Annotated in this window: 370 protein-coding genes, 1 tRNA gene, 4 pseudogenes and 4 riboswitches (1 of these 379 cut by a window edge); of the genes and pseudogenes, 283 read left to right on the top strand and 92 right to left on the bottom strand. The window is 44.7% G+C overall.

The features are described from left to right. Nucleotides 1-675: 675 nt before the first annotated feature. The 12 genes from rpmH to NYE35_RS30975 all read left to right on the top strand — a co-directional run bounded on the left by rpmH (nucleotide 676) and on the right by NYE35_RS30975 (nucleotide 12162). Entirely contained in the window at nucleotides 676-810 is a 135-nt protein-coding gene (gene rpmH, locus NYE35_RS31030; RefSeq protein WP_036677745.1) for a 50S ribosomal protein L34, read from the top strand. A 289-nt stretch (nucleotides 811-1099) separates the two neighbouring features. Beyond that, nucleotides 1100-1450, top strand: a complete 351-nt coding sequence (gene rnpA / locus NYE35_RS31025) for a ribonuclease P protein component (RefSeq protein WP_036677842.1) — start codon at nucleotides 1100-1102, stop codon at nucleotides 1448-1450. Nucleotides 1451-1536: 86 nt separating this feature from the next. Continuing rightward, nucleotides 1537-2406: a YidC/Oxa1 family membrane protein insertase gene (locus NYE35_RS31020; protein WP_036677747.1), complete on the top strand. Its 870-nt coding sequence runs from the start codon at nucleotides 1537-1539 to the stop codon at nucleotides 2404-2406. Beyond that, nucleotides 2403-3137: an RNA-binding cell elongation regulator Jag/EloR gene (jag, locus tag NYE35_RS31015; protein WP_036677749.1), complete on the top strand. Its 735-nt coding sequence runs from the start codon at nucleotides 2403-2405 to the stop codon at nucleotides 3135-3137. The genes NYE35_RS31020 and jag overlap by 4 nt, the downstream gene beginning before the upstream one ends. A 109-nt stretch (nucleotides 3138-3246) precedes the next feature. Then, entirely contained in the window at nucleotides 3247-4623 is a 1377-nt protein-coding gene (gene mnmE, locus NYE35_RS31010) for a tRNA uridine-5-carboxymethylaminomethyl(34) synthesis GTPase MnmE (RefSeq protein ID WP_076099801.1), read from the top strand. 39 nt (nucleotides 4624-4662) lie between these two features. After that, nucleotides 4663-6549 carry a tRNA uridine-5-carboxymethylaminomethyl(34) synthesis enzyme MnmG gene (gene mnmG, locus NYE35_RS31005; RefSeq protein WP_036677754.1) on the top strand — a complete coding sequence of 629 codons (1887 nt, stop codon included), beginning with the start codon at nucleotides 4663-4665 and terminating at the stop codon, nucleotides 6547-6549. 3 nt (nucleotides 6550-6552) lie between these two features. Continuing rightward, complete coding sequence (gene rsmG / locus NYE35_RS31000) at nucleotides 6553-7278, top strand: 16S rRNA (guanine(527)-N(7))-methyltransferase RsmG (protein WP_076099800.1); 726 nt, start codon at nucleotides 6553-6555, stop codon at nucleotides 7276-7278. 413 nt (nucleotides 7279-7691) lie between these two features. Next, nucleotides 7692-8507: a nucleoid occlusion protein gene (gene noc / locus NYE35_RS30995; protein WP_341122412.1), complete on the top strand. Its 816-nt coding sequence runs from the start codon at nucleotides 7692-7694 to the stop codon at nucleotides 8505-8507. A 178-nt stretch (nucleotides 8508-8685) separates the two neighbouring features. Further along, a complete protein-coding gene (locus NYE35_RS30990; RefSeq protein ID WP_036677762.1) occupies nucleotides 8686-9447 on the top strand; it encodes a ParA family protein in 762 nt (253 codons plus the stop codon). Beyond that, nucleotides 9440-10282: a ParB/RepB/Spo0J family partition protein gene (locus NYE35_RS30985; protein WP_036677764.1), complete on the top strand. Its 843-nt coding sequence runs from the start codon at nucleotides 9440-9442 to the stop codon at nucleotides 10280-10282. Before NYE35_RS30990 ends, NYE35_RS30985 begins: the two co-directional genes overlap by 8 nt. Before the next feature lie 197 nt (nucleotides 10283-10479). Continuing rightward, nucleotides 10480-11625: an aminotransferase class V-fold PLP-dependent enzyme gene (locus tag NYE35_RS30980; protein ID WP_341122411.1), complete on the top strand. Its 1146-nt coding sequence runs from the start codon at nucleotides 10480-10482 to the stop codon at nucleotides 11623-11625. Between the two features lie 36 nt (nucleotides 11626-11661). Beyond that, complete coding sequence (locus NYE35_RS30975) at nucleotides 11662-12162, top strand: DUF4446 family protein (RefSeq protein WP_036677768.1); 501 nt, start codon at nucleotides 11662-11664, stop codon at nucleotides 12160-12162. On the opposite strand, the gene yyaC is transcribed toward NYE35_RS30975, so the two are convergent. Beyond that, nucleotides 12134-12742, bottom strand: coding sequence for a spore protease YyaC (gene yyaC, locus NYE35_RS30970; RefSeq protein ID WP_036677770.1), 609 nt, complete (start codon nucleotides 12740-12742; stop codon nucleotides 12134-12136). The two genes, NYE35_RS30975 and yyaC, sit on opposite strands and share 29 nt — an antisense overlap. 119 nt (nucleotides 12743-12861) lie before the next feature. Here yyaC and NYE35_RS30965 point away from each other — a divergent pair, with 119 nt between their 5' ends. The 4 genes from NYE35_RS30965 to NYE35_RS30950 all read left to right on the top strand — a co-directional run bounded on the left by NYE35_RS30965 (nucleotide 12862) and on the right by NYE35_RS30950 (nucleotide 14515). Next, nucleotides 12862-13107 carry a DUF3343 domain-containing protein gene (locus NYE35_RS30965; protein ID WP_341122410.1) on the top strand — a complete coding sequence of 82 codons (246 nt, stop codon included), beginning with the start codon at nucleotides 12862-12864 and terminating at the stop codon, nucleotides 13105-13107. A gap of 21 nt (nucleotides 13108-13128) precedes the next feature. Next, on the top strand, nucleotides 13129-14169 hold the full coding sequence (locus tag NYE35_RS30960) for a mechanosensitive ion channel family protein (protein ID WP_051490990.1): 1041 nt from the start codon (nucleotides 13129-13131) through the stop codon (nucleotides 14167-14169). Further along, a complete protein-coding gene (locus NYE35_RS30955; protein WP_036677772.1) occupies nucleotides 14169-14381 on the top strand; it encodes a DUF951 domain-containing protein in 213 nt (70 codons plus the stop codon). Before NYE35_RS30960 ends, NYE35_RS30955 begins: the two co-directional genes overlap by 1 nt. Nucleotides 14382-14424: 43 nt before the next feature. Continuing rightward, nucleotides 14425-14515 (top strand) — tRNA-Ser (locus tag NYE35_RS30950). 380 nt (nucleotides 14516-14895) lie between these two features. Here the strand turns inward: NYE35_RS30950 and NYE35_RS30945 are convergent. After that, nucleotides 14896-15093: a YjzC family protein gene (locus NYE35_RS30945; protein ID WP_036677774.1), complete on the bottom strand. Its 198-nt coding sequence runs from the start codon at nucleotides 15091-15093 to the stop codon at nucleotides 14896-14898. A gap of 217 nt (nucleotides 15094-15310) precedes the next feature. Between NYE35_RS30945 and rpsF the strand changes: the two genes are divergently transcribed. The 21 genes from rpsF (at nucleotide 15311) to NYE35_RS30840 (ending at nucleotide 38933) form a co-directional block, all read left to right on the top strand. Continuing rightward, nucleotides 15311-15595: a 30S ribosomal protein S6 gene (rpsF, locus tag NYE35_RS30940; protein ID WP_341122408.1), complete on the top strand. Its 285-nt coding sequence runs from the start codon at nucleotides 15311-15313 to the stop codon at nucleotides 15593-15595. Nucleotides 15596-15643: 48 nt separating this feature from the next. Beyond that, the gene (gene ssb, locus NYE35_RS30935) at nucleotides 15644-16150 is read left to right on the top strand and encodes a single-stranded DNA-binding protein (protein WP_036677780.1); all 507 of its coding nucleotides are present in this window, start codon (nucleotides 15644-15646) and stop codon (nucleotides 16148-16150) included. A 21-nt stretch (nucleotides 16151-16171) separates the two neighbouring features. Continuing rightward, complete coding sequence (gene rpsR / locus NYE35_RS30930) at nucleotides 16172-16444, top strand: 30S ribosomal protein S18 (RefSeq protein ID WP_036651767.1); 273 nt, start codon at nucleotides 16172-16174, stop codon at nucleotides 16442-16444. A gap of 516 nt (nucleotides 16445-16960) precedes the next feature. Continuing rightward, entirely contained in the window at nucleotides 16961-18910 is a 1950-nt protein-coding gene (locus NYE35_RS30925) for an endonuclease MutS2 (protein ID WP_076105180.1), read from the top strand. Between the two features lie 193 nt (nucleotides 18911-19103). Then, nucleotides 19104-20822, top strand: a complete 1719-nt coding sequence (gene opp4A / locus NYE35_RS30920) for an oligopeptide ABC transporter substrate-binding protein (protein ID WP_076105179.1) — start codon at nucleotides 19104-19106, stop codon at nucleotides 20820-20822. 84 nt (nucleotides 20823-20906) lie between these two features. Then, nucleotides 20907-21851, top strand: coding sequence for a D-alanyl-D-alanine carboxypeptidase family protein (locus NYE35_RS30915; RefSeq protein ID WP_036677789.1), 945 nt, complete (start codon nucleotides 20907-20909; stop codon nucleotides 21849-21851). Between the two features lie 323 nt (nucleotides 21852-22174). Beyond that, nucleotides 22175-23200 (top strand): LCP family protein, encoded by a 1026-nt coding sequence (locus NYE35_RS30910; protein WP_038573960.1) that lies wholly within the window; start codon nucleotides 22175-22177, stop codon nucleotides 23198-23200. A gap of 194 nt (nucleotides 23201-23394) precedes the next feature. Then, nucleotides 23395-23820 carry a CBS domain-containing protein gene (locus NYE35_RS30905; protein ID WP_036677795.1) on the top strand — a complete coding sequence of 142 codons (426 nt, stop codon included), beginning with the start codon at nucleotides 23395-23397 and terminating at the stop codon, nucleotides 23818-23820. A 223-nt stretch (nucleotides 23821-24043) separates the two neighbouring features. Then, nucleotides 24044-24346, top strand: coding sequence for a MazG-like family protein (locus tag NYE35_RS30900; RefSeq protein ID WP_170914153.1), 303 nt, complete (start codon nucleotides 24044-24046; stop codon nucleotides 24344-24346). A 6-nt stretch (nucleotides 24347-24352) separates the two neighbouring features. After that, the gene (locus NYE35_RS30895) at nucleotides 24353-25270 is read left to right on the top strand and encodes a DUF2232 domain-containing protein (protein WP_036677800.1); all 918 of its coding nucleotides are present in this window, start codon (nucleotides 24353-24355) and stop codon (nucleotides 25268-25270) included. Between the two features lie 11 nt (nucleotides 25271-25281). Beyond that, a complete protein-coding gene (locus NYE35_RS30890; protein WP_036677802.1) occupies nucleotides 25282-27288 on the top strand; it encodes a DHH family phosphoesterase in 2007 nt (668 codons plus the stop codon). Next, nucleotides 27285-27731 carry a 50S ribosomal protein L9 gene (gene rplI, locus NYE35_RS30885; protein ID WP_036677804.1) on the top strand — a complete coding sequence of 149 codons (447 nt, stop codon included), beginning with the start codon at nucleotides 27285-27287 and terminating at the stop codon, nucleotides 27729-27731. The genes NYE35_RS30890 and rplI overlap by 4 nt, the downstream gene beginning before the upstream one ends. A gap of 1 nt (nucleotide 27732) precedes the next feature. Then, nucleotides 27733-29094 carry a replicative DNA helicase gene (dnaB, locus tag NYE35_RS30880; protein ID WP_036677807.1) on the top strand — a complete coding sequence of 454 codons (1362 nt, stop codon included), beginning with the start codon at nucleotides 27733-27735 and terminating at the stop codon, nucleotides 29092-29094. A 211-nt stretch (nucleotides 29095-29305) separates the two neighbouring features. Then, nucleotides 29306-30592: an adenylosuccinate synthase gene (locus NYE35_RS30875; RefSeq protein ID WP_036677809.1), complete on the top strand. Its 1287-nt coding sequence runs from the start codon at nucleotides 29306-29308 to the stop codon at nucleotides 30590-30592. A gap of 190 nt (nucleotides 30593-30782) precedes the next feature. Continuing rightward, a complete protein-coding gene (locus NYE35_RS30870) occupies nucleotides 30783-31427 on the top strand; it encodes a hypothetical protein (RefSeq protein WP_341122406.1) in 645 nt (214 codons plus the stop codon). A 316-nt stretch (nucleotides 31428-31743) separates the two neighbouring features. Then, nucleotides 31744-33291, top strand: a complete 1548-nt coding sequence (locus NYE35_RS30865) for a M23 family metallopeptidase (protein ID WP_076099794.1) — start codon at nucleotides 31744-31746, stop codon at nucleotides 33289-33291. Between the two features lie 192 nt (nucleotides 33292-33483). Beyond that, nucleotides 33484-34215, top strand: coding sequence for a response regulator YycF (gene yycF, locus NYE35_RS30860; RefSeq protein ID WP_036677815.1), 732 nt, complete (start codon nucleotides 33484-33486; stop codon nucleotides 34213-34215). Next, on the top strand, nucleotides 34215-36044 hold the full coding sequence (walK, locus tag NYE35_RS30855) for a cell wall metabolism sensor histidine kinase WalK (RefSeq protein WP_036677817.1): 1830 nt from the start codon (nucleotides 34215-34217) through the stop codon (nucleotides 36042-36044). The genes yycF and walK overlap by 1 nt, the downstream gene beginning before the upstream one ends. Further along, complete coding sequence (locus tag NYE35_RS30850; RefSeq protein WP_036677820.1) at nucleotides 36041-37333, top strand: YycH family regulatory protein; 1293 nt, start codon at nucleotides 36041-36043, stop codon at nucleotides 37331-37333. The genes walK and NYE35_RS30850 overlap by 4 nt, the downstream gene beginning before the upstream one ends. A 38-nt stretch (nucleotides 37334-37371) precedes the next feature. After that, nucleotides 37372-38112 (top strand): two-component system regulatory protein YycI, encoded by a 741-nt coding sequence (gene yycI, locus NYE35_RS30845; RefSeq protein ID WP_036677823.1) that lies wholly within the window; start codon nucleotides 37372-37374, stop codon nucleotides 38110-38112. Nucleotides 38113-38126: 14 nt separating this feature from the next. Continuing rightward, the gene (locus NYE35_RS30840; RefSeq protein ID WP_036677825.1) at nucleotides 38127-38933 is read left to right on the top strand and encodes an MBL fold metallo-hydrolase; all 807 of its coding nucleotides are present in this window, start codon (nucleotides 38127-38129) and stop codon (nucleotides 38931-38933) included. Here the strand turns inward: NYE35_RS30840 and NYE35_RS30835 are convergent. Further along, complete coding sequence (locus tag NYE35_RS30835; protein WP_036677826.1) at nucleotides 38902-39108, bottom strand: hypothetical protein; 207 nt, start codon at nucleotides 39106-39108, stop codon at nucleotides 38902-38904. The genes NYE35_RS30840 and NYE35_RS30835 overlap by 32 nt on opposite strands. Before the next feature lie 388 nt (nucleotides 39109-39496). Between NYE35_RS30835 and NYE35_RS30830 the strand changes: the two genes are divergently transcribed. The 8 genes from NYE35_RS30830 (at nucleotide 39497) to NYE35_RS30795 (ending at nucleotide 48225) form a co-directional block, all read left to right on the top strand. After that, nucleotides 39497-40744, top strand: coding sequence for a S1C family serine protease (locus tag NYE35_RS30830; protein ID WP_036677827.1), 1248 nt, complete (start codon nucleotides 39497-39499; stop codon nucleotides 40742-40744). A 419-nt stretch (nucleotides 40745-41163) separates the two neighbouring features. Next, nucleotides 41164-41364 carry a cold-shock protein gene (locus tag NYE35_RS30825; protein WP_019914582.1) on the top strand — a complete coding sequence of 67 codons (201 nt, stop codon included), beginning with the start codon at nucleotides 41164-41166 and terminating at the stop codon, nucleotides 41362-41364. A gap of 92 nt (nucleotides 41365-41456) precedes the next feature. Next, nucleotides 41457-41684 (top strand): cold-shock protein, encoded by a 228-nt coding sequence (locus NYE35_RS30820; protein WP_036677829.1) that lies wholly within the window; start codon nucleotides 41457-41459, stop codon nucleotides 41682-41684. 222 nt (nucleotides 41685-41906) lie between these two features. Continuing rightward, a complete protein-coding gene (locus NYE35_RS30815; protein WP_036677831.1) occupies nucleotides 41907-43310 on the top strand; it encodes a cytochrome ubiquinol oxidase subunit I in 1404 nt (467 codons plus the stop codon). Beyond that, nucleotides 43297-44313 (top strand): cytochrome d ubiquinol oxidase subunit II, encoded by a 1017-nt coding sequence (gene cydB / locus NYE35_RS30810; RefSeq protein WP_341122405.1) that lies wholly within the window; start codon nucleotides 43297-43299, stop codon nucleotides 44311-44313. Before NYE35_RS30815 ends, cydB begins: the two co-directional genes overlap by 14 nt. Beyond that, nucleotides 44313-46079, top strand: coding sequence for a thiol reductant ABC exporter subunit CydD (gene cydD, locus NYE35_RS30805; protein ID WP_341122404.1), 1767 nt, complete (start codon nucleotides 44313-44315; stop codon nucleotides 46077-46079). Before cydB ends, cydD begins: the two co-directional genes overlap by 1 nt. Next, nucleotides 46076-47827 carry a thiol reductant ABC exporter subunit CydC gene (gene cydC, locus NYE35_RS30800; protein ID WP_341122403.1) on the top strand — a complete coding sequence of 584 codons (1752 nt, stop codon included), beginning with the start codon at nucleotides 46076-46078 and terminating at the stop codon, nucleotides 47825-47827. Before cydD ends, cydC begins: the two co-directional genes overlap by 4 nt. Nucleotides 47828-48057: 230 nt before the next feature. Further along, entirely contained in the window at nucleotides 48058-48225 is a 168-nt protein-coding gene (locus NYE35_RS30795) for a CxxH/CxxC protein (RefSeq protein WP_063829780.1), read from the top strand. Nucleotides 48226-48323: 98 nt separating this feature from the next. Here NYE35_RS30795 and NYE35_RS30790 read toward each other — a convergent pair whose 3' ends face one another. Continuing rightward, nucleotides 48324-49736: an MFS transporter gene (locus NYE35_RS30790; RefSeq protein WP_036677836.1), complete on the bottom strand. Its 1413-nt coding sequence runs from the start codon at nucleotides 49734-49736 to the stop codon at nucleotides 48324-48326. A 142-nt stretch (nucleotides 49737-49878) separates the two neighbouring features. On the opposite strand from NYE35_RS30790, the gene NYE35_RS30785 reads away from it, so the two are divergent. From NYE35_RS30785 to NYE35_RS30730, 12 genes and pseudogenes are all read left to right on the top strand, one after another. Next, nucleotides 49879-50229, top strand: coding sequence for an ArsR/SmtB family transcription factor (locus NYE35_RS30785; protein ID WP_036677838.1), 351 nt, complete (start codon nucleotides 49879-49881; stop codon nucleotides 50227-50229). Between the two features lie 257 nt (nucleotides 50230-50486). Continuing rightward, complete coding sequence (gene rlmH, locus NYE35_RS30780; RefSeq protein ID WP_036677839.1) at nucleotides 50487-50966, top strand: 23S rRNA (pseudouridine(1915)-N(3))-methyltransferase RlmH; 480 nt, start codon at nucleotides 50487-50489, stop codon at nucleotides 50964-50966. 551 nt (nucleotides 50967-51517) lie between these two features. Next, complete coding sequence (locus NYE35_RS30775) at nucleotides 51518-53761, top strand: U32 family peptidase (protein ID WP_341122400.1); 2244 nt, start codon at nucleotides 51518-51520, stop codon at nucleotides 53759-53761. Nucleotides 53762-53811: 50 nt separating this feature from the next. Further along, a pseudogene (locus NYE35_RS30770) lies at nucleotides 53812-53960 on the top strand (DNA-binding response regulator); the annotation flags it as partial. Next, nucleotides 53957-54795 (top strand): annotated as a pseudogene (locus NYE35_RS30765) (sensor histidine kinase); the annotation flags it as partial. The pseudogenes NYE35_RS30770 and NYE35_RS30765, both read left to right, overlap by 4 nt. A gap of 101 nt (nucleotides 54796-54896) precedes the next feature. After that, the gene (locus NYE35_RS30760) at nucleotides 54897-55835 is read left to right on the top strand and encodes a VanZ family protein (protein WP_036682416.1); all 939 of its coding nucleotides are present in this window, start codon (nucleotides 54897-54899) and stop codon (nucleotides 55833-55835) included. A gap of 24 nt (nucleotides 55836-55859) precedes the next feature. Next, nucleotides 55860-56543, top strand: a complete 684-nt coding sequence (locus tag NYE35_RS30755) for an ABC transporter ATP-binding protein (protein ID WP_341122399.1) — start codon at nucleotides 55860-55862, stop codon at nucleotides 56541-56543. Next, nucleotides 56540-59131, top strand: a complete 2592-nt coding sequence (locus NYE35_RS30750; protein WP_094901074.1) for an FtsX-like permease family protein — start codon at nucleotides 56540-56542, stop codon at nucleotides 59129-59131. The genes NYE35_RS30755 and NYE35_RS30750 overlap by 4 nt, the downstream gene beginning before the upstream one ends. A 51-nt stretch (nucleotides 59132-59182) precedes the next feature. Beyond that, on the top strand, nucleotides 59183-60103 hold the full coding sequence (locus NYE35_RS30745; RefSeq protein ID WP_341122398.1) for a helix-turn-helix transcriptional regulator: 921 nt from the start codon (nucleotides 59183-59185) through the stop codon (nucleotides 60101-60103). A 94-nt stretch (nucleotides 60104-60197) separates the two neighbouring features. Next, on the top strand, nucleotides 60198-61091 hold the full coding sequence (locus NYE35_RS30740) for a DUF2785 domain-containing protein (RefSeq protein ID WP_341122397.1): 894 nt from the start codon (nucleotides 60198-60200) through the stop codon (nucleotides 61089-61091). Nucleotides 61092-61112: 21 nt separating this feature from the next. Then, nucleotides 61113-61781: a cyanophycinase gene (locus NYE35_RS30735; RefSeq protein ID WP_341122395.1), complete on the top strand. Its 669-nt coding sequence runs from the start codon at nucleotides 61113-61115 to the stop codon at nucleotides 61779-61781. Nucleotides 61782-62108: 327 nt separating this feature from the next. Continuing rightward, a complete protein-coding gene (locus tag NYE35_RS30730; protein WP_076105144.1) occupies nucleotides 62109-62435 on the top strand; it encodes a hypothetical protein in 327 nt (108 codons plus the stop codon). A gap of 98 nt (nucleotides 62436-62533) precedes the next feature. On the opposite strand, the gene NYE35_RS30725 is transcribed toward NYE35_RS30730, so the two are convergent. Further along, on the bottom strand, nucleotides 62534-63004 hold the full coding sequence (locus NYE35_RS30725) for a pyridoxamine 5'-phosphate oxidase family protein (RefSeq protein WP_076099768.1): 471 nt from the start codon (nucleotides 63002-63004) through the stop codon (nucleotides 62534-62536). Between the two features lie 316 nt (nucleotides 63005-63320). On the opposite strand from NYE35_RS30725, the gene NYE35_RS30720 reads away from it, so the two are divergent. The 4 genes from NYE35_RS30720 to NYE35_RS30705 all read left to right on the top strand — a co-directional run bounded on the left by NYE35_RS30720 (nucleotide 63321) and on the right by NYE35_RS30705 (nucleotide 68566). Continuing rightward, on the top strand, nucleotides 63321-66218 hold the full coding sequence (locus tag NYE35_RS30720; RefSeq protein WP_036682404.1) for an S-layer homology domain-containing protein: 2898 nt from the start codon (nucleotides 63321-63323) through the stop codon (nucleotides 66216-66218). 170 nt (nucleotides 66219-66388) lie between these two features. Then, nucleotides 66389-67345, top strand: a complete 957-nt coding sequence (locus NYE35_RS30715; protein ID WP_036682403.1) for a quinone oxidoreductase family protein — start codon at nucleotides 66389-66391, stop codon at nucleotides 67343-67345. Nucleotide 67346: 1 nt separating this feature from the next. Continuing rightward, nucleotides 67347-67781, top strand: a complete 435-nt coding sequence (locus NYE35_RS30710) for a MarR family winged helix-turn-helix transcriptional regulator (protein ID WP_036682401.1) — start codon at nucleotides 67347-67349, stop codon at nucleotides 67779-67781. A 251-nt stretch (nucleotides 67782-68032) separates the two neighbouring features. Continuing rightward, nucleotides 68033-68566 (top strand): YceI family protein, encoded by a 534-nt coding sequence (locus tag NYE35_RS30705; protein ID WP_076105142.1) that lies wholly within the window; start codon nucleotides 68033-68035, stop codon nucleotides 68564-68566. Between the two features lie 126 nt (nucleotides 68567-68692). Here NYE35_RS30705 and NYE35_RS30700 read toward each other — a convergent pair whose 3' ends face one another. The 5 genes from NYE35_RS30700 to NYE35_RS30680 are packed head-to-tail and all read right to left on the bottom strand — an operon-like array spanning nucleotide 68693 to nucleotide 76034. Next, entirely contained in the window at nucleotides 68693-71248 is a 2556-nt protein-coding gene (locus NYE35_RS30700; RefSeq protein WP_051491238.1) for an FtsX-like permease family protein, read from the bottom strand. A gap of 7 nt (nucleotides 71249-71255) precedes the next feature. Next, nucleotides 71256-71969, bottom strand: coding sequence for an ABC transporter ATP-binding protein (locus NYE35_RS30695; protein ID WP_036682398.1), 714 nt, complete (start codon nucleotides 71967-71969; stop codon nucleotides 71256-71258). After that, on the bottom strand, nucleotides 71929-73161 hold the full coding sequence (locus tag NYE35_RS30690; protein WP_052097394.1) for a hypothetical protein: 1233 nt from the start codon (nucleotides 73159-73161) through the stop codon (nucleotides 71929-71931). The genes NYE35_RS30695 and NYE35_RS30690 overlap by 41 nt, the downstream gene beginning before the upstream one ends. A gap of 18 nt (nucleotides 73162-73179) precedes the next feature. Further along, nucleotides 73180-74640, bottom strand: coding sequence for a radical SAM/SPASM domain-containing protein (locus NYE35_RS30685; RefSeq protein ID WP_036682397.1), 1461 nt, complete (start codon nucleotides 74638-74640; stop codon nucleotides 73180-73182). Further along, a complete protein-coding gene (locus tag NYE35_RS30680; protein WP_076143916.1) occupies nucleotides 74637-76034 on the bottom strand; it encodes a radical SAM/SPASM domain-containing protein in 1398 nt (465 codons plus the stop codon). The genes NYE35_RS30685 and NYE35_RS30680 overlap by 4 nt, the downstream gene beginning before the upstream one ends. A 673-nt stretch (nucleotides 76035-76707) precedes the next feature. On the opposite strand from NYE35_RS30680, the gene NYE35_RS30675 reads away from it, so the two are divergent. The 4 genes from NYE35_RS30675 to NYE35_RS30660 all read left to right on the top strand — a co-directional run bounded on the left by NYE35_RS30675 (nucleotide 76708) and on the right by NYE35_RS30660 (nucleotide 79883). Continuing rightward, nucleotides 76708-77643, top strand: a complete 936-nt coding sequence (locus NYE35_RS30675) for a LytTR family transcriptional regulator DNA-binding domain-containing protein (RefSeq protein WP_038573913.1) — start codon at nucleotides 76708-76710, stop codon at nucleotides 77641-77643. Between the two features lie 104 nt (nucleotides 77644-77747). Continuing rightward, nucleotides 77748-78593, top strand: a complete 846-nt coding sequence (locus tag NYE35_RS30670; protein ID WP_038573911.1) for an ABC transporter ATP-binding protein — start codon at nucleotides 77748-77750, stop codon at nucleotides 78591-78593. Beyond that, nucleotides 78590-79300, top strand: coding sequence for an ABC transporter permease (locus tag NYE35_RS30665; RefSeq protein ID WP_038573909.1), 711 nt, complete (start codon nucleotides 78590-78592; stop codon nucleotides 79298-79300). The genes NYE35_RS30670 and NYE35_RS30665 overlap by 4 nt, the downstream gene beginning before the upstream one ends. Before the next feature lie 202 nt (nucleotides 79301-79502). Next, the gene (locus tag NYE35_RS30660; protein WP_038573907.1) at nucleotides 79503-79883 is read left to right on the top strand and encodes a FlxA-like family protein; all 381 of its coding nucleotides are present in this window, start codon (nucleotides 79503-79505) and stop codon (nucleotides 79881-79883) included. A 187-nt stretch (nucleotides 79884-80070) separates the two neighbouring features. Here the strand turns inward: NYE35_RS30660 and NYE35_RS30655 are convergent, their stop codons facing one another. The 6 genes from NYE35_RS30655 to NYE35_RS30630 all read right to left on the bottom strand — a co-directional run bounded on the left by NYE35_RS30655 (nucleotide 80071) and on the right by NYE35_RS30630 (nucleotide 89943). After that, nucleotides 80071-82692, bottom strand: a complete 2622-nt coding sequence (locus tag NYE35_RS30655) for a family 16 glycosylhydrolase (protein ID WP_076099765.1) — start codon at nucleotides 82690-82692, stop codon at nucleotides 80071-80073. A 136-nt stretch (nucleotides 82693-82828) separates the two neighbouring features. Further along, nucleotides 82829-84400: a response regulator transcription factor gene (locus tag NYE35_RS30650; protein WP_076132881.1), complete on the bottom strand. Its 1572-nt coding sequence runs from the start codon at nucleotides 84398-84400 to the stop codon at nucleotides 82829-82831. A 3-nt stretch (nucleotides 84401-84403) separates the two neighbouring features. Continuing rightward, nucleotides 84404-86242 (bottom strand): sensor histidine kinase, encoded by a 1839-nt coding sequence (locus NYE35_RS30645; protein ID WP_341122393.1) that lies wholly within the window; start codon nucleotides 86240-86242, stop codon nucleotides 84404-84406. A gap of 147 nt (nucleotides 86243-86389) precedes the next feature. Then, on the bottom strand, nucleotides 86390-88111 hold the full coding sequence (locus NYE35_RS30640) for an extracellular solute-binding protein (RefSeq protein WP_143758639.1): 1722 nt from the start codon (nucleotides 88109-88111) through the stop codon (nucleotides 86390-86392). An 8-nt stretch (nucleotides 88112-88119) separates the two neighbouring features. Continuing rightward, nucleotides 88120-89004: a carbohydrate ABC transporter permease gene (locus NYE35_RS30635; protein WP_038573901.1), complete on the bottom strand. Its 885-nt coding sequence runs from the start codon at nucleotides 89002-89004 to the stop codon at nucleotides 88120-88122. Nucleotides 89005-89022: 18 nt separating this feature from the next. After that, nucleotides 89023-89943 carry an ABC transporter permease gene (locus NYE35_RS30630; protein ID WP_036682380.1) on the bottom strand — a complete coding sequence of 307 codons (921 nt, stop codon included), beginning with the start codon at nucleotides 89941-89943 and terminating at the stop codon, nucleotides 89023-89025. Nucleotides 89944-90091: 148 nt separating this feature from the next. Between NYE35_RS30630 and NYE35_RS30625 the strand changes: the two genes are divergently transcribed. From NYE35_RS30625 to NYE35_RS30595, 7 genes are all read left to right on the top strand, one after another. Beyond that, entirely contained in the window at nucleotides 90092-90835 is a 744-nt protein-coding gene (locus NYE35_RS30625) for a glycoside hydrolase family 16 protein (protein WP_051491236.1), read from the top strand. Nucleotides 90836-90957: 122 nt separating this feature from the next. Next, nucleotides 90958-92340, top strand: a complete 1383-nt coding sequence (locus tag NYE35_RS30620; RefSeq protein WP_341122391.1) for an SMI1/KNR4 family protein — start codon at nucleotides 90958-90960, stop codon at nucleotides 92338-92340. A 263-nt stretch (nucleotides 92341-92603) separates the two neighbouring features. Further along, nucleotides 92604-93650: a zinc-dependent alcohol dehydrogenase gene (locus NYE35_RS30615; RefSeq protein ID WP_232061488.1), complete on the top strand. Its 1047-nt coding sequence runs from the start codon at nucleotides 92604-92606 to the stop codon at nucleotides 93648-93650. Nucleotides 93651-93686: 36 nt separating this feature from the next. Then, nucleotides 93687-95627: an alpha-amylase gene (locus tag NYE35_RS30610; protein WP_341122389.1), complete on the top strand. Its 1941-nt coding sequence runs from the start codon at nucleotides 93687-93689 to the stop codon at nucleotides 95625-95627. Nucleotides 95628-95642: 15 nt separating this feature from the next. Beyond that, nucleotides 95643-96779: a sugar ABC transporter substrate-binding protein gene (locus NYE35_RS30605; protein WP_076222410.1), complete on the top strand. Its 1137-nt coding sequence runs from the start codon at nucleotides 95643-95645 to the stop codon at nucleotides 96777-96779. Between the two features lie 20 nt (nucleotides 96780-96799). Continuing rightward, nucleotides 96800-97459, top strand: a complete 660-nt coding sequence (locus tag NYE35_RS30600) for a dihydrofolate reductase family protein (protein WP_076222409.1) — start codon at nucleotides 96800-96802, stop codon at nucleotides 97457-97459. A gap of 75 nt (nucleotides 97460-97534) precedes the next feature. Continuing rightward, entirely contained in the window at nucleotides 97535-98899 is a 1365-nt protein-coding gene (locus NYE35_RS30595; RefSeq protein WP_076222408.1) for an MATE family efflux transporter, read from the top strand. Nucleotides 98900-99170: 271 nt separating this feature from the next. Here NYE35_RS30595 and NYE35_RS30590 read toward each other — a convergent pair whose 3' ends face one another. The 3 genes from NYE35_RS30590 to pdxR form a co-directional block, all read right to left on the bottom strand. Then, a complete protein-coding gene (locus NYE35_RS30590; RefSeq protein WP_052097390.1) occupies nucleotides 99171-99743 on the bottom strand; it encodes a DUF4352 domain-containing protein in 573 nt (190 codons plus the stop codon). 263 nt (nucleotides 99744-100006) lie between these two features. After that, nucleotides 100007-100867 carry a hypothetical protein gene (locus NYE35_RS30585; protein ID WP_143758638.1) on the bottom strand — a complete coding sequence of 287 codons (861 nt, stop codon included), beginning with the start codon at nucleotides 100865-100867 and terminating at the stop codon, nucleotides 100007-100009. 93 nt (nucleotides 100868-100960) lie between these two features. Beyond that, entirely contained in the window at nucleotides 100961-102391 is a 1431-nt protein-coding gene (gene pdxR / locus NYE35_RS30580) for a MocR-like pyridoxine biosynthesis transcription factor PdxR (RefSeq protein WP_038573889.1), read from the bottom strand. Nucleotides 102392-102544: 153 nt separating this feature from the next. Here pdxR and NYE35_RS30575 point away from each other — a divergent pair, with 153 nt between their 5' ends. Next, nucleotides 102545-103072 carry a pyridoxamine 5'-phosphate oxidase family protein gene (locus NYE35_RS30575; protein ID WP_038573887.1) on the top strand — a complete coding sequence of 176 codons (528 nt, stop codon included), beginning with the start codon at nucleotides 102545-102547 and terminating at the stop codon, nucleotides 103070-103072. Between the two features lie 95 nt (nucleotides 103073-103167). Here the strand turns inward: NYE35_RS30575 and NYE35_RS30570 are convergent, their stop codons facing one another. Then, entirely contained in the window at nucleotides 103168-104640 is a 1473-nt protein-coding gene (locus NYE35_RS30570; protein WP_036682358.1) for a DHA2 family efflux MFS transporter permease subunit, read from the bottom strand. 166 nt (nucleotides 104641-104806) lie between these two features. On the opposite strand from NYE35_RS30570, the gene NYE35_RS30565 reads away from it, so the two are divergent. The 4 genes from NYE35_RS30565 (at nucleotide 104807) to NYE35_RS30550 (ending at nucleotide 109535) form a co-directional block, all read left to right on the top strand. Continuing rightward, nucleotides 104807-105361 carry a TetR/AcrR family transcriptional regulator gene (locus tag NYE35_RS30565; RefSeq protein WP_036682356.1) on the top strand — a complete coding sequence of 185 codons (555 nt, stop codon included), beginning with the start codon at nucleotides 104807-104809 and terminating at the stop codon, nucleotides 105359-105361. Nucleotides 105362-105431: 70 nt separating this feature from the next. Then, nucleotides 105432-106139 (top strand): DNA alkylation repair protein, encoded by a 708-nt coding sequence (locus NYE35_RS30560; protein WP_076296980.1) that lies wholly within the window; start codon nucleotides 105432-105434, stop codon nucleotides 106137-106139. A 244-nt stretch (nucleotides 106140-106383) separates the two neighbouring features. Next, a riboswitch (glycine riboswitch) is annotated at nucleotides 106384-106466 on the top strand. A 147-nt stretch (nucleotides 106467-106613) separates the two neighbouring features. Continuing rightward, the gene (locus tag NYE35_RS30555; RefSeq protein WP_036682353.1) at nucleotides 106614-107996 is read left to right on the top strand and encodes an amino acid permease; all 1383 of its coding nucleotides are present in this window, start codon (nucleotides 106614-106616) and stop codon (nucleotides 107994-107996) included. A 321-nt stretch (nucleotides 107997-108317) separates the two neighbouring features. Next, a complete protein-coding gene (locus NYE35_RS30550) occupies nucleotides 108318-109535 on the top strand; it encodes a sensor histidine kinase (RefSeq protein ID WP_076143910.1) in 1218 nt (405 codons plus the stop codon). 105 nt (nucleotides 109536-109640) lie between these two features. Here the strand turns inward: NYE35_RS30550 and NYE35_RS30545 are convergent, their stop codons facing one another. The 5 genes from NYE35_RS30545 to NYE35_RS30525 all read right to left on the bottom strand — a co-directional run bounded on the left by NYE35_RS30545 (nucleotide 109641) and on the right by NYE35_RS30525 (nucleotide 113928). Beyond that, complete coding sequence (locus tag NYE35_RS30545; RefSeq protein ID WP_341122383.1) at nucleotides 109641-110546, bottom strand: DUF5643 domain-containing protein; 906 nt, start codon at nucleotides 110544-110546, stop codon at nucleotides 109641-109643. 23 nt (nucleotides 110547-110569) lie between these two features. Continuing rightward, nucleotides 110570-111730, bottom strand: coding sequence for a DUF4179 domain-containing protein (locus NYE35_RS30540; RefSeq protein WP_341122381.1), 1161 nt, complete (start codon nucleotides 111728-111730; stop codon nucleotides 110570-110572). After that, entirely contained in the window at nucleotides 111723-112265 is a 543-nt protein-coding gene (locus NYE35_RS30535; RefSeq protein ID WP_341122380.1) for a sigma-70 family RNA polymerase sigma factor, read from the bottom strand. The genes NYE35_RS30540 and NYE35_RS30535 overlap by 8 nt, the downstream gene beginning before the upstream one ends. 224 nt (nucleotides 112266-112489) lie before the next feature. Then, nucleotides 112490-113077 carry a class I SAM-dependent methyltransferase gene (locus NYE35_RS30530; protein ID WP_341122379.1) on the bottom strand — a complete coding sequence of 196 codons (588 nt, stop codon included), beginning with the start codon at nucleotides 113075-113077 and terminating at the stop codon, nucleotides 112490-112492. A gap of 386 nt (nucleotides 113078-113463) precedes the next feature. Further along, complete coding sequence (locus NYE35_RS30525; protein WP_038573867.1) at nucleotides 113464-113928, bottom strand: VOC family protein; 465 nt, start codon at nucleotides 113926-113928, stop codon at nucleotides 113464-113466. Between the two features lie 158 nt (nucleotides 113929-114086). On the opposite strand from NYE35_RS30525, the gene NYE35_RS30520 reads away from it, so the two are divergent. The 8 genes from NYE35_RS30520 to NYE35_RS30485 all read left to right on the top strand — a co-directional run bounded on the left by NYE35_RS30520 (nucleotide 114087) and on the right by NYE35_RS30485 (nucleotide 125029). Continuing rightward, on the top strand, nucleotides 114087-114521 hold the full coding sequence (locus NYE35_RS30520; protein WP_038573865.1) for an Lrp/AsnC family transcriptional regulator: 435 nt from the start codon (nucleotides 114087-114089) through the stop codon (nucleotides 114519-114521). A gap of 100 nt (nucleotides 114522-114621) precedes the next feature. After that, nucleotides 114622-116358 carry a sensor histidine kinase gene (locus tag NYE35_RS30515; RefSeq protein ID WP_038573863.1) on the top strand — a complete coding sequence of 579 codons (1737 nt, stop codon included), beginning with the start codon at nucleotides 114622-114624 and terminating at the stop codon, nucleotides 116356-116358. Nucleotides 116359-116363: 5 nt separating this feature from the next. After that, nucleotides 116364-117944 carry a response regulator gene (locus tag NYE35_RS30510; RefSeq protein ID WP_341122378.1) on the top strand — a complete coding sequence of 527 codons (1581 nt, stop codon included), beginning with the start codon at nucleotides 116364-116366 and terminating at the stop codon, nucleotides 117942-117944. A 195-nt stretch (nucleotides 117945-118139) separates the two neighbouring features. Then, entirely contained in the window at nucleotides 118140-119060 is a 921-nt protein-coding gene (locus tag NYE35_RS30505; protein WP_036682339.1) for an ABC transporter permease, read from the top strand. Nucleotides 119061-119100: 40 nt separating this feature from the next. After that, a complete protein-coding gene (locus tag NYE35_RS30500; protein WP_036682338.1) occupies nucleotides 119101-119982 on the top strand; it encodes a carbohydrate ABC transporter permease in 882 nt (293 codons plus the stop codon). 54 nt (nucleotides 119983-120036) lie between these two features. Further along, the gene (locus NYE35_RS30495; protein WP_036682336.1) at nucleotides 120037-121623 is read left to right on the top strand and encodes an ABC transporter substrate-binding protein; all 1587 of its coding nucleotides are present in this window, start codon (nucleotides 120037-120039) and stop codon (nucleotides 121621-121623) included. A gap of 380 nt (nucleotides 121624-122003) precedes the next feature. Continuing rightward, nucleotides 122004-124430 carry an RNA polymerase recycling motor HelD gene (helD, locus tag NYE35_RS30490; protein ID WP_341122376.1) on the top strand — a complete coding sequence of 809 codons (2427 nt, stop codon included), beginning with the start codon at nucleotides 122004-122006 and terminating at the stop codon, nucleotides 124428-124430. A gap of 14 nt (nucleotides 124431-124444) precedes the next feature. Then, complete coding sequence (locus tag NYE35_RS30485; RefSeq protein WP_036682333.1) at nucleotides 124445-125029, top strand: Crp/Fnr family transcriptional regulator; 585 nt, start codon at nucleotides 124445-124447, stop codon at nucleotides 125027-125029. Between the two features lie 8 nt (nucleotides 125030-125037). Here NYE35_RS30485 and NYE35_RS30480 read toward each other — a convergent pair whose 3' ends face one another. After that, nucleotides 125038-125757, bottom strand: a complete 720-nt coding sequence (locus NYE35_RS30480; RefSeq protein WP_076099759.1) for a DUF4386 domain-containing protein — start codon at nucleotides 125755-125757, stop codon at nucleotides 125038-125040. An 81-nt stretch (nucleotides 125758-125838) separates the two neighbouring features. Further along, a complete protein-coding gene (locus NYE35_RS30475; RefSeq protein ID WP_036682330.1) occupies nucleotides 125839-126420 on the bottom strand; it encodes a TetR/AcrR family transcriptional regulator in 582 nt (193 codons plus the stop codon). Nucleotides 126421-126713: 293 nt separating this feature from the next. On the opposite strand from NYE35_RS30475, the gene NYE35_RS30470 reads away from it, so the two are divergent. The 7 genes and pseudogenes from NYE35_RS30470 to NYE35_RS30440 all read left to right on the top strand — a co-directional run bounded on the left by NYE35_RS30470 (nucleotide 126714) and on the right by NYE35_RS30440 (nucleotide 132432). After that, nucleotides 126714-127901, top strand: coding sequence for an MFS transporter (locus tag NYE35_RS30470; protein WP_051491242.1), 1188 nt, complete (start codon nucleotides 126714-126716; stop codon nucleotides 127899-127901). A gap of 75 nt (nucleotides 127902-127976) precedes the next feature. Next, the gene (locus NYE35_RS30465) at nucleotides 127977-128261 is read left to right on the top strand and encodes an alpha/beta-type small acid-soluble spore protein (protein WP_036682328.1); all 285 of its coding nucleotides are present in this window, start codon (nucleotides 127977-127979) and stop codon (nucleotides 128259-128261) included. A 229-nt stretch (nucleotides 128262-128490) separates the two neighbouring features. Next, nucleotides 128491-128673 (top strand): annotated as a pseudogene (locus NYE35_RS30460) (YiaA/YiaB family inner membrane protein); the annotation flags it as partial. Nucleotides 128674-128730: 57 nt separating this feature from the next. Next, nucleotides 128731-128967: a YiaA/YiaB family inner membrane protein gene (locus tag NYE35_RS30455; RefSeq protein ID WP_305953524.1), complete on the top strand. Its 237-nt coding sequence runs from the start codon at nucleotides 128731-128733 to the stop codon at nucleotides 128965-128967. Between the two features lie 248 nt (nucleotides 128968-129215). Beyond that, nucleotides 129216-130292 (top strand): ankyrin repeat domain-containing protein, encoded by a 1077-nt coding sequence (locus NYE35_RS30450; RefSeq protein ID WP_036682325.1) that lies wholly within the window; start codon nucleotides 129216-129218, stop codon nucleotides 130290-130292. Nucleotides 130293-130410: 118 nt separating this feature from the next. Beyond that, on the top strand, nucleotides 130411-131328 hold the full coding sequence (gene hprK, locus NYE35_RS30445; protein WP_036682323.1) for an HPr(Ser) kinase/phosphatase: 918 nt from the start codon (nucleotides 130411-130413) through the stop codon (nucleotides 131326-131328). A 222-nt stretch (nucleotides 131329-131550) separates the two neighbouring features. After that, nucleotides 131551-132432 carry an SMI1/KNR4 family protein gene (locus tag NYE35_RS30440; protein ID WP_036682322.1) on the top strand — a complete coding sequence of 294 codons (882 nt, stop codon included), beginning with the start codon at nucleotides 131551-131553 and terminating at the stop codon, nucleotides 132430-132432. Nucleotides 132433-132879: 447 nt separating this feature from the next. Here NYE35_RS30440 and NYE35_RS30435 read toward each other — a convergent pair whose 3' ends face one another. Further along, nucleotides 132880-133317 carry a MarR family winged helix-turn-helix transcriptional regulator gene (locus tag NYE35_RS30435; RefSeq protein ID WP_036682320.1) on the bottom strand — a complete coding sequence of 146 codons (438 nt, stop codon included), beginning with the start codon at nucleotides 133315-133317 and terminating at the stop codon, nucleotides 132880-132882. A 121-nt stretch (nucleotides 133318-133438) separates the two neighbouring features. Here NYE35_RS30435 and NYE35_RS30430 point away from each other — a divergent pair, with 121 nt between their 5' ends. Together NYE35_RS30430 and NYE35_RS30425 are read left to right on the top strand one after the other, a co-directional pair. After that, complete coding sequence (locus tag NYE35_RS30430) at nucleotides 133439-134026, top strand: NAD(P)H-dependent oxidoreductase (RefSeq protein ID WP_036682318.1); 588 nt, start codon at nucleotides 133439-133441, stop codon at nucleotides 134024-134026. A 449-nt stretch (nucleotides 134027-134475) separates the two neighbouring features. Then, entirely contained in the window at nucleotides 134476-135888 is a 1413-nt protein-coding gene (locus tag NYE35_RS30425) for an alanine/glycine:cation symporter family protein (RefSeq protein WP_036682317.1), read from the top strand. A gap of 137 nt (nucleotides 135889-136025) precedes the next feature. On the opposite strand, the gene NYE35_RS30420 is transcribed toward NYE35_RS30425, so the two are convergent. Then, entirely contained in the window at nucleotides 136026-136427 is a 402-nt protein-coding gene (locus NYE35_RS30420; protein ID WP_036682315.1) for a RidA family protein, read from the bottom strand. A 414-nt stretch (nucleotides 136428-136841) separates the two neighbouring features. On the opposite strand from NYE35_RS30420, the gene NYE35_RS30415 reads away from it, so the two are divergent. The 3 genes from NYE35_RS30415 (at nucleotide 136842) to NYE35_RS30405 (ending at nucleotide 139395) form a co-directional block, all read left to right on the top strand. Then, nucleotides 136842-137408, top strand: a complete 567-nt coding sequence (locus NYE35_RS30415) for a TetR/AcrR family transcriptional regulator (protein ID WP_036682313.1) — start codon at nucleotides 136842-136844, stop codon at nucleotides 137406-137408. Next, nucleotides 137405-137941 (top strand): DUF2798 domain-containing protein, encoded by a 537-nt coding sequence (locus NYE35_RS30410; RefSeq protein WP_036682312.1) that lies wholly within the window; start codon nucleotides 137405-137407, stop codon nucleotides 137939-137941. The genes NYE35_RS30415 and NYE35_RS30410 overlap by 4 nt, the downstream gene beginning before the upstream one ends. A 272-nt stretch (nucleotides 137942-138213) precedes the next feature. Beyond that, nucleotides 138214-139395: a multidrug effflux MFS transporter gene (locus NYE35_RS30405; protein WP_036682310.1), complete on the top strand. Its 1182-nt coding sequence runs from the start codon at nucleotides 138214-138216 to the stop codon at nucleotides 139393-139395. Nucleotides 139396-139501: 106 nt separating this feature from the next. Here NYE35_RS30405 and NYE35_RS30400 read toward each other — a convergent pair whose 3' ends face one another. From NYE35_RS30400 to NYE35_RS30390, 3 genes are all read right to left on the bottom strand, one after another. After that, nucleotides 139502-140392: a diacylglycerol/lipid kinase family protein gene (locus NYE35_RS30400; RefSeq protein WP_036682309.1), complete on the bottom strand. Its 891-nt coding sequence runs from the start codon at nucleotides 140390-140392 to the stop codon at nucleotides 139502-139504. Nucleotides 140393-140527: 135 nt separating this feature from the next. Further along, nucleotides 140528-141511, bottom strand: coding sequence for a GMP reductase (guaC, locus tag NYE35_RS30395; protein WP_036682307.1), 984 nt, complete (start codon nucleotides 141509-141511; stop codon nucleotides 140528-140530). A 166-nt stretch (nucleotides 141512-141677) separates the two neighbouring features. Beyond that, complete coding sequence (locus tag NYE35_RS30390) at nucleotides 141678-142286, bottom strand: LysE/ArgO family amino acid transporter (RefSeq protein WP_036682305.1); 609 nt, start codon at nucleotides 142284-142286, stop codon at nucleotides 141678-141680. 281 nt (nucleotides 142287-142567) lie between these two features. On the opposite strand from NYE35_RS30390, the gene NYE35_RS30385 reads away from it, so the two are divergent. From NYE35_RS30385 to NYE35_RS30360, 6 genes are all read left to right on the top strand, one after another. After that, on the top strand, nucleotides 142568-144358 hold the full coding sequence (locus tag NYE35_RS30385; RefSeq protein WP_076099758.1) for a helix-turn-helix transcriptional regulator: 1791 nt from the start codon (nucleotides 142568-142570) through the stop codon (nucleotides 144356-144358). A gap of 189 nt (nucleotides 144359-144547) precedes the next feature. Next, complete coding sequence (locus NYE35_RS30380) at nucleotides 144548-145144, top strand: sensor domain-containing protein (RefSeq protein ID WP_036682302.1); 597 nt, start codon at nucleotides 144548-144550, stop codon at nucleotides 145142-145144. Between the two features lie 23 nt (nucleotides 145145-145167). Then, a complete protein-coding gene (locus NYE35_RS30375) occupies nucleotides 145168-145773 on the top strand; it encodes a YkoP family protein (protein WP_038573845.1) in 606 nt (201 codons plus the stop codon). Beyond that, nucleotides 145773-146537, top strand: a complete 765-nt coding sequence (locus NYE35_RS30370; RefSeq protein WP_076099757.1) for a polysaccharide deacetylase family protein — start codon at nucleotides 145773-145775, stop codon at nucleotides 146535-146537. The genes NYE35_RS30375 and NYE35_RS30370 overlap by 1 nt, the downstream gene beginning before the upstream one ends. Nucleotides 146538-146641: 104 nt before the next feature. Further along, complete coding sequence (locus NYE35_RS30365; RefSeq protein WP_036682298.1) at nucleotides 146642-147880, top strand: amidohydrolase; 1239 nt, start codon at nucleotides 146642-146644, stop codon at nucleotides 147878-147880. A 97-nt stretch (nucleotides 147881-147977) separates the two neighbouring features. After that, the gene (locus NYE35_RS30360) at nucleotides 147978-148637 is read left to right on the top strand and encodes a uracil-DNA glycosylase family protein (protein ID WP_256717289.1); all 660 of its coding nucleotides are present in this window, start codon (nucleotides 147978-147980) and stop codon (nucleotides 148635-148637) included. Nucleotides 148638-148659: 22 nt separating this feature from the next. Here the strand turns inward: NYE35_RS30360 and NYE35_RS30355 are convergent, their stop codons facing one another. Next, entirely contained in the window at nucleotides 148660-149574 is a 915-nt protein-coding gene (locus tag NYE35_RS30355; protein ID WP_076099755.1) for a phosphatidate cytidylyltransferase, read from the bottom strand. Between the two features lie 95 nt (nucleotides 149575-149669). On the opposite strand from NYE35_RS30355, the gene NYE35_RS30350 reads away from it, so the two are divergent. Both NYE35_RS30350 and NYE35_RS30345 read left to right on the top strand, forming a co-directional pair. After that, the gene (locus NYE35_RS30350) at nucleotides 149670-150230 is read left to right on the top strand and encodes a hypothetical protein (protein ID WP_036682293.1); all 561 of its coding nucleotides are present in this window, start codon (nucleotides 149670-149672) and stop codon (nucleotides 150228-150230) included. Next, nucleotides 150227-150982: a class I SAM-dependent methyltransferase gene (locus NYE35_RS30345; RefSeq protein WP_341122372.1), complete on the top strand. Its 756-nt coding sequence runs from the start codon at nucleotides 150227-150229 to the stop codon at nucleotides 150980-150982. Before NYE35_RS30350 ends, NYE35_RS30345 begins: the two co-directional genes overlap by 4 nt. 59 nt (nucleotides 150983-151041) lie before the next feature. On the opposite strand, the gene NYE35_RS30340 is transcribed toward NYE35_RS30345, so the two are convergent. Next, entirely contained in the window at nucleotides 151042-152316 is a 1275-nt protein-coding gene (locus NYE35_RS30340; RefSeq protein ID WP_076296988.1) for a sensor histidine kinase, read from the bottom strand. Next, nucleotides 152316-152993, bottom strand: coding sequence for a response regulator transcription factor (locus NYE35_RS30335; RefSeq protein WP_341122371.1), 678 nt, complete (start codon nucleotides 152991-152993; stop codon nucleotides 152316-152318). Before NYE35_RS30335 ends, NYE35_RS30340 begins: the two co-directional genes overlap by 1 nt. Nucleotides 152994-153252: 259 nt before the next feature. Here NYE35_RS30335 and NYE35_RS30330 point away from each other — a divergent pair, with 259 nt between their 5' ends. The 3 genes from NYE35_RS30330 to NYE35_RS30320 are packed head-to-tail and all read left to right on the top strand — an operon-like array spanning nucleotide 153253 to nucleotide 156762. Beyond that, the gene (locus NYE35_RS30330; RefSeq protein WP_076105108.1) at nucleotides 153253-153996 is read left to right on the top strand and encodes a polyphosphate polymerase domain-containing protein; all 744 of its coding nucleotides are present in this window, start codon (nucleotides 153253-153255) and stop codon (nucleotides 153994-153996) included. After that, on the top strand, nucleotides 153989-154669 hold the full coding sequence (locus NYE35_RS30325) for a DUF4956 domain-containing protein (protein WP_076124168.1): 681 nt from the start codon (nucleotides 153989-153991) through the stop codon (nucleotides 154667-154669). Before NYE35_RS30330 ends, NYE35_RS30325 begins: the two co-directional genes overlap by 8 nt. Before the next feature lie 23 nt (nucleotides 154670-154692). Then, nucleotides 154693-156762 (top strand): carbohydrate-binding domain-containing protein, encoded by a 2070-nt coding sequence (locus NYE35_RS30320; RefSeq protein WP_094901036.1) that lies wholly within the window; start codon nucleotides 154693-154695, stop codon nucleotides 156760-156762. A 68-nt stretch (nucleotides 156763-156830) separates the two neighbouring features. Here the strand turns inward: NYE35_RS30320 and NYE35_RS30315 are convergent, their stop codons facing one another. After that, nucleotides 156831-157463 (bottom strand): TetR/AcrR family transcriptional regulator, encoded by a 633-nt coding sequence (locus NYE35_RS30315; protein WP_235219469.1) that lies wholly within the window; start codon nucleotides 157461-157463, stop codon nucleotides 156831-156833. Between the two features lie 203 nt (nucleotides 157464-157666). Between NYE35_RS30315 and NYE35_RS30310 the strand changes: the two genes are divergently transcribed. From NYE35_RS30310 to NYE35_RS30300, 3 genes are all read left to right on the top strand, one after another. Next, nucleotides 157667-158428, top strand: a complete 762-nt coding sequence (locus NYE35_RS30310) for an SDR family oxidoreductase (protein WP_036682280.1) — start codon at nucleotides 157667-157669, stop codon at nucleotides 158426-158428. Nucleotides 158429-158855: 427 nt separating this feature from the next. Continuing rightward, nucleotides 158856-159650, top strand: coding sequence for an alpha/beta fold hydrolase (locus NYE35_RS30305; RefSeq protein ID WP_036682278.1), 795 nt, complete (start codon nucleotides 158856-158858; stop codon nucleotides 159648-159650). A gap of 38 nt (nucleotides 159651-159688) precedes the next feature. Then, nucleotides 159689-160678: a sensor domain-containing diguanylate cyclase gene (locus NYE35_RS30300; protein WP_036682276.1), complete on the top strand. Its 990-nt coding sequence runs from the start codon at nucleotides 159689-159691 to the stop codon at nucleotides 160676-160678. 15 nt (nucleotides 160679-160693) lie between these two features. On the opposite strand, the gene NYE35_RS30295 is transcribed toward NYE35_RS30300, so the two are convergent. Then, nucleotides 160694-161545 carry a leucine-rich repeat domain-containing protein gene (locus NYE35_RS30295; RefSeq protein ID WP_076105106.1) on the bottom strand — a complete coding sequence of 284 codons (852 nt, stop codon included), beginning with the start codon at nucleotides 161543-161545 and terminating at the stop codon, nucleotides 160694-160696. Nucleotides 161546-161680: 135 nt separating this feature from the next. Here NYE35_RS30295 and NYE35_RS30290 point away from each other — a divergent pair, with 135 nt between their 5' ends. The 7 genes from NYE35_RS30290 to NYE35_RS30260 all read left to right on the top strand — a co-directional run bounded on the left by NYE35_RS30290 (nucleotide 161681) and on the right by NYE35_RS30260 (nucleotide 177098). Next, nucleotides 161681-162364, top strand: a complete 684-nt coding sequence (locus NYE35_RS30290; RefSeq protein ID WP_076140610.1) for a Crp/Fnr family transcriptional regulator — start codon at nucleotides 161681-161683, stop codon at nucleotides 162362-162364. A gap of 55 nt (nucleotides 162365-162419) precedes the next feature. Continuing rightward, the gene (locus NYE35_RS30285) at nucleotides 162420-163403 is read left to right on the top strand and encodes an EAL domain-containing protein (RefSeq protein WP_076105104.1); all 984 of its coding nucleotides are present in this window, start codon (nucleotides 162420-162422) and stop codon (nucleotides 163401-163403) included. Between the two features lie 116 nt (nucleotides 163404-163519). Beyond that, nucleotides 163520-164086: a hypothetical protein gene (locus NYE35_RS30280; protein WP_036682474.1), complete on the top strand. Its 567-nt coding sequence runs from the start codon at nucleotides 163520-163522 to the stop codon at nucleotides 164084-164086. Nucleotides 164087-164243: 157 nt separating this feature from the next. Continuing rightward, a riboswitch (cyclic di-GMP riboswitch) is annotated at nucleotides 164244-164330 on the top strand. A 258-nt stretch (nucleotides 164331-164588) separates the two neighbouring features. Next, a complete protein-coding gene (locus tag NYE35_RS30275; RefSeq protein WP_341122370.1) occupies nucleotides 164589-170402 on the top strand; it encodes an NPCBM/NEW2 domain-containing protein in 5814 nt (1937 codons plus the stop codon). 244 nt (nucleotides 170403-170646) lie between these two features. Further along, nucleotides 170647-171282, top strand: a complete 636-nt coding sequence (locus NYE35_RS30270; protein WP_076105102.1) for a response regulator — start codon at nucleotides 170647-170649, stop codon at nucleotides 171280-171282. A gap of 84 nt (nucleotides 171283-171366) precedes the next feature. Next, nucleotides 171367-176448, top strand: a complete 5082-nt coding sequence (locus NYE35_RS30265) for an AAA family ATPase (protein WP_341122369.1) — start codon at nucleotides 171367-171369, stop codon at nucleotides 176446-176448. Further along, a complete protein-coding gene (locus tag NYE35_RS30260; protein ID WP_036682266.1) occupies nucleotides 176445-177098 on the top strand; it encodes a response regulator transcription factor in 654 nt (217 codons plus the stop codon). Before NYE35_RS30265 ends, NYE35_RS30260 begins: the two co-directional genes overlap by 4 nt. A gap of 12 nt (nucleotides 177099-177110) precedes the next feature. Here NYE35_RS30260 and NYE35_RS30255 read toward each other — a convergent pair whose 3' ends face one another. Both NYE35_RS30255 and NYE35_RS30250 read right to left on the bottom strand, forming a co-directional pair. Next, nucleotides 177111-177521 carry a DUF2752 domain-containing protein gene (locus tag NYE35_RS30255; RefSeq protein WP_076274861.1) on the bottom strand — a complete coding sequence of 137 codons (411 nt, stop codon included), beginning with the start codon at nucleotides 177519-177521 and terminating at the stop codon, nucleotides 177111-177113. Beyond that, entirely contained in the window at nucleotides 177502-177840 is a 339-nt protein-coding gene (locus NYE35_RS30250; RefSeq protein WP_051491231.1) for a DUF4234 domain-containing protein, read from the bottom strand. The genes NYE35_RS30255 and NYE35_RS30250 overlap by 20 nt, the downstream gene beginning before the upstream one ends. Before the next feature lie 221 nt (nucleotides 177841-178061). On the opposite strand from NYE35_RS30250, the gene NYE35_RS30245 reads away from it, so the two are divergent. Continuing rightward, entirely contained in the window at nucleotides 178062-178403 is a 342-nt protein-coding gene (locus NYE35_RS30245) for a zinc ribbon domain-containing protein YjdM (protein ID WP_036682263.1), read from the top strand. A gap of 77 nt (nucleotides 178404-178480) precedes the next feature. Here the strand turns inward: NYE35_RS30245 and NYE35_RS30240 are convergent, their stop codons facing one another. Further along, nucleotides 178481-180145 (bottom strand): histidine kinase N-terminal 7TM domain-containing diguanylate cyclase, encoded by a 1665-nt coding sequence (locus NYE35_RS30240; RefSeq protein WP_076296994.1) that lies wholly within the window; start codon nucleotides 180143-180145, stop codon nucleotides 178481-178483. Nucleotides 180146-180429: 284 nt separating this feature from the next. Between NYE35_RS30240 and NYE35_RS30235 the strand changes: the two genes are divergently transcribed. From NYE35_RS30235 to hmpA, 9 genes are all read left to right on the top strand, one after another. Beyond that, entirely contained in the window at nucleotides 180430-181488 is a 1059-nt protein-coding gene (locus tag NYE35_RS30235; RefSeq protein ID WP_076124143.1) for an LLM class flavin-dependent oxidoreductase, read from the top strand. A gap of 55 nt (nucleotides 181489-181543) precedes the next feature. Next, nucleotides 181544-182008, top strand: coding sequence for a RidA family protein (locus NYE35_RS30230; RefSeq protein WP_094901094.1), 465 nt, complete (start codon nucleotides 181544-181546; stop codon nucleotides 182006-182008). Between the two features lie 178 nt (nucleotides 182009-182186). Further along, complete coding sequence (locus NYE35_RS30225; RefSeq protein WP_076140620.1) at nucleotides 182187-183221, top strand: C40 family peptidase; 1035 nt, start codon at nucleotides 182187-182189, stop codon at nucleotides 183219-183221. Nucleotides 183222-183364: 143 nt separating this feature from the next. Beyond that, nucleotides 183365-184012, top strand: coding sequence for a pentapeptide repeat-containing protein (locus NYE35_RS30220; RefSeq protein ID WP_076140622.1), 648 nt, complete (start codon nucleotides 183365-183367; stop codon nucleotides 184010-184012). A gap of 112 nt (nucleotides 184013-184124) precedes the next feature. After that, entirely contained in the window at nucleotides 184125-184820 is a 696-nt protein-coding gene (locus NYE35_RS30215) for a response regulator transcription factor (protein WP_036682255.1), read from the top strand. Between the two features lie 108 nt (nucleotides 184821-184928). Beyond that, nucleotides 184929-185780 carry a M15 family metallopeptidase gene (locus NYE35_RS30210; protein WP_076105096.1) on the top strand — a complete coding sequence of 284 codons (852 nt, stop codon included), beginning with the start codon at nucleotides 184929-184931 and terminating at the stop codon, nucleotides 185778-185780. After that, nucleotides 185780-186301, top strand: coding sequence for a VanZ family protein (locus NYE35_RS30205; RefSeq protein ID WP_076179234.1), 522 nt, complete (start codon nucleotides 185780-185782; stop codon nucleotides 186299-186301). The genes NYE35_RS30210 and NYE35_RS30205 overlap by 1 nt, the downstream gene beginning before the upstream one ends. A gap of 38 nt (nucleotides 186302-186339) precedes the next feature. Next, a complete protein-coding gene (locus NYE35_RS30200; RefSeq protein WP_036682251.1) occupies nucleotides 186340-187176 on the top strand; it encodes a YitT family protein in 837 nt (278 codons plus the stop codon). Nucleotides 187177-187385: 209 nt separating this feature from the next. Further along, entirely contained in the window at nucleotides 187386-188591 is a 1206-nt protein-coding gene (gene hmpA / locus NYE35_RS30195; RefSeq protein ID WP_076143887.1) for an NO-inducible flavohemoprotein, read from the top strand. A gap of 63 nt (nucleotides 188592-188654) precedes the next feature. Here the strand turns inward: hmpA and NYE35_RS30190 are convergent, their stop codons facing one another. Continuing rightward, complete coding sequence (locus NYE35_RS30190) at nucleotides 188655-189761, bottom strand: PdaC/SigV domain-containing protein (protein WP_341122368.1); 1107 nt, start codon at nucleotides 189759-189761, stop codon at nucleotides 188655-188657. Nucleotides 189762-189946: 185 nt separating this feature from the next. Beyond that, on the bottom strand, nucleotides 189947-190795 hold the full coding sequence (locus NYE35_RS30185) for a metallophosphoesterase (RefSeq protein WP_341122367.1): 849 nt from the start codon (nucleotides 190793-190795) through the stop codon (nucleotides 189947-189949). Between the two features lie 108 nt (nucleotides 190796-190903). Here NYE35_RS30185 and NYE35_RS30180 point away from each other — a divergent pair, with 108 nt between their 5' ends. The 3 genes from NYE35_RS30180 (at nucleotide 190904) to NYE35_RS30170 (ending at nucleotide 193345) form a co-directional block, all read left to right on the top strand. Further along, nucleotides 190904-191725 (top strand): methyl-accepting chemotaxis protein, encoded by an 822-nt coding sequence (locus tag NYE35_RS30180; protein ID WP_036682244.1) that lies wholly within the window; start codon nucleotides 190904-190906, stop codon nucleotides 191723-191725. A gap of 80 nt (nucleotides 191726-191805) precedes the next feature. Further along, nucleotides 191806-192084 carry a hypothetical protein gene (locus NYE35_RS30175; RefSeq protein ID WP_038573810.1) on the top strand — a complete coding sequence of 93 codons (279 nt, stop codon included), beginning with the start codon at nucleotides 191806-191808 and terminating at the stop codon, nucleotides 192082-192084. 139 nt (nucleotides 192085-192223) lie between these two features. After that, nucleotides 192224-193345 carry a nitric oxide synthase oxygenase gene (locus NYE35_RS30170; RefSeq protein WP_341122366.1) on the top strand — a complete coding sequence of 374 codons (1122 nt, stop codon included), beginning with the start codon at nucleotides 192224-192226 and terminating at the stop codon, nucleotides 193343-193345. A 123-nt stretch (nucleotides 193346-193468) separates the two neighbouring features. On the opposite strand, the gene NYE35_RS30165 is transcribed toward NYE35_RS30170, so the two are convergent. After that, complete coding sequence (locus NYE35_RS30165) at nucleotides 193469-194110, bottom strand: TetR/AcrR family transcriptional regulator (protein WP_076143883.1); 642 nt, start codon at nucleotides 194108-194110, stop codon at nucleotides 193469-193471. A gap of 187 nt (nucleotides 194111-194297) precedes the next feature. Between NYE35_RS30165 and NYE35_RS30160 the strand changes: the two genes are divergently transcribed. Together NYE35_RS30160 and NYE35_RS30155 are read left to right on the top strand one after the other, a co-directional pair. Beyond that, a complete protein-coding gene (locus tag NYE35_RS30160; RefSeq protein ID WP_038573803.1) occupies nucleotides 194298-195050 on the top strand; it encodes an SDR family NAD(P)-dependent oxidoreductase in 753 nt (250 codons plus the stop codon). A gap of 163 nt (nucleotides 195051-195213) precedes the next feature. Then, nucleotides 195214-196629 (top strand): hypothetical protein, encoded by a 1416-nt coding sequence (locus NYE35_RS30155; RefSeq protein ID WP_038573800.1) that lies wholly within the window; start codon nucleotides 195214-195216, stop codon nucleotides 196627-196629. A gap of 67 nt (nucleotides 196630-196696) precedes the next feature. Here NYE35_RS30155 and NYE35_RS30150 read toward each other — a convergent pair whose 3' ends face one another. Continuing rightward, on the bottom strand, nucleotides 196697-198187 hold the full coding sequence (locus NYE35_RS30150; RefSeq protein ID WP_076191619.1) for a peptide MFS transporter: 1491 nt from the start codon (nucleotides 198185-198187) through the stop codon (nucleotides 196697-196699). A gap of 254 nt (nucleotides 198188-198441) precedes the next feature. Here NYE35_RS30150 and NYE35_RS30145 point away from each other — a divergent pair, with 254 nt between their 5' ends. From NYE35_RS30145 to NYE35_RS30130, 4 genes are all read left to right on the top strand, one after another. Further along, the gene (locus tag NYE35_RS30145) at nucleotides 198442-198798 is read left to right on the top strand and encodes a nucleotide excision repair endonuclease (RefSeq protein ID WP_036682230.1); all 357 of its coding nucleotides are present in this window, start codon (nucleotides 198442-198444) and stop codon (nucleotides 198796-198798) included. A gap of 135 nt (nucleotides 198799-198933) precedes the next feature. Next, complete coding sequence (locus NYE35_RS30140; RefSeq protein WP_254924506.1) at nucleotides 198934-199599, top strand: glycosyltransferase; 666 nt, start codon at nucleotides 198934-198936, stop codon at nucleotides 199597-199599. A 175-nt stretch (nucleotides 199600-199774) separates the two neighbouring features. After that, on the top strand, nucleotides 199775-200497 hold the full coding sequence (locus NYE35_RS30135; RefSeq protein ID WP_036682228.1) for a hypothetical protein: 723 nt from the start codon (nucleotides 199775-199777) through the stop codon (nucleotides 200495-200497). 5 nt (nucleotides 200498-200502) lie between these two features. Next, complete coding sequence (locus tag NYE35_RS30130) at nucleotides 200503-201756, top strand: polysaccharide deacetylase family protein (protein ID WP_038573794.1); 1254 nt, start codon at nucleotides 200503-200505, stop codon at nucleotides 201754-201756. Between the two features lie 16 nt (nucleotides 201757-201772). Here the strand turns inward: NYE35_RS30130 and NYE35_RS30125 are convergent, their stop codons facing one another. Further along, on the bottom strand, nucleotides 201773-202831 hold the full coding sequence (locus tag NYE35_RS30125; RefSeq protein ID WP_076296999.1) for an endonuclease/exonuclease/phosphatase family protein: 1059 nt from the start codon (nucleotides 202829-202831) through the stop codon (nucleotides 201773-201775). A 155-nt stretch (nucleotides 202832-202986) separates the two neighbouring features. Between NYE35_RS30125 and rlmN the strand changes: the two genes are divergently transcribed. From rlmN to NYE35_RS30105, 4 genes are all read left to right on the top strand, one after another. After that, nucleotides 202987-204057, top strand: coding sequence for a 23S rRNA (adenine(2503)-C(2))-methyltransferase RlmN (rlmN, locus tag NYE35_RS30120; protein WP_036682223.1), 1071 nt, complete (start codon nucleotides 202987-202989; stop codon nucleotides 204055-204057). Nucleotides 204058-204136: 79 nt separating this feature from the next. After that, nucleotides 204137-204424, top strand: coding sequence for a DUF6509 family protein (locus NYE35_RS30115; protein WP_036682221.1), 288 nt, complete (start codon nucleotides 204137-204139; stop codon nucleotides 204422-204424). Nucleotides 204425-204533: 109 nt separating this feature from the next. Continuing rightward, entirely contained in the window at nucleotides 204534-205013 is a 480-nt protein-coding gene (gene greA, locus NYE35_RS30110) for a transcription elongation factor GreA (protein WP_036682220.1), read from the top strand. Nucleotides 205014-205170: 157 nt separating this feature from the next. Continuing rightward, entirely contained in the window at nucleotides 205171-206100 is a 930-nt protein-coding gene (locus tag NYE35_RS30105) for an AEC family transporter (protein ID WP_036682218.1), read from the top strand. A gap of 4 nt (nucleotides 206101-206104) precedes the next feature. Here NYE35_RS30105 and NYE35_RS30100 read toward each other — a convergent pair whose 3' ends face one another. From NYE35_RS30100 to NYE35_RS30085, 4 genes are all read right to left on the bottom strand, one after another. After that, nucleotides 206105-206947, bottom strand: coding sequence for an aldo/keto reductase (locus tag NYE35_RS30100; protein ID WP_076105089.1), 843 nt, complete (start codon nucleotides 206945-206947; stop codon nucleotides 206105-206107). Nucleotides 206948-207005: 58 nt separating this feature from the next. After that, nucleotides 207006-208214: an MFS transporter gene (locus tag NYE35_RS30095; RefSeq protein WP_076105088.1), complete on the bottom strand. Its 1209-nt coding sequence runs from the start codon at nucleotides 208212-208214 to the stop codon at nucleotides 207006-207008. Nucleotides 208215-208424: 210 nt separating this feature from the next. Beyond that, nucleotides 208425-208967: a hypothetical protein gene (locus tag NYE35_RS30090; protein WP_445321962.1), complete on the bottom strand. Its 543-nt coding sequence runs from the start codon at nucleotides 208965-208967 to the stop codon at nucleotides 208425-208427. Between the two features lie 129 nt (nucleotides 208968-209096). Beyond that, nucleotides 209097-210065 carry a Gfo/Idh/MocA family protein gene (locus NYE35_RS30085; RefSeq protein ID WP_076105086.1) on the bottom strand — a complete coding sequence of 323 codons (969 nt, stop codon included), beginning with the start codon at nucleotides 210063-210065 and terminating at the stop codon, nucleotides 209097-209099. Nucleotides 210066-210264: 199 nt separating this feature from the next. Between NYE35_RS30085 and NYE35_RS30080 the strand changes: the two genes are divergently transcribed. The 20 genes from NYE35_RS30080 (at nucleotide 210265) to NYE35_RS29985 (ending at nucleotide 234121) form a co-directional block, all read left to right on the top strand. Beyond that, a complete protein-coding gene (locus tag NYE35_RS30080; RefSeq protein ID WP_341122364.1) occupies nucleotides 210265-211212 on the top strand; it encodes a sugar-binding transcriptional regulator in 948 nt (315 codons plus the stop codon). Nucleotides 211213-211372: 160 nt separating this feature from the next. Next, nucleotides 211373-211476, top strand: a riboswitch (purine riboswitch). 168 nt (nucleotides 211477-211644) lie between these two features. Beyond that, nucleotides 211645-212259 carry a xanthine phosphoribosyltransferase gene (locus NYE35_RS30075; protein WP_036682464.1) on the top strand — a complete coding sequence of 205 codons (615 nt, stop codon included), beginning with the start codon at nucleotides 211645-211647 and terminating at the stop codon, nucleotides 212257-212259. Next, on the top strand, nucleotides 212253-213572 hold the full coding sequence (locus tag NYE35_RS30070; RefSeq protein ID WP_036682206.1) for a nucleobase:cation symporter-2 family protein: 1320 nt from the start codon (nucleotides 212253-212255) through the stop codon (nucleotides 213570-213572). Before NYE35_RS30075 ends, NYE35_RS30070 begins: the two co-directional genes overlap by 7 nt. A 211-nt stretch (nucleotides 213573-213783) precedes the next feature. Then, the gene (locus NYE35_RS30065; protein WP_038573777.1) at nucleotides 213784-215082 is read left to right on the top strand and encodes a GntP family permease; all 1299 of its coding nucleotides are present in this window, start codon (nucleotides 213784-213786) and stop codon (nucleotides 215080-215082) included. Between the two features lie 33 nt (nucleotides 215083-215115). Further along, nucleotides 215116-216267, top strand: coding sequence for a glycerate kinase family protein (locus NYE35_RS30060; protein ID WP_038573774.1), 1152 nt, complete (start codon nucleotides 215116-215118; stop codon nucleotides 216265-216267). 109 nt (nucleotides 216268-216376) lie between these two features. Further along, entirely contained in the window at nucleotides 216377-217411 is a 1035-nt protein-coding gene (locus NYE35_RS30055; RefSeq protein WP_341122363.1) for a CdaR family transcriptional regulator, read from the top strand. A gap of 92 nt (nucleotides 217412-217503) precedes the next feature. Then, a complete protein-coding gene (locus NYE35_RS30050) occupies nucleotides 217504-218859 on the top strand; it encodes an MFS transporter (protein ID WP_256715491.1) in 1356 nt (451 codons plus the stop codon). A gap of 67 nt (nucleotides 218860-218926) precedes the next feature. After that, nucleotides 218927-219145: a hypothetical protein gene (locus NYE35_RS30045; RefSeq protein WP_036682196.1), complete on the top strand. Its 219-nt coding sequence runs from the start codon at nucleotides 218927-218929 to the stop codon at nucleotides 219143-219145. A 28-nt stretch (nucleotides 219146-219173) separates the two neighbouring features. Beyond that, a complete protein-coding gene (locus NYE35_RS30040) occupies nucleotides 219174-219863 on the top strand; it encodes a hypothetical protein (RefSeq protein ID WP_341030824.1) in 690 nt (229 codons plus the stop codon). Beyond that, nucleotides 219860-221062 carry a glutathionylspermidine synthase family protein gene (locus NYE35_RS30035; RefSeq protein WP_036682191.1) on the top strand — a complete coding sequence of 401 codons (1203 nt, stop codon included), beginning with the start codon at nucleotides 219860-219862 and terminating at the stop codon, nucleotides 221060-221062. The genes NYE35_RS30040 and NYE35_RS30035 overlap by 4 nt, the downstream gene beginning before the upstream one ends. 69 nt (nucleotides 221063-221131) lie before the next feature. After that, nucleotides 221132-221725, top strand: coding sequence for a hypothetical protein (locus NYE35_RS30030; RefSeq protein WP_232061559.1), 594 nt, complete (start codon nucleotides 221132-221134; stop codon nucleotides 221723-221725). Beyond that, nucleotides 221722-222114: a DUF350 domain-containing protein gene (locus tag NYE35_RS30025; RefSeq protein WP_038573772.1), complete on the top strand. Its 393-nt coding sequence runs from the start codon at nucleotides 221722-221724 to the stop codon at nucleotides 222112-222114. Before NYE35_RS30030 ends, NYE35_RS30025 begins: the two co-directional genes overlap by 4 nt. A gap of 87 nt (nucleotides 222115-222201) precedes the next feature. Next, nucleotides 222202-223215 (top strand): potassium channel protein, encoded by a 1014-nt coding sequence (locus NYE35_RS30020; protein ID WP_076099735.1) that lies wholly within the window; start codon nucleotides 222202-222204, stop codon nucleotides 223213-223215. A gap of 136 nt (nucleotides 223216-223351) precedes the next feature. Then, nucleotides 223352-225397: a catalase gene (locus tag NYE35_RS30015; protein ID WP_076099734.1), complete on the top strand. Its 2046-nt coding sequence runs from the start codon at nucleotides 223352-223354 to the stop codon at nucleotides 225395-225397. A gap of 169 nt (nucleotides 225398-225566) precedes the next feature. Continuing rightward, entirely contained in the window at nucleotides 225567-226721 is a 1155-nt protein-coding gene (locus NYE35_RS30010; RefSeq protein WP_254924503.1) for a glycosyl hydrolase family 8, read from the top strand. A gap of 31 nt (nucleotides 226722-226752) precedes the next feature. Beyond that, complete coding sequence (gene wsfD, locus NYE35_RS30005; protein WP_076099733.1) at nucleotides 226753-228306, top strand: glycan biosynthesis hexose transferase WsfD; 1554 nt, start codon at nucleotides 226753-226755, stop codon at nucleotides 228304-228306. Then, complete coding sequence (locus NYE35_RS30000; RefSeq protein ID WP_076099732.1) at nucleotides 228303-229853, top strand: hypothetical protein; 1551 nt, start codon at nucleotides 228303-228305, stop codon at nucleotides 229851-229853. The genes wsfD and NYE35_RS30000 overlap by 4 nt, the downstream gene beginning before the upstream one ends. Before the next feature lie 27 nt (nucleotides 229854-229880). Further along, on the top strand, nucleotides 229881-231131 hold the full coding sequence (locus NYE35_RS29995) for a glycosyltransferase family 2 protein (protein ID WP_036682179.1): 1251 nt from the start codon (nucleotides 229881-229883) through the stop codon (nucleotides 231129-231131). A 52-nt stretch (nucleotides 231132-231183) separates the two neighbouring features. Beyond that, nucleotides 231184-233280 carry a cellulose biosynthesis cyclic di-GMP-binding regulatory protein BcsB gene (locus NYE35_RS29990; RefSeq protein WP_341122362.1) on the top strand — a complete coding sequence of 699 codons (2097 nt, stop codon included), beginning with the start codon at nucleotides 231184-231186 and terminating at the stop codon, nucleotides 233278-233280. Further along, nucleotides 233270-234121, top strand: a complete 852-nt coding sequence (locus tag NYE35_RS29985; RefSeq protein ID WP_036682174.1) for a diguanylate cyclase domain-containing protein — start codon at nucleotides 233270-233272, stop codon at nucleotides 234119-234121. The genes NYE35_RS29990 and NYE35_RS29985 overlap by 11 nt, the downstream gene beginning before the upstream one ends. Nucleotides 234122-234127: 6 nt before the next feature. Here the strand turns inward: NYE35_RS29985 and NYE35_RS29980 are convergent, their stop codons facing one another. Then, on the bottom strand, nucleotides 234128-234679 hold the full coding sequence (locus tag NYE35_RS29980) for a helix-turn-helix domain-containing protein (protein ID WP_341122361.1): 552 nt from the start codon (nucleotides 234677-234679) through the stop codon (nucleotides 234128-234130). A gap of 143 nt (nucleotides 234680-234822) precedes the next feature. Here NYE35_RS29980 and NYE35_RS29975 point away from each other — a divergent pair, with 143 nt between their 5' ends. From NYE35_RS29975 to NYE35_RS29940, 8 genes are all read left to right on the top strand, one after another. Beyond that, nucleotides 234823-235476: an alpha/beta hydrolase gene (locus tag NYE35_RS29975; protein WP_036682167.1), complete on the top strand. Its 654-nt coding sequence runs from the start codon at nucleotides 234823-234825 to the stop codon at nucleotides 235474-235476. After that, entirely contained in the window at nucleotides 235473-236243 is a 771-nt protein-coding gene (locus NYE35_RS29970; RefSeq protein ID WP_076099728.1) for a DODA-type extradiol aromatic ring-opening family dioxygenase, read from the top strand. The genes NYE35_RS29975 and NYE35_RS29970 overlap by 4 nt, the downstream gene beginning before the upstream one ends. Before the next feature lie 16 nt (nucleotides 236244-236259). After that, nucleotides 236260-237048: an SDR family oxidoreductase gene (locus NYE35_RS29965; protein WP_341122525.1), complete on the top strand. Its 789-nt coding sequence runs from the start codon at nucleotides 236260-236262 to the stop codon at nucleotides 237046-237048. A 223-nt stretch (nucleotides 237049-237271) separates the two neighbouring features. Continuing rightward, the gene (locus NYE35_RS29960; protein WP_036682161.1) at nucleotides 237272-237520 is read left to right on the top strand and encodes a type B 50S ribosomal protein L31; all 249 of its coding nucleotides are present in this window, start codon (nucleotides 237272-237274) and stop codon (nucleotides 237518-237520) included. 131 nt (nucleotides 237521-237651) lie between these two features. Further along, on the top strand, nucleotides 237652-238173 hold the full coding sequence (locus tag NYE35_RS29955; RefSeq protein ID WP_036682157.1) for a YcxB family protein: 522 nt from the start codon (nucleotides 237652-237654) through the stop codon (nucleotides 238171-238173). Nucleotides 238174-238256: 83 nt separating this feature from the next. After that, nucleotides 238257-239831: a histidine kinase N-terminal 7TM domain-containing diguanylate cyclase gene (locus NYE35_RS29950; protein WP_341122359.1), complete on the top strand. Its 1575-nt coding sequence runs from the start codon at nucleotides 238257-238259 to the stop codon at nucleotides 239829-239831. A gap of 33 nt (nucleotides 239832-239864) precedes the next feature. Then, nucleotides 239865-240572: a DNA alkylation repair protein gene (locus tag NYE35_RS29945; RefSeq protein ID WP_341122524.1), complete on the top strand. Its 708-nt coding sequence runs from the start codon at nucleotides 239865-239867 to the stop codon at nucleotides 240570-240572. A gap of 213 nt (nucleotides 240573-240785) precedes the next feature. Beyond that, nucleotides 240786-243503, top strand: coding sequence for a CHASE3 domain-containing protein (locus tag NYE35_RS29940; RefSeq protein ID WP_081383979.1), 2718 nt, complete (start codon nucleotides 240786-240788; stop codon nucleotides 243501-243503). 535 nt (nucleotides 243504-244038) lie between these two features. Here NYE35_RS29940 and NYE35_RS29935 read toward each other — a convergent pair. Further along, nucleotides 244039-245079, bottom strand: a complete 1041-nt coding sequence (locus NYE35_RS29935) for a stalk domain-containing protein (protein WP_036682152.1) — start codon at nucleotides 245077-245079, stop codon at nucleotides 244039-244041. Between the two features lie 192 nt (nucleotides 245080-245271). Between NYE35_RS29935 and NYE35_RS29930 the strand changes: the two genes are divergently transcribed. Together NYE35_RS29930 and NYE35_RS29925 are read left to right on the top strand one after the other, a co-directional pair. Next, a complete protein-coding gene (locus tag NYE35_RS29930; protein ID WP_038573760.1) occupies nucleotides 245272-247839 on the top strand; it encodes a DUF2339 domain-containing protein in 2568 nt (855 codons plus the stop codon). 34 nt (nucleotides 247840-247873) lie between these two features. Then, nucleotides 247874-248587, top strand: a complete 714-nt coding sequence (locus NYE35_RS29925) for an HAD family hydrolase (RefSeq protein ID WP_038573759.1) — start codon at nucleotides 247874-247876, stop codon at nucleotides 248585-248587. Nucleotides 248588-248679: 92 nt separating this feature from the next. Here NYE35_RS29925 and gdhA read toward each other — a convergent pair whose 3' ends face one another. Further along, entirely contained in the window at nucleotides 248680-250065 is a 1386-nt protein-coding gene (gene gdhA, locus NYE35_RS29920) for an NADP-specific glutamate dehydrogenase (protein ID WP_036682144.1), read from the bottom strand. 238 nt (nucleotides 250066-250303) lie between these two features. On the opposite strand from gdhA, the gene NYE35_RS29915 reads away from it, so the two are divergent. The 3 genes from NYE35_RS29915 to NYE35_RS29905 all read left to right on the top strand — a co-directional run bounded on the left by NYE35_RS29915 (nucleotide 250304) and on the right by NYE35_RS29905 (nucleotide 251391). Continuing rightward, nucleotides 250304-250582, top strand: coding sequence for a hypothetical protein (locus NYE35_RS29915; protein WP_038573758.1), 279 nt, complete (start codon nucleotides 250304-250306; stop codon nucleotides 250580-250582). Between the two features lie 259 nt (nucleotides 250583-250841). Then, complete coding sequence (locus NYE35_RS29910) at nucleotides 250842-251042, top strand: cold-shock protein (protein ID WP_019914790.1); 201 nt, start codon at nucleotides 250842-250844, stop codon at nucleotides 251040-251042. A 118-nt stretch (nucleotides 251043-251160) separates the two neighbouring features. Further along, nucleotides 251161-251391, top strand: coding sequence for a cold-shock protein (locus tag NYE35_RS29905; RefSeq protein ID WP_036682139.1), 231 nt, complete (start codon nucleotides 251161-251163; stop codon nucleotides 251389-251391). 69 nt (nucleotides 251392-251460) lie between these two features. On the opposite strand, the gene NYE35_RS29900 is transcribed toward NYE35_RS29905, so the two are convergent. From NYE35_RS29900 to NYE35_RS29880, 5 genes are all read right to left on the bottom strand, one after another. Then, entirely contained in the window at nucleotides 251461-251922 is a 462-nt protein-coding gene (locus NYE35_RS29900; RefSeq protein ID WP_094900987.1) for a VOC family protein, read from the bottom strand. Further along, entirely contained in the window at nucleotides 251919-252482 is a 564-nt protein-coding gene (locus NYE35_RS29895) for an NADPH-dependent FMN reductase (RefSeq protein WP_036682135.1), read from the bottom strand. Before NYE35_RS29895 ends, NYE35_RS29900 begins: the two co-directional genes overlap by 4 nt. Nucleotides 252483-252635: 153 nt before the next feature. Further along, nucleotides 252636-253328 carry a response regulator gene (locus NYE35_RS29890; protein WP_094900985.1) on the bottom strand — a complete coding sequence of 231 codons (693 nt, stop codon included), beginning with the start codon at nucleotides 253326-253328 and terminating at the stop codon, nucleotides 252636-252638. 16 nt (nucleotides 253329-253344) lie between these two features. After that, complete coding sequence (locus tag NYE35_RS29885; RefSeq protein WP_094900983.1) at nucleotides 253345-255018, bottom strand: GAF domain-containing sensor histidine kinase; 1674 nt, start codon at nucleotides 255016-255018, stop codon at nucleotides 253345-253347. A 152-nt stretch (nucleotides 255019-255170) separates the two neighbouring features. Continuing rightward, a complete protein-coding gene (locus NYE35_RS29880) occupies nucleotides 255171-256562 on the bottom strand; it encodes an MATE family efflux transporter (RefSeq protein ID WP_038573751.1) in 1392 nt (463 codons plus the stop codon). A gap of 263 nt (nucleotides 256563-256825) precedes the next feature. Between NYE35_RS29880 and hxlA the strand changes: the two genes are divergently transcribed. The 3 genes from hxlA (at nucleotide 256826) to NYE35_RS29865 (ending at nucleotide 258485) form a co-directional block, all read left to right on the top strand. After that, nucleotides 256826-257458: a 3-hexulose-6-phosphate synthase gene (gene hxlA / locus NYE35_RS29875; protein WP_036682127.1), complete on the top strand. Its 633-nt coding sequence runs from the start codon at nucleotides 256826-256828 to the stop codon at nucleotides 257456-257458. A gap of 7 nt (nucleotides 257459-257465) precedes the next feature. Continuing rightward, nucleotides 257466-258023, top strand: coding sequence for a 6-phospho-3-hexuloisomerase (hxlB, locus tag NYE35_RS29870; protein ID WP_094900981.1), 558 nt, complete (start codon nucleotides 257466-257468; stop codon nucleotides 258021-258023). A gap of 84 nt (nucleotides 258024-258107) precedes the next feature. Next, entirely contained in the window at nucleotides 258108-258485 is a 378-nt protein-coding gene (locus NYE35_RS29865) for a winged helix-turn-helix transcriptional regulator (protein WP_036682121.1), read from the top strand. Nucleotides 258486-258579: 94 nt separating this feature from the next. Here NYE35_RS29865 and pepT read toward each other — a convergent pair whose 3' ends face one another. From pepT to NYE35_RS29845, 4 genes are all read right to left on the bottom strand, one after another. Then, nucleotides 258580-259812, bottom strand: a complete 1233-nt coding sequence (gene pepT, locus NYE35_RS29860) for a peptidase T (protein WP_076099720.1) — start codon at nucleotides 259810-259812, stop codon at nucleotides 258580-258582. A gap of 95 nt (nucleotides 259813-259907) precedes the next feature. After that, nucleotides 259908-260561, bottom strand: coding sequence for a sortase (locus NYE35_RS29855; protein ID WP_051491225.1), 654 nt, complete (start codon nucleotides 260559-260561; stop codon nucleotides 259908-259910). Between the two features lie 36 nt (nucleotides 260562-260597). Further along, nucleotides 260598-261629 carry a hypothetical protein gene (locus NYE35_RS29850; protein ID WP_038573745.1) on the bottom strand — a complete coding sequence of 344 codons (1032 nt, stop codon included), beginning with the start codon at nucleotides 261627-261629 and terminating at the stop codon, nucleotides 260598-260600. A 476-nt stretch (nucleotides 261630-262105) separates the two neighbouring features. Then, nucleotides 262106-263119, bottom strand: coding sequence for an LLM class flavin-dependent oxidoreductase (locus NYE35_RS29845; RefSeq protein ID WP_080742657.1), 1014 nt, complete (start codon nucleotides 263117-263119; stop codon nucleotides 262106-262108). Nucleotides 263120-263377: 258 nt separating this feature from the next. On the opposite strand from NYE35_RS29845, the gene NYE35_RS29840 reads away from it, so the two are divergent. The 5 genes from NYE35_RS29840 (at nucleotide 263378) to pgmB (ending at nucleotide 271544) form a co-directional block, all read left to right on the top strand. Next, on the top strand, nucleotides 263378-264382 hold the full coding sequence (locus tag NYE35_RS29840; RefSeq protein ID WP_036682112.1) for a LacI family DNA-binding transcriptional regulator: 1005 nt from the start codon (nucleotides 263378-263380) through the stop codon (nucleotides 264380-264382). 335 nt (nucleotides 264383-264717) lie between these two features. Next, nucleotides 264718-266139 (top strand): ABC transporter substrate-binding protein, encoded by a 1422-nt coding sequence (locus NYE35_RS29835; protein WP_036682109.1) that lies wholly within the window; start codon nucleotides 264718-264720, stop codon nucleotides 266137-266139. A gap of 143 nt (nucleotides 266140-266282) precedes the next feature. Continuing rightward, nucleotides 266283-267401, top strand: coding sequence for a carbohydrate ABC transporter permease (locus NYE35_RS29830; protein ID WP_232061475.1), 1119 nt, complete (start codon nucleotides 266283-266285; stop codon nucleotides 267399-267401). Further along, entirely contained in the window at nucleotides 267401-268492 is a 1092-nt protein-coding gene (locus NYE35_RS29825) for a carbohydrate ABC transporter permease (protein ID WP_038573741.1), read from the top strand. Before NYE35_RS29830 ends, NYE35_RS29825 begins: the two co-directional genes overlap by 1 nt. Nucleotides 268493-268538: 46 nt before the next feature. Further along, nucleotides 268539-271544 carry a beta-phosphoglucomutase gene (gene pgmB / locus NYE35_RS29820; RefSeq protein WP_094900977.1) on the top strand — a complete coding sequence of 1002 codons (3006 nt, stop codon included), beginning with the start codon at nucleotides 268539-268541 and terminating at the stop codon, nucleotides 271542-271544. A 51-nt stretch (nucleotides 271545-271595) separates the two neighbouring features. Here the strand turns inward: pgmB and NYE35_RS29815 are convergent, their stop codons facing one another. From NYE35_RS29815 to NYE35_RS29805, 3 genes are read right to left on the bottom strand one after another with little or no spacing between them, the layout of a single operon-like run. After that, complete coding sequence (locus NYE35_RS29815; protein ID WP_094900975.1) at nucleotides 271596-272987, bottom strand: aldehyde dehydrogenase; 1392 nt, start codon at nucleotides 272985-272987, stop codon at nucleotides 271596-271598. 42 nt (nucleotides 272988-273029) lie between these two features. Beyond that, nucleotides 273030-274004 carry an aldo/keto reductase gene (locus NYE35_RS29810; RefSeq protein WP_036682100.1) on the bottom strand — a complete coding sequence of 325 codons (975 nt, stop codon included), beginning with the start codon at nucleotides 274002-274004 and terminating at the stop codon, nucleotides 273030-273032. Between the two features lie 35 nt (nucleotides 274005-274039). After that, nucleotides 274040-274948 (bottom strand): LysR family transcriptional regulator, encoded by a 909-nt coding sequence (locus NYE35_RS29805; protein WP_341122358.1) that lies wholly within the window; start codon nucleotides 274946-274948, stop codon nucleotides 274040-274042. 61 nt (nucleotides 274949-275009) lie between these two features. On the opposite strand from NYE35_RS29805, the gene NYE35_RS29800 reads away from it, so the two are divergent. Then, nucleotides 275010-275900 carry a DMT family transporter gene (locus tag NYE35_RS29800; protein WP_036682097.1) on the top strand — a complete coding sequence of 297 codons (891 nt, stop codon included), beginning with the start codon at nucleotides 275010-275012 and terminating at the stop codon, nucleotides 275898-275900. A gap of 86 nt (nucleotides 275901-275986) precedes the next feature. On the opposite strand, the gene NYE35_RS29795 is transcribed toward NYE35_RS29800, so the two are convergent. Beyond that, the gene (locus tag NYE35_RS29795) at nucleotides 275987-277087 is read right to left on the bottom strand and encodes an FUSC family protein (protein WP_076105065.1); all 1101 of its coding nucleotides are present in this window, start codon (nucleotides 277085-277087) and stop codon (nucleotides 275987-275989) included. A 309-nt stretch (nucleotides 277088-277396) separates the two neighbouring features. Here NYE35_RS29795 and NYE35_RS29790 point away from each other — a divergent pair, with 309 nt between their 5' ends. From NYE35_RS29790 to NYE35_RS29760, 7 genes are all read left to right on the top strand, one after another. Next, nucleotides 277397-278506 carry an ABC transporter ATP-binding protein gene (locus NYE35_RS29790; protein ID WP_036682445.1) on the top strand — a complete coding sequence of 370 codons (1110 nt, stop codon included), beginning with the start codon at nucleotides 277397-277399 and terminating at the stop codon, nucleotides 278504-278506. Continuing rightward, nucleotides 278496-279308, top strand: coding sequence for an ABC transporter permease (locus NYE35_RS29785; RefSeq protein WP_036682096.1), 813 nt, complete (start codon nucleotides 278496-278498; stop codon nucleotides 279306-279308). The genes NYE35_RS29790 and NYE35_RS29785 overlap by 11 nt, the downstream gene beginning before the upstream one ends. Further along, nucleotides 279298-280131: an ABC transporter permease gene (locus NYE35_RS29780; RefSeq protein WP_036682094.1), complete on the top strand. Its 834-nt coding sequence runs from the start codon at nucleotides 279298-279300 to the stop codon at nucleotides 280129-280131. The genes NYE35_RS29785 and NYE35_RS29780 overlap by 11 nt, the downstream gene beginning before the upstream one ends. Continuing rightward, nucleotides 280128-281201: an ABC transporter substrate-binding protein gene (locus NYE35_RS29775; RefSeq protein WP_076272935.1), complete on the top strand. Its 1074-nt coding sequence runs from the start codon at nucleotides 280128-280130 to the stop codon at nucleotides 281199-281201. Before NYE35_RS29780 ends, NYE35_RS29775 begins: the two co-directional genes overlap by 4 nt. A gap of 175 nt (nucleotides 281202-281376) precedes the next feature. Beyond that, complete coding sequence (locus NYE35_RS29770) at nucleotides 281377-282051, top strand: response regulator transcription factor (protein WP_076105063.1); 675 nt, start codon at nucleotides 281377-281379, stop codon at nucleotides 282049-282051. Beyond that, nucleotides 282048-283415, top strand: coding sequence for a sensor histidine kinase (locus NYE35_RS29765; protein ID WP_094900967.1), 1368 nt, complete (start codon nucleotides 282048-282050; stop codon nucleotides 283413-283415). The genes NYE35_RS29770 and NYE35_RS29765 overlap by 4 nt, the downstream gene beginning before the upstream one ends. A 226-nt stretch (nucleotides 283416-283641) precedes the next feature. Beyond that, nucleotides 283642-284622, top strand: coding sequence for an alpha/beta hydrolase (locus NYE35_RS29760; RefSeq protein ID WP_076105062.1), 981 nt, complete (start codon nucleotides 283642-283644; stop codon nucleotides 284620-284622). A gap of 66 nt (nucleotides 284623-284688) precedes the next feature. On the opposite strand, the gene NYE35_RS29755 is transcribed toward NYE35_RS29760, so the two are convergent. From NYE35_RS29755 to NYE35_RS29745, 3 genes are all read right to left on the bottom strand, one after another. Further along, nucleotides 284689-285510 (bottom strand): class I SAM-dependent methyltransferase, encoded by an 822-nt coding sequence (locus tag NYE35_RS29755; protein WP_094900965.1) that lies wholly within the window; start codon nucleotides 285508-285510, stop codon nucleotides 284689-284691. 157 nt (nucleotides 285511-285667) lie between these two features. Beyond that, nucleotides 285668-286519, bottom strand: a complete 852-nt coding sequence (locus NYE35_RS29750; RefSeq protein ID WP_038573726.1) for a 1,4-dihydroxy-6-naphthoate synthase — start codon at nucleotides 286517-286519, stop codon at nucleotides 285668-285670. Then, nucleotides 286519-287214, bottom strand: a complete 696-nt coding sequence (locus NYE35_RS29745; RefSeq protein ID WP_176462529.1) for a futalosine hydrolase — start codon at nucleotides 287212-287214, stop codon at nucleotides 286519-286521. The genes NYE35_RS29750 and NYE35_RS29745 overlap by 1 nt, the downstream gene beginning before the upstream one ends. A 280-nt stretch (nucleotides 287215-287494) precedes the next feature. Between NYE35_RS29745 and NYE35_RS29740 the strand changes: the two genes are divergently transcribed. The 8 genes from NYE35_RS29740 (at nucleotide 287495) to mprF (ending at nucleotide 296000) form a co-directional block, all read left to right on the top strand. After that, nucleotides 287495-287965: a MarR family winged helix-turn-helix transcriptional regulator gene (locus NYE35_RS29740; protein ID WP_036682080.1), complete on the top strand. Its 471-nt coding sequence runs from the start codon at nucleotides 287495-287497 to the stop codon at nucleotides 287963-287965. Between the two features lie 196 nt (nucleotides 287966-288161). Next, on the top strand, nucleotides 288162-289010 hold the full coding sequence (gene ypfJ, locus NYE35_RS29735; RefSeq protein ID WP_038573724.1) for a KPN_02809 family neutral zinc metallopeptidase: 849 nt from the start codon (nucleotides 288162-288164) through the stop codon (nucleotides 289008-289010). A 115-nt stretch (nucleotides 289011-289125) separates the two neighbouring features. Then, nucleotides 289126-289527: a DoxX family protein gene (locus NYE35_RS29730; protein ID WP_036682076.1), complete on the top strand. Its 402-nt coding sequence runs from the start codon at nucleotides 289126-289128 to the stop codon at nucleotides 289525-289527. Between the two features lie 17 nt (nucleotides 289528-289544). Beyond that, nucleotides 289545-290495, top strand: coding sequence for a ring-cleaving dioxygenase (locus NYE35_RS29725; RefSeq protein ID WP_038573722.1), 951 nt, complete (start codon nucleotides 289545-289547; stop codon nucleotides 290493-290495). Further along, nucleotides 290492-291112, top strand: a complete 621-nt coding sequence (locus NYE35_RS29720) for an alpha/beta hydrolase (RefSeq protein ID WP_036682072.1) — start codon at nucleotides 290492-290494, stop codon at nucleotides 291110-291112. The genes NYE35_RS29725 and NYE35_RS29720 overlap by 4 nt, the downstream gene beginning before the upstream one ends. A gap of 164 nt (nucleotides 291113-291276) precedes the next feature. Further along, entirely contained in the window at nucleotides 291277-292500 is a 1224-nt protein-coding gene (locus tag NYE35_RS29715; RefSeq protein ID WP_036682442.1) for a multidrug effflux MFS transporter, read from the top strand. A 115-nt stretch (nucleotides 292501-292615) separates the two neighbouring features. Beyond that, on the top strand, nucleotides 292616-292966 hold the full coding sequence (locus tag NYE35_RS29710) for a FlxA-like family protein (RefSeq protein WP_076099710.1): 351 nt from the start codon (nucleotides 292616-292618) through the stop codon (nucleotides 292964-292966). Between the two features lie 367 nt (nucleotides 292967-293333). Beyond that, nucleotides 293334-296000, top strand: coding sequence for a bifunctional lysylphosphatidylglycerol flippase/synthetase MprF (mprF, locus tag NYE35_RS29705; protein ID WP_038573719.1), 2667 nt, complete (start codon nucleotides 293334-293336; stop codon nucleotides 295998-296000). A 56-nt stretch (nucleotides 296001-296056) separates the two neighbouring features. On the opposite strand, the gene NYE35_RS29700 is transcribed toward mprF, so the two are convergent. Together NYE35_RS29700 and NYE35_RS29695 are read right to left on the bottom strand one after the other, a co-directional pair. Continuing rightward, nucleotides 296057-297529, bottom strand: a complete 1473-nt coding sequence (locus NYE35_RS29700) for an alpha-amylase (protein WP_036682065.1) — start codon at nucleotides 297527-297529, stop codon at nucleotides 296057-296059. Between the two features lie 141 nt (nucleotides 297530-297670). Further along, entirely contained in the window at nucleotides 297671-299263 is a 1593-nt protein-coding gene (locus tag NYE35_RS29695; protein WP_341122355.1) for a histidine kinase N-terminal 7TM domain-containing diguanylate cyclase, read from the bottom strand. Nucleotides 299264-299544: 281 nt separating this feature from the next. Between NYE35_RS29695 and NYE35_RS29690 the strand changes: the two genes are divergently transcribed. The 6 genes from NYE35_RS29690 to NYE35_RS29665 all read left to right on the top strand — a co-directional run bounded on the left by NYE35_RS29690 (nucleotide 299545) and on the right by NYE35_RS29665 (nucleotide 306255). Further along, nucleotides 299545-300327 carry an ABC transporter ATP-binding protein gene (locus NYE35_RS29690; protein ID WP_076099708.1) on the top strand — a complete coding sequence of 261 codons (783 nt, stop codon included), beginning with the start codon at nucleotides 299545-299547 and terminating at the stop codon, nucleotides 300325-300327. A 2-nt stretch (nucleotides 300328-300329) separates the two neighbouring features. Then, the gene (locus NYE35_RS29685; RefSeq protein WP_051491222.1) at nucleotides 300330-301142 is read left to right on the top strand and encodes an ABC transporter permease; all 813 of its coding nucleotides are present in this window, start codon (nucleotides 300330-300332) and stop codon (nucleotides 301140-301142) included. Next, nucleotides 301142-302059, top strand: a complete 918-nt coding sequence (locus NYE35_RS29680) for an ABC transporter permease (RefSeq protein WP_094900963.1) — start codon at nucleotides 301142-301144, stop codon at nucleotides 302057-302059. The genes NYE35_RS29685 and NYE35_RS29680 overlap by 1 nt, the downstream gene beginning before the upstream one ends. A 136-nt stretch (nucleotides 302060-302195) precedes the next feature. After that, complete coding sequence (locus NYE35_RS29675) at nucleotides 302196-303296, top strand: ABC transporter substrate-binding protein (protein WP_341122354.1); 1101 nt, start codon at nucleotides 302196-302198, stop codon at nucleotides 303294-303296. A 105-nt stretch (nucleotides 303297-303401) separates the two neighbouring features. Beyond that, on the top strand, nucleotides 303402-304865 hold the full coding sequence (locus tag NYE35_RS29670; RefSeq protein WP_036682059.1) for a CoA-acylating methylmalonate-semialdehyde dehydrogenase: 1464 nt from the start codon (nucleotides 303402-303404) through the stop codon (nucleotides 304863-304865). A 31-nt stretch (nucleotides 304866-304896) separates the two neighbouring features. Continuing rightward, nucleotides 304897-306255 (top strand): aspartate aminotransferase family protein, encoded by a 1359-nt coding sequence (locus NYE35_RS29665; RefSeq protein WP_076105053.1) that lies wholly within the window; start codon nucleotides 304897-304899, stop codon nucleotides 306253-306255. Here NYE35_RS29665 and NYE35_RS29660 read toward each other — a convergent pair. Continuing rightward, nucleotides 306230-307918 carry a PucR family transcriptional regulator gene (locus NYE35_RS29660; RefSeq protein ID WP_341122352.1) on the bottom strand — a complete coding sequence of 563 codons (1689 nt, stop codon included), beginning with the start codon at nucleotides 307916-307918 and terminating at the stop codon, nucleotides 306230-306232. The two genes, NYE35_RS29665 and NYE35_RS29660, sit on opposite strands and share 26 nt — an antisense overlap. Nucleotides 307919-308236: 318 nt before the next feature. Here NYE35_RS29660 and NYE35_RS29655 point away from each other — a divergent pair, with 318 nt between their 5' ends. The 4 genes from NYE35_RS29655 to NYE35_RS29640 are packed head-to-tail and all read left to right on the top strand — an operon-like array spanning nucleotide 308237 to nucleotide 312644. After that, nucleotides 308237-309628, top strand: a complete 1392-nt coding sequence (locus NYE35_RS29655) for an NAD(P)-dependent oxidoreductase (protein WP_341122351.1) — start codon at nucleotides 308237-308239, stop codon at nucleotides 309626-309628. A gap of 45 nt (nucleotides 309629-309673) precedes the next feature. Then, on the top strand, nucleotides 309674-310963 hold the full coding sequence (preA, locus tag NYE35_RS29650) for an NAD-dependent dihydropyrimidine dehydrogenase subunit PreA (RefSeq protein ID WP_076099706.1): 1290 nt from the start codon (nucleotides 309674-309676) through the stop codon (nucleotides 310961-310963). 2 nt (nucleotides 310964-310965) lie between these two features. Then, nucleotides 310966-312393, top strand: coding sequence for a dihydropyrimidinase (gene hydA / locus NYE35_RS29645; protein ID WP_341122350.1), 1428 nt, complete (start codon nucleotides 310966-310968; stop codon nucleotides 312391-312393). Beyond that, nucleotides 312393-312644: a hypothetical protein gene (locus NYE35_RS29640; RefSeq protein WP_341122349.1), complete on the top strand. Its 252-nt coding sequence runs from the start codon at nucleotides 312393-312395 to the stop codon at nucleotides 312642-312644. Before hydA ends, NYE35_RS29640 begins: the two co-directional genes overlap by 1 nt. 322 nt (nucleotides 312645-312966) lie before the next feature. Here NYE35_RS29640 and NYE35_RS29635 read toward each other — a convergent pair whose 3' ends face one another. Then, on the bottom strand, nucleotides 312967-313143 hold the full coding sequence (locus NYE35_RS29635) for a GNAT family N-acetyltransferase (protein WP_256720259.1): 177 nt from the start codon (nucleotides 313141-313143) through the stop codon (nucleotides 312967-312969). Between the two features lie 88 nt (nucleotides 313144-313231). Then, entirely contained in the window at nucleotides 313232-313489 is a 258-nt protein-coding gene (locus NYE35_RS29630; protein ID WP_341122348.1) for a hypothetical protein, read from the bottom strand. A gap of 90 nt (nucleotides 313490-313579) precedes the next feature. Here NYE35_RS29630 and NYE35_RS29625 point away from each other — a divergent pair, with 90 nt between their 5' ends. After that, nucleotides 313580-314197: a TVP38/TMEM64 family protein gene (locus tag NYE35_RS29625; RefSeq protein ID WP_036682051.1), complete on the top strand. Its 618-nt coding sequence runs from the start codon at nucleotides 313580-313582 to the stop codon at nucleotides 314195-314197. Between the two features lie 59 nt (nucleotides 314198-314256). Continuing rightward, nucleotides 314257-315168 (top strand): aldo/keto reductase, encoded by a 912-nt coding sequence (locus NYE35_RS29620; protein ID WP_036682049.1) that lies wholly within the window; start codon nucleotides 314257-314259, stop codon nucleotides 315166-315168. Nucleotides 315169-315180: 12 nt separating this feature from the next. Here the strand turns inward: NYE35_RS29620 and NYE35_RS29615 are convergent, their stop codons facing one another. The 4 genes from NYE35_RS29615 to NYE35_RS29600 all read right to left on the bottom strand — a co-directional run bounded on the left by NYE35_RS29615 (nucleotide 315181) and on the right by NYE35_RS29600 (nucleotide 318411). Continuing rightward, nucleotides 315181-316692: an aminotransferase class V-fold PLP-dependent enzyme gene (locus tag NYE35_RS29615; protein ID WP_036682047.1), complete on the bottom strand. Its 1512-nt coding sequence runs from the start codon at nucleotides 316690-316692 to the stop codon at nucleotides 315181-315183. A gap of 125 nt (nucleotides 316693-316817) precedes the next feature. Further along, nucleotides 316818-317294 carry a DsrE/DsrF/DrsH-like family protein gene (locus NYE35_RS29610; RefSeq protein WP_036682046.1) on the bottom strand — a complete coding sequence of 159 codons (477 nt, stop codon included), beginning with the start codon at nucleotides 317292-317294 and terminating at the stop codon, nucleotides 316818-316820. 121 nt (nucleotides 317295-317415) lie between these two features. Beyond that, on the bottom strand, nucleotides 317416-317733 hold the full coding sequence (locus NYE35_RS29605) for a hypothetical protein (RefSeq protein WP_051491217.1): 318 nt from the start codon (nucleotides 317731-317733) through the stop codon (nucleotides 317416-317418). Nucleotides 317734-317787: 54 nt separating this feature from the next. After that, complete coding sequence (locus NYE35_RS29600; RefSeq protein ID WP_036682044.1) at nucleotides 317788-318411, bottom strand: acetate uptake transporter; 624 nt, start codon at nucleotides 318409-318411, stop codon at nucleotides 317788-317790. A 335-nt stretch (nucleotides 318412-318746) separates the two neighbouring features. On the opposite strand from NYE35_RS29600, the gene NYE35_RS29595 reads away from it, so the two are divergent. The 4 genes from NYE35_RS29595 to NYE35_RS29580 all read left to right on the top strand — a co-directional run bounded on the left by NYE35_RS29595 (nucleotide 318747) and on the right by NYE35_RS29580 (nucleotide 322627). After that, on the top strand, nucleotides 318747-319664 hold the full coding sequence (locus tag NYE35_RS29595) for a prenyltransferase (protein ID WP_036682043.1): 918 nt from the start codon (nucleotides 318747-318749) through the stop codon (nucleotides 319662-319664). 35 nt (nucleotides 319665-319699) lie between these two features. After that, entirely contained in the window at nucleotides 319700-320476 is a 777-nt protein-coding gene (locus NYE35_RS29590; RefSeq protein ID WP_249267652.1) for a DUF6081 family protein, read from the top strand. Between the two features lie 38 nt (nucleotides 320477-320514). Continuing rightward, nucleotides 320515-321468, top strand: coding sequence for a 1,4-dihydroxy-2-naphthoate polyprenyltransferase (gene menA / locus NYE35_RS29585; RefSeq protein ID WP_036682041.1), 954 nt, complete (start codon nucleotides 320515-320517; stop codon nucleotides 321466-321468). Between the two features lie 163 nt (nucleotides 321469-321631). Beyond that, entirely contained in the window at nucleotides 321632-322627 is a 996-nt protein-coding gene (locus NYE35_RS29580) for a Gfo/Idh/MocA family protein (protein ID WP_341122347.1), read from the top strand. 87 nt (nucleotides 322628-322714) lie between these two features. On the opposite strand, the gene NYE35_RS29575 is transcribed toward NYE35_RS29580, so the two are convergent. Continuing rightward, the gene (locus NYE35_RS29575; RefSeq protein WP_036682429.1) at nucleotides 322715-324070 is read right to left on the bottom strand and encodes a dicarboxylate/amino acid:cation symporter; all 1356 of its coding nucleotides are present in this window, start codon (nucleotides 324068-324070) and stop codon (nucleotides 322715-322717) included. 356 nt (nucleotides 324071-324426) lie between these two features. Between NYE35_RS29575 and NYE35_RS29570 the strand changes: the two genes are divergently transcribed. The 5 genes from NYE35_RS29570 to NYE35_RS29550 all read left to right on the top strand — a co-directional run bounded on the left by NYE35_RS29570 (nucleotide 324427) and on the right by NYE35_RS29550 (nucleotide 334402). Further along, complete coding sequence (locus NYE35_RS29570) at nucleotides 324427-325194, top strand: hypothetical protein (RefSeq protein WP_341122346.1); 768 nt, start codon at nucleotides 324427-324429, stop codon at nucleotides 325192-325194. 73 nt (nucleotides 325195-325267) lie between these two features. After that, nucleotides 325268-329005 carry an S-layer homology domain-containing protein gene (locus tag NYE35_RS29565; RefSeq protein WP_341122345.1) on the top strand — a complete coding sequence of 1246 codons (3738 nt, stop codon included), beginning with the start codon at nucleotides 325268-325270 and terminating at the stop codon, nucleotides 329003-329005. Between the two features lie 690 nt (nucleotides 329006-329695). Next, the gene (locus NYE35_RS29560) at nucleotides 329696-330502 is read left to right on the top strand and encodes an ABC transporter ATP-binding protein (protein WP_036682032.1); all 807 of its coding nucleotides are present in this window, start codon (nucleotides 329696-329698) and stop codon (nucleotides 330500-330502) included. Then, nucleotides 330495-332153, top strand: coding sequence for a hypothetical protein (locus NYE35_RS29555; protein WP_341122344.1), 1659 nt, complete (start codon nucleotides 330495-330497; stop codon nucleotides 332151-332153). The genes NYE35_RS29560 and NYE35_RS29555 overlap by 8 nt, the downstream gene beginning before the upstream one ends. Before the next feature lie 233 nt (nucleotides 332154-332386). Then, nucleotides 332387-334402, top strand: coding sequence for a bifunctional diguanylate cyclase/phosphodiesterase (locus NYE35_RS29550; protein ID WP_038573706.1), 2016 nt, complete (start codon nucleotides 332387-332389; stop codon nucleotides 334400-334402). A 77-nt stretch (nucleotides 334403-334479) separates the two neighbouring features. Here the strand turns inward: NYE35_RS29550 and NYE35_RS29545 are convergent, their stop codons facing one another. Beyond that, nucleotides 334480-336177, bottom strand: a complete 1698-nt coding sequence (locus tag NYE35_RS29545) for a methyl-accepting chemotaxis protein (RefSeq protein ID WP_341070692.1) — start codon at nucleotides 336175-336177, stop codon at nucleotides 334480-334482. Between the two features lie 243 nt (nucleotides 336178-336420). On the opposite strand from NYE35_RS29545, the gene NYE35_RS29540 reads away from it, so the two are divergent. Then, complete coding sequence (locus NYE35_RS29540) at nucleotides 336421-336852, top strand: MarR family winged helix-turn-helix transcriptional regulator (protein WP_341122343.1); 432 nt, start codon at nucleotides 336421-336423, stop codon at nucleotides 336850-336852. A gap of 114 nt (nucleotides 336853-336966) precedes the next feature. On the opposite strand, the gene NYE35_RS29535 is transcribed toward NYE35_RS29540, so the two are convergent. Beyond that, nucleotides 336967-338832 (bottom strand): LTA synthase family protein, encoded by a 1866-nt coding sequence (locus NYE35_RS29535; RefSeq protein ID WP_038573700.1) that lies wholly within the window; start codon nucleotides 338830-338832, stop codon nucleotides 336967-336969. 283 nt (nucleotides 338833-339115) lie between these two features. On the opposite strand from NYE35_RS29535, the gene NYE35_RS29530 reads away from it, so the two are divergent. Both NYE35_RS29530 and NYE35_RS29525 read left to right on the top strand, forming a co-directional pair. Beyond that, complete coding sequence (locus tag NYE35_RS29530) at nucleotides 339116-341428, top strand: helicase C-terminal domain-containing protein (RefSeq protein WP_076099699.1); 2313 nt, start codon at nucleotides 339116-339118, stop codon at nucleotides 341426-341428. A gap of 53 nt (nucleotides 341429-341481) precedes the next feature. Beyond that, nucleotides 341482-342450: a Gfo/Idh/MocA family protein gene (locus NYE35_RS29525; RefSeq protein WP_038573694.1), complete on the top strand. Its 969-nt coding sequence runs from the start codon at nucleotides 341482-341484 to the stop codon at nucleotides 342448-342450. A 77-nt stretch (nucleotides 342451-342527) separates the two neighbouring features. Here NYE35_RS29525 and NYE35_RS29520 read toward each other — a convergent pair whose 3' ends face one another. Both NYE35_RS29520 and NYE35_RS29515 read right to left on the bottom strand, forming a co-directional pair. Then, entirely contained in the window at nucleotides 342528-343211 is a 684-nt protein-coding gene (locus tag NYE35_RS29520) for a CidB/LrgB family autolysis modulator (protein WP_036682019.1), read from the bottom strand. After that, nucleotides 343205-343579, bottom strand: a complete 375-nt coding sequence (locus tag NYE35_RS29515; RefSeq protein WP_036682017.1) for a CidA/LrgA family protein — start codon at nucleotides 343577-343579, stop codon at nucleotides 343205-343207. Before NYE35_RS29515 ends, NYE35_RS29520 begins: the two co-directional genes overlap by 7 nt. Before the next feature lie 111 nt (nucleotides 343580-343690). Here NYE35_RS29515 and cidR point away from each other — a divergent pair, with 111 nt between their 5' ends. The 7 genes from cidR (at nucleotide 343691) to NYE35_RS29480 (ending at nucleotide 353444) form a co-directional block, all read left to right on the top strand. After that, complete coding sequence (cidR, locus tag NYE35_RS29510; protein ID WP_341122342.1) at nucleotides 343691-344620, top strand: cidABC operon transcriptional activator CidR; 930 nt, start codon at nucleotides 343691-343693, stop codon at nucleotides 344618-344620. Between the two features lie 115 nt (nucleotides 344621-344735). After that, complete coding sequence (locus tag NYE35_RS29505) at nucleotides 344736-345005, top strand: aspartyl-phosphate phosphatase Spo0E family protein (protein ID WP_076099698.1); 270 nt, start codon at nucleotides 344736-344738, stop codon at nucleotides 345003-345005. 164 nt (nucleotides 345006-345169) lie between these two features. Then, complete coding sequence (locus NYE35_RS29500) at nucleotides 345170-346567, top strand: DNA-binding protein (protein WP_076105042.1); 1398 nt, start codon at nucleotides 345170-345172, stop codon at nucleotides 346565-346567. Between the two features lie 345 nt (nucleotides 346568-346912). Beyond that, nucleotides 346913-347359 carry a MarR family winged helix-turn-helix transcriptional regulator gene (locus tag NYE35_RS29495; RefSeq protein WP_063829808.1) on the top strand — a complete coding sequence of 149 codons (447 nt, stop codon included), beginning with the start codon at nucleotides 346913-346915 and terminating at the stop codon, nucleotides 347357-347359. After that, nucleotides 347352-349112 carry an ABC transporter ATP-binding protein gene (locus tag NYE35_RS29490; protein WP_036681991.1) on the top strand — a complete coding sequence of 587 codons (1761 nt, stop codon included), beginning with the start codon at nucleotides 347352-347354 and terminating at the stop codon, nucleotides 349110-349112. The genes NYE35_RS29495 and NYE35_RS29490 overlap by 8 nt, the downstream gene beginning before the upstream one ends. Further along, on the top strand, nucleotides 349109-351007 hold the full coding sequence (locus NYE35_RS29485; protein ID WP_076099696.1) for an ABC transporter ATP-binding protein: 1899 nt from the start codon (nucleotides 349109-349111) through the stop codon (nucleotides 351005-351007). The genes NYE35_RS29490 and NYE35_RS29485 overlap by 4 nt, the downstream gene beginning before the upstream one ends. 211 nt (nucleotides 351008-351218) lie before the next feature. After that, a complete protein-coding gene (locus NYE35_RS29480; protein WP_036681987.1) occupies nucleotides 351219-353444 on the top strand; it encodes an MMPL family transporter in 2226 nt (741 codons plus the stop codon). Between the two features lie 496 nt (nucleotides 353445-353940). Here NYE35_RS29480 and NYE35_RS29475 read toward each other — a convergent pair whose 3' ends face one another. The 3 genes from NYE35_RS29475 to NYE35_RS29465 form a co-directional block, all read right to left on the bottom strand. Next, nucleotides 353941-354252, bottom strand: a complete 312-nt coding sequence (locus NYE35_RS29475) for an antibiotic biosynthesis monooxygenase (protein ID WP_038573690.1) — start codon at nucleotides 354250-354252, stop codon at nucleotides 353941-353943. Nucleotides 354253-355268: 1016 nt separating this feature from the next. Further along, entirely contained in the window at nucleotides 355269-355988 is a 720-nt protein-coding gene (locus NYE35_RS29470; protein ID WP_036681981.1) for a 3-ketoacyl-ACP reductase, read from the bottom strand. 148 nt (nucleotides 355989-356136) lie between these two features. Continuing rightward, nucleotides 356137-357684, bottom strand: coding sequence for an FAD-dependent oxidoreductase (locus NYE35_RS29465; RefSeq protein WP_076099694.1), 1548 nt, complete (start codon nucleotides 357682-357684; stop codon nucleotides 356137-356139). A gap of 159 nt (nucleotides 357685-357843) precedes the next feature. Here NYE35_RS29465 and NYE35_RS29460 point away from each other — a divergent pair, with 159 nt between their 5' ends. The 18 genes from NYE35_RS29460 to NYE35_RS29375 all read left to right on the top strand — a co-directional run bounded on the left by NYE35_RS29460 (nucleotide 357844) and on the right by NYE35_RS29375 (nucleotide 380439). Beyond that, nucleotides 357844-359202 (top strand): spore germination protein, encoded by a 1359-nt coding sequence (locus NYE35_RS29460; RefSeq protein ID WP_036681977.1) that lies wholly within the window; start codon nucleotides 357844-357846, stop codon nucleotides 359200-359202. Next, entirely contained in the window at nucleotides 359202-360302 is a 1101-nt protein-coding gene (locus NYE35_RS29455) for a GerAB/ArcD/ProY family transporter (RefSeq protein ID WP_036681975.1), read from the top strand. Before NYE35_RS29460 ends, NYE35_RS29455 begins: the two co-directional genes overlap by 1 nt. Next, nucleotides 360299-361396: a Ger(x)C family spore germination protein gene (locus tag NYE35_RS29450; RefSeq protein WP_036681972.1), complete on the top strand. Its 1098-nt coding sequence runs from the start codon at nucleotides 360299-360301 to the stop codon at nucleotides 361394-361396. The genes NYE35_RS29455 and NYE35_RS29450 overlap by 4 nt, the downstream gene beginning before the upstream one ends. A gap of 90 nt (nucleotides 361397-361486) precedes the next feature. Next, the gene (locus NYE35_RS29445; protein ID WP_036681969.1) at nucleotides 361487-361882 is read left to right on the top strand and encodes a Fur family transcriptional regulator; all 396 of its coding nucleotides are present in this window, start codon (nucleotides 361487-361489) and stop codon (nucleotides 361880-361882) included. 230 nt (nucleotides 361883-362112) lie between these two features. Beyond that, on the top strand, nucleotides 362113-364116 hold the full coding sequence (locus NYE35_RS29440) for a methyl-accepting chemotaxis protein (protein WP_162164269.1): 2004 nt from the start codon (nucleotides 362113-362115) through the stop codon (nucleotides 364114-364116). 102 nt (nucleotides 364117-364218) lie between these two features. Further along, nucleotides 364219-365031: a uroporphyrinogen-III synthase gene (locus NYE35_RS29435; RefSeq protein ID WP_036681965.1), complete on the top strand. Its 813-nt coding sequence runs from the start codon at nucleotides 364219-364221 to the stop codon at nucleotides 365029-365031. A 206-nt stretch (nucleotides 365032-365237) separates the two neighbouring features. Continuing rightward, the gene (locus NYE35_RS29430) at nucleotides 365238-365876 is read left to right on the top strand and encodes a ThuA domain-containing protein (protein WP_036681964.1); all 639 of its coding nucleotides are present in this window, start codon (nucleotides 365238-365240) and stop codon (nucleotides 365874-365876) included. A 98-nt stretch (nucleotides 365877-365974) separates the two neighbouring features. After that, the gene (locus NYE35_RS29425) at nucleotides 365975-366322 is read left to right on the top strand and encodes a phasin family protein (RefSeq protein ID WP_036681962.1); all 348 of its coding nucleotides are present in this window, start codon (nucleotides 365975-365977) and stop codon (nucleotides 366320-366322) included. Beyond that, complete coding sequence (locus NYE35_RS29420) at nucleotides 366323-367990, top strand: ABC1 kinase family protein (protein WP_036681960.1); 1668 nt, start codon at nucleotides 366323-366325, stop codon at nucleotides 367988-367990. Nucleotides 367991-368380: 390 nt separating this feature from the next. Beyond that, complete coding sequence (locus NYE35_RS29415; RefSeq protein WP_076099691.1) at nucleotides 368381-370180, top strand: DEAD/DEAH box helicase; 1800 nt, start codon at nucleotides 368381-368383, stop codon at nucleotides 370178-370180. Between the two features lie 200 nt (nucleotides 370181-370380). Next, entirely contained in the window at nucleotides 370381-371256 is an 876-nt protein-coding gene (locus NYE35_RS29410) for a M15 family metallopeptidase (RefSeq protein WP_076105035.1), read from the top strand. 141 nt (nucleotides 371257-371397) lie between these two features. Beyond that, entirely contained in the window at nucleotides 371398-371874 is a 477-nt protein-coding gene (locus NYE35_RS29405; protein WP_036681956.1) for a glutathione peroxidase, read from the top strand. Between the two features lie 249 nt (nucleotides 371875-372123). Next, the gene (locus tag NYE35_RS29400; RefSeq protein WP_341122341.1) at nucleotides 372124-373758 is read left to right on the top strand and encodes a formate--tetrahydrofolate ligase; all 1635 of its coding nucleotides are present in this window, start codon (nucleotides 372124-372126) and stop codon (nucleotides 373756-373758) included. Nucleotides 373759-374095: 337 nt separating this feature from the next. Next, complete coding sequence (locus NYE35_RS29395) at nucleotides 374096-375460, top strand: FAD-dependent oxidoreductase (protein ID WP_076099688.1); 1365 nt, start codon at nucleotides 374096-374098, stop codon at nucleotides 375458-375460. Nucleotides 375461-376706: 1246 nt separating this feature from the next. Next, the gene (locus NYE35_RS29390; protein WP_036681949.1) at nucleotides 376707-377534 is read left to right on the top strand and encodes a formate/nitrite transporter family protein; all 828 of its coding nucleotides are present in this window, start codon (nucleotides 376707-376709) and stop codon (nucleotides 377532-377534) included. Between the two features lie 460 nt (nucleotides 377535-377994). Further along, nucleotides 377995-379215, top strand: a complete 1221-nt coding sequence (locus tag NYE35_RS29385) for an MFS transporter (protein WP_076099687.1) — start codon at nucleotides 377995-377997, stop codon at nucleotides 379213-379215. 68 nt (nucleotides 379216-379283) lie between these two features. Beyond that, nucleotides 379284-379814 (top strand): GNAT family N-acetyltransferase, encoded by a 531-nt coding sequence (locus NYE35_RS29380; protein WP_076106975.1) that lies wholly within the window; start codon nucleotides 379284-379286, stop codon nucleotides 379812-379814. Next, nucleotides 379795-380439 carry an MOSC domain-containing protein gene (locus NYE35_RS29375; RefSeq protein WP_081388015.1) on the top strand — a complete coding sequence of 215 codons (645 nt, stop codon included), beginning with the start codon at nucleotides 379795-379797 and terminating at the stop codon, nucleotides 380437-380439. The genes NYE35_RS29380 and NYE35_RS29375 overlap by 20 nt, the downstream gene beginning before the upstream one ends. Nucleotides 380440-380528: 89 nt before the next feature. On the opposite strand, the gene NYE35_RS29370 is transcribed toward NYE35_RS29375, so the two are convergent. Further along, nucleotides 380529-381077 carry a GNAT family N-acetyltransferase gene (locus tag NYE35_RS29370; RefSeq protein ID WP_036681941.1) on the bottom strand — a complete coding sequence of 183 codons (549 nt, stop codon included), beginning with the start codon at nucleotides 381075-381077 and terminating at the stop codon, nucleotides 380529-380531. Between the two features lie 230 nt (nucleotides 381078-381307). On the opposite strand from NYE35_RS29370, the gene NYE35_RS29365 reads away from it, so the two are divergent. Next, the gene (locus NYE35_RS29365; protein ID WP_038574952.1) at nucleotides 381308-383014 is read left to right on the top strand and encodes a glutamine--tRNA ligase/YqeY domain fusion protein; all 1707 of its coding nucleotides are present in this window, start codon (nucleotides 381308-381310) and stop codon (nucleotides 383012-383014) included. A gap of 85 nt (nucleotides 383015-383099) precedes the next feature. Here NYE35_RS29365 and NYE35_RS29360 read toward each other — a convergent pair whose 3' ends face one another. Next, entirely contained in the window at nucleotides 383100-384335 is a 1236-nt protein-coding gene (locus NYE35_RS29360) for an MFS transporter (protein WP_305953522.1), read from the bottom strand. A 361-nt stretch (nucleotides 384336-384696) separates the two neighbouring features. Between NYE35_RS29360 and NYE35_RS29355 the strand changes: the two genes are divergently transcribed. The 4 genes and pseudogenes from NYE35_RS29355 to NYE35_RS31505 all read left to right on the top strand — a co-directional run. After that, complete coding sequence (locus NYE35_RS29355) at nucleotides 384697-386553, top strand: ABC transporter ATP-binding protein (RefSeq protein WP_038573659.1); 1857 nt, start codon at nucleotides 384697-384699, stop codon at nucleotides 386551-386553. Beyond that, a complete protein-coding gene (locus NYE35_RS29350) occupies nucleotides 386483-387160 on the top strand; it encodes a response regulator transcription factor (protein WP_036681932.1) in 678 nt (225 codons plus the stop codon). Before NYE35_RS29355 ends, NYE35_RS29350 begins: the two co-directional genes overlap by 71 nt. Next, complete coding sequence (locus NYE35_RS29345; RefSeq protein WP_036681931.1) at nucleotides 387157-388209, top strand: HAMP domain-containing sensor histidine kinase; 1053 nt, start codon at nucleotides 387157-387159, stop codon at nucleotides 388207-388209. The genes NYE35_RS29350 and NYE35_RS29345 overlap by 4 nt, the downstream gene beginning before the upstream one ends. Before the next feature lie 30 nt (nucleotides 388210-388239). After that, nucleotides 388240-388347, top strand: a pseudogene (locus tag NYE35_RS31505) (S-layer homology domain-containing protein); the annotation flags it as partial. Between the two features lie 125 nt (nucleotides 388348-388472). Here NYE35_RS31505 and moaA read toward each other — a convergent pair. Then, on the bottom strand, nucleotides 388473-389474 hold the full coding sequence (gene moaA / locus NYE35_RS29340) for a GTP 3',8-cyclase MoaA (protein ID WP_036681928.1): 1002 nt from the start codon (nucleotides 389472-389474) through the stop codon (nucleotides 388473-388475). 420 nt (nucleotides 389475-389894) lie between these two features. On the opposite strand from moaA, the gene NYE35_RS29335 reads away from it, so the two are divergent. Then, nucleotides 389895-390587: a TorD/DmsD family molecular chaperone gene (locus NYE35_RS29335; RefSeq protein WP_036681926.1), complete on the top strand. Its 693-nt coding sequence runs from the start codon at nucleotides 389895-389897 to the stop codon at nucleotides 390585-390587. An 801-nt stretch (nucleotides 390588-391388) separates the two neighbouring features. Here the strand turns inward: NYE35_RS29335 and NYE35_RS29330 are convergent. After that, complete coding sequence (locus tag NYE35_RS29330; protein WP_038573655.1) at nucleotides 391389-394556, bottom strand: efflux RND transporter permease subunit; 3168 nt, start codon at nucleotides 394554-394556, stop codon at nucleotides 391389-391391. A 115-nt stretch (nucleotides 394557-394671) separates the two neighbouring features. Beyond that, nucleotides 394672-395589 (bottom strand): TetR/AcrR family transcriptional regulator, encoded by a 918-nt coding sequence (locus tag NYE35_RS29325; RefSeq protein ID WP_036681609.1) that lies wholly within the window; start codon nucleotides 395587-395589, stop codon nucleotides 394672-394674. Nucleotides 395590-395816: 227 nt separating this feature from the next. On the opposite strand from NYE35_RS29325, the gene cls reads away from it, so the two are divergent. After that, nucleotides 395817-397325, top strand: coding sequence for a cardiolipin synthase (cls, locus tag NYE35_RS29320; protein WP_036681607.1), 1509 nt, complete (start codon nucleotides 395817-395819; stop codon nucleotides 397323-397325). Nucleotides 397326-397375: 50 nt separating this feature from the next. Here cls and NYE35_RS29315 read toward each other — a convergent pair whose 3' ends face one another. After that, nucleotides 397376-398911 carry a phospholipase D family protein gene (locus tag NYE35_RS29315; RefSeq protein ID WP_052097373.1) on the bottom strand — a complete coding sequence of 512 codons (1536 nt, stop codon included), beginning with the start codon at nucleotides 398909-398911 and terminating at the stop codon, nucleotides 397376-397378. 283 nt (nucleotides 398912-399194) lie between these two features. Between NYE35_RS29315 and fni the strand changes: the two genes are divergently transcribed. The 7 genes from fni to NYE35_RS29280 all read left to right on the top strand — a co-directional run bounded on the left by fni (nucleotide 399195) and on the right by NYE35_RS29280 (nucleotide 407176). Next, nucleotides 399195-400334, top strand: a complete 1140-nt coding sequence (fni, locus tag NYE35_RS29310; RefSeq protein WP_080742651.1) for a type 2 isopentenyl-diphosphate Delta-isomerase — start codon at nucleotides 399195-399197, stop codon at nucleotides 400332-400334. Nucleotides 400335-400370: 36 nt separating this feature from the next. After that, nucleotides 400371-400841 (top strand): GNAT family N-acetyltransferase, encoded by a 471-nt coding sequence (locus NYE35_RS29305; RefSeq protein ID WP_235219460.1) that lies wholly within the window; start codon nucleotides 400371-400373, stop codon nucleotides 400839-400841. Between the two features lie 168 nt (nucleotides 400842-401009). Continuing rightward, a complete protein-coding gene (locus NYE35_RS29300; protein WP_143763750.1) occupies nucleotides 401010-402377 on the top strand; it encodes a S41 family peptidase in 1368 nt (455 codons plus the stop codon). A gap of 100 nt (nucleotides 402378-402477) precedes the next feature. Next, the gene (ychF, locus tag NYE35_RS29295) at nucleotides 402478-403578 is read left to right on the top strand and encodes a redox-regulated ATPase YchF (protein WP_036681604.1); all 1101 of its coding nucleotides are present in this window, start codon (nucleotides 402478-402480) and stop codon (nucleotides 403576-403578) included. A 233-nt stretch (nucleotides 403579-403811) separates the two neighbouring features. After that, nucleotides 403812-404888: a peptide chain release factor 1 gene (gene prfA, locus NYE35_RS29290; RefSeq protein ID WP_036681601.1), complete on the top strand. Its 1077-nt coding sequence runs from the start codon at nucleotides 403812-403814 to the stop codon at nucleotides 404886-404888. A gap of 4 nt (nucleotides 404889-404892) precedes the next feature. Then, entirely contained in the window at nucleotides 404893-405849 is a 957-nt protein-coding gene (gene prmC, locus NYE35_RS29285) for a peptide chain release factor N(5)-glutamine methyltransferase (protein WP_445321961.1), read from the top strand. A gap of 139 nt (nucleotides 405850-405988) precedes the next feature. After that, nucleotides 405989-407176, top strand: coding sequence for an FtsW/RodA/SpoVE family cell cycle protein (locus NYE35_RS29280; RefSeq protein ID WP_036681594.1), 1188 nt, complete (start codon nucleotides 405989-405991; stop codon nucleotides 407174-407176). Nucleotides 407177-407440: 264 nt separating this feature from the next. Here NYE35_RS29280 and NYE35_RS29275 read toward each other — a convergent pair whose 3' ends face one another. After that, nucleotides 407441-408043, bottom strand: coding sequence for a hypothetical protein (locus NYE35_RS29275; RefSeq protein ID WP_341122340.1), 603 nt, complete (start codon nucleotides 408041-408043; stop codon nucleotides 407441-407443). Nucleotides 408044-408300: 257 nt separating this feature from the next. On the opposite strand from NYE35_RS29275, the gene spoIIR reads away from it, so the two are divergent. From spoIIR to NYE35_RS29165, 22 genes are all read left to right on the top strand, one after another. Continuing rightward, nucleotides 408301-409044, top strand: coding sequence for a stage II sporulation protein R (gene spoIIR / locus NYE35_RS29270; RefSeq protein WP_076099806.1), 744 nt, complete (start codon nucleotides 408301-408303; stop codon nucleotides 409042-409044). Between the two features lie 104 nt (nucleotides 409045-409148). Continuing rightward, nucleotides 409149-410504 (top strand): L-threonylcarbamoyladenylate synthase, encoded by a 1356-nt coding sequence (locus NYE35_RS29265; RefSeq protein ID WP_076274878.1) that lies wholly within the window; start codon nucleotides 409149-409151, stop codon nucleotides 410502-410504. Between the two features lie 104 nt (nucleotides 410505-410608). After that, the gene (locus tag NYE35_RS29260) at nucleotides 410609-411181 is read left to right on the top strand and encodes a manganese efflux pump MntP (protein WP_038573646.1); all 573 of its coding nucleotides are present in this window, start codon (nucleotides 410609-410611) and stop codon (nucleotides 411179-411181) included. Nucleotides 411182-411226: 45 nt separating this feature from the next. Then, nucleotides 411227-411814: a low molecular weight protein arginine phosphatase gene (locus NYE35_RS29255; RefSeq protein ID WP_036681588.1), complete on the top strand. Its 588-nt coding sequence runs from the start codon at nucleotides 411227-411229 to the stop codon at nucleotides 411812-411814. 48 nt (nucleotides 411815-411862) lie between these two features. Continuing rightward, nucleotides 411863-411945: riboswitch (ZMP/ZTP riboswitch) on the top strand. 74 nt (nucleotides 411946-412019) lie between these two features. Beyond that, nucleotides 412020-412604 carry a TIGR01440 family protein gene (locus tag NYE35_RS29250; RefSeq protein ID WP_038573643.1) on the top strand — a complete coding sequence of 195 codons (585 nt, stop codon included), beginning with the start codon at nucleotides 412020-412022 and terminating at the stop codon, nucleotides 412602-412604. Nucleotides 412605-412718: 114 nt separating this feature from the next. Continuing rightward, the gene (gene glyA / locus NYE35_RS29245; protein WP_038573642.1) at nucleotides 412719-413966 is read left to right on the top strand and encodes a serine hydroxymethyltransferase; all 1248 of its coding nucleotides are present in this window, start codon (nucleotides 412719-412721) and stop codon (nucleotides 413964-413966) included. A 422-nt stretch (nucleotides 413967-414388) separates the two neighbouring features. Further along, entirely contained in the window at nucleotides 414389-415018 is a 630-nt protein-coding gene (gene upp, locus NYE35_RS29240; protein WP_036681583.1) for a uracil phosphoribosyltransferase, read from the top strand. 58 nt (nucleotides 415019-415076) lie between these two features. Continuing rightward, nucleotides 415077-416237, top strand: coding sequence for a non-hydrolyzing UDP-N-acetylglucosamine 2-epimerase (gene wecB, locus NYE35_RS29235; protein ID WP_341070687.1), 1161 nt, complete (start codon nucleotides 415077-415079; stop codon nucleotides 416235-416237). Nucleotides 416238-416415: 178 nt separating this feature from the next. Next, nucleotides 416416-416649, top strand: coding sequence for an AtpZ/AtpI family protein (locus NYE35_RS29230; RefSeq protein WP_036681579.1), 234 nt, complete (start codon nucleotides 416416-416418; stop codon nucleotides 416647-416649). Beyond that, the gene (locus tag NYE35_RS29225) at nucleotides 416642-417019 is read left to right on the top strand and encodes an ATP synthase subunit I (protein ID WP_036681578.1); all 378 of its coding nucleotides are present in this window, start codon (nucleotides 416642-416644) and stop codon (nucleotides 417017-417019) included. Before NYE35_RS29230 ends, NYE35_RS29225 begins: the two co-directional genes overlap by 8 nt. Before the next feature lie 29 nt (nucleotides 417020-417048). Beyond that, complete coding sequence (atpB, locus tag NYE35_RS29220) at nucleotides 417049-417816, top strand: F0F1 ATP synthase subunit A (RefSeq protein ID WP_036681575.1); 768 nt, start codon at nucleotides 417049-417051, stop codon at nucleotides 417814-417816. 105 nt (nucleotides 417817-417921) lie between these two features. Further along, entirely contained in the window at nucleotides 417922-418134 is a 213-nt protein-coding gene (atpE, locus tag NYE35_RS29215; protein WP_036681574.1) for a F0F1 ATP synthase subunit C, read from the top strand. Nucleotides 418135-418231: 97 nt separating this feature from the next. After that, the gene (gene atpF / locus NYE35_RS29210; RefSeq protein ID WP_036681571.1) at nucleotides 418232-418720 is read left to right on the top strand and encodes a F0F1 ATP synthase subunit B; all 489 of its coding nucleotides are present in this window, start codon (nucleotides 418232-418234) and stop codon (nucleotides 418718-418720) included. Next, a complete protein-coding gene (locus NYE35_RS29205; protein WP_036681568.1) occupies nucleotides 418717-419268 on the top strand; it encodes a F0F1 ATP synthase subunit delta in 552 nt (183 codons plus the stop codon). The genes atpF and NYE35_RS29205 overlap by 4 nt, the downstream gene beginning before the upstream one ends. Before the next feature lie 11 nt (nucleotides 419269-419279). Beyond that, complete coding sequence (gene atpA, locus NYE35_RS29200; RefSeq protein ID WP_036681566.1) at nucleotides 419280-420791, top strand: F0F1 ATP synthase subunit alpha; 1512 nt, start codon at nucleotides 419280-419282, stop codon at nucleotides 420789-420791. Between the two features lie 151 nt (nucleotides 420792-420942). Next, on the top strand, nucleotides 420943-421812 hold the full coding sequence (gene atpG / locus NYE35_RS29195; protein WP_036681564.1) for an ATP synthase F1 subunit gamma: 870 nt from the start codon (nucleotides 420943-420945) through the stop codon (nucleotides 421810-421812). 239 nt (nucleotides 421813-422051) lie between these two features. Next, entirely contained in the window at nucleotides 422052-423452 is a 1401-nt protein-coding gene (atpD, locus tag NYE35_RS29190; protein WP_036681562.1) for a F0F1 ATP synthase subunit beta, read from the top strand. Nucleotides 423453-423554: 102 nt separating this feature from the next. Beyond that, nucleotides 423555-423971 (top strand): F0F1 ATP synthase subunit epsilon, encoded by a 417-nt coding sequence (locus tag NYE35_RS29185; protein ID WP_036681559.1) that lies wholly within the window; start codon nucleotides 423555-423557, stop codon nucleotides 423969-423971. Nucleotides 423972-424167: 196 nt separating this feature from the next. Then, nucleotides 424168-424425 (top strand): DUF1146 family protein, encoded by a 258-nt coding sequence (locus NYE35_RS29180; RefSeq protein WP_036681556.1) that lies wholly within the window; start codon nucleotides 424168-424170, stop codon nucleotides 424423-424425. 199 nt (nucleotides 424426-424624) lie between these two features. Next, a complete protein-coding gene (gene murA, locus NYE35_RS29175; RefSeq protein WP_036681554.1) occupies nucleotides 424625-426001 on the top strand; it encodes a UDP-N-acetylglucosamine 1-carboxyvinyltransferase in 1377 nt (458 codons plus the stop codon). Nucleotides 426002-426217: 216 nt separating this feature from the next. Continuing rightward, nucleotides 426218-427360 (top strand): stage II sporulation protein D, encoded by a 1143-nt coding sequence (spoIID, locus tag NYE35_RS29170; RefSeq protein WP_341122339.1) that lies wholly within the window; start codon nucleotides 426218-426220, stop codon nucleotides 427358-427360. Nucleotides 427361-427421: 61 nt separating this feature from the next. Then, nucleotides 427422-427464 carry the beginning of a M23 family metallopeptidase gene (locus NYE35_RS29165; RefSeq protein WP_036681550.1) on the top strand. Its footprint extends 701 nt past the window's final position, so only the first 43 of its 744 coding nucleotides appear in the window; the start codon lies at nucleotides 427422-427424; the stop codon falls past the right edge of the window.

The raw sequence follows: 427464 nt of genomic DNA, 5'->3' as shown, positions 1-427464 counted from the left end.
AGACTGTCACTCCTTTAAATCTTCCAAATGTGGCATCAGCCATGAAGTGGAAATGTCGAAGAAAATAGGTTGGTGCTGATATTTATCCCCAGTAGGCAATATGAAGAGACAAAAAAATATGGATAAATTTGATTTGTTCACAACTTTATCCACAGCTTGTTGATAATTAAGAGAACAAACAAATCTATTCACATTCAAAAGTAATACCATCATAGCAAAACGCCCCTTATTTTTCAATGAGCAGGGCTATTTTATCCACAAATTCAAGCACTTGTGTACAATTATTAGGAACACCACTACATATTGTTGATAATTTGTTTACGGTTCGACACTTTACGCCAAAGGTTCGATAATTTTATACACAGGTTGTGCTCAACTGTGAGCAGTCGACTTTATTTTTTGATCACAGGTGGATAACTGTCATATCTTGTGGATTACTTTTTTTCTGGGGAGAGTTGTGGATAAACACCTGAGCTTGAGGGGGAGGAACAAGCCGGTTACTAGGTTGACTTTTGCTCATAAAATATGTTTAAATATATAAAGGTGTTTTCTGTAAGGATATGTCTCGATATATAAAAATGATGATTCTTGTAGATACTGTCCCTACTATAAGGACGGCTTAGTCCGTTTCTGCTTATATGACAGTAATTAAGTTCCTGTAAGGGAGGTGCAATTATGAGACCGACATTTAGACCAAATGTGAGCAAACGTAGTAAGGTTCACGGTTTCCGTAAAAGAATGAGCACGAAAAACGGCCGTAAAGTGCTGGCAGCTCGCCGCTTGAAAGGCAGAAAAGTTTTGAGTGCGTAAGTTAGGCCACTAAGGGACCACTGCGGTGGTCTTTTTTTACTGCTTTTTATTATTATTGCTCTGCAAAAGTCTAGGATCTCGCTTAATGCGCTAGCTACACTTTGCGGGGCTATTTAACGTATATTGAGAAATATTTTGTGAGAAGTTGAAATTATTTTTCCTACTATATATAGAAGCTTAATTTCAGCACAGTGAATGTGGTCGTTTATGGCTGCTTGCAAATGCCTATACTATTAGAAGAAAAAATTCGGAGGGACACTTAAACCGGATTTTTATGAAGGAGATTCCCGTGCACAAAAAGTTACGTTTACGAAACCGTGCCGACTTCAGTCGTGTATACCGCCATGGGAAGTCATTTGCGAATCATCAATTTGTAGTGTATTGGTTTGGCAAAAAAGAGGTAGAGCGATTTAGAGTAGGTGTGTCTGTTAGCAAAAAGGTCGGAAACGCGGTTGTCCGTAACCGTATGAGAAGATTAGTTAAGGAAATCGTCCGTCACCATGAACCCGAGATTGCAGGTGGCTTAGACATGGTGTTTATCGTAAGAAAAGGAGCGCTTTCCATGGAGTATGCAGAGCTCGAAAAAAGTGTGCTGCATGTGCTTCGTAAAGCCAAGCTACTCAAGGCTTCCCGCAAATAAAGGGTGCTTAAGAGGCTTGTTTATTTGTATTCATAATTATGGTATGATTTACGGTGGAATGGAATGTTTAAGAGAGGGGTTTTGAAGTGTCTCTAATGAAGACTAGACGAGGAAAATGGTTTCTCCTCATCACGGTAATGGTGTTGTCGTTAGCTGTTCTGTCGGGATGCGCTCCGTCGACTGCTGTTACGCACACTACGGAGGATTTGAAGAATGGAGGCTTCTGGCAAAGTAATGTAGTGTATTATTTCGCCATTGCCTTGGACAAGTTTGCAGATTGGTTTAACGGAGAATATGGTTTAGCCGTACTTGTGATGGTTATTATTGTCCGCACGTTGATTCTTCCGCTTACTATTAAACAGGTGAAGAGCTCGCGTGCAATGCAAGCCATTCAACCGGAACTCCAAAAGATCCAGAAAAAATATAAAGACACACCTGAAAAGGTGCAGCAAGAAACAATGCGTTTGTTCCAAGAGAACAAGGTTAACCCAATGGCGGGTTGTTTACCGCTGATCGTTCAAATGCCTATCTTTATCGCTCTCTACAACTCGATCTACTATAATCCACATCTACGGGAGCACACCTTCTTGTGGCTGGAGCTAGGTAAACCGGATCATCTGTTTATCTTACCAGTGCTAGCAGCATTAACAACATTTATTCAAACTAGAATGATGACCAAAATGAACCCAGTGCAACAACAAGGGCCAATGCAGTTCATGATGATGATCTATCCAGTTCTGATCTTCGTTATGTCGTACAACTTCCCTGCAGCCTTGCCACTATACTGGGTGTACAGTAACCTTTACACTATTATTCAGAACTACTTCTTATACCGCAACAACGATAAACACAAATTGGCAATCGCAAGTGCTGTAAAAAGTACAGATGACTCCAGTCCTGCTCCGAAGAGCAAAGGCGGCAACAAGTCATCGAAGGGAGCCAAAAAGTCAAAATGAGCAAAGTCGTCGCAACAGGGAAAACCATTGAAGAAGCTGTAGAACGGGGACTAACCCAGCTTGGAGTTCAAAAGGACCGGGTAACGGTCAACGTACTTGAGCAGCCATCAAGAGGATTCCTGGGATTGATCGGTGCGAAAGGTGCCAAGGTTGAACTAACCTTGATAGCCGAAGCCGCACCGGCATCAGCGGCGAGTGCTCCGTCACTGCCTCAACAGTCAGCAAGAGAGAGCAAACAGGAGGCCATCGGCGGTGTGCCACGCCAAGATTCCGGACAACCGGTGGAGGAAGCTTACCAAGAAGCCGTTCATTTCATTGTGGATGTCGCTAAGAGCATGGGGCTCGAAGTGGAGGTAGAAATCGTCCACACCAAGGAATCCACGATTCTGCAAATTTCCGGTCCAGATTTGGGACTGTTAATTGGCAGAAGAGGACAAACTCTCGATGCTCTACAGTATTTGGCTAATATTGTAGCTAACCGTTATTCCGACAGTTTTATACGGCTTGTGTTAGATGCAGAGAACTTCCGTGAGCGCCGTAAAAAAACGCTTGAAGAGCTGGCTGATCGTTTAGCCGGACGTGTAATTCGCACTCGTAAAGAGGTAGTACTGGAGCCAATGTCTCCTCAGGAGCGCAAGATTATCCACTCCAGGTTACAGGATCATCGGCAAGTGAGTACCCTCAGTAAAGGCGAAGAGCCAAATCGCCGCGTCGTTATAACCTTGAAGTAAAGACTATATGGATGCAATGACTCCTTGACCAATGTAAGGGGTCATTGTTTTTTTAAAAATAAAAGAACGTTTCTATTCAAAAAATATAAGTTTTGGGGTGAAAAACAGCATGCTTAGTGACACCATTGCTGCCGTATCGACGGCATTAGGCGAGGGAGGAATTGCTATTATTCGGGTAAGTGGCCCACAGGCTATTTCCCAAGTGGCACCATTATTTCGCAGCCGAATTCCATTAACTGAAGCGGAATCGCATACCGTTCATTACGGACATATCGTCAGTCCTGATAACGGAGAGAAGATGGAAGAAGTGTTGGTAACCGTTATGAAAGGACCACGTTCTTTTACGACCGAGGATGTAGTAGAGATCAGTGCTCATGGCGGTGTAATTTCTGTAAGAAGAGTGATGGACTTACTTCTGCAGCAGGAGATAAGGTTAGCCGAGCCGGGGGAGTTCACCAAGCGTGCTTTCTTGGGCGGACGTATCGATTTATCGCAGGCTGAGGCTGTTATTGATCTGATTCGCTCTAAGTCTGACCGGGCTTTTTCTGTAGCTTTAAAACAGGTTAGCGGATCCTTATCGGATCGAATTCATGCTTTACGCCACACACTTATTGAGATGCTGGCTCATATTGAAGTGAATATAGATTATCCAGAACATGATGTAGAATCCATGACAGCTGAATTTATTAAAGATAAAAGCAGTGAGGTTATGGAGGGAATAACAAAGCTGCTTAAGACATCTAATGAAGGAAAAATACTTCGTGAAGGGATTACGACAGCTATTGTCGGACGTCCGAACGTTGGTAAATCATCATTGCTAAATGCATTAGCTCGTGAGAATAAAGCGATTGTAACAGATATTCCGGGAACAACACGTGATGTAATAGAAGAATTTATAACGATAAATAATATACCGCTTAAGCTGCTCGATACTGCGGGAATTCGTGAAACGATGGATGTTGTTGAGAAAATTGGGGTGGAGCGCTCCAAAGCGGCAGTTAGTGACGCCGACCTGATTCTACTTGTGCTGAATGCTAATGAAGAGCTGCATGAGGATGAATTGGCATTGATGGAACAAATACACGGTAGACAGTGCCTAGTAATCATGAATAAAATGGACTTACCGTCCAAACTGGATAAGGATAAGTTGCTCTCGTTTTTTGAGGAGTCTAACATTGTACCGATGTCCGTTCTGGAAGAGGAAGGTCTAGACAAACTTGAAGATGCCATTTCGACACTCTTTTTTGGTGGAAAGCTGGAATCGGGTGACTTGACATATGTGAGTAATGTGAGACATATAGCCCTGCTCAAAAAAGCCTATAAATCACTTCAAGATGCATACGATGCTGCAGAACAGTATATACCGATTGATATGATTCAAATCGATGTACGGCTCGCATGGGAACAGCTTGGGGAAATAATTGGCGATACTGCAGCTGACTCTTTGTTAGACCAAATATTCTCACAATTTTGTTTAGGAAAATAAGATTCACGATTTAATATAATTTCAAGGGGGAAACAGGACATGAGTTATGATGGAGGCAACTATGACGTTATCGTCATTGGCGCTGGTCATGCTGGCTGTGAAGCAGCACTGGCTGCAGCCCGGATGGGTTGCAGTACGTTAATGATCACAATTAACCTGGATATGGTTGCATTCATGCCCTGCAATCCGTCCATAGGCGGACCTGCCAAAGGACATGTAGTGCGTGAAATTGATGCGCTTGGCGGAGAAATGGGCCGCAATATAGATAAGACATTCATTCAACTGCGTATGCTGAATACAGGTAAAGGACCAGCAGTACATGCTTTACGTGCACAAGCTGATAAATTCCTTTATCAACATACAATGAAGGAAACTATGGAGAAAACGCCTAATTTGACACTTCGTCAAGGGATGGTTGAGCGTTTAATCGTTGAGGATGGACGTTGTGTAGGTGTAGTTACGAAGACTGGCACCGAATACCATAGTAAGACTGTTATCCTGACAACAGGTACTTACCTGCGCGGTAAAGTGATTATGGGTGAGCTAACATATGAAAGTGGACCTAACAATCAACAGCCATCCGTGAAGCTTTCTGAGAATTTGCGGGAGCTTGGGTTTGAATTGGTGCGTTTTAAAACAGGTACTCCACCACGTGTACATCGTGATACGATCGATTTCTCTAAGACAGAAATTCAACCAGGTGACGATGAACCGAAATTCTTTTCGTTCGAAACGAAATCATCCGATAACGAACAACTTCCTTGTTGGTTAACGTATACCTCTGAGGTTACTCATCAGATTATTAATGATAACCTTCATCGTGCGCCAATGTTCACAGGTATTATCGAAGGAACTGGCCCACGTTATTGCCCTTCTATAGAAGATAAGGTCGTAAGATTCAGTGATAAATCTAAGCATCAGATCTTTTTAGAGCCAGAGGGAAAAAATACATCGGAATACTATGTACAAGGTCTGTCCACTAGTCTTCCTGAGGATGTACAGCTAGCTATCTTACGTTCCATCCCCGGTATGGAAAAGGTAGAGATGATGCGTAACGGCTATGCTATTGAATATGATGCAATGGTTCCTACACAGCTATGGCCATCTCTTGAAACTAAACGTCTTCCAGGTCTGTTCACTGCTGGACAAATCAATGGCACTTCCGGTTATGAGGAAGCAGCAGGCCAAGGGGTTATGGCTGGAATTAATGCAGCACGCAAAGTGCAAGACAAAGAACCCGTAATTCTAGATCGTTCACAGGGATACATTGGTGTACTCATTGATGATCTCGTGACTAAGGGAACGAATGAACCTTACCGTCTGCTTACTTCACGTGCAGAATATCGTTTGTTGCTTCGCCATGACAATGCAGATCTAAGACTTACACCTATCGGTTACGACATTGGTTTGATCACACAGGAGCGTTTCGATAACTTCACAGATAAGAAAGAACGGGTGGAGCGTGAAATTGTTCGTCTGCAAGAAACAAAGGTTAAACCTGTTGATGTAAACCAAGTACTAGCGCAATATGAATCGGCACCTATTGTAGATGGCAGTAATTTGCTAGTTCTGATGCGGCGCCCAGAGCTTGTATATAGTTTTGTTGATCAAGTATCACCATCACCAGAGATGCTGGATGCAGAAATGAAAGAGCAAGTAGAAATCCAAATTAAATATGCCGGATATATAGAAAAACAACTTCAACATGTGGAGCGCCTGCAAAAGATGGAGAAGAAAAAAATTCCAGATGACATTAATTATAATGAAATCCATGGATTAGCGATGGAAGCGCGGCAGAAGCTGACTAAGATTCACCCGATCTCTATCGGGCAGGCTTCTCGGATTGCGGGAGTTACACCTGCTGATATTTCCATTCTTCTTGTATATCTTGAGCATTACAACCGGGTAACCGCGGCGAAAGGATAAGCTATGGATAATACGGAAGTTCAATTCACACAACTATTACAGGAACGAGGTATATCCCTTACAGCAGAACAGTTAGCACAATTTGATCTGTATTATAAGGAACTCGTAACCTGGAATGAAAAAATGAATCTCACGGGTATAACTGAGCGAGAGCAGGTATATACGAAGCATTTCTATGATTCTATTTCATTAGCCTTTTTCCTTGATATTAACGAGATCACCAATCTCGCAGATATCGGTTCAGGAGCTGGGTTTCCAGGAATTCCACTTAAAATATGTTTTCCTCATTTGAAGCTAACGATTGTTGATTCGCTCAATAAACGAATTTCATTTCTGCAGCATGTAAGTACGACATTGGGATTAACTGATGTACAATTGATCCATGGGCGGGCAGAGGATGTCGCGCGCAAGTTCACTCATCGTGATGCCTATGATTTGGTTACAGCACGTGCGGTAGCAAGACTGTCTTTATTGAATGAATTTTGTCTTCCCTTCACACGCAAAGATGGGGTGTTCGCTGCAATGAAGGGCAGCGATCCTTCAGAGGAATTAAGCGAAGCTAAGTACAGCTTAAAAGAGCTTCGTGCTGAACTCAGCAAAGTGGAGTCGTTCAGCTTACCAGTGGAGGAGTCGGATCGACATATTGTTATGATCCGTAAGACAGGAGCAACACCAGCTAAATATCCAAGAAAAGCGGGAATTCCTGCCAAAACGCCATTGATGAAATAATGTTTCACGTGAAACATTGCCGATACTCAAAGTTCCTTTAGGAGCATTCCCTTTGAACAAAGGGAATGCTCTTTTTTTATGAAGATGATGATAACAAAAATCGATAAATATCAATTTAGATGAAAATTAGATTTATAAGCTGATTTGGTTGTGCACCTGTAAAAATGCAGGAAAAATAGGTCTTTACGGAGAATATGATTATGTAGAGAAAAGTGATAGAATAGCATAGTAGACTTTAATTTTGTATATAACTCCTTCTCTGTACTCTTGTTCGAAAGAAGGAGAGATTATGATGCCTGTTCATTACAGGTAATTCCATAATATCAGAATGTTTTAGATTGCTGTACGATATGCTTTCCGTGAAGAAGGTCAAGAAGATCGTACTATAACGAAATTAGGTGGTTATGAACGGAATGAAAGAACAATTTACCAAGCTATTTGGGTTTAACGAGCGGAGCAGCGGAGAAGAAATCAAACAAATACCAGTTCATGAGGTCGTTAGCAGTCCTTACCAACCACGGACTATATTCGATGATGACAAAATTGATGAGTTATGTCAGACAATTAAAACTCATGGTGTCATTCAGCCTATTGTTGTACGTATGCGAGATTCTATATATGAGATCATCGCAGGTGAACGGCGCTGGCGGGCAGTTAAAAAGCTTGGTTTAGAGACGATCCCTGCTATTGTCCGTGAGTTCAATGATTCGCAGGCTGCATCTATTGCGCTCATAGAAAATCTACAGCGTGAAGGTTTGACCTCCATAGAAGAAGCTGTCGCTTATCAGAAGTTAATTGATCTTCATCAATTAACACAAGAAAGCTTAGCACAACGCTTAGGCAAGAGTCAGTCGACTATAGCGAATAAGATTCGTTTACTCCACTTACCTGAAGAGGTCAAGAAAGCATTGATGGAACGTCAGATTTCCGAAAGACATGCCCGTTCACTCTTATCACTGGATAGTGTGGAAATGCAATTAAAAGTTTTGGCAGAGATTATTGCAAAAGGATTAAATGTTAAACAGACGGAAGCTCGTATTGCTTTCTATAAACAAGTCTCACAAACTAAAAAGTCAAAACGGGTCTCCTATACCAAGGATGTTCGTCTAGCTCTTAATACAATTCGTCAATCTATTGATATGGTGTCAGGCTCAGGTATGGAAATCAAAACGTCAGAAAATGACCGTGGTGACCATTACGAGATTGTAATCCAAATCCCCAAAAGATAAATTGTTTCAAAAGCTGAAGGCGGCCTTAAAGTGATTGGCCGCCTTTTGTGTGACTTGAACCAGGATGTATTGCTCAGTCCTGCATTTTAGAGTTTTAGCCTATATAAAGTAACATAGTTTGGCCGTTTGTACTTGCGATCTACGAGAAGATTCTTCCTAACTATTCGAGGTGAAATTAGTGTCCAAGATTATTGCCATAGCAAATCAAAAAGGCGGTGTCGGTAAAACAACATCCTCTGTGAACCTAGGTGCCGGTATGGCTACATTAGGAAAAAGAGTGCTTCTAGTTGATATCGATCCTCAAGGCAACACTACCAGCGGCGTTGGCATCAACAAGGCGGACGTAGCGAATTGTATATATGACATTCTCATTAATGAAGTAAATCCTCTAGAAACGATACTTGAAACTCAAAATGAAGGACTGCACATCATTCCAGCGACTATTCAATTAGCGGGGGCGGAGATCGAATTAGTATCAACGATTTCCAGAGAGTTGAAATTGAAAAAAGCCTTAAATGCGGTTAAAAATAATTATGACTATATCATCATTGATTGTCCTCCATCCCTTGGGATTTTGACGATCAATTCCCTTACAGCTGCTGATTCGGTAATCATTCCGATTCAATGTGAATATTATGCGCTCGAAGGGTTGAGTCAGCTTTTAAACACCGTGCGTCTAGTGCAAAAAAATCTTAATCCGCATTTGAAAATAGAGGGAGTATTATTAACCATGTTGGATGCCCGTACGAATTTAGGGATCCAAGTCATCGAAGAGGTTAAAAAGTATTTTCAGGAAAAAGTTTACAGAACTATCATTCCTCGGAATGTCCGCTTAAGTGAGGCACCGTCTCATGGACAATCCATTATTACTTATGATCCTCGCTCAAAGGGAGCAGAAGTGTATTTAGAGTTGGCAAAGGAAGTGATTTCTTATGAGTAAACGTTTAGGGAAAGGTCTGGATGCTCTGATTCCTTCTTTATCTATTAATGAAGATGATAAGGTAGTAGAAATCCCATTAGCTCAATTGCGAGCTAACCCTTATCAACCACGCAAGGATTTCAATGAAGAAGCAATCCAGGAATTGGCTGAGTCTATCAGACAACATGGCGTGATTCAACCGATCATTGTACGGAGTGTTTTGAAGGGGTATGAAATCATTGCCGGGGAACGCAGATTCCGGGCTTCGCAATATTGTGGTAAACCTACGATTCCAGCAGTCGTAAGAAATCTAAGTGATCAACAGGTTATGGAGATCGCCCTGATTGAGAACTTGCAACGTGAAAATTTAAACGCCATGGAAATCGCAGTTGCTTATCAAGGTTTGATGGATCAATTTTCACTCACACAAGAAGAGCTATCTCTGAAAGTTGGGAAGTCCAGATCACACATCGCTAACTTCCTAAGATTGCTTACTTTACCGGAAGAAGTAAAAGAATATGTTTCACGTGGAACAATGTCTATGGGACATGCGAGAGCTATTGTTGCCTTGAAAGATCCGGAAGTTATTAAACAATTGGCTGAACAATGCGTGGAACAGCAATGGAGCGTAAGAGAGCTTGAAGAAACGGTGAAAAATCTGGATCGAAAGCCGACGAACGGTACAAAGATTAAAGTTGTTAAACGTGATCCCTATATTGATAATGTAGAGGAAGTATTGCGTGAACGGTTTAAAACAACGGTTAAGATAAAACAAGGTAAGGAAAAAGGGAAGATTGAACTGAATTACTACAGTGCGCAGGACTTAGAAAGACTGTTGGAATTATTGGGTAACTAAATGGGTATCTATGCCAAGAACATATCCTGAGCTATCCGTAATCGGATAAGTAGGGGTATGTTTTTTCAAAATATAGGGATGTATAAAGTAGAGCTGAATATTATCCTTATATTTTCTACAGATAAGGTTATTATCAATAAAGGGTGACAACGTTATTTCTTCTTAATGAAAAAGAGTATGAGACGAGGAGCGGGGTTATGGAAGACTTCGTATATTTGGATCATGCGGCTACGTCCTGGCCTAAACCTCCAGAGGTGGCAGCTGCGATGATGAATGCTTTGCAGTCGGGAGCAAATGCTGGTAGAGGAAATTATTCGCTGGCCATGGGAAGCGGACGGGTGTTGGTGAGAGCCCGGAGTTTGCTGGCGGAGTTGTTTGGGGTTTCTAATGCACAAGACATAGCGTTTACCCAAAACACTACGATGTCATTAAATATGGCGATTAGAGGTACGCTCAAAGCAGGGGACCATGTAATCTCTACAATGACTGAACACAATTCTGTGCGGAGACCTTTGGAATATTTACGTAAGTCACTAGGAATAAGTGTTGATTATCTGAAGGTGGATCGGGCGGGTCAATTGGATTTGAAGGAATTGGGCAAAACGTTTCGACCAAACACTAAAATGGTAATTTGTAATCATAGCTCCAACTTACTAGGTAGTATACTTCCCATTGGTGAAATCGGAGATCTAACTAAAGCAAAGGGTGCTATATTTCTAGTGGATGCTGCTCAAAGTGCAGGCTCGCTTGATATTGATGTGAAAAAGATGAATATTGACTTATTAGCTTTTCCTGGGCATAAAGGATTGCTTGGACCACAAGGGACTGGTGGACTCTATATATCACCTGAATTGGATCTCGAGCCTTTAATGCATGGAGGCACAGGTAGTCAATCTGAGAATAGTGAACAACCCTCTGTTCGCCCAGATCGGTATGAAGCGGGAACGCAAAATGCGGTAGGAATTGCTGGTTTACTAGCCGGTGTTCAAAAGGTAAAATCGATAGGGACAAACGTTATCCACGAAAGAGAGTGGAAGCTGACTCAACTGCTGATGGAGGGGTTGTCCCATATTCCAAACATTAAACTATTAGGACCCACATTAGGGGCTCCGAGAACTGGAATTGTGTCGTTTGTAGTGGATGGGGAAGAATCGGCGAATATAGCCCACCGTCTAGATCGTGAGTATAAAATAGCCGTCAGAGCGGGTATGCATTGTACCCCACTGGCACATAAGGCTGTTGATACACTAGAAAGTGGTGCTGTTCGGGCGAGTGTAGGCGTAGATACAACAGAGCATAATATAAGCAGAATGCTAGCTGCTATGGATGAGTTATATGGCTGATGCCCGCAGCAGATAAATAAAAAGGATGGTCCATTCATGTCTGAAATGAATCAATTAATTAATGAACAGTTGCAGTGGTTTGTGTTTGGTTTCGTAGTAATTATGCTAGTACTGATAGTGACTGTAATCGCCCAGGGAGCTAAGCTGCGGACTATACGGCGCAAATATGAGGCCATGATGGCAGGAAGCGGTGTGGAGGATCTGGAAGGCCTTCTGGTTGATCTGAAGAACCAAAGCGACATGCTGGAAGAAGAACAACGTGAGCAAAAAGCGTTGATAGAAGCTACCCAAGTCAAAATCCGCGGTATGAAGTCAAATATCGCTCTCAAGCGTTATAATGCCTTCGGTGAACGTGGTAATGATTTGAGCTTCTCGGTGGCTATTCTGGATGACAATAGCAGTGGCATTGTATTAACCAGCCTTCATAATCGTGAGAACTCATATATTTACTCCAAGCCTATGCAAAATGGGGAGTCACAATATGCCTTATCGCCGGAAGAAAAAGAAGTTATAACTCTCGCGTTGCAGCAGAAGTAGCATGTAGGTTCCATTGTTTTAAAGCAGAATATAGACTTGTAGCGATAATATCAGATAATCGCATGACTAGACTTAGCCGTGTATTCTGCAATACGAAATACTCCATAAAGCCGCCGACATTAACGATTCCAGTCAAATGGATATCCCCAACCGGCGGCAATTGTTTATTTACGCCAGCTCCTGGTCTGAGAGGACCTTCAACGACTTGGATGCAGCCAACACTAGTAGAGTGACCTAAGCAGGCATCTATTCCGATGACAAACGGGTTATTATATTTTTCATTAATTAGCGACAAAGTCTCTTCAAGATTGACGGCATGAACCGGTTCCTCAAGGGTACCGTATAAATGAAACAACGGGCTATGAAAACGGGATAATGCAGTACCAACAAGAGGACCGAGAGAATCTCCGGTGGAGCGATCAGTGCCTACACAGATGACGATAATTTGAGTCTCTGGACGCGTGCGTGAAAAGTGAAAAAGTAGCCGATGAGTAATTGCGGAATAGATATCGGGATCTGTATGTGATATTTTTAAACAGGACGTTTCTTGCGCTGCTGTAGCCTTGGATGAGGAGTTCATACCATCTTCCTTTCTAAAGGTGATTCTATTTGTTGGTATCTAGTATATGGATAGAAGAGGGGTTTTATACTACAGCAGCAAGAGATAGGACGATAAACCTATGGAGAGGCTTGACGTATATGCAGGATGAGATGTTAATAGCGTTTGACTCCACCCAGCAGGCGCTTCGTGCTGAAATGCTGCTTGAGTATGCTGAAATAGAAATTGATATATTTCCAACTCCGAAGGGAATCACCGCAGGCTGTGCAATTTCAATTCAGTTTTTTCAAAATGCGCTGGAAGAGGTAAAAAAGATTATAGTTGAGCAAGAAATAGAAATACGCGGCATCTACGGAAAACACAACGAGAACTACATACTGATTTAGGGGTAGGGAGGAGTACATGCGATGAATATGTGGATACTGGAGGCTGATACACCCGGTGCGGATACATTAAAAGATGCCATTCGCTTTAAAGATAAGGTGTGGAATTGGTTTACCGATGCTGATATGTGGGCGGATGTATTATTTGCGGGTCTACGGATTCTTGTTATTTTTCTCTTAACCCGGGTTATTATTAAAATTGTTTCTAATATTATTGATCGTTCGCTTGAGCGTAAAACCGGTGGCAGACTTCTGTCCAACACACGAAGGTTTACTACGGTTGGGGAATTGATGAAAAATGTAGTGACAGTTATCTGTAATTTTGTGATGATCATGCTCGTGCTTTCTGAGTTCCACTTCGATTTGGCACCATTGTTGGCTGGAGCGGGTGTACTTGGTTTAGCAGTAGGTTTTGGGGCGCAAAGTTTGGTGAAGGATGTTATTACAGGTTTCTTTATTATTTTAGAGGATCAATTTGCAGTGGGTGATGTGATTCAAACAGGTACCTATAAAGGAACTGTAGAATTAATCGGACTGCGAACAACCAGGCTGTTAAGCACAACTGGAGAAGTATTTATTATCCCGAATGGATTAATCACGAACGTGACCAATTATTCTCTCTCGAATGCATTGGCTGTAGTTGATGTTCCTGTAAAAATGGAGCGCAGCTTGGAGGCCACGCTAGGTTTGATTGGAGAAGCGTTAAAGGGAATAGAAGAGCGTAACTCTAATGTGCTTGCTTATCCTAATGTGCTCGGTATACAGTCCATGAGTACTTCGGAATATGTAATTCGTATAGCGGCTAGCTGTTTACCCAATGCAAAAGAGGTTGCGGAGAGACAGATTCAGAATGATATTAAGCAGGCACTAGAGAAACTAAGCAGTCTAGAGCAGGCTCAAGCTGCTCAAGCCGAAGAGGAAGCTCGTTTGAAGGCAGAAGAAGAAGCAAAGGCTGAAATTGAACTGGGAAAAACAGAAAATGAGCAGGAAGTATCGGATACGCCTGACACTGGATCAAGACGCCAAATCGCAGCTACACAAGAGGGGAAAAAGGGGGAAGGGTAGTGGAACGTAAAGTTTTTCAGCTTGGAGATATTGTACAGATGAAGAAACAGCATCCTTGCGGATCTAATGAGATGGAGATCATTCGTATGGGGATGGATATCCGCATTAAGTGTACAGGATGTCAGCACAGTGTTCTGATTCCCCGGGCGAAATTCGAGAAGAATATGAAGAAGGTACTGCGTTCTGCAGAGGGAAATACAGACAATAATTAAGCTTGCAAATGGCATGTCTGCATGATACAATTATTTTTGCTGCGGAGAGGTACCCAAGAGGCCCAAGGGGGCTGACTCGAAATCAGTTAGGCGTGTCACAGCGTGCGTGGGTTCGAATCCCACCCTCTCCGCCACTTCAGCATAATATAACATTTTAATGAATCCTTCGTTCCTGTAACGGAGGTTTTTTTGTGTCCAATGAGCTGTTTGCAAAAGATCATAACATGCAAAAAAACATGCAAAAAGAAGGGCCCTTTCGGGTCCTTCTTTAAGAGGCAGTACATCAATGATGTTGGAATTTCTCTGTATATAGCGACTAAAGTGATTTAGGCGTTGCTGAGGTTACTGCTTTTTAGACAATAACCCACTACTATTCCCAGCTAACAATAGATGCTGAATCAGATATCCTGTGATTGTGTTCGTCTACGACGGCCAACGGAACCACACCTCTCTTTTGTACTGCCTGAGAATAGTATGGTGTAATGTCGGTTTTTTTATACACATTTATTATTAATTAATGTACACGTGCTTTTTCAACCTTTTTCCACTTCCGATTTTTGTTACTGGTCTCGGGGAAGGTGTCCCCTTTTTCCATTTTAATATGCTGTGGATTCTGAATTTCGGTATGGAAGCTTCGCGCTTCACCTACCTCTGTATACATGCCTGGATTGGGGGCTTTGTCGCCTTTTTCATATTCTGTCTTTTCGCCCATCATTATCGCTCCTTCCTTAAGTGCAGATGAATTCACTGATTATTGTGCGCAGGTAGGGTTTTTTTCATGTAAAAAGAGGGTGGAGGGTTGTCCGGTATTAATATTGCTTGCACTCTGCTGCTCGTTTTGGTATATTAATCAGGTGCGAGTCTATGTTTGTGCTCGTTCCTTGCTCCTGACGTGATTAGGGGCCTCAGACCATAAGGAGGTGAAAATTATGCGCAAATATGAAGTGATGTACATTATTCGTCCTGACATTGAACAAAAAGCTGTTCAAGCAGCAGTCGATAAATTCCAAGGCATCATCTCCAATGGCGGGGAAATTACAAAGCACGAAGTGCAAGGTAAACGCCGTCTTGCGTATGAGATCAAGAAATTCCGTGATGGCGTTTATGTTTTGGTTAACTTCAATGCAGAACCTGCAGTAGTTACTGAATTAGAACGTCTTATGAAGATTTCTGACGAAGTTATTCGTTATCTCATTACGAACGACGTTGCTTAAGATCTTGACAAGCTTTGTAATGAATCGCTCTAAAGGAGGGGACCAGAATTGTTGAACCGTATCATTTTGATCGGACGGTTGACCCGTGACCCGGAACTTCGTTATACTCCCGCTGGTGTTGCCGTAACTCAATTTACGCTTGCCGTAGATCGTAACTTTACGGGCCAGAACGGTGAACGTGAGGCAGACTTCATCCCGGTTGTTACCTGGAGACAGCTAGCAGAAACCTGTGCCAATTATTTGCGCAAAGGTCGTCTGACAGCAGTGGAAGGACGCATCCAAGTGCGGAACTATGAGAATAACGAAGGTAAACGTGTATACGTAACTGAAGTTATTGCTGATAATGTTCGTTTCCTGGAATCTTCACAAAGCCGTGAAGGTGGAAATACTTCAAGTGGTGCAAGTAGTATGCCTGAAGAGCCAGCATATGGTGGCGGTGGTAACGCTGGACGCGGAAATAACAACAATAATTTCTCGCGTAACAACAATACTCAAGATCCTTTTTCGGGCGATGGTAAACCGATTGATATATCGGATGATGATTTGCCATTTTAATTAGGAAGGACTGAAAAGAATATGGCTTTTAAACCAAGAGAAGGCGCTGACAACGACAAAAGACCAGCACGTCGTGGTGGACGCAACAAGCGTAAAAAAGTTTGCTTTTTCACTGTGAACAAGATTACTCACATTGATTATAAAGATACTGAACTTCTTAAGAAGTTCATCAGCGAACGTGGAAAGATTTTGCCACGCCGTGTAACAGGTACAAGTGCAAAATACCAACGCGCTCTTACCATTGCTGTAAAACGCTCGCGTCAAATCGCGTTGCTTCCTTACACAACGGAATAGGACGTTTTATAAAAGCAGTCGGGAAACCGGCTGCTTTTTTTTGTTGTGAAAAGCCAGCGTGCGGATTACGTTTGACGTTCAATCTGGAATGTGTTAAATTACAGCTATCCTATAATAAAAGGGGAAATATTGATGTTGGTGACCGTTCTTAACTAGCAATTTCATAACACTGGATTAGGAAGGCTTTAGCAGGCTCGTCTTTTGGCGTTTACGTGCTCTATTTGAGTCCGTCTCGCACAGATGTCTGTTGTTCCTAACGGTGGATGATTTAGTTAAGAACACACGAAGCGTCATATGGCCTCTTTACGGCTATTGTTCTCTTTGTAATTAACCGTGCTCTTAGAGCACGGTTTTTTTGTTTTTCGGCCACCCTGGCTTTTATAGGGGGACCTTAAAACGCCAGAGAACAATAGCATAAAAAGAAGGGCAAGGACTGCCATAGTGGCATTCTTTGTCCTTTTTGCGTTAGGGAGATTTTGTTCCAAAAAATAGTTAGATCAATAAGGAGGATTTGCTGTGAATTTACAAAGTCTAAACACGTTGGAATACGAAATTATTAAAACCGAGCTTAGCCGTCATGCGGTATCTTATGTAGGAAAGAAAACTGTAGAAGAGCTTATGCCTATGACCTATTTGCCTTCCATTCAAAGAGCGATGGAGGAAACGTCTGAAGCTAAAGAGCTGCTGGAGCGGGGGTCCAGTGTACCGATTCCTTCATTAGAGGGGATTGAGTGGATCATGTCACTAATGGGGACTGGATATCTGTACAGTGAGCAAGACTTCACTGCAGTGGCTACATTTCTAAAGAGCTGTAGTCAATTGCGCAAATATATGGCTTCTAAAGAGCAAAGTGCTCCCCGGATTGCTGCTTATGCCTCCTCGCTGCTGGAATTAAATCATGTGCGGGAAGCAATTGACCGCTGTATCCGCTTTGGGGGAATTGATGATGGAGCTAGTAAGGGGTTAGAGCGGGTTCGTAAACGGATTGGCGTAGCTAAAGAACGTCTTCATAAAAAAATTGACGGGATCATGTCGCGCCATCAATCGATTTTGCAAGAGAATATTTATAGTCAGCGTGGTGGACGTTACGTTATCCCCGTAAAGCGGGAGTATCATAAGCAAATAAAGGGATCGGTACTTGATCAATCCACAAGTGGACAGACGGTGTTCATCGAACCAGATGAGATCGCCTCCATGCAGATTGAGCTGGATTTGTTATTAGGAGAAGAGGCACGTGAAGAAGCTGTGATCCTCAGTATGCTGACCAGCATGGTAGAACAGGAACAAACTGCACTGCGCCTAAATATCGAGGTTACAGGCACCTATGATTTTATTTTTGCCAAAGCAAAATACGCACGAACGCTGGGAGCATCTGAGGTTACTCTAAATGATAGGGGTTTTCTAAGGATGAACGGAGGCAGGCATCCCATGCTGCAGGGCATGATTCCAATTAGCCTGGAGATTGGGAAGGGATATAAATCCCTAATCATTACAGGTCCAAATACAGGCGGTAAAACGGTGGTGCTCAAGACCCTCGGGCTGCTGACCCTCATGGCTCAATCCGGGTTGTTGATTCCGGTCGAGGAGGGGAGTGAGTTTACGGTCTTTACGGATGTGATCAGTGTAATCGGAGACGGACAAAGTTTGGCCCAATCACTGAGTACATTTTCGGCACAAATGAAGAGTATTGAGGGAATGCTGAGAGATGCCTCTAAAGGGGTGCTGCTGCTCATTGACGAGCTGGCGGCAGGTACAGACCCTGGGGAAGGAATCGCCCTCTCAATCGCCATTCTGGAAGAGCTGAGCCGTAAAGGGGCGAATATTATCGTCACAACCCACTTTAACGAGCTAAAAGCCTTTGCCGCTGCGACAGCCGGTTTTCAAAATGCACGAATGGAATTCGACAAAGAAACGCTGCAGCCGTTGTATCGTCTGACTATCGGAGAAGCGGGGGAGAGTTATGCTCTGCAAATTGCTAAAAAGCTGGGTATCCAGGATAACGTTATCAAGCGATCGTGGGAGATCGTTGAGGCGCAGCAGCAAAGGCTGCAGAAAGGTGATGGGTCGGCATGGGCAAGTCTTTTTAGCAAAGAGGGAGAGAAAGGGAAGACTGCAACTGTTATAGAGGATTTTGAAAAAGAAGAAACGGCTGTGGAATCACTGAGCGATAAGGAGAAGCAGACCCAATATGAAATTGGTGATGCCGTTCTTGTAACTTCACTGGGGCGGATAGGCATTGTTTATGAGAAAAAAGATCACTTAGGAATGGTCGGAGTGATGATCCAGAAGCAAAAAATGCGGATTAATCATAAACGTTTAAAGCCATATCTATCCAAAGATGAGCTGTATCCTGAGGAATATGACTTTGATATAATTTTTGAGAGCAAGGATACCCGTAAAAAGCGTAAATTGATGCAGCGTAAGCATGTCGAAGGCCTGAGAATTACGCATAAGGATGAAGAATAATGAAATAAAGGGATCTGCCTATGAGGCAGGTCCCTCTTTTTTTATAAATACTATGAAATATGCGTAAATTCAAGCAGGAGTATAGGCCTAAAGCTTAGAAGTTATTGTAACCATTCTAAAACTTTGTTACAGTAAATATTTATTCCATAGCTTAGATGTAGATATACGTTCAACTAGAGAAGGGAAGGAACACATGAAGAATAAGAAGATATGCGGGTTCTTGTTAACAATGCTCGTGATGACTACTGTATTGTCAGCATGCAGCAGAGCAGGTACCAGCAGTAATTCATTATCTTTACATCACAATGAGGTGGTCGAAAAGCCACAGACTGGCGGAGTAGTTACTTATGGATACTCATCGCCGTTTATGGGCTTCTTTGAGCCTGCTTTTTATGAAGGTGAAGATGATTTTCATGTGCTGGAGTTTATTACTGAGGCCATGTTTACGATAGATGATGATTTATCAACGGTTCCTAATATCGCCACTTGGCAAGAGTCCGAGGATCATAGAATATTTACCTTTAAAATCAAACCGGGAATCCGTTGGCATAATGGAGATGAACTGACCGTAGAGGACTGGAAATTTGCGATGGAGACTATTGCTAGTCCAGACTACACCGGATCACGTTATTATAGTGTGGAAATGATTCAAGGTGCGGAAGCCTATCATAAAGGTGAGGCGAAGAATATAACAGGTCTTAAGGTTATAGATCCTTATACTTTGAAAATAACAATGACAGCTGCCCGCGTAAATACGATTGATAATCTATGGCCGTATCCGATGAATAAAAAATATTATACTGGAGTCGCTGTTAAGGATATGCCTGAGAGTGATCAGATGCGAAAAAATCCGATTGGGATTGGCCCCTTTGAGGTGAGCCTTATTGAACCTGGCCAGCGGGTGGAGATGAAGCGCTTTGATCAATACTATAAAGGTAAGGCTTTATTGGATGGTGTGTTGTATAAGGTATTTGATGACAAGGAAATCATCAGCCTGTTTGAACAAGGCGTAATTGATATAGAGAATGCTCCACGAGATACTTATGAAAAGTTGAGTAAACTCGATAATATTAATATTTTACAATCAAATGAGCTTGCTTATGAGTATATAGGGTTTAAATTTGGGTATTGGGATAGTGAAGCTGAAAAAATCGTAATGGATAACCCTAAATTTGCGGATAAAAGATTACGTCAGGCGATGTATTATGCACTTGATCGGGAGGGGATCATTCAATCATTTTCTCATGGGTTAGGCAAGCCTATAGAAACTCCGGTTTCCAGTGCAAGCTGGGCGAAGATCCCTGATAGTCAGATTAATACGTATCCCTATGATCCGGAAAAAGCGAAGCAGCTGCTTGATGAGGCTGGTTTTGTAGATGTTGATGGAGATGGGCTGCGTGAGGATCAAAAAGGAGAAAAGTTAGTTATTAATTACGATTCTATGCTAGGCAGTCATTCAGCGGAGTTACGAACTGCTGCTATTCTGGAGGATTGGCGAAATGTGGGACTTGATGTGCAGCTTAATGGTGGGGCGTTAAAAGAGCTCAACACCTTCTATGAAGCAGTAGAGGCTGATGATCCTTCCATTGAGTTGTTTAACGGGGTATGGGGATTAGCTAATGATCCTGATCCTTCAGGTCTCTGGAGAGAGAATGATTTGTGGAACTACCCACGTTGGTCCTCGGAGCGGAATGAAGAATTGATTCGCGATGGCACAAGTATGAAGGCGTATGATAGAGATTATCGACAACAAATCTATTATGAATGGCAGAAGCTAGTGAATGAAGAGGTTCCAATGATCTTTTTTGCGGAAAGAGAAAGCATTACTGCTGTCAATAAACGTCTACAAGGTGTGCGTGTTGATTCTTTGGGCTCCATAATTGAGCCTAATAAATGGTGGATAAAGGACTAAATTAAAAAAAATAAAAAAAATTACGCAAAAAGTGAAATCAAATTGCTGTTTCATTCGTCATATATATTATGGAGGATGACAACGATGAAGAGACGGATATTAATATGGGCTGGTGCAGCTTTGATAGTCGTTGTCTTAATTACGGTGTGGAGGCCTATCGAGTTGGGCTTTAAACCGGATATTGACGCGGGTTCAGCAGTGCTGCTAGATATGGATAGTGGAGACATATGGGTCAATATAAACGGCGATGTGCCTATGCCACCGGCCAGTGTGTCTAAATTAATGACTGAAATGATTGTGCTGGATCACATAACCTCTGGAACCCTTAGGTGGGAGGATAGAGTCCCTATTAGTGCTTACGCCAGTCAAATGGGAGGTATGAGTCTCTCATTAAAACGAGGAGATTTCTATACAGTAAGGGAGCTATTCGAAGGCATCACCATATATTCTGCTAATGATGCTGCAGTTGCATTGGCAGAATATATGGCAGGATCAGAGGATTCTTTTGTACTTATGATGAATGATAGAGCACGTAGTTTAGGTTTATCTCCTAATACGGTATTTACCAACGCCTCTGGATTGTCGAGCAAGGATCTTGGTATCATTCGTCAGCCTACGCATATCGGTGGCCAGACGATGATGACAGCGAGGGATACAGCCAAATTGGCAGCTGCGCTAATCCATAATCATCCTGATGTACTGAATATTTCCGGTCGTACACAGATGCAATTAAAGGATAAAGGGTTATATGTTAGTAATAGCAACCTTATGCTTCCAGGTATGGGCGGAGCTTACGCATACGATGGAGCAGATGGGTTGAAGACTGGATATGATAGCCAGACGGGATATTGTATTGCGGGATCAGCCCAGAGGGAGGGGCACCGGCTTATTGCGGTCGTTATGGGGGCGGAGACTTATGGCAGCCGATTTGAGGGTGCTGCTAAATTGTTCGATTATGGGTTTTTCCGCGGTTTACATTATGGAGAACGGGTAAAACATATTATACATGCCCTTGGAATTCGAAGTTAAATTTGGAGCATCATACCAGTAATTATCACTTGGTATGGTGCTTTTTCCCTATTCATGTCGGTATTTGTTGTTTCTTTTTATCCATTTAGTGATTACAATAGAAATATTGTTTTATCCCATATTATTTTAAAAACGCAAAAAAACTTTTTTTCTATAATTTAGAATGACCCGAATTTCCTGAAAGGGGGGACAATAAGATAATGGAATAAGGGACAGTAAATTCGTCGCCGAGAGAAATAAAACCATGACTGCCTGAGAACGATCAGGAGGCATTGTAAATATATGGTACGTGTAATTATTCTACAATAAAGAAGGAATCAAAGATGAAAAAAATAAAGAAAAGATACATTGCGCTAATTGTTCTCGTCGTTATTATAGCGGGAGGTTTTCTCTTTCGGAATTCTTTGGCCGTATTAGCTTTTGACCTCTTTTTGTCCGATCGGGTAGAAAGCAAGCTGAAAGAAGAATCTTACCAGCCACTTAAGGATGAGAATAAGGTTAAGCCAGAGCCGGTTGTATACAAAAGCGATCCATTCTCGCTGATGCTGCTCGGGACTGATCAACGCGACAATGAAACCGCACGTTCGGACACGATGATGTATGCTGTTGTTCGCCCAGAGGATTACAAAATTCTGCTTATTTCTATTCCACGTGATACGTATACCGAGATTATTGGGCATAACGATAATAAAAAAGATAAGATTACCCATGCTTATGCTTTTGGTGGGCAGCAAATGGCTAAGGATACTCTGGAAGCACTGCTGGAGCATGATATTCAGTATTATGCCACCATTAACTTTCAAGGGCTCAAGGATGCCGTTGATGCTATTGGAGGCGTTCCGCTGCCAATCAAGAAGGACATTGTAAACAAGGGTAAGGACCATGAAAAGTTTACGATCGAGGGTGGAAAGTCGAATTATAACGGTCAAGAAGCACTTAACTATACACGCTACCGTGAAGATAGTGACTTTAACCGGACCAAACGCCAACAGGTTTTTATTGATGTTGTAGCTAATAAAATGTTATCGATCAGCCAAATCGGCAATATTCCAAAGCTGCTGGATATTATGGGCGATAATTTTAAGACCGATATAGAGCCTTCAATGATCATTAGTCTGGCCAAGAAATTCATGGGCGGCAAAGACATGGATATCTCAAGCTTTACGGTAATGGGCGAAGGAAAACGTATTGACGGACTTTATTATGATATCGTTGATGAAGAGGATTTGCGTGAAGCTAAGGCGCTGATTGATAATTGGATGAATGCAGGAACACCAGTAGATCAACTGATTGAGCCGGGAAAAGCAAGTAATGCACTCGAGCCCAAAGCAACAGCAGTTACGCAGTAATTCTAATTGGAAAGCTAAACTCATATAAATAAATTGCAGCAGCCATAAACATTCTCATGGCTGCTGCTTACTGTCTTCATGTTATAATGAATTGGAACTATTATTTAGCTGCTACGTATAATCACATTGGTATGGCAGTAAAAGGAAGTTAAAGAACCGTAATTCCTTCGGAACTCTTTGAGGAGGATCAAGAGATGAATATTGCATTTTTTTTACTTCCGAAACAGGAGGTGGCCTGCGTAACGCTCGATTCTACGCTGCGCCAAACGCTTGAGAGGATGGAGTTTCACCGCTATACAGCAGTCCCGATTCTTAACCGTAATGGAGAGTATGCCGGCACGGTAACGGAAGGTGATCTGCTCTGGTACATGAAAGAGTCGGAGGGCAAGGTTTCGTTTGAGAACGCTTCAAAATTTTTGCTGAAGGACGTTCCATTACGTATGAATAACAAGCCGGTCTCGATTGATGCGGATATGGAAGATCTAATTAATTTGGCTAAGGTGCAGAACTTTGTACCTGTGGTCGATGATATGAACCGGTTTATTGGAATTGTTCGCCGGAGTCAAGTCATAGAGTATTGCGAGAAATTTGTAACAAGACAATCACAGGAATCATTATAGTCCCAGTGTATTCGCGGTTATAGAAGCTATCGGAACAAGGCCTGTATTTCCGGCGATAACGGAATGCGGGTCTTTTTTAAAGAAAGCTCCTCTCCAAAAAGAGGCATAGTCAGCATGGATTGAAGCATACTTAAGGGGCGCGGGGCGTCCAGTGTGACACCGATTTTTTTATGCTATAATGGAGAATAAAGCTTTTTGCCGGAGGTAGAGAGACGTGTCCAATGTGCCGAAGGATCTGGATGTAGCCAAGCGCGCCAAGGTAATTGAATGGCTGAAAACCGAAGTGATTGATCAAGTTTCACGGTTATTTAAAGCGTTATGGGAAGGCAGTACTACCCGTGTCGGTGACAGTCTGGCTAGCTTGATTATGAGCTCTTATATTTTGGGCCGCAGACTAGGGATTCCTTATCGTTCTTTAGATGACTTGCTACTGGAGAAGCTTAGAAAGCACAAGCAGGAAGGGCATCAACTGGAAGATTGGTACCAAGATATATCTGCTTTAGAAGAACATATGCGTAAGAGGTGAATACTGTTGAAATTTCGCTGGTCATCTGTGGCTTGGAGCGTAGCATACTTACTTTTGCTGCTTAGTTTAACGACTCCACTCCTCATCATCACTACCCTGTTTATGATTGTTCCGGCAGTAGTGTTGTTTACTACACTGAACACGAGACAATTTGTGCTGCATGTATTGCCGGTGTTGCTGATTGTAGGCTTGATTACACCAATTTATCTGTTGATAGCTGCGTATTTCTTAATACCGGCTCTGGTTATGGGGCGCTGGTATAAAAGACATGCCCCGGCCATGTCTACTGTGATCGCAGGTACGGTTACGATTCTTGCACAGTTCCTGCTGCTTTTGCTGCTGGGTACGGCATTATTTAATTTTGACCTGTCTACCTATGTGAACGATGTATTGCAAATGGTTAATTCACCTCTGTCCGAGCTCGGAACTACCAATCCTCTGCTCACTGATATTGGATTTTCAACTGAGGATGTAAACAAGATAAGTCATATGACGGTCCAAATGATCCCTATGACTCTAATCGTAAGCTCCTTCATGATTGCTGTGATTACGCATGCTATTGCCCGCCCGATTCTGAACAGTATGAATTATGCAGTGCCTAAGATGAAGCCTGCACGTGAATGGAGACTTTCGAGATCGTTTATTTGGTACTATCTGATTGGTGTTGTTCTACAGCTCTTCTTCTCAGGGTCGGAGAACAATTTCATCCTCATGATTTCTGCCAATCTTCTGCCATTGCTGCGAATTGGCTTTATGATTCAGGCCATCGGATTTTTCTTCTTCCTGGCGCATGAACGCAAATGGAACAAGATGTCTGCCGTTTTGTTAGCGATACCGGTTATTTTACTGCCGCCGCTGCGCATTATTGGTATTATTGATCTTGCGTTCCCACTGCGGGAGTATGTGACCAAATCGAAACGATAGGGTGAGAGTTCATGCCTAAATTTCTGCAAAGACGCTGGCACGGCTATCATACCGTATGGGCGTTCATGCTGCTGTTGGTCCTTATTATAATTGTCAGTGTTTATAACTGGGCGCTTGGGGTCGCCGGCCTGTTTCTGTCAGGTACTTTATGCTTCTATATGTTGAAAGCGGAGATCTCGTTCCGTCGTAATCTGGTGGAATATATTAATGGGCTGTCTTTCCGCATTAAGCGGGTAGAGGGCGAAGCAGTCAGCATGCTGCCGCTTGGAATCATTCTGTTTAGCGAGGATCGAACGGTGGAATGGAATAACCGCTATGCCGGCGATATTTTCGCACGCAAGTCTTTAGTTGGGGAATCACTGCAAGAATTATTGCCTGATATGCAGTCTTTTTTTACAGGTGCTGCAGCGGGTAAGCGGGAGGTCGGCAAAGAAGGTGTGCTCCATGACACCCGCCTTGAGATCACCGTGGATGAACGATTTTATCAAGCTGTCATTATTCCGAGTGAGCGTATTCTTTACTTGTATGATATCACTGAGCTTGTGGTGTTACGTGAGCGGTATGAGGATGAGAAGCTGGCGATCGGCATAGTGATGATGGATAACCTGGATGAATCCGCTCAAGGAATGGATGATCAACAGCGAACCTCGCTGATTGCTAAGGTGACGAGTGAGATCACTGAATGGAGTAAGCAGTTTGAGGTTTATCTGCGGCGGTTGTCCTCGGAACGTTATCTAATGCTGCTTAATCATCGTAGCCTGCAAGCGTTGGAAGAGAGCCGCTTCGTGATTCTAGATGAAGTCAGAGAAATGACTGCTGATCTCAAGGTACCTATGACACTGAGTATTGGTCTGGCCTTTGGCGCAGACTCTGCAAGTGAATTAGGGGCATTGGCCCAATCCAGTCTAGACATGGCGCTGGGTCGAGGTGGTGATCAGGCGGCTGTAAAAGCAGGCCAACGGTTATCCTTCTACGGTGGCAAGAGTAATGCTGCTGAGAAGCGTACCCGAGTGCGGGCGCGGGTCATTGCGCATGCTTTGCGGGATCTGATGCAGGAGAGCGATCGTGTGCTGATCCTCGGTCATCGGACACCGGATATCGATGCTGTGGGTGCTGCAATCGGCCTGTTAAGGGCTGCGCAGATGTATAATGTAGAGGCTAGCATTGTGATGGAGACTCCAAATCCATCGATAACTAACATGATGGAGCAGATTCGTAAGGATGACGATTTGTATAAGTCATTCATCACAACGGAGCAATCCCTACAGATCATGACAGAGCATACCCTGCTTATTGTTGTGGATACACATAAGGCGTCTATGACGATGGAGCCGCGGCTAGTACAATATGCCAGCAGAATCGTAGTGGTGGATCATCACCGCAGAGGTGAAGAGTTCATTAATGATGCTGTATTGGTATATTTGGAACCTTACGCTTCATCGACCTGTGAGCTGGTGACAGAGCTGCTTCAGTATATCCATGAGAAGGTAAAGATCAGTCCGCTGGATGCTACAATGTTGTTAGCGGGGATCACGGTGGATACAAAGCACTTTGCGCTCCATACGGGTTCGCGTACCTTTGAGGCGGCAGGCTTCCTGCGCCGGAATGGTGCCGATACCGTACTTATTCAGCGCATGCTGAAGGAGGATTTACAGGAGTATATTTCCAAAGCCGAAATTATCAAACATGCGCGAATGGTGTATGACCAAATCGCGCTCGTAGTTACGGCACCAGGCATGAAAATCCCGCAGCTTCTTATTGCTCAGACTGCGGACACGCTGCTTGGGATGACCAACGTAGTCGCTTCATTCGTCATCAGCGAGCGGCCTGACGGCCTGATTGGCATTAGTGCCCGATCACTCGGACGTATGAATGTACAGGTCGTGATGGAGAAATTAGGCGGCGGTGGGCATCTGTCCAATGCCGCAGTACAGCTTGAAGGAACATGTAAAGAAGCAGAAGCCAGATTACTGCAGGTGCTGGCGGAAATCGAATCGAAAGAGGGGTTATTCGAATGAAGGTCATTTTCATAAAAGATGTTAAGGGTCAAGGTAAAAAAGGTCAGGTTAAAGAGGTATCCGAAGGTTATGCTTCCAACTTCTTATTGCCACGTGGATTGGTTCGTCCGGCAACGGAAGGCAACGTGAAGACGCTGGAGAATCAAGCAGCTGCTGAACAACGCCGTAAAGATAACGAAAAAGAAGAAGCACAGCAATTGGGTAAGAAGCTTGACGAGTTAACACTGACAATGAAAGCAAAATCAGGTGAAGGCGGACGTTTATTCGGCGCTATTACAAGCAAACAGATTGCTGAGACACTGGCTTCCACCAAAGGAATTACTATTGATAAGCGCAAGATTGAATTAGGTGAGCCAATTCGCCATATAGGAGTATTTCAAGTAAGCGTAAAATTGCATACTGAAGTAAAGGCCACACTTAAGGTTGAGGTAACGGAGGAGTAACATGGGTGGAGATCTCTTTTTCGATCGGGTTCCCCCGCAGAATCTTGAAGCCGAGCAGGCGGTAATTGGTGCGGTTCTGTTGCAGGATGAAGCGCTCATTACTGCAATGGAACGGGTGAATACCGAAGACTTCTACGATAAAGCGCATCAAATGATTTTTGAGGCGATGGTGCAGCTCGGAGAAGAGAGCCAGCCGATTGATCTTGTTACACTTACGTCCAGACTGCAGGACAAAGGAGAGCTTGAAGATATTGGTGGTGTTAGCTACTTAGCTAAGCTGGCGCATGCCGTGCCTACTGCTGCTAACGTAGAATACTACGCCCAGATTATCGAAGAGAAAGCCATGCTGCGCCGTTTGATTCGCACAGCCACGCAAATTGTGAGCGAAGGTTATACTGGCGGTGAAGATGTAGCCGATATGCTGAGTGATGCAGAGCGGCGTATTCTTGAAATCTCCAACCGGCGGAGCGGCAGTGGATTTATTGCGATCCGCGATGTCTTGATGGAAGTGTTCGACAAGGTTGAGTTGCTTCATCAAAATAAGGGGGGTACCTCAGGTATCCCAACCGGATTTGTGGATTTAGATCATATGACTAACGGATTCCAACGTAACGATCTGATCATTGTTGCGGCTCGTCCATCTGTTGGTAAGACTGCATTCGCCCTGAATATTGCACAGAACGTGGCAGTACGCGCTAAAGAAACTGTTGCGATATTCAGTCTGGAAATGTCAGCGCCACAGCTGGTACAGCGGATGATTTGTGCTGAAGCCAACTTAGATGCCAATATTATGCGTACCGGTGACTTCAAGAGTGATGATGATTGGTCCAAGCTGACGATGGGCATTCAGTCTCTATCTGAAGCGGAGATTTATATCGACGATACACCAGGTATCACGGTAACCGATATTCGTGCAAAGTGCCGGAGACTGAAGAAGGAAAAAGGACTTGGCATGATCGTCATCGACTACTTGCAGCTCATTCAGGGCCGCGGTAAAGGCGGAGAGAACCGTCAGCAGGAAGTATCGGATATATCTCGTACATTGAAGCAGATTGCCCGCGAGCTGGATGTGCCGGTTATTGCCCTGTCGCAGTTAAGCCGGGGTGTAGAGCAGCGTCAGGATAAACGTCCAATGATGAGTGACTTGCGTGAATCGGGTTCTATCGAGCAGGATGCCGACATTGTTGCGTTTCTGTATCGTGATGATTATTACAATGCAGATACGGAGAAGAAGAATATTATTGAGATCATTATAGCTAAACAGCGTAATGGTCCCGTAGGTACGGTAGAACTTGTCTTTCTTAAAAATTTCAACAAGTTCGTTAACTACGAGCGAGCACATGCGGAACCCTTTGCTGGTTAAACCTGACATGTATAATTCCCGAACGATTGCACATTTCTTTGTGTAATCGTTCGTTTTATTTGACTTTGAAAAAAACCGCTGTTACACTGAGAATTGTCCTTTAGCGGGTTAAATCTGCTTGGCGTCCGGAGGGCCACGTACATAAGAATGACGTATAGGGCCCATATTATGAAAAATAATGGTGCTAAGTAGCACCTACGGAGGAATGAACATGTCAACGGTAGTCGTCGTGGGAACACAATGGGGAGACGAAGGTAAAGGGAAAATCACTGACTTTCTAGCGGAAAGTGCAGATGTGGTCGCCCGTTATCAAGGGGGCAATAATGCCGGTCACACGATTCTGATTGACGGTGAGAAGTTTAAGCTCAGCTTGATCCCTTCGGGTGTATTTTATAAAGAGAAAACTTGTGTAATTGGTAACGGAATGGTTATTAATCCGGCTGCCTTGATCCAAGAAATTAATTATATTCACGAGAACGGTTTTGACACTAAGAACTTAGTGATCAGTGATCGTGCTCATGTCATTATGCCATACCATATGGTGCTGGATGCTCTCGAAGAAGACCGTAAGGGTCCGAACAAGATTGGTACTACACGTAAAGGTATCGGTCCTTGTTATATGGATAAGGCAGCACGCAACGGTATCCGTATTGCTGACTTGATGGACGCTGAGGAATTCGAACTGAGACTCCGCCCCTTGATGCAAGAGAAGAACCAAGTGATTACACAGGTCTATGGTGCGGAAGCTCTTAACGTAGAAGAGATTCTGACTCAATACCTGGAATATGCAGAAGTGCTGCGTAATTATGTAACAGACACCTCTGTTATTCTTAATGAAGCCATTGATGCGGATCGCAAAGTGTTGTTTGAAGGTGCGCAAGGAGTAATGCTTGATATCGATCAAGGTACGTATCCGTTTGTTACTTCATCCAACCCATCTGCCGGTGGGGTGTGCATAGGTTCTGGTGTTGGACCGTCCAAAATCAAACAGGTTATTGGGGTTGCAAAAGCCTATACCACTCGTGTTGGAGATGGCCCGTTCCCTACAGAACTGAATGATGCAACAGGTGATTATATCCGTGAAACAGGTCATGAATATGGCACAGTTACCGGACGTGCGCGCCGTGTAGGCTGGTTCGACAGTGTAGTTGTGAGTCACGCTCGTCGTGTAAGTGGAATCACAGGGCTATCTCTTAACTCGCTGGATGTACTTAGCGGACTTGAGACTGTGAAGATCTGCACAGGCTACAAATACCGTGGTGAGGTAATTACTCATTACCCTGCTAGCCTCAAAATGCTGGCAGAATGTGAAGCGGTATATGAAGAGCTTCCAGGCTGGAGCGAAGATATTACTTCTGCAAAAACGTTGGATGATCTTCCAGCCAATACACGCAGATATGTTGAACGTGTATCTGAGCTTACGGGTATTCCGATTGCTATCTTCTCAGTGGGTCGTAATCGTGAGCAGACGAATCAAGTATTGCCAATTTATATCTAAGTCCTAGTTATACTAAGGAGCCTCGTTAGAGGCTCTTTTTTTTGTTCTGAGGACTATATATCTCTCTTTTGGGGCCTAGATTTATGCCTAGACGTTTCCCAAGGCCGGTTCTAGTCAATACTGGATGTATAGAAGAACATGTACATGATCTACCGGATAGACTTGGACATAGGTGAGAGGAGAAATGAAGATGAAGATCGTGAAGCGTGCACTTAGCGTATGTCTGATTGTGATACTTGCCAGCACTCTTTCAATTCTAACAACGGGCGTGGTTGTAAATGCTTATATTCAGTCGGTACTGGCTAGCTTCGATATTAAAGTGAATACTCCCGGTCCGGGATTTGGAGGAATGATTCGGAGCATTATTGGCATGGATAACAAATCTGACTCGGATACAGCTAATAAAGAAGTAACCACAGGGAGTACAGTTAGAAAGGAAACCGACAAAAGCACGGATTCGCCAGCTAAAGGCAAGGGTGAGCCCGTAGATGATAATACTCCGACTGATGCCTTACCAGTTATGGGGCAAGTTACAACCGAAAGTTCAGCTGATAGCGGAAGTGGAAGTGTTGGTGACCAACAATTAGTAATGACACCTGAGGCACTCAGTGACTTTAAAGATAATCTTCCATCGGAAGAGAAGGTAAATATATTCAATATTTTGATGTCCAAACTACCCCAGGATGAGATGGCAAAAATTTCAACAGCGATGGAGGATGGATTAACAGAAGATGAGGTTAAAGAGCTGCAGCAGGTAATTGCAAAATATGTTGATGCAGACGAATATGAGAGCATAATGAAAATGCTTACACCAACTACAGAATCTACGCAATAGCATTTGTAATTGTCACTTTATAGACACATGAAAAAGGTTAAAATTTCATATTTGCGCAAAAAACCCGCGTATTTGGCGGGTTTTTTGTTATGTCTAAAGTTGAAATTTTTCTCTAAGCTATGGTACAGTAAACAAGGACCTCAAGAGGTTAATTTTTTGTAACCTCCTTAACAACCTTTTTATAGGTTCATTAGAAGCAGGAATTAAGCACTAGTATACGCAGAAATTTACATGGATGTAATCTATATAATCGAGGTCGTACAATTAGCTTGGCCGCTTTTGTCGGAAGTAAAAGCGGACTGAAAGGGAGAGTTTCATGAAGGGATTTAAGTTCATGCGTCGGATGAGCAAGCTGCAGGATGGACATCCAGCAGAGTCCGAGGCGAATGTTCAACAGAGCCACAATTTCGATCACGACTCCAAACACTTTCAACAAGAGAAAGGTACTCGCAGATTTCGGCGCGCTTGGATTTTGGGATCTGTCGGCCTTGTGCTTCTAGCTACGGTGTTGGTTGGAGCAGAGAAAAGGTATGTAGCTGCTAACACGGTTACCTATTATCAAGTGTTGGTGAAGGGTGAAGAAATCGGAAGACTTACCGATCAGACGCAGCTTAACCAGCTATACGATAAGAAACAACGAGAATATCAGGAGAAATATCCGAATTCAACCATGGTGCTGCAAACAGAGGGCATTACAATAGAAGAGCAGAAAGCATACAAGCCAGAAGTTGATAGTGAGGCGACACTTACTAAACTAGATGGAATGCTGAAAGCTTATGCAGTAGGCGTGCAATTGATGGTAGATGGCAAGGCGGTTGGCATAGTTAAGGATCAGGAAACTGCTAATGCTGTGCTCGAAGGGGTAAAAAATCATTATGTCCCACAAGCAGAAGTAGCAACGACGGCTAGTAAGCTAACAAGAACGGCTGCTTCCAGCTCATCTGCTGCAAAAGCGAAGACTCCGGAGCAAGTAGAGTCGGTAGAGATTAGTGAAGATATTTCTATCGTTCCTATCAAAGCAGATCCTAATAAAGTGTTGGATGTGGAGGCAGCGGTCCAGACACTTACGGAAGGTAAAGAGGCCCCCCTTCTTTATACCGTTCAAGAGGGCGATACGATTTCGGGGATTGCCAAACGGTTTGAAATCACCCAAAAAGAGATTTATAGTAACAATCCTAACGTGAAAGAGCTGACGTTGAAGATTGGAGATACACTGAAGCTGAAGGTACCCCAACCAGATGTTACAGTAGTAACTGTGGAAAAAGTGACTGAGCAAATAGTGACTGAGCCGGAAGTGGTTGTGCGTTCGAGCGATCAGCTAGCGGCAGGCAAAAGCAAAGTCGTTCGTCCAGGGCAAACTGGACTTAAAGAAATGGAGTATCGGGTAACGAAGGAAAATGGTACGGTCGTCCAAGAAGAATGGTTAGGCCAGACCGTTATACAAGCCTCGCTGCCAGAAGTTGTTTATCGGGGAACGAAGGTTGTTGGTGAAGGAACAGGCATGTTCAGTTGGCCGGTAAGCGGGGCGACACTGACAAGTAGCTTCGGCGAGCGTTGGAGCCGTGCCCATAAGGGTATTGATATGGTATCTAGCAATCGGAATATAAAAGCTTCTGATGCCGGGACCGTGATCTTTGCAGGTGTGCAGAGTGGATACGGGAATGTAGTTATTGTAGATCATCGCAACGGATACCAGACCTATTATGGTCATTTAAAAAGCATCTCGGTTTCTACAGGCCAACGCTTGGAGCAGGGTGGCAAGATTGGCGTAATGGGCAGCACCGGACGTTCGACGGGTACACATCTGCATTTTGAGATTCGGAAGAATGGCACTGCTGTAAATCCAATGAAGTATTTGCAATAATTCATACTTTGTCCTTTAACTGCTCGATTTCAATCGGGCGGTTTTTATTTTTTTTAATCTACGAGTGACGGCAAAGCCGTTTCTTTTTGCTGGGCAGGGGGATTGCTTATTTCGTAGGATGTGACGGTTAGACAGGTATGTTAAAATAAAGGGAATGATCATTAAGTAAGGATAGGAAGGTGAAGCTGGGACATGCAGATGGGAACGATTCTGGTAGTAGATGATGAACAGCCTATTGCTGATATATTGAAATTTAATTTAGAAAAAGAAGGCTACGAGGTTATTTGTGCTTTTGATGGCAACAGTGCAGTGGAGCTGGCATTGTCCAAAAGGCCCGATCTTATGCTGCTTGATCTTATGCTGCCCGGCAAAGATGGTATGGACGTCTGCCGCGAGGTGCGTTCTGCGCACTTGGACATTCCTATCATTATGCTTACAGCCAAGGACGGAGAGATTGATAAGGTACTTGGCCTGGAGCTTGGTGCTGATGACTATGTGACCAAACCTTTTAGTACACGTGAATTGCTGGCCAGAGTTAAAGCCCAGATGCGGAGACAGCATAAACCGTCACCACAGGGGATGGCGAGTGAACCAGCAGAGAATAAGCAGGGCATTTATCATTTTGATCTGTTTATAGATACAGATATGTATTTGGTCTATAAGGGCGGGGAGCCGCTTGACTTGACCCATCGTGAATATGAGCTGCTCTACTATATGATCAAACATGCCGGTAAGGTGATGACTCGGGAGCATTTGCTGCAGGCAGTGTGGGGATTTGAGTATTTCGGTGATGTGCGGACCGTTGACGTGACGATCCGTCGTCTAAGAGAGAAAATTGAGGAGAACCCCAGCAAGCCCGAATATATTTATACTCGGCGTGGACTCGGCTATTTGATGCATAGCCCTAAAAATGGAGGACTGTGATGAAGTGGCGGTCCTTTATCCGGACAATTCAGGCAAAACTTATTATTATTTACGTATTGCTAATTCTGATAGCTATGCAGTTGATCGGGGTTTATTTTGTCAGCTCGATGAAGAACTCATTAACAGATAATTTCACCAAGGACCTTAAAGCACGTGCTGAGATGTTGTCTATCCTGACTGCTGATAAATTTGGTAGTGAGGCTGGAACCGCAGATGAGGAAACCGCTGTGGAAAGTCTGCGCGGGATGGTCAATAATCTGTACATTAACGGGGCTGAGATTCAAGTACTGGATGCCAGCGGCAAAATCATCACCACTTCCGTTCCCTCGCAGAATGACTATGTCGGGCAGCGTAACACCCAGACAGTTGTGAATCGGGCCTTGCAGGGCATCAGTGATAACGAGGAATATATTATTGCTGATGATAATGTGCGTAAAAAGGTTGTGGCTAAGCCTGTGCTTTCGGGTGACAAGGTAGTGGGCGCAATCTATATTGCTGCTGACATGAAGGATCTGTACGCCACGATGGGCCGGATCAATAGTGTATTTATCTCAGGTTTGCTGTTAGCTCTAGCGTTAACGGTTGTTTTATGCGTCATTCTGGCGCACACCATCACGCAGCCTATTAAGGAAATGACGAGGCATGCTACGGCTGTCGCTGAAGGCCGATTCAATCGTAAAATGCCTGTATTAGGAAATGATGAAATTGGACAACTCAGTCAGGCGTTCAATTATATGACCGGTAGATTGCGTGAGGCACTCTCGCAGAATGAAGAGGAGAAGGAGAAGCTTACCTCTATTCTGACGAACATGAGTGATGGTGTTGTGGCTACAGATGAGAACGGAGTAGTGATTCTGATGAATCGGCGGGCAGCACTGATGCTCGGAAATGAAGGCCCGTTGCCGGAAGGCGCTCCTCTAGATAAACTGTTGGGCTTAGATTACGAACAAAGCGGATCTCTGGCTAAAGGTAATGCCCAATCTGCAATGCTTCATCTGACCCATATGGGTGGAGAAGATTCTAATATCGTAAGAGTGACGTTTACTCCCATTCATCGTCGTGAGGGTGGCATTGCCGGCACAATTGCTGTGCTGCAGGATGTCACCGAACAGGAGAATCTGGAGGAATCACGCCGGGAGTTCGTGGCGAACGTTTCGCATGAGCTAAGAACACCACTTACCACTATTAAAAGCTATGTTGAAGCACTGGATGATGGAGCACTTGAAGATCCGCAGCTGGCGGTACGGTTTGTTGGGGTTATTCGCAACGAAACAGAACGGATGATTCGTCTGGTCACGGATTTGCTGCATCTTTCCCGTCTGGATTCCAAGGAAGCTCTTCTTCGAATTCAGCAGACGGATATTACCGAGATGCTGGAGGATGTGGCGGATCGTTTTTCTTTTCAAATTCGGCAGAAGCGTATAGATATAAGTACAAGGGTCCGCAAAGATGTTACCACGGCGTGGCTTGATCGCGATCAAATCGATCAGGTCTTGGGGAATTTGGTCTCCAATGCGCTAAAATATACGCCAGAAGGCGGTACGATTGAACTGGAAGCGTTGAAGAATGAGGATGGAATGCTCTCCATTTCTGTGCGTGATTCGGGGATAGGGATTCCGAAAAAGGATATCGAGCGGATCTTCGAACGATTTTATCGCGTGGATAAGGCACGTTCGCGGAACATGGGAGGCACCGGACTTGGCCTTTCCATTGCCCGGGAAATTGTGAAGGCACATGGAGGCTCCATTTCCCTGCAATCCGAGCTAAATGAAGGTTCAAAGGTAACCTTTACCCTGCCTTTGAACGAGCAAAGGGGGAGTGAGGCATGAAGGAACGAATCAAATCATGCATTCTAGCCTTGCTCGTGCTCGGAAGCCTGGTTGAAAGCTATTATTTGATCTACCGTTTGCCTGGTGCTGATTCAGCAGTGCTTTCTGAGAACCTGTATGTGAAGACAGATAATATGGGTCCGGAAGAGAAGGTAGAGAACCTGTTATACCCTGACAAAATGATCATCCATATGGGGGAAGGCAAACATACGCTTTTTTATCCGGACTCTACGTTCTATAGCTTGATCATGAATCGCTTAAAAGGTCGTGGCTTCGAAAGCTTCCAGCGGCATTCGGTACAGGATTATGATTGGGATAAGATCCGCAATGAGAATCCTGGGATTGAGCTTTCATTCGGAGCGGGCATTCCGGTAACGTTATTGCAGCGGGTGATGCAGTTATCGCCAGATTCCCTTTTTGAAGGAGAAAGCATTGATCGCATTTGGATCTATAACATTAAGAATGATTCCAAGGCCCATGCAATTTTCTTCAGTACGAGAGGCGACATCATATACGAAGCGGCAAAAGCGGATTTAACGGTTCAGGATGTGCAGCAGCATGTTGATTTCGGTAAGAATTGGACGCCTTACAAGACCGTAAGCGGGGATTATTATGTGCCAGACAGTAAGATTTCTCTGGTTCAGGTAGACATGCCTTCCGGGATGTACACCATAGAGCAAATGCAGAGTAATCTTTTCTTCGATGTTGGAAGCACTAGATATATTCGGGAGAAAAACGGCTCGGAGATTTATACGGACAGCAAACGGAGCCTTCAGGTGGACCAGGGTAAGAACTGGATGAGCTATAGTGACCCTGCAGCGCTTCCAGCTGGAGAAAGTACCCCTGCCAAGGATGCTTTGGAAGCTGTAGAATTTGTGAACCAGCATGGCGGATGGAATGGGACTTACCGTTTGGAGGCTACAGAGGAAGGCAGACAGGAGAGAAAGGTCTCTTTTCAACAATATTATGGCTCCTATCCGTACGGCTCCTATCCGATTATGAGCAATTCATCATTACAGTATGGTGTAATAAATCTGGAACTGCAGCAGGGAACAGTATCCTCTTATGAACGTTCTCTAATCTATATAGATGAAAGTAAGGCCGTAAAAAAGGTAGTGGAGCTATCTGGAGGTGCGGATCTGGAGTATAGGTTGTCTCTGGTCAGTAAAACTTCGGCAGTGAAGGATTTAACGCCTGCTTATGTGCCTGAGGTGAAGGAAGATCATCTGGAGCTGATACCTGTCTGGAAAGTTACACTTAGTGATGGCAGTGTTCTTACTTTAAATTAATGGACAAGTGGTTCATATAACAATTAGGAGGTTCGGGTATGGATTGGGGAAGAGCTAAAAATGTACTGATTTGCGCCTTTTTAGGTCTGAATCTGCTGCTATGTTACCAGCTGTGGGTCGATTTGCGCGATCAGGTTAGTGCTAATCTTGATTTTACTTCCCTGTCTGCTGAGACCCAAGCCGTAATGGAGCAGAAAGGGATTCGTGTATTGTGTCCCATTCCGGCTTCTACCCCGCAGCTTCCTAACATTACTTATCGTTATTCTGCTGAAGAGCAGACTGAACCACCAATTAAATTAGATGTACCTATAGACAGCAAGCTGATCTATTCTTCCTTCTCAGAGCTTAGCAAGGCGCTTGAGGATAAGATTCCTGATATTTCCAATTATCGCTTTGATTCACAGGAAAGTGAGGTTGGGAAGTTTGTTCTTCATCCGCTGGTTCAAAATCAGTGGTCGTTGTTCCGTGTTAGGCTAGAGTTGATTAACAGTGATCAAAAAATCGTAGCTTACCGCTGGCCGAAGATTGAAATAGGGACAAGCAGCAGCGATAAAGAACAGAAGGTGCTTCCAGCATCGCAAGCACTTAGTAGCTTGATAGAGAAGTATTTTCCGGCAGATTCCGTAGTGAAGGAGATTGAGCTGGGGTATTACGGTGAGCTGTTCAACTCGGAAAGTCAGGTAGCTTCGCCGATGTGGCGGTTTATGCTGGAGAACGGCAATGCCTATTATGTGGATGCTATTAGTGCGGACATCATCAGTCCTAAGACAACAGAGTAGAAGGAGTAAGGAAAATGGGGATTTCATTTACAGTACTGTCCAGTGGTTCTACCGGCAATGTAACGGTGGTACGAAACGGGGAGACAACACTTATGATTGACGCAGGTTTTAGTGCCAAGCGGATCGATGAGCTGTTGGCCATGCGTGAACTAACGGGTAATGATATAGACGGGATTCTAGTTACACACGAACATTCCGATCATATCAAGGGACTCGGGGCCATGGCCCGTAAATACGATCTTCCGATTTATGCGAACACCAATACCTGGGGAGCTATCGAGAAGGGAATTGGTAAAATACCGGAGTATAACCGTATGATCATGGAGTCTGGCCAGCACAAGGATTTCGGCAGTATGCGAGTAGAATCCTTTGCGATTTCTCATGATGCAGCGGAGCCAGTGGGTTACAATTTTTATGATGGAAAAGAGAAGTTATGTGTAGCTACAGACCTGGGCTATGTTAGTGATAAGGTAAGAGATGCAATTTCAGATGCAGATGTATTGGTGCTGGAGGCGAATCATGATATCGAATTGCTGAGAATGGGACGTTATCCGTGGAATACGAAACGGCGCATCCTAGGCGACATGGGTCACCTTTCCAATGAGGCAGCTGGAGCTGCGCTTAGCGAAATTCTTACAGGGCGGACCAAACGGACCTATTTGGCGCATTTAAGCCGGGATCACAATATGATGGATTTGGCAAAAATGTCGGTACGCGGCGCAATGGAGGATCGGGGCTGTTTTTTCAAAGATAGTGAGTTCAGACTGTGTGATACGTATTATGATCAACCTACGCCATGGGATAAGCTGAGCCAGTCATAAGCTGATCAAGTTCAGCGGTCTTGCGATCTAATTCTTGGCGGGAGATCAGGCCTTTTTCAATCATCAATTCGATCATTGCGCTAAAGGCAAGGGTCATGTGGTAGTGTTCATCCTTTAAGTCACCAAGCTTACCGATAAACTCGACTAAATCCATACTTGTTGAAAAAGAACTCATAATTAATCCTCCTTTAATAGTGTGAATTTATAGTGTAATTAGAACTGAAAACTGTAAAAAATTCGCAGGTGTTTTAGCTGAGGAAAATCCCGAATTGCAGGTTGCCTGTGATACAATTAAAAGCGTGATGAGCAAAGCTAAAATTTTAGGGACACTTCTATTTTATTGTAGTCTTTTAAGTTGCAAAATATTCCTAATAGAGAAGATATATTAAAAGATTATCATAATCTAACGATTGATCGAAACTCTTGTGGGGTTAATGGATAAAGTGAAACTTTTTAGTGATATTTGGAGTCTAATGGTTACAGAGGTTTGGTTCGGACGTGGTTGCTATAGGTTCAGGTCTTAACAACAGTGAACGCTTGGCAATAGAAGGGGGAGATTTTCGGTGGGATTGTTTGATGATGATTTCTATTCAACTAAAGTTTCGCGGTCCAGAGGGGATGAAGCATCAAAGGGATCGTTTGCTAACCGTAGACATTCTGTACGCAGATCGCGTAAAGGGCTATCTACCTGGCAAATATCCGCCGTTTGCTCCTTAGTCAGCGCTGTGGTGGCAGTTCTGTTATTCAGTATGTTTACAGGCCAGATGAGTCATGAGACTGCTCAAAAGCCGGTTGTAACAACTGGAAATGTTGCCCCAAGCAGTAGTGATCCATTTGACCGGATTATTCAAGCTGCTGCCACGGTTCGCCCTGCAGTAGTAAGTATTATCAATCATAAAGAAGATAATGAAGAATTAAACATTCTGGATGAGTCCGCACTAGGCTCAGGAGTGATCTATAAAAAGACAGGAAATAAAGCATTTATCATTACCAATAATCATGTCATCGAAGACTCCGGTAATCTCGAGGTAGTTACAGTGAACGGAGAGACCCGTAAGGCAACACTCGTTGGAACGGATAAAGTAAGCGACATTGCGGTACTCTCTATTGATGCCAAAGGAATCGATACCATCGCGCAGCTCGGTGATTCCTCTAAGCTTCGTCTAGGTGAAACGGTCATTGCTATCGGTAATCCGCTAGGACTTGGTGATACATTGACCTCGGGGATTGTTAGCTATACTGAACGGATGGTTCCCGTATCCCTTAATCAGGATGGAGTATATGACTGGGAACAAGAAGTGATACAGACTGATGCGGCGATTAATGAAGGAAATAGTGGCGGCGCGTTAGTGGATCTCGATGGCAAGGTCATTGGAATTAACACGATGAAGATTTCAGATACGGGTGTAGAGGGTCTGGGTTTTGCAATTCCTGCGAATCATGTGATAGATATCGCTAATGAGCTGGCTGAAAAAGGGCATATTGCCCGTTCGTACTTGGGTGTATATTCAGTTGATTTGAACAATCCGTACGTTCCACTAGCAGAAGATCAACGCAATGAATTGAACCTGCCGAACAGTGTTAAGGATGGAGTAGTTGTTCTAGAAGCCGTTGGCCCTGCGAAGGAAGCTGGACTGCAATTCAATGATGTCATTACCAAATTTAATGATCAATCCATCATATCTACCCTTTCTCTTCGCAAGTACTTATATAATCATACGAAGATCGGTGATGATCTGAAAATTACTTACTATCGAAACGGCGAGGCCAAACAGGCAACAGTTAAACTTCTTGAAAAACCACAGGAATAATATGCTGGAAGTCGGTATATAATGATATAGCAGTTACGACAAGTAGAGCGGACTACCCCTTCGATTCCGAGGGGGTACCTTCTTGAAAAAGCGGATAAAAGTAACGTTTTTGGGAAAGCTATTTTTCTAAAACCATGATAATTATGCCAGAAAAAGGATCTATTTAGGTAATAAACACTAAGTGGCAGCCCTTACATTGGAAGGTAATACTTATTAGGGCAAAACCGGATATATTCGGATGCTTGCTTGCCTTTGCTAATCAGGTGTGGTAATATGATATCAATCATACATTTAGTCCCTAATTCTCGCATTGAAAAGGGCTGTCATATTTGGTAATACAACCTTTTTCAATGTGTGAATTTTTTCTTTGTTTGAAGATAAAAAGAACATATTAATTTAAATTTGTGGAGGTAACACACATGCAAACAGGTACAGTTAAATGGTTCAACGCAGAAAAAGGATTCGGATTTATCGAAGTTGAAGGCGGAAGCGACGTATTCGTTCACTTCAGCGCAATCACTGGCGACGGCTTCAAAACTTTGGACGAAGGCCAACGCGTTGAATTCAACGTTGTTCAAGGCAACCGTGGACCACAAGCCGAAAACGTTGTAAAACTGTAATAATAGAAGAAACCGTCCCAGCTTGTGAAAGTTGGGACGGTCTTTTTATATCTAGTTACTCACTATTGACTTACAGGATGGGAGGAACGGCAATGAACTACCGGAAGAAACCTTTGGAAGAAATACCGGAAGAAAATACCGCAATTTGGGCATGTACCAATGAGGGATGCAACGGATGGATGAGGGATAATTTCGCATTTGAACATGCGCCTTCTTGCCGTCTATGTGACTCTCCAATGGTTCGCAGCACGAAGATGCTACCCCAATTGCTTAATTCGAATGGCGATCTCAAATCGCTGAAGAAGGGTATTTCCATCTAACCAATACCTAAATGAGTCAAGCATTTAATAGAACGACGAACCACTCAAGACGGGTAAACCGTCTTATTTTTTTTGCTTTCTTTATGCTAAATTGTGATCTTTGTCACAAATCATTTGAATTTCACCGTTAAATGACTATCTTTATGTGACATTTATCACAAAAAGAAGCTTAAATTTTTGACAGAATATAGTTAACGAAAAGGGGAGAAGGAAGGGACAAATATGGATACAGTAATGCTGTCGCGTATACAATTTGCGTCGACGACAATATTCCACTATTTCTTTGTACCGGTATCAATCGGACTAGCGCTCTTGATTGCAATCATGGAGACAATGTACGTTAGAAAAGGTAATGAAGAGTACAAAAAAATGGCGCAGTTCTGGGGAAAGCTATTCCTCATCAATTTTGCAGTAGGGGTAGTTACAGGGATATTGCAGGAATTTCAGTTCGGGATGAACTGGTCCGATTATTCACGTTTTGTGGGTGATGTATTCGGGGCTCCACTTGCAGTTGAGGCATTGGCAGCCTTTTTCCTGGAGTCTACTTTTATTGGGATATGGATATTCGGCTGGGATAAGGTTTCCAAGCGAGTACATTTACTGTCCATCTGGCTGGTAGCATTCGGTACGATGTTATCTGCATTCTGGATTCTAGCGGCTAACTCTTTTATGCAGCATCCTGTGGGTTTTGAGATAAATAATGGACGTGCAGAAATGAATGATTTCTTCGCGCTTATTACGAACGGACAATTGCTGGTTGAATTCCCACATACAGTACTGGCTGCTTATGCAACAGGTGCTTTTCTTGTAACAGGTATTAGTGCTTATAAAATATTGAAGAAACAAGAGGTTTCTTTCTTTAAGAAGTCTTTTCAGATTGCAGCTATCGTAGGGATTATTTCTTCTATTGGTGTAGCTGTTGCTGGTCACGCCCAAGCGCAATATTTGGTTGAAACTCAACCAATGAAAATGGCAGCTTCCGAAGGACTGTGGGGTAAGAGTGGTGACCCGGCACCTTGGACCGTATGGGCAAACATTGATCCAGAGAATCAAATCAGTACTGGAGAATTTCAAATTCCTTATATGCTGAGTTTCCTTTCATACAGTAAATTTTCCGGTGAAGTTAAAGGTATGCTTGAGCTGCAAGCGGAGTATGAGCAAACCTATGGCCCCGGTGACTATATTCCACCTGTACGTACGACATTCTGGAGTTTCCGGATCATGGTTCTAGCAGGAACGTTAATGATTGTATTGGGAATGTACGCTATGTACTTAATGTGGCGCAAAAAAATGGACCGTCCGAACACTTGGTTTATGCGGTTCATGTTATGGGGCTTGTTGCTTCCTCCGATTGCGAATACAGCCGGTTGGGTCATGACCGAATTCGGGCGTCAGCCATGGACGGTATTCGGACTGATGACAACGGAAGACAGTGTGTCGCCTAATATTACAAGTGGTCAAGTTCTGTTCTCCGTGATTTCTTTTACAACGATTTATTTAATTCTAGGATTAGTGTTGGTCGGATTGTTTATTAAAGTGATTAAAAAAGGTCCTTATGCGATGGATAACGATCACGGCGATTCGAATGATCCATATAACGAGGAGGGTTCCCATGATATCTCTTAATGAATTGTGGTTTGTGCTGATTGCAGTTCTGTTTATAGGGTTCTTCTTCCTGGAGGGTTTCGATTTCGGCGTAGGGATGGAAACACAAATTCTCGCTAAAAATGATACAGAGCGCCGTGTTCTGATTAACTCGATCGGACCCTTCTGGGATGGGAATGAGGTATGGCTTATCACAGCTGCGGGTGCAATGTTTGCGGCTTTCCCGGAGTGGTATGCAACGCTGTTTAGTGGATTCTATATTCCTTTTGTATTTGCCTTATTAGCTCTGATAGCGCGTGGTGTCGCTTTTGAATTCAGAGGTAAACGTGATTCATTAGCTTGGAAAAGAACTTGGGATGCCTGTATTTTTATCGGCAGCTTCCTTCCACCATTCCTCTTGGCTGTAGTGTTTGCAAGCTTTATCAAAGGGTTGCCTATTGATGGGGATATGCAAATGTATGCAGGGTTCACAGATATCGTGAATGTGTACACTGTAGTAGCAGGGCTTACTGTTGTCCTTCTGTGCCTGGTGCATGGTCTCATGTTCACAACGCTGCGTACAGTGGGTGATCTACAGGCTCGCGCTCGCAAGTTGGCTCAAAAATTGCTAATACCGCTCGCAGCTTTATTTACTGCTTTTGTGATTATGACTTATAATATGACGGATATTTTCGAGCAACGTGGAACGATTCTTATGATTATTGTAGCCCTGGGAGTCGTCGCCTTTGTATTGTCCGGTTACTTCATGACGAAGAAGAAGGACGGCTACGCTTTTGGAATGACAGGAGCGGTAATGGCGCTTTCGGTAACTTCTATCTTTGTAGGATTGTTCCCGCGTGTTATGATTAGTTCAATTGATCAAGCTTTTAATTTGACGATCACTAATGCGGCTTCGGGCCATTACTCTTTGAAGGTAATGACGATTGTGGCACTGACCATCCTTCCGTTCGTATTGGGATATCAAATTTGGAGTTACTTTGTCTTTCATAAACGGGTTCACGAGAAGGAGCATCTTGAATACTAATGGATAAAAACTTGCTTGGGTATAAAGGAGTTAAGCCAGTCTTTCTGATTGTAGGCTTCCTTACCCTGGTGCAAAGCTTGTCCATACTTCTGCTGGCTAAATCGCTGGCAGAAGTCATCTCTGCGCTATTTGCGGGAGAACCTCTGAAGGAACAATGGGGCACTGCGCTATTGTTCCTTCTTGCATTTCTTGTGCGCCATGCTTGTGCTATGCTGATGAGCCGTGTCTCTTACCGCTTCGCGGAAGCAACGGGCAGCACTATGCGGAGGGAAATGATGGACAAGCTCTTCCAGCTTGGCCCTAGAATGGTGGGCGGGCGTGGAACCGGGGATCTTGTTACACTAGTGCTGGAAGGCGTAACTAAATTCCGCACGTATCTGGAAGCAATCATTCCTAGAATGGTAGGGATGTCTGTTACACCGGTCTTGGTGCTTATTTACGTCTTTACGATGGACACTACGAGCGGGATTATTCTTACGGTAACTATGCCGATTATTATTGTTTTTATGATTTTGATTGGGATGACAGCCCGTAAGCAAATGGATCGGCAATTGAAATCATATCGCACATTATCTAATCATTTCGTAGACTCACTACGTGGACTAGAAACATTAAAATTTCTAGGGCGCAGTCGTAGTCATAGCGACAGCATTGCTACGGTCAGCGATCGTTATCGCTCGGCGACCATGCGTACGCTGCGAGTGGCCTTTTTGTCATCGTTCGCCCTGGATTTCTTCACTATGCTGTCTGTAGCATCTGTAGCGGTAAGCCTCGGTTTACGGCTTGTAAATGAACAGATGACATTGGTTACGGGCTTAACGATTCTAATCTTGGCTCCGGAATATTTCCTGCCTGTCAGATTGGTGGGTTCAGATTTCCATGCTACTTTGGATGGGAAAGAAGCCGCTGAAGCAATGAAGAGCATTATAGATCAAGATGAGGTGAAGGCTGAAGTAATCGGCCCTAACGGTAATCTATCTGTCGGTTCTGCAGCAAAAACATCGGAACAAATATTCACTTGGCATGAGAATAGCGTGCTCACATTAAATGACGTTAGCGTGAAGTATGAGGAAGCAGGGCTTTCTTCGCTGGAAGCGCTGAACCTGCAATTTAAAGGAGCTAGTAAAATTGGGATTATCGGAGAGAGCGGGGCCGGTAAATCTACTTTAGTGGATATATTAGGGGGCTTCTTACACCCTACCTCAGGAAGTATCACGGTTAACAGTACAACGGTTAGTGCATTAACGGATGAGGCTTGGCGAAAACAGACCTCATATATCCCGCAGCGTCCGTATATTTTTAGCGGCACGTTAGCGGATAATATACGTTTTTATTACCCTGAGGCTTCTATGGAAGCTGTTTCCGCGGCAGTGAAAGCTACTGGTTTATCGGGGCTGGTGGATACTCTTCCGCATGGTTTAGATGAGATGATTGGTGGCGGCGGCCGTTCGTTCAGCGGTGGCCAGGAGCAACGGGTGGCATTAGCCCGGGCACTGCTTAGCAGCCGTCCAATTATGCTTCTAGATGAGCCAACGGCGCATCTGGATATTGAAACGGAATATGAGCTGAAGGAGACGATGGTGCCTCTTTTTGAAGGAAAGCTGGTCTTTCTGGCTACCCATCGCCTACACTGGATGCTAGATATGGACATTATTGTAGTAATGAAGCAAGGCCAAGTGGCAGAAATCGGTACCCATCAGAAGTTACTTGCCCGCAAGGGTGCGTATTATGAGTTGATTGGGTCGCAATTGGAGGGAATCCATTGAAACGTGAAGGATGGTTTGCTCCCTATGTATCGTCGTATTTTTGGCGTTTTGTGCTAATTATTGTGCTTGGGGCGTTGACGATTTTTACAGCCTCTTCATTGATGTATACTTCAGGATTTCTGATCTCAAAAGCGTCTACACCGGTCGAAAATATCCTGATGATCTACGTGCCGATTGTTGGTGTACGTACGTTCGGAACAAGCCGAGCAGTCATTCACTACGTGGAACGGCTGATTGGGCATGACACCATTTTACGGATTCTTTCTAAAATGCGTGTGCGCCTTTACAATATTTTGGAGCCACAGGCCTTGTTCCTGTCTTCGCGTTTCCGTACTGGGGATATTCTCGGGATGTTAGCTGATGACATCGAATATTTGCAAAATGTATATCTGAGAACTGTATTTCCAAGTGTTATTGCTTTATTGATCTACGGGGTTGCGGTGATTGCGTTGGGCACCTTTGATATCGGTTTTGCGTTATTAATGGCTTTGTATATTTTGGTGTTGGTCGTGGTATTGCCGCTTATATCTTTGTTGTTCACCCAGAAACGTCAACGTGAAGTGAAGGTAGAGCGTAATCGCCTCTATCAAAAGCTGACTGACGCCGTTCTCGGTATGGGCGATTGGGTCATTAGTGGACGGCAAAGCCAGTTCGTGGAGACCTATGAAGCAGATGAGAAAAAAGTGGCCAAAACGGATGCAGCGCTGCGCAGCTGGGCGCGTCTACGTGCGTTCATCGGGCAAGCAGTTGTTGGAGTTGGCGTGCTTTCGATGTTATATTGGGCCGCCGGGGAGTATGCGGATGGTGCTATTGCAGGTACGTTGATTGCGGCGTTTGTATTGGTTGTTTTTCCTGTGGCAGATGCTTTTTTGCCAGTATCCGAAGCTGTGGAGAAAATCCCGCAGTACCGTAACTCGCTGGAGCGGTTGTCTGGAGTGGTTGGAGAAGAGCAGAATATAGTTTCCGAACAGGCATCTGTAGTCGATGTTCTACCTCAGGCCATAAAAAGTGCTCATATCCAGCTCGAAAATGTGGGTTACCGCTATGGATCAGAGGATAACTGGTCGGTTCGTGATCTCAGCCTCGACATCCCACAAGGCAAAAAAATTGCCATCATCGGCCGTAGTGGGGCAGGGAAATCGACGTTGTTAAAGGCTATTCAAGGGGTTATCCAACCTTCTGCAGGTTCGGCTATGATTAATGGAATCGCGGCGGCTGCCTATGGCGATAATATTCCTTCTATTATTGCGGTGCTAAATCAAAGCCCACACTTATTTGATACTACGGTAGCGAACAATATTCGCATGGGTGATCCGAAGGCTTCCGAACAAGCGATTAAAGAAGCTGGCGCATTAGCCAAAATGGATACGCTGATCTCCTCGTTACCAGAGGGATACAATACCTTTGTCCGTGAAGCGGGGCAACGTTTCTCCGGTGGAGAGCGTCAGCGGATAGCGTTAGCTCGTATTTTGCTGCAAAATACACCTGTCGTCATTCTTGACGAACCGACCGTAGGGCTGGACCCAAGGACGGAACGTGATCTTTTGCAGACGATGTTTGAAGCTATGGACGGTAAATCTCTGATCTGGGTAACGCATCATTTGGTTGGTGCGGAGCAGATGGATGAAGTGATTTTTATGGAAAATGGCTCGGTAGAAATGCGTGGAACCCATGCGGAGCTGATGGAAAAAGAACCACGTTACCGCAGATTGTATGAGCTGGATCGTCCAGTGGAGTTTCTAGGGTAAGATGGAGAGTTGGTAGATAACATTTATAGAAATTAGAGAGATATTAGTGAAGAGATTCCTTTTGCCCGTTTGGGGTGAGAGGAATCTTTTTTTTCGGTAGGGCAAGAATATAGACAATGGATGAACAGATTGCTGGAATGGATAGATAGGAGTTCCATTTTCGTGGGAAGTATGGTAGAACAATAGAAGGAGTATAGGCCGCAGCGGCACAGAAAGGGATGCTTGGTTGAATGTATGTAGTATGTAAAGAACATGTAGAGTTAGCCATCGACAAATTTGTGGACGAGTATGAGGATGCACCTGATATTGTGGACTTGAAGGAGACCGAGTTCTCGGACTGGGACCCGCCGGCCAAATGTGCGGAATGTGAGAAGAATGCGGAATATTTAGTGGTCTAAAGGACTGTTAAAATTTATTAAAAACACCTTGCAGTCCCGGAAATGGGCCGCAGGGTGTTTTTTTGCATGAAATAATATATGTGTTAGCCGATTAGGTCTTATGCATCTGCTGCATCTACTATGTCGGTCAGCGAGCTACTTCGGTTGCCTCGGCGGTAGAGAATAGCTGAGATGATGGCGATCAATGCTGCAATAGAGAGTCCCCAGTAGATATTGGAGTAGGCTGCAGAAAGCGGCAGTCCGCGCTGCCATTCTAGTGCGCTTGCGGCCATAGCCACGCTGAAGGCGCCGCTGAAGAATTGCAGCAGCTGGAACAGGCCCATTCCGGAGCCAATTTGTGAAGAAGGCAGAATCCGAGAGATTTCATTGGATACACTACTGGACAGTGTCGTGAAGGCCAGACTCATAATCATATAGATGAACATGACGGCAATCCATGACCGCCCAGCAAAGAAAGCGAATAGGATGGTAGCGGTCAATACGAGCAATGGTGCAAAACGCAAAATCCCCGCATTGCCATAACGGTCAATGATTCGCCCGATGGAGCGGGAGACAAAGATGGCGAGCAGCGAACCCGGAAAGATCACAAGCCCGGCATGGCTTGCGCTGAAGCCGAAACGGTGAGTCAGAATCTGCGGCAGCAGGAATAACGTGGCAAAGCTGCATAGGTAGGAGGCAACTCCGATCAGAGCCAACACGAGATATGAGCGGTTACGGAAAAGCTCCGGCATCACGAATGGATCAGGTGTGCTGCGGATACGGCCAACAAATAAAGCAATGGCGACAATTCCGGCGATCAAGGCAATCCACAGCCCGCTGGTCAGGAACAGCAGCAGCCCGGTCGTGCCGACGCCCAAGAACAGCCCACCAAGCACATCAAAGGAGCCACGGGTGGGTACTTCTTTGGGCAGCAGGATAAGGAACAGCGGCACTAGAAGCAGAATAGCTGCCGTTACAGAGAATAGCCAAATCCAGCCAAGATATTCGACGATGGCTCCGCCCGCGACCGGCCCAAGCCCTAGACCCAGCGAGACGGCTGACATAATTGTCGCCATTGCTTTGCCGCGGCGAGCTTGCGGGATATAGCGGGTAAACAGGACAAGCGACAAGGACATTACTGCGCCCGCGCCTGAGGCCTGGAGAATGCGTACGATAAGCAGGAAGATAAAGTTGGTGCTGAAAAAGCCGGCAACAGCCGCGAGGCCCAGCGTCAACAAGCCTATAACCAACAGACGGCGAATCGGCAGAAAATCAGAAAGCCGGCTGTACGTGATTGAGGCAATCGAGAACATAATAGAATACCCGGTGACAATCCAAGAAGCGGACGCAGCCGTAATCCCGAAGGCTTCGGTCACATCAGGCAGCGCCAGATTGAACATAGCCGTATTCATGATGACGAGAACCACAGCGACACTGAACAGCAGGGTCAGCAGGCCTTCTCGTGGAAGAGGCGCTTCCGGAACGGAGGCTTCATGATCCGCATTCGCGGAGAGGTTATTTACAGAAGTCATGTGCGAAGCACTCCTTTTATTATTGTTTAATAGTTCGATTACTTACGAACAATTGAAATATAGCATGCGTTGATATAAAATGCAATTAGGAACACCAATATTTTTTTCGCATTCATCGTACGACAAAAGGGGATAATCATCCGTGAAAATACTATTTCATCCGGACCGCAAGGACATTCAGCTTGCCTCCGTATTGTATGCACTCAGCGATCCGATTCGCTTACATATCGTATCGGATATTCACTTAAATGGAGAACAGGCTTGCAACGGCTTCAACGTCCCGATCGCAAAATCCACTATGTCTCACCATGCCCGTACTTTGCGCGAGTCAGGAGTTGTTTTTACACGAGTTCAAGGAACACAGCGCATGTTGTCCCTGCGGACTAAGGATCTTAATGCACGTTTCCCAGGCTTGCTGGACTCTATATTGAGCGCTTATGAAGCTGGGGGGAAACCGGATTTTGTGATGGAGGAGCAGGAAGAAAGTAAGTAGGGATGGATTGAACCTGCTGAGGACGAGGAATACATGAAATTCTAGATTCAGGCAATCTAGGAATACGTGGGATCAGGAGATCCATAGATTGCATGAAAAATAGGACATTTAGGGACTGCGCAAGAGTAGGCCGTTTTAATTGTCGTTTCTTTTCCACCAAATATGTGATAGAACAGAAGGTACTTACTAAAACTACAAGGGACGCCCAGTGCGCGTCCTTTTGCTATTTCTATAGAGGATTATGACAGGAGGCACTTATGCTTATTCAAATTATTGGCGTAGGAAAATTGAAGGAAAAGTACTTGATCGATGGCATCGCGGAGTATGCAAAACGGCTGACACCATACCTGAAGTTTCAGGTCATTGAGGTGGCAGATGAAAAAGCACCCGATTCTCTAAGCGAAGCAGAGGTCGTGCAGGTAAAGGGACGCGAGGGCGAACGCATCCTCGCGCAGATTAAGAGCGAGGCGCATGTCATTGCGCTCGCGATCGACGGCAAGCTGTGGAGCTCGGAAGAGCTTGCCGCAGAAATTGACCGGCTCGGCACCTACGGGACGAGCCATGTCGTGTTCGTCATCGGAGGGAGCCACGGGCTCTCCGACGAGGTCATGCGCCGCGCGCAGCAGCGCATGAGCTTCGGGCGCATGACGCTGCCTCATCAGCTCATGCGCCTGGTGCTGGTGGAGCAGGTGTATCGCGCGGTGAAGATCAATCGCGGTGAACCGTATCACAAATAGTGGTAAAGCGGAGAACAGAACTCAATATTAGTTTAAATGACTTGAACTGCACAGCATAACGGTTAAAGCCAATACAATTGAAATAACAAAAATGTAAAAAGAGCCTCCACTTCGATTTTAGTGGAGGCTCTTTTAAGGCTGCTAATCAATGCGCCAGATGCTCGCTCATACTTATGTAAAATAAAATGTTAGCTACTTGGCAATGATAGGCACCCATAATTCCTGCTCAATTTTGGCTCCAGGAGCCAAATAATTCTCTATACATGAGGAGTGAAGAGTTTATGGTTACCTCAGCTGAGAGCGATATTCAGGAGATTCGCGTGGCGAAAAATGTACTTAAAGAATTATTATGAGATACGTCCCTCAGAGCAAATGAGGTCATTTAAAACAAGCGTACAAGCCATTGGCTTGTGCGTTTTGCTGCAGCTTAAGTATAGTTCTTATTTTATGATTAATGGAAATAGTCTGAAGTTTGAGGCGTAACAAAAAATATCTTTAATAAAGAATTTCGCTTTAACTAGCGTACAATTTATGGGTCATAGGAGGAAGAAATGACTGAATTACTAGCTCCAGCAGGAAATATGGAAGCTTTAAAAGCTGCAATTTCTAATGGTTGTGATGCAATATACTTAGGAATGCAAAAATTTGGTGCACGTGCATACTCATCTAATTTTGATTTAGAAACGTTAAAAGAGGCTGTTACGTATGCGCACCTGAGGAACGTTAAAATCTATGTTGCAATGAATACCATCGTTTTTGAAAACGAAGTTGAAGAGATGAAAGAGCAGATACACGAATTAAATAAAATCGGTGTTGATGGCATTATCGTCCAGGACCTGATTGCTTTTGATTATATCGTTAAAAACTTTGTTGATATGGAAGCACATTGTTCAACTCAAATGGGAATAGACGATCTAGATGGAACTTTATTATTTAAAGAACTTGGTGCTAAAAGAGTTGTTCTGTCCCGTGAGGTCAAGATTGAAAAAGTAAAAGAGATCAAAAGAATAGCTGAAATCCCTTTAGAAATTTTCGTTCACGGTGCTTTATGTGTATCTTATTCGGGAAATTGTCTAATGTCAGGATTGCTCGGCAATCGATGCGCAAATCGCGGAAGATGTGTGGGTTCATGCCGTAAGGAGTATGAACTAATCGATAAGACAACAGATACATCTTTAGGGAAAAGCTATATTCTATCTACTAAGGACTTAAACACCATCGATTATATCCATGATTTAAAAGAAATCGATTCTTTAAAAATAGAAGGCCGAATGAAGGCGCCTACGTATGTTGCTAATGTTGTATCCAAATACCGCAAGGCCTTAGATCATAAAATAACCGAAGAAGACAAAGAAAATCTGAAAAAAACATTCAATAGAACATTTACTAAAGGGTATTTGTTTCACGAAGACAGGAGAAATATTACAAACATCTTAAAACCTAATAACTTTGGTTATGAAATTGGAACAATCAGCGGGATTGTTAAAGACATGTATGAAATAACACTTACACGTCCTTTAAATCAGAACGATACCATTCGAATCAGTCACAACAATGAAGATGTTAATTTAACGGTTGCCAAACTGTACGATAAAGATGGCGAATTAATCAACAAAGCAGAGGACGTCTGCTATATCAAAATCAAAGAAAAGATGTCTAAGGGAGATTTAGTATATAAAACGAAGGATTATTTCTATAACAAAGAATTAGAAGCATCACTGGAAAAAGAATTTAAGCGGTTTGACCTCGATATTAGAGTATATGCATGTCCAGATTCAAAGCTTTTCATAGATGCGGAAGGCTTAGGCTTTAATTATTCCTATGAAAGCGAGGAAATACTGGGCGAAGCCATTAATAATCCAACAACAAAAGACCAGGTAATCAAGCAATTCTCAAGATTAAATGATACGATATTCGAACTTAATCATGTCGAGTATGAGGAATGCAATGCATTTATTCCAGCTAAACTGTTAAATGCAGCAAGAAGAGATATTGTACTGGGCTTGTATGACTTAAAGCTTAACAGCCAGCAGAAAAGAACCAAGGCTTTGGAAGCAAAAGAAAAAATAAGCTTTGCCCCTGGAAAACCATATCTTACGGCCTCTGTAACGACTAAGGAACAGTACGATGCTTGCGTGAGCTGTGGAATTAAGGAAATCTATTACGAAAATGTGGTTAGAAGAAATCAGAATGATTATAAGGAACAAGAAGGACAGCTACTAATTGGAGGATATGGGGGGATTAATCACTATAGAGAAACAAACCCGTTTGTTACGGACTATTCTCTAAATGTTATTAATGCCACTAGTTGCTATGAATTATATAAATTAGGTGCAAAGCGAGTCACTTTATCTTATGAATTGAATAAGGGCCAAATTGAAGATTTAATGAATGCCTATGTTAAAGAAAATGACGGCTATCCTGCACTGGAAATGATTGTATATGGCAGGGCTCCTTTGATGTTTACGAAATATTGTCCGATGAAAAAAATGAATCAATGCAGAATTTGCAAAACGAAGAGCTATGAGTTAAAAGATGAGCACGGAACGTTCCCTATCCTTTCCCATGATGATTGTACAACGACTCTCCTTAATGGGAAGACGCTTAATCTTTTAGATGAGCTACAAGATATCCAAGGAATCGAGGCGCTCCGATTAAACTTCACAGTTGAATCTAAAGAGCAGGTCGTGAACGTCATTCATATGGCCTCAGGCAAATTAAATGGCTCAATGAATCATGCTGTCTTTAATCAGGAAACAGACACAAGAGGGCATTATAATAAAGAGATTGTGTAGTCGTTGAATTCATTAAATGTTCTAAAATCAATCATAAGGATGAACTTCAGATGAAAATATTATTTTAGTTGAAGATGATAAGACGATCGCGTCGGGACTGGAATATTCGCTGCAGCAAGAGGTTTATTGGACTGTTCTCTGCCATAATGCCGCTTCAGCCCGAAAGGTGCTCGCCGAAGACATCGATCAGTTCACTATTACGAGCTAGAGAAGCTGTCCATCTATTTACGGGAGATTAGCAGCGGCCAGGCCTCCCTTGACCCTCGCGATAATCAAGAAGGTGAGCTTAGCATCTTAAAGAATGATATTTACAAGGTGACACGCATGCTCTCCGAGCATCGTTCTCTATTGCAGCAGGATAAGCTTCAACTGACCGATGCCATCTCCGATATTTCACATCAACTCAAAACACCGATCACCTCTATGACAGTCATGGCAGATCTGTTAAGCGCCCCTGATCTGCCTCCACTCAAAAGAACGGAGTTCACCCATCATATTCGCATTCAACTTGAACGGATCGATTGGCTTGTTTCATCTTTATTAAAGCTAGCGAAAATGGATGCGGGAACTATCCCGTTCAAAAAAGATCGAATACACATGAAAACCCTAATCCAAAATGCACTGGAGCCGGTTATGATTCCGATGGATATTAAGGGACAGACCGTTTCCATCACAGGGGATGACAACGTCTCTTTTGACGGCGATTTCCATTGGACTGCTGAAGCGGTTATCAATATTTTGAAGAATGGAGTGGAGCATACACCTGAGGGCGGTGCGATTACCATCACATTTTCCGACAACGTGCTATTTACGGAAATCGTTATTGCTGACAACGGAGAGGGCATTCCGAAAGAGGATTTGCCTTATATATTCAAACGTTTTTATAAAGGAAAGATGCTAATGAAGGAAGCATCGGTATAGGGCTTGCGATGGCTCACAGCATCATTGCAAGCCAGAACGGCGTGATTGATGTAACGAGCGACAGCGGGACTGGTACAGAGTTTCGGATCAAATTTTATAAGCATGTGATTTAACAGCACTCCATAAGTGACTAAACTGTCACCTCCAATGTCACTGTAAAGTCATTTTGGACAGATAAAATGATATTCATCAGATGAACGATGGAGGTACAACCATGCAAATGAAGCAGCAGCGCAAGATTACTTTTTTTATCACCATAGGCTACACCCTGATTATTCTTTATTTTATGTTTTTTGCTTTCGGCAGAGCGGATAAGGTAGATCTAACCAGTCAGTACACCTTTATTTTTTTGCCGGACGATTTTTTTAGGGTGCCGGGTCTTTCCGATCTTCTACATCCGACACTGATGGACTTGGTGGGTATTGGAAACATTGCAGCCTTCATACCTTTTGGCATACTGTTTCCGTTGTTATACCGCACCAGCTTTGTTCGCTTCATGACAGGGTTTATCCTGTCCATTCTTGTGGTGGAGACCATCCAGGCACTAACATTCCTCGGCAGCTTTGACACGAACGACGTCATAAAGAACTCATTGGGCGCTGCTATTGGATTCGGGGCGTACAAGATTGGCTTCCGTACAAAAAACTACTGGAGAAATATCACTGCTACGGGAATTGCCAGTGCTGTCTTAATGCTCGGCGTGTGGGGGGTCTTAGGAGTAGTTGATCAAGTGTTCACCAAAGAGTTGGCCCCTTTTGTAGCGATAAACGAATGGGAAGATAGTACCGGAAATCGATTAACGGGAACCAAACAGGACAGTCTTAAGATTGGCGGTCAAGACGTGACACCCCAATATAATGTGTATGGCATCGAAGGTAAAAAGAAGGAAACATATACGTATTCGCTAGGCAATAAGGGAGATCTGTATCTTAGCTTGAATTATGGAATTCCTGATCATAAGGATTTTCAGGGCAGCATTAAGGTTACCGTTGACGGGCATGAGCTCCTGTCTGTATCTGCAGAAGATCAGCTCCATGAGCCGGATATGAGGATCCTTTATCTCACCGGGGCTAATGAGCTTAAGATAACCATTGAGGGGAATGAAACCCTTTGGGATGTTGGATATAGAGAGATGGTATATACCTGGAATTGAGCATCTAGGGAAGGAGGGATGACAATGGAGATTTTAACAATTGAAAATTTGTCCGAAATATACGGCACAGGCGAATCGGCGGTGAAGGCGCTTGATGATGTTTCCTTTTCGGTCCAAAAAGGTGAATTCGTCGCAATTATCGGACCTTCCGGATCGGGGAAATCGACACTCCTTCATATGCTGGGCGGTGTGGATCGACCGACTGGCGGGAAAGTGTATGTTCAGGATACGGATATGTATACCTTGGACGAAACGCAGCTGGCCATCTTCAGACGCAGGCAAATCGGGCTGATCTACCAGTTTTTCAATCTGATTCCCGTCCTGACGGTGGAAGAGAATATTACGCTGCCGCTCTTGCTGGATCAACAAAAGGTAGATCAAAAGCAATTGGCTGATCTTGTGAATACGTTGAATTTGCAGCATCGATTAAACCATCTGCCGAATCAGCTATCCGGTGGACAGCAGCAGCGTGTCTCGATTGGCAGGGCGATCATCGGCAATCCTGCGATCATGCTGGCCGACGAACCCACCGGGAATCTGGACAGCAGGAATAGCATTGAGATCGTCGTTTTATTGAAAATGCTGAATAAGACCTATCATCAGACACTGATCGTAATCACGCATGACGAACGGATCGCCCTGCAAGCCGACAGAATCATTTCGCTTGAAGATGGGAGGATTGCCAAAAACGAGGTGATAAGGCGATGAATATTGTCAATACATTAACCATCCGGCATCTGAAGCAGAACAAGAGACGAACACTTGTGACTATTTTTGGCGTAATTATTTCGGTATCCATGATGACCGCTGTCATTACGCTTATTTTTTCCTTTGCGGATTTAATGATCAGACAAACTATCACAGATACAGGGGAGTGGCATATTCAGTATCAAGATATAACCAAGAAACAGCTTGCGGCGATACAGGGCGATGATGCAACCAAAACGGTTGCAATCACAAGAGACCTTGGGTATGCCCCATTAGAAGGGGGACAAAATTCCAATAAGCCGTACTTGTTCATTAAGGAATATGATGTGCAAGGGTTCACACAATTTCAGATTGAAATAAGCAAGGGACGCCTTCCGCACACGGACAAGGAGGTTGTGATCTCCGAGTCTGTTGCAACAAATGGCAAAGTGAAGTACGAAATCGGCGACCGTCTAACGCTTCGCGTCGGCGACCGATTCGAACAAGGGGGCGATCATCCCCTGGATCAGACGGAACCGCTGCGCAGGAAAGACGGCACATTAACCGAAACATTACAGCATAGCATAATTAGGGATTATACGGTGGTAGGCTTCATTAAACATCCGGTGTCGGAAACGGCTTGGGCCCCGGCTTATACGATCATTAGCTATGTCGATGATCATATCATCGGGGGGGACGATCGGGTCGATGCGTCGGTGGTCTTGCAGCGGGTCAATCCGTTCTTGTTCGCACATGCGGAGAAGCTGGCTGAGAAAAACCAAATTGACACTGTCCAATATAATGACGATTTGCTTCGTTATTATGGCTTGTCCAGCAGCGGGGCCTCATCCAGCATGATGTTCTCATTATCGGCAATCATTATAGGGATTATTATAATTGGCTCGGTTGGACTCATCTATAACGCTTTTGCGATATCCGTCTCGGAACGTTCCCACCATTTAGGGATGCTCGCGAGCGTGGGGGCGACGAAAAGGCAGAAGCGAAATTCCGTATTTTTTGAAGGTATCGTCATTGGTTTGATCAGCATTCCCATTGGCATCTTATGCGGTCTTGCCGGAATCGGAATCGCCTTTTCGTTCATGAACACAATGATTGAAGGGGCATTATGGACTAGTGAAAAGCTGAGGCTTATCGTCACGCCGTTATTGCTCTTGATTACTTGTCTTGTTTCGATGCTGACGATTTTCGTTTCGGCGTATCTCCCGGCGGTTAAAGCATCCAGGGTATCTCCCGTGGACGCGATTCGCCAAACCACTGACGTAAAGCTTACGGCCAAAGCAGTGAAGACGTCGAAGATCATTCGTAAGCTCTTCGGAATCGAAGCAGAAATCGGGCTGAAAAACTTAAAAAGGAACAAACGAAGACATCATGTTATTCTTTTTTCGCTTGTCATCAGCATCGTTTTGTTTTTGACGATATCGTTTTTCACGACTGGCCTGACACAATCTCTGGCATTGTCGCTGGAAGGCATCAATTACGATATTGAAGTGTCGTCCAGTAATGGCGAAAGACTAGATGACCGGTTGATGCAATCGCTTGTATCTCTTGTTGGCGTCACGGAATACAACGTGAGTCATGAGTTAGTCGGGAACGCTTGGGTCGATGCAGCAAGCATCGCCGACGAGTTGCAAGAGAAGGTTAAGCAGGATAAGACTATGCTGCAAGACGGGAAATACCCTTACGAAATTAAGCTATATGCAATGAATGATTCGAGCCTGCAAGCCTATGCCAGAGCGGTTGGCGCAGATTACGAACAGCTTACGGATCTGGATCATCCCGCCGCAATCGTGATGGATACGATTCATTACAAAGATATAGATACGGGGAAATATATTCAGACGAAGTCCATATATGCGAATATCGGACAACATATCGAGCTAACGAGTTTTATTAAAGCGAGCGGGGAAGAAACGAAGGCAAATAAAGTGATATTTGCCGCATTAACGGATAAGGCACCGATGGGGATGAGCCCGGTAGGCGTAGGCGGGTTAAATATGATCGTGTCGGAACGCGTCATGAATCGGCTGGCAGACGGCGAGGAGCTGGCTAACGCTTCGATGTACCTCCATTTGAAAAGCACGGAACCGGTGAAAACGCAGCAGGAAATTGAAGCGATGAATGAGACCAATCTGAATGTCTACAATGTATATCAATTCAGAATAAGAGAAGAACAACAGATTCTGCTGATGAAGGTCTTTTCTTACGGTTTTATCGTATTAATCTCTGCGATTTCTGTTGCGAACATCTTTAATACGATCTCAACAGGGCTGGCTCTTCGCAAACGGGAATTCGCGATGCTGAAATCCGTAGGCGCGACGCCAAAGGGGTTTGCAAAAATGCTGAACTATGAGAGTGTTTTTTATGGGGTCAAGTCGCTCTTGTATGGGCTTCCTGTCAGTTTCGCCGTGATGGTTCTGATCTATAAAGCATTTGCGAACAAATTCAGCTATGGGTTCACCCTGCCCTGGATGAGCATTCTGTCTGTCATAGTGTGTGTATTTGTCATTGTCAGCTCTGCGGTTGTTTATTCCGGAGCTAAAGTAAAAAAGGAGAATATTATTGATGCATTAAAGCAAGAGAATATATGATTCACTTACTTCACCCAGAGGAGGAGACGTTACCCGACGTCACACACAATCATGCGAGTTGACCGATTGCTCTCCATGCTGCTGATCATCTCCGGTAAAGGTACGGTAACGGGCAAGGAGCTTGCCGAGCATTTCGAGGTATCCTTGCGGACGATCTACCGGGATATCGAAAAATTAGGAGAAGCCGGCATACCGGTTGCCTCGTCCAGCGGCAAGGGCGGAGGATACTATATTATGGACAGCTATAATATAAGCGGCCTCTTTTTAAACCGGGATGAAGCTCATACGTTTGTAGCTGTAATGAAGAATTTACAGGGCTTGTTTGGCAGGAACGAAGCTTTTAATGACATTATGCTAAAGGTTGAGCATACCTATAAGCGGGAGCCCGAGAAGCACAAACTGACTCTGGATATGTCCCATTTCAGCATGGAGCAGGAAATTAAAGAATACATTGGGATCATAAGCAAGGCCATCACGGATAACAGGCTGCTGGTGTTCGACTATATCAACAGGGATATGGAATACCTGGAGCGAACGGTAGAGCCAAGCTGGATTGACTTTCGCCATGGAGATTGGTATGTGATAGGCTTTTGCCGGGTCAGAGGGGACTACCGCAGATTCAAGCTCGTGCGGATCAAGCAACTGAAGCAGGGACCGCCTTTTGTAAAAAGAGAGCTGCCCGATGACCGAATCGCCGAGGTCATTGAGCACAGCTATTCGCAGCGGGACATACAGGTTGTGCTCAGATTCACTTCACGAATTGGTGCGCAGCTTCCCGAGTATTTTCAGAAAGAGAAGATTAGCCGGGGTGAAGATGGTTTCTATCTCGTTTCGGATACATTTCCTTATGAGGAGGGCCTGCTGAAATTCATTCTAAGCTTCGGCAAGGAGTGCGAGCTGCTGGAGCCTCGTGAATTACGGGCGGAGCTGCAGCAATATATGCAAAATATGCTTCTATCCTACAATGACTGACGCCCTGGTGTCAGTCATTGTGTTCTATAGTAGGGATATCGGCGGGAGAAATCCATAACGCCCGCTATAACTAGGCTAGGAGTGAACCGACTAAATGAAAGCCAGTATTTTGGACGATGATTTCAATGAATGGGGTACGGAGGACACACGAACAGAACTGATACGGAAGCTGCAAAGATTGGAGGAGGAACGCTATATCCTGCGTGAGGGAGAAAGGTTACAAGACTTTACCAATCTGATGCTGCGGCATATTGGCGATCCGGAATCGGAGCTCCGTGAGCAGATCTATTCCACTTTTCACATATGGCTGAAGCGCGATAATAAGTTCTCATGTGCGGAAATGCAGCATCTTTTGGCTGTCCTGATGGATGACCGGCATCTGTTCTATCAGATTGGAAGCGAAGATGACCATAGCGTACTCACCAGGGCGTTTGCGGTTCTGCCTATCGTTCTTATTGTACAGCGGCACAGGAATAATTCATTCTTGACTCCGGATGAGTTCCAGCATCTAAAGCATTCGCTGCTTCGCTACTACCAGGAGGAGAAGGACCTGCGCGGTTATCTGGCAGTTGAAGGCTGGGCGCATGCCGCGGCTCACGGGGCAGATGCCCTCGACGAGCTGATCCGCTGTCCGGAAAGCGATAATGCAGTGCAGCGCGAGGTGCTGGGGGCGATTAAGGGGATGCTGCATAACGGTGTCCGGATATTTGACGAGGAGGAAGACGAGCGCATGGCCAGCATTGTGGATACGATGATTAGCGAAGCACTGCTTCCGCAGCAGGAGATTGCCGACTGGATTCATAGCTTGTCGCTGTGTACGGAATGGCCGGATACGCGCGCGCCGAGAATTGCCAGAGTAAACGGGAAAAATTTTGTGCGCAGCCTATTTTTTAGAACGAGGGCCCACAATGACGGGAATAATCTTATTCTTAACGGCGCCATGCTGACGGCTGAAGCTAAATTGAACCACTTTAAAGAGGCTAATTAATACATATGGAGGTAATTAAGTTTGAGTACTCACTACTATTTCAGTTGGTTTAATCATTTTTTTCCAGAGAAGCTGGTCCATTGTTTGCATGAGGATATACAAGACAGACAATCGCTTGTTATGATTAGCGCTGACCCGTCTGGTTACACAGAAGAGCCAATTAACTTTGATGATATCTCTGAATGGACATGGCTGAATCAGGCTAACATTATTTTTGATGAATATCATTTCATTGATTACCGCATGCAGAAGGAGGATGCCCAGAGGTTCATTCAGAACGCTTCTGTCATTTTTTTATGCGGCGGGTATCCTGTTTTGCAGAAGGATTTTTTGGCGGATTATGAATTATCGGATGTTATTAAAAATAGCGATGCCGTTATACTGGGTGCCAGCGCCGGTGCGCTAAACATGTCTGCTCAATGGTTAAGCTTGAATGACACTGGTCATGATGTTGAAACAAGTACGATTTATGAGGGGATTGGCTTTGATCATTTTGCCTATGAATCCCATTCTAAGCGTGGCTACACCACGTTTGTTCAAGGCTATCTGTTCCCCTTGTCTGAAGAGATCGATGTTTATGCGGCAGAACAGGAGAGCGCTATACGTGTAAAGGACGGCAAAATCGAAACAATGGGTCCTTTATATTTAATTTCCCGCTCAAAGATTCAAAAATTGGTTGAGACGCTCTAACTAGGGAGAGGGGCTACCAAAATGAAACGCTCAAATAATAATTAGTCACCTCTCAATATGGACCTGTATCCAGAGTATTCCGGTAAGCGGCGAAGAGATAAACTCTCTTCCGCCGCTATTTTTTTTAGATGAACATCATTTTCGCTCTATTTCTATTTCCCATTATTTAAGCTAAAGTTAAAGTTTTCTTTAAGTTTCAGATGAGGGTTAAGTTGCTATGCTAACATAAATGAAGATAACAATTGGATGCACAAGAGGCTGGACACTATAATAGGGTGTCAGTCGTTTTTTTTCATGTAATTCATTTATTATAGAAATGTGTATAAAATGAAATTTATCTACATTGATCCATTTACACAAGAAGAAAAGCTAATCAATGAGGAAACCTATCATTTCGGCGTACAATTCACGATTCCAAGTAAATCTGTCTGGGGATTAGGAGTGACTGGAATTGGATGGAAGGCGTTAGACGGGGCACCGGAAATTGATGAGTATGCTATGAACTTAGTACCGGCACAAAATGTGACTTATGAGCTTATCTTGCCTGACGAAGGAAGCGGAGAAGGCGGAGAGGGTGAAAATCCGGGATTTCCAGGTTTTCCGGGATTTCCGGGAAGTCAATTCCCAGGCCTTACGGGTTTTATAAAGTTCTAATGTAGTTGTTATCATTTAGTTGGTTCTTATGAAAAGGTTCATCGCGGCGGACTGCTGCGATGAACCTTTTTTGCTGACTGTTCTATCACATAGATCACTTAATTTGCCGTCTTATTGATAAAATCAATCTCATTTCTGATCCCTTTATGGGCGTCATTCCACAGGCCCTTTGTCAGGCGAATGCGCAGCAGACATGTGTTAGGGTCTTCGTCGTTATTGGCTTCGTTATACCAATCGGCGAATATAGTGCGCAACTTAGTCATCATCTCGGCGTTATTCTCGTCACATACCCAGCCCAGGTTCTCACCGATACCATCGGCCGTAAAGTTTTCGACGATGATACAAACGGCGACTTCGGGGTTCTGGGCGATCTGCCGCATTTTGCCTGAGGTCGCATAAGTGACGGTGTAGAACGCGCCGTCCTCATAATAGGCGTCCACTATGCGGGCGGCGGGACGGCTTATACCATTGGCCCCGGGTTCCAGCGCGATGGTAGACAGAGTAATCAGGCCGTCCTTGTTACCCACTTGTTCTTCCAGCAGCTTCATGGCTTCGTCGTACTTGCTCATTATACTACCTCCTAAAATGTCATAAGGTATACATTGTTAAGCTTATCATTGTAAAATATTGGTGCATGTGAAGAATAATACGATAAAAGATTAAATCGCCATCAATCCAAGCTTATACTCGATGGTCTTTTTTTTATGCCATTTAATCTCCAGTCTACAAATATATCTATTTTTTTTATGTAATAGACATTGTCAATTACCCTGGTCCTATTGTAGAATCAAGAAGTTGTCGAATAATGGTGTAAAATGCCATCCTTGGAACTCACTAGGACGACAGACTCATTGATATTTTTAGAGTAAGAAGGGGGAAGAAACAATGTTATTCCAAGCAGCACGCCGTAAACTCAGTCTGATGATTGTGTTTGCCCTATTAGTAAGCACTCTTACGCCACATATGGTGTTTGGTGAGGCCGCACAGTTCAAAGACATCACAGGCTCTTATGCGCAAAAGGAGATTCATTCATTAACTGAAGCAGGAATAATCTCAGGGTATGAAGATAACTCTTTTAAACCGAAAAAGGCTATGTCACGTGCCGAACTGGCGAAAATCATAGTCCTGTCGTTGGGTCTAGAAGCAAATGCTGATCAAGCCGCACCGTTTAAAGACGTTGCCGCGAACAGTTGGTATCGCGGTTATGTAGGTGCATTGGTAAAGGCAGGCATTACGGAGGGGACATCGGCGACCACCTTCAGTCCTAATGCAAATGTCACCCGTGAAGAGCTGGTCGTATTTTTCATCCGAGCTTTCGAATTGGATGAAACAGCGAAGAAGCTTCCGGTTGATAGCAAGCTGTCAGATATCTCAGAGGTGTCCGAATGGGCAAAAGCGCAAGTATCCCTTGCCTTTAAAAATGGTTTCATCAACGGGGTCCAAGGCAGTGACGGCACCCTGAAATTCAAACCCAAAGAGCATGCGGAGCGCCAAGCTCTGGCTCGTCTGGCTTATGAGTTCAAAACCAATAAGTCAGTATATGTCGAGAAATCCAAACAGCTTCTGGCTGAAGAGGTTAATAAGGGCAAGAGTCCTGAGGTAACACCGACTGCCACCCCGGCAACAACTGACCGCGGGACATCTGTGACAGCACCAGCGCCGGGAGCTTCAGGTCCGGGAACGCCAGCATCGGCAACCCCAGCACCGGCAACCCCAGCACCAGTGACACCAACACCAGTGACACCAACACCAACACCGACATCGACACCGACACCGGCAACCCCGGCACCGGCAAATGCTCTCCAGGTTGTGGTGAAGGGGGAGAGTTCAGATGCCATTTATGTGGAAGAGCCAACAGAAGTTATATTCCGCTCATCGATTAATGCGGCAGGAACGGTAATCGCTAGTGTCTATCAAGTAGATGATAGCGGCAAAGTGATTTCCCAAATCATTTCGTTGTACGATGACGGTTTGGAAGCCCATGGAGACAGTCTTGAGGCAGACGGGCTGTACAGTGGCAAAGCAGTATTGACTGAAAGTACGGAGGGTTACATAAATCTGCAGGCGTTTGTGGGAGATGTGCCAAGCAGCACAGTTTTTAAATTATCTGTAATGAAGCATCTTACGGATGAACAGCTTGCACAAACGGAAATCATTGAAAATAATACACAGAGTAAGCTTGATCAACTGGCTACTTCATATGGTAATTTGCAAAAAGCAAAGGAAGAAACTGTAGCTTGGCTCCAAACCCAAGCAGAAGTAGAGCATGCTGGAATTTCGGGTGAAGGAGGAAGCATCTGGTATTTGCTGGACAACGGGATTCTAGGGGGGATATCCGCAGCTCCTGAGAATACAAAAGGGTTAAGCAGCACCGTAGAAGAGGCTGCGTCCAGTACTGCATTGGCGGCTGAGGCGCTAACGCAAAATGTGGAACAAACTGTAGCCACCATAGGAAGCCAGCGGGTTGCTGTAATTTCTCCGTTCTCCGGCACACTTCCATCTTCGACTGTTTATGACGCTGTATATCACAGCTTTGACCAGTCGAGTTACCCTTTCCTTGTGGAAAGAGTAAAGGACACCGCAGCGGGCGTGAATTTCTTTAAAGGACTGAATCAGTATGGCGTCGTGGTCTTGGATACCCACGGAGATACTTATTATGATGAAATAGTGCTACAGAAGCTCCATAATAAATACGGCATTGATTTCAAATACGCTGGACCGCAAGTCATGTTCCTGACAGGAGAAAAGGCAACGACAGAGAGCAAAAAGACCTATGAGTTGGACTTGAAAAAGGGAAGATTGGCTATTATATCCGGTTATTATGCTATTACACCGTCTTTTATTACACGGTACAACGATATGCTTCCTGATACCATCGTATATAATGGCAGCTGCCGCAGCGCGTACAACGATTCCATGGCAGATGCCTTCATCAACAATGGTGCTGGCACTTATTATGGATATACCGATTATGTAAAGCTTGCATATGATCAAGCTATTGCTAAATCCGTATTTACCGCTTTAAACGATGAGAACATGACAACCGAAAAAGCCTTTCAAGCAGCAGTGGCTGCCCATGGAGCAAACGATGGATTGGCAGCATTCTTCATGAAAGGAAGCAGCATTGGCACTAAGACCGAAGGGGTCATCAACGGAACCTTTGAAAACGGAACTTGGACCGGCTGGAATGGAAACGGCGATGTTCGGGTGATCTCCAAGCTGGGACCGCTTAAACCGACAGAGGGGAACTACATGGCTATTATCAGCACTGGCCTTGGGTATGAAAACAATGATCAAGGAGGATATGACTACAATTCAGATAGTTATATCGAGCAAAGTTTCATTGTTCCAGCGGGTGCAACAACCCTATCGTTTGATTACAATTTCATTTCTGAGGAGCCTAAGGAATTCGTTGGAAGCAAATTCAATGACACCTTCAGAGCAACGGTAACTTCCAGTGTATACATTAATACGGCTTCCCTCATTACTTCTCACATGAATGGCGGCAATACAGTGACGTCCAGTGTCTATGGCAATGATTCTGTTATTATCGGGGCTGAATCGATTAATGAATCCACGGCCTATTGGATTGAAGAGAACAAAGTAGCGATTGATTTCTACGGCGGGGATCATACAACATACATGACGAATTGGAAGCATGTACAATTTGATGTAAGCCAATTTGCCGGCAAGGGCTCCATTGTCCTTCGGTTCCATGTTTGGGATCAAGGAGATAGTATCTACGATACGGCAGTACTAATCGATAATGTAATATTAAAGTAATCAAAAAACGGCTGGATCAGGGGAACCTGACCAGCCGTTTCTTTTGGAAATAAGAATGGACTTGCGTTCGGATATGGATTCCAAATAAAATGTGCATATTGCACATAATTTGTGTTATACTTTATTATGTGCAATATGCACATAATATGGGGTGGAAGAAGGGTGTAAATATGAAGGCAGCAATCGTAAAGGATAAGGGGACGATTCCCGTAATGGGTCATTGTGATTCCCCCGTTGGGACAGAGGGGCTAGTTATAATTAACGTTACGGCCACAGCCTTGAGTCGAGTTAGCAAGTTCCGTTCAATGGGTATGCACTACTCTTCTGAAGTTAACTTTCCAATTGTAGCCGGTATCGACGGTGTAGGAACTTTGAAAGATGGGTCTCGTGTTTACTTTGCGCTGCCTACTGCACCATATGGCAGTTTGGCTGAGCAAACAATCGTCAACGAAAAGCTGACTGTCCGTTTACCAGATGGTATTGATGATCTCACTGCTGCCGCTATCGCCAACCCTGCTATGTCGTCATGGGCTGCATTGGTATTTCGAGCTGGTTTTAAATCCGGTCAAACTGTATTGATTAATGGCGCTACTGGTGCATCCGGTAGTTTAGCAGTTCAGATTGCTAAGGGTCTGGGGGCCAAGAAGGTCATTGTAACAGGACGCAACGAATCGAAGTTGCAAGCACTTGAAGCTGATGAGGCTATTGCATTTGATATGACAGCCGACAACGGTCAAAAAATGTTTGAAAACGCCCTAATGCCAGTTATTGCTGAAGGTGTTGATGTTATATTGGATTATCTTTGGGGCGACAGCGCACTCGCTATCATGTCAGCTCTTGTTAAGGCGAAAACGGATCGTTCAACTCGTTTTGTAAGCATTGGAACTTCATCTGGCCAAGAAAGCATTCATTTACCTTCATCTCTTTTACGCTCATCAACAATCGAACTCGTAGGTAGCGGAGATAAGAGTGTTTCTAAAGCTGATATGCTATCTGCTGTTAGAGGTGTCTTTGAAATGGCTGCCGAGGGGAAGATAAAAATTACCACAAAAGAGTTCGCTCTAGAAGATATTGAAGAGGCTTGGAATGCCCCGCTAATGCCTCGTCCTGTTGTAAGGGTGAAATAAAATGGAAAACGATATTTTTAAAGCACTGATCGATTTAGTTTCCATTATCAATAGGCCAGACCGTGATAAGAAGATGATTGCTAATGCTGGCGTAAATTTGGAAGCAGCAACCTTTCGTGTCTTTGTGGGCATCGTGCATCTCCAACCGACTAGTGTTGGTGATTTGGCCGCCATGATGGGAAAAAACTATTCGAGTGTTAGCCGGCAAATTGATAAGTTAGAAAACGCGGGGTTGGTTCATACGTATCCATCAAGTGCAGATTCCCGCATTCGTGTGTCTGAATTGACGAAAAGCGGGGAGGAAATCAATGCAATGATTAGCCTCACCCGTGAACGCATTTTGCATGAAGCTTTGGATGACTGGACTCTAGAGGAAAAGAACAGCTTATTGAATAACTTAAGGCGTTTATTTGAATCGTTGCAAAGATTCGACTAGTTGCAGATTATGACTGTTCACACACAGCTCAATGTTTATTGCGATGGTGGATATTCGGGTAAAAGGAATTACGGATTCAATGGGGAACCATTCTGAAATCGGATTTACGAGGAAGCCGCAAAAATGCTAAAACGCTACTGACACAACGTTGTCAGTAGCGTTTTTGTATATTAGGGGTATAGCGAGTAGCGCAGTGTTTTGGAGATAGGGTGACCTTGCTCATAATCTTATTATAGAGGTGGAATTTATTCATGAGTAATATCAAATGGGAAGTGGATCCGGACCACAGCTCCGTCGAGTTTTCGGTGACGCATTTAATGATTAATAAAATCAAAGGAGTATTTGAGCGTTTCCAGGCTATCTTAAGTTTTGATCCCAACGAGTTAACAACTATGGGTATTCAGGCTTCCATAGACGCAAATAGTATCACAACTCGCCAAGCGCAGCGAGATGAACATTTGAGGGGCGACGACTTCCTTCATGCTGCCAAGTATCCAACCATTGCGTTTCAAAGCACCAACTGCGTCTTTGCTGGTGAGCGGCAATATGAACTTACAGGCAATCTAACTCTGCATGGAGTAACCCAATCTGTTACTTTTCATACTGTATTTGAAGGACTAAACAAGGACCCACGCGGACGGGAACGTGTAGGATTTCATTCAACAGCCAGTATTGATCGTAATGAATTTGGTTTGAAATTCAACTCGCCTCTGGAAACGGGTGGAATTATAGTCGGAAATGAAGTGAGGATCGAGCTTTGTATTGAGGCAATTAAAATACTGTGAACCGTATCACAAATTAATGTATTTTTACACCAAACGTAGTTATGACAAGGTATAAAAAAATCCCTCTCTGCGTAATAGAGAGGGACAGTAACTATTTAAGTACCAATTCATTAGAGCCTTATTAGATCATAACTGGTTGGTCTGTAAGAGCTGCGTAGGTTTAGTAAGCAGAGCAGGCCTCGCCGCTATCCAAGCCACTGAGAGTGTGGTTATAACACATAGGCCAATCCCATAAATCACCCATTTAACATCAACCAGGACAGGTAACTTGAACATAAGTTTTAGAGCTACAGTCGTTAACAACAAAGCTATCCCTGTACCAGCAGTTCCTGAGACTAAAGATAAAACAAAGTTCTCTAACAAGATTGACCGTAATGTCTTACCATTGGATACTCCCACTGCTTTGATGATTGCAATTTCTCTGCGTTTTCTTAAAAGGCTTATCACAATTTGATTCCCGATGGTAAGTATCGCTGTAATGAAGGCAAATAAAGTCACTATAGAGAAGAATACACTTATCATACGTATCATTGAATTTAAGCTTTCGGAGGCTGTACTTGATACTGAATACGCCATAGCGGATGCTGGAAGTACACCGTTTAATTCAGAGAGTAAACCCGTAGTCAGGGTCCCTCCGTCAATAGAAAACATTACCCGGTTAGGCGCCCCATATTTAGACAATATATCTTTAGTTGTTCTCATACCTACTGTTTTTACGAACCCTGATTCAAAAAAGCCAACAATTTTGAAAGGAATCTTCTTTTCTCCCATTGTAACTTCAACTGTATCGCCTGTCTTAATTCCCAACTGTTGATAATCTTCCAATAATAATGCGGTCTTGTGCGATGAATCATCTTCTATAAGGTCACGTCCACCAATAATGGAATAGGACCTTGATGCAAGTGAAGGGTCAACACCTTCAATGCTCAATTTATTGGAAGCGAAGAACTTATTCCCGTCTGACTTTTGCTGAAAAAGAGAAGTTGCTTCACTTCCGTTAATTGAACTTAAAAGACCGTTCATCTGGACACCCTCTGTCCACTTTTTAATATCGAGAGATTGAAAAGCTTCCTTGACTGCTTCAGACTCTACTAAGGAGCTTGTGATGAGTAGATTTCCTTTGGCCTCGGTCTCTAACTGTTGACTGACAGACTGAGTTAAGTTATCAGCGAAAAGTTCGCTTGATACTGCTGATGCAACACCAACACTCAAGATAAGAGCCAATAGTCCGTATCGTTTTCTTCCAGATGATAAATTATGAAAAGGGATAAACCAACGAGGAGAGATGAGTTTCCTCATGCTTCCAACCACTCTGAAAATGAAAGAGAAAGCAGAAGAACATACCTTCACAAATATACTTACCAATATAATAATCAGTAGAATCCCTAAAAAAGATAGAACGACTCTAGAACTAATGGATTCGGTTGAACCCAGAAAAAGTGTTTTTTGTAAGTAGAATGCTACAACTAGCGAAATCAGTAATAATAAGAGTCCTCTTTTCCAAAAGCGTACCCGATAAGAAGGGATCTGATGGTTTCCTTCAAGCAATAGCTGCATAGGAGAGACGATGAGCATTCCTTTTAGAGGAATCCATGTTGATATCAGTGCCATTAGCATTCCTACTGCGAAGGTAACAATTGTGACTTTCCATGAAAACTCCCAAGACAACGGTATAGCTAACATTTTGCCTACGTAAGAAGTTAACCAAGTACTCACTAGAAGACCTGTTACTATTCCAGTAATAGTTCCTATCGTCCCGATAAGAATACCTTCTGTTAAAAAGGTACCGGCAACTGAGCGAGAGCGTACACCTATTGCCTTCATAACTGCAATATCGCGCATTCTAGTGCTCATTGCCTGCTTCATTGTATTTGAAACTGTCAAAGCGCTGATTCCCAGTGCAAGCAGACTGAACAATTGTAAAAGTAAAAGAAGGGTCTTGGCTTGAGCCAAGCTTTCGTCTGTCCGCTCTTTCGTGTCCGTTAGTGTAGCACTTGGCAGATGCTTCTCAAGTTCTGCTTGCCAAGAAGTCTTTGGTGTGCCCGCTTTCCAATGGATAAGAATTTCATTTGTGCTTCCGGCTGGAGCGTTTAGCAGATTAGCTGCTTCATTCAACGGAAGATAAGCAGCTCCAAAAATATCCGCATCTCCGTAAGACTCTTGAACATTAAGTACTAATCCTTTTACCTTGTACTCATGCAGACTTCCATCAGACGCGCTCGGCAACCAAATTTTTTCTCCAACCTTTACCTGTAGGCGATCTGCTGCATTATCAGCAAGAAGGACCTCATTTGCTTGAAGTGAACGGATGCCAGGATATTGATTTTCCCCATAATAAGGGTAAGTCTTCGTATCAATTCCCTTCAAGATCACGCTTGTTGTTTTATTTTTGGATTGCACCATGCTCTGTCCGACATATGAAGATGAATGGCTGTCGATTTCTCCCATGTCTTGGAATATATCATTCACTATATTGCTCTGTAGTGGCTTAAGGTAGGACTGGACTAATACATCCCCACCTAATAGCAGTTTGGCAGAATTCTCAATAGAACGTGGCGCCAATTCAGATAATAGGAACATACTAAAGAAACTTGCACTTCCAATAATGAGAGACAATATAGTGAAAATTGTTCTTAATTTGTTACGTAATAAACTTCTCCCGGCAGAGCTCAGCCATATCATCAGATATTCACCTTCCTTTACTCAGACAAGGATCCTCAGTTTCAACCCTTCCATCTCTAATGTAAATCACTCGGTCGGATTTTGAAGCAACCTCTGGATCATGGGTAGCAATAATGAAGGTCATTCTCATTTGCTGTTTTAAGCGGAAGATAAGGTCAAGAACTTTCTGTCCGGAATCACGATCTAAATTGCCGGTTGGCTCGTCAGCAATGACTAGAGAGGGCTTATTAATCAGAGCTCTTGCAATAGCGACACGTTGCTGTTGTCCGCCGGATAGTTGATTAGGCAGGTGCTTCATCCGATCGCCCATCCCCACAAGCTTCAACATTTCTTCTGCTTTTTTACGTATTTCACTATGTCGGGTGCCTTTGATGCAGAACATGGGAAGCATTACATTTTCAAGAGCGGTCATTGTAGAGATTAGATTGAAGGATTGAAAAACAAACCCAATTTTTTGTGCGCGATAATCAGAAAGTTTTTCTTCAGATAAAGATTCGATTGACTTACCCTCAAGTGCGATTTTCCCTGTACTAGGCTTATCTAGGGATCCCATAATCCCAAGCAGGGTTGATTTTCCGCTGCCGCTGGGTCCCATAATGCTTACAATCTCACTTTTGTAAAACTTCAGATTTATTCCCTTAAGAACAGATATTATGCCGGCTTCGGATTCGTACTCTTTGTTAAGATTTTGGATGGCCAGAATCGGTTGTTCTACAATCAACTGAATTTTCCTTCTTTCTGTTAATTTTTTTAATAAGTAATATGGTGAAATGAAGAATTAATATCACAATCACTATCAAAAGGCCTTTGAAGTTTGTCCAGTTCCAAGAATGAAAGAGGGAAGTAAATGAAAAAATAAAACGTAACATATACATTAAAGCAATGCTGAAAACAATTAAGTATAAAGAGGAATACGCTAAAAACACTTTCTTGTAAGTACTGCTCATATTGATAATATTTAATCTAAATTTCTCGCGGAAAAGTCGTTTCCTACATACATATCCCAATAATCCTTGTTTTACCAATGTAAAAGTTCTAGTATGCAGGTTGGGAATTCCGAGGATATCTGTAAGTACCCAGAAACCATCAAGACGTAATAATGGATTTAGATTGCTAATAATGGAAAGCAAAATAAAATGGTTGGCAGTAAATAGTATATTGCTCCCTGTTATTATAGATGATAATTCATATATAATAAATATCCATAATTGAAAATATATACCTCCAAGGTCGATCACTACTCGCTCTTTTCTACTTGCTTTCCAAGCATCACTCAAATCCACGAAAAGAACAGGGGCTAAAAAAAACAATCCGATCCCCATATCTCTTGGTTTAACATTATATTTAAAAGCCGCCACTGTATGCCCAAATTCATGGAATATAGCCGAAAACAAAATCATGAAAAAAGTAATAATCCAAAAAAGATAAGAACCTAAATCTGCTTTATTTGCAGAAAGACTTAAATTTATTATGTAGTTGTAGAGGGCAATACTCATAAGAACTCCAAAAATACAAATACCTTTTAAAGAAAAAAGATGCTGAAAGGGTTGGGAACAGCCTTCCAGTCGGCTTGCATTTAATAGTGGAGTACGAAAACGGATGGCCGAGGAATGTTCTGCTATTTTTTCGCTCCCTACAACGATACCCTTCTCAGTTAGAAGATGTTCTAATAAATATTGTAGCTCTTCTAAGCGTGGGGCAACTTCATATTTCTCTAATAATTGCTCAGAAATCTCTAAAAGCGACTTTTTTCCGTCCATACAGTTAAAAATGGTTAAAATCTTTTCTGTTACTTTCATTTGTAGACCATTGTCAAAGTGAACTAAATAGCGAGCCCCCTCTTCCCAAACATCCATTTCATGGATAATATAGGGTATCAATTGGGGATATTTTGTTGCTGCTATCGCATTCATAATTATCCCCCTCTTTCTTTAGACGGTACCCAATTCTTCGAAAAGGTGTTTATTATGTTTGATATAAACATCTATTGTTTCATTGGCATAATTACAATAGGGCTTTGTAATATCTCCATTCCTCATTAAATTGGCATAAGCACAACCACCACCACAAAAGAGAGAGATAGAGCATTCCGTGCATTCCTTGGAATCTGTAATTCCCCGGTCCCATTGCTGATGAGCTTCAGAATTCAGCTCATATTTTGGGAAAAATGATCCAACGGCGGTCTCTGCACGGCCTACAGAGTCGGGACAGGCATAGATAAGTCCTTCTGTCCCAAATGAATAGAAACGTTGTTCGCGCGCGCTGCATTCTTTAAAATGTGGAACACTAGTGACCCCCGAGGAAGTACAAGCATCCATATCGTCCATCCTGCTCCAATCAAAAGATCGGATCGTGTTTCTAATTCGTGAGGTGCGCATGTTTATCACTGATCCCAGTCTTGCGTTGTATTTATCAATAAAAGAATCCAAGTCGCCGAACATTTCATATAGGGCTATCAACAGTTCATGTTCAGGTAAGTGGTCGGGCATTGGTTCACTGAAGTGATTAGTAACAGGCGTGACTTGCCAACCAAAGTGGGGGAACTTATTCCAGCCCTTTTGTTCAATGAAATTAGCCAGTTCGACCAGATGACCCAGATTTTCTTTGTTAACATTTGTCCTAGTAGCAACGGCAAAGCCTCGTTCCAGGGCCATATCAATATTTTGGACTATACGATCAAATGTTCCTTGTCCACCAGCCATGATACGCCGTTTATCGTGAACAGCTTTGGGGCCGTCAAGTGAAATTTGAAAGAAATCCCATTGGTCACGGTAAGGTTGAAAAATATCTAAAAATTGATGCAAGAATGTCCCGTTAGTAATAGCGCACATACGGAAACCATATTCATTAACAGCACGTTCTACCACTTCTTTAACTGTATTTTTAGTCTGCGGAAGAAGTGGTTCTCCTCCATATAAAACCATACGATGTTGTGCTCCTATGAAGCGGCCACGATTTTCTTCCATTTTAATAATTTGAGTAATAGCTTCGAACATTTTGGTTATTTCATCTGAGTCTAATGCATGATTATGGTCATGAATTTGATGGCCTTGATAGCAATAGGGGCACCTTAGATTACAAGCATATGTTGTACAAACATTGAAGGTCATACCCCATTTACTCTTTGCCGTCATTTTTTCCATTGCATCTTTAACTTTAAAAAGTATTTGTTGTTCTTCTGCAAGGCTATGAAAGATATACCCTCTTTTTTTGAAAAAAGTAAGTAGTTCAACCTCATCTTGATTATCTCGTTGCAGATTAGTCTGTTCAATCCGATCTAGCCGTTCCTTTACTAGACCATCCACTACATCTACTGCTCCACTAAGAGAATTAATCAAGATATAATTCCCATTGTTAATAGGATGAATAGAATTATATGTGCTTTTGATCATGATTTAACCTCCTCGTATTGTGCAGCTTCCTCCTGCAATTCGTGTAGATATTGACCAAGCATGTTCTTTGCATCCGGACAACAAGGAAGGTCCAGATCTCCGTATGTTGATAAAGCTTGTGCAGCGCAGCCGCCGCCGCAAATCATTGCTGCAGAGCAGTCTTTGCATTTGGGTATTTGTAGAACATTAAAATTTCTCCATTGGTCAAAAACGGGTTCCTTCGTAAAAACAGGGGAGAACTGGCCGATGCGATATTCTGATTTTCCCACTAAATCCGGACATGCATACATATTATTATCAGGTCCAAAAGCATAGGTTTTTCCTTCAGTAGCCTCACAGTAGACAAGTTGTGGCGAAATAATCCCAACTCTATCTTGTAATTCAGGATCAAGTAACATGCCTGTCCGGAAGAAACGGAACATTTCAGGACTAAGGCCGATCTTCTTTTGTTTTTCAAGTTCTGTAAAGTTAGGGACGTGTCGGATTAAAGACTTTGCAATCTCATAACCTTTCATCAAAGTAGAACTCAGACCTAGACAAGTATGATCTGTTACAGGAGCAAAGGTTATTGAGAAGGAAGGATGCCCGAAGAAGCCGCATTGATGATAGTACTTTATTAACTCAGGTACAGTTTTAATATTAGTTTGATCTATATTAATCCGGATCATAACAGGGATGTTACGGTTTAATAATTCATTAACGCCTTGGTGTATCCGTTGAAATGTACCCTGTCCTCCAGATAAAAAGCGCCGACTATCATGTATTTCCTCAGGGCCATCGACAGAAACCATAACACTTAAACAATCGCGAAAGCGTTCTAAAATGTCGGCGTAAGCTTTCAAGTGATAACCATTTGTATTACAACCGATTATAAAATTTCGTTTTTCCGCTTCTTCGCAGATTTTTTCTACCATGTTCTTGGCGGGAGGTAAGAGGGGCTCACCTCCGAATAGGTTAATTAATCCTTTGTCCATTTCGCTTTCTTTATGCAGAATATCAATTGCGGAAAACGCATGCTCTATTTGTTCTTCGGTAATGAAGCGTGTACTCTCATGAAGCAAATGATCTTCAAAGCAATATGTACAACGAAAATTGCAGGCATAAGTCGGACAAATAATATAATGCATGAATTGATCATAATTCATGATTTGTGATGCTTGGTTTAATCGTCGCTCCTTATCTTCATTATTCTCAAAAATGTAGCCTCTCCTCAATAAGAACTCGATATCGTCTTCTTTAAGCTCAGGCGGGTAATTAGATAGTTCCCAACTCTCTGCTGAATCCAGTAAATCAAGCATTTCTGCAGAGAAAAAATCTACAGCACCTGTCAAAGTATTGATAACAAGGTTTTTTTCATCAAACTCATATCTTAAATGGTATTTATTTACTATCATGATATTTTCACCTCTATACAATTTTGGAATTATTAAAAAATATTGTTTAATTGTATAATTTATTGTGAATCACTTATATTGGGTATTAAAGAATTATTCGTAAAAAAAAGCCGCAGAGAACGGCTTTTTTCATCGACTCAAATTTGGAAACAACAATTCCAGCAACAAAGATTAATGCAGGCCATTTCGTCACGATTTTCCAATGTTTCTACCTGATCAAATAATTCTGTCCATAGATCCTTGTCGTCGTTCACGGAGCGAGTTTTGAATTGATTTTCACTCGACATATGTAAACCTCCTTTATATTATTTTTATCTAGAAGAAAGATGCTTTTAGATAAAATTGTTAACCCAAACCTAATGACATCCATTGATTCTTTAGATACCCTAATAACCCATTTATTTACAATGTTATTCTATAATTTTAAATCTACTTATTATGTGAATTTAGTCACAAAATCAAAACTCTTCCAAAATTTTCGAAATAAATGTATTAAATCTCAGTGAGGAATTTAAGTTGAGGGAATTCCTGCTCACTAGAGATGCGGTAAACTAGATGCCTTGACTACTAATATTTGCATTAAATATTACCTAAATCGTATTTATCGAGGAGGAAATAACAGGAACAAAATTGAAAAAGTATACCCTATAGCAGCACTGACCGGGAGGATGGCATGCAATTTCAACCAATTTATTATAATGGGGAATTATTTCTACCGAAGATCGAATTAAATATGACACCGAACCAATCGGTTGGCATCATAACGGACTTGAAGCGAAAGCAGCTTTTAATGAATCAATTAGGGGATCATTCCCAATATTATTTATTTCGGGCTGGGCAAAACGAGTATATGCGTTTAACGGTGGAGGAACTAATCACTTTTCTAATCAGAGTAACAGAGAGGAATGAGCGTACCGCTTCGTTGATAGATTATTTTGCTTTAAAAGAAGAACGGAAGGTAAAGATCAAGGATCTAAGCTCATCGAAAAGGATGTATGTGACATTGCTGCGTGTCTTTTTTGCGCATCAGCCTACACTTGTACTGGAGGAACCCTATTTTTACTTGGAAGAGCAAGATTGTCGTCAACTCAAACGGATTCTGGATGATCTTTCTCAAGAAAAGCAGATTTTAATTTTAACTTCGAATTTAGAGGATGCCCTTATTTCCTGTGATGCCATTTATCGGTTGAACGAATCGGGATTTCATCCATTGGATATTCGGGACTTCGACGAGGATAAGCAGGAAGTACAGAAACAAGACGAGGCCAATATAACCTTGCAGAAGATCTCTACCAAAAGAAATGATAAAGTGATTTTATTTAATCCGCCTGAAATTGATTTTATAGAAAGTGTAGAGGGGTCAATCCTTGTTCATGTGGGCGGTGAAAATTATGACTGTGCGTTGACGCTGACCGAGCTCGAGCAGCGATTATTAAATTTCGGTTTTTTTAGGTGTCACCGATCTTACATTGTTAATCTGCAAAAAGTAAGAGAGATTATTACATGGACGAAAAATAGCTACAGCTTGCGATTAAATACAGGTCAAGATGCCGTGGTTCCGTTATCCCGTTCAAAATTGCCTGAATTAAAAGCACTTCTTAACATTTAAATGGTACCATTCAGGCGCTTACAGCTACATTTCGGCGCGTTTTGATGGCAGGAAGCATGTAATCTGTATATGTTTAAGCCATCAACACTAAGGATGTGGAGTTAATGAATGTTATCCGGGTAGAACGTATCCATAAGAGATTTGGAGAAAAGGATGCGTTAGCAGATGTTTCTTTTTCAATTCCTAAGGGTGAAATTTTTGGTTTCCTTGGCCCGAGTGGCTCAGGCAAAACAACATTAATTAAGATTCTAACGGCACAGTTAAATCCGACAAGTGGACAGGCAAGTGTATTTGACCAGCCGGCGGAGATGATGCAGCAGTCTGCTCAGAAGATGCGTTTTGGCATTTTGACGGATAACAGTGGTCTATATGAGAGGTTAAGTATTGAGGAAAATCTGGAGTTGTATCGTAAGTTATATGATCTTCCCAAATCTGCGGTCGACAAGGTGCTGCAGTTTGTAAACTTAAGCGGGGAGCGCAAAAAGAAAGCTAACCTCTTATCCAAAGGGATGCGTCAGCGTGTCATGCTGGCATGCGCGATTATCCATGAGCCGGAATTATTATTCCTGGATGAACCAACTTCGGCTCTAGATCCGGTAAACACAGCACATATCTATAAAGGCTTACGCTACTTAAATGAGAAAGGAACTACGATTTTTCTGACTACGCATGATATGTCTGAAGCAGAATTGATATGCAACCGTGTAGCGATTCTGTATCAGGGTCAAATCCAAACCATCGGTTCACCGAAGGAACTTAAACGGCAGCACCGGGAGAACGTAATTAGTGTGGACTTAATCAATGGGGAAACCTACGAGCTCCCGATCGATGAGGGGGCGGCTGACCAAATCGCGGATTGGATGAAGCGGGGGCTAATTGACCGGTTAGAAACGAAAGAGCCAAGTCTAGGTGATATTTTTATTAAAATGACAGGAAGTGAGCTACTATGAGTATCTCATACAAACGTGCCCGGGCGATATTTGTGAAGGATTACAAAGAGTTTTCACGTAACTACGCGCTGTCCATTATGCTGATTTTTCCTATTATTATCGCTCTGATTTTCAAGAGGGCAGGTGCGTCTTTACCTGGAGCCAGCGGTTTTCTTTTTAATAGTTCGTTTGTATTGCTAACATGTTTCGCACAAGCCTGCTTGATTGCGGAAGAGAAGGAACGTAACACTTTACGGTCATTAATGATGACACCGGCTACGACCATGGATGTACTAATCGGTAAAAGCAGTTTGGTCTTTGTCATGTCTGCTGTTGTTCTCGCTATTTCTACATTATTATTTGGCTATGAGCCAGCTAATATATGGGCATTTGTGGCAGTAATCATTCTTTCGATTATTCTGTACACTGCAGCCGGGACGATCTGCGGTTTATTCTCCAAGACGTTGCTTGAATCCTCATTATCTATACTCCCTGTGGCGTTCATATTTATGGGGGCACCGTGGGGAGAAGTACTAGTGAAGGATTATCCGGTCTTCAAAGTGCTGGATTACATGCCAAGCAGTCAGCTTGTGCATCTGCTGGGTCTAAGCAATACAGGTTATACGACGGGCGATGTAGTGAAACCACTCCTCATTAATTTGGCATGGACGGTTGTGCTAACAGTAGTGTCTGTCATTTTATATCAGCGGCGGTTGAAGGACGAGTAAGGGAGCTCTGAAGGGACTTTAGCCAGCCTTCGGTGGGTCTTTGGTAGGGTTGAAACAAGCGGCCGACTGAGACTATACGACGATTATTTTCCAATTGAGGCTGTGATGTTGTCATGACGGGGCCTGCCGGGTAATAAAGATGATTAGAACTTTCAAATTTGGCTGATTTTGGATTGGGAGCCAAGGAAACGGGGGAAAGATCATGGCGGCACAGACAGTATCAGGCATCAGCTCCGTACAGACCATTGCGGCCTACGGCGGTACACAGAGTGATGTCAGTTCTCTGGAGAAACAGCGAAACCGGCTGATGATGGAACTGGATAAAGTGAATGCGGCACAAGGAAGTGAGATGCAAACTCCTTATCGCAGGGAGCAGCTGCAGCGGCAAATCCGGCTGCTGGAGTCCCAACTGGTACAGAAAAGCGGGAGCAGTACCTCCGTAAATTTTGTGCCTGCTTCTCCGCTTCAAGATCACCTCCCCCTTTGGGGAAATGAAGGAAAGGGAGGCCTCAAGGGCATCGGCCTGACTGATCCCCGGACGGCGACGGTGGACGCGGAGGGTCATTTCGACGCGTTAATTTAGGCAAGCGAGCGAAGGTGCGGAAAGCGTCAGGTGATAAACTGACACTCCATAATCATGAGGCTAGCTAGCCGAGCTTCCCCCGAGAAGACCCGCAGCACGGTAAAAACAACAAAATAGGCGAGAGGGAAGCTTCAACACTTCCTCCTCGCCTATTTGTGTTCATGCAGTTGCTTAGGGTTCAACTATTTTATTCTGGTGTTCCTTGGGTTACCCCATGGATATACGAGAGCGTCGGGGAATCGACGGCCCCTTGTCCCGGATTATAGGTGAAGGAGTACTCGATGGTATCCCCGTGTTGCAGGTGATTTACAGGGTAGGTATAGCTACCGTTCCCTGCCGGGGTCATGGCTACGTTTAGCTGCCCACCGTTATTCAACTTATAGTGTAAGTCGGCAAAGGTTGCGCCGTTCACATAGAACAGCAGGTCGTCACCTATTTTCTTCAGGCCCCGCACCTCATCGCCGACGATGATAACACCGGATGATGCTGCCGGTACAACAGTGATGGTGGAGAGGGCTGTTTTATTACCGTCGGCTGTTGTAGCCGTTACGGTTGTTGTGCCTGGAGTGAGTCCCGTCACGAGACCGTTCGGATTCACGGAAGCGACGTTGGTACCTGATACGGTCCAAGTGACCTGCTTATTGGTTGCATTAGACGGGGCAACATTGGCGTTCAACTGCACAGTCTGTCCGACCTCCACCTGCGCAGTGGTTTGATTCAGAGAAATACCGGTAACCGGCACGTTTACCGGATTCTCGCTGTTGCCTTCTTTATAGACACGAACATAATCCACTTGCATTGTTGCAGGAATATCCGACGGATCTGGGGTATGACCGCTGTCGAAGTGCCCGCCGATCGCCAGATTCATAATGATGTAGAAGGGTTGATCGAATGGGGCGTTCGGATTGTTAGGTGCAGCTACGGAATACCATTGATCTCTACTGACTTTAAAGAAGAACTTGCCGTCCACATACCATTTCATATTATCTTCTTCCCAGATCATGGAGTACACATGATAATCATTGGCGAAGGTCTGACCTTCAGGGAAGTGATATTCACCAGCAATATATCTGTTTACAGGCCATTGTCCGCCAAAGTGTATGGCCCCGCTGGTCGTGCCGGGCAAGCGTCCTTTGGCTTCCATAATATCAATTTCCCCGGATGCGGCCCACGCTCCATAAGCGGCATCTTCCGGAAGCATCCAAAGTGCTGGCCAAACGCCGTTACCTGTAGGCAGCTTAGCACGAATATCTACTCTGCCGTACTGGAAGGACAGCTGATCTTTGGTGTTAATCTTGCCGGATGAGTACTGGGCATACCGGCTTGGGTCCTGTGGAAAGGATTTTGAATCGTTCAAAGCTCTGATATTCAGCTTTCCGTCCTGTACAAATACATTTTGTGTACTGTCTGTATAGTGCTGCAGTTCCGCGTTGCCCCAGCCCCAGCTATTCGGATCGTCAGTAATATAATAACCTTGTTCGTAGCTCCATTTGCTCGTATCGAGTGCTGTTCCGTTAAATTCATCCTGCCAAATGAGATTCATGCCCTCTATCGCCGGGTCGTTTGGTGTTCCGATGGCAATGTCATCATGATCGGATACATCCGGACGTGGGGCATCTGGATTACCAATAAAGGTATAGTTGACGTAATTGTTGCCGACACTTCCGCCCGCCTGTCCATTTAATGGATAGCCAATACGGATTTGCACATCCTCTTGGACAGGCTGGAACCAAAGCCCATAGATGTAGTCAGCCCAATATCCCCACTGGTTGGCATCGGACATGTTGTTATAGCCATTGCCGGCGTATACAAATCCGCTCTGGCTGGAATCACTCATAGCAACCCATTGTCCGTTGATGTTAATTTGGTATACGTAATTTCCTAGTTCAGTGCCTATTGGAGCGCCCCCATCAATCTTAGGTAGCGGTACACCTATTACACCTTTTGCATCTGCGGTAAAGGTCGTTCCCTCATAAGGAGTTAAGACATATGAATTTCTTACAGGTTTATTAAAGGTGAGGGTATAAACGACGTTAGCCGTTGAGGTTTTCGATTCTAACTTGACGTTGATAGACTCTGTTACGGTGAACCAGTAGCCACCGCCGCCTTCGGTGAATTGTCCGAAGTTGTTATCATAGATCCAGCCGCTGGCTGCATTATTGTCAATATCAATCCATGTACTGCTGCTTACAGGTTTTACATATACCTTCAGATCTTCAGCTACGGCTTCATAGGTAACGGCCGGATCATTGTTGAAGGTAGGATAAGTAAAGCCTGCACTTCCTGTAAATCCTGCTGAAATCTGCGGCCCTTGTGTAGGGGCCATAGCAGTAATGGTCGTTTTGTTTATGTTTTGAAATACCAGGGTGTAATCAAGTGTAACTCCATTAGCCTTGGAGAACAGCTGAATCTCCGTTGTTGCGGAGAGAGTGAACCAATAGCCATTCAAGCCACCGTCGCTCCAGTGTCCCCAGTTTTGGTTGTAGGTATAGCCGCCTGCATGGTCAATATCCACCCAGTTTCCAGCAACTTTTACTTTTACACCGACGTCATCGGAAACATCATTCCAGGTGGCAGAGCCCCCATTGAATGTGGGCATGACGAAACCATAGCTAGCTTGCCCAACCCCTGATTTTGAGATGACAGGACCGTCTGCCGCTGAAAAGTAAGACATAGAGGTAACTGTGGTTCCTGCTGCCTGCACCTTAGAAGTCGGCAATAGACCAACCCCAGCCAACAGTACTACTGCTAAGAACAAACTAAATACCTTCTGCTTAAAACCACTTTCCGTATTGTAAAGTCGTTTCATACTTGCCCTCCTTTAATAAAATAATGAAGAAACGAAACCGCTTACATTTAGGGTCATCTCTATTCTATCGAATATAATAATCAGCTAAAAGGTACAATTATTTTTGTTATAACCCAATTTTTTGGCTTTTGATTATTTATAGCGCTGTGTCACGGAACTTTTCCTCGCTGTCGTGCTTCCGGCGCATCATTTGCCGGTATTCTGTGGGCTGCATGTCCATGACATCCCGAAATGATCGTGTAAAACTTTTGTAGCTTTCATACCCTACCATGGTGGCTACCTCTACAATTTTATGATCGGTTTCGGCCAGCAGCCGCCGGGCTTTATCCAGGCGCACATCGCGCAAGTATTCTGCAAAGCCTTTGCCGATATTTTTTTTGAACAGGTTAGAAAAATAGGCATAATTAAGCGACACGTGGTTCGATACCATCGCGAGATCCAGGGGTTTATGATAGCTTTCGTGTATAAAGCGTATGGCTTCATTCAAATCTTGCGAGTTGCGATAGCTGCACTTATATTCATAATAAAATTGGTTCAGCCGAAGCAGCTGTTGTTGCAGCGCCTGAATATAATCGCGAATACCCGGATAATCGAATAGATTACGTAAACATTCGATGTCCAGCGCTTCTTCCCCCATGTACGGGCGGATTACACGCACAGATTCCTCCAGCATCTGTACAATGGCACGGCATAGCTGCTGTGTGTATTGGATGTGATAACGTTGCAATGTATCTTTGTGAAATATCATAGAAATGCCTTGGGTGATTGTACCGCTGTTTTTGGTGCCGATTAACTGGAACAGGGCATATAACTCCTCATAGGGAAGCTCCCACTGCTGCTCCAGTCGCTCAATATGTGTTGGCAAGATGCAGCTCTTCTCTGGAAACAGGTAACTGTGGCGATAGAGCTCTAGCGCTTGTGTATAGCTGCGGGGCAACTCCTTCAATCCTTGCTGCGGGCTGGTCATGGCAGTAATGGCATCTATCTGTCCTGCTTTGAGGGCGGCCGGGAAGGCTCCCGTATCTACGGCTGCATCAACCGCGAGAATCAGGTACGGGCGGTGTTGCAGGCATATACACCCTCGTCTGCCATACACACGGTAGGCAAGGGATTCCATACTGTGGCTACTGTCGGCCCCCGGTTGGTTAATCCATAATTCCTCCCGCAGCAGACACAGGCGGTAATTACTCCACAACTCTGGATTCTGTTGCTGGGTCTGGAGAACCCACGCTTCATCAATCATTGCACCCTGCATGAACATACTCAGTTCTTTGCGGTCTGTCTCCCGGGCGCGGCGGGAGATATGCTCCATATTACGCGAGAGCGCCTGCCGTGTTTTTATCTCATTTGCTACATGTTCTACTGCGGTTTGCAGATCTTCACGTTTCACAGGTTTGAGCAGGTAGCCTTTTGCTCCAAGTTCGATGGCTTTTTGAGCATAGGCAAAATCACTATAGCCGCTAATAATCAGGTAATCTACCTCAATATGCTCCTGTTTGCTCTTCGCCATCAGCGTCAGTCCATCCATATCGGGCATCCTGATATCAGTAATCACCAGTTGGATGTTGTGCTGACTCAATATATCTAAGGCCTCAATTCCGTTTACTGCACAGTAAATATTGTCCAGCTGCAGCGGAAATTGACGCAGCATCGCCTGCAGCCCATCACGAATGTGCTTTTGATCGTCCACAATTAGAATATTGATCATGCCCTACCATCCTCCAAGATTCACATTTTCCCAAGGCAAACGTATGGTTACACAAGTATAGGCACCCTGCACACTGTCAATCCAAAGACCGCAGTTCTTACCATAATGAAGCTGTATGCGCTTATGCACGTTCTCCAAGCCCAGTCCGTTTTTGCTGGTAACAATCGGTGAATCTGAGTCGCCCCGCAGCACAGCCTGCAGACTGGACAGCATTTCCGGGTCAACACCTGCGCCATCATCTCGTATCTCAATTAGCAGAAGGCTTTCATTTTCTACCGATACGGTAATATGGATACGTACGCTGCCGCCCGAGGGCGCTGCATGATGAACGGCATTTTCGACGATGGGCTGCATGCACATTTTAGGAATTGTATAACGCAGTACCTCCTGCGGGAGATCCGCCGTCAACTCAATGCTGCCACCCTCCATAAAGTTTATGAATCGGACATAGCTGTGTATGTTGGCAAGTTCTTCGCTAAGCGCAACCGTATCGCTGCGCCATTGCATGCTGTATCGCAGTTGTGAGCCTAAAGACACCAACGCTTCGGCGATAGCGGGCTGTCGCTGAACCTCCGCGAGCATACGGATGGATTCCAGCGCGTTATATAAAAAGTGTGAATTGATCTGCGAATGCAGCGAGTGCAGCTGTGCATTTTTGGCAATCAGCTGCTTATCTACCACTTGGGTCATCAAATGTTTGATTTCGTCCAACATATTATTGTAGCTGACGGCCACCTCGTCGATTTCGTCACCGGTTTCGTTTTTATCCAGGCCGGTATCAATTTTCGCATCCAGTTGGCCTTGCCGCACCTTGCGCATAGAAGCCAGCACCCTGTCGAGCCGGCGGAAAATGCGCCGAGTGGTATGTGAAACGAGCAGTAACATTAGCAGCAATACACACAATGTGATCGCTACTACGAGCAAATACCAGCTTCGTGGGCCTTTCATCAGCGCTTGATGAGAGGCAATATCCACTACATAGGCGTTCAGTGGGGCGATGTAGCGATACAACGCGTAGTAAGTATGGTCGCCTACCTTGACCTTAATGGGGCTACTCTGCTGCAGCACATCCAGCCGCTGGTGAATGCTACCTAGAATGTTATCCAATTCCTCACCGGCATTTTGTGAAAAGATATGCTCAGGATTGTATACAGATCGGGAAGAGTCGGCTCCATCCATCACTACAGAAAAGAAATCCCCCCCGCTATCCTCAAGCAGGTCACTGAAAAAGACGCTATGCTGGGCGCGGATTTCCATAATGGTAGGGAGTTTCTGCTGTTGCCCCTGAAGGCGTACCAGCCGGTAATAGGATAGCGTATGCTCTCCATCTTTAAAAGCAAATAAGCGGTATGCCGCACCGCCTTCCTCCCGAAGTGTCACCCAGTAGTCCTTCGGCCAGAACTTGTCATAATGGTAGATTTCAGGCCAAATCTCAAATAGGTTTGGATTATCGACATAGAAACTTAGCTCGCTGATCATCTCGTAGCTTTGAATGATATTATGCATTTGCTCAAATTGAGTTTGTCTAAATTTTACGAGACGCAGGCCATCCCCGCGCATATTGGAGTGAATAAAATCTACAAATGCCTTTTGATTCAGCGCAGTAGAGGAAGCGTTCTCAATAATGCCCATTTTGCTGCGCAGTTGTTCGTTAATTCGTGAGACATGGCTGCTGCCGGTAGCCATAGCGTCCTTGTATAGCTGACTTTCCTGTGTGCGGATAAATAAAAAGGATACCACAATCGCAGGGATGGCAATCATCATGCTAAAAGCCAGAAACAACTTTTGGGAGATTCGGGAATTACGGTACAGCTTCCTCATTTTAGTCAGCAGATACTTCATTTAAGTAGCCTCCTACCCTTGTAATATACCATATATTACAAACTGCCCGGTAGGTAACTAGGCTGTTTTGTTAAATGGTTAAAGAAGCGAAAAAGGGAATACCGGCCACCCTTTCGGTGGCCGGCAGCAATCTTAATACGGGCATTATTACTCTGCCATTTTGGATTTTCGCACATCCAGTTCAGCCTGGCGGTATTCCATCACCTTGCCAAAGTTGTAATTCTCGCGGCGGTCAAGGAAATTGTCGAAGATTTTATCAAATTCAGCCTCATTTTTGGCCGTAATTAGCTCAGGGAGTACTTCCTCCCAATTTTGCGAAATACGGGACCAGGCTACCGACACATCAGAATCGCCCTGTGGATCTAAGCCCTTATAGATACCGCTATCAATATCGGCCTGCTTATTGGCGAAGTCTTCCATTTGCTTAATGACAGGAGATTTCTCCGGTCTCCACTGGTTGACGATTACAGGGTTTCGCATCATCCAATAGGTATCCATGATGCCGTATTCTTTCTCCAGCTTCTCAATATCAGTGTCGAGTAATTTTACCATTTCAGGCTTCAGTTGCGGCTTGCCATCTACCATCTCCCATGTTTCGCCTTCCTTGCCAAGGAACAAATCTCGTTGGCCTTCTTCGCTGGCCAGATAGGTCAAAAAGCGGATGGCTCGTTCAGGGTTTTCGGTTGATTTGCTAATCATCGTCACCATCCAGCCGTCCATGTTGCCAGGGAATAACTTAGGGTTATCGCCCTTGCTGTTCTTTGGCCCATCGACTGCGATGTAGTAAGAGTCCGGGTTGCCGCTAGCAGCCAGCATAGGATTGACAGCCGACATACCGGTCCACTCGCGGACCATCATGAAATAGCGGGCGTTGTTTGTTTTTTCCTCTACCTGAGTATCGGAATCCACCAGGAAATCCACATTAATCAACCCGCGCTCGTAAGCCGTACGGAAGGTTTTTAGCCAGGCAATATAATCGGGATCGGTAATGCGGTCGTATACTTTTCCGTCTTTCTCATGCGGAACGGCCAGTAGGTTCTGCAGATATTCGGTCATCCCGTAAGGGACGTTCCCTTGTGCAAAAAAGGGACTGATGGGCTGGCCTTTATATTGGGAGTACTTATCCTTTACCAGTTGCAGTGCGTTCAGAAAGCCCTCTGGAGTGCTAAGGTCCGGGCTGCCCATCTCCTCATACAGATCTTTCCGCACCAGGAAAGTCTGGTTAGCCGCCGTCATGCCAGTTTCATGCATCAGGTTGGGGCTATATGAATCATTCGGAACGCCATAGGTATTGCCATTTTCTTGACGATACCACTTCAGTGTACCGTCCCCGGCCACCTTGAAGAAGTAAGGGTCATACTTGTCAGCTAATTCATTTAAGGCGTAGACATGATCGCCTTCCCACAGCTTTTTGACAGCGGTTTCCCACGAACCCATTGATATCAAGTCTGGCAGCTTGCCCGAGGTCATCATCAGGGTAATATGTTCATTGGCTTCACCGGAAGGTACTTCAAGCTTGATGTTTACGCCTGTTTTTTCCGTTACGTACTTGGAGGTCAAGCTGTCTCCCCAAGTGTGGGCATACCAGTTAGCACCTACGAACCAGGTTAAATCAACAGGGCTGGTATCCAGCTTCCATGCCGGATCATCGGGATTGAGCTTTGCTTCACTCGGGGGCGGCTGTGTACTATCTGTAGGCTGTGGTGTCGGCTTATTTTCACTATTCGCTGAATTGGAACACGCGGCTATGCCTAGCATCAGGCTTGCGGCCAGAACGAGGGTCAACCCCGGCTTAATGAGATTACGTTTCATGACATAATCATCCTTTCTTTGCTGCTTCTGAATTTTTGAATACCAGTTTCTAGACACTCACACTCTTATCCCTTAATGGCGCCAATCATCACGCCTTTGACCAGATAGCGTTGAATGAAAGGATAGACTATCAGAATAGGCAGTGTGGCCACCATCATGGATGCAAATTTAATAGAGTTGCCGGGAAGTCTTGCGCCGAATTGCGCCATAGCTTGCTGCTGCATGAAGGACATAGAGTTCTCCGCAATGATTTTGTACAGCATGGTCTGCAGTGGCAGTAATTCCTGCGAACGGATGTAGATGACCCCCTGGTAATAATCATTCCAATGATAAACGGCTGAAAAAAGCGATATAGTCGCAATGACAGCCATGCTATTGGGCAATACGATTCTGAACAGGACGCCATAGTCTGAAGCACCGTCTACCTTCGCAGACTCCTCCAGGCTATCGGGTATGGTGCGGAAGAAGCTCATGAAAATGACCATATTAAAAAAAGTGTACATAGAGGGAATGATGAATATCCAAAAATTATCATATAAGCCCAGCTTCGTCATCAGAATAAATGTAGGGATCAGCCCGCCTGAGAACAGCATCGTAACCAATGCGATTTTAAGATACAGCTTGCGTCCGATCAGATTAGACTTGCTCATTCCGTAAGCAATAATGGCGGTAAACAACACATGCGTTGCTGTCCCGATCACTGTGCGCAGAGTGGTAATGTAAAAACCGTTCATCATAGTCTTATCATTGAACACAACGCTATAGCTGGCCAGCGATAATTCTTTGGGAAACCAGTTGACGGTGCCCAGGGATGCCTGCTGCGGAGCATTAAGCGAGTTAATGAATACAAACCACATCGGGTACAGTGTTAAAAAGCAAACCGCCAGCATCAGCAGGGTGTTGCAGACCTCAAATACTCCAATTTGCCGAAATCTTTTGCGTCTTTCCATACCTCTGTCCTCTCCCTTCTAAAAAATGCTGTCGCCGGTTAGTTTTTTGGATGTGTGATTGGCCAAAAACAACAAACCTAGCGCCACAATAGAGCGGGCGAACAGGACGGCTGTTGAGAAGGAATGGCGCCCGGAGACCAACCCCATGTTGTAGATATACAAGTCTAGGCTTTCCGCCATCCTCATGTTCATATTGTTCTTCAACATAAAGATCTGCTCAAAGTTACTGCCGAGTATCCCGCTGACAGCGAGGATGAACAAAATAGCGATGGTGGGGCGTATGCTCTGAATGGTGATATGCCACATCCGCTGCCGCCGATTTGCGCCATCCAGCTCAGCCGCTTCGTACAGCCCCGGATCAATGCCGGATATTGCCGCTATGTAGATAATGGCGCTCCAGCCGGTTTCTTTTAACGTATCGGTGAAAAAGGTGATCCACCAAAAGTACTTAGGGTCGCTGTTAAACAGGATTTCGCGTTCCTGGAACCCGAACGCCATCATCAACTGATTGATCACACCGCCCTCGCCCAGCCAATTGAGCGCAATGCCGCCAAAAATCGTCCAGGCAATAAAGTGCGGCAGGTACGAAATGGTTTGTACCGTTCGCTTAAATCGAAGACTCCGTATTTCATTCAGCAGCAAGGCGAACAAGATAGGAATGGGAAAACCCAAGACCAGCTTGATGCTGCTCATTCCCAGAGTATTGCGAATCGAACGCCAAAAACGCTCATCCGTCAAAAAATCCTGAAAATGCTTCAGCCCGACAAACGGTGATTCTAGTAAGGGTTTGGCGATGCTGTAGTCCATAAATGCAATAATGAGCCAGAACATAGGGATATAACAAAAGATAAACATCCAGATGATTCCCGGGATAACCATGCTTTGCAATTGCCACTGCTTAAAAAGCGCTTTCATTTGTTCCGTTCTGTATTGGAACATTTTCCGTGCCCCCTTTCTATTTCATCGTATGAAAAAGCGTATAGGAAAAAAAGCCCATGATTATCGACCCTATCCCATTTTTTTAGATTTGTTTGACCAGCCGCAAAAATTAAGTATGCTGTGATTAAATGAAGGGAGTGTGCAAAGGATGAATAAACCTATATGGGAACAGAATTTCTTAGATAGAAATGCCGATTTAAAGCTATGGAATGTCCGCCTTGGCAACGACTTGTTAGATAATGAGGGTAATCCCATAGACCCAGGTTGGGGCAACGGAGAGCAGCAGTATTACACGGATCATTCCAGCAATCTGTATATCGATGAATTTGGCTTAAACCTGTGCGCGCGCAGCGAATCCATTGAAAAGGATGGGCGCAATTTTGCATATACCTCGGCTCGTTTGGATACAAAGGACCATTTTTCCTTTTGTTATGGCAAGTTGGTTGTGCGTGCAAAACTGCCGGTAGGGCAAGGGGTATGGCCTGCCATCTGGTTGCTTCCGCAGGAACAGGCTTACGGGCCTTGGCCAGCTTCCGGCGAGATTGATATCATGGAAGCCAAAGGCCGCTTGCCTCAGCAAATATCCGGAACACTGCACTACGGAAAGAATTGGGAACATCAAATCGTTGAGGAGTTCTCGCACCATTTTGAAAGCGGAACCATTAATGAATTCCATGATTATGCACTGGAATGGAATGCCAGTTCGATTCGATGGCTGGTAGACGGACATTGCTTTGCCGAGCGTTGCTTGGAGCCAGGCATTATGCCCTTTAACGAGTCATTTTATCTGGTGCTGAACCTTGCAGTGGGCGGCTGGTATGACAATGTAGCGGTTGACGAGACTGCACTGCCAGCGGTGATGACGGTTTCAGGGATATGGCTGTATCCATAATTAAAAATTTTGGAGATGCCCTCTTTTTCGATTTTCAATACCTACATCCCATCTGGTAGAATAGGGAAAACCATATTTCTCTATATTCTAGTAACTTAATTATAAGCTTGGGGAGGTAGACTATGGACAAAGAACTAGTGGCACAGCTGACACAGTGGCATGAAGATGATGAACACCAGAAGATTGTAGACACTCTGATGGAGATTCCTCCAGCGGACAGAGATTACGAGGTAGTCAGCAGTCTGGCAAGAGCGTATAACAATGTGGGATGTTATGAAGAAGCCCTTGAACACTTCGCGAAGATTGCGGAACAAGGGCAGAATGATTATCTGTGGCATTTTCGTGTGGGATATTCCTACTATTATTTGAATCGATATGAGGAAGCGGTGAAAGTGCTGGGTATTGCCCACGACCTCGATCCGGATGATGAGAATACGGCCATGTTTCTGAAATTCAGCCAGCGTAAGCTACGCAAAGAACAACACGCCGCAGCCAGACAGGCAATCAGAGAGCAACATAATGATTCGGGGACGACTGCAACTCCTTTTGAAGGGATGGACCTCTCCGAATTTTGGAAAGATAGCGATTATGCGCTAAAAGAATATGTTTCTGCCCCGCCTACGGATGAGCTGATTACTTCTGTAGAAGAAGAACTGGGTTACAAGCTCCCTGCCTCTTATATCAGTCTGATGAAGCAGCACAATGGGGGAGTGCCTTATAATACTTGTTTTCCCACGGAGGATGCGACCTCATGGGCTGAGGATCATATTGCGATTACGGGCATTATGGGCATCGGACGTGAGAAAAGCTATTCACTCTGCGGCGATCTCGGCAGTCCGTTTATGATTGAGCAGTGGGGATACCCTGACATTGGCGTGGTAATTTGTGATTGCCCTTCGGCAGGCCATGATGTCGTGATGCTGGATTACCGGAACTGCGGGAGGGGCGGCGAACCCGAGGTAATTCATGTGGATCAGGAAGATAATTATGAGATTACGTTTCTGGCCCAAGACTTCGAGACGTTTATACGCGGCTTGGTGAGTGATGAGGAATACGACACCTCTGAAGAAGATAAAGAGGAGGATTTGCGCAAAGTAGCCGTAGGCCAATTCTCACCATTGCTTGCGAAGCTGTGCAGCCATGTGTCTGAGGTAGATCAGCTTGAGCAGAAGATCCGTAAAGTCTGTACCCGAATCGTTGAAGAGAAGGGACACTTCTCCTTTCATGCGGATGAGCTTTCTACTCTGATGTACGATGTGCAGTTCTGGCTATACACAAGTTCTTATCCAAATACAAGCTGTCAACAGTATCTGGATGTATATGAAGAAATGATTGCTTTTGGCGGCGAGTTCGGCCAAGGCGGATATGCTCCCGGCTGGATCAGCGATTGGCTGGATGGCCGAATACGGGAAGGACTGATCGTTCAGGAAAACGAGGTGCTTTGCTTCACAGATCAAGCCCGCTCTGAGGTCATTGCACGGCTGGAAGCGGAAGCTGCAAAATAGGAGACGTTGATTCGGGATTTATTTCCTCGCGGAGCTCGATTGATCACGATAGTATTTAAGGGTCATCCCACAAAGGATGGCCCTTAAACTTGCCGTTTCAGACAGTCACTCCGCATAATAAGCAAAAAAATTAAAGCGCTTACTCGTGAAGTGTTTATATAAAAATGTAATTATTAACATTTTTCGACAACATTCACCTTACTTTTACATGGTAGTTATGATATATTCTGGGCGAATATGGATAACAAAAAAGAGAAAGGGGAATGAGTATGGAAGCATTGGTGTGGACATCCAATCATAAGCTGGAGCTCTGCGAATGGGAAGAGCCGCAGATTGCAGCACCGGATGAAGTCAAGATCCGGATTGAGATGACAGGTGTATGTGGAACAGATTTAGCAGTCATCACCGGGAAAGAGGAGGGGGTTCCAGGGGTCATTCGTGGTCATGAGGCAGTAGGGACTGTAATTCAAATCGGCAGCAACGTTGATCGTGTTAAGGTAGGCGACCGCGTAGTTATCGATCCGAATCAAAGCTGTGATGAATGCTATTTTTGCTTGAAGAAACAGCCGCACCTCTGTACGGGCATCGATGGAAATGGGATGCCTATTGCGGGTTTGAATCGAAATGGGACATTCACTTTTTTTTACTCCACTGCACAAACGTTTGCACACCGTCTTCCCGATCATATGAGCTGGGAGACGGGGGTTTTGATTGAGCCGCTTGCCTGTGTACTGCACAATTTCAAAGAAGCCAATGTCACAGCAGACGACAAGGTGCTCATTCTTGGATCGGGTCCAATGGGACTGTTAAGCCAAATTGTGAGCAAGTCGAAATCTGCGCTCACGGTAGCGACTGAAGTTAATCCCTATCGGCTAGCTTTTGCCAGAGAGATCTCAGATTTTGCTTTAACCCCTGCCCAATTAAATCAAGCTATCGTAGACAAAATCTGTGCGGGACATAAGTTTGATGTGATTATCGATACGGTGGGCACTCAACTCGAAATGGCGGAAAAGTGGATTGAACGTGGAGGCCGCATCGTTCCTTTTGGTATTAATGCGAAGTATCGCTACACCTTTTCCCCTACTAAATTCGTGCAGCATGCAATAAAAATTATAGCAGCAGGTGAATACCGCTACATGTTCGAGGAAGCTTTGCGGTTTGCCGCTGAAACTCCTGAAATGGAGAAACTAGTGACTAGAAAAGTTAAGCTCAGTGAGCATGAAGCAGCGATAGACGAGTTGATCGGCTATGAATTGAACTCTTTGAAGGTGGTTGGAAGTGAAACCGTTAAGACGGTTTTTGTTCCCTAAACGTAAAACTACATTCAATGAGAGGTGGCACTGTTAATGAGCAACGACAGCAAATTCAGATTAATTCAAGACTACTTGTCTGCACACAAGGCCAAAGACGTAGAGCCAATTTGGATACCCGCAGTGTGGAATGAGTGCCAATATGAGCGTGTTCTCTTAGAAAAAGAGGGTGAAATTTGTGTACACCCGTATGATTTTTTGACAGATCATTTGAATTATGTGGACAGGCTTTCGTGGAGATATCTGCTTAAGGAACGTACAAATCTGGACGATAGCGCGATCTATTCTTCGCTTATTCGCTATTCGACCGCTTGGGATTACAACCATGACGGAAAAATTGAATCGGGTACTTTTTTAAGATTCTTTATGCTTCTGCCGCTGCTAAAGAAAATGGGCATCAATATTCTGTACATGCTTCCAGTTAACCAGTATAGCAAATTGAATCTGAAGGGGGATATGGGGTCCCCTTACGCGGTGCAATCGTTATTCCATTTGGACGAGAACCTGCATGATAGCCTATTGGATGATATGGAGGAGTTTACGATCCACGATGAGCTCAGCGCTTTGGTAGAGGCTTGTCATTTACTTGATATTAAGACTGTTGTTGACTTCATTCCCCGTGTGACGGCGAAAAACAGTGCGTTCATTACCGAGCATCCTGAATGGGTGTATTGGATCAAAATGGATGAATTAGAAGGCTTTGCGCCGCCCGCGATTCCCCAGCTTGGATTTTTTGAGGAGTGTACGCCGGACAAATTGGAGACGGTCTACCGCAGCCAGGAGACAGCAGTATTTCTGCGGAAGTTCACGCCACCGCCCAATGAACTCCATCCAATCCTTTGGCAGCACTTGAAAGAGAGAGCTGCTAAAACAGGAGATGAGCTATTAACTTTGGTAGAGCAAGAGATGGGGATAACGACTGCTCCAGCGCATTCGGATTGGATAAATGATGTGCAGCCGATTTGGACAGACATTACGTTCTTACGCCTCTACCAGGATTTCTCTCCGCAAGTGAGACATCTTATAAGTCCGGATCAGGCGCCATATGTCCTTTTTGATACGATTAAATGCAATGACTACCCGGGAGAGGAGCCGAATCTGGAGCTGTGGGATGTTCTGGAGGAGGCAGTACGGGTTAATCTCGAAAAATATGGGATTGACGGCTTCCGTATCGACATCGGACACGTGCTTCCTATTCCGTTGTTGACTCGTATTTTTGAAACGATTAAAGAGATGAATCCAAATGCGATCTTAATCAGCGAAGATTTGTTTAATCGCAACCACAAGAAGGCAGCAAACACCGGCTATAACATTATGCTTGGCAGTGGATGGAACGTCATGTCACAAATTACTAAAGAGAATCTCATTTCATTCTTAGAAGAGCTGCCTGAGTTGAATATTCATGTATTTGCCTGTGCAGAAACAGCAGATACTCCTCGGATCACCAGCCGTGGCGGTGTAGAGGTTGCTCGGATGATCGCGGTATTTAATCAATTTCTTCCGAACGCAATTCCATACGTGACGACGGGTTATGAAATGAATGAGGAGCAGCCGCTCAACTGTGGTCTTGGAGACAACACGAACGGAGAGGAGATTTCCCGAGCTTTTTTTAACGTTATGCAAATTAATTGGACCAATCCTACACCGATGCTGCCGCTGTTGGCGGAGCTAAGTGAACTCAAGAAAGATTGGCGCCACCTAGTGAAGCCGGAAAACTTTTTCGTGGCTCAATCCCCGGAAGGTATTGTTCTGTACGGGTATATGCAAGGGGATGAAACGCTGCTGTGCTGCTTTAACTTGAGTGCTGATGCTTTCTGCCAAGTTGATTTGAAGGTTGCCGTACCTGGCCGATGCCCAATGACGGTAACACTGGATAGTTCCTTAACGGGTAGCAGCGTAGGTCAGGCGTTCGATTGCTTGCTGCTTGCGCCTAATCAGGCTTTAGTGCTCGTAAACAATCATAGACAATTTAGGTAAGGGAGAGAGGCTGCAATGGAAAAGAACAATAAGGAAGTCGTGGTATGGCATGAGTTTGATGGTCCGGGAGATACCTCGATTGAGGTGCTGGAGGGAATTTGTAAGCTGTATACAGAGCGCTTCGGCGTACAAATTACACCACAAGTGATGAATATTACGGAGCTGACTGCGCGCCTGAACCAAATTAAGGACACCCAGCAAGGTCCGCATCTGGCGATGGTTCCTGCTGACATGTCCTCCTATGTGGAGAACGGTCTTTACTCCGAAGTACCGGGCGGGCTATTTGACGATACGCTGACTGAGGGAGCCCTTTCAACGATGCAAATGAATGGTGTTCAGTATGGTATCCCTGTATTGCGGGGTAATCATCTGGTTGTGTATTACAACCCGTTGATTTACTCTAGTGCGCCGACGACATGGGACGTGTTCGAAGAGGCAGCAGAAAAGTTATCCGCCCAAGGTATCATACCGATTGGAGCAGACTTACAGCAAGGCTATTGGTTTATTCCGTTCCTTACAGCTTTCGGCGGTTGGCCTGTACAGAATGGAAAGCCGAATATCGTCACCTCTGAAATGAAGCAGGCGCTTCAGTTTATTCGCGACAAGATGGATCAAGGCGTGCTCGTCAGTCTCGACGGCTCCACAGGACTGCTTGAGCAGTTCATTGACGGTAAGATCGGCGCCATTATTTGTGGCGAGTGGATTTATAACCATCTAGATAAACATATGAACAATAGGCTTGCGGTTTGCCAGCTTCCGAGCATCGAAGGGCGGCAATCATTATCCATGTCTTCTTCTATTGGCCTGATCTACCCTAATCATTCATTAACGTCCGAGGAGCGGGAAGATATTTTATCATTCACGCGCTTTATGCTGAGTGACGAATGCCAAACTATGTGGACGCTGGGTGTACAGCGGATTCCGGCTCAGGAAGAGGTGCTGAACCATCTAGCTGCCTCTGCTGCGCCTAACAAAAAGATGATTTTATCGCTTTTGGATCACTCACGGCCGATGCCGACTTATCCCTTCATGATCCATGTATGGGAGGCGTTAAATGCGGGTCTTATCGAGCTGCCCTTGAGCAATCCTGAACAAGCATTGAACAAAATAGAACAGACTATTCAAGCCTCTTGGGGCGCATTTAAAAGCTAATTAGAGATGGGGAGAGCCAAATGAAAACAACGATATTCAGCCAAATTTCTATTGATGGAAAGCTCACTATGGGCGCTGGTAATTCGAGTAAAGAGCTTTTTTCTTTATTTTCCAGTGAGGATATGGAATTTATTCATCTATTCCGGGGGAAGGTGCAGGGAATTATGGTCGGCAAAAATACAATTTTGACGGACAATCCCTTCCTTACTAATCGGTATGAGGAAAATAAAAATCCAATTCGTATCATTCCGACAACTACCTTGGATATTCCGCTAGATTGCAATGTACTCTCGGACCAAGGGAAGACGATTATTGTCACGACCGAGAAAGGACGGGATGAAGAAAAAATCAAACAGATCCGGCAAAGAGGAAAGGAGTGCCTTATCTGCGGCGAGGATAAAGTAGATTTTGTGGAGCTTGAACGTCAGTTGGAGGAGAACTATGGGATTACCAGTCTGATGGTCGAAGGCGGCGGATTCTTAAACTGGCATATTTTCAATCAGGATATCGTCGATGAGATTATTCTAATGCAGCTTCCAATCATCGTAGGCGGCTCCACAAACATTACTTTAGTGGATGGAGACGGGTATCAGCAATTGAACTTTGCGAAAAAGTTCAAGGTTGTAGAAATTCAACCAAAAGATAACTACACGCTCATGCGCTACAAAAAGGTGATCTAACCTCAAACTAAGTCATAGACTGCGAATGGCTATAAGTTCTGGAAAAATCGAGAATATGGGGGTTGTGAACGATACATGTCAGAGAAAGAAGATTTCTACAAAAGTGTGTATAAAATCGCTGTGCCCGTTACGCTTCAAAGCTTGCTGATGGCATTGCTTAATTTGACGGATCAATTGATGGTTGGGCAGCTGGGAGATGTGGCAATTGCCTCGGTGGGGATGTCGACCAAAATATACGGGATCATCGCGGTTGTCTTGGCCGGTTTATCGACGGGTGTATCCATATATGCAGCCCAGTTTTGGGGAAATAAAGATTCCAAAAGCGTCTCTCAAGTACTGGGTCTCGGACTGATCACTGGCTTTGCGTTCTCGTTCCTGTTCTCTGCGGCTGTCTTTATCGATTCGCCGCTCTTTCTGAGCCTATTCACTACAGACATGAATGTAATAGAAGAGGGTTATATCTTTCTCCAGATAATGTCGATCGGTTTTGTGCCTGTCATGCTCACGATGATGTATTCCGCGATTTTACGCAGTACTGGCCATGCCAAATGGCCGATGTATGTAAGTCTAATTGCAGTTGGCTTGAATATTATACTGAATTACGTACTTATTTACGGTCATTTCGGTGCTCCTGCGCTTGGTCTGAAGGGCGCTGCCATTGCTACTCTTATCTCTAGGGTCTTCGAATGCTTGTTGATCATTGGTGCCGTGTACCGGTATCGTTTACCGGGAGCTGTCGGGTTAAAGAACTTATTCATTGTTCCTAAACCGCTCATTCGCAAGTTTTTTGGAACGACCTATCCGCTGCTACTGACTGAATTAATCTGGGTATTGGGCGAAACAGCATATGCGATTATTTATAGCCGTATGGGGACGATGGAAATGACTGCGATGACCATTACCTTCCCACTTCAGGGTCTTTGCATTGGCCTATTATCGGGTCTGGCTAGTGCAGCAGGGGTAATGGTTGGCAACCGTTTGGGTGCGAATGAATCTGATATCGCACTCGATCATGCGAAAAGGTTCATTCGTCTAGGCATCATTATCTCTCTGATCGTCGGGGTTATCATTGCGGCAGGCTCGAAGCTGTATGTCTCTGCGTTCAATATCTCCGAGGACGCTAAACAAATGAGCATGTATATCGTTATCGTGTTTGCTGGATTTCTTTGGGTCAAAGTATCCAATATGATTATAGCCGGCGGTATACTAAACAGCGGAGGAGACAGCAAGTTCGTATTCGGCATGGAGTCTACCGCAACGTGGCTGATAGGAGTCCCATCCGGGCTGTTGCTGTCATACATTTGGAAGCAACCTGTCTACCTTGTGTATCTCGTCATCTCGCTGGAGGAGGTTGTCCGCTTTGGCATCGGCTACGCCCGGATTTACTCCCGTAAGTGGATGAGAAATTTAGTTAGCGATCTGGCTGAAAAAGCTATGTAACATACGACCTGATTGAATCGATGCGGAGGATTAATCTCCCCCTAAATTAGATATCTCTTCACTTAACAATGCAAAAGGTACTGCCTCAAGGTAGTGCCTTTTGCATTGTTTTTTAAATATCCAGTTGTTAACTGCCAAGTATCTTAACCACTACGTTTTAAAGCACTAGTTACTTCGTTGACGGTTATTTTGATCATAAAGTAGAATTTTTACGTCGAAGAAGTAGCAAAAAACCACCAACTTACATTGGTGGTTTACGATCCATATAGTATTATTTCAATTCAATCTGTCCTTGTTCGGTTCCCCAGAACCCAGTTTGGACATTCAAAAGAAAGCCAGTCATATCTTCTGGGATTTCAAATACTACATTGCCTGTTTGAGCCAATCCAGGATTGATTCCTTCATATAAAAAATAGTCTCCGGAAGTAGTAATCAACGTTGATGGGTTATACGTAACTTCATCTTTTAGGAGCTGAAAGTATGATGAGTCTGTGGTAATCATTTTTTTACCAGCATTTTTAACAGTTACATTTACTACTAGGAAAATACTTCCGTCAGCACTAGGTGAGTAGGATAAGTAATTTCCATCTTTAATTTCCTTGGTAGTAGTTACCTTGTTAACTTTAAAAACAACATCGCCAACTTGTAATTCTTCTCCTTTTTTTGCTAGTTTTTTCGCATCTTCTTTTGAGGTGCCCTTTGTTTCTACAGAGTTTGCGGTGGTATTAGATTTGCTAGTTGTGTCGTTTGAACTATCCTTATCTTTAGCAAATATACCAATGACAATGATTAGTACAATTAAAGCGATGAATCCCAGACACCCGATTTTAAAAATCTTTTTCAAATAAAACCCTCCCAATTAGGTAATTTGAACCATTATGTGTACTATAAATATATCGGAAATTCCAGAAAATTCTTTATAAGGATTATGCTTTTTTTGAAAAAAATTGTTTATAAGGAAAGTTGAGTAAACCGATATGCCTTTGAGTAGTTTCTTGGTAAGTTTTTAATAGTATTAGTGCAGTGTTTGAATATTTCTCGGGAGCCGTAGATGAGAGAAAGATAGGCCGCACTCCATGAAGGAGAGCGGCCTATTTCTTTTTACATTTACTTAGGTTGCTTACGTCTTCTGAGATAGGCCCAGATCACAAATACTGCTGCTAGAGCAATAATGGCGCTAATGGTGATAGACCTTGTTAGGTGATTATTATAGTCCGCGTAATACGCGGAAGCAATGGTTTCCCAACCATCCTGCTCGTCATCGGAAAAGTCGTTCTGCATCGTCTGCAACACGTCTATTAAATGTTCTGGGGTTTGAGGCTCTATATTAGTGGTTAGTCCTTTAGCTTCTGCCGATGAGGCTTGTTGTGGAACAATGATGAATTCCTGATTGTCTTTCTTGAAGGCAGCTATATATTCGTCGCGCTCACGGATTAGTATGGGCTCACTCCCTTCACCCTCAGCCTGTAGAGATTCAATAACATAGGCCAGAGTATCAGGATTCCCTCCAAACTCAGTAACTTGATAGGACCCGTTTGAATCCTTTTGAATGATCAATTTAGATTTGGGTATCCCGCCCGATAAAATAAGAAACTCCCAGATCTCTTGGGGTGTGACCGTTTCAATCAGACTATTGGAAGCTTGCCTAAGCTTAGCGCCATCAATAAAATGAATTTGCATTCCTTCGCCTACGGTAATTTTACTAATCTCTGCTTCATTGTTGTAACCGTATCCTTTAGGGTCTTTAGAAAGCCCTTCTCTAATCAATGTTAATCCTTCTTTATTCGCAAAAGAAATAACATCTTCAGCTACGGCCTGAGCCCATGCAGGCAAGGGAAAAGTCAGAAATAATAAAAATAAAGCTATGGTTAACAACAGCATTTTCTTAATGGGAAGCCCTCCTAAAAAATATTTGCTGAAGCCATGAATTCCCCATCTCCAGGTTCTATCGTAGTTTAAATTTACCATATATTAACTATTTTTTGAAGTTTTAATGGTTTCATAAATCTAAAATAGTTTATGGACTGTTCAACAAATTTTGTGAGTGCTGCAGAGGTGATTTTATAGGATCAACTCCGCAAGACGATGAATGCCCTGCTCGATCGCTGCCTCATTTACTTTTGCAAACCCTAATACCCATCCTTTTCTTTTGCTATCCAAACAATAGGGCCCAAGAGGGTACACACGTATTCCATGTTGTAGGGCTAACTTTGTCACAGCTTCTTCGTCGAATGTTTCCTCAGCTTCTAATAACATATGTAATCCAGTTTCTACTCCACTGAGCGTGAAGCGCTCCCCTAAACCGCTAGCCATAATAGCTTTTGCCATGACCTCGTGTCTTCGCCGGTACACATTTCTGACTCTTCGCATATGGCGCATAAAATGACCATTTTTAATGAAGTGGGTTAGTGTTAGCTGATCCATAATCGGAAGATGACGGTAAGTCAGCTCCTGCACCTTCGCTAGCTGAGCAATCGCCTCGACTGATCCAACAATAGCCGAAATACGAATACCTGGTGCAATCATTTTAGAGAAACTCATGAGGTACAAAGTATTATTAGATGCCTGACTAAACAGCGTTGGCAGCGGCTCCCCGCGATATCGAAATTCACTATCATAATCGTCTTCAATGATCCAAAATCGTTCTTGAACGGCCTTATACAGCAATTGTTGCCGGCGGGGCTCCGACATAACGACCCCTACTGCGCACTGGTGGGAAGGGGTGGCAAAGACCAGCTTGGATTGCGGGTGAATATGTTCAACCACTAGACCATACTCATCAACGGGAACGGGTACCACATTCATACGGCGGTATCTCATTGCCATCCAAGCAGCTGGGAAACCTGGATCCTCTACTGAGACAGTGTCCCCATCAGCTAAAAGTGACTGTGCGATTAAGTCAATACTATGCTGAGCTCCTGAGGTCAACAGAATCTGATTGGTTTGGACATGTATGCCCCGTTCAAGTGATAAATAACGCTGTATTTGCTCACGTAATGGTGTGTACCCGTAGCAGTTACCGTAAGCCCAGCTTGATAAATCCATTTCAGCGGATGCCTGGAGCAGCGATTGCCGCCAGTTTTTTTGAAATTGTTCATCCAAATAGGGTTCATGGGGACTGAAATCAATATCCACTTCTAGCTGTTCTTTACCTCTGAACCAGTCATGTAATTGATCAACAGCTGAGTCTAGCAAGGAGAGTGACGGAGGTGTGGGGCCCTCTGTTTCTATTTCCTTCGTGGACATAGTGACTTGCTTCCACGTACTAACTCGCGTCCCTCCCCGGCGGGAGGTAACTGTATAACCTCGACTTAACAATTCCTCATAGACGATCTGTATAGTTGAGCGGGAGACACCTACGATGTGCGCAAGTTCGCGGGTAGGAATCAGTAATTCTCCTGGTGCCCAGACTCCGCTAGTAATATTATGAATCGCTTGATCAAGCAATTGCTGCCAGATTGGTCTCTTATCATTGCGAATTACTTTCATCATCGTACATACCTCCAAATAGAAACTCCAATCATAAAAAACGAATTATGGATTGCTCTAAACAGCGAATTTTGGATATTTTAATACAATCCATTCATTGATATACTACCGTAACAACGCTGGTATCCGCAATTTAAATAAAAGGAGAGATTCGATATGAATTCGGTTCGTTACAAGACCAGGGAATGCTTAGATCAAGAGAAGATTGAAAGGTTCCTTCACCAAACGAGATTAGGTTATCTGGGGTTGGTTGATGGGAACCTCCCTTATGTTGTGCCACTTAATTATGTATGGACTGAAGGGAAACTGTATATTCACGGGGCTGGAGATGGAAGACGTAATCAGGTCATGCGTGATAATCCGGAGGTATGTTTTACGGTATGTGAGGAATACGGAACTATTACAGACCCGGTACCAGCCAAAACGGATACAGCTTATATGAGCGTAATGATTTTTGGACAAGCAGAACCGATTTCAGATTTGGATGAAGCCACACACGTACTTCAGGAATTGATCAATAAATACGTACCGGGTTATTATAATCGCCCCTTGTCCAAGCAGCATGTGGAAAAGTATAGATCGGCTGTATTTGGCGGTCCGGTTCAAGTTTATCGGGTAATTCCGCATCATATCACGGCAAAAGAAAGTCCTATTGAAGCAGAAAAAATGTATAAAAGGAGTTGAAAATGATATTTTTAATGATTGACGAAAGCTCATAAGTATAACAAAAGCCACTCCGCTAAGGAATGGCTTTTCTTCATTTACTCTGCAATTACTAGTTACAACTGAGGTTCCTTGCTAACTAGGTTTGCTTTCTTTTCAATCATGAGCTTGTTTTTCGTGGGCATAAATAATGTTATAACAAATGCGGCAATGGATAAAATCATCATGAAGTAGTAGGCGTCACTTGCTCCAAGAATCGATGTAAGGGATTTAAGGATCTCAGGAGTAGCGGAGGGATTATTCTGCATCAGTGTAGTTGCATGACTGGTTGCCTGCACTGTATAAATTGTAATTACGACAGCAGTACCAATGGCCCCGGCAATTTGGCGAACGGTATTATTCACAGCTGTACCATGAGTGCCAAGTTGTTTGGGCAACGCATTTAGTCCGGCTGTATTGAGTGGCATAGTAATGAAGCTTAATCCAATTCGCAGGCCTATGGTACGAATCATTAGATAAGTATACGTGGTCGATTCAGATAAATCTGTTACCGCCCACATAGATGGAATAATAAACAATAGGCCAATGATGAACAGCGGTTTCGCACCGAAACGGTCGTATAATTTACCGGTGACGGGTGACATGAACGCATTTACGAGTGCGCCCGGCAACAATAGTAGTCCTGCATCAAATGCTGTAAACCCGCGACCATTCTGCAGATAAATAGGCAATAAAATCATATCTGCGTACATCATCATCGTGATTAATACGTTAATAAGAGATGTCATCGTAAACACTTTATTTTTGAAGACCGACAGGTTTAGCAGTGGATCATCAGATTTGACTTGTCGAAGACAGAATACGGCTGTTACCACGACCCCAATCCCTAAGGTCAGGATCACGATTACATCATCCCAGCCTTTACTTCCTGCACTACTGAAGCCGTATAAAATTAAGCCGAATCCGACGGTTGATAAAAGAACACTTACCACATCAAGCTTCGACTTAGACGTCTCAGATACATTCACTAAATACTTGAACGCCAACGTTATAACAATGAGGACAAGTGGAATAAGCCCGATAAATAACCAGCGCCAAGAGTGGTATTCGACAACAAAACCCGCGAGCGTTGGCCCAATAGCAGGAGCGAATATCATCGCCAGCCCAAGCAGTCCCATAGCGCTGCCACGTTTTTCAACGGGGAAGATCGCGAGCACAACACTCATCATGAGCGGCATTATAATCCCTGCACCGGCAGCTTGGATCATCCGTCCGATTAAGAGTAGACTAAAGCTCGGCGCTGCTGCACAAATTATAGAACCGATTAATAAAAATGACATGGCACTTATAAATAATTGCCGTGTTGTAAAACGTTTCATTAAATAGGCCGTAATCGGAATCAAAATCCCGTTGATCAGCATAAATCCTGTTGAAATCCATTGTACGGTTGTTGCTGTGACATCAAAAACATCCATCAAACTACTTAAGGCGACATTTAAAAGCGTCTGATTGAGTGTGGATAAGAAACAACCAAAGATTAAGATGGTTAATAAGATCCCTTTATTTATGTTCTTAGTGTCTTCTTGCATGTTGCAGTCCTCTCTTCATTGCTTTTTCGACATAGTGTCAATAAAATAAATCATATCAGGATTTAAAAAGTATTCCTATTTGCAATTTTATTGAAAATGTCGACTAATCGACAGAATAGGCAAATTAGTTGATGAAAGGCCATTTAAACGATAATAGAGGGATGAAATGACTGAACATAAAAGAGTTGACCCACGAGCCATTCGCTCAAAAAAGATGTTGAAAAACGCTGTTTTTTCATTATTGTCCGACAATGTGGAGATTTCGCAATTGACCGTCCAAAAAATCGCCAACCGCGCGGAACTAAATCGCGCAACGTTTTATTTGCATTATGAGGATATTAACGATTTATTGCGCCAGATCGTACATGAAATCTTCGATGACCTATCCATGAAGGTTGAACCGCTATTACAAATGAAGAGCAACAACGAACAGGAGCAGCTGATCACCTTTTTAAATTATTTTTTTGAATACCGGAAAGTTTTTGCTGTATTGATTGAGCATAAAGGCTTCAAAAACCACTTGACCAACCTGTTAAAAAATACTGTCGAAAAACGAAGAAACGCGAGGAACATTGACTCTACTAAGGAGGTAGTCTCCGTTGATATTATTGCAGCCTCACTACTGGGGATTATTATGTGGTGGATTAAGGATGGCAACCAATATAGCGCTGAATACATAGCGGGGCAAATTACCTTGATGTATAAAAGAAGATATTTATAAGGGCTTTTATGATATATTCAAGTAAAGTTTGAGTCCCTAGCCAATATTCATAAAAAAGGAAGTGCGAACAATGGATTTAGAAACGGTCATGCAAGAGCTTGAAGCTCTCGGCAAGGAACGCACCAAGAAAATATATCTATCCAATGGCGCGCACGAACCGCTTTTTGGTGTGGCCACAGGCCAGATGAAGCCTATCTTCAGAAAAATAAAACATAATCAACCCTTGGCCGAGCAGCTTTATGCTACGGGAAATTACGACGCTATGTATTTTGCCGGGGTGATCGCGGAGCCTAAAGCAATGTCAGAGTCGGATTTTGAGCGGTGGATTGCTGGGGCTTATTTCTATATGCTATCGGACTTTGTGGTGGCAGTAACGTTGGCGGAGACGGATATTGCGCAAGAGGTTTCTGATAAATGGATTGCAAGTGATATAGAGTTGAAAATGTCGGCGGGCTGGAACTGTTACTGCTGGCTGCTCGGAAATCGCCCGGACAGTGAATTTTCCGCAGAAAAATTGGCCGCTATGTTGGAGCTTGCTAAAAATACGATTCATGATGCCCCTGAACGAACGAAATACGCAATGAACAATTTCATCTACACTGTGGGCGTATCCTATCTGCCGCTTCATGATAAAGCGGTTGAGATTGCAAAGGAAGTTGGCCCGGTGGAAGTCCATACCGGTAGTACAAAAAGCAAGATTTTGAATGCTTCAATTAATATTCAAAAGGCAGTTGATAAATCGCAGCTGGGCTTCAAACGAAAACATGTAAGGTGTTAGTCAGTCATGGAGTGCTAAGGAGAGCGTATTGAAGGTTGTGCCTGCAGACAGAAGAATTGGCGGCTTGGCTGACAAGCCCTTAATTGTGTGCAATAAAAGTTAATGGAACAATAATAAAGCGGTAATTAATGTTATTGACAAAATATTTGACAATGATTAGTATTGAAAAATATTAAAAATGAAGTTAGCGACATAAAAATTAAATAATTCGCAAGCTATGATTGCTATGGATCACACTATAGCAGGAGCAGCTTCTGGAGAGACCGTGGGGGAATCCCCCGGCGCCGAAGGGTTCACAATCTCAGGCAAAAGGACAGAAGAGTACTAGATAATTCATTTGTTATTCTGATCATCGTCAGAATAAATAAATGTATTTTATTTATTATTCTTATACCTAAGAGATTGGAGCGTATCCAATCTCTTTTTTGTTATCATTTTCACTTGTTATTTTTTTCACATAAGGGGGAGTTCGAAATGGCAGCACAAGAATTAAAGAGAGATTTAGAGAATCGACATGTTCAGCTCATTGCGATTGGTGGAACCATCGGTACCGGATTATTTTTAGGATCTGGAAAAGCTATACAGCTGGCAGGACCATCGATCATTTTTGCTTATTTAATCGTGGGTATCGCTATTTTCTTTGTGATGAGGGCATTGGGAGAACTTCTGTTGTCAAAAGCAGGTTATCAATCTTTTACAGACATTGCCGAAGACTATCTTGGACCGCGGGCGGCGTTTGTAACTGGATGGACCTATTGGTTTTGCTGGATCATGACGGCTATGGCCGATATTATAGCTGTTGGGGTCTATGTACAATATTGGTTTGATATCCCGCAATGGATACCCGCAGTCATTTGTTTAATTATTTTATTAGGACTCAATTTATTAACTGTAAAAAGCTTTGGCGAATTGGAATTTTGGTTTGCTTTAATTAAGGTAATCACTATTCTCGCGTTAATTGCCATAGGGGTAGTTTTACTGGTGATTGGATTCAAAACAACTACCGGAACGGTTGCGCTCAGTAATATTTGGGCACATGGGGGAGTATTTCCAAACGGGATTTCCGGGTTCTTACTTTCATTTCAAATGGTTGTGTTTGCTTTTGTGGGTGTGGAATTGGTGGGGGTATCAGCAGCGGAAACATCCAATCCAGAAAAAACTATCCCATCGGCGATTAATAAAATACCTTTGCGAATTCTATTTTTCTACGTGGGTGCTATTATTGCCTTATTATGCATCAACGCTTGGACAGAACTAAACCCGGCAGAAAGTCCTTTTGTTAAAACATTTAGTTTAGTGGGGATTCCGATTGCCGCGGGGGTTATTAATTTCGTTGTATTAACTTCAGCTGCTTCCGCTTGTAACAGCGGGATGTTCTCAACAAGCCGGATTCTATACAATCTAAGCAGAAATGACCAGGCTCCAGCCAACTTTGCAAAGCTTAATAAAAATCATGTGCCAAGTAATGCTTTATTCATATCCACGCTTGTCTTATCTGTAGGGGCTTTGTTGAGTAAGCTGATTCCGGAGACGGCCTTTGGCATCGTGACAACGATTAGTGCCATTTGTTTCATCTGGGTTTGGGGCGTCGTTCTAATTTGCCATTTGCGATATAAAAAGACGAAGCCGGAATTGCAGGCCAAATCAAAATTCAAGGCACCGTTCACACCTTTTGTGAATTATGTTGTTCTAGCCTTGTTTGCAATCATACTCATAATTATGCTGTTTGCTGATGAAACTCGTCCGGCATTATTGTTGACGCCTTTATGGTTTATTTTATTATTTGTTTTGTATTCGATAAATAGAAGAAAGAGGGAAAGAGATAATAAAATAATCAGGACCGAAACACCTCTCTAGTTTATGAGGAAAGCTTTAACCGGCGCAGAAGCCGTGGTTATATTCAACCGCGACTGGGCAGGGAGCCCTTGCCGGTTTCAAGCGTTCCTACATGGACGTTTGCTTAAAGAATATGCAAAGTTAAACAGAAAACCGGAAGATACTGTTAAAATGGTATCTCCCGGTTTTTTAATTTTTTACAAACTATAATATCATCGAGTTTACAGTTTTTTTCAGTTATTGTTTATTACTATTTCAACTGATATAATTCTTATTTCGACAATAAGTTTACAAGTAAGATAACTATCGTAATGGTAAAATCAATTTAAAAGTGGTGAATTCATGAGAGAGTTCTACAGTCGGGTGAATCGAAAAACCTATTACATATTAATGTTAATGATCATCGTTCTTATGATGTTTGGATTGATACTATCTACCCTAGAGTTAGATGGGATTGATTTTGGTTATATCATTCATTTTTTATGTGTGGCGTTTCTAACGGTTTGTTTATGGATTTACCCTAAGCATGAGACACATACTTTTAGAAAGATTATCATTCTATTTGGATTTGCGTATTTTTATACGCTATTCTTTTTATATCCTCAAACATGGACTACCTATATCCTCATTTGTCTTATTCCTGCACTGTCTATTCTATTTTTTGATTTAAAATTGTTCTATTTTTCCTTCATTATAAATGGGGTACTAATGGTAATTACATTTGGCTATATCCTCTTGATTGATAGAGGGGATTTATATACATATTTACATTATGATATGCTAGGCAATTTCATTAATATAATAGCGGTTCAAGTGTTATTATTTTTCATTTTTCAAATATCATTTAAACGGATGAAAAAACAGCAGCTTTATTATGAACAATTACAGCAATCTGAGCGTTTAAAGATGGTTGGACAATTAACAGCTGCCGTTGCGCACGAAATTAGAAATCCAGTGACAGTGGTTAGAGGTTTTTTGCAGTTTTTTGATGAGGATCCTTCATTTGATGATCCTATGAAAAGAAAATTTAAATTAATGATTGATGAATTAAACACAGTAGAACAGATTATCTCGCAATTTCTAACCCTTTCAAAGCCAAATGGAGAGCAAAAATTAGAAAAAGTAGATGTGAAGGATGTACTTGAAAGTGTTACAGGATTGCTCCATTCCTACGCAATGTTATCTGATAATCAAATCGTTACCTACGTAGAAGAAGATTGCATGATTTCTATTAATAAAATTGAATTTAAGCAGCTGCTTATTAATATAATAAAAAATGCTTTAGAGGCTTCGGAAGTTGGTAAATCTGTCTCTATTATGGCGAATAGGAACAATAATTTTATTGAGATAACAATCATCGATGAAGGAAGCGGGATGTCAGAAGCAGAGGTTAAGTCGCTAGGCACTCCTTTTTATTCATTAAAAAGTAATGGAACAGGTTTAGGATTAATGATTTGCTTTAATATCGTAGAAAAATACGGCGGGGAAATTTATTATAGTAGCTCTGAAGGTAAGGGGACAACAGCTACTATCCGCTTTTTAGCTATAAATGATCAGTAATACGGAACCTTCTTTCAATTGAACAAAGGGGATTACCTCAAGCCTTCGGCGGAGAGGTAATCCCCTTTTCCTAGATATATATGTTTATGTTTGCTGCGTTAACGATTATTTTAGAGGGATTTTGATCTCCAGTTGCTTGTTATAATTTTTAACTACATTGCCTTTGGCATCTAATTTATAAGCCCCGGTGTTGCCTTTTTCAAATACGGCTTGATAAGGTCTGATAACTAGATATTCAGCGGCTGAGCGAGGTGCTTCGAACAATAAATCTTCAGAAACCGTATTTTGAGTTGCTGCAATAGAATCTCTTGCAATAGATTCTAATTTATTGCCCAGATTATCATAAATGTCATATCCTAAAGCCTGGCCTTGGGTGGCAACCCCTTTAACCGCTAAAGCGATACGCACAGAAGTCTCTCCCGCAGCAACACGGGTGGTTTTGATTTCAAATTGGTTGTCATTCTTTATAGCAGGCAGCTGAATATTACGCACTAATCCTGCTTGCTTGAGGGAAAATTTAAGTACATACGGGTTTTCGATTCCGTTAAGCTTCACATAGATACTCAATTCAGAGGAAGCCAGGCTTGCCTTTTGTTGCTCGGTTAGCCATCCGGTCTGCAATACAACAACCGCCTTGTTGGCATCTCCGTCACTGATCCAGCGTGGTGTTTTTAAATCGATGCCTCCTGGTTGAGCGAGCTTGGCGTCTATTCCCACAATAGTACCTTCTGCAAGATAGGGTTCGCCTTTATCATTTAAGGTTACTCCTGCGAGCATTCCTGAAAATAGCGATCCCTCACGGCTCAGGTCGATCTTAATATAATTACCGTCAAACTGTGCACTGCCCTTTAAAGTAAGCTGATCGTGTGAATCGGCCACTTTTGTTGTATTCAGGGAAGCTTCAACAGCGGGTTGGGCACTGGATGCTTGAGTTAAAGCTGGCACTCCCAACGCTCCTAGGCATACAGCAGCACTTAAAATTACAGACATCTTCTTAGTCATTTTTTTCATGATATTATCAAGCTCCTTAATTTTTATTTAACTAGCACGTTTATCTCTAGACCGTCAATATAATGCTTCACTGGGTTTCCAGAACTGTCTGTTTTAAATGCTCCATTCTTACTTTGTGGGTTCTCAAACTCATAAAGATAGCCACGGATTGTGAGCATATTAGGGTGTTTCTCAAATGGCTCAGTAAGCAAATCGACATTAAGTGACCTATTGGAAGTCGAGAGGACTTTCTGCGAAATATCTTTCAGCACCTGTCCTTGTTGATCCTTTACTTCAAAGCCCACTAAACTCAATGCTGTATGATCTTCGTCTGTATCCTGTTCCAGCATGAGCGACAGGCGTGTCGTTAATGGACTATATTCCAGCTTTTTCAGGATCAAACTCCATCCTCCAACTTGTGCGCGTATATCAGGTGTGGAAATTTTATTAATCGTAGCCTTCCGCGCAGGAATTTGGAGAACAAACGGTTCATCAATACCGTTTAAGTCAAGGGTTACGGTCAATACAAATCGATCAGGAAAACGTTTGTTGGAGATCCCCGAATTCGAGGAATCCACTAGTCTAAAAATAGCTGTGTTGCTTTCAGCACCTTCTATCCAGCTTAGAAACGGCATAGCTTTCCAGAGACCTTCTGAAAATTGCTCCAGGGAAGCCCCGTCGATCAATACTTCTGCAGAGGTTATCGCACCTTCCGCTAGAAAAGGCTTCCCATCCGCTCCAATCGTTACTCCGGCTAGCTTACCTTCCAGTTCTTCTCCCTCACGCTTCACCGAGAATGCCAACCGGCTGCCATCAAATACAGCCTCTTCGGCAGACAAGGTGATCCCTTCATGCGTATCACTGCTGTTTAGACGGGAAGTCAGTCCCAGACGCTGGGCCGCTTGTAATCCTATATCATCTGCCCGTTCAAAAATACCACCTATCAAGGGAAGCTGCTTGAGCGCATTGGCCAACGTAGGCGGATAGATAGCCGTTAGCATAACACTTAACAATATCGCCGCAGTCACAGCAGCTGTGATTTTTGGATAAATCCGCTTTTTCTTTTCCTTTTCCACAGGATCCTGGACAATGGTGGCCAGCGATGCATAAATCGAATCCTGCCGTGATCGTAGTAAAGGAGGAAGCTCCTGTATATTAGCTTTCCCTAGCTCCCTGATCTGCTTCTCTAAATTGTTATTATTCATTAGCAAGACCCTCCTCCGGCACAGGATGTATCTGTTTGGACAACAATCTCCGTGCGCGATGGAGTCGTGCCCTGACCGCTCCCTCGGAGATGTCGAGCACATCTGCAATCTGCTTAATGGATAAATCGTCATAATAAAAAAGCACGATAGCAAGCCGCAGGGATTCGTCCAACTGATTAATGAAGCTTTGCAGGTCTACGTTGCCTGAATCTTCAAAATGTACATAGGAAACGACCGGTTCCTCGGGAATTTCCGCCACAGCTATAGTTCGTTCTCGCATACGAAGTAACTGATTGCATTCATTAATCAGGATGCGTATAACCCAGGTTTTGAAAAACTTAGGCTGCTTAAGGTTGGCCAACCCTTTATACACCTTCAGTGTTGTTTCCTGAAGAGCATCCGCGCAATCTTCATCTTTTAGCAGAATGGTTTTGGCTAATCTGTACAACTGGGATTCCAGTTGCCTGAAAAGACGGGTAAACGCCTCGTGGTCGCCTTTCTGCGCTTTTTTGATATCCAGTTCGTTTTCCTGCAAATGATTTTTCCTCCTTGAGGGCCCTCTGTATAATTAGATGGAGAAGACATACAAAAAGTTATATTTAGGATAAAATTCATTCTCCTGGACAAATCACTTACCTCGGTAGTGGTATAAAGTCCGTGCAATTCATTGTTTTTGGCAAGGGGAGTTTCGAGTGGATAAACTGAAAAAAATCCAGAATTACCACCTTAACTGAAAAGAAGTAGTGGGGTAATCCTGAATTAAAAAGTGTATACATATACCTTGGTACGCAGTGTGTCCGTGCATGTTATGGTACGGACAGGCTGCATGCCTGGAAGGGCAAAACAAATGCTAATAACCACCGCACCCGGCAGTAGCTCACGCTTGAACTTTTCCGCCAGCCGTTTCATCGCTCCGGGAAATAAGTAACAAAGAACAATATCCGCATGCTCGTAAGAACTGCTATAAATATCCCCACGTACATAACGGAGCCTTCCGTGGAGCAGATTCTGGCCTTTGGCTGCTCGCAGCATACGTGTGCCGAACCTAGTAAGCAACTGGGATGTCCATAAGGGAATACTGGAATTTTCAATGCCTGTCAGCCTTTTGCCTGGACATTGGCGAATAACATCCATGCCAAGTGTTCCCCAACCCGATCCCGCCTCCACAATGCTGCTATATCCCGGAATCCGATTCACCTCAACGGCAACAGCCGAGCGTACAGATTTTGACGTAGGCATCGGCGATATCCCGTTCCTCCAGCTCACCAGCACAATCGACACCATGGATAACAAGACCACGAAGGCGATGAGCCAAGCGATGGCTTGAATCACAATCAATACGATCATTCCTTCTTCATCTGCTAGAAGTTGGCTTCAAATTCTCTTACTTTCTCCCAGCATTTCGTTTATCAACTTGATATTTATAAAGATCCTGAATTTCCTTGCTTTCAATATCTTGACCTACATAAAAAATCAGAGTGGGATCATTTACTGGATGGGCATAAGAAAGGTAAGTGCGATGTATAAAATCAAAATCCATCTTACCCAGCTGGAAATCGATTTGATATTTATCTTCTAAATAGATTTCAAATTGCTTTTTTAAAGCCAGAGACTTCCACGGAAGTCCAAAGAATAAAAAGTAGACTCCTATAAGAAATATCAAAAAAATTAAGAGGAAAAGCGACTTTTTACTGAGAATGGTATGTTTTATAATTCATAACCCTCCCTAGCGTTTATTCTACATGAACTTTGCTGGAAATATCAAAATCAACCTCTTCAAGAAATTCAATAACTTCTCCATTGGGACTGTGAATGATCGCGTTTTTTATTAGAAGAGGCGGTTCGCCCAGAGACAGAGAGTCCGGTGCTATAAAAGCTTTTGCCCCATGTGCCAGGGCTTTTTGATACATCTCCTCTACATTATCTACATAGAAGGCAAGATGTAATAACGCTCCGTGCGCTATATCTTCATCAGACAAGGCTTTTTTTCCTTGAGCGGCGATGACTGCATCATTATCAAAAATCTCAATGCAGGTTCTGCGGTCAGGTGAAATCAGCATGGAGGCTTCTTTGATCTGAAAGGATGGCAGACTCCAATGATGACCTAGCTTAAATCCTAAAACGTCAATATAGAAAGAAATAGTTGCTTTATAGTCTTTGGCTTGAATCGCTACATGTGCAAGGCCTTTTACACTCATTTATAATCGCTCCCAACTTTAATATATATTTATTATAGTTGTATTAAAATATGAGATATATATATAAGATAAGTGTTTTGTAGTAATATGGTTATTAAATTTAAGGTATTTTAGTGGAATCAGTTTATTTTATAAAATGAGTTTAGGAGGCGCTTGCTATGGAACAACTTATAGATGACATTGATAAAAAGATTATGCAATTACTTCAGTACAATGCCCGAATGTCCATTTCACAAATCAGCAAAGAGGTTTCGATGTCACAACCCTCTGTTAAAGAACGAATGATCAAACTGGAGGAAAGGAATATCATTTCTGGGTATCATACAGCTTTTAATCTACGAGATCTGGATCGGGGCACAACTACGTTTATTCTATTAAAAACAGAACATTGCCAAGAGATTACGGATTTTTGCAAAAATGCTATGGAAGTTACCGATTTATATCGGATTAGCGGTGAATATAATTATCTCATAAAGGTGCAAACCGCGTCGATTGAGGAGTTAGCTGAATTCCAAGACAACCTTATAAAGTTTGGACCTTCAAAATCTCATATCAGTCTGAAAAATATATTGGAAAACAGGGTGTTGCTCTAAAGCCCATTTTCCAAACACAATATCTAGTAACCGCTTTCATTCCATTGTAGAATGGATGAAAACAACGTTAGCATTGACTCGGATACAAGGGAGCATGGGTATGGAGAGGTTTTTATTTAGTAAAAAGTATATTCCGTTCACCTATAAGATGATGATACCGTACCTCATTCTAGTATTGCTGACAGATGTATTGGTGGGTTATATAGCTTATACGATGCTCGTAGAGTCCAGAACGGAAATGGCGGAAACGAATGTCCGGACAGCTTTGAAGCAGACGAGGAACAATATCGAATATCAGACAGATGAAATCAAACGAATGACTAACTCGCTGTTTCTCAATACGAATTTTCAGAATGCTCTGCAGTTTAGGGGAGATGCATTGGAAAACATGCTCAAAATGAGGGATGACATCGTTCCTTATATGAAAGCCCCTCTGCAATTGTATGGGAACAATCTGAGACTTGTGCTTTATACCGCGAATGAGACGATGCTTGAAATCCCCGGTGATGATATGTCTGTACCTATCGGTAGAAGCGATTATTATATTCTTTCTGATCAGGTTATTGAAAATAAGGAATGGTTCAAGTCGATCGTTGCCAATAACAAAGACAGCTTGTGGCTTCAGGCGGACAGCGACAGTGAACTAAGCAATATTTCGTATTTCCGCAAGCTGGTTTCTTCCAAGGGAGGCCCGTCGATTATTGGTTATATTCGCGTCACGGCGAGAATTGACGAGCTTTTTGGCAATTTCGATACCTTTCCAATTGAACAGGGCATAGACCTTCGCCTAGTGGATAGGGTTAGTGGATTAACGCTTTATGAACAAGGTATTGTCGATGAACATGCGAAGCAAGATGCTTATCTGATCATTAGTGAAGATATTCCGTTGTCTGACTATGCTATCGAGGTACGGGTGCCGCGTGCATACTTAAATAAAGATGCTAGCCGAATGCAGAAGGTGATCACCACGGTTTGTTTAATCAGCTTTTTAGTCATGGCGGTGATCGGCTTCCTCGTTGCCCGCATATCAGGCAAAAAAATTAAGCGAATCGTATATTTGGTCCGGTCGTTTCAGGAAGGGAATTTTTATAAAAGAATTGGGTTTGCCGGGAACGATGAATTTGTCTACATTGCTAATAGTTTTAATCAGATGGCGACTAGCATCCAGGACTTGATCCAGAACGTCTATGAGCAAGGTATTCAGAAAAAGCAAGCAGAACTGGATGTGCTTCAAGCTCAGATCAGTCCGCACTTTTTGTACAATACATTGTCGACCATTGGCAGCTTGGCCAATTTGGGCGAAGTTGAGAAGGTTACACAGATGGTACAAGGTCTTTCTAAATTCTATCGCCTCACCTTGAATGAAGGACATGTCTATATCTCTCTTGAAAAAGAGCTGGAGCAGGTAAGGATGTACCTTGAAATTCAGAGGGTAAAGTATGCCGATGCTTTTGAGGTTTATTATGATATTGATCCTGATATTTTACAGGTTCCCATCATCAAGCTGATTTTGCAGCCATTTGTAGAAAATATATTCAAGCATGCTTGGTTTGGGGAGACGATTGCGATCCGGATTACCGGAAAACGGCTGGGTGAACGCATCGAGCTTAAGGTTATCGATAACGGAATTGGTATGCGGGCGGACACACTGCGAAATATGCGTTCGAGCTCATTCCATTCGAGCAGCTATGGACTGAGAAACGTGGAGGAACGAATCAAGCTGAGATACGGCAATGATTTCGGCATTCATATCGGCAGTTACTTTGGGGCAGGAACGACCGTTCAAATTATCTTACCGGTGGATAATGCGGAAATCCGGGAAGTTATGGGGGAGTAAATAGTATGGCGATGGAGATCAACGTTCTGCTGGTGGATGATGAAGTGATCGATTTGGAATGGCTGAGACGGCGGGTGGCGGGCAGTGATCATTTGCCTTTGCATAGCGTGAGAACGGCAACGAGCGGTTTTTCCGCTTTAAAAATGATGGAGCAGCACCGCGTTGATATCATTCTCTCCGATATCCGCATGCCGATTATGTCAGGTGTGGAATTTGCCCGGAAAGCGAAGGAGATTAACCCTGAGGTCCATCTGCTTTTTATTAGCGGACATCAGGATTTCAACTATGCCAAAGAGGCGATTCAATTAAATGCCTCCGGTTATTTGCTTAAACCCGTCGATGATGACGAGTTGAATAAGACGCTGACTGAACTCTGCGCCAAGATTGAGAAGGAGAGGAAGCAGCATATTTCCTTGTCGGAAACACTGACGCTTGTGAATCAGGAGCTGCTGCTGCGCTGGTTTAACGAGACTGCCCCGGGGCAGGTCGAGACGCACATTCACAACGTTCTCACGTCATACTTACAAGGCGCGTCGGCGGTCGCCATCGTCGAGATCGACGATATGGCACGGAAAATCCAAACTTGGACGGAAGAAGAGCGGAGTTTATGGAGCAGCACCGCCAATCAGTTTATCCGGAAGTTCGCGCAAGATCAAAATTTAGGCATGGTCATCACAACCTATGACTATCATTTTGTGATCCTAGCTGCGGTTCAGGAACAATATTTTACCGCTTTGATGGAAGAGCTCATTCGGTCATTCTATCAGGAGTTCTCCTGTTCAATTACGATTGGAAGAGGGATGTACACAACAGAACTGGGTAAGCTGCATGATTCCTATCGGCAAGCTCAGGCTGCTTTAAGTATTAAATGGATTGTTGGGAAAAACAGAATCATCCAAGATGCTTCGGAATGGAGCCCGAAGGAAAAAATCGCCTCAGATTTAGAGGTTATTGTGGACCGGATGCTTAAAGCGATGCTCGACTACGACCTTACCACCATTGATGATTGTTTGCTGAAGCTGTTTGCCGGGGACAGTCCGCTCTCCCAGAAAAACGACATCTACGATATCATTATTCGAATTACCTCCAAGCTTCATGCCGATCTGCAGCAAATGAACGAGCATCTATACGAGATTTTAAATTGGGATTCGCATCATCCCTTTGTGCTGTTTCAGTTCGAAACGGTGCATGATATTCTCTCGTGGCTGAGAAGAAGGTTCTTTGAGTTGTCGGAGCTGCTTTATTTGAAACGGCAAAGACAAAAGCGGAAGTTAATTGATGAAATCACGGAATATGTGAAAGAAAGATTAGATCAAAAAATAACGCTGAACGAAGTGGCCGCCCACTTCGATTTTACGCCTAACTATCTGGGTCATTTGTTCAAGGTTGAAACCAACAGTTTATTCAGCGATTTTTTAAGTGAATTACGGATGAAACGGGTATGCGAGCTGCTCGAAGATCCGACTAAGAAAGTGTATGAGATTGCGGAACAAGCCGGATATAAAAATATTATTTATTTTAACAGACAGTTCAAGCAATACATGGGCATGTCGCCCGGCGAGTACCGGAAGAAAAATAAAATCTAACAAAACAGCGGTGAAATGAAAACCCGGCGATGATTTTTCTGTTATTGGAGAATCGCTGCCGGGTGTTTTTGGTTTATCCGCTAACCTTTTTTTGTCGAATCGTTGAATTAGTATTATGTTTAGTTGTTTCGCTGAATTATCTAAGCGTCTTCGCCCTTTTATAATGAGAGATATAGAGAAGAGAGGGGTGCAAAGATGAAAGGGCATACATTTTGGAGCGATTTGAAAAATTACAGGGTTCTCTTGCTGATGCTGGCTCCGGCGGTTGCTTTTTTCCTTCTGTTTGCCTACGTCCCGATGGCGGGTATTATTATTGCCTTCAAGCATTACGATTACGCGGGCGGTATTTTTGGAAGTGCCTGGAACGGACTCGACAACTTCCGCTTTTTCTTTGAATCAGGCGATGCTTGGCGGGTAACACGAAATACAGCACTATATAACATTGCGTTTATCGTCGTCAATAACAGTTTGCAAATTTTTGCAGCGATTATGTTGTTTGAGGTCGGTGGTAAATGGTTCCGCAAAATCACACAATCGGCGTTGTTCCTGCCTTACTTTATCTCATGGGTCGTTGTCGGAGCGATTGCTTATAACCTGCTCAATTATGATATTGGCACCGTGAATGCTTTGCTCAGAGGTATCGGACTCCAGCCTGTCGATATTTATAATACACCTTCCTATTGGCCGTATATCCTGGTTATAGTTTCTGCATGGAAAAGTCTCGGATACGGAACGGTAATGTACTTGGCTGCGATTACGGGGATAGATACAGAAATGTATGAAGCGGCCGAAATTGATGGGGCTAATATTTTTCAGCGAATTATGAAAGTAACCATTCCAAATTTGTATCCGACGATTATTATTCTGGTGCTGCTGGCGGTCGGAAATATTTTCCGTGGTGATTTCGGGATGTTCTATAATATGATCGGCAACAACGGCTTGCTGTTCTCCTCGACAGACGTTATCGACACTTTCGTATTTAGGTCACTGATTACTTCGAATGATATCGGCATGTCAGCTGCAGCTGGTGTTTTCCAGTCCGTTCTTGGCTTTGCGACGATCATGTCAGTGAACTATGCTGTCCGTAAATACGACAAAGACCGCGCTCTGTTCTAATCGTATCAGGAGTTAAGTCTTTCATAATGGAGGTAACGATATGAAGCAGCTCGATCGTAAAATATTTTCAGGTATTGGTTATGTGTCCCTGATTTTTCTCTCAGTTTTATGTATTTTCCCTTTTATACTTGTCGTATCTTCATCCTTTACGGAAGAAACCAAAATCCTAACGGATGGTTATCAATTTATACCGACGGCCTTCTCAACCGAGGCCTACAGCATTTTGTTTAAGTATCCCGAACAGATGATTCAAGCCTATATAGTGACAATAGGGGTTACTATACTCGGCACGGTGCTTGGCTTGTTTCTGACTTCGATGACTGCTTATGCGCTATCCCGAAAAGATTTTAAGTGGCGCAATAAATTTTCATTCTTCTTTTTCTTTACGACTTTGTTCAGCGGCGGTTTAGTTCCGTGGTATCTGCTTATGGTCAACTACCTGCATATGAAGGATACGCTGATGGCCTTAGTGGTTCCGATGATGCTCAATGTCTTTTATATCATTGTTATGAAGTCTTTTATGGGCAGCATTCCGGAAGCGATTGTAGAATCAGCAAAAATTGACGGTGCAGGCGACTTTAAGATCTATGCTCGTCTAATCCTGCCGCTGTCCAAGCCGGCGTTAGCTACCATTGGATTGTTTCTAGCACTAGCCTACTGGAATGACTGGTACAATGCATTGCTGTTTGTATCGAATGAAAACTTGATGCCGCTTCAATATTATTTGTATAAAATGCTAGGCAATATGGATGGCATGCGCAAAGCGATGATGGGTGCAGGGGCAGTCGTAACGACATCGATCCCAACCGAGAGTTTGAAAATGGCGATGACAGTTGTGGCCACTGGCCCGATTTTGCTGGCTTATCCATTCGTGCAGAGGTATTTTGTCCAAGGTTTGACGATTGGTGCTGTGAAAGGATGAACCCGGGGACACTCGGTTTATCAATATAATTAAACACAAGGGGGAAGGCTTGAGATGCTGAAGAGAAATAGATTGATAATGCTAGCGCTCGTTTTAACCTTCGTAATGATTCTAAGTGCATGTGGTGGTGGAAACAACAATGCTAATACTTCTGCACAGGCTACAAATAATGCGTCAGAGGGGGGAAGCGACACTACGAACACCTCAGAACCTGCAACTACCTCAGACACCCTTGATACCTCAAAAGAAGTGAAGCTGAAAATGATTTTTGTTGGCCCTAAACCGATAGACTATGATAGCGTTTTTGCTGAGATTAATAAAAAGCTGAAAGAAAAAATTAATGCTACTGTAGAGGGCGAGTTCCTGGATTGGTCGGACTGGGCGCAAAAATATCCGTTGAAGCTGGCAGCAAATGAAGATTTTGACCTCATCTATTCGGCAAACTGGGCTGGCTACAATGACCAGGCGTTGAAAGGCGGATTCCTGGAATTGACTGATGAGCTGCTTACCAAATATATGCCGCAGACTTTAGCAGCCATGTCTGATGTGAGCTGGGATCAGGCTAAAGTAAACGGCAAACTGTACATGGTTCCACAAAACAGAGGGGAATCCGTTGAAAAACTGATTTTGTACCGTGAGGATTTGCGTAAGAAATACAATCTTCCTGAGATCAACAGCCCAGAAGCGTATGCCACTTACTTGAAAACCATAGCGCAAAACGAAAAAGGAATTACACCGTTCACTCCGGAAACAGGAGACTGGAAATTTCATAATTTGGACCGTGTATTGCTGAAGCAGCAAAACGAATGGAATATGTTTGATCTCGACCTTCCGTTTGCTTTCAAATTGACGGATGAAAAAGGGCAAGTATTTAACGTATATGAAACCCAAGAGTTTAAAGATCTACTCGTATATTACAAAGATCTTGCTGATAACAATGCATGGTCGAAAAACGTCCTTAACAGTAAAAATGATCATCAGGCCGATTTTAAAGCAGGCAAAACAGCATCGATTACACACAACAACGGAACACTTGGAGCACTTATGGCTTTGATGCGCCAAGAGAATTCCCCTTATGAAGTAGCTTTGGCTGACATCAACCAAGGCAAGAAGAAATCAGTGGCAATTTCAACACAAAACGGTACTTCGATCCACGCTACTTCCAGAAATGTGGAACGCTCCTTGATGTTCCTCGATCTGATGCAAAATGATAAAGAACTGCACGACCTGATGATGTACGGCCTTAGCGGTGTACATTACGAAGCGGTTGGCGATGACAAATATAAAGCACTTGAAAAGAATCCGAACTTTATGGGCTTCTCTAACTGGAACTTCAACTCGCCACTTAACCGTGACAATGAAGCATTCCCGCAAGAAGCAAACGATCTGGCTAAAGGCTGGGAAGCAAATGTCTATCACTACGCGCTTGAAACCTTTGTATTCGATAACAGCAAAGTGAAAACGGAAATTGCCAACATTGGTAACGTAATGCTCCGTTATGCGATTCCGCTCGAATACGGCGTAATTAAAGATATCGATAAAGGTCTTGAAGATCTGAACAAGCAACTGAAGTCCGCTGGCATTGATAAAATCCAAACCGAACTGCAAACTCAAATTGATGCTTTTTTGGCAAACAAATAAGATAAGGAATAAGGGAGACCTAACAGTCATCAAATGGCTGTTAGGTCTCCCTGTTTAATTGAACTCATCCGCGGGTGAAGTCGCTATCGGACACAGCGGACCCCACAGTCGCTGAAAATCAGTAAACTCAGGAGAACGGATACTCTTTGTCAAAAGGAATAAAAAAGAAGAACCGGCATGAGCTGCCGGTTCTTCTTAATATATAATTTGCGCACAACGAAATAACGTGATAATATGAGAAGACCACTGTTAATTCGCGTATTTTAGACAGATTTATTACATCTTATTTATACATTAATAATACCATGCGGATTAGCAGTTTGTCAAATTTGTATTTTTGCTTCTTGATAACAACCTTGAAAAGGAGCGTGTTAGTAAAAATGTTAAACGAAAAAGATTGGCAGCGAGAACAGGAACGGCTAGATTTGGTCACGGAAGAATTGCAATCAAAGATTGGCGAGCTGGAACCGGAAGTGACAGGATTACGTGAACAGGTAACGGACATCCGCAAGCGGTTTTGGGAGGAAGTTACGGTCAATACGAGCACACATGAGGATTTCGAGGAGACCTTTTACAGTATAAAACAGCAAGAAGCGTTGTTGTCTGAACGGGAGCGTAGTCACCGCCAACGGATGCAGCGTTATAAGAACATGAAATGGCTGCTGCCGTCGCCCTATTTTGGACGAATGGACTTTCAAGAAGATGGGTTGAACTCCAGTGAGCAAATCTATGTCGGGGTGACGTCTTTCATCGATGCAGAAGGTGTGAATTTTCTGGTATATGACTGGCGGACACCTATTGCAAGTATGTATTATGACCATTCGCCAGGCCCCGCCTCTTACGATACACCGGGAGGACAAATCTCGGGAACGATGATGCTGAAGCGGCAATACCAGATCCGTCAGGGTCAGCTTCAGAACGTGTTCGATACGAGCTTAACGATCGGTGATGAATTACTTCAGCAGGTGCTTGGTAAGGGTGCGGATTCACAAATGAAGAGCATCGTGGCGACTATTCAGAAGGAACAGAATGCTATTATCCGCAACGATAGTAGTCGTATGCTCATTGTGCAGGGGGCTGCGGGCAGTGGGAAAACATCCGCAGCGCTGCAACGGGTAGCCTATTTGCTATATAAACACCGCGATAGGCTCAAGGCGGATCAGATTGTTCTTTTTTCGCCTAACCCGATGTTTAACAGTTATGTATCCACGGTGCTTCCCGAGCTTGGCGAAGAGAATATGCAGCAAACTACCTTTCAGGAGTATATTGATTATTGGCTTGGATCTACGCTTCGTCTAGAGGACCCGTTCGAGCAGATTGAATATGTACTGACGTCCAAAGCTTCTCCAGAGTATGAAGCGCGGCTAACTGGCATGCAGTATAAAGCTTCAGAAGCTTTTCTGCATGCTCTGCAAAACTATGCGTTGTGGTTAGGGAAGGAAGGGATGTTGTTTCATAGTATCCGCTTTCGGGATCGCGAGTTGATTACTGCGGAGCAGATGGAATCGCAATTTTACAGCTATGATAGCTCCATTCGTTTGGCTAATCGCATCGTTTTATTGCGTGAATGGCTACTGCGTCAGTTGGCTTCGCTGGAGCGTCAGGAACAGGAGGCATTCTGGGTTCAAGATGAACTCGATTACCTCGATACCGATCAGTATGCCGAAGCCTACAGTGAGATACTTAAGAAATATCGGCGGGAGGAAGCCGTCTTTGATTTTACGACTCAGTATCTTGAGAACTATGGGGATTTTCCTAATCAGGATCAAGGGGAAGAGAACGTTTTTGACTTTGGTCTGCAGGAAGAAGAACTGCTGCGCCGCATGATTGTGAAGGAGCACTTTAAACCGCTGAGACGCGATGTCAAACGGTTCAAGTTCATAGATACGATTGGGTTATACGATCAGTTGTTTATTGATGAAACCATCTATCGGAGAATGACAAACGAGACTGAGTTGCCTGCTCAGTGGCAGGGGATCTGTAAGCAAACGAAGGAAAAGCTGAGCCGCGATGAACTCTTTTGCGAGGATGCGACTCCATTCCTGTATTTAAAAGAACTTGTCGAGGGGACTCGTATGAACACAGAGGTGCGGCATCTGTTTATCGATGAAGGCCAGGATTATTCGCCGTTCCAATACGCGTTTCTCAAACAGCTGTTTCCCCGCGCGCGCATGACTGTGCTCGGCGATTTCGGCCAAGCGATTTTCCCGCAAGCAACGAATTTGCACGAGGTGGATTCGCCTTTGATCCGGCTTTATGGGGAAGATGAAACGAGCCTGATCCGTCTAATTCGAAGTTATCGATCAACTCGTCAGATTGTGGAGTTTACGAAGGCGTTGCTGCCTAAGGAGGAGATCGTACCTTTTGAAAGAGAGGGTGAGAAGCCGTTCCTAGTGAAGGCGAGTAGCGACGTAGAGCGGGCGATAAGAATTAAAGAGGATCTCGCGGCGCTGATGGCTGAAGGGCTCGACTCTATTGCCGTTATTACCAAGACTGCAGCTGAAAGCCGTGCGGCCTATGAAGAATTAAAGAAACAAGGATGCGAAGCTCTGCGGCTTATTACGAAGGAGACGCTCACTTTTGAGAAGGGCATTTTAGTAATTCCCGCTTATCTCGCAAAAGGGGTTGAATTCGACGCCGTACTGATTTATGATGCTTCCACACAGACGTATGATCGGGAAAGCGAACGCAAGCTTTTTTATACAGCCTGTACGCGTGCGATGCATCGGCTTCTGCTGTACACAACGGGTGATTGGTCACACTTTATTCAGCGGTTAGAGGTATCTTTATATGAGGTCGTGCAATGAGATTGGAGAGATAAATGAAAAGCATATTGTATAAGTATATGAGTAAATTTACATCTCTTAACGAAATGGAACAGCAGGATATTGTTGAAGGTATTCCTATTGAGGAATACAAGAAGGGAACGGTACTCCTTAGACAAGGAGACGTTCCCTCAAAATGTTTTTTTGTGTTAAAGGGATGTGTGAGGCAGTCCTCGGTAGATGAATCGGGCAAAGAAGTCACATCTAATTTTTATACGGAAGAGCAAGCGGTTTCGATTTTTAATCGGCATCAAGAGAGTAGACCCTCAGCGTACACCTTAACCTGCCTAGAAGACAGCATATTGGTGGTTGGTGATCTTAATGCGGAACAGGATATGCTCCATAAACACGCTCAGCTGGAAACCATGATACGCAAAATGGTAGAGGAAAACCTGGGTGAGGTTCAGGATGAGTTGACTTCCTTTATTGCTTCCAATCCTGAAGAACGTTACAAAGCCTTGTTACAAAAAAGACCTCATTTACTTACCCGTGTCCCCCAACATCAACTAGCCAGTTATTTGGGGATTACGCCAGAGTCATTAAGTAGAATTAAGAAGCGGGTTCATTCCGGTGATGAATAGCAAAATCGTTATACACTTTTGGGGATTTTTCCACCTCTAAGCAGTAGCCATATCCCAAAGCCTAGTTCTCCTACAATCATAGGAATAGTAAAAATAAAATTAAGTGTTGTAATGACTGCCTCATATTGTGTGAGAAACATTTTGCTTAGATGAATGATAATATAGCCTATTGAAGCAAGCAGCAGCAGGATGCTGATTACTTTAGGAATGACATCGGATTTTAAAGCCACATAGCCCACTATTAACAAATGCCCGCCAAAAACGACTAACCCCATAGACCAAATGAATTGAAATGCATCCAGAAATAACATCATAAATGCTTGAGTTTGTTCGATTGTTAATGTGGAAAAGCCATTTGTGTTTCCCGTGAACAGCAGCACAAATATCAAGGTTAAGATAGAGATTGCCAATATAGCGGAATAGGTTAAACGGAGCCATGCGCCGAGTAATGAAAGATTTTGGTTGACGGGTTCTAGAAACATATAAAACGCCCAGGCGACCAGAATGTCAGCAATCATAATGATGATCCAGCCCAAGATTTCCCCTTTGAAAAGGTTGTTGGAAGATACGATGTTAATAAATGTGGCACTGGCATCGCCTTGCACAACAAGAGTCCCATGGACAAAGCCATATGAAAAAAATGAAGCAATGGTCATGATGATCAGTGATATTCCAGCTGTTAAAGCGGACTTGCGCTGATTCGACAGGTCTTTTTCTGAGATAGCCATAAGATAGCCTCCTAAAGGACTTTTATTTCATTGTAATTAGGAGTACTATGTCGGGCATTGACTTAAATCAAGACTCTGAATTTAATCAAGCGAAGTAAGTATCATTGTTATCGCGTTATCAACAAAGGATCGCTCTGGGCGAGATTTCAAGAGTACAGTAAGCCCTATTAGCGATACGATTAGTGCCTGTGCCAAGGCCTTCGCATTTACACCACCCTTAAGCTCACCTGATTGTATACCGCGTTCAATAGTTTCTTGAAATATGACCGATAGATACATTTGATGTTCTCTTGTAAGGATCTCGAATTTCTCATCATGAGGTGCCAGCTCGACCATTGTATTGATGCAAAAACATCCTCGGTTCACACTGCCTGAATACTCCTCCGCCACCACATCTTCAAAAAAACTACGAAAGGCTTTTTTCACGGATGGATTGCTTTGAAGTTGGGCTCGGACACGAGAAGCATGGGACATCGTATATTTACGTAGCGCAGCTTCGAACAATTCTTTTTTGTCTCCAAAAGCTGAGTATATACTGGGGCGTTGAATGCCCATTCTGGAAGTTAAATCACTTAATGAGGTAGCCTCATATCCCTTTTCCCAAAATAGCTCCATAGCTGATTCTAATACTTTTTCCTCGTCAAATTCACGGGTTCGAGCCATTATAACACCCCTCTTTATATTTGATTTCAATAATTGATTACCGAAAAGTATTTTATAATACTAGAACTAGTCGTATAAATTGTCAAATGAAAGTCGGTGGCGTCAAATATTTATGTTGACATCATTTGTTTTGTGAGATAAATTTACTGAGCACAATAACATACTGATCGGTATGGAAAGTGTTAGCGATTTAAATTTAACAGAGAAAGGGTGTGTCCAAAATGCAAGGGACTAAAGAGAAGCTTTCGTCACAAGAGACGCATACGCCATCTGATTCTATTCATGCTTCCTCGATGCCTCGTTATATGACACTTTTGTTTGCCGTTGTCTGCGGGATGTCGGTTGCAAACATCTACTTTGCACAACCATTGCTTGATCATTTGTCGAGAGAATTTGGTATTGATTATTCAACCATTGGTATTCTTATTACTATCACGCAGATCTTTTATGCAGTGGGGCTGTTACTGCTCGTGCCACTAGGAGATTTACTGAATCAGCGCCGCCTGATTATCGGCCAGATGTTATTATCTGTGGTGGCTTTGATTATCGTGGGTACTGCCTCTTCCAGCACGGTACTATTCGTAGGTATGGCCTCAGTGGGACTACTCGCTGTTGTAACACAGACGCTTGTTGCGTTCGCGGCGACAATGGCTGCCCCTGCCGAACGCGGGCGAGTCGTAGGCATGGTCACAAGTGGAATTGTGATTGGAATACTTCTTGCGCGATCCATTTCAGGAATACTTACAGATCTTGCAGGTTGGCGTTCCGTATACCTTTTTTCTGCTGCTTTAATGCTTTGTATGGTGTGTACATTATTTAGGGTGTTGCCAAATGTGGAACGTGAGGTAAAAACACTGTCATACGCTCAGCTGCTTAGTTCAGTGTTTATGTTGTTTGTGCAAGAGAGAGTATTGCGTATCCGCGCTATTCTGGCTTTGCTGATTTTTACTGCTTTCAGTATTCTGTGGACTTCTGTGGTCTTGCCTCTCAGTGCTCCGCCGTTATCACTTTCACATACTGCAATTGGGGCATTTGGTCTGGCGGGAATTGTGGGAGCATTAGCTGCTGCGCGGGCGGGAAAGCTAGCTGATCAGGGTCATGGACAGAGAACGACAGGCATAGCATTACTTCTATTGTTGATTTCATGGTGGTTTATCAGTTTTACGGAGCAGTCGCTGTTGGCATTGGTCATTGGTATTGTTCTGCTTGATTTGGCTGTGCAGGCGGTGCATGTCACCAATCAAAGTATCATACTTACCTTGCGCATGGAGGCACGTAGTCGGCTCACCGCAGGGTATATGGTTTTTTACTCCATTGGAAGTGCTACCGGATCGATTGCTTCCACTCAAATATATTCTCACTATGGCTGGAACGGGGTATGTTGGCTTGGAGCTTCTGTTAGTGCTGTGGCTTTTTTATTTTGGGCTGTAACCTTGCGTGCTACGAATGCCGCGTTGCAACGGCGCCCTGCTTGGAAATAATCGGGGCAAGTCAATAAGGGTGGAGGTTCCGGTTTCCGGGCATGTTATTTAAAACAGGTTTGGGAGGGGATAAGGATGTCTAGAAGAAACAGGAAATATGCAGTGCCGGGAGCCAGCCGCGGAATGCAAATTTTTAAAGCGGAAGTGATGCGCCGCGAGGGGTATGACGTAGATCCGGAGCGGCCTGATGATGTGAAATACGAAGTTGCAAAAGAACTGGGTGTCCCTTTGGAGCACGGTCAAAATGGTCATTTGAGCACAGAATCGGTGGGCCAGATCGGCGGTAAAATTGGTGGATCGATGGTCCGCGAAATGATTCGTCTCGCACAGCAGCAATTGGTGGACCAGGAAAGGCAGTAGCATTTTTCTAATATATGTTGCTGAGATCGCGGGAGGCGGTTTTTGTCCTATATTGTATGGAACTGAGACCGTCCTTTCGGTGTTTGCGTTATTTTATATTTGTATAGTAAAAAAATTCCTGAAATTCCCTAAAACAACCTGATTCATGGTAGAATTTTACCGATGTTCCACGGTATAGTGGAGAAGGATATATCATCATTCAAGTCTGTAGTGGGAGAGGAATTATCAGATGAATCAGAGATATCGCAAACGCAACACGGCTGCTTTTACGGGGGCATCGTATTTTGCATTGGGGGCAGGACTTTTTCTATTCTGTTTGGGAGTGTACAACGACACTTGGGAGCTAAACGTAAAAGGGTATTATTTGCTCTGTATGGTGTTAATTACGATTTCCTGTATCGTTGTGCAAAAGGTGGTCAGGGACAATACAGAGGATAAAGAATTTCGTTTGGATAACCCTAAACACAGGATGAGAAACACAGGGGCCTTCACAATTATGGCTTTTGTGGGTTTGATTATCGGGTATGCGATGTTTTTTATTGGCCTTTACAATGCTCCATTTGAATTAAATGTAAAGGGGTATTACATAGCTGTTATTCTCTTGATTTCTTATAGCGCTATTGGCGTTCAGAAAGTGACGCGGGATAACGCGGAAGATAACGAGATTCTTGCCGAGCAAGAGGCGAGACGGGACATCCAAGGATAAAGAGGGATATAGCCAGCTTTCTCGCTGCCAACAGCAAGCTGCTTCAACTTTACTTACCATCATAAATTGTAAACAGGAGCTTCGTGTATTAACGGAGCTTCTTTTTATTTTTTTGAATAGCAGCAATAATCTTGCCGATCTAAATATTATGAGGACTATTTGTTAGAACAACATCCTTAGTTTGGATTGTTTTTTACTATACGGTTCTCTATACTCTTCATAATACTTGAAGTAGGAGTGGATAATGGATGATCCGTCTGAAGGATATAGGGAAGTTCCAGGAACTGCCGCAAATGGCCATGCATATTTACAATGGAAACATTCCGGAATTAGAGGCTGCCATTAGAGCAGGCTGGGATATTGAAGAGGGCATCGTCCTTAGCCAATATACTACGTTAACCCCGTTAGATTTGGCGCTTATATCAGAGAGAATGGATGTCATAAAGCTGCTGGTACAGCACGGTGTAAATCTGAATGTGAAGAATAATCCGGCTTTTTTGCTCGCGGTTCGCTATTGCAAAGAAGATATCGTCCGCTATATTGCAGCACAAGGGGCTAAACTGGACAAGCTTAATCAGGTCAAGTCAGGTGCATATTCGCAGGCCTACTATGGCAACAAAAACAATATCCCGCTCATACATGAGCTAGGATTAGATATTAAGCAGCATGGTGGGGGCGTATTACGCAAAGCGGTGTCAGATCATGACCTTAAGACCGTTACTTATTTACTGGATCATGGGGTGGACATTAATTACAACAAATCCGATATGGTCTATCCTTATCAAGCGACTCCGTTAACAGTTGCCACGAGAATTGGTAATCAAGCGATGGTACAATTTTTGATTGAACGTGGCGCAGACGTTACCTTGGCAGAAAAAGATGGCGATCGCCCGTACACCATTGCAGTGAGTAATAAGAATACAGCTTTGGCTGACTATTTGAAATCGTTAGAGCCGGCTGAATTTCATGATATCGAGAACAAGAAGTTTGAGCTGAGAAAATATAAATTGTCTGATGAATTGGTTAGCTTTCTTACTGGAAAAAATCTGCGTCTTGAGCTAACACAAAATGAATATGAAATTAGATATATCGACTTTTTCACATTAACTGATACCATTGAAATGAAAATCGGCCGGCAAAAGCTGCTCCGTCTGTCAGCCGATATAGATAATTACTCTGATCTGCTGCTTATGTGGAATCCGAAGAAAAAAGGCCTGATCGGCTGTAACGACGTGGAACATCAGACGTACGCGGATTTATGTAGTTTTGCAGAATTTCTCACGCAGCCGGAGATATACCTTATTAATTTTCTTGAAGGAACATAGTTGTTAATATCTCTTGATCTGTCTATTTCTTTTGCAGGAATCATTCTATTCGTCGTTGAATATATCCCGGTAACCGTATTACGTATTCAAAATACGTAGCCACAGGAGGAGAACAACATTGAAATCGATTACCGTTCAAAGCCTTACGGAAACGTTTAAGCTGGAAGTGCTTGCGGGTGCTAGCTGCATGGACCGTGAGATTACTCGCTCAAAGACACATAGACCTGGCCTGGAGTTCGTGGGTTACTTCGATTTTTTCCCCATGAAGCGAGTACAAGTATTGGGCCGCAAAGAAATCAATTATCTGCTAAAGCTAAGCGTTGAGCAACGCAAGTTACATATTGGCAATATTGTTAAGTATCATCCCCCATGCTTTATTGTGACGACGGGTCAGCAGGAGATTCCTTATTTGACTTTATTCTGCGACCAAGAAGGTATACCACTACTTCGAACGGAAGAGACGACGTCAGAGTTCATCGCAAAGATTGATACTTATCTGGTGAAGGCGCTGGCGCCTGAACTTTCAATTCATGGAGTGTGTGTGAACGTGTCCGGCATAGGGGTCCTATTGAGGGGCAAGTCCGGGATCGGAAAAAGCGAAACCGCACACACGCTCATTAGGAGAGGCCATCGGTTTGTGGCCGATGATGTAGTTGTGCTTAAGAAGCTGGGACCGGCGACGCTTCTCGGCACGCATAATGAAACGACCCGTGAATTCCTAGCGCTGCGCAGTATTGGTCTAATCAATGTTGTACGGCAGTACGGGCGTAGAGCTTTTCAGGAAGAGACACGAATTGTACTCGACATCGAGTTGTCACCATGGCGGGAGAATTCCTTGAATAATGAGCTCGAAATCGAACCCCAGTTCACAGACTATCTTGGCGTGCAAATTCCGCATATTGAAGTTCAGCTTCAGCCTGGCCGCGATGTGGCTGGCCTGATCGAAGCGGCTGCGAATAATTGGTACCTTAAGCAGCTTGGCTATAGTGCCGCTGAAGAGTTCCTGCAGAGGATCGAAAACGGGATGCAGTCGTAAAGGCAAGATAGAAGGCAGCAATTATAGTTACCCATAAATAAATGGTTTTCTGTATACGAAAAACAGGCCGCAGATAAACGCTGCGGTCTGTTTTTCACAGCAAAAAGGGAAGTTGTCTTTTGATTGATATGGCTAGGACATGCGTTATTGGCTGGGCATAGGTTAGAAATGGTATAATTTCTAATAGGTATTTTGAGTGATCGTTAATAGGAGGTATTAATGATGAGTGATGAGTTATTGGCAAAATTGGATGAATGGCATGAGGAAGATGAATTTCAAGAAATCGTGGATGCAATCGCGGAAATTCCTGAAGAGGAAAGAGATTATGTTCTAACTAGTCATTTGGGCAGGGCGCTTAATAATCTCGGTCAATATGAAGAGGCTTTAGAGCAGTATTTGAGCATTGAAGAAGAGGGTGAAGGTGACCCGCTCTGGCATTACCGTATCGGGGTTTCTTATTATTATCTGAAAAGATATGACGAAGCTTTAAAAGCGTTTACGATTGCCGATCAGCTGGAGCCTGATGATGAAGACACATTGGAGTTTCTGGGCTGGATCAAACGTAAATTGGCTAAAAAAGCTGCGAGAAAGCCTGTAAACAAACCTGCAAAGAAGCCTGTAATAGCGTTGGATACCACTAATTTCTGGGATGACAGCGAGTATGCGTTCTCAGAATATATCTCTGATCCGCCTTCAGATGCGTTGATTACTTCAGTACAAGAAGAGCTGGTCTTCAAGCTGCCTGCTTCCTATGTGGATATGATGAAGTTACATAATGGGGGAATTCCTCATAACAATCGTTATCCGATTCCGGGAACAGGAGAATTTATTACGATTTCTGGTATCCTCGGAATTGGACGAGATAAGAATAAGTCGCTGTGTGGAGCTTCAGGCAGCCGGACTGTGATTGAAAATGGACGTTATCCTGAAGTTGGCGTGGTGATTTGTGATTGTCCTTCTGAGAATGAAGTGGTGATGCTGGATTACCGCGAATTCGGGAATGATGGCGAACCTGAGGTTATTCATGTAGATCGGGATAACAAATACAAAATCACACGTTTGGCTGATAATTTTGAGACCTTTATCAGCGGACTGGTGAAATAGTCTATTTCGCTGGCTAAGAATACTTATAATCAAATCAAGGCATTCCTTAAGAGGAGTGCCTATTTCTATTAGGTGATTATAAGGGGAGCGTCTTTCGGACTCAGCTGACCTTAAATGCAGCTTTTTCGCATATTTGAAATGCCAACGGACCGCATAGCAGCTATTGGCATAAAAAACACCCAATATGAACCCGATTCATAGGAATAGCGTCGCTGGAGTCCGAAACTACGCACAAAAGGCTAAAAATATGCCAATAACGTCATCTGGGTCCGAAAGCCTCAGTGGACGAATGCGATTCGGCGATTTAGCTGAAGGTGGGGCTGATTCGAAGTCGTTGGGTTTTACTAGCCAATAATCGGTCTTGAGTCAGCTAACCAACGACCCAAAACACAGAGCAGCGGTGCCCCCATTAATGGGGAACCGCTGCTCTGCTGTCTTTTTCTCGGATCATTGCTGGGTGCTAAACACCTTAGATTGCAGGATATCGAGGGCATGGTTAATCTCGGCTAATTCCTCTGGGAGAACCTCTTTAATCCGGTTCAGAAAACGTTCACCGATCCGTTCAAAAGCCTCGTTCATCATCGCTTGTCCAGCATCAGACAACCGAATCATTTGCTTACGCCGGTCCTCGGCGACATCAAGCTTCTCACACAGGTTTTTTTCTGTTAATTTCTTGAGCTCACGGCTGGTATTCGGCATAGAGATATTCTTACAATCACTGATTTGGCTGAGGGTAACAGGCTGGCTAACCGCAATATATTCCAGAATACTATATTGAACGGGCGTAATGCCTTCCGGTCTAACATCTTTGGTAAAGTCAAATGTTACTTCATGGACTGCTGTCGTAAAGGTAACAATTTTCTGAAAAAACGCTTGTTTGTCCATAAGGATCACCTCTTATTGTAAACCTTAACAAAATAATTATCATAATACAATTATCATTTGACAACTAAATAACGGTTGTGATACCATTTTGTTATCAAATGATAATTAAAGAGGTGGAGCAATGAACGTTTTGGTCATCTATACACATCCGAATCATAAAAGTTTAAGTTATGCTTTTTTCAATAAAGTCATTCAGGGAAGTAATGAGAATCAAAAGATCACGAAGATAGAGGTCCTTGATCTTTACGAAGAGCAATTTGATCCTGTGCTGGTCTTTAATGAAAATAAACGTAGAAGAGACATGCATATTGATCCCAAGCTCGAGAAGTATCGGGAGCAGATTCGTCAGGCCGATAAAATTGTGTTTGTGTATCCAATCTGGTGGGGACGTCCCCCCGCGATGTTGCTCGGTTATATTGACCAAATGTTTGCTTCTAATTTCGCTTACAGAGAAAAGGGTGGCCTCATCCCCGAAGGGCTGCTGAAAGGAAAGTCAGTGGTTTGCATTTCCAGCATGAAGGGGCCGACCCTCTATCCTTTATATTGGCTGAATAATTCCCATAAAGTGCTGATGAGAAAAGCATTATTTCAATATTGTGGCATCAAGAAAGTGAAGTTTTTCGAATTTGGGAATATGGAGAGTCCGAAAGGGAAACATGATAAGAAGTTAAATCAGGTGTACCAATATTTTAAAGCTGTGGCTAATTAATACCTCGAAAATATCTGCTCTATGATTATTCAAGATAACACTGGAAGTGGATGTCTCAAGCGATCCCATAGTTGGATGGTTCAAAACAACGGTGGGATCAAACCAAATGTTCTCCACGATATAAATACGCGCATACATTGTAGTCATACATTTCTTCCACCGGCTGCTTTTTTTATTCAGCCTCCTTATTTACTATTAATTGTGAAAGCCTTAATTATATACAACTCGTATGTGATTAAATATAATTAATGTAAAAAAAGCCTATATTATTCTAAAGCAGCTTGTGGCTCAGATGAAGATGGAGAAATAGCTCTCACACCGGTGTAAGGTATGGTGTTGCTGGCTAATTTTTTTTGTTGGCTTTTGAAATAAGGGCTGTTATATTTGAAAATACTATGTAACTTAAGGTTCAGCAACTGGGTATCGACACAATGGAGAGGCGGATTCACATGCAACAAATGTTAGACAGTATGATTAGCGCAACAAATGACTTTCTTTGGTCGAAAATTTTGGTGGTTCTGCTTATTGTTTGTGGAATTTATTTCACCATTCGATCGAAGTTTGTTCAGTTTGGCATGTTTAAAGAAATGTTTAGGGTCCTTAAAGAGTCCAATGAAAGGTCAAAAGATTCCATTTCGTCGTTTCAGGCTTTCTGTATCAGTATGGCAGCAAGGGTTGGGACAGGGAATATTACAGGGATCGCAATTGCTATCGCAATAGGTGGACCAGGAGCTGTTTTTTGGATGTGGGTCATAGCTATTATTGGATCAGCGTCCGGATTTATTGAAAGTACTCTGGCACAGGTGTATAAAGTGAAGGACAAGACTGGATTTCGTGGTGGTCCCGCCTATTATATGGAGCAAGGCCTGAAAAAACGCTGGATGGGCGCGGTATTTGCGGTTTTGATCACGTTATCCTTTGGTCTTGTATTTAATGCAGTTCAATCCAATACGATTACAGTGGCCTTTGAGAATTCATTTGGCACTAATCGGGTGATTCTTGGACTTGTAGTCGCTGCTGCTTTTGCGGCTGTTATCTTTGGTGGGGTTAAACGTATTGCTAGAATGTCCGAATATATTGTAGTGGTAATGGCAGGGATCTATATTGGGGCCGCTGTTATTATTATGTTAATTAATATTACGGAAATACCGGCGATTCTGGCGCTTATTGTGAAAAGTGCTTTTGGATTTGAACAAATCGCGGGGGGATCTTTTGGGGCAGTCATTCTGCAAGGGGTGAAAAGAGGACTATTCTCCAACGAAGCGGGGATGGGTAGTGCTCCAAATGCTGCGGCAACTGCAACAACTAGTCATCCGGTGAAACAAGGGCTGATGCAAGCGCTGGGTGTACTTACAGACACGTTACTTATTTGTTCGAGTACTGCTTTTATTATCTTGTTATCTGATGCGTATAAACAGCCAGGGCTGGATGGAATTAAGCTGACACAAGCGGCATTAAGCGAACATATTGGTTCGTGGGCCTCTGGATCCCTAGCGATCATGATTTTGTTGTTTGCTTTCAGTACGTTAATCGGAAATTATTATTATGGTGAGACCAATATAGAATTCTTGAACTCCAATAAAAAAGTATTACTATTCTATAGATACAGCGTCTTGGCGATGATTATTTTTGGCTCCGTAGCTAAGGTTCAATTGGTATGGGATTTGGCTGATTTATTTATGGGCTTCATGGTCATCGTGAATTTGATCGCTATTCTTCTATTATCTAAGGTGGCCTTTGCCGCCCTGCAGGATTATAAGCGCCAGAAGCGTGCAGGCAAGGACCCTGTCTTTTATAAAGATAGCATAGAGGGTTTGGAGAACGTGGAATGTTGGGACAATTCTTCAGATATAAAAACATAGTAGGGTAAGTATTTGAGGGCTCAGGAAACTGAGCCCTTTTTGGTATAAAGGGGTAGTTAGAAAAACGAGCCTTTAGAATCGCTTCTAAGGCTCGTTTGGTGTACAGAAAATTAAATTACTCCCTCTTGATTTAGGGTTTAACCAGCAGCCCATACATCTAACTCAATTTTTAATTCAGGTAACCCTAATCCTTTAATATAAGCAATTGTCATTGAAGGAGGTGTCATGCCGAATACTTTATTCCAAATTTCATAGAAATGGTTCCAATCGATTTCTTCCGTAGCCCAAATGTTGATTTTGATTACATTATCAGGTGTTAGCCTTTGAGAAGAAAGGACTTCAACAATATTACTCATCGTATTTGTTACCTGTTGGTTAAAATCTGTAGGGATATGATTGTTTTGATCGATTCCAATTTGGCCAGAAAATACATACATTTCAGCATTTCTACTTATTTTTGTTACATGACTATAGTTACCAACCGGTTTAGCAATATTCTCTGGATTATATCTTGTAATAACATTATTATTTAAGTTCATTTTGTGAATTCTCCTTTAAATAGAAGCTACATACCGATATCTAAGTTATATATCTCCGCTGTTTTTTAGTTTCTTTTAATTTTTGACAGACCTATCCTATCAATAATTAATTCTAGAAAAAAACAGCAGTAGAATACCCAATACCAAAAGATAGATATTTTAGCGATCTCTTTTTCACCGGGTATTCCTCCTTCATATTTAAAGTAAGATAAGTTTCCTCAGAATGATATCATTAATCCAAGTGATACTGCAACAATTCCACTTTCGACACAATTTTCTAAGCTTTTTTTGCTGTTATAAATGAAAATAATGAAATATTTTTTGAAAAAAAAGCAAAAAAGACTTACATTAATCATTTTTATATTGTTATAATAACAAACAGACCGGTTGGTATGTTAGGGGGAGTACGTTATTGTGGATACAAAATCGCTAATGATTGAGACGGCGACACTTCTTTTTCAGCAAAAAGGATATAAAAATGTAGGCGTGAGTGAAATTTTAAAAGCCTGTAATGTGACCAAAGGAGCGCTTTATCATCATTTTCCAAATGGAAAAGAAGAACTATTAATTGCTTGTTTAAAGGGCTTAAATGAAGCAATTACGATAGATATTGAGGATATTTTTAAAAAGCATCCATCGACGTTAGAAGCTACACAATCCATGATTGACAAGTTAGTTCACAACTTAGAAACTGAGGGCACGATTACCGGATATACCTTTAGCAGTATTGTCAGTGAGATGGCTACGGTGAGTGAACCTGTTCGCCAGGCATGTAGCTTGCTCTATGAGAACATGGAACGAATTTACTGCGATAAGCTTGTAACTGAAGGTTATTCGCAGGAATCAGCCTCCGATATGGCTTTGTGGATGACGGCTTCGATTGAAGGGGCGATGATGTTGTGCCTAACGCAAAAATCTACAACTCCCTTAAAAACTATCGCCAAACTATTACCGACAATATTGAAAGGAAGAACATCATGAATCAAGAAGCAAGATTACCAAGAAACGGTAAGGAGGGGGCATTATATGGTGCAATCATTTGTACACTGACGGTACTGTTTATGTCTTCAATAAATATCATTTTAGGGGTTGGAGAATTTAATGGTGAGGTTGCCTTAACGATTCTTAAGGTGTTTCCGATCATTTGGGTAATTGTCATGATTATTGAGCCTGTTGTTATTGGCCGTATTGCCGAAAAGCTGACAGCTACATTCACACAACCCACAGATAGCTTCAACGCCAAAATCCTATTCCGTATCTTGTTCACCGTACTAGGGATGTCATTTTGTATGACGTTTATTGGAGACATTATCGGAAACGGGTTGAGTTCTCAAACGTTTAATCACTTCTTAGCCAATTGGCCAAGAAATTTCCTGATTGCACTGTTCGCTGAAAGTATATTAATACAGCCGTTTGCAAGATTTGTGATGGTAAAGCTACATGCTTCTCAGGACAAAAAGAAATCCAGCGCTGTTGGCGTAACTATACATGGATTATCAGAACAAAATTCCTAACATAAATAAGCTCTCAGGCGAAGCGATTCGTTTGAGAGCTTTTCTATTACCGTGTATAATGATGTTTTGGTTGAATAATTGAAACTCAAATCTTTGCCCGATATCTTTCGGGTAAGCCCTCCTATATAACAATGAAAGCATAACAATGAAAGGTGATTTTCTGACATGATGATCTATAGTCGTCTTGCCATAATGATGCCCCCATTTCCCTAGCTAGGCTCATATTCTTGTAGTTGTTCGAGGATATAAGCTTGTAGGAGGGCGAAAATAAGATGAAAAAATATGCAGCACCATCGTTACTTTTAATGATTGTTCTTGTGGCTTTTCCGCAAATTAGTGAGACGATTTACACCCCATCGTTACCGGATATCGCAGTAGCACTTGGGGCCACCAATAGTTCTGTACAGTTAACGTTAAGTATATATTTTATTGGATTTGCTTTAGGTGTTTTTAGCTGGGGTTGGTTGTCTGACTTCATCGGGCGGAGATCTTCCATGCTGGCTGGACTTCTTGTATACGGTATGGGAAGCCTGATGTGTTTTTACTCAGAATCCATTCATCTGCTGTTAGTCAGCCGGTTTATACAAGCGTTTGGAGCAGCAACAGGTTCGATTATTACCCAAACCATTCTTCGTGAGAGTGTCTCCGGGAATAAACGGCATGTTATGTTTGCCCAAATCTCGGCGGTCATTGCTTTTACTCCCGCAGTAGGTCCGTTAATTGGCGGATGGGTGGATCAAGCTTTTGGTTTTCGAGCGGTTTTCTTTACATTAGTGATGATGAGTGTGTTGTTATTTATGTATGCTTTTTGGAAGCTGCCAGAAACCACTGATGTTTCCATGAGAAAAAAGGTGGCTATTCTGCCTATAGTCAAAAAAATGCTCGCATTGCCACGTGTATTGGTGTTTGGATTACTAATTGGAGGCATTAACGGAATCTTATTCAGCTATTATGCTGAAGCTCCTTTTATATTTATTGAACACTTTCAGATTTCGCCAGGAGTCTATGGTTTTCTCGGCATTATTGTGGCTTTGGCGTCGATTGTAGGAGCAATGATCTCCAAAAGGTTATTAACCCTCTATGCCCCAGAAAAAATAATCCATATCGGCTGTCTAGTAATGGCGGGCGGAGCCTTGCTATTAACAATCGCAAGCAGTCTTGACTCGCTGCCGGACATGATAGTGATCGTATGTATTCTAATAGCGCTGTTTGTCCTATTAATGGGTGCAGGGATTGCTTTACCTAATTGTCTAAGTCTTGCTCTTGTTCAATTTCAGGATGTTGTAGGAACAGCAGGCGCAATATTTAGCTTGGGCTATTATTTGCTTGTTAGCTTGGCGACGTGGGGAATGAGCGCTCTTCATAATGGTTCATTACTGACGATGCCTATTTATTTCTTGGGGATTAGCGGCGGAATGTGGTTATTAGGCAAAAAATTTATTGTAGTGGAATAGAAATAACTTCTTAGTCATTTGATTAGTAGGAAGATATGGATCGGGGCGTCCATAAATTAAGGGCAGCAGTCTGGAACTTTTTGAGTTCCGGACTGCTTTTTGTTTGTTAGTCCACTTCTGGCACAATGACTTGGATATGACGAGGGAGAACACTTAGTGTAATAGGCAAAGTTGGACCTTCTTCGCCATCTACATTGGTTCTTACGGTTTCTGGAGAGCTTACACTTACATTGTGGGCTGTGAAATAGACAACGTCTTTATGATCTTTGAGGGTACCCAGCAGTAAAGATATACTGGCTGTAATGGTATTGAATATACTGAGGTCCAAAATAATAAAACAATGAAGCAGACCGTCGTCAACCGCAGCATCCGGTATTAGATTCTCGAACCCGCCGACTGAGTTGGTTAATACGGCGAGAAAGAGTAAGGAGTCTCCTTGCCATATTTGTTCATCATGGTGAATGACAAGGGGGTGGGCTGTAGGGCTTGTAAGTTGTTTAAGACCTTCTTTCAAGTATGCCAATGAGCCGAGTTTGGTTTTATCTTCGGAGGATACAGAGGATAATGATCCGGCAATTGAACCTACAGCAACAACGTTGCCGAATAGGCGGTCATTTAAGCGACCGATATCTACGTTTTTTAGGTTAGAGGAGGCAAGGGTTTGAATGGCTATTTCGGGATTCAGTGGAATTTGTAATGCACGGGCGAAATCATTAGCCGTTCCTAAAGGAACCACACCTAATATTGGGTGGTGTTCCTGATCGATAAGACCATTAATGGTCTCGTGAAGCGTGCCATCCCCGCCGATAGAGACAACCAGGTCATAACCTTCCTCACAAGCAGTGATGGAATAACGAGTGGCGTCTAGTTCTTTTGCCGTCTCGTTGATCGTAACGGAGTAGTCTTTGTCACTTAGGACTCTTGTTGCGTATCTGACATATTGGCTGGCTTCCTCTTTACCGGATGAGGGGTTAATAATAATCATAGCTTGCCGCATAAGGATAATCCTCTCTATTGTGATCTAATAGAAGTTTATTCTTACCATTACCCCAAAGTAGGCCAGCGGAACTCGTTCTCATAAAAAAAGGTGAGCAAGATTGACCTAAGTCATCCTGCCCACCTGTGTATTCAATTAATAGACTTTATCTCCATTAAAAATGGAGTTCTTAACGATAACGTAATCCACATTACGGATAGCCTCTAATTTATTGCCACCTGCATAAGAGATGGAGGATTGAAGATCCTGCTCCATTTCTCTTAGGGTTTCTGCTAAAGCCCCCTTATGCTCAACCGCAATTTTCTTACCTTCGACGTTCTTCTTTTCACCTTTTTGGTATTCTGAAGCGGAGCCAAAGTATTCTTTATAGAGCTTCCCAGCGATTTCGATGGTTTCACCCGGAGATTCTTCATGACCAGCAAATAGTGAACCAATCATGACCATAGAAGCGCCAAATCGTACGGATTTAGCAATATCACCGTGTGTGCGAATGCCTCCATCGGCAATAATAGGCTTGCTTGCAGCCTTGGCACACAAGCGTAGCGCAGCTAACTGCCAGCCGCCTGTACCGAATCCAGTTTTGATCTTAGTGATACATACCTTCCCTGGTCCAATCCCAACTTTAGTAGCATCAGCCCCAGCGTTTTCTAATTCTCTAACGCCTTCAGGTGTTCCTACATTTCCTGCAATAACAAAACTAGCAGGCAGGTATTGTTTAATATGTTTGATCATCCGAATGACTGCTTCGGAATGGCCATGTGCAATGTCAATTGTAATGAATTCCGGAACCAGCTGTTCTTTGGATAATTGTTCGACGAAATCATACTCTTCTTCTTTAACTCCGACGCTGATGGATGCGATTAATTCACGGGAGTGCATGTCTTTGATGAAAGACGTACGTTTCTCCGGTTCAAAACGATGCATAATGTAGAAATAGCCATTTTGCGCCAAGGAGATAGCGATCTTCTCATCAATGATGGTTTGCATGTTGGCAGGTACCACCGGCAATCTAAATTTATGCCCACCGAGGGTGACTGATGTATCACACTCCGAACGGCTGTTTACGATACATTTTGCAGGAATTAATTGAATATCTTCATAATCGAATACTTCTTTCATAATTTACACCTCTAAATGCGAACATTATAGTATTTTGGTTTGTTAATTGTTCGTCCAAATTGTAATGTACCTCATTCTGCGCCGTAAGTCAAAATTCTAGTACATTATGGTGTAAATTGGACATAATTATACGGCAAATTCGTGTACGGCATTCTTTTCCCTCCATTTAAAAAAGCTTGAAGGCAATATAAGCAGCAACGGTCCAGATAATGATCGCGGAGATCTTATTAATGATCCGCATGATTTTGCCACTTGAGTCGATTTGTCCTACGGTTTTTCCGGCTACAGCCAGCCCAAAGAACCAAATCCATGACACTAGGATAGTCGCGCCAGCAAATACAACTTTGTCTACACCTGTGTAACTAAGCGAGCTAGTGCCGATAACGCCAATAGTATCCAAAATCGCATGTGGATTTAATAAAGAAACGGACAGCGCGAACAGGATTTGTTTTTTGGAGGATAAAGGGGTTGCGTCTTGCGCTGACGATGCCGGTGTACTTTTCCAGATAGACCATCCCATATACAAAAGAAATAAAAGTCCTACAGCAAATAAAGCGGTCTGCAGAACGGGGATGGCAAACACAAGGACTGAAACACCTAATACGGCTAATAAAATAAGCAGGGTATCGCATAAAGCGGCTGTAACAATAACGGGAATGGCTTTTTTAAAATGTGGCTGCGAGGCCCCTTGGTTAAATACAAAGACATTTTGTGCGCCAAGTGGAAGAATTAATCCAAAGGCTAGTGCAATGCCATGAAGTAGTGCGGCTAACATAGTTATTATTCCCCCGATACTGGTCATACGTTATGAAATTTACGGACCTATTGGTTTGATTGGTCTACTACAATTTTATGGATAAATAATATGTACTATCATACAGTCTGTGTTTTGATTTAAAAAGCTGCTTATTCAGAGGGACATTGAATGATCAATTACACTAATTACACCATTAGTAAAAATGTCATCTCAACTCATGACTTTTTGTAACTAGTGAGCCCTTAAGGGGTTACACTATAATAAAGATTAAGTCAGCAGAGTATATAGGGGGAAATGTCTTGTTTAATCTGGTCAAACAGTGGTTCTGGTACGATTGGCTCGTCCTCCTGTTTCGGATTTGTTTTTCTACTTCTTTTTTGGTCACCATGTGTTATCTTTCGGAGGATTTTACGATTCCGTTCTGGATCGCGTTTGTTTGGGGCGTGGTCTCTTTTTCTGTGCCTTGGTTTTGTTTGCAGCTGCACTACAAGTATTATCTGATGGCGGAGATCCTCTTTTCGGGTGGACTTTGCTTATATTTGGCTGCTTTGTTTCCTGAATCATACGTAACTTTTCTGCCTATCGCTTTTATGATTGCCAGCAATAGTGCAGAGAAGTCCTATCGTTGGACAGCTCCGATCACGGTCATTTTGATTCCAATTATGTTATCTAGATTGTCACAACAAATGGATGCTGTATCAATGATTTTTAACATGGGTTTAGTGTATACGCTTGGGTTCGCTTTTCATTTACTAGTGGTGAATCACAAGCAGGGTAGAATTATTAAGGAGCAAAATGCTGTTTTAGAGCAGTATATCTCGCAAGTTGAACGTATGACACTTCTGGAAGAACGAGATCGTTTATCCAAAGATCTGCATGATACGGTGGGGCATTCTTATACTTCAATTATTATGGGGCTAGAGACTTTACGTTCGGAGGTGAACACCTCTGAAGGAGAGCACAAAATAGATGCCTTGTTAAAGCTAACCCGCAATGGCTTGGATGATGTTCGGCGATATTTGCACCATGTGGGCGCTTCGGAGGATGCATTGACGCTTATGCAGTCCCTACAGAAATTAGTGGATGACTTCCAGACCTTCTCCAAGGTTAAGATTCGCTTAAGAACATTCGGAGAGCCGTATACAGTATCTAAGCAGGCCCAAATGGCACTATACAGATGTTTGCAGGAGTCGATAACCAACGCTGCACGTCATGGTCACGCCACTGAAATTGTCATCAGCTTACATTATGAAGAGAAGTTGATTCGGCTGGATGTGCAGGATAATGGATTAGGCACTGAAGATTTAAAAGCAGGATTTGGTGTGAATGCGATGAAGGAGCGTGCCTCCAACTTGCAAGGACAGGTGTATTTCTACTCTAAGCCAGGGGAAGGAACCTTAGTGACCTGCAGTTTACCAAGGCTTGAAGAGATACAGGAGGAAACGGTTCGTTTATTGCTGGTGGATGATCAACCCTATATCCGCGATAGTCTGCGAATTATTCTAGAGCAGGAGCCGGATTTTGCGATTATTGGGTTAGCTGAGAATGGTGAACAAGCAATAAGCCTCTGCGAGCAGGAACAACCTCACGTGGTGCTGATGGACTTAAATATGCCAGACATGGACGGTGCAGAAGCGACTAAGCTTATTAAGCAAAAGTGGCCAGGGGTACGAGTGTTGGTCCTAACTACTTTTCAAGAAGCAGATATGGCAGTCGAGGCACTGCAAAATGGGGCAGATGGTTACTTGTTAAAGTCTACCGAGCCGCAGGAGCTGTTCGAAGGAATACGTCTCGTACATCGGGGCGTAAAGATGATTACACCCGATATTACGAATGTATTAATTGATCACTATGAGATGCATCCAGCTTCAGAGGCGTCGCCGACGGAGAAGAATAATGAATATGGGCTGACCTCGCGTGAGCTGGAGATTCTAGAATGCCTCTCGAAGGGAATGCGTTATAAATCTATTGCCGCTAAACTATATCTGTCCGATGGAACGGTGAGAAATTACGCGTCCACCATCTATGCTAAGCTCGGGGTACGAAACCGTGAGGAGGCAGTCGAGAAGGCTTTTGGCATTTCGGATTAACGCTGACTAAATCTAAATCAGTTAAAATTGAGAAACACCTTATTGTTTGCTTTCCCTTGTGGGAGTGGGCAGTAGGGTGTTTTTTTTGTCATATGACATTATGGCACTGGTCGATTTTACACCAAAAGCACTAGCATAAGAGTTGCTTAGATATGAACAATTTTTTATTGCAGAGAGGGAGAGAAAAGCATGAATCAAATGATACGGAAACATGTGAGAAATTTCTGTTTCTTATTAATTACTTTTGCCACAGGGCTATTTTACTTTTGTTTTTATTTGGTGGGCATTACCTTTGGAGTTGCGATGTCCTTCACCTTAGTGGGGATTCCGATCCTCTATTATGTTTTGCGTTCTACCGAGACTTTTTTACAGTATGAGCGAATTCGAACTAAAGTCTATACGGATATCTCCGTTCGCACGCTACCAACCCGATCTCACGAAGAAGGCAGCTTGTGGGAAAAGGTGAAGATGGAGTTGCAGGATAATCATAACTGGAGAGCGATTATAGGGTTGATGTTGCAACTTGGCATCGGCATGGTCAGTCTCATTTGTGCCACTCTTTTTTACTTGACCCCTATTATTCTCCTGTTGTCACCTATCCTGTATTTATTAGATGTATCCTCTATAACGCTATTTGGGATTGAAAATAAAACATTCAACATCTCACTTTTCTTCATGTTGTTAGGTGCAGTGTCTCTATGGATAGGTGCTTATCTCGGAAACAGTCTGGTAAAGATGATCGGCAGGTATACGCGGCGTTTAGTGAAGGATTTTGCTAGAAGATAAACTCAAACAGGAAAGAAGGAAAAATGATGATAACCTCAGTTCCATTTATAAAATTATTCTCACAATCCCTTTGGATGATGTGGGAGAACATATTTGCTGTCATCACCAAATTTCGTAGTCAGTCCGTGCGTAGATACGGGATATGTAAATTGGTAGTGTTGAAATATCACGGAGAAATTTTGGTCTGCCAAGATGGGCAACGGATACTTCCTGGAGATTGGGTGGGTGAGCTTCATTTGGACAATCGCCAGATCGTGCAGCTGACACGGACGCTTGGTGCAGATCGGGCCGGAATTCGTACGGCACGCATGCTTCGCGAGGCTATGAAGGAGATCAGTCGTGATCTAGACAGCAATCCGGAACTAAGCAAAGTAAATGCGCTAACCGGGATTACGCTGCTTCACCGGGGGATTATTCATGGAATAGGTTTTGAGCAGCGCCCCATCAAGTCCAAATGGCAGCGGCACTGGTTCGGGATATACCTTCGTTTCTTACTGCGCATGCTGCATCCGGAAGGGAAACATCGTGTAGAGGACAGCACAGAGAAGTTATCTCCCATGATGCTTGTGCTTAGTAAGCAGTCCTTGAAAGCGCGGTTTGCCCCGCGTAAGACAGAGGCGGCTTCCTAATGTGGGCCTTCATAATTTTAGCAGTGGATGTGATTGTTCTTTATATGATCGTTCCTTTTGCACTTACCCGAATATTGGGATGGGGGGTTCACTCGGAGGTAGGTGCAGAGAAGGAAATTGCCTTTACGTTCGATGACGGTCCGGATCCTTGTTATACACCTGAACTTCTAGATCTATTAAAAGAGCATGGCATAAAGGCGACCTTCTTCGTATTAGGCAAAAAGGCAAAGCAATATCCGGAATTGATCGAGCGTATGCACAGAGAAGGACACCAAATCGGCATTCATAATTATACTCATACACCCAACTGGATCCACTTCCCCTGGACCAATAGACGGAAGCAAGTAGATCGCACAGCAGACATTGTTGAGCGAATTACAGGAGAGCGGCCTATCTTTTACCGCCCACCTTGGGGGCTTCTTAATTTAGGGGATTTCTTTTTGCTAAGAGAATCTTATCGAATCGTATTGTGGTCTGTCATGGTCGGAGATTGGAAAGCGTCACTGAGTGCAGAACAATTAAAGGATGCCTTAATAAAAAAAATAAAACCAGGCTCAATCATCGTTCTACACGACAGCGGAGATACACCGTGGGCAGATGAAGAAGCGCCCTTGAATATGATCACTGGATTAGAAGAAGTCTTAAAAGAAATGGATAAAAAGGGTCTGAAGTGTCTTCGGATGGATGAACTGCTGAACAAGGAAGTTAGTCATAGTAGAGAAGCTAGATCCAGAGTCAAACATCGGGGGCAGATTGATCTGTAGCTATTGAAATTTCTCAATCATTTTTTATATGGCAAGGGCTATGGTAACATTTAGAGTAAAGCGGTCCGTTCCTATATAAATTGTTGAGAAAAGGATGGGGTAGCATGTTGAATGCTTCTTACTGGTTAACCAATATAAGATTAGAACAAGGTTATGTTATTGAGGATGGGCAAGTAGCGGGTACGAATACGAAGATTTGTCATCTCCGCATTGACGGGGATAAGATATCAGAAGTTGTTGGAGCAGACATAGAGCTTCAGAGCCAGCTCCCGAAATATGACTGTAAAGAGTTGTTGATGTTGCCTTCTTTCGAAGAAGCACATATCCATTTAGATAAAACGTATTACGGTGGACCATGGAGAGCGGTAAAGCCTGCGTCCAGTGTTTTCGAACGGATTGAGGAAGAGAAGGTATTATTGCCTAAGCTGCTGCCCATGGCGAGACAACAAGCAGAGAGCATCCTGACGCTTATTCAGGGGTTTGGTGCCACACATGTGCGTAGCCATTGCAATATTGAGCCTGTCAGTGGTTTGCAGCGATTAGAGGCAACTGTACAAGCATTAAATACATTCGCGGGCACAATTTCAGCTGAAATTGTGGCGTTTCCGCAGCATGGCCTGCTGCGCTCGGATTCTGTGCAACTGGTAAAACAATCTCTGGCAGAGGGGGCAACCTTTGTAGGCGGAGTAGATCCTTATACGGTGGATGGAGATATCGAGAAGTCACTTCAGACGATGGTGGAACTAGCAGTGATGAGTAATGCCGGCATTGATATTCATTTACATGATGGAAAAGAAGCGGGAAAGAAAACACTGACGCGGTTAGCTGATCTGACGGAAGAAGCTGGCTTGCAAGGAAAGGTCACGGTCAGTCATGCGTTCTGGTTCGCAGGAGCTCAGCAGCAAGAGGCAGAAGAGGTAGCTAAACGGATGGCATCACTGGGTATGACTATTGCATCCACAGTGCCTATTGGAAGAATGATGATGCCACTTCCGATGCTGCATAGCCAAGGGGTAAAAGTGAAGCTGGCAACAGATAGTCTTACCGATCACTGGTCCCCTTTTGGTAATGGAGATCAATTGGAAAAGGCAGGACGTTACGCGGAGTTGTACGGCTGCAACGATGAATTGGCATTATCTCAATCCCTCGGATTTATAACAGGAGGATTAACACCCCTTGATCCAAAAGGCGAGCAGGTATGGCCAAAGGTTGGCGACACTGCTAGTTTTGTGCTGTTGCATGCCAGCTGTTCGGCAGAAGCAGTAGCCCGAAGAGCGCAGCGCCAAGCTGTCTGGTACGAAGGCCGTCTGGTGAGTGGTTCGATAACAAATAGAGACCTGTGAGGCAGATGATATGCTCCTCTCTAACTATCTGCATCAGTATAAATCGGCGATCCTCTCACTCCCGAAGGGTACAGTGCTAACTAAAGAGGATCTGCAGGTGGATAAGCTTCTAATGGAGCGTAATGGCAAGGTGGAAATTTATTATGCGCCCCATAATGAGTACATTAATCCTTCTGCTAAGGTGATCATTATGGGGTTAACACCCGGGTTCACACAAATGGGTTTAGCGATACAAGAAGCGATCATAGGTCTGGAAGCTGGTTTGCCAGATGAAGAGGTATGTAGAACAGCAAAGGAAGCGGCGAGATTCGCAGGTTCCATGCGGAACACGTTAATTCATATGTTAGATACACTTAAACTGCATCAACACTTGAACCTAACCTCTTGTGAAGAACTATTTCAGCAGCAGCAGACGATCCTGCACACCAGCTCTTTATTGCGTTTTCCTGTGTTCGTGGATAAGAAAAATTATAGTGGGACCCAGCCCAAGCTACTTTCAAATTCATTCCTCAGGGCGCAGGCATTATCTTCCTTGCGTGAGGAGCTGAACATACTGAGCCGGGCCTTAATTATTCCCTTAGGAAAAACAGTGGAAAGTATACTTCAACTCCTTGTGTCCGCAGGTGAGCTAGATAAACAACGCTGCTTATGGGGATTTCCCCACCCCTCGGGCGCCAACGGACATCGATATAAGCAGTTCGCCAGCCATCAAGAACAGATGATGAAGATACTGCATAATCATTCATGGAAGGGCTGATTCAAGCTTCCCATCAGATGATCTACATGAAGTCGAAAAAATAACGAATGACATGAAAAAAGACCGGTGAAGTGTAGGTCAAGCTATCGATCCGGCTTAAATGGCTTTGCTTCAAAGCCACGAATTTATCGCCATCGCCGATTAGCAGATCCCGCTTTAACACGGAAACCGTTAAACTGCCAAAGAAGCCGCTCAAGCTGACCAACATGCCTGACAGTAACCCGAAGATTGGGTTGAGCGGCGTCAGGTAGGGATAGATTAGATAGGAAACTCCTGTCGTGATGACAAATGCGAAAGCGAAACCCTCCCAAGTCAAATACGGATTGGCGGTGGGAACTATTTTACGCTTCCCTACATAAAGTGATGCCAGATAGTGGACCACATCATTGAGCTGCGTTAGCACTACTAGAAAAAGTACAAGCCCGGCTCCATACTCCGGTGTAGCAAATTGAAAGTAGGCCAAGTGACTAAGCCCGAATACCATCAGCATTAGCCCCCATTGCGTGGAGCTGACACTACGCATAAAACCAACCGTGCCTTTATTAATCATTCTGGGCAGTGGTAGGAGCAAGAATACATAAACTGGGATGAAGACAATAAACATTCCGTACCACTCGATATAAATCCAGTAGAACTGTAACGGAATGGATAAGTACGCCCACAGAAATAGCCTGCGGTCGGATTTTCGTGATTTCATCATGGAGAAATACTCCTTCAGTGCAAAGAAGCAGAGGACCATGAGAGACAGCAGAGAGACGAGGGGATTAAATAGGGTAGCTAGGCAAAAGATAAAAAGCATTCCCCACCACGTCTTGATGCGAAAGCCAATGCCCGTATAATCTTTATTTGGCTGTAGCTTCCCTATAACTACATACATCAAGTGAATGGCCGATAGGGCCGCAAAGATAAGAATTATAGTTAATAAAGAGCGGTCGATAACTGATCACCAACTTGTCCTAGAGTAGATTCCATTAATGGGTTCATATGTTATTATGAAGGAAACGTTCAAACTTGATAAGGGGAAAATTGTAAATGGCAGCAGATCCATCGGTCTTTATATTACTGACGAATACCGGGACGCTTTTTACGAAGCTCATTCAAGGCTATACAAAAGCACCCTATAATCATGCCTCGATCTCCTTTAATCGAGAGCTTTCTGAGCTGTATAGCTTTGGCAGGAAGCATCCGAGCAACCCCCTGAATGGAGGGTTTGTGAAGGAGGATATTAAGACAGGTACGTTCAGCAAATATCCAAATACAACATGTGTCCTATATGAACTTCAAGTTACAGCCCGCGAAGTGGAGAAAATGGAGCGGGTCTTGCAAGTCTTTATCCGAAGCCGTCAAAAGTATCTCTATAATATTCTCGGCGTAATTGGCATTGCCCTAAAGGAGCCTGTCGAATTCAGCAACTCTTATTTTTGTTCGCAATTTGTAGCGGAAATTCTAGAGCGGTCGGGTATTAAGTTATGGAATAAGCTGCCTGCACTCGTTACTCCGGATGATTTTCGCCAAAGTGATCGGCTGAGATTGGTTTACCAAGGTAAATTAAGTGAATATGAACCTGAGCGCCTAGGAGGAGACGAAGGATGAATAGCAAAGAAATATTTTCTAATCGGGTAGATTCGTATGTGAAATATCGGCCGAGCTATCCTGGAGAAGCCATTAATTATTTGTACAATACTATTGGGCTCCAACCCAATTGTGATATTGCTGATATTGGTGCAGGAACAGGAATATTCTCAGCATTACTTCTGGAGCGCGGGAGTTGTGTGACTGCCGTTGAACCCAATCCGGAAATGCGTAGAGCTGCGGAAGAGAAGTTCGCAAAGGATAACCATTTCTCTGTATCGCCGGGGTCTGCTGAACATACAGAATTATCAGATCAGTCGATGGATTTTATAGTATGCGCCCAAGCGTTTCACTGGTTTGATAGGGACGCAACGCAATTGGAATTCAAGCGGATTCTAAAACCGGGTGGAAAAGTTATTCTGATATGGAATTCCCGGCTTACTTACGGTACCCCATTTCTGGAGGAATATGAGCAGCTGCTGCAGACCTTCGGCACGAACTACACTCAAGTTAATCATAAGAACATTACCCCTGAGATCCTTAGTTCCTTTTTCAAGAAAGAACAGATGCAAGTAGCGCATTTTAGCAATCAGCAGGTATTTGATTTGGAGGGCTTAAGCGGGCGGCTTCGATCGTCTTCCTACACTCCGGTCCCCGGAGATCCAAGCTATGAGATTATGATGGCTGAGCTGCGGAATATTTTTGAACGAAATAACCAGGGTGGGCAAGTGTTTTTTGATTATAAGACGGAAATTTATTGGGGCGAAGTGTAAAGTAAATAAAAAGACTCAAACCTTAGAGATAACAGGGTCTGAGTCTTTTTTACTTGTAGTTATGAAAGATGTACGTAAAACGTGGTGGACTCGCCGACGAAACTTTTGGCATAAATTTTTCCTTTATGCTGTTCAACAATGGATTTGGCAATCGCCAGCCCTAGGCCATATCCTCCTTGTTTACGCACCCGGGAGGCATTTGTACGGTAGAATCGGTCAAAGATGCTCGCTAAGTGCTCCGGTGCAATGCCCTCCCCCGTATTGGTGACCGCTAACACCATGTCATTATGTTGTTTTTTAAGGGATAAGGTGACTGAGCCTTTAGGGTTCGAATATTTTACAGCATTGTCCAAGAGGATCATAATCACTTGTTTGATCTGTTCACTATTGCCTAGCACTGTCAGATCAGGCTCGATGTCATATTCAAGGGAAATATGCTTCTCAAAGATTACAGCTTCCATCGTTAAAATGATATTTTCAACCACGTCGCTCAGATTGAATTTCGAATAAATCATTCTCGATCTGGAATCGTCCATCTCGGTCAGGTACAGCAGATCATTGGTCAGGCTGGTCATTCTCTCTGTTTCCGATTTGATATAGTGCAGCCACTTGGACTGATTGTGAATGGTGTCATCACTGTTGGACAGGAGAACATCCGCATTGGTGTTAATAATGGTCAACGGCGTCTTCAACTCATGGGAAGCATCCGCAATAAATTGTTTCTGTTTCTCAAAAGCCTCCTTTACCGGCGCAATTGAACGATTAGCAAAAAAGCGGCTAGCGAAGTACAAGATAATCAGCATCACTGAGCCAACTACAGAGAAGGTATAGATTAGATTGGTGAGGATTTTTTGCTCTGCAGTGATGTCCAGAAATACAAGCATCGCCCCATCACTCGTATGCTGGATGTTGAAGATCCATTTGCTGCTATCCAAGGTGAACCTTCCGGTATCTTTACCGGCACTTAGCGCTTCTTGCAGAGCCGTATTATAAAATTCATCGTCCATAGTAAATTTGGAATCTTTCCCTATGAGGTTCGACGCTGTATCTATCTTCAGCATAAATGAGACTGACCGTTCAGGAGGTGGAGTCCCGTTATCCATACGTTTATTATCAGCATGGGGTAACTGGGAACTTCCCTTAGTTGAGCCCATTCGTCCTGTATCACCACCGGGAGACTTGTAGTTTTCCATGATTCTGTGAAGATCCATCTGAATATTGTTTTGGACATCTTGGTACGTAATTACATAAATCGAGATGAAGGCCACCAGCATGATCACCGAGATAGTGACTAAGTTAACAATAAGAAACCGATTTCTGAGCTTCGTGAACATTAGGTCGTCACCTCTAATACATACCCTACGTTTCTGATCGTACTAATGCGTACGGTCGAATTTAAGAAGGTCAGTTTTTTTCTCAAAAAAGAAATATACACCTCTACATTATTGTGCTCAGCATCAGAATCGAAGCCCCACAGCTTCTCAATAATTTGTTCTTTGGAGGTTACGGCTTGTTTCCTCAAGATAAGAAGCTCCAATAGTTCACATTCCTTTAGATTGAGCTTGATCTCTTTGCCACCCACGGTAAGCTTCAGATTGGATGTATTCAGTTCAATATCCCCGAACTTTAAAGCATCATCCGGTATCACCTCGCCTTTACGTCTTAGTACAGCCCTTATTCTTGCCAATAAGATCTCTGAGGAAAAAGGTTTGGCGATATAATCGTCAGCCCCATAGTCCAGCCCAGTGACCATATCTGTAATCTCACCCTTTGCAGTAAGCAGGATAACGGGAGTGGGTATCCCCTTTTTTCGCAGCGTCTTAAGGACGCTGATCCCATCCATCTCAGGCAGCATGATGTCGAGCAGCAGTAAGTCATAGATTCCACTCAGTGCATAATCCAGACCCGACCTGCCGTCATGGACTGCATCTACCGAATAATTATGTTTTTTTAATATTTGAGTTAAGGCTTCAGCGAGATGGAGCTCGTCTTCTACTATTAATATTCTCATGGTTTTGCCATCCCCTACATAGAACCAGTATTTGTTATTGAGGTCATTATATCAGTATTACCTTTATTGAACCTTAATGAAGAGAGACAACAGCGGCCGGAAGTCCAACATACACCGCAGTTACGATGTACACCTGTGTTAAGGGAATGTAAAGATAATCAATAATTCGTAAAACCATTTAAGATTCATTAAAGGTTTGGGATCTAAGATACATTCATAAGCACACGAGACAACGATAAACAGAAAGGATTGATCACATATGGCGATTGAGGTATTCAACCGTTATGAGAACAAATATTTGTTGGACAACGAAGCCTACTATAAATTTTATAACCAATTGCTTGAATACATGGAACTGGACGATTTCAACAAGCAACATGAGTTTTACTCCATAACCAACTTATATTATGACACGGAGCACAACACCCTGATTCGTAACAGTCTTGCGAAGCCCAAGTACAAAGAGAAGCTTCGTTTAAGAGCTTACGGTGTTCCAAATCAAGATACGAAGGTGTATCTGGAAATCAAGAAGAAGGTATTTGGTCTTGTTAATAAAAGAAGAACGTCGCTCAAATTAAACGAGGCTTATGATTTTGTCGCCACCGGTATGGAACCGGAATTCAAGGATTACATGAATAAACAGGTGATTGAAGAGATCAAATATTTTCTGACACGCTATGATTTGCAGCCCAAGGTGTATCTGTCTTATGACCGAAAAGCGTTGTTCTGTAAAAACAATCGCGATCTAAGAATTACATTCGATACAAATATTCGCAGCCGCCGGTACGATCTGAAGATGGAGCACGGTGTTCATGGCGAACCCTTGCTGGAGCCGGGGCAGTGGCTTATGGAAGTAAAGGCTGAGAACACGATTCCGGTCTGGCTGGCCAAAATGCTCTCAGAGCATCAAATGTACCGTACAAGCTTCTCTAAGTACGGCAACGAATATAAAAAAATGCTGAAGAACAGTAAAACAGAACGGGAGAGTGCCCTCTATGCTTGATTCATTATTTACCGTAGCAACTAGTACAGAGTTAACGTTTACCAACGCACTGCTAACTATTTTTATAGCTATTGCTCTTGGCGGGATCATTAGCTACACCTATATGAAGACGAATGCCAGCGGCTATTCGCAAAGCTTCACACTGACGATGGTACTGCTGCCCGTAATTGTGGCAATCATCATTTTGCTTATCGGCAGTAATGTTGCCAGAGCTTTCAGTCTTGCCGGGGCGTTCTCCATCATTCGCTTTAGAAGTGCGCCTGGCGATCCGAAGGATATCACATTTGTTTTGTTCACCATGGCTTCTGGACTTGCCTGTGGGGTGGGTTCCTTTGGATATGCAGTCTTTTTCACCCTTATCCTATGCGCCCTTATGTTTATCCTTAACCGGACTAACTTTGGTGTAAGAACAACGTCACAAAAAACATTAAAGGTGACCATCCCGGAGAGTCTGGGATATGAGGAAGCCTTCGCTGAAGTATTCAATAAATATAACGTTGGGTATGAGCTTAAAAAGATTAGAACGACTGAGCTTGGCAGTTTATATGAACTGGTCTACGCTGTAACGCTGGGTGAGGCTGTGAACCAGAAGGAATTTTTGGATGCGATTCGTACCCGGAACGGTAATTTAGACCTGTCTCTGACCATGACTCCAACTGCTAATGACTATTAAGATAACGAAAGGATGGATGAAAAATGGATAAATATATAACCGGAAGTAAAGTAGGAATCTTGCTATTGTGTGCATTACTTATGTCGGCTTGCAGCACCAATTCCACAACAACACAGTCTGAAGCGACGGGTACAGCAGCAGCCTCGGGAACAACGATAACTCAGAACGGGGCTGCCACGGGAGTACAACTGGCAAGCGCCAAATTGTCCGATCTGGTGACGTTCGATGAAGAGGATTCTAATACAACTTGGACAGCTGACCAATCGACCGAAATTGCTTTGGCTGGAACAAGTGCGCTTGTTGACGGCACCGGGGCTGAGTCTAAGGATGGATCAGTGACAATTACTGCAGCAGGAACTTATGTGCTGTCGGGTAAGCTGAGTGATGGACAGATTGTAGTTAATAATCAGGATGAAGGTACTGTGCACTTGGTACTGAACGGTGTGAACATCACGAACAGCGATAGTGCTGCAATTGATATTAAAGAAGCGGGCAAAGTAATCATTACCTTGGAAGACGGGACGGAGAACTCCGTATCTGATGGAGCAACTTACGTGTATGCCGATGAAACTACAGATGAACCAAGTGCGGCTATCTTCAGTAAAGCGGATTTAACGATTAATGGTACCGGGAAGCTGTCTGTTTCCGCTAACTATAATGACGGAATTACGAGCAAGGACGATCTGAAAATTATGGGTGGCACTATTGAAATTAAGGCTGCCGATGACGGGATTGTAGGTAAAGATCTTGTCGCTGTACAAGACGGAAATATCAGCATAACGGCAGAAGGCGATGGTATGAAATCAACCAACGATACTGAGACGGACAAAGGCTTCATAGCAATAGCAGCAGGAACATTTGATATTACGGCTGGTAATGATGGAATTCAAGCTGAGACTTCACTTGTAATAGATGGCGGAACATACACCTTAGTTACGGGTGGGGGCAACGAGAAGGGTGAAGTGAAAACAGGTGATCAAGGGCAAGGTATGGGCATGAGAGGTGGCCGAGGTCAGGGAACAGGGGATCAAGCACCAGGAACAACAGGAACCTCAATACCTGAAACAAAACCAGAGACGATGCCAGAAACAAAACCGGAGGTACCAACAACGGAAGCACCAACAACGACAACAACGGCAACAACTACAGAATCGGAAACACCAAGTACTAAAGGATTGAAGGCTGGAGGAGATATTAGCTTAAACAACGGAACCTTTACCATCGATTCTGCTGATGATGCAGTGCACAGCAACAGTAACATTGCTATAGCTGATGGAGAATTCAACATCAAAACTGGCGACGATGGAATCCATGCGGATGCCTTGGTGGCGATATCTGGTGGCAAAATTGATATTACGAAGAGCTACGAAGGGATTGAAGGAGCAAACATCGAGATTTCCGGTGGCGAGGCTCATGTGGTTGCTTCTGATGATGGAGTGAATGTAGCAGGAGGTAACGATGAGGCGACTGTAGGCGGCGGCCCTCAGGAGCAGGATCAATTCAGCGATTCTGCTAGCAATATGCTAACGATTAGTGGAGGAACACTAACGGTGGATGCTTCAGGTGACGGGCTGGATTCGAACGGCTCCATCACAATGTCGGGTGGCACGGTTATTGTCAATGGACCTACCAATAGCGGTAACGGTGCACTTGATTTCGACGGTAGCTTTGAACAGAGTGGAGGAATTTTGGTGGCTGCGGGAAGTTCGGGCATGGCACAAGCACCGTCTGACACCTCTAGCCAACATGCAGTGAGCATGACTTTCCCTCAGACCCAGGAGGCTGGAACCTTGGTTCATCTAGAGGACAGCGAAGGCAACACAATCCTGACCTTTGCTCCTTCGAAGAGCTATCAAACGGTGGTGATTAGTTCACCGGATCTGAAGGACGGAGGTTCTTACACCCTCTACTCGGGAGGTACCTCGACTGGTAGTGAAGCGAACGGACTGTATACGGATGGTGAATACACAGGAGGAACAAAAGTAGTAGCGTTCGAAATTACCAGCAGCGTAACTTGGCTAAATGAATCAGGAGTAACAACCGCAAACACTAATCAAGGTCCAGGTGGCGGTGGTGGAAACAGAAGACCTTAGTTTATAAATTGCATATCAAAAGCCACTCCAGCATTATTTTGGAGTGGCTTTTGATAGTTTGAGGTAAATCAGTCGCCGTTAACAGGGATGGAATTCTGTTTAATCGGTTGATTTGAAGTATTGATGATCACATTATGTGAATTAAAAGACAGAATCTCAATCAGCTGCTCTGCCATATGGTTAGCTGTATATTTAAATCCGCCTTTTACCCATTCTATGATTAATCCAAATAGAGCATAGGCGGTATAACTGGAAAACAATTCGATATTAACATTGGTATTAGTGTTATTAACTGCGACTAAGTCCCGCTTGGTGAGCTCCTTTAAGAGGTCGCAAATCCTATTTTGGAACCCTGGCAGAACATTGGAATTTATAATGATGGTATAAAAATTAGAGTAAGAGACCACATGTTCAAAAATCTTGATGCTCGAGGTGGTCAGCTCACTAACTATAAATTTATCGGTATGAAGATAGGGTTCTTTATAAGCCTTAATTAAATCCTCCAACACATCATCAATTAGCTCATTCAGAAGTTCTTCTTTGGTTTGATAATGTTTATAGAAGGTTCCGCGGTTTAAATCGGCAAGGGTAACGATATCGGTTATCGTAATGGTGCGGAAATTCTTTTTTTCCATGATTAATATCAATGCGTTTTTAAGCTCTTTACGCGATTTGCTAGTTCTCCGATTATTTTTAAGCAACAGAAGACCACCTAACTGTCTATTTTCTAATCCTATTTGAACAGAATCCTGCATTATATATATTTATGAACATTTGGTGTCCCATTTGTATATTGATAGTTAAATTTTAGAGGATTAAACTTGAGTAGTATAAATTTTAAGCGTTAAAGAGATTTTATATATTGATATTTACATTATAGATAAACGTAAAGGAGACTTCCAACATGAAACTTCAAGACAGAGTTGCAGTGGTTACCGGGGCGGCATCAGGTATGGGGAAATCTATCGCAGAGTTGTACGCTAAAGAAGGGGCGAAAGTGATTGTAGCCGATCTTAATCTCGAAGGTGCAGAACAAGTAGCTGCAGGGATCAACAGTAATGGTGGAGTAGCTAAGGCACTGAAAGTAAATGTTGCCCTAGTTGAAGATATCGATAGCATGATTGATACCGCAGTAAAAGAATACGGAACACTAGATATTCTTGTTAATAACGCCGGTATTATGGATGGGTTTGAGCCAGTTGGCGACATTAGCGACGAGAAATGGGATCTTATCTTTGATATCAATACCAAAAGTGTAATGCGGTCCACTCGTAAAGCAATGCCTATTTTTCTGGAAAAAGGAAAAGGGGTTATCGTTAATACCGCTTCTACAGGTGGCGTAAGTGGTGCCCATGCGGGAGCAACTTATACTGCCTCTAAACATGCTGTAGTAGGCTTGACGAAAAATACAGCTTTTATGTATGCCAACAAAGGGATTCGTTGTAATGCTATCGCACCGGGAGCTACTGCCACAAACATCAGTGCTTCAATGAAAAATATAAATGAATTCGGCGTGAGCCGTACACAATTAACACAGGCTGTGATCCCTCGTGTAGGTACACCTGAAGAAATCGCACAAGTTGCGTTATTCCTGGCTTCGGATGATTCCAGTTTTGTGAACGGAGCTATCATCGCTGCTGATGCGGGTTGGACTTCTGCATTCTAAATGTTGGTTGTCTACCTCTGCCTCAACAATTTATCCACGGAGTCTTAGGGACCCAGATGACGTTATTCGCAAATTTTCAGTCTTTTGAGAAGGGATTCGGACTCCAGAGACGCTATTTCATATAAATCGGCCCATATTTGGTGTTTTCGCGCCAATAGCTGCAGTGGAGTCCGATAGCAATTCAAATATGGAATAATGGCGCATTTAAGGTCTGCTGGGTCCGCCAACCAATTTTTTCGGGCAAAATGTTATCGGATTAAACGAAGGAGTGCCCCAGCACGCTACCATTATGCCAAATGATGACCCAAACGGGAGGTTACATAAAACTCCGCTAGAGATTAATCTAGCGGAGTTTTTTATACGCTTGATATTTCCAGGGGAACCCTGCAAAATAGAGAGAATGCTAACTATAGAGGAGTTATATGAAATGAACGATGTTATGGTGCGGAATCATGTAAAAGTCATTGGAGCAGGAGAAAAAACTATCCTTTTTGCGCATGGATTTGGGTGTGATCAAAGCATGTGGCAGTTTATTACGCCATCATTTGAGAAAAAGTATCGAATCGTTCTATTTGATTATGTAGGCTCAGGCCATTCAGATTTAAGCGCATATACATCGGATAAATATCATACTCTCCATGGTTATGTACAGGATGTACTAGATGTCATCGAAACATTTGAACTCAAGGATATTATTTTTATAGGCCATTCTATTAGCTCTATGATCGGTTTGCTTGCTTCAATCGAGCGGCCGGATTATTTTGATAAAATGATTATGATCGGACCTTCCCCACGTTATTTAAATGAGGGAGATGCTTATTTCGGGGGCTTTGAAAAAAGTGATATTACTGAGCTTCTGGATATGATGGAGATGAATTTCGCGGGCTGGGCTAGCTTTATGGCTCCACTTGCGATGAATAACCCTGACCCAATGTTGACCAAACAGCTGGAACGAAGTTTTATTTCGGCCGACCCTATTATCGCTAGAGAATTTGCGGAAGTTACATTTTTTTCGGATCATAGAGAAGATCTGCCTAAAGCGACAGTGCCTACACTCATATTGCAATGCTCGGATGATAGTATCGTTCCTATAGAAGTAGGAGAATATTTACATAGACACTTGAATAATAGTACGTTCCGGTTAATGGAGGCCAAGGGCCATTATCCGCATATTAGCCATCCACAGGAGACCATTACTTTGATTAATGAGTATCTTAGGTGAGATGGAGAAGATTATGGTGTTGAAAGGATATTTAGACAATGGATGACCGGTTAAAATATGCGCCGTGCGGATATGTTTCCATTACCCATGAAGGAATGATCCTCAATGTGAATCAAACCTTTTTGGATGGGATGGGATATCAGCAGGTTGATTTGGTAAATAAACATTTTGAATCTATCATGTCTACGGCAAACAAGCTTATTTTTCATTCATACTTCTATCCTTTTATCAATCTGAATGGACATGTAGAAGAGCTATTTATCAATTTGAAGGACAGCAAGGGACAAGCCGTCCCTTACTTGTTAAATGGTAGACGCCTCGAGTGTGAAGGTGTAGAGGTCATTGATTGTATTCTCGTACAGATGGGCAAACGTATTGATTATGAGCTAGAGTTACGATCTGCGAAGAAGCAAATAGAAGAGGCCTATTGGGAAAAAGATCAGGCGCTGGCAAAGCTCAAACAAATCCACCTGGAAATCGAGCAAAAGCAAGCTGAATTGCTGGAGATGAATGCCGTTTTAGTAGAGCTATCTACTACAGACAAGCTTACTGGATTAAAGAATAGAAGGTTCCTGCAAGAAAAGCTGGAAGAGCAGATTGCAGCGTATCACCGTGATCAGGCGCCTTTTTCATTATGTATTTTAGATATTGATCACTTTAAAAATGTGAATGATACCTACGGTCATCAGATGGGTGATTATGTCCTGGAGAAATTGGCGAGTATCCTGAAATCCCAATCTCGTAAAGAAGATATCGTAGCTAGGTATGGTGGTGAGGAGTTTATCCTTCTGCTGCCTAATATAGATTCATCGGATGCCAAGGCTATAGCGGACAATTTGCGGCAATTCATTGCCAGCTCCACTTGGGAGATTGGCAGGGTTACGGTAAGCGTCGGCATAGCTACTTTTGAAGCAACCGATACAGACATCACTCTTCTGGAAAAAGCTGACCATGCGCTTTACGCTTCGAAAGAACAGGGGAGAAATCGCGTTACGCATATTATGGATTTGAGTGAAAAGCTTCTTTAATCGGAGGCTTTTTTGTTATTTATAAACGATACATCCTCTTTGCTCTAATTGCTCTAATAATTCTTTTCTTCTTAAGCTGTGATTCCATCTTAAATCCAGTTTCTCTAATCGTCCAAGTTGTAGAATCGAATCCGGGATTTCTTGCAGATGATTATCTCTTAAATCAAGCTCAACAAGGCTGCTTAATTGACCTATTTCCTCAGGAAGCTGATTAAGTTTATTTTTTCTAAGGTTCAGTCTTCTTAACTTGCTTAAATTACCGATAGATGAAGGCAGCTTAGTGATTCGATTATCACTTAAATCAAGTATCCGAAGTTCTTCTATAGCACCCAAATGTTCTGGTAACATGACCAGTTGATTACCATAGAGATGGATCTCTCTTAGCCCTTTTATTTGTGTGATCGAATCAGGTAAACATTCTAGCTGATTATAATAAAGCCGCAATTCAATCAGACTGCTCATTTCGCCTATACGGGCAGGCAATTGCTTGAGATGATTATCTGTTACGTTCAGATACTTAAGTTTCTGGAGAATACAGAGCTGCTCCGGCAGCTGTTCGAACTGATTATTGCTTAGGTATAGAAAAGAATCCAACCCCTGCAATCCGCCAATGCTCTCCGGCAACACCTTCAGCCGATTATGGCCTAAATCCAGCATTCTTAGGTGAACTAAGCGACCGATGTTCTCGGATAACTGTTCGATTTCATTGCCCGCATAATTAAGTGCCTCTAATTCGTCATGAAGGAAGAGCTGATCGGGAATCTCTTTAATATGATTGTTGTACATGCTCAGTTCTAGTAGCGGATTGCTCTCAAACACGACATCTGGCGTTTCAATAAGTCCTTTTCCGTCAAAATTATATTTCATGAATGGATCTCCTTTGTAATTTGTATTGGCATCAAGCCTATGTGACAACGTTACGATAGAATATAACAGGATGATGATTTATTATCAGTATGTTGGCATACAAAACTATGGAATGTGTTAGAAAGGAATAATGAGATGGAAGCTTCTTTTTGGACTGGCACTCGCTTTTTTCAAGGTTTACCCTCGGAGAAGATCGAGGCGGTCTCAGGATTATTCACTTATAAGGCATATTCTAAGGGGACCCTGGTGTTTGCAGAATCAGATCCGGGGGATTATGCCTACATTATCTATTCGGGGATTATAAGGGTGTACGCTACTACGAAAGGGAAAGAGCATACCGTAGATCTTTTTGGAAAAGGCGATTTCTTTGGCGATCTGGAAGTGATCCATCCCTCCAATATAAGAGTGCTGTCTGCGGTGGCTATGAATGATACTGTATTATTTGAGATTAAACATGAGCTTTTTAAGCAGATGCTTGCCGATTACCCGTTGATTAAGGAGCAATTGATGCTGCTGCAAATGGACCGTTTATTTTTATCGAATCGGTTATTACATGAAATGAAATTTCATGATGCGAGAGCGCGTGCGATATTTACGCTGAGAAGACTATACCAAAGATTTGGAGTAGAGGAGCAAGGCAAACAGCGGATTGATCTTCGATTGACCCATCAGCAGTTCGCGGATATGATCGGAACGTTAAGGGAGACGGCTACCCTTGTGCTTAAAGATCTGCAAGAGCAAAAGATTATTGAGATTCAACATCAGCAGATCACCGTGTTAGACGCGACATATTTACTGGAGTATACGGATTTCGATTGAGAAGAGCCGTTCCGGGATCTTTTTCAAAGAATCCATTATTAAAGGGGTTATGAATATGGCTTGTAATCATTGTGTAGTAAGAGAGCTGAATTTTCAAATCAAGGCTCATGGTGAGCTTAATCTTAGGGTTTTACCTGAGGTTATTCATCACTTGAGTAGAAGGAATACGATACATAAGGTAGAAGAAAATGTGATTACGATTAAGGAAGCTGAAGCGCGAGATCTTCTGGATTTCTGTAACGATCATATGGAGTCCGGGAAAATTGAATTTCGTATAGATGACCAAACATGGAGACCTCTATCCGAATTACCCAATGTACTTGATATGGAGTGGATTGATGAGGTTATCACTAAGGGTCTTGTTACTTGCTACTTCCAACCGATTGTGAACGTAAGGGAAGAGATTTTTGCATACGAGCTCCTATCCAGATTTAAAAAAGAAGACGGATCCCTTATCTATCCTAATGAGATTTTTGCGGCGGCACGGAATCGTGGGCGTTTATATGCTTTAGACAGGTTATGTAGAATGACGGCTGTAAAATATGCTGCACCCTTAAATAAAAAAACGTTTATTAATTTTATCCCTACATCAATTTACGCTCCAGAGTTCTGCTTAAGATCAACCGTTGAACTGGCCAATCAATTAGGCGTCGACCCCTCTCTTTTTGTCTTTGAAGTTGTTGAGACGGAGAAAGTGGATGATCTCGCTCATTTGAAAGCTATTTTGACATATTACAAGGATCGGGGATTTGAATACGCTTTAGATGATGTTGGTGAGGGCTTCAGCACGATCGAGATGTTATTGGAGCTTAAACCTCATTACATGAAGTTAGATATGAAATATGTTCAAGGCGTGTCCAGTGATCCGAACAAACAGAAAATAGCTAAACAATTTTTAGAAAAGGCTTTAGAAATCCAATCTGTTCCTTTAGCAGAAGGTGTGGAGTTTAGAGAGGACTTTGAATGGCTTAAGCAGAGTGGTTATCAGTTGTTTCAGGGATATTTATTTGGAAAGCCTGATCCTATTCCCAAACAGTAATCCTAATGAGTATATATCGGTCCAGAGGATGAGATGAATTTCAGGTCAGAGTCTGAGTACAGCCAACCCTCGGGGTTGTATAATTTAGGTAATTTGAAAAGGGGGACGGGATGGATATGAAATGGCATCAATTTGTAACGCGCTGGGCGGATTCTAGGGGCTTTGATGGACGAGAAATTGATTATCAATGGCCTTCTCCCTCATTTCCGGTCATCAGTATTCGTAGTAATTTAGGGCGATACTCAGGTCAAAAGTATGGTCATGGAAGTAAACCCCGTGTAAAGACAGCTGTTGGTTTAATCGCTATTGGAGATGTAGCTGTCGGATTGATTTCCATAGGTGCGATAAGCGTGGGCGTACTTTCCTTAGGAGCAATATCACTGGGAATGTGGTTAGCGATTGGAGCAATAGCACTTAGCTGGCTTGGCTTCGCAGTGGGAGCGATTGCGATTGCAGGAGTGGCTGTAGGAGCGATCGCAATCGCGGAAAAAGCGTTGGGGGCCATCGCCATAGGGGATACGGCGTTTGGTGCGATAGCGATAGGCAGGATCGCTGGGGGTGCCATAGCTATCGGACAATGGGCATATGGTGTAATCGCAGTTGGCGAACATGGTTTCGGATTAATTCCCATCACGGGCGATGTGTGGAATTGGTTCCGGCGTTTGTTCGGATCGGGGAGTTAATTAGACCTCCAGTCCTAAAGGATCCCATTCTCTTCCGGGATAGTCGATAAATAATATCTATCACATGAGAAAAACTAATTGCAATTACCTATACTCATTTCATACCAATTAATCATGCGATCAGATCTAGGCTTATGTTACTCTTTGAATGTATTCGAAACTTCATAGGCAAACCTATGGAAATGTAGGGACGCAAAGCTATAGGGACTAAGGTTATCATAACTATTGTCAGCCAGCTGCCAAAGAGTGTGTAACGCTTTTTGTTAAAATATAAGAAAGTATAAGTTATACACCTATACTTAATATCTTATATTTCTCGCTTAAACGCTTACCGTCCTTATAAGGACGCCGAAGACGTTTATGCTTGTTAAGGTTTAATAAAAATTAAGTCTTAATTTTTAGGCGACTTTATACGCAATCAAGCTACTCTTTTGGGGTAGTTTTTTTTGTGCCCATTTTTGGGCACTGGAGAGATTCATATGACATCTGGGGGTAAGAAGAGATGAAGAAAATGATTGCGATCGCTACATCGGCGGCCATGTTAGCCAGTTTTTCGAGTGAGGCAGGTTATGCTTTAGCAAGTGAGGCAAGCAAGGTAAATGTAACAAAAACAGTCGCGCAAAGTAAGGTCAACTTATTAAGCAACGCTTCGGTTATTCCGTTTGAGCTGTACGGCAAGGATGCTCTAAATGCCTATAATGAGGTTTTTAGAATGAATCCAGCAAATATTAAATCCATCACAAATAACGGTGGCAACTACTCAGGCTCGCCTATAGCTAAGGCTATGGATGGGGATATGAGCACGCATTGGGAGACTGGCAAACCGAATAGTTCAACGTTTACGAATGAGGTTGTGTTTGTTTTCAATGAGTCCACTGAATTAAATAGAATGGTCTACGCCGCTAGGCAATCTGGTGCTAAAGGTAAAGGTTTTGCTCAAGAATTTGATATCTATGGCTCCACTACAGATGCGGGCGATTTCACACTCGTGTCTTCTGGAGAATATAAAGGCTCAACCGGTGATGTAGTGGAGATTCAGTTCGCACCTACGGCTTTTAAGAGATTTAAATTTGTCTTCAAAAAAGCCAACCAAGATTGGGCGAGTGCGGCTGAGTTTTCTTTTTATAAAGAGGATAGTGTCTCTGCTAAAATGAAAAATTTATTTACAGATGATACCTTGAGCCAAGTTAGTGCTGCCTTTAATACGACAGAGAAATTAACAGCTTTAGAGAATGAAGTGCAGGCACATCCACTGTATACGCAGTTTAAAGAAGAGATAGAGAATGCAAAGATCCTTTTGGAGAACCATCAGGTAGACGCAACGGCAGCCAAGGTTTCGAAGCTAAAAGGGTATGGTACAGCCTATGAAAATGCCTATAGCCAAGCTTATAGAATGCCAAATGCAAACGTATCAAAAGTAACGGTGAACGGTGGAAGCTACCCAGGTACGAAGCCTGAATATATGCTGGATGACCAGCCCACTACGCATTGGGAAACGAACAAAAACAATGATGCAAGCTTCACGAATGAAGTCGTGTTTGAACTAGCGCAAGCGGAAGTGCTGGACAGAGTGGCTTTTTTGGCTAGAGATAACCGCAAAGGATTCCCAGAGGCTTTTGAAATCTATGCATCAGAGACGAGTAAAGGAGAGACCTTCCAACTGGTATCTAGCGGAACCGCGATTAGTACCAATGATTTTTTGGAATTTAAATTCGAGCCGACGAAGTTTAAAAGATTAAAATTTAAGTTCACAAAAGCTAATATTAACAGACCTTTTGCGGCTGAATTTAGATTTTATACAGAAGATAAAGTAAGCGAAGCTGTAAATGGTATTTTCACAGATGGAACGATGAGTGCGGTTGTGCCTGCTTATAATAGCGTCGAAGCAATCAACGAATTAGAAGAAGCGGCAAAAGTACATCCGCTCTATCCAATCCTGAAAGATTCTTTGGATTTAGCTAAGAAGCTAGTGAATGGTGAAGTTCAAACCGAAGGCACCATCATTGAGGCCGAGCAGCGTGGAGATATGAAAAAACATGCTCAGCAAAACCTGAGAATAGGCTTCGGCACGAACAACCAGCCTACAGGACTTGCGGCAATGCCTGGCGAGACCATCAATGTTTATGTGGATGCTGCTTCGGGTGATAAGTTGCCTTCTTTGATCTTTTCTCAACAAGAGGGAGCTTGGAATAGTTGGGCTAGGGGCGTACAATTGCGTGCGGGCAAGAACACTATAACTGTACCTGAAATTACAACGACTAGTGCTTATGCTCATGATGTAACTAAGGGCGGCACCGTTTATATCGTAAATCCCTATACAGCTGAGGAGCAAGGGAAGGCGCCACTGATCCGCTTCGAAGGTTTAGAAAAGATTCCTTTTATGACCAAGACCACGGATCCAGAACAATTCAGAACCTTCTTAACCACATACAAACAAAGATTAGACGAAGATAAAGCGGTTCATCCAAATGTTCAAGATCGCAAACTTATCGATGTGGTAGAAATGGCCAGCGATCATGTTATTTTTACAGGAACTGCGACTGAAGCGTACAACAAATTTATTACGCAAGGAAATAACCCGCTGGATACCGTAACTGGGTATGACACCTGGATGAAAAGCATTTTTACCTTCTATGGCTTGGATGGCAGTAGTGAGATTCATGATGCCAAGCTAATTCGTGAGAATATTCGATTGATGCAGCCTTATGGTGCGATGTATGCAGCGGGAGATCATACAGGGATCCAACTTGGAACAGTAGGAACCATGTTAGGTGATTTTAACAAAGCTTATCCGGGCTGGGGACTGAATCACGAAATTGGGCATCGCTTGGCTATGGGTGAACGGGAATATGGCGAAGTAACTAATAATATGGTGTCTATGTTTATGTCTGTCGCGGCGAATTCGATAGATAATCGTATACCGTATGAATCAGATATCTATAAATATGTCCTCGAAGAAAATAAAGTGGTTATGAATCAGCAGGGCTTATTTGCACAACTCGGAGCCTATTGGCAGCTGGAGCTGGCACATCCGGGATACTGGACAGAGCTGACCAAGCTATATCGGGAGCGGAAGGTCACCCTTACCAACGGTGACAATTCCAAGCAGCAGTATTTGGTGGAGTTCTCCTCCGAAGTACTAGGATTAGATTTAAGCAGCTATTTTGCCAGACATGGCTTCACTGTGAATCCTGAGACAAAAGCGAAAGTAGCCAAGTATCCGGCACCGCAAAAGTTATGGTATTTAAATAACTCGGTGATTAATTATGAGGGAACTGGAATAGCGGATAAAAATCTGGCTATTAAGGTTAATATCACACCTAACACCACGGCTAGAACGAACACGTTAAGTTTCAGTATAGATAAAGAGCTTAAGCAAGACTTTTTAGGATATGAAGTGTATAGAAATGATGTGTTAGTTGGTTTTACAGGAACTGACCAATTTGTGGATCAGAATGTAGATGCGAGTATCAACTATACGTACAAGATCGTCGGTTATGATAAAAAGCTGAACCCACTGAAGCCCGTACAGGTTAAAGCCTTTAAGCCAGCCTTGTCTGTTGAAGATCAGCTCACTTTAAAGCTTAATCAAACCTTTGATCCGATGAGCTATGTAAAAGCGGCTAACTATCTAGGAAACGATATTACTGCGGATGTCTCTCTGAAAGCCAATAACGTTGATGTAACGCAAAAAGGCAACTACGAAATTGTATATGAAGTGAAAAGCGAAGGGGTTACGAAAACGAAAACCACACAGGTTACGGTAACGAGCGACTACGCCTATATTTCCGATCTCAATGCCAAGTCAGTCGTTGTAGGCTGGGGTGAATTAAAGAAAGATAAAGCTATTTCCGGGGGAATCATAACCCTTGTTCGCCAAGGATTGGCTGCGACGTACGCGAAAGGGATTGGTGTTCATGCCAACTCTGAGGTAGTTTACGATATTGAAGGTAAGGGTTACGACTTCTTTGAAAGCTACATTGGGATCGATCAGGCCATGAAAGGGAAACCTTCCTCGGCTACTTTTGCAGTGTATGTGGATGGAGAACAGAAATTTGAGAGTGATGTTTTCCGGGCAGGAACAGAACATCAATTTGTGAAAATCCCAGTGACTGGCGCAAGAGAGGTGAAGCTGGTCACAACAGATGCTAAGGATGGCAATGCTTCAGACCATACGGTATGGGCCGATGCGAAGTTCTCGAATAATTCAAGCAAACCTATCATTACAGTGCCGGAAGAGACAAACTTCGTTAAGCTGAACAGCGAATTTGATGTGTTGAGCGATGTAACAGCTTTTGATACGGAAGATGGTAATTTAATTGGAGCCGTTGAAGTACAATCCAATGGATTCACATCAAGCAAAACAGGGACTTACAACGTCGAGTTTTCAGTTACAGACTCAGATGGAAACTCCGCTGTGCAGGCCAGAAAGATTGTTGTATACAGCGCTAGTAAATACCTGAGTGATGTAGATTGGCAATCGGCAAAAACGGATTATAATGTGGTTCGAAAAGATAAGGCTAGCTCTAACAATCCGTTTAAGCTGCTGGTAAATGGTGAGGTCAAAGAGTTCGCTAAGGGCTTAGGAACCCATGCCAGCTCTGAAATCGTGTATAATCTGGCGGGTGCAAACTATGAATATTTTGAAACGTATGTAGGGGTTGATAGAAATATCCCTGAGCAGAGCAACTCCAGTGTAATTTTCAAAATCTTTGCCGATGGGGCAGAGGTTTATAACAGCGGACTGATGAAATTTGGTACAGAAGCCAAGCTTGCGCGGATACCTGTTAAGGGTGTAAGTGAATTGAAGCTGGTGTTAGATAATGCAGGTAACGGAAATGCTTCAGATCACGGTGATTTTGCTGATGCGAAGTTTTTGATCTTGAACAATACACCAGAGCTTACCATACCTAAATCTGTCTCAACCAAAGTGGGCCAAGCGATTGATATCAGTGAAAGCTATTCGGCAATGGATTCGGAAGACGGTGACTTGACGGCTCAAGTGAAGGTCACAGGCCAAGAGCAAGTTAAATTCAACCGGGCTGGAAAGTATCCAATCACTTACACAGTAACAGATAGTGATGGAAATACGACCACGAAGATTAGAACTATAGCCGTAGTAGACATGACGGACTTTACGTATCTGACGGATTACGACTGGAACTCTACTCAGAACAGCTATACTGCACCTTTGAAGGATAAATCTATTAGTGCCAATACGCTGAGATTAACAGATGAGAACAATCAGGTAGTGTCCTATGAAAGAGGAATTGGAGCGCACTCTAACTCGACGATTGTATACAATCTAAGCGACAAAAACGCGGACTATTTCACTTCCTATGTAGGTGTAGATAGACAAATGTACGGTTCTGTTGGTTCGGTGAGCTTTGAGGTGTTTGTCGATGGAGAGAAGAAATTCGATAGTGGAGTCATGAGTTCGAGAGATCCGCAGAAATTCATTGAATTGGATATTAATGGAGCAAAAGAACTGAAATTAGTTGTCACAGACGGGGGAAATGGCAACGGATCTGACCATGCTACATGGGGTGGAGCCAAACTACATTTCGCGAATGGAGATCACTTATTCACTGGAGATCTGGAACAGGCGATTGCAGCGGCTAAAGCAATTTCTCTAGAAGGCTTCACACCTGAGAGCATCGCGGCATTTACGTCCAACCTCTCGACAGCAGAGACAGTGTTGGCTAACTCTTCTGTTACGCAAAGTGAAGTAGACGAAGCTGTAGCAGCGTTGCAACAAGCAACCGAAGGTTTGGTCCAAATAGATCTTACGCAAGAGATTACTGTGGCGGACCCGTATTTAAGTGCTTCGATCAAGACTACATTGGGCGTAACTGGAGAACTAACGCTAGGGGATATGTATAACCTTACAACGTTAACCAGCGAAACCAGAAGAGCCAGATCCTTGGAAGGTTTGCAGTACGCAAATAACCTAGAGACACTTGACATTACTGGAAATGAAATTACAGATTTCTCCCCATTACAAGGGTTAACTAAACTAACGAGCTTATTGGCCGACCCACAAGTGTTAGAGGTAGGAGAATTTAAGGGACCTGTGGTTGAAGTAGCTAATCTGGTGAAAGGGCTCGATGGCAGCAAAGTGATCCCTAATTCCGCTGGGGTAAGAAACACTAGAACATCTAAAGAAATTGTGTTTGATATGAAGGAATGGGCTGCTAATCCGGATGTGTTTACTATTGACCTATCAAACGAGGAGAAAGGAACTTACATGCTGGGGTTAACTTACCAAGTCGCAGGTAATCTCGTGCAAATCATTTCTTTTATTAATAATAATTAAATTCCCAAGAAAACAGGCGGATTGTGGTCTCTATAACCATGGTTCGCCAGTTTTTAAATGAGGGGTTTTTATGTAAAAATATCCATTTTGTCATATGACAAAAGAAATGACAACGCTCACTATAAGCGGTGTAGTCTTTTAACTATACTTAATCAGAAATGCGTCAAATTTAAATGAATACTCTAATTGAAGCTTTTTATACAAAGAAGTAAATAATGTATGCGGTTTAGAGAGAGGTGTTTCTGTGAAAATCATCATTGTAGATGATCATCCATTAGTTAGAAGAGGGCTGGCATCTGTCATTGCAATGCAATCGGATATGCAATTTGCAGGTGAAGCTACGACTGGCCCGGAAGCACTTGATGTGATTGAAGAGACAAATCCAGACATTGTCCTCATTGATCTTAAACTTGCTGATGAATCAGGACTGGATGTCATTAAGATAGCACGTACCCGCGGCATGGTTAGTAAATTCATACTGTTGACTTCCTCTGCGAGCAGAGAGGATTTTTTGAGGGCTGAAGAAGTACTGGTAGACGGATATGTACTGAAAGAGGCACTGCCGGAGGAATTACTCTTTGCTATCCAGTTGGTGAACAAAGGGAGAAAATATTACGATCCTGGCCTAATGGAAGAAAAGATGCGAATGAGCGCCAGCAGTCCAACAGATGAATTGACACCAAAAGAGAAGGAAGTCCTGATTCAGCTTGGACAAGGTGCTTGCAATAGAGTGATTGCCACACGTCTTTTTATCAGTGAATTTACGGTGAAGAAGCATGTCAGTCAGATTTTAGCGAAGCTGCAGGTTACTGACCGGACACAGGCGGCACTGTGCGCCAACGCGATAGGATTAACGAAATATGAAATGTCTTATGAGTAGAACGGCAAGATCAGATGTTATAATGGCTTTAACTACTTTGCAAGATTGAGTATTCTGTCTAATTGTAATTAGGGAGTGCTGTTGATGTTTGAATTGCCAGGATACCAAACCTTAGATCTGATAGATAATACCGCGGATATCAGATTATACAGACTCCTACGTCAAGAGGGCGGCCTAAGGGTTATCGCTAAGACAACAATAGGAGAATACCCGGGAGCTGCCATGGTCGATGCTTTTCGTCATGAGTATGACATGCTTAAGCGACTTTGCGGACGTGGTGCAATAGAGGCGTACAGTTTGGAAATTATGGCGGACCGACCAGTCCTTCTCTTAAAAGATATAGAGGGGAGTACTCTTGGGCAGATCCTGCGTATGCCTGTTAATTCACTGGGTCTTCCAGCGCTGCTTCGGATCGCTACAGCTATTGCTGATTGTCTTATGCAAATTCATCGTGAAAAAATAACACTAAATGAACTAACCCCCGCTCATCTAATCGTCAATCCCATTACTTTTGAAGTGAAATTTATTGATATAAGAATGTGCTCTACCGAAAACATCACGAGTCCTTTGTCACCGTTAAGCGGTCGGCCCGATGTTCTGCTTCCTTATATAGCTCCAGAACAAACGGGACGAACCGGAGTCAAACCGGATTACCGTTCTGACTTTTATTCGCTTGGGATCATCCTGTATGAATGTCTCTCAGGCAGCCGCCCCTTTGAGCTGCATGATGTTGTTGATATTGTATATCGTCATCTTGCAGATACACCTGAGCCTCTGCACCGCAAGTTCCCCACTATCCCTCTATCGGTCTCTGATATTGTTGGTAAATGCATGGAGAAGATGCCTGAAGCGAGATACGCCAGCGCATTAGGCATTAAATCGGATCTTGAGGAATGTCTATCCCGTCTAGAAGAATCCGGGCATATTGAGCCTTTTCCACTAGGAAGCTGGGATATCCCAGAGCGGTGGATGGTATCAGGACGCTTCTATGGAAGACATCTTGAGCAACAAAGCTTAAGGGAAGCGCTGCAACGAGCATCACAAGGTGCCGTAGAGACGGTCTGGATTAGCGGGGAGAGTGGTATCGGCAAAACAACCTTTCTAAAGGAGACCCTTAGAAATACAGTCTCTTTGGATGGTTTCTTCGCCAGAGGCAAATTCGAATCCCGACATACCTCACTCCCTTATGGCATCTGGCATCAAGTCATAGAAGAGTTGGTTAGTCAGCTGCTGATGGAAACAAAGCTGCAAGTGGAGGTTTGGAAGCTGCGTATTCTACAAGCAGTGGACAATTACGGTCAGTTGCTGATCGATTTTGTTCCTAAGCTTGAACTCTTGATTGGCCCACAACCCTCCGTGCCTTCACTGCCACCGCTGGAAGCTCAGCATCGCTTTCAATTAATCATGAGCCGATTTATTCAACTCTTTCCTCATGAGGATCATCCATTGATCTTGGTATTGGATAATTTGCAATGGGCTGATGATACGTCGCTGCAATATCTCACTTCGCTTATAGAGGATACGGCAACGACTCATCTGCTAATCGTGCTTTCCTATCGCAATCGGGAGATTACAAGGCTGCACCCACTCAGTAGGCTGGAAAAGCATCTGATTGACCGCAACGTAGCGATGAGCAGAATTTCTTTACAAGCGCTTGAACTCACCGATTTAAAACAACTGCTACTTGATGTTATGCGTTACGAGGCAGCTGACTTGGACGAGCTGGCGCGTGTGCTGCTTCATAAGACAGATGGAAACCCGTTATTTATTAAGCAATTCCTTCAAGATTTGATAGATGATCAGCGAGTGGAATTTGATGAGAATATTCGAAGCTGGAAATGGGATCTCCAGCGTATTACTGAATTAAATGTTCCCGATAACGTAGCTTCATACCTTTCAAGTAAATTGCAACAATTTCCTGAACAGACGGTATATGCACTTAGCAGAGCCGCATTCATAGGCAGCCTATTTGATTTACGTACACTTGCTGATATTACGGAGACCCCGATAGAGGCATTGAGCGAAGCGTTGGCGGTTGCTGTACATGGGCGCTTGTTGCAGCCCGTTAACGGGGAGGAATATCCGCATTATAAGTTTCAGCATAACCGCATTCATCAGGCAGCATATGCCTTTATTTCCGAAGAGGAGCGTTCCGAGCTGCATTGGAAGATTGGTCTGTTATTGCTAGGCCGCAGCCCGCTAAGTGAAGGAACGACCCTATTTGAAGCTGTCCAGCATTTGAATCAGGCACTTACATGGTTAGACCGCCCTGAACAGAGGCTTCAACTGGTAGAGCTGAACTTACAGGCAGGGGTCAAAGCGAAGCAAACAACCGCACATGAGACAGCCTTACAATATATGCTTCAGGCAACGTCATTATTAGCGGAGCAGAGCTGGGAGGCGCATTATGGGCTAACCTTCCGGGTATTTCGTGAGAGGGCAGAGCTCGAATATTTATGTTCCCATTTTGATACGGCTAATGAATTATTCCATCTGTTAATTGATAAAGCTACGACAAATATGGATAAGGCTTATGTCTACGCAATGAAGGTGCAGTTGGAAGCAAGTAATGATAACCACGAAGAGGTGATCTCCTTAGGCCAGCATACCCTATCGTTACTGAAAGTGAAGCATCAATTTGATCCTGGTTATGCTCAATTGACGCTTCAATGGTTACGATTGCGGCGTAGACTCAAGAAGGTCTCACTCGAATCGCTTACTCTTTTACCTCCAATGACTGATGAAGCACGTAGAATCGCAATGTCTACTTTAGATCATTCGAGCAATGCTTGTTTCTACGTCAATCGAGAAGGGTGGCTCGCTTCTTCCTTCACCATGATTGAATTAACGCTTGATTATGGGATGACCCCGGAGGCTTCCATTGGATTCATAGGCTATGCAATGTTTCAGTACTATTACTTCCGTAATGATGAAGAAACATTTAAATGGGCCATGCTGGCATTCAGCTTATCCGAACCCTATCCGAAACAGCATATGACAACCTTAGCCGCGTTCGCCATGTGCTACGATAGCTGGCGGCATTATGATCCAGCTATGCTCCATACATTTACCGAGAAGGCTGGTAAAGTGGGACTGGAATCAGGTGACTTATGGAAGGGCAACCAGAATGTGCTGATCAACTGTGCCTCCCTTTTGCAATTTGGTCATCCTCTCGGCGATATCTATGAGCGATTAATTACTCATTCCGGAGATTTGCTGCGCCATAACAACAGTCTTCACTGTAAGCAGGCTATTGTAGCGGCGGCCATTCTTGTTCGACTGACAGGTTATCGCTCTATAGATGATCCCTTTCCCATCGCGGAGATTAGCGAGCCTGATTTTGCACAGTCGGTTCATGGGGACACCTTTGATTTTATACAAGAAATGGTCTGGATCTATCAGTATTTGACGGGCTATGTATTTGGAGAATACCGAGAAGCCGGTGAGGCATTAGCCAAATCAGCGGCCATTATAAAATCACGCGAAGATGGCTTAGACAGTCCCATGCAGATCATGTATGAATGTTTAGTTTGGGCTCAGTTGTATGAGGAATATAACGCTGAAGAGCAACGTACATATCGGGCAAAAATGCGTAAATGCTTGAAGAAAATGAAAAATCTTGCCATGCGTTGTCCGGGGAATTATCAGCATAAATATCTATTGATGAAGGCTGAGTTAACTCGTCTATCGCGAGATCCCCGCCAAGCTGAAGCGTTGTATGAGCAATCCATTGAGACCGCCCGGGTCCACGGTCATATTCACGATTTAGCGATGGCGGCGGAATGTTATGGCAAATATGGGCTTCGTCATGGCAAAATGCATCTGGCAAGAATCTATATGACTGAGGCCTATGAGGCTTATCTGCAATGGGGCGCAAAGGCTAAAGCGGCTGACCTGGAGCAGCAGCATCGCCATTTGCTGCATATTAAACGAGAGCCCGGGCTCGATCGTGTGGATTCCCTTTCTGTGGTAATGTCTGCCCAAGCATTATCGGGCGAGATGGAGATGAGCCGATTATTGGCCACGCTGATGCGAATCATGCTCCACAATGCTGGGGCAGAATATGGGGCTGTTATTTTTGATCATGACGGCAAATGGATGGTGGAAGCTTATGGGACCTCAGAAGCCCAGCATATCGAATCTGTTCCACTTGGGGAAGAATCGGGGTTGGTCCCGGCAGCGATTATAGCTTACGCGGCAAGAACACAAGAACAGGTTGTATTACATGATGCGCTCAGTGAAGGGATATTTACACGTAATACTTACGTTAGGAATAATAGACTGAAATCTGTTCTATGTCTCCCCATCATGAATCAGAATAAATTGGTTTGCCTGCTCTATTTGGAGAATAATCTATCGCCGGGTGTATTTACTCCAAGCAGACTCGATGTGCTCAAGCTGCTTGGTTCACAATGCGCAATCTCAATCGCTAATGCCAAGCTATATTCGGGAATCCAATATCTCAAAAAAAATCTGGAGGATCAAGTGGTAGAAAGAACTCGCAGCCTGGAGCGTTCGATGCGGGAAACATCTGCGGCTTTGGCCGAAGCTACTGTTTTTGAGGAACGCAATCGTATTGCCCAAGAGATTCATGATATTGTCGGGCATACCCTTACATCGACGATTCTGCAGATTGAAGCTGGCAAGCGGCTGCTTCAGAAGAAGGAGATAGACAGCGGCTTTCAGCGTCTGGCAGAAGCCCAGGATCTTGTGCGGCATAGCTTGAATGAAATCCGCGGCTCTGTCCATATGCTGAAAGAGGACAGGTATTCTGACCTAACCGTGATGCTGAGGCAGTTGATTAAAGATACAGAACGCAATGCAGGCGTTGTTGTTCATGCAGTTATTTATGATCTGCCGGAAGCCATGTCAACAGCCTATAAAAAGGCAATCTATCATGCTTTGCAGGAGGGCTTAACTAATGGGATCAGACATGGAAAGAGTGCCGAGTTCCATTTTAGTCTGGAGTCTGTTGGAGCGAACTTGCAGTTTAGACTCAAGGATTGTGGGCTAGGGATGAGTCCAATCGTGATGGGATTTGGACTTAGGACGATGAAGGAACGGGTTGAGCAACTGGGAGGCAGCTTATCCATCGATTCAGAAATGGATGAAGGATGTTTACTGGAGATTGATCTGCCCATGCGAAGGGTTGTGGATAGAACATGAGTAAAATAAAAATTGTAATTGCCGATGATCAATTGTTGACGCGGGAAGGACTTCGCACCATTTTGGATCTGGAAGATGATATGGAAGTGGTCGGTGCTGCCAAGAATGGAGAAGAGGCTTGCGAGATGGTGGAGGCACTCCAGCCTGATCTGGTGCTGCTTGATATTCAAATGCCAGTTATGGATGGCCTTAGCGCCTTGAAACGAATAAAGCAGATTCGGCCGAACATCTTCATTCTGATCCTGACTACTTTTATAGAGACTGATTATATTGTAGAGGGAATGGCCTACGGAGCAAGCGGTTATATGCTGAAGGACATGGACGCAGATAAAATGATCGCTTCGATTCATGATACGTTATCCGGGCAATTTATTCTGCCAGCTCCGGTAGCAGCCAAACTGGCGTCGAGGATGAACAGGTTAACAGAGGACTATGAACATTGGCAAAGATCGGGTCTGGATCGTATCAGTCTGACAGAACGGGAAGAAGAGCTGGCACAGCTCATTATCCGGGGACTGAACAATCGTGAAATCGCCGATACATTACATATTGCGGAAGGTACGGCGCGTAATTATATTAGCAATCTTTACAGCAAATTAGAAGTGGTTGATCGGGCCCAAGCGATTGTGCGACTGCAAGCTATTTTGTAATAGTTGTTGCTGTTAACGAATTACTGTCGGGGCCAAATATTCAAACAGCGGGAGATTCCTCAGTATTCCAAATGTAACGGTCAGAATCAACATTATAGCCATAATTGCCTGGCTAAGAGGCCGGATTTGCTTCTTATTAGTAATCCAATACAACATATACAGAGGTGCTAAAATAAACAGCAACGGGTTAAATCTAAACGCTTGAATAACGTCGAGCTTCAGCAAGGAAAGAATAACTCTTGTGACTCCACATCCGGGACAATACAATCCAGTCCATTCATGAAATGGACAAGGGATACTAATCTTGGTTAAGGGTATCCATGCTTTGAGATAAACTACGCCGACGAGACTTAAGGACACACCCCAAAATAGTTTAGGATGTGTCCTTTTATAAGTCGTAAACTTATACCAGTTTATTAACATCGGATTGTACCAAGGCATACGTGACAATACCCAGACCAAAGAGTGTCAGGATCACATAAAGCACTGAATTATCTGACGGGTACTGGCCGCGCTGTCTTTGAGCTTCAGCAATATGTTTACCTACCTGATAGGCCCAAATGAAGCTCCAGATCCCACACGTAACCAACGTTAAAAGAAAATGTTTTCCTCCTGTAAATGTATAGTCCCCACTCAGTTCGCCTACCTCATTGGTTAGAACAATAAACCAATATATTGTATAGAGCCCACATGTAATTAATGACAAAATAATGGCGAATGCAACACTTCTGCGACTAATCATTACTCACTCTCCTATCTATTTACATAAAAATTCGACATTTCCATCTTATTGAATTAGGAAAAAATATACAAGACAATATTTGAGAATTACTGTCCGCTGTCGAAATCTAGACAAACTTACTGCTGATATCTAGTGGAAACCTTACCAAATATGAAATATACTTTTGAGGCTATGCACTGGAACCACAACTAGATTTACATTAACGAATGGAGGACACTTTGATGTCTACTTTGCCAAATTGCCCGAAATGTAATTCAGAATACACTTATGAAGATGGTAGTTTGCTCGTCTGCCCGGAATGTGCGCATGAGTGGAGCCTCGACACAGAGGCTGAAAGCAGTGAAGAGAACAAGGTTGTCAGAGATGCCAACGGTAATATTTTAAATGATGGAGATGCTATAACTATTATTAAAGACCTTAAAGTAAAAGGAAGCTCATCCGTTCTGAAGATAGGAACAAAGGTGAAAAACATCCGTTTAGTGGACGGAGATCATGATATTGATTGCAAAATCGATGGTTTTGGAGCTATGAAATTAAAGTCCGAGTTTGTTAAAAAGATCTAAAAAATAAGAATCAGCTTAACTTCAACAGAAGTAGGCTGATTCTTTCTTTTTGATATGGTCATTCGCTCAAAGGAGTGTTATCTATTAATCTCAACAATCTGATTTCGTCCGGCATTTTTTGCTTGATATAAGGCTTTGTCCACAGATTCGAATAAATCATTTAGTTGATTGGTCAGGCTTTCTGTATATTGAGCTGCAAAATTACTAATGGACAGCAGTCCCATACTAACAGTAATTGATAGGGCATGAGCAACATCCTCTACATGTACTTTATTAGCTTCTATTATAGATTTGATATGTTTTGCCAAGTGGTTTGCTTGTGTTTGATCTGTATTTGGTAAGTATATGATAAATTCTTCTCCGCCATAACGCGCCAGAACATCCGTCTCCCTCAACGTTTTCTTAATTACCTCTACCGTGCTGCAAATGACCACATCACCGATTAAATGGCCGTAATTATCATTCACTGTTTTGAAAAAGTCGATATCCAGAAGGATGATAGCAAAAGGCTGCTTGAGTTTCATATTTTCTATGATCTCATGCTCTAAGTGTAACGTTAAGTAATGACGATTATAACAACCGGTTAAGCTGTCCGTTATGGCCATCTGCTTAAGTTTTTGGTTGGTTTGCGATAGTTCATTCTGGATTTCAGTTAATGCAGCATTACGCTCTTGCAGGGTCTCGTTCTGGTGATTGGTCTCGGCTATGAGGCGATGCAGCTCGCTTCTGTCCTGAAAAGTAAGAATGCGTCCAACCCTGATTCCACCTACCACAATCGGCGCGGCAGTAATGTTAATGTATGCATTGAGTGAGGTGTAGAATAGTTCAACCTCGGTTCTCTCCATGGGCTGGTTCAAGTATGTATGAAGGAATAAATCGAAAGCTCCGGAAGTTTGCTCCATGGGTGCGATGGTCGACACGTCAAAGCGAGCACCGGTTTGTAGATTGATTCTTGGGAAAAGCGAGCGATTGATTTCTACTACAGTCTCACTATCATCCAGTACAAGAATTCCTTCTGTAATGGTGTCAATGATATCCTGATGGGCGATGGTTACGAGATCAAATATTTTATCCCGATGAATAGCAATTACGAAAAAAATTGCCGAGATTAAGATCCCCAGAGAGGTCAGCCCCGGAATAACTGGATCAGATTTAAGCAACACCACATTAAGAAAAACATCCAATAATATAAATACCGTTAGCACCAGCACCCCTTTGAGCACATGAGCAACCTGTTTTTTGATCCGCTGTGTAGTGTTTGAGACTAGGGCTGAATAGATGATATACAGAGAAATCATTACGCTGGTGGTTAAGAAGATAATAAGCAGCCAAAAAATCGGACCATAATATCTTTCGATATATCCGCCGTTCATAGGGAGAACAAAATTTCCGTTTGGATTAGCGATCACTACTACTATGATCAATGCTGCGAGAATGTATAGGATCAGCGTGTTCTTTTTTCGAAGGAGATGTGAATTTCCAGTGAGAAGTATCGTAAAAAGAAGCCAGCCAATCGTTAACAGAACCGAGTCGATAAATGCGAGCTTCACATAAAACAATTGAAACCTGGGATTGTCGGTTGTTTTGATAGCAAATTGACAGAAGGGCCATAACATCATAGTAAAATGAAATACTAAGTATGCTTTATGTAGGTTAGTGATGGTTACAGACGCAAATATGTAGATGAACAAAGCGAACAAAACAAAAAATAATAATAAATCAATCCATGTCATGATATTCATTTCAGTGACACCTTCTCCCACCCGGTTAACAGTTCTTTCATGTTACCTTGAATTTTAATGGTTTGCCATATGATCATTTGTTCTACGAGAACGGCTATTTGTTTAAGAGTGTTTCAACATATTCCTTCAAAATCCTCTATTTGTAAGCGTGGTTTTGCAAATTTTAAGGATGAGTTTCTCGACAAACTGGGGTTGGACAGAATGATTAGCTTTTTTAACCTTAACTTGTGTTATAATCAAACAAACAATTTAAAGAGGAAATTATAGTTAAGGGGGATTTGTAAGTGGAAATAGGAATAAGCACGTTCGTAGAAACAACACCGGATGTTCAGACGGGTGAAGTGATAAGTCATGCGCAGCGATTGCGCGAGGTTGTAGAGGAGATTGTGCTTGCTGATCAGGTGGGTTTAGATATATTTGGCGTGGGCGAACATCATCGCAAAGATTATGCGGCTTCTTCTCCAGCAGTTTTACTGGCTGCGGCGGCCTCACAGACGACACGGATTCGGCTAACCAGTGCAGTTACAGTACTTTCCTCTGATGACCCCGTACGTGTGTTTCAGGATTTCGCTACCCTGGATGGAATCTCGAATGGACGCGCAGAGATCATGGCAGGCCGGGGTTCTTTTATCGAGTCGTTCCCGCTGTTTGGGTATGATTTGAATCATTATGATGAGCTGTTCGATGAGAAGCTGGACTTGCTGCTCAAAATACGGGAATCCGAAAAAATAACCTGGAGCGGCGTGCACCGTCCTGCCATTAATAATCTGGGGATTTATCCGCGTCCCGTGCAGAATCCTTTGCCAGTATGGATTGGCAGCGGAGGAAATACAGAATCCGTAATTCGTGCAGGTCTACTAGGATTACCGCTTGTGCTGGCTATCATTGGCGGCAGTCCGCTACAGTTTGCTCCGCTCGTGAAGCTCTATAAGAAGGCTGCGGCGCAAGCGGGACATGATGTGTCGAAGCTGCCCGTTGCTTCACACTCACACGGCTTCATTGCAGAGGATAATCAGCAGGCTGCGGATATGTTCTTCCCTTCTACGCAAGCTAGTATGAATGTTATTGGCCGGGAACGCGGATGGGGTCAATACACTCGTGCAAGCTATGATGCGGCACGTAGATTTGAAGGCGCTTTGTATGTAGGTGACCCGGAGACCGTTGCTGAGAAAATCATTCACCTGCGCAAGCAAGTAGGCATCACACGTTTTATGCTGCATGTGCCGCTTGGCACGATGCCTCATAAGGATGTAATGAGAGCCATTGAGCTATTGGGTACCCAAGTAGCACCCATTGTTCGCGCTGAAATATCGAGATGGGAAGCAGAGGTTGAAGCTAAGTAGTAACTATGATCTTACTAAATTATTGATGCTGTTGATAATGGAGGGGGAGATGGATATGACAGAGCACACTATAGCGAGCAGACTTGAAGCATTAGGAATTGTCCTGCCTGAGGCTAGTGAACCCGCGGCAAAATACGCTAACTACGTAATTGTTAATGGCTTATGTTTTGTATCGGGAAAAGGACCGGCGGGCCATCCCAAAGGAAAGCTGGGACAAGACTACACTACCGAAGAAGGCTACCATTTTGCACGTTTAACGGGTATAGAGATCCTTGCCGTCCTTAAGACAGCTTTAGATTCTTTGGATAAAGTGAAAAGAGTAGTAAAAATTCAAGGCTTCGTTAATGCAGATCCCCTCTTTGAAGAACATCATAAAGTGCTTAACGGTTGTTCAGATTTAATGCTGGAGGTGTTCGGAGACAAGGGTCTTCATGCTCGTTCTGTATTGGGTGCTGTTTCTGTAAGGGACAATCTTCCGCTCATTATTGATTCCATTTTTGAGGTAGAGGAACCTGTGTAGCGGGCTCCATGAGGGCATACTTAAAAAAGAGGACTGTGGTACCGAAAGGTGATCGCAGTCCTCTTTTTTTAGGTGCTTATGCTGTAGCTAGATGCTCACCCCAATATTTGTAACAAAACTAATTACCCTTTTTTTAGTAACAATAGGTGCACATATCAATCAACGAGGTGATGACATCATGAAGTTTCAAAAGAAAGCTATGTTACTTTTACTACTTACATCTATGCTCTATACTGCTCCGGCCTATGCGGCGACAACGCCTCAGACTCCGGTTACAGCCGTCTATCTGGATGATCAACAGCTACAATTAGAGGCTCAGCCCTTGCTCGTAAACGATACAGTACTAGTCCCTATGCGCAAGTTATTTGAAGCTCAAGGGGCAAAGATTACTTGGAATAATGATACCAAGACCGTTAAGGCAACCAAGGGAGACCTGGTGCTGACCTATCATATTGGCGATCAAGCAGCGAATAAAAATGGCCATTCCTTAAGCGTAGCCGTTCCCGGCCAGATTGCCGGCGGTTATACGATGATGCCACTGCGTTTTGTCAGCGAAGCTTTGGGCAGCACTGTGAAGTGGGATACTGCTACTCGTGCTGTTCGTATCTACTCGGCAGTGGATTACGATACGACAATTCTGTATGGAGTTAATCTGCGAAGTTTGCCAGATTCGTCAGCCCAATCAACGGTTCAGCAAATGTTGTCGGCAGGAGATAAGGTACATGTGGTTAGAGAAGTAGATGCTTTATGGTTAGAAGTGCGAACGCAGGATAACAAGAGTGGATATATCTCTGCTAAACCCAAATATAGCAATTATACGAGTGCTGCTCTTGTAGAGCGGCAGGGAAACGAGCTGCTTGCTTACGGAGAAAAATATCTGGGAACGCCTTATGAATTTGGCGCTGCTACTGACCAGACGTCAACCTTTGACTGTTCTTCTTTTGTAGGACATGTATTTAAGGATATGTTGGCAATTGACCTGCCACGTGTCTCTTACAATCAGGCCAAAGAGGGCAAAGAGGTTGGAATTAACGAGCTGCGCAAGGGGGATCTGTTATTCTTCAGTGCACGTGGACTTGATATTGGACATGTGGCGATTTACGCGGGAAATAATCAGATCCTACATACGTACTCCAAGGAGCTTGGCGTTCATTATGAAGCCTTAAGTGACAAGTGGAAGAAACGTTTGGTGACGGCTCGCAGATTGTTTTAGCTAGGTAATAATTAGGCTATAATTATCACGGTGAATAAGCATCCGAATACATTTGGGGGATGAAGCAGATTGGCTAAGACCATAGTAGAAAAGTTGAAATCCCCTCTCCATTAAAATTTATCAGAAAAGAACTCCAGCAAGATGTGTGGAAAGCCTTAAACACCCTATCAGAAGCTAATCGTATAGTCACAATTCTCTACTATATCGACAATTACAAGGTTAGGGAAATCGCCGATTTCCTTGATTTATCCAGCGAAGCTGTTGAGAGTAGACTCCGTAGATCAAGAGCGATCTTAAAAAGGGAGATGTTGAGTACAGTGAATAATAATCTTAGTGAAAACAAATTACAGGACGAATTTAAGAAGAGAGTCTTTCAGGATGAAAGAATGACTGAAACGAATTTTCGCCGTGTGGCTATGGGCCAGAGTGAATTTGATGATATTGATATGCATAAGACAAACTTCTCCAATGTAAATATGGAGGGGACCGGATTCGATAATATTAATATGAGCAGTACCACCTTTAATGACATCAATATGCATTCTGTTAAGTTTAATGAAGTGGGGCTGTGGGAAATAGAGGTTAGTAACAGTGAACTAGGAGAGGCTTATTTCCACGATATTCATTTGTACGGCAAAGGCAATAAGTTTGAGCGATGCCAGCTGAACGGGACATCCTTTGTAGATTGTGATCTTTCGAATGTGGATATAAGAGACTGCAATCTTTCAGGCGTCACAGTAAATGGTATTTCATTAGAGCTATTGTTAGACAGCTATAATAAAAGTAAATAAACTATATAAATCATAGATTTAATTGGAAACCACTTCTTTCTAGGAGTGGTTTTTGAGTTTAGGGTATAATGGATGAAGAGTGTACAGCACAACCTATAGGAGTGAAAAATAGATGAAGCGCATCACCATTTTAATTGCGGATGATGAGGCGGAAATTGCCGACTTGGTGGCCTTGCATTTGCAAAAAGAGGGGTATCATATCCTCAAAGTGTCCGATGGAAGGGCAGCGGTACAAGCCATTGAGTCGCAAACGATAGATTTGGCGATTCTGGATATTATGATGCCGGGGCTGGATGGTTACGAGGTCACCCGCCATATTCGGGAGCATCATCATCTGCCGATTATTTTTCTGAGTGCTAAAACTTCCGATCTTGATAAAATCACCGGACTGGTTATGGGCGCAGATGATTATATGACCAAACCGTTTAATCCAATGGAGCTGGTCGCCCGGGTTAATTCCCAGTTGCGGCGTTCCATACAATTCAGTCAGCCCGCAGCCATAACTAAATCGGTGCTAGAGGTTCGGGGATTGATGATTTCACCGGATGAGCATACGGTTACTCTTTATGGTGAGGTCATAGAGTTAACTCCAAAAGAGTTTGATATTTTGCATTTATTGGTTAGCCATCCCAAGCAGGTGTTTAGTGCGGAGAGCATTTTTCAACAGGTGTGGGGCGATGCTTATTATGAGAGTGGGAACACGGTCATGGTGCATATCCGTACCTTGCGCAAAAAGCTGGGCGAAGACATCAATAAGAATAAATTCATTAAGACGATCTGGGGCGTTGGATATACTTTTAATGGGTAAAGCCAGTGAAGTTTATATATTTTAAGAAAAACTTTATATTTGTCCCGCCTTTTCTTTAAAGTGTCTTCGTTATTCTATTCCTATCAAGGAAATGGGAGGACATTGCTGATGAAGAAGTGGGGCTTTTTGGCGTTGGTTGTGTTGTTGCTTGGGTATGCAGCGGCTCGTTATTTACCAAATACGGGCAATTTAGGATACGATGATAAGATCCGCAGAGGATCTATTACAAATAACAATAGTTTAGAGGTGGTAACACAAGATCAGGTGTATCAAGGGGATTTGTTGTTGGTGAATAGACAATACCCGGTACATGAGGATAGTGTGAAGCCTGATATCGTGACCTTATATGAGCAGGCGGATCTGGTGCAGGGTTATGGACTGCTGGATACCTCGATTCGTTTGTCTGAAAGTGTAGCGCATAAATTCAATAAGATGGTCAAAGCTGCCGAAAAAGAGGGTGTGAATCATTTTTTAATTAGCAGCGGGTACAGGGACTTTGAAGAGCAAGAGAAATTATATCAGGAAAAAGGCTCGGACTATGCTTTACCGGCGCAATATAGTGAACATAATTTAGGATTATCTCTGGATATCGGGTCGTCCCAAGCAGAAATGAGTAAAGCGCCTGAAGGAAAATGGCTGCAAAAAAATGCTTGGAAATACGGCTTTATTCTCCGCTATCCGAAAGACAAAACCGAGATTACGGGGATAAAATATGAACCCTGGCATTTCCGTTATGTAGGGTTGCCGCACAGCGCCATTATTCATGAGAAAGGGCTTGTGTTAGAGCAATATTTGGATTTCTTGAAGGAGAACAAAGAGATTTCGACAACAGTAGACGGTAAAGCTTATACAGTAAGTTATTTTCCGGTATCCAAATACACTACGATCAAAATTCCACAGGAAGGGCAATATATGACTTCAGGCGATAACATGGATGGCATAATTGTTACTACATATTAATGACTAAAGAGCCGAAAAAAAAGTCTGCTATAAACCTTTTGCTGGCAGCGATATTTATCGTCTATATGTATTTTTTAATCCGAATTATTTTATTTAAAGGTGCACCGGTTAACTTATTATCGCTTTTGGATCAAGCGGGACGTATGTTTGAACATCCAGACAGGATTTTTAATCGGCGTGGCAACTATATCCCTTTTAAGGAGATCTCACGGGGGATGGACAATCTGTCACTTTCAGATCCTTTTTCATCTATTAATTTAGTAGGGAATCTGTTGGCTTTTATTCCATTTGGGATCTTGGTGCCTATGCTGTTATCGCAAAAAGTAAGGCTGTTTCAAAGAGTCTTCTTTCTCTCACTGGCGCTGAGCTTCTGTTTTGAATTCACGCAATTAGTATTGTATATCGGTACCTTTGATGTGGATGATCTTATTTTGAACACTAGCGGTGGGGTGGTTGGTTACTTTATCTATAGACTGTTGACTTCTTTCGGATGGATTGCATCTATATCAAAGCGGTGTTAGTATTTGTGGATATAGATCTAGGGTAGAAGGGGCATCGTATGAAAAAGCGTATTTCGGATATTGTTTCCATCATTGTAGGAGCTTTGTTATTCTCCTTGGCTGTTAACTTGTTTGTGATTCCGAACGAGTTCGGTGAAGGCGGGGTCACGGGACTGACTATGATTACTTACTATTTGTATCAGTGGTCACCCGGTATTGTTAGTTTGATTCTTAACGCTTTATTATTAATTGTGGGGTACAAATTTCTAGACAAAACTACGACGGTATACACGATTATTGCGGTGTTTTTCAATTCGTTATTCCTGATTCTTACGAAAAATTGGAATATTGGCAGTGATGAGTTGATAATTAATGCAATATTCGGGGGTATCTTCTCAGGTGTGGGGATCGGGCTGATTATACGAGTGGGTGGAACGACTGCAGGGTCAACCATCATCGCCAGAATCCTACATAAATATTTGGACTGGAACGTTAGTTACGCACTGCTGCTCGTCGATTTAATTGTGGTGTTCGCTTCGTATTTCATCATTGGAGTACAAAGTCTGATGTTTACGATCGTGATGCTCTATGTAGCCACTAAGATAATGGACTTCATTATTGAGGGAGTGAACCCTAAGAAGGCTGTTACGATTGTATCCCAAGAGCAGGACAAAATTGCTGAACAGGTTAATGGAATTATGGATAGAGGCGTCACAGTAATATATGGCCGTGGGTATTATACCAAGACACCTAAAGAGCTGCTGTATATTGTGATTAGCAAGCAGGAAGTGACTATGCTTAAGAAAATCGTCAAATCCATTGATAAAGAGGCATTTATTACCATACACGATGTAAGAGATGTATTCGGAGAAGGTTTTGTGGAGCTGTCAAAATAATAAGATAAAAAGCTATCCCGGAAGCTATAATGGCTGCTTGGATAGTTTTTTTTGATTTTGGGTACGTTATTGTGATGGATATCATTGCAATTATTGGTTCGTTCACATTTTTTCAATTTCCCGTGTGATTGAACGCACACTATGGCATGCGAAGCTTCTATATGCTTTTTATAGAGGAATTAATTTATTGCAGGAAAGAGGGTATTTAGATGTTAGATCAACAAACAATTGAAATCATAAAATCAACGGTGCCTGTCTTGCAGGTTCATGGGAAGACCATCACAACTACTTTCTATCGCATGTTATTTGAAAATCATCCGCAGTTACTAAATATATTTAATCACGCCAACCAACGGGAAGGTAAACAGCAGACTGCACTTGCTAACGCCGTACTCGCGGCGGCAATGAATATTGATCAGCTAGGAAATATCTTGCCTGTGGTAAAACAGATTGCGGAGAAACATCGGGCATTGGGAGTATTACCTGAACATTATCCCATCGTAGGTGAGACTTTGTTAGCTGCTATTGGGCAAGTACTTGGCGATGCGGCGACGCCAGAAATTATTGATGCTTGGGCAAAGGCGTATGGCGTGATCGCAGATGCCTTTATTGGTGTCGAAGCAGAGAAGTATCGTGAGGCTGCCGAAATTCCCGGGGGTTGGAGTGGATTTAGAAACTTTGTGGTTACTAAGAAGGTTAAAGAAAGTGAACTTATTACTTCCTTCTACCTTTCTCCTGAGGACGGAGGGGCTATAGCTTCTTACTTGCCGGGTCAATACATCACGGTTCGTGTTCAGCCTGAGGACGAGGAATACACCCATGTTCGCCACTATAGTTTGTCCAGTGCGCCGGGACAGTCGTATTACCGCATCACAGTTAAACGGGAAGGTGAGGGGCCCGATAAACCGGCTGGTGTCGTATCTACTTTCCTTCATGATGTTGTTCAAGTGGGATCTATATTGGAAGTGAGCTCGCCAGCGGGTGATTTCGTACTAAATAAAGATAGTGATCGTCCAGTGGTTCTTATCAGCGGTGGGGTTGGACTAACCCCTATGGTAAGTATGCTGGAGACGTTAATTGCTACGCAGCCAGAACGAGAGGTAACGTACATTCATGCAGCCATCAATGGAAGCTTGCATGCTATGAAAGAAATGGTGGCGGATTTAGAGCAGTCCCATCCTACCCTACGATCCTATGTATGTTATGAAACCCCAAGTGAAGGAGATACGTTCCATAAAACAGGTTATATTGATCTAGCTTGCCTGCAAGAAGTAACAGACGTAAACTCTGAATTCTATTTCTGCGGACCGACTCCTTTTATGAAGGCGATATATAAGGCTCTTAAGGAATGGAAGGTGGCTGAAGACAGAATTCATTATGAATTCTTCGGCCCGGCTGGAAGTTTGGAAGCATAAGCTGTAAAACCAAAAGAGCGTCCCAGTCCTAATGACTGTGACGCTCTTTTTTACAATAGAAGTTTATTTGAAGGCAGCGAATGGGTTAGTTCCCTTTGGTAATATTGAACTGAAATTAAAGGTGTACGTAGGAATTCCAGCCGCATAAGGGGCAATTTCATACTGTTGGTAGAAGATTGCAAGGCCACTCTCGGAAACGTAGAAGTTTGGTTTTTCTGTTAGTCCGCCAGGTGTATCTGGAAAAGCTAGCTCCTTGGTGCTTTCCTTCAACATTTTATCTAATTTTTGTTTGTAGTTTGGCTCTGCCTTCAGCAGGTCCTTAAGTTCTATTGGTTTGCCGTCTTTCAGCGAGAAGGTAAATCCTTCACGAAGGGCTCCACCATGAGCTCCACCTGTATAACCATACTGATCCGTCACTAAGCTTAGTACACCTTCACGGTTAAAGGAGACAACAAAAGTTTGAGAGAAGTCATATTTATTCTCTATAGTGCCATCTCTATGACTAGCCTGTTCTTCGCTCTCTGCGACGAATTGTTCAGCTTGCTTTTTGAAGATTGCATTAATCTTAGTTTGTACTTCGTCTGTTAAGCCGCTGATTTTTGGATATTGCACTTTGATACTAGCATTTTTATTACTCTTATCTAAGGTTTCAGAGGTAATTTTGATGTCATTCATTACTTTTTTACTTAGATCAAGTGATTTCAATGAAGGATTATAAACGCCTTGCACTCCTAAATAGTCAGACAAGAGTTTGAATGGAACATAAATCCGGTCGTTGATGACCTTCACATCATGACTGCCGGTCAAGCTATAAATGTAATAGCCATTCAGGGTTGTACTAACACCGTAATCTGAGACCTCCATGTCCAGCTTCATGGAATCGCTGCCCACACTATAAGTTTTAGTGCTTGCATTATAGTTAATGGAAAGGCCAAAAGCATCCCGTAGTACAGTTAAAGGGATCATGGTATTGCCGTTTACTATTTTCGCTTGCTGCGATAAGGTCTGGCCTTTATATTTAAGCACTACAGAGGGTTGCTGTGCGGCTTGTTTCACCGTGTTTCCTCCGGTAGTTGCGGCTTGAACTGAAGTTCCTCCTACTAGTCCCGACCCTCCAAGCAATACTCCAGCAGCCAAGATGGCTGAGGTCCATTTCATACTTTTATTCATAACTCAATCTCTCCTTCCCAAGGATGGGCTTATGTAGTTGCAATATGATATCTTTTCCTCTATCACTTCTACAATTATAGCTAGCTTTTAACTCGATTTGATTACAAAGGCGGTTACAGTGTTGTTGCATAGATATGCAAAAGGTATATACTTTTTAACCATTTTGTACGATTAAGACACTAGCATTAAGAATGTAAGGTAATTACGGTGAGCTCGGGGCGACAATTAAAACGAACAGGCATACGAGTTACTCCTATCCCGCGAGTGGTATAGACCTGAAGTTGGCTGTTGGGCAGTTGATATAATCCGCTTGAATATTTACTTCCGTGAGGCGGGGTATATAAAGCTCCTACAAATGGGAGTCGCACTTGTCCTCCGTGGCTATGGCCAGACAATTGCAGATCTATAGGCAGCTTACAAAAGTCATCGGCGAAATCAGGTTCATGGGCAAGGAGAATTGTGCAAGCCTCTTCCGGGATATGAAGCAGCGCTTGGGCGATGTCTGCTTTTCCAACCCAAGGATCATCTATTCCGGCGATATAAAGCTTGTCCGTACCTTGGGTTAAGACGATATGTTCATTATGGAGCACATGGAAGCCTGATTGTGTTAGCCCTTTCGTTACTACCTTTCTAGTCCCAAAAGCATCATGATTTCCTAATACTGCATATTGTCCAAAGGGGGCCCGCAATTGAGAGCACAAGGCTACGGCTTCTGAAATATAATCGGCTGAATGATCTAATAAATCGCCGGTGAAACAGATCAGATCTGGATTTACATGTTGAATTTGCTGCGCTAACTCCGTTAAAGCTTGCGGCTTGGAATATACCCCCTGATGTAAATCACTAAAATGAACGATACGAAATCTATCGAAGGCTGGAGGAAGTCTAGGAAGTGTAATATCTACATATTTGATTTCCAGCCAGTAGGGTTCGATCCAATGTGAATAGATGCCGGATGCACCAGCTGTCCCAAGAAGCCCTAGAGTCAATTGAGCGCTTTTCTTTAGAAATTGTCGTCTGCTAATAGTATTCATAAACAAATCATACGTGAGGATTGTTACTCTACTATGACAATATTCATTAAATAACCCATTGTGACGATAAAACTACATATACATTTTTTTTATATGGGAGATGAAGAGATGAGTATTATCGATGCCTTAGTCCTCGCAGCACCTTATTTCAAAAAGATTCATTCGCAGGATATTATGATTGGAATCACGGACAGGGAGATCTTCCATTATTACGCACCAAGTAAAGTTATTGATCTCGGATTGGTTAAGGGTAACCCTATCCCTCCTGAAGATCTGTCGCTTTCAAATGGACTGAAAGGTATAGCAAGCTCTAACCGAATCCCAGCAGAAATTTATGGAGCTCCTGTAATCTCAACATGTGTACCTATCTACGGAACGGATGATGATGTAATCGGGGTTTTTGCCATTGCCTATACACTAGAGAACGAGAATAAGCTTGAAGGATTCACAGATGAGATTAATGAAATAAGCAGTCATCTAATGGAGATGGTGCAGAGCGTAGCTGCCCAATCTCAGGAATTATCAGCTACTTCCCAGCAAATATTGGATAACACGCGTAGAGCCGTAACGGAATCACAAGAAGTGAATAAGGTTGCCGGCTTCATTCGTGAGATTTCTGAGCAGACGAACCTGCTTGGGCTGAATGCGGCAATCGAAGCCGCGCGTGTAGGAGAGCAAGGGGCAGGTTTTGGGGTGGTTGCTACGGAAGTACGCAAACTATCCGTTAACACTAAAGAAGCAACCCATAATATTGAAAAATCACTGAGTGATGTTCAAAAGTCCATTAAGCAAATGGAGCAAGAAATTGAAGCGATCTCTGCTTCTTCACACTCACAAGCAGAATTGGTCACTGAATTCAGCGGTGTCATTGAGCGCCTGAATAAAGCGAGTAATGAAATGACGTCCTTTATGCAATCCATTATCCAGTAGATAGTGAATGCATAAGATTACTTCACCCAAACCATGCTAGAAGAGAACAGGCGCATTTCAGAAGGGAGCGTATTTCATTTATGAAACAACCCGATTCCAGTCTGCAAGCGAATGACAATGTAACTCAAGCCAAAAATTCTTTGGGCAAGCTTCATTTCTCTGTCTCTCAGGCACTTAGTCATCCAACAGAACAGACTTTGGCACAGGCTGAGAACCGCCTGGCACATACTGAGCAGGCGATTCAGCAAGCTCAGGACTGGCTAGGTCCTCAAGGTGTGGAGTTGGCTGAAGAACTGTTGACCGAGGATAAGAGCAGACTTGCCTCATTGAATAAGCAAGGGAAACGTTCAGAGCGCTAAATGGTCCTGCCGCAACCTGTGAAGCTCCAAGCTTCACGGGTTGTTCTTATGCGCTGTTCCCTGAAAGATGTGGCATAGGAAGAGGGATGTTATACTGGATTGAGAGTTTAAGCAAGGGTTTAGATGGGGGGTAAGGGATATGGATGGCAAGCACATCGAAGAATTAACCCGGCAGGCGGAAGTTTTCATTCGACAATGTTACGCTGAACTAGACAAGTCTGAAGCCGAGACGGATCATCGCATCCTAGCCGTACATGAGGAAATTAACCAATCAGGCAGTTACACACATACAAAGGAAGAATTAGCGCATGGTGCAAGAATGGCCTGGCGCCACAATAGCAGCTGCATTGGGCGTCTTTTTTGGCAATCCATTGAGTTAATCGATGAACGCCAAGCAGAGACTGAGGAACAAGTTGCTGAAGCGTTGCTGCGACATCTGGAAAAGGCGAACAACGGAGGACGTATTCGTTCACTCATCACGGTCTTCCGCAGCGGGGAAGATCCGAATCGGCAGATTCGGATCTGGAACCACCAATTGATTCGTTATGCCGGGTACCCTGGCGATGAAGAACACGAACGCGCTGGCGATCCGGCATCGGATGAATTCACAAAAATATGCCAGCAACTAGGTTGGCAAGGAACGGGTGGCGATTATGATGTGTTGCCGTTAGTGATCAGTATTGGCAACGGGCATCCTTACGTTTTCCCTATTCCTGATCACCTCATTCAGGAGGTACCGTTAACACATCCTGAAATTGAACGTTTTGCTGAGCTTCAGCTCCGTTGGTATTCTGTACCCATTATCACGGACATGCAGTTGGAAATTGGCGGTATTCTGTACACGGCTGCTCCTTTTAACGGTTGGTACATGGAGACTGAAATCGGCTCGCGTAACTTGGGGGATACTGGACGATACAACACTTTGCCAGCTATAGCTGATGTGATGGGACTGGATCGCTCCAGCAACACAACGCTTTGGAAGGATCGGGCGCTTCTTGAGCTGAATCGCGCAGTGCTGCATTCCTTCAAGCAAGCAGGGGTCAGCATCGTGGATCACCATACAGCAGCAGATCAATTTGTTCGATTCCAGCAACAGGAGAACGAGCAGGGGCGCCAAGTCTCAGGGCGCTGGTCCTGGCTGATTCCGCCTATGTCACCTTCGTCTACACCGATTTGGCATGATCGTACGTTAAAAGAATATGATTTCAGCCCTCGTTTTCTTTATCAACAATCACCCGTCGCAACCTGCCCGTTTCACTAGCTAACGAAGGCAGTATATAGGTCGCAACTTGAATCTGGATAGAGGCATTTTCCTCGGAAATGTCTCTTTTTGTTTGACTATAGAAAAAGCGCCAAGTTCCCCTCCTAAGGAAACTGGCGCTTTTTAGGCTTTTAAATGATCCAGAAAAATTTGTTTAAGTAGCTCAAGCTGATCGTCGGAGTCTAGATCCGATTCCAGCAGGAGAATGTTTTTTTTCATCGTTAGTTTTCTGGAAAAGAGGGCAAAGCTATTCATGAGCGTAATTAAGGTCTCTTTTACGGGGAGACCCGCACGAATAGAGCCGTCTTCTACCCCATTTTGAATGATCCTGGAGTATTCATGCCAAATTTTGCGGTTGAGTGCATTGAAGCTCAGAACATCCTCAACAGGCTCACTTGAGTGTGAGGCGTAGCTTTCGAAATTGACCATAAAAATAATACTTAGATGATTTTGATCCTGAATAAAGAAATCAAATAATTTCTCGATTTGTTCAAGACAAGTAAGGGGCAAGTCCGCTACGTATTTAAAATGATCGAGCATAGGCTCCAGCATTCGGGTGGCTACAGCCACTATGAGCTTTTCTTTTCTAGGAAAATAGCGAAATAACGTCGCAATCCCGATATTGGCTTCGCTTGCGACATCTTGCATCGTCGACTTTTCGATTCCTTTTTGTGATAATACTCGTTCTGCGGATTCGAGGATCGTAATTAATCGTTGCTGCTTACCATCGGATCTTTCTTTTTCGTATCGTGTTTTAGGATTCATGAGGGCTAGACCCTTCCATTTTTTGATTGGGATTTTCAATTATTAGTATTATATCCACCGTTTATTGGATTAAGCAAGGAGTGGTTGTAGTTCTTTTACAAAAATGATATGATGTATATCACAGTGATAGTGTGACTATCATCACTCAAATATTATATCACAATACGATTATAGAGGAGACCTAATTATGAATCGTCTAACTAATAAAGTAGCAATTATTACAGGTGCAGGCAGTGGCATGGGCCGTGAAGAAGCCCTTTTATTGTCCAAAGAGGGCGCTACAGTTGTGGCAACTGATATTAACGAGGCTGCCGTACAAGCAGTTGTGAAGGAAATTGAAGCAAATGGTGGACAAGCAGCAGCTTATGCACATAATGTGGCTTCCGAAGAAGACTGGATCAAGGTTGTAGAAGATGTGATTAGCAAGTTCGGGAAAATCGACATTTTGGTAAACAATGCAGGGATCTCATTCCCGGTTCAATTGCTCGAATCCACTGTTGATCAATGGAACAAAGTAATGAACATCAACGTGAGCAGCGTATTCCTTGGCATGAAGCATGTTGTTCCTCAAATGAAGAATAATAAAGGTGGTTCTATCGTTAATATTTCATCCATCGCAGGTTTGACTGGCAGCAGCGGTGCTGGTGCTTATACAGCTTCTAAAGGTGCAGTTCGTATGCTAAGTAAAGCAGCAGCTGTAGACTTTGGTAAAGATAACATTCGTGTGAACTCTGTTCACCCAGGATTTATCGAAACCCCAATGAGTGCTGAATTTGTAAATAACGAAAAAATGCATAGCTTCTTTATGTCTCAGACTGCGCTGCCACGTGTTGGTCGTGCTTCTGAAGTAGCTGAAGCTGTATTGTTCTTGGCTTCTGATGAAGCTTCTTACATTACAGGTGTTGAGCTGCCGGTTGATGGCGGAGTCGTAGCTAAATAATAATCTTTAATTAAGAAACACTAAGAAGCCGTCCCATACGTAGATTTTCTCTACGCGCGGGACGGCTTCTTTTGCTGTTTTAGGTCTATTTCTACCGAACATTAGCCTACACCCCTGCATACCATATAGCACTCGGATAGTAGGAGAAGGGTGTGGTGCAGAGATGGGCATCCAGTTAACAGCGCTCCATTATGTATATCTGGCATTTATCATATTTATAATGGCACTTCTGATCAAGAGACGGGACACAACGATGATCTGTATTGCGGGCATCTTTGTACTTGGGTGGTTAGCCACGGAAACCGTCAGTGGTTCAGTCACAGGTGTATTCAACTCTTTTGTATATGCAACCAAGGAGCTAATGGGTACGATCATGATTATTTCGATCATAGTAGCCATGAGCCGGGTATTAACACGCACGGGGATTAACGAGATCATGGTTGCTCCACTTACCCGCTTTTTGCGCACACCGTTCATAGCCTTTTGGGGGATCGGTCTGATTATGATGGTCACCTCATGGTTCTTCTGGCCTTCACCCGCAGTGGCCTTGATCGGGGTTGTGCTGCTGCCGGTTGCCATTCGAGTGGGACTGCCTGCTCTTGGAGCGGCGATGGCAATGAATTTATTTGGCCACGGGATTGCACTCTCAGGTGATTATATTATTCAAGGTGCGCCTAAATTAACAGCAGATGCGGCAGGACTTCCAGTGACCAGTGTCATGGAGGCGAGTGTTCCGCTTGTAATTGTTATGGGCGTGGTGACTACGATAACGGCGTATTGGATGATGCGCAGAGATCAGAAGAAGGGAACTTGGCGAGACGGGCTTATTGCCGGGAAAAGTGCCGGGAGTGCGTTATCTGCAGAGAATGATACGGCAGAGGATCCAGCGGTGATTCATCCAGCATTGAAAAAATGGCTGGCCATCGCCATTCCCATCCTGTTTTTAGCCGATGTAGCAGGCATGTTCCTGCTCGATTTGCAGGGTGGAGACGCAACTGCCTTAGTTGGTGGAACTGCGGTATTCATTCTGGTTGTAGTCACCTTGTTGGCACATCGTAATAAAGGATTGGAGCAAGTAACTTCTTATCTGATTGATGGACTTACGTTTGGCTTCAAAGTATTTGGTCCTGTGATACCGATTGCCGCTTTTTTCTATCTGGGGGATTCGGCGTTTGCTGAATTATTCGGCAAAGTGCTGCCCGCCGCATCTCAGGGGATTGTAAATGATCTAGGGGTCGCTCTAGCTCATAACGTCCCTCTGAACGGCGCAGTGGGTGCTGTGACCGCAACTATAACCGGAGCCATTACAGGCCTAGATGGTTCAGGGTTCTCGGGCATTTCACTTGCCGGGTCTATTGGGAAATTGTTTGCGGTGGCCACACATTCCGATGCGGCGACTTTAACTGCGCTGGGTCAGGTAGCTGCAATTTGGGTAGGTGGAGGCACGCTGATTCCGTGGGCATTGATTCCGGCCGCCGCTATTTGCGGAGTAAGCCCCTTTGAGCTGGCGAGACGGAATGTTAAGCCTGTACTCATTGGGCTGGTTGTCACGACGATTGTCGCCATGTTTCTGGTGTAGAGGTTGGATAACTATAGGAAACCAAAAAAAGGCTGCCGAGAGAATCTCGGGCAGCCTTTGGGTGTGTTTAATGTATCCCTTTCATGAAATTCTGAATTTTGGAAGAGAATAGGAAGAGGATAAGCGCAAGGATAAGGGCCACTCCCCCAATTACTCCAAAGTACATCATTTCGGTATCCGGGGTATAGAACTTCACAATCTGAGCATTAATTGCTTGGGCAGCGGCATTCGATAAGAACCACATACTCATCATTTGAGCGGTAAAAGCCGCCGGTGCCAGTTTGGTCGTTGCTGATAAACCCACAGGGGACAAGCATAACTCCCCGATTACGATGATAAAATAGCTGAGTACCAGCCATAATGGATTCACAAGTGAATTAGCTCCACCGAAATAAGCAGGTACTAGAATCACCAGGAAGGATAAACCTGCAAACAGTAAACCAAGCGAGAACTTTTGCGGAATCGAGGGTTGACGGTTACCGAGCTTTAACCACAACCAGGCAAATATAGGTGCAAGAGTGATAATAAACAGCGGGTTAAGCGATTGGAACCAAGCAGGAGAAATGTGTAAGCCTGCAAAATCCAATTGGGTCCGTTTATCAGCAAAACTAGCTAGAACTGTGGAAGTCTGCTCTTGAATCGCCCAGAACATAATCGATGCGATAAATAAAGGAATGTATGCGAGAATTCTTGACCGTTCAACGGCTGTTGTTTTGGGACTGCGGTACATCATAATGAAATACATCGTAGGAATAAGTAAGCCTAATACCCCTACTATTTTTATTAATGTTTCAAAGGTAAGCACTCCGGTAAGAATGCCGATCGTAATCAAAATCGCAAGTACAACTAATCCTACACCAATCCAAGTAAAGATTTTTTTCTTCTGATCTGCAGGAATAGGGTTGTGTACAATCGTACCGGCCAGACCCAGATTTTTTGTGCGAGTCATAATATAAACGACTAGTCCAATAAACATTCCGACTGCGGCAATCGAGAAACCTAGATGGAAATTATTCATGCCTACTGCGCCAACAATTAGTGGGGAGAGAAATCCTCCCAGGTTGATGCCCATATAAAAAATGCTGAAGGCAGCGTCACGGCGGTTATCCTGCTCGCTATAAATTTCGCCGACAATACTTGAAACATTGGGTTTCAGTAGACCCGTTCCGAGTACGATTAAAACCATCGAAGCAAAAAACAATGTGGTATTGCCTGGAATAGCCAGTAGTATATGCCCGAACATGATTAAAACGCCGCCGTAGAAAACAGCCCTCGAAGTTCCGAGAAGCCGATCTGCAAGCCAGCCTCCGATGATCCCTGACATATATACAAGCGATCCATAGATAGACATAATAGAAAGTGCCATATCTTCAGGTAATCCGAGACCGCCTTGGCTCACTTCATAATACATGTAGTAGACAAGGATAGCTCGCATGCCATAATAAGAGAAACGCTCCCAAAATTCTGTGAAGAAAAGGGTGAAAAGTCCCTTAGGATGTCCGAAGAAACCCTTTTGCGGGACGCTATCTACTATTTTTTGCCGGTCTGTTACTGCCATGAATCAAATCCTCCTAGATGACAAATATCTATATATCATGATGCAAACGCCTCTATTTTATTTATAATCCTCTCCTGTCTAAGACCGCAACCCTTGGGCAGGAAGGCTTTGAATAATGCCATATTTTTAGTAATATTTCCATTAGATCAATCGAACTTGCTTTTATTGTATTTATTTGACTGCGCCAGATTGAATGGTCTTACTTAGCGATTTATGATACTATTTACTCCTATATAGAAAGAGGACGTGAGCTAATGATCAACATAACGATTCCCAAAGCGGATGTTAGTATTACTAAACAAATTAACCCGCAGTTAAGCAATATTTACGGATTTACTGATTTTCACCTGATTCCGAGAGATTACGGCGGTATCTTTATGTTCTACAATGATCAGGATGAGTTGTTGTTTGTAGGTAAAGCGAGAAAGTTAAGACCAAGAATTAAAAAACATTTTGAAGACACCGTATCTGACATCAAGCAACATCGGGACGAGGTCACCAGAATTGATGTATGTTTAATCGAAAGTCCAGTTCATAGAGAGATCTACGAAACCTATATCATTAATGAACTGAAATCTAAATACAATGTAGACAAAGTGATGTTTAGATAATAGTTAGACTCAGGCGCCGTCCACGTGATGGTGCTTTTTTTGTGTTCTGAGATCAGCTGTGAATGAAATGGAAGTAAAGGTGCACAATATACAAGATATTCAAATCCATTACTGTTCACAAGGAGATAGGTCATATTGAAAAATAAGAATTTGATGTTGAAGCTAACCTTATTGTGTATGTTTCTGGTTGTAAGTGTTACACCTACAATTGCTGATGCTGCAGCAGCTAAAGAGAAAAAGAGCTCCCACAAGCAATGCTTAACCCCTTCCGTAATTGAGCTTAAGGATAATCTTAGGAAGTTATGGATCGATCATGTGGTATGGACAAAAAATTACATTGTTAGCGCCTTTGCAGATTCCGAGGATAAGGAGAAGGTACTGGCAAGGCTGTTACAGAATCAGCAGGACATAGGGGATGCCTTTAAACCGTATTACGGTGAGGCAGTTGGAGATAAGGTAGCTCAATTATTGCGGGAGCATATTCTTATTGCCGGAAAAGTCCTAGATGCTGTGAAGGCTGGAAATCAGGCCGATGTGGAAAAATACAATAAAGAGTGGTATACCAACGCCGATGACATTGCCAAGTTCCTTAGTAGTCAGAATCCCAAATATTCTTATGAACAATTAAAGGAAATGCTTCATGAACATCTGGAATTGATTACTGATGACGTGACGGCTAGAGTTAAAAAGGATTGGGATGCCGAAATTGTCGCATTTGATAAAGGGCTGGAGCATATGATCATGTTCGCAGATATTTTAACCGAGGGATTGATCAAACAATTTCCCGATAAATTCAATTGAAATCAAAGCACCCGAAGGGGTGCTTTTTTTATTTTGCAGAAGAAAATAGGTCTTTAGGTGCATTTCAGAAAGTTAGATATAAAGGCTCACTTACATACAAGATAAGTAAACTATAATAGACTCGTGGGCACTCGACATTTTTTGACATTTTTTTATAATTGAGGTGATAAAATCGATGATTTCCCCCTTTTTTAAAAAGAAAGATTCAGTGGATAAGCAATCCAAGTCGGATATGGTTCAAAAGGTACAGTTATTAGATGATCAGGTCGAAGAAATAGAAGAAAAGACCTCGGACGAGACTTTAGCTGGATTGGTTACGACAGGCAAAGCTCAGCTTGATAAAAAATCACTCGATTTGATCTTCTCCGTGGAGCAGATTATTCAGGCCAGACAACATGCGGAGACCAATATTAATGAGCTTCAGGATCGGTTGACCCATTCCAGCAGTCATGTGGAGCGATTAAACCGGGATATGAAAAACCTTAATAAGGTCATTGAGGAAAGAGAAAAGAATGTCCGCGAGCTTGAGCATAAGTTGATTGAGAGAAATTTGAAGGTCGATCAAGTGCTGGAGGATTACCGCGAGCTTCAAACTGCGCTCACAGCTGAGATCGAGGAATTAAAGAGTACCATTGAGCTGGAGCAGCAAAAATATGTAAATCTGATTCAAAAACATAACGAAGCCCATGCAGAGAAACTTAAAAAGATGAATGATCTGGAAGAGAAAATCGGACGGGTTGAGATTGAGAATGCACATTTAAAACAGAAGTACGATACGATTCGCCAAGAAAAGGCGTATCTCTCGGGTATGATCAGCGATTTCACCAATCGGATGACGGTTCCTTTTGGGAGTGGCAGTAGTCTGACGGATCGAAATGATGGAAACGGAGATACATAGGATTCATGGCATCTAAGGAACCGGACACCATTCTAATGATTGAGTTACTGTCGCTTGAGCATGAACAGGCCGGTTATCAGATTGAGGTAGGTCTAACCCGTAATGTTGGGTACGCAAGAAGCAAGCTCACCATAGATGAATTTACATACGAACAATTGAAGGCGCTAGGTCCCTTTTCCGGAGGGAGAATGAGATTGTCGCTGTATCCGAAGTGGGATCCTTTTCGGAATAGTTACTACAGCACACTGATTATAATGAACAGAGCATACAGCGAAACATTGTATTTTGCCTGTTCTGAATATTATGTAACCCAACTTCTTCAATTAAAGCAGCAGGACTATCCTCAAGCAGAAGAGGAGAGGGTAGTTCAGACCATGCTTCCCTCTACAGAACCAGGGCATAGGATAAGCAGAAAGAAGACCAAACGAATTGGACTGGTTGCACTGCTGTGTCTCATGTTCGCTTGTTTGATATTTGTGTTACCTCTGCGAATGGATGGACAACTCGTAGATAGTGCTGAAGCGCTGGAGGAACCCGTATTAGGGGCCGACTCTGAGCCATTACTTTCGGTGCCGTTCGTTACCCTTGCGCAGACGATATCGGTTCATAACCAGCAAGCCGAGCCTACACCAGAACCTTCGGCCCCTCCTCAGGAACAGACATTGCCGTACGAAAAGTATGAATTACCCGAGAATGAATTTTTGTATAGCTTGCCAAAGGGTTACGTTGCCTTGTCATTTGATGATGGACCGTCAAAGTATACGAAAGAGATCGTAGATATTCTAGTAGAACATAAGGTGGCTGCCACCTTTTTATTCATTGGGAATAAGGTAGCTCATAATGCGGAAGCCGTTAGGTATGCTAATGAGCATAAGATGTCGGTTGGGAGTCATTCGTGGGATCATAGCAAAATGACTGCTAATAGCGTTGAGGAGAACCGGAATAACTTGGCGAAGACTAATCAGGCGCTGGAGCAAATTACACAATCGCCGATTACTATTTTTCGGCCGCCATATGGGGCGATCAATGACAAGTTAACCGCCAAGGTGACGGAACAGCAGATGAAGGTATTATTGTGGAATCGTGATCCCGAGGATTGGAACGTCAAGAACCCAGAGGATATTCTTCAATATGTTCATCATGCCGATCCGTCCGGCGGAGTCTATCTATTTCACGAAAAGAAGATTACTGTAGAAGCTTTGCCTGCTATCATTAAGTATTTTCAAGAGAAAAACCTGAAATTTGTTGTGTTTAAATAGAATCAGAGAATCCATGTTATTGCAGAATAAAAGTGGCTGTTACAGGGTTGTGATCACTGTGTTCGAAGGATAACTCATGACCCTGTACGCCGCTTATGCTGACGTTTGGTGAGACTAGAAAGCCATCAATCACTGCGCGGAAATTCACACCTTCTGAATAGGCAACATCGAGCGTCCGGACGGAGGGTACCTTGGCATCTACGGCCCACTGAAAGCCCTGTTGAAAATGTTCTGGGAATTCTTGCAGCCATTGCGGCCAATCCTGCGTTGTCTCGAAAGCATCAGGAGCTGTACCCGGAAGGGAATGGTTCCAATCTCCCCCTAAGATGAGGTAATTCCCTTTGTCATTCTCCTTCATGATATAAGCCGATAAATACTCCAACTGCTGTTTACGAATCGTTCCGCCTTGGTCAAAAGCTGATAAATGAAGATTGATCAGAATCAGTTCTTTTCCGTTATCAACGGGCAATCTGCTCTCCACAAAAGCACGGTCGAGATCAAACTGTTGGCGAGGCCAGGTTTCTTTGCCCGGGAGATCATATCTAATATTACTTGTGCTGTTAAAACGGGATAAAGTTAATAAACCGCTGTTCACCGAGCCCATCGGATCAAGAACTGGAAGCGGTACCCAAGGTACCTTGTAGTTGGTCGCGAAAACATTGCTGTAATCAGCGAACTTATTCGACAAGAAAGAGACTTCATCTATACCGTTGCTACGGGAAGAATCGACGTCGACCTCCTGCAACATGAACAGGTCCGAGTCTGTAGTTGTCATAAGGGACGCTACGGCCTCAAGGTTTGTCTTCGTTTGTTCCCTACTGCTTGAGCGTGACTTTGTTCCGCCATCCATAAAGAAATCTTGGCCTTTATCCAACCCGGCGTAGCCAATATTAAAGGTGGTTACCGAGAAGGACTCTCCCTGCTTCAGTACTTGCTGCGGATTATTGTTTACAGTAAGGGTAGTAATCTCCTGTGGTTTGTAGTCAGTGAGGGTAATATACACTAAAAAACCGCCAAGGATTAGAACGGCAGCTAGAAGGGTGAGACTGATTGCTTTTATTCTTGTTGAACCCATATGATTCCATCGCTCCTTAGATACATGTTCATAGAACAGACTTTAATGGTGTAAACTTCGACACAACCCAATAACTCCCCTTGTTTTAATAAAAAAAATTTGAGACAATGAGTAGTGATGGTCTGAACTTTAACGTTTTGAAAAGAGGATAACGAATGAATATAGAATCCATTTATGGATTAACTTTTGATCAACTGGCGGCATGGCTGTTAGAACGTGGACATAAAAAGTTTCGGGCTACGCAGGTCTGGGATTGGCTTTATCGGAAGCGGATTACAGACTTTTCGGAAATGCTCGATGTAAATAAAGATTGTGTAGAATTATTAGAGCAGAATTTTGTCATTCATACCTTGGAAGAACATGTGAAGCAGGAATCTGCGGATGGAACGATTAAGTTCCTGTTCCGCCTAAAGGATGGCAACTTGATCGAGACAGTGCTTATGAGACAGAAATACGGCTTGTCTGTATGTGTAACCACGCAAGTGGGCTGCAATATCGGCTGCAGCTTCTGTGCAAGTGGGCTGTTGGCGAAGAGCCGTGATCTCTCCAGCGGAGAGATTGTGGAGCAGATTATGAAGGTCCAGCAGCATCTGGATGCGGCGAACCTGGATCAAAAGGTCAGTCACGTCGTAGTGATGGGCATTGGCGAGCCATTCGATAACTTCAAGAACCTGCTCGATTTCCTGGCGATTGTCAAAGATCACAAGGGACTAGCAATTGCGGGTAGAGGGATTACCGTATCAACGAGCGGATTGGCTAACAAAATCGTTGAATTTGCGGATGCGAATACGCAGGTGAACCTGGCGGTTTCTTTGCATGCCCCTAATAATGAACTGCGGACGCAGATCATGAAGATTAACAAGGCCATTCCAATAGAGAAGCTAATGGAGTCTATAGATTATTATTTGGAGAAAACCAAGCGGAGAATTACGCTGGAATACATTCTGATGAAGGATGTAAACGACGGCAGAGAGCATGCGCTTGAACTGGCCGAGCTGATTGGCGATCGACGCCCGCTCGTCAATGTGAACTTGATTCCATATAACCCGGTGGATGAACACAGCCAATATCAAAGAAGCGAGCGGGAGACGGTGCGGGCCTTTTTTGATACCTTGAAGAAGCAGGGTGTCAGCGTAAGCACTCGTCTGGAGCATGGTGTGGATATTGATGCTGCCTGCGGACAGCTGCGAAGCAAACAAATCAAGAAATCCAAAGCCATGGCTTGATGGACTACCTCGACAACAATATGTTACTTTTTGTGATACAATGACGTGGCAGGTATTAGGAAAAGAGGTTGATTGAGTTATGTTGACATTTACGGGCTACAATGTGGAGAATGTAAAAGATCCTTTCGGTATACTAACCGGTAAACGGTATGAATTTGTCGTTCAACTGGACGTTCCAGAGGATGATGAGCTGTATGTAGAGAACGGAGTATCCGCTAGAGCGATTATTAAGGTGGATGAAGATCAAGTCAGCATCGTAAGTTATGATCTACAGGAGACAACTTCAGGTCAACTGCTCGATTTCGATATGGAAGAGGACGAGGAAGAAGCGTTACTCCTTTTTTGTAAAGAGCATTTGCCAGAATAATTAAGCAGCATTGACTTCCTTGCCCAATGTTCAATTGTGGCAGGGATTTTTTTAAAATATAAGCATTTATATGTTCAAGCTGTAAATTATCTAAATAGGAGTTGTATACATGTCTAATGAAGAAGTGTTCTTGACCAAAGAAGGGTTGGCTCAATTAGAGGAAGAGCTGAAGGAATTGAAAGGCGCAGGGCGTAAGGAATTGGCCGCACGGCTTAAATTGGCGATCAGCTATGGAGACTTGAAGGAAAATAGTGAGTACCATTCGGCCAAGGACGATCAATCGTTCATGGAGACTCGTATTATGATTCTGGAGAAAATGTTGACCAAAGCCAAGATCGTGGATGAGAGCCAAATGGATCTGTCAAAGGTTAGTATGGGTTGTATTGTTATTCTGAATGACATCGAATATTCGGAGAAGATCGAATATAGAATTGTTGGAGCTGCTGAGGCAGATGTTCTTAATAACAAGATTTCCTATGAAAGCCCGCTAGGCAAGGAATTGCTGGGTAAAAAGGTCGGCGATATTGTTAGTGTAAATGCACCGATGGGCATCATTAAATATGAGTTGCTTGAGATCAAAATGATGTAACAATATACCGAAAAGCTCTCAACCCTTTGTAAGGGCTGGGAGCTTTTTTTGTTGGCATGATAGGTTTTGGCTATGAGGTATATTGATTTCATATCTTAGACGTTCTGCGCTGTTGCGCTTATAGTTTGAAGTAACCTACAGCAGAGGAGTTCTATTCATGATCCAAAGTGTGTTAACGACGTTATACCAAGTCATCGTGCCCTTGTCCATCCCTGTGATCGTGGGTGCGCTGCTTGGGCGGTTTAAGAATCTGGATACGAAGCCGTTATTGACGCTTTATCTATACTTTTTAACGCCGGCAATTATTCTAAATACATTGGCTACTGCCGAGATTTCCATGGATGATATTTATAAGACGCTCGCCTTTTCGCTTCTGAATCTAATCTTCTTATGGGCGATTGCGAATATAGTCGGAAAATTATTGAAGCTAGATCCATCCGAAGTATCCGGTCTGACCTTGATTTCAACGTTTACGAATAGTGTGAATTATGGACTTCCGCTGGTGCTGCTAGCTTTCGGACAGCTTGGTCTCGATAAGGCCTCTGTATATGTGATCGGACAGATGATTATCGTGAATACGATAGGCGTTTATTTTGCAGCAAGATCTCAGTTTTCGGTAAAAAATGCAGTGAAATCGGTCTTTTCGCTTCCTGCCATTTACGCAGCTCTGTTGGCCCTTCTTCTCCGTATCTTTGGCCTGCATTTGCCGGCAGAGGTGGCTACAGGGGTTGCCTTGGTAGCTGGAGGATATTCGCCGGTGGTACTGGCGATCCTTGGCGCACAGATGGTTAAAGTGAGAACCATGCCATCCGCACGCAAGGGCCAGTCTACTTTTTGGACAGGGATGTCGATTCGATTAATCTTAGCGCCGCTAGTGGCTTACCTCGGATTATCGATCCTGCAAATTACCGGGACCTTGTTCTCTGTGCTGCTAATTTTGGCTTCTATGCCAGTTGCCGTCAACGCCGTAGTGTTAGCCGAGCGCTTTAATGCCTCACCGGAGCTGGTATCCAAATGTATTTTGTGGACGACGCTTGCTTCGTTTCTCGTGTTGCCGGTGCTTATAGTGTTAGTGCAAGGTGCGTAAGCCCTTAGAAATCAAAATGATCTGGGTCTGGACCTACCCGTTGATCTTGGTTGAGAGAGTTAATTAGAGTCATATCCTCGTCAGATAAATTGAAATCAAACACGTCTACATTTTCGATGATCCGGTGTTCTTTAGTAGACTTAGGAATAGTGATAATCCCACGTTGCAGGTCCCAACGGACAATAACTTGAGCGACGGATTTGCCATGTTTGGCGGCAATTTTTTTCAGTACAGGCTGATCGAACAATTGACCTTGCATTAATGGAGACCAAGCTTCTAATTGGATTCCTTGCTCTTTGCAGAAGTCTAGCAGCGCTTGCTGATTCAAATAAGGATGTAATTCAACTTGATTGACCATAGGCTTAATCTCAGCATCCTTCAGTACATCTTCAAGATGGTGAATCTGGAAGTTGCTGACCCCAATGGCTTTTACCCGGCCCTCTTTATACAACGTTTCAAGCGCTCTCCAAGACTCTTTATATTTTCCTTTTACAGGCCAGTGGATAAGGTACAAATCCAGGTATTCAAGTCCGAGTTTAGCTAAGCTAGTCTCGTAGGCGGCGATGGTCTCTTCGTAGCCCATATCTGCGGTCCAGACCTTTGAGGTTACGAAAAGCTCTTCTCTGGACAAGTTGTTCTCTTGTAGAGCCTCTTGGATGGCTTGTCCCACGCCTGTTTCATTCTCATAAATTGCGGCAGTGTCAATGCTGCGGTAACCGTGTTTAATAGCGGACTTGATCGCTTGTATCAGTTCTGCGCCTTCTTCCACTTTAAATACGCCAAGCCCTAGCCAAGGCATATTTACACCGTTGTGTAATGTAGTTGTATCCTGTAGATGTTGAGCCATAATAAAGTAACCTCCTAAGATATTTAAAAGTTTGTTTGGGTTGTTAATGGACTGCTGTTTAAGCGGCTTTAGTCTGGAGAGGAGCCTCATCTTTCTTCTCCAGAGCACGGCTCCATGCCGTGAGTAATACTGCGGACAGAACCATGATGGCACCTACCCAAGTGGTATGAATCAGTCCCATATGATCTGTGACGATGCCGCCAAGGTACGCACCAATGGCAATACCGGCGTTAAAAGCAGCAATATTTAATGCAGAAGCTACATCTCGTGCACTTGGCGCATATCGATCTGCAAGCGTAACAACATGTACTTGCAAGCCGGGCACGTTCATGAAAGCTAACAGTCCCATAAAGAAGATCGTAATCAGTGCGGCAACCTTATAAGGTGCGGTAAAAGCTAAGACAAATAAGACGACAGCTTGGACTGCAAACATATAGAATAGAGCATTCATCGGTTTGCGGTTGGCGGCTTTACCTCCAATCACGTTCCCGATGGCAATCGCAATGCCGTATACAAGCAAGATTACGGCGACTGTATTCTCTTTGAAGCCGCTGATCTCATGCAGAAGGGGCGATAAATAAGTAAAGACTACAAATGTGCCCCCATAGCCCAAAGCTGTAATCGCGAAGGCAAGCAGTAAACGCCCATTGGTGACCAGCTTAACTTGCTCACGAAGGGGTGTGTGGGTACCTTTGCGCAGCCCGGATGAAGGAACAAGGATCAGATTGCCGATGAGTGCTATAAGCCCGATAGCAATAATAGCAACAAATGCAGCACGCCAGCCGAGTTGTTGGCCAAGGAACGTACCTAGCGGAACGCCAGTAACAGTAGCTACTGTAAGTCCTGTGAACATGATGGCAATGGCACTGGCCTTACGATCCTCAGGCACGAGGTCGGCGGCAATGGTCGAAGCAATCGACATGAACAAGCCATGGGCCAGTGCGGAAATTACTCTCGCGATTAACAGCAATGTAATCCCGTCCGCAGCCGCCGCAAGACTATTGCCGATAATAAAGACGATCATAATGCTTAGCAGCAATGTTTTGCGTGATATCGACGTGGTTAGCGACGTTAAGATGGGTGCGCCAAAAGTTACTCCTAAAGCGTATAAAGTAACGGTCAACCCGGCTGTGGTTACCGGTATATGCAGATCCGTGGCGATTAGAGGCAGCAGCCCCACACTGATAAACTCAGTGGTTCCAATCGCAAAGGCACTAATGGCTAGAGCTAAGAGCGCCAAGGTGCTTCTTTTTTTATCTAAGGACATTTCTTTCACTCCTACGCTGTGTTAATCACCGGCCGGTAAGTGCTATTATGAAGAGATCTGTCCATTAAGTATAGTACGTACTTTAAAGTGCTATAGGTACTAAAAAGTACCTATAGCGCAACTCGCCAAACCGCAAAAAGCATGGGCACCCTGATCTCGTCAGGTTTGCCCATGCTTTTTTGCTATGCTTGTTATATAGTCCCAATAGGGTTAACGAGACCGTTGTTTGAGGTGGCGCCGTTTAGTTGTGCCTTTGTTAGTGGCGTGCCCACCCGATCCTCCACCAACCGCCTGCTGCTGTCTTGTTCCTGGGCTTTCTATAGCGGAGTTTGTTCCACCGGTGCTGAACGTTCCGCCTCCGCTTGCTACCTGAGTTGCGGAGGCATTCTGGCTCCGTTTAGGCAGTTTAACCGTCTGGGTATTGATAACGACCACAACTTCTTTGCGATACGGATATAATAAAAGGGGCTTAGCTTTGCCGCGTTTGTTGCCCCCACTGCCTAGGTTAGTCGCATCACCGCCTGCGCCGACACTTTGTTGTTGGCGTGTATAGGGAGAAGCAATGGCGGCATTATTACCGCTTGCGCTGCTGCGTCCTGCACCGCTTGCAATTTGTGTAGTGTTGGGGGCGTTCGTATATTGATTGTTGATGACAAAGACTAATCTGTCCACTCCGTGGAGTGGGGTCCTTGTAATTATGCGCCGTTTTCCTTTTTGAATAATGACAACGATCCGGTCTCTTTTATAGGACACCCATATTCACTCTCCCATACTTTGACTTCATTAACATTAATGCAGATGAGGGGAATACGTGATGAATACGGGCGGTATACCTCGAAAAACAATCATTTGCCTAAGTTTACTGCCTACTAAACGGTTTATTTATTCAAAGCTATATTTGATTCCCCATTGCTCCCGGACATTGCTCATAATGTCCATGACATCCAAGGAGAGGTTGAGGGTCTCTTTATGGTTTTTATCTGCAATATACCGCTGCATATCTTCAATCTCGTATTGCAAAGCTTTGGCTGTATCTCCAGCTTCAATCGTCTCTACTGTGCCATCCAAATACTGAATGGTGGCTTTGCTGGCCCGCGGGAAATTGTCTACGGTAATAAATCCGAGTTCTCCTGCAACCACACCCCGTTTAGGCATTTTAGAGCGCATTGTAAGGGAGATTACCGCCATTTCATCTGCAGCATTGTTAAGAATAATGCCGGATTGCTCGTCCACTCCTGTCTCGAATCGTTTTACTGTAGTAAGAATCTCATGGGGCTGTTTGGACAGGAAGAATCTTGTGAAGGACAACGCATACGTCCCAATATCCAGCAGTGCTCCGCCCGCCAGATCTTTGCTGAAGAAACGGTTGTTCACATCATATTCTTTATGGCTGCCAAAGGAGACCTGCACCATTTTGAGGCGCCCGATGATGCCGTCATCAATGAGCTGCCGCAGTTTCTTATACAGTGGCATATGGTAGATGCTCATAGCTTCGGCCACAACCAGATCCTTTTCAGCGGCGAGTCGGGTGACTTCTTGAAGTTGTTTGCTGTTCACCGTGATTGCTTTTTCGCAGAGAACATGTTTGTTATTCTGTAAGCTTTCAATGATGTATTCATAATGATTGCTATGTGGCGTAGAGATGTACACTACATCAATTGCGGGATCTTGCAGCATTTCACTGTAACTGCCATAAGCTTTCGTGGCTCCATATTGATTAGCGAATTGTTGTGCTTTCTCTAAGCTCCGCGATCCAACCGCATACAATGTTTCCCCCGTTTCATTCAGCGCAGCCGCAAATTCGGCAGCTATACTTCCCGGACCTACAATTGCCCACTTTAAGGGATTCATTTCCAGCACCTCACCTGTTTGGATTGTTTGTTTTTATTTAGAGATAACCTTGATTCCATCTGAACCATTCATCTCCATAAAAGTTTTGATATTAAGCACATTTGTGCAATATAATGATAAATGTGCAAAACAATCGTCTACAGTATAGCGGGGGGTTCTAAATCCGTCAAACTGTTGAATATAGCGGGGGCGTTGTAACATGGATCGAAAAGAAGATAAGAAGCTGCTCATTAAAATAGCACAAATGTATTATGAACAGAATTTAACGCAGAGTGAAATCTCTAGCAAACTTGGTATATATCGTACCACCATCAGCAGGATGCTAAAGAGGGTACGTGAAGAAGGTATCGTTACAATAACTATTAATTACGATACTGGCGATCATTTTACATTGGAGCAGGAGCTGAAGGAGCGGTTCGGGCTACGGGAAGCCATTGTTGTGGAGGTAGACCCTGCACAGTCCAGTACGATTAAACGCAAAGCTATAGGACAAGCCTGTGCGAGATGGCTCGAGCAAGTGCTTCAGCCGAAAGATACGATTGGGTTTTCTTGGGGAAGCAGCTTAGCTGCCGTTGTAGAAAGCCTAACACAAGCCCAGAGACCTTTTGTAACCTGTGTACCTACGGTTGGCGGCCCATCAGGAAAGATGGAGAGCGGGTACCATGTAAATAACATCTGCTATCAAGCTGCCCTGAAATGGGGTGCGCGCTCGTTAATGATTGATGTTCCAGCGATCACGGAGCAAAAGGAAACTAGAGATCAACTGATGAATTCGCAGTATTATCAGACCATTGCGAAGGCGTGGGACCATCTGGATATCGCTGTGTTCGGCATCGGATCACCGGAAATGGAAGGGGAAGAGGCGTGGCGCGGATTTTATGGTGATGCAGTGATTGCTGAGCTGGAGAATGGAAAGGTCGCTGGTGATATCTGTTCACGATTCTATGATGGCAACGGGATTCCCGTGCATACCGGAATATCGGATCGAACGCTGACTATTGAGCTGGAGCAGATCAAGCAAGCTCGGTATTCGATTGGTGTAGCGGAGTCACTTGAGAAGGTTACAGGGATCCGTGGTGCGCTAAATGGGGGTTATATGAATGTGCTTGTAACGACCCAAGAAACAGCGCAGAAGATATTGGAGTAGCAACTACTAAATGTAAACAATTGAATTTCGTGAAAATAACCTGAAAATGGCATGCAAATTGCTTAAAATTTTGCTTGTAAGCACCAGACAGAGCGTGTAAGATATACAAGGTATTCATATCGAACATTTATAAAAATATAAGTTTCACATTATACATTATCCTTATATTTGCTTGTCAACTCATATAATCTTGGGAATATGGCCCATAAGTTTCTACCGGATAACCACTGTAATTATCCGACTATGAGTGAAATAGCGCATCTAGGGTTCCGCTTCCTGACTATGGAAGGACTGGACCGAGCGATGCGGACACTATGCAGTGTTACACCACTAAGGGACAAAAACCCAGAAGGACAAATTCACTTGAGAGAAACGACTCAAGGGATTTGTCCTTTTTTTGTTTTTAATTCAGAAGGAGAGATCAAGTTTACTATGAAGGTACTTCAAGAGCGCATCAGACAAGAGGGTCTTATTTTATCAGATACGGTACTAAAGGTAGATTCATTTCTGAATCATCAGGTGGATACGGAGCTTGCCTTACAAATTGGACAGGAGTTCAAGCGGTTGTTTGGACATTTGCCTATCACTAAGATCATCACTATTGAAGCAAGTGGCATTCAATTCGCCATGGCTACGGCCATCGCCTTAGGCGTACCGTTTGTATATGCGAAGAAAAAGAAAGCAGTGACCTTATCTGAAGCGGTCTATTCCGCGCCGGTACATTCTTTTACACGCAAAGAGGATTATATGGTTAGTGTCTCGCAAAAATATATCGGACCAAGCGATAAGGTGCTTATTGTAGATGACTTTTTGGCTACTGGTGCTGCTCTTGTTGGACTGGTTGATATCGTGCAAGAGGCTGGCGCTGAGCTCCTTGGCGTTGGTTGTGTGATTGAAAAATGCTTCCAAGAAGGCCGGAGTCTACTCGAGGATAGAGGGATAGAAGTCCATGCTTTAGCCCGGATCACATCTATGTCACCAGGTGAAATTCACTTCATTGATAATGAAAGTTCAAAAGAGCCAATCAAGGAGAGTGCGAGATGTTAAGCAAGAAAAAAGTATTTGCGTTAGGATTTCAGCATGTACTGGCGATGTATGCCGGAGCAGTTGTTGTTCCGCTGATCGTAGGGAACGCGCTGAACCTGAATGCCACCCAAATGGCCTATCTTATCGCAGCTGATTTGTTTACTTGCGGGTTAGCTACTTTGCTGCAGATTATGGGCACTAAGTATTTTGGCAGCAGGCTGCCGGTTATTCTTGGATGTACCTTTACGGCAGTAGGGCCGATTATCGCTATCGGCAGTGCCAACAATTTGGCAACGGTGTACGGAGCAATTATTTTATCTGGTCTATTCGTGGTACTGGCGGCCCCGCTTTACGGGAAGCTGCTGAGGTTCTTCCCAACGATAGTAACGGGCTCAGTCGTGACCATTATTGGGTTATCTCTTATTCCTGTAGCTATGAATAGCGTAGCTGGCGGAGAAGGCAGCGCTGATTTTGGGAATCCCCGCAATTTGTTGCTTGCACTGATCACGCTGCTGGTCATTTTAGCGGTTAACCGTTTTACTACAGGATTTCTTCGCTCGGTCTCTGTCTTGATAGGTCTTTTAGTGGGTACAATTATTGCTTATGGAATGGGCATTGTTAGTTTCTCTACAGTAGGTGAAGCCTCTTGGGTAAGTGTTGCACAGCCTTTCTACTTCGGATGGCCTCAGTTCAATCTTACGGCTATTTTCACTATGATCATTGTTAATATTGTTAGTATGGTGGAGTCCACAGGTGTTTACTTTGCGATTGGTAAAGTAACGGATCAGAAAGTGGAACAAAAGCAGATCGTAAACGGGCTGCGTTCGGAAGGTTTGGCGATTATGCTGGGCGGGATCTTTAATGCATTTCCGTACACAGCATTTTCGCAAAATGTAGGATTGGTCTCGCTAACTCGGGTCAAAACTCGTAATGTTATTTTTGCAGCCGGCGGGATTATGGTTGTGCTTGGATTACTGCCTAAATTGGCGGCTCTGACAACGGTTATTCCCAATGCCGTACTGGGTGGAGCGATGATCGTGATGTTCGGATCGGTTGCTGTTTCCGGGATGTCGATTCTGTCAGAGGTAGATCTGCGTAAGGATGGTAATCTGCTGATTGCCGCTTGTAGTATCGCTGTTGGTTTGGGTTCGGCAACTGTACCTGCGATGTTCGATCAATTGCCTGAATTCGCCCGGATGCTGCTGCAAAACGGTATCGTATCCGGTTCCCTTACAGCGATTGTGCTGAATATCTTCCTCTCGAAGACAAAGGATAATGTTCTGGCAGAAGATCCTGCTGCCCCTGTTCTAACGAAAGAAACACAAGTCTCATAATACGTTTAATTCATGTTAAAAGACCAAGCTCTGGTGTGCTGAAACCTAAGCTTGGTCTTTTTCTCATGCTCAGTGCTTGTGCATATGCACAAAAAAATAGGTTGTCCCGTCAATATTATTGGGTTTGTAAGCGCAGTATACTCAGTTTAGAAAGCGTTATCAAATTACACACTGTATAGTGTCAAATTCTTATACTAGGGGGCAACTAGAGATGGAAGGCACAGTAATTAACTGGATGGGCGCAATTGCGGGATTGATTCTGGCCGTCGTATTGATTTTCAAAAAGGTTAACCCGGTCTACGCACTCTTTTTAGGCGCGATTGCTGGAGGAATATTAGGCGGGGCATCCATTGCAGAGACAGTACAATATATCATCGACGGAACGAATAGCGTTATGGGTGCAGTTGTACGTGTACTCGCGGCAGGTGTGCTGGCGGGGGTATTGATTGAATCTGGGGCAGCCGAACGAATGGCCGAGACCATAGTAGATAAGCTTGGTGAAAAGAAAGCGTTATTATCTATAGCGCTGGCTACTATGATAATTACAGCAGTGGGCGTATTCATCACAGTTGCTATCATTATTGTCGCTCCAATCGCTTTGTCCGTAGGTAAGAAGATCGGCATTTCCAAAACCGCTTTGCTGCTCGCACTGGTCGGTGGCGGTAAAGCCGGTAACATTATTTCACCGAACCCGAACACCATTGCCGTAGCTAAAGGCTTTGATGTAGATTTGGCTCAGGTCATGATTCATGGATTCATCCCAGCCGTTGCGGGTCTGATTGTCACTGTTATTATTGCTAATCTGTTAGTCAACAAAGGTGTAAAAATTGCAGAGGGCGACGTTGTAACTAAAGAGGAAGACAGCACTAAGGTTAAACCTAGCTTTGGCCGTGCTATCGTCGCTCCAGTTGTCGCTATTTTGCTTCTAGCCATTAACCCAATCGGAAATATTCTAAATATCGAATTGCTGAAATCATTTAAAGTCGATTCTATGATCATCTTGCCTCTTGCCGGCATTATTGGATTGATTGCTATGAAACAAACGAAGAACATCATTTCTTTTACAACCTCAGGGTTAAATAAAATGACAGGTACAGCCATTATCCTGATTGGTGCTGGTGCTATCGCTGGTATTATCTCGAAATCGGATCTGAGCGCTACTGTTGTAGATGCAATAACGGCTATGGGGATTTCCGGAACGTTCCTTGCTCCAATTGCAGGAATCCTGATGGCGGCTGCTACAGCATCAACCTCTACGGCTTCTATCGTGGCTGCCGGATCATTTGGTCCCGCTATTCTTTCGATGGGCACAGCGCCGCTAAATGCAGCAATTATGGTGCACACCGGTGCTACAGTTATTGACCATCTGCCACACGGTAACTTCTTCCACGTGACCGCAGATTCCGTTAAGATGAACATCAAGGACCGGATGTCACTGATTCCTTATGAAAGTCTCGTGGGTCTGACGATGGCTATCGTCGCCACTATATTATACGGCTTCATCCTATAATTTATATTTGCAACTAGAAGGGACGGATATTCTATGAATAAAGACTTTGTCATCGTATTGGCACCGGATTCTTTCAAGGAAAGCATGACAGCCAAAGAAGCTTGTGAAGCCATGGAAAAAGGCATTCATAAAGTAAATTCTAATATTACTTGTATTCATGTACCCATGGCAGATGGCGGCGAAGGAACGATGCAGTCCTTGGTCGATGCAACGGAAGGTACGGTATATATAACAAAAGTTAAAGGGCCACTGGGCAATGAAGTTAGCGCATCCTACGGAATCACAGGAGACGGGCTGACAGGGGTGCTGGAAATGGCTAGTGCGAGTGGCATTCAGCTGGTATCCCCTGAGACACGTAACCCGTTGATTACAACCACCTACGGGACAGGACAGTTAATCAAAGCATGTCTGGATCGTGGGGTCAGCAAGCTGCTGATCGGTATCGGTGGCAGTGCCACCAATGACGGAGGCGCCGGGATGGTGCAGGCATTAGGCGGCAGGCTGCTGGATGCCGAAGGCAATGAGTTGTTATTTGGTGGTGGTGAGCTTGGCAGATTAGCCCGTGTTGATCTGAGTGGATTTGACCCTCGCCTGAAGGATGTACAGGTTGAAGTGGCCTGCGACGTTACGAATCCATTATGTGGTCCGACCGGGGCTTCCAATGTATTTGGTCCGCAAAAAGGGGCTACTTCAGATATGATCAAACAGCTGGACAGTAATCTGCATCATTATGCGAGTGTCATCAAAGAGCAATTGGGTTTCGATATTATAGATATGCCTGGAGCTGGTGCAGCGGGTGGACTTGGGGCAGGACTGGTAGTGTTCTTAAACGGAATATTAAAAAAGGGCATTGAGCTTGTGATCGACTATACTGGACTTGAAGAAAAGGTGCAGCAGGCGGACATGGTGTGGACCGGGGAAGGAAGCATCGATTTCCAGACCCAATATGGCAAGACCCCGCTTGGCGTTGCTGAGGTAGCTAAGAAATATAATAAACCCGTACTGGCCTTCGCGGGACGGATCGGCGATCAGACGGAAGTGCTGTATGATAAAGGGATCGATGCTATTTTTGGCATTATGCCAGGCGCAGCTTCATTGGAGGATGCTTTGAATAAAGGGCAAGAGAACCTGGAAAGAACGGCTGAGAATGTGGCTAGGTTAGTCATGCTGAACCAAGGAAGCTGAATGAATTATACAAAGTGATAGAGGGGCTGACTGAACGGAGTCAGCCCCTTTTTTCTTTTTTAAGGTAGAAGCTTTCTGAGTAGAATATAAGGGAACAGGAGGTACAGACATGAAGATATCGAAATCACTCGCAGGACAAATAGCACAAGAAATGATGAGCGTAGTTCCTTATAACATTAATGTTATGGATGAGAGCGGGTTTATTGTGGGGAGCGGAGATCTGAAACGGGTCGGAACCTTACATGAGGGAGCGAGAATAGCCATTCAAAGTGGTCATGTCTTTGAAGTGTACGAGGATGGCAGCGGCATGAAGCCGGGGGTGAATGAACCCATTATTATAGATCATAAAGTTTTGGGTGTGGTAGGTATTACGGGACATCCAGATGAGGTTAGGCCGTTTAGTAAGCTGGTCAGAGTCACTACTATATTACTTATTGAGCAGGAAGCAAGGAACAAGCTGGAACAGGATGAGCGAGTAAAACGTGTGAAATTTTATCATGAATTGTCTTATCGTAAAGAAGCATATGATCTTGAGTTTTTGGAACGGGCGGGCAGCTATGGGCTTGACCTTAAGAAAAAATGCTGGGCGATCCTTGTGGAAGGCGATGTGAACGGCAAAGAATTCAAAAATGTATTTAGGTCTTATCCACATTACTGGAATTTGGAGAATGATAAGGCGGTTTTTTTCATAACGGATGCTTTTCTTTATAAAGAGCTTATAGGAAAACTAAATTCATGTACGAATGTGGGGCGAATAGGTTCTGGCGAAGCAGCGGAGTTAGCTGCTTATTCACTTGAACAGGCCCAGGCGGCGATTAGTGTTGGCAGCAGAGTCGACCCGCTCAAGAAACTGTACACTTATGAGGAACTAAAATTCTTGATTCATCTCTCTTATGACGGTGCTGAACGGCCCGGAACGATTTATGCTCTGCTGGATCAGTCGGGCGATAAGACAGGCCTGATTGAAACGCTGCAAGTATTTATTGCTGAGAATGGGGACCATAATCGTACTGTACAGAAGCTGAATATTCACCGAAATACACTGAACTACCGGCTTAATCGCATTCATACATTGACGGGCAAAAATCCACGCAACTACATGGAGTTGTTTGAATTGTTGTGCGGATTGATGTGGCGGAAGTAATTTAAATCCCCCTATTCCAATTGCCATCCTGATTTTATAGGCATAAACTTAGATAAGCTTGTATAGATAAATTAGGACAGGGATGGATAGGAATGAATGAGAAAGTAGTAATGAATGATAAAGTAGTCATGCCATTATGGACCATGTGCCTTTTTATCGTAGTGATGAACACAACGATGTTTAATGTATCACTTCCAACCATTATTCAGGATCTCCAAATTTCTGCTGATCTAGGTTCATGGGTAATTTCGAGCTATTCGATTGGATATGCTTTATCGACGGTTATTTATAGCCGCTTATCAGACGTATTGCCGATTCGGAGACTTTTGACCGTTGGCTTAATTACTCTTGGGTTAGCCTCAGTGTTTGGATTATTTGCGCATGACTTTAATACATTATTGATAACGAGAATAGTACAATCTGCCGGCGCGGGTGCGATGGCTGGATTGGGTCTCGTACTGGCCAGCCGTTATGTGCCTATTGAAAGACGTGGTGCGGCTATCGCCATGATCTCCGCAGGGAGTGCAATGGCCTTTGGGTTGGGCCCTATTTTCGGTGGCGTCATCAGTCAGTATTTTGGCTGGAATGGGTTATTCGGAATTACTTGCCTTGTGCTTGTTGTATTGCCAGTGCTGCTGCGGTTATTACCTAAGGAACAGCCTCAGCCTGCAGGCTTTGATGTTATTGGGGCGGCGTTGACCGTTGTAAATGCGGCAAGTCTGCTGGTAGCCGTAACTACCCAATCTCTGGTATGGTTAGCAGTGGGCATAGTATCTATTATCGTGCACGCTTGGTATTTGAAGAAGGCGAAGGAATCCTTTATTAACCCGCAGTTGCTAAAAATGCCGGGATACTTGAAGCTAGTTACCATAGGCTTTTGTATTCTGGTGCTGAACTTGGGGAATTTGTTCCTGATGCCGCTTGTGCTCGCTAATCTGTTTGGTAAATCCGCGTTGATGATTGGTTTGTTTATCGCACCTGGTGCGTTATTATCCGCATTTCTTACCCGTTTTGTTGGACGTTTTATTGACCGGTATGGCAACTTGCGCTTCTTAATCATAGGACATTGTATCCTTGCCGCTGTTATGGCTGCATTTGCGCTGAACCTTTCTGTATCTCCTGTAGTTCTTCTGCTTGGTTATCTTTGCTTCTCTCCTGCCTTCTCGGCGACAATGGCATCCTTAAATAATGAAGCTTCTCGGGTTCTTCCGCGAACTTGGATTGGTTCAGGTATGGGGCTTTTACAACTGATTCAGTTCTTTGGAGGTTCTGTATCTGTTGCGGTCTGTGGGCTGTTGCTGCATGCTCAGCGTGATCTTGCGCCGGCAAAAGCATATGAGCATGTATACGGACTGTTGCTTCTTGTCAGCTTGTGTTCGTTAGGAGTTCTCCTTTTATACAGACGTTCTCATTCCAAAAGTAATACTGGACAATCTATACAAGCTTAGAACTGAAACGAAAAGGTGATAAAAACGTATCAGATGCTATAGCAGATATAAGGAAGGAATGGTAATAATGGATAACGGGATGAGTGTAGTTTTAATCGAAAAAATGCCAGAGGGTGATCTACGAGTAATTGAAGAGCGTACGTGGAGCATGAATATGATAACTGCACTTGAACATGTCAATTATATAGTGGTGGGCAGTAAGGAATATGAAGCGGTTGAAGGACGGCTGAATGTGGATGAAGGCAAGCTGGAGCTTTTGCTTGTTCCGATGCACACTGAGGGATAGAAGATCATCAGGGAAGGAGAACCTTACGATGGCTAAAGAAGAAAGGGATAAGGAATTGCCTGCATTAAAATTATTTACCGCCGATGGCAAACCCATCCGTGTATTATCAACATCGCTAGGCATAGCCTTATTAGCGAATGCTATGTTTATTCCTGGCGGAGCGGGGGCTAGCGCGAATACTTCTGCGGGCGAACCACAGCTAGTCTCTTGGTCTAATGAAGAGGTTAAAGCTTATTTTGATAAAAATGTGGATTGGAATATTCCCTATCCCGAAGAAGGTACGAAAGAGGTAGAGGAGCAAGGCCAAGGCGTAGTAACTTCAAACGGGACAACTGTAGTGAATAACTATGGCGGTTATCATTCAGGTTTTGGCTGGACGGATTTGCTTCTGTATCATATGTTGTTTAACAGCGGTGCCAATTACTCCTCCAGAGGATGGGCTAAGGACCGTCCTACCTATTATGGAGGCACGAGAACCACTTATAAACCACCTACTTATAGCAGCGAAAAGTTTCAGAATAAAAAGGTGCCCGGTTCTGTAGTGAAACCTAAAACCTCAACCTCATCCACGGGTTCCATCACGAGAAGGGGTTCCTCTTCGAAGACCGGAATCGGGGGCACTTCCAGTGGCTTAAACTCTTCGAAGAACTCTAAATCAAGCTCAGGCTCGAAATCTTCATCGAGATCAGGTTCAAGCAAGAGTGGTTTCGGCGGATGAGTGATCAGCAGAGCGTGTTTGAGATCCTGGATTTGTCTGATCTGGAGCGGGGCCCACGGGTACAAGCGCTGTATGAGCTTGGGTTCACTTGGGCAGATCTAGAGGAAGAAGAGTATTGGATGGATGCAATAGCTGTGATGCGCAGCGACATTTACAAGGAGCTTGAGGAAGCCTCCGCAAAGCTTTGGGCTATCCTCGATAAGGCGGTTCGGTATATACATCTAAAACGCGATTTGTATGAGCTACTGGGCATTCCCCCTGTTCTTTGGGAGATGCTTGATGGGTCTCCTATTCCGGAAGAAGGCTTAATCAGCCGGTATGCAAGGTTTGATTTTGCGATAGCTCATGATGGAACCATCAAGCTTCTGGAACTGAATGCCGATACACCTACAGGTTATGTGGAGGCTTCCATAGCAACACCTTGGATCTGTGAACAGGCGGGTGTGGCTAGTCCAAATCATGCGATGAAGGAACAACTTGCCGCAGCATGGCAGATAGAACGTCCAGATACCGCAGCTTGTGTTGCTTATGGGTCCCATCTTGAAGATTCAGGTACGATTGAAGCCTTGGTCAGACATAGCGGACTTACTATTCAGTGTGTGGATTGCCTCGACCTGTGGGTCGATGAGGGCATTCTGAAGGATGGCGAGGACCGGGTGATACAGCGGATGTTTGCTCTATATCCTAAAGAGTGGATGGCCGTCGACGAAGGTGGAGATGCACTTGCCTATGCCGTTGAGCAGGGAAATCTTCAGCTTTTTAATGGACCTCACAGTATCCTGTTGCAGTCTAAGGGATTGATTGCAGCTGTGTGGGGAATGTATGAGCTTGGCTTATTATTTGACAATGAAGAGCGTGAGGCGATCTCACGTTATATTTTGCCGACTTATAATAAGCCTGTGTTCTCTGGCAGCTTTGTGTCCAAATCTGTATTTGGCCGCGAAGGCGGTTCTGTACGTCTCTTTGACGATAGTGGAACTCTGGAAATTGAGGACGAAGAGGGTTATGATAGCAGTCAGCTTTTTCCCTCTGTATATCAAAAAAGAGCTGAACTAGCCCGAATACACACCGCCGAAGGTGAATTCCACCTACTGACAGGCATGTTCGTCATTAATGGGAAGCCGTGTGGGCTGCTCGGCCGGGCTGGCGGACTGATTACGGGCAATGCCAGTCATTTTATCGCGTTGGGAGTGAGATAGTTGGATAAAAGTAAGGCTATAAACAAGTCGTCTACTAGATTAGTAAAGGCCCGGATCGGCGCTTTATGTATGATGCTTCTAACGGTGCTGCTGCTTAGTGCATGTTCCAGTAATCAGGGGAGTGTGTTTGATTCAGGCACTGCCGAAACTTCTGACAGTGTTGCGCGGGTACCTTGGGATTACCGGGTTGTGGAGAGTACTGTAGGTGATCTAATTGGCAGCGATATGACGGTGTTGCCGGATAATGAGCTGCTGCCGAATGATGAGAATTATGCTACTGGCGATAAAATATGGACATTGCAGTTCATGGACGCTGAGCTGATCACAGATGCTGACCAGCGCAATGAAGTCCGCCTATCTTCCTGGACGACCATTAAATCGTATCCCGATGAAAAAACAGCAGTAGAGGACCTTACCAACCTTAAGGTATCGGTAACTACGGATGTTGATCTTGTAGGAGTATACAAGACAAAATATAATGAGAAGACAAGAAACTTTGCCGTCCTTGAGCTGCCTTCCGGCAACCGGATCAAGCAGCCGATAGACGATGAGCGTTATGCAGCATTAGAGAAAGAAAAGACCGCTTCCGTAGTCCTTGAGGAAGTACATGATTTCGCCGATTATGACTCGGCATATGCGAAATTTCGGGGGTGGGCAAAGTGACGATTGTTGTTAATTTGATAGTCAGTATATTTGTGATTATTCTTCTGCAATTGTTGGGTATGGTTATCTTTGGCTTGATGACCCCGTTCAAGGATATGGAAGAGCTGAAAAAAGGGAATGTGGCTGTAGCTCTAGCGCTTGGCGGCAAATTTCTCGCCACAGCAATTATCATTGGAGTAGCGGCGTATACGAATACCTCTATTCTGCATATGATCATTTGGTTTGCTGTCGGTTATGTGTGCCTCATCGCTGCTTACTGGATTTTTGAATTGGCGACCCCAAGCTTTAAAATTTCAGAACATCTGGAAAAAGGCAATGTGGCAGTAGGCACTATGCTCTGCTTGGTGTTTATCGGCACAGCGTTTGCAGTCAGCAGTTTGATTGTTTAGTTCAAAAATCGCAGATGAACATGGATAAGGCTGCCCTCAGTAATAACCTCGAGAGGCAGCTTTATTAATGTGAGGAAGGGATGGCAGATGCATTTTTTTCTGAGAATATCCACCAGGATGATGCGTTTACGCAAACGGTCGATCGGTTTGATTATTTTGATCTTTATAATTCTTAGCGCATCGATAGCTTACCTGCTTGAACCGAGTACATTCCACAACTGGTTTAATGCCTTCTATTGGGTCATGACAACGATGGCCACCGTTGGGTATGGGGATTATTTTGCCGAGACTGTAGTTGGTAAGCTATTCACCATGTTTCTGTATATTTTTGGGATTGGTCTTCTCAGCTTGGTTATTGGCAAGGTCATTGACTCTATTGCAGAAGTGCAGAGAAGGAGAGGAGCAGGAACATTGAGCTTCCGGGGAAAGGATCATGTGATATTAATCAATTGGAGTAAGAAAGCACAAGCTGCGGTAGATGAGGTGTTATGCTATTCACCTAAATGTCATATCGTCATCATTGATGAGATAGGACGGCATCCGCTGGAGCATATGGAACAGGTCCACTTTGTGAGCGGTGATGCTTCCAGCGATGAGATTCTCCTTAAAGCTAACATACACGAAGCCCGGGCAGCCATTGTGTTCGGAGACACACGGATTGATGAAGCATCGCTAATTGACGGGAAGTCTCTGCTTATCGCCTCCAGCATTGAGCGCATAGCGCCACAAGTACATACTACCGTAGAAATTATGCAGGAGAAGAATATACAGAATTTCAGGCATGTTCAGGTCAATGAATTCGTTCTGTCGCATGATGCCATTTCTAGATTGGCTGTCCGATCCGCTCTACAAGAGGGGAATTCAGAGGTGATTACGCAGCTGCTGAGCCGCCAGTATGGGGATGATATTTATGAGATTCCAGTGAATAGTGCATGGAAGACCTATGGGCAGGCGTTTCAGGAATTGCTCCTTCAAGGTGCAACTTTACTCTCGGATCGTAGTGACCTTAGCATCAATCGCAAGCTGGGCCAGCCTATTCCTAAAGAGGCTAGATTATATATTGTTTCGGATGAAGAGACGTACCGGAGAATTAAAGGTTAGGTCAGAGATAAGCGAGTAAGCGGATTTTCGGGAGAAGGGCTTCTCGGAATTCCGCTTCTTTTTGTTTGCCGTTCCTTCCTTAAGGGTAAGAGATGAATATTATCGTTACTCTACCTTTCGGAAGGAGCCATTGTTAATGAGTGAACAGCAAAAAGTGAACGGAAATAGCAAAAATGAGCAACTGGAACAGTTTCGCAGTAAGGACGAAGGTCACGCTTTAACAACCAATCAGGGATTGAAAGTGTCCGAGGATGAGTTCTCCCTAAAAGCCGGTGACCGGGGGCCAACCTTGCTGGAGGATTTTCATTTTCGGGAAAAAATGACCCATTTCGATCACGAGCGGATTCCTGAGCGGATCGTGCATGCACGCGGATTTGCCGCCCACGGGGAGTTTGAAGTATATAAATCGTTGAAAGAATATACGAAGGCGAAATTCCTTCAAGATCCGTCCGTAAAGACCCCGGTGTTTGTCCGGTTCTCAACGGTAGCAGGATCACGGGGTTCAGCCGAAACTGTGCGGGATGCCCGGGGCTTCTCGACCAAATTTTATACCGAAGAAGGCAATTATGATTTGGTAGGCAATAATATGCCGGTCTTTTTTATACAGGATGCGATTAAGTTCCCTGATCTAGTGCATGCGCTTAAGCCGGAGCCGCATAATGAAATGCCTCAGGCGGCATCAGCCCATGATACCTTCTGGGATTTCATCGCCAATAACCAGGAATCGGCCCATATGGCGATGTGGCTGATGTCTGACCGCGCCATTCCGCGAAGCTTCCGGATGATGGAAGGGTTTGGGGTTCATACCTTCCGTCTGATCAATGAGCAGGGGAAAGCACATTTTGTTAAATTCCATTGGAAACCAGTGCTTGGTGTACACTCTTTGGTGTGGGACGAAGCACAGAAAATATCAGGAGCGGACCCTGACTTCCACCGACGTGATTTATGGGAATCGATTGAAGCCGGCAACTTTCCGGAATATGAGCTGGGCATTCAGCTTCTTAGTGAAGAAGATGAATTCAAGTTTGATTTCGACGTGTTGGACCCTACAAAGCTATGGCCAGAGGAAGACGTGCCCGTGCAGATCGTTGGGAAAATGACCTTGAACCGCAACGTGGATAATGTTTTTGCCGAAACGGAGCAGGTGGCTTTCCACCCTGGACATGTAGTGCCTGGTATTGATTTCACCAATGACCCCCTACTTCAGGGCAGACTATTCTCTTATACGGATACCCAGCTGATTCGGCTTGGGGGTCCTAACTTTCATGAATTGCCGATTAATAGACCGGTGTGTCCTTTCCACAACAACCAGCGTGACGGATATGGGCGGCAGACGATTAATCAGGGCACTGTGAGTTATCATAATAATTCTCTGGCCCAAAATACGCCGAGACCTGTCCCAGAGGCTGAAGGCGGTTATGTGCATTATCAAGAAAAGGTTGAGGGCCGTAAGGTACGGAGCCGGAGTAAAAGCTTTGAGGATCATTTTTCACAAGCCAAGTTATTCTGGAATAGTATGAGCCCTCCGGAACAATTGCATATTATCGAAGCTTATTCTTTTGAGCTTGGAAAGGTTAAGAGTAAGTCGGTCCGACAGCAGGTCGTAAATATGCTTGCTAACATTACCTCCGAGCTTGCTGTACCTGTGGCAGAAGCCATTGGAGTAGCGGCTCCAGAAGTTGGCGGTTCTGAGGTCACTCAAGCTTCCCCAGCCTTAAGTCAGGCTAATACGAAAAAACATCCCAACACGCGTAAAGTAGGCGTGATTATCGGGGATGGTTTTGATGAAGCTGCGGTAATGCCTGTATTGGACACGCTTATGGGAGCTGGGATTCAACCGGAGCTAATCAGTGATAAGCTTGGATTTATTAAAGGCTCAAACGGCACAGAGCTTGAAGTCATCCACACCTTATCCACTACAGATTCGGTGCTCTTCGATGCGATTTATGCGGCTGGTGGAAATGCAGAGCGCAAGAAATTCCATAAAGATGCAGCGCTATTCCTCAACCAAGCATATGCACATTTTAAACCCATCGCGATGACCACAACACTTGCTGAGCTGCTTGCAACAGATGAACACAGAAGCAGTCCGGGCGTCGTAATAGGCGATGGTGGGGAAGTTTTTGCGGCTAGCTTCGTTGCGGCCATTTCTGCCCATCGTTTTTGGGAACGTATGGAATAAAGTAAATAGATGATAGAAAAAGAGGGGTCTGCTCGTCAGAAGGCGTGTGGATGCCTCTTTTTTTCATCTAATAGTTTCATAAATTTAACATTTGGATTAAGTATGTGATGTATATTACCGTTATAGATAATACTAGGCAATATAAGCAGATGCTTAGGGAGGTGATTTTTTGAGGAAAGAGATAGCTGTTGCTGTAGTGGTACTTATAGGTTTTACAGCATTAACAGCATGCGAGCAAACAGCAACGCCGGCATCAACACCCTCGCCCTCCGCGGATGTTCATACAACAGAGCCACCGAATCCTACGGGTTCGGCTAATAATGATGTGGGGGACCATTCACAGGAATTGGATGCTTTAGAGCAATTTATTGTTACGAAGCTTACCGGCTCGTCCGGTGTTTATACGAATTTAATTGAAACAGAGCAATCCGGGGAAGCGGCAAGCGGCCATGAGATTCTAAGTGAGTCTGCCTCTCTGAGGATGCTGGCAGCCGTACGGAGTGGTGAGAAAGAGCGATTTGCAGAAGAATGGGCGCTGGCTAAGCAAACCTTTGATATGAAGGGCGGTTTTAGCTACCGATATAGCCCTAAACAGCAGAAATTATATCCTGTGAATGCTGCCGTTGATGACTTACGTATCATTCGTGCGCTTTATGAAGCGGGGGATACGTTTAGGGATAAACACTATACAGAGGAAGCGGATAAGTATGGTGAAAGATTTTATAACTATAATGTAAAAAATGGATATATGTATGACTTCTATGATGAAAATTACAAAAAAACCAACACATTCGTTACTTTATGTTATATTGATTTAGGTACAATGCGAAAATTGTCGGTTTCTGGAGAATCTCGTGAATTTTTGTTGAATAATATGAGCGTTATACTGAAAGATGGATATTTATCAGATGAGTTTCCCTTCTATGAAACAAGGTTTAATTATGAGAGTGGAACCTATACTTCGGAGAATATCAATACAGTAGAATCGCTACTGTCTATTCTGGCTTTGGCAGAGGTAGACCAGCAGAAATCCTCCAGCATTGATTATATCAAGCAGCAGGTCGAAGCTGGCACATTATATGGACAATATTCGCGTGAGGGAAAGCCGCTTAACGATATTCGCTCAACAGCCATTTACGCTATTACGGCTATGATTGGTGCCGAGATCGGAGACGATGCACTCTATCGCAAAAGCATTGAAAGAATGAACGAGTTCAGAATAACCGATGCCGGCAGCTCACTGTATGGAGGCTTCGGCGATGTAGCTAGTGGCCAAGCCTATTCCTTTGATAATCTGATGGCATCATTGGCCTATGTCTATTAATTTAAACCTATAGTAACGAAGGTGAATCTGCATGATAAACAACACGGTGAAATCACCTCTGAGGCAGGGGATGACACTCGCTAACCTACCGTTGCCATTGTCCCCGGCTTTTATCACTGCTGTTGGAGTGTTGCTTATAACCATCATAGCCTTATTTACCGCCCCGTATGTCGGAATGGCGGATAATGGTGATTTTTTTCGCAGCATCTATAGTAACGGAATTTATTTCAATCTGCCGGATTATGACGAGCAATACTTTGGTTATTTTGTAAAGCAATATGGAATCTTTCAATATTTTAATGAGAATGGCGCGACATTATTTTCTTCGCAGTCCCTATTTATCAAGCTGGCCATTGGACTTAATAAGCTGTTTTTTAGCAGCGAGGTTTTCGATATCCGGTTTCAAGCAGTCATTTATACGATTTTATATGTTGCGGCGATCTACTTATTAATAGAGGCTGTTACATGGGGGATGACCCGCAAGCAGGGATGGGTCACTGCAGGTATTGCTATTTTTATATTTGGAGATACCGGGTATACCGCTTATTTCAACTCCTTTTACGGCGAGAGCGTCGTGATGATCACGATGATTACTATGTTCGCAGCTTGGTTGTTGTTATATCAAAAAAGATACAATGACTATGTGCTGCTGGCCCTGTTCTTGATCAGTACGATCATCCTGACTACTTCCAAGCAGCAAAATGCGCCAGTGGGTATAATCATTGCGGTTCTGGGGTGTTCGCTCCTTTGGATTCGCAGGGATAAAATATTTCGCATTCTGACAATGGTTTCCCTTGCTTTGATCCTGTTCGCGGGTGTGTTCACCTATTTGAATATCTCGGATGAGTTCGTGAATATTAACCAGTTCCATGCCATGACCCGCGGGGTGCTGAAGGATTCCTCCGATCCGGAGAAGGCACTGAAGTCATTCGATATTAATGAACAATATGCCATCTTGAAGAATAGCATTTACTACGAGAAATACGGAACTATTGATGTGAATTCACCAATCCTCCAAGAGAACTTTTACAGTCGTTACGGATTTGTTTCGATCCTTAAATACTATATATCGAATCCGGATCAGCTTAACTCGATTCTTAATGTAGCTGCTCAAAGTGCATTCTCGATCAAACCAGCGGCGATGGGCAATTACGAGCAATCCGTTGGGAAGGAATTTCGAGCACAGAGTCACTTTTTTACTGGATACAGTCAGCTGAAAAAAGCTTTAGCACCACGAACGATAGGTTTTATCTTCCTTTGGACAGTGCTTGTCATCGGTCTGTATATGCCTTCCTTCGTAACAGCCATTAAGGCACGTAATTTTAGAGGATTGCAGCGGATGGTATTGATTGTCGCTACGATAGGCATTGGTCTTTCAGGCATTTTTGTATCGATTATCGGTGCTGGTGATGCCGACATTTCCAAGCATGAATTCTTGTTCACTTTATCTTTTGATTTGGTGACCTTTCTGACAGTATCTAGTGTGATCGGACGCAGATTCTCCAAAAATCGTAAAAAGCCGGTTAACGAGAGCCCCACCACGTCTAGTCCATTTACAAAGCCTCAAAAGGATGTGAGTGTTTGAAGCGCAGAGGGATCTTATACTGTATATTGCTGCTGACGCTGAGCTTAACCATCCTATTGCTTCCCGCCACTCCTGTTCAATCTGCTGCATCGCCACAACAAGTCTTACTGCTCTATGACAGCCTTGCCAAGGGGACCGCTAAGGATGGAAATGTGACTGAACTTCAACGTCTGCTGGCAGCTTACTCGACAAAGGTTACACTTCGAAGCCTAGATCAATACGAGCAGGGGATGCTGAAAAATTACTCCAGAGTGATCATGGTCCGTAACGAAGCGGATATTTCGATCACGAATAAATCCTATATAGAGGATTGGGAGCATTATCAGGGGCAGTATTTGCATATTGGGTACAACCCACCCGCTAGTCTAATGAAGGCGTTACAGCTAACCACTGATGTGATCTATGACGGGAGTGCTGAGCTCGAAATTGGACAGTTCTCCGGAATTCAAGCTAAGGTGCAGGATATGCCTTATATTGCAGCGAGTCAGGCGGTCAAATCCTTTGGGAAACTCTCTTTTGCGGAGGAGGGTCTGCAAGCACCGTACGCTGTGAGTAAGGGGAATGATACATATGCCCCATATTTTGAACAAGGGAATGTCAGTACGCTGGGGATGGCGCATGTTCTGAAGGATTGGCTCCATATCACTGCTGCTCCTAAAATGTACCTTGCGATCAAAGAAATCTATCCTTTCTCCGATCTGCGACTGCTGGCAGAAACGGGTGAGCGGCTGTATCAACTGGGGATTCCGTTTCTTGCAAGTGTGCGGCCTGTGTTCCGCAATACCGATTATCCGGCCATGCAGCGTTATTTAGTGGCCATGAAAAGTGTGCAATCCAGCAATGGAAGCATTCTGGTCAATGCCCCAGTGGTGATGCCAACGATAAGCTCCATTGACCATACGCTTAAAGGAAAGATGAATGATTTCATCAATCTGTTGGCCGAAAATGGGCTTGGGCCGCTTGGAGTCGGGGCGGAAATGCATTGGTCGTATGACAAAGAGTATTCAGAAGCGGGGATGAGCTTTTTTGATTCCGTGGTGTTATATCCGGATGAACAGATTGATTATATGGAGCAGAGCGACACCTCTAAATCCTTTCCATCCTCTTTATATAGCGTTCCGCTGGAATTTCTTCAGGCTTTGCCTACATCCAATAAAGTGATACCGCAATTGCCGATGGATACTGTAATCACCGTCGACATGCCCGAGGATGAGCGTCAGCTTGAAGAAATGCTGCAAAGTCTGGAACGGAATTGGGTTTCTTTTGCCGATTATAAGCAAGAAGAGCACCAGGTCGTTACTGATCAGAACACAATCTCCTCACTAGATGGAATGATTTCTATTAATGGACAACCTCTAAGCCTGGACTATACACCGGAAACAGTAGATAGCGATTATCGCTACACAGAGGAACAGCAAAAGAGCTTCACCCGACTTTTTAATATTCAGAATCAATTTTTTATTGTTGTGATCATGATTTCTCTGCTGCTGTTTGGCGGATTGCTGATGATCGGATACCGGTTATATCGCAGAAAGTTTTTGAAATGAGACAACTATCGTGATTTGGAGGACCCTATGACGATTTCAGACGTGCTGATGGTGATTGCGGTGATCTGTATTTGGTCTCTGCTGCTGGTGAATGTGACCCTCATTATCGCGGGCTATCTATATTACATTAAATCCGAAAATGAGGACATACCAGAGATAGAGGGTGAATATCCTTTTGTTTCAATTATGGTTCCCGCTCACAATGAGGGGGTAGTGATTTGTAAGACGGTTGAATCTCTGCTGGCGCTGGATTATCCGCAAGATCGGTATGAGATTATTGTGATTAATGATAATTCCTCTGATAACAGTGCTGAGCTGCTTGCGGGCATACAATCCCGAAATCCGGGGCGTCAGCTGGTAGTCATTAATACGGATGCAGTTACAGGAGGCAAAGGCAAATCCAATGCCTTGAATATAGGCTTTACCAGCTGTAAAGGGGAGCTAATCGCCATTTATGATGCCGACAATACTCCGGAGAAAACAGCTTTGCGTTATCTGGTTGCTGAGATCATGCATGATTCCAGCCTCGGTGCGGTGATTGGGAAGTTTCGGACCCGTAATCGTGATGCAAGTTTACTGACCCGGTTCATTAATATTGAGACCTTATCCTTTCAATGGATGGCTCAAGCGGGGCGCTGGAAGCTGTTCAAGCTTTGCACTATTCCGGGAACAAATTTCATTATGCGCAGGTCTATTGTGGAAAGCATCGGTGGCTGGGATGTCAAAGCGATAGCCGAGGATACAGAAATCAGCTTCCGGATTTATATGATGGGTTACCAAATCAAGTTCCAGCCCAAATCCGTCACGTGGGAGCAGGAACCACAGACCCTGAAGGTCTGGTTCAAGCAGCGAACCCGCTGGGCGAAGGGCAATATTTATGTCATTGTCAAAAATATCCCGCTGCTGTTCAATAAATCGGCCGCAAAGGTGCGGTTCGATATTCTTTATTTTCTATCCATTTACTTCTTGTTGCTGCTGTCGTTAATCACCTCGGATGTGCTGCTGATCCTGCATGCTTTGGGTTATGTGCATACTACTATTGCAGGTCTTAGTAATTTCTTATGGCTGCTCGCTATTATTTTATTCGTTGTGGGGACCTTCATTACGCTAACAACAGAAAAGGGCGAGATGAGCTTGTCCAATCTAGGGATTGTAATGTTGATGTATGTGTCTTATTGCCAGCTGTGGATGGTTGTCGCGGCTAACGGATTATATCTATACCTGAAAGACCTCATCTTCAAAAGAGAAGCCAAATGGTATAAGACGGAGCGCTACTAACGAGGCACCAAAAAGTCATATGAGAAAAATGTAATCACAGGAGAAACAGAACATGAAGATAAAAAAACAGCTGGTTATACTGTTAACCTGCCTCTCCCTTTTCTTAATTCCAATCCATCCTGCTGCCGCAGAGACGTTGCCACAGGATCATAAGTCTACTTATACAACCTCATTCACGGGAACAGACTCGTCCTTAACAGGTTCGAGTGCCCAGCAGCAATATTTTGAGGTTCTGGATTATTGGAATGTGGATCAAGTAAAGATCAAACTGCATTTTCAAATTTCACAAATTACCGAAGAGCAGATTTCTAGTGTTACCTTAACGCTAAACGGCAGCCCGTTCTATACGTTTCGTCCGTCACTACAAGACAACGGCGAACAGCTGTTGACCCTTGCGGCGCCCAAGGGGTTTCTGAAAAAAGGGACGAATACGCTGGGCATTCAGGGCTATTTGAAGACAGATCGTCAAGATGATCTCTTTTGTTCGGTCGATGAAACGTCGGATAATTGGCTGCATCTGTTCAATACGTCCAGTGTTAGCGTGATTTATACCGCAAAGCCCTTGAGTGGAGGGATCAGTGACTTCAGCGAGCGATTCGCCGGGATAGATACCTTAACGAAGAATCAGAGTATTCTGACTGTACCGGACAAAAGCACGGCGGCAGAAATGGAAGCAGCCACTTATGCGCTCTCCGGGTTTGTTAAGGGGATTACGTTAAATGATAAGACTATTCCCTTGCTTCCCTACCGGGCAGACACTGTGCAGAATAAGGCCGCAGTTGTACTGGTAGCTATGTATGACAGAGTACCAAGCGGGCTGAAAGCTCAGCTAAGCTCCACTGAAGATTTGGGTACGCACGCGTTGCTCCAGCTAGTGAATAAGGATACCCAGCCCACCTTGGTTGTAACCTCGAAGGATGAGAACTTGCTGATTAAAGCGGGTCGTTTGATTGCTAATCCAGAGCTGATCGGGCAGATCACTAGTGATCTGAAAACAGTAACGGATGCTACAGAAGTGTCAGCACCTGCGCTTTCGATTAGCTCTAACATCACGTTCACTGAAACAGGTGATAAACTGACCGGGGCACATCATCAGGAGCAGACGTATTTTATTTCATTGCCAGCGAACCGCTCGATTGCCGATTCCGGTAAAATCAGCCTGGATTTCCGTTATGCACAGAATTTGGATTTTACTCGTTCATTGGTTACCGTGAGCATCAATAATACTCCGATTGGCAGTAAGAAGCTGACCAAGGAACTGGCGAATGGCGATATTCTTAATCTCTCGGTGCCTCAGAACTTGAATATATCCGGAAATTTCTCGGTGACAGTGGCTTTTGATTTGGAGATCGAAGGAGCCAGATGTATTATCGATCGGGATCAAATGCCGTGGGCTTATATCAGTAAAGATTCTGTAATGCAGCTGAATACGAAGGATCGCACGGATCTCTTATTTAATAACTATCCATATCCGTTCATCCGCGATGGGATCTATAATCATGTGGCGGTTGTACTGCCCGAACAAATGGATGATTACGCCTATTTAAGTGTATCGAATATCTTTAATCTGCTTGGTAAATATGCCAGCGGAAATATAGGGAATATCCAGTTCTATACCGATACTGTCAGCGCCGATCATTTGAAAAATAATAATATCATCGCTATTGGTGCTTATAAGAATAATAAGGTGATCCGTGATCAGAATGCTAAGCTTTATTTTCAATATAACGGAGATGGAACCACAATTCGCTCCAATGAGAAAATGAGTATTGAAGAGCAATACGGCGCACGAATCGGAACACTGCAGCTGATTGATTCCCCATTTGAGGCGGGACGTGCATTGCTCGCGGTTACGGGAGTCAGCTCGGAAGAGTATTACTTAGGATCGAAGCTGCTCGCTACAGAACGGGACAAGTGGAAGGTGTTTGGCGATGGTGCAATCGTTGATAAAGACGGTAATGTCAGCGCACATCGTTTCAAAACGATCACTGGAGCAGCCGAGGACTCTGTGGCCCAAAAAATAATGGAACGGTCGGATGTACTCAGTTTTATCATTGTGATTTTACTGGTTCTAACGCTGGTGGTTCTATCGCTGATCCTGCTGCTTCGCAAACACATGAAGAAACGTGGTGATAAGCGTGAGACGTAATCGCAGCTTAGTGTCGGACATCGCTCTCTTATCATTCCTGGTGTTATCGTTCCTCTGTATCGTCTTCATTGCCGGGGCGCCGGATGATTACCTCCAGAATATTATCATTTTAACGGTGGCTTTTATTCTGGCCATTGTTACGTATTTTACAACGGTCACTGCAGGGCTGGTCTTGAATCTGGTGTTTATCTTTGCTTACGGATTCTACACGATGTACCAGACGATAACGCTAGGGGAGACGATTAGCCTGAATACTTATTTCTGGTTAATTATGACTCCGCTATTAACGGTCGTTCTATGGGTATTCACTTTAAGCAGCCGTGATTTGCAGGTGGAGAATGAGCAGCTACGCAAAAAGACTGCCAATATGGCTATCGTCGATGAAAACACAAATTTGCGGAACAGTATTTCTTTTCAGACGGATGCTACATTATTTACAAGCATTTCGACCCGCTATCAGATTCCGCTCACCCTGCTAGTGGTGAAGGTGAAGTATTGGAAAGAGATCAGACGGATCATTCCTGAAGATCAGCTGGCAGAAGCTATCTATGATGTGTCTCAGCTTAGTCAGGCGAGTATTCGTACCAATGATGCACTCTATCTGCTAGATAAGGATGAAGCAACATGGGGCCTGCTGCTGTTCACGGACAGCGATGGGGCGAAGATTGTGATCGAGCGGATTAAGCTCAAGCTTCAGGAGTTGAATGACAATAATTTCTCCAGAAAATATAAGGTCAGCCTGGGGCTTAAGATTGGGGCGGTCGAATACCAAGCCGGCACGATTGAGAATCCGCTGGATTTCATTGTTCAGGCCAAAAAACAGCTGGAGTACGACGTGTAGACCAGCTTAAAAATCAACAGTTTCACTATCAGCCTCTGTATGGATGGCGATGAGCACGCTTGCCGGCTCATCGCCTTTATTTATGACCAGATGTGGCACACAGGCATTCCAGCTAAAGGAATCCCCCGCTTGGAACATCCCGAAATCTTCACCTTGCTCCGCATAAACCTCACCTTTTATCACTAAATGGACCTCTTTGCCTTCGTGCGCCTGCGGAGTTTCACCCGTAGACGTACCCGGAGGGAAATGGACAAGCACCATTCGTACACCACCTGCCGAGCTTAAATGTTCAACTTGCAGTCGATCACTTCCGCTACTGGTGATTTGCCGATCCTCGGATCGTACCACCTGCATCCGCTCTTCCTTTTTTAATAGCAAATAAGCCAACGGAACGTTCAGCGCATCCGCAATCAGGCTAAGGGTAGCGATCGAGGGAGAGGTCTTATTAGTCTCAACCTGGCTCATAAAACCCTGTGACAGGCCAGTAGTTTCACAGATTTGGGCAATCGTTATATGTTTTCTTTTACGGATTGTACGAATGTTTGAACCTATATTCATAAGTAAAGCCCCTTTTAATATTAGTAATAGCAAATATATTTTTATATTAACAAATTATTAATTGACATACTAGCCAGAGGTTTATAATATTATCCTTACAAATATTATTTTTGTATTACAAATATTTTGAAGGAGTGTTTAGTATGAAGGCACCTTATATATATGATGTCAGTCTACCTTCCGGCTACGATGTGAATCGGGTTTATCCGGTTATCTTCACCTTGCATGGCAAAGGTTCCAATGAGAAGAATATGTTCGGACTTGTCGAGCCCTTGTCTGAAGAGTTTATTATTATCGGGATTCGGGGAAATATGATTTTAGGGGCTGGATTTCAATATTATGATCTCAAAAGTCTAGGTCATCCCATCCGTGAGCAGTTTGATCAGGCTGTATCGCAATTGCAGCAGTTTATCGAATACGCCACCGACAAATATCCTATAGATGCTAAACACCGTTATCTGCTTGGCTTCAGTCAAGGAGCCATTTTGTCCATGACACTCGCTCTTACAATGGGGAATTCGCTTCGGGGAATTGTGGCGCTGAACGGTTATGTTCCGGGGTTTGTGAAGACAGATTATGAGCTGAAGAGTGTGCAGGAGGTATCGGTCTTCATCTCGCATGGTGAATATGATTCTGTATTTCCAATTTCAGTGGGGACAGAAACAGCCGCTTATTTCGAAGGTCTAACCCCATTATTAACCTTTAAAACTTATCCTTCGGATCATGGTGTATTACCGCAGAATCAGCAGGACCTGATCGCTTGGTTACTGCAGAACTTAGGGAGTGATAAACTATGATACCTTCATACTTTATTGCCCACGGTGCTCCTTCTCTGGTACTTGATAACAATGCATATACGAAATTTCTTGGGGAGCTCGCTGAGAGGAATGTCAAACCTAAAGCGATTGTTCTATTTTCTGCACATTTTGAAGAACACACACAGTCGGTTGGAGTTATGGAGACTTTCGACACCATCTATGATTTCTATGGCTTCCCAGATGAGATGTATCGAATGACTTATCCTGCCAAAGGAGACAATGAGGTTGCACAGCAAATTATGTCTCTGTTCCACAAGAATGGGATTGTCAGCAAATTAAATACAGAGCGTGGACTAGATCACGGAGCTTGGGCTATTCTTAAATTAATCTATCCGAATGCAGATATTCCTGTCGTGTCTTTGTCAGTTAATCGAGAGCTGTCCAATGAACAGCAATATTTAATGGGTAAGGCTTTATCTGAGCTGCGTGAGCAGGATATTATGATTATTGGCAGCGGTGGAACTGTCCATAATTTGCGTAGCGTGAAGTGGGGAATGGAGAACGTCGAGAAATGGGCGGAGACATTCGATGACTGGCTGCAGCACAGGGTGGAAGCTTGGGATACAGAGTCGCTATTTAACTATCAGGAGCTTGCTCCCTATGGTATTGATGCAGTGCCGACTAATGAGCACTTTATCCCTCTGATAATAGCTATGGGAGCTGGCGATAAAGGGAAAGAAGCGAAGCTGCTGCACCGAAGTTATCAGTATGGCAATTTAAGTCTTAGCTGTTGGGAGTTTAATTAAGAAGGAGGCATTAATGATGGACTTGGGACTTCGTGGGAAATCAGTTTTTGTAGCCGCAGCAAGTAAAGGGTTAGGACTCGCAACTGCGCTGGAGTACGCCCGTGAGGGGGCGAAGGTAATGATCGCCAGCAGGAGTATGGAGCAGCTTGTAGACGCACAGAAAGAGATTCAGGCAGCCACAGGACAGCAGGTGAACATTGTTCAGATGGATGTGACTGTCCCAGAGGATATCGTACATGCTATTCAAACGGCTGTAGCCCAAAACGGTGGGCTTGATATTGTAGTGACCAATGCGGGGGGGCCTCATGGCGGAGGTTTCGCTGATATGGAAGACGCGGATTGGAACCAGGGGTTTGAGCTCACACTGATGAGCACCATTCGTTTGATTCGTGAATCACTGCCGCATCTGCGCTCTTCTGGGGCAGGGCGAATCGTTAATATAAGCTCGATTTCTATCAAGCAGCCTATTGAGGAACTGATTCTTTCCAATGTTTTTCGCGCTGGCGTGTATGCCTTGACCAAGAGCTTGGCTACTGAGCTGGCTGCGGATTGCATTTTAATTAATACGATCGCACCAGGGCGTATTGCAACCGACAGGATTCTTCAACTAGACGGCAAACGTGCGCAAGCAGAGGGGATCCCTATGGAGCAGATTCAAGAGGAAGCGCTGCTGCAAATCCCGTTAGGAAGATTGGGCACGCCCGAAGAATTCGGCAAGGCTGCTGTTTTTCTAGGCTCTTTTGCGAATACTTATGTTACGGGACAATCTCTTTTAGTCGATGGAGGAATGGTGAAATCGCTCTAACTTCCGGCGTTATGGGTAGGCTTTGAAAGGTTATGGAAATATTAGTAATTTCAATATTAGTTGCTTTGTGCTCTAAATAAGCGTATGATGGAGCGGTGGTCTAAATCGTAAGATTTACGAATTTTCCTACGTTTATTAGGTTATACTATATATAAACCTACAGATCATTTGGATAATTTACCATAAAGGCTCCACGAATTTATTCAGAAGGAGGACGATTAGAATGAGAGAAGGCATACATCCTAAGTACAACCAAGTGATTTTCTTGGATGCAAGCGTAGGCTTCAAATTCTTGAGTGCATCTACTAAATCATCCAATGAAACTATGGAATGGGAAGACGGCAACACTTACCCAGTGCTCCGTGTGGACGCAAGTTCCGCATCCCACCCATTTTACACTGGTAAACAAAGAGATACAGAACAAGGCGGCCGTGTTGACAAGTTCAAACAACGTCTTGCACAAAAGAAATAAGAATCCTTACGGATTGAAGAGGGACAACCCATGTAGAAGCAATCGCTTCGGGGATGTCCCTTTTTTGTGTTCAGGCATGTTAAAATGAGATGAATTTAAAAATATACATGGCGTCGAGGGAGCGATCAGTGATGGAAAATGTAATAAAAGTAGATACAGTCCTAAAGAGTGAAGACGTTCAGGAGTTTAACTTATGGTTTAGCTTGAATAGCCGGATTATACTCAACTCTTTTAGCGTAGTCGCTTACTTTATGATTTTGTTATTAATTACTAAGGATTACAGTACTCAAAGCATCTCAATCCTGGCTGTGACTGCTATAATTCTTGCCGCTGTCTTATGGTATATGACCAAGGCAAGCTTGATCAAAAAATCCAAGAAGGCGTTCAAAACAGATAGCCTAATTCAGCAACCGCAAAATTATACGATTTCAGATGAAGGCATATCTTATCTTTCCGAAGCGGGCACTGGACAAGTGAAGTGGGAAGAGATACATAAGATAGGTGAAACTACGAACTTGTTTGTGTTTTTTGTGTCCACACAGAGAGCGCTGATTATCCCTAAACGTTTCTTTGAATCGGCACAAGATAAAATAACATTTAAGGATTTAGCCAGAAAATATATGTTCTCCAATCGGGTGAAATTTAAGGCATAAGATGTGCTGTTATTGTTGATTCATTTGTACCAAGGATTAGGCTATAATGATAGGAGCGACTTGAAAAATAGGAGAAATATGGCATGCCATGGATTCAGGGATATCCGTATTACTTATTAATGGGCAGTGTTCTAAGTCTGTACATGGGCGTCAGCTCCTATCGGCACCGTAAGTTAGCAGGCAGACGCTATTTGTGGATCTTAATGCTGTTAGTCAGCCTTATATTTGTTGCAACGGCCGGAGAGATTATGTCACCCTCTTTTCAGTCTAAGCTGTGGTGGAAGAATGTGCAGCAGGCTCCGCTTTTTTTTAGTGCGCTCTTTACTTATGCTGTGGTAACAGAATACGTATCTCCTTCCACAGGGCGCCTGCCCGTGAAGCTTGCCATCTTCTCTATCCCTATTGTTATGGATGTACTTCTTATTTTTACGGATAGCTATCATCATCTGATGCGCAGTGAAGTGGCCGTCCTGACGGTCGCGGGTGTTAGTGGAATTGCTGTAAAGCCTACGCTCCTTAGTATGGCTTTTATTGCGTATGATCAGCTTTTTGGGCTATATGCAGTCTGCTTGCTGGCAGTTTCCCTACTGAATACCCCGAGAGTTTATTTGCGGACTAATTTGCTGCTGTTGGCGGGTTTGCTAGTTCCGGTTATTTCCGTCTTTTTACTTCCCCTCTTGAAGATTACCATTACAGGTTTTACGGCGTTTACTTATTTGCCTGCGATTATAGCGGCTTATTTCGCACTTTTTGTTAGCTCCAAATTAACCATCTTCCCTCTAACCAAAAACAAAATTCTAGAGCACATGAAAGACGGCGTAGTTCTGACTGACCGTTATGATAATATCATTGGCATAAATGATGCGGCGACTGCTATTTTATACGACATTACCGGAATAGCGAACGATAACTGGATGGGAAAAAACATTGATCTTTTTATGAAGTCTCACAAAGACATTGCAGCTCATTACAGTCAGAGGACGGAGGGACAGTTTGAGGTAGTTTGTTCTGGCGCAGGGGAGCTCTGTTATGGGGTTTCTTTAATTGCTACGGAACATGCGACAACAGAGAATAAGGGTATGCTTATTGTGTTTAGTGATCATAGTGAGAAGAAGCGGTATGAGCGTGAGCTGGTCTATCAGGCAACGGTTGACGATCTGACAGGGCTATATAATCGCAGGCATTTCATGCAAAGGGTCCAGAATCAAACGATCCCGGATGGATTAGGATTGGCTCTGCTGTTATTTGACATTGATGATTTTAAATTAATTAATGATACTTATGGTCATTTAGCGGGCGATCAGGCGTTAGTTGATTTCTCGAATAAAATACTTCAGGTATACCAGAATAAAGGTATTGCTGGAAGAGTGGGTGGCGAGGAATTTGCCGTATGCTTTTTCGCTGAAGATAAATGTGCAGCCTTAAAAGAAGCAGAGAATTTTCGTACAATGATGAGTGATTACACGATAATCTTGAATGAACAGGATAGCATTCATCTTACCGCAAGTATCGGAATCTCTTTTACGGAGCGTAGAGAGGTGACTTTCGAAGATTTATATCGGGAAGCGGATGAAGCGTTATATCACTCTAAGAATACAGGGAAGAACAGAGTTACGTTAGGTCGTGAACCGATCATAAGAGAAACAGTAAAGGGATAAGAACATCGAAGATAAGGGAGTAGCCTAATGAATCTGACTGTTGATGAAGTGATGAGCAAGCTTGAGGAGATGGGTACAGAGCAGACGAAACGTACCTTCTTACGACATGGCGCAGTGGAACCTTTATTTGGAGTAAAGGTAGGGGATATGAAGAAGCTGGTTAAGGATGTGAAAAAAGATCAGAGTCTGGCAAGGGCTTTGTATCAGACAGGCAATTACGATGCAATGTATTTGGCTGGGCTAACCGTCAATCCCAAGACTATGACGAAGCAAGAGCTTCAAAGCTGGGCTTCGGCGGCCAGTTGGCATGCGGTAGTGGAATATATAGTATCCCCTCTCGCCGCAGAGAGTCCATATGGATTGGAACTTGCGAGAGAGTGGATTCGTTCCTCGGATGAACTAATAGCCGTTTGCGGCTGGAGCACTCATGCAAATTACATTTCAATTACACCGGATGATAAGCTGGACATCGCTGAGATTAGGGAGTTGTTACAACAAGTAGGCGCTACTATTCATCAGGAGCGGAATCGTGTCCGTTATACGATGAATACTTTTGTAATTATGGTGGGCAGCAGTATCACAGAACTGCATGAGGAGGCAGCAAAGATCGCAGCAGGCATAGGTAAGGTCCAGGTGAACGTGGGACAAACCGCTTGTAAAGTTCCCATGGCTGTTGATTATATTGCTAAGGTTGAACAGGCTGGGAAGCTAGGTGTGAAGAAGAAAACTTGTATTTGCTGAGTTAGATATTTAGGTAACCCTTCAAGGAGAAAGGCACTTGTGGGTTTTTTTTTATTCCGGGAAAAACAAGTGTTTCAACCCTGCGGAAATTGTTTAAATTAGCAGCAGTCAAAATTTACATAGAAGAATTAATGAAGCCTTATTCAAGTAATCTTTTGCAATGATGTAGAATAGAAAGGGGTTTATAGTTAGAAGACAGGACGGAGGCTAGTTGTGAACAAACGTCGATTCACTTTGCAGTATAAAATACTGTCAATTACAGTTTTAATCGTGATCTGTCTATTAGGATTTGTTTTTGTCATGCATGGAAGAATCAATGCTCTACAGCGGGAAACCAGCTTCATCTCTCATCAGGATCGAGAGATTACTAATTTGGCTAATCTAATTGAGAAGAATATTTTAGATATGGAAACCGGACAACGTGGATATGTCATCACCGGCGATAACAAGTATCTGGAGCCCTACAATTTGGGTAAGGCTGAATGGGAAGCTAATTATGATAAGCTTTACGTGCTGACTGCTAATGATTCTTTACAGTTACAGCGTCTGTTGGGTATTGAAAGTAAAATTAAGCAATGGATCGAACAGTCGGGAAATTATGTGATCCAGTTGAAAAAAGAGGGACAGGACGCTGAGCTCCTAAGATACTTCAATTCCGACGACGGCAAAGATCAAATGGACCGGATTCGTAATCAGATCAGCACTTACCGCGAGACGATGAAAGAGAACACCAACAGTCTGATTGCTAGACAAGCAGACAAGAATAAATTATTGCTAGAGCTTCTTTATATTGCTTGGGCAATTATAGCGGTTACCGCGATGGTCGCTTCGTGGATCAATTCACGCGCCATCGTTAGTACGGTTCGTAAAGTTACCCATACGATTGCAGAATTGGAATCTGACGAAGATATGAAGACAAGGATAGAGATCACCACGAATGATGAGATCAGGGATCTGAGCGTAGCTACGAATCATCTGATAGACACGCAACAAGAGCGGATATGGATTCAGGCTAACGCAAACGAATTGTTGGCGAGGTATCAGGGCATCACACATATCTCGCAACTGGGCGACATTTTTCTTGGCAAAACCGCAGAAGTCCTCGATTACCCATATGGTTCCTTATATGTTCGAACACAGGACCATGATCGAGATTTCTTTAAGAGAGTCTCTACTTTTGGCGGAAGCAGTAACATTCCAGATCAGCGGGCATTCCAGATCGGAGAAGGTCTAGTTGGACAATGTGCTAAAGAGGCGCGCTTGATGCAAATACAGGATCTGCCGGAGGATTATATTAGCATACAATCTGGGTTGGGTATTTCTGCGCCGAAGGCGCTTCTACTAATGCCGATTTCTTTTTCGGGTGAGGTAGTTGCTGTGGTGGAAATCGCCGCCTTTGCTCCACTTACGCAATTGCAGGTTAAGTTCCTAGGGTCTATTTCGAATGCCTTTGGCTCCGCAATTAACAGTACGATTAGCATTATGAAGATTGACCAACTTCTGGCACAATCTCAGCGTCTAAACGAAGAGCTACAGGTATATACCGAGGAACTACAGACTCAGTCTGAGGAGCTGCAAATCCAGACGGAGTCACTGCATGCAACGAATAGAAAGCTGGAGGATAAGAAACTGCTGGCGGAACAAAAGTCACTAGAGGCGGAAAGAGCTCAAACGGAACTCAGTGAATACACAGAGTTATTGCAGCAAAGCTCACAATATAAATCAGAGTTTCTGGCTAACATGTCTCACGAACTGCGAACTCCGCTTAACGGCATTCTGCTGCTCTCCGAATTTCTTATGGAGAATCAGTCGGGAGCTTTAAGCGAAGAGGATATTGAATTCTCAAAAGCCATTCATTCTTCGGGACAAGATCTGCTGGCGCTGATTAATGACATTCTGGATTTGTCCAAGGTTGAGGCAGGAAAGCTGAATATTGAAATTGAAGCGATAAATATATCGGAGATTCCGGAGGCAATGATCCAGAACTTCAGTCAGCTTTCCCGCAAAAAAGAGATTCCTTTGCAAATACAGCTGGGAGAGAACTTACCCCCGCTGTTTTATTCGGATGCTCAAAGAGTGCGGCAAATTATTATAAATTTGCTGTCCAATGCGTTTAAGTTTACAGCGGAAGGCGCAGTCACTCTGGAAATCCGCTCAGCAACTAAGGACGAGCTGCTGGATTTGGCAGATTCGTATACAGGGGAATTTATTGCCTTCGCCATCAAGGATACTGGAATTGGGATTTCAAAAGAAAAGCAGTCGATTATCTTCGAGGCTTTTCAACAGGCAAATGGAAATACAGAACGTCAATATGGTGGAACAGGGCTTGGGTTATCCATATCTAGAGAGCTGGCAACCCTGCTCGGTGGTAGAATTATAGTGGAGAGTCAAGAAGGAGTGGGTAGCGTCTTTACAGTGTATTTGCCCTTGAAGCTTGAGGCCCCAAGCCTTGAGGAAGTGGCTGATCAAGCGACTGTTATTCAAGAGATTGGGAATGGAGTGGTACTTGCCGCTACAACGGCTGAGGATACACGTAATGACTTCACTTCTCTGAATCAAAAGCATGTACTTATCGTGGATGATGATGAACGGAATTTGTTTGCTTTATCAAATACCCTAAGAAAGCGCGGGCTGCATGTAACTACAGCTACTAACGGAGAGAGCGGCCTGTTTGAACTGGAGCAAGCGGCTTCTATAGACATCGTTCTTATGGATATTATGATGCCAGTGATGAACGGATATGAGGCAATCAATCGGATCAGACAAATGCCCGCAAAGAAGGATATTCCCATCATTGCACTGACTGCAAAAGCGATGAAGGAAGATAAGGCTAAAATCCTTCAGGCAGGTGCAACAGATTATCTTAGCAAGCCGATTAACCTGGAACGTTTATTAGCGTTGATGCAATTGATTCTAGCTAGCGATTCATGAAATAGATAATGGACGGAAACAATCATGGGGTGTCCTAGTAGTCATGACAATGGCTGCTGGGGCACCCCTGTTTTGTTGACGTTGAACTAGACCTCTAACTTCGGATAATTCAAACGAAGTTGCGCGAACGAAGTAACTATAATCTGCTATCGGACACAGCTGACCGTTAACGCAGCTTTTTACCACATTTGTAATTCTAACGGACCCCACTGACGCTATTGGCATAAAAAATACCGAATATGCCCTCTTTTTAATGAATGGTGGCGCTGGAGTCCGAAACGCTGCTCTAAAGGCGGAAAAATCGGAAATAACGTCATCTGGGTCCGTAAGCCTCGCAATTATGATCATCCAAAACTCTGCAGCAGGCGAGCAAAAGTGTGCCTAGGCGTTCAGCCGGCTTTCGTTTACCTCAAATCGGCTGAAGCGAGTCAGCCACCCTATTGCCCAAAACGCAAAACAGCGATCCTCCCATAACGGAAGGATCGCTGTTTTAATGTCTCTTTGGAATCTTTTTAATAAGATTTCAGTCTCTCACTTATTGTTGCGCAGAATCTACTACAACTTTGACAGCTGTGCCGATTGGTGGCAGGCTTCTGGTCAGCACTGGGCTGTAGAATCCGATAACTTTTGTACCTTTAACAAGCTCGCTGCTTTTAACAGCTTCGCCGTCTTTATTAATGAGTACTGTGTCTTCGTTAATGCGCAGTACTACTTCTTTTTGTGACAATTCGCTCAGGCCACTGCCTTTAACAGTGATACTGATATTTCCTTCATCGTCTTTTTGAACTTCTTCAATAGTGCCAGCAGTACCTAGAAGATCATCTTGTTTCTGCTTATCCAGAACGGTGATTTTGTAAGTTGGTGTTTGTGGCGGAAGACTCATAGTCATGACCATGGAGTGTTCTGCTTTTACAGTCATACCGATATGGAGATCTTTGAGTGCAATTTTAGTGCCGTCTGCCATCTCAATAGCCGTATCTTCCCCTACATTTAATACGATTCCATCCGTACCTACACCTTGGATTTGAACGGATTGGTATTTACCACCATCATAGACTGCTGTAATCACACCAGTCTTAGTCATGTGCTGCTCGGCGGCATTTGTGTTGATCACAATGGAATCTCCCTTCACAGTCATGTTTTGATGAATTACTTCGCTTAAAAAGGAAGCTGGGACATACAAAGTGGAGTCAACCAATTGTGGTGCAGTTCCAAGTGTTGTATACATTTTGTTGATACTATAACGATCTTCTCCAGCTTTCACTGTAGTGAATACAGCGCCATTGATAAGTTCAACGGATTTATTCTGTGCATTCCAGGTTAATTCAAATCCAAGGGCTTCAGTAATCGAACGTAGTGGCACCATCGGCTCTTTGCCATTTGTGCTTTGGAAGCCTGTTTCTTTAATAGTCGATCCGTTGATTTCAATCGCAAACGTCTTTTGATTAACGCTAGCGGAGGTTTGTGTAGCCTCATTTTTAGCAGAAGTTGTGGTGGGTGCAGCATAAGCTGCTCCTGTAGAAAGTGCTAGTGACAAAGTTAAAAGAACTGTACTTGTTTTTAAAATGTTGTTCATGGTTGTGAGCTCCTTTTAAAATCTTTTTGTTAGTGTTGTTATTATTCTGACGGGACACCCCTCCAAAATGTTGCAGTTTTTTTGCATCCCGATCGTAATCTTCATTCACTGCAAATATAAAAAAAGCATAAGACCCCACAGCTATATGTAGTAATATGTAAGTATTAACAATCGCTCACATAAGGAGGCGCTATGGAGTCATTCAAAGATCGACTGAGATTCATGAAGGTACAGCAGGACGGGCTTATTAAGGAATATGAGGCTCTGATTGCGGAATATGAAAGTCACGATCTGGTCAACGAGAATGAATACTTGAAGAAGCAATATGAGAAGCATAAGCTTGCTTTGGTCGAGCTAAAGACTCAGGTAGGTAAGCTTCAAGAAGAGAATACTGAGCTAAGAGTTGCGCTAACGGAACAGATTTTAGATGAAAAGCTGGGCATTCTTAAAGTGTCGAGGCAGAAGCTGCAGACTTATTTTGCCTCTAGAAGCCATGCTCATACAGATCGTCTGACGGCTTTTGAAGTGGAGACGAAACGTCATATTCAGCAGCTGTACCATACAGCCTCCAGGCAGCTGGGTGAGGAACAAGCAGAGATATCCAGTCGACTTGGGGCGTTGGCGGCAGAATTAAATGAGCGTGTGCTGGCACAGCGGCAGAGAATGAGGGAAGCGGAACTTCGCCTCAACTCGGGCATGGATAATGGATTACATGATTTTGCCTCGGAAGAGATCAGTGAAGAGGTGCTGAAGCGCCGAAGAAAACAAAATCAGATCGAAATGAAGATTGGACTAAGCTGGATTAACAAGCTGGGTATTCTGCTGTTGATTTTGGCGGTGGGGGCAGGCTTCCGGTATACCTATTCCAACTGGTTCACAGGTTATATGAAGGGAAGCGCTTTTTTTCTACTGGGATTATTGATGCTGGGAGGCGGGGAGTGGTTATACCGCAAAGGAAAAGGTACCTTTGCTTTAGGGCTGCTTGGCGGCGGGATTTCGGTGCTGTATGGCTCTATTTTCTATAGCTATTTTCTGCTTGATATTATTAGTATATATGTAGGATTATCCTTGTCTGTACTCGTTACTTTAACTGCGGTACTCCTGTCTTTAAGGTATGAATCACGGAGTATTTGTGCGCTGGGCTTAATCGGAGGATATCTGCCCTTATACTCTTATCTGGGGGCGTTTGGCCTTTCGGGCAACGCGGTTTATGTAGCTATGGGTTACTTGTTTCTATTGAATTTATTCATCTTATTGATTTCTTTCCGCAAACGCTGGAACGTTGTCAATTATATCAGCTACTTATTTAATACACCCTCCATGCTCATATTAATAGCTTTGTCTGATAGCAACGGAATTAATATGTGTTATGCTGTTTTGACTTTTGCGATGTATCTGGGAATTACCTTGTGGTACCCGTTCAAATATCGTTCCAAGCTGTCCTGGTGGGATTTCTCTCTCTTAGGATGTAATACGTTTATTAGCTGTCTCACCTTGTATATTTTATTTATGGATGCAGGACTGAAGGATTACAATGGTGCACTGGCGTTGCTTTTCTGCCTGCTGTATCTCGGTCTGGGTCGAGGGCTTGAGAAGCTGATGCCACAGGAAAAAGAAAGCATGCTGCTGTTCTACGCCACTTCACTGACCTTCGGCATATTGATGATTCCATTTCAATTTGGAGCGGCTTGGTGGTCCATCGGTTGGCTGATTGAGGGCGTCGTTCTTACGCTGTATGGCAATCTGAACCGCTTTAAGGGGATGGAAAGGGCAGGCTGGGGCATTATGATGCTCTGCCTTGTAGTATTCTTCTGTCTAAATGTACCGACGCAGTGGGTCGCAGACTATCAATGGACGAATTTTAGAGATGTCTACTTCCCGCTAAAATATGTCTTTATCACAGCAGGCATGCTGATTGTCGCGGTGTTGTATGCTGTTCAGCATAACCGTAAGGATGCTCTTCAGCGCAGCGAACCTTATGAAATCACCTTAGCCTTGTGGTTTAAATATGCGGCGTTATTAAATTTCTGGATTTACGGCTTGTATGAATCGAGAAGATTGTATCATCTGGTTGTACCGGAGGACTTTGCGCATAGAACCTTCTATAATTTACTGCTCTCCGCTGTATGGACCTTGGTTCTGGCTTACGCGCTGCCAAAGGTGAAGGTGCTGTATGACACAATTGTTAAATATTTTGTGAGATTTCTGTTTGGGATTGGCTACGTCATTTGTATAGTAATTACAGTAGGCCTGCCAAGTCTGCAAAATAATCTCGCGCAAAATACAGCAGCTGATTATATCGCACTGGCCGTACTGATTATCTTTAATATCTTTGTTTGGTTTAGCGGACGTGATCTGCTGATTGCAGCGCTGAATCGCCAGTTTAAGAGTATGGAGATCTATCCTGTTTTCATGGCGATTTATCTACTCGGCATTATCACCGCTTTCCTAGGAGTGCAATTGCAATTGAGTGATGCAGGGTTAATTTTTAGTCTCATTTATCTACTATTAGCCGTTCTGTTTATCATGTATGGCTTCCGCAAAAGGTATGTGTACATCCGGCGCTTCGGCCTTGGATTAACACTGCTGGCAACGGGCAAGCTGCTGCTTTATGATTTGGGTCTGCTGAACACTGGCAGCAAAATCATAGCCTATGCCAGCTTTGGCATCTGCTTGCTCGGCATCTCCTATCTCTATCAAAAGGTGTCAAACCGGATGGAGGAGGGCCAGACAACCGCCGATAATGGTACTAAAGGATAAAATACAGAGAGAATAATAGGAAGGAAGACGGTGGATGTACGAGACTTATATTTTCGACCTGTATGGCACATTGATCGATATTCAGACAGATGAGGAGAAGCCGGAGGTATGGGATCGATTATCACTCCATTTCGGATATCAGGGGATGTCCATAACGGGAAGTGAGCTACAGGCACAATTTCTGCGGGAGAGGGATTTACAGCTCACCAAAGCCGCGCGGAATTGTCAGTATCCAGATTTCGTAATGGAGGATGTGTTTCGTTCTGTGGCCCGTCAATTGGGTGGAGAACCGGATCAAGCGTGGTTACATGAAACGGTTAGATGGCTGCGGACATTATCGATGATCCATATCTCACTTTATGAGGGTGTGCTTGAAATTCTGCAAACATTAAGAGAACGTGGCAAAAAGGTGTTTTTGCTCTCCAATGGCCAGAAAACCTTTATAGAAGCAGAATTAACGATGCTGAATATTCTTCCTTTATTCGATGGCATTGCCATTTCCTCCGAAGCAGGAGTGAGTAAGCCGGATCCGCTATTTTATCGTTATTTAGTTGAGCATTATGGAGCGGATTTGCGTTCGGCCATCATGATCGGGAATGATCCCCGTACGGATATTGCAGGGGCACTAACGATAGGAATAGATTCCTGTTACATTCGTACGGCTTCTTCACCCCCCAATACGACTGTGGAGAGTACTCAATCGATAGGGGACGGGGATTTGCGGAAGATCCCCGGATGGAACGCTTAGATATACAAAAAGTCCCCGTTACCGGATTCTTACTGACCGGTTACGGGGACTTTTGTATGTCGGCGTTCGTGACTAGAGCGCCGGTAATTTATTTAGATTACACCTTCAGCCAGCATAGCGTCGGCCACTTTTTTGAATCCAGCGATGTTCGCTCCTGCAACAAGGTTGCCGGACTGTCCATATTGCTCTGATGCATTTACAGATTGTTCGTAGATGGAAACCATGATTTCATGCAGCTTCGTATCTACTTCTTCAAAGCTCCAGGACAACCGCATGCTGTTTTGTGCCATTTCAAGCGCAGATACAGCTACGCCGCCAGCATTAGCAGCTTTGGCAGGTGCGAATAGCACGCCAGCTTGTTGGAACTGATGAATAGCTTCAAGGGTGGATGGCATATTGGCACCTTCGCCTACTGCTTTTACACCATTCTCAATCAGTTTCAATGCCATGGCTTCATCAATCTCATTCTGAGTAGCACTCGGAAGGGCGATATCACAAGGAATGGTCCAAATTTGCGTGGAATCTTCAGTATACACAGCGTTAGGATGTTCATTCACATATTCACTAATCCGTTTTCTTTCGACTTCTTTTAGGCGGCGGACAGTTTCGAGGTTAATCCCATTTTCGTCATAGATATATCCGGCCGAATCACTACAAGCTACGACTTTAGCGCCTAGCTGTACAGCTTTTTCGATCGCATAGATCGCTACATTACCAGAACCGGAAACAACAACGCGGCTTCCTTCAAAAGAAAGGCCTTTTGCCTTCAGCATCTCGTTTACGAAATAAACCGTACCGTAACCAGTAGCCTCTGTCCGAGCCTGACTTCCGCCGTAACCAATACCTTTACCAGTCAATACGCCAGCCGGATATCCTCCGCGGATCCGCTTGTATTGTCCGTACATGTAGCCGATCTCACGACCACCTACACCGATATCTCCTGCAGGAACGTCTTGGTCAGGACCGATGTAATTTTGCAATTCAGTCATGAAGCTTTGTGCAAAACGCATGATTTCGCCTTCGGATTTACCTTTAGGATCAAAGTCGGATCCGCCTTTACCTCCACCGATGTGTTGGCCGGTAAGAGCATTTTTGAAGATTTGCTCGAAACCAAGGAATTTGATAATACTAGCATTAACGGATGGGTGAAAACGAAGTCCACCTTTGTAAGGTCCAATTGCACTGCTGAACTGTACACGATATCCACGGTTAACTCTGACCTTACCTTGATCGTCTGTCCAAGGAACACGGAACATAATCAAACGTTCTGGCTCAACCAATCTTTCCAGAATGGCATTTTCCTGATACTTAGGTTCAGCAGCAAGGATTGGAAGCAAAGATTCAAGGATTTCCTTTACGGCCTGATGAAATTCGGGCTCAAAAGGATTACGCGCAACAACCTGTGCGTATACGTCTTCGATATAACGATGTGCCTTGTTGCTGTTTGTGTCTAATTGCTGGGTAGATACAGAGCTCATGAATTCAACCGCCTTTTCTAGTATTCATTTGGTCCAACACTTTTTTTATATTTTGGCACAAGTCAATGTTCCTCACAACTGTTTTTATTAAATAACTTACTTCAAGTGGAACGTTATAGACGCTGGGATGATAAGAAAAGTGTGAATAAACCGCGGTATACTTCGCGTAATGACGCGTTAAAGCGCGAAATATGCTACAATGATTGTGTAATAATTGTAAGGAGATGAAATTTAAAAAATGAGTGACAAAGTAAATGAGCAGGAGCTAGTAAATGTATTATCTGCCAAAACCAAAGTGGATCCGCAAATCATCCGCTTAGTATTGAAGCATGAACAGACCTTTATCAATAAGGCCAAGGCGAACGCCAAGGGTGAGGTAGACATCGACAGCGATGATCTGGTCGACTATGTCACTGCCCAACGTGATGTGAAGCTGGATGAAATCACAGTAGAGACCATTCTTGATGCAGAAATGGATTACTTGATGGATAAAGGATTGGCAGGTTATATCGACTAACATGGGCATTCGTCCGGCTCGGCTGCTGCTGTTTACAGGCAATAAGAGCCGGAGTGAAAATTAAATAGGCATACGCATTGCTTTTAGTGATTTAGTGTGGTACAATGAAATCAATCATAAATTTAACCCTTAATTCACATATTGTAAAAGGTTATCATTTGTGCGTATGAGTCCTTTTCCAATGTGTGAATTTTTATTTGTTCGTACACTACGTAGGAATAAAAGGACATGTGTTAAATAAAATATTGGAGGTAATATCATGCAAACAGGTACAGTGAAATGGTTTAACGCAGACAAAGGATTCGGTTTTATCGAGGTTGAAGGTGGAAGCGACGTATTCGTACACTTCTCCGCAATCACAGGCGACGGATTTAAATCTTTGGACGAAGGCCAACGCGTTGAGTTCAACGTAACTCAAGGCGCTCGTGGACCACAAGCCGAAAACGTTGTAAAACTGTAGTTTAAAAATCAGGCTGCCCTTAACACAAGTTGAGGGCAGCTTTTTTTATTTTCATATTATGAATCTGCCCCTAATAGGGTAGCGATATCGTCTCGATTCGATCCAAGGAGGGGTACTTATGTATTTTCGTAAAAAAGCACTGGAGGAACTTCCGCAAGAAGACACAGCAATTTGGTCCTGTACCAAGGAAGGTTGCACAGGTTGGATGCGCGATAATTTCGCCTTTCAATATGTACCTACCTGCTGGCAATGCAACTCTCCCATGACTAGAAGTATGAAGATACTGCCAACGCTTGTGAATACGAATGCAGACATGAAGGCCATGAAGAAGGGCATTTCGATTAAGTAATCGAAGAAGCTAATATACTCAAACAGCTGGACCCTTGGACGGGAGCAGCTGTTTTTTTGTTTGAGTATTTTATTTACTGTGCAGTAATTTCTCCCATTCCGTTAAGGTTATGTTCTCTGAAATAGGCTTCAGATGTTCAGGAACATCTACGTGGCACATAAATTCCAAGCTGTTGCCGTCAGGGTCGTTGAAGTAGACAGAAGCATTTCCTTGATAAGCCCGGATAAAAGGCTCAACAGAAGTCCGGTTGCGGAACGGAACAGCCTCTATACCAATTGATTCCAGCCATTGCAGTGATTGCTTCAAGTCCTCGTAAGTGACACGGAAGGCAATATGCCGCAAGGACGGGTGGTATGGGGTTTGAACCTCCTGGCCTTCCCAAAGACCAATCCAGCTCCGACCTTCCTCGATCCAGAAGAATACAGTTTCTTCATCCCGCCAAGCCATTTTCAGACCTAATTTCTCATAAAATTCGATGGATACCTCAAGATTGCTTACTGGTAAATGTGCTTCATATAGCCCTTTGATCATTGGATAGCACCTGCCGATCTGTCGATTTTGCGGGCTAAATTCAGGAATGCTTCTAATACTAGGTGGATGCGATCTTCGATTTCTTGCCCACCCTCGTATCCGTCATACCCGACCTCGAACCGCTTGCGTTGCAGTCCGCCGATGGAGATCCAGTCTGGTGTATTAATGCCGTGCAGGTTACGTACGATGGCTTGCAATTGAAGTAATGAGCTTATCCCTACCGCTCCCCCGGCTGAACTGGCGGATAACACAACTTTACCGTTGAAATGCGCCTGGCCTAGATGATCAATCGCATTTTTTAATACGCCACTTACCGAGCCGTGATATTCCGGAGTAACCAAGATTACTGCATCCGCTGCTAACATCTCTTGTTTAAGCTCGTTTAAATGTTCATGCTCTGTGTAAATCTCGTCTGGTGAATAAAAGGGAAGTGGGCGTTTGTAGAGGTCAAACACGGTAACCTTTTCCCCATGCTGACTAATGAAATGGGCAGCATGTTCTGCCAGCTTCGTGCTGGTTGCTTCTTTTCGATTACTGCCTGTCAGGATCATCACTTTCATCTGTATCCACTCCTATGTGAGGTCAATTGCTATAAACCAATGATAGTTGAATCGGCCTCTGTTAACATCAGCACATGGAATGAACATACATAATAAAAACGCTCAGCCATTGTGCTGAGCGTCTAAGACTAAAGTTGTAGAGGAGTTTTGATTCTAGGCGTTATAGCCGCCTTTCAATGCGAAAATGGCAGCCTGAGTCCGATCCGCTAAGTTTAGCTTTCCGAGAACGTGGCTGACATGGGTCTTAACGGTTTTTTCGGTGATGACCAGCTTGCTGGCAATCTCTTTGTTACTCATACCGAGCGCAATCAGGTCTAATACTTCTTGCTCGCGTGGAGTAAGAAGCTCTAATCCGGTGATCGCAGCAGGTGTTGTGTTTGGGTCGTTCGGATCGGAAGCATTAAGTTCCAATTGCTCTAGTGTAGAGGTCGCCATTAGATTCATCAGTTGGCTGGCAGCCTCGGAATGTAGCTCCACTTGCCCGTTATGTACCTTGCGGATCGCAACTACCAGCGCTTCTGGTTCTATATCTTTAAGCAAATAGCCTTTGATTCCTACGCGGATAGCCGGGAGCACATGATCCTGATCCGAAAAGGAGGTCAATACAATGACCTTGACCTGCGGGTGGGAGATCCTCAGTGCTTGAGCGGTCTCAATGCCGTCCATAATGGGCATATGCAAATCCATTAATATGACATCCGGGTTCAATTCAGCTGTTTTTTCCAGTGCCTCGCGGCCGTTGGAGGCCTCCCCAATAACCTTGATATCGGGTTGTGTGGAGAGAAATACTTGCAGCCCACGGCGTACCATTGCATGGTCGTCTACTAATAATAAGTTTATCGTCATTTATGATCACCCGACTTCATGTAGATTGGATGGGCAGAGGTATGATTGCCTCAACCGTTGTGCCTTGATTTTCCACACTGTGGATATGAATACGACCGGAGAGAGCTTCTGCTCTTTCCTTCATAATATGCAGTCCAAGAGATTCATTAGTGTCTGTGTTAGAACGCCGTTTGGCCCCGCCTTTACCTTGGTCGGCAACGCTCAGTACCACCTCGGCTGCATTCAGATGCAGAGATACCTGCGCTTTAGAGGTTTCGGAATGTTTTCGTACATTATTGAGCGCTTCTTGGCCAATGCGCCACAGCCCTTCCTCCACATTGCGGGGAAGTTCGTGAACACCGCTCCGTTGCGTCTGTATCAGCAGCCCTAGCTGCTGGCCATGAGCCTGCAGCGCAGTCAATAAACCGGCTTCCAGTCCGGCAGGCCGAAGCTGCATAATTAATGCACGCATTTCTTTGAGTGCTGACTGGGATAAAGCTTGAATATCGCGGACAGCTTCAGTAGCAGGATGGGAGATATGCTCCTGCTTCAGCAAGCTTTCCACGCCTTTGGCGGTCATTGAGAGGGAGAAGAGGATCTGGTTCACGGAGTCGTGCAGGTCACGGGCCAGACGATTCCGCTCGTCAAGACGCGCAATTTCGCGGCGTTTCTCTCCAAGCTGAGCACTTTCCAATGTAGCGGAAATATGTTCAGCGACAGCCTCAAGCACCTCTCCATCCGCAGTTGCGGAAGCTAGTGCTTTGGGTGAGGTGATCAGTAGAATTCCTGCACCTTGTGCGGCAATCTGCCGAAAGGGCACAGCGAGCATCACAACACGCTCCGCAACAGGTTGTTCAGAACAGCAGGACTTCGTAATTTCCTGCTCTTCATCAGGGGTTAATGTCGCAAAGCGTTGTCCTTTTGCGATATCTCCTAGACGTACTTTAAAAGAATCCGAGAGCTGGAAGGGAGCTGTTTCCGGCGTTATATTAGCCGCATAGGCAGCATGGACTTCGAATTGTCCCTCATGCTGCCCGATAATCGCTGCAAAGGGCCAATCGAAATAGTCGCCAATCAGGGCGGCGCTTTTCTCGATTAGAATACTGGGCGAGATACATTGGTTGGCGGTTAGATTTAAAGCTGCGCTGAATTCGCCTAATTTGGCGTACAGATTCGCGCGGCGCTGCTCGGTGCTATATAACTGCATCCGTTCAATAGCACTGCCAATTTGCAAAGCCACGGATTGCAGCAGAGCCAGCTCGCTGTCGGCGTAATGTGCTTTGCCTGGTGCAGCCACATTCATAAGTCCCAAGTAACGCTCACCTGAATGCAGCGGGACGGTAGCGTGGTGGGTGATCCCCAGCGTGTCGCCCCAGTTATACTGCCTGGCGTTACTGAGCCGCTTGCAGCTTAGAATGTTGACGGCATGCTCGAGCCGATCATCCCATAGGCGGCTTAGGCACCAGCAGCTTCCGCACTGCATTGGTTGTTTATTGTCGCGTTGTAGTGCAGGTGGCAGACCTCGATCAGCGGCACACTCATATTCCATGTATTCTTCGCTCAGGAAGATCCAGCCTGCAGTGTTTCCGGTTAACTCAAGTAGCTTGCCCATGACTGTATCGAGCATGGGTCTCAGCTCATTGGAACTGTTCAAAGTCTCCGCAATCGTTTTGAGCGTCAGTAACTCATGAATTCCGGTTTCCTCCGGCATGAAGCTCTCTCCTTTAGCTTTGTTAATTATGTTCTATCTATTGTAACGTAGAATGGTTCATTCATTCTCAAATTTTATGTAATGTTGGCGTAAATAAAAAAGAAGGTTCCTTAAGATCTGATATGACCTTAAAGAACCTCTGAGTATACATGTTAATTTACAGCTGCGGGAGTAGCGGAAGGCGTACAGTGTTCTGGAGCTTCGTGTTCAATAAGTCCATGTTTCTCCCAAGCTCGGCTTTTCCAACGGAAATACATAATGACGGCTCTCACCCACTCGTCCACCGCAGTGGCAATCCACACGCCGGCTAACCCGAGATCAAGTTGGAACACCAGGAAATAACCAAGAGGTAAGCTCATGCAGACCATAGAGATCAGTCCCATATATACAGGGAATTTGGCATCGCCCGAGGCGCGTAAAGAGTTAATGATAACCAGATTGGTTGTGCGCCCAGTTTCCAGGAAGAAGCTAAGCAATATGACCTGCGCCCCCATCCTAATGATGTTCTCATTGTCTGTGAAAAGCCCGAATAGCGGTACCCGGAAGAAAATCACCACAGCATCTATTATTACGGTAACCAGCAGCGCCCACTTTACACTGGTGAATACACGCTTATAGGCTTCATCAGGGCGTCTAGCTCCCACGAGATGTCCTACAACGATGGAAGTTCCCATAGAGACAGCTACACTGAATAAATAAATATAATTGGAAATATTAAGCGCGTACTGGCGAGTAGCCATAGCTTCAGCGCCTAAATAAGTAATATAGAGTGTGAATACAAGCTGGCATGATTGATAAGTGATGGATTCAAAAGCGGACGGGATGCCGATTTTGAGAATTTGCAGCACGTATTTTTTAGAAAGATGAATGTAATAGGTTACTTTCACCCGTACCTCCATCACTCTGTAGAGCAGCAGGAAGAAAAGGATCAGGCAGATAAATCGACTCATCACTGTTGAGATAGCCGCACCCTCCACACCTAACGCCGGAAGTCCGAAATGACCATAAATGAGCAGGTAGTTGCCCACCACGTGAATAATGTTCATCAGCAAGGATACGACCATCGTCTGTTTGGTGAAACCGTGAGTACGGATAGTAGTCGCCAGAGCATTGATTAATGCTTGCAGAAAAATACCGCCACCAACAATATTCATATAGGCTTTGGCGTAAATGAGGATATCCCCTTTTACATTCAGCGCAGTCAGTAGCGTCCCTCCGAATATCAGCAAAAACGTACTTAGAAGAATGCCGACTAACAGGTTTAGGGTAATGGCATTGCCGGTCACTTGAGCGGCTTCCAGAGGTTTTTTGGAACCGAGATATTGGGAGACCACAATAGCTGCACCGTTACCAATTACACTGAGGACTAAAATTGCTATCGCAATGATCTGATTCGCTGCGCCGACACCAGACACGGCATCGTCGGACACTGAACTGATCATAAAAGTATCCACACTACCCATGAGCATAAAGAGGAATAGCTCGAGGAAAATCGGCCAGGTCAGTTTGACCAGGTTGAATTCCTGGTGATTATTTTGCTTCATTGTGCACCTTCTTATATTATGATGTACTTCCTAAAATTTCATAAACAAACTGTAATATTAGCACAGCTTTCATGGAAATGCAGTATTTTTACAGAAAAATGACAAAACGTTTTTAATTTAGGTCGAAAAGAGCCCTTTAACCGCGCATTAGTATCCTCCAGGTAACTACATCACAATAAAGTGCCTACTTCCCTAGAGGGATGTAAGGAACTACAATTTGTACATGACTTACTAAAATATATTAATGAGGAGTGCAAATAAATATGAAATTACAATTAGCGTTGGATTTAGTGGACATTGCGGGAGCGAAAGAGGTTGTCTCAAAAGTTGCCGAATTTATAGATATCGTTGAAATTGGAACACCTATCGTTATAAATGAAGGTTTGCATGCAGTGAAAGCAATTAAAGAGGCTTTTCCTGCTTTGACTGTGTTGGCAGATTTGAAAATCATGGACGCAGGTGGATATGAAGTGATGAAGGCCGTGGAAGCGGGCGCGGATATCGTTACTGTACTTGGTGTTTCTGATGATTCTACCATTAGAGGTGCAGTGGAGGAAGCGAAGAAAACCAATAAAGAGATTCTAGTTGATCTGATCAATGTGAAGGATATCCAAACAAGAGCGGCTGAAGTAGACGCACTTGGCGTAGACTATATCTGTGTGCACTCTGGATATGACCATCAAGCGGAAGGTAAAAATTCTTTTGCAGATTTAAATGCGATTAAGAGTGTGGTTAAGCAGGCAAAAACAGCTATCGCTGGAGGGATCAAGCTAAGCACACTTCCAGAAGTGATCGCCGCGAACCCTGATCTTGTCATCGTTGGCGGAGGCATCACAGGTGAAGCGGATCAAAAGGCTGCCGCAGCAGAAATGAAACGTCTAGTTAGTCAGGCTTAAGATTACAATGGATACAATGAAATACGCACACCGCATTATAGAGGAGCTCCAGCGCTCCATATCTCAGCTTGATGAAGAAGAGACTGAGCGAATGGCTGAGCTGCTGCTTCAGTCCAACAAGATCTTCGTGGCTGGAGCGGGCAGATCTGGATTGATGGGACGGGCCTTTGCTATGCGGTTAATGCATGTTGGTAAAGAGGCTTATGTTGTAGGCGAAACGGTGACTCCGGGGATTGAACAGGGGGATGTGTTAGTCCTCGGTTCCGGTTCCGGTGAGACGAAAGGGTTGATCTCTATGGCTGAGAAAGCCAAAGGGGTGGGTGCAGAAGTTGTTGCCGTTACCATTGCGCCGGATTCGACGGTTGGACGTTTAGCGGGCTACACAGTGAAGCTGCCGGGATCTCCAAAAGATCCGGCCAGTGGAAGCTACAGCACGATCCAGCCGATGGCTTCTTTATTCGAACAGACGATGTTGGTCTTTTATGATGCTATTATTCTGCGAATGATGGAGAAGACGGGGCAGACGAATCAGCAAATGTTCGGCAAGCATGCTAATTTAGAGTGAACGTACAGAAACGAATGCCTTCCTATAAGGAGGTTATTCGTTTTTGTGTTAGTATGATAACAGGAGAGAGGAGGCACTTTAGGAATGGCAACCGAGATTAAAGATCGCATAAACTTGAAGGAAATTAACTGTGAGAAGGAATTAACGCTTGCGGTGATCGGAGGGAAATGGAAGCTGATTATCCTCTGGCATCTTGGGCTTGAAGGGACAAAGCGGTTCAGCGAGCTGAAAAAGCTAATTCCTCATATCACGCAAAAAATGTTGACCAATCAGCTTCGCGAGCTTGAAGAAGACCAGTTGGTTCTAAGAAAAGTGTACGCTGAGGTTCCACCAAAAGTAGAGTATTCCCTGACTTCATACGGCCAAAGTCTGCTTCCCGTCCTTCGATTGATGTACGATTGGGGTAAGAATTACGGAGAAAACGTGATCTGGAAGGACACGCCGCCGGAAGAAAGATGCTAATCGAATAGTCTAAGAACATTAATAATCCCTGAGAGGTCTGGATCGGCCTCTACAGGGATTTTTGGTGTTTTAAAGGAGTGATGCGGATAATGCTTTAGGCTTTCTGTTCGAATAGCTTAGCAATCTCCACGATAACATTTACCGCTTTTACCATATTGTCCGCAGACGCATATTCGAATTTGCCATGGAAATTCTCGCCTCCGGTGAAAATATTAGGTGTCGGCAAGCCCATGTAGGAAAGCTGCGAGCCATCTGTACCTCCGCGAATCGGGCGGATGATCGGTGTGATGTTAAGGTTCTCCATCGCCTCATGGGCAATATCGACGATATGACGCACAGGCTCGATTTTTTCGCGCATATTGTAATATTGGTCCTTCATTTCAAGCACGATGTTCTCTTCGCCATGGATGCTTTTGAATTCTTCTACGACAGCTGAGAGATAAGCTTTACGTGCCTCGAATTTCTCACGGTCGAAGTCGCGGATGATATATTGCAGCTTGCTGAATTCAGGTGTGCCTTCTATAGAGCTTAGGTGATAAAAGCCATCATACCCGTCTGTATATTCGGGCGCTTCTTCAGCAGGGAGTCTGAGATGAAGTGCCATGGCGATTTTGGCGGAATGAATCATCTTTCCTTTTGCAGTACCAGGGTGAACATTAACGCCGTAGACTGAGATTTTGGCAGACGCAGCATTAAAGCTTTCATACTCTAATTCTCCGAGTGGACCTCCGTCTACAGTGTAAGCATAGGAAGCATTAAAAGCGGCTACGTCAAATTTATGAGGCCCGCGGCCGATTTCTTCGTCTGGTGTGAAGGCAACTCTAATCTTGCCGTGTTTGATTTCTGGATGTTGAATGAGGTAATGCATGGCGGTCATAATCTCAGCAATACCGGCTTTATTATCTGCGCCAAGCAGGGTCGTGCCATCAGTTGTAATTAAGGTGTGGCCTTTGTATTCCGCCAGCTCCGGAAAGCTCGCTGTGGACAATACAACATTCAGCTCTTTATTCAAAAGAATATCTTGACCATCATAGTTCTCGATAATCTGTGGCTTCACATTCGTTCCGGTAAAATCAGTCGCCGTATCCAAATGGGCTAAAAAACCAATGGTCGGAACATCCTTGTCCGTATTCGCAGGGAGTGTCGCCATAACATAGCCATGCTCGTCCACCTGGACTTCCTCCATACCGATTTCCTTAAGCTCTTCAACCAGCTTGTGGGCCAGAACCATCTGTCCCGGAGTGGATGGGCAAGTCTCATTATCTTCATTCGATTGGGTATCCATTTGTGCATACGAAATAAACCGTTCTACAACCTCTTTCTTCACCTTGGGTCATCTCCTCTTTACTATTGTATATATATAGTATCACTTTCCATATAAGGTCTCATCCCTGAGGAAGAAGATTGAGGTAATATTTAGGTTTAATGCGGTAATATTTCTTGTTTCACTAACTTCGCTGAAAGTAAATAACGGTCCGGTGCAGATCCCACATATGAAAAGGGATAACAGGTAATCAACGTGAGGATGGCCTTATCACTTGGCTTTATAGCACCACGTTCGTCCCCGTCAACAATTGTGCTGCCTGTTACTTCATAGGTAAAAGTCCCGTCCGTACTTTCCAGCTCGATAAGATCTCCAGCCACGAGTTCTCCCAGATTACGGAACACTGTATCGCGGTGGCCTGCGAGCACACTATTGCCGGTGGCACCGATAGCTGCGCTGCCTTTATAATGTCCGGCTCCCTTTTTTAGCTCGGGGCTTTCCGTGCCTTCTAGCACTGCGATCTTTTTGTTTAATTTGGGGAAACGAATCTCTCCTATGATTTCACCTTCTGTATAGGAATGAGCGGGGGGCGGCTGTTCCTTGGCTGAACTGACCATTCCCAAGGGAAGAGGGGTTTCTTCGGCAGAACGGGAGTGGGCGACTGTTTCCTCCCTCTTTTTTGCCCAATCATTTAAAGCCTGTTTAGCTTCGATCGGTGCTTTGACCACCTGTACAACCGAGTAAATCAACACAACTAAAGAGAGTATGAAGATTAGCTTCACGGCTAGCAAGACACCATTACGCTCCTTCATACTCTCTCACCTCCAGACTTATGCTGCAAAATGTGGTTATTTCTTCGATTTCAATCTGCGCATGATAATCACGCTGAGTACCGCAATGGCTAAGCTGGCAAGAATCAAGTTATACCAAGGCTCAGCGGTATTCGGAAGCTTGTTGCCAACCTCTGGTGCCCCCAGTGGAAGCTCATCATCAGGCAAGGCGATTTCATTGCTTGGCTGCGGTGTTGCGCTGGTAGTTTGGCTGCCAGCACTTGGTGATGCTGTTGGCTCATTATCGCCTCCACCCAGTGGGATCGGTGCTTCAGTAACACTAATTTCATCTACTACTGTTGAAGCTGTAGGTGTTGGCGATGGTGTTGGTGTCGTTGATTGCCCTGGTGTGGCGACTGCCGTTGCAGTTGGTGAAGCGGTAGTTGTCGGTGAATCTGTCGGTGTCGTGGTTGGTGATGCTGTTGCTGTCGGCGAAGCTTCAGGTGTAGCTGTAGCCGTGGCAGTAGGTGTCGAAGTTGGCTCTATTGTAGGCGTAGTAGTCGCTGTCGGTGTTGGCTCAGGTGTAGGCTGAGCTGTGGCCGTTGCTGTCGGTGAAGGACTAGGTTCAGCGGATGGCTCCGGTCCTCCAGAAGCGGAGAACTCAAAGGCTACAGTTGTGGTTTTACCTTGATATTCGTTCCCTGCTTCCCACGGGAAAATTACATCCATTTGGATTACACTTTGTTCTCCCCCGGCAAGTGAACCGATGGTAACTCTTCCGGCAGCCTCGCTCATCACCCCTGAATAGATGATTACTCCCTCTTTTTCGAGTGTCATTTGGAGAATATCGTATAATTCTGCGTCTCCAGAGATGAATTTGAAGTCCACATAGTAATTAAAGCCCTCACTACCTGCATTAATAATTGTGTATTCTGAGTTCGTTTCATCACCAGGCTGCATATTGTTCATGGTGGTTGTGCTCGTCGTATGCGAATTCACCGTAAGCTTAATGGTATCTTGCGCACTAACTCCGCCAGCATGCCAGATGACTCCTGCTAGAATAGTCAGGATATAAGCAGCTATGAAAGCCGAGCGATATTTCTTCTTCACTTTACTCGCTCCTTTCTCCTGAACCCCATATTAAATTTTGTAGACATCATGCGGGTTTCCGGCAAATTCTTCTTTTCTAATCGTATTTTCCATCAAACATTGTCGAAATAAGTAGTATCTCACAGAACCACTTTTTTTGTGCGCATGCAGGAATCTCCGTGAAAGCGGAAGGAGAGGATAGAGATCTACTGTCAATTCGTTCGTTATAGCGAATAACTAAAGTATAATCAAAATAATATCTAAACAAAAATGGGATATTAGAAGAAAATTCATCATATTTGATCAAATATCAGTTATATTAATGGATTTACAGCAGTTTTCTCTATTTAACTCTTTATTTTTATATAATTCATTGTTTTAATTGTGTTTTATTGAGAACGATTATGAATGCAAAATAAAAAGGCAAGACATACATCTGGAATAGGGCTCAAACCCCGATACCAGACCTATCGTCTTGCCTTAATTATGATGATAAATTAGATTTCCTTCATAGCTTCGGCTACAATCTCATAAGAGCGTAGACGAGCGTTATGATCATAAATTCCACCAGAAACAATCAATTCATCGGCCTGTGTCTCTTGCAGAATTTCTTGAAGCCGTTCTTTAATTGCTGCTTTATCACCAGCGAAAGAGTAACGCTGCTTCTCAAGCATGGCTGCTTTTTCTTGCATCGTCCATAGCCCCTCCATACTATCAACCGGTGGTTGTAACTTCCCCGTACGTCCGCGGATGATATTAAGGAATTGCTGCTGCTGCGAGGTAGCCAGTCGTCTTGCCTCATTCACAGTATCGGCCGCTGTAATGCCAACTCCGACCATCACATAAGGCTTGTCTAGTGCTGCTGAAGGACGGAAATTGCTATGATAGATGTGTAAGGCCTGTAGTAAATACTCTGGTGCGAAATGGCTGGCGAAAGCAAAAGGTAAACCTAGTTTTCCTGCCAGCTGAGCACTAAAACCGCTGGAGCCCAGCAGCCAGATGGGGATATTCAAGCCTTCACCGGGAACCGCACGAACTCCGGCCGGTCGTGATCCTGCACCTGCAGGATCGAAGTAGGCTCTGAGCTCACTTAACTGCTCGGGGAAGTCACTGCCGTCGCTTCCGAGACCACGGCGTAGCGCACGGGAAGCCGGTTGATCCGATCCCGGGGCTCTGCCCAGTCCTAAATCAATCCGTCCTGGATATAGGGATTCGAGGGTCCCGAATTGTTCAGCAATGACAAGTGGTGCGTGGTTGGACAACATGATGCCTCCAGAGCCTACGCGTATGCTTTTTGTGCCGCCAGCAATGTGGCCAATTAAGAGTGAGGTAGCAGAACTGGCAACACCAATCATGTTGTGATGCTCAGCAAACCAATACCGGTGATAGCCCCATTCCTCAGCATGTTGAGCTAAAGCTAAAGAGTTATGAAAAGAGTCTGCCGCTGTGCCACCCTCCACAATAGAGGCTAAGTCCAGTACGGAGAATCGAATATCGCGCTGTTGCTTCAATGTAATCCCTCCTATAATAAACGCTCAGATAGTCTAGAGCAGTATTTGTAGCTGCGAATAATGCTACTCGCCTAGTATACCATGTAATAAAACTATATACACACTTTAAGTAAGTTATACGCACTTTGTAATGATTAGATAAGGAATAAGTATGTCTTTTAAATAAAATGTAAGCGCTTTAAAAAATCTGTTGTTATTTCTTAACGGGCTTGCTATAATCACATCGAAAAGTTACCTGAAAAAAAGGAAGTTATCGTTATGAAGCCAACCATAAGAGATGTTGCCAGAATGGCGGAGGTGTCGATCAGCACCGTATCGCGTGTTATGAATGCACCGAATACGGTCGTAGAGAGCAAACGGAATCGAGTGATGGAGGCTGTAGAACGTTTGCAATATCAACCAAATGCGTTTGCACGGGGCCTGATCTACAAGAAGTCTTTTACACTGGGCCTGCTGATTCCGGATATTGAGAACCTGTATTTCGCAGGGGTTATTCGGGGAATGCAGGATGCATGCATCAAGCTTGGATACAGTTTAATGATCTGCAATACGGACCGCGACAAAGAACGGATGTTGTCTTACATTGATAACTTCCATGAGAAGCAGGTGGATGGGATCGTGTTCGCCAGTGATGTCCTTTATCCTGAGACACATGACAAATTAGTCGGTTGTAGAATTCCTTTTGTGTTGGTATCCTCGCATTCTGATGAGTACGACATTCCATCTGTGGAGGTAGATGATGAACAGGCGGCTTACGATGCGGTAAAGTTTCTGATTGATTTAGGGCATAAGGACATTGGCATGATTGGTTTTAACCATGATAACTCCGTATCCGGCCCGCCTCGTTATGAGGGTTTTGTAAGAGCGTTAACAGAGTTTGGACTACAACAGAATATTGTGAAGAGCAAGTATGCCAATCACCGGTTCGAACACGCTTATCAAGCGGCGCATGAGTTGTTTACTGATTATCCCGAGCTGACTGCCGTTTTCTGTGTTGCTGACGAATTTGCAATGGGGACGATTTCTTATCTGAAGGATCGTAATATTCTAGTTCCGGGGCAGGTATCTGTGATTGGATTTGATAATTTGCGAATGTCGAGTATGTTCATTCCAAAGCTGACCACAATTGCACAGCCGATTTATGAGTTAGGTTATCGGGCGGCGGAGATGCTGCATGAATTGCTCACAACAGGTGGTGTCCAGGTATTGAATGAAAAGATGGAGCATAAGCTGATTGTGCGGGAATCCACGCGGGAAAAATAAAGGCCCTTTATTTTTGTGACCTTCTTCTGAAAAGCTTTTCAGAGCTATGTATCGGTCTTAATTAAAATTTAAATGTTAGGATAGAAAATAGTATGAATTCTTATGAAAAACATCTCATTTTCCGATTGGAAACGGTTACTAATTATGATAATATAAAAAATGTAAGCGCTATTATTAAATTACATTTGTGATGGAGTTTGATTTTAGGATATTTACCTGTCTTCTGAAAAGCTTTGCAAGGAGGTGATCTGCTACAAGCTGCTAATACATGCCAGGGTGCCCGGATGATTGAATAAGATGTTATCTCTATAACCATTAAAGGGGATGTACAAAAGATGAAGAAGATCTCAGGACGTAAAAAGTCGTTGGCTTTAGTACTGTGTTTATCCTTCACAATGACGCTGAGCGCATGCGGCGGAGGCAACAATAATGCGGCGCCTACAGATCCACCGGCGGCAACAGTCAGCCCAACAGCAGATAACACCGAGAAAGCGACAAACACACCTAGTGCAGAACCTTCGGGTTCCCCGTTAGATTTAGCGATGAAAGGTGAATATAAAGGGACTAAAGTAACAATGTTTGGCCCCTTCGTAGATGCTGACCAAGTGAAATTTGAGAGCAGCATTAAAGAATTTGAAGAGAAGACAGGGATCGATATTCAATACGAGGGCTCCAAGGAGTTCGAAGCTACAATAAATATTCGTGTGGACGGCGGTAATGCTCCTGATATCGCTGACTTCCCGCAGCCGGGACTGCTGGCGTCGATTGCTAAGACGGGCAAGGTTATCGATTTGACCAGCGTGCTGGATCAAGATAAATTGACGGCTAATTACAACAAGAGCTGGCTCGATATGTCTACGATGGACGGAAAAGACGGGAAGATCATGGCGGGGATTTGGAACCGCAGTAATGTAAAAAGCTTGGTATGGTATCCAAAGAAACAATTTGATGATGCAGGCTACAAGGTTCCTGAAACTTGGGATGAGCTGATGGCGCTGACGGAACAAATTGCTAAGGATGGCGATCCTGCCTGGGCTATTGGCATTGAGAGCGGTGCTGCAACGGGTTGGCCAGCAACAGACTGGGTCGAAAATATAATGCTTCGTACGACTACGCCTGAGAACTACGATAAATGGGTAAAAGGTGAACTGCCATTTACTTCACCAGAAGTAAAAAATGCTGTTGAAATCATGTCTAAAATTTGGCTCAACAAGGATTATGTCTACGGTGGCGCTAAGTCCATCGTGACGACATCCTTCGGGGATGCCCCAGCGCCAATGTTCACTGATCCGCCTAAAGCCTGGTTTAATATGCTTGGTAACTTTATTACAAGCTTCTTCCCTGAAACGGCAAAGGTTGATCAGGATTATGATTGGTTCTACTTGCCACCAATTGATGCGCAATATGGTAAACCAGTGCTGGTTGCAGGTGATATTTACGCTATGTTCAACGATCGTCCAGAGGTTCGTGCAGTCATGGAATTCTTCACCACTGGAGAGTCGATTAAGAGCTGGGTACAATCTGGCGGCGTAATTGCTCCTATGAATGACGCTTCCCTTGATTGGTATACCTCTGAATCCGATCGCCGGATGGCGAAGTTGGTTCAGGATGCTTCCACACTGCGTTTTGATGGCTCTGACTTGATGCCAGGTAAAGTGGGTGCAGGCACCTTCTGGAAAGGGATGACCGACTATGTGAGCGGTACAGCGACACTGGATCAAGCCTTGGAACAAATCCAGTCCGGCTGGAACAACTAACCTAATATTTAAAGCGCACAGTAAAAAGAGGGGCAGTAGGAAAAGAGGATTGTCTGCCCCTCTTTTTGTTTTCTAACTAGTGAGTTCGATGCTTATGATAAGAGTTTTGCTCCGCAAAACTTATAGGAGGAGCTGGAGCTATTATGGGTGCACAATCACAGCCACAGCCACAAATGCCAACACAACCACAAGCTAGGCCAACCGTCAGCCTGAAGGCGGTAATGTTGTCCCTAGTAGTGTTGTTAGCGAATATTGTTGTTAACGGCGCAATCTTTTTATTCTTCCGGGATTCCACATTAAATCCGCTGCTAACAGCGGTTCTGGCTGTCCTCTGGGGAGTTCTAGGTGTTTATCTGATTTACTATACGCTGACTTGGGCGGTTGAGCAGTACCCTGATCATATCCGGCGAAAGGTGCTGCCTTATATCTTTATTGGTCCGGCAGTGATTATTCTGGGCTGGTTACTGGTCCTGCCTGCACTACGAACATTATATTTGAGCTTTTTTAATGCTTCTTCAGAAAAATTTGTGGGCCTGAGCAATTATGCAGCGATCTTTAGCGATCATCTGATGGCAACGGCATTGCGTAACAATTTACTTTGGGTATTCGTCGGTACGCTGGCCTGTGTAGCATTCGGGCTCTTAATTGCTATTCTTGCCGATCGCAGCAGCTATGAGAAAATTGCCAAATCGATCATCTTTATGCCGATGGCTATTTCCTTTGTAGCGGCAGGGGTCATTTGGAAATTCGTATATTACTATCAACCGGGTGACGAACAAATCGGGCTGTTGAACGCAATCGTTACTTATTTTGGGGGAGAACCCCAAGCCTGGACGAGTATGCTTCAGCCGTGGAATAACTTTTTCCTCATTATCATTTTGATCTGGATGCAGACTGGATTTGCAATGGTGATTTTCTCGGCGGCAATCAAAGGGGTTCCTGACGACATTTTGGAAGCTGCACGAGTGGATGGAGCAAATGAGGTGAAGATTTTCTTTGGAATCATGATTCCATATATTTCATCAACCATTCTGACAGTGACAACGACCATTATCGTCTTTACGTTGAAAATATTTGACGTCGTCATGGTGATGACAGGAGGTCAATACGATACAGAGGTTGTTGCTACACAGTTCTACCGGCAATTCTTTATGTACCGTAATTTCGGCTACGGCTCCACGCTGGCTATTGTTCTACTGATCGCGGTGCTGCCTGTAATCATAATCAATCTACGTCAGTTCCGTAAGCAGGGGGGATTCTAATGGCTGGCAAAAAGAAGAGAAAAGGCAGCAAAACGATTGTAAATATCGTGCTGGGTGTGATCTGTTTTATTTGGCTGCTTCCGACTCTTGGGCTATTTATTTCCTCCTTCCGTCCGGCTGCTGACATTCTGCAGACTGGATGGTGGAAAGCTTTTCCCCATCAGGAGTGGAAGGCTGGAGAGACGATTCAGCTATCCAAGGACGTGGATCTTCGGGAGCCAATTGAGGTGAACGGTAAAACTTATACAGATGATGAGCTGAAGGCTGGCGTGAAGGCTGATGGCAGCCGGCTTATGTGGGAGAATCGTAGAGCACGTACCGTAAATGAACAGATACAAGGTTGGAAGATGACACCGGATCTCACGCTGGATAACTATAATAATGTGCTTTCCGGTAAGGAATACAAGCTGAAACAGGCTGATGGCAGTGAAACGGTGCAAAAAGGCTCCGGATTGTCACAGGCCTTCTGGAATACGCTAACGATCGCTGTTCCAGCAACGGTTATTCCGGTGTTGATCGCTTCTTTTGCTGCATATGCTTTTGCCTGGCTGCGGTTTCCTGGGCGCAAAATCCTTTTTGTCATCATTATTGCAATGCTCGTCATTCCAATACAGGTTGCGCTTATTCCAGTGCTTAAGGATTATACCGCACTTGGGCTAAACGGAAGTTATCTGGGAATTTGGCTGGCGCATACGGCTTTTGGATTACCGCTGGTTACGTACTTTATGTACAACTTTATCAGTCAATTGCCGAAGGATTTGTTCGAATCGGCTTTCATGGATGGGGCAAGTCATTTCACTATATTCAGCAGGCTAATTCTGCCTCTATCAGTGCCAGCACTGGCTTCTATCGGGATCTTCCAATTCCTATGGGTGTGGAATGACTATTTAGTCTCATTGATTTTTATCGGCAATCAACCGTCTGTGCAAGTCATGTCGATGAAAATTGCCGATTTAGTAGGCTCACGAGGCAACGATTGGCATTTACTTACTTCGGCTGCATTTATCTCCATGTTGATGCCGCTCGCTATTTTTTTCCTGCTGCAAAAGTATTTCGTCAGAGGGCTTATGGGTGGGTCGGTGAAAGGTTAATGATTTAGAACCCGAATGAAACTGTGATCAGGGGGAGCTTAGAGAGATGAAGATGAAACCATACGTACATCCGGCGGCGGTATATCCTTACCGGGAGTGGAGTCTTGATGAGGAAGCTTATAGTGAAGAGAACAATCAAAGAAGCGAGAGTATTTTTGCTCTTGGCAATGGATATATTGGCATACGCGGTAATTTCGAAGAAGGTTACCACGGCAGCTCAGGCTCGTCTGTAACAGGCAATTATTTGAATGGTTTTTTTGATTCGGAGCCCATTGTATATCCAGAAGGAGCCTACGGATATCCATCCCGCAATCAAGCGATGCTGAACGTAACAGATGCCAAGATTATTGAACTGAGTATTGAAGGGCAGACCTTTCAGTTAAACAGTGGGCAAGTGCACCATTATGAACGAAAGCTGGATATGCGAAGCGGGGTTCTGCACCGGCAGGTAGAATGGGAATCTCCAGCTGGTCACCGGGTACAGCTTCATATCCGGCGGATGGTGACTTTGCAGCACAAACATCTGGCGGCGATAGATTATGAGGTTAAAGCGCTGAATTTCAGCGGAGTGCTTACCTTCACTTCATCCATCGACGGCAAGATCCAAAAACCTAAGGTAACGGATGATCCCAGATTGGGCTCGGGAGGCAAGGAGCCCAGTCTGCTCCTGGAGGATACCGGTCATGAACCGGGACAGTCCTTCTTATGGATGAAGCAGCGGACGCGGCATACCCAGTTTGCCTTATTAACAGGGGTAAGTCATAAGCTCGATTCAAGATCTGAGGATAAAAGGACCGTGCAGCATGAGGGGCAGAAATTATCCATGCAGTTTGTCGTCCCGGTGGAGCGTGGGGAAAGCGTCTCACTAACCAAATATATCTCTTACCATACCTCTAAAGATTATCCGGAAGACGAACTACTCAGTAGAAGTACTGAAATATTACACTTAGCAGACCATAGCGGGTTTGAAGCGCTTGCCCAGGAACAGCAGGCTTATCTGGATCGATACTGGGCACATACGGATGTGGAGATTCATGGTGATCTTGCGCTTCAGCAGGGGATTCGCTTTAATGCTTTTCAACTGCTTCAATCCGTAGGCCGTGACGGGGTTACGAATATTGGGGCCAAGGGATTAACGGGTGAAGGATACGAAGGGCACTATTTCTGGGATACCGAGATGTATATGCTGCCCTTCTTTACGTTCACACAGCCGGAGATTAGCCGAAAGCTGCTCGAATTTCGTTATGCCACGTTAGACAAAGCACGGGAGCGTGCAGCGGTAATGTCGCAGAAGGGTGCCTTGTTCCCTTGGCGGACTATAGACGGGGCAGAGAACTCTGCGTATTTCCCGGCAGGCACGGCGCAAATGCATATTAATGCGGATATTGCGTATGCCATCAAGCAGTATGTACTGGCTACCGGAGATTATGATTTTTTGGTTACGAAGGGAGCGGAAATTTTATTCGAAACTTCCCGCTTTTGGTTGGACTTGGGGTACTTTAATCCGGCTAGGGGCGGTGCCTTTTGTATTGATGCAGTAACCGGTCCTGATGAATATACAGCTATCGTCAACAATAATGCATACACCAACTTTATGGTCCAGGATCAGCTTTATTATGCACACGAGATGGCAGGGATATTGTCTAAGCAGTATCCTGAGCATTTTGAACGCCTGAAGCAAAAAATCAGTCTGACTGAGCATGAGACATTAGTGTGGCTGGAAGCGGCGGACAAAATGTTTATCCCCTTTGATGAGGGACTTGGCATTTATGCTCAAGACGACACGTTTCTCTCCAAGAAAAAATGGGATTTCGAGCATACACCAGCCGATAAATATCCGCTGCTGCTCAACTACCATCCGCTGGTAATTTACCGGCATCAGGTGTTGAAACAGGCGGACTTGGTAATGGCGATGTTTCTGCTGGGTGACCAATTCAGCTTGGCGGATAAGATCCGGAATTATAATTATTATGAGCCGCTGACGACGCATGATTCTTCATTGTCACCGTGCATCCACAGTATAATATCTGCTGAGATTGGTGATTTGACGGGAGCCTATTCCTATTTTGACCGCACGGTACGGATGGACTTGGATGACATCAACCGCAACGTGAAGGATGGGCTGCACACTGCTGCTATGGCAGGCTCCTGGCTGTCGATTGTGAATGGTTTTGGTGGCATGCGCTTATGCGGCGGGATGTTATCATTTAATCCTAGTGTGCCAGCGCAGTGGGAGAGCTATCGGTTTAAAATAACAAGTGCTGGACAGCTATTGGATATTTTTGTGAGTGATACAGAAGTGATCTATACGCTGCTGGAGGGGGAAGAGCTTGAGATTATGCATAAGGGAAACCTTATACAGTTGTCTGCGCAGAAGCCGCTGAGGCTTTCGAATGTGAAGCAGCTTGAAGCTGTTATTTTCGAGCTGGACGGGATAATTACTGATACTGGAGAGTATCATTATGAGGCTTGGAAGGATCTGGCGGATGAGCTTGCACTTTCTTTTGATCGAGAGAAGCATAAGAGTCTCAAGGGCCTAAGTCGAATGGAATCTTTAGAAGTCATTCTGGAGAGTAGTGGATTGAATTTGCCGCAACCGGTAAAGGGAATGCTCTGCAACAAAAAGAACGAGAAGTACAGACAGCTTGTTCAGCAAATGACGCCTGCTGAGCTGTATCCGGGTATCCACAGCGTGTTGTCCGATTTACAGCAAAGAGGGATCGCTATCGGACTGGCCTCAGTTAATGAGAATGCGCTGCTGATTCTCGAACGCTTGCAGATCGGGCATTGGTTTCAGGCGGTGGCTGACCCTGGGAACTTGCGTAGAAGCAAGCCAGATCCAGAGATTCACTTGCAGGTTGCAGAGATGCTGGGCATATCCCCAGACTGCTGCGTGGCGATTGAGGATACCGAGGAGGGAATAGCCGCAATTAATGCTGCTGGTATGAAGTCAGTGGGAGTTGGAGTGGCGCTCGTGACCGAGACAGCGGATCTATGTCTGGCTTCCACCGCTGAGATAAGTGTTGAGAAATTGTTAGAGCTGTTTGCGTAGTTACCCTGATAAGCAGCAAACCTCCCGATCATGGGAGGTTTGCTGCTTTGTTTATTTCATTACTTTTCGAACCAGCTTCACTTTATTGCCATAAGGAGGATACACGATTCCGAGGTCGATCCGTGTTCCTCGCTTGACGATGCTTTTACGATGGGAGAAGACCTCAAAGCTATACTTCCCGTGATAACCCCCGATTCCAGAGTTTCCTACTCCACCAAACGGAAGATAAGTGCTCGCCACATGTGAGATCGTATCATTGATACACCCTCCCCCGAATGAGACCCTGGACAGCACCTCTTGTTCTACACTCTTATCGTCCGTAAATAGGTATAGTGCCAGTGGCTTTGGGTGTTCATTAATGCTCTGAATGGCCTCATCCAATTGATGATATTCCAATATTGGGAGGATCGGACCGAAGATCTCATCTTCCATAGCAGCATCCGTCCAAGTGGCAGGATAGATTAAAGTAGGCTCAATATAACGTTCTTCTGGCACGATGGTGCCGCCCATAATCACCTTGCTCTGATCACGCGCAATGAGGTCGGCAAGTCTTTGCAGCTGGCGATCATTCACGATCCGGCCGTAATCTGTATTAGGCTGTGCATCCTGACCGTAGAACTCAGTGATGTGATGTTTGATTTTGGTGATCAATTCTTTGGCAATATCCTTATGGACCAACAGATAATCCGGTGCGATACAGGTTTGGCCCGCGTTCAGCAGCTTGCCCCAGACAATCCGTTTCGCTGCAACATCAAGATTAGCGGTCTTATCAACAATAACCGGACTTTTCCCGCCAAGCTCCAAGGTTACAGGCACTAAATTTTTCGCTGCCGCTTCCATTACGATTTTGCCGACAGGCACACTGCCCGTAAAGAAAATATAATCAAATTTGGCGTGGATCAGCAAATTAGTGGTCTCTTTTTCACCCTGAATTACGCGGATATACTGCGGCTCGAAGGTCTCCTGAATAAGCTGCTCAACCACGGACGAGATTGCAGGTGTGCTCTCAGATGGCTTGAGGACAGCGCAGTTACCAGCGGCAATGGCGCCGATCAGGGGCTCAATTAGCAACTGAAATGGATAATTAAACGGGCCAATAATGAGCGTTGTGCCGTAAGGCTCACTTAAAATATAACTTTTTGCAGGAAATAAGTGCAGCGGGGATCTAACCTTTACAGGCTTCGCCCAACGCTTAAGATGTTTCATCATGTAGCCGATACTGTCCAGCGTAAAGCCGATTTCTGTGGCATAGGCTTCGAACTCACCTTTTCCTAAATCCTGTTGTAGTGCGGTGATGATTCGTCCTTCGTATTGTTTAATAATATTCTTAAGCTTGAGCAGCTGCTGGAGACGAAAAGAAACCTCCTTAGTTACGCCGCTATTAAAAAAATCCTTATGCTCTTCAAGCATTCCTTGAATGCTGTCAGCAGTATAGGTTGTCATTAATCTTTCCTCCATCCTTGTAAGAAGTTAGAGCACGAGACTCTATGGGAGTCGGTAAAAGGCGAACGGCTCGCCATAACGGAAGGAATCGCTGGCTTCCTCCAGCTTGGCCGAAGTTTCTTCATTAAGTACAAGCGAGGTACTAAGCAAATTTTGTTCCAGCTGTTCCACACGTGTAGCCCCGACAATAACCGTCGAGACGGCAGGCCGATTCATAAGCCAAGCTAAGGAGAGCGCAGTAGATGAGGTTTCCATTTTCTCAGCAATTTGGCTCACTTGGCTTCCGAGCTTGATCCGGTCATCATCAAGGAATCTTTTGAAATTAGGATCGGTATCTGCTCTGGACCCTGATGGGGCTGAATCGCTTGTATTATATTTGCCTGTGAGAATTCCGCCAGCTAGTGGAAAGTAAGGAATGATCCCTACCCCTTGATCCAGGCAGAGCGAAAGAAGCTCATTCTCCGGTGTCCGGTCTGCTAAGGAGTAGCTGCACTGAATTGAAATGTACTTGGTGAAGTTGCGTGCTTCACTAATCCCAATCGCCTTCATTAATTGCCATGCTGTATAGTTGGAGGCCCCGATATAACGGATTTTGCCCGAGGATACCATATCGTCCAAGGTTCGTAAGGTTTCTTCAAGCGGCGTATAGGGATCAAAGGTATGAATCTGGTACAGATCGATATAGTCCGTCTTTAGGCGGCGAAGGCTATCTTCAAGCTCCTGCAGCAAATGGCGACGGGAGGAGCCGCTGCCGTTGGGACCCTCATTTTTAACTAAACCTGCTTTAGTTGCGAGAACAGCCTCCTGTCTCCTACCTTCCAAGGCCAGACCAATGATTCGCTCGGATTCTGAGCCAGCGTAAATATTAGCAGTGTCTATGAAATTAATTCCATGATCAAGCGCAGCATGTACAATCTGAATGGAGGTCTCTTGATCCGCACGTTTGCCGAAAGCGTTCGTTCCCAGTCCTAATGCGGATACCTGTAATCCGCTATTTCCTAGTCTTTTAAAGTTCATCCTCAGCACTCCTTATCATCTATTCATTAATCCATTTATTTTTGAGTGAAAAGATCCAGCGCTGTCTCAATGAAGAGCTTTACAGCAATTGAAGTGTCGGCAAGCGAGCTGACCGCAATTTGGATATCTCTATAAGCATCCGGCTGCAGCTCACGGGTAACCACATTTGGAGGCAGAGATAACAAGGACAGTTCAGACATCACGCCGATTGCCAGCCCCTCCTGAACCATATTAAGAGCTGTTGCAAAGTTATTAACCACATATTTTACATTCAGATGGCTATTACTTCTGCGGAATAGCTCTACAACAGGCGGTTCATATCCTGCTTTGCAAATCAACATGGGCTCGTTCGCTAATTCTTTCACACATACAATGGATCGCTTTTGCAGGGGATGGTCATCTCTAAAAACGGCAAACAATTTCTCTCTATATAATGGAATGGTTTCGAATTCTGCACTGGGAGCGAGCAATAAGCCAACATCAATTTCTTTTGAATCCAGCCATTCTCTGACTTCAGCGATAGAGCCCTCCTGTAGGCTAATCGTAATGTTTGGATATCTTCTAGTGATAGAGCTAATAATCTTCGGTAGAAAATGAGCCGATGCCACAGGAAAAGCTCCAATGCGGATACTTCCTTTTTCAAGACCTCTCTCCGCGTAAATCTCCTGATTGACCTTATCAAAGCCCATTAGAATTTCACGGAAAATAACAAGAATACGTTTGCCGATATCCGTAAGCATCAGGCCATTACGCCGGTCTCGAAGCAAGAGCTTCACGTCTAATTCGGCTTCGAGGGACGAGATCGCCCGGCTGACCGCAGGCTGTGTCATATTCAGTTCTACACCAGCTTTAGTAAAGCTGCCGCTTTCGGCGATTTTGACGAATAAACGAATTTGAGTATTGTTCATAACAAATATGATATGCCCCTTATGATTATTATTCATTTCATTTATGCTCTTGTTTATTGTATCATTTGTGATGAATCTACACCAAGGAAGTGAACAAATGAATCAGCAGAAGAAAAGTATGATCCTTCTTATTTTTTTGGTGATTGTATGGGGCATTAATTGGCCTATATCCAAAATCGCCTTAGACTACGCTCCACCTCTATTATTTGCAGGTATTCGAACCGTCGTAGGCGGTATTATTCTGATTCTAATTGCACTGCCCAAGGTGAAGGAGCTTCGCTTCAAGCAGCTCTGGCCGATCTATCTGATCTCGGCGGTCCTTAGTATTGTGTTTTATTATGGATTTCAGACGATTGGCTTGCAGTATGTTCCGGCGGGATTGTTCTCATCGATTGTATTTTTGCAGCCTGTATTGTTAGGTATTTTTTCTTGGCTGTGGTTAGGTGAGAGCATGTACGGGCTTAAAATGGCTGGTTTGCTGCTTGGTTTTCTCGGGGTAGCCTCTCTTAGTATCGGTGGAATTAATGGGAGTATCTCCATATGGGGAATTGTGCTGGCTCTAGCCAGTGCCTTAAGCTGGGCATTAGGAACAATATATATGAAACGGAATGCTGTACGTGTGGATATGCTGTGGATGACGGCTATGCAAATCACGATCGGTGGCATCATTCTGCTACTTTCGGGATCAGCTACGGAGAAATGGTCGGATATCACCTGGAGTGGAACCTTTATTGTGGATACCTTGTTTATCGCAATCTTTGTTATTGCTCTGGGCTGGCTAATTTATTTCAAGCTGATTAACGAAGGAGAAGCAGGAAAAGTAGGTTCATTCACCTTCTTGATCCCCCTGATCTCGATAGCAACCAGCGTAGTTTTTTTGAAAGAGCAGATTACCATAAACCTTGTGATCGGATTATTGCTGATTGTCAGCAGTATTGTACTGGTAAATGTGAAGATAGGGCGTGCTGCCAAACAATCAGTCAGTTAAATTTGTTGGATGGTTGTAGTAACCAATCGTGCTAAAGGGCATTATGTCTAATAGGGATTGAACATAAAAAAAGGACACTCCCAAGCTTAGAGCTTCTGGGAGAGTCCTTTTTTAATTAAGCGTATAGCGCGTGTGATTTCAGCTGTTGAAGGCCGAGCTGCAACTACGTAAGTAGCAGAACTAGCACGTTCCACTTCTTCGAGTACCCGGTTTAAGTGACTGAAGAGCGCTCCTAGATCACGAACAGATGACAGCGAGCACCGTCCTTGCAGTTCAGAGAAGCTGGCCGCCTGCAAGTCGCGGGCACGATGCAGACAATCTGTAAGTGAACGTTGGCATTCAACCTTGGATAAGGTCTTCGTACCATAAACAGCTATACAATCGGCTGTTGCCTCCAGCACTTCCAGCATCCAGTCAGAATTGGCATGATGTGCTGGCAGCAAGCAAATATCGTCGGAAATTTCTTTAACATAGGAATGAATGGTCTTTAGATGTGCTGTGGCTTGTATAAGCCCCTTTAGATCACCACGACACTGATAATGAGCAATGGTGTAGAACATTTCCTTCTGTTGTTGATTGCTGGCAGACAGCAGTTTACCTGCTTGCTCCAGCATATTATTATCCTTTGAAGAGTCTCGTCTTATGCCTACGAGGCCTTTTAATGCATCCGAAAGTAGAAGGCTTCCATCGAGTGCCAATGCTTTTACCTTGACGAACCTGTTTGGTGGAACGATAATCATATTGATGATCAAGGCAATGAGCACACCAATAAAGGTTTCGGCGACTCTCCACAGCACGTAATCATTGTGATAAAAGGTAAGGGCCAGAACCGAGGTCACCCCGACCTGCGAAACCGCTTGGATATTCATCCGACAGGCTGTGGCAATTCCGATCCCGATGAGCAGAATTAGCAGAATGGAAAATGCACCTACATCGAAGAATTGGCCTACAATCAGGCTGACAATTCCACCGATAATAATGCCGATCAGGCGGTAGATTCCTTTTTCGAGTGATGCCTTCACACTGGCTTGAGTAATGAGAATGGCTGCAAGCGGTGCAAAGTATAGATATTGGTCACCATATAAACTGTGTACGGCTACCCAGGATAGTGATGCGGCAAGCGTAATTCGTATCATGTAAAGTGAGAATCCATATTTTTCAAGGCGGTCTAGTAACCCCTCGTTCATTATCATTCATCTTCTTTCGCAAAAATAAGAAAACCACACTGGCTTTTCAGTTCGTTTTCATTATAGCACCTCAAAAAGGGCATGGAAGACTGGACTTTTTACAAACTTGTTAAGTTTATGCTTAGCATTTAACAATGTAAGCTATCGCATATAATGGTACAATCTAATATGCTATATCTATTGGAGCGTCGAAGGAGAGGGGAAATTGTCGCTTATTAGCGCTGAGCATACCCATTTCGATTGTTCTCCGCAAGATGCGGGTAAAATAGTATTGTATTACTAAGGTAAGGGAGGTTGTTAGCTATAGCTATTCAGGAAGGTACCATCATTTCATTTGAAGAAGTTACTAAGCAATATGACGACGAAGATCCGGTGTTAAAAGGAGTCAGCTTTGAGATAGAGCGCGGCAAATTCTATACACTACTTGGTCCATCTGGCTGTGGTAAAACAACTATTCTTCGATTGATCGCCGGGTTCGCTGAGCCAACGAGCGGTTCTATCTATTTAAATGGAAAAGTAATTAACCACATTCCCGCCAATGAGCGGCAGGTCAATACGGTATTTCAGGATTACGCATTGTTTCCGCACCTGAACGTATTCGAGAATGTGGCTTTCGGACTGCGTATTAAGAAGCTTAAGAAGGACGTAATCACGAAGAAGGTACAGGAAGCGCTAAGCTTCGTTAACCTTGTGGGTTATGAGCAGCGTGCGATTAACGAAATGTCCGGCGGTCAGCGCCAGCGGGTCGCCATTGCCCGGGCGATTGTTAATGAGCCACAGGTTCTATTGCTGGACGAGCCTCTATCGGCGCTAGACCTCAAGCTGCGCACGGAGATGCAGTACATACTGCGGGAAATGCAGCAGCGGCTAGGGATTACCTTTATTTTTGTAACCCATGACCAGGAAGAGGCACTCGCGATGTCCGACTGGATTTTTGTCATGAATAAAGGAAAAATCGAGCAAAGCGGCACTCCTAATGATATTTACGATGAGCCGATTAACCGTTTTGTAGCGGATTTTATTGGCGAATCGAACATTGTGCCGGGAGTTATGATCGAGGATTATCTGGTGGAGTTTAACGGCCGCCGCTTCGAATGTTTCGATGCCGGGCTGAAACCGAATGAATCCGTAGAGATTGTTATTCGTCCTGAGGATTTGGAAATTTCTACGCTGGAACAGGGTAAACTACGTGTGCGGGTTGATTCCCAGCTGTTCCGGGGCGTGCATTATGAAATCAGTTGTTATGATGAATCCGGGCATGAATGGCTTGTGCATTCTACACGTAAGGCGACTGTAGGCAGTGAAATTGGCCTTTATTTTGATCCGGAAGCGATCCATGTTATGCGTTTCGGTGAAACGGAGGAAGAATTCGACAGACGTCTGGAAGCTTATGGCGAGGTGGAGAGTCATGAAGAATAAGGGCAAATCGTACTATCTCATCCCTTATTACCTCTGGATCGCATTGTTTGTAATTGCACCGGTAGTGCTTGTCATCTACTATTCGTTATTTGATTTGGATGGCCATATTACTCTGGATAATTACGTCAGTTTCTTCACCCCTGTATATTTGAAAATGACGCTGACCTCGTTCTGGTACGCGTTTCTGATTACAGCATTCTCTTTGCTGGTTGCTTATCCGGCGGCTTATCTACTGACAAGAACCAAACATAAGCAGCTGTGGTTATTGCTGATTATTTTGCCGACATGGATTAATTTGCTGCTAAAAACCTACGCTTTTATAGGGATATTCGGTACATTTGGTCCGATCAATAATTTCTTTGATCTGCTTGGAATCGGAGAACAGCAAATTTTGTTTACGGGCTTCAGCTTTGTATTTGTATCTGTCTATATTTTTATCCCGTTTATGATCCTGCCGATATACAGCGCTTTGGAGGATTTGAATTTATCCTTGCTGGATGCGGCACGTGATTTGGGGGCTTCGGGCTGGACCACGTTTAGACGTGTTATTTTTCCGCTGACCATTTCGGGAGTACGCTCAGGCTGTATGGCAGTATTCATACCGGCGCTGTCCCTATTTATGATCACCCGTCTGATTGCAGGCAACAGGGTCATTACGCTGGGCACCGCAATTGAGCAGCATTTCCTGGTCACTCAGGACTGGGGCATGGGTTCTACAGTTGCAGTGTTTCTGATTGCCATTATGGCGCTGTTTATGATTATCACAGGCGGATCGCGGAAAGGGGCGCGGAATGAGAAATAAAAATGGATTCTCTAACCTCTACCTAGTTCTGGTGTTCATTGTTCTGTATGCACCTATCTTCTATTTAATGTACTATTCGTTCAACAGTGGGGGGACGATGCATAAGTTCGAGGGCTTTACGCTGGATTACTACCGTGAGGTAGTCCAAGATAAGCGCCTGATCATCATCGTAATCAATACGCTTGTGATCGCGCTGCTATCCTCGGCTATTGCGACCCTTATCGCTATTATTGGTGCGCTGGCCATTAAAAGTGTGCAGAATCGCCGCGCTAAGAACACCTTGCTGTCACTGAATAACGTGCTGATCGTCAGTCCAGATGTCATTATTGGTGCTTCATTCCTCATCCTGTTCACCATTGCTGGCATCAAGCTGGGCTTCGCGTCTGTTCTGCTTTCACACGTTGCATTCAGTGTGCCGATTGCCGTATTGATGATTTTGCCGCATCTACAGGAAATGAGCCCTACGTTGACGGATGCAGCCCGTGATCTTGGGGCAAGCCGTAAGGATGTGCTGACTAAAGTTATTTTGCCGATTATTAAACCAGGGATATTCAGCGGATTTTTTATGGCGCTTACGTATTCACTGGATGACTTTGCAGTTACATTCTTCGTAACAGGCAACGGTTATTCGACGTTATCGGTTGAGATATACTCTAGAGCTCGACAAGGGGTATCGCTATCGATTAATGCGCTGTCGACACTGATCTTCCTGTTCACCATTCTGCTTGTGGTTGGTTATTACTTCCTGACCCTTAAGAAAAATCGTCATAACACAGCAGAAGCTGTGGCGGAGCCTGTTGCAGAAGCGGGGGTGCCTAGATGAAACAGCTGATAAATGCTTTTCTGGCGATCCTTATCACAGCATTTGCGCTTATGTACTTGGGCTCTTGGATGAATTCGAGAGAGGGATATTCGGGTGGAAACACACTGACTATCTATAACTGGGGCGACTATGTTGATCCGGATCTATTGAAGGAATTTGAAAAAGAGACCGGCTTAACAGTCATTTATCAAACCTTCGATTCCAATGAAGCTATGTTGACCAAGGTTGAGCAGGGTGGAACTACCTTTGATGTTGTAATCCCTTCGGATTATGCCATTGCTAAGATGAAAGAAGAAGATCTGCTCATCCCGCTGGATCATAGCAAGATTTCGAATCTAAAGAATATTGATTCACGGTTTATGGACCTTTCGTTTGATCCAGACAACAAATATTCCGTGCCTTATTTCTGGGGGACCGTCGGGATTATTTTCAATCCGGAAATGACCAAGGGCATGGACTTCACCAGCTGGGATTCTCTCTGGGACAGCAGACTGCATAATAGCATCTTCCTGGTGGACGGAGCCCGTGAAGTGATGGGCATGGCTTTGAACAGCCTGCATTATTCTGTTAATGACAAGGATGAGGCACATCTGCAAGAAGCACTGACCAAGCTCAACAAGTTGTCTCCTAACGTGAAGGCGATTGTCGGTGATGAGATCAAGATGCTGCTGGCAAATGAAGAAGCTGCGGTTGGGATTGTCTGGTCCGGCGATGCTTCCGAGATCATGGACGAGAATGATAAGCTGGATTATGTAGTACCGGAAGAAGGTTCGAATAAGTGGTTTGATAACATGGTTATCCCTCGGACAGCGAAAAACGTGGATGGAGCGCATCAGTTCATCAACTTCATGCTCCGCCCAGACGTTGCTGCTAAGAATGCAGAATATGTAGGTTATTCCACGCCTAACATTCCTGCGCTGGAGCTGCTTCCTGAGGAAACTTCTGAGGATACCCGTTTCTATCCACCTGCTGAAATTACGGACCGGCTTGAAGTATACGACAACCTTGGCAAACGGATGCTTGCTCATTATAATGAGCTGTTCCTAATGTTTAAGATGAATAAGAAGTAAGCTGACTAAAGCTAGAGCTAAAGCGAAACGACATTAAGAGCGTCTACATACGGGTAACCGTGTTAGACGCTCTTTTTCGGTTTGATCATCGTGTAGTCTCAAGACAACAGGCAGTTTAGCCGAAAGTATAATATAGTATAATAGTAAGAATGGACAACAGGAAAAGAGGAAACGAATGCCTACTATACTGGTTGCTGACGACGATGCGAACATTCGCGAACTTGTCTGTTTATTTCTCCGCAACGACGGATTCGAAACAGTTGAAGCTGTGGATGGCAAGGAAGCGCTCGCCGTATATGCTGGAACACATGTCGATCTTGTCGTGCTGGATATTATGATGCCAAATATGGATGGTTGGATGCTTTGTAAGGAGCTCCGCAGAGCTAATCCTGATCTTCCATTACTTATATTGACTGCCAGAGGCGAAACCTGGGAGAAAGTGAAGGGTTTCGAATTAGGCACGGACGATTATTTAACTAAACCCTTCGATCCTTTGGAGCTGACGGTTCGTGTTAGGTCATTGCTGAAACGATATCGGATTGGCTCCACGCAGATGATCCAAATTGGCAATGTAATGCTTGATCGGCAGACCTATAAGGTGATGAGAGGCACGGAGTCATTTGCCTTACCCCTCAAAGAGTTCGAATTGCTTTACAAGCTTGCTGGAACACCCGGACAAGTCTATACGCGCGAGCAGTTGATCGATCAAATTTGGGGAATTGATTATGCTGGAGATGATCGGACGATTGATGTGCATATCAAACGCCTGCGTGAACGCTTTGCGACTACCCCTGATTTTCGTATTGAGACGGTTCGTGGACTTGGCTACAGGCTTGAGGTGTACGAATGATTAGATCCATATATACACGCGTTGTCCTGACCTTCCTTGCCTCTGTAATCGGGGGTACAATCATTGCTTTATTTGTGGCAACTTGGGTATTCGAAGATAAACTGAACGAGAACATGCGGATTCCTTTATTGCATTTTGGGCAGGATATTGTCAGGATTTATGAGACCTTTCCATTTCGTGAAGCCAACTCTTTCGTAAGTGGAATGAAGCAGCTTGATTCCTACCATATCCGAATATTCGATGAAGCGGGTAAATTCCAATCTTATGGAACGCTTAATGGGCACAAGCCGGTCCCTGTAACTATGGAAGAAATAAAAAAAGTTCTCGCAGGAGAAGTTTATCAACCTCATAACAGGAATATTTCTGCGCTTCTCCTAGGCTTGCAGTTGAGAACGGAAGACGGCACCAAAGCGATGTTTGTGGAGACGCTTAATCCCCCTTCCATCACTGCCAGAAGGAATTTGGTATTAAATTTCTTACTCTATTCATTGATAGCTGGAAGCCTCTTGATTCTGGTAGCCGCGATGTTCTTAGTCAGACCTATTAAGAAGCTAACCAAAGCGACTAGACGGATAGCAGCTGGTGATTTTAACGTCGAGCTGAATATTAAGCAAACCGGTGAGCTAGGTACCTTGGCTCGCAGCTTTGAAGAAATGATGCACGATCTGCAGCAGCTTGAGCAGATGCGTAAAGAGTTTGTATCCAATGTGTCGCATGAGGTTCAGTCTCCGCTCACTTCAATATCTGGGTATGCGATTGCGCTCAAGCGAGTAGATCTTGCAGAACAAGAGCGAAATCGTTACCTCGATATTATTATCGCTGAAGCAGAGCGGATGTCTAAAATGAGTGACAGTCTGCTGAAGCTGAGTTTATTAGAATCGCAGTCACAACAGCTACGGCTAATTACATTCAACCTGGACGAACAGATAAGAAGAGTAATCGTAGCGATTCAGCCGCAATGGGCGGCTCGTAACATCAGCTTCGACCTTGATCTGAAGCCTATTATCCTACTGGCTGATTATGACCTGTTAAGTCAGGTATGGACTAATCTCCTTGGCAACAGCATTAAGTTCTCTAAGGATAACAGTGTAATTAACGTCAGCCTCAAACAAGATATCAACAACGTGACCGTTCGGATAACAGACACTGGCATCGGGATTTCACTTGAGGATCAGCAACGTATATTTGAACGGTTCTTTAAGGCTGATCGATCCCACAGTCGTAAATATGGTGGCAGCGGGATGGGACTTGCCATTGTTAAACAGATCGTAACGCTTCATAAAGGGGATATCCGCGTGGAAAGCGAACCCGGTCAAGGAACGACCATCGTTGTCACCCTGCCAATTATAGCGCCGACAGAGTAATTAGCTTCCAAGCGGTGCCTTGCGAGGGCTTGAATGCATCCCGCATTTTTCATTGCTACAGCAGCACAGGCAAGTCTTCTTGTCTTGTGCTGCCGTAGCATTTTTTTTACCTGTTTATTTTCAGTTCATATTGTCGTCATGAGGGGTACATCTTTGTTAGTTATGATCTCATTAGCAAAACGTTAATGGAGCTTAATAAATAGATTAAAGACAGGGGAAGATGAGGGTGACACAACAAGCGGACAAAAAAACGGGGAATGGACAGAAAAAACATAAACTGCGTAACCTGTTACTCAAAATATTAGGAGCAATAGTGATCGTGGTCGTACTTTTTCTAGCCGTTGTCTATACAGTTAATGTGATCAGCAACAAAACAGATCAGAAAAAAATACAGCACTATGGTCAGTTAGTCCCTGTTGACGGGAAAAATATGAATGTTTTGATTCAAGGAGAAGGTAAACAGACGATCGTGCTCATACCAGGCTTTGGAACAGGAGCACCAGCACTTGATTTTAAGCCGTTGATTGATGAGTTATCACCATTCTACAAAGTGGTGGCGGTTGAACCGTTTGGGTATGGACTCAGTGATGAAACGAAAAAAGAACGAACCACAGAGAATATCGTTAGTGAAATTCATGAAGCCGTTCAGAATCTTAACATTGACCAATACATTCTAATGGGCCACTCGATTGGAGGTATTTATGGATTGGAATATGCGAAGAAATATCCAAACGAAGTGAGTGCTTTTGTGGGTATTGATAGTAGTGTTCCGGAGCAAGGCGGTATGGATGTTAAATTCCCAATTAAAAAATTAAAGCTGCTTAAAGATTCAGGGATTATAAGATTGGGCTTGCAATTAAGCGGTGACCCTTATGATGGACTGCCATTTGATGATGAAACCAAAAAACAAATGAAATTGATTTCGCTTAAAAATATGAACAATTCCACTACCTTAAATGAAATGGAACATATTTATCCTAACTTTGTTGCCTCCAGAGGCTTAAAATTCGACAAGAATCTTCCCATTATCTTCTTTATACAAGCAAATAATACTACTGTGAAAGACTGGATCCCTCTGCATGAAGGGCAAGTCAAGGATTCTGTGCATGGAAAAGTAATGACATTTGAAGGCGGACATTACTTACATCATTCAAAATCGAAAGAAATCGTAGAGAACCTAAGGGTATTCATGGAAGAAGTTAAATAAAAAGAAGAAAACGCTCCGAACTCCTCATATGAGGGGGCGGGGCGTTTTTTTGGTTGTGATCGAAGATTATTTGATGCCGATTCTCATTCGGTAGCTGATCAGAACCTCTAATGTTCTGCCTTGAAAATGCTGTTCAACCGCGGCGGTGTAAGCGGCGATATCTTGCTCAAGCAAGGTAGCGTCTAGTTTCATTACGGTTTGCACTCCCCCTTGACTTAGGGTTAAACCGATATATCGCTGGGCATCGCAGGACTCTAGGTTGTGGAATACGATTTCTCTGGCAAAAGAGAAGGCCCCACTAGCTTTGATCTGTGACAAATGGCCTTCTTTGTCCCATTTATGTGCTCTCTCCTCATTAGGCAAAAGCGAAGCCAGCAATTCTTCTGTTTTGGAGATCAGTTGGTTGTATCGTTCTTCTACATTTTGCTGAAGAGATAAAGGCCAATCGCAATCGTAGGCGGCAAAGACTCCGCCTTTTTTTAAGACCCGGGAGATTTCTTGCAGTGTACTCTCAGGGTCCATCCAGTGGAATGATTGTGAGCAGGTAACTATGTCTACACTATCTGATGCAAGCGGAAGCTGGTTAGAGTAGCCTTGCACAAAAGTAATTGATTGGGGTTCTTCTAATCTGCTAAGTTTATCGATTGCTTTTCCCAACATATCTGGATTGGGTTCGATACCGATTACGCGGTCTGCGGCATCGTTCCAGAGAAAAGTAGACAAACCCGTACCGCAGCCTATATCTGCGACGAGTGAAGGGGTGGTACCCAAGTAATCTGTTAGCAATTTGATAATCATCACAGGGGCTTCGGGACGGTAGCGGTCATATTCATCTTGAAAGCCCAGAAAGCGGTCGATGTTTTGTTTGCTGTTTTTTTTAGGTATCATGTGATCCTCCCTCATAGATCATGTTTATAGTCTATTGTATAATCACTGGTTCGATAAGCCAAATAATGGCTGGCTGGGAATGTTACGTAGAATAAATAAAATCCCCGGAGAACACCTTTTAGGTGTAGCCGGGGATTGTTAAACTATCTAGTAAATGTTAACGAAGCAGTGCTGGATCGATTGCAGGCACAAGTCCTTCTGCCGCAGCACGATCAAGCAGGGCAGAGATTGCGGCATAGCCGTCATCACCCAGATTCATCGAGAAGTCATTCACGTAGAGATCGATGTGGGATTTAGCCACTTCAGGAGCCAACTCTTGAGCATGGCTAAGCACATAGTCTCTGGAATCCGTTGGATGATCCCACGCATACTGAAGAGAGCTGCGAATCCAGCCGGTGATAGCATCGGCATCTAAATCACGGCGGGCAATGATAGCGCCGAGAGGAATGGGCAGTCCGGTATCGCTTTCCCACCAGCTGCCTAAATCAGTCAGCATATTAAGACCATACGAGGCGTAAGTGAAGCGGGCTTCGTGAATTACCAGCCCTGCATCGATATGGCCATCCCGTACGGCAGGCATAATCTCATCGAAAGGCATTACGACTATTTCGCCGATGCCTCCAGTTACATTTTGTGCTGCCCATAATCGGAAAAGCAAATAAGCCGTAGAGCGTTCGCTAGGCACAGCAATCCGGCGTCCGGCTAGCTTTTCTGGGCGTTTGATCGCATGGGGTCCACTTGCTGTAAGCAGCAGCGGGCCGCAGCCGCGACCTAAAGCGCCGCCGCATGGCAGCAGTTTGTACCGCTCCAGAACCCAAGGCAGAGCAGCGTAGGAGATTTTGAGGACTTCTGGTCCTTCTCCGTCAGCGGCCAGCGTATTGGTAATATCAATGTCAGCATAGGTTACATTCAGCCTAGGTGCATTCGGGACAAGCCCGTGCGCCCAGGCATGAAATACAAAGGTATCGTTAGGGCAAGGGGAAAAAGCGATATTAAGCTCAGTTGTCATTACAGCACCTCCAGTAATATAGCGGCTGCCGCCGTTATTGCTTCCATTGCATCACCGATCTTCCATGCGGCCCGGTCGCGGGGACCGACCGGGTTCGAGATGGCGCGGAGCTCCAGTACCGGGAGCCCCAGCGCCTGGGCGGCCACGGCGACTCCGTGGCCTTCCATCGCTTCCGCGACGGCATGGGGATGCCGCGCGAGATGGGCGGCGGCCGTCTCCGCGGTGCCGGTCGCCGTCGAGACCGTAAGCACGGTGCCCGTGCTTACGGGTAACCCGGCCGCTGTCAGCGCGGCCGAAACCGCTTGCACCGTGCCGCGGTCAGCCGGCACGGACACACTGCCGAAGCCGAGCTCGGCAGCGCTGCGGAAGCCCTCCGGCGTCTCGGCCCCGAGGTCGGCGGCAATCATCTCGCTGGCTACAACCAGCGAGCCTAAAGGTGCCAGCCCCGGGAATCCGCCGCCGATCCCGACGCTCAATACGCAGCCGTAAGAACCGGCTGCGAGTGCCGCAGCGGTTCCCGCCGCCGCCGCTGCCGGCCCTGCGCCGGCAGCGATAACATGGAACCTGTCGCTGCCTTGCAGGCCGCGCAGGACCGCGTCACGCTCCGCGTCTACGGCTGTCACGATCAGCACGCGTCGTGCTCCAGCCTGCCCTTCCATAGCTTCTTCGGTAGGGGTTGGATTGAACGAACTCATCAGGTCGCCTCCTTTAGGGTATTGAAATCGCTTACTAAAGAGTCATTCGTAAAGACAAGAATACGCCCTTTTATAGGTCAGGTCAAACTTGGGGTGATTTTTATCACTCCCTGTAAAGTGTCAAAGGAAACTTACCGGTCTCTAGACGGAAGTGACTTTTTTAGCGATGAGGTTGACAAGGAGGATGGGAAGTCGTATAGTTATCTTAACTTAAAGATATTTAATGTAAAGACAAATAAATGGATTGAATACAAGTTTGATTGAAGTGGAGGTGGAATTGATGAGTGATAAACAAGTAAATCTGCGTAATACAGAGAGTGCACCTGACGAAGAACAAGCCGCCTCACTGAAATTGTTCGTAGTCTTATCTAAGGCTTATAAGAGCCTAATGGATCATGCGGTGAAGGATATGAAGAGTTATGGCTTGGCTTCGGCTGAATTCATGGTGCTTGAAGTACTTTACCATAGAACGCGGATTCCGCTGCAACAGATCGGGGAGAAAATTCTCGTTACGAGCGGAAGCATTACCTATAATATCGACAAGTTGGAGAAAAAGGGACTGCTGAAACGTGTACCCTGTAGCGAGGATCGCCGCGTTACTTATGCGGAGATTACGGATGCAGGCCGTGAACTGTTTGATGAGATTTTCCCTCGTCATGTAGCCTCAATTCATGATTTGATGGGTGGATTAGATAAGGAAGAGAAAGTCCAGGCTATCGAATTAATGAAAAAGCTTGGCAAAGGTGTGTAGGCGCTGCGAACATGACGAATAACTAGGCGCCTCTATAAGGTTGGAAGTAGTTCGGCTCCATCCTCATTCTCCCAACTCCAGTAAGTATAAGTGAAACCCTGCTTTTTTGGGTATATCACTAATAAGATATTTAACTTAACGAAGCCAGGTAGCCATTTACTTAAGATTACCTGATATTTCGACTGGGGGCTTGGCCATGAAATGGCAGGGAAGAAGAGGGAGTTCGAACGTGGAGGACCGCAGAGGCATGAGCGGCGGCGGCAAGATGATTGGTGGCGGGATCGGAGGAATTATCCTTGTCCTGGTCATCACGTTACTCAGTGGAGGCAATGCCGGGGATATCCTGGGAAGTTTGACTTCCACAGGCTCCAGTTCAACGGCCCCTTATGAACAGACCGCAGAGGAGCAAGAGCTTGCGGAGTTTGTATCGGTAGTTCTTGCCGACACAGAGGAGGTTTGGGGTGAGATTTTTCAGCAGCAGGGAATGACCTATACGGACCCCACCTTAGTGCTATACAGTGGGAGTGTAGACTCTGCTTGCGGAACAGCGACCTCGGCAGTCGGTCCGTTCTACTGTCCGGGTGACGCCAAACTATATATTGATCTGAGCTTTTATGATGAGTTGCAGCAACGCTTCCATGCGCCGGGCGACTTCGCCATGGCTTATGTTATTGCCCATGAGGTTGGACATCATGTACAGACATTACTAGGCACCTCGAAACAGCTCGATTCCCTTCGTCAGACGTTGAGTGAGAAGGAGTACAACAAATATCAGGTTCGTTTTGAGCTGCAGGCTGATTATTTCGCCGGTGTCTGGGCCAATCATGCTCAGGGTATGAATCTGCTGGAGGAAGGCGACTTAGAGGAAGCTCTGGCAGCTGCAAGCGCCGTCGGCGATGATACGATTCAGAAGCAGGCTCAGGGCTATGCAGTGCCGGATAGTTTCACTCACGGTACCTCAGAGCAGAGAAAGCGCTGGTTCTACAAAGGTTTTAACTCGGGTACGATTAAGGGCGGCGATACGTTTAACGCCTCCGAGTTGTAGATAGAAGAGGGAAGAGGAGAGCAGCCCATAGGTTATTCCGGTTCGCCGGGCGCTCTTTTTTACCCAATATCTTAACATTAAGATAATTAAATCAAAGGAATAGGGGAATGTAAAAATGATAAGTGTAGGACTGTTATTAATGAGATTGGTGATTGGACTTGCGTTTATAGGACATGGTGCACAAAAGCTATTTGGATGGTTCGGAGGTTACGGTCCGAAGGGTACGGGAGGCTGGATGGAGTCCATCGGAATCAAACCGGGTGTGACTATGGCGATTTTAGCAGGGATTATGGAGCTGGTGGGCGGATTTATGTTCGCGGCAGGACTGTTAACGCCTGTTGCAGCGGTGTTGATCGCTGCCACGATGCTGGGGGCAATCGTTAAGGTTCATGCTCCAAATGGTTTCTGGTCCACTTCGAACGGGATTGAGTTTCCGCTCACGGTTCTGGTATTTGCGGTAGGTGTGGCGCTTACGGGACCAGGTTCGATTTCTCTAGATGCATTGTTTTTTAACTAAGAAGGGAGTTTATAATAATGACACTTCAAACTGCAGGAATACACCATATTACAGCTTTTGTCGGAGACGCTCAGCGCAATGTTGATTTCTACGCCGGGATTCTGGGCCTACGGCTCGTGAAAAAAACGATTAATTTTGATGCTCCAGAGGTCTATCATTTATACTTTGGGAATGAGCAGGGTGCTCCGGGAACGATTATTACATTTTTCCCTTCACCTGTAGGGCGTAGAGGCAGAATCGGCAGTGGTCAAGTTGGCGTAACGATCTACGCAGTGCCGGTTGGTGCTCTGCAATTCTGGGAACAACGCCTTGCTGAATACGGAATTTCGGTTACAAAAGGAAGTCGGATCTCGGAACCCTATTTAGCTTTTGCCGATTACGACGGTCTGCGGATTGAACTGGTGGAACGTGAGGAAGGCCCGCTCAGTAAGTGGTCCTTTGGTGGGATTCCTACTAAATACGCGATCAAAGGTTTTGGCGGGGCTGTGCTGTATAGCAGCAATCCGTTGCAAACAGCTGAGACACTTGTTCATACGCTGGGTATGGAACATATTGCTGACGGAGATGGATATACTCGCTATAGAACCAATGGGGAGCTAGGTAATATTATTGATTTGAAGACATCACCCGTTCCGCTCGGAGCGGGAGGTGCAGGGACAGTTCATCACATCGCGTGGCGGGCAAAGGATGATGCAGAGCAACTGGAATGGTCGCGCCATGTACAGAGTCATGGGCATAGACCTACACCCGTTCAAGACCGTCAGTATTTTAATGCGATCTATTTCCGTGAAAGAGGAGGAATCCTGTTCGAGATCGCTACAGATCCTCCGGGTTTTGCCCGTGATGAAGCCCCAGATGCGTTGGGTGAAAAGTTGATGCTGCCGTCCTGGTTTGAGCCGCATCGCGCGGCCATCGAAGAAAACTTAACGCCTATTCAAGTAAGAGAAATTGAGGTGAAGCAGGGATGATTCATGTATTCCGTAAAGGTAAAGATATAACTAAACCTACGTTAGTGTTGTTTCATGGTACAGGTGGTAATGAGCAGGATTTGCTGCCGCTGGCTGAGATGTTATCCCCAGATTCATCGGTGCTAGGTATACGGGGCAATGTGCTGGAGAATGGCATGCCACGATTCTTCCGTCGGCTGGCAGAAGGAGTGTTCGATGAAGCGGACTTAGTTTTCCGTACCCATGAGATTAAGAAATTTCTGGATGAAGCGTCAGAAAAATACGGGTTTGATGCCAACAATCTGGTAGCGGTTGGTTACTCTAACGGTGCAAACATTGCTGGTAGCCTTTTGTTTCATTATAAGGACATTTTCCGCGCGGCAGTGCTGTTGCATCCGATGGTGCCATTACGCAATGTGGAGCTTCCTTCTCTTGAAGGGGTGTCTATCTTTATTGGGGCAGGTACGAATGATCCGCTAATAACATCTACGGAAACTCAGGAGCTAGAGGGGATTCTGCAGAAAGCAGGCGCTGAGGTTACAACCCATTGGGGCAACCAAGGTCACCGCTTGAGTATGGCGGAAGCCGAAGCCGCCAAAGATTGGCTACAGGGGTTTAGTACATCTCAAAATGAATAAAACAATTAGGATAACCGCCTTTTGGCGGTTATTTTTAAGTTATTAGCCCCGAATGAGGTCTTATAAAAGGATTGATCATTTGAGTTCCTTTACGTTAGTATGAAGAATACAAAAAAAGGCCCCCGGGTTGCTTTAGAAAGGTTGACGTAAGGATCATGATTGGAATGCAAAATGCTAATAAACTTGCTGTAGATGGACCCTCTAGGAAGCAGAGATTGCAACTTGCTGTTATTCTGGGCTCCATTACAACCATTGGGCCGTTATCGATTGATATGTATTTGCCGGCGCTGCCTACACTTGTCGACGATTTCGGTACGACGGCTGCTTTGGTGCAGCTAAGTCTCACCTTCTTTTTATTGGGACTGGCCTCAGGTCAGTTAGTAGCTGGACCACTGAGTGATGTATATGGACGTCGCCGTCCACTGCTTATAGGGATGTTCATCTATGCCGTTTCCTCAGTGCTATGTGCTTTTAGTCCTTCGATTGGACTTTTAATTGTTTTGCGGTTTATTCAAGGTCTTGCTGGTTCAGTGGGTGTAGTTGTCTCTAGGGCGGCTGTGCGTGATCTGTATAGTGGCTCTGAACTAACGAAATTTTTCTCTTTATTGATGATTGTTAATGGTCTGGGTCCGATTTTGGCTCCAGTCATTGGAGGACAGCTCTTAAGAGTGACTACATGGCAGGGGATATTCCTCGTATTATTTGCTGCCGGAATTATCTTCTGCTTGACGATTCTCCTGCGCTTGCCTGAGACATTGCCGAAGGAGCGGCGCTCCAAGAGCGGGTTGAAGGGTACTCTGCTTACCTTTAAGGTGTTACTTGGCAACCGCAAGTTTATGGGTTATGCCTTGTCCCAAGGTTTTGTTACAGCGTCTATGTTCGCTTATATCTCAGGGTCATCTTTTGTTTTGCAAAATATTTTTGCGGTTACTCCGCAGGTATACAGTTTGATCTTTGCTGTGAACGGGATTGGGATTATTATTACAGGTCAAATCGCCGGCAGACTAGCTGGTAAGGTGAGTGAGACGAAGCTACTGCTTAGCGGGTTGCTGCTCTGTACAACGGGGGGCGTCTTGCTGCTGCTTACGATCCTGGTAGGGGGAGGGCTGATCCCTATTCTAATCTGTCTGTTCGCCGTTGTCTCCAGTGTGGGGATTGTCGGAGCAACCAGCTTCTCACTTGCAATGCAGGACCAAGGAGAAGCCGCAGGCAGTGCTTCGGCTTTAATCGGACTGTTACCGTTGCTGCTTGGTAGCTGTGTAGCACCGCTTGTGGGCCTTGGGGGCGTAGACTCAGCACTTCCGATGGCGATTGTGATTGCCTGTACGGGTGTTCTCTCTATTCTGTCTTATTTTCTGTTGGTCAGACGGGGAAACACCAATTCCTAACAGCTTATCCTTATAACCTTGAAAGTGAGCAAAACTTTCAGCAAACTTTCAGCGGGTTTTAACGTTCCTTATCTGCAAAAGGATTATATTGGAGGTAAGGAAGGGAGGGATGATTATGAGTATATCCGCAGTCTCAGGTTCTACATCGTATACCACCTCGACGTCTAGTACTACAGATACCAGCGCGCTCGAGAAACAAAAAGCGAAGCTGGAAGCCGAATTGGACAAGATTGATGCCAGCTCGGATGACGCGAAGACCAAAGAAACGAAAACGAAACAAATTGAGCAGCAGATCAAGCAAATCGAGGCACAAATTTCCCAGAAGTCGCAGAGCAGTGCTTCCGCAGCAAGCAGTAGTGCAGAAGCACCTGCCAAACCTGCAAACAACGCGCTTGCTGCGGCAAGCCCGCAAGAGATCGCTACCGCAACAACGAATAGCCAAGGCAGATTTGATATTCGTGTATAAACCATACTAAGTCGTGTTACATAACAAAAAGGGCATCCTTTGCCGTGAGGGATGTCCTTTTTGTTATGTATTTTTAAGTTTAGACTACAATTTAAATGTTCTTTTATCACATTGTTGGCCAATACTAGAAAGATACCGCTAAAATAAAGTTCCGTCATATTGATCTGTCCAGCTTCGTAATATATTAACTATGCTTATCCTCATTTCCCAAAAAATCTTTAACTGTTGCAGGGGTTAGGGATTTGCTGGCAGTCTAATAGAGTAGGTGTTGATTATCACGGGTCTTCTATTCCAAGAATTGCTATAATGGACTAGTTGTAAAAATTGTCTAGCACAACGTGTGTCAGCGGTAAAGGCAGGTGGGCTCATGCATTCAAAGCAACAGACATTAGAAAGATTCAAAATTGTAAGACTGATCTTATCTATCTATCGGATCCGGGCGGTCAGAGCCCTTTTTCCAGTGGCTATCATAGCGTTCGTATACTGGGAGGGACAACATGAGCTGAAGCAGGTTCATTTAGGACTTATAATGCGTGAACTAAGGCGAGTACCTACGTCTGCTATTTTGCAAATGATTGGTTTTGCACTTCTTTCCGTAGCTGTGATGAGTGCTTATGATTATTTGATTCGGGCACATTTTCGTTTAAAAGTAGGGCTGTGGAGTACCTTTCGGTATGCATGGATTGCTAATACATTTAATAACTTGATTGGGTTTGCGGGTCTGGCTGGAGTTGGTTTAAGGACGCTGCTGTATAAAAAAAGCGGGGTGCCGACCTCCGTGCTAACACCCGCCATTGTATTTCTGTCGCCGCTTATGATTACCGGGTTATCGCTACTTTCGTGGGCGAATATCTTTGGTTTACTCCCGGCAACGGCTTTGATGGAAGAACATCGCTGGCTGGTGTTTGCAGTATGGGGAATGGCGCTTTATTTGCCGGTTTTTGTGTTTGTACAGCGCTCATCGCTTTATGCGAAATGGATTAACCGGGGAAAAGGTAGAACACCATGGCTTACAGTCGTTAATTCCGTCGGTGCTTCCTTTCTGGAATGGAGCTTTGCTGGCGTGACGTTTTGGACCATCAGCAGCCATCTCTTGGATGAGGTCCATTTTATAGCTATCTTTGGTATATTTACGATTGCTGCCATTGCCGGCATCTTGAGTATGGCACCCGGCGGTATCGGTGCATTTGACCTTATTGCCTTGCTCGGGCTGACACAGCTTGGCTACCAGACCGATAAGGCGATGGCGGTGCTTGTCATCTTTCGATTGTTTTATTATGTCATTCCTTGGTTGATCGGATTGGTGCTGGCTGCACTGGAAATTGGCCTGCAAGGAAAAAAGGATCAAGATCGTTCAGTTCCAGGGTTCGAACCCTCTCTTAACAAATGGCAGAAGATCTGGGGCTGGCCGGGTCAGTATACCTTTCTGAGCGATCTTGGGATGTGGGCTCTTGGCAAGCTGGTACTAGCTAGCGGGCTTATTCTCTTACTATCTGCAGCAGTACCCGGATTGCTGTATAGGTTGAAGATTACGGAGGAAATATTGCCGTTTCCGGTAATGCAGCTATCTCATCATCTGTCAGTACTTATTGGTTTTATGCTGATTTTATTGTCGCGGGGCATTACATTGCGGGTTCATAGTGCATATGTATGGACTAGCGTACTTCTGTTTATTGGATCGTTGTTTGCAGTCACTAAGGGTTTTGATTATGAAGAGGCGCTTTTGTTACTTATAGTAGCGCTTATTCTTTGGATTTCCAGATCGCGGTTTTATCGGATTAGTGCGCCAATCAGCAGACAGAGCGCGATCTGGTGGTTTGCCCTCACCTCAGTAATTGCACTAAGCTACTATCTGATGGGCTGTTATGTACATCGTGGATTTCTGAAGCATCTGCCTCCGGGTGTACAGCCTGAATGGTTGCAGCGGTATAGTCATGTTGCATTTACGGCAGTGGGAGGATTGGTCTTGTCTTGGGTACTGCTCATAATGTGGGTAAACCTCAGGCCCCATCATAAGGAGAACGAGCTGTTCGGGACCTTGGATGTAGCTAAACTGAAACATTTTCTAGATGGAGTTCAAGGCAATACCTTAACGCATACGTTATTTTTGGGTGATAAGGGCTTCTTCTGGGCTCAGAACGATAAAGTGCTGCTCGCTTTCGCCAGAGTTAGGGATAAGCTCGTTGTGCTGGGTGATCCGCTGGGAGAGAGAAGCTTAATAAATGAAGCCATCAGTGAATTTAGACAAGCTGCAGATCAGTATGGTCTGGTTGTAGTTTTCTATCAAGCTTCACCTGCTTTTTTATCGGTCTATCAGGAGCAGGGCTATCGCTTTTTTAAGCTGGGTGAAGAGGCAGTGATAAGCCTTGATAACATTGCACTCAGTGGTCTGAAGAAAGGTGATCTGCAAAGTGTAAGCGATCGTTTTGAACGGGAAGGCATGTTTGTTGAAATTACAGAAGCGCCGCTTGCTGATAGTTTGCTGAGAGAACTGCGAGCGATTTCGGACGAGTGGTTGAATGGCCGAGCGGAAAAGGGTTATTCGTTAGGCTGGTTTAAGGTCGACTATCTGCAACTGGCTCCCATTGCGGTGCTGCGGAACGCCAAAGGTACAATACTGGCATTTGCTTCTATTGCCCCGGGGTATGATCAAGGATTGACTCTGTCTGTAGATTTGTTGCGCCAGCGGAAGAATGTCCCAAACGGGACGGTAGATTATTTATTGGTTTGTATGTTGGAATGGGCGAAGTCCAAGGGGTATCGGCGATTTAATCTAGGCAACACTCCTCTATCATCCAGTGGGGGGCAGGACCCCGGAGCTCTGAAGGAGGAGAAGCTGGCTCATCAAGTGTTTAATAGAGGTGGGCATGGGCATGGTTACGGTTTTGCCAGATTGCGTCGTTACAAGGAAAAGTTCAATCCAGAGTGGGAGCCGCGTTACTTGGCTTATCCAGCGTCCCTAACATTACCCGTCTTAACGCTGGATCTGGTGAGGCTTGTATCCCGACATCCGGAGCATAAAGCGAATAACTAAAAAAGGTGCCCAACGCCAAACGGCGTTGGGCACCTTTTTAATCAGGTACAAGTGATTTACTTCTTGTCAGCTTCTGCATCCGGCAGAGCCCAGACGGAGACGCTGCCGCCATTGACCGGGAAGGTCGCCCAACCATCTTTTTCAATGGTTATGGTGGCTTTATGGTTATGGGTGAAATCCACCCATGCTTCACCGGCGCGATGTTCTCCTACGAACATTCTCTTCTGGCCATTCTCACCATTACTGATCACCACCGCACAACCGGAGTGTTCAATATCCTCCACGCCGAGCCGTGTCCAGCCAATCGTGTTAGGATGATCGAAATAATCCTTCTGTTCACCATAAGCTTTGTGATAGCGGGTATACAGCAGAGGGTCAATCGCATCTTTTTTACCTGCTACAGGTGTTGGTCCTTCGATCCCATAATAATCCCCGTAAAAGACCACAGGATATCCATCCCGTCGCAGCAGGATAAGCGCGTAAGCACTTTGCTTGAACCAATCATCTACCCAGGATTCCAGGGCTTCGTGAGGCTGAGAATCATGATTGTCAACGAAGGTTACAGCATTGGTGGGATGGGTCTGCACCAGTGTGTCATCAAGAATTTTAGTCAGATCATAGTTTCTGCCCTCCAAAGAAGCTGAATGCAGCTTGTAGTGAAGGGATACATCGAAGAGGTCAATTTTATAATCGACGGTATTCAGAAATTGTCGGCAGGACTCTAAGTCGGAATTCCAGAATTCACCGACGATATAGAAGTCCTTCTCGCATTTATTAAACATCTCTACCGCGAATTCTTTAACAAACTCATGGTTGATATGTTTGATGGCGTCCAAGCGGAAGCCGCTGCAGTGGAGGGTGTCCACCAGCCATTTTCCCCATTGGATCATTTCTTTTTTGACTTCGGGATGGCTGTAATCAATATTAGCGAACATTAGATAATCATAGTTTCCGAACTCGTCGTCAACATTCTGATTCCACGCTTTATTCTCGCCTACTATACGGAATACGCCGGTTCGCTCTTCTTTGGCGTCAAAGTCAGTGCCGTTAAAATGATTGTGATTCCACTTAAAGGCAGAGTGTTCATTTCCGCGGCCAGGGAAGGTGAATTTTGTCCAGCCCTCAATCTCGAAAGGTTTCGAAATTTCTTTCATCCGATCATTGGGGTCGACCTCGATGACTTGGAATACTTCCTTTTCATCCGCGCCTGCCTTATGATTCATGACCAAATCAACGTAAACGGCGATGCCATTCTTTTGACATTCCGAAATTGCGTTGATCAGTGCTTGTTTGGTGCCATATTTGGTGCGTACCGTACCTTTTTGGTCATATTCGCCCAGATCATATAGATCATACACGCCATAGCCTGTATCTTCTGCGGAGACGGCCTTTGTCACAGGAGGTACCCAAACAGAATCAATGCCTACGGCTTTTAGCGCGGGTGCAGTTTCTTTTAAGCGATCCCAGTGTTTCCCGTCCGCAGCAACATGCCATTCAAAAAACTGCATCATTGTATGGTTCCTCATTATTTCTTACGCCTCCATATCCCATCAAGCAAATTTTACTCTCAACACTCTGATTAGTTTTTCAGATAACTCTTATTAAACTTAAAAACAGACTATGAAAAATAAGGCCAGTTGTTGAATGCGCAGGAAGGGACATGATTGTCATTAAACAGGTTTGAAAAGAATGATTTCTGACCTTTGGGAGAGATGCACAGCGTTGCGTCCATTCCGTTTAGAGCTATACAGAGCATGGTCGGCTTCAGATAGCAGCTCTTCTAGAGTGGCCTCTGGATTTAGGGCCTCCACAACTCCAAAGCTGGCGGTCACATTAATGGGCCCGATGACGGTATATAAGGTGCTTTGTTCAATATCCGCGCGGATAGTTTCGCAGAGCAATGCAGCTTGCTTCAGCGACGTCTCTGGCAGACAGATCACAAATTCCTCGCCACCATAACGGCCAAAGAGATCTCCCTCCCGCAGATGTCTGCTGCACACTTGGACAATATGCTGGAGAGCTTGATCTCCGTATTGATGTCCATAGCGGTCATTAATGCTCTTGAAGAAGTCCACATCCAGCAAAATCATAGATAATGAACTTCGCAGGCTGGCGGACCGGGCAAGGAGAGCTCGACTCAGTTCCAAAAAATAGGAGCGGTTATAGATACCGGTTAGGCTGTCCATCGTAGCCAATTGGCGCAGCTTCTCCTGAAGCAGTATTCGTTCAGTCACGTCAATCAGCATGATCATCTGTCCTGCTATGTGCCCCTCTTGTTTTTGTACCGGAGAGGAACGGATTTGATAATAGCAGACCTCCTCTGCTTTGTTCCAAGCCACTTCCCGTTCTTCGCGCAACAGCGGCTCGGCGTCCATCACATAGGACAAGGCGTCTTTGCCTGCGTTAAGAAACAATTGCGCTAGCGGTTTGCCAATCGATGAGGAGTTGAGCCCCTCTATCATATCCGCGGCTGCACGATTGTAATCGACGAGCATGTCCGAGCGGTCGGTGACAAGCACTCCCTCCCGCATGCTCTCGAAGAGATTCTCACGAGCAATAGGCGCAGCCGTTAACATGCCCCGGGATAAAATAGCCCAAATATATAGGGAGGAGGTCAGGCTCATAATGATCGGGACGGGATCCATTCCGTAAGGAGTCAAGCCCATCAGATACAAAAAAGAGCCAAGTGTTGGAAGACTTAACCCGATTATTATTGTGATGATCTGCCTGCGGTATACCCGCTTCATCCGGTTCCACTGCCATATCATGAGGCAAATGGCTGCCAGCAGACAGCCAAAAGTAAAGCTGCCGTGAACGATATACCAAGGTCCCATCACAACATCAACGAGTGGGGTGGGCGTATTTTTCCGTAAATAAATGGATTTATAGAAGAGATGATGGTAATCATTGGTCCAAACCAGCAGCGTTGTAATGAACGGAATGATAAATAACGCCGCCCGTATGCCTTTTTTAAACAGCGTCTCCAGCCCAACGAAATGGATCACCATGATTAGACTAGCTGGCGCAATGAAGGGCATCCCCAGATATTCTAACTTAATCCAGAAGCTGATTTCCTCCAGGGTTTTCCCCGATAACTCTAATGCGAAGCCGAAGGTGTAAATAGCAGAGGTAAAGGAGCTTATAACAAAAGCCCTGATTCCTAAGAAATCAGTTTTTTTATAATAGGCGAAAAGGGCTAATAAGACGCTCAGCACACCTGATATAGCAACAATTACAATATAGTTCGAGATTATAGATCCCATGGGTCTATTGTCACCTGCCGAGGAAAGATATGGATAAATATTACCACATATCTACGGATATAAAAAAAATACTTCGGGTTTGTAGTCAAAAAAATGTCTCCTAGACAAAATGACGCAATTTAACAGGAGCTATTTTACTAATTGTCTAGTGAGAGTCCAGTGAGCAGCGTGTAACATGTTAGTTAATACTACATGCGATAGAAGTTTTCTTGATCTTATCTATATCACGTCAGTTTATATAACATTATAAACATGACTTATTTTGAAAAGGGGGGCTGAGGATGTCATCACTAGCGACAAATATTCCTGAGATTCAGCTGGAGAATGTTGAAATGCGTTATCGGACAGAAGCTGCGGAAGTGCTTGCCCTGCATCAGGTGAGTCTTGATATTGCTAAAGGGGAGTTCGTCTCCCTGCTCGGACCTTCCGGATGTGGAAAAACGACGCTGCTTAGACTGATGGCCGATCTCATAGCACCAACAGGCGGGAACATTGTGGTAGCTGGGAAAAGTGCCAGAGAAGCCAGGCTGGCGCAAAAATATGGCATTGTTTTTCAAAGTCCAGTGTTATACGACTGGCGGAAAGTGAAGCATAACATCACATTGCCGCTGGAGCTGATGGGGGTAAAGAAGTCAATCCGTGAGGAAAAGGCGATGGAGCTTCTTGATCTGGTGGGGTTGCAGAGCTTTGCGGATAAATATCCGTGGCAGCTCAGCGGCGGGATGCAGCAGCGTGTAGCGATTGCCAGAGCGCTATCGATGGAGCCGGAAATTCTGCTCATGGATGAGCCGTTCTCAGCGCTGGATGAATTTACGCGTGAGCGATTGAATGAAGAGCTATTGTCTGTCTGGAGTAAAGTGCAGAACACAATTGTTTTTGTAACTCATAGTATTCCTGAATCTATATTCCTCTCTGACCGGGTGTTTGTTCTTTCCCCGCATCCAGGTCGCTTGTCCGCTGTGGTCGAAATTCCTCTGCCACGTCCGCGAACGGCGGAAATGAGAAATAACCCAGAGTTTTTCGAACTGATCGCACGTATTCGCGACAGCTTCGAAGGGGTGTAGTGATGAAAGGGGGCAGTATCTTTGTGCGAGGTCGTCTGCTGCCGTTGTTCGTCTGGATTTTTGGCCTGCTGCTAGTCTGGGAAGGGACTTCCTGGATGTTGCTCCATGTGGTGGAGACGCCGTTAGCACAGTCCAAGCTGCCATATGTTCATGAGGTGTTAGCTACCTTATGGCAGTATGGAGGCACGCTCTTGAAGGAGGGGGCTGCGACCTTCGGTAATGCTGGCGTTGGCTTCCTGATTGGAGCGGTAGCAGGTGCCTCATTGGCGGTGCTGATGAGCTTGTCGAAGACAATAGAGCAATTAACTTTTCCTTATGCTATTGCCTCGCAGATGATTCCGATTCTGGGGTTGGCACCCATCATCTACGGGATTGTGCGCGATGAGCAGACCTCGCGGATTATTATTTCGGGATATATCACCTTTTTCCCGGTGGCTCTGAACATGCTGCGCGGCTTGCGGAGTGTAGATCCATCAGCGCTCGAATTGATGCATTCTTACGCGGCTAAACCTTGGGCGGTCTATTGGAAGCTCAGATTCCCAGCGGCTTTGCCGGGTTTGTTCGGTGGACTTAAGATAGCTGCCCCACTTGCTGTGACTGGAGCTATTCTGGTGGAGCTTATGGGTGCCCAGCATGGCATTGGTGTAATTATGCTGCGCAATCTCTATTATGGAAGCTCTCACACCTATATGTTCTGGTCTACGGTGATTGTGGGTGCCTTGCTGGGGATCGTAAGCTACTGGTTAATCAGTCTGATAGAACGTCTGGTAACGCCTTGGCAGCCTGAATATCGTCCGAAAGGAGGCAGCCGCTAATGGAAACTAACTCCGTTCGGGAGACCACGTTTATAGGCTCTACTGGTAAAGAAATGGCTCAGCCGGCGCTAACGGCTACACAAAAGAATGCTGTAGCCGTTCCGAAACCTGCGGAAGGTACGGCGAGTCGAGGCGGCTCACGAATGCTGAAGAGGATATTTAGTGCAGGGGTGCTGCTGCCTGTACTGGCAGGTCTGTTATTTCTTGCACTATGGGAATTTCAATTCTTTCATAAGATCTTTGATCTGAAAAAATATCAACTCCCGCTGCCTACAGCTATCGCCGAAACCATGCGAGATAATTTCAGCTTGTTGTTGTCCTATACCGGGTACACTCTTGCTGAAGCTGTGCTGGGAATGTTGGTTGGTTCTGCTATCGGCTTCCTGATCGCTTTAGTCGCTACGGCTTGGCCGCGCTGGGGGAGTGGAAGCTTGACGCTGGTTGCCGCCCTAAATGCTGTGCCCATCGTCGCCCTCGCGCCCATCATGAATCTGTGGTTTGGAGATGGGATAGGCTCACGAATTGCCATAGTAACAGCAACTACCATGGCAGCGATGGCGATCAACGCCTATAAGGGCATGGCGGCGATTGATCCATTGGCGCTGGATCTGATGCATTCTTATGCGGCAGGTAAACCGGCAGTGTTCCGTTATCTGCGGATTCAGAGCAGTCTGCCCTATGTATTTACAGCACTGAAGATTAATGCTACTGCCAGTATGATTGGCGCCATTGTTGGGGAATTCTTTTTCTCCTCAAAAGGGCTTGGATATCTGCTCTCCAATTCCATTAAAGTTGCCAAAATGCCACTGGGCTGGTCCTGTATTGTGCTGGCTGCAATTGCAGGCGTGCTCTTCTATTTAGTGGTTGAGCGGCTGGAGAAAGTATTCATTAAGTGGCATCCTTCGCAGCGTACTTAATCTCACCCTCATTACATCCGGCCATAGTGGGAATGGAAAAGAGAAACCGCCCGCGGCTGTATGCATAAACGCACCACGATGCTTGTCCATACTGTGCTTGTTACAAACTTAAATTACGATAGGGGGAGTTCGGTTGATGAACGGGAAAAAACGCAAATTTCGTGGTGGTTTGTTGGCAATCGTGATGATGTTGAGTGTTTCTTTAATGGCGGGTTGCGGTGGCAACAATAATAACTCGGCAGCTGAAGCTACGACTGCCCCTGAAGCATCAGCAGCTCCTGACGCAAGTGCTGCTACTGAACCGGCTGCTGATCCGGTTACAGTGAAGCTACAGCTGAAATGGGTGCCGCAGGCACAATTCGCTGGGTATTTTGTGGCGCAGGATAAAGGATATTACAAGGAAGAAGGCTTGGATGTAGAAATTCTGCCGGGTGGGCCTGATATCGTTCCGGAACAGCAAGTGGCAGGCGGCTCCGCAGATATCGGTGTGGGTTGGGTAGCCAGCTTGCTGCCGAGTCTTGAAGAGGGAATGCCGCTGGTGCAGATCGCGCAAATCTATCAAAAGAGCGGATTGGTCCTGGTTTCCAAAAAATCGGCGGGCATCAACTCAGCTGCTGATCTTAAGGGTAAAAAAGTAGGCAACTGGATGGGCGGCAACGAGTTTGAACTATTAGCGTTATTCGATAAATATAAGTTCGATCCGAATAAGGATCTGAGCTTTACGAAGCAAGGGTTCACGATGGATCAGTTCTTGGGCGATCAGATCGATGCGGCCTCAGCGATGACCTATAACGAGTACCAAGTAGTGTTGGAGTCAGGCATTAAGGCTGAGGATCTGAATGTCATCGACATGAATACGGAAGGCGTTGCGATGCTTGAGGATAACTTGTTCGCCAATAAGGAATGGCTTGCGGAGAACAAAGAGACTGCGGCAAAGTTTGTGCGTGCCTCCCTGAAGGGCTGGAAAGATGCAATTGCTGATCCTGCAGCCGCCGTGGACAGTGTGATGAAACAAGCGGAAGACGGCAGTACAACGAAGGAACATCAACTGACAATGATGACTGAGGTTGCCAAGCTGATTCTGCCTGAAGGCTTTGACAGTGCCAAGATGGGATATACCGATGTGGCGGCGTTCCAGCAAACCGCTGATATTTCGCTTAAATTTGGTGTCATTAAAGAACCGGTTAAGGTAGATGAGGCTTACACGAACGAAATCGTAGAAATGGCGGCAAAATAACCAGTTGAGCTCAAATGTTACAGTGGATGGCCGCCTGATCTGGCGGTCATCTATTATAATCAGCAGTCCATCAGTGCATTTGAAACAGAGAAAGAGGTGCGAGCTATGTCTCTCCTAGTAACGCAGGCTGAAAGAGTTAAGAATTATGTGAATGGAGCTTGGGTAGAATCGTCGTCCGGGCGAGATGAAGAGGTATATAATCCGGCGACGGGTGAAGTGATTGCCTATGTGCCTATTTCCAGTAGGGAAGAGCTGGGTGCGGCGGTAGATGCGGCTGCAGTGGCATTTCAAGTGTGGAAAAGGGTCGCTGTGCCGCGTCGTGCCCGCTACTTTTTCCAATATCAACAGCTGCTGGTGAAGCATTGGCATGAGCTGGCCGAGCTGATCACGCTGGAGAATGGCAAAAGTCTGGAAGAGGCGCAAGGTGAGGTGCAGCGTGGAATTGAGTGTGTGGAATTTGCCGCAGGCATCCCCACGTTGATGATGGGCAGCCAGCTCCCGGACATTGCTACCGGAATTGAATCCGGGATGTACCGCTATCCATTGGGGGTTATCGGGGGAATTGCCCCGTTTAACTTTCCGATGATGGTTCCTTGCTGGATGTTTCCGCTTGCCATTGCTTGTGGAAATACCTTTGTGCTAAAGCCTTCCGAGCGTACGCCGTTACTGGTTAATCGGTTAGCCGAGCTATTTGCCGAAGCGGGTTTCCCGCCTGGCGTGCTGAATGTGGTACATGGGGCACACGAGGTTGTGAATGGGCTGCTGGAGCATGATGAAGTGAAGGCGATTTCGTTCGTGGGTTCGCAGCCGGTTGCGGAATATGTATATAAGGCAGGGACGGCGCAAGGGAAGCGGGTTCAGGCATTGGCAGGCGCTAAGAATCACTCGATTGTGCTGCCTGATGCGGAGCTGGACAATGCGGTCAAAAATATCATTGCGGCCTCCTTTGGCTCGGCAGGTGAGCGGTGTATGGCTTGCTCGGTCGTAGTGGTTCATGAGGATATCGCTGACGAGCTAGTGAACCGTCTGGCTGCGGCTGCGGATGAGCTTAAGATTGGTAATGGCGCCGATGACGGGGTGTTTTTGGGTCCGGTAATTCGCCAGTCGAATAAGGAGCGGACGCTTTATTACATTGAGACTGGTGAAGCTGAGGCGGCCAAGCTTGTGAGAGACGGGCGGAAGGATGCTGCTACGGGTGGTGCGGGTTATTTTATCGGGCCGACGATATTTGATCATGTACAGCCGGGAATGACCATCTGGAAGGATGAGATTTTTGCACCGGTATTGTCAGTGATTCGTGTGAAAAGTCTGAGTGAAGCGATTGGGGTAACGAATCAGTCCCCATTCGCGAATGGGGCTTGTATTTATACAGACAGCGCAAAGGCGGTTCGTGAATTTCGGGAAGAAATTGATGCAGGGATGTTGGGTGTGAATCTGGGCGTGCCTGCGCCCATGGCATTTTTCCCCTTCTCGGGTTATAAGAAATCGTTCTATGGAGACCTGCATGCCAATGGGCGTGATGGGGTGGAGTTCTATACGCGTAAAAAGATGATCACTGCCCGTTATTAGAGAAAATGAGCTGCTGAGAGGAGAAAATGTTATGCAGAGTCTGGGGAACGATAGCGAGCTTGCGGTGAAGAAGGATCAGGAATATTTATGGCACAACATTACGCCTTATAGTGAAAAGAATCCGCCTATGATTGCCGCCTCGGCGAGTGGGTCGTGGATTACCGATATACAGGGCAATCGATTTTTGGATGGGATGTCTGGCTTATGGTGTGTAAATGTGGGATACGGGCGCAAGGAGCTGGCGGAAGCTGCTTACAATCAGTTGCTGACCCTGCCTTATTTTCCTCTGACACAAAGTCATCTCCCGGCGATTGCGCTGGCGGAGAAGCTGAATGAATGGCTCGGAGACGACTACGTGATCTTCTTTTCCAATAGTGGATCGGAAGCCAATGAGGCTGCTTTCAAAATGGCACGCCAGTACCAGCAGCAAATCGGCCAGCATTATCGCCATAAATTCATTGCCCGTTATCGTGGATATCACGGCAGTTCGCTGGGTGCATTATCTGCAACAGGCCAGGCCCAGCGCAAATATAAATATGAACCGCTGGCGGGTGGGTTTCTGCATGTAGCTCCCCCGGACAGCTATCGCCGCCCGGCCGGGATGACTGTGGAAGAATTCAACCTCCAGTGTGCACAGTCCATAGAGGATATGATCATCTGGGAAGGCGTGGAGACGGTAGCTGCGGTGATTATGGAGCCTGTAATTACGGGTGGTGGCGTCATTGTACCGCATCAGGTTTATTTGGATCGGGTGCAGGAAATCTGCCGTAAGCACGGTGTGTTGCTCATTATGGATGAGGTGATTTGTGGATTCGGACGTTCTGGACGTAAGTTTGGTCATCACAACTTTAATGTGAAACCTGACATCGTAACGATGGCTAAGGGACTGACTAGCGCTTATCTTCCTTTATCCGCGACTGCTGTTCGTAAGGATATCTATGAGGTATTTAAGGACAATAGCGATGACTATGGCCATTTTCGCCATGTGAATACTTTTGGTGGCAACCCTGCCTCCTGTGCGCTGGCGCTGCGTAATCTGGAGATTATCGAGCAGGAGAAGCTGGTGGAACGTGCGGATCTTTTAGGTAAAAGAATAAATACAGAATTTACCGAGCTGCTTGATCACAAGCTTGTAGGTGATGTCCGCAGCTTTGGTTTGGTGACAGGGGTTGAGCTGGTTGAAGACAAGGTCAGTAAGAAGCCGGTTGATCTGAATATTGTGAAAGGAATTATTGCCGAATGTAAGTCCAAGGGGCTTATCATCGGCAAAAATGGCGATACCGTAGCTGGGTTCAACAATGTGCTTACCTTCGCCCCGCCGTTATCCTCCACGGATGAAGATATAGAATTTATTATCGATACCTTTAAATCTGTGCTGAACGGGGGCTAGGTAAAGTGATTTTGTCTGGATATAGAAATTGGTAAGCGCGCAGGGCGACTTGAATGGAGATCCGATTCTCTGGCTGCATGAAGTCTTCACCCAGTAGCTCTGTTATTTTGTCCAGGCGATAATAAAGTGACTGTCTGACAATGAATAAGTTTCGAGCGGCAATTTGTTTGGAGCCATCATGATCCAGATAAACACGAAGGGTAAGCAGCAGCTCGCTGCCTTTGGTTTGGTCGTGGTCGATTAGCGGGCCGAGATAACTGCGAATGAAGTTCTGCAACGTTTTTCCGTCATTTAAGCTCAACAGCAACTGGAATACACCCAGCTCTTCATAGAAGAGCAGTGACTTCTGGTAACAGGAGTATAACGACAATGCCTGTAGGGCTTCCTGATAACCGGAATAGGCTCGTTTTAGGCGCTTATGTGATTTACTGACTCCAATGACGAGCTGCAAATCCTTGAGTTTCTCATCGGAGCGGATGTTCTGCAGGGCCTCAAGTGCTTGTTGAAGTCGCATTTTGCCAGGCGTTTTTGATTGGATGTCGAGGGCGATGACGGTGAGGCGATTGTTCTTAAGGGTGATCAGCGGACGTAAAGAATATTTCTCAAAGATGGAACGCAGGATGAGCGAAAGGTGGAAGGTGATGGACTCCCATTCGTTCTCCGAGCTGTTCCATTTTACATCTCTGGGGTTCTTGATCTCTATAAGGCATACACGGTAAGGGAGCTCGTTGACCACATTGAAATTAGAGCCTATCAGGCCCTTTAAGCGGTTATCATCTTCGATGCGGCCATTGATCAGCTCGTCGACCCATAGATTTTCTGAAAAAAGCTTGCGCTCCTCCATATACCGGGTTCGCAGCAGCTCCTGAGCGATGGACAAAGAGGCGGAATCCAGCAGCAGACAGTCGAATTCCTGTGGTTTGTGATTGCATACCATCAGAATGTAAGCCCAGGTCTGATCCAACGCACCTACAGGCTTGAGCGCGATGGTCTTCTGTCCATATTCCCGGATATAGGGGGCAGCGTCAGGTTGAATTCCTTCCAGCTCGTCGCCGAAGGCGGTGAAAAAATTCAGCAATGGAGCCTGCTCTTCCGGCGGAAGTGCCGGAAAAAATAAGGGTTTGCCTTGCAGCTGCATATAGACAATTTGTGTGCGGGTGCTTTTGCACAATAATTGCAGCACTTTCAGCGTTCCTTGTGAAGTTAAGGTCAGACGGTGGAATTCACGTGAGATTTTTTCAAGTTCTTGGAGCATCCGGTGATGCCGGTTGATGATAATCGAATGAAGATCCAACGTGATATCTACGAAACGAACCGTGCGGGTGAAGATGATTAGCGGAAAGTCATGCCTGTCGGCTAAGTCGATCATCTCTTGCGGGATGGTGCTGAAATACGTACCTAACTCAATACATAGGCAAGCTGCATTTTTATCGATCAGGTTCTGCATAAACTCCAAGGAGGAAGGGAGATCGACACTTGCACCAATCCCCGTAGTCAAAATCATTTCTTCGCCATGAATCAGAGTCTCGAAGTTGGCACTTTCCAGCACATGCACCCAGCGAATGGCACGGCTTAGGCCGCTTTTCCCGCCGATCACCTCGGCTTCTGCGAATAGTGGTCTTTTTAAAGCGTCACGAATGGTTAATACAAGCTCCCAGTCCATAGTTACTCCCCCTCGATCTTCTGCGCTCTGGCCTTCGGTTAATGCCCTGTTATTCTCAGCCTATTCTCACTCGTAAAAAATACAGTTTTGAAATTAGACAAAGTGTCTAATGCAACGAAAATTCGAAATGACTATAGTTTGATTAACGGATGTCAGTATATATAACCTAATCAGGGAGAACGTTGAGAGATAATTTCTGTTAAAGCTTATATTACTACAATAATTAAAAGATGTAAGCAAAATATTCAGACAAAACTTGAAATAATGTTATATTATATAACACAAATATGAAAAATTACCCATAAGGAGGGACTAGTGATGGAGCATTCTTCTCCGTTAACAGCATTTACACCTGATATGTTCATGCGTAATTTCGCCGAGGCTGAGCCGCCTCTGACCCATAAAGGTGCCATGGATGAGTCCAATCGCTGTCTATATTGCTACGATGCCCCATGTATAAAAGCATGTCCGACCAGCATTAATATTCCCTCCTTTATCAAACGGATCGCCACTGACAATCTGAAAGGCTCGGCACAGACGATTATGGATTCCAATCCTGTGGGTGCCAGCTGTGCTCGTGTTTGTCCTACAGATGAGCTGTGTGAAGGCGCCTGTGTGTTAAATGATGCCTCGGCGCCGATCCAAATCGGACTGCTGCAGCGTTATGCGACAGATTGGGCGATAAACAGCGGAGTTCAATTATTTAAGGCTGGCATTCCTAATGGGAAAAAGGTAGCCGTTATCGGCGGTGGTCCTGCGGGATTGTCAGCGGCTAGGGAACTCGCCCGTGAAGGTTTTGCTGTTGTGATCTACGAAGCGAAGGCGTTAGCGGGTGGGCTGGATACACATGGGATTGTATCGTTTCGGCTCCCGCAGTCTGTATCTCTTTGGGAAGTAGAGCAGGTAGAGAAGCTGGGTGTGGAAATACGTACAGGTGTGAAAGTCGGAGTAGATGTTTCTGTAGATGAGCTGAAGTCGAATTATGATGCCATCGTTTTGGCAGCGGGTATGGGTTATGTGCCTCCAATAGGGATTGAAGGTGAAAAAATGGCTGGAGTTTATGATGCCATTGCGCTCGTAGAATCCACTAAGACGGGCATTCCTCTACTAGAGCTGATGGGTCAGCGGGTCGCTGTCATTGGTGCAGGGAATACGGCTATTGATGCAGCGACTTGCTCAGTGCGGCTGGGAGCCACCAATGTGAAAATGGTCTACCGCCGGACCCGCGAAGAGATGACGGCTTATGACTTTGAATATGAATTTGCGAAGCAGGAAGGTGTGGAGTTCAACTGGCTTACCTTACCGAAACGTATCGTGGGTGATGGGCTTGGGAATGTAACTGCACTGGAATGTGTGCAGATGAAGCTGACGGAGGAGCTGGGCAAAGATGGGCGTCCAATACCTATGCCGATCGAGGGTTCTGAGTTCTTGATTCCTGTAGATGCAGTTGTAATAGCTATTGGTCAAAAGCGTCGTCTGGATCTAATAGATTCCTTAGGTCTTATGCATGACCGTGGGGTTGTGAGGGTGAATGAGGTCACCTGCCAAACCTCCGATCCGCAGATTTATGCCGCTGGGGACATCATATTTGGTTCAGGTAAAGGCGAGGCCATGGTTGTATCAGCGGCACAGCAGGGAAAAGATGCAGCCCATGCGATTGTTAAACAATTCTCAGGCCAGCAGGAGGTCGTTGTTAGATCTGCCGGCTGAGCGTAGAAATCATATTGGATTTTACATGACAGGGAGGGAACATCAATGGCAGATTTAAGTATTAATCTCGCAGGAATCAAATCACCGAATCCGTTCTGGCTGGCCTCCGCGCCGCCTACGAATACAGGTTATCAAGTGCAGCGGGCCTTTGAAGCAGGTTGGGGCGGGGCGGTGTGGAAGACGCTCGGCGATCCGATCATTAATACCTCATCGCGTTTTGCGGCAGTAAATTTCAATGGGCAACGGGTTGCGGGCTTTAACAATATTGAACTGATCACCGACCGTCCACTTGAAGTTAATCTGAAGGAAATCTATGAAACGAAAAAAAGATTCCCGAATCATGCGATTATAGCCTCCCTGATGGTAGAACCAACGCAGCATAAATGGCATGAGATTGTTAAGCGGGTAGAGGATGTGGGTGTAGACGGTCTGGAGCTTAACTTTGGCTGTCCGCACGGGATGGCTGAGCGTGGAATGGGCGCTGCTTCGGGGCAGCAGCCTGATCTGGTGCAGGCACAGACCACCTGGGTAAAAGAAGTTGCGACGACCCCGGTGATTGTGAAGCTGACGCCTAATATTACGGATATCACCGTCGTTGCCCGCCATGCGGTTAAGGGTGGAGCGGACGCGATTAGTATGATCAACACGATCAACAGTCTTGCTGGTGTAGATATTCATAGCTGGAACACCATTCCGAATGTTGGAGGTCAGGGTGCGCATGGCGGTTACTGCGGGCCGGCTGTGAAACCAATTGCGCTTAGTATGGTGGCCGAGTGTGCCCGTGACCGGGGAGTCGGCATTCCTATCTCCGGTATTGGAGGGATTTCGACCTGGCAGGATGTTGTTGAATTCATGCTGATGGGTGCTACGGGCATTCAAGTATGTACAGCGGTCATGCATCATGGCTTCCGGATTGTGGAGGAAATGATCGATGGCCTGAACAACTATTTGGATGACAAAGGTTTGGCTTCCGTAACAGAGTTAATCGGTAAATCGGTATCCCGTTACTCCAACTGGGGTGATCTGGATCTCAACTATAAGGTCGTTGCCCGTATTAATGAGAACAACTGCATCAACTGTAATAAATGCCATATTGCCTGCGAAGATGCTTCGCATCAATGTATTGATATGTTAACTAATGCAGATGGGAAAGCTATTCTACAGGTCCGCGAGGAAGATTGTGTAGGTTGTAATCTTTGTTCTATTGTCTGTCCAGCAGACGGCGCGATCGATATGGTTCCAGTCGATACCGGGGCAGCCCCACTGACCTGGAACCAGCGGCAGAAAGTGATCGGGAGTTTGAATGGCACCTATTCGGAAGTGGAGGTGGTGTAAGGATGAAAAAGATTATTAAAAATGGCATCATCGTTACCGCAGCAGATACTTATACAGGCGATGTGATGATTGAAAACGGGGTTATTACGGAGATTGGCCTTCATTTGGATGTCCCTGGTGCGGAAATTATAGATGCCTCGGGGTGTTATGTTTTTCCTGGAGGCATTGATCCTCATACGCATCTGGATATGCCTTTTGGCGGCACGGTTACAGCTGATGATTTTGAGACGGGAACCATTGCGGCTGCATATGGCGGAACGACCACAGTCATTGATTTTTGCTTAACCACCAAAGGACAACCGCTACAGCAAGCCGTAGATACATGGCATCATAAGTCGCAGGATAAAGCGGTGATTGATTACAGCTTCCACCTTATGGTCTCAGAATTAAACGATAAAGTACTAGGTGAGCTTCCGGAGATAATTGAGAATGAAGGCATTACCTCGCTCAAAGTATTTATGGCTTATAAGAATACTTTTCAGGCGGATGACGGCACACTTTTTAAGACCCTTCAAGCCGCGAAAAAAGAAGGTGCGCTCGTTATGGTGCATGCGGAGAATGGAGATGTCATTGAATATCTTGTTGAGCAGGCCTTGGCCGCAGGCAACACTGATCCGATCTTTCATGCGCTGACCCGCCCGCCGGAGCTGGAGGGTGAAGCTACGGGACGCGCAGCTTATCTAACCGAACTGACAGATTCTCAGCTGTATGTTGTACACGTGACCTGTGCGGAAGCCGCTTGGAAGATTGCTGAAGCGCGTAAAAAGGGACTGCGCGTATACGGTGAGACTTGTCCACAGTATTTAGTGCTGGATCAGACGGCGCTGGAAAAGCCTAATTTCGAAGGTGCCAAATACGTGTGGTCTCCGCCCCTGCGTGAGCAGTGGAATCAGGATGTTCTGTGGGATGCGCTATGGAGCGGCAGCTTGCAGACGATTGGCTCCGACCAGTGCTCGTTTGATTTCAAAGGACAAAAGGATCTGGGGCTTGGCGATTTCTCCAAAATCCCGAACGGTGGGCCGACCATCGAGGACCGGTTTACGATTCTATATTCGGAAGGTGTGCAGAAAGGCCGGATCTCATTGAACAAATTCGTAGACATTATTGCTACCTCTAGCGCCAAGCTGTTTGGCTTGTATCCGCAAAAAGGCACGGTCGCAGTAGGTAGTGACGCTGATCTGGTCATTTTTGATCCTTCTGTAGAAAGAACCCTTTCTGCGGACACGCACCATATGAACGTAGATTATAATGCGTTTGAGGGCTTTGAAGTGAAGGGAGAGCCTGTTTCTGTTCTCAGTCGAGGTGAATTTGTTATTCGTGACAAACAATTTGTCGGTAAAGCAGGTTCGGGAAAATATTTGAAACGCAAACGTTTTGCAGCGGAGGCTCCTCTTCCTTCTAAGGCAGAAATCAGCGGAGGTGTAGTCTAATGTCTGCTTTTGCGGAATATGCCAAAGAACAGCAGGAGATTGATGGGCTGCTTTTTAAAGGATATACGATTGCCGGCATCCAAGAGGATTTGGACGGTGCCCGAATAAAGTTTGTCAGAGGGGAGCCGGCTAAAAGCTCGGTAGAGCTGTTACTACTCACAGCGGATGCCCGTAAGTACTTGACAACCCTTGTGGTTGAGGGGTTGAGGGCGGAAGGTGAGCAGGCGGGTTGTTACAGTGGAGAGGTTTGAAGGGAATGGAATTGAAAGCTGAGTAGTGAGCCCACGTAGGATAGGGAGCTTGCCGCTCGGCTTTTTATTGTGCCCATGAAAGGGTGCGAGGAGATAACCTACCTGAAAATAGCCGATTATCGTCTCGGAATATACTTTTTGGGGAAATCCTCCCTAAAAAGTAGCTGATTAGGGTCCCAAAATAGACGTTTTAGGGAAACCCTCCCTAAAAATCACTGAAATATGCCGATTTTGCGCAAATTCGCTGAATATTAGGGAATTTTTGCCTGATTTGCAGTTATAGGCACCTGAAAGACCAAAAATCAGGGAGGATTTCCCTAATCTATTTCTTCTTCTGCTGCTGCTCACGCTCTATATACTCATGCCGTAATATGGACATGATATGCAGAGATTCAAAATGTCCCTCAACCTTTATACAGTCACGTAGAGTGCCTTCCAGTGTAAAGCCGCAGCTTTCATAGACATGGCGAGCCCTGTGGTTGTGATCTCTAACATCCAACCATAGCCGATGCGTCTCGTGTGCTGGAAGATCCAGTCGCTCACGAGATGAAGCGACAGTTTGCTATAACCAAAGCCCTTGGAATGGATCACGATTCTTTTTTGATACGAACGATAAGATGAGTATCTTGAAGTCCTGTTACGATGATATAGCCGACTCTTTTCCCGGAGCTCTCCCAATTTGTAAGGTGCAGGATATCTGGATCATGGATAGCCGTAGAGTGCTCCTCTTTACTCCATTGTCCGATATAGGCACGATTAAGCTCACTTTGTTCAATGGCTAGAACGAACGCTAAGTCCTGCTCGGTGGTAGTTTGTAGATCCAACGTTTCTGAATGAATGATCATAACCTTATGCACTGTAGGAATGAACGCAACTTCGTGTATAATTGAGACCAAGTGTTAAGAATTCCAATCGGATGAGGAGATCAGCTGGTTATGTATTTTCTTGATATTATGTCTTGGCTGACAGAGGATAATCTGCGGCATCTGCTGGAACAATATCGTTCGTTTGGGCCCTTTCCGGGCATTGCGTTAACGTTTATGAAATCATTTATACCACCACTACCAACTATTGCGATCGTAGGGTTAAATGGGGCCGTATATGGTTTATGGTTAGGTTTTTTGTATTCTTGGATCGGTCTGGTTGCAGGCTGTGTGACTACCTTTTGGATTATCCGCAAAGTAGCCTCCCATCGTTATTTACGAAAATGGGCAGCGCGGCCCAAAGTAGCCAAAAGCATGACATGGGTGCGGCAAAGCGGATTCAGCTATGTTTTTCTGCTTAGTATATTTCCGGTAGGACCTTTTGTTGTGATTAATATGGCAGCAGGGCTTGCCGGGATGAGGTTCCGTTCGTATCTTCTTGCGCTTACGGTGGGTAAAGCGATTATGGTATTCGCAGTTTCATACATTGGCAATGATCTGGAACGCTTCATTCGCCAGCCGTGGGAGATTATCTATGTTCTGTTGTTTATCGGGCTGTCGTTATGGGGAGTCAAAGCCATCGAAGCGCGTTTTGCTAGAACAGCACAGGATGGGAACAAGATAGCTTAGTATAGTGTCAGAATTAACTTGAATTCCTAAATCTAAATAGAATAAAGGAGGAAATGATGATGAAATATCGTAAGCTTGGCAGTACAGGAATGAATGTCTCGGTGATTGGCCTAGGGACTTGGCAGTTTGGCGGAGAGTGGGGCAAGGATTTCACTCAGGCTGAAGTCGATGCCATGCTGGATAAGGCTGGGGAGCTGGGGATTAACCTGATTGATACGGCAGAATGTTACGGAGATCACTTGTCGGAGAAGTTCATCGGGGACTATCTGGCGCGCCGCAAACGCGAGGACTGGGTTGTAGCTACGAAATTTGGCCATCATTTTCAAGGGCATTTGCAGCGGGAACAGCTATGGCGTGCTGAGGATGTGCTTAAGCAGCTGGACGACTCCCTGCGCGCACTCCAAACAGAGTATGTCGACCTCTATCAATTCCATTCCGGAACGGATGAGCAGTTCGATAATGATAAGCTGTGGAGTATGCTCGACAGACAGAAGCAAGCCGGTAAAATCCGTCATTTAGGCGTGTCGATCAGTGCATCGGGCTCGGGGGTGCATCAGACCTCTGCGGCAGCGGATGTGCAGGCAGAGGCCATACAAGTAGTATATAATCGGCTGGATCGTCAACCTGAAGAAGAGATTCTTCCGCTGTGCATCGAGCATCAATTAGGTGTGTTAGCTCGCGTTCCGTTAGCCAGTGGTTATTTGAGCGGCAAGTATAAGCCAGATGCGATTTTTGCTCAGGGTGATGTGCGAGCGAACCATAAAGAGGATGTAAGACAAAAGCAGCTGCGCGCAGTAGCAGAAATTGCTGCCAATGAAGTGCCATCAGGTCTGGATATGGCGCAGTGGGCTTTGGCTTGGTGCCTCCAGCATTCCGCAGTAACCAGTGTAATTCCGGGCTGCAAAAATGTAGAACAAGTCATCTCCAATGCCAGTGCTGCCGATTTGGACATGGTGAAGGGCAACGTGTGATAAGTTAGAATGTTACACGGTGAAGAGTTCTTGGAGCTTCATCTCGGGTGAATGCTTCACGTAGATATGATTCCAGCTGTTCGTGGAAGTATCGTAAAGATAGTCCTGCTTCCATTGCTGGACATGGGTCGCAATACTCCTTACAGCGGATACAATTCTCTCTACTTCCTGATTAGTCATAATGGGATGTAGAGAGATGCGAATCCACCCTGGTCTGAAGGATTGGTCGCCGCTCATGATTGCTCCGGCAATCTGAGCGGATTGCGTCCACCCTAATCCGAGCAGGTAATGTCCATATGGACCTGCACAAGAGCAGCCGCCTCGAGCTTGTATGCCGAAACGGTCATTCAACAGCTGGACAGCAAGGTTGTAATGAATATCGCGCAGTGTAAAAGAGACGATTCCATGACGTTCTGTATGATCTCCGGCCAGCAGTGAGCACTCCGGTATGTCGCTGAGTCCTGCCAATAATTGCTGACACAGCTCGTGCTCTCTCATCACCATATATTGACCGTTTCCATTCATCTGCTCCTTCAGCTTCACGCAAAGTGCCGTGCGAAAAGCCTGTAAAAACCCCGGTGTTCCCCCGTCTTCCCGCATCTCAATCGCATTAGTGTAGCGGCGTCCTCCCCAAGGGTTGACCCAGGCTACTGTACCTCCACCCGGTTCGTCAGGAATACGTCCATTGTTCAGCGCTTCATCAAAGATTAGAACGCCGTTTGTGCCCGGCCCACCCAGAAATTTATGCGGAGAAAAAAAGATCGCATCAAGCTTCTCCAATGGGGAAGGTGGGTGCATATTGATAGGCACGTAGGGAGCACTGGCGGCAAAATCCACAAAACACACGCCCCCATGACGATGCATAGCAGCCGCTAGCTTTGCGTAAGGCGTCTGAATTCCAGTCACATTAGAACAAGCTGTAAATGAACCAATCTTGAAACGGCGATTGGGGTATAATCGCAGCTGGTCTTCAAGCTGCTGGGGGTCAATATTTCCGTCCTTTCCGGCGGGAATGGTAACGACGTCACCAAGCCCCTCCTGCCAAGGAAGAATATTGGAATGATGCTCCATATGGCTGGTGAAGATAACGGGGCGATCTTCCAGCGCGCGGTTATTATGTTCCTGTAGCCATTCCGGGAGCCTTAATCCCATGATACGCTGCAGCTTGTTCACGGCTCCTGTTGTTCCATTGCCGCAGAAGAGCAGTACATCCTGAGGGCCGGCATTTACATGGTTCTTAATGATTTGGCGAGCTTCATTATAAGCCTGCGTCATGATTAGTCCGGTGGTGTTGGAATCTGTATGTGGATTGCTGACGTAGGGACCGAAGGCTTCCTGCAACTTGCGTTCGATCGGTTCATATAGGCGCCCGCTTGCGGTCCAATCGGCATACAGAAGCGGTTGTCTGCCATATGGGGTGGTGATCTGATGCCGAATGCCGATGGTGTGACCACGAAAAGTATCAAAATGGTCTTGTAATGAAGCGGGCGTCTCTGCAGAAGAGGCGTGGATGATGTTTAGCACGGATATTCCCTCCAGCCCGTACGCCGTCAGTGCTAAGTTAATGGGGTGTATTTTCGGCGTGCCAGTAGTTTCTATGGCAACAGTATATGCCTGCATGGGGAATTGGGTTAAAGCCTAGTCAGACTTTAAATAAATAACTGTACATCACTTTCTAAAGCATCTTTTAAATATGCCGCAGCATCGATAATTTCGACCTCTGGCAGCAGTTCCTCGGGCTTAAAGCCCATGATCTCCACAGAAAGCTTGCAGGCATAGAATTTGATGTTTTTTTTACGAGCCCCTTTTAGAAAATGAATCAGCTTCGGTGCGCCTTGTTCCTCCATCATTTCCTCCAGCATCATTCGTCCCAGCCCGCTAAAGTTCAGATGAGAGAGCGGCAGCTGCCCAGGGCCCTTCGGTGTAATAACATCCATCAGCTTCTCGTAGATACTCTTGTCCTCAAGGGTCATTTTCTCCGGATCACGCACCAAAAATAGACCCCAGAATGAAAAAAACATAGTAACCTCGACATCGATATCTCTTGCGGCATTCGCTAGGATCAGTCCAGCCATCGCTTTGTCGTATTCCCCACTGAACATTAGCAGATTGATTTTTTTGCTCACCCTGATAATCCTCCCGTTACTTTTATTAGAATGTCATTAGTATGGTTGTGGTGGGGAGAACTATGCGAAGAAGCTTTCTGAAATTATAAAAAAAAGCCCCCTTTCGGGAGCTTGAGATTTACTAATGTACTTCAGGATCTTTAGATTCTGGATCTGCATTGCGACTGATGTCGTAATAACGGGCGGACAGCCAAATAGCTCCGGTAAATAACACGATGAGTCCAAGGACGATAGAAAAGCGCCAATCGCCTGCCTTGAAATTTAATTGAAGCACCGTTAGTACCAGTGAAACTTGGGTCCAAACCAGTGTTCTTTTGCGAAAAGCCGCAATATCGCCAACCATCTTCGGGATATTCCGAATGATCAGATAGGCAATAACTGCGAGAATAAGGGCGAAAATAGCAGTTACCGCTAATTCAGAAGAGGACAGGACATGCATAGTCTCAGCATCCTTTCGGCTTGCAAAAGTATTAGTTTCAGATCAGAACAATTTCTATTTTTTGAAGATGCCCAGCGGAGCTCCAATTGGTAAGAAGCTACGGCCGAAATGAGCGTTTAGCACGGATGCTCCACATCCGTAAAGGGACACAATACCAATACCAAGCTCAGCACAAGCAGCAAGCTTATGGAAGAATTCTGGAGCGATCCCAAAGGAATCAAAGGTTAGTCCGATAAAAAGAAAATCTATCAATACAAAAATGATAAGCAGAACTCTATTTGCCTCAACGGCACCAATCGTCATAAAGAGTGTGAAGATCAAGTAACCCAAAAATACAAATCCGAGCTGCTTAGGATCTACAGCCTCCGCAAGCGTTGGACCAAATACGCCAAGCTTGATCAGCCAGCTGCTAGCCATGCCGAACCAAAAGAAAGCGTAGGCGCCAAAGGCGGTCATACCAAAGGTATTGTTGTGCTTAGCATCCTGAATGGCGGCGAATAGCTGCGCGAATGCTCCCAGGAAGATAGCCCAAGGAATAACATAGCTAAGTCCTGTTGTAAATTCAAGCTTCTGTGAAGAAGCGACCAATGTGACAATAGCCAGTCCGAATAGCCCGATGGCGCTAGGGTCGGCAGTGACGATTTTGACAGATTGGGTGTTAGGGGATTGCGCTGACATGACAGTAAAAGCCTCCATTATTATATATAGTTTTACGCTCTTAAAAACAGCCCGTAAGGGGCGCTGTTCATAGGCTTGCCTATCATATCATATCGGTATGTGCTTGCCTATAAAACAACACTCATTTTTTGTCGTAAAATAGGGGTCCTGCGTGAAATAAGGAATTGTTTACATTTTTATCTTCCATTATCAAGTTACTTGACCAAACAAACGGAAGTATTATGTCAAGAATAGACATTATATGCAGTGATAATCTTCACAATCTATCGAAAATTGATGTATAATAGTCAGTGATAATTATTATCAAATCATATGAAAAAGGCGGTAAGCTTGAAGTGAACAAATGGACATTATTTACCAAGGCGACCCGGTTTTGGAGTTTTTCTGTTATGCTCATCCCGATTGTTTTGGGGACCGTTGGGGCATATGTATGGGAAGGGACATTCCATCCGGTTTTATTTATTCTTACATTAATAGGGGCGATTTCGGCGCATTTGTTCTCCAATATGGTGAATGATCTGTGGGACTTCCGCAACGGAACCGATACAGAAGCAAAGAATTCCGCTGGTGAAATCAGCACAAACTCCGGGCTACTGACAGGTGGGATCCTCTCGGAGTCTTTTTATGCAAGGATGACCTGGAGTATGCTGGCGATTGCCCTTATCTGTGGTGGGATTCTTAGTATATATAGCGGTTGGAATATCCTCTGGTTTGTACTTGTTGGTGCTTTAATCGCTTATTTCTATGTGGCTCCGCCACTGCGTTATGGCTATCGCGGCAAAGGTTATAGTGAGATGGCCATTTTTATTGCTTTTGGGATTATGCCTGTATTAGGCTCCTATTTCGTACAAACCGGTCAGTTTAGCATGAAGCCTGTAATTCTCTCGCTGCCTGTCGGATTTTTAACTACATTATTGTTGTTTAATCACCATTTTCTACATTGGAAAGCAGATGAGCAGGCGGGTAAGCTTACGCTTGTTGTAGTATGGGGAGAACAAAAGGCACTTGTATTCTCACGTGTACTTCTTTTCACTGGCTACGCTTCGGTGATAGTCTGTGTGCTGTTGGGTGTACTTCCTGTTTACGCACTGCTGGCGCTGGTTACAGCTTTCTGGCCGCTGCGCATTTACAGTAGTCTCAAGCAACATAATGCTTCACCGGCTTATATCCCGCTGATGGGTGCTTCACAAAAGGCCTCCGTACGCTGCGGAGTAGTAATGGCAATAACTTTATTAATTCAAGGCTTGATCTGATACTAATAGATGGACTACAGAAGGAGTGAGCTTTCATGGAAAAGAAGGACAAGGTATTGATGGCAGAAGAACAACAAGTTAAAGGCAATCGCATGGTTCTTGGGGATTTCCACTCCATTTTAGAAGAAGGAAAGGTCTGGAAGACGGGTGGATTTACACTGCCTGACGGATCATTTTGGGCTTACCGTGAGCCGGAGGCTGTAGTTATCGTTCGTAATGACACCCTGTATGTGCGTGCGAAGTTATCTCGCGAGAATCATCAAGTGCAAATTCTGGACAATGCCAAGCACATGTATTATTCAGCCAAGCCAGTGGAGATTCCGGAAGCAGGAGAGATTAGCATTGAGCTGCAAATTCGTTGCCGTACACAAGGAACTGCACCTGGAGATCTGTATGATGGATATGTATCGCTAAACCTGCTGGATTTCACGACAGGCGCTGCGCTTGATTTCTTCGCGGGAAATGATAAATACGCTAGTGTATATGGTATTTTGCCGTTCCCGGGTGTACAAGTACCAGAAAGCACTGGAACGAAATACTTCTGCATCTTTAAAGAAGATACGGATTTCAAACCACGGGAATTCAATACGTACCGTATTACCTATCACCGTGGCAATGATGAGGCTGTATTCTATTTGAACGGCAAGGAAGTACGCCGCGAGAAAAATATTCCGCTTAAATTCAATAACTTCACTGTAGCGCTCGGAATTATGACAGAGAAGGATCTGAGTCCTGAAGGCAGTGTGTCTGTACATGGACAAACAGTTATTGCAGAATGGTCCCCAGTGACGGTTACAACAACTGAACAGTAATGCCTCGCAGGCTCATTTGACAGATAAGGGTGTATGGTGTGAATATTAAAAGCTTTCTAAGATTTGTGGAGCTGCCGACGAAGGTAGCCAGTATTATTCCGTTTCTAATGGGAACGTTGTACGCCCTGTACCGGTTTGAGGATTTTTACGTACTGCGTTTTGGATTGATGTTCGTGTCTTTGCTTAGCTTCGATATGGCGACGACGGCGATTAACAACTATTACGATTTCAAAAAAGCTTCTAAAACCCACGGCTACGGCTACGAGACGCATAATGCGATTGTTCATTTTAAGCTAAAAGAGCGCACCGTCGTGGCGACGATTGTGATTTTGCTGGCGCTGGCAGCAGGGGGCGGGATTGCGCTTGTCACTCAGACGGGTTTGCTGGTCTTTTTGCTGGGTGGACTGTCGTTCTTGATCGGTATACTTTATTCGTTCGGGCCGATTCCCATCTCGCGGATGCCGTTAGGTGAGCTGTTCTCCGGTTTGTTTATGGGCTTTGTTATTATTTTTATCTCTGCCTATATCCATACGGATGAGCATGTGGTTTCACTGCTGCTCCAGAACGGCTGGGTCAGCTTGAATATCAACATCGTGGAAGTGCTGTACCTTTTCTGGTTTTCCGTGCCCGCTATTTTGGGGATCGCAGGGATTATGCTCGCTAATAATATTTGTGATATTGATGAGGATGTGGAGAATCGAAGGTATACGCTTCCGGTGTACATTGGCCGCCGCAATGCGCTTGTGCTTTTTAAATATCTCTACTATGTCTCTTATCTGGATCTTGTAGTGCTGCTGATCTTAGGGATTAACCCTATTCTGGTTCTGTTGATTCTACTTACGCTGATCCCGCTGCGCCGAAATATTGCCTTGTTCACAGAGAAACAGGAGAAGGCGAGTACCTTTATTCTTGCCGTCAAAAACTTCGTATTGATGAACCTTGCGCGTATAGTTGTGCTGGGTGCGGCTGTGCTGTTAAATGCACTAATATAAACATTCATATTTTATAAAAAAGCAGTGTCTATCGGGGTTGGAGCTCCTTTTGGCACTGTTTTTTTGCAATTTGCAGGCTTCTTTCTGTTAGAGAAACGTTTCATTCTATGATAAGGTGGCTTTAAGTATAGTAAGTAATCTATAAGGAAGAAGGTTAGCAACGATGGTGCAAAAACTTCGCTGGGGAATCATGGGCTGCGCGCAGATTGCGACAGGTTCAGTGATGCCGGCTATAATGGATTCGGAGACGGGAATGATCACAGCGGTAGCCAGTCGCGGTTTAGAAAAAAGCAGCGCTGTAGCCACAGAGTTCGGAATAGATAAAGCTTACGGCAGCTATGAGGAATTACTGGCGGATAAGGATATTGATGCAGTGTATATTCCACTGCCAAATCACCTCCATCGGGAATGGGTAATCCGTGCGGCGGAAGCTGGCAAACATATCTTATGTGAGAAACCGATCGCGCTGAACAGTGAAGAAGCGGCTGAGATGGTAAAAGCTTGTAATGATGCTGGAGTCCATTTGGCAGAAGCTTATATGTATCGGCATCATCCTCGGATTGCGGAATTGCAAGAGATTATCTCTAGCGGTGAAATTGGCGAATTACGCTCCATTCGAGGCACTTTTACTTATAATGACGCTACAGATACCTCTAATATTCGCTTTAAATCCGCTTGGGGCGGCGGCTCTCTTTATGATATCGGCTGTTATCCGCTAAGTGCAGCACGACTGCTGTTCGGAGCTGAGCCGGAAGCCGTGACAGTACAGGCTATGTTCTCTCCGGAGCATGACAATGTAGATATGATGGCTTCAGGGCTGGTAGAGTTTCCGAAGGGGCTAAGCCTGATTTTTGATTGCGGGATGTGGGCATATAACCGCCAGCTGTTAGAGATTCTGGGGACCGATGGAATGATTGAAGTGCCTATGCCTTTTAATGCTAGAGATGAGGATGCCGAATTTTTTGTGCATACGGGAGAAGGGGTAAGACGGGTTGATGCCACCGGGGCGAATCCCTATACACGGGAGGTCGATGATTTTGCCGCCGCAGTATTTACAGGAAAAAAATTATTTGCACCTGAGGATGCAGTGCTGGGCATACAATTGATCGAGACTTGTTTAGCTTCTGCTAAAAAGCGGGAAAGAATTAGTATGCTATAAGAAGATGAATCCAATATGAATCTATGCAAAAAAACCTCCGGGCGCTCTGCTTTACGCAGCTTCCGGAGGTTTTTACAGTCTCAGCTTTTAAACGGTGCTCAAGAGAATATCATCGTCATCATTGCTATTAAACGCTTCGCGGTCAAATTCACCTTCGGAATTAGCTACTAACAGAGCTGTTACAGCTGTTCCAGTTGCGTTTACAGCGGTACGGCCCATATCGATGAGCGCCTCAACACCTGCAACGATAGCGATTCCTTCAAGCGGCAGGCCGAGAGCAGTTAAGACTACCGTGGTGGAGATTACGGCAGGTCCAGGCACGCCAGCTACACCAATGGAAGAAATAATACTTACTAATACCAGTGTAATATAGTCGGTCCAGTTCAGATCAATACCGAATACTTGGGCGGTAAATACAGCCACAATAGCTGGCCAAATCCCACCGCACGCATTAAAGTTCACAGATGCCCCTAACGGTGCAATAAAGCTCGCGATCCGCGGGGAGACATGAAGCCGCTTCGTAATCACTTCGAGATTGACCGGAAGGGTTGCGTAGCTGCTTCTGGTTGTGAAGGCAACGGTAATGGTTGGGTACACTTTGCGGAAGAAACGAATTGGATTCACCTTCGCTACTAATAGAACCAATCCGCCAAAGATAAGTACAAAATGTATAATCATTGCTACGTACGAGGTTATAATTACACTGCCTAGCTCCTGCAACGTCTCCCAGCCATAACGTGCGGTGATTCCGGCAATCAGTGCGAATACGCCATAAGGGGTCAGGCGAATAATGAATTTCACAACCTGATGCAGTATCAGTGTCAGGGATTCAATAAGATCACGTACAGGCTTGACGGCTTCCGGTTTCTTGGAGCCAATCTTGATTATAGCTACTGCTAGGAAGATGGCGAAAATGAGTAGAGGCACAACCTTACCCGTAGCTGCTTCATTAACAGGATTAGATGGAACGAGATCGAGGATAACCTGGGAGAAGGTCGGGATTTCCCGGGCTGCAAAATCTGCGGGTACATCTTGTTGTATACCTTGGCCGGGATTGAACAGCAGCGCAACGGATAGGCCGATAATAGAAGCGATGCCAGTTGTTCCGAGGAACCAGGCGAAGGTTTTGATCCCGATTTTGCGTAGATACTCCAGATTGGTTAAGGAAGAAATACTGTTTAATACGAGTACGAATACTAAAGGAATGACGAGCATACGGATCAAGCTGACATAAATGCTGCCGAATGTGCTAATAGCTTTGGTCTCTAAATCGAAGTACTGAAAGAATATACCGGCAATAAGTCCGATGCCAAGTCCGATGAGTACCCGGGTTCCAAATCCAATTCGTTTACGTGCCAGTAGAAACAAAATTGCAAACACAAATATGGAAGCAACAAATCCATACCAGTTCGTTTCGATGGCGGATAATAAGTTGTTATCTATGTTCACTATCAATACCCCCTTAAACCTAGTTTTTTAATGTGATTAATCCTATTGAGATCAATCTATATAGAATTTATAGTAAAGTCAATGTAATTATATGTTAAAAATAATTAATTCCGATAAAAACCATGTGAAAAATAAAAATTGATTGACAAGGCACTATGGCATGAATAATATGGAACTTAATCACAAGCCAATTGGAATCGACTGGACAGCCGGAGATTCAACGAAAGACGCGTAAATTGCGTCCCGTTGAGTCTCTTTTTTTTAACTTTAGAGAAGGGAGAGTTACGGATTTAAGGTACAAGAATGTAATGAAGGGGTCTCTTATTTTATTTGAAAAGGATGGTACACATATGAAAAAGCTTTCGATCTCTTTGGTTGCCGCCGCTATCGTCTTCTCCGCATTGACGTATGCCGCGGTATCCGCTAACAAAAAAACAGCAGAGGCAGCACCCATTCAAGAGAGTAGTAATACAGCAGTAACCGCAGCAGCTTTACCAGTAGCTACTTCTGCGGCAGCAGTTGTTGTTCAGGCAGAAGCTACTGCAGCTCCTGTAACAGAAGCTGTCCAGCCGGAAGCTTCGGCTCCAGCAGCAGAGACAGTCACGGCAGAAGCTACTGCGGCCCCAGCAGCTGTTGATTCTGCGGCGAAGGTTGTTGCTTCAGCAGCTCCAGAAGCGGGCGCAGCTCAGCCTAAAGCAACCGCATCCCCGGCTGCGGACACCGCTAAGACGGCAACAGCTGCAACAACGGTATCTGCATCTGTTAAACCGCAAACCAGCGCGGCAACGCCTGCGCCAACTGCTGCGCCTACGACTGCTCCAAAAGCAAACGTAACCGCTAAAGCCGTTCAGCCGACCGCAGCTCCTGTTGTATCTGAACAGCCTAAGGAAACCGCCACTCCTGTAGCAAAAGCAACAGAGACACCTTCCAAAAAAGCTATAACCTTCTCTACAACAGAGGTAGTTAAAGCGACCCCGGCTCCGGTAGTTGAGTCTTCTCAACCGAAAACATCGTCTTCTGCACCTGCATCCACGGTCAGCGCACCAGCAGCTGCTCCAGCGGAAACGGTTCAGGCACCAGCACCGGCACCAGCCGCTGAGGAAGAGGTTTGTCCTTGATGAGCAGCAGGCTCATTCAGGATTCCTTTCAGCCCATTCATCCCATAAACCTATTTAAGGCGAGGTGCACATAATGATACGACCATTAACCTTCAAAAAAATTGTAACGCTGCTGCTGGCAGCCTCCCTGCTAATCCTGCCTACTCAGGCAGGAAGAGCTTATGCTAATCCGGATACCGCAGAAGCGATAACCTCTTCCCAAGGCGGCGTTAACCAGTTTGATTATTTCAGTCATGTCTATGACCGTCTAAATGATGCTAACCATGTATTTAAAACAGCGACGTATGAAGATATCGTTCATCTTTTTGAGAGTGAAGGCACATACGCTGTTCTGGTTGGCGGCGCTTGGAGCGAGAATACACAGGCCGATATCGGCTTTATCAACGAGGCAGCCAAGGAATACGGCATCTCTACGATTTATAACTTTGATACTAAGCTGGACGGGGACACCCTTCAGATTGCAGACAGCAATAATAAATTTGCTTATAAATATGTTGATCTGGTCAACAAGTATTTGAAGAATTTAAATCTGTCTTCCAAAGATGATCCAGAACGCAATGTCAGCTATACCAATAAAAACGGGGAAGTTGTGACTGCTAACAAGTTCGAGTCTCCATTCTTATTGGTATACAACAAGGATCACAAGGATGCACAGGGAAATAGTGCTCCTGTCGTATCCTACCTGGATAAGAGCTATTCGTGGAATGAGTTCCTGACGAACGGAACACTTGATGCGGCGAAGGTTAATGCGTATAAAACATCAGTAAGTGAGGTGCTGGGTGCCGCTTCCCGATATGACACTATCGACGAGTCGGCTTATATCAAGGCTGCATTTAATAAGAACTATGAAGGGGAAAATGAGGGAAAACCTACGATCTTCAACGAAGCGGATGGCACGCTTGTTTATGAACATGTGACCTATCATCAGCTGAAGCAAATTTTAGCGAGTGAGGGAAACTATGCAATTTTGTTAGGCGGGTCGTGGTGCCCTAACACGCAAGCGGTGATTAAATATATCAACGAATATGCCAAAAAACATAATATCAATAAGATCTACTTCTTCGACACTAAGTTGGATGCTGGTGTGACCGTTGCTGAGCCTAATAACAACAGCGGCACTAAGGGCAGTGCAAATCCGCATAATAATAATGAGCTTCAGATTAGAACCACTAATCATCCGTATGCGCAGCTTTATGTTGATCTGGTTCGTACTTATCTGACCAATATCAAGACCGAAAACAATTCAGCTGCCAAACCAACTGTAATTAGTTATGTAGATGGACTTGGAAACACCGTGAGCGGAGACAGACTTCAAGTTCCATATCTGTTCACTTATAACAAGGACAACAAGGATGCAGGAGGCAAAAACTCACCGATTCTAGGGCATGTTGAACTTATGTACAGCTGGACGAATATCCAACCGGATTACGTGCAGGCTAATTACCCAATCGGAGCCAGATACAATAACACTACAACAGCGCTGGATAAAATATTCTCCAGACTCGAAGCTGTACCGGCAGGACTTACCGGTGTAGCACCAACAGCGGCCGGCAATAAGGATGGGCAAATTGTAGGCACCAGTGCAGCATTGGAATTTAAGCTTGCTGGAGACGAGGCTTACACCCCAGCTTCGGGATCAGCCATTACAGGGCTTGCACCTGGTGTTTATAAGGTAAGATATGCCGCTACATCGGGCTATCAAGGGCCAACTTCCGCAGCTGGACCCACAATCATTCCTTATAATGCTGGCGAAGACGTAAGTGTGGAAGTTCCTGCTTACACCCATCAACAAGCAGCCCCGACAGGACTGGTAGGCGTAGCACCTACTTCTGAAGCTAATGATGATGGGCAAATTACGGGTTCTGCTGAAGGACAGGAGTATAAAGGCGTTGGAGAAGCTGATTATAAGCCTGTAACAGGTACAGCTATCACTGGTCTTACTCCGGGCTTCTATAATGTGCGATATGCGGCAAAAGAGGGATACAGCGTAGGTAAAGACGCTACAGTTGAAGTCCCGGCATATGGTGAGCAAGCGGCACCTACAGGATTAGTAGGTATAGCACCAACCAGTGCAGCCAATGACGACGGTAAAATTATAGGAACTACGAAAGCGCTGGAATATAAGCTGTCTACGGTTACCGATTATGTCTACGCATCAAATGTAGAGATCGTTGGACTGGTGCCGGGTATCTATCAGGTAAGATACGCAGCTAAAGAAGGATTTAACGCGGGTAGAGCAGCAGATGTAATCGTTCCAGCATTCACTGCGGAACAAGCAGCTCCAACTGGGTTACAGGGAGTTGCTCCTACCTCAGCAGCGAACAATGATGGAAGAATTACGGGAACCACGACAGCCTTAGAATATAAGCTGTCGAGTGTAACTAATTATGTGTATGCACCAGATAAAGAAATCACAGGATTAATACCGGGCACGTATCAAGTGAGATACGCAGCCAAAGAAGGTTATAAGGCAAGTCCAGCGACTGACATTGTTGTTCCGGCCTATGTGCCTATTTCAGATCCTGGAACAGGTGGAACAGGTGGATCGGGTGGATCGGGTGGCAATTCTACACCGAGCACGACTACACCAACACCATCGGCAAGCCCTCAACTGGTTGCTACGGCAACAGCAGGGAGTACCGTGAACCTATCAGCAACAGCAGCAACTAAAACGGATAAAACCACAGGAGTGACTACTGCAACGATCACAAAAGAAACGGCTGCTGAATTCGTGAGTCTCGCTAAGAAGGCAGAAGCTGATGGGAAGAAAGCTGTTCTTGAAATTAGTGTTGCAGCTACTTCAGATACTCAAACCGCTGAACTTACTCTTCCAAGAAGCATAATTAATGAGTTAGCCGCCGGAACGAAGGCGGAGATTACCATTGATTATGAGAATGTGGGTACGATTACGTTTGATGCCAAATCATTGGCAAGCATTAGTGCAGCTTCAGATGCCGGAGACATCATTATTAGAATCGCGAAGGTGTCATTAACGGCAGAAGGCAAGGCTGTTCTCGGAGACAGACCAGTTTATGACTTGTCGGTTATAGCGGGTGAAAGCACGATTTCCACCTTCGGTGGGGGCAGTGTTCGTGTCAGCGTACCGTACGTGCTGCAAGCGGGAGAACGGCCAGATGCGGTTATTGTGTATCACATTAACAGCACTGGAAGTTTGGACAATGTACGTGGAAATTACAATGCCGCTAAGGGAACTGTAGATTTCGTAACCACACATTTCTCCCAATATATTATTGGATATAATCAAGTGAGCTTTGCAGATGTTCCAGATGCCTCATGGTATAGCCATGCAGTAGGTTTCTTGGCAGCACGCAGTATCACATCTGGTACGGATGCTGAGCATTACAGTCCTAATGCCGCAATAACCAGAGGGCAGTTCATCGTCCTGTTGCTTAAGGCATATGACATCGCACCAGATGAGGTTGCCGCAGATAATTTTGCAGATGCGGGCAATACGTATTATACGAATTATCTTGCTGCAGCTAAGCGCCTTGGGGTAGCAACGGGTTCGGGAGATAATCAATTCCAGCCAGAGGTTCAGATCACTAGGCAGGAGCTATTTACACTCTTGTACCGCTCGCTTGTAGCGCTAGGTGAACTGCCATCTGAGAAAACAGCGGCCACGCTTTCCGGCTTTAGTGATGCTGGACAGATCGCTGGTTATGCACAAGAAGCCCTTCAAGCGCTGGTAGAGAGAGGTGTAGTGACCGGAGCGAACGGTAAACTCAATCCGAAGGAAGTCACTACAAGAGCAGAAGCAGCACAGGTTATTTACAATTTGCTATCCAAATAATCAGCCACTAAGACATAGCGGACGTCACGTAAGTAGCGTTCAACTATGAGTGCGGCGACTCGGTTTGGCTAAGACAGCAGAGCAGCGATTCCTCTTTTATTGGAGTATCGCTGCTCTGTTTTTTTTGTTTGTTAGCTGGCTGGTTGCCCTTGCCCTGTCCGCTTGCACGCTTGCCCTCTTGCCCGCTTGATTCAGCAGCTCATTCATTATCGGCGCGGCTTTCGGACCCAGATGACGTTATTTTCCACATTCCAGCCTTTGGGGCATAGTTTCGGACTCCAGCGACGCTATCGCTTAGAAAAAGGTGCGTTTATGGTGTTTTTCATGCTGATAGCGACTATGGGGTCCTTTAGCACTCCAAATGTGGTAAAAATCCGCGTATAAGGTCAGCTGTGTCCGATAGCGTACTCGCTCTCTTACGTAAAAATGCTACCCGACCAAACGTACGCTGATCTTAGTCCGGTTTGCTCAAATAAAGGGGGTGCCAACAGCCATTTCGTGGCATCGGTGGCGCTGCCTTTCGCTATAAATCTCTAGGGGGTGGCCTAATGGCCACTCTTTTTTTAACTAGACATAAGATTAGCAGACTAAATCATGGAAGAGGATTCTACTAAATGATACAATTATTGTAATTACATAAAGTAGTAATATTTCACATTATTGATTAGTTACTAGAAAGGGGACTGAGATATGGGTTTAGCTGACGATCCGGTCATAGCGATTTCAGGTTTATGGATGAACTATACAGACCGAATGGTGCTAAAGGGAATTGATCTTAAGGTATATAGAGGACAAATTATTGGTTATATCGGCCCTAACGGGGCAGGTAAGAGTACAACGGTGAAGATTATGCTCGGTTTGGTAGAAGGATATAACGGTAAAGTGGAGATTTTCGGTAAGGATATTGCTGATGGAGATGTTTCTTACAAGAAACGTATAGGTTATGTGCCGGAGGTAGCCGAATTATATGATAGCCTCACTGCAAGAGAGTATCTAACCTTTGTTGGCGAGCTGTATGGGCTAGGTCGTGCGGAGGCGGACTACAAGGCCAAAAAATTAACCACACTGCTAGGTTTGGAGAAGTCTTACGATATGCGGATTTCTTCGTTCTCAAAAGGGATGAAGCAAAAGGTGCTGCTTATCTCCAGCATGCTGCATGACCCCGATATTTTATTCCTGGATGAACCGCTGAGTGGTTTGGATGCTAATAGCGTGATGATAGTGAAGGAGATTTTTGCATCGCTGGCGGCACGGGGGAAGACCATTTTTTACTCCTCACATATCATGGATGTGGTTGAGAAAATCAGTAGCCGGATCATTTTGATTGATGGCGGGGATATTGTGGCGGACGGAAGTTTTGCGGAGCTGAAGGAGAAAGGCCGCGAAGGGACGCTTGAAGATATTTTCAATCAATTAACCGGATTTGATAAATACCGTGATATCGCTGGTGAATTTGTTGCGGTCATGCAAGAGCAAGAGGTATCCTCTTATGACTGATTTCTTCGTGCTGAGGCTGTTGGATAAGCTGCGGGGTGCATTTATAAGATTTGGAGTCGATTATGACACCATGCGGAGTATTCTGCAGATCAAACTGACCATGGACGGAAGAAGAACGCCTACAGCGCTTGCAGGTATGCAGAAAAAGGAGAACGTTAAAGAAGGTTCGCCTTTGCGATTGCAGTGGATTTACTTACTGTTTGGTTTAATATTAATTCCGCTAACGCTATCCAATGATCACTATATGCTGCAAATGAGCTTAACCTTTGGGATCATTATGTTTTTTGTCTCCACAACCCTGATCTCTGATTTTTCTTCAGTAATGCTTGATTTACGTGATAAAAATATTCTTTTTTCCAAACCCGTCAACCGAACCACCTTAAATATGGCCAAAAGTATCCACGTTCTTCTCTACTTAGGGACAGTTACATTGTCGATCACTGGTCCATCTTTGGTATTTAGCCTATTTAAGCAGGGGATCGCTTTTTTTCTGATGTATGCGGTGACAATTGTCTTGTTAGACGGTTTTATCCTCGTAATAACTGCACTGCTCTACCTGATGATCATGCGGTTTTTTGATGGGGAGAAGCTCAAGGATATTATAAATTATACGCAAATCCTTCTAACGATCGGAATAATGGTGGGCTATCAATTCATCTCCAGGTTGTTCAACCTCACTGAGCTTGGTGCTGCTTATCAACCTGCTTGGTGGCAGTACTTTATTTTTCCGGTTTGGTTCGCGGCTCCGTTTGAACTGTTGCTTGGTGGAGCGAGAGAACCCTATTACTTCATTCTCTCATTGCTGGCTTTGATAACCCCACTTGTACTGATCGTAGCTTATATTAAGCTGATGCCACAGTTTGAGCGGAATTTGCAAAAGCTGGCAGAGCAAGGCTCCGGTGGAAAAGACAAGGGCCAGATCGCAGAGTGGCTCTCTCGCAGAGTATGTAAGGAACCGGCAGAGGGAATTTTCTTTCGGTTTACTTGGTCCATGATGAAGAATGAGCGCGATTTTAAGCTGAAGGTCTATCCTGCACTTGGCTTTTCTATCGCATTCCCGTTTATTTTTATATTTGGTATATTACAGAATAGTTATGATGGTTCCCTTAAAGGTTCAAAAGTGTACTTGTTAATCTATTTCTGCACGATGTTAATGCAGACTGTAATACAGATGCTACGCTACTCTACAAGTTATAAAGGAGCTTGGATTTATAGGCTGATTCCTTTACCCGATAGCACGCCTATTTACCGTGGGATGCTTAAGGCGGCGCTGCTGCGGCTAGTCTTGCCTTTATTTGCAGTAGATGCGGTATTGTTCATTCTGTTGTTCGGTGTGCACATTGTACCTGATTTAGTAGTGGTATTATTCGCCATGCTGATTTTCTCAGTCATCTGCTTTCGTGTTTATCCGCGGAGCTTACCTTTTTCAGAGCGTTATGAGGCAGCCAAACAAAAGGATTACACTGGAGTCGCCTTCATGCTTATGTTTTTGCTGATGGGGATGGCGGGTATTCACTATGTCTTCACTTTATTTACCGGAGGAATTTACATCTATCTGTTAGTTCTGGTAGTTTTGAATCAATGGTTATGGCGAAAGACCTTCCCCAAAACCCCATCAACCACAGGTCACATATCCAACTTTCCGGGGTGAGTGAATGCGTCAAATATGGACATTTTTTGCCGACATAAAAAAAGGGTATAAATTCCAGTATTTTCTTAGACAATCGGCTGAATACAAGGTAGAATACATCTAAAGTTGCTTTTCAGGGATAACCTATAATCTTTACGCACTCTTCCATTTATCTGATATTCGTGTACTGATTTTTTACTTGAGAAATACGCTGCAGCGATTACGGTATTCAAAACCGGTGAAGAGGTTAACTAATGGATAAAATGGGAATCCACTATAACGTTTGGATTGTTTTACTATCATTTGCGCTAGCGGCGACTGCAGCTTATTCCGCGCTGAATCTGATCTCGCAAGTCCCTCGCTCGTTTGGGAAAGTTCGTCGCTTATGGTTAATATCGGGGGCATGTGTACTCGGCAGTGGCATATGGTCGATACATTATGTAGGGATTATGGCGAGCCGTTTTCCTTTTAGCGTGAATTATTATCCAGGCAGGGCTGTATTATCGTTATTGGTTGGTGTATTGTGCTGCTATTCGGCATTCCGGATTACGTTTGTGCCACGTTTAAGAAAAAGTTGTTTAATAGTTAGTGGTGTTCTACTGGGCAGCGGGATCTCTGCTATGCATTATATCGGGATGTCCTCCATGAAGATCGCAGCGGAGATCCATTATGAGATATGGACTCAGACATGTGCTGTAATCCTCGTTATGCTCTCGTCTTTTATCGGATTATTTCTATTTCACAAGTTTAAAGACTATGTGGGTTTTAACCGCTGGAAGTTATACTCTGCTCTCTTTATCGGATTTTCGGTAACTGGATTGCATTATACGAGTGTAAGGGCGACTCATTTTGAATATAACGGTCTGTTAGGCAATACAACTTTTTTTATGGAGACTGATGTTATTCTCTTAATGGGAGTATCCTTGGTAACGCTATTTATGCTTGCGATTTCTGGTGGTGCTGTATTTCTGGACCGGCATGTGCTGGAACGGATGGCTTATTATGATCCACTAACTGATCTTCCGAACAGGCATGGCCTGGTACGTTATTTTAAAGATGAATTTTTCGGGAGTAGATCTGGCGCCGTATTTTTTGTGGATCTGGATCGGTTTAAGTCGATTAATGATACGCTTGGACATGATATAGGGGACTTGTTACTGCGAGAGGTCGCTATAAGATTAAGACGCTCTGTAGGAAGTAAAGGCAAGGTCTTTCGTTTGGGCGGAGATGAATTCCTGATCGCTCTTCCAGATTGTACTGTGGAGGATGCGCAAGAGGAAGCAGAGCACATTTTATATGAGCTTAAGAAATACTACAGCATTCAAGGTAATGAGCTATATGTTACTGCAAGCGTGGGGATCAGTATGACCCCTATGCATGGAACTGACCGCTCAGCGTTAATGAAGGCAGCCGATACAGCTCTTTATACCTCTAAGGATTCGGGTAAGAATAAATTCAGTGTGTTCGATCAGGAGATGAACCGCCATCAGCTGCGACGGATGTCGCTGGAGAAGGATCTTCGTAAAGCGCTGGCACGCTCCGAGTTTATGGTTGTTTACCAGCCGAAATGGGATTCTTATATGAATGTTACGGTTGGTCTTGAAGCACTGCTGCGTTGGCGGCACCCTGAACATGGGATAATTTCCCCCGCAGAATTCATTCCCATCGCAGAGGAAACGGGACTAATTGTCCCCATTACCTATTGGATGCTGCATGATGTATGCAGCCAGAACATGCTTTGGCATAAGGAAGAGATAGCAAATGTCGCAGTCTCTATTAATATGTCAGCGCGGATGTTTGAGGGTGGGGGCTTATACGATGTCGTAGAAGAAGCACTCACACGTTCAGGCCTAGAACCACATTTCCTTGAACTGGAGATTACAGAGTCCATTGCGATGAATAACATGGAAGAGACGGTTGCGCAGCTATCCAGACTTCGGGCACTTGGGGTAAGGGTATCACTGGATGACTTTGGGACAGGCTTTTCGTCCCTTGGTAATTTAGATGAGATTCCAGTCAACACACTCAAAATTGACCAGGTATTTATTCGTAAGAGCAAGATGCATTCCAAGAAAGCCATTATCAGTAATATCATTGCGATTGCCACCAATCTTAATATGGAGGTCGTGGCGGAAGGTGTGGAGACACCAGAGCAGATTGAGCTGCTGCAATCCTTAGGCTGCAGAGTGATGCAGGGTTATTATTATGGGCGGCCAATGCCGGTGCATGAGCTGGGCCAGTGGTTTATAGCGAATACAGCAGTATCGTGACAGATGATCTCAATACATAGAACAAGGGGCTAGCGTCTAAGCAGAATTTCTCTGCTTGGACGCTAGCCCCTTTGCTATTAAGAAACCTTAAATCGTTCAATCAGAATTTGCAGCTTCTCAGCTAGTGAGGACAGGAAAGCTGCTGCAGACTCAACTTCTTCCATTGCGGCAAGCTGTTCTTCTGAGGAAGCGGATAATGTCTCTGCACTGCTGGCTGTCTGATTAGCGACATTTACGATGTTCTGAAGGGTTGTAACGAGACGGTCGGAAATTAGCGAAAGCTGTCGAACTGTTCCGGAGATCTGCTGACTTTGTGAGGCCATTCCCGAGACAGACATTTCTATCTCCGAGAAGGACTGGCCTGCCGTGGCAATCATTTCTCTGCCGTGCTCCATCTCTTCTGTAGAGCGTTTCATTGTTTCTCCTGCTTGATCCATCTGATTCACGATGATGTTTACCAACTGGCCAATTTGCGCAGCGGAATGGGCTGAGCGCTCAGCAAGCTTACGCACGGAATGGGCAACGACCGCAAACCCTCTTCCTTCTTCTCCAGCTCTTGCGGCTTCAATCGCTGCATTTAGGGACAGGAGATTGGTTTCCTCTGCGATGCTGGCAATAGTACCCACGATATTTTCGATTTCTTTGGAATAACCACCCAAGGTTTCAATAATGATTGCTAGGTCGGTAATGCTGTCACTTACGACTCTCATCTGCTGTGTGGTGGAATCCATTGCTTCACGGCCTGTACGGGCTTTATTAGCGTTGCTGACCGCATTATTCATTGCGTTATCTGCATTGCCTGCAATCTCTGTGATGAAGCGAGACAGGTCTTGTACAGACTTATATTCGCCCTCCATATTCTGCAGCTGTGAATTCGCGCTATCCGCAAGCTCAATTGTAACATTGACGCTGTACTCACCGGCCCGGTTGGTTTCCTGTGCACTGGCAGAGAGCTCTTCGGACGAGGAAGCTACCTGCATGGAGGTCTCATTGACCTCGGTAATAAGCAAGCGCAGGCTTTGGGTCATGTCATTAAAATTACGGGCTAATGTACCAATCTCATCCTTACTGTTGAATAAAATAGGATTATGAGTAAGGTCGCCCTGTGCAACAAGATTGACCCCTTTAGACAGCTTCGTTAACGGACTTATCATTCGGCGGATTAACAGATAAGCTGCCACGATAGCTATAACCAGAATGGAAGCTCCGATAATAAAGGGCTGAACTATGATATCTTGGGTTCTTTCTTGAATTATGGAGCCATCGAAATTAATAGCCATCAGCGCAACTATAGGTTTGGATGGATCATGATCCTGATAGATGGGGCCGTAACCTGTCTTAAGTGAGGTACCTTCGTATGTATAAACCTTGGAGTAGGAGGAATGCTTGGACTGAGTGATATGTTGCTTAACTTCATCTGGGAAATAAAAAGTATCGCCTGCTTTATAACCTCTAGCCTGGAAGCTTGAATCTGCGGCAAGTACTTTTCCGTCTAAGGATAAGATGAATGCCTCTTTAAAAATAGCCTTATGTGCCACAATCCAACCGATTCGATCCTCTACAGCCTCCAGTTTACTTTGATCGCCTGCCAACAATGCGGAAATATCTGCGGGGTCAATCAGGCCGGTTGTAATATTAGCGCATCCTACCAATTCGATACCTGCGGCTTCGTCTACTTGCTTATAAGCTGTACGGTATCCGAAGAACCCGATGGATGATCCTACAAGAAGTAAGACGATGAACATCATCCAAGTTAATTTAGTTGCTAATTTCATTCTTCGCACCAACCTTGACAAATTATGTTCTCAGTGATAATAGCTCTCACCTCTACGATTATATCGTATTGATATGCTCATAACCTTACATGGAATATAGTATTTCTGTGTCGGAAATTGGAGATTCGTGGAAGTTTGCGCTTTCCAGCATGCTTTCAATGGTTTAGTAGACAAAACCATTGAATCATTACCAGTTCTAGTGGTACGCTTGAGTTATTAAAAACGGATTGGGGTTGAACAAATATGCCACATCAAATAGATCCGTTAATTGATCGTCTTGGACTATCCATGTGGAGAGTACAGCGTAAGATTATGTCTCAAATGTCTTTGCACAAAGAACTCGGACTTACGGTGCCTCAGATGGGTCTGTTAAATATGATTGCGAAAGAAAAGGAGTCGCGGGTGGTACAGCTGGCAGAAAGTATGGAGGTCAAATCCAGTGCAGTGACGGTGATGCTGGACCGTTTGGAGGTGCTGGGTTATATCAAGCGTGAGCCGGATGGGAAGGATCGGAGAGCGGTTGTAGTAACGATCACCGAGAAGGGTCAGCAGGTGCTGGAAGAAGGACATTTCCGGTCCAAAGAACTGCTGGCAGAGCATTTGTCCATACTGAAGCCCGAAGAACTACGCAACTTTGCAGAGTATTACCGTATGATCGAGGACCAGGAGCGTTAGTCAGCTAAGCTTCGGAATGGATATCTTTATAAAAAACAGCAGAGCAGCGGTTCTCCATTATTGGAGAATCGCTGCTCTGCTGTTTTTGTTCGTTGGTTGCCTACGCCCTGTAATTTATTGTTTAGGTTGTTTGTCAGGCAACTGAGTGATATAGCTGTGAGAAAGCTGTAAAAGCCTCAAGGCACGGTTATATTCGTCCTCAGTGGCACTTGGTGTTGTTCCATCGTTATAAATAGAGTACTGAGTGTTGTCTTCAAAGCTGTTACCAGGAATAAGCAATCCTGAGCTGGCAATGAATGAACCAGAAGGTAAATAATATCGTTCTGGCAGCAAATTATAAGTCTGACTGAGTAGATCTTGACCAAAATATACGTTATTCTCTAATGAAATCCCAAGCAGACTTGCAGCGGTTGGCATGATATCCACTTCTCCGCCTACTTCATCAATGGTCTGCGGCGCTACGCCATCACCTGCATGAATAAGCAGAGGGATGTTCATCATATCCGCATAACTGTATTCATGACCATAGATTTCAGTCATCAATTCTTTATCATCATGATCGAGGGAATAAATCGGCAATCCCATATGATCTCCATAAATCATGATTACACTATTGTCCCAGACACCTTTCGCTTTAAGCTCTTCTACAAAATGTCCAAAAGCATCATCCGCATAGTTCTGGGAACGGATATAGTCACCAACAAAAGTACCTTCATAACGCTCTGGCAGCTCCATACGGTATTTTTCTTCCGGAATAGTAAAAGGGTGATGCGCTGACATTGAAATGACTTGAGCGTAAAAAGGCTGCTCCTGTTGGTCCATTTCTTTTAGTTTGTCGGCTGTCTTACTGTAGAGCGTATCATCAGAAGCGCCAAAGAAAAAGACATCATCTTCACCAAAAAATTTGCGATCATAATAATGATCGAAGCCCAGGGAGTCATACAGCTCGCCGCGGTTCCAGAATTCTACGACATTGGTGTGGAAGGTTGCAGTCTGATAACCATTTTCTTTAAGCACACGTGGCAGACTCGGCAGTACCTTATCTACATAGGACATCGTTGCCGCTCCACGTGGAGGGATGTAGAAGGAAGTATTAACTACGAACTCTGCATCCGACGTATTCCCTTGACCAACCATTTGATAAAAATTAGGGAAGTAAAGACTGTCCTTCATCACCTTGTTCAGGTTCGGTGTAATTTCTTGACCGTCTAATTTAAGTCCTAGCAAAAAATTCTGGAAAGATTCCATTTGAATAATAATAAGGTTCTTATCTTTCGCGATGCCTTGAAGTGGAGAACTAGCCGTAGTATTAATCCCCTTCAATTTATTGATGGCATCTTGTGTAATGTCACTTGAATTGACTAGCTCAGGCTCTTCTTTAGCGAAGATCGTATAGGCTTCATAATTAAGAATTCCCATTTCCTGGGCTTTCTTAATTTCGTTCATGCTGGCCTTATTAGGCAAGATGTTGAACAGGCATAAAGCAAGTGAGACTGCAAACAGAACGCTGTACTTAAGTTTTCCGCCACGGCGGCGGTTGATATTCTCTTTCTTATAGACCCGGCCTTTTTTATTAAAGAAGAAATAAACTCCGAGAATAATGATGTCTGTAAAAATCAGCAGGTAGTATGGATCCATTAGTGAGAATACGCTGTTGCTGACGGCGGTGACTTGATTCACCTGCTCCGCTGCATGGTAAGTCACAATAACACCATAATATTTAAAATACATAATGGCTGCGAAGAAAATGGCTGTCACTAATAAATTTACGGTCATGTAATATCCGAGCTTGCGCTTGGAACCAAAACGTTCAATGATACAGAAGAGCGCCCAAGCAAAGGGGATTTCAGTTAATAATGATTTCCAGGGCAATATATCGTCAAAGATTACGCCCCATGCCAAGAAAGCTTTTAGAATAAAAATTATTGTGAAAAACACAAAAGGTTTAACGATCCACTGTTTAAAGTTAAAGGATGACACAGCTTCGCCTTCTTTCTACATGATAAAACGCTATTTCCCGGCTAGGAAGAAACAGCGCCCCAGACAAAATAATTCCATAGTAATAAAATTTATTATGCAGGGCTAGCTATAGAATGTCAAAAATCGAGAACCTAAGTATAAGCTTAGCGGAGCGCGTAAAGTTAAACACATAGGGTTGAAGCTGACGCTCCTGCTCTCATGCAGGGTTATACAACGAATTCAGGACTAAAATGGCGATTGGGAGCAAAAAGAATATATGGAAAATTAAAGGATGTGATGCCGGATGGGCTCTACAGTAGCTTTATCAGTTAGAACTCTCGTTGAATATGTTTTTCGCAGCGGAAGCATTGAGCCTGGCTTTCATGGAACGGGCGCTATGGTCGAAGGCACAAGAATTCATCAGAAAATCCAAAAGCAATATAAGGAAGGTGACCGCAAAGAGGTTTATTTGAAAACGGAAATTTCTTATGGAAACCTGCTTTATGTTGTAGATGGGCGATGTGATGGATTGCTTGTCTCGGAGGATGGGAGCTTTACGGTCGAAGAAATCAAGTCAACCTCCGGACTGCTGGATTTACTGGATGAGGGACATGAGGTTCACTGGGCACAGGCGCTGATGTACGCATATATGATAGCTCTGGAGCAAGAGCTTTCTTCTATTCAGGTTAAGCTTACCTATGTCCACCGGGCCACTGATGAGCAAAAAAGCTTGTACCGAACGTTGTCTTTTGAAGAGCTGATTTCATTTGTGAATGACACAGTAGCTAGATATGCTCCGTACGCCGAGATGATGGTTCATCATGAGGCTAAGAAGGAGCAGAGTCTTCGGGAGTTGAGCTTTCCGTTCTCCTCTTATCGAAAGGGACAACGTCATTTTGCAGGAGCCGTATATAAGTCCGTCGTGGAAAAGGTCAGTCTGTTCGCTCAAGCACCCACAGGTATTGGGAAAACAATGTCGACGTTGTTTCCTGTCCTTAAAGCGATGGGCGAAGGACAAGCTAAGGGATTGTTCTATTTAACGGCAAAGACGGTTACCCGTTTTGCCGCGCAGGAAGCCATCTCGCTGTTGCTAACGCAGGGACTTCAGCTGCATGTCATCACTATTACCGCTAAAGAGAAGGCCTGTTTTCGCGAAGAGGGGGTTTGCGGTAAGGATTCCTGTCCTTATACGGATGGTTATTATGACCGGATCAACGAGGCGTTGATGGATCTGTTAGAGCACGAGACGCTCATGAGCAGAGACACCATTGCACTGTATGCTCACAAACACAAAGTGTGCCCATTTGAGTTCTCATTGGATGCGGCCTATGCCTGTGATGCTGTGATCTGCGATTACAATTATATATATGATCCTCGCATCAGTCTGAAACGGCTAACAGAGGAAAGAAAGAGAGAAACGGTACTTCTAGTAGATGAAGCACACAATCTGGTAGACCGGGGACGGGAAATGTTCTCCGCCTCTTTGCTGAAAGCCCCTTTCCTGGAGATCCAGCGCCAATATAAAGAAATGAACCGGAGTTTGAGTAAAGCCGCTAAATCGGTGAATGCTTTTTTCATCTCCCTTCGCAAAATTTGCAATGAAGAGGGGCAAGGGCAGTGGGACTCGTTCCCGGAGGAGCTGCCAGCTTTGCTTGAGATATTTTCTTTGGAGGCGGAACAGGAACTTATTCACCCCAGCTCCAGCATTGTCTCTCTGAATGGAGAAGATGAAGGGGAAAATGTCCTCTTGGATACATATTTTGCAGTTCAGGGAATGCTCCGCACCTTTAAGACCTATGATGAACGCTACATTACCTATGCTGAGGTTCGTAGAGGGGATGTCTATCTCAAGTTATTCAATTTGGATCCCTCGCATCTGCTTCGGCAGATGTCCAAGAGCTTTCGCAGTCAGATCCTGTTCTCAGCTACACTTTCTCCATTATCTTACTACCGGGATATGATTGGTGCGGTGGAGGAAGATTACAGTTTAACTGTTTCTTCTCCTTTTCAGAAGGAGCAGTGGGAAGTAACCGTCTTACCTGTCTCCACACGTTATCATGACCGGGAAGCTTCACTAGTTCCGTTGACTAAAGCACTAAGCCAAATGGTCTCCAAGAAGGGCAATTATCTGGTGTTTTTTCCTTCGTACCTCTATTTACAAAACGTATATCAGGCCTTTACGGAGAATTACCCTGAAATCCGGACATTGATGCAGGATACGGGCATGAGTGAGCAAGCTAGAGAAAGTTTTTTAGCTGCATTTAGTCCAGACAATGACGAGACGTTATTGGGATTTGCTGTACTTGGAGGAATTTTTTCAGAAGGTGTGGATCTGCCAGGGGATCGCCTCAATGGGGTTATGGTTGTTGGCGTTGGCCTGCCACAGCTTGGTCTTGAACGCAATCTGCTGCGTCAATATTTTAATGCCAGAGGAAAAAATGGCTTTGATTATGCCTATGTCTATCCGGGAATGTGCAAGGTACTGCAAGCCGGAGGCCGGTTGATTCGCAGCGAGACGGATACGGGCATTATCGTGTTGGCTGATGACCGTTTTTTGCAGAGTCCATATATGCATTTGCTCCCCGAAGAATGGAGAGATTATCTTATCCGCTCGTAAGAGGTTATAATCTACGAAAGGGTATTCATAATCAATCGGCAGGGGGAAATAATATGACATTAAAAGTGGGTATTGTGGGTACGGGTTGGTTCTCTAAGGTACATGCTGATTTGCTGGCAGGGATGGATGATGTCCAGTTGCAGGCAGTCTGTGGTAGCAGTAAAGCCAAAGGCGAAGATATGGCACGTCCATACGGAGCTGCTGGATATGGTGATATTACAGAGATGTTGGATGCAGAGACGCTTGATGCTGTTTATATCTGTGTGCCTCCACAATCTCATGGTGCGATTGAACGTTCATTAATCAAGAGGGATATTCCTTTTTTTATAGAGAAGCCGCTTAGTATGACTACTGAAATTCCTGCGAGCTTGCTGCAAGATATTAAAGAACATAATTTATTGACCTCGGTAGGTTACCATTTCCGTTATCAAGAGAATGTCAGACGGCTCAAGGAAACACTACGTGGTGATAAGATCGGTATGGTTATGGGCCAGTGGATGGGCGGCATGCCGGGCGTAGCTTGGTGGCGTGATCAGGAGCAATCCGGAGGACAGTTCACCGAGCAGACTACTCATATCGTCGATTTAGTGCGTTATCTGGCAGGAGAGGTAAAAGAAGTATACGGCATGTTCGGAAACCGAATTATGCATGAGCAGCATGAAGGTGTGAGCGTAGCCGATGTAGGTACCGTATCTCTTAAGCTTGAGAATGGAATCATAGCTAATATTTCAAATACATGTGTACTGCCTGATCCGGTGGGAAGTGTAGGACTTAGTTTCTATAATGATCGGGGATTGCTGGATTGGAACCCGGATCGTCTCTTGGAAGTGCGAAGTGGCAATAGCACCGAATTTGAAAACACAGGAAATCCATATTTAGTGGAAAGTGAAGCTTTTCTGCATGCTGTACGGACAGGTGATCGTTCACGTATTCTCAGTGACTATGAGGATGGATTCAAGACGCTTAAAGTAACCTGCGCGGCTTACGATTCAGCACAAAGTGGACTTCCGGTTAAATTCTAGGTTTAGATCTCTTAAAAAAAGGACATGTCGCCTTAGATGTGCTAAAGAGACATGTCCTTGGCTCAAGCTGGGTTAGCCTAGTGGAGGAATACCGCGAGTAAAGCTGGCGCCACACCTATGGATAACAGCGCGGACAGAATCATCGCAATACTGGAGATGGTTCCGGTCAGTGAACTAAGCTCGAAGGCCTTGGATGTTCCTGTACCATGCGCAGCGGTTCCCAGCGATACACCACGCGCGATTTCATTGTCAATGCGGAAGATGCGGAGCACTGTAGGGCCCATCATTGTACCGAGTATCCCGGTAATGATGACGAAGACTGCAGTAATACTCGGTACACCGCCGATACTTTGCGAGATGCTCATAGCGATCGGCGTAGTCACCGAACGTGGAACCAGACTGGCTGCCAGATCGCCGCTGACATGCAGCCATTTGGCGAGCAGAATAGAAGAGATCACCGCTGTTATCGTCCCTGACAGCACGCCTGCCGCAATTTCGGCGGCGTGCTTTTTGAGCACCTTGAAGTTTTTATGCAAAGGGATTGCAAAGGCCATAGTTGCCGGTTGCAGCAAATCCGTCAGCCATTTGCCTCCCGCATTGTAAGAATCATAAGTAATGCCTGTGATGAGTAAGAAGATAATCATAAGCACTGGTGTAATGATCAATGGAGAGGTGTACACTTTGCCACTAGAAGCATAAATGCGTTTCGCCAGTAGATACACAGCAACCGTAAGACCGAAGAATAACAGAGCGTTTAACATGATCCTTTCCGCTCCTTTGCTTTGTAAATTCTACTGGTAAGTAATCCGGAACTGGCCATTACAACAATCGTACCCAAAATGACCACCGCGAGGATTCGTAAACCATCAGTTTCCAGAATATTCGCGTATTTCATTACGCCAATAGCAGATGGAATAAAGAACAGCAAGAGCTCAGCCAGTAGCCAAGAAGCACCAACTTCAACCCAATTCAGATGAATGACACCAAACTCAAGCAAAAGAAACAATATAATCATTCCGAGTATGCTTCCGGGAATAGGGATATGCAATAATGGGGTTACAGCATTGATTAGTAATGAGAATAGGGTAAGTCCCGCTACCTGCAGCAAGCCTATAACAATCTTTTTCATAAGGCTTCGCTCCTTTCATGATAATGAAAGTTTACATCAATTGTTTTCATAGGTAAAATGAATAGATTGAATAAATGACATTCCTTTTGTCTATGTATCGGAGGTTGGAAGATGGATATCCGACAATTAGAATATTTCGTCCAAGCAGCACGAATGAAAAGCTTTACTCGGGCTGCCGAATCCTTATATATTTCTCAGCCAACGATCAGTAAAATGATCCGGAATATGGAGATCGAGCTGGAGGCGGATTTGTTTTACCGTGAAGGGAAAAGTGTCCGGCTTACAGATGCGGGGGAAATTCTGTTCACCAAAGCGCAAAATATCGTGGAGTCGTTCGCCAGCTTGTCTTCTGAGCTGGATAGCTTACGAAATTTGGAGCAGGGCCACATCCGCATCGGTCTGCCTCCAATGGTAGGGGCGAGCTTTTTTCCTTCGGTGATTGGTCAATTTCATAAACGTTATCCGCAGGTTACTATTCGTCTGCATGAGGATGGCGCGAAAAAAGTGGAGGAAGATGTAGAAACGGGCTTGCTGGATATCGGAATGGTTGTGCTGCCTGTAAATACAGCCAAACTTCATTGTTTCACTTTTGTTGAAGAGAAGCTGAATCTTATTTTACCTGTAGGACATCGGCTGGCCGGTGCAGACCTTGTTCCGTTAAGTGAACTGGCCGAAGAGGAGTTTGTGCTGTTCCGGGAGGATTTTACGCTGCATGATCGGATTATTACGGAATGTGTGAAGGCGGGATTTCAGCCTAAGGTAATCTATGAGAGCTCCCAATGGGACTTAATTAGCCGCATGGTGGCTGCCGGTATGGGAATCGCATTGCTGCCAGAGACCATATGCCGGGATATGGATCGATCACGGTTAGTTGTTGTGCCTTTGACGGATCCGGTAATTCCGTGGCAGCTTGCTATGGCGTGGCGAAGAGATCGTTATTTATCTTTTGCGGCACGCGAATGGATTGCTTTTGCAAAGGGACTTTTGCGAGAACAGTATCCCAACGAGCTCCCTGACGAGCATGCGGAGGACTCTGAATAAATAGTAATTCCGTTTTTGTTAGAAGCTCTACAATTTTTCTTTTTTTTGAAAATATGTTTTTTTGGTATCATGACTTATGATAGGAGAAGATGTTGATAGAGAGAAGGAGAGAGATGTGACACAAAATCCAAATTCCTCCAAGAATAATCATAGAAAAGATTATAAAGAAGATGAGCTACTTGTAACTATAGAGAGTCTTAGATGTGAATTGCTGGAGGTTGCAGAGCAACGGAGTCTTAGTGACCGTGCTGTTTTAGAGCTCAGTGAGCGATTAGACAGCTATATTTTGCTGGCACAAAATAAGATGATGGAAAATTTGCGCAACCGGAAAGCCGGCATTACATCCTATAGTAGAAGTTCCAAAACCGCCATCACTGTTAGCTAAACTACCAACAACATAGAATTATAATACTATGAAGATGTTACTGATCTAGAGGAGCGTATTAGGCTCCTCTATTTGTCGTACAATCTATTTGTTGTACAATCCATAACTTTCACCTATAATGTCAATTAATAGAATCTTTTCAAGTCAAACTTTGGGGGTGCCGAGTGGAGGGAAAGTTAACAACTATACGCTCAGAAATTGAGAAAAATTTGTCCCGCTCCGGCCATAATCTCGCCTCATTTTCAAAAATTTGTGGCCTGAATCGAGGCAGCCTCAGTGCAATTCTGCATGGAAATCCGCCGAAGCCTATGTCCTTGGGACAAGTAGATGCAATTATAAAAGCCTTTGGTTTTCCAGAAGGTTGGTTATATCCTCTATATGTTGATGAATGCTTCAATGATGAGAAGGTCTCACGCCGTAGAGTGGAGCCTTTTTTGATTCGTTGTGCTGAATTGGGCAAACAGAATTGCATTGATGAAACTATAAGCAGGTTATTAGAGTCTACCAAGCCGCTGGATATCATTTATTCTGTTGCTGATAAATTATTCAATAAAGGCAAAGTTCAGGAATCCATGTTTTTTTACAAGATTGTAGTAGAGAACGAGTCGGATAGTTATAGTGAACGTCTCGCGATCAGTCATTATCGTAATTTTAAATTTTTGCAAACACTTGATATGGAGGAGAAGCTACGCGCAGTCATTAGCTTTAGTCCTTTTAGGGGACGCCTTCCGGAAAATTTGCAATTAGATGGTTTATTGATGCTGACACAGCTATGTTTCGCTCTTCGCAGATGGGAAGAAATGGAGATCTATGCTGATGAGTTGAGAGCTTTAGCCAATGCAGTTTACCGCCAAGAACTGCGGAGGAGCGGAGACAAACGAAGAGAAGAACTCTGTACGGAACGTCCGCTCGTTGTTTATTATGGACACGGATATTTACTTAAAGCAATTTCGTTGACGAAGCAAGGTCAATATGAAGCTGCGAAGAAATATACCGCTGGTTATGCAGACTTAGGCTGGTTTGAGATGTTGGATGAAGTAGGCCAGCAAGCTGTAGAACAATTCCGATTATTTGCAGTTGGGAACAGTTTCACACTGGAAATGCTGGAGGGGAACGTAAAGGTTGTACCGGACTATGTAGCTTTTTTGGCTGAGCACCCCGGAGAAATATTGCCAGGACTCATTATTATTATGGAATCGGCTAATCATTACAGATTTTCTGTAGATGATGTGCTTAAACGTTTTGCACGGGAAATGTTACGATTTGAACAGTTTGAAGATCCCATTAATATTGACCGATTATATCGGTTGTACTATCAAATAGCCATGTATCTAATAAACAATGGACAATATATTACGGGTGTGGACTATATCATACAGTCTTTAGAGTTATCTATTAAGACTAATAATGGAATAGACTTCATTAAGTGCGTGACCTTATTTGAGACCAATAGGGACTATGCAACTCTAAATCAACAGGAGAAATACAGAAAGCTGATAAGGGAGGTGAGAAAAGATGAAAAAATCACTATTGATGATGGCAGGCATTTTAGCATTGTTTAGCTTCATCATTATCGGCCCAGTTGGTTCCGGAAGTAATGGACCAATCACAACTTATGAGCACGGAGCAGGATTCTAAAGGTTATCCTTGGCAATATTTTATATACAGATACATATACGCATAACTACTCCCTTGCACTCGTGCTGGGGAGTTTTCTTTTTCGTAATAATTGATAGCGTATTCATAATTTGACAAAGCAATCCGGCGAAAATATAATTAGGTAGCCTAAATAATATAGTGTTTAATAATTAGTTGACCTAACTAAAATAGAGGTGAAGGAAATTGGGATAAACGGAGGAAATACAGAAAATACTGAAAATTCAGTCGCACACGGGCTTTTTGCGGCGATGAAACGCCTGCATAAAGCTCAATGGCAAAAGGGCGTTGAGGGCCACAAGCCAAGTGAGATGACTTTAATGATATGCATTGAAAAATGGAATCATTCTGATGAAGAGGGTCTTAAGGTGTCTGAAATCAGCCGACTACTTGGATTCACTCCTCCTACCATCACGCAGCTGATTAACAGTCTTGAAGCGAAACAGATGGTGGAAAGACACGCGGATCCTTCGGACCGAAGAGTTGTACGCGTAAAATTGACGGAACGTGGAAAAGAACTCACACGAAAAGCGGAACATTATCGTGATGTGATGCTTGATAAGCTTGTACAACACTTAGGCGAAAAAGACACTAAACAGCTCACTGAGCTATTGCTTAAGGTACATGAATACGTTGAGGATAATCCACCACCTGATTGGGATAGGCTACAAATGAACGGAGATGAGAAGCTTGATTAAATTATTTAAACAACTGAAGCCTTTTAGGGTAGCTATTGGTGCTGTATTAATCCTTGTATTTTTGCAGTCCATGGGTGATTTATACCTTCCTACTCTGATGTCTGACATCGTCGACAAAGGGATCGTTCAAGGAGATCGCGCTTATATTTGGAAAATAGGTAGTTTCATGCTCATGGTTGCAGGTGGCGGTGCTTTATGTTCGGTAATTGCCAGTTACTTATCGGCAAAAGTGGCGGCTGGGTTTGGTAAAATCACGCGTGCTCGAGTCTTTAATCATGTAGAGAATTTCACTCTGCATGAATTCGATAAGTTAGGTACAGCATCTTTGATTACACGTACAACAAATGATATTACACAAGTTCAAACCGTACTTACTATGATGTTGCGCATGATGATCGGGGCACCGATGATGATGATTGGTGGTATCATCATGGCAGTATCTGAAGATGCTAAATTATCATTGATTTTTGTAGTCGTTATTCCTGTACTTGTTGGGGCGATCTTCTTTATTGGGATGAAGGGTCTGCCACTGTTTAAAGCCATTCAGATTAAGCTTGATAAATTAAACCTGGTGCTGCGTGAGCATCTGACAGGTATTCGTGTTATTCGTTCTTTTAACCGGATTGATCATGAGAATAGACGTTTCACCGAAGCTAACCGTGATCTTACGGATACAGCTATCAAGGTCAACAAAATCATGGCCGGCCTGATGCCGCTGATGATGATTGTAATGAACTTTTCTATGATTGCTATTCTTTATTTTGGTGGAATTCGAATTGGTGACGGCGATCTGCAAGTTGGGTCCCTGATGGCATTTATCCAATATGCGATGCAAATTATGTTTTCTCTGATTATGGTATCGATGATGTTCGTGTTAATTCCGCGTGCTTCAGCTTCAGCCGTGCGTATCAATGAGGTACTGGATATGCAGCCTGAATTTACAGATCCTACTGAGAGTGAACTGCATACAACAGCTCAAGCTACTAAAAAAGACGGACGCGATTCTTTACGTGGTTTTGTTGAGTTTGAGAATGTATCTTTTTCCTATCCAGGGGCAGAACAGCCTGCACTTTCCAAAATTAGCTTTAGTGCTCGTCCGGGTGAAGTTACCGCAATTATCGGGGGTACCGGATCGGGTAAATCTACGCTACTTAGCCTGATTCCAAGGTTCTATGATGTTAATGAAGGTGCTGTACGCGTAGACGGAGTGGATGTGCGTGAGATGACACAGGAAGAGCTGCGGAGCAAAATCGGTTACATCCCTCAAAAAGCAGTATTGTTCTCGGGTACGATTAATGAGAACATCCGCTACGGTAAAGAGGATGCTACGGATGAAGAAATCATTCATGCATCCAAGGTGGCTCAAGCCTACGATTTCGTATCCGCGATGAAGGATGGGTTTGACTCGGAAATTGCCCAGGGCGGGAATAACGTCTCTGGTGGTCAGAAACAGCGGTTGTCCATTGCTCGGGCGCTTGTGAGAAAACCTGAGGTGTATCTGTTCGACGATAGCTTCTCAGCTCTTGATTTCAAGACAGATGCCAAACTTCGCGCGGCTCTCAAAGCTGAAACTACGGAATCCACCGTATTGATCGTAGCTCAGCGGGTTAGCACCGTTATGGATGCGGACCGGATTATTGTAATTGATGAGGGTGAAATTGCTGGAATGGGCACTCACCGTGAACTGCTCGAGAGCAGTGATGTGTACCGCGAGATCGTATCCTCGCAGCTGTCAGAGGAGGAAATAGCATGAGCGAACAAAACAGAGAACATAAGCCTGCAGCTCCCCGCGGCCATAAAGGTCCGGGTGGACCGGGTGGCGGTCCTGGAATGAGGATGCCGGCAGAAAAGGCTAAAGATTTTAAAGGTACACTTCGTCGCTTGATCAAATATTTACGCCCACGTATGGTTCAATTGATTATTGTACTAATTATGGCGATTGCCAGTACGGTGTTCAGTATCTTCAGTCCGAAGGTTATGGGTAAAGCTACAACCAAACTGTTCGAAGGTGCTTACGGCAAATTGATGGGTGTAGAGGGTGCCTCCATTGACTTTGGATATATTAATGATATTCTGATCCTGCTCGCGGGATTGTATCTGCTTAGTGCTTTGTTTAGTTACATTCAGCAATATGTAATGGCTGGAGTAGCGCAGAAGGTAGTTTATGACATGCGTGAGCAGATCAACAGCAAGCTGGAGCGTTTACCTTTAAAATATTTTGACTCCCGTACACACGGGGAAATTCTCAGCCGTGCTACGAATGACGTGGATAACATCAGTACCACGTTGCAGCAAAGTTTAACGCAGCTGATTACCTCAATCGTCACTATTATTGGTGTTATTGTGATGATGCTTACCATCAGCCCATGGCTGACTTTAATCACGATTACTACGTTGCCACTCAGCTTTATTGTGATTATGGCGATCTCCAAACGTTCGCAGACTTATTTTGTGAGACAGCAGAAATCGCTTGGTCAGTTGAATGGTCATGTAGAGGAAATGTATACAGGGCACCGGATTATTAAAGCTTTCGGCCGCGAACCGCAGTCGCTTAAAGATTTTGATGAAATAAACGATAAGCTATATGATTCTGGCTGGCGCTCCCAATTTATGTCGGGTATGATTATGCCGCTTATGATGTTTATCGGTAACTTGGGTTATGTGCTTATCTGTGTTGTGGGTGGTATTTTTGTTACTAAAAAAATGATTGATGTCGGGGATATCCAAGCCTTCATTCAATATTCACGTCAGTTCACCCAGCCGATTGCACAAACGGCTAATATTGCTAACATTATTCAATCCACCATTGCTTCCGCAGAACGTGTATTTGAACTTCTGGATGAAGAAGAGGAAGTCAAAGAAGTTAATACTACGCTTGTGAAGCTTGATGAAGGTGCTCCGGAAGGCTCCGTTGAGTTCCGTCATGTGAAATTCGGATATAAAGAGGATGCTATTCTGATTGAGGACATGAATATTGAGGTTAGTCCAGGTCAGACTATAGCTATTGTCGGTCCTACTGGTGCTGGTAAAACCACTTTGATTAACCTGTTGATGCGCTTCTACGAGCTTAACGATGGGGAAATTATCATTGATGGCGTCAACATTACCGATATGAAACGGAGTGACCTACGCAGTAAATTTGGTATGGTGCTTCAGGATACCTGGCTCTTCAACGGTACGATTCGTGATAACATTGCTTACGGTCGTGAAGGTGCATCAGAAGCTGATGTGGTGCGGGCGGCCAAGGCTGCGCATGCTGATCACTTTATCCGCACACTTCCGCTTGGCTACAATACGGTGTTAAATGAAGAAGCTTCTAATATTTCACAAGGACAGAAGCAGTTGATTACTATTGCTCGCGCTATTCTTGCTGATCCATCGATCCTCATTCTTGATGAAGCAACGAGCAGTGTCGACACACGGACTGAATTGCTGATTCAAAAAGCGATGAATGCGCTGATGCAAAACAGAACAAGCTTCGTTATTGCCCACCGTCTCTCGACGATTCGTGATGCGGATCTCATTCTTGTCATGAACCAAGGTAGTGTAATCGAGAAAGGCAACCACGAAGAACTGCTGGCACAAGGCGGATTCTATGCGGATCTCTATAACAGTCAGTTCTCTGAAGGGGATTTGGACGTAGGCTAAATTGAAGTGAAGAAAAAAGTATAGTTAATCATAAACCCCTCTTTTCACATGATGCTGATTTTTTATGTGAAGAGAGGGGTATTTTATATGTGATGAGGTGCTTTAATTTTTCTGAAAAATAAAAAAAGTTTGATTAAAAATTAAAGCATATATATGATAGAATAAAAAATGACCCGCGGCTCATTTTTAAGGCTGCAAGGTAAAGGAGAGGATGAAGGGAATGTCAGGCTACGGAAAATGGGTGGCAGGAAAAAAGACGAAGTGGATTACTCTTCTCGTATGGATAGTGCTTGTAGGTGCACTTACCCTGTTATGGCCTGCAGTGAATTCTCAGGTTGCTAATAATGCGCCTAACCTCCCAGATGATTCACAATCGGTACAGGCAGCAGCTATTGCAGAACAAGAATTCCCTAGTGGAAGTGGAGTGCCGGCGCTGCTCGTATGGCATAGAGAAGGCGGGCTTTCACAAGATGATTTAGTACATATCACTGCTGTGTACAAGAAGTTGGAGCAGCAACCATTGCCCCATCAGAATTTTGTTCCCCCATTAGGACAACTGCCGCCACAAGCATTACAAGCCTCGTTATCTGAGGATCTTAGTACGCTGGTAACCCCAGTGCTTTTTGATAAAACGGCAGATAGTGATCAGCTCGGCGAAGCTGTGACAGAAATGAAGAAGATCATAAACACGGAGACGGGCGGAGACCCCTCTGCTGCTAAGGTAGATGGAAAAGACCTGAGTTTACGTGTTACGGGTCCAGTGGGCATCTCCATAGATGCTACAGGGCTGTTCAAAAACGCAGACGTTTCCTTGTTAATTGCTACGGTTATGCTTGTTCTGGTGTTCTTATTGGTGATCTATCGTTCGCCGATATTGGCGTTTATTCCGCTTATTGCGGTTGGGTTCGCTTATGGCGTAACTAGCCCGATTCTTGGAAAAATGGCGCAAGAAGGCTGGATCACAGTGGATTCACAGGCGATCTCGATTATGACCGTTTTGTTATTCGGAGCTGGTACGGACTATTGTCTGTTCCTGATTTCACGGTTCCGGCAGTTGTTGAAGGTAGAGGAGAGCAAGAGTCGTGCCCTTCTTCGCTCCATTACCGAATCTTCAGGTGCAATTGCTATGAGCGGCTTCACCGTCGTGCTCGCGCTGTTCGCATTATTGCTGGCTAAGTATGGAGCTTATCATCGTTTTGCCATTCCATTTAGCGTGTCGATCTTCATCATGGGAATTGCCAGTCTAACCCTCGTACCAGCACTGCTGGCGATCTTCGGACGGACCTCGTTCTTCCCATTCATTCCGCGCACACCGCAAATGGAGGTAGAACGGGCTAAGGCTAAAGGCAAACCTGTTCCTGAACCCAAGGTTTCCCGTAAAAAGGGCATTGGCGGCTTGGTAGTAACCCGGCCTTGGGCTATCGTAGGTGTGACCGTTATCGGCCTGGGGATTCTAGCTTCATTCTCCAGTGGCATCAAATTTACGTATGATATCCTATCCTCTTTTCCTAAAAATATGGAGTCCCGCGAAGGGTTCGACCTTATTGGCAAACAGTTCTCTCCCGGAGAATTGGCTCCAGCGAAGCTGATTATTGATACCCAAGGAAAAGCGAGTGGAGAGGATCTAAAGGTCATTCTTGGCGGACTTACCTATGTGGACACGGTTTCCGATCCGCAGCAGGGGGCAGTAAACAAAGATATTGTTGGTTTTGATATTGAATTTAAAAGCAATCCTTATTCACTAGAAGCGATGGGGCATATTCCTACCCTTCTTGCTACCGCAGAGCAGGCATTAATCGATGTAGACGTTGCGAACCCTGCGGATCATGTGTGGGTAAGCGGACAGACGGCAACACAGCACGACACTAAAGAGATTGGAGATCGGGATACCGATCTGATTATCCCCGTGGTCATCGGAATGATCACCTTACTGTTGTTGATATATCTGCGTTCAATAGTGGCCACCATCTATCTGGTCGGCACCGTTATTCTCTCCTTCTTCTCAGCGCTTGGCTTAGGCTGGATTATCATTCACTATGTGATGGGAGCAGATGCCATTCAGGGAGCGATCCCACTGTATTCCTTTGTTTTCTTGGTGGCACTTGGAGAAGACTACAACATCTTCATGATCTCGAATATCTGGAAAAAGCGTAAAACCATGCCGCTTAAGCAGGCTATCGCGGAAGGTGTGAATGAGACCAGCTCGGTAATTACCTCTGCGGGCCTCATTCTGGCAGGTACATTTGCTGTATTGGCAAGCTTGCCGATTCAGGTGCTTGTGCAGTTCGGTATCATCACCGCTCTTGGTGTTCTGTTGGATACCTTCGTGGTGCGTCCGTTCCTTGTACCAGCTATTACGACGCTCTTTGGTCGTTGGTCGTTCTGGCCGGGTAAACATCAAGAGGTGGAGACTCCTCAGCCAGATGTAAGTAAATAATGAGTTTATAAACAACAAACAGGGATGTCCCCGAGCCATATTGGCTCCGGACATCCCTGTTTGTTTTAGGCTTAGGTCCAGGAAATCGCTGGATAATAGTGCTGCTTGTACCAACTAACTGAACTGTATCTAATAGGCTAATCAATAAGTCTGCTGGACGATAATTACTCTAAGTTTTTACTGTAGCAATTAGCATTTAGAAGCGATAACTGTGTTAATTAGCCCGCTGCATTGGTTAGCCAAGAGGTAAAGCCAATTCGTCTGCTACATCAGTTAATCTAGTGGTAATAGCCAATTAGCGCGCTGTATTAGCTAGCCCGGCGGTAAGAGTTAACTAGCGCGCTGTATTAGCTAGCCCGGCGGTAAGAGTTAACTAGCGCGCTGCATCGGCTAACCTAGCAGTAATAGTTAATTAGTTACTGTACTTATCGGGCAACAATCCCGTACACACTGCTGGTCCAATCTAGCTACTACTCCGATTGGTTAGTCCTAATACTTAGTTACCAGGCGTGCGGCTGATCATTAGCTCATATTTATCGATGGAAGCACCCAGGATTGCGTCATTACCACCAGCACCACGGTGCGACTGACGGAAGGAATCGCTGGAGGTCCAGCCTTTGAACGCATCCTCATTCTCCCATACGGTGCAGATTTTTAATTCCTCGATACCTTCTTTGGCATTTCCGCGCCATACCTCCATACGTACAAACCCAGGCATATCCTGTACACCATTATTTCCTCCGAAACGTTGAGCAATAGCTTCGCCATGACCTTCTTTTACTTTAATAGTATTAGTTACTACCAGCATGATAGATAAACCTCCGATCAGAAAGTTAGTATATTCTCAGGACATTGTGAATCGAAATAATATAACATGAGAACCTCGGAAATTAGTATCAAGATCTCAAGGTAACATCGTGATTCTCAAAAGCACAGTACACCCGAAAGTACGGAGCAATGGTATATGACACAAGGCACAAGACACAAGGACAAGGCGCAAGGTACAAGGCACAGAACACAATACACAAACCACAAACCAACTAACAAAATAAAAGACCACCCCAAAAGACACAAGAACGCGGGCGCTTAATTGCACTTTGTACACTTAAATTATCCGTCACACCACAAACGATCGAATAAGTGTATTCTCTGCAACTAATTTGTGCGAATCTGGTGAATCGACGAGAATAGCCTCCTTTTAACTGTATAGAGTGCAACTAAAGTATGATTTATCCTCTAATTACGCTGAATAGATGTACAAAGTGCAACTATTATCTATTTAAACGTTAAGTATTGTGCAAACTCAGGTACCTGCCAAAAATCCAAGTGTCTACTGCAAGTAAAGTGGCTACAGCAAGTAAAGTGGCTACAGCAAGTAAAGTGTCTATCGCAAGAGAAAGTAACTACTGCAAGTAAAGTGCCACCTCAACCATAAAACGTTACTCTAAGCCAAAGTGCAACTCAACTCCAAAGTGTTTACTTAAAACCACCATTACAGCTAGCACCTAATTGCAGTCCCGGTTACCTAATATAGCCCACAAATGAAGTTACATTGCAGAATGTGCAACAGAATGACCCGAATGTTGTCTGAATAAGGCAGTCTGTTGCATTCTGTACAATAGAATCAAGCCCCAATCGCCTAAAAGGAGGGGAGCCACTAAATTGATTGCACAAAGTGCAATCACCCAAGGCCTCATCCTCGTCTAGAGCGATTCTATTGTACAAAGTGTAATTAGATAACGGAGCAGAGCAAGCCTGAGGCGTTATCCCGCACAAAGTGCAATCACCCCAGATCATCCGGCTCCCTACGCGTCCAGCGCGATTTTATTGCGGATTGGTGGTCCACAGTCCTGCTGTTTTTAGGAAGACGCGATCCGGCAGCTTCAAAGCTGTCAGTGCCAATTCAGCAACATCTTCAGGTTGCATCATGCGATCTTCATCACCGATTTTGAGTCCAGCATTGGAAGCTAGGCCAGTGTTGACCGTGCTTGGAGTCAAGGCTACGACGCGAATATTGTGTTTGCGCACTTCTTGTGCGAGGGCTTCGGTCATGCCCATGAGAGCGAACTTGGACGCGCAATAAGCAGAGCCTGTCGCGAAGCCGCGTTCTCCGGCTGTGGATGAAATATTGATGATATTTCCGCCATTTTTCTCAATCATCGCAGGCAGTGCAGCACGAGTTACGTAATAAGTACCGTAAAGATTAACTTGGATGTGGCGCTCCCAGTCTGCAGGGTCCATTTCTACTAAAGTGCCGAATTTTGCGATCCCGGCATTGTTGATTAATGCATCAAATGCTCCAAGCTCATTTTGCAGGGAAGCAACAGCACGTTCAGCTTCTTCGCGTACAGCGATATCGGCCACGGCAATGCTGACTTTAACGTCATATACTTCCGTTAAGGCTGATTTTAACGCTTCGAGATCACCTGAAGTTCTGGAGATCAGGCCTAAATTAGCACCTTCCTTAGCCAGTGCCATAGCCAAGGCTTTTCCGATCCCTTTGCCTGCACCAGTAATTACAACACTCTTTCCTCTCAAATCCATCTCTATCGTCACTCTCCTTCAAACTTTTTTGAAGCAGCTGCTTCATTCAAGTCTTATTATACCTGAATGCTGTAGGGCAATTACAATCGCCCCTTAGAAAAGGGACTGCAATTTTTCATGAATCCGAACTGCCTTTTCATGAAAAGTATTATTCATGGAGTTTCGTCAGCGGTACCGAAGCAGGGCCCTCTAAAACTTCGCCATCGTAGGAGAAACGGGAGCCGTGGCAAGGGCAATCCCAGGAACGATCCCCGTTGTTCCATTCGCATTCACAGCCCATATGGGTGCAGGTTCTATCCACCAGATGAAGTTTACCTTCTGGATCCTTATAAGCTCCTACACGTTTGCCATCATGGAACACAACGGCTCCTTCGTCAGCTTCCAAATCAGTTGTCTTTTTATGGACGATTTCCACTTTGCCCGCCACGAGCTCTTTTGCCACATTGGCATTTTGCACGATGAAGTTTTTTAGGCTGGTGCCAGCTTTGAAGCGGGACGGATCGTACAATTCGGTATACGGATTATCTTTGCGCTGAATCTGATCCGAGATGATCTGTGCGGCCAGCGTACCGCTTGTCATGCCCCATTTTCCAAAACCTGTGGCGATATAAATCTCTGCGTTGTCCGAAATCTTGCCGATGTAGGGCACTCTGTCTAAGGTGATTAAATCCTGTGCTGCCCAGCGGTAAGGGATTGTTTTGATGCCGAGCAGATTTCCTGCGAATAGCTCCAAATTCTCATAATGTCCTATCGTACAGATGCCTTGGCCTGTCTTATGATTGTCTCCCCCGACAATGACCAGATTCATGCCTTCCCACTCTACTGCACGCAGAGAACGGGTGGGTTCGCTTGCGCTTAGATACATTCCACCCTCAAAATCCGTTTCAGGCTGGATCGCCAGACAGTAGGAACGTTCAGCATGCAGCCGCGAGAAATATAATGCTCCTCCATCGTAGAAGGGGAAATGAGAAGCTGAAACGGCGTAGCGGCAGGTGATCCGATACCCGTCCTTTTCAGTAAAAAGCGTAAGCTTATCGTTCTTCTCCACCTTATCTGCCATCATCGTATGCTCATAGATTACGCCACCTTTATCCTGAATGACCTTCAGCAGGCCCTTCAGATATTGCAGCGGGTGAAAGCGGGCTTGCCCTGGTAATTTAATGGCACCACTGGCCATCAGAGGGATAGAGACGTTATCTAGCCACTCTCCGGGCAGACCCAATTGTTCATAGGCTTTATACTCTTCCTCCAGTTGTTTAAGCGTCTTATGATCTTCAGCATCCGCGTACAGAAAAGCCGCCTCATGTTTCATGCCGCAGGATACTTCAAGTTCCTCAGCCGTATTCTGGATCCAATTCATAGCCTCGCTGTTTGAACGATAATAGAGCCGGGCTTGCTCATGCCCAAAATGCTTTATCAAATGATGATAGATTAACCCGTGCTGTGCTGAGATTTTTGCACTGGTAAAACCCGTAGTGCCACTTAGAATTTCCCCTGCTTCCAAGAGCGTGACTTTGTAGCCTGCTTTGCTGAGGAGATAGGCTGTTGTAATGCCTGTAATTCCACCGCCTACCACTGCCACATCTGTAGAAATATCTTCAGCCAGCTTTGGAAAAGTCGGTAAATCCGTGGTATCTCTCCATAATGATTCCGGAAATTGTGGAAGACTTTGCGTTATCTTACGGTTTGGGTCCATCTATTATCCCTCCATCTGTACAATCCTCATCTCATTTATTACCACAGTCCTGTGAAAAGAAACTCCCCGTTCAATTGTGCAGTGCATGAATTCAAAGAAACAGTGCCAAAATAAGGGGGGATCCGGGACGTAAAGGACAAATAGGAGGGATGATGTTCCATGTCAGTTCAACAGGATAAGGACAATATTTCTCTGGAATGGATCAAAGACCAGCTGAACGGGTTCGCGGATTTAATCGATAAAACGAGCGTTGCCCCTTTTGGGCAAATCAACCTGCTCTATATCAAAAGCGTTACAGATGCGCAGACACTCAGCCGCCACGTGATTGCGCCGTTTTATGAAATGGAGAGTATTAGCGCTTATCAGGATTACATTATGACTTATCCGGGCACTGAAGAGGCGACTACGAGAGAGAAGGCGATCGACCTTTTGCTCAGTGGTTATGTGCTTCTGGGTATAAAAGATGTGATTTATTTCTTCGATGCTATGAGTACGGAGAGCAGCGGTGTTAGTGAAACGTCTGCCGAAAGTATTTCACAGGGGCCGTCAGATGCACTGACAGAGGATATAGCGATTAATTTGAACATGATTCGGCGGCGTTATCAATCCACTAATCTCAAAATGGAGACCATGGTCATCGGCGATGTCTCTAAAACAAAGATAGCTATTTTATACGATGACAGTCGTGTTGACTATAACGTTTTAAAAGAATTAAGGGAGAAGATGGGGACGCTAAAGGTTGATATTTTGCAGGCTGCAGGAGAACTTGAGAAGTTTATAAGCAGTGACAAATTAAGAATACTCCCTAAGTCCATCATCACCGAAAGACCGGATAGAGTGGTGTTTAATTTGTCTGAAGGTAAAGTAGCGATAGTGCTGGATACAACCGGTTATGCGATAGTGCTGCCTTCTATTTTTAATGACTTCTTTACATCCATGGATGATAAAATACAGTTTCCTATCGTGGGGCGTTTTCTAAAGCTGCTTCGGATTATCGGTGTGTGCATGACGTTGTGGCTGCCTGCGCTCTACGTAACACTCACCTCGTATAACCCAGAGATTATTCGTGTGCAGATTGCCTTGCTTATTGCGGGCAGTCGTGCGACTGTGCCTTATCCATCTTTTGTGGAAGTGCTTTTAATGCTCATGATGATGGAGTTTCTGACTGAAGCGAGCTTACGGCTCCCCAAGGCAATTGGTCCAACGGCAACGACGGTAGGAGGGCTTATCTTGGGGCAGGCAGCGACGGCAGCAGGACTTGTAGGGAATATCATGATCATATTGGTTTCTGCTGTTGCGATATCCAATTTTCTAATTCCGCTGAATATGATGAGCTTGTCCATACGAGTGCTGAAGTATATTTTTCTTATTGCCGCAGCTTTTTTAGGATTGGTTGGGGTAGTGGTCTGTGTCGTGGGATTCGCCATGTATTTATGCAAACAGCGCAGCTTCGGACGACCTTATTTCAGATTGTTTTTTCTCGATAATCTCGGCAAGAAGAAGGGTGGAGAGCATTGATGGCCAAAAGCCGTTATTTCTACTGTCTTTTTCTGATGAACAGCTTGATCAACATCATTAATTTTGTTCCAAGGGAACTAATAGACAGACGTTTTGGTGGTGCTTTGATGTCCATCCTAATCGGAACGATCTTGGGCACTTTGTTTGTCTATATATTTACTGTACTGATTGCTAAATTCCCCGGCAAGGGGTTTCCGGAAATATTTGACTCCTTGCTTCCTAAGAAGTTAGCCAGAATCTTATTGGTCCTTTTTGCTGGCTTATGGTGTGTGGCCGGGGGAGTTACATTGCTTTCTTTTGTAGATATCACGCTGCGGTTTATCAGTCCCGATTCGAGTCCTTATACGGTTGTGATCAGTTTTTTAGTCTTGGTCTGCATCTGCTGTCGCTTCGATTCTTTATCACTCTTGTATGGGCTTGAAATCATTCTCAGCGTATCCTTACCGTTAATTATTTATGGCCTCGTAAAAGCGTTGACCAATCCGGACTTCAATTGGGATTCTGTTTTGCAGGTCACTACATACTTCTGGCATAAGCCGGACCTAATGAGCCTTGCGGCGGCTACCTTTTCGTTTAGCGGTTACTTAAACCTGGCCATATTTAATCGGGTATTTCATGGGCTGAAGCTGAAGCATGCCTGGATTTTAGGGGTGGAGGGTCTTTTCGTACTGCTCTTGACTTTCTTAGTTCCCATCGGATATTTCGGAACCGTTGCTATTGATAGGCATGTGTATACATGGTTCTCGACGGCCGACAGTATTCGGATGGAATCCTTTATTATTGAACGGATGCTGTTTATTTTTTATTTTACCTATTTAAGTTTATCTCTGGTGAGTGTAATTGTTCATTGGCATGGAGGTTTAGAGCTTTTTAAAGGTGCCCTTTCATCTGTAAAAAAACAGTCCCCAAAAGCAGAGCACTGGAAAGAGTGGGGCATTCTAGGCTTGTTTAGTGCGATGGTTCTGTCCTTAATGGGGCTGGATCAATATCAACTTAATATGTTTGGTGCCTGGTTTCTGCAAATTCGCTGGTTTGGTGAGATGTTCATCATCGCTCTGCTGTTTTATTGTTATCGCAAAGTTAGGAGGGGGAAGCTGTGAGAAGAGTACTTGCTGGAATTGGGATTATATTACTCCTTCTTCTTCCTGGTTGTGACTTCAAGGAGATTGATTTGCGGATTTTCGTGTTAGCGATCGGCGTTGACCAAGGTGCAGAAGAAGGGAATTTTAAGATTAGCTTAAAGCTTGCCATCCCTCAGGGGGATGTTACCAAGATTGATGAGAAGATGCAGATCTTGACGGAGGAGTCTCCAAGCATTTCGGAAGCCCTCCGTAGAATGAAATCCAGAGTGGAAAAGGAGCTTGATTATTCCCATTGTAAATCAATTATTTTGGGGGAGGGGGTTGCCCGTAAAGATATTCTCCATGTTATGGATTGGGCTGTGCGACGTAGAGATATCCAACTTATTGTCAACTTTGCAATAGGGCGTCCGGAAGCACTTCAAGTGCTGAAGGTAAGACCTGAATCGGAGCGGATTCCATCGAATTCTCTTATTCTGGCTATGAGTGGACAAGGCACGGAGTCTCCATTTATTTCTAGTGTGTATTCCTTTCAGCTGATGAGAAATATCTTTGAGGAGGGGATTGATCCGATCCTGCCGATTATCGAGGCCAAAGGGGATAAGGAGTTTTTAATTGATAAAATTGCTCTGCTGAATAACGAGAAAATCAAAATGGTTCTTACGCCCAACGAAACCCGGCTATATAATCTGTTATCACGCCCGAATCTGCGAACCAACTTACCCGCTCATTCCGAAGGTATTATGTATCAATACTACACAGAGAGATCATCTTCAGACTACAAAATCCTGACACCAGAGCATGGGAAAGCCACTATTCGTTATCGTATTAAGATAAAAGGTATTCTCGAAGAGAGCAGTAGCCCGGATTTGGTGACACATCACATGTTGAAGAAGATCCAGGAAGCCGGGGAAAAAGAACTGGAAGAGGATATCTTAGCATTGCTGACCAAAATTCAAGCAAGTGGCCTAGATCCCTTTGGTTGGGGGCTGCATTATGGAGCAAGACACTTTAATAACGATACGGAAATGAAAGTGTGGAAGGGGCTCTATTCAGATCTTAAATTTGAGATCAAAGCTGACGTGAATATTAAATATTCAGGGATGATCAAGTAGCTGGGAAAGAATGTGTGGATAAAAATGGGATTGACGTCCCCATTCACAAGATTTATACTTGATCTAAAAATAAGTTAGAGGATGATAGGAATGAAAAGTCTAAATTTGACCTCCCAACGTCAAGCCGTTTACGATATCGTCCTTAATTCACATGACCATCCTACTGCTGCGGAAGTGATGAATCGGCTAGTAGAGCAGGGACATAGCTTAGCATACGGTACTGTATATAACTCTCTGCGTTATCTTTCAGATAAACAAATGATTCGTGAGCTTAAGCTTGGTGAAGCTGCCAGCAGATATGACGCACGTATGGATGATCACCAGCATATCATTTGTGAGGTTTGTGGAGCAGTAGATGAGGTTATGAATCAAGTTCCGCGTGAATGGATGGATACAGTGGCCAAGGATACCGGTTATACCATTGGTCATGCCCATGTAGTATTTGGGGGCGTCTGCCCGAACTGTAAGAACAAAAAGAATAATTAGGATAGAGTTGCCGGAGCCCTGTGCCGCGGCAATAATAAGTATATCGGAAGAGACCGCTTTCATTGAGGCGGCCTTTTTTGTTGCATTTATATGACAATTCTCAAAAAAAATGAGAAAAACGAAGAAAGATAGGAGGAAAATCGGTTCCTAAAACAGATATAAAATTATATATTAAGTCTGGTAAATGTATCCTTGCCTAAGACTCAGATGAGAGAGAGATGATGACATCTATGAAAAAAAATGCGGGTATGACTATCCGTACCAAGTTAATTCTTACATATCTAATAATACTGCTGCTGCCCAGTATTATAATAGGCTGGCGAACCTATCAAGCTGCCAGCCAGGAAGTGGAAGATCAACTGGTGAACAATGCTACCGAAAGTGTGCTGGCCGTAAATGAAATCATTAACTCTAATATTCAATCCAAAATAGATGCGATTTCTTATTTTGCCGCGGAATTTTCATCTGAGGGGATCAACAGTGAGGGATCTGGGGGGACTTCCTCTGCTGTAAAAGCCAGACTGAAGGAATATGTGGCGCTGCATCCGGATGTACTGGACATTTATGTGGGTACAAGCAATGGCAAGGCTATTCATGCTTTAGATGCTAAGCTGCCGGAGGGTTATGATCCAAGGCAGGAAAGCGCCTATATTAATTCTCTGAAGCAAGGGAAAGGGGCTGTGATTTCTCCTGCTTTTCAAACCGTAAATAAGGAAACCGCGGTTGCGATATCAACGGTTCTTAAGGGCGGTGATGGGGTGATCACAATGAATCTCAACCTGTCTACTTTAGGGGAGCTGACCTCAATTAAGGTAGGGAAGGAAGGTTATATCCTCATCGTTGATAACAGCAAGAAGTTTCTAGTTCACCCTACAGAGGCTATCGGGCAGGAATCGTCCGATGATTTTGTAAAGAAAATGTTCGAGAAAGAACAAGGGGTCTTCGATTATGTTTTCAAGGATACGTCCAAAAAGATGACCTTTATGGTCAATGAACTGACGGGTTGGAGAATCGGAGGTACGATCAGCATTGATGAGGTTAACTCAGCAACTAGTGGAATCCGCGATACAGCTCTGCTTGTTATTGTAGTTTCCGTTCTGCTTGCGCTGGTTGTGATCTATTTTAATATTCAATCGATTTTGAGACCGCTTTTCCGGCTGCGGAAAGCAACTGCAGTGATAGCCAAAGGTGATCTGTCGGAAGACATGGGTGTTTTCCGTAAAGATGAAATAGGGCTGCTGGCAGAGAATTTTCAATTAATGGTGATTAGCTTGCGCGAGATGATTATTGGCGTGCAGGAGATGACAAGCAATGTATCCTCCTCAGCGGAAGAACTGACGGCTAGTGCGGATCAGACTGCCCAAACGATTGAGCAGGTAACCATAGCGATTCAGGACGTAGCAGCAGGGACGGAGCGACAGGTGGGTAGTGTACGAAAAGGAATGGAGAGCACAGCCGCTACAGCCAGCGAGGTCGAGCAGATTTCCACATATATGGAGCAAGTATCTACAATGATGGACAAGACCTCACTCTCAGCATCAGAAGGCAATGATTCGGTTATCAGCGTAGTGGACAAAATCAATGGTATCCATGAAACGGTCGGAGAGCTAGGCAGTGTAATTGACAAACTGAATGAGAGAACCAGTCAAATTGAGGGTATTGTTGGCGTTATCACAGGGATTGCCCGCCAGACCAATCTGCTGGCCCTCAATGCTTCCATTGAGGCAGCCAGAGCCGGGGAACAAGGGCGTGGATTTGCGGTGGTTGCTGCCGAGGTGCGTAAGCTGGCAGAGGAATCAGAGAGATCCGCACATTTGATTGCCGAGCAGATTACCGCTATTAATAGTGAAATGCTGCTGGTAACTCATACGATGGAAGACACCAGACAGCGCGTATCCGAAGGCATTGAGGCTGTGGATACTTCCGGCCGTTCTTTCTCCCGTATCCGAAGAGCAGTAAAGAGTGCCGCGGAGAAGATTGAAGCCATGGGCGGGGTTGTGCAGACCTTATTGGTGGAGTCTAATCATATGGAGAAGGCTATTGGGGAAATTCGCGGCATATCGGAAGAGGCGGCTGTGAATACGGAAACTATCGCAACTGCCGCACAAGAGCAGCTTGCTTCTGTAGAGGAGATGGCATCTTCGTCTACCGACCTTAGCCGTCTTGCAGAAGAACTGCAAAAGCTGGCGAGCCGCTTTAAGATACACGCTTCTGGCAATAAGAATGATTTCTGATAGGAGAACCGGCTTTTTATCTTCCCTTTTCAACTCCTTTGCAAGTATACTGATAAACAATAATGTTGGGTTAGGCAATGGAGAGAGGAGAGATAATAGGAAATGGCAGAGCAATTAAAAGGGTTCACTGTCGCCTTGGCGGGTCCACGCAAATCGGAAGAAATGGCCAAGTTGGTTCAGAATATGGGGGGGACGGCAGTATGCCGACCTGCTCAAGGGACTGTATTTCTTGATGATGAGGCATTGCTGGAAGGTTTGAATGCATGGATCAATCAGCCTCCCTACTTGGCGATCCTGACTACAGGGATGGGACTTGATGCTCTCTTCGATATGGCTGAGCGAATGGGGATCGAAGAACGTTTCTTAGAAGTACTTTCTGGTTCTATTATTGCCGCACGGGGTTATAAGACAGTGAATGCTTTGAAAAAAAGAGGACTTACGCCGGAGGTTCGTGACGACGACGGAAGTACAATCGGATTGATTCGTGGGCTTCAATCCCTGAATTTGCAGGGGAAAGAAGTCGTTCTTCAGCTGCACGGAGATCCAGCTCCTCATATGCTTGCATGGCTGCAGGAGGCTGGGGCTACTACCCGCCAAGTGTTGCCTTATCGCCATACCCCACCTGAGCCGGGCGAACTGGAAAGATTGCTTCTAGAAATCATATCAGGCAAAATTGATGCCGTGGCTTTTACGAGTGCACCACAGTTTCGTTTCCTCTGTCAATTTGCCCGGGAACAGGGAAAGCTGGACGAAATGCTGAAGTCTTTCGAGGATAAAGTGCTTGCTGTTTCTGTAGGGCGGATTACCTCTGAGGCTCTTAAAGAAGAGGGCGTACAGCGTATCATTATGCCTGAGCATGAACGGATGGGAAGCATGATTGTAGAGCTAGGCAAATATGTGGCGGCGAATCGCTAAGTCACAAGTTGCGTCAGCTTTACACGAATGACGTTATCACACAGAAGCATTCCCGCCTGTTATCATGGCCGGGGATGCTTTTTTACCCGGGAAAAATAAGTCCAAAGAGCAATATACCTGCCATCTGCATGGACATTCGCGGCAGTTTTCCTTAGAATATAGGCAACATGTGACGAATAATAACAACGAATAAGGAGGAGGATCCCATGGACAAGAGAAAATGTCTATTACTTGGTGATTACACCCATCCCCGGTTTCATCCACTTCAAGGAGTGGACCAACAAATTAGCGAGATCTTAAATGATTTATTAACCGTGCAATGTTCAGAAAATAAAAAATTAATGCGCATTGAGCATTTAGCAAGTTATGACCTATGTATCGCTTACAATGAATTGTGGAACGAAACAGTCTCCCCTCAACAAACGGCTGGTTTGCTCAGCTATGTAAGTGGAGGAGGAGGACTCATTGTTCTTCATACGGGAGCTTCGTTGACGAAACGTAACGAGCTTGCTCAGCTAATCGGGGGTCGTTTTAACGGACACACGGCTTACGAACCGATGAACTTCAAGGTGCTGGAGCATGACATCACCGAAGGTGTGGAAGATTTCCAATTGGATGAGGAGCCATATCATTTTGAATTTGACCCGTTCACAGAGCGGACTATTCTGCTTCAATATGAATCGGAGGGTCAATGGATTCCAGCTGCATGGTGCCATAGCTACGGTTTAGGACGAGTAGTATTCCTAATGCCTGGTCATCATGAACCCTCCTTCCGTCATCCGGCACTACGTAAACTAATTCTACAGGCGGCTACTTGGGCTGCCCGTATTCCGGTCACTAACTAAGGAATGTTGTGTTTTTTTTGAAATACGTACACAGTGGGGTATACTTTAATCATAAACTCCGTTATGTAATGAAACGGAATCTTTGGGAGGAAAGTGCCATGAGTGATTTGTTTAAAAAAGCGATCTCTTTAGGAGTGGGCCTCACCATTGTCAGTAAGGAAAAAGTAGAGAAGGTTGTTGAAGAACTAGTGAAACGCGGGGAGCTTGCTCCTTCGGAATCTAGGGCTCTCGTCGATCGGTTGATTGAACGTGGTGAGGAAGAACGAGGCATGTTCAAGTCTGCTGTACAAGAGCAAGTACAACGCGTGCTGAAGGAAATGAATGTGCCTGTACAAAACGATATTGCCGAGCTGGAAGGGCGAATTGCAGTATTGGAGCGCCGGTTGGCCGAGCTAGAGGGAATTTCCCATCTAGAGGGAACATCGGCGGAAACGCGTTCGGACTAAATGGCAGTACGCATTAGACATGCCGGACGTTACCGGGCAATCGCCATGGCGCTTATGCGCCATGGTTTTGGCTATATGGTGGAAGAGCTGGGGCTCTATCACTTACTATCCCTTCCACGTCGTCTTGTAACGCAGGAAGCACACACAAGCCTTACGCTCGGGGAGCGGATTCGGCTGGTGCTGGAGGATTTGGGTCCAACCTTTATTAAGCTGGGACAACTCGCCAGTACCCGTTCAGATCTGCTGCCTGATTCTATTATTCAGGAATTGGTAAAACTACAGGATAATGTGCCTCCTTTTCCTGTCGACCGCGTGCGCGCGATCATTGAGCAGGAACTGGATCAGCATATGGATGAAATCTTTAACTCTTTTGAGGATACGCCACTTGCTGCGGCATCCATTGGTCAGGTGCATAGGGCTGTACTACACAGTGGACAAGTCGTAGCTGTTAAAGTTCAACGTCCTGGTATTCTGCGAACGATGAGCAGGGATTTGGAAATTCTCAAAGATTTAAGCACACTTGCTGAAAAGCGGCTCAGCTGGGCGAGGCAATATCAGCTGTGCCGTATGGTAGAGGAGTTCTCTAAATCGCTGCTTGGCGAGCTGGATTATAGCCAAGAGGGGCGTAATGCAGAGAAAATCGATCAGCAGATGGATTATGAGGGAGTGTACATCCCGGATATCTATTGGGACTATACGTCAGCACGAGTGCTGACGATGGAATATGTGGTAGGGACAACGCTGAGTCGTCGCGATGAGTTGCTGAGTAAAGGCGTTAAGCTTAAAGCCATTGCACAGCAACTTGTGGAGATGATGCTTAGACAAATCTTCATTCATGGTTTTTTCCATGCTGATCCTCATCCGGGCAATGTTATACGGATGGGTGATGGAAAGCTGGCCTTGATTGATTTTGGCATGATGGGTCGGCTGAATGAGGAGATGAAGGAGCAGCTGTCTGCGCTTATTATCGCTCTAATGCGCAAAAATACGGATGCAATGGTCCGGGCAATTTTGCGTCTTGGAGTCATTCCTGAGGATGCTGATCGAAGTGCGCTGCATGATGATATGGATCGGCTGCGGGATGAATATTATGATGTTCCATTTAGCAAAATGAGTATAGGCAAAGCCCTGAATGATCTGTTTGGCATAGCGCGAAAACATCGTCTAGTGCTGCCGCCAGATTTGACGATGTTAGGGAAGACAATGCTCACGCTGGAGGGAGTCATCAGCAACTTAGATCCAACCATCAGTATTTTGGAAATGGCGGAACCCTTTGGGCGGGAACTAGTAAAGCAGCGCTTTAGCGGCAGTCGTTTGCAGCGCAAGTTTCTGGGAGGCGTAGCGGATTTAACAGAGAGTCTGCTGGAGCTTCCTGGGCAGGCTAAGCAGTTATCCGCGCTGATCAGTAAGGGAAAGATTAAGGTGGAGATTGTGGCACCCGAGATGCAGAATCTGGAGCGTAAGCTGGACCGGGTAGGTAACCGTTTAGCATTCAGTATTGTGATGCTCGCGTTTAGCATCATCATGACAGGACTCATTATTGGTACTGCGATGCGTGGACAGCCTTCAGTGTTATGGAATTTCCCTACAGTGGAGATTGGCAGCGTGGTGGCACTTCTGATGTTCTTATGGCTGATCTATGCGATTTTTAAATCGGGAAGGTTCTAGCTTAAGGGATTTGAATAATTATTCTTCAGCAGTTTCACACAAATGCCTTTCTATCAAGTACAATATAAAAGATAACTTTCTAAGCTTAACTTTACTTCTATTGTATAAAGTGGAATGGAACGCAAATGGAGTGCCGTCTTAACGTCCGGTGGATCGCTGCTGCCCAGAAACCGAACTTTGACCGCACTCTTTTAACGGGTCAAGGGATACATGGGACGGAAGGATGCCGGTGACGGTGTTCTTCCGCTTTTGTTTGAATATAGCTGAATCTGAAGCATATGCCCCAGAACAGGACAGCCTATGCAGGCTGCCTCATACAGGGCTTTTGAAGACGGAAGTTAAGAAAGAGATGTAATCAAATTAAACCGAGAAAATAGTGAGGTGGAGAATTTGCCGGGATTTAAAGATTTAGGAGTTTCAGAATTACTGTGTACATTGCTTCAAGGTCAAGGCATTGTTAAGCCTACACCAGTGCAGCAGGAAGCCATTCCGCCATTGGTGCAGGGTTTGGACGTAATAGCTAGAGCGAAGACAGGTACAGGGAAGACTTTGGCCTTTTTGCTGCCAATTATGGACAAGATCCATACGGAGCGGGCTTATCCTCAGGCGCTGATTATGGCTCCTACACGTGAGCTGGCTTTGCAGATTACAGAAGAAGCACGCAAGCTGGCGCGTCATACGGATATCAAAATATTGGCGGTTTACGGTGGTCAGGATGTAGAGAAGCAACTGCGCAAGCTGGAAGGCGGCAGACATCTTATCATCGGTACACCGGGCAGACTTTTGGATCATATGCGCCGGGAGACGCTGGATCTTAGCGGCGTAAAAATGCTCGTTCTGGACGAAGCCGATCAAATGCTGCACATGGGCTTCTTGGAGGATGTTGAGACAATCATTACGGCTGTGCCTTATCGTCGTCAGACTATGTTGTTCTCCGCGACAATGCCTGATCCGATTAAACGTCTCGCTGCTAATTACATGAAAGAGCCACTGGATATCATCATTAAGAGTGGTTCTCCAATTCCGCTGGATAATATCAAACAGCAAGTAGTGGAATGCTCGGACCGTAATAAAGAAGAAGCGCTCAAATCCCTCATTGAACGGGATCGTCCTTACTTGGCTATTATTTTCTGCCGGACGAAACGGCGGGTGTCCAATCTGAACGAAGCGCTGCAAGCAGCCGGTTATGAATGTGACGAGCTGCACGGTGATTTGTCCCAAGGTAAACGTGAAGGTGTGATGAAAAGATTCCGTGATGCGAAGCTGCAGCTGCTAGTAGCGACAGACGTAGCAGCTCGGGGTCTGGATGTTGAAGGTATTACTCACATCTTTAACTATGATATGCCGCTTGATGTGGATAGCTATATTCACCGGATCGGACGGACTGGCCGTGCTGGAGGCAAAGGGCTTGCAATTACTTTCGTATCTCCACGTGATCAAGAGGGTCTGGATTTGATCGAGCATGGCATCTCGCAGCGGCTGGATCGCCGTCGTTACGAGAAGGATGAATTCGGCGTTGGCGAATTCATCCCTGTGCAAGGCGGCGGACGCCACGGCGGTCGCCAAAGCGGCGGCGCTGAGGCAGCGCGCACGGGCCGCGGGCCGAAGACCGGCGGCTCTGGCCGCGGCGGAGCTCCGCGCGGCGAAGGCGGAGCGCGGCAAGGTGGCCGTGGCCGCGGTAAAGAAGCAGGCGGCTGGGGCGCGCCTGCAGAAGGACGCCGCGGTCGTTCCGATGCGGCGGCTGGCAAGCGGGGCGGCAGCGGTTATGACGCTGCTGCTCCTAAGGGCGGCGGCAAGGCTGCCGGTGTAGTGCGAGTAGGCGGCGGCTATGGCGCCTTCGCCTCCAGAGGCGAAGCGTCTGCCAGCGGCAACGCGGCAACGCCTAGCACCGGTTCGCGCGGTGCGAACCGGAAGGGCGGACCAAGCACTGGCTACAGTGAGAACGTAGCTAGAGGTGCGGACGGCGGTGCCTACACTGGAGGCACTCCACGTGGCGGCTTAGGCAGCGGCTATGGTTCAGGCCCGTCTAGAGGCGGCAAAGGTGGTAAAGGCAGCAAAGGTGGATACGGCGGTGCCAAGGGTGGCGCTGCTGGCAAAGGCGGCCGCAACAGCGGTGGTGGATCTTCACGCGGTGGCCGTAGCAATGGATCCGGTGGCTTTAAAAGCGGCGGTCGCGGCACTTCCAGATAAAGTTAGTAGAGTTTTATAGATGAAACTTGTTACCATAGGGTAGTTAGCGCTGAAGCTAATGACCTATGGTAACCTTTATTTTATAGCGTGGAACATATTGATTTTTATTTTTAAATTAGGTTCTTAGTGAAACATTTATGAAGGAAAGCCTGTCTAATAGATAAATAGAATGTTCGGCTTCGAGGAGGAAGAACTTACAGATGTCAAAAAAATTTAAAATTATAATCTTGTTAATTGTCGTTATTGCTGTCGGTTGGGGAATAGGAAAGTACACGTCTCCTTCTGCTTCGGAGAGTAACGGTTCTAATATAAATGTGGGGGATAATCTTCAAGGTGAGCCTGGGAATACGGGGGAAAGTGATGGAGGGGGGATTACAGACCCGGCAGTAGCTGATCCATCTGATACTCCAGATTCATCTAATCCATCTGAACCCTCTAATCCGCCTGAATCAGGCGGTGATAATGCGGGTAGTGTTCCAGATCCTATTTCTGCAGAGCCTGATAGTATTACAGTGATGGTAAATAAGCAGTACGGCTTGCCTGATAATTATAAACCAACGGATCTTGTCTATCCTGATGTCCGTTTTACATTCAAAGAGAAAATCGAAAAGCGTATGATGCGAAGTGAAGCTGCCAAAGCCTTGGAGAAGATGTTCGCAGGTGCAGAGGAAGACGGAATTTATTTAGCAGGCGTTTCTGCATACCGGTCACAGGCAACCCAGACGACTTTGTATAACCGTTATGTGGAGAGAGATGGGGAAGAAAAAGCCCGTACTTACAGTGCAGTCCCCGGCTACAGCGAGCATCAGACCGGGCTGGCTATTGATGTCTCGGGAAGTGATGGAAAATGTGCCGCCGAGAGCTGTTTTGGTGGGACGAAGGAAGCCGAGTGGTTGGCCAAGCATGTAGGGGAATATGGTTTTATCATCAGATATCCTGAAGGTAAGCAAGACATTACCGGATATAAGTACGAGCCTTGGCATATCCGTTATGTAGGCAAGGACATTGCAACTTATATCAATGAGAAGGATATTACGTTGGAAGAATATTATGACGCAATTCCGGTATCGAAATAACACAGACGCAGAGAGCAGTCCTATGAAATGGGTAGGGCTGCTTTTTCTATGGCAATACAAAGAGTTCAGAAGTTGCATTCCCTTACAGTTCGGGTAAGATACGTAGTGTAGTCCAAGTACAAGGAAGGAAGGGGAATAAAGATGTCGATCTACAATTTTGCCGGCGTTACACCTTCGGGTAAAGAAGTGCCGTTTGCGGAGTATGAAGGTAAGGTGCTGCTGATTGCTAATACGGCTAGTAAGTGCGGACTTACACCACAGTATGGAGACCTTCAGAAGCTATACGAACAGTATAGCGATCAAGGACTTGTAGTATTAGGATTCCCCTGCAACCAGTTTGCGGGTCAGGAGCCAGGTACGAGTGAAGAGGCTGAGGAATTTTGTCAGATTAATTATGGAGTTACCTTTCCTGTCTTCGCCAAAGTTGATGTTAATGGACCGGATGCCAGCCCGCTTTTCAATTATTTGAAGGAGCAGCAGCCTGGTGCTGGAGACAGCAGCGACATTAGCTGGAATTTCACGAAATTTCTTATTGATCGCAGCGGCAATGTAGTGGCTCGTGTGGAGCCCAAAGAATCGCCGGAAACGATGAAACAACATATTGAGTCACTCCTGTAGACCCTTTATGGGGTTAGTTGCAGAGTGATCTTCCAAGTATCCCTTCGACTCGGTTTCGACCGATGCTCGCGGGGATTTTCTTTTTTTAAAAGGATTAATGGAGATTGCCTTGAATTTTTATTGTGATAAATTATACTTGACGCTTTAAAAAGACCATGTATCCTTTGAAGAGAATATAGCAACTGTGCGAACATGCATAAAAAAGTGGAGTACAGCAGGATAATAACGGCAGGAGGGTTTTATACAAGCATGAAGTTAATTACAGAGGTAGCAGCACAAGCAGGGATCGACGAGCAGCATCTGGAACTATACGGCAAATATAAAAGCAAACTCTCGCCATCCTTATGGGAGGAAATGAAAAAAAAGCCAGATGGCAAGCTGGTTCTGGTCACTGCGGTGAATCCCACCCCTGCTGGCGAGGGTAAGACCTTAACAACCATCGGGTTGGCGCAGGCAATGAATGCAGCAGGTGTGAAGACTGTGGCTGCTTTACGTGAGCCGTCGCTCGGGCCTTGCTTAGGGATGAAGGGCGGTGCAACAGGCGGCGGGAAGTCGCAGATTGTTCCGGCTGATGAGATTAATTTGCACTTTACCGGTGATATTCATGCGGTGACTTCTGCGCATAATTTATTGTCCGCAATGATTGATAATCATATCTTCCAAGGCAATGAGCTGGGACTGGATCCGCAGCGTATCGTTTGGAAACGTGTCATGGATATGAATGACCGCAGCCTGCGCAGTATTGTGACTGGGCTCGGAGACGGAAACGGAGCCGTACGGGAAAGTGGCTTTCAGATTACAACGGCTTCTGAGATTATGGCTGTGTTATGCCTATGCGATAGCCTCATTGATCTCAAGAAGCGTTTGAACCGTATTCTAATTGGTTATGACCAAGAGGGACAACCGGTGACAGCCGAGCGAATCGGGGCCGTTGAAGCGATGACAGCGCTGCTTAAGGAAGCAGTTAAGCCAAACTTGGTACAGACTCTGGAAGGTACGCCTGTTATTGTGCACGGGGGTCCGTTTGCGAATATCGCTCATGGCTGCAGCAGTGTTATTGGCACTCGTTATGCCCTTAAGCTAGGGGATGTTGTGGTCACCGAAGCAGGCTTCGGAGCGGATCTTGGTGCAGAGAAATTCATGGATATCAAATGCCAACAGGCCGGGTTAACCCCTTCTGCTGCTGTTCTTGTCGTAACTGTTAAGTCCTTGAAATATAACGGTGGTGTGCCTAAAGGTGAGCTTCTAACCGAGAATCGGACGGCGCTGCGCGCGGGATTGGTGAATTTAGAACGCCATGTAGAGAATCTCGGTAAATTTGGAGTCCCTGTTTTAGTTGCCATTAATCATTTTGAAGGGGACAGTGAGGGCGAGATTAACGATGTACTGGAGGCCTGCCGCAATTTAAACGTGCCGGCTGCAATCTCAAAAGTATGGGCGGAAGGTAGTGCAGGTGGACAGGAGCTGGCTTCTGAGCTGAACAAGCTCTTGAATAATAGTGGCACGAGCCACTTTGCTCCTTTGTATGAGAAAGATCTCGACATTTCATCCAAAATCAACAAAATTGTCCGTGAGATTTACCGCGGGGCAGAAGTGAACTTTTCTCCGGCGGCTAAGCGTAGTCTGGCGGTTATTGAGCGGCTTGGGCTAAATGATCTTCAAGTATGTTTGGCGAAGACGCCTTATTCCTTCTCCGACCAGCCTAGACTCCTCGGAGCACCGGAAGGTTTTACGATTGGTGTCCGAGATATTACTCTTTCGCTTGGTGCAGGCTTTGCGGTAGTTATTACAGGCAATATCGTTACGATGCCAGGTCTGCCAGCTAAGCCAGCTGCTGAGGGACTATGGATGGACGAGAACGGAGAGATTCACGGTCTGGTGTAAAAGTGTTTTAATAAAAGGCTTCTCCTTGCTGGTATTAGAGGGGAAGCCTTTTTTATGCTTCCTTTGGATTCCTGCAAATGCGGATCATAATGTACCCCTCACGTGGCAAAGCTAATGAGGTCGTCGCATTCGGCAGCAGTGGCGGAAAAAAACTTAAAATTGTGAACAATTTGAGGATATAGGCGGAAAAGACTTGTAATGTGATAAATATCACAATATAATCATTTTATAAAGTGAAATAAATCACAACTAACCCATTGTTGATCAGATTTCATCATTGATCGGTCATGCAAGTCAAATATATAACCCGATTGTCCATTTGAAGGAGGAAGAGATAATGAAAGTAGCTGTCATTGGATGTACCCATGCCGGAACCGCCGCAATTGTGAATACTGCTCAGCTTTACCCGGATGCCGAGATTACTGTATATGAGCGTAATGATAATATTTCCTTCTTATCCTGTGGAATTGCCTTGTATGTAGGTGGAGTGGTTAAAGACCCAGAGGGGCTATTCTATTCTTCACCAGAAAAGCTTGCAGAGCTTGGCGTAAAGACCAATATGCGTCATGAAGTAACTGCAGTGGATACGAAGTCCAAAACATTGCGTGTACGCAATCTGGAGACAGGCCACGAGTTCGCTGACACCTACGATAAGCTGATTATGACTACAGGTTCATGGCCGATTGTGCCGAAGCTTGAAGGATTTGAACTCGAGGGGATTTTACTTTCCAAGAACTATGATCATTCCAACACTATTATAGAAAAAGCTAAACAAGCGAATAAAATCACCGTCGTCGGCGCTGGATATATCGGCGTTGAACTGGTGGAAGCTTTTCAAATGAATGGGAAGCAAGTTACGCTAATTGATGGTGAAGATCGCATTCTGAGTAAATATCTGGATCAAGAATTTACTGCACCGATCGAACAATCTTTTCAGGATCATGGGATTAAATTGGCACTGAATGAGAAGGTCAGCTCTTTTGCGGGCAAAGATGGTAAGGTAACAAAGGTTATTACAAGCAAAGGAGAGCATGAAACAGATCTGGTCATTCTCTGCATTGGTTTCCGTCCTAATACTGAACTCTTAAAAGGTCAAGTCGATATGCTGCCTAATGGTGCCATTGTGGTCAATAACTATATGCAGACTAGCTGCCCAGATGTATATGCCGCGGGCGACAGCTGTGCGATTCACTACAACCCTACAGGCAAACACGCCTATATCCCACTGGCAACCAATGCTGTGCGGATGGGAACCTTAGTTGCACGCAACTTGGTAACAGAGACCATTCCTTATATGGGTACACAAGGGACTTCGGGCATTAAGATTTATGAAGATAATATCGCTGCAACAGGGCTTACTGAAGAAGGAGCTAAGGCTGAAGGAATGGACGTGGAAACCGCCATGATTATTGATAACTACCGTCCAGAATTTATGCCCACCTTTGAGCAGGTTCAGTTAAAAGTAGTGTTTGATCGCGCCACACGCCGTATTCTCGGGGCTCAAATTATGTCCAAGATGGATCTGACGCAATCGATCAACACAGTGTCTGTATGTATTCAAAATCAAATGACAATCGACCAACTAGCCTTTATCGATTTCTTCTTCCAACCGCATTACAACAAACCTTGGAACTTCCTGAATACAGTAGGTCTTCAAGCGCTGCCGACAACATTACCAAGCAAAGAGGCTGTAACAGTTTAAAAAGAAACGATTGTTTCTGAGTGATTTATCGACGAAAAAGATAACCTTATAAAGCTAGAAAAGCAGCGATTCTCCTGTAACGGGAGGATTGCTGCTTTTTTTGTTAGGTGCAGAATGATTAGCTGCATAGGTAGGTACGATCCAATGGCTTCGGCGATGGTAGCGAGCCAAATGTGCTCGAAAGCTACAGTTAAGGTCATTTGAGTCCGATGTCCGATACAAGCCAAATGTGCTCAAAAGTTACGTATAAGGTCATCTGAGTCCGATCGTGCTGAATCACCGCCCTCCTTAGAAGTTTTCGGACTCAGAAGCCGCTATATAGCAAATAATCGCTGTTTGAGTATGATTTCGGACTCCAATGCAGCTATTACATAAAATGAGGTACAACTAGTGTGTTTTTGGTGGCAATAGCGACTATGGGGTCCGATAGCAAGCCAAATGTGCTCAAAAGTTACGTATAAGGTCATCTGAGTCCGATCGTGCTGAATCAACGCCCACCGCAGAAGCTTTCGGACTCAGAAGCCGCTAATTAGCAAATAATCGCCTTTTGAGTGTGATTTCGGACTCCAATGCAGCTATTGCATAGAATGAGGTTCATTTAGTGTGTTTTTCGTGCCAATAGCGACTATGGGGTCCGATAGCGAGCCAAATGTGCTCAAATGCTACGAATAGGGTCATCTGAGTCCGATGTCCGATGGCAAGTCAAATGTGCTCGAAAGTTACGAATAAGGTCATCTGAGTCCGATCGTGCTGAATCAACGCCCACCGCAGAAGCTTTCGGACTCAGAAGCCGCTATTTAGCAATTAATCGCCTTTTGAGTGTGATTTCGGACTCCAATGCAGCTATTACATAAAATGAGGTACAACTAGTGTGTTTTTGGTGGCAATAGCGACTATGGGGTCCGATAGCAAGCCAAATGTGCTCGAAAGTTACGAATAGGGTCAACTGAGTCCGATGTCCGATAGCGAGGTATAGCTACAGTGAGATATAGCTGCATATAAGGACAACTGTGTCCGATAGCTGCTGCGTACGCTCAAATGTAATCCAACGAAACAAGATATGCTGGCTTAGTCGGTCATACATAAACTTCTATTTGTGCACAGGTCGCAGTAAATTTGACATGTCAGTGAAAACTTTCACTTAGTTTTCTCAAAGTGATAATTATCACGTTAATGTGTTTTACGACACGCTACAATGGTCATAAAGGAACAAATTTGAAGTAAATAGATGAAGGAGATAGGAACCATGGCTTATAGCAAACCGCAGCAAATTGCCGAAGTAACTGTAGAGAATGGCATAAAAAAAGCTCATAATCCGCTAAGTACCGTACTTATTCTGGGCTTTTTGGGAGGAGCGTTTATTGCGCTCGGGTTTTTATTGGATATTCGCGTCATTGCTGGCGCACCACAGGAATGGGGTTCCATTGCTAACTTTATCGGAGCCGCAGTCTTCCCCGTTGGGCTGATCATGGTACTCCTTGCAGGTGGAGAACTGCTGACAGGGAATATGATGGCCGTGCCGCTCGCTTTTATGGCTAAGAAGATTTCTTTCTGGGAAGTTGTGAAGAATCTTTTGCTCATTACGATTAGTAATCTGGCAGGGGCATTATTTGTAGCTTATTTCTTCGGTCATGTGGTGGGTTTAACTTCAGAGGGTGTGTACTTAGAAAAATTGGTGGATATGGCTGGTCATAAAATCGATGCAGAATTCTTTCCGGCATTTGTTTCGGGTATCGGCTGTAACTGGCTCGTTGCGCTGGCAGTATGGCTCTCCTATGGAGCAGATAACTTCAGCGGCAAAATCCTTGGTATTTGGTTCCCAACGATGGCCTTTGTTGCGATCGGATTCCAGCACGTTGTAGCTAACATGTTCCTAATTCCAGCAGCTATTTTTGAAGGTTACTATTCATGGGGGCAATACTTCACTAACTTTGTTCCCGTCTGGCTCGGCAATCTAACGGGTGGAGCAATATTTGTCGCAGCTGCCTATTGGATGGCATACTTGCGTAAAGCACCTACGGCTATTCAATCCGTAGATAGCATGTCCGGCAGCAGTGTCAAAAAACACGCTTAAGCTCGTCTTATAGAGCACTCCATAGAACATTCAAGGTCTGCCTTATTGGTGGCGTTAATGTTTTAGGGGTGCTTTTTGTTATGTAGACACAAAAAAATCCGCCGTGATATATCCGCGCTCGGGGGAACGAAATCGGATCACGGCGAATTTTGAAGGGGGAGTGTTTCTAGGCTCTATTACCCTGTCTTTCTAAAAGCGAATCAGTTTCTTCTTGTTTAGTTTGCTTTACGGACGACAGCCACGGCTTTAAAATAAGAATAGATATTAGAGCTAGGAAGGACTGCGGACGTGAACCCCAAGGGAGACGGGATAATTCATGCGATATGTTCGTTTTATCCTCTAGATTTCATGCATACTTTATCACGATAAAACGTCAATGTGTATGCTTGCTCATAACCCTGTTTTGGGATGATACTGGATGGAATAATGACACATATATAACAGGGGATGTACACTACTTATGAAGTTTTTACAGGCATATCCAAAAGAAGTGAAAATATTTCTAATTGCCAGCCTAATTAATGCAACAGGTAGTGCGCTGATGTGGCCGCTCGTTACGATGTATGTATTTGATGAGCTTGGACGCAGCATGTCAGATGCTGGACTGGTGATTCTTATTCAATCGGTTGGTGGGATCGTGGGTCAACTACTCGGGGGCTCACTCTATCATAAGGTAGGCGTTAACCGGCTGATTGTCGGAGCGCTCGCCATGAATGCTTTGGCACTGTTCACCTTGCCGGCAGCTAGTAACAACTGGACGTTATTTATGGTTGCAATGGGACTGGTAGGATTATTTAATTCCTTATCATTACCTGCCATTCAGGCATTTATCGGCTTTCGTTTCACGAAGCAGCGTGGTGAGCTGTTTAATGTTATTTATGTCGCCAATAATATTGGTGTAGCACTGGGTACGGCATTAAGTGGTTTTTTGGCCGATATTTCTTATATGCTAAGCTTTGTGATGAATGGTGTAACCTCGGCTGTATTTGCGGGTTTCTTTTTTGTATATCTGAAGAAAATCGGTGGAGAACCTGCGCATGAGGTAATGGGGCATCAGAAGAATGAACCAGAGAAACAATCCACGTGGAAGCTAATGGGGCATACTCGTATTTATCTTTATATGGGGATCGGTTCTTTGTTCCTGCTTCTCGGTAACTCTATCTGGAATACAGGTGTATCTCCGTTCATTATTTCAGAGGGCTGGCCTAAGAAAACTTATGGTTTTCTCTGGACACTGAACGGTATTTTGATTTTTGCAGCGCAGCCATTGGTAACAATGATTAAGCGCTGGTTCGCGTCTACCTCAACGGCGCAAATGACTGCAAGTGCCCTGTTTTATTTGGGTGGCTATGCGTTTCTTTTGTGGATGCCTAATTATCCTGGTTTAGTGCTTGGAATGGTGCTTGCTACACTGGGAGAAATGCTGATTTCTCCAGCGATGCCATCCTTTATCTCGGATCATGCGGGGCGCAGCGCACCATTTTATTTGGGACTAAGCGGAGGGATTGGTGCGGTCGGGAGAGTCATTGGCCCTTACTTCATGGGCAGACTTTATGATAGCGGTGGTTTGGCACCAACAGCCTGGCTGGCCTGTGCGATGGCGCTGCTGTCTGTAGGATTTTTCGTCATCCATGCTTTATTCAATCGTAAAGGCCATTCATTAGAGCGGTCCGTAGGATAACTATACATAGTGGATTCCAACATCTGCTGTGAATTCTATAGAGGTGCAAGGCAAGGGGTGTACATCTTATGAAACAAATCAACAAGGCAAGGTTAACTATTAGACCATCAGAGATTAAAGACGTGCGAGAACTGATTGATCTGGACCATCTGATTTGGACAGAGGACACTAGCCCGGGACCTATGTTGTGGCGCTCACAAGAGGATTTCTTGCTGAATGCTCCCCCGGGCTCTCAGCTCGTAGCACTGCAAGATGACAAGCTATGTGGATATGTCGGGTTTGGCTGCCCTAGTAGAATGGAGAGCAACCGGCATGTGTGCGAGGTTAATATTGCTGTTCATCCGAACTATCAACGTTTAGGCATCGGCCGGCAGCTCATGGAAGCCATTAAGGGACATGCTGCGGCGCATGCTATTCGCAAGCTTCGCCTGCGTGTATTATCCTGTAATGAATCAGCGATTTCTTTTTACCGGGAATGCGGTTTTGTGGAAGAGGGGCGTCTGCGGGAGGAGTTTTATCTTGGCGGCCGTTATGTGGATGAGGTATTTATGAGCTGCATGCTGACAGGAGGAAATGGATATGGAGATCATCTCGCTTAACGTCGGTCGGCCGGTGACGGTGGATTATCGGGGGAAACCTTTGGAGACCGGAATTTATAAAACGCCTGTAGAAGGATCGGTTCGGCTGCATACCAATGGATTTGTTGGAGATGGTCAGGCAGATCTTAAACATCATGGAGGTCCTGACAAGGCGGTATGCGCCTATCCCATTGAGCATTATTCTTATTGGGAACAGCAGCTTGGAAAGAAACTGGAGTACTCGGCTTTTGGAGAAAATATCACCACGACGGGTCTGCTGGAGACAGAGGTGTGTATTGGCGATGTATATGAAATAGGCACCACTTTGCTTCAGGTCAGCCAGCCACGATACCCTTGCTTCAAAATCTCACAAAAGCATGGACCCGCAGATCTCCCGGCTCAAGTTCTGGATACAGGGTATAGCGGATTTTACTTGCGTGTACTTCGTGAAGGAATGATTTCAACCGGCGATGCAATTGTCAAAAAAGAAAATGGAGACAGCAATGCGTCTGTGGCGCATGTACTGCATTTAATGCAGGTTGGGCTGCAAGAGGAAGCTGCTCTGGCAGAGCTTGTGGAGCTGGAAGCCCTCTCAGCCGTAGTGCGGAACAAGTTTCGAAAACAGCTGGGTATGCCAGAGATCTAGTCTTGGTCTGCTCAATAAAATAAACCTGGGGGCGTGTGCCAGCCAGGTTTATTTCTGCTTGTGTGTTTGTTTAACTTTGCTTACGTAACTTAGCCGAGCAGTTGCCACTCACTACGCAATAAACCATATACGGCGTGATTCACGTAGCCATCGGGCAGCTTTTCTGCCTGTCTGATCACACCTTCGAGCACAAACCCAAGCCGTTCAGGAATTGCCCGGCTAGTTACGTTGGCGGTCGCGCAGCGAATTTCTACCCGCTGCAGCTCCATTTCCAGCAGTGCGTAGTCTACTAGAACTCGGCAGGCACTGGTCATATAACCTTTGCCTTCATAGCCATCACCAAGCCAATAACCAATCCCTACGGAACGGTTATGCCAGTCAATCTGGTGATACCCAATGACGCCGGCGAGCTCGCCGCGGACCCAAAGTCCAGCAGTGAAGGCGCCATTGTCGGTGCCTTGTTTTATAGCATTTTTAATGAAATTAAGGGTGTGATCCTGTTCCGTAACGGCATCAACCCAAGGAAGCCATTGCCTAAGTCGTTCCCGCGAGCGCTCCACTAACGCGAATATGTGCCTAGCATGCTCAGGCATGAGTGGCTTTAAGATAAGCTCTTCGTCGATGACATAATTAAACAAGCAGTTGCCTCCTTTTCGGCACAAGGCCTTATGTATGATTATGGATTTTTTCTTATGATTATCATGCTACTCTATCGCCCGCAGAGAAGTCAAAAGGTCTAAAGATGCTAAAAATTGATCCAGGCCATGTGCCCCCTTTTATTGAACAATCTACAGTTAACGGGTATATTAGTAGGAAACATGTTTATACAAGAAGTAGTGTAACACTACAGAACGAAAGGTTGATAGCTGTGGAGAACCGTACTACCCCCTCCAATTTTATTAAAAATGTTATTACCGAAGACCTCCGTACGGGTAAAGTAAAAGAAGTTGTCACACGCTTTCCGCCGGAGCCGAACGGTTACTTACATATCGGACATGCCAAGGCGATTTGGATTAACTTTACACTGGCGGACGAGTTCGGTGGCAAGACTAACCTAAGATTTGACGACACGAATCCTGCCAAAGAAGATACGGAATATGTGAACTCCATTCAGGAAGATGTAAAGTGGCTGGGTTATGAATGGGAAGAGCTGCGTTTTGCATCGGATTATTTTGAGGAAATGTACAAACGTGCCGAATTATTAATTACTAAAGGTAAAGCTTATGTAGATGACCTCAGCGCGGATGAAATTCGCCAATTGCGGGGAACGCTGACAGAGCCAGGACAGAACAGTCCACATCGTGAGCGCAGCATCGAAGAGAATTTGGATCTGTTCCGCCGTATGCGGGCAGGGGAATTCAAAGATGGTGAGAAGGTTCTTCGTGCCAAGATCGATATGGCATCACCAAATATTAATCTGCGTGATCCTGTCATCTATCGGATTACTCATGCGCATCACCATAATACAGGGGATAAATGGTGCATCTATCCGATGTATACGTTCGCTCATCCACTTGAGGACGCTATTGAAGGAGTAACTCACTCCCTTTGTTCGCTTGAGTTTGAAGATCAACGCCCATTTTATGATTGGGTCGTAGCGGAATGTGAGATGCCTTCAGTTCCGCATCAATATGAATTCGGCCGTCTGAATCTCGCTCAAACCATGACTAGTAAACGTAAGCTGAAGCTGCTGGTAGACGAAAAACATGTGGATGGCTGGGACGATCCGCGGATGCCAACGATCTCCGGCCTGCGCCGCAGAGGATATACGCCGGAAGCGATTCGTAAATTCGTGTACGAAGCAGGGATCTCCAAGAGTCAGGGTCTAGTGGACCTGCAAATGCTGGAGCACTTTATCCGGGAAGACCTTAAGTTAACTGTGCCTCGCACCATGGCTATACTTCGTCCGCTTAAGGTTGTTATCACCAATTATCCGGAAGGCCAAACAGAATGGCTTGAAGCGGAGAATAATACAGAGAATGAAGAAATGGGTGTACGCCAAATTCCGTTCTCTCGTGAGATTTATGTTGAGCGCGACGACTTTATGGAGAATCCGCCCAATAAATATTTCCGCTTGTTCCCCGGCAATGAAGTACGCCTGAAGCATGCTTATTTCATCAAATGTAATGAAGTCATTAAAGATGAGAATGGCGAGGTTGTTGAACTGCATTGTACGTATGATCCGGAAACAAAGAGTGGCAGTGGATTTACAGGCCGTAAGGTAAAAGGTACTCTGCACTGGGTAGAAGCTAGTCAAGCTGTGCCTGCAGAATTCCGTTTATACGAGCCACTGATTTCTGCTGAAGAAGTAGATGAAGCTGCAGAAGTTGAAGGTCTGGATTCCACGGTAGAGAAAGCGGAGCCTAGCTTCTTGGATCAGCTTAATCCTAAATCCATTGAAATCTTACAAGGTTTTGTGGAACCCGCGCTTAAGGACAGTGTGGCTCAGGATAAATTCCAGTTCTTCCGTCATGGCTATTTTAATGTAGATAGCAAATATTCGGCGCCTGGGCATCTCGTATTCAATCTTATCGTTTCACTGAAGAGTTCATTTCAGCCTCCAAAACAAGGCTAACACTTGATTCGTTCAGGTTCTTTATAATAAAACAGGCTCAAACGTCCCGTTTAGGTACGTTTGAGCCTGTTTTTTATATTTTCGCTTATAATATTTCGATGTGAGAGAGTTCTTCCTCATCCTCTGTAGGGGGCCGGTAGCCTCCACGGTTTACAAAGAGCCACATGAAAGTAAAGCCTAGCGTTCCAAACAGTGTCAAGAAGACACCCGCTTGATACATGCTCTGTGCCCCTAGATTTTGATACATCCACCCTCCGAGAACTCCTCCAACAATACCGGCTATACCGCTCCAAGTCAGTGTGTAGAGCGCTTGTCCTGAAGCACGGTAAGGTCTTGGAATAAGAAGCATGGTCAGTTGAGTGCCTACATAGAAGAAACCACCAAATGTTATGCAGTGTAAAATTTGAATGAGCACTACTTGGAGGGCTGTAGTCGCGTCCGCCATGAACCACCATCGTAGTACGAATAAAGCGCTAACCAGTGCAAGCCAGCCGAGCAGAACAGATATTTTACGTTTAAGGAATCGGTCGCAGAGAACAAATACACCCACTTCCAAAATAGAGGAGAGGAATACTGCGAGACCAATCATTCCCTTGGAGCCGCCTAGGTCCGTAATATACAAAGACATGAATGTAGTGTTCATGGTGTTCGGTATGGAAACTAGGATACCAAACAATATGAAACACAAGAAAAAGGGATTATAAATTAGTTTGCTGAAGCCTCTATACGGCATAGGAGCCATGCCAATGGTATGGTTAAGTTTCGGTAATGCAAGAATGGATAACATTGATGCACATAGTAAGCCTGCAAACAGATAGGACAAGATAGATACACCAGCCCAATCTAGGACCAATCCGGCGGCAATTGCAATTAGTGCCCACCCCAATGAACCCCAAAGCCGAAAAGAACGGAAGCGATAGTTAGTTCCGTCAATATAGCTGAGAATCATCGTATTGCTCTGAGCAAATAACGGTCCTTGGAAGAAATAGAACAAAAGAATGGAGATGTAGATCATCTCATATGTATTTGCCCGAAACATAAGCTGGGATAACACTAATGTTCCGATTAACATAAGCAAAACGATTCGCCGGATATTCTGGTATCGGTCAGTCCAGATCGCCCAGAATGGATTTGCAAAGATGGATACTAGCGCACCCATAGAGAATACGGCACCGATCTCTAATTTGTTCATCCCTACATCCAGCAGGTATAGTTGAAAGAAGCTGGAGAAGAGGACCATGGTTCCGTATACAAAAAAATTGAACCATTTTAAAGACGTGAAAGAAGATGGATAGTTAACGCCTTTCCGCAAATGCGTCACTCCTTTCCCACTAGATGTCTTGCATGGATATACTGACCAATATTAGGCCCTTCTATCACTGTAACACGTGTTGAAAAGGGATACAAACTTCCTTTTTTACTTTTTTACATTTTTTTAACGTTTATTTAAATTTGATCCGCTAAGTGACAAAAAACGCATATAACAAGTTTGCAGGTGGCAGAAATGTTAAGAGATCGCTCCTCCTTACTAGGAATATGCCTGAGGATTACCCTATCTACGTCGTACAAAAGCGGATCAACGGGTTTAACTTCAGTTTACAATTCAGGGCTAGGATGGGGTTAAGCGAAACAGAGATGATACACTCTTCTCGCAGAGTCACCAAGAAAAGGGGAGTTTTTGCATGAGAAAATCCGAAGCTAAGGGGAAAACGGCGCTGAAGCCATTCCTCACATTATTAAAAGAGACCAAGCCTTCATACGGCTTATTGGCAATAGCCATTGCACTAAGCATGATCTCGACATTGGTTAGTCTGGTGATCCCAATGTTCACCAAAAATCTGGTGGATGGCTTTTCTTTGGCCTCCGTCAGCAAGCTGCAAATTGCGGGTATAGCGGGTGCTTTTATCGCGCAGACGATCGCCGGGGGAATTTCCATCTATCTGCTGAATTACGTGGGCCAGAAGATGGTTGCAGGTCTACGTGACCGGTTATGGCGTAAATTTTTAGTATTGCCAGTAGCTTATTACAATGATAATCGAACAGGAGAAAGCGTCAGCCGGATGACGAATGATACAGGGATCATCAAAACGCTGATTTCTGAACATCTGGCCAGCTTATTTACCGGAGTGATCTCCATTGTGGGCTCCATTGCTGTGCTGTTATTTTTAAATTGGAAAATGACGCTTGTTCTATTCACCGTTCTTCCACTATCTGCGTTGATTCTGGTGCCGCTTGGACGGCAGATGTACAAAATCTCCAAAGGTATGCAGGACGAAACAGCCTCTTTTACCGCGACACTTAGTGGTGTATTGTCAGAAATCCGTCTGGTGAAATCCTCGGGTGCAGAGAAAAAAGAGTACGAAGCAGGCAAAACCGGAATTATGAACCTGCTCTCCTTTGGTATTCGTGAAGGCAAAATCAGCGCTATGATCAGTCCACTTGTCTCTTTTGTTTTTATGATGTTACTTGTGGTCATTATCGGTTATGGCGGAATGCAGGTATCTTCCGGGGCTTTGACAGCTGGAGAGCTGGTAGCCTTTATCCTGTATCTTATTCAGATTATTATGCCGCTTACTCAATTGACCACGTTCTTTACACAGATTCAGAAGGCTAAAGGGGCATCAGAGCGCATTATTGAAACCCTGGCAGCAGAAGAGGAGGTATATGAGGGCCAGGAAGAGGCGAACGGTGCAGAAGGTCCTATCTCGGTAGAAGATCTAAGCTTTGGATATAAAAATGGTGAGAATGTGCTAACCGATGTAAGCTTTCGGATGCTTCCGGGTCAGGTGACGGCTATTGTTGGACCGAGCGGGGGCGGCAAGACTACATTATTTTCACTGCTCGAACGATTCTATGAGCCTCAGAAAGGTATGGTTAAGTTAGGTGATAAACCAGTGTCAACCTTCTCTTTACGCTCATGGCGGAAACTGATCGGGTATGTCTCACAGGAAAGCCCATTATTGGCAGGTACGATTGCTGAGAATTTAACCTATGGATTGGATCGCGACGTTAGCATGGAGGAGATGCGTGCAGCAGCAGCAATGGCTTATGCAGATGGCTTTATCGATGAGCTTCCTGAAGGATATAATACGGATGTTGGTGAGAGAGGTGTGAAGCTCTCAGGTGGACAGCGGCAACGGATTGCTATTGCTAGAGCGCTGCTGCGGAATCCAAAGATTCTTATGCTTGATGAGGCTACCTCCAGTCTGGATAGCCAATCAGAGTCCGTAGTACAGAAAGCACTGTCCAATTTGATGAAGGGCCGGACTACGATTGTAATTGCGCACCGTTTGGCTACTGTTGTAAATGCTGAGCAGATTATTTTTATGGAAAAGGGCCAGATTACCGGGATGGGAAGACATGAAGAACTGCTGGAAAACCATGAGCTGTATCGTGAATTTGCCACCCAGCAGCTGCAGATGAATAACCTTGAGATTCAAGACAATAAAGAGGAGGCTCCAGTGATACATGACAAAAATACTAGTAGCGGACGACGATCCGCACATCCGCGAATTGGTAGAAGTATTTCTGAGAGCTGAGGGGATGGATGACATCTATGGAGCTTCTGATGGACTGGAGGCTCTTCAGATTCTGGAGAGCCATAACATAGACTTAGCCATTATTGATGTGATGATGCCCAATTTGGATGGCTGGGAGCTGTGCCGGAAGATGCGCCAAACTTATGATTTTCCGATATTGATGCTGACGGCTAAGGGTGAGACCTCCCAAATTGTGAAGGGCTTTGAACTGGGAAGTGATGACTATCTCGTCAAACCCTTTGAGCCAGTGGTGCTTATTGCGCGAGTAAAGGCGCTGCTCAAACGTTACCAAATCTCTGCTGCACAAAGTGTGGGGATCGGCCGGCTGCGAATGAATCGTAAAACCTACGAGGTATCCTCAGAGTATGGAGAAGTCACCTTGCCGCTTAAGGAATTTGAGCTGTTGTTTAAGCTGGGCAGCTATCCGGGGCAGACATTGACTAGAGACAGGCTGATCGAAGAGATATGGGGTTATGATTTTGAAGGGAATGAGCGGACGCTCGATGTGCATATCAACCGTTTACGCGAACGGTTCGCTCCAGATAAATACGGGTTTGTTATTCGTACCATCCGCGGATTAGGCTATCGGCTGGAGGCAGAGGCATGAACCGGTTTAAGGAGCTTCTTAAGCGGATTGGGATGACTTTTATTTACTTCGGTGGCGTTGGGATTAGCTGGAGTGCAGCTTATTTCTTAATGAACTGGATATATGGCAGGGTTGGACGCCCCTCTTCGGAGTATTTGACCCAGTTAATCGGCGTGATGGTCGGAATTGTGATTTTGTTCATGATGGCATTGGTAACCTCCAAGTTATTCCGGGGCTGGGAACGTGTTTTTTATAAATCAATTATCGAAGGTTTAGGGCGTATTGCTAAGGGTGATTTCAATGTGGTACTCGATAATACTAAGGACTATGGTGATTTTGGTGAGATTGTAGAGAGCATCAACGTAATGGCCAGCGAACTGAGTCAGATGGAGACCATGCGTCAAGACTTTATCTCTAATGTATCGCATGAAATTCAATCTCCGCTAACCTCTATTCGGGGGTTTGCTCTTGCGCTGCAGGATGAAACTTTGAGTGTGAAGAGCAGGAGGCACTACCTTAATATTATCGTGGCTGAGAGTACCCGTGTATCTGGGCTCAGTGATAATTTATTGAAGCTGTCCGCGCTTGAATCGGGCAATTTTCCGTTTGAAAATCAGATTTACCGCCTGGATAAGCAGCTTAGAGATACGATTCTGGCTTCTGAACCACAGTGGTTGGAGAAAAATATAGAGGTAGAGGCTGAACTGGAAGAAGTGAATGTATCTGCTGTAAAAGATTTAATGAGCCAGGTCTGGACCAATCTACTGCATAACAGCATCAAGTTTACTCCGCAGAACGGTTACATCCATATTAGCCTTCGCATGGTGGATGAGCAGGTAGAGGTGGAGATTCAAGATAGCGGGATTGGCATCTCGGAGGAAGATCTGCCTCGGATCTTCGAGCGTTTCTATAAGGCAGATAAAGCTAGAACCGCAAGTGGTGGCGGTAGTGGACTGGGTCTGTCACTGGTTAAAAAAATCGTTGAGCTGCATGAAGGTAAGGTAACTGTACATAGTCGTCCGGGGGAAGGAACCGCCTTTAAGGTGAGCTTGCGAGTACGAAAGAAATAAACTTGCTGTATGTGAAAAACAGCTGAAGCTGGTATTCTGGGTGGATTCGAGGATAACACCTTCCGTCCTGAGAATAATGCCACAAGAGCCGAGGCAGGAGCGACTATTTATAAGCTGCTCGAAGCTCTGTCTCTCTAATAGTGATTGAATAGTTCATCGCTAAGCTTTAAACCAAACGCCGCTTTCCCAGATTGTTCAGTGGGAAAGCGGCGTTTTTTGTATTTATGAAATTAAAAGAGGAACTATAATACCGGGATGGACGTTTATCCACCAATTTGAGACATGCGCCGAGCTGTCGGCGTGTGGCTTTGTGCTTTTTTCTCCAGAGCTAAGGCCATTTCATGGTTATGAGGTTTGTTGCCCAGCGCTTTCCGGAATAAGGCCTGCACAGCAGCAGGATCGCTTATTAAAGGACGGACATTGTATTCATCTGCCCAATACAGGCAAGCTTTGATGTGCCCATCTGCGGTAAGTCTCAGGCGGTTGCAATTATCGCAGAAGTGATCGCTCACCGGATGAATCAGGCCGAATGTACCAGGGGCTCCAACAACCCGCCGATTCTGGGAAGGGCCATTCCCGGAGGGCATTTCTGCTGCTTCCGTTTCCCAACCAGCCTCAGTACAAGCTTCTACAACCCTTTCCAGAGGCAGATAAGTTTGGCGCCAAGCATCAGTAGCACTGCCAATCGGCATGTATTCTATAAAGCGTACATTTAGAGGACTCTCCAGCGTAAGGGAGATGAAGTCTTTGATTTCGTCGTCATTAATTCCTTTCATCAATACAACGTTAAGCTTTATCGGTTGAAGTCCGGCGGCTTGTGCGGCCTCGATCCCCTTTAATACCTTGGCGACTTCACCGCCACGAGTAATCATAGAAAATCGATCCTGCCGTAAAGAGTCTAGGCTGATGTTTACCCGTGACAGACCAGCCTCTTTTAACAGCGCGGCTTTGGCTGGAAGCATTAAACCATTTGTAGTCAGCGAAATATCTTCTATACCTGGAATCGCGGATATCATCGCAACAAGCTTTTCCAGATCTTTGCGGACAAGAGGTTCTCCGCCAGTTAGTCGTACTTTACGTAATCCAAGAGGGGCTAGCGACTTAACGACTGCGGTAATTTCCTCGTAACTTAGAATCTCGTCCTGCGGTTGGAATTGCATCCCTTCCGCTGGCATACAATAGATGCAACGCAGGTTGCAGCGGTCGGTAACCGAAATGCGGATGTAATCGTGTAAACGTCCAAAAGGGTCCGTCAGCGGCTCCATGGCGTTGCTCCCTTCCTTTAAATCTGGCTGATAAATTGCTCTTAAATTTTCTCGTATAAACGCCTAACGTCACTAACAGGATAGAACGCGAAGATGTTTATACTTGTTTAGAATTTTAAAGATTGCTTGGATTCACGTCAATGAGCAAAGTTCTGGACGACAGGGTTTCATTACATAAAACTGGACAAACTAGATAAGAAGATAACGCATATTGAACAACGAAAAGTGTGACAAAAGTACGACAAATAAAGTTTTTAGACATAGAATGCTCACGGAAAGCGCTTTTAATTTCCGATATAATCTAGGTGCGGATTAGTTTTAACGTTCACTTTTGCGAAAACAGATAGGATACCGGAAACCGCACGTCGGTAATGTGTGTGACGGAGAGTGACCGGGAAACCATTGAGGAGGATTTGCAAAATGAGTACACATACTGTTCCATCGCTCACCGTTCCGGAGGCTTTTAGCCGTTGGTTGGAAAGTCGGGGATTAATATATCAGCTTTTAGTGGATTTTTTGGGTAGAAAACCATCACTCTCTCTAGTGGCTCAATGGAGCCGCCATCGCCAGATGAGTGTAGCGGCAGAGATGACAGAAGGCGGTCGGGAGCTGAAGCGCTATTTGAGTCAGGAACCGAACAAGCTGCCAATGATATGCGAGAAAGAGAGCAAAGAATATAAACGGCTTATGCAAGAACAGTCCGTTAGTTCTTTTAAATTGCGCGAAGCAGCGATTTTAGGTCGTTCGGAGGATTTCTGCAACGTGCTTGCAGATGTGTACACCTCCGCTGGAATTGTATTCAATAAGTGTAATGGTGAAGCCGATGATCATATTGCTATTGAGCTCGAATTTATGGCAGTCATGCATGAGCGTATGCTTTACAATAGTTTTTCAATAAGAAGTGCTATGGAGCTGCTTGATATTCAGGAGTCCTTTTTGGAAAAGCATCTACTTCAATGGACACCGCAGTTCTGTCAGAAACTAAATGCAGCAACAGATAGTCCGCTATATCTAGGCCTCTCTCATATGCTTGAGGAGTTTCTGCCACTTGATCTGCAAATGCTTCGTTCCTGGAGAGCTTCATTGGAGAGCAGTGCAGCTACAAGCATTTAATATTAGAAAGCCCGACCTAATTGATAGGTCGGGCTTTTGCGTGCTATTCAAGTAGATATGAAGCTTTAATAGAAGCTCTGTAGAAGCACAAATAGAAGTACCATGTGAAGCATCCTAGTGATGATCTAGTTAAACTCCGATAGAAGTAGAGGCTGACACACCAACTGAAGTAGTAATTGAAGTACCAACCGAAGCGTCTTATTGTTGCCCAACTGAAGCACCGATAGACTAATTGGGGAATTTCTCCCTGAAATTCTGGGATTTTCAGTCATCAGACTAATAATTAGGGAAAACCTCCCTAAAATATAGCTGATTCGGTGGTAATTAAAGAAATCCCCTTATTATCAGGGAGGAAATCCCTAATTTCGTTCATTTAGAGAAAATATTGGCTTTTTTCAGGGAATTTTCCCCTAATTAGTTTAAGATCCACTCCGCACATCGCCCAAACACAGAACGCAGTAAACACAAATGTACGCCGTCCAAACGACCCACGCAGATCACCCGCTGTATGCCGCGAACCCCACCATAAATCGCACATCGTCCACCGCTCTTCGTATATCATCCAGCGCTCACGGTATATCGCCCTCCGCTACGCACAAACGCACATCATCCACCGCTCTCCACACACCGTTCAACCTAATGGCATAGAACACCACTAGGCGTGGCGCACAGTCTATTTGCTAAAGTAAGAATCCAATGTATAGCCTATTTTCTAAAAAAAGAAGCTGCCTCATAAGTAGAATTCACTACTTTGGAGACAGCCTCTTGTTTAAATCTAATTTACTTGTTCACATCATAGTTCTAATCAATTACCTTTTTGCTGCGGAATTTCATCAGGAATTCATACACGACTGGCACTACTACAAGTGTCAGCAGCGTGGAACTGACCAAACCACCGATTACGGTCACGCCGAGCCCCTTAGAGATAATTCCTGCACTATTTTCAAGTCCAGTAACCAATGGCAGCAATGCACCAATCGTTGCAAGGGCAGTCATCAGGATTGGACGTAAACGTGTGCCACCTGCTTCAAGCAAGGCTTGACGCGTAGTGAGTCCTTCTTTTTCCTTATGAATAACGCGGTCGATGAGGACAATCGCATTCGTTACTACGATACCAATCAACATCAGCGCACCCATGAGCGAGGACACGTTTAAGGTTTCCCCAGCGATCAGCAAGGCAACGAGTACCCCAATCACTGTGAAAGGAAGTGAGAACAGGATAGCGAATGGTGCTAATCCACCGCCAAATGTAACCACAAGCACGAAGTATACGATGGCAATAGCGGCCGCCATAGCAATTCCTAATTGACCAAACGTATCATTGATCTGCTCGGTTACACCGCCGAAGGTAACAGTTACACCATCAGGCAATTCCATAGCATCTACTTTTTCTTTCACGCTGTTCGAAGCGCTATTCACGTCACTCGAAATAATTTCGGCAGTAACATCTACCTTCATTTTACCGTCCATACGAGTAATCGAGTCAGGGGAGGAGCCATTTTCAATTTTAGCGACTTGCCCGATTGGCACGGAGATGCCTAGTGGCGATGTCAAAGTAGCCTCTTCCATTTCTTTAATGCTCTTGTACGTTTCTTTATCTGTTTCGATATAGACTTTGTAGTTCTTGCCGTCCAATTCTACTTCTGTGAGCACTGGACGCGTGCCTGCTGGACTCAGCTTCATCGCAATTTGTCCGGCTGTAAGTCCAAGGGAGCTAAGCTTCTGTTGATCCGCTACAATCGTATATTGATCGTATGCTTCTTTGAGACTTGTTTCCGCGTCTTTGAAATTAGTGGTGTCAGCCTGTACGATTGAGGCAATCTCATCCGCGACCGGCTTCAGCTGATCCAGTTCATCTCCGAATACATTCACGGTTAGAGTGCTTCCACCCATACCTCCACTCATCAGAGCGGACATGTCACCCCATACACCATCTGGCACTTCTGCGGTCAAACCTTCAATAAGTTTCTCTTTAACAGCTTCGAAATCAGGAGTATCACTATCATAAACGATGAAAAATAGTCCTGAATTGCTGGATCCACCCATACCCATCGGGCTTCCACCGCCGATGGAATATTGCATTTTGTCTATATGCTTCTGCGCTAAAATGTATTTTTCAGCTTTCAGACCTTGTTCTTGAACTTCCTCAATCCGTTGTCCAGCCTTTGGTGAATAAGTAAGCATTACAGTTTTATCCTCTTGGGATGGCATGAAGCTTACACCAATAGGCTTGATTAAGAATAAGCTGCCCGCAAGGAGAAGAACGGCAACTCCAAACGTAACGAGTTTATGAGAAAGACACCAGTTCAGAATCTTTTGATAACCAGCAGAAAGTTTGTCTGGTTTCTCGCTGTGAGTTTTTTTACCTTTCAATCCATTACGGAACAACGAGTGAGCCATTGCAGGAACTAGGGTAATCGCAACTACTAATGAAGCGAGCAGGGCGAAGACCATGGTTAGAGCGAAAGGCAAGAACAGCTCACCAACCATACCACTAACCAAAGCAAGTGGTAAGAACACCGCGATGGTTACAATTGTAGAGGACATGATAGGCACGAACATTTCACGCGTGGCTGCACTGATTAATTCTCTGCCCTTCAGTTTCTCACCAGATAAGGAGAGCCGTCGATATATGTTCTCTATAACTACAATCGAGTCATCGACTACCCGCCCGATCGCGACCGTCATCGCTCCAAGTGTCATCATATTAAGCGTAATGTTCATCTGCCGCAGACACAGCACTGCAATCAGCAGGGATAATGGAATAGAGATGATAGAAATAATCGTCGAACGAATATTCCGCAGGAACACCAAAATGATAATTACTGCGAATAAGGCACCAAACACAGCTTTGGACAACATCGTATTTACGGAGTCCTCAATGGGCTTACCTTGGTCAAGCAGAACAGTAAGGTCAATGCCTTTATATTGTGCTTTTAATTCTTCAGTTTTGTCTTTAACGCCATTTACAACATCAACAGTGTTGGCATCATTGGCTTTGACAATCTGAATACCGATCGATTCTTTACCATTTGTACGGGAGATGGATTCGGAATTCCCCACAACCTCAATCGTGGCCAACTCTCCGAGCTTCACGGTTGGAAGTCCCATACTTGCAGCTCCGCCAGGAGCAGCATTTCCAGCACCTGCACCAGCAGCTCCGTTAGCAGCACCAGCGCCGGTAGCTCCAGCACCTGCAGCACCTGCAGCGTTAGCGCCAGTTGGCATTACCGGTATGGTCACATTTTTAAGATCTTCAACGGTAGTGATGTTGCCGTCCACGACAACTGCCTTTTGAGCCTTGTCCATCTCGAATAGTCCTAGTGGAACACGGAGGGAAGAGCCTTGAATGATACCTTTAACGGTATCTTCAGTCAGTCCATATTGGCTGAGCTTATCTTGATTGAATTTAAGTGATACTTCTTTGACGTATTGACCAGAGATTTGAATAGAAGCCACACCCTCAACATCCTCTAGGGCTGGGCGAATATCGTTCTCAGCAATACGTGTCAATTCCTCAAGGTCCTGGGTATCTCCATTGGAAAGACTGAGCGAAACGACAGGCATTGAGCTAAGGCTAAAACGGGAAATGGAAGGCTTCTGCACATTGTCTGGCAATGAGACCTCATTTAGCGATTCGCGCACTGCTGCTGTAGCATTATCCAGATTTGTTCCGTAATCGAATTCAATTTGGATACTGGAGGCATTCTCCAGAGAAGTGGAGGTGATCGTCTTTACACCATCCACATTGCGGAGCTTTTGCTCCAACGGTTTGCTGACATCATTAACGACGCCTTCTGGTGCGGCCCCCGGATAAATGGTTGTTACGCTAAGATAGGGTATACTAATATTAGGCAAGGTTTCTTGCTTCATCGTCAGTCCGCTATATAAACCGGCAAACACAATAATTATCGTCAGAAGCCAAATGGCAAATTTGTTCCTGAGCGAGAAATTAATTAAGCTTTTCATAAGTTTCGTTTCTGCTCCTCTCGGCCCTTTTCTTTACGAAATAAGGCGCCATTATAAAAATTCATAATACTCACTATCCATGACTTTCTCTCTACCGAACTCTTCTTAGAGTCAATTAACGAAATACACATGAATTGTGCGGAATTGAGGCAATTAGCTTCCTCAGCTCTTCTAATTCTGCTGTGAGCTCAGAGCAGGATTGGAGGTTGGACAGCATCCCCTGAATGATTGCTTTTCGTGGGTGAGGTATAAGCACTTCACCTTCCAGAATATTGAGCGATTCCAGCAGATCGGCTGCTTCTTCGGATTCTATACTATTTAATTTACTGACCACAGTCTTCATTTCTTTAATGAGCTGTAATGGATTCTTTCGTTTATTCTCCTCATTCTCCGCCATCCAGTTCGCTAAAGTAGCAGAGTTGATTAGTGGAACCTGTTTACTAGTGAGTAAGCCAGACACAATCATATCCATTAGATTCATTAGATGATCTGCCATATCGGCAATGGGTACCTGCGTATCCTTACGAAAAATAACCGCAATATAAGACTTGATGAGACCATGTCCGATCATACATAAATCTCCGGTATAGGGAACGACGTCTTTTCCATAGAGCAACTCCATCTTCACCTGGAACCATCTTAAGAAGGAAGCGTTGTTTCTCCGCAGCCAGTCCGGGACTTCAGTATCAAATCCTTTGCCCGCAACCTCCTGAATTTGACGCTGCAAGAACTCGCGCAATTCGTACACGTGACTTAGCAGAATTTCTATCTGATTCCTAAGCTTCTCACGTGGTGTTCGTCGGGTTTCCTGTTCTTCACGTAACAAGGGATCACGAATCATCCGATAACAATAAAGGAAGATACTGCGCTCCAGTTCTTCTTTTGATTTAAATACCAGATACAAACTGCCCTTCGAAATCCCACATAATTCAGCGATCTCTTGCATGGATGTGGACGAGGAGCCTTTCACAGCGAATAACTGCATGGCGATCTTAATAATTTGTTCCTGCTTGTCAATAGTTTTATCATTCATTAAAGGATTAACCTCCTTTCTGACTACTGGGTTCTATAATTGACTAGTTGGTCAAAATTATTATATTCCATCCAACCAGGCAATACAAATATCGGAACAGAAGGGTTACAGTTTTGTCGTAAATAGACTTTTGCACAGTAATTAGCTAGGAAGAAAAGGGTTCTTCATGTAATATATAAAATGTGTCAATTTCGTGTTGCTTGTATGAATAAGAAGGTAGGTAGAGTATGAGAAGAGGACTTCAATCTATAATTATCATTGGGGCATTCATAGCATTTTATTATTTTGGTTTCGGCATTTTTGGGAGTACTGCGGGAACGATTATTAGTATCTTCTCCACTCTGACAGTTATTTCGATTAGCTTGGCTATTTTTATGGAGAACCGTAATCCTTCTACAACAATGTCATGGATCTTATTGCTTGCGTTGATCCCGGTGCTGGGACTGGTCTTCTATTTTCTATTTGGGCAAAATGTGTTCAAACGCCGTAAATATGATAAAAAGGCACAAAGAGACCTTATGGCCTACGAAAGAATTGAGAATGACGCTTTACGTACGCACCAAGATTGGTCAGTCTTTGATCCCTCGCGCCAAAAACTGTTGCTGTTATCCAAGACTTTAGCACGTACTCCTATATCCTTTGCATCAGAAACTCGTATCCTCACTAATGGTGAAGAGACGTTTGGTACGTTATTGTTGGAGCTCCGTCAAGCTAAGCATCACATTCATATGGAGTATTACATCTTCCGGGCGGACCACATTGGAACACGCATTAAACAAATTCTGATCGATAAAGCTCGTGCCGGTGTTGCAGTCAGATTTATGTATGATGCCGTTGGCAGTTTTCAGCTTTCCAAAGCTTTTTTGAAGGAAATGAGTGACGCCGGAGTTCAGGTGGCTTCTTACGGAAATTCAACATCCTTTTTTTCCAGCCGTGTGAATTACCGGAATCACCGTAAAATTGTTGTGATCGACGGAGATGTCGGATTCATGGGTGGTCTCAATGTAGGCGATGAATATTTAAGCCGCAGTAAGACTTATGGATTTTGGCGTGACACACATATGTTGGTTAGAGGCGAAGCGGTACGGACGATGCAAATTATTTTCCTGCAAGATTGGATGCACACTACGGGTGAAAAAATACTGGAGCAAGACTACCTCACTCCACAACTTCGCTTTATGACAGGTGATGGAGCCGTACAGATTATTGCTAGCGGACCGGATAACGAACGTCGTGCGCTCAAAAACATTTTCTTCTCCATGATCACTTCTGCCGAGAAATCGGTGTGGATTGCCAGTCCATATTTTATTCCTGATGAGGACATCTTAACTGCACTGCGTGTAGCCGCTATTTCTGGTTTAGATGTGCGATTGTTATTCCCGGCTAAGCCGGATAAATGGATTCCTTTTCTGGCTTCACATTCTTATTTCCCGGCGTTGCTGGAAGCTGGCGTGAAGATTTATGAATATGAAAAGGGATTTATCCACTCTAAGCTGCTTATCGTCGATGGTGAAATAGCAACAATCGGTACGGCCAATATGGATATGCGCAGCTTCCACCTTAACTTTGAAGTGAATGCATTACTAATTCAGACGGAGAGTGTTGCTCGTATTGTGGCTGATTTTGAGCGGGATTTATTATCTACCAGCTTAATTGAGCATGAGGAATTTATGAATAAGCGTATGGTGATCCGTATACTGGAATCTGCTGCTCGACTTATGTCGCCGTTACTATAACCAAAAACCACCGCAGAGGGTGTTTTGCCTCATCTGCGGTGGTTTTTGCTTTAAAAAGTAGTTAAGCCCAAGGTGGTCTGCAACCGGAACAGGATATATTTGAACCAGGTCACTTCGCCCTGATAAGCCTCAAAAGGTAGGGTATACTCATGGTCCTCGTTATTCCACAGTCGATTGAAGTAGGCTTCCATCTGGGCATAAAGAGGCTGATCTTGTTTTACAGATACCCACAGATTATTCTCCAGGTTGTAGTCATCCAGATTGCGTGTCGTGAAATTGGTGGAACCGCCAAGAATGATGGAACTTCCAGTCTGTTTGGCAATGAAAAGCAGCTTCGAGTGATATTGTTCTTTGGTCGTGTTGTACCAGCGAATAGAGATTTTTCCGTTCGTGCGCTTGTTCAGGTTCATGGCAACTGGACGGTTAGGAATGCCGATTTTATCACGGCCGAAGGCGTTCTGATTGGGGTCCAGTATCAATCTTACCGTAGCCCCTCGTTCGGTAGCTTCTACCAATTCATCGAGAATTGCATCATCGGCAAGGTAGAACATACCCATCCAAATGGTGTCACCCTCCTGTGCAGATTGGAGGGCTTGTCTTGCATATTTATATACCTTTCCTTCCGTTAAATAGCGGACTCCCATAGATTCTTCAGAGTGCTGGTCCTTATCCTTGGTGAAATCCGGCTCATAAGTGAGCAATGGCCCTGCATCCGAAAGATTGACCGCGGCCTGTTCCGTCTGGAGAATATCAGCAATAATTGGACCTTGTACTTCCAGAGCGATATTGGAATGATAGGCGCTGGCATCATGGATATTTCCTGAGGAGATTAGAGCGCTATTCTCACTAACAACCACCTTACGGTGATTAGCTTTTACATTGAGTAGCTTCAAATAAGAACGAGCAGTAATATCCGGTCCGCCGCTGGCCATAAGATTCGGAATCCGGCCTTCGCCCGACTGTCCGAACCATTGAATAAAGGTACGCCAGACAGCAGAATAAGCAGGCGTAGAATCGCGTAGAGCATTTACATCAGTCATAATCACTTTAATCCCTGCAGACTTCATCTCTTCCAGGAGATGATTAGGTGCAGAGTTGTAATTGGTATTAACCTCATCCGTAATGAAGACGATCTCCATCTCAGGATAAGTAGTTTTTTGTAAAATAAGCTTGTCCGTCAACATTCGACTGACTGGAGGAAATGACTGATCTTTATGGGTATAATCATTGAAAAGAAAGAGGTCAATCACCAAAAATTCATCGGACTCCTCGATAATTTGTAGAATCCTCGAAAGAATCTGACTTTCTTGAGTGCCCGTGGCTGTACCGTCCGAATAGGTTAAGTCGTGCCAGAAGGATACATGATTTGTTTTGTATATGGGGCTTTCAAAGGAAATACCGCTGGGTAGAGGTTTGTGCGTCTGATAAATCATTACGCCGGTTAACCAAAGGAGTAGAATGACGAAAGCCCATAACACCCGTGTACGGCGGCGTGAAGTGGAACGTTTCTTCGTAGTTAAACCGGGAGCGTAGTTTATATCTTTAGGTTTATGGGGGTGAACGGGTTGCTGACGATCTGAATTCATGGAAGTTCCTCCTGAAATTATTGCAGAGCACTTCCTTAGGATTGTGATGCTCCGGTGTATTACCAACCTATTAACACCTAGTGGAGCGAAATGAAGCAGCCCAAATATCCTTAACATTAATAAATAACATTCAGCTAGCTATAATGAGTTTGAACGATTAGTACGAAGTTTATGAAATTAATGATTACTAAGCCGGAGAATTGTAATCGCTAACCTCATATTGTAAATTCATCTGTAGGGATATGTTATAATAAATCGAGTTTGGGAATAGGAGGAACGCAGCATGAATCATACGCCAGAAGAGGCCGTGCCATATGATGCGACTAGGCAGTCTGGCGCAGATCATGGCAAGGACCTGCCGGCTGTAGAGGCTTCTGACAAAAGATCTTTATTGCCTACATCGAAGACAGGCGAACGCAAAATTGAACATGTACGCCTTTGCCTAAATGAAGAAGTAGGTGGCGTCGGTGTGACTACAGGGTTTGAACATTACAGATTTCAGCATAATGCTCTTCCAGAGCTGAATTTTGACGATATATCATTGCAGACTACGTTTTTGGATCGCAAGCTGCGTACACCGCTGCTCATCAGCTCGATGACAGGTGGCAGCGCAGCTACAGGAGCGATTAACGCCCGGTTGGCCACAGCTGCACAGCGTCGTGGTTGGGCGCTGGGTGTAGGCTCGGTCCGGGCGGCAGTGGAGCGCTCTGAGCTTACGGCGACCTTTTATGTGCGGGATCAAGCACCTGATATTCCGGTTATCGCCAATATTGGTGCTGTACAGCTGTCCTATGGTTTTGGGATTGAGGAATGTCGCCGGGCTGTGGATATCGCAGGTGCTGATTTTCTTGTACTGCATCTGAATGGGCTGCAAGAGGTCTTTCAACCGGAAGGGAACACTGGTTTTGCCTCTTTGCTATCCCAGATAGAGAAGGTATGCCGTGCACTTGAAGTCCCTGTAGGTGTGAAAGAAGTAGGCTGGGGCATTGATGGAGATGCAGCTGCACGTCTTTATAATGCAGGTGCGGCTTTTATTGATGTTGCGGGTGCAGGCGGGACATCCTGGAGTCAGGTGGAGAAGTTCCGCAGTGTAGATCCTATACGGCGGGCAGCGGCGGAGGCTTTCGCAGATTGGGGTACTCCAACAGCTGATTGTATCACAGAGGTGCGCGCAGTTTCCCCGCAGGGCGCTTTGATTGGCAGCGGCGGACTAAAACATGGCGTGGATGCAGCGAAAGCACTGGCACTTGGAGCTGATCTGGCAGGCTTTGGCCGCAATCTGTTAGGGCCGGCTGTCGATTCTGAAGAGGCGCTGGATGCTGCATTGGCACAGGTTGAGCTGGAGCTAAAAATAGCAATGTTTGGTATTGGCGCTCCAGATTTAGCAACTTTACGTGGTACTTCCCGTTTAATACGTAAATAGGATGGTAAATATTGAAGCGAGGAAGTGAGTAAGATTATGATTAAACTGGTCCATATGGATGAGTCGGCCTTTCAATTTTTCTTAGGTCAAGCTACCCGGGATTATGCGGAAGATAAGATCAGCGCCGGTGCTTGGGATCCGGAGATCGCGATGAAGCTGTCTGAGGAAGCCATAACACGCTCTTTGCCAAAAGGGCTGCACACAGATGGTGCTTATCTATATTCTATAGTAGAAATAAGCAGTGATGAACAGGTTGGTTATATCTGGTTTAACGTAAGTGAAGGCCGAGGCGGCCGCGAGGCTTTCATTTATGATTTTTATGTTTTTGAACCGTTCCAGAGTAAGGGTTATGGCAAGCAGGCTATGATCGCACTCGATGAAGAAGCCCGGGAGATGAATGTTACCAAAATCGGGTTACACGTCTTCGGCCAGAACAATCGCGCATTTGAGTTATACAAAAAAATGGGATATATCGTAACTGACATCACAATGTCTAAAGATCTATAGTCCATAAGTGTGAGGACCTCGAAAGAGGTCCTTTTTTGTTGTTCTACTGAATTATTATGTAAATAATTGTGATAAATATATTTGATTTAGGATGATTAGGAAAATATGATTAAAAAATAAATTCCTGAAAATGGATTAAGTCATAAAGAGAGAAAAGGGGGGATTAAGGTGAGGCCAAGGACTGTATCGTGGGTGGTTGTTTCTGCAGTAGTATTACTATTACTGGTCAGCTGCAACAGTGGCGATTTACCAGGAAAGAAGAAATCTGAGTCTGAGCAAGTCCAGGCAAGTCCGGTTGCACCGCTAGCCTCTTCAGCTGTAGTTGAAGATCAATCAGAAATAGCTTTGCCTTCATTGACGGTAGAACAAAGGCTAGAGGATTTTGATTACATGTGGAAGATTATTGAGGAGAACTATCCTTTCTTAGAGGTGAATAAACGTCTCAATGGAGAGGATTGGCTTGCAAAAAAAGAGGAATACCGCAATAAAATAGCAGCCGTGAAATCGGATGATGAGTTTTTGAAACGTATGAGATTTGTCCTTAGCAGATTAAACAATGGGCATACAAATTTTATATCCAAGGAAGAATACCCCTGGTATCTACATACGTATGCTCAGTTAGGTTTTGGTTTTGAGCCTTGGGTCAACGTGTTTCAGCAGCCTAACGTATTGGCCCGTTACAACCAGAAACCTTTAGCGGAGCAGCAAAGCTCTAATGATATCAATAACGATATGCATAATGGTGGAGATGGAGTAGGAGATGTAACAAAAAAGACTTCTGGGAATGTAAAAAAAGTCATTATAGAGCCCGATCGAATCGCTTATCTCGGCATGCAAAGCTTTGACGGGAGTCTCATGGAGATGGACAGCTCCGAGATCCATGATTTTTTAATAGAGGTAAAGGACTATAAGACATTAATATTAGATATCCGCGGAAATGGGGGAGGAAACAGTAATTATTGGAGAATTCATCTTGTCCCTATGTTGATCAATAAACCTATCGAATACAATACATACTTACTTTATACAAGAGGCAAATATGCGGAGACCTTTATGCAAGCACGTCAGATTACAAAGGGGCAACAACCTATTGCTGGCATCAAAGATGAGCAACTGCCCAAGCTGCCAACCGAAGCTTTAAAGATGTTTAAGACATATAGAAAAACAAATGATGTAGTAACCCCTAATAAATCTGTTGGATTTAAAGGGAAAATCTATTTGCTGGTAGATAGCTCTGTGTATTCATCATCGGAAGGTCTTGCAGCCTTTGTAAAAGGCACCGGGTTTGCAACGGTTGTAGGCGGCAGGACAGGTGGGGATGGACTAGGGATAGATCCGCTTGTTGTTGCATTGCCTAATAGCGGTTATCTCTTCAGGTTTTCCTTTGAAATGGGTCTGAATTCTGATGGAAGTTGTAATGAAGAGGTAAAGACTGTGCCTGATGTGGAGGTTGATCCGGATAAATCTAAGCCATTACTGGACCAGCCGGCGATAAAAAAGGTATTAGAGCTTGCGCGTTCGGACACATCTGCCTGACATCCGGTGTTGCTGGCGAATATGTTCTAATATATAATGGTTTAGATCGTATAGCTTATTCGGATGATCAATTTAGCTGAAAATAGGAGTTGTCATATAAATGGCTTTGAAAGCTGGAATCGTCGGTCTTCCTAACGTAGGAAAATCCACATTGTTTAATGCGATAACGCAAGCGGGTGCAGAATCCGCTAACTACCCTTTTTGTACCATTGACCCTAACGTTGGTGTTGTTGAAGTTCCAGACGAACGTCTTGATAAACTGACTGAGCTGGTACAGCCGAACAAGACCGTACCTACTGCTTTTGAATTTGTTGATATTGCTGGTCTCGTGCGTGGTGCCAGTAAAGGAGAAGGACTAGGCAACAAGTTCCTGGCCCATATCCGTGAAGTAGATGCTATCGTGCATGTGGTTCGTTGTTTTGAAGATGAGAACGTTACCCACGTTGATGGAAAGGTAAATCCGATCAGCGACATCCAGACCATTAATCTGGAGTTGATTCTTGCTGATATTGAGAGCATTGAGAAGCGGATTGAGCGTTCCCGTAAGAATATCAAAGGCGGCGACAAGAAATACGCTCAAGAAGTTGAGCTGCTAGAACGCGTCAAAGAAGTGCTCTACGAAGATAAACCTGCACGTAGTATAGAATTGTCTGATGACGAGAAGCTTATTATCCGTGATCTTCATTTGTTAACATTGAAGCCAGTGCTGTATGCGGCGAATGTAAGTGAAGATGAAGTGGCAAGTGCTGAGGACAATCCTTATGTACAGCAAGTTCGCGATTTTGCAGCTACTGAAGGTGCAGAAGTTGTTCCGATCAGTGCTAAGGTGGAAGCAGAAATTGCTGAGCTTGAAGGTGAAGATAAAGCTATGTTCCTGGAAGAGCTGGGACTGGAAGAATCCGGCCTTAACCGGTTGATTAAAGCGGCTTATAAACTGCTTGGCTTGTATACGTATTTCACAGCAGGCGTTCAGGAAGTTCGGGCGTGGACGATTCGTCGCGGCACCAAAGCACCTGGAGCTGCCGGTGTAATTCATACAGATTTCGAACGGGGATTTATCCGTGCTGAAGTAGTGGCTTACGCGGATCTTGTGGCAGCTGGTTCCATGAACGGTGCGAAGGAACGTGGTCAACTGCGTCTTGAAGGTAAAGAATATTTGGTGCAAGACGGCGACGTAATGCATTTCCGTTTTAACGTTTAAGAAGGTTTAAGTGTACGAATGATATAGGGGTCATCTCGAGCAGTGGGAGTTTCTATTGCTGGGATGATCCTTTTTAAAAATATAAGCTTTTTATTAAGGTATTGTGCGTACGGAACTGTAGCCATTTCACAATATCTTTGGTATAATATAAAGTCGTATATCTATTTTTATGACAGTACAAATTTGATGTTATATTTGCGAATTTGAAATTGAATCAGGAGAGGTGAATTCCCTTGTTGGACCGATTGCAATCCCTGGCGGACCGCTATGAGAAGCTCAGTGAACTGCTTTGTGATCCGGATGTTGCAAACGACAGTAAGAAACTGAGGGACTATTCCAAAGAACAATCAGACCTACAGCCCGCATTTGAGGCGTATACTGAATATAAGAGTGTAATGGAAGAGCTTGAAGCTGCTAAGCAGATGCAAGGCGAAAAGCTTGATGATGAGATGAAAGAAATGGTTAAGATGGAAATTGATGACCTTTCCAAACGTCAAGTGGAGCTGGAAGAGAGAATCCGCGTGTTGCTGCTGCCTAAAGACCCGAATGATGATAAGAACGTAATCGTTGAAATTCGTGGTGCAGCGGGTGGAGATGAAGCAGCATTGTTCGCTTCAGATCTTTACCGGATGTACACTCGTTATGCTGATGCACAAGGATGGCGCGTTGAGTTAATGGATGTTAACGCGAGTGATCTTGGTGGATTCAAAGAGGTAATCTTCCTTATTAACGGCCGTGGTGCATACAGTAAGCTGAAATACGAAAGTGGTGCGCATCGCGTACAACGTATCCCAGCGACCGAATCCGGAGGTCGTATTCATACCTCTACTTCTACGGTGTCCGTGATGCCGGAAGCTGAGGCTTTTGAGATCGAGATCCATGATAAAGATATTCGCGTGGATACCTTCTGTTCAAGTGGTGCAGGCGGACAGTCTGTAAATACGACCAAGTCTGCAGTACGTGTAACCCATGTACCTACAGGCATCGTTGCTACCTGTCAGGACGGTAAGTCACAGAACTCCAATAAAGAAAAAGCGCTGCAAGTGCTTCGTGCCCGTATCTCTGATATGAAACGGCAGGAAGAAGAAGCGAAGTATGCTGGTGAACGGAAGAGTAAAGTAGGTACGGGTGACCGTAGTGAGCGCATTCGGACGTATAACTTCCCGCAGAGCCGGGTTACAGACCATCGTATTGGCCTGACACTGCACCGTTTGGAGCAGGTTATGAACGGAGAAATCACTGAAATTATCTCAGCCCTTTCAATCGCTGAACAAGCTGACTTGATGGATAATATGGATAATGGAGAATAATGCTTTGAACGATGGCGTATATGTCATGTCGGAAGTCAAAAGCATCCGGGAAGCCTTTGCGGAGGCTTCTTCTTTTTTGAGCCGGAGCGGCTGCAATGAACCGCAGCGCAGTGCACAATTGCTGCTGGAGCATGTGCTTGGAGTGTCTGGCGCAGCTTATTATATGGCGTTGGCAGATCCTTTTCCAGCAGCGGTTAAGGAAGCATTTGAGGCGGGAGTTACCCGCCGGGGCGCTGGTGAGCCGGTGCAGTATATCATCGGCGAGCAAGAATTTTACGGGCGGCCTTTTGAGGTGACGCCTGACGTGCTTATTCCGCGGCCGGAGACGGAGCTGCTTGTCGAGGCGATTTTACGTTACGGCGCGGAGCTTTGGCCGAACGGCGTTGTAACGCCGGGCGAAGCGGCGCTGGATAGCGCGGGCGGCGCTGCGGCCCGCAACGGAGGCGCCGCAAGACCGCTGGCCGCCGTCGATATCGGCGCCGGCAGCGGAGCGATCTCCGTCACGTTGGCGGCGGAAGCGCCGGCGTGGCGGGTCTGCGCCGGCGATATTTCGCCGGCGGCTCTGGCTGTGGCCGAGCGCAACGCTTTGCGCAATGGCACAGCTGTGGACTTTCGGCTCGGCGATCTGCTCGAGCCGTTCACGGGGATGGAGACGGATATTCTCGTCTCCAACCCGCCATACATCCCCGGCGAGGATATCGCCGGGCTGCAGCGTGAGGTGCGCGACCATGAGCCGCGCACTGCGCTGGATGGCGGAGCGGACGGGCTGGACCCGTACCGCCGCATGATGGAGCAGCTGACGCTGCTCCCGGCACCGCCGCGCCTGATCGGCTTTGAGCTTGGCTTCGGTCAAGCTGAGCAAGTCGCTGCACTCCTTGCGGCAGCGGGCCATTGGACGGAGATTATCACCATTAATGATCTGGCTGGAATCCCGCGTCATGTGCTAGGCATAACGAAATAATATTGCCTACTTTGCAGAGGGTTCCTTTGTCCAGGGTAGAGAAATTGTATTTTCAATCCGACTTCCTTTATAATAGTATTTAGCAGGATTTCTCAGGGGATCATAAAGAAAGACCGGATATAGAGTAGGGAGGCAGAGCGTGCTTCAGAAGATTAAAAAGATTGATGGTGCTATTGTAGTCGTTCTGTTATTACTCATGGTGGTCAGCATCTTCGCCATATATAGTGTTACTCATGGAAGAGAGAAGCTGGACGGACATCATATTCGTATGATGATGTATTATGCTATTGGTTTTGTAGCTTTTATTGGAATGACCTTTTTGGATTACAGAATATTAGTGAAATATGCGATATATATTTATTTGTTTGGGATAGGGATGCTGGTGCTCGTCAGCTTTTTGGGCGAGACTAAAAATAATGCACAAGGCTGGTTGACCCTGCCTGGAGGACTGAGTCTGCAGCCTGCTGAGCTGTTCAAGTTGATATTAATTCTTTTTCTGGCGGCCATGCTTGTCCGCAAGAATAAGAGTAAGCTTCTGTTCTGGCGGGATGTTGTGCCACTCGGCCTTCTGACCTTGTTTCCATTTCTTATTGTTCTTACCCAAAATGACCTTGGGAATGCCTTGTCTTACGTTGTGATTCTTGCGGGTCTGTTGTGGATTGGCAATATTAAATACACGCATGCATTAATCGGGCTGGTCATCGTGGCTAGTTCTGCGATTGCGGGAATTATGAGTTATATCCATTATCACGATGAAATTAAAACCTTTCTTACGGATATTGGGCGATCTCACTGGATTGAACGTTTTGATCCTTGGCTTGTTCCCGAAAAGGCAACAGAAAAGGCTAAGTATCATACCACCAATGCTAGAATTGCTATTGCTTCTGGAGGAATGAGTGGTGATGGCTATATGAAGGGAGATTCCGTTCAAACGAATCGTGTGCCATATACCTACTCGGACTCCATTTTCGTGCAAATTGCCGAGGAATTCGGTTTTGTGGGGGCGGCGCTGCTGCTGCTGCTGTACTTTATCCTCATTCACCGAATGATTCTGATTGCGCTGGAGTGTAAGGATAGAGCCGGGCCGTTCTTGATTGTCGGAATTGTCGCCATGATGCTATATCAGATTTTTGAGAATATTGGCGCGTTTATTGGTCTGATGCCTTTGACAGGTATCACGTTACCTTTCATCAGCTTTGGAGGTACATCACTGCTTATCAACATGGCCAGCATTGGTTTGGTAATGAGTGTACGTCTGCATGGTCAGCAAGAGGAAGAAGATCTTCCAGACCCGGTCATAAATCATGTATCGGTTAAAGGTGTTTAGAATAGTCAAGGGTGAGAACCCGAAAGAAGCCTGATACTAAAAAGATCAGTAATGAGATAATATTTTTTGAAACTTAACAAAAGCGCATGCTGATTATCAGCATGCGCTTTTGTTAGTTAGTTATTAAATTCGGTATATTACAATAGGATATATCTCGCTTTAATGAATAATGCTACAGGAATTCTATGCCTTACTTTCCGTCGGATTAAAATATGGAAGCACCCATGGAATCTGCCTCGATTTTATTGTATTCAATTTCGCTTATCAGTAAGCGTTTAGGAATCCTCCGCCGAATATTTGATTGGGTCCCAGATTAGTGATTAGTAAATAGTAAGTTCCTGGAAGAACATTACTCCAACCGATAGTATACGGGCTGCTTTCTGCATAAGGCCAAGACACGTTTCTAACCCCTGCCGATTTACCGCTACTTTTGCTAATCAATTCATAAGAGATGATCGGAACTGCTTCGGTAGGAAAGGAAGTTCTTTGATGTATCGTTGCATAGACATCAGAATTTGAGGTGAAAGTTATTTCACCATTCGTTCTCTTTTGTGTGCCTGAAGCCCATCCATCCATTGTAAAAGTGAAACCTTCCGTATAGGAGAATATGCCTAATGAGTTATTGTTATTTTCATTAAAATTTGGCTGGTTTATATTTTGAGTTAGAGCTGCTTCTTCTTTAATCGATTCAATCTCATCAGCAGTAACTGTTTTTACAAAAGTAGTATCTGGTGAGGTGACTGAGGTCGTAGCACTTTGTTCAACTTGATTAGAAGAGGTTTCTGCGGCAAATGAGCTTGTAGTATAAATGGAAGTTGAAGCAATGAGTGCCAAAGTCAGAGTAGATACAGTTTTTACTAGTTTCATAATGAACCTCCTTAAATTTATATAAATTGGATATTAAAGAAAAATATAAGCAATATACCGAATATACCCACTATATCATAATGATTTAAAAAAGTAAAATATTCCCTTTATTTTCTTTTATAGGACTGTTAAGATCTCACTGAAACTGCTCGTTTCTTAAAATCATAGATTCATAGGTTTGCAGTCTCTTATCTCCGGGCATACTACTAGCATGAGAGTTAAGAGGAGAGGGGCTGCAACAAATGAACGATAATCATATGGATAAAAGAGATTCCTTACGTGTAACTTTTAAGTATACTGCCATTTTAATTTGTTTTTTTATGGTCCTCATGATGGCTTGGGAAGGTCAAAAAACCGATGCTGCAGTAGCTGAAGTATCTATTCCCCAAGAATCTATCCGGTTACGTATTCTAGCTAATTCTGACGGAGCGCAAGATCAGCTGGTGAAACGGCAAATTCGCGATAAAATTGTGGAGCAAATGAACCAGTGGGTATCTGCTCTTGAGGATCCGCAGAGCTTGGAGCAGGCACGTGCTCTGATTAGAAATCATCTGCCGGAGCTTAACGCTTTGGTTGGATCAGAGCTCGAGAAACGGGGCATTGAATATTCCTATAAAGTGGAGCTGGGCGTAGTCCCTTTTCCAACCAAATTATACGGTGGTACCGTCTATCCTGCTGGGGAGTATGAAGCTGTACGGGTCACGCTTGGTGCAGGCAAGGGACAAAATTGGTGGTGTGTACTGTTTCCTCCGCTTTGCTTTATCGATGCGGGCTCTGGAGATGCGGCAGCACCTGCTGCTGACAAAGGTACAAAAACAGTGTCTGCTGCTGGTGCGGATAACAGTGCTAAGGTGAAATCGGCAGCTGCAAAAACAGTGCAGGCTGATTCCTCGGCAGGAAGTGCTTCATCAGGAGAAACTGCTGCTGAGCCAGAGGTACGGTTCTTCGTCTGGGAGCTGCTGCAAAACCTTTGGAACTGGATCAGTGGATTATGGTCGTAAGACCCCAGATATGTTACTATTTTATAAGCAGATCTATCACGGCTCCCTACTGGGGCCGTTTTTTGCTAAGATAAATTATATCTTCTAGAAAGCCTGTGATGAGAATGAATGAACACAATAATCCTTTATTCGCCGTTCAGCGGCGGAGTGGAAATAGAGCTGAGACTGTATACTGGAAGTTGAATTCTGTTGAGGGAACGAACTCTGAGGTATTTCAGCCGAATGAAGCTGACAAGCTGGCGATAGCGGAGGCAGCAACAATGCTTCGCGAAGGCGGAACAGTGGCTTTTACAACCGAAACCGTCTACGGGCTAGGGGCGGATGCCCGAAATACGTCGGCAGTTGAGGCTGTTTTTGCAGCAAAAGGACGGCCCTCTGACAATCCGTTAATTGTACATATTTCGGATACGGCAGCTTTGGACGAGCTTGTTGCAGAGGTGCATCCTAAGGCGGCCGCGCTGATGGCAGCTTATTGGCCTGGTCCGCTGACAGTTGTGCTTCCTGTTCGTGAAGGTGTACTGTCGCCTTGTGTGACGGCGGGTTTGGATACGGTTGGTGTGCGGATGCCGGATCATCCGGTAGCTCTGGCGCTGATAAGTGCCGCAGGTTGTCCGGTTGCGGCGCCCAGTGCTAATCGTTCGGGTCGCCCGAGCCCGACATTAGCTTCGCATGTGATGGAAGATTTGGCTGGATACATTGATGGCGTCCTTGATGGTGGTGCTGCTGGAGTGGGACTAGAGTCAACAGTCGTGCAGGTACAGCCTGACGGAAAAGTTGCTGTGCTGCGCCCCGGCGGGATTACTTCGGAGCAATTGGCTGCAGTGGTGGGAGCAGAAGCTGTAAGCTCAGAGCCCGGTAATGCTGAGGCAACTGCTGCCTCTACTACTACTGTCATGGCTGATTCGGGGACGACAATCTCTGTTGTTGATTTAAGTACTGCTGAGCCAATCACAGCTAAAGCAACTACAGCACAATCTTCAGCGGATTGCCTGAATGTTAACAATCGTGAGCCTTTCGAAAGGGCATCCGCATCTATTGAGCAGCATGGTGCGGATGCTGCTGGCGGCATTTCGGCACCGCGCGCGCCGGGCATGAAGTACACGCACTACGCACCGCGCGGCTGGCTTGCTGTAGTGCGCGGCTCTTCCCCGCAGCGCGTGGCGGACGAAGCCGCAAGTAAACTTCAGGCGGCGCAGCTAAACGGCGAGGTCACGGGCCTGCTCCTCTTCGAGGAACATAAGGCCCTTTATCCCGCCGATCCTGCCGCCTGCGTTCTTTCCCTCGGCTCGTTATCCTCGCCGGAGGAAGGGGCCCGCTCCCTATATGCCGCTTTGCGGCGTTTCGATGAAGCGGGAGCGACTTACATCTTAGCCGAGGCTTGCCCGTATACCGGCCTCGGCGCTGCCATCATGAACCGGCTTATGAAAGCCGCCGGCGGATCTGTCATTGACGCCGGATAACTACGGCGTTGCTTTTTCGGATATGAATCCCATATGAAGTCATGATTACCCCCTTGTCCGCATATCGTTGTTGTACAAGATATTTCGGACTTGGGGGGTTAAGCATGGGCTTAGGTGATGTATATACCGAATGGGGGCAGATTGTTACCATTACTATAATGGCGGTTGCATTAGGGATGGATGCCTTTTCGCTCGGTGTAGGGATCGGGATGAAAGGTATTCGTCTGCTGCATGTTCTGCAAATGAGTCTGCTCATTGCTGTTTTTCATATGCTGATGCCTCTCTTGGGTTTATTGACAGGAAGTTATGTCGGACACCTGTTAGGTCAAGTAACGACTTATGCTGCTGGAGGTCTTCTAGTTCTTTTAGGCGGGCATATGGTGTACAACTCCTTTCGTCCGGATACAGGAAGCTCACGAGCTATGGATCATCGAACCTTGTGGGGGATGATACTTCTTTCGCTCAGTGTCAGTATTGACTCTTTCTCCGTGGGTGTATCACTGGGGATGTTTGTGAATGGAGTGCTTTTGACCATCTTAGCCTTCGGTGCTTGCGGGGGACTAATGTCGATTCTAGGGTTGCTAATTGGACGGCATGTCAGTCGTGGTCTCGGGGATTATGGAGAAGCGCTAGGCGGTGCAATACTTCTGGGGTTTGGCTTGCTATTCATCTTTTGATACAATAACGGCATTAGAATATTTAATTTCATGGGGGTGCAAAACATGCTGCATATTTTATTCGTCTGCACCGGGAATACATGCCGAAGTCCTATGGCTGAGGGGCTTTTACGAAAGCTCGCGAAGGAACGTGGAATCGACCTGGAAGTGCGGTCTGCAGGTGTATCCGCCATTTCCGGTACTTCTATATCAAGACATGCTGCAGCTATACTGCAGGAAGAAGGAATTCATGATTCAATGGAGTCGTCACAATTGACAGGTCAAGCTGTCGCTTGGGCCGACCTTGTGCTGACCTTGACGGGTGGGCATAAGCAGCATTTGCTGCAGTATTTTCCGGATGCTGTAACGAAAACCTATACATTGAAGGAATACGTGCATGATGAAGATGCGGTGACGGAAGATATCAAGGAATTGGACAGCCTTTACGCAGATGCGGAGTTGAGCTTAGCCCTTGGTGGTGAACCGAATGCAACGGATCTGCAGCGGATGATTGAGATTCGCCAGCGTATTCCGAGCTTCGATATTTCTGATCCATTTGGTGGCACGCGTGAGGACTATGAGCTAACTGCTGCTGAGATTCGCACTGCGCTATTCAGTTTGCTGGATAAGCTGGAAACCTTCCGCCATTTGTAAATGGTTGATTTTCAGTTCACTTTGCTTTAAGATGAAGTTACAAATAATCGGTTCCGATGTAACTGGCGACAAATGTGGATCAAACCACGATGGAGCATCGGAATAAACGGCCGGTCGCCTGGGCAAAAGAGCAAATCCGCAGCTACCTGCGGACTGCTCTTTTTTGTTTAAAATAAGCTTGTTTGAAGTTTGAGGAGGTAGAGTGATGGACGAAGTTGTAGAGCTATCATTAACTGATGCCACCGTCACTGTGTTAAGGGAGTTGGCGGAGGCTGGTAACCTTGGGTCAGGCAAAATTGTTGTCATCGGAGTGAGCACAAGTGAAGTTGCTGGTGTCCGGATTGGAACTGGTGGTGCACTTGAAGTTGCAGAACAACTGCTTGAAGGTGTTCGTTTAGTAGCAGCGGAAAAAGGATTTCATCCCGTGTATCAGTGCTGCGAGCATTTAAATCGTGCACTTGTAATGGAACGCTCTCTACTAGAGTCACTTGGTCTGAAGGAAGTATCAGCTGTACCTATACGAGGTGCTGGAGGTTCGATGGCTACGGCTGCTTATCACGCTATGAAAGATCCTGTTTTGGCGGAAACGATAGAAGCTCATGCTGGTTTGGATATTGGCGAGACACTGATAGGAATGCATTTACGGCGGGTAGCCGTTCCTTTCCGTCCGACTCTACGATACATTGGAGCAGCCAGAGTGAATGCGGCATGGACCAGACCCCCACTAATTGGCGGTGAACGTGCGGTATATCGTGCTCCAGAACAAAGTGGTTCACAGTTTTGTGATTAATGAACTTTAGTTTTATATTTTTTGCAGAAACGAAGACCTAAGTCTCTTTATAGCGGGCAAATCGTTTCTACTTAAATACAACATATCTACACACACTAGGGAGGAAATAAGAACATGGAACAATTGCGTAAGAGTGACCCGGCAGTACTGGAAGCGATGGAACTGGAACTGAAACGTCAGCGTGCCAACATTGAGCTTATTGCCTCAGAGAATATCGTTAGCGAAGCCGTAATGGAAGCTATGGGCTCCGTGCTTACGAACAAATATGCAGAGGGTTATCCAGGCAAACGATATTATGGTGGCTGTGAAGATGTAGATATCGTTGAGAACCTTGCTCGTGATCGTGCAAAAGAATTGTTTGGTGCGGATCATGTTAATGTACAGCCACACTCCGGTGCTCAAGCTAATATGGCTGTTTATCTGGCTGCGCTTAAGCCTGGCGACACTGTTCTTGGAATGAATTTGGCGCACGGCGGTCATTTGACACATGGTAGCCCAGTTAATGCTTCTGGATTGCTTTATAACTTCGTTGCTTATGGAGTACAAGAAGATACTTTCCTAATTGATTATGATGAAGTACGTAAAGCAGCCTTCAAGCACCGTCCAAAAATGATTGTAGCTGGTGCTAGTGCCTATCCGCGTATTATTGATTTCGAAAAACTTGGCGCTATCGCCAATGATGTGGGTGCGCTATTTATGGTAGATATGGCCCATATCGCAGGATTGGTTGCTGCTGGTCTTCATCCGAGCCCGGTTCCTCATGCTCATTTCGTTACAACTACTACGCATAAGACTTTGCGCGGTCCCCGCGGAGGTATGATTATGTGCAGACAGCCGTGGGCAGCTGCTATTGATAAAGCGGTATTCCCTGGTTCCCAAGGTGGACCTTTGATGCATGTAATTGCTTCAAAAGCAGTCGCATTTGGTGAAGCATTGCAGCCATCTTTTAAGACTTATGCTCAAAATGTAGTGAAGAACGCTAATGTTCTTGCAGAAACGTTGATCAGCGAAGGGGTTAACATTGTATCCGGAGGTACAGATAACCACTTGATGCTGCTGGATACCCGTAATCTGAACATTACCGGAAAAGATGCGGAAAAAGTACTAGATTCCATCGGGATTACTGTGAATAAAAACGCAATTCCATTTGATCCTACAAGTCCTTTTGTAACAAGCGGTATTCGGATTGGTACACCTGCAGTCACATCCCGTGGTATGGACGAGCAGGCAATGGTCACTATTGGACGTATCATTGCTAATGTTCTAAAGAATCCGAAGGATGAGGCAAACTTGGCAGAATCTGCCCGTCAAGTGGCTGAGTTGACTGACCAATACCCTCTTTATCCAGAGTTGAAATACTAAATCTTTGCTTCTAATAAGAAATGATTCTGCCTCCATCAATACCCTCTTCCGGGTTTGATGGAGGCTTTTTTGTTGCATATTGTTCACAAATATTACTGCAGTTAATAGATGAAATTGAATGAAATTAATCATGAAAGTTCATGGAACTTTCAATAAAATTAGTGAAAATAATGTGAATAGTATGAAAAAGCCAAAGTTGCACAACATAATCTAGGTTTTATAAGTGATTGGTTTCCTAATTAAGCCAATCATTACCTTTAAAAACAAGGAAATACAAGGGAATATGTTCAATGTGAGTTCAAGTACCATTCTGAGGTGAAATGCAGCGGCGGGAGTGCTATAATAGACAGGATTTAGCCACTGAGAAGCAAAGCGCTTTCTATGGCTATAGACAAGACTTACAATTACCGGAGGGACAGTAAATGGGAAAATTGGTGATTTGCGATCATCCTTTAATTCAACACAAACTAACATTTATTCGCGACGTTAGAACAAACACGAAGGATTTCAGAGAACATGTTGACGAAGTCGCCACATTGATGGCTTATGAGATTACACGTGATATTCCACTGGAGACCATTACGGTACAAACACCGGTCACTGAAACGGAAAGCAAAGTGATTTCGGGAAGAATGCTGGGGCTTATTCCTATTCTTCGTGCGGGTTTAGGTATGCTTGAAGGTGTACTGAAGCTTCTACCTGCGGCTAAAGTAGGACATGTAGGGCTTTTCCGTGATCCAGACACTCTTCAACCAGTGGAGTATTATATCAAGCTTCCAACTGATGTACAGGAACGTGAGTTGATAGTGATTGACCCGATGCTTGCTACAGGCGGATCCGCAATTGCTGCGATTACCTCACTGAAGAACCGTGGTTGTACACAGATCAAAATGATGAACTTGATTGCAGCGCCAGAAGGTGTTGCTGCAGTTCAGGAAGCTCATCCGGATGTTGATATTTATGTAGCAGCGCTTGACGATCATTTGAATGAACATGGTTACATCGTGCCAGGTCTTGGTGATGCTGGTGACCGTCTTTATGGAACCAAGTAATAAGTAATTAAGTATTAAGTATAGTAATGCGAGAATATTTGATGAGAGGGTAGGGGTTATGTCCAAAATCAAAGTAATGACTATTTTCGGAGTGCGCCCCGAGGCGATCAAGATGGCTCCTCTGGTTCTTGAACTGAAGAAGCATCCTGAGCATATCGAATCAATAGTATGTGTAACAGCACAGCATAGAGAACTGCTCGATCAAGTGTTGGAAGTGTTTAATATCACCCCTGATTACGATTTGGACGTGATGAAGGACCGTCAGACCTTGAATGAGATTACTATTCGTGTGCTTGAAGGTTTGGAACCTGTACTGAAAGAGGTTAAACCTGACCTCGTGCTGGTGCATGGGGACACCTTAACAACGTTTTTAGCTAGTTACGCTTCCTTCCTGCAGCAAATTCAGGTTGGGCACGTAGAAGCAGGACTTAGGACATGGAACAAATTGTCTCCGTATCCTGAAGAAATGAACCGTCAACTCACAGGTGTGTTAGCTGATCTGCATTTCGCTCCAACCGATTTGTCAGCTAACAATCTGAGACACGAGAACAAAAAAGAATCAAGTATTTATATCACAGGCAACACCGTAACTGATGTGTTTCAATATACCGTACAGCCGGATTACCGGCATCCTGTTTTGGATTTTGCTTCAGGAAAAAGACTTATTTTGATGACCGCTCACCGCAGAGAATCTCAAGGTGAACCGCATCGTAATATCTTCCGAGCTATTAAAAGAATCGCTGATGAATTCGAAGATGTCGCCATTGTTTACCCTGTGCATCCAAGTCCTGCCGTTAAGGAACCTGCGCATGAGATACTGGGAGGACATCCAAGAATTAAGCTGATTGATCCGCTGGATGTCGTGGACCTGCATAATTTTTATCCGCATACCCACTTGATATTGACCGATTCCGGCGGTCTGCAAGAGGAAGCTCCTTCTTATGGAGTGCCTGTTCTTGTGCTTCGTGATACAACGGAGCGTCCCGAAGGGATCGAGGCTGGAACGCTGGAACTTGTGGGCACGGACGAGGAGAAGGTGTATCAACGGACACATGCTCTTTTGACTGATAATGAGCTCTATCAGTCGATGAGTCGGGCCGCCAACCCGTATGGAGATGGCAAGGCTTCCCAACGGATTGTCAATGCGATTTTGCACCATTTTGGTGTTAATGATGAACGTCCTGAAGAGTTTCACAGAATGTTCACAAAAAATAAATAATTTCAATTAAACTAATATCTGATCTGATTAAAATCAACATACAGTGAAACTGTACGGTTTATATGGTTTTGGAACGTTTTGCTGTGATTATTTTCATGTTTTCAAGGGTTTTTAGGCAATGTTCAATGAATTGACAAAGACTCAGGAAATTCAGTAAAATTAGTTGGGATTGTAGCCCATGAAAGAACAAAATAGCAAGGACAGCTTGTTACAGACCGCGCTTGTCATTGGAAGTGCAGGCACTTTGCTTGCCGCTTACATTCTTATTGGTTTTTTTGCGGCAAGATGGCTGAAAGACCTGATGGAGGGACCAAAATATTGGCTCGCCATTGGCACTATAACTGGAATGATTCTGGGAATTGTGAATGTCGCCTTGTTAATTAAAAAATTTTTGGGGGAGCAGAATGGATAATATGACTCCCATGATCAATACCGTCACTAGAGTTACGCTCGTCCTTATGGCAGGACTCTTAATGGGCTGGGTGCTTCATCATGAGACCCGGGCAATTACACTGGGCATGACTCTGGGTCTGGTGGCGGGATTGGTAAACTTTCGTTATCTGGCCGTCAAGGTTCGACGGGTTACGCAGTCGATTGCGAGCAACGAAGGGAATGCCTTCAGCCTCGGTTTTGTTACACGGATTAGCTTCGCAATTTTGGTCACCATGTTCTCGGTCAAGATTGAGCATTTCTCCCTGGTAGCAACTGTTTCGGGCGTATTCATTCCTCAGCTTCTCGCCATTCCTGCGGGGATATATCTGAGTGTGAAGAATAAGCTTTAACCAGATTAAAGAGAAAGGGGGATGATACTATGCATGACATGCCGAAAATATTTGTCGGGGGAATACCGATAGATTTATCCGCCGTGTTGATGCTTCTGATCAGTTGTACAGTGGTATTTGTTCTGGTTATGCTTTCGGTTCGTAAGCTTTCCGTTGAAAATCCATCCAAGCTTCAGAACTTCATGGAATGGGTTGTGGAATTTGTAGAGGGTGTCATAAGCAGTGCCATGGATCTGAAGAAAGGAAAACCTTACATATCTTTAGGGTTGACATTGATTCTGTTTATCTTTGTTTCCAATCTACTTGGATTGCCTTTCTCCGTTGTAACTGAGGCGCATGGACCTGTAACAGTGTTTGGCCACGTGATTGAAGCAACTAAGAACTTGGCGAATGGTGAGCATGCAGAAATTTTATGGTACAAGTCGCCAACTGCTGACATTAATGTCACTGCAGGATTGGCAATCATAGTATTTGTACTGATGAACTTTCTGGGCATTAAGCTCAACGGCAAACATTATTTCAAACACTACATCGAGCCGTTTCCAATCTTTTTGCCACTGAACATTATCGAAAACCTGGCAAAACCTGTAGCGTTGGCTATTCGTCTATTCGCTAACATTTTCGCCGGAGAAGTACTAATTACAGTCATTTTGAAGCTGGGGATTCTCAGTATTCCGTTCCTGGCTGTATGGCAGGGCTTCAGTATTTTCGTCGGGGCACTACAAGCGTTTATCTTTACGATTCTGACGATGGTTTATATCGCACAGATGACGATTCACGAAGAAGAAGCACATTAATGAACTGCTGCGAAGAGAACGGCTATCGTCTGATTTTCCTTCGTGGGAGATATCTTATATCATTAAACACAAATATGAACCGAAATTAAAGGAGGATATTTACAAATGGAATTTTTAGCAGCAGCAATAGCGGTTGGATTGGGTGCACTTGGCGCAGGTCTTGGTAACGGTATGATCGTTAGTAGAACAGTTGAGTCCATCGCTCGTCAACCAGAAGCGAAAAATGCTTTGCAAACAACAATGTTTATTGGTGTAGGTATCGTCGAAGTTATTCCGTTGGCAGCAACAGTTATCGCATTCCTGATTATGTTTACTTAATAAACCGTAGTTACGGTTTGGCGGGGACGGCCGATGCCATCCGCGCCTTACTTTTGTATACGTCCGCATGACGCGGTAACGGAAGGGAGTGACCTCAGTGGATATTGTTTGGACAAACATAGTATTTTCAATTGTCGCCTTTGGGATTTTATATTTCTTGCTTAGCAAGTATGCGTTCAGCAAACTTTTTGCAGTTATGGAGAAGCGCCGTGAGCTGGTAATGCAGCAAATGGACGAAGCTGCGAAGACTAGAGAACAAGCGGTCGCGTATGTGGAAGAGCAGAAGCAAGCGCTGAACAGTGCACGCCAGGAAGCTCAACAGATTATTCAACAATCGCAAATCACAAGCAATCTACAGGTAGAACAAACTTTGGCACAAGCCAAAGCAGATGCAGCACGTGTCAAAGAAGAGGCTGTGCGCGATATCGAGAACGAAAAGAACAAAGCAGTGGAAGAGTTGCGCAGCGAAATTGGAACGGCATCTGTTCGTATTGCTTCCAAACTTCTTAAGAAAGAAGTTAGTGCTAGCGGCGAGCAGGAGCAACTTGTGAACCAATACCTCAAAGAGGTAGGAGGCCAATCATGAGCCGCGATACGGTAGTTGCCAAGCGCTACGCTAGAGCATTGTACAGTGCAGCGGTAGAGAAAGGGATTACCCTTGAAGTAGAAGAAGAGCTCAAGGCAGTGGTTGGGTTATTACATTCCGACCAAGAGATAAAGCGGTTTATTCTTGCACCGCGCATCTCGGAGTCCGACAAGCTGAAAGTGCTGCGCACAGCGCTTCAAGATAAGCTCTCTCCCATCGTGATGAACATTGTAGAATTGTTAGTAGAGCGAGGCAGAACCGATATTTTTGCCGATCTGCTGGATACGTATATCAAGATTGAAGGAGACGCTCTTGGCATTGGTGATGCTAAGGTATACTCTGTTTATTCTTTAAGTGAAGAAGAAAAAGCAGCTGTAGCTGCAGAATTCGGCCAACTCGTAAACCGTAAAATCCGGATTACGAATGTGGTGGACCCAAGCCTGTTGGGAGGACTGAAAGTTTATATCGGCGATAAGCTGTATGACGGCAGTCTGTCTAACAAATTGGAGCGTCTCGAGAAATCCTTTAATGATAAGCATAGAAGATAGGGGTGAGGATATTGGGCATCAGACCTGAAGAGATCAGCACTTTGATCAAAAGTCAAATTGAGGAATATAAAGCCGATATCGAAGTTGCCGAAGTCGGCACCGTCATTCAAGTCGGCGACGGTATCGCCCGTGTCTACGGTCTGGAAAACGCAATGGCAGGCGAATTGCTAGAGTTCTCCAACGGAGTAGTGGGCATGGCGCTCAATCTGGAAGAAAGCAACGTCGGTGTTGTTATTCTGGGTGAGTACAAGGAAATTCGTGAAGGCGATCAAGTAAAACGTACAGGACAAATTATGCAAGTTCCTGTTGGTGAAGCTCTACTCGGCCGTGTAGTTAACGCACTTGGTATGCCGCTTGACGGCAAAGGCCCAATTGCTACAACTGAATTCCGTCCTGTAGAAAATAATGCACCAGGTGTTATCGATCGTAAATCGGTACATGAACCGATGCAAACAGGTCTTAAAGCCATTGATGCGATGGTACCAATCGGTCGTGGACAACGCGAACTTATCATTGGTGACCGTCAAACAGGTAAGACTGCAATCGCAATTGACGCGATTATCAACCAAAAAGGCAACGGCATGAAATGTATTTATGTTGCCATTGGTCAAAAGCAATCCACAGTAGCACAGGTTGTAGAAACTCTTCGCCGTCATGGCGCTTTGGAATATACAATCGTTGTAACTGCATCGGCTTCCGAGCCGTCCCCATTGTTGTATATTGCTCCATACGCAGGCTGCGCAATGGGCGAATACTTCATGTACAAGGGCGAGCACGTACTGATCATTTACGATGACCTTTCGAAACAAGCTTCGGCTTATCGCGAATTGTCCTTGCTGCTTCGTCGTCCACCGGGTCGTGAAGCATTCCCAGGTGACGTATTCTACTTGCACTCCCGTCTTTTGGAGCGTGCAGCTAAGCTTAGTGATGAGCTTGGTGGTGGTTCATTAACCGCACTTCCATTTATCGAAACACAAGCATCGGACGTATCAGCTTACATTCCTACGAACGTAATCTCGATTACAGATGGTCAAATCTTCCTTGAATCCGATCTGTTCTACTCTGGTCAACGTCCGGCGATCAACGTCGGTATCTCCGTTTCCCGTGTAGGGGGCTCCGCTCAAATCAAAGCGATGAAGAAGGTAGCCGGCTCGCTCCGTTTGGATCTTGCCCAATATCGCGAACTTCAAGCCTTCTCACAGTTCGGCTCAGATCTTGATAAATCTACACTTGCCCGTCTGAATCGCGGGGCACGTATGATGGAAGTTCTGAAACAAGGTGTGAATCAGCCGTTGTCTGTTGAGCATCAAGTGCTTAGCTTGTACACAGCTGTAAAAGGATATTTGGATGATATTCCAGTTAAAGACGTAAAACGTTTTGAAAAGGAATTCCTTGCTTACATGGATAGCAGTGCTGCTGATGTAGCTCAATCCATCAGGGATACAAAAGATTTGACAGCTGATAACGAAGCCGCTCTAAAAGCAGCGATTGATACCTTTAAAAGAGGTTTCGCTACTAGCTAATATAGATAGACTTTAACGGATTTTACTAAGTGAGCTTTGGCTCTGCCGAAGCTCAGGCTGTGCTTATGAAGTAGCTTTGACTCCGTCAAAGCTAAGATGATGCTTACGAAGTTAGCTTTGACTCCGTCAAAAGCTTTAAGGTGGTGAAATCATGGCAAGAAGCATGCGTGATATTAAACGTCAAATTAAGAGTGTTCAAAACACAAGACAGATCACAAAAGCGATGGAAATGGTAGCCGCATCCAAGCTGAGAAAAGCTCAGGAGAAGGCAATTGCCGCCCGTCCTTATGCTGAGAAGCTAAAAGAGGTTGTATCGAGCATTGCTGCTGGCACAGAAGGTGTTCAACACCCTATGCTGGTTAGCCGCCCTGTGAAGAAGACTGGTTATCTAATCGTTACCTCTGATAGAGGGCTTGCAGGTGGTTACAACGCTAATATTTTGCGTAAGGTGACGATGCTCATCGCGGAGAAGCATAAGTCCAAAGATGAGTACGCATTGTTTGTTATTGGTCGTAAGGGCCGTGACTTTCTACGTCGCCGTGAATATCCGATTGTACAGGAAGTTACTGAGCTTTCGGATGCGCCGAAGTTTGCTGACATCAAGTCTATCGCGAATTCGGCAGTACAGCAGTTTGTAGATGGTACGTATGATGAGTTGTATGTTTGTTACAATCAATTCGTCAATGCTATCACCCAGATCCCAACCGTTGAGCGACTGTTGCCTATGGATGGAGTAGGGAATCAAGAGCATCATGAAGCTTCTGCAAACTACGAATATGAACCTTCACCGGAAGGCGTGCTAGAAGTATTGCTTCCAAAGTACGCTGAAACTTTGATTTATAGCGCAATTCTGGATGGCAAGGCCAGTGAGCTGGGTGCGAAAATGACAGCTATGGGCAGTGCAACGAAGAACGCGTCGAAAATGATCGGAGAACTTACCCTTACGTACAACCGTGCCCGTCAGGCGGCAATTACGCAGGAAATTACCGAGATCGTGGCCGGAGCGAACGCGCAGTCTTAAAATACAAGAAAAGTTAAACCGAGTGCTTAACTTGTCTTGTATTTTACGAGAAACAGTGCCGCTTGCTTAGGGTACATAGTTCCTTAAGAACGGCACTGTAAGTTCTTCTTACAATATAAGAAAGTATAGGTTTTACACTATACGAAATGCTTATATTTCTACGAGAAACGGTTGTCATCTTTATATGACGACAACGTCGTTTCTTCTTGATGTAACAGCTTTCGAGGAGGGAAAAGAAGATGAACAAAGGACGCGTTGTAAGCATTATGGGTCCGGTTGTCGATATTGAATTTGAACGCGGCCAGTTGCCCGAGATTTTCAACGCTATCAAAATTGAAACCGTCTTGGACAATGGTCGTCAGCTTAACCTAACACTTGAGGTTTCCAATCACTTGGGAGACAATCTGGTACGTTGTATCGCGATGTCTTCTACTGATGGTCTGGTTCGTGGACTGGATGCGATCGATCAAGGAGGTCCAATTTCGGTTCCTGTAGGGGAAGCGACATTAGGCCGTGTATTTAACGTACTTGGTAATCCAATTGATAACGCTGGTGAAGTTCTTGCTGAGAAAAAGAACCCGATTCACCGTCTCGCACCAACATTTGACGAATTGTCAACACAAGCGGAAATCCTGGAAACAGGTATTAAAGTTATCGACTTGCTCGCACCTTATGCTAAGGGTGGTAAAGTCGGCCTCTTCGGCGGTGCCGGCGTAGGTAAAACAGTAACAATCCAAGAATTGATTAATAACATTGCCCAAGAGCACGGTGGTATTTCCGTATTCGCAGGTGTCGGTGAACGTACTCGTGAAGGTAATGACCTTTATCACGAAATGACGGATTCCGGCGTTATTAAGAAGACAGCAATGGTCTTCGGACAAATGAACGAGCCTCCAGGTGCACGTCTTCGTGTAGCTTTGACCGGTTTGACCATGGCGGAATATTTCCGTGATGTGGAAGGCCGCGATACGCTGCTCTTTATCGATAATATATTCCGCTTTACCCAAGCGGGTTCCGAAGTATCCGCTCTTCTCGGCCGTATGCCATCCGCGGTTGGTTATCAGCCGACTTTGGCTACTGAAATGGGCCAGCTGCAAGAGCGTATCACATCGACTAAAAAAGGTTCCGTTACATCGATTCAAGCAATCTACGTACCGGCGGATGACTACACTGACCCTGCTCCGGCTACAGCGTTTGCTCACTTGGATGCAACAACTAACCTTGAGCGTAAAATTTCCGAGAAGGGGATTTTCCCAGCGGTTGATCCACTGGCTTCCAGCTCGCGTTTGCTAGCTCCAGAAATTGTTGGCGAAGAACATTACAACGTAGCACAAGGTGTTAAACAATTGTTGCAACGTTATACCGAGCTTCAAGACATTATTGCCATCTTGGGTATGGATGAATTGAGTGAGGATGATAAGGTTATCGTAGCTCGTGCTCGTAAAGTTGAACGCTTCCTGTCGCAGCCGTTCCACGTGGCTGAACAGTTCACTGGCTTTAAGGGTAAATATGTACCAATCAAAGAAACTGTACGCAGCTTTAAGGAAATCCTGGATGGTAAGCATGATGATCTTCCAGAAGCAGCTTTCCTATTTGTAGGTACGATTGAAGAAGCAGTAGAAAAAGCGAAATCGATGTAACCTGAGCTTAGCTAATGCTTTCGATGCAAGCTTTACTTCGTAAAGCTTAGTGCATGCTTTCGAAGCGAGCTTTACTATGTAAAGCTTTAAGGAGGAATGGAAGTGAATACCTTTTTGTTGGAAATTGTCACGCCGGAGCATCTCGTTTACTCCAAGCAAGTGAATAGCTTGATTGTAAGAGGGGTCGAAGGCGAGTTGGGTATTTTGCCGGGACACATTCCGCTTGTGACTCCACTTCAGGTTGCTCCGTTATCCGTCAAATCGGACGGTGTTACGATCTCCATCGCCGTTCATGGCGGATTCGTTGAAGTGCATAAGGACAAAGTAACTGTGCTGGCTGAAAGTGCCGAGCTGCCAACAGATATCGATGTTGAGCGCGCCGAAGCGGCTAGAGAACGGGCTCAGCGCCGTCTCCAGACTCGGAGCAAACAAGATGATATCGATCACCGCCGTGCGGAATTGGCGCTGCAACGCGCTGTTACACGGATTAAAGTGTCCACTGGAAAAGGACAACAGTAGGAAAAAAGCAGTCAAGCCTTATGGGTTTGACTGCTTTTTTATTATAGTAATCTATTGAAAAAGGTTAAAATTTCTTCATTATTTTGGATAATGGCGCTGAATTGTTTAAAAATTTGTAAAAGTACTGGATTCTTTTGCTCTTCACAAGTATGATATAAGAGTCGATTTCCGAGTAATACGAACACGGAGGGTTAGCATGGAGGATATATTGTCGGGTGGGTTGTCTAGTGCAGTTGGAACCAGCAGTATGGTCTCAATGATTGTATCTTTGCTCAGTGTTGTATTATCTTGGTGGGCATTGCAGAACCTTAAGCTCGATTTGGTCATAAGATATCCCAAGAGTCCTCAGGGAAGGCTGCTGCACTTGCTGTTGGCCATTGTACTTGGTCGTTTTGTAGCGGGGTTCTTCCTGGATTACCTGAGCTGGAGTGGGATGATCCGATATATGTTTTAAGGGGATGTAGTTTGGTTATAAGTGTCTTAGGTCGCAGTGGTCAAAAGGTGTCGAATAATAAGGTTTTATTATGTCAACACTGAACTTTAAGGAACATGCCCGAGTAAATGGGCGTATTGATGGAGTAGAGAACTTTTTTGCAATTACTTTAATCTAAAAAAATAATTTAAGAAATAATGGACGCGGAGGGAAACCGAAAATGAGCAAATTTATCGTCCGCGGTGGCAACAGATTGACCGGGAGCGTGAAAGTTAGCGGCGCAAAAAATTCCGTATTACCGATCATAGCCGCCTCTCTATTGGCAGAAGAAGGAGTAAGCGTCATTGTAGACGCACCTCCGCTTGATGATGTGATGACGATATCAAAAATGTTGGAATCTCTGGGTGCAGGGGTTACATATCAGAACGATATTATCCAGGTGGATGCTACAAACATCACTTCCTGTGAAGCACCTTATGAATGGGTTCGAAAAATGCGGGCGTCTTTTTTAGTCATGGGCCCACTGTTATCTAGACTTGGTCAGACAAGAATTTCCCTGCCAGGCGGCTGTGCCATTGGTACACGACCGATTGATCAGCATTTGAAAGGGTTTGAAGCACTGGGTGCGGAGATTAGTCTCGGCCAGGGCTACATTGAAGCGAAAAGCAACGGACGCCTGCGCGGTGCCAAAGTGTATTTGGATGTAGCAAGCGTAGGTGCGACCGAAAATATAATGATGGCAGCTACACTAGCTGAAGGCGTGACCGTTATCGAGAATGCGGCTAAGGAGCCTGAGATTGTAGACCTAGCTAATTACTTGAATGGTATGGGCGCTATCGTGCGTGGTGCGGGAACAGGCGTTATTCGTATTGAAGGGGTAGAACGTCTGCATGGGGTCAAACATCATGTAATCCCTGACCGTATCGAAGCAGGTACGTACATGGCGGCTGCAGCAATTACCGGTGGCGATGTATATGTGGAAGGCGCAATTGCAGATCACTTAGGTCCTGTTATTGCTAAGATGGAAGAAATGGGTGTAACCATTATTCCCGACGAGAACGGTATTCGTGTAATCAGTGACAAGCCTCTCAAAGCTGTTGATTTGAAGACTTTGCCGTATCCAGGTTTTCCTACGGATATGCAGTCGCAAATGATGGCATTATTGCTGCGTTCTGAAGGTACCAGTGTCGTTACAGAAACCGTATTTGAGAACCGGTTTATGCATGTGGATGAATTCCACAATATGAACGCTGAGATTAAGATCGAAGGTCGCTCGGCGATCGTTACAGGTAATGCACAATTGGTCGGAGCTAAGGTTTGTGCTACGGATCTGCGTGCGGGAGCTGCGCTTATTTTGGCAGGTCTGGTTGCTGAAGGCACTACTGAAGTAAGCGGAACTCATCATATTGACCGCGGGTATGTTCATTTGGCTGAGAAGCTGTCCGGACTGGGTGCGGAAATTTGGCGCATTTCCATGGAGGATACTTCAGCGCAAACCGTGAAGGATGAAGTTCTTAAACCGGAAGTATCCAAGAGTGAATCGACTAAAACCGAAGAGGTTAAACCACGCTTTCAGGTTCAACCAACTTGGGTATAATATCACTCATTAGGAGAGACCAGGCTGCAGATTGCAGCTTGGTCTTTTTTTATGGAATCCTCATCTGATGGGGATTTTTTTGTGCGCAATTTAATAGCCTGCGGTCTAGTAATAGATTGAGGACAGGAACTCTCTTTCTCTCAAATTGTGTTCTAGCAGTTGCTGTAATTTCATATCTATAAGAATCACCAGTGATTCACGGAAGGAGCCATAGAGATGAAAGATTTCCGCTACTTGCGAAGAAACAAGACAACGCGCTGGCATTCGCGTCCCCTTGCTCCCCGGCGCAGGCGACTCATTCCCGTCGCCTGGCTCGCAGCGCCTTTCCTGGCGGCGCTGCTGATTCCGCTGGCGGTTGTCCCGCTACACCGGGGACAACCGGCGCCTGTGGCCGTGCCGGCGGTCACGGCCCCTCCGGCGGCGCCGGAGACGGTTGCGCAGGAAGCGCCGCAGCCGAACGTCTCTGTCTATTTGTCGCACAGCGGACAAATAGAGACATTGCCGCTGGAGGACTACGTCCGCGGCGTGCTTGCGGCCGAGATGCCGGCCGACTTTGAGCTTGAAGCGCTCAAAGCGCAGGCCGTAGCGGCCCGCACCTTTATCATGCGCCGCCTGGTGGCTGGCGACAGAAGCGGCGTACCCGTTCCGGAGGCGGATGTAACCGATACGGTAAGCCACCAGGCTTACATATCTAAGGACACGCTGGAACGGCAATGGAAGCTCGGCGGAAGAAGCGCCGACCTCGCAAAGCTGCAGCGCGCGGTCCTTGAGACGCGCGGAGTGATTATGACTTATAAAGGGCAGCCGATAACGGCCTCCTTTTTCGCCTCCAGTGGAGGATATACTGAGAACTCAGAAGAGTATTGGAATGCAGCGATTCCCTATCTGCGCAGTGTGACGAGTCCTTGGGAGAAAGAGATTACCCCAAACTATGCGGTGACTAACACTTTTACTGTTGCTGAGATACTTACTAGATTGGGTCTAGACGATAAAGTCATTCCTGCCTCCAAAGATACTACTAATTCAGGAACTACAACGAAGATTTCATCATCTTCGAGATTACCTATGGAAGTGTTGTCTCTTACCACTGGACATCGGATTAAAGAGATCTCAATTGGAGGCTCTATATTTACTGGACGTGAAGTGAGGGAGAAGCTAGGCCTACGATCCAGCCAATTCAGTTGGAGCCGTAAGGGGAATAAGATCTTGATCACGACCTTTGGAAATGGGCATGGAGTAGGGATGAGTCAGTGGGGGGCAAATGGGATGGCCAAAGAGGGTGGAACAGCTACCCAAATTCTCAAACACTATTATAGTGGTATCTCATTTACACAAATCTCAACTCTTCTGAAAAAATAACTTGAAAGATACGTATAAAAGAGAAAAGCCCGGTAACACTGGTTACTGAGGTGATAACCATATGAATGAACAAGACAAAAACAAAACAAACCAAGATGAATCTC

Source organism: Paenibacillus sp. FSL L8-0494 (genome assembly GCF_038003695.1).
In the GTDB taxonomy this organism is placed as follows: Bacteria; Bacillota; Bacilli; order Paenibacillales; family Paenibacillaceae; genus Paenibacillus_AQ; species Paenibacillus_AQ odorifer.
Note: the sequence above shows the minus strand (reverse complement) of the source record. Positions and strands in the feature narration are given on the sequence as shown.

Bases quoted from the DNA above. Each gene is read 5' to 3' on its own strand.
- NYE35_RS30715 (WP_036682403.1), top strand. From the start codon at position 66,389: ATGAAGGCAGCAATCGTAAAGGATAAGGGGACGATTCCCGTAATGGGT.
- NYE35_RS30760 (WP_036682416.1), top strand. From the start codon at position 54,897: ATGCAAATGAAGCAGCAGCGCAAGATTACTTTTTTTATCACCATAGGC.
- atpE (WP_036681574.1), top strand. From the start codon at position 417,922: ATGGAATTTTTAGCAGCAGCAATAGCGGTTGGATTGGGTGCACTTGGC.
- NYE35_RS29625 (WP_036682051.1), top strand. From the start codon at position 313,580: ATGTATTTTCTTGATATTATGTCTTGGCTGACAGAGGATAATCTGCGG.
- NYE35_RS30865 (WP_076099794.1), top strand. From the start codon at position 31,744: ATGAAGGGATTTAAGTTCATGCGTCGGATGAGCAAGCTGCAGGATGGA.
- NYE35_RS29810 (WP_036682100.1), bottom strand. From the start codon at position 274,004: ATGAACTTTAAAAGACTAGGAAATAGCGGATTACAGGTATCCGCATTA.
- NYE35_RS30400 (WP_036682309.1), bottom strand. From the start codon at position 140,392: ATGCGGCAAGCTATGATTATTATTAACCCCTCATCCGGTAAAGAGGAA.
- opp4A (WP_076105179.1), top strand. From the start codon at position 19,104: ATGAAGAATAAGAAGATATGCGGGTTCTTGTTAACAATGCTCGTGATG.
- NYE35_RS29570 (WP_341122346.1), top strand. From the start codon at position 324,427: ATGAAAAAGCTTTCGATCTCTTTGGTTGCCGCCGCTATCGTCTTCTCC.
- NYE35_RS30265 (WP_341122369.1), top strand. From the start codon at position 171,367: ATGTTTGAATTGCCAGGATACCAAACCTTAGATCTGATAGATAATACC.
- NYE35_RS29480 (WP_036681987.1), top strand. From the start codon at position 351,219: ATGAAGGGAATGTCAGGCTACGGAAAATGGGTGGCAGGAAAAAAGACG.
- NYE35_RS30440 (WP_036682322.1), top strand. From the start codon at position 131,551: ATGAGTGATGAGTTATTGGCAAAATTGGATGAATGGCATGAGGAAGAT.
- NYE35_RS29695 (WP_341122355.1), bottom strand. From the start codon at position 299,263: ATGGGATCTATAATCTCGAACTATATTGTAATTGTTGCTATATCAGGT.
- NYE35_RS30675 (WP_038573913.1), top strand. From the start codon at position 76,708: ATGCAATTTCAACCAATTTATTATAATGGGGAATTATTTCTACCGAAG.
- NYE35_RS30905 (WP_036677795.1), top strand. From the start codon at position 23,395: ATGAATATTGCATTTTTTTTACTTCCGAAACAGGAGGTGGCCTGCGTA.
- NYE35_RS30035 (WP_036682191.1), top strand. From the start codon at position 219,860: ATGAGTGATCAGCAGAGCGTGTTTGAGATCCTGGATTTGTCTGATCTG.
- NYE35_RS30225 (WP_076140620.1), top strand. From the start codon at position 182,187: ATGAAGTTTCAAAAGAAAGCTATGTTACTTTTACTACTTACATCTATG.
- mnmG (WP_036677754.1), top strand. From the start codon at position 4,663: ATGAGTTATGATGGAGGCAACTATGACGTTATCGTCATTGGCGCTGGT.
- NYE35_RS29835 (WP_036682109.1), top strand. From the start codon at position 264,718: ATGAAGAAGATCTCAGGACGTAAAAAGTCGTTGGCTTTAGTACTGTGT.
- NYE35_RS29390 (WP_036681949.1), top strand. From the start codon at position 376,707: ATGGCTTATAGCAAACCGCAGCAAATTGCCGAAGTAACTGTAGAGAAT.
- NYE35_RS30065 (WP_038573777.1), top strand. From the start codon at position 213,784: ATGGAAGGCACAGTAATTAACTGGATGGGCGCAATTGCGGGATTGATT.
- NYE35_RS30040 (WP_341030824.1), top strand. From the start codon at position 219,174: ATGGCTAAAGAAGAAAGGGATAAGGAATTGCCTGCATTAAAATTATTT.
- NYE35_RS29785 (WP_036682096.1), top strand. From the start codon at position 278,496: ATGAAGAATAAGGGCAAATCGTACTATCTCATCCCTTATTACCTCTGG.
- hxlA (WP_036682127.1), top strand. From the start codon at position 256,826: ATGAAATTACAATTAGCGTTGGATTTAGTGGACATTGCGGGAGCGAAA.
- NYE35_RS29560 (WP_036682032.1), top strand. From the start codon at position 329,696: ATGGGTTTAGCTGACGATCCGGTCATAGCGATTTCAGGTTTATGGATG.
- NYE35_RS29670 (WP_036682059.1), top strand. From the start codon at position 303,402: ATGTCTCTCCTAGTAACGCAGGCTGAAAGAGTTAAGAATTATGTGAAT.
- NYE35_RS30680 (WP_076143916.1), bottom strand. From the start codon at position 76,034: ATGATAGTAAATAAATACCATTTAAGATATGAGTTTGATGAAAAAAAC.
- NYE35_RS30610 (WP_341122389.1), top strand. From the start codon at position 93,687: ATGAGCAACGACAGCAAATTCAGATTAATTCAAGACTACTTGTCTGCA.
- NYE35_RS29775 (WP_076272935.1), top strand. From the start codon at position 280,128: ATGAAACAGCTGATAAATGCTTTTCTGGCGATCCTTATCACAGCATTT.
- NYE35_RS30240 (WP_076296994.1), bottom strand. From the start codon at position 180,145: ATGAATATCATGACATGGATTGATTTATTATTATTTTTTGTTTTGTTC.
- NYE35_RS29950 (WP_341122359.1), top strand. From the start codon at position 238,257: ATGCCATGGATTCAGGGATATCCGTATTACTTATTAATGGGCAGTGTT.
- atpD (WP_036681562.1), top strand. From the start codon at position 422,052: ATGAACAAAGGACGCGTTGTAAGCATTATGGGTCCGGTTGTCGATATT.
- NYE35_RS30665 (WP_038573909.1), top strand. From the start codon at position 78,590: ATGAGTATCTCATACAAACGTGCCCGGGCGATATTTGTGAAGGATTAC.
- NYE35_RS30280 (WP_036682474.1), top strand. From the start codon at position 163,520: ATGAAATGGCATCAATTTGTAACGCGCTGGGCGGATTCTAGGGGCTTT.
- NYE35_RS30705 (WP_076105142.1), top strand. From the start codon at position 68,033: ATGAGTAATATCAAATGGGAAGTGGATCCGGACCACAGCTCCGTCGAG.
- NYE35_RS30275 (WP_341122370.1), top strand. From the start codon at position 164,589: ATGAAGAAAATGATTGCGATCGCTACATCGGCGGCCATGTTAGCCAGT.
- NYE35_RS30205 (WP_076179234.1), top strand. From the start codon at position 185,780: ATGACTAAAGAGCCGAAAAAAAAGTCTGCTATAAACCTTTTGCTGGCA.
- NYE35_RS30475 (WP_036682330.1), bottom strand. From the start codon at position 126,420: ATGGCTCGAACCCGTGAATTTGACGAGGAAAAAGTATTAGAATCAGCT.
- cydB (WP_341122405.1), top strand. From the start codon at position 43,297: ATGATATCTCTTAATGAATTGTGGTTTGTGCTGATTGCAGTTCTGTTT.
- pdxR (WP_038573889.1), bottom strand. From the start codon at position 102,391: ATGATGAAAGTAATTCGCAATGATAAGAGACCAATCTGGCAGCAATTG.
- NYE35_RS30750 (WP_094901074.1), top strand. From the start codon at position 56,540: ATGAATATTGTCAATACATTAACCATCCGGCATCTGAAGCAGAACAAG.
- atpG (WP_036681564.1), top strand. From the start codon at position 420,943: ATGGCAAGAAGCATGCGTGATATTAAACGTCAAATTAAGAGTGTTCAA.
- NYE35_RS30320 (WP_094901036.1), top strand. From the start codon at position 154,693: ATGGATAAATATATAACCGGAAGTAAAGTAGGAATCTTGCTATTGTGT.
- NYE35_RS29525 (WP_038573694.1), top strand. From the start codon at position 341,482: ATGACATTAAAAGTGGGTATTGTGGGTACGGGTTGGTTCTCTAAGGTA.
- NYE35_RS30635 (WP_038573901.1), bottom strand. From the start codon at position 89,004: ATGGAAAGACGCAAAAGATTTCGGCAAATTGGAGTATTTGAGGTCTGC.
- NYE35_RS29325 (WP_036681609.1), bottom strand. From the start codon at position 395,589: ATGAATGATAAAACTATTGACAAGCAGGAACAAATTATTAAGATCGCC.
- NYE35_RS29515 (WP_036682017.1), bottom strand. From the start codon at position 343,579: ATGAAAAAGATTGTTATAGGCTTGCTGCAGGTAGCGGGACTTACCCTA.
- NYE35_RS30175 (WP_038573810.1), top strand. From the start codon at position 191,806: ATGAAACAACCCGATTCCAGTCTGCAAGCGAATGACAATGTAACTCAA.
- NYE35_RS30910 (WP_038573960.1), top strand. From the start codon at position 22,175: ATGAAAAAAATAAAGAAAAGATACATTGCGCTAATTGTTCTCGTCGTT.
- NYE35_RS30045 (WP_036682196.1), top strand. From the start codon at position 218,927: ATGGATAACGGGATGAGTGTAGTTTTAATCGAAAAAATGCCAGAGGGT.
- NYE35_RS30155 (WP_038573800.1), top strand. From the start codon at position 195,214: ATGGGCATCCAGTTAACAGCGCTCCATTATGTATATCTGGCATTTATC.
- hxlB (WP_094900981.1), top strand. From the start codon at position 257,466: ATGGATACAATGAAATACGCACACCGCATTATAGAGGAGCTCCAGCGC.
- NYE35_RS30430 (WP_036682318.1), top strand. From the start codon at position 133,439: ATGAACGTTTTGGTCATCTATACACATCCGAATCATAAAAGTTTAAGT.
- NYE35_RS30055 (WP_341122363.1), top strand. From the start codon at position 216,377: ATGAAGATATCGAAATCACTCGCAGGACAAATAGCACAAGAAATGATG.
- hmpA (WP_076143887.1), top strand. From the start codon at position 187,386: ATGTTAGATCAACAAACAATTGAAATCATAAAATCAACGGTGCCTGTC.
- NYE35_RS29255 (WP_036681588.1), top strand. From the start codon at position 411,227: ATGCTGCATATTTTATTCGTCTGCACCGGGAATACATGCCGAAGTCCT.
- NYE35_RS30030 (WP_232061559.1), top strand. From the start codon at position 221,132: ATGATGCTTCTAACGGTGCTGCTGCTTAGTGCATGTTCCAGTAATCAG.
- NYE35_RS29740 (WP_036682080.1), top strand. From the start codon at position 287,495: ATGAGTGATAAACAAGTAAATCTGCGTAATACAGAGAGTGCACCTGAC.
- NYE35_RS30755 (WP_341122399.1), top strand. From the start codon at position 55,860: ATGGAGATTTTAACAATTGAAAATTTGTCCGAAATATACGGCACAGGC.
- NYE35_RS30290 (WP_076140610.1), top strand. From the start codon at position 161,681: ATGGAAGCTTCTTTTTGGACTGGCACTCGCTTTTTTCAAGGTTTACCC.
- cidR (WP_341122342.1), top strand. From the start codon at position 343,691: ATGGATATCCGACAATTAGAATATTTCGTCCAAGCAGCACGAATGAAA.
- NYE35_RS30565 (WP_036682356.1), top strand. From the start codon at position 104,807: ATGACTGAACATAAAAGAGTTGACCCACGAGCCATTCGCTCAAAAAAG.
- NYE35_RS29990 (WP_341122362.1), top strand. From the start codon at position 231,184: ATGAAGATAAAAAAACAGCTGGTTATACTGTTAACCTGCCTCTCCCTT.
- NYE35_RS30690 (WP_052097394.1), bottom strand. From the start codon at position 73,161: ATGAATGCGATAGCAGCAACAAAATATCCCCAATTGATACCCTATATT.
- NYE35_RS29395 (WP_076099688.1), top strand. From the start codon at position 374,096: ATGAAAGTAGCTGTCATTGGATGTACCCATGCCGGAACCGCCGCAATT.
- NYE35_RS29180 (WP_036681556.1), top strand. From the start codon at position 424,168: ATGGAGGATATATTGTCGGGTGGGTTGTCTAGTGCAGTTGGAACCAGC.
- NYE35_RS29335 (WP_036681926.1), top strand. From the start codon at position 389,895: ATGAGTACACATACTGTTCCATCGCTCACCGTTCCGGAGGCTTTTAGC.
- NYE35_RS30605 (WP_076222410.1), top strand. From the start codon at position 95,643: ATGGAAAAGAACAATAAGGAAGTCGTGGTATGGCATGAGTTTGATGGT.
- fni (WP_080742651.1), top strand. From the start codon at position 399,195: ATGAATCATACGCCAGAAGAGGCCGTGCCATATGATGCGACTAGGCAG.
- NYE35_RS30825 (WP_019914582.1), top strand. From the start codon at position 41,164: ATGCAAACAGGTACAGTTAAATGGTTCAACGCAGAAAAAGGATTCGGA.
- NYE35_RS30145 (WP_036682230.1), top strand. From the start codon at position 198,442: ATGATCAACATAACGATTCCCAAAGCGGATGTTAGTATTACTAAACAA.
- NYE35_RS30630 (WP_036682380.1), bottom strand. From the start codon at position 89,943: ATGTTCCAATACAGAACGGAACAAATGAAAGCGCTTTTTAAGCAGTGG.
- NYE35_RS29565 (WP_341122345.1), top strand. From the start codon at position 325,268: ATGATACGACCATTAACCTTCAAAAAAATTGTAACGCTGCTGCTGGCA.
- NYE35_RS30465 (WP_036682328.1), top strand. From the start codon at position 127,977: ATGTCTAGAAGAAACAGGAAATATGCAGTGCCGGGAGCCAGCCGCGGA.
- mnmE (WP_076099801.1), top strand. From the start codon at position 3,247: ATGCTTAGTGACACCATTGCTGCCGTATCGACGGCATTAGGCGAGGGA.
- NYE35_RS29630 (WP_341122348.1), bottom strand. From the start codon at position 313,489: ATGATCATTCATTCAGAAACGTTGGATCTACAAACTACCACCGAGCAG.
- NYE35_RS29260 (WP_038573646.1), top strand. From the start codon at position 410,609: ATGGGCTTAGGTGATGTATATACCGAATGGGGGCAGATTGTTACCATT.
- NYE35_RS30870 (WP_341122406.1), top strand. From the start codon at position 30,783: ATGAAGATCGTGAAGCGTGCACTTAGCGTATGTCTGATTGTGATACTT.
- NYE35_RS30050 (WP_256715491.1), top strand. From the start codon at position 217,504: ATGAATGAGAAAGTAGTAATGAATGATAAAGTAGTCATGCCATTATGG.
- NYE35_RS30560 (WP_076296980.1), top strand. From the start codon at position 105,432: ATGGATTTAGAAACGGTCATGCAAGAGCTTGAAGCTCTCGGCAAGGAA.
- NYE35_RS29640 (WP_341122349.1), top strand. From the start codon at position 312,393: ATGTCTGCTTTTGCGGAATATGCCAAAGAACAGCAGGAGATTGATGGG.
- NYE35_RS30410 (WP_036682312.1), top strand. From the start codon at position 137,405: ATGAATCAAGAAGCAAGATTACCAAGAAACGGTAAGGAGGGGGCATTA.
- NYE35_RS30135 (WP_036682228.1), top strand. From the start codon at position 199,775: ATGATTTCCCCCTTTTTTAAAAAGAAAGATTCAGTGGATAAGCAATCC.
- NYE35_RS29420 (WP_036681960.1), top strand. From the start codon at position 366,323: ATGGCAGTACGCATTAGACATGCCGGACGTTACCGGGCAATCGCCATG.
- NYE35_RS29600 (WP_036682044.1), bottom strand. From the start codon at position 318,411: ATGTCAGCGCAATCCCCTAACACCCAATCTGTCAAAATCGTCACTGCC.
- NYE35_RS30585 (WP_143758638.1), bottom strand. From the start codon at position 100,867: ATGGTAAATTTAAACTACGATAGAACCTGGAGATGGGGAATTCATGGC.
- NYE35_RS30985 (WP_036677764.1), top strand. From the start codon at position 9,440: ATGAGTAAACGTTTAGGGAAAGGTCTGGATGCTCTGATTCCTTCTTTA.
- NYE35_RS29410 (WP_076105035.1), top strand. From the start codon at position 370,381: ATGTCAAAAAAATTTAAAATTATAATCTTGTTAATTGTCGTTATTGCT.
- NYE35_RS29590 (WP_249267652.1), top strand. From the start codon at position 319,700: ATGGAAAAGAAGGACAAGGTATTGATGGCAGAAGAACAACAAGTTAAA.
- NYE35_RS30515 (WP_038573863.1), top strand. From the start codon at position 114,622: ATGGAGAGGTTTTTATTTAGTAAAAAGTATATTCCGTTCACCTATAAG.
- NYE35_RS30180 (WP_036682244.1), top strand. From the start codon at position 190,904: ATGAGTATTATCGATGCCTTAGTCCTCGCAGCACCTTATTTCAAAAAG.
- NYE35_RS29910 (WP_019914790.1), top strand. From the start codon at position 250,842: ATGCAAACAGGTACAGTGAAATGGTTTAACGCAGACAAAGGATTCGGT.
- NYE35_RS29885 (WP_094900983.1), bottom strand. From the start codon at position 255,018: ATGCCGGAGGAAACCGGAATTCATGAGTTACTGACGCTCAAAACGATT.
- NYE35_RS29385 (WP_076099687.1), top strand. From the start codon at position 377,995: ATGAAGTTTTTACAGGCATATCCAAAAGAAGTGAAAATATTTCTAATT.
- NYE35_RS30840 (WP_036677825.1), top strand. From the start codon at position 38,127: ATGGGGATTTCATTTACAGTACTGTCCAGTGGTTCTACCGGCAATGTA.
- NYE35_RS29960 (WP_036682161.1), top strand. From the start codon at position 237,272: ATGAGAGAAGGCATACATCCTAAGTACAACCAAGTGATTTTCTTGGAT.
- NYE35_RS30540 (WP_341122381.1), bottom strand. From the start codon at position 111,730: ATGAATAATAACAATTTAGAGAAGCAGATCAGGGAGCTAGGGAAAGCT.
- NYE35_RS30130 (WP_038573794.1), top strand. From the start codon at position 200,503: ATGGCATCTAAGGAACCGGACACCATTCTAATGATTGAGTTACTGTCG.
- yycF (WP_036677815.1), top strand. From the start codon at position 33,484: ATGCAGATGGGAACGATTCTGGTAGTAGATGATGAACAGCCTATTGCT.
- NYE35_RS29430 (WP_036681964.1), top strand. From the start codon at position 365,238: ATGGACAAGAGAAAATGTCTATTACTTGGTGATTACACCCATCCCCGG.
- NYE35_RS30215 (WP_036682255.1), top strand. From the start codon at position 184,125: ATGAAGCGCATCACCATTTTAATTGCGGATGATGAGGCGGAAATTGCC.
- NYE35_RS29425 (WP_036681962.1), top strand. From the start codon at position 365,975: ATGAGTGATTTGTTTAAAAAAGCGATCTCTTTAGGAGTGGGCCTCACC.
- NYE35_RS29550 (WP_038573706.1), top strand. From the start codon at position 332,387: ATGGATAAAATGGGAATCCACTATAACGTTTGGATTGTTTTACTATCA.
- rlmH (WP_036677839.1), top strand. From the start codon at position 50,487: ATGCTTATTCAAATTATTGGCGTAGGAAAATTGAAGGAAAAGTACTTG.
- NYE35_RS29460 (WP_036681977.1), top strand. From the start codon at position 357,844: ATGTCAGTTCAACAGGATAAGGACAATATTTCTCTGGAATGGATCAAA.
- glyA (WP_038573642.1), top strand. From the start codon at position 412,719: ATGGAACAATTGCGTAAGAGTGACCCGGCAGTACTGGAAGCGATGGAA.
- cls (WP_036681607.1), top strand. From the start codon at position 395,817: ATGAGAAGAGGACTTCAATCTATAATTATCATTGGGGCATTCATAGCA.
- dnaB (WP_036677807.1), top strand. From the start codon at position 27,733: ATGGGTGGAGATCTCTTTTTCGATCGGGTTCCCCCGCAGAATCTTGAA.
- NYE35_RS30435 (WP_036682320.1), bottom strand. From the start codon at position 133,317: ATGGACAAACAAGCGTTTTTTCAGAAAATTGTTACCTTTACGACAGCA.
- NYE35_RS30960 (WP_051490990.1), top strand. From the start codon at position 13,129: ATGAATATGTGGATACTGGAGGCTGATACACCCGGTGCGGATACATTA.
- NYE35_RS30295 (WP_076105106.1), bottom strand. From the start codon at position 161,545: ATGAAATATAATTTTGACGGAAAAGGACTTATTGAAACGCCAGATGTC.
- guaC (WP_036682307.1), bottom strand. From the start codon at position 141,511: ATGAAAGAAGTATTCGATTATGAAGATATTCAATTAATTCCTGCAAAA.
- NYE35_RS30500 (WP_036682338.1), top strand. From the start codon at position 119,101: ATGAAGCAGCTCGATCGTAAAATATTTTCAGGTATTGGTTATGTGTCC.
- NYE35_RS30745 (WP_341122398.1), top strand. From the start codon at position 59,183: ATGCGAGTTGACCGATTGCTCTCCATGCTGCTGATCATCTCCGGTAAA.
- NYE35_RS30525 (WP_038573867.1), bottom strand. From the start codon at position 113,928: ATGAGTGTAAAAGGCCTTGCACATGTAGCGATTCAAGCCAAAGACTAT.
- rplI (WP_036677804.1), top strand. From the start codon at position 27,285: ATGAAGGTCATTTTCATAAAAGATGTTAAGGGTCAAGGTAAAAAAGGT.
- NYE35_RS30375 (WP_038573845.1), top strand. From the start codon at position 145,168: ATGATGATAACCTCAGTTCCATTTATAAAATTATTCTCACAATCCCTT.
- NYE35_RS29540 (WP_341122343.1), top strand. From the start codon at position 336,421: ATGCCACATCAAATAGATCCGTTAATTGATCGTCTTGGACTATCCATG.
- NYE35_RS30545 (WP_341122383.1), bottom strand. From the start codon at position 110,546: ATGAAAAAAATGACTAAGAAGATGTCTGTAATTTTAAGTGCTGCTGTA.
- NYE35_RS30185 (WP_341122367.1), bottom strand. From the start codon at position 190,795: ATGAATACTATTAGCAGACGACAATTTCTAAAGAAAAGCGCTCAATTG.
- wecB (WP_341070687.1), top strand. From the start codon at position 415,077: ATGTCCAAAATCAAAGTAATGACTATTTTCGGAGTGCGCCCCGAGGCG.
- NYE35_RS30420 (WP_036682315.1), bottom strand. From the start codon at position 136,427: ATGAACTTAAATAATAATGTTATTACAAGATATAATCCAGAGAATATT.
- NYE35_RS30210 (WP_076105096.1), top strand. From the start codon at position 184,929: ATGAAGAAGTGGGGCTTTTTGGCGTTGGTTGTGTTGTTGCTTGGGTAT.
- NYE35_RS30020 (WP_076099735.1), top strand. From the start codon at position 222,202: ATGCATTTTTTTCTGAGAATATCCACCAGGATGATGCGTTTACGCAAA.
- NYE35_RS30480 (WP_076099759.1), bottom strand. From the start codon at position 125,757: ATGGCTATCTCAGAAAAAGACCTGTCGAATCAGCGCAAGTCCGCTTTA.
- NYE35_RS30495 (WP_036682336.1), top strand. From the start codon at position 120,037: ATGCTGAAGAGAAATAGATTGATAATGCTAGCGCTCGTTTTAACCTTC.
- NYE35_RS29520 (WP_036682019.1), bottom strand. From the start codon at position 343,211: ATGTTAAACGCTCTGTTATTCTTCGGTCTTACGGTTGCTGTGTATCTA.
- gdhA (WP_036682144.1), bottom strand. From the start codon at position 250,065: ATGAGCTCTGTATCTACCCAGCAATTAGACACAAACAGCAACAAGGCA.
- NYE35_RS30070 (WP_036682206.1), top strand. From the start codon at position 212,253: ATGTTAAGCAAGAAAAAAGTATTTGCGTTAGGATTTCAGCATGTACTG.
- NYE35_RS29495 (WP_063829808.1), top strand. From the start codon at position 346,913: ATGAAACGCCTGCATAAAGCTCAATGGCAAAAGGGCGTTGAGGGCCAC.
- NYE35_RS29955 (WP_036682157.1), top strand. From the start codon at position 237,652: ATGGAAAATGTAATAAAAGTAGATACAGTCCTAAAGAGTGAAGACGTT.
- NYE35_RS30170 (WP_341122366.1), top strand. From the start codon at position 192,224: ATGGATGGCAAGCACATCGAAGAATTAACCCGGCAGGCGGAAGTTTTC.
- NYE35_RS30700 (WP_051491238.1), bottom strand. From the start codon at position 71,248: ATGATATGGCTGAGCTCTGCCGGGAGAAGTTTATTACGTAACAAATTA.
- NYE35_RS29800 (WP_036682097.1), top strand. From the start codon at position 275,010: ATGAATCAGCAGAAGAAAAGTATGATCCTTCTTATTTTTTTGGTGATT.
- NYE35_RS29755 (WP_094900965.1), bottom strand. From the start codon at position 285,510: ATGATACCTAAAAAAAACAGCAAACAAAACATCGACCGCTTTCTGGGC.
- helD (WP_341122376.1), top strand. From the start codon at position 122,004: ATGTTAAACGAAAAAGATTGGCAGCGAGAACAGGAACGGCTAGATTTG.
- NYE35_RS29975 (WP_036682167.1), top strand. From the start codon at position 234,823: ATGAAGGCACCTTATATATATGATGTCAGTCTACCTTCCGGCTACGAT.
- NYE35_RS29485 (WP_076099696.1), top strand. From the start codon at position 349,109: ATGAGCGAACAAAACAGAGAACATAAGCCTGCAGCTCCCCGCGGCCAT.
- jag (WP_036677749.1), top strand. From the start codon at position 2,403: ATGAGCAAAGTCGTCGCAACAGGGAAAACCATTGAAGAAGCTGTAGAA.
- NYE35_RS29925 (WP_038573759.1), top strand. From the start codon at position 247,874: ATGTACGAGACTTATATTTTCGACCTGTATGGCACATTGATCGATATT.
- NYE35_RS30245 (WP_036682263.1), top strand. From the start codon at position 178,062: ATGTCTACTTTGCCAAATTGCCCGAAATGTAATTCAGAATACACTTAT.
- ychF (WP_036681604.1), top strand. From the start codon at position 402,478: ATGGCTTTGAAAGCTGGAATCGTCGGTCTTCCTAACGTAGGAAAATCC.
- NYE35_RS29620 (WP_036682049.1), top strand. From the start codon at position 314,257: ATGAAATATCGTAAGCTTGGCAGTACAGGAATGAATGTCTCGGTGATT.
- NYE35_RS29555 (WP_341122344.1), top strand. From the start codon at position 330,495: ATGACTGATTTCTTCGTGCTGAGGCTGTTGGATAAGCTGCGGGGTGCA.
- NYE35_RS29865 (WP_036682121.1), top strand. From the start codon at position 258,108: ATGGCAACCGAGATTAAAGATCGCATAAACTTGAAGGAAATTAACTGT.
- NYE35_RS29840 (WP_036682112.1), top strand. From the start codon at position 263,378: ATGAAGCCAACCATAAGAGATGTTGCCAGAATGGCGGAGGTGTCGATC.
- NYE35_RS29710 (WP_076099710.1), top strand. From the start codon at position 292,616: ATGAGTATATCCGCAGTCTCAGGTTCTACATCGTATACCACCTCGACG.
- NYE35_RS30650 (WP_076132881.1), bottom strand. From the start codon at position 84,400: ATGATCAATATTCTAATTGTGGACGATCAAAAGCACATTCGTGATGGG.
- NYE35_RS29205 (WP_036681568.1), top strand. From the start codon at position 418,717: ATGAGCCGCGATACGGTAGTTGCCAAGCGCTACGCTAGAGCATTGTAC.
- NYE35_RS29715 (WP_036682442.1), top strand. From the start codon at position 291,277: ATGCAAAATGCTAATAAACTTGCTGTAGATGGACCCTCTAGGAAGCAG.
- NYE35_RS30060 (WP_038573774.1), top strand. From the start codon at position 215,116: ATGAATAAAGACTTTGTCATCGTATTGGCACCGGATTCTTTCAAGGAA.
- NYE35_RS30850 (WP_036677820.1), top strand. From the start codon at position 36,041: ATGAAGGAACGAATCAAATCATGCATTCTAGCCTTGCTCGTGCTCGGA.
- NYE35_RS29470 (WP_036681981.1), bottom strand. From the start codon at position 355,988: ATGGATTTGAGAGGAAAGAGTGTTGTAATTACTGGTGCAGGCAAAGGG.
- NYE35_RS30335 (WP_341122371.1), bottom strand. From the start codon at position 152,993: ATGAGAATATTAATAGTAGAAGACGAGCTCCATCTCGCTGAAGCCTTA.
- NYE35_RS29830 (WP_232061475.1), top strand. From the start codon at position 266,283: ATGGGTGCACAATCACAGCCACAGCCACAAATGCCAACACAACCACAA.
- rpsF (WP_341122408.1), top strand. From the start codon at position 15,311: ATGCGCAAATATGAAGTGATGTACATTATTCGTCCTGACATTGAACAA.
- noc (WP_341122412.1), top strand. From the start codon at position 7,692: ATGAAAGAACAATTTACCAAGCTATTTGGGTTTAACGAGCGGAGCAGC.
- NYE35_RS30625 (WP_051491236.1), top strand. From the start codon at position 90,092: ATGAATAAACCTATATGGGAACAGAATTTCTTAGATAGAAATGCCGAT.
- NYE35_RS29745 (WP_176462529.1), bottom strand. From the start codon at position 287,214: ATGAGTTCGTTCAATCCAACCCCTACCGAAGAAGCTATGGAAGGGCAG.
- NYE35_RS30600 (WP_076222409.1), top strand. From the start codon at position 96,800: ATGAAAACAACGATATTCAGCCAAATTTCTATTGATGGAAAGCTCACT.
- NYE35_RS29440 (WP_162164269.1), top strand. From the start codon at position 362,113: ATGAAAAAAAATGCGGGTATGACTATCCGTACCAAGTTAATTCTTACA.
- walK (WP_036677817.1), top strand. From the start codon at position 34,215: ATGAAGTGGCGGTCCTTTATCCGGACAATTCAGGCAAAACTTATTATT.
- NYE35_RS30795 (WP_063829780.1), top strand. From the start codon at position 48,058: ATGTATGTAGTATGTAAAGAACATGTAGAGTTAGCCATCGACAAATTT.
- NYE35_RS29455 (WP_036681975.1), top strand. From the start codon at position 359,202: ATGGCCAAAAGCCGTTATTTCTACTGTCTTTTTCTGATGAACAGCTTG.
- NYE35_RS30685 (WP_036682397.1), bottom strand. From the start codon at position 74,640: ATGATCAAAAGCACATATAATTCTATTCATCCTATTAACAATGGGAAT.
- NYE35_RS29580 (WP_341122347.1), top strand. From the start codon at position 321,632: ATGGTGCAAAAACTTCGCTGGGGAATCATGGGCTGCGCGCAGATTGCG.
- NYE35_RS30075 (WP_036682464.1), top strand. From the start codon at position 211,645: ATGAAGGTACTTCAAGAGCGCATCAGACAAGAGGGTCTTATTTTATCA.
- pgmB (WP_094900977.1), top strand. From the start codon at position 268,539: ATGAAGATGAAACCATACGTACATCCGGCGGCGGTATATCCTTACCGG.
- NYE35_RS30815 (WP_036677831.1), top strand. From the start codon at position 41,907: ATGGATACAGTAATGCTGTCGCGTATACAATTTGCGTCGACGACAATA.
- NYE35_RS30165 (WP_076143883.1), bottom strand. From the start codon at position 194,110: ATGAATCCTAAAACACGATACGAAAAAGAAAGATCCGATGGTAAGCAG.
- yycI (WP_036677823.1), top strand. From the start codon at position 37,372: ATGGATTGGGGAAGAGCTAAAAATGTACTGATTTGCGCCTTTTTAGGT.
- NYE35_RS30250 (WP_051491231.1), bottom strand. From the start codon at position 177,840: ATGATTAGTCGCAGAAGTGTTGCATTCGCCATTATTTTGTCATTAATT.
- NYE35_RS30300 (WP_036682276.1), top strand. From the start codon at position 159,689: ATGGATGACCGGTTAAAATATGCGCCGTGCGGATATGTTTCCATTACC.
- NYE35_RS30595 (WP_076222408.1), top strand. From the start codon at position 97,535: ATGTCAGAGAAAGAAGATTTCTACAAAAGTGTGTATAAAATCGCTGTG.
- NYE35_RS30505 (WP_036682339.1), top strand. From the start codon at position 118,140: ATGAAAGGGCATACATTTTGGAGCGATTTGAAAAATTACAGGGTTCTC.
- NYE35_RS30305 (WP_036682278.1), top strand. From the start codon at position 158,856: ATGAACGATGTTATGGTGCGGAATCATGTAAAAGTCATTGGAGCAGGA.
- NYE35_RS29275 (WP_341122340.1), bottom strand. From the start codon at position 408,043: ATGAAACTAGTAAAAACTGTATCTACTCTGACTTTGGCACTCATTGCT.
- NYE35_RS29680 (WP_094900963.1), top strand. From the start codon at position 301,142: ATGGAAACTAACTCCGTTCGGGAGACCACGTTTATAGGCTCTACTGGT.
- NYE35_RS29915 (WP_038573758.1), top strand. From the start codon at position 250,304: ATGAGTGACAAAGTAAATGAGCAGGAGCTAGTAAATGTATTATCTGCC.
- NYE35_RS30645 (WP_341122393.1), bottom strand. From the start codon at position 86,242: ATGAAGTATCTGCTGACTAAAATGAGGAAGCTGTACCGTAATTCCCGA.
- NYE35_RS30080 (WP_341122364.1), top strand. From the start codon at position 210,265: ATGGATCGAAAAGAAGATAAGAAGCTGCTCATTAAAATAGCACAAATG.
- NYE35_RS29405 (WP_036681956.1), top strand. From the start codon at position 371,398: ATGTCGATCTACAATTTTGCCGGCGTTACACCTTCGGGTAAAGAAGTG.
- NYE35_RS29980 (WP_341122361.1), bottom strand. From the start codon at position 234,679: ATGAATATAGGTTCAAACATTCGTACAATCCGTAAAAGAAAACATATA.
- NYE35_RS30160 (WP_038573803.1), top strand. From the start codon at position 194,298: ATGAATCGTCTAACTAATAAAGTAGCAATTATTACAGGTGCAGGCAGT.
- NYE35_RS29305 (WP_235219460.1), top strand. From the start codon at position 400,371: ATGATTAAACTGGTCCATATGGATGAGTCGGCCTTTCAATTTTTCTTA.
- NYE35_RS29655 (WP_341122351.1), top strand. From the start codon at position 308,237: ATGGAGCATTCTTCTCCGTTAACAGCATTTACACCTGATATGTTCATG.
- NYE35_RS30820 (WP_036677829.1), top strand. From the start codon at position 41,457: ATGAACTACCGGAAGAAACCTTTGGAAGAAATACCGGAAGAAAATACC.
- NYE35_RS30365 (WP_036682298.1), top strand. From the start codon at position 146,642: ATGTTGAATGCTTCTTACTGGTTAACCAATATAAGATTAGAACAAGGT.
- NYE35_RS30575 (WP_038573887.1), top strand. From the start codon at position 102,545: ATGAATTCGGTTCGTTACAAGACCAGGGAATGCTTAGATCAAGAGAAG.
- NYE35_RS29675 (WP_341122354.1), top strand. From the start codon at position 302,196: ATGAACGGGAAAAAACGCAAATTTCGTGGTGGTTTGTTGGCAATCGTG.
- NYE35_RS30660 (WP_038573907.1), top strand. From the start codon at position 79,503: ATGGCGGCACAGACAGTATCAGGCATCAGCTCCGTACAGACCATTGCG.
- NYE35_RS30965 (WP_341122410.1), top strand. From the start codon at position 12,862: ATGCAGGATGAGATGTTAATAGCGTTTGACTCCACCCAGCAGGCGCTT.
- NYE35_RS29400 (WP_341122341.1), top strand. From the start codon at position 372,124: ATGAAGTTAATTACAGAGGTAGCAGCACAAGCAGGGATCGACGAGCAG.
- ypfJ (WP_038573724.1), top strand. From the start codon at position 288,162: ATGAAATGGCAGGGAAGAAGAGGGAGTTCGAACGTGGAGGACCGCAGA.
- moaA (WP_036681928.1), bottom strand. From the start codon at position 389,474: ATGGAGCCGCTGACGGACCCTTTTGGACGTTTACACGATTACATCCGC.
- NYE35_RS29690 (WP_076099708.1), top strand. From the start codon at position 299,545: ATGTCATCACTAGCGACAAATATTCCTGAGATTCAGCTGGAGAATGTT.
- NYE35_RS30455 (WP_305953524.1), top strand. From the start codon at position 128,731: ATGAGAAACACAGGGGCCTTCACAATTATGGCTTTTGTGGGTTTGATT.
- NYE35_RS30350 (WP_036682293.1), top strand. From the start codon at position 149,670: ATGGCAGCAGATCCATCGGTCTTTATATTACTGACGAATACCGGGACG.
- wsfD (WP_076099733.1), top strand. From the start codon at position 226,753: ATGATAAACAACACGGTGAAATCACCTCTGAGGCAGGGGATGACACTC.
- NYE35_RS29750 (WP_038573726.1), bottom strand. From the start codon at position 286,519: ATGACAACTGAGCTTAATATCGCTTTTTCCCCTTGCCCTAACGATACC.
- NYE35_RS30405 (WP_036682310.1), top strand. From the start codon at position 138,214: ATGAAAAAATATGCAGCACCATCGTTACTTTTAATGATTGTTCTTGTG.
- NYE35_RS29770 (WP_076105063.1), top strand. From the start codon at position 281,377: ATGCCTACTATACTGGTTGCTGACGACGATGCGAACATTCGCGAACTT.
- NYE35_RS30200 (WP_036682251.1), top strand. From the start codon at position 186,340: ATGAAAAAGCGTATTTCGGATATTGTTTCCATCATTGTAGGAGCTTTG.
- yyaC (WP_036677770.1), bottom strand. From the start codon at position 12,742: ATGAACTCCTCATCCAAGGCTACAGCAGCGCAAGAAACGTCCTGTTTA.
- NYE35_RS30125 (WP_076296999.1), bottom strand. From the start codon at position 202,831: ATGGGTTCAACAAGAATAAAAGCAATCAGTCTCACCCTTCTAGCTGCC.
- NYE35_RS30105 (WP_036682218.1), top strand. From the start codon at position 205,171: ATGATCCAAAGTGTGTTAACGACGTTATACCAAGTCATCGTGCCCTTG.
- murA (WP_036681554.1), top strand. From the start codon at position 424,625: ATGAGCAAATTTATCGTCCGCGGTGGCAACAGATTGACCGGGAGCGTG.
- NYE35_RS30915 (WP_036677789.1), top strand. From the start codon at position 20,907: ATGAAGAGACGGATATTAATATGGGCTGGTGCAGCTTTGATAGTCGTT.
- NYE35_RS29930 (WP_038573760.1), top strand. From the start codon at position 245,272: ATGGAGTCATTCAAAGATCGACTGAGATTCATGAAGGTACAGCAGGAC.
- NYE35_RS30710 (WP_036682401.1), top strand. From the start codon at position 67,347: ATGGAAAACGATATTTTTAAAGCACTGATCGATTTAGTTTCCATTATC.
- NYE35_RS30975 (WP_036677768.1), top strand. From the start codon at position 11,662: ATGTCTGAAATGAATCAATTAATTAATGAACAGTTGCAGTGGTTTGTG.
- NYE35_RS30470 (WP_051491242.1), top strand. From the start codon at position 126,714: ATGCCTCGTTATATGACACTTTTGTTTGCCGTTGTCTGCGGGATGTCG.
- NYE35_RS30450 (WP_036682325.1), top strand. From the start codon at position 129,216: ATGATCCGTCTGAAGGATATAGGGAAGTTCCAGGAACTGCCGCAAATG.
- NYE35_RS29895 (WP_036682135.1), bottom strand. From the start codon at position 252,482: ATGAAAGTGATGATCCTGACAGGCAGTAATCGAAAAGAAGCAACCAGC.
- NYE35_RS29315 (WP_052097373.1), bottom strand. From the start codon at position 398,911: ATGAATTCAGATCGTCAGCAACCCGTTCACCCCCATAAACCTAAAGAT.
- NYE35_RS30555 (WP_036682353.1), top strand. From the start codon at position 106,614: ATGGCAGCACAAGAATTAAAGAGAGATTTAGAGAATCGACATGTTCAG.
- NYE35_RS29825 (WP_038573741.1), top strand. From the start codon at position 267,401: ATGGCTGGCAAAAAGAAGAGAAAAGGCAGCAAAACGATTGTAAATATC.
- NYE35_RS30775 (WP_341122400.1), top strand. From the start codon at position 51,518: ATGACTGAATTACTAGCTCCAGCAGGAAATATGGAAGCTTTAAAAGCT.
- NYE35_RS30670 (WP_038573911.1), top strand. From the start codon at position 77,748: ATGAATGTTATCCGGGTAGAACGTATCCATAAGAGATTTGGAGAAAAG.
- NYE35_RS30190 (WP_341122368.1), bottom strand. From the start codon at position 189,761: ATGAATAAAAGTATGAAATGGACCTCAGCCATCTTGGCTGCTGGAGTA.
- hydA (WP_341122350.1), top strand. From the start codon at position 310,966: ATGAAAAAGATTATTAAAAATGGCATCATCGTTACCGCAGCAGATACT.
- NYE35_RS30510 (WP_341122378.1), top strand. From the start codon at position 116,364: ATGGCGATGGAGATCAACGTTCTGCTGGTGGATGATGAAGTGATCGAT.
- mprF (WP_038573719.1), top strand. From the start codon at position 293,334: ATGCATTCAAAGCAACAGACATTAGAAAGATTCAAAATTGTAAGACTG.
- greA (WP_036682220.1), top strand. From the start codon at position 204,534: ATGTCTAATGAAGAAGTGTTCTTGACCAAAGAAGGGTTGGCTCAATTA.
- NYE35_RS29660 (WP_341122352.1), bottom strand. From the start codon at position 307,918: ATGGACTGGGAGCTTGTATTAACCATTCGTGACGCTTTAAAAAGACCA.
- NYE35_RS29855 (WP_051491225.1), bottom strand. From the start codon at position 260,561: ATGAAGGAGCGTAATGGTGTCTTGCTAGCCGTGAAGCTAATCTTCATA.
- NYE35_RS30980 (WP_341122411.1), top strand. From the start codon at position 10,480: ATGGAAGACTTCGTATATTTGGATCATGCGGCTACGTCCTGGCCTAAA.
- NYE35_RS29605 (WP_051491217.1), bottom strand. From the start codon at position 317,733: ATGCATGTCCTGTCCTCTTCTGAATTAGCGGTAACTGCTATTTTCGCC.
- NYE35_RS30615 (WP_232061488.1), top strand. From the start codon at position 92,604: ATGAGTATGGAAGCATTGGTGTGGACATCCAATCATAAGCTGGAGCTC.
- NYE35_RS30550 (WP_076143910.1), top strand. From the start codon at position 108,318: ATGAGAGAGTTCTACAGTCGGGTGAATCGAAAAACCTATTACATATTA.
- NYE35_RS29890 (WP_094900985.1), bottom strand. From the start codon at position 253,328: ATGACGATAAACTTATTATTAGTAGACGACCATGCAATGGTACGCCGT.
- rpmH (WP_036677745.1), top strand. From the start codon at position 676: ATGAGACCGACATTTAGACCAAATGTGAGCAAACGTAGTAAGGTTCAC.
- NYE35_RS29725 (WP_038573722.1), top strand. From the start codon at position 289,545: ATGACACTTCAAACTGCAGGAATACACCATATTACAGCTTTTGTCGGA.
- NYE35_RS30095 (WP_076105088.1), bottom strand. From the start codon at position 208,214: ATGTCCTTAGATAAAAAAAGAAGCACCTTGGCGCTCTTAGCTCTAGCC.
- NYE35_RS30285 (WP_076105104.1), top strand. From the start codon at position 162,420: ATGGCTTGTAATCATTGTGTAGTAAGAGAGCTGAATTTTCAAATCAAG.
- atpB (WP_036681575.1), top strand. From the start codon at position 417,049: ATGCATGACATGCCGAAAATATTTGTCGGGGGAATACCGATAGATTTA.
- rpsR (WP_036651767.1), top strand. From the start codon at position 16,172: ATGGCTTTTAAACCAAGAGAAGGCGCTGACAACGACAAAAGACCAGCA.
- NYE35_RS30720 (WP_036682404.1), top strand. From the start codon at position 63,321: ATGTTATTCCAAGCAGCACGCCGTAAACTCAGTCTGATGATTGTGTTT.
- NYE35_RS29720 (WP_036682072.1), top strand. From the start codon at position 290,492: ATGATTCATGTATTCCGTAAAGGTAAAGATATAACTAAACCTACGTTA.
- spoIIR (WP_076099806.1), top strand. From the start codon at position 408,301: ATGGATAAAAGAGATTCCTTACGTGTAACTTTTAAGTATACTGCCATT.
- rsmG (WP_076099800.1), top strand. From the start codon at position 6,553: ATGGATAATACGGAAGTTCAATTCACACAACTATTACAGGAACGAGGT.
- NYE35_RS29250 (WP_038573643.1), top strand. From the start codon at position 412,020: ATGGACGAAGTTGTAGAGCTATCATTAACTGATGCCACCGTCACTGTG.
- NYE35_RS29665 (WP_076105053.1), top strand. From the start codon at position 304,897: ATGCAGAGTCTGGGGAACGATAGCGAGCTTGCGGTGAAGAAGGATCAG.
- NYE35_RS30310 (WP_036682280.1), top strand. From the start codon at position 157,667: ATGAAACTTCAAGACAGAGTTGCAGTGGTTACCGGGGCGGCATCAGGT.
- NYE35_RS29730 (WP_036682076.1), top strand. From the start codon at position 289,126: ATGATAAGTGTAGGACTGTTATTAATGAGATTGGTGATTGGACTTGCG.
- preA (WP_076099706.1), top strand. From the start codon at position 309,674: ATGGCAGATTTAAGTATTAATCTCGCAGGAATCAAATCACCGAATCCG.
- NYE35_RS29685 (WP_051491222.1), top strand. From the start codon at position 300,330: ATGAAAGGGGGCAGTATCTTTGTGCGAGGTCGTCTGCTGCCGTTGTTC.
- cydD (WP_341122404.1), top strand. From the start codon at position 44,313: ATGGATAAAAACTTGCTTGGGTATAAAGGAGTTAAGCCAGTCTTTCTG.
- NYE35_RS29780 (WP_036682094.1), top strand. From the start codon at position 279,298: ATGAGAAATAAAAATGGATTCTCTAACCTCTACCTAGTTCTGGTGTTC.
- NYE35_RS29265 (WP_076274878.1), top strand. From the start codon at position 409,149: ATGAATGAACACAATAATCCTTTATTCGCCGTTCAGCGGCGGAGTGGA.
- NYE35_RS30255 (WP_076274861.1), bottom strand. From the start codon at position 177,521: ATGTTAATAAACTGGTATAAGTTTACGACTTATAAAAGGACACATCCT.
- NYE35_RS29805 (WP_341122358.1), bottom strand. From the start codon at position 274,948: ATGAATAATAATCATAAGGGGCATATCATATTTGTTATGAACAATACT.
- NYE35_RS29380 (WP_076106975.1), top strand. From the start codon at position 379,284: ATGAAACAAATCAACAAGGCAAGGTTAACTATTAGACCATCAGAGATT.
- NYE35_RS30325 (WP_076124168.1), top strand. From the start codon at position 153,989: ATGCTTGATTCATTATTTACCGTAGCAACTAGTACAGAGTTAACGTTT.
- NYE35_RS30380 (WP_036682302.1), top strand. From the start codon at position 144,548: ATGAATCAAATGATACGGAAACATGTGAGAAATTTCTGTTTCTTATTA.
- NYE35_RS29465 (WP_076099694.1), bottom strand. From the start codon at position 357,684: ATGGACCCAAACCGTAAGATAACGCAAAGTCTTCCACAATTTCCGGAA.
- NYE35_RS30340 (WP_076296988.1), bottom strand. From the start codon at position 152,316: ATGTTCACGAAGCTCAGAAATCGGTTTCTTATTGTTAACTTAGTCACT.
- rlmN (WP_036682223.1), top strand. From the start codon at position 202,987: ATGAATATAGAATCCATTTATGGATTAACTTTTGATCAACTGGCGGCA.
- NYE35_RS29815 (WP_094900975.1), bottom strand. From the start codon at position 272,987: ATGACAACCTATACTGCTGACAGCATTCAAGGAATGCTTGAAGAGCAT.
- NYE35_RS29330 (WP_038573655.1), bottom strand. From the start codon at position 394,556: ATGAAAAGCTTAATTAATTTCTCGCTCAGGAACAAATTTGCCATTTGG.
- NYE35_RS30115 (WP_036682221.1), top strand. From the start codon at position 204,137: ATGTTGACATTTACGGGCTACAATGTGGAGAATGTAAAAGATCCTTTC.
- NYE35_RS29880 (WP_038573751.1), bottom strand. From the start codon at position 256,562: ATGAAGCAAAATAATCACCAGGAATTCAACCTGGTCAAACTGACCTGG.
- NYE35_RS30100 (WP_076105089.1), bottom strand. From the start codon at position 206,947: ATGGCTCAACATCTACAGGATACAACTACATTACACAACGGTGTAAAT.
- NYE35_RS30875 (WP_036677809.1), top strand. From the start codon at position 29,306: ATGTCAACGGTAGTCGTCGTGGGAACACAATGGGGAGACGAAGGTAAA.
- NYE35_RS30655 (WP_076099765.1), bottom strand. From the start codon at position 82,692: ATGAAACGACTTTACAATACGGAAAGTGGTTTTAAGCAGAAGGTATTT.
- NYE35_RS29435 (WP_036681965.1), top strand. From the start codon at position 364,219: ATGGCAGAGCAATTAAAAGGGTTCACTGTCGCCTTGGCGGGTCCACGC.
- NYE35_RS29345 (WP_036681931.1), top strand. From the start codon at position 387,157: ATGAACCGGTTTAAGGAGCTTCTTAAGCGGATTGGGATGACTTTTATT.
- NYE35_RS29225 (WP_036681578.1), top strand. From the start codon at position 416,642: ATGGATAATATGACTCCCATGATCAATACCGTCACTAGAGTTACGCTC.
- NYE35_RS30230 (WP_094901094.1), top strand. From the start codon at position 181,544: ATGACAGAGCACACTATAGCGAGCAGACTTGAAGCATTAGGAATTGTC.
- NYE35_RS29965 (WP_341122525.1), top strand. From the start codon at position 236,260: ATGGACTTGGGACTTCGTGGGAAATCAGTTTTTGTAGCCGCAGCAAGT.
- NYE35_RS30725 (WP_076099768.1), bottom strand. From the start codon at position 63,004: ATGAGCAAGTACGACGAAGCCATGAAGCTGCTGGAAGAACAAGTGGGT.
- NYE35_RS30015 (WP_076099734.1), top strand. From the start codon at position 223,352: ATGAGTGAACAGCAAAAAGTGAACGGAAATAGCAAAAATGAGCAACTG.
- NYE35_RS29795 (WP_076105065.1), bottom strand. From the start codon at position 277,087: ATGAACGAGGGGTTACTAGACCGCCTTGAAAAATATGGATTCTCACTT.
- NYE35_RS30425 (WP_036682317.1), top strand. From the start codon at position 134,476: ATGCAACAAATGTTAGACAGTATGATTAGCGCAACAAATGACTTTCTT.
- NYE35_RS29530 (WP_076099699.1), top strand. From the start codon at position 339,116: ATGGGCTCTACAGTAGCTTTATCAGTTAGAACTCTCGTTGAATATGTT.
- NYE35_RS29445 (WP_036681969.1), top strand. From the start codon at position 361,487: ATGAAAAGTCTAAATTTGACCTCCCAACGTCAAGCCGTTTACGATATC.
- NYE35_RS30085 (WP_076105086.1), bottom strand. From the start codon at position 210,065: ATGAATCCCTTAAAGTGGGCAATTGTAGGTCCGGGAAGTATAGCTGCC.
- NYE35_RS30345 (WP_341122372.1), top strand. From the start codon at position 150,227: ATGAATAGCAAAGAAATATTTTCTAATCGGGTAGATTCGTATGTGAAA.
- NYE35_RS29935 (WP_036682152.1), bottom strand. From the start codon at position 245,079: ATGAACAACATTTTAAAAACAAGTACAGTTCTTTTAACTTTGTCACTA.
- NYE35_RS29475 (WP_038573690.1), bottom strand. From the start codon at position 354,252: ATGCTGGTAGTAACTAATACTATTAAAGTAAAAGAAGGTCATGGCGAA.
- NYE35_RS29905 (WP_036682139.1), top strand. From the start codon at position 251,161: ATGTATTTTCGTAAAAAAGCACTGGAGGAACTTCCGCAAGAAGACACA.
- NYE35_RS30740 (WP_341122397.1), top strand. From the start codon at position 60,198: ATGAAAGCCAGTATTTTGGACGATGATTTCAATGAATGGGGTACGGAG.
- NYE35_RS30390 (WP_036682305.1), bottom strand. From the start codon at position 142,286: ATGTTAGCCGCACTACTTCATGGCATTGCACTAGCCTTTGGATTAATT.
- NYE35_RS30620 (WP_341122391.1), top strand. From the start codon at position 90,958: ATGGACAAAGAACTAGTGGCACAGCTGACACAGTGGCATGAAGATGAT.
- NYE35_RS30945 (WP_036677774.1), bottom strand. From the start codon at position 15,093: ATGGGCGAAAAGACAGAATATGAAAAAGGCGACAAAGCCCCCAATCCA.
- NYE35_RS30260 (WP_036682266.1), top strand. From the start codon at position 176,445: ATGAGTAAAATAAAAATTGTAATTGCCGATGATCAATTGTTGACGCGG.
- NYE35_RS30530 (WP_341122379.1), bottom strand. From the start codon at position 113,077: ATGATCGTATTGATTGTGATTCAAGCCATCGCTTGGCTCATCGCCTTC.
- upp (WP_036681583.1), top strand. From the start codon at position 414,389: ATGGGAAAATTGGTGATTTGCGATCATCCTTTAATTCAACACAAACTA.
- NYE35_RS29995 (WP_036682179.1), top strand. From the start codon at position 229,881: ATGACGATTTCAGACGTGCTGATGGTGATTGCGGTGATCTGTATTTGG.
- spoIID (WP_341122339.1), top strand. From the start codon at position 426,218: ATGAAAGATTTCCGCTACTTGCGAAGAAACAAGACAACGCGCTGGCAT.
- NYE35_RS30150 (WP_076191619.1), bottom strand. From the start codon at position 198,187: ATGGCAGTAACAGACCGGCAAAAAATAGTAGATAGCGTCCCGCAAAAG.
- NYE35_RS30485 (WP_036682333.1), top strand. From the start codon at position 124,445: ATGAAAAGCATATTGTATAAGTATATGAGTAAATTTACATCTCTTAAC.
- NYE35_RS29350 (WP_036681932.1), top strand. From the start codon at position 386,483: ATGACAAAAATACTAGTAGCGGACGACGATCCGCACATCCGCGAATTG.
- NYE35_RS30790 (WP_036677836.1), bottom strand. From the start codon at position 49,736: ATGACTTCTGTAAATAACCTCTCCGCGAATGCGGATCATGAAGCCTCC.
- NYE35_RS30730 (WP_076105144.1), top strand. From the start codon at position 62,109: ATGAAATTTATCTACATTGATCCATTTACACAAGAAGAAAAGCTAATC.
- NYE35_RS30570 (WP_036682358.1), bottom strand. From the start codon at position 104,640: ATGCAAGAAGACACTAAGAACATAAATAAAGGGATCTTATTAACCATC.
- NYE35_RS30370 (WP_076099757.1), top strand. From the start codon at position 145,773: ATGTGGGCCTTCATAATTTTAGCAGTGGATGTGATTGTTCTTTATATG.
- NYE35_RS30330 (WP_076105108.1), top strand. From the start codon at position 153,253: ATGGCGATTGAGGTATTCAACCGTTATGAGAACAAATATTTGTTGGAC.
- NYE35_RS30890 (WP_036677802.1), top strand. From the start codon at position 25,282: ATGCCTAAATTTCTGCAAAGACGCTGGCACGGCTATCATACCGTATGG.
- NYE35_RS29545 (WP_341070692.1), bottom strand. From the start codon at position 336,177: ATGAAATTAGCAACTAAATTAACTTGGATGATGTTCATCGTCTTACTT.
- NYE35_RS29355 (WP_038573659.1), top strand. From the start codon at position 384,697: ATGAGAAAATCCGAAGCTAAGGGGAAAACGGCGCTGAAGCCATTCCTC.
- NYE35_RS29970 (WP_076099728.1), top strand. From the start codon at position 235,473: ATGATACCTTCATACTTTATTGCCCACGGTGCTCCTTCTCTGGTACTT.
- NYE35_RS30520 (WP_038573865.1), top strand. From the start codon at position 114,087: ATGGAACAACTTATAGATGACATTGATAAAAAGATTATGCAATTACTT.
- NYE35_RS29230 (WP_036681579.1), top strand. From the start codon at position 416,416: ATGAAAGAACAAAATAGCAAGGACAGCTTGTTACAGACCGCGCTTGTC.
- NYE35_RS29900 (WP_094900987.1), bottom strand. From the start codon at position 251,922: ATGATCAAAGGGCTATATGAAGCACATTTACCAGTAAGCAATCTTGAG.
- NYE35_RS30835 (WP_036677826.1), bottom strand. From the start codon at position 39,108: ATGAGTTCTTTTTCAACAAGTATGGATTTAGTCGAGTTTATCGGTAAG.
- NYE35_RS29375 (WP_081388015.1), top strand. From the start codon at position 379,795: ATGGAGATCATCTCGCTTAACGTCGGTCGGCCGGTGACGGTGGATTAT.
- NYE35_RS29765 (WP_094900967.1), top strand. From the start codon at position 282,048: ATGATTAGATCCATATATACACGCGTTGTCCTGACCTTCCTTGCCTCT.